This is a genomic window from Paenirhodobacter enshiensis (assembly GCF_000740785.1).
GTDB lineage: Bacteria > Pseudomonadota > Alphaproteobacteria > Rhodobacterales > Rhodobacteraceae > Rhodobacter > Rhodobacter enshiensis.
Window position 1 is genome coordinate 1 of sequence record NZ_JFZB01000007.1, and the last position, 326541, is coordinate 326541.

A 326541-nucleotide genomic window follows, 5' to 3' on the forward strand; every position below is an offset into this window, starting at 1 on the left:
GCTCGCCATGCGTAATCCGTGCGTGAAATATACGTAAACCGCGCGCGGAACCCTGCGGAAATGGCCGGAAAAGATCAAGCCCCGTAGGGCATGACCTTGAATAACATCCTGATTTTACACGCATAGACGCAAAACCCGGAAATCCGTGGTGCGGGCGACCGGACTCGAACCGGTATGGAGATACCTCCGAGGGAGTTTAAGTCCCATGCGTCTACCATTCCGCCACGCCCGCGTCCCTATTGGCTAGACCGGCACGCGTCCGGCTGCAAGGGATCCGGGGCATGGGGGGCCGGGGAGCGAGGCAGTCCGGTCAGTCTGGCGCTCTCGGCGGGGGACAGAGGAGGCTCGGAGGGATCGGGGCGGCGGCGTCCCAGAACCACGCCCAGAAGCGCCATGCCGAACAGGGTGGGCCCGGCCAGCCACAGCACAAGGTTCGCTCCCCGTGCGTCGGGCCGCAGCAGGGCGGATTCGCCGAAGCGTGTCACCACCGCGTTCAGGGCCTCGGTGTCGCTGTCGCCCGCTTGCAGCCGCGCGCGCAGCAGCCCGCGCAGATCGCGCGCCACACCCGCATCCGAATCGTCGACTGTCTCGCCCTGGCAGACCGGACAGCGCAGTTGCTGCGCAAGCGCCCGGGCCCGGGATTCAAGGGCGGGATCGGTCAGTTGCTCCTCAGGGTCGAGCGCCTCTGCCGCCCCTGCGGCCATGAGCGCGACCAGCGCAACCGCAATCACCGGCAGGCGCATGGCACCCTCCGCTTCCCGCCGCGCCGGTCCGACAGCGCCAGCGCGCCGCCCGCGGCCATCATCCCCGCCGCGCCCCACAACCACAACATGCCGGGGCGCAGGTAGCCGCGCACCGCCCAGCTTCCGTCCCCCTGCGGATCGCCCAGCACCAGATAGATATCGCGCCGGGCCGAGACACGGATCGCCGCTTCGGCCGTCGCAAGCCCCTGCAGCGGATAGACCCGCCGCTCGGGCGACAGCCGGGCCAGCACTTCCGGTCCATCGCGCAGGGTCAGGCGGGCCACGTCGGCGCGGTAATTCGGTCCGTCGCGACGCGTCACGGCGTCCAGCGTCACGCTCAGCCCTCCAAGCGGCATCTGTGCCCCGGGGCGAAGCGCGGCGAGGGTCTCGACCCGGCCAGCGGTGCTCAGCCCGATGGCCACGATCAGCAGCCCGAAGCCGGCATGGCCGAGTGCGCGGCCATGATCGGCGCGCGGCAGCCGGAGAATGCGGCCCGGCCGGCCACGGGCACGTTGCCCGAGGTCAATGACCGCCCCCGCGACGATCCAGCCGCCGAGCCCGACCGCCAGTGCCCCCGCAAGCCGGTTCATCCCGCCCAGCCCCGTCCCGCCCAGCTCTGCCCCGTTCAGTCCCGTCCAGCTCAGCCCGCCCGCGATCACTGCCACGATCAGGGCCGGCCCGAGCCCTGACAGCACCCGGTGCAGTCGCGCGTGCTTCCACCCAAGCAACGCCCCCACCGGCAGCACCAGCCCGAGCAGAACCGCGAAAGGCGTGACGGCCCGCTCGAAATAGGGCGCCCCCACCGACAGGATCCGGCCCGAAACAGCCTCTGCGATCAGTGGCCAGAGCGTCCCTGTCAGCACCACGAAGGCTCCGACGCTCAGCAGCAGGTTATTGAAAACAAGCGCGCTTTCGCGGCTGATCAGGGCAAATCCCGGGCCCGGGTCGATGCGCCCGGCGCGTGCGGCGAACAGCGCCAGCGCCCCCCCCAGAACGACGCCGAGGATCGCCAGAAGCGCGATCCCGCGTGCCGGATCCGTCGCGAAAGCATGGACCGAGCCGAGCAACCCCGAGCGCACGATGAACGTCCCCCCGAGCGCCGCGCCGAAGCCGAGGATGGCGAGAAGGATCGTCCAGGCGCTGAGCACGCCGCGCTTCTCGGCGGCCGGAACGCTGTGCAGCAGTGCCGTTGCCAGAAGCCACGGGATCAGCGAGGCATTCTCGACCGGATCCCAGAACCAGAACCCGCCCCAGCCAAGTTCGCGATAGGCCCACCATGCCCCCGCCGCGATCCCGAGCGTCAGGAACATCCAGGCGAGCAGCACCCAGGGCCGCAGCAGCCCGGCCCATCCGGCACCGGTCCGCCCTTCGATCAGCGCGGCGACGGCCAGCGAATAGGCGAGGCTCAACCCGACATAGCCGAGATACAGCAGCGGCGGATGCAGCGCGAGGCCGGGATCCTCGAGGAGCGGGTTCATCCCCAGCCCCTCGACGGGCGGATCTGTCAGCCGGGTGAACGGGTTCGACACGAGGACCGCATAACCCGTCACCGCTGCCCCGATCGCGCCCTGCACCCCCAGCACCCGCGCCCGGAACCGCGCCGCGACATGGCCCGAGGTCACCGCGAACAGCCCCCCGAACAGCGCAAGGATCAGCGCCCAGAGGAGCATCGACCCCTCATGCCCGCCCCAGACCCCGGCGATCTTGTAAAGCATGGGTTTGGCCCGCTGAGAGCTGCGCCGGATCAGATCGAGAGAGAAATCATCGCTCAGCGCGCCCCATGTCAGCGCCGCGAAGGCCAGTGCCAGCAGGCCGAGCTGCATCCCTGCGGCCCGGCGCCCGGCCGCCATCCAGCCGCCCCAGCCGCGCGCCGCCCCCCAAAGCGTCAGCCCCGCCTGCATCAGCGCGGTGCAGAAGGCGAGGATCAGGGCGAAATGGCCGAGTTCGGCGGTCACGGGCGGGCTCCGGCAAGGGCTTCGGGTCCGCCGACCATAGGCGCGGCAGGGGGCAAGGCCAAGGCCGGGGCGCGCCGGCGCCGGAAACCGGATTCCCGCGGTGGGCACCCGTCGGAGGTTGCACCGCCGCCTGTTCGTCCGGCCTCACTCTGCTGTCGGCCTCAGTCCGCGACCGGCCGGCCCCAGAGGTCGTATTCCGAGGCTTCCTCGATCTCGACACTCAGCATGTCGCCGGGCTTCAGATCCTCGAACCCCTCGTCGATGAACAGGTTGCCGTCGATCTCGGGGGCATCGGCGCGGGTGCGGCAGGTCGCGCCCTCGTCATCGACGCTGTCGACCAGAACCTGCTCGCGGGTGCCGACACGCGCCTCGAGCTTCGCGGCCGAGATCTGCTGCGCCTTCTCCATGAAGCGGTCCCAGCGGTCTTGCTTGACCTCCTCAGGCACCTGATCGGGCAGCGCGTTCGAGCGCGCCCCGGCGACGTTCTCGTATTGGAAGCACCCCACGCGGTCGAGCTGCGCCTCGTCCATCCAGTCGAGGAGATACTGGAATTCCTCTTCCGTCTCGCCCGGATAGCCGACGATGAAGGTCGAACGCAGCACGATGTCGGGGCAGGCCGCGCGCCAGGCCGCGATTTCGTCGAGCGTCTTGGCGGACGCCGCCGGCCGCGCCATGCGTTTCAGAACATCGGGGTGCGCGTGCTGGAACGGGATGTCGAGGTAGGGCAGGATCAGCCCCTCGGCCATCAGGGGCACCAGATCGCGCACATGCGGGTAGGGGTAGACGTAATGAAGCCGCACCCAGGCCCCGGTGCCCTGGGCAAGCTTGCCCATCTCGCGCGCGAGGTCGGTGATATGGCTGCGCACCTCGCCGCCCTTCCACGGGTTCAGATCGTATTTGCGGTCGAGCCCGTAGGCCGAGGTATCTTGCGAGATCACCAGCAGCTCGCGCACCCCGGCATCAAGCAGCTTCTCCGCCTCGCGCAGCACCGCGTGCGCCGGCCGGCTGACCAGCTTGCCGCGCATGTCGGGGATGATGCAGAACTTGCAGGCGTGATTGCAGCCTTCCGAGATCTTCAGATAGCTGTAATGGCGCGGCGTCAGCTTGACCCCGGTCGCCGGCAGCAGGTCGACGAACGGATCGGGCGCGGGCGGCACGGCGCCATGCACGGCATCGAGAACCTGCTCGTATTGCTGCGGCCCCGTCACCGCCAGAACCTTCGGATGCACCCCGGTGATGAATTCGGGCTCGGCGCCGAGGCAGCCGGTCACGATCACCTTGCCGTTCTCCGCCAGCGCCTCGCCGATGGCTTCGAGGCTCTCCGCCTTGGCGCTGTCGAGAAAGCCGCAGGTGTTCACGATCACCGCATCCGCACCCTTGTAATCGGGCGAGATCGCATAGCCCTCGGCGCGCAGCCGGGTCAGGATGCGCTCGCTGTCGACCAGCGCCTTCGGACAGCCGAGGCTGACCATGCCAAGCGTCGGCTGCCCCTCGCGCGGGCGCTCGTCAAAGCGCGGCTGCGGGGCGAGGTCCGGGCGCAGGTTCGGCGGATTGCTGGTCATCTCGGGTCTCCCGCAGGGGCTGGTTTCGCAACGGTCTTCAACGCTGAAGGGCGAGCCTCTCCGACCCGCCCTTTCATCTTTCCTGAAATATCCCGGGGTGAGCCCGGAACGGGCGAGGGGCAGCGCCCCTCTCTCCCTTGTCGCTCAGCGCCGCCGGTCGCGACGCGCGCTCATCGGCTGGAACGCCACCTGCACATGCGCTTCGCAATAGGGTTTGCCGGGCTGCGCGGGCAGGCCGCAGAAATAGAAATTGTCGGTCGCCGGATCGCCGATCGGCCATTTGCAGGTGCGCTCGGTCAGCTCCATCAGGCTGATCTTGCGCGAGCGCTTCTCCGCCTCGCGCGCCGAGGCGAGCGTTTCCGGGCTGATCTCGTTCAACGAGGGCTGCGGCGGCAGCGGCTGGCCGGCGGGCACGATGGCCTTGCGCATCGGCACCGGCGCGACCGGCGCTTCCGCACGCGGCGCGGCGGGGGCGGGCTGGGCCTCGCGCGGACGCAGGGGCGTCACGTTCTCGGCGCGCGGTGCGGCGGCCGGGGCCTCGCGCGGCGCAGCGGGTGCCTCGGCCACGGGGACGGGCTTCGCCACGGGCTCGGGCGCGGGGGCCTCGGCCTCCTCGGCGCCGGTGCGGTTCGACAGACCCAGCCGGTGCACCTTGCCGATGACCGCATTGCGGGTCACCCCACCGAGTTCCTTGGCGATCTGGCTCGCGGATTGCCCCTCGGACCACATCTTCTTCAGCAGTTCGACGCGTTCATCCGTCCAGGACATGGTGACCCTTTCGTCAGTCTGACCGGGCAAGGCGGCAGCGCCGCGCTCCGCTCCGGCGGGAACAATCCCGTTAAGGTGGGGCCCATTCTAATGGGGACGGTCCGAGATACAATCCGCCGCGACCGATTTCAAGGGCAGGCAGTGGCAAGGCGGACGCGATTCGTCGTGAGGGGGGGCGTGACGGGGCGCAGCCCCTGAATTCCGGGTGCCGTGAGCAAAGGGGGCGCAACTCCGTCCCGGTGCATGGTTCGGGACATCCGCGCCTGTTGCGCCGATGTCCCGGATCGCGCAATGTCGCGCCATGGAAAACGCCGAGCTGATCATACGCTGCGCCACCCAAGGTGACCTGCCGCGCCTGCTGGACCTCTATCAACATCTCCTCGCGGGTGACGAGCGTGCCGATGACGCTTCGGCTGCCGAGGCATTCGGACAGTTTCTCCGTTACGCGGGAAGCGCGATTTTCCTTGGCGAGGTCGATGGCATTCTGGTCGCCTCCTGCGTTCTCGTCGTCGTGCCCAATCTGACCCGTGGCGCGAGGCCCTACGGTCTGATCGAAAACGTCGTCACTCATAAGGGTTACCGCCAGAGGGGGCACGGGCGGCGGATCCTCGACGCCGCTACGGCAGCCGCCCGGCGCGCGGGGTGCTACAAGCTCATGCTGCTGACTGGTTCGAAGGAAGCGGGAACCCTCGAATTCTATCTCCGGGCCGGGTTCGAACAGTCGAAGACGGGCTTCCAGAAGCGGTTGATTCCGGTCCTATCTTGAACATTGACAGGCGGGCCTGTCGCCTGACGCATTTCGACGGTCACCCCTCGTTTCCCGCCGGAGACAGCACATCCCTTTACAGAAAACTCTGCGGGTCGATGTCGACCGCCACGCGCATGTTCTTGCCCGGCCGGACCTGCCGCAGCCAGGCACTTAGCGCCGATTGCAACGGCGCGCTCTTTTCGGCCATCACCAGCATCCGCACCCGGAACCGGTCGCGCAGCTTCGAGATCGGCGCCGGCGCCGGGCCGAACACCCGCGCCCCGATCCGGTCGAGCGGCGCGACCCGCCGCGCCAGATCGTTGCCCAGGGCGAACAGCGGCGCGAGTTCCGGCCCCGACAGCACGATCCCCGCCATCCGTCCGAACGGCGGCACGCCCTGCGCGCGGCGCGAGGCCGCCTCGGCGCGCCAGAACGCTTCCTCGTCACCGCCGAGGATCGCGCGGATCACCGGATGCTCGGGCTGATAGGTCTGCAACAGCGCCAGCCCCGGTTTCTCGGCCCGTCCGGCGCGGCCCGCGACCTGGCGCACCAGCTGGAACGTCCGCTCCGAGGCGCGCAGATCCGAGCCCTGCAGCCCGAGGTCGGTGTCGATCACGCCGACCAGCGTCAGATGCGGGAAATTGTGCCCCTTGGCGACGATCTGCGTGCCGACGACGATATCGGCCGCGCCCGCCGCGATGGCGTCGATGGTCTCCTTCAGCGCGCGGGCGGAGCCGAACAGATCCGACGACAGCACCGCGACCCGGCTGTCGGGGAAGCGCGCGCGCACCTCCTCGGCCAGCCGCTCGACGCCCGGACCGACGGGGACGAGCTTGCCCTCGACGCCGCACGACGGGCAGACCGTCGGCACCGGAATGCTCTCGCCGCATTGATGGCAGACCAGCCGTTCGAGAGAGCGGTGATGCACCATCCGCGCATCGCAATGCGGGCAGGCGATCTGATGGCCGCAGGCGCGGCACACGGTGACCGGCGCATAGCCGCGCCGGTTGATGAACAGCATCGACTGTTCCCCGGTGCCGAGGCGGCGGGCGATCTCGGCGCTCAGCGTGGGCGAGATCCAATGCGCGGCCCCGGTCTTCTCGGCGCGCATGTCGATCGGGCGCATCTCGGGCAGTTCCGAGGCGCCGAAGCGGCTGGTCAGATCGACGCGGGCATATTTGCCGGTCTCGGCATTGACCCAGGTTTCCAGGGACGGCGTGGCCGAGGCGAGGACCACCTGGGCACCCGCGAAAGAGGCGCGCAGCACCGCCATGTCGCGGGCGTTGTAGATCACGCCTTCCTCTTGCTTGTAGGAGGTGTCGTGTTCCTCGTCGACGACGATCAGCCCGAGGTCGCGAAACGGCAGGAACAGCGCCGAGCGCGCGCCCACCACCACCTCGGCGCCGCCTTCGGCCACCATGCGCCACAGCCGGCGCCGCTCGCCCTGCGTCGCGCCCGAATGCCATTCACCGGGGCGGGCGCCGAAGCGGGCCTCGATCCGGGCGAGGAAGGCGCCGGTCAGCGCGATTTCGGGCAGCAGCACCAGCGCCTGACGGCCGCGGCGCAGGCAATCGGCGACGGCCTCCAGATAGACCTCGGTCTTGCCCGATCCGGTCACGCCTTTGAGCAGTGTCACGCCAAAGCCGCTGCCCGCGCTGTGGCGCAGCGCCTCGGCCGCGGCGCGCTGATCTGGCGAGAGTGTCTTGCCCGGCCGCTCCGGGTCGAGATGCGGATAGGGCAGATCGCGCGCGGCCTCGGTCTCGCTCACCCCGCCGGCCTTCACGAGGCCCTTGATGACCTGCGTCGTCACCCCGGCCAGCGCCGCGAGTTCGCCGAGGTAATAGCCGCTTTGCGGGGCCGTGGTCAGCGCCTCGATCACCTTGCGCCGGGCCTCGGTCTCGCGCCCGGCGGGCGTGCCCGCGAGGCGATAGACCTTGCGCGTGCCCGGCGGGTCGAACAGTCCGGGCGTGCGGGTCGCCAGACGCAGCACCGCGGGCAGCGGCGTCATGGTGTAATCCGCCATGCGGATCAGGAAGAAGTGCAGCTCTTCGCGCATCGGCGGCACGTCGAGAACGCGGGCCACCTTGCGCAGGCGCCCGGCCTCGAAGCTGCCTTCGCCCGGCCCCCAGACCACGCCCACCACACGGCGCGGGCCGAGCGGCACCTCGACGAAAGCACCGAGCGCGCAGCCGCCCTCGGGCGCGAGGTAATCGAGCGCATGGCCCACCGGCTCGGCGGTCAGCACGCCGAGGCGCGCGCCTTCCTCGAAGAACCCGATCTCGCTCATCGGACGCACCCGTGAAGAACTTTCTGGCCTCCGGCGGGGATATTTATGGAAAGCCGAAAGACAGGGTTGCTTTCGGCTTTCTTCAAATATCCCCGGGGGCGGGGGGCAGGCAGCCCCCCGCGACGGATCCGCGCGCGCATCGGCCGGGCGGCGAGGGGGGCGCCGCGGCCTTTCCCGGCTAGGAAAACCGCGCCGGTTGCGCTATCAGACGGGCGAATGCGTTGCAGGAGAGATCCCATGAAATTCTTCGTCGATACCGCCGATGTGGCGGCGATCCGCGAGCTGAACGACCTCGGCATGGTCGACGGCGTCACCACCAACCCGTCGCTGATCCTGAAGTCGGGACGCGACATTCTCGAAGTGACGAAAGAGATCTGCGACATGGTTTCCGGCCCCGTCTCGGCCGAGGTCGTCGCGACCGAGGCCAGGGAGATGATCGCCGAAGGTCTGAAGCTTGCCAAGATCGCCCCCAATATCGCGATCAAGGTGCCGCTGACCTGGGCCGGGCTGACCGCCTGCAAGGCTTTCGCATCCGAAGGCCACATGGTCAACGTCACGCTGTGCTTCTCGGCGGCGCAGGCGATCCTGGCGGCGAAGGCCGGCGCGACCTTCATCTCGCCCTTCGTCGGCCGGCTCGACGATATCGACCTCGACGGGCTCGACCTGATCGAGGACATCCGCACGATCTACGACAATTACGATTTCAGGACGCAGATCCTTGCGGCCTCGATCCGTAACGTCGGCCATATCACGAGCTGTGCGAAGATCGGTGCCGACGTGATCACCGCGCCGCCCGCCGTCATCAAGGCGATGGCGAACCATGTGCTGACCGACAAGGGGCTTGATCAGTTCATGAAGGACTGGGCGAAAACCGGGCAGAAGATCCTCTGATCGGGGGCGCGCTTCCCGTCAGGGTTGAATCCGGCGCGCCGGGTTCTTCCGCAGTGGCCCGAAATGGCAACCGGCCCGCCACATCGGCGGGCCGTTTTCGTATCCGGGATATATTTTCTGCCGGATCAGAGACTTTTGTGGCACAGTCGTCAGGACGATTCACCACCGGACGCGGGGGACATGACGGATTCGGCGCTGGCGCAGCTGTTGCGCGACAAGATCATCTCGGACCCGGAAGTCATTCTGGGGGATCAGGATCTGATGCGGGCACTGGTCGCGGCCAGCGACAGCGCGATGGGGGCGAATGTGGTCGACCTGCGCGGTGTGGCCATGGCCCGGCTTGAAACCCGGCTCGACCGGCTGGAGGATACCCACCGCTCCGTCATCGCGGCGGCGTATGAAAATCTCGCGGGCACCAACCAGATCCATCGCGCGGTGCTGCGGCTGCTGGAGGCGCGCAGCTTTCCGGAGCTTCTTTCGGTGCTTTCCGGCCCGGTGGCCGAGACGTTGCGCATCGATTCGGTGCGGCTGATCCTTGAGACGAAGCAGCGTGGCGACGATCCGGCGCTTGCGGCGCTCGGTGAGATGCTGGGTATCGCCGATCCGGGGTTCGTGGCCGATTACATGCGCCGCGGGCATGGCGGGCCGGCGCGCGCGGTGGTGCTGCGCCGCATTCCGGCGACGCGGCTTGATGTCGGGCTGACGGCCGGGCTGTCGGGAAGCACGACGATCTATGGCGAGGCCGGCACCGGCGAGAACGGCGGCTGGCTGCGCTCCGAGGCGCTGATGCGGCTCGACCTCGGTCCCGGGCGGTTGCCGGGGATGCTGGCCATGGCCTCGGAGGATCCGGATCTGTTCCGGCCCTCGCAGGGGACCGACCTTCTCGGCTTTTTCGCCGGCGTGTTCGAGCGCACGATGCGCGGGTTTCTGGGATGACCGAGCTGACCGTCGGCTTGTCCGACGGCGCGGTGCAGATGCTTGGGCGGTGGCTCGATCATCTGCGCGCGCTCGATGGGGCGTCGGAGAATACCATCACCGCCTATCGTGCCGATGTGGCGGGGTTTCTGGGCTTTCTCGGCCGTCATCATGGCGAGGGCATGGGGGCCGAACGGCTGAAACGGGTGATCCAGTCCGACATGCGGGCCTGGATGGCGCATGAGCGGGGGCGGGGGCTGTCGTCGCGCTCGCTCGCGCGCGAGCTGTCCTCGGTCAAGAGTTTCTACCGCTGGTTTTCCGAGCGCGAGGGGTTCGATGCGACGCATGTCCTCTCGGCGCGCGCGCCGCGGTTTCAGGCGAAGCTGCCACGCCCTCTGTCCGAGAGTGCCGCGCGCGACGTGATCGCCCAGGTCGAGGTGCAGGCGGCCGAGCCCTGGATCGCGGCACGCGATGCGGCGATCATGACATTGCTTTACGGTTGCGGGCTGCGCCGCTCCGAGGCGCTTGGCCTGACCGGATCCGACGTGCCCTTGCCCGAGGTTCTGCGCATTCGAGGCAAGGGCGACAAGGAGCGTCTGGTTCCGGTGCTGCCGGCCGCGCGGGATGCGGTCGAAGATTATGTGCGGCTGTGTCCCTATGCGCCCGGCCCCGGCGAGGCGCTGTTTCGCGGTGCGCGCGGCGGGGCGCTGAACCCGCGTCTCGTCGATCTGGCGATGGAAAAGGCGCGGGTATCGCTCGGTCTGCCGGTGACGGCGACGCCTCATGCGCTGCGCCACAGCTTCGCCACGCATCTTCTGGCCTCTGGCGGCGATCTGCGCGCGATCCAGGAGCTTCTGGGCCATGCCCGGCTGTCGACGACGCAGGTCTATACTGCCGTCGACGGGGCGCGACTGATGCAGGTTTATCGCGCTGCCCATCCAAGGGCCTGAGGCGGGGTTGTTCCTGTTGCGGGCCGGGGCGCTTTGGGGCAGGAAGGCGCGCATGAAACTTCAGTACAAAGCCCTTTCGGTGCACCTTCTTACGGCGACGGGTGCGGTCCTTTCGATGCTGGCGATGCTGGCTGCGGTCGAGGGGAAATGGTCGCTCATGTTCCTGTGGCTGGTCGTGGCGCTGATCGTCGACGGTGTCGACGGGCCGCTGGCGCGCCGTTACGACACGCCGCGCAACTGGCCGATCTACGATGGCGTCCTGATGGACCTGATCGTCGATTACCTGACCTATGTGTTCATTCCGGCCTATGCGCTGTTCAAGTCGGGGTTGCTGCCGGGCTGGACCGGCTGGCTCGCGATCATCGCGATCACCTATGCCAGCGTGATCTATTTCGCCGACACGCGGATGAAGACCAAGGACAAGTCGTTCTCGGGCTTTCCGGCGTGCTGGAACATGGTGGTGCTGGTGATGTTCGCGCTGCATCCGGGCTACTGGACGGTGCTGGGCGTGGTGCTGGCGCTGACGGTGGCGATGTTCTTCCCGCTCAAGTTCATCCATCCGACGCGCACGAAGCGCTGGCGCGCGGTTTCGCTGCCGGTCTCGGCGGTCTGGGTGGTCTGCGCGGCCTGGGCGGCCTTGGTGAATTTCGACGAGGGCAGCCTTGCGCATTGGGGGCTGGTCGTCACCTCGATCTATCTGATGGTCGCGGGCATCGCTCAGCAGATCTTCCCGCCGCGCGGTGGGGCCCACTGATCCGCCGCACCGTCGCCGGAACGACAGGTCTGAAACGACAAAGGGCGCCCCGGTCAGGGCGCCCTTTTCATGTTCGGGGGAGGGCCGGGGCGATCCCGGCCCGGGTCCGTTCAGCCAAGCGCCGCGTCGCAGCGCGCGCAGGTATGGGCGTGGCTGTGCGTGCCGACGTCCGGCAGGATCTTCCAGCAGCGTTCGCACTTCTCACCCGGCGCCATGCGGAACTCGACCGCGACCGAGGGCACCTCGGCCAGCGCGAAGGCGCCTTCGGGCGCCGGATCGGTCGTCACCGTCAGATCCGAGGTGATGCACAGCTCGGCGAAATCGACCGAGGTCAGCATCGTCGCCAGCGCATCGTCCGTCACATGGACCACCGGCGCTGCCTCGAGGGACGAACCGATGACCTTCGCGGTGCGCTCGACCTCGAGGGCCGCGGTCACCGCGCGACGGGCGCGGCGCACCGCCTCCCATTTCGCGGCGAGCGCCGGGTCGAGCCAGCTTGCCGGGGTCTCGGCGAAGTCGTGCAGATGCACCGAGTCGTCTTCGGACGGGAAGCGCGACAGCCAGACGTCTTCCATGGTGAACGGCAGGATCGGCGCGAGCCAGGTGGTCAGGCGGTGGAACAGCAGATCCATCACCGTGCGCGTCGCGCGCCGGCGCAGGCTGTCGGGCGCGTCGCAATACAGCGCGTCCTTGCGCACGTCGAACCAGAACGACGACAGCTCGACCGTGCAGAAGTTGAACAGCGTCTGGAACACGCCCGAGAAGTTGAACCCGCGGTAGTTCTCGCGCACCGAGACGTCGATCTCGGCCAGACGATGCAGGATCCAGCGCTCCATCTCCGGCATCTCGGCGACGGGCAGGCGCTCGGCCTCGTCGAAGTCCTTCAGCGCGCCGAGCATGAAGCGCAGCGTGTTGCGCAGCCGGCGATAGCTGTCGGCGGTGCCCTTCAGGATCTTCGGCCCGATGCGCTGATCGGCGGTGTAATCGGTCTGGGCGACCCACAGGCGCAGCACGTCGGCGCCGTATTGCTCGATCACCTCGGCCGGCGCCACGGTGTTGCCGAGCGACTTGGACATCTTCATGCCCTTCTCGTCGAGCGTGAAACCATGGGTGACGACGTTGCGATAGGGCGCGCGCCCGATCGTGGCCGAGCCCTGCAGCAGCGACGAGTGGAACCAGCCGCGGTGCTGGTCGGTGCCTTCCATATAGACGTCGGCGATGCCGTCCTTCGCGCCGTCCTCGCGGTCGCGCAGCACGAAGGCATGGGTCGATCCGCTGTCGAACCACACGTCGAGCACGTCCATCACCTGATCGTACTCCGCCGGGTCTGCGATGCCGTCGAGCATCTTCTCCTTGAAGCCCTCGGTATACCAGACATCGGCGCCGTCCTTCTCGAAGGCGTCGCGGATGCGGGCGTTGAGCGCCGCGTTCCTCAGCAGGAAGTCCGGGTCGGTCGGGCGCAGGCCCTTGCGGGTGAAACAGGTCAGCGGCACGCCCCAGGCGCGCTGGCGCGACAGCACCCAGTCGGGGCGGTTCTCGACCATGTTGTGCAGCCGGTTGCGGCCCGACGCCGGGGTGAAGGTCACCAGCTCTTCGATCGACTTCAGCGCGCGGGCGCGGATCGTGTCGCCATAGGTGCCCATGCCGTCATCGAGCTTGTGGTCGATCGCAGCGAACCACTGCGGCGTGTTGCGATAGATCACCGGCGCCTTCGAGCGCCACGAATGCGGGTAGGAATGGCGGATCTTGCCCTTGGCCAGAAGCGCGCCGGCATGGGCGAGCTGCTTGATGTTGGCGACATTCGCCGGGCCTTCCTTGCCGTCCTGTTCGAGGATCGCAAGCCCGCCGAACAGCGGCAGATCGGTGCGGTAGGTGCCATCGGCCTCGACGTTGTAGGTCATCGGCAGTTTGAACTTCAGGCCGACCTGATAGTCGTCCTCGCCATGGCTCGGGGCGGTGTGAACGAAGCCGGTGCCGGCATCCTCGGTCACGTGATCGCCGGGCAGCATCGGCACGTCGAAATCCCATTCGCCATTGGCGCCCTCGGCGCCGGCATAGGGGTGCGACAGGGCCACGCCCTCGAAACTTGCGGTCGGCACTTCGCCGAGACGCGTCATCGCCGTGATCTTCGCCGCCGCCTTCACGCTGTCGGCCAGCGCATCGGCGAGGATCAGCACCTCGCCCACGCGGGCGGTCGACTTCTCGTCCGCCGCATCGACGCGATACATCGCGTAAGTGATGTTCGGATTGTAGCACACCGCGCGGTTTTGCGGGATGGTCCAGGGCGTCGTCGTCCAGATCACCACCGAAGCGCCGTCGAGCGCGCCGTTCTTCGGCGCGAAGCGCACCCAGATCGTGTGCGAGCTGTGATCGTGATATTCGACCTCGGCCTCGGCGAGGGCGGTCTTCTCGACCGGCGACCACATCACCGGCTTCGAGCCCTGATAGAGCGTGCCGTCCATCAGGAACTTCATGAACTCGTCGGCGATGATCGCCTCGGCATGGAAGTCCATGGTCAGATAGGGGTGATCCCAGTTGCCGTTGATGCCGAGGCGCTTGAATTCCTCGCGCTGGACGGCGACCCAGCCCTCGGCGAAGCGGCGGCATTCCTGACGGAAGGCGACGGTGTCGACGTCATCCTTGTTCAGCCCCTTGGCGCGATACTGCTCCTCGATCTTCCATTCGATCGGCAGGCCGTGGCAGTCCCAGCCCGGAACGTAGCGCGCATCGTGGCCCATCATCTGATGGCTGCGCACGATGATGTCCTTGATGGTCTTGTTCAGCGCGTGGCCGATGTGCAGATGGCCGTTGGCGTAGGGCGGGCCGTCATGCAGCACGAAATCGGGCCGGTCGCCCGAGCGCGCCTTGTCGCGCAGCGCGTTGTAGACGTCGATCCGCGCCCAACGGGCCAGCCATTCCGGCTCGCGCGCCGGCAGGCCCGCGCGCATCGGGAAGCTGGTGTCGGGAAGGAAAACGGTGTCGCGGTAATCGGCATCGGACGACGGGGTGGAGGAAACGGGCGTATCGGCGCTCATCGGAAAAACAGTCCTGTCAGGAGAATGGGCGCGTGGCGCCCGTGCATCGGCGTGGGAATCCCGGCTACCCTGACGCGTCAGAGCGCCGGGCAGGTAATTCGCGTCAGGGTGCGCACAAGCCAAGTCATGCGCGCCTTATAGATAAGCGTTCAGCGCGCGGCAAGCGCGGATGGGGCCGCGGCGGCAGGGGGCTGCTGCGCTCGAAAAGGGGAAAGGGGGGCTCTGCCCCGCAGATGAGTAAAAGGGAGGGGGCTCTGCCCCCTCGGGCCTCGCGGCCCTCACCCCCGGGATATTTTCGGAAAGATGAATGGATGGGCACTTGGGAAAGTTGTTCAACAAAATGTCAGAGATATTCGTTTTTATCTTGTCGTGAAGCCGGTTTCGATCTTAGCAATCATTGCGAAAACCAGTGGCATTTCATGCCTGATTTGCCTTCATAATTGTTGAACAATATACAGGCAGGATCGGGAGGTCCGCATGAGCCGCCCTGATTCTGCCTCTTCCGGTCTTGCACCGTCGGCCTCCGAGGTCGCGGCGATCCTGCTGCGCGACAAGATCCTGCGCGGCGAGCTGGCGGCCGGCGCGCCCGTGCGGGAAGTGGTCTGGGCCGAGGCGCTGAACCTGTCTCGCAACACCTTGCGCGAGGCGCTGCACGCGCTGATCGCCGAGGGGCTGGTGGAGCATCGTCCGCATCGCGGAGTGACGGTGAGGACGCTCGGCCACGCGGATATCCGCGAGATCTACGCCATTCGCATGACGCTGGAGTTGCGCGGCATCGCCTGCAGCGCAAGGGCGCCGGTGGACGCGATGCGGGCGTTGCAAGGCCATGTCGCGGCGATGCAGGACGCGGCTGAGCGGGGCGACTGGCGCGCGGTCGGCACCGAGTCTCTGGCGTTTCATCGCGCCATCGTCGGTTTCATCTGCAGCCCGCGGCTTGATCGGCTGTTCGCCTCGGTCGCGGCGCAGGCGCGGCTGGCGTTTTCCGCGGCCGCCGATGCAGAGCGGTTCCAGAAGCCCTGGGTCGCGCGCGATGCCGGGATCTGCGCACAGCTGTGCGCCGGCGATTGCGAGGCCGCCGCGCGCGCGATGGAACAGTATCTGAACGACTCCGAAAGCATGGTTCTGGCCGCCGCGCGGGCGCGCGCGCTGTCGGTCGTTCCAGATCCCGACGCCCCCGATCCCGAGAGGACATCCGCATGAAACCCGCCCCGATCACCGCAGCCCCCCTCGACGCCGCGGCCCGCAAGGCCATCGCGCCTCTCGTGTGCTATCCGGTCGAGACCCTGCCGCGCCCCGATCTCGCCCGCTACCGTGCGGTGCGCGATGACGTCACGCTGGTCGAACGGCTGGTCATTCCGCCGCGCGAGGCCGGCACCTGGACGGTCCCCGCAGGGCATTTCTGCCGCATCCTGTGCATCGAGGGGCCGCAGGTCGCCGACCTCAACCTGTTCAACCTCAACAACCTCGAAGAGCGGTTCTATTCCGGCAAGACGCGCGCGCTGAACGGCACTCATGTCGGGCTGGGCGATCAGCTGTTCTCTAGCTTCCCTCACATGCGTCCGATGGCGACGATCACCCATGACACGCTCGACTGGTATGGGTTCGACGATTTCGGCGGTGCGGTCCATGACGTGATCGGCACGCGTTGCGATCCCTACACGCACAATCTGCTCAGCCATGGCGGGCAGTATCACCATTGCTGTCATTCCAACCTGACCCGCGCTTTCGCCGCCCATACCGGCAAACCTCTGGCCGAGGCCGAGCGCTACATCCATGACGTGCTCAACGTCTTCATGTGCACCGGCTTCACCCGCGATACCGGACAGTATTTCATGAAGGCGAGCCCGGTGCGGGTGGGCGATTACCTCGAATTCTTCGCCGAGATCGACCTTCTGGGCTGCATGTCGGTCTGCCCGGGCGGCGATTGTTCGAGCGAGCATTCCTCGGATGTCGCGGCGTGCCATCCGCTTGCCGTCGAGGTCTGGCGCCCCGCCGCGCTGCCCGAGGGCTGGGCCCCCGCGCCGGAAAACGGTTACGACCGCAGCCATGGGCTTTGACCGCTTCGGACCGGGCAGGGGGCTTCACCTGCCCGGCCGCGGGGGGTAGTCTCGCGCGCGGAAATGACGTGCAGGACGGGACCGGCCGAAGATGACGATGACCAATGCCGCAGCGGGGCTGCCCTCGGAAACGGTCGCGCGGATGTTCACCCGCGCCGATGGCAGCTATGCCTTCGCCCGCTGGGGCCGGCCGATCGTGCCGGTGGTGTTCGGCGTCGACGACGCGACGCTGAGCGTGGTCAAGGGCGCGATCGAGGCGGTGGTGGCGCTCGCCGGTCACAAGATGGCCGAGACCGATCCCGAGATCGGCGCGAATGTCATGATCTTCTTCCTGCGCGACTGGGACGAGCTGCTGAGCGTGCCGGACCTCGGGCGGATGATCGACGGGCTCGATGCGTTGGTGGCGCGGCTGAAGGCGCGCGGCGCGAACCAGTATCGCACCTTCCGTTTCGACGCCGAGGGCGCGATCAAGGCCTGTTTCGGGTTCTGCCGCCTCGATGCCGCACTCGCCGCACTGCCCGCCGACACCGTGGCACTGTCGATGGCAGTGCAAACGATGCTGGGCTGGAGCGACGGCGCCTTCGCCGATGTCGCGCCCCTGGCCGAGGCGAAGGGCCGGGCGGTCCTGCGTCCCGAGATCGCGGCGCTGTTGCAGGCGGCCTATGCGCCCACCATGCCCGCCGTCGCCCGCGATCCGAGCCATGCGTTGCGTCTGGCGGCGCGGATCGCGCTTGCGACGGCGCGAACGGAGGAAGACGAATGAGCCATGAATTCCCGATCCGGGTTTACTACGAGGACACTGACCTCGCCGGGATCGTCTATTACGCGAACTATCTGAAGTTCATCGAGCGCGCCCGCAGCGAATGGGTGCGATCGCTCGGCGTCGATCAGCTGGCGCTGAAGCGCGATGCGGGGCTGGTCTTCGCCGTGCGCCGGGTCGAGGCGGATTATCTGCGCCCGGCGCATTTCGATGACGAGCTGGTGGTGAAAACCGATCTCGTCTCGTTCGGCGGGGCGCGGCTGGTGCTGGAGCAGGGCGTGTGGCGGGCCGGAGAGCGGTTGTTCGGTGCCACCGTGACCCTCGTGTGCCTGACCGAGGCGGGCGGACCCGCGCGACTGCCCGCCGAGCTGCGCCGCCGTCTGGTGCCGACGATCCAGTGATCGGGCCAGTGATCGGGCCAGTGACCGGGCGGCCGCGCGGACACAAGTCACACCCCCCGGAGCGCCGCAAAGCTGCAAAAAAGGTGAATTTCGGGCTGGACCCGGCCGGCAAACAGGTGGAAATCAGGCGCGCCGGGCCCCGGGTCCAGCCATGAGCCCTGTGCAATTCCGCCCGCAACGCGGTGCGATGACGCAGATGTTATGGCGTTCCCGGTGAACCTCGGGTAGAATCGCAGTAAGGAAAGCCGTGAACGGCTTCGTTTCAGAGCAGTATACGCCTAGAAGGCACCGATATGGACCAAAGTACCCTCGCGTCGGCGCAGGAACTCGATTTCTCGTTGCTTGCGCTGTTCCTGCGCGCCTCGCTTACCGTCAAGTTCGTGATGGTCATTCTGATCTTTGCCAGTTTCTGGTCTTGGTCGATCATCTTCCGCAAATTCCTGGTGTTCCGCGCCGCCCGTTCCGAGGCGGCCGCCTTCGATCAGGCGTTCTGGTCGGGCGAGCCGCTCGATGAGCTGTTCGACCAGATCGGCCAGAACCCCGAGGGGCCGAGCCAGCGCATTTTCGCCGCCGGTATGCTGGAATGGCGCCGCTCGCACCGTCAGGACGGCGAGCTGATCGCCGGCGCGCAGTCGCGCATCGACCGCTCGATGGATGTGGCCATCGCCAAGGAAGGCGAGCGGCTGAACGCCGGTCTCGGCGTGCTGGCGACGGTCGGCTCGACCTCGCCGTTCATCGGCCTGTTCGGCACCGTCTGGGGCATCAAGGCCGCGTTCGAGCAGATCGCCATCTCGCAGAACACCGCGCTGTCGGTCGTCGCGCCGGGCATCGCCGAGGCGCTGGTCGCCACCGCGATCGGTCTGGTCGCCGCTATCCCGGCGGTCATCTTCTACAACAAGCTCTCGGGCGACTCCGACAAGATCACCGCCGGCTACGAGGCCTTCGCCGACGAGTTCTCGACCATCCTGTCGCGCCAGCTGGACGCCTGAGCCATGAGCGCGGGTGTGATGAGCAAGGGGGACGGCGGCGGTCGCCGCCGGCGTGGCGGGCGCAATCACAAGGTGATGGCCGAGATCAACGTCACCCCGATGGTCGATGTGATGCTGGTGCTGCTGGTGATCTTCATGGTCGCCGCGCCGATGATGACGGTGGGCGTGCCGCTCGATCTGCCGAAGACGGCGGCGAAGGCCGTCGCGGCCGAGCAGGAGCAGCCGCTGACCGTTTCGCTGCAAAAGGACGGCACGGTTTCGGTGATGACCACGACGGTGCCCCAGTCCGAGCTGGTCGAGCGCCTGAAGGCGATCTCGGCCGAGCGCAAGAGCGACAAGGTTTATCTGCGCGCCGATGGCGGCATCGCCTATTCGCAGGTGGTTCAGGTGATGGGCGCGATGAACGCCGGCGGGTTCAGCAACATCATCCTGGTGACCGACACGGGCGGGCCCCAGATGGGCGGCAAGTCCTCGGGCAAGCCGGCCGCACGGAACTGAGGCGCGTCACATGCGCATGGAACGGGCAGAGAAGATCGGAGACGGCCTCTCGGCGGCACTGCATATCGCGGTGATCGTCTGGCTGGTCGTGGGCGCCGATTTCTTCAAGCCGAAACCCCAGCCCCCGGTGCAGATGTCCGAGGTGGCGGTGATCTCCTCGGACGAATTCGCCCAGATCCAGGCCGCCGCCGCCAAGGGCGACGGCAACCCGGCGCCTGAGAACGAAGCGCAGCTTGCCGCCGATTCGGGTGCGGCGGGCGGTGCCGAATCCGCCGCGCCGTCGAGCGCTCCGGCCTCTTCGCCCGCACCGGCGCCCGCGCCCGCGGCGTCGTCGGCTCCGGCCAGCTCGGCCCCGCCGCCGCCGAAGCCCGCCCCCGAGAAGCCCGAGCCCGCGACGCCGCCGAAGCCCGCGGCCCGCCCGCCCGCGCCGCCCGCCGAGGCGACGCAGACCCCGGCGTCGAGCTTGCCCCCGGTCGAGAAGCCGGAAGAAACGCAGACACCCGACATGTCGCCCAGGCCTTCGCCGAAGCCGGTGCCGAAGATCGCGCCCGCACCCGCGCCCGCGCCGCAGCCCGACACCAAGGAAGCGAAGACCGTCGAGGAAGAGACCAAGCCCGACGCGACCGCGAAGCCGGTGCCGCCCGAGAAGCCGAAGCAGGCCACCGCGCCCGCCGAGGCGACGACGAAGACGACGCCCGACGCCAAGCCTGTCGAGGAAGACAAGACCTCGGCACCGCAGAACGCACCGCGTCCGAACTCGCGTCCCGAGAAGGCGCAGCCGAAGCCTGACGACACGAAGACCGCCGCGGCCGATACCAAGCCCGACGCGAAACCCGATACCAAATCCGACGCCAAGCCGGATGCGAAGCCCGACGCCAAGGCCGATACCGCGGCGAAGACGCCGGCCAAGCCCGCGACGAAACCCGCGGACAAGACGGGAGACGCAACGGACGGCAAGGCGGCAGGCAAGGGCAAGGAGCAGTCGGTGCACGATGCTCTGGCCGAGGCCCTCGGTGGCGGCTCGAATTCCGCGGCGAAGTCGTCCGGGGCGTCGTCGAACGCCTCTGCCAGCGCGTCGTCCGCGAGCCGGTCCAGCCAGAGCGGCAGCGGCACCACGGGGAGCAAGTCGTCCTCGGGGAGCTCCGCCGCCACGGCCAAGGCTTCGGGCAGCGCGCCCGCGACCTCGACGGGGACGGGCAACGGTTCGGGCGGTCTCGGGATCGCGAAGAACGGCCCGCCCGTCACCCAGGGCGAGAAGGACGCGCTGATCGTCGACGTGAAGCAGTGCTGGAACATCGGCGCGCTCAGCACCGATGCGATGCAGACCGTGGTGACCGTCCAGGTCGACATGCAGCCCGACGGCCATCCGATCAGCAACTCGATCAAGATGACCGGATCGAGCGGCGGCAGCGCCGACAGCGCGCGTCAGGCCTTCGAGGCGGCGCGCCGCGCGATCATCCGCTGCGGTGCCGATGGCTTCCCGTTGCCGGCCGCGAAATACGGCTGGTGGCAGCAGATCGAGATCGTCTTCGATCCGAACAAGATGCGGATGCAGTGACAGGCAGGCGCCGGGGGGTCCCCGGCGCTCCGCAGCGAAACTTTGAGGCGCTCCGCCCGTTGTGATACCCACGGGCGGAGAGAACGACTAGAACAGGCCCCGGCAACCGGGACCAATCGAGGGAAACAGAGATGCTCCGTCTTGCATTTGCCGCGCTCGCGGCACTGTTGATCGGGCCGGGCCTCGCGGCGGCGCAGAACGGGCCGCTGCACATCGAGGTGACGGACGGCAACATCCAGCCGCTGCCCTATGCCATGCCGGTCTTCGTCGACGAGGGTGGCGCGGGCGGTCTCGCGGCGCAGATCAGCTCGGTGGTCAAGTCCGACCTCGACGGCACTGGGCTGTTCACCCAGATCAACCCGGGGTCCTACGTGCAGAAGGTCGGCGGCGTGAACGCCCCGGTCAGCTTCCCGGACTGGCAGGCGATCAATGCGCAGGCGCTGATCGTCGGTTCGGTGTCGCAGTCGGGCGGCAAGGTGGTCGTGAAGTTCCGCCTGTTCGACGTCTATGCCGGTCAGGAACTCGGCGACGGCAAGCAGTTCGCCGCTTCGCCCGCCGCCTGGCGCCGTCTGGCGCACAAGGTCGCCGATGCGGTCTACAGCCGGATCACCGGCGAGGCGCCCTATTTCGACAGCCGCGTCGTCTATGTGGCCGAAAGCGGCTCCAAGGCCGCGCGTCAGAAGCGCATCGCGATCATGGATTACGACGGCGCCAACGTGAAATACCTGACCGATTCGAGTGCCATCGTTCTGGCGCCGCGTCTGTCGCCCGATGGTAACCGCGTGCTTTACACCACCTACGAGACCGGCTTCCCGCGCATCAAGATGCTCAACGTCGCCTCGGGCGGCGGCAGCCTGATGGCCGAGACCCCCGGCACGATGACCTTCTCGCCGCGGTTCTCGCCGGATGGTGGCTCGGTGGTCTATTCGCTCGAGCAGAACGGCAACACCGACCTTTACAAGATGTCGGTTGCGGGCGGCGGTTCGACCCGTCTGACCTCCAGCCCCTCGATCGAGACCGCGCCCTCCTTCAGCCCCGACGGTTCGCGCATCGTGTTCGAGAGCGACCGTTCGGGCGGCCAGCAGCTTTACATCATGTCGGCCTCGGGCGGCGAGCCGGTGCGCATCTCTTACGGCGACGGCCGTTACGGCACCCCGGTCTGGAGCCCGCGCGGCGACATGATCGCCTTCACCAAGCAGAAGGGCGGCCAGTTCTTCATCGGCGTGATGCGCACCGACGGCTCGGAAGAGAAGACGCTGACCTCCTCCTATCTCGACGAGGGCCCCACCTGGTCGCCGAACGGGCGCGTGATCATGTTCACCCGCGAATCCCCCGGTGCCGGCGGCGGTGCGCAGCTGATGACGGTCGATGTCACCGGCCGCAACCTGCGTCAGGTCGGCAATGCCGGCGGCGCCTCGGATCCGACCTGGGGTCCGGAGCTGAAGTGACCGGGCCGCGGCCCAAAACATCGTGAAATCGGCGCCCGGCGCGGATTCCCAACACTGTTCCAATCTGTTAACGTCTCCCCAAAGGCATAGCAAAAGGCGGAAATGACAATGACCATGGCACCCAAGGCAGCGCTGCTGCTCGCCGTCCTGGCCCTCGCGGCCTGTAACAACCCGAACAAGTATGGCAAGGGCGTCGTCGATCCCGGTGGGGCGTACGGGTCGGGCGCGGCGACCGGCAATGGCGTCGGCGGGGCGCGCGTGCCGCTCGGCAACATCAACGATCCGAACTCGCCGGCCTATTTCAACGGCCGCGTCGGCGACATGGTGCACTTCGTCGTCGACCAGTCGACGCTCTCGCCCGAGGCGATCCAGATCCTGAACGGTCAGGCGAAGTGGCTGAGCTCGCACACCAAGTACAGCGCGATCATCGAAGGCCATGCCGACGAACAGGGCACGCGCGAATACAACCTCGCGCTCGGTGCACGTCGTGCGACCGCGGTTCAGGAATACCTGATCTCGCAGGGCGTGTCGGGCAGCCGGCTGCGCACCGTCTCCTACGGCAAGGAGCGTCCGATCTGCACCGAGGCGGTCGACAGCTGCTTCTCGCAGAACCGGCGCGCCGTCACCGTCCTGACGCTCGGCGGGAACTGATCGATGCGCGGGCTCTTGCTGGGGGCGGCGCTGACGCTGGCGCTGGCGGCGCCCGCGTTCGCGCAGGACAAGCAGACGCTGGCCGATATCCGCAGTGAACTCGACCAGCTGTCGGCGCAACTCCAGGGCCTGAGGGGGGAACTCGTCTCCTCGGGCGCAAAGGGGATGCAGGCTGCGGGCGGCGCGACCGCGCTGCAGCGCATGGACAACATGGAGGCAGAGCTGTCGCGGCTCACCTCCAAGACCGAGGCGATGCAGAACCAGATCAACCGGGTTCTGAAGGATGCGAACAACCGCATCGGCGACCTCGAATTCCGGGTGTGCGACCTTGAGAAGGGCTGCGATCCGGCATCGGTCAGCTCGAACCCGCTCGGCGGGGCGACGGGGGGCGGTGCTTCGGGCGGCGGTTCGACCGGGGCGGCGGCCTCGCCGCTGACGGCGCCCTCGGCGCCTTCGGCCGCGATCGCGAAGGCCAGCGGCGGCTCTGCTCCGGCGGCGGCCGGGGCGTCGGACAGCGGTGCGCAGGCTGATTTCGACCGGGCCAAGGGGGTGCTCGGTCAGGGTGACTTTCGTGGCGCCGCGGACCAGTTCCAGACCTTTGCCCAGACCTATCCGGCCAGCCCCCTGACGGCGGATGCGCTGTATCTGCGCGGCGATGCGCTGAACAGCGCGGGCGACACCAAGGGCGCGGCGCGGGCCTGGCTCGATGCCTTCTCGGCCAGCCCGAACGGCAAGCGCGCGCCCGACAACCTGTTCCGTCTCGGTCAGGCGCTCGGTTCGCTCGGTCAGAAGTCCGAGGCCTGCACGACGCTCAACGAGGTGATTTCGCGCTTCCCGCAGTCGAGTGCGGCCTCGAAGGTGCCGATGGCGCGGTCGTCTCTGGGTTGCCGGTGAGGGCGGTGTGACGCCCGATCTGCCGAAGATCCTTGCGGATGCTCTTGCCCCCGATGCGCCCCGGCGCGTCGGGGTTGCCGTTTCCGGGGGAGGGGATTCCACTGCGCTTTTGCTCGCCGCGGTGCAGGCGGGGTTCGGAGTGCAGGCGGTGACGGTCGATCATCACCTGCGCCCGGAATCGCGCGCCGAGGCCGAGGGGGTCGCGGCGCTCTGCGCTCGTCTTGGCGTGGCGCATGACATCCTCGACTGGGACGGGGCCTCGGCCACGGGCAATGTCTATGACGCCGGTCGGCGGGCACGGTTCGCGCTGATCGGGGCCTGGGCGCGGGCGGAGGGGCTCGGCGACGTGCTGCTCGGCCATACTGCCGATGACGAGGCTGAAACCTTCCTGATGCGGGTCGCGCGTTCGTCCGGGCTCGAGGGCCTTTCGGGGATGCGACCGCGGTTCGAGGAGGCAGGGACGATCTGGCACCGGCCACTTCTGTCGGTCGGGCGGGCGACGCTGCGCGACTGGCTGCGCGGGCAGGGGGCGGGCTGGTTCGACGATCCGAGCAATGAGGATACCGCTCACGCGCGGGTGCGGGTGCGCCAGGCGCTGGCGGGGCTCGCCCCGACGGGCGTGACGGCCGAAACCATCTCGCGCACCGTCGCGCATCTGGCCGAGGCGAACCGCGCCCTCGATGCCATTCTGGCGCGCTGGTGCGACGCGCATCTGCGCGAGGCGGGGGGCGAAATCTCGGTCCCCTTCGCCGGGTTCTGCACCCTCGATCCCGAGTTGCGCCGGCGGCTGATCGGGCGCGCGCTGAACTGGATCGCGGGTGCCGATTATCCGCCGCGCGCCGCGAAGCTCGAGGCGCTTGTGGCGCGCCTGAAACCCGATGCCGCACCGTTGCGCGCGACGCTGCACGGGTGCCGCGTCGCGCTGTCGCGCGGGCGGCTGAGCCTGACGCGCGAGGCGGCGGCCATCGCTGCGCTGCGGGTGCCGGTGACGGCGGGCACGGCGCTGTGGGATGGCTGGGCGGTGCGCGCGCCCGAGGGGCAGGACGGGGCGGGGTGCCATGTCGCGGCGCTCGGAACGGCGCTGCCGAAGGAGGCGGGCCGCGATCCGGCAGGCCCGGGCCGTGCCGCGCTGCGGGTCAGCCCGGCGATCTGGCGCGGCGAGACGCTGATTTCCGCCCCGCTTGCGGGGCTTTCGGCCGGCTGGACGGTGCGAAACTGCCGCGGCAGTTTCATCCTTCGGGAATTCAGGCGTTGAACCCCGCCGGGTAATGCCTATTTTCACCACAGACGGACGCCGGCGCTGCCCGGGTCGGGTATTCTGGAGGTTCCTTTTGGGCAACGCACGTAATCTGGCCTTCTGGGCTGTGCTGTTCCTGCTGATTCTGGCATTGTTCAACCTGTTCGGAGACGGTCAGTCGTCTATGAACTCGCGGCAGGTCGCCTATTCCGATTTCATGGCCGCGGTCGACAAGGGCTCGGTCAAGTCGGCCCAGATCGATGGCGAGGACGTGCGCTATCAGATGACGGATGGCACCTCCTATTCCACGGTCAAGCCGCTCACCGACCAGATCGCCGAGACGCTGATCGCCAAGGGCGTGACGGTCAACGTGGTCAAGCAGCAGCAGTCGGGCTTCATGTCGCTTCTGGGCGTGTGGCTGCCGTTCATCGTGATGATCGGGTTGTGGATCTTCTTCATGAACCGGATGCAGGGCGGCGGCAAAGGCGGCGCCATGGGCTTCGGCAAGTCGAAGGCGAAGCTGCTGACCGAAAAGCAGGGCCGCGTGACCTTCGACGATGTCGCCGGCATCGACGAGGCCAAGGAAGAGCTGGAAGAGATCGTCGAATTCCTGCGCAACCCGCAGAAGTTCTCGCGCCTCGGCGGCAAGATCCCCAAGGGTGCGCTGCTCGTCGGTCCGCCCGGCACCGGTAAGACGCTTCTCGCCCGCGCCATCGCCGGCGAGGCGGGCGTGCCGTTCTTCACCATCTCGGGCTCCGATTTCGTCGAGATGTTCGTGGGCGTCGGCGCATCGCGCGTGCGCGACATGTTCGAGCAGGCGAAGAAGAACGCGCCCTGCATCCTGTTCATCGACGAGATCGACGCGGTGGGCCGCGCCCGCGGCGTCGGCATCGGCGGTGGCAATGACGAGCGCGAGCAGACCCTGAACCAGCTTCTCGTCGAGATGGACGGTTTCGAGGCGAACGAGGGCATCATCATCATCGCGGCCACCAACCGCCGCGACGTGCTCGACCCGGCGCTGCTGCGCCCGGGCCGGTTCGACCGCCAGATCACCGTGCCGAACCCCGACATCAAGGGCCGCGAGAAGATCCTCTCGGTTCACGCGCGCAAGGTGCCGACCGGCCCCGACGTCGATCTGCGGGTGATCGCACGCGGTACGCCGGGCTTCTCTGGCGCCGACCTCGCCAATCTGGTGAACGAAGCCGCGCTGACGGCGGCGCGCATCGGCCGCCGTTTCGTCTCGATGGAAGATTTCGAGAACGCCAAGGACAAGGTGATGATGGGGGTGGAGCGCCGCTCGATGGTGCTGACGCCCGAGCAGAAGGAAATGACCGCCTATCACGAGGCCGGTCACGCCATCGTCGGGATGAAGCTGCCGAAATGCGATCCGGTCTACAAGGCGACGATCATCCCGCGCGGGCAGGCGCTCGGCATGGTGGTCTCGTTGCCCGAGATGGACCGGCTGAACTATCACAAGGACGAGGCCAAGCAGAAGATCGCCATGACCATGGGCGGCAAGGCGGCCGAGATCCTGAAATGGGGCGAGGACAACGTCTCGAACGGTCCGGCCGGCGACATTCAGCAGGCTTCGGCCATCGCGCGGGCGATGGTGATGCGGTGGGGCATGTCCGACAAGGTCGGCAACATCGACTATGCCGAGGCGCATGAGGGGTATTCCGGGCAGGCGAGCGGGCTCTCCGTCTCGACCAAGACCAAGGAGCTGATCGAGGACGAGGTCCGCACCCTGATCGAGACCGGCTATCAGGAAGCGCGCCGCATCCTGACCGAGAACCGCGCGGAATGGGAACGTCTGGCGCAGGGCCTGCTGGAATACGAGACCCTGACCGGCGAGGAAATCCGCCGCGTCATCGCCGGCGAGAAGATCGGCGCAGAGGCCGAGGCACCCTCGGCAGCCTCGGTCACCGCAGTGCCGCGCACCAAGCCCGCGGCGAAGGCGGCCGAGCCCTCTGAGGATGACGATGCCGTCATCGAACCGGACGACAAGGAGCAGGGCACCGACGACGGCCCGAAGCCGCCGGTTCCGCCCGCGATCTGATCTGTCTGCGGGGGGGGGCAGGCAGGTCGCCGGCCCCCGCGACACGCGCTTCCGGATGCGGAGGGATCGCCCCCGCACCCGTCCCGGGCGAGGCCATCATGGCCCCGCCCGTTTCACATCCCCCTTCGTGCGAGGTGTTGCCATGCCGGCGTTGCGGTCAACCTTCTGTCAGGGCGAGATCATCTTTCTGGGGGTGCAACCCCCCGGAGCGGCACAATCCGTGCCGGTCGAGCGGCTCGTGCTCGGCTTCGACGGGGCGGAGGGGGATACACGCTCGGGCCGGCTCAGGGCAAGCGATGAGCGTGTGAGCGATCAGCACCCTCTCGGCACGCCGATCGCCAATACCCGCCAGTTGGTGATCCTGTCGCAGGAAGAGCTTGCCGAGATCGCTTTCGCGATGCGCATTCCGGGGCTGCAGCCTGAGTGGCTCGGCGCCTCGATCGTGCTGCGCGGGCTGCCGGACGTGACGCATCTGCCGCCCTCGGCGCGGCTGCAGGGGCCCGACGGGGCGACGCTGGTCATCGACATGGAAGACCGCGCGACGGCCGAGCCCGCCGCCGCCATCGACGCCGTCTTCCCCGAGGCGGGCGCCCGTTTCCGGCCCGCCGCGCACAACCGCAAGGGCGTCACCGCCTGGGTCGAGCGCCCGGGCATTCTGGAACCCGGCCAGATGCTGACGCTGCATATCCCCGACCAGCGCCCCTGGCAGCGGATGCGCGACGTCCGGGGCTGAGCCTGGCGCAGAGCGCTCCGTCTTCGTCTTGGGGCGCCTGCGGATCGCTGAAAAATTCGCCCGTTTTTTCGCCGTTGCCGGAAGAGGTCTGCGTGTCACGCGCTCTGGCGCGGAAGAGATCTGCTACTGCGCGGATTTTCGCGGAGAAAATGGAGTCTCCGTGGCAATGGCCCCGAAAAAGCCTTGATCCGCGCGGTGTCCCATGTAGCATACAAACGAAGGTTCGTTTGCCTTCGTGTCCGGTGCCGAGTGTTGACCCCAGTGTTTGGGCGAAAGGACTTCGACGCCATGCCATTGCTCTTCTTCCCTGCCATGCGCTCAGGCTGGGCTTTCGAGACCCGGTTCCGTCCCTGGAGCATCGATATGTTCCGGCCTCGGCCCGCGTTGCTGCTGGCATGGGGCGTTCTGGCGGTATTCGTCGCGATCAGTCAGCCGTTTCAGGTGGACCGCGGATTGCCCCTGGCGAGCGGAGCGCTGTTCTGGGGGGCGATCATCGCGATGCGGGCGATGACGGAGTGGCTGATCCGCTCGATGTTCCGCCGTGACATGAATCTTTGCGTCGCGATGTCGGTGGTGGTCGAGCCGGTCTGCGTGGCCATCGTGGCCTCGCCGTTGGTGTTCATTCTCGGGGCGCTCGCCGGGGTGATGGAAGTGCAGCAGATCTTCGGCCTGATGATGCGGATCTATCTGGTTTCGCTGTTCATCTCGGCGTGCGAGGTGATGATCGTCGCGGCCCGCACCTCCGGGGCGGAGACGACCGCCGCCCCCGCGCGGAACGAGGTTGTCGTCACCTATTACAACGAGCGGCGGATCACTCATCACGTCTGAGCTGTCCGTCCGGCCCCGGTCGCTGCGCAGCGGGCCGGATCAGTGCTCGATCATGTCCTCACGCACGAACAGGTTTTCCCAGGCACGGTCGATCAGTGCCGGGGTCATCCGATAGGGAATACCCTCGAAATCGCAGATCGAAATCATCTGGTCGATCAGGAAGACCGGCTGATAGTTCGCGTAAACGTTGTCGATTGTCGGATATTTCACCTTCAGCAGGTGGATCAGCGAGGCTTCGTCGAGCGGCATTCCGCGCTTTTGCGCCACGAGAGAGAAGATTTTCAGGAAGTCTTCCTGACTCGGCCCGTCGATCTTGATCTTGAAGAAGATCCGGCGCAGCGCCGCCTTGTCGAAGATTTCGTTCGGATGGAAGTTGGTCGAGAAGATCACCAGCGTGTCGAAGGGCACCTCGAATTTCTCGCCCGATTGCAGCGCGAGGATGTCGCGCGATTCTTCCAGCGGCACGATCCAGCGGTTGACCAGCTTCTGCGGCGGTTCGGCCTGGCGGCCGAGGTCGTCGACGATGAAGATCCCGCCCGAGGCCTTCATCTGCAACGGTGCCGCATAGGTGCGCGCAGTCGGATTGTAGGTCAGATCGAGCATGTTGACCATCAGCTCGCCCCCGGTCACCACGGTCGGGCGGTCGCACAGCACATAGCGCTGATCGTATTGCCTGCCGGAGCGGCGCAGCGCGTTCGGGTCTTCCTCGGGCTCGGGGGCGGGGGCGTGAACGATCGGGTCGAAGACGGTGATGATCTGGCCGGCGTATTCGACCGCGCGCGGCACGTAGATCCGGTCGCCGATGGCCTTGCGGATACCGTTCGAGATCGACGATTTGCCGTTGCCGGGCGGGCCATACATCAGGATCGAGCGCCCCGACGTCACCGCCGGTCCGAGCTGGTCGATCAGCGTCGGCGGCAGCACGAGGTGCCCCATTGCGCGCACGAGGTCCGGCCGCGTCAGCCGGATGTCGCGGATCGACTGCTGGCGCATCTGGGCGGCATACATCTCGAGGGGGACCGGCAGGGCACCGTAATATTCTGACTGCGCCAGCGCATCGAGGGCGCGGTCTCGCCCGGTGTCGGTCAGCTGAAAGCGCATCTCGCCACCGGAATTGGCGTGAAGCGTGCCCATCGCCTCGACGAGGCGCTGCTGACGCAGGGTATCGACCAGCTCCTGCGTCAGGCTCAGCGGCAGGGCGATCTTCTGCGCAAGTTCCGTCACCGTGTCGCTGTTGGTGCGAAACATCGTCTTCAGCATCAGGTCGCGCATCAGCACCGGACCGAGGCCGGTGTCTTCCAGCCGGCGCAGCGGGGCAGGGGCGGGAACGGATTGGGTCACGGGTCAGATCCTTGCATGTTACGGGCCGTGCTGGGCGCCCGGGCGTCGCCGCTCAGGCGGTAATCGCCACGATCAGCGCATAATATCCCCAAAGCGTCGTTGCGAGCACCAGCCCGAAGGGAAAATCGGCGCGTTTCCAGCTTTCCCAGTCGGGGGTGGCGCGGCGCACTGCGGGGATGGCGCGTGCGATGCGGTGCAGTGCGAAAGTTATCAGCGTCGTCGTTGCGATCAGCAGCAAAACCAGCTGCAGGCTGCCCGGCGTGTGCGAGATCAGCGGTGCCCCGGCGGCGGCGAATTTCACGTCGCCCATGCCGAAATGCGCCACCATGTTCAGCACCAGCCCGACCGCCAGCACCACCGCCAGATGGCTCCAGCGCCAGGCCCAGTCTCCGAACGGCATCACCAGCGGCCCGACCACCACGAACACGCCCAGAAGCGTCAGCGAGGCAGCATTGCGGATCTTCATGTATTTCAGATCGGTGAAGATCACCCACAGACAGATCGGCGTCAGCACGATCAGCAGCACAAGCGCCGCGACGAAGGTGGGAAGGTGCAGCATCTCAGTGTTTCACCGTGGTCGAATCGAGGGCCTGCAATGCGCGCGAGGCTTCCTCGAAATAGGTGGGCGAGGTATCGACGGCATCTTGCAACAGGCCGCGCCCCGTCGTGATGTCGCCCTGCTTCACGGCCGAGAGCCCGGCGGTATACAGCAGCTGCGCGCGCTCCTGCTGGCTCATCTCGATCACCGGCATCTCATATTTGCGCTGTGCGGCCCGGGCCAGAACGAGGTTGTTCTTGGTGGTGAAATTCGATGGATCGTAGGTCAGCGCCTCGCGGAACAGCTGCTCGGCGCCGGCGGCATCTCCGCGCGACAGCTTCGAGAAGCCCCAGTTGTTCATCACCCCGGCGGGCTGGGTGGTCAGCCCCACGGCGGTTTCGTAGTAGCTGTCGGCGCGCGACCATTGCTTGTTGGAGTCCGCGACCATCGCCTCGATCTTGTAACGGTCGAAGCTCTCGTAGGTCGGCGGCACAGAGGCCAGTGTCGCCTGCGCGCCCTTCCAGTCGTTGGCGCGCACCTGCGCCTCGGCCATCGACACCCGGTCGGCATCGGAGGCACCGGGCATCGACAGAACCTTCTTCCAGATCGCCACGCCCTGAACGGGCTTTCCCGCCCGCACCAGCGATTTCGCCAGCCCGCGCTGATAGTCGATCTTGTCGGGCTTTTCGGTGCTCATCCGGGTGAAATAGTTCACCGCTTCCTGCGGGTCGCCGACGGTGAGCATGATTTCCGCCATGTTGGACTGGTCGACCGCGGCGACGGTATCCATCGCAGCCTGGGTCTTGTCCTGCCCGCCACAGCCCGCGAGGGCAATCGTGCAGCCCGTCAGCACGGCCACGGGAACGAACAGCTTCGGGATCATTGCGCAATCCTCCGGGGATTCATTGCTTCGTCAGCAAGCGGTACTCGCCGGCGCCACGCCGCACCAGCTTGAATGTGCTGTCCGGCAGGGGCGTGTCCTGCTCCGTGGCGTTCATCCTGGCAAGCGCGAGTCTCAGATTGTCGCGGATCAGCTCGGACGATCCATTGTCGAGGGCGTAGGCCGTTCGGAACACCCGCGAGGCTTCGGCATATTTGCCCTGATCCATCAGCACGACGCCGAGGTTGTTCCAGGCTGGCACGAACCGCTCGTCCTTGCGGATCGCGTCGCGCAGGACCATCTCGGCCTGATTGAGCCGGCCGAGTTTCAGATCCGCCGAACCGATCGCCGAAAGCACATCGACCGTCGCCCCCTGTTCCGCCGCCGCCCGGTAATAGGCGCGCAGAGCCAGTTCATATTCGCCCGCTGCCATCAGCCGGTGCCCGACGGTCAGGCCGTCGACATCCTCGCCCCGGGCGGTGCCGGGCGCGAAGGGGCTGTCCGCGCCTCTCTGGCCAAGCCGTCCGGCGCCGAACAGGTCCATGCCGGGCAGGGCGGCCTTGCCGCCTGCGCATCCGGCCAGACACAGCGCCCCGAGCCCCGCCAGGATCAGCCTTCGCCGCGCCATCCGCATCGCTTTGTCCATGATCGCCGGGCTCAGTTGTTCATGGTGGCGAAACCCGCCATCATGTCGTGCACCGAGGGACCGATCAGGATGATGAGCAGCGGCGGCACGGTGAACAGCATCGTGCCGAGGGTCATCTTGGTCGGGATCTTGTTGGCCAGCTCCTCGGCGCGCATGACCCGCTTGTCGCGCATGTCGGCGGCGTAAAGACGCAGCGCATCGGCGATCGAGGTGCCGAACTGCTGGCTCTGGACCAGCACGGTGACGAAGGAAATAACGTCGGGCACGCCGCTGCGTTCGCCGAAACCGCGCAGAACCGTCGCTTTGTCGAGGCCGGCCTTGATCTCGTAGGCGACGGTTTCCAGCTCCTCGGAGAGCACGGGATAGGAGGCGCTCAGCTCGCTCGCGACGCGTACGATGCCCTGATCGAGCGACAGCCCGGCCTCGACGCAGACCAGCAACATGTCGAGCGCGTCGGGAAAGCCGTCCTGAATTTCGCGGGTGCGGGCCTTGATGCGGCTCTCCACCCAACGGCGGGGCGCGTAATATCCAACGATGGCCGGTCCGAAGATATAGCACAGCATCATCGTGCTGCTGAGCGCGGCGTCTCGGGTGCTGTTGATATACAGCACCACCAGCGCCCCCGCGGCCAGCATCCCGATGGCAATGCCGAACTGGATGGCGTGGAAGGTGCGCACCGATGTCGGGCTGCGGTAGCCGGCGCGCTGCAGCCATTTGCGCGATTCCGACAGCTCTTCCTGACTTTTCGGCTCCAGGAAGTTGGCATAGCGGTCGAGCTTGTCGCTTCCCGGTGCATTGCGCAGCCGCTGCGGCGCCCCCCGACCCTTGCCGAGGCGGCGGGTCTCGGGCATTTCGCCGCGTGCCAGACGCTCGCGGTCGCGCAATCGCTCGAGAGGATCCTCGCGGCGCTTCATCAGAACCGGCAGCGTGGCGCCGATCAGCGCGACGGCCACGACCCCGACCCCGATCATCGGACCGAGCGGCCCGAACAGACCGATCAGAAACTGGCTCAGCGCATTCATCTGTGACGTGTCTCCGCCATTGGTCTCAGACCCGGATCGTGGTCATGATCTTCATGAAGACCACATTGATCCCAAGGAGCCCCAGCACCACCAGCGCCGTCGGGATGAAGGCGGGCGTGTCCTTGACCGTATCGAAATAATGCGGCGCGAAAACCTGGATGCCAAGCAGGATCACCAGCGGGAAGCCCGACAGGAATACCCCCGACCAGCGCGGTTCCGCCGTGATCGCGCTGACCCGGCGAAACAGCCGGAAGCGCGCACGGATCACCTTGCTCAGCCCGTCGAGCACCTCGGCGAGGTTGCCGCCCGAGGTCTGCTGGATCGACACCGCGACGGTCAGGAAGCGCAGGTCCTGCATCCCGAGGCGCTCGGACATGTCGCGCAGGCTGTCGACCACGTTGCGGCCATAGGCGGCCTCGTCGGCGACGATGCCGAATTCCGTTCCGAGAGGATCTGGCACCTCGCGCGCGGCGGTCTGCACGGCCGAGATGAACGGATGACCCACCCGCAGCGCGCGCACGATCAGCTCGACCGCATCGGAGAGCTGCTCTTCGGCCATCTTGATGCGCTTCTTCGCCTTCTGCGCCACCCAGAAATAGATCGCGCCGATGCCGATCACCGCCGAGGCGACGACCCGCACCCCAAGCCCCGTTGCCGTGCCGAGCGTCAGCCCCCCGAAGGCGAGCGCCGCCCCCACCGCCATCATCAGCAGCAGCTGGCGCGGGCTGAACGCGATGTTGGCGCGCTGCGCATTGCGTTCGAGCAGCGAATACAGCGGAATGCCACGCACATTGGCGTGCTGCGAGCCTTCCTTGCGCAGCTGTTCGAGAACGTCCTCGCGCCGGACGCCCTTCTGAAGCAGCTCCAGCCGGCGGTTGACCCGCTTGTTGAGCGAGATCGACTTGCCGAAGGCCATCAGATAGACGCCCTCGACCAGCAGAAGCACGGCGACGATGATCAGGGCGTAGATGATGAGGGTGGGGGAAATGATCATGGCGCTCAGTCCAGAACCGGATCGTAGATTTCGGCCGGCAGATCGTAGCCCCACTGGCGGAACCGCTCGGAGTAATGCGAGCGCACCCCCGTCGCGGTGAAGCGGCCGATGATCTTGCCGTCGGGGGCGAGCCCGAGCCGGTCGTAGCGGAAGATTTCCTGCATCGAGATCACCTCGCCCTCCATGCCGGTGAGTTCGGTGATCGACACCATCCGGCGCGAACCGTCCTGCAGACGCGAGACCTGCACGATCAGGTTGACGGCCGAGGCGATCTGCGCGCGCACCGCCTTGATCGGCATCTCGATGCCGGCCATGGCGACCATGTTTTCCAGACGCGACACCGCATCGCGTGCCGAGTTGGCGTGGATCGTGGTCATGGATCCGTCGTGGCCGGTGTTCATCGCCTGCAGCATGTCGATGACCTCTTCGCCGCGGGTTTCGCCGACGATGATGCGGTCGGGCCGCATACGCAGGGCGTTGCGCAGACAGTCGCGCTGCGTGACGGCCCCGCGGCCCTCGACGTTGGCGGGCCGGCTTTCCATCCGCCCGACATGCACCTGCTGGAGCTGAAGTTCCGCCGTATCCTCGATGGTCAGGATGCGCTCGGAGTTGTCGATGAAGGACGACAGCGCGTTCAGCGTGGTGGTTTTACCCGACCCCGTGCCACCCGAGACGATGATGTTCAGTCGCGTCGCGACGGCGGCCTGAAGATAGGCGGCCATCTGTTCGGTGAAGGCGCCGAAGCGAACCAGCTCGTCGATGCTGAGCTTGTCCTTCTTGAATTTGCGGATCGACACCAGCGATCCGTCGACCGCGATCGGCGGCACCATGGCGTTGAAGCGCGATCCGTCCGCAAGGCGCGCGTCGACATAGGGGTTCGATTCGTCGACCCGCCGTCCCACCGCCGAGACGATCTTGTCGATGATGCGCAGCAGGTGGCGCTCATCCTTGAAGGTGATGTCGGTCATTTGCAGCTTGCCGCCGCGTTCGACGAAGATCTGCTTCGGCCCGTTGACCAGAATATCCGAAATCGTCTCGTCCTTCAGCAGCGGCTCCAGCGGGCCGAGGCCCATCACCTCGTCATACAGCTCCTGAAACAGGCTGGAGCGTTCCTGCGCGTTCAGCGCCACCGACATGCTGGTCATCGCCTCGGTCGAGATCGCGGCGATTTCGGACTTCAGGTCGGCTTCGCTGGCATGTTCCAGCGCGGAGAGGTTGAGGTTCTCGAGAAGCTGCTTGTGCAGTTCGACCTTCAGCTCCTGCATCCGGTCCTTGCGCTTGGCGTCCTTCTCCGACTGCTGCGGCTTGGCGCCCGGGGCGGTGCCCGTGGTGGGGACGGGGGGCGGCGCCGGGCGGCGATGCACCGGGTTCGCGGGCTGGGCGCCGGCGGCGGTATCTATGCTGCGCTCGGCCGGCGGCGCGCCCGTGGCCGGAGCTGCGGCGGTTGCGGTCCGCGGATGCGCGGGCTTCCCTTCGCCCTCGGAGCCGGGCTTTCTGAAACGAGAGAACATCCGTCAGCCTCCTTGTGCCGGGTCAGGGGATCAGGCCGTTGCCCGGCCCGCGGTCTCGACGGCAGCGACGACGCGGGCGAGTTTCGAAATCGCCTTGCGCAGCGTCGATTTCGGCGCGGCTTTGCCCAGCGGTTCGCCGTGATCGTTGGCATCCGTCACCGCGCGTCCGCCGTCGGGCAACTGCACCTCGATGCTGATCGACAGGCTTTGCTCCAGATGGCGGACACGGGTCTTGCCGCCCAGATCGGTGAATTTCGGCGCGCGGTTCAGCACGAAGCGCATCTTCTCGGCCGGCAGATCCTCGGCGCGGAAGGTGCGCATCAGCCGCAGTGCGTTCTGCGCCGAGCGCATGTCGAGTTCGAGCATCGCGAAGAATACATCTGCCTGATTGAGCGCGGCCTCGGTCCAGCTGACCACCGATTTCGGCATGTCGACGATGACATAATCGAACTTGCTGCGCGCCATCGAGATCACCCGGTTCACGTCGTCGCCGGTGATGAAATCGAGCGGAAGCATGTCGGCGGGCGCACTGAGCACTTTCAGCTTGCCGTCGTAATCGGCCAGCGCCTGATCGAAACTCAGCATGTCCATCCGCGCGGTGTCGGACCACAGTTCGAACACCGCCTCGGTGCGCGACAGATCGAGGCAGCTCGCGACGGAGCCGAATTGCAGGTCGAGGTCGATCACGCATACCGAAGGCGCGGCGACCTGCATCTTGCGCGGCGCATCCGGCGTTGCCAGTTCCCAGGCGAGATTGACCGCGAAAGTCGTGCCGCCGACGCCGCCCGCAAGCCCCTGCACCACCAGCACGGAACCGTCCCGCCCCGGGGCCGTTCCTCCGGTCGCGGCCGGCACCGGCGTCTCGGCGATCAGCGGCTTGTCGAGGCGCGCGACCGCATCGTGCAGCGCCCCCTCGGGCAGAGGGTAGGGCACGAAATCGTCCGCCCCGAGGCGCAGCAGCTGATGCAGAGCCGTCGCGCCGAGGTTTTCGGTGATCAGGATCACCCGCACCCCGGCCTGACGCGCCTTCGCGATCAGCGTGGCGATCCGCTCCATCTCGGCGGGGGTGTCGTCTTCGGCATCGAGCGCGAGCGTCAGCACCTTCAGCGCCGTGGCTTCGGGCTGGGACAGGAACGACAGCGCCTCATCGAACCGCAGATCGCCCCAGCTTTCGCCGAACTCCTGCTCCATGTCCTCGATCAGCAGGTCGAAGTTGGTGATGTCGCGCGAGACGGTGCAGGCCGAGAGGGGGGCCGATTCCGGGGTCGGTTCAGCAGCTGCGGTCATGACCTGTCGTCCTTCTGTTGTGATGGCGGCGCACGCCCCCGGGTCCGGCCTGGATCCGTCCGGACCTTCGGCGGCTGGAATGCGCGCGCCCCGTCGCCCCGGCGCCGGGCTCCCGTTTCGGGGATGGCCCGCAGTCTGTCCGTTGCGGCCCCGCTATGCAAGAGGGGCCGCAGGCATGTCAGTTGGCCGACAGGTTGCCCGCCGAACTCTGATTCTGCACCGTGTTTCCAGCGGTGGAGGTGGCCGATTTCACATAGCCGTCGAAAATCACGGCAGCATATTTGCCGTTCATCAGCATCCCCGAACCGGAGCGGGTGAAGCCCGACACCTCGGTGACGGCGCGGCGGTTTTGCTCGTTCGGTCCGGGCGCGTAGACCAGCGGCTGGGTCTTGCCATAGGACACCACGGCCTCGAGCCGCGTCTTCGAAATGCCCTGCGCGGCGAGGAAGGCGACCACCGCCTGCGCACGCCGCATCCCGAGAGCCTGGTTGTAGGCCTTGGTCCCCACGAGGTCGGTGTAGCCGTAGACGCGGAAGGTGACGTCGGGATACTGACGGATCCAGGCGGCCTGCCGGCGCAGCGCGTCCTGCGCCGCCCCGTCCAGCACCGCCGAGTTGAAGGCGAAGTTGACGGTGTTCGGCGCCTCGGAGGCGAATTTTCGGGTCAGGCTGATCACCACATCGCGCGGGTTGGCCATGGCCTGGGAATTGGAATTCACCGCACTTCCGAAGCTTGGCATCATGCCCGAGCCGGCCTCGTCGTCGACTGCGCCGGTTTCGCTGCACGCCGCCAGAGCAGCCACCAGCGCCATCGCAATGATCGTTTCGCTTTTCATGATCTTTCGCCCTTCGATCACTGCATCACATAGCCGTAGGACCCGAAGTCCTGACGGGCGACTTCGCCGGCGGCGCCGGACTTGGGGGCCTTGCCCCCGGTGCGGCCGAACAGGAACATGTCGGAATCCGACGGCAGCTTGACCCGGTCGGTCGGCATCGCCATCGCACCGCCGCGCGTGGGCGACACCAGATGCGGCGTCACGATGATGACCAGTTCGGTCTGGTTGCGCTCGTAGTTGACGGAACGGAACAGCGCACCCAGCACCGGGATATCGCCCAGCCACGGGATCTGCGAGCTGGAGTTGCGGAAGTCGTCCTGCAGCAGGCCGGCGATGGCGAAACTCTCGCCGTCGTGCATCTCGACGGTGGTCGAGGCCTCGCGCTTCTTGAAGGCGTTGATGCTGAAACTGCCGTCGCTGACCGTGGTGCTGGCGTCGATCGACGAAACCGAGGCCGCGATGTCGAGGTTGATCGAATTGTTGTCGACCACCCGCGGGGTGAAGGCCATCTCGACGCCATAGGGCTTGTATTGGATGGTCACGCCGTTGTTGTCGCCGTTCGACACCGGCACCGGATATTCGCCGCCGGCAAGGAACTTTGCCTGCTGGCCCGAGAGCGTGGTCAGGTTCGGTTCGGCGAGCGTGCGCACCATGCCCTTCGATTCCAGCGCTTCGAGCAGCACGCCCATCTCGAGGCTGCCGCGGCTGACCGAGAAGCCGATCCCGGAGGAGGACGTCGAGGTCGACCCTCCGTTGCCGGTGAAGCCTACACCCTGCGAGAAGCCTCCGCGCCCCTTCACCCCGGCCGAGAAGGTCGAGGAGATTTCCTTCGCGACAGAGCGCTGCATTTCCGCGAAACGGATCTTCAGCATGACCTGTTGCGTGCCGCCGACCTGCATCAGGTTCGACACCCGGTCGCCCGCATAGCGCTTTGCCAGATCGAGCGCGCGATCGAGCTTGCCGGTAGAGGACACCACACCCGACAACACGATGCCGTCATTCGCCGTGCGCACCTCGATGGTCTCGCCCGGCAGGATCTGCTTCAGCCGTTCCTTGAATTCGGCGATATCGGGGGTGACCTGAACCTCGACGTTGGAGATCAGCTTGCCGTCCGGGCCGAGGATCGTCATCGTCGTGCGCCCCGGAACTTTGCCGAGCACATAGACCGACTTGTCCGACAGCGTGGTGATATCGGCGATACCCGGATTGGCGATCGATATCTCGGTGAAGGGCTGGTCGCTTTCGACGACGACGGCGCGGTTCATCGGCACGTTCAGCGGGGTCGAGGTCGCCCCCGACATCACCTTCAGGGTCTCGGCCCCGGCCGGCGACAGACCGAGCGGCGTGAGCGAGGTCAGCCCGAGGATGCACCCCATCAGGCTGGCGGTCAGGATCGACTTCAGTGTCATCGTGTTCTTCGTCCCCGTCTCGGTCCGGTGGCCGGGTCTGTGCCCCACTCTGTCCGGACGATGTTCCGCCCATTCGCGCAAACCCTGCCCGAAGCCGCAATTCTTTGCAATAATCAACGTGTTTTACATCAAAGCGAAGGTGGGTTCTGTCGTCGGATCAACACAGACTGCGGCGGTGCCCGATGAAAACACCCCGCCGGAAACGCGTTTTCGGGCGGGGTGAGGCGGCTGACAGAGGCCGGACGAAGACGAGGCCGGGAATCAGGGCTAAGTATCGCTCGCGATGCGTCTGACCCCGGCGGCAGGAACGGTCATTGCTGCGGGCAGGGGATCTGGGTCTCGACGACATCGGTGCCCTTGCGGGTCCGGATCGTGCAGGTCTTCTGCTGCGGGGCGATGGCCTCGGGCGTGATGCCGAGCGCCTGATCTCGGTTGACCTCGATCGCTCCGACATCGGTGGTGTCGCCCGAACCGACCAGCGCGAGCGTCAGCTTGCCGCTCGACTGGGCGAGGGTAAGGGCCGCGACATCCTCGGGCGAGACCTCGGCGGTGATGGTGCGCGCGGCCACGGTGATCTCCGGGCGGTCCGAATCGACACTCTGGTCGACGGCGATCAGACGCAGGTTCGGATAGATCAGCTTCGAGACCAGCGTGTTGTTGATCGTGCCCGACCAGTAGACGTCGACCGTGCTGCCCGGACGCAGGAAGCCCGAGATGCTCGATTGCACGTCGACGGTCATGGTGAAAGCACGCATGTTCGGCGCGAGGATCGCGGCGATGCCGGCATCCATGCCGGGCGGGGTGATCTTCGAGGCGAGGATCGGCTCGTTCGCCAGATAGGCGCGCATCGCGGCGCGCGGGCGGTTTTCGGTGTCGGCAAAGACCGCGCGCTTGGAGTCGGCGGATTTGTCGGGCGCCGAAATCAGGCTGAACGCACCGGCGGGGATGTGATCGGCCTGCATCTGGGTCACCACCAGATCGGATTTGTCGAAACGCTGGCCGTATTTCAGATCGTGCTTGGCAACGACGATATCGACAAGGCGCGGCATCTGCTTGACCCGTTCGAGAAGCGCATCGCGGTCGCTCTGATATTGTCCGATCTGGCTTTGCGCCATGCGGATCGCCAGCCCTCCGAGGGCCAGGCCCGCGACAAGTACCAAAGCAACGATGAGCTTCATCCCGTGATCCCTTACGCCGTTGTCTCCGGCCGTCACGGGCCGCATCATTGGCCTACAACCTAGTCCTGCCGATTTCCACCGCTTTGATCTGGCTCAGCCTGCCGGTTCATTCCGTCGGCCCGGGTCATTGACCGCAGGACATTTCCCCGCATCGCAGCAAAGAGTTCACATTGCTCAGGATCTGGTTCGAGATGGCTACGGCACGTTCGCCGGCCGGCCCCCATACAGCATATCCGACGACAAATCCGAGCGAGACCACCAGCGCGGTCAGCACCACCCAGTCGACGGTCACGGCTCCGCTTTCGCTTCGGAAATCGGGGCGGCGGATTTTCCAGAACCTGATCATCGGGAGGGTTTGCTCCGAACCGGGCTGACACGGGAAAGACAGCGCTGCACTGCTGTCCGGGCCGCCCTGGGCGATGACGGGCGTGACGGCCTGGATTCTTATGCAACGGGGCCGCGCTGTGCTGCGCGGCCCCCTCGCGATCGCTTATTGCGGCGAAAGCGACAGTCGCCACCGCAAAGGCATCGGATAGCGGACTCGGGTCCGCATCCGCTTCCCGAAATCAGTTGGTGGTGCTCAGCGTGGTGGTGCTGGTGGCCGAGCTGCTCAGGTAGTTGCCGATGTTGCTCGCGGCGGTCACGACACCACCCTTGATCGCGGCCATCACGACGCCGCCGAGGACGACGATCGCAGCGGTCAGCACGACCCAGTCAACGGTCACGGCGCCATCTTCGTCGTTGCGAACCTTGCGGGCGAACTTGAAGAACTTCATGTGCTTTCTCCTGAATGCCCCCGATTTCGCTCGGGGGATGGGTTGGACCGCTGGTCGCTGTCACAGGGTGGCTCTACGCTGCGGTTGCGTTAACTAATGATTTTGAATCGTGACCTTATTGAGGCAGACTGGGTTCATATTCGTGGCGACAGGCCGGGGCCGAGCGTCAGCCGCTCTGCGCGACCGCAGGACGCGGGGGGAGTTGCAAACGGCTGGATTTCCTCGGCCTTTTCCGGGATAAACGGAACAGTAAGGAAGCTGCGGTAAAGGTGCCATGCGCGGCATGTGCGGAATCGGTCCGAAGGGCTTTGCCGTCCCGAAGGGCAAAATCTGTCTGGGAGCCTGTCTGGCTCTGGGGCTCGCCTTCGGGACGGGACATTCCGCCTTTGCCGAGATCAACAACGGCACGCCCACGGTGAACTATTTTCAGCCCAAGCGGGTGCAGCCGCCGGCGCCGGGCACGAAGCGACTTCTGACCATTCAGATCGACCCGACGGAGCAGGCCCGCGATCTGGCGGCCTGGCAGGAGCGTCCCTTCGCCCAGCCCACGGTGCGGCGCGGATTCGGCAATGGCAGCGCGCTCGACGCCCCGCAGGGCAGCACCAATTACGCCTGGTTCTGGACACAGGTCTCGACCGCGATCGGTGACCGGACCGGACGGTTCGACAAGGCGATGGCGGCGCTTGCCATGGGGCCGAACGGGCAAGGTGTGCGTGCGCCGCGGCTCGAACGGCTGCAGGATATCGCCAGCCGTCACGGGCGCGAAATTCTGGCGGCGACCATAGGCACGGAGGTTTCTCCCGCGCTGGTTCTGGCGGTGATCTCAACGGAGTCGGGCGGGCGCGCCGATGCGATCTCAAGCGCGGGCGCGGTCGGGCTGATGCAGCTGATTCCCGCCACCGCGACCCGGTTCAACGTCGATGACAGCACCGACCCGATGAAGAATATCCGCGGCGGGGTGGCTTATCTCGACTGGCTGATGAAGGAATTCGACCGCGATCCGCTGATGGTGATCGCGGCCTACAATGCGGGCGAGAACGCGGTGCTGCGCGCGGGCGGCGTGCCGCCCTATGCCGAGACCCGCGATTACGTGCCCAAGGTGCTCGCCGCCTGGCAGGTGGCGCGCGGGCTGTGCCTGTCGCCGCCCGATCTGGTCACCGACGGGTGCGTCTTCGCGGTGCGCAGCGGCGGCTGAGGCCTTGCGCGGGCCTGGCCCGCCAGGGAGGGGGCTCTGCCGCGCAGGAAAGAAAAGGGAGGGGGCTCTGCCCCCTCGGGCTTCGCCCTCACCCCCGGGATATTTTCGGAAAGATGAATGGAATGAGGGCGCACCCGGTCGGACGGTGGCGGCGCCTTACCAGTGCGGCGGTTTCTGATCGGCGAGCGGGATCTGGCCGCCGGCGTCGAATTCGCGCTCGGCCTCGCGCTCCATCAGCAGATTGACGAGGCGGGTGAGCCGGTCGATCTCGCGGGTCTGGCGGGCGAGGACTTCGGAAAGTTCCTCGGTGATGCGGGCCTGAAAAGCCAGCTGTTCCTCGATATGGTCTATGCGTTCGGTCATTCCTGCCTCCGGAGCTTGCCGCGCCGCGGCCGTTCCGTTACACCCTCGCGCGAGAAACGATCGGGTGCAAGACCATGTCCAGCGACAAGAAACCGCGTCGTCCGCGGGCCGAGACGCCGAAAGGGTTTCGCGACTATTTCGGCGCCGAGGTGACCGAGCGCAACGAGATGCTCGCGACCATCGCGGAAGTCTATCGCGCGCATGGCTTCGATCCGCTGGAAACCTCGGCGGTGGAGACGGTCGAGGCGCTTGGAAAATTCCTGCCCGATGTCGACCGGCCGAACGAGGGTGTCTTCGCCTGGCTCGACGAGGGCGGCGACTGGATGGCGCTGCGCTATGACATGACGGCGCCACTCGCCCGGGTCGCGGCGCAGTTCCGCAACGAGCTGCCCTCGCCCTATCGCCGCTACGCGATGGGGCCGGTGTGGCGTAACGAAAAACCCGGCCCGGGGCGGTTCCGTCAGTTCTATCAATGCGATGCCGATACCGTCGGCGCGGCCTCGGTCGCGGCCGATGCCGAGATCTGCGGGATGCTGTCGGATACTCTGGAAGCCGTGGGGATCCCGCGCGGCGATTACGTGGTGCGGGTGAACAACCGCAAGGTGCTGAACGGCGTGATGGAAGTGGCCGGCGTCCTCGACCCCTCCGATCCCGCTAAGTTCGAGGCCGAGCGCGGCATCGTGCTGCGCGCCATCGACAAGTTCGACAAGTTCGGCGAGGCCGGTGTTCGCGCGCTGATGGGGGCGGGGCGGCTTGACGAGTCGGGCGATTTCACCAAGGGCGCGGGCCTGTCGGATGAACAGGCCGATGTGGTCATGGGCTTCATGTCGGCGAAGCGCGACACGGGGGCCGCGACCGCGGCGCGTCTGCGGGAGCTGGTGACGGGATCGGACCTCGGCCGTGCCGGGGTCGACGAGCTGGAGACCATCGCGACGCTGCTTGACGGGCAGGGCTATGGGGCGGACCGCATCGTGGTCGACCCCTCGGTCGTGCGCGGCCTTGGCTATTACACCGGCCCGGTGTTCGAGGCAGAGCTGACCTTCGAGATCCTCGACGAGAAGGGGCGCAAGCGCTCGTTCGGTTCCGTCTCGGGCGGCGGGCGTTATGACGATCTGGTCAGGCGTTTCACCGGGCAGGAAGTGCCGGCGACCGGCGTGTCGATCGGCGTGGACCGGCTGCTGTCCGCGCTGCGCGCCAAGGGCCGGATCGGCGGCGCGGTGCAAGGCCCGGTGGTGGTGACCGTGATGGACCGCGACCGGATGGGCGATTACATGGCCATGGCGAGCGAGCTGCGCCGCGCCGGGCTGCGCGCCGAGGTCTATCTCGGCAATCCGAAGAACTTCGGCAACCAGTTGAAATATGCCGACAAACGCAATGCTCCGGTGGCGATCATCCAGGGCGGCGACGAGGCGGCGCGCGGCGTGGTGCAGATCAAGGATCTCGTGCTCGGTGCGAAGATCGCGGCCTCGGCGAGCCTCGAGGAATGGAAGGACCATCCGGCGCAGATCGAGGTCTCGCGCGGCGAGATGGTCGCCTCGGTGCTGCGGATGCTGGGGCTGTCGGCGTGATGACCGGGGCCATGGATCCTGCGGCGAAGGCCCGCGCGCGCGAGATCGGCGAACGTCTGCTGGGCGCGTTCCTGCGCGCCGGTGCCGCCGAGATCACCCCCGATTTTCTGCAACCCGCGGGCACGCTCCTCGACCTTTACGGCGAGGACATCCGCGCGCGGGCCTATGTCACCTCGGACCCGCTGCGCGGCGAGATGATGTTGCGCCCCGATTTCACCGTGCCGGTGGTCGAGGCGCATATGGCCGCGGGTGCCGAGCCCGCCCGCTATTGCTATCTCGGCGAGGTGTTCCGCCGGCAAGATCACCGCGGCACCGCGCGGCCGAGCGAATATCTGCAAGCGGGCTACGAGGTCTTCGACCGCACCGATCCCGAGGCCGCCGATGCCGAGGTCTTCGCGCTGTTCGCCCGGCTTCTGGCGCATCTGCGCCCGGCCGCGACCATCGGCGACATCGGCATCCTGCGCGCCGCGGTCGAGGGGATCGACACCATCGCGCCGCGCAAGGACGCGCTGCTCCATCACATCTGGCGTCCGCGCCGGTTCCACCGTTTGCTCAGCCGCTACGCCGGCCTCCTGCCGGTGTCCGAGGCGCAGAGCGCCCTTGTCGCCGGGGACACCGGCACCGGGGCGCCCTGGATCGGTCTGCGCTCGCCCGAAGAGATGGCCGCCCGCATCGCCATCCTGCGCGCCGATGCCGCGGCCGCGCCGATCCCCGCCGCGGTGGTGGCGCAGTTCGACGCGCTGTTCCGTCTGGCCTGCCCGGCGCATGAGGCGCCCGAGCGGCTGCGCGCGCTCGGCCTGCCGGCGCTCGATCCGGCGATCGCGCGGCTGGAGCGGCGGCTCGCGGCGCTGGCGGCGCGCTCGATCGACACCTCGACCCTGTGGTTCGAGGCAAGCCACGGTCGCAGCACGCTCGAATATTACGATGGTTTCGTGTTCACTTTCGCCGCCGCGGATGCCGGTCTTCCGCCGGTCGCGACGGGGGGACGCTACGATGCGCTGACCCGCGTTCTGGGCGGCGGGCGCGAAATTCCGGCCGTGGGCGGGGTGATCCGCCCCTCGGTCGTGGCCGGGCTGGAGGGCCGCCGATGACCATCAAGCTGGGCGTGCCGTCGAAGGGGCGGCTGATGGAGAAGACCTTCGACTGGTTCGGCGCACGCGGCATCGGGCTGCGTCGCACCGGGTCAGAGCGCGAATATGCCGGCGCGGTCGAGGGCGCGGAAGGGGTGGAACTGGTGCTCCTCTCGGCGGGCGAGATCCCGCGCGAGCTGGCGGCGGGGCGCATCCACCTCGGGGTGACGGGTTCGGATCTGGTGCGCGACAAGCTCGCCGACTGGTCGACCCAGGTCGCCGAGGTCGCGCCGATGGGCTTCGGTCATGCCGATCTGATCATCGCGGTGCCGGCCTGCTGGGCGGATGTCGACACGCTCGACGATCTCGACGCGGTGGCACATGCGTTCCGCGCGGCGCATGGCCAACGGCTGAGGATCGCGACGAAATATCACCGGCTGGTGCGCGAGTTCCTGACCCGCGAGGGCGTGGCCGACTGGCAGCTCGTCGACAGTCAGGGCGCGACCGAGGGCACGGTGAAGAACCTGACGGCCGAGGTCGTGGCCGACATCACATCCTCGGGCGAGACGCTGCGCGCCAACCATCTGAAGATCCTGTCCGACGGGCTGATCCATCAAAGCCAGGCGACGCTGTTCGCCTCGCGCATGGCGGATTGGAAAACGGATGAAGCCGCCGCGCGCGCCTTGCTCGCTCAGCTCGGCTTCGCGGAGGCGGCCGAGGGCGGTCTCGGCGGTCTGCTCTGATCCAGGGGGACGTGCGGGGGCTCTGCCCCCGCGCCCCCGGGATATTTATGGAAAGCCGAAAGAGCAGAGCGGACTTTTCTTTCGATTCGCCGCAAATATCCCGGGGGTGAGGGCCGCAAGGCCCGAGGGGGCAGAGCCCCCTTTTGCCGGACGTGGGGTAAGCAGGCAGGCCCCATGGCGGTCAGTCCGCCAGCATGGCCCGCACAGCCTCGGGGACCGCGGCGGTGAGCAGCGCGAGTGCCGCCAGAGCGAACAGCCACTCTCCGACCCCAGCATACAGCAGCGCCCCGCCGATGCCGCCGAGGGCAAAGCACAGGATCGTCAGCCCGTGCAGGCGCAGCATCGGGCGGGCGAGACGACGGGCCTCGGATCCCGCGAAGAGCGCCGCCGCCTCGATGCCGAAATCGGTCGCGGTGCCAGAGACATGGGTGGTGCGAACCCGCGCCTTCGAGATCACCGTCGTGGTGGCGTTCTGCATGCCCATCAGGAAGCTCAGTGCCGTCGTCAGCCCGGCGGAGCCCGCGGGTGCCCCGCTCGCCCGGACCCAAAGCCACAGCGCGATCAGCAGCACGGCTTCGAGGATGATCACTCCGGCATGGACCGCGCGCATGTGCTGCGCCTCGCCAAGATGGATCAGCGACGCGGCGCAGAATGCCCCGGTGACGAAGGTGACGACCAGCCCGGCGAAGGCGATGGAGCCCGTCCAGTCGCCATGTGCGGCATGATCGGCGAGAGCCGAGACATTCCCCGTCATATTGGCCGAGAACACCCCGGCGACCTGATATCCTACCGCGTTCAGCGCACCGGCCACTGTCGACAGGATCGCGGCAAGTTCAAGGTCGATGCGGTCGCTGCGTTGTGCGCCGACATGTCTGAGCATGAGATGCCTCCGGGCTTTTCATCTGCAGTCTGGCGGCGGAAGCCGGGCGCGTAAAGGGCGTCGCTCCGGGGAGGGCGGCAAGAAGAGGGGGGCTTTGCCCCCTCTTCGGCTGCGCCGAATTCACCCCTAGGATATTTGGGGCGAATCGAAAGGCTCAGTAGCTGCGGGTCTGCCGGTCGAGCACGCGCCGGCCGAACAGCGAGGCGGTGAAGTCGCACAGCACCCTGGCGGTGCGGCCGCGCTCGTCGAGGAAGGGGTTCAGCTCGACGAGGTCGAGCGAGGTGGCGAGGCCCGAATCGCCCACCATCTCGAGGATCAGATGCGCCTCGCGGAAGGTGGCGCCGCCCGGAACCGTGGTGCCGACCGCCGGCGCGAAGGACGGATCGAGGAAATCCACGTCGAAGCTGACATGCAGCATCCCGTTCGCCGCCGCCACCCGGGCGAGGAAGGCCTTGAGCGGCGCGATCACCCCGGTCTCGTCGATGGCGCGCATGTCATGGACTTCGATCCCGGTCTCAAGGATGCGCTTCGCCTCGGCCCGGTCGACGGAGCGGATGCCCATCATGCAGACATTTGCCGGATCGAGCGGATGGGCATTCGCCGGATAGGCCGAGCCGAACCCCGGCAGGCCGAGCGCATAGGCCATCGGCGTGCCGTGCAGATTGCCGCTTTCGGTGCTGTCGAGGCTGTGCAGATCAGGATGGGCGTCGAGCCAGAGCACGAAGAGGGGGCGGCCGGCTTCGGCCGCGCGCGCGGCCATCGCGGGCAGGGTGCCCGCCGCCATCGAGTGATCGCCGCCCATGAACACCGGCAGATCGCAGTCGCGCCCGGCGGCGAGCGCCGCCTCGCGCACGGTGTCGATCCAGGCGCGGGTCTCGGCCAGATGGTGGATCGCGGCGTTCGGATGAGGCGTCGGCCGCTGCGGCGTGATCGTCAGATCGCCCCGGTCGCTGACCTGCCAGCCGAGGTCTTCGATGATCTTCGCGAGACCCGCGGTGCGCAGGCTCTGCGGCCCCATGATGCAGCCGGGCTGCGAGGCGCCGGTCTGGATCGGGGCGCCGAGGAGGATGGTGTGGCGGGTCATGGGGGCCTCTGTCAGCAGGAGGGGGCGGGCCGGTGCGGTCCGGGACGGGCAGAGAATTCCAGATCGGCGGGGCTGGCGTCACTGTCCAATCAGGTCAATATTGCCGCAATACTATCCGAAACGGAAAGAAATAATCCGAAATGGAAGATCTGAGCGAAACCGACCGGGCGATCATCGCCGCGCTGCGGCGCGATGCGCGGATGTCGCTGACCGATCTGGCGCAGGAGGTCGGCGTGTCGCGCGTCACCGCGCGGGCGCGGCTGAAAGGGCTGGTGGCCTCGGGCCAGATCCGGCGCTTCACCATCGAGACCGAGGTCGGGGAAACCCCCGGCGTGCGCGCGATCACCATGGTCGCGCTGCAGGGCCGGATGTCGCGGATGGGGATCCGCGCGCTCAACCGCATCCCCGAGGTGACGGCGGTCCATGCGACGAACGGCGCCTGGGATCTGGTGGTGGATATCCGCGCCGATACGCTCGAGGGCTTCGACCGGGTGCTGCGCGAGATCCGCGAGCTGCCGGGGGTGACGAACAGCGAAAGCTGTCTGCTGCTCGCCCGGCTGTAGCGTGAGGGATTGCGCGAACGGACCGAGAACGACGCTTCCCCTCGCCGCGGGGCGAGGCTAAGATACCCGCCATGAGCGATTATGACGATCAGGACCCTTTCGAGGGCGCACTCAGCCTGTCCCAGCGTGCGATGCAGGCCGCCCGGCCGCGTCCGGCGCCCTATCTCGACGGGCTGAACCCCGAGCAGCGCGCCGCCGTCGAGACGATGGATGGCCCGGTGCTGATGCTGGCGGGTGCCGGCACCGGCAAGACCCGCGCGCTGACCGCGCGGATTGCGCATCTGATCGACACCGGCCGCGCCCGCCCGAACGAGATCCTCGCCGTCACCTTCACCAACAAGGCCGCACGCGAGATGAAGGACCGGGTCGGCGCGCTTCTGGGCGGCGCGATCGAGGGGGTGCCGTGGCTCGGCACCTTCCACTCGGTCTGCGTCAAGCTGCTGCGCCGGCACGCCGAGCTGATCTCGCGCGATCTGCACGGCCGTCCGGGCGATCTGATCGAGGCCCAGCACAGCCAGACGCTGCGGCCGAATTTCACCATCCTCGACACCGACGATCAGATCCGGCTGATGAAACAGCTGATCATCGCCGCCAACATGGACGAGAAGCGCTGGCCCGCGCGCAGCCTTGCGGGCATCATCGACGGCTGGAAGAACCGCGCGCTGACGCCCGAACGTGTGCCCTCGTCCGAGGCCAGCGCCTTCAACAACCGCGGCACCGAGCTTTACGCCCAGTATCAGGACCGGCTGATCACGCTGAACGCCGTCGATTTCGGCGACCTGCTGCTGCATATGGTGACGATCTTCCAGACCCACCCGGATGTGCTGGAAAAGTATCAGCGCTGGTTCCGCTATATCCTCGTCGACGAGTATCAGGACACCAATATCGCGCAATATCTGTGGCTTCGGCTGCTGGCGCAGGGGCATCGCAACATCTGCTGCGTCGGCGATGACGATCAGTCGATCTACGGCTGGCGCGGCGCCGAGGTGGGCAACATCCTGCGCTTCGAGAAGGATTTTCCGGGCGCGAAGGTCATTCGCCTCGAACAGAATTACCGCTCGACCGAGCATATCTTGGCGGCGGCCTCGCGGCTGATCTCGGCGAACGAGGGGCGGCTTGGCAAGACGCTGTGGACCGAGGCGAAGGGCGGCCAGAAGGTGCGCCTGATCGGCCATTGGGATGGCGAGGACGAGGCGCGCTGGATCGGCGAGGAGATCGAGGCGCTGCGCCGCGGCGCGCATGACATCGGGCCGCTGCGGCTGGACGATCAGGCGATTCTGGTGCGTGCCTCGCATCAGATGCGGGCGTTCGAGGACCGTTTCCTGTCGATCGGTCTGCCCTATCGGGTGATCGGCGGCCCGCGGTTCTACGAGCGGTTGGAAATTCGCGACGCGATGGCCTATTTCCGCCTCGCCGTCAGCCCGGAGGACGATCTGGCCTTCGAGCGCGTGGTCAACACGCCGAAGCGGGGGCTGGGCGAGAAGGCGCAGCAGACCATTCAGCGCGTCGCCCGCGAGGCCGGGGTGAGCCTGCTACTGGGCGCGCGCGGCGCGATCCAGCAAGGCGCGATCGGCGGCAAGGGCGCGGCGCGGCTGCGCGAATTCGTCGAGGGCGTGGCGCGCTGGCACGCGGCGGTGCTGGAAGGTCAGGATCACGTGCGTCTGGCCGAGACGATCCTCGAAGAATCCGGCTACACCGAGATGTGGCTCGCCGACAAGACGCCGGAGGCGCCGGGGCGGCTCGAGAACCTCAAGGAACTGGTCAAGGCCCTGGAACAGTTCGAGAATCTGCAAGGGTTCCTGGAACATGTCGCGCTGATCATGGACAATGACAGCGAGGAGGGCGAGGACAAGGTTTCGATCATGACGCTTCATGCGGCGAAGGGGCTGGAGTTTCCGGCGGTCTTCCTGCCCGGCTGGGAGGACGGCCTGTTCCCGAGCCAGCGCGCCATGGACGAGGGCGGCAAGAAGTCTCTGGAGGAAGAGCGTCGCCTTGCCTATGTCGGCATCACCCGCGCCGAGAAGCTGTGCACGATTTCCTTCGCCGGCAACCGCCGGGTCTATGGACAATGGCAATCGCAGATGCCGTCTCGCTTCATCGACGAGCTGCCGGCCGCCGATGTCGAGGTGCTGACCGCGCCGGGACTGTATGGCGGCGGACAATCGGCGGCGGCGGCAAGTTTCGCGGCCTATACCGGCGGCGGGGTCGAGGAACGCGCGACCCATGCGGACGTCTACAATTCGCCCGGCTGGAAGCGGATGCAGGCGCACAGCACCGGCACGGCACCCGCCGCGCATCGCAAGGTCATCACCCTCGACCCGGACGAGATGCCCTTCGGCATCGGCGACCGGGTGTTCAATCAGAAATTCGGTTATGGCGAGGTGATCGAGATCGAGGCCGACACCGTGACCGTCGAATTCGACAAGTCCGGATCGAAGCGGGTGAAGGCCGGGTTCCTCTCGGTCGCACCGTCGCCCACGGACGACGTGCCGTTCTAGCACCGCCGGGTCTGGCGCAGTCGGATCTGGCATGGTCGGGGCGCCCGGGGGCGCCTCGTTCAGGGTTTCAGCTTCGCGAAGAGCTGGCCGAGACGACGCGCCTCGCCTTCGAGGCCCCAGGGCGGGTTCAGCACGAACATCCCCGATCCGGTCATGCCATGCCCCTCGCGCGCGGGCGGGAAGGCCACTTCCGAGATCAGCGCTTCTGGATGGGCGCGGCGCAGGCCGTTGACCATCGCGTGCTGCGCCGGGGCGGAAGCCACGGTCGCCGCGAAGATCGGATACCACAGCGCCACGATGCCGACGTTCCACTTGCGCGCGATCTGACCGATCAGCTTCGGGATTAAATCGTAATCGCTTTTCACTTCCCAGGACGGGTCGATCAGCAGCATTCCGCGCCGTGGGGTGGGCGGCGTCAGCCCGAGCGCCATCTGCAACCCGTCCTTGTGATGCAGGATGCCACCGAATGCCGCAAGATTATGCTGCAGTGCAGCAAATTCCTGCGGGTGCAATTCGCAAAGTTGAATCGCGTCGATCGGGCGCAGCAGGTTCGCCGCGACGAGGGGCGAACCCGGATAGGCCGCGGGCCCATGCGCGCGCCGCACCGCGGCAAGGGCGCGCATGTAGGGGTGTTCGGGCGAAAACCAGTTCAGCCGCTCGATCCGCTGGATGCCGGCGGCGGCCTCCCCGGTCTTGCGCGCCTCCTCCGCGTTCAGCGCATAAAGCCCGCGTCCCGCATGAGTTTCCATGTAGGTCAAGGGCTTGTCCTTGCGCGTCAGGTAATCGAGCATCGTCGCCAGCAGCGCGTGCTTGTGCACATCGGCCAGATTCCCGGCGTGATAGATATGCTGATAGGACAACATGGCAGGCCCTCCGTTCGCCGTCTGAATGCCGTTCGCTGCGGCTGCACGCAAGCCCGGAAACGGCGGCTGCGGCACGTCACTGTGTATCAGGGAGCTGGAAATGAAAACGGCGGCGCCCGGGGAGGAGGAGGGGCACCGCCGTTTCTAACCTCGGCCCGAGGGAGGAGGAAGGGCCTTGGTATAGCTGGCGCCACTCAGGGAGGAGGAGGAGCGACGCCATCGCCAAAGGTCAAGGGAGGAGGAGTGACCTTCGGTATTCTGTGCCGATAGGCGAAGCGCGGCGGTCCCGGGGAGGAGGAGAGGGACCGCCGCCTTCTCTACGAGCGCCCTCAGGGAGGAGGAGGAGGGCTTTCGCATCGGCTTCCGGCAAATGAGGCCGGTATATAGGGTGGCGGTGCCCTCAGGGAGGAGGAGGAAGGCACCGCCGATATCCGAGGCTCAGGGAGGAGGAGGAGCCTCAGGAACTTAATGTCGTCGCGGTTTCGAACCCGCTTCACCGTGTCGGTTTCCCGTTTCGGTAAGGACAAGATGACCGCGATGCTGCAGTTGCACAATAGCGCGGAGGCTCAATTCTGCCATGCAGCAAACGCATAACAATGACCGACCTAATTTCAGGCAGGATTCTGATAGAAAATTGCGCGGCGTTCAAAAAACATGCGCCGTGAAGACGGGTTGTGGCGATTCATCTCTCGCCGGCCCTTGAAGTCCTTGGCAAAAAGGCCACAGTCCCGCGCAAATCGTGCGGAGAGAGAGATGGCTCTGAACAAGGAAACGGTGCTTGAGGCGCTGAAAAAGGCGGTCGGGGATTCGGGGCAGGATCCGGTGAGCCGGAATCTGGTCCATGCGCTGGCTGTCGAGGCGGGCGTGGTGCGCTTCGTTCTGGAAGGTGCGCCGGCGGCCGAGCTGCAGGCGATGCGCCCGGCGCTGGAACGGGCGGTGCGCGCGCTCGGCGCCGAGCAGGTGACCATCGTGGTTCCCGCCGCCTCGGGGTCGGAGCCGCCGAAATTCGGCAAGCATCCGACGCCGCAGGCCGGCCCCACCCGGGTCGAGGGCGTGCGTCACGTCATCGCCGTGGGCTCGGGCAAGGGGGGCGTGGGCAAATCGACGGTCTCGGCGAACCTCGCGGTGGCGCTGTCGCGCCTCGGCAAGAAGGTCGGGCTGCTCGACGCCGACATCTACGGGCCGAGCCAGCCGCGCATGATGGGCATCAACCGCCGTCCGGCCTCGCCCGACGGGCAGACCATCATCCCGCTCGAGTCGCATGGCGTCACGCTGATGTCGGTGGGCTTCATGCTGCGCGAGGACGAGGCGGTGATCTGGCGCGGCCCGATGCTGATGGGCGCGATGCAGCAGATGCTGAACCAGGTCGACTGGGACATTCACGGCCCGCTCGACGTTCTCATCATCGACCTGCCGCCGGGGACGGGCGACGTGCAGCTCTCGCTGTGCCAGAAGACCGAGCTCGACGGGGCGATCATCGTCTCGACGCCGCAGGATGTGGCGCTGCTCGATGCGCGCAAGGCGATCGACATGTTCCGTCGGCTGAAGACGCCGGTTCTCGGACTGATCGAGAACATGTCGACCTATATCTGCCCGAACTGCGGTCATGAGGCGCATCTGTTCGGTCATGGCGGGGTCGAGGCCGAGGCGAAGGCGCTGGATCTGCCGTTCCTCGGTGCGCTGCCGCTCGATCTCGATGTGCGGCTGGCGGGCGATGCCGGCACGCCGATCGCGGCGGGCGAGGGGCCGGCCGCGGGTGCCTATGCGAAGCTCGCGCAGGATCTGATTGCACGCGGTCTCGTCTGAGGTGTGAAACGGGGCGCCGTCGGGCGCCCCGTTTCATTCAGCGTGCGCAGCGCCGGAGCGCCGGCAGATGACGCTGTTGCGAGGCGTCTCGCAGCGCGGTGAATACCCGCGTGACCTCGGGGTAATTCACGACCTTGGGCAGCAGATCCTTGTCGTAAAGATCCGCATTCGCGACCTCGGCCGCGACGCCGGCCGCACAGGCGGCCTGCCGCGTGGCAGGCGCCTCGGGGCGCGGTTTCGTGCCGTCGAGCCAGCCGTTCGCCGGAATAGGCGTGCCCGAGGCGCGCAGCAGGTCTTTCAGCATCTCCTGATGTCGGCGCTCGGCGCGGATGATGTTGGTGAAGGGGCGTTGCTCGCCAAACGCGGCGATGGCGACGCTGTAGAGCGCCTCGGCCTGGTATTCGTCATCGAGGGCGCGCTCGATCGCGTCGGTGACGGGCTGCGGATAGCGCGCCGCCGACGCGGCGCCGGGCAGGCCGAGCAGAACGGCGGCGACAACGAGGGACAGGCGGCTGAGGGGCAGGCGGCTGAGGGGCGGGGGGGTCTTCATGGCGGTCTCCTGTGAAACGCTCCGGTTGCCGGAGTTCACATATGGAACGGTGAATGTATCTGGTTCCGTCGCCCGGGCAAAAACTTTCGGGTCCTTCCGAAAGAGACCGGGCCCGCGAGGGATGGGCATGGGAATTCGCCCCACCCCTGTCGGACGGCGCCCCGTCCTCGCCGCGAATCACTTGCGCGTGAGGCGGAGTCCGCCCGTTGTCGCCCACTCTTGCCTGTGACTTTCGGGCCGCATTTGGGGGCGGAACCGGGTTCATTCCGGGAATTCATGGGCGAAGTTTCGGGATCTTCCGGACCTCTACATCTGGTGGGTATCGTTGCAGTGTTCCGCTATAATTTCGCCGATCCTGTGGATAAGGGCACCATCTGTGGTGCCGGGCGAAGGGGTTGTCCCAGATGATGGGGTGGAAAATCCCATTGGGTGGGGAGAAATCCCTTGCTTTCCCGCGGGGGCTTATGGCATCACTGGCTCATCGGGAAGATGGGAACGAGGCGAAAAGACCTCACGCGGAAAAGAGCAGTTTCATACAGGCACCCACTTCACGAAGAAAAAGATCCGGCGCGCGAGCGAGCAGACATCCCCCAAGGTGGCGTGCGCAGTCGGACAGCCCCAGAGATGGGAACGAGGGCGGCGGATCGGGCAGTGGCAGCAGCCCGATCCGCCGTTTTCATATCCGGCCCCCAGGGTCGGCAAACGTGGTGACGGGACAGGAGAACGCCAGCCTTGGCACGGCGGTTCAGAGGTTCGGAGACGTATCGGATGGACGCGAAGGGTCGCGTTTCCATCCCCGCCCCGTTCCGCCGCGTGATTGAGGCCGGCGATCCCGACTGGAGCCCGGACAAACGCCCCAACATCGTCATCGTCTACGGCGGACCCGAGCGGAACTGGCTCGAGGTCTACACGATGGAAGCCGTCTACGAGATTGACGAACAGATCGACATGATGCAGCGCGGCACCCAGGAGCGCGCCGAGATCGAGGAGCTGATGTATGCGCAGTCGCATCAGACCGAGATCGACCCGGACGGGCGTCTGGTGCTGCCGCAGAAACTGCGCGAGAAGATCGGCCTGAAATCGGACGTCTATTTCGCCTCGGCCGGCACCTCGTTCCGGATCTGGGACCCCGAGACCTATGCGGCCGAACAGGCCTCTGTTGCGGCAGAGCGCGCCCAGACCCGGCCGCCGCATTACGACCCTCTCATCAACCTGCCGAAACTTGGAGGCAGCCAGTGACAGCTTCCGCCCCCCACATTCCCGTTTTGCTGCGGCCGCTCCTCGAAGCGGTCGCGCCTGTCTCTGGGGTATGGCTTGACGGCACCTTCGGCGCCGGCGGCTACAGCCGCGGGTTGCTGGCGGCGGGCGCCGATACGGTGATCGGCGTCGACCGCGATCCGCTGGCCTTCGAGATGGCCGCCCCCTGGCGCGGCGAGTATGGCGACCGTCTGGTGCTGGTCGAAGGCACCTTCTCCGAACTCGATACCTACGCGGCCGAGGTCGCGCCGGGTGGCCTCGACGGGGTGGTGCTGGACCTCGGCGTGTCCTCGATGCAGCTCGACCGGGCGGAGCGCGGCTTTTCCTTCATGAAGGACGGCCCCCTCGACATGCGCATGTCGCAAGATGGCGTGTCGGCGGCCGACATCGTGAACCACGCGGGCGAGGGCGAGATCGCCGATATCCTCTATCATTACGGCGAGGAGCGCGCCTCGCGCCGGATCGCGCGCGCCATCGCCGAGGCGCGCAAGACCGCGCCTTTCGAGACCACCCGCCAGCTCGTGCAGGTGATCGAACGGTGCCTGCCGCGCCCGAAGCCCGGGCAGAGCCATCCGGCCACGCGCTCGTTCCAGGCGCTGCGCATCGCGGTCAATGACGAGTTCGGCCAGCTTGCCGCCGGGCTTGAGGCCGCCGAGCGCGCGCTGAAACCCGGTGGGCGGCTCGCGGTCGTCACCTTCCATTCGCTGGAGGACCGGGTGGTGAAGCGCTTCTTCCAGGAGCGTTCCGGCCGGCGCGGCGGCGGCTCTCGCTATGCGCCCGCGCAGGCGAGCGAGGCACCGGCCTTCGACCTTCTCACCCGCAAGCCCGTCGGCCCCGATGAGCGCGAACTGGCCGAGAATCCGCGCTCGCGTTCGGCGCTCTTGCGCGTCGCGGTGCGCACCGATACCCCGGCCGGGTCGGCGGACCGGGCGGCCCTCGGGCTGCCGGCGCCCGCCCTGTCCGAGTATCATCCCCCTGTCACGGGACGCGCCCGATGAGAACGATCCTTTATCTTGCCACCGCGCTGTGCGTGATGGGGCTCGCGTTCTGGGCCTATCACGTCAATTACGCGACGCAGGACCGCCAGTCCGAGCTGCGCAGGATCAAGGTCGAGATCGCCACCTTGCAGGAGGGCCTTGGCGTGCTGAACGCCGAATGGGCCTATCTGAACCGCCCCGACCGGCTGCGGGCGCTGGCCAATCTGAACTTCGGCAAGCTCGGTCTGCTGCCGCTCGCCCCCGAGCAGTTCGGCACCGTGTCGCAGATCGCTTACCCCGATCCCGACGCCCCCGCGCCCGATGAGAACACCGCCCCGGTTCTGGCCGGGGTGAAGCCGGTCAATGTGCTTACCAACGTGCCGCAACCCCTCGACGACGGTCCGACCCGGCTGGAGGAAGTGCCATGATCCGCACCCCCCTGCGCCCGCTGCCGCGCATCCTCGACGCCCGCGCCCGCGGCGAGAATCCCGATGCGATCGAGAAGGAAAACATCCGCATCCGCGGCGAGCAGATGCGCGACCGCACCCGCAACTCGGCCTCGGTGCGGCTGCTGCTGCTGGGGGGCATGTTTCTGGTGGCCTTCGTCACGATCTGCGTGCGCATGGGGATGATCGCCGGTGCCGAACCGCAGGAGCCGCAGGCCGCCGATACCGCGCCCGCGATCCTCGCGCAGCGCGCCGACATCACCGACCGCGAGGGCCGGGTGCTGGCGACGAACCTCGTCACCCATGCGCTTTACGCCCAACCGCCGATGATGATCGACCCGATCAACTGTGCGCGCAAGCTGGTCAAGATCTTCCCGGATCTGAATTATGACAGGCTCGTCAAGGACTTCACCGGCGGGCGCAAGTTCGTCTGGATCAAGAAGACGATCAGCCCCGAGCAGATGCAGGCCGTCCATGACATCGGCGACCCGGGCCTTATGTTCGGCCCGCGCGAGATGCGGCTTTACCCCAACGGCACGCTCGCCGCGCATGTGCTGGGCGGCACCCGCTTCGGCGCCGAGGGCGTGAACTCGGCCGAGATCGTCGGCGTCGCCGGCGTCGAGAAGGCCTTCGACGGCTGGTTGCGCGATCCGGCGAACAAGGGTGCGCCCCTGCAACTGTCGGTCGATCTGACCATTCAGGCCGCGGTCGAGGATATCCTGTCGGGCGGCATGACGGTGATGAAGGCCAAGGGCGCCTCGGCCATCGTGATGGATGTGCACACCGGCGAGATCGTGGCGATGGCCTCGCTGCCCGATTTCGACCCGAACCACCGCCCGTCGCCGCTGACCAAGGGCGATGCCTCGGACAGCCCGCTGTTCAACCGCGCGGTGCAGGGCGTTTACGAACTCGGCTCCACCTTCAAGCCCTTCGCCGTGGCGCAGGCGATGCAGCTCGGTCTGGTGTCGCCGACCACGGTTCTCGATACCACGCCCTTCAAGATGGGGCGGTTCTGGATCAAGGACTTCCACAATTACGGCGCGCGGCTGTCGACGACCGAGATCCTGGTGAACTCGTCGAACATCGGCACGGCGCGGATCGTGCAGCTGATCGGGCCGGACCGTCAGAAGGCGTTCCTGACCCGTCTGGGTTTTCTCGCGCCGACCCCGGTCGAGCTGACCGAGGCGCCGACCGGCCGCCCCATCGTGCCGGCCCGCTGGTCCGAGATTTCCTCGATGACCATCGGTTACGGTCACGGTCTGTCGGCCTCGCCGCTGCATCTGGCCTCGGCCTATGCGACCATCGCGAACGGCGGCCGTCTGGTGCGCCCGACGCTGGTGCATGACGAGAAACACGCTCCCGGCGAGCAGGTGATGTCCGAGGACGTCTCGAAGAAGCTTCTGGCGATGATGCGCGCCGTTGTGACGCGCGGCACCGCGTCCTTCGCCAACGTCAAGGGCTACGAGGTCGCCGGCAAGACCGGCACCGCCGACAAGGTGAAGCCGACGGGCGGCTACTATGACAACAAGGTCATGGCGACCTTCGCGGGCGTCTTCCCGGTGACCGATCCGAAATACGTTCTGGTGCTGAGCCTCGACGAGCCCTCGACCTTCGTCGCGGGCGAGGACCGGCGCACCGCCGGCTGGACCGCGGTTCCCGTCGCGGCCGAGCTGATCCGCCGCATCGCGCCGCTTCTGGGGCTGCGCCCGCAAGACACCGAGCCCGATGTCCTCGACGGTATCCAGCTGACCCGCGCCAAGAAGACCGGCTGAGCGGCACGAAGAACTGGCGCGGGGGGCGGATCCCCCTCCGCGTGCGCGTTGACGCCCCGAGGGGCATGGCCGTAAAAGGCGCCGAACCGACGAACGAGGCAGGCAAATGGGCGATACCGTCACCAAGACTCTGGGCGAGCTGGGCCTGACGGCCCGGCGCGGGGGCGATCTGCGCATCACCGGGCTTTCGGTCGACTCGCGGCTGGTGCAGCCGGGGCATCTGTTCGCCGCGCTGCCAGGCGTCAAGGCGCATGGCGCGGCTTTCGCCGGGATCGCGCTCGACAAGGGCGCCGTCGCGATCCTGACCGACCGCGCCGGCGAGGAGATCGTTTCGCCGCTTCTGGCCGGGCGCGATATCGCGCTGGTGGTGGTCGAGGATCCGCGCCAGAGCCTCGCCTGTGCCGCGGCACTGTGGTTCGGCCGCCAGCCCGAAACCGTGGTCGCGGTGACCGGCACCAATGGCAAGACCTCGGTCGCGACTTTCACCCGCCAGCTGTGGCAGCTGATGGGGATCGAGGCGGCGAACATCGGCACCACCGGGGTCGAGGGCAGCTTCACCGCGCCCTCTCCCAACACCACGCCCGAGCCGATCACGCTGCAACGTCTGCTCGCCGAGATGGCGGCCGGGGGCGTCGATCACGCGGCGATGGAGGCCTCCTCGCACGGGCTCGCGCAGCGTCGTCTGGATGGCGTGTTGCTCAAGGCCGCGGCCTTCACCAATTTCACCCAAGACCACCTCGATTATCACGCGACGTTCGAGGAATATTTCGCCGCCAAGGCGGGTCTGTTCAACCGCGTGCTGCCCGAAGACGGGGTGGCGGTGCTGAACATCGACGATCCGAAGGGGCGAGAGCTCGTCGGCATCTGCACCGCGCGCGGCCAGACGGTGATCCGCGTCGGCACCTCGGCCGAGGCCGAGATGCGCCTGCTGAACGAGCGCTTCGATGCCTCGGGGCAGGATGTGCGGTTCTCGTGGATGGGCACGACGCATCTGGTGCGCCTCGCGCTGATCGGCGGGTTCCAGTCGATGAACGCGCTGACCGCGGCGGCGCTGGTCATCGCCTCGGGCTCGGAGGCGGAGGCGGTCTTCGCCGCGCTGCCGGGGCTGAGCACGGTGCGCGGCCGGATGCAGCTTGCCGCGACGCGCGAGAACGGTGCCACCGTCTTCGTCGATTACGCCCATACCCCCGATGCGGTCGAGACCGCGCTGAAGGCGCTGCGCCCGCATGTGATGGGCCATATCGTCGCCATCGTCGGCGCGGGCGGCGACCGCGACCGCACCAAGCGCCCGCTGATGGGGCGCGCCGCGACCGAATTCGCCGATCATGTCATCGTCACCGACGACAACCCGCGCTCCGAGGATCCCGCCTCGATCCGGCGCGCGGTTCTCGAAGGCGCGGGCCCCGAGGCGGTAGAGGTCGGCGACCGCGCCGAGGCGATCTTGCGCGGCGTCGACATGCTCGGGCCGGGCGATGCGCTTCTGGTGATGGGCAAGGGCCACGAGCGCGGCCAGGTCATCGGCACCGATGTCTTCCCCTTCGACGATGCCGAGCAGGCCTCGATCGCGGTCGCCGCGCTCGACGGCCGGATCTGAGGACCGACCATGACCATCCTGTGGACATCCGAAACCGCGGCCCATGCCACCGGCGGGCGCGCGACGCGTCCGTTCGAGTTGACGGGTCTGTCGATCGACACCCGCTCCATCGGCAAGGGCGAGCTGTTCGTCGCGCTGCGCGACGTGCGCGACGGCCATGATTTCGTGCGCGATGCGCTCGACAAGGGCGCCGCGGCGGCGCTGGTCAGCCGCATCCCCGAGGGCTGCACCGAGGCCGACCCGCTGCTGATCGTGCCCGATGTTCTGACGGCGCTGCAAGATCTCGGCCGGGCCGGGCGGGCGCGCGCACGCGCCAAGGTGATCGCGGTCACCGGTTCCGTCGGCAAGACCTCGACCAAGGAGATGCTGCGTGCCGTGCTCTCGGCGCAGGGCAGCGTCCATGCCGCCGAGGCCTCGTTCAACAACCAGTGGGGCGTGCCGATCACGCTGGCGCGGATGCCGGCCGATGTCGATTTCGCGGTGATCGAGATCGGCATGAACCACGCGGGCGAGATCGCGCCGCTGACCCGGCTGGCGCGGCCGCATGTGGCGATGATCACCACCGTCGCGGCCGCGCATCTCGAGGCTTTCGGCTCGCTCGAGGGGATCGCGCATGAGAAGGCCTCGATCTTCGAGGGGCTTGAGCCCGGCGGCGTTGCGGTGGTGCCCGAGGGGCTCGGCGTGACGCCGATCCTTCTGGCGGCGGCGCGGGCCCATGCCGCGAAGGTGCTGACCTTCGGCGAGGACAAGGGCTGCGATTACCGGATGTTGTCGGCGCGGGTGGTGGGCGATGTGACCATCGTGAAGGCCGAGACGATGATGCCCGCCCCGGCGCTGACGCGCGCGGGCACGGTGCCGTTGCGTCCGCTGCGCCGCAAGACGCTGCTGTTCAAGGTGATGTCGCCGGGGCGGCATTTCGCGCTGAACGGGTTGGGCGTGCTGGCGGTGACCGAGGCGGTGGGGGCGGACCCGTCCGTCGCGGCCCTCGACATGGCGCGCTGGCAGCCGCCGGCCGGTCGCGGCGCGCGCCAGCGGATCTATCTCGACATTCTCGACGAGCATCAGAGCTTCGATCTGTTCGACGACGCCTTCAACGCCAACCCGACCTCGCTTGCCGCCGCGCTTGAGGTTCTGGCAGGCGCCGAGACCCGCGACGGCGTGGGCCGGGTGCGGCGCGGCCGCCGGGTGGCGATCCTGGGCGACATGCTCGAACTCGGCCCGGACGAGATCGCACTGCACGAAGCCGTGGCGAGGCTGCCCGCGATGGCGAAGGTGGACCTCGTGCATTGCGTCGGCCCGAGGATGCGCGCGCTGTGGCAGGCGCTGCCGCAGGAGAAGCGCGGCGAATGGTACGAAACCGCGCCCGAGATGGTGGCGCGCGCGCAGCATCTGGTCGATGCGGGCGATGTGGTTCTGGTGAAGGGCTCGAAAGGGTCGAAGGTCAGTCTCGTGGTTGACGCCCTGAAGAAACTGGGGCAACCCGACGCGGCCGAATTGTTCAGGGGAAAAGACTGATGCTGTATTGGCTCGCCGATTTCGCGGATGGCGGGGGGGTCTTCAACCTCTTTCGCTACATCACCTTCCGGGCGGGTGCGGCGTTCTTCACCGCGCTGATCTTCGGCTTCCTGTTCGGCCGGCCGCTGATCGACTGGCTGCGGGTGCATCAGGGCAAGGGTCAGCCGATCCGCGCCGACGGGCCGCAGACTCATCTGGCGAAGGCGGGCACCCCGACGATGGGGGGGTTGCTGATCCTCGCCGCGATGGGGGTGTCGACGCTTCTGTGGGCGCGGCTCGACAACGGTTACATCTGGATCGTGATGGCGGTGACCTATGGCTATGCGCTGATCGGTTTCGCCGATGACTATGCCAAGGTGACCAAGCAGAACGTCAAGGGCGTGAGCTCGCGCACGCGGATGCTGCTCGGTCTGGCGCTCGCGGCGCTCGCGGCGCTCGCCACCGCCTGGGTGCAGCCGAGCGAGCTGCGTTTCGGCCTCGCGCTGCCGGTGCTGAAGGATGCGATCGTCAACCTCGGCTGGTTTTTCGTGCCCTTCGCGATGGTGGTGATCGTGGGCACGGCGAATGCGGTCAACCTGACCGACGGTCTCGACGGGCTGGCGATCGTGCCGGTGATGATCGCGGCCGCGACCTTCGGCGCGATCTCCTATGTGGTGGGGCGGGTCGATTACACGTCTTATCTCGGCGTGTCCTTCGTTCCGGGCACGGGCGAGCTGATCGTGTTCTGCTCGGCGCTGATCGGGGCGGGGCTCGGCTTCCTGTGGTACAACGCGCCGCCCGCGGCGGTGTTCATGGGCGATACCGGGTCTCTGGCCCTTGGCGGCGCGCTCGGCGCGATCGCGGTCTGCACCAAGCACGAGCTTGTTCTGGTGATCGTCGGCGGCCTGTTCGTGGTCGAGGCGCTCTCGGTCATCATTCAGGTCGGTTACTTCAAGATGACCGGCAAGCGGGTGTTCCTGATGGCGCCGATCCACCACCACTTCGAGAAGAAGGGCTGGGGCGAGGCACAGGTGGTGATCCGGTTCTGGATCATCTCGATGGTGCTGGCGCTCATCGGTCTGGCGACGCTGAAGATCCGCTGATTTCTGGCGGGTTTCCTTGCGGATGGGGAGAAGGGGGGCTGTCTGCCCCCCTCTTTCGTTCGTGCCGAACGAAATTCACCCCCCGAGGATATTTATGGAAAGCCGAAAGCGGGAAAGTCAGGAAAACCCTTTCCCTTTCGGCTTTCCACAAATATCCCACGGGGGTGCGGGGGTGTGAAACCCCCGCCTGCGACATGAGGGCAAGATGATTCCGGTTCAGGGCTATGCAGGTCACAAGGTGGCCGTTCTGGGGCTCGGTCGGTCGGGGCTGGCGACGGCCGCGGCGCTGAAGGCGGGAGGGGCGGAGCCCGTCCTGTGGGACGACAGCCCCGAGGCGCGCGCGCACGCCGAGGCCGAGGGCTGGGCCTGCACCGATCTCGGCCGCGAAGGCGCGTTCGAGGGGATCGCGGCGCTCATCACCTCGCCGGGGATCCCGCATCTTTATCCGCAGCCGCATCGCATCATTGCGAAGGCCATGGCCGAGGGCATTCCGGTCGACAATGACATCGGGTTGTTCTTCCGCTCCTGGGCGACGCATGAGTGGGACGATTTCGAGACCATGCCGCGCACGGTCTGCGTCACCGGCTCGAACGGCAAGTCGACCACCACGGCGCTGATCCGTCATATCGTCGAACACGCCGGCCGGCCGGTGCAGATGGGCGGCAACATCGGCGTCGGCGTTCTGGCGCTGGAACCGGCGCGGGACGGCGAGGTGGTGGTGCTGGAACTGTCGAGCTACCAGACCGATCTCGCCCGCGCGCTGACGCCCGACATCGCGGTGTTCACCAACCTTTCGCCCGATCACCTCGACCGGCATTCGGGTTACGGCGGCTATTTCGCCGCCAAGCGCCGGCTGTTCGCCGAGGGCGGGCCGGACCGCGCGATCATCGGCGTCGATGAGAAGGAAGGCGTCTATCTGGCGAACCAGATGGCGTCCTCGCGCGAGGATGACCGGGTGATCCGCATCTCGTCCGAGCAGAAGCTCGGCGACTTCGGCTGGTCGGTCTTCGCGCGCAAGGGGTTCCTCGCGGAATGGCGCAAGGGCCGGCAGATCGCTTCGATCGACCTGCGCGAGGTGAAGGGGCTGCCGGGCGCGCACAACCATCAGAACGCCTGCGCGGCCTATGCGGCGGCGCGCTGCCTCGGGATCGCGCCGAAGGTGATCGAGGAGGCGTTCCACAGTTTCGCCGGGCTGCCGCACCGCTCGCAGACCGTCGCGGTCAGGAAAGGCGTGCGCTACGTCAACGACTCGAAGGCGACGAATGTCGATTCCGCCGCGAAGGCGCTTCAGGCTTTCGACAACATCCGCTGGATCGCCGGAGGCCTGGGCAAGGAAGGCGGCGTGTCCTTCCTGAAGCCGTTCCTCGGCACGGTGAAGAAGGCCTATTTCATCGGTCATTCGGGGCGCGATTTCGCGCTGGAGCTTGAAGGGCTGAATCACGAGATCTGCGAGACGATGGAACGCGCGGTGGCGCGCGCGGCCGAAGAGGCGGAGCCGGGCGATACCGTGCTGCTCGCCCCCGCGGCGGCGAGTTTCGATCAATACAAGAGTTTCGAGAAACGCGGCGATCATTTCGCCGCGCTGGTGGCGGCGCTGCCGGACTAGGGCAGGCGGGGCCGGTTTCGTCTCGGGACCGCCGGGCAGGGGACTGCCCGGCGGTTTTTCGTCCGGGGGACGCCGCGCGCCGGCGGCCCTCGCTCAGCCCACCACCCCTTTCGCGGCGTCTCGCAGGATTTCGGCCGAGCGTTCGAGCGCGCGCGCCTCTGCCGCGTCGAGGTCCGGGGCGAGGGTGGTCAGCACCCCCTCGCGGCCGATCACCCGGGGCAGGCTGAGCGCCACGTTGCGCACCGATCCCACCGCTTCGGTCAGGATCGAGCATGACAGCACCGCGCGCTGATCGTCGCGGATCGCCTGCACGATGCGGGCAAGGCCCGCGCCGATGCCGAACCATGTCGCGCCCTTGCCGGCGATGATGCGATAGGCGGCGCGGCGCACGCCGTCGTCGATGCGCGCGCGGGCGGCCTCGGTCAGCGGCTGTCCGATGCGGGTGCCGAAATGCGCCACCGTCTCGGTCCCGGCGCGGGCCGAGGACCAGACCAGAACTTCGCTGTCGCCATGCTCGCCCAGCACATGGGCGTGAACCGATTGCGCCGCGATCCCCAGATGCTCGCCGATCAGGGTGCGGAACCGCGCCGTGTCGAGGATCGTGCCCGAGCCGATCACCCGCCCGGGCGCCAGCCCCGAGGCGGTGAGCGTGACCTCTGTCATGATATCGACCGGGTTCGAGGCGACGAGCAGGATCGCCCCCGGCGCCACGGCGCGCACCTGGCCGATCACCTCGCGGAACACGTCGGCATTGCGCCCGAGCAGGCTCAACCGGCTTTCGCCCGGCCGTTGCGGCACGCCGCAGGCGAGGATCACCACCACCGCGTCTTCAAGCATCGCGTAATCGCCCGCGAGCAGCCGGCACGGATGGGCAAAGGGCACGGCGTGGGCGATGTCCTCAGCCTGGGCGCGGGCAAGTTCCGGCTTGTGATCGACCATGACGATCTCGCTCGCTCCGCCCAGAAGGGCGATGGCATAGCCTGCGGCCGAGCCGACCATGCCCGACCCGACGATTCCGATTCTCATCCCCGCCTCCGTTCGCTGATCCGTTCAGGATGGCACGATCCCGCTCAACGATCAGTGAATTCCTGCAGGGCAGGCACGGTTTTCGCCCCGATGCCCGCTGCGGGGCGGCGCGCCCGCTCTAGGCAGCGGCGGGGCTTTGCGGTAAGCTGTGCGTCAGACCCGGAAAACGGGCGTGTTCGAGGCAGTATCGGCGGTATAGACCATGACAGAGATGGTGTTCGGCTCCGGCACGTCGCGGACCGGGGAACCGGTGCTTCCGCGCTGGTGGCGGACGATCGACAAATGGGCGCTTTCGGCGATCCTGATGCTGTTCGGCATCGGGCTGCTCCTGGGCCTCGCGGCTTCGGTGCCGCTGGCCGAGCGCAACGGCCTCGAACCGTTTTACTATGTCAAGCGTCAGGCGCTGTTCGGGGTCATCGCGCTGGTGACGATGCTGGGGCTGTCGATCCTCAACCCGGTGCAGATCCGCCGAATCGGTGTGCTGGGCTGCATCATCTCGTTCGTGTCGCTGCTGTTGCTGCCGTTTCTCGGCACAGACTTCGGCAAGGGCGCGGTGCGGTGGTTCTCGCTCGGTTTCGCCTCGTTCCAGCCGTCGGAGTTTCTGAAACCCTGCCTCGTGGTGTTCAGCGCCTGGCTGATGGCGGCGGCGCATGAGGCGGCAGGCCCGCCCGGACGGCTTTACTCATTCGTCCTGACCGCGGCGATTGTGGTGCTTCTGGCGCTGCAGCCGGACTTCGGTCAGGCCTCGCTGGTGCTGTTCGCCTGGATGGTGATGTATTTCGTCTCGGGCGCGCCGGTGGTGCTGCTCGGTTCGGTCGCGGGTCTGACCGCGATGGGCGCGGTTTTCGCCTACAACACCTCGGAGCATTTCGCGCGCCGCATCAACGGTTTCATGTCGACCGAGATCGACCCGCGCACGCAGATCGGCTACGCCACCAACGCCATTCAGGAAGGCGGCTTCTTCGGCGTCGGCGTCGGCGAGGGCACGGTCAAATGGTCGCTGCCGGACGCCCATACCGACTTCATCATCGCCGTCGCGGCCGAGGAATACGGCCTTGCGCTGGTGATGCTGATCGTGACGCTTTACGCGGTGGTCGTCGTGCGCTCGCTTCTGCGGCTGATGAGCGAGCGCGACCCGTTCACCCGGCTTGCCGGGGCGGGGCTTGCGTGTTCGTTCGGGGTGCAGGCGCTCATCAACATGGGGGTGGCGGTTCGGCTGCTGCCCGCGAAGGGCATGACGCTGCCCTTCATCAGCTATGGCGGCTCCTCGGTGATCGCCTCGGGGATCACGCTCGGCTTCCTGCTGGCGCTGACCCGGACGCGGCCGCAGGGGCGGATTTCGGAAATCCTCGCCCGGCGTGGCGAGTAAGGGGGCAAAATGTCCGACAGCAGTCTTCCACTCCTCCTGATCGCGGCGGGGGGAACCGGCGGGCACATGTTCCCGGCGCAGGCTCTGGCCGAGGCGATGGTGCGGCGCGGCTGGCGCGTCAAGCTGTCGACCGATGCGCGCGGCGCGCGTTACACCGGCGGCTTCCCGCATGTGGTCGAGGTCGAACAGATCGCCTCGGCGACCTTCGCGCGCGGCGGGCTCGCGGCGAAGATCGCGGCCCCGTTCCGCATCGCGGGCGGCATCCTCTCGGCGCTGTGGACCAACTGGCGCGACCGGCCGCAGGTGGTCATCGGCTTCGGCGGCTATCCGACGATCCCGGCGCTCGCTTCGGCCTGGGTGCTGCGGCTGCCGCGCGCGATCCACGAGCAGAACGGCGTGATGGGGCGGGTGAACCTCGGCTTCGCGCGCCATGTCGATGTGGTGTGCTGCGGCACCTGGCCCACGGCGCTGCCGCAGGGCGTCGAGGCGCGTCACACCGGCAACCCGGTGCGGGCCGCCGTGCGCCAGCGCCGCGCCGCCGCCTATATTCCGCCCGGGCCCTATCCGATGTCGGTGCTGGTGATAGGCGGCTCGCAGGGTGCGCGCGTTCTGTCGGATGTCGTGCCCGAGGGGCTGTCGCTGCTGCCCGAGCATCTGCGCGCGCTGCTGCGCGTCTCGCATCAGGCGCGGCCCGAGGATGTCGAGCGCGTCACCGACGCCTATTACACCGCCGGCATCCGCGCCGAGGTGCAACCCTTCTTCAATGACGTGCCCGAGCGGCTGGCGGAATGCCAGCTGGTGATCTCGCGCTCGGGGGCATCTTCGGTCGCCGATATTTCGGTGATCGGGCGGCCCTCGATCCTGATCCCCTTCGCCGCGGCGACGGGCGATCATCAGACGGCGAATGCGCGCGGGCTGGTCGACGCGGGCGCGGCGATCTTGCTGCCCGAGCACGCCGCCACCCCCGAGACCGTCGCCGATCAGGTGGCGCTTGTTCTGGACAATCCGGAAGGCGCGGTCCAGATGGCGCAGGCGGCGCTCTCTCGCGGGGTGCCCGACGCGACGGAACGTCTCGTCGATATCGTGGAACAGCTTGCAGGAATAGGCCAATGAGTTCTGCCGTCACCAAATTGCCGGGAAAGCTCGGCCCGATCCATTTCATCGGCATCGGCGGCATCGGCATGTCGGGCATCGCCGAGGTGCTGATGACCTTCGGCTACAAGGTGCAGGGATCGGACGCCAAGGCCTCGAAGATCACCGATCGTCTGGTCAGTCTCGGGGCGCGTTTCTTCGAGGGGCAGCGCTCGGACAACATCACTGACGATGTGGCGGTGGTGGTGATCTCCTCGGCGATCAAGCCGGGCAACCCGGAACTCGAAGAGGCCCGTCGCCGGCATCTGCCGGTGGTGCGCCGCGCCGAGATGCTGGCCGAACTGATGCGGCTGAAGTCGAACATCGCGATCGCCGGCACGCATGGCAAGACCACCACGACCACGCTGGTCGCGACGCTCCTCGACAAGGGCGGGTTCGATCCGACGGTCATCAACGGCGGCGTGATCCATGCCTATGGCTCGAACGCGCGCGCCGGTGCCGGCGAATGGATGGTGGTCGAGGCCGACGAGTCGGACGGCTCGTTCAACCGGCTGCCCGCGACCATCGCCATCGTCACCAACATCGACCCCGAGCACATGGACCACTGGGGCAATATCGAGAACCTGCGCAAGGGGTTCTACGATTTCGTCACCAATATCCCGTTCTACGGCATGGCGGTGTGCTGCACCGACCACCCCGAGGTTCAGGCGCTGGTCGGCAAGGTCACCGACCGCCGTGTGACCACCTTCGGCTTCAACGCCCAGGCCGATGTGCGCGCGATCAACCTGTCCTATCACGACGGCGCGGCGCATTTCGACGTGGCGCTGCAAAACGAGGGCGAGGGCGCGCTGATCGAGGGTTGCACGCTCCCGATGCCGGGCAATCACAACGTGTCGAACGCGCTCGCCGCGATTGCGGTCGCGCGGCACCTCGGCATGGACAAGGATCGTATCCGCGAGGCGCTGGCGGGTTTCGCCGGCGTCAACCGCCGCTTCACCAAGGTGGGCGAGGTTCTGGGCGGCGTCACGATCATCGACGACTACGGTCACCATCCGGTCGAGATCAAGGCGGTGCTCAAGGCCGCGCGGCAGTATGTCTCGGGCACGCCCGGCGCGCGGGTGATCGCGGCGCATCAGCCGCATCGCTATTCGCGTCTGCATGACCTGTTCGACGATTTCTGCACCGCCTTCAACGATGCCGATGTCGTCGCCATCGCCGAGGTCTATGCCGCCGGCGAAGAGCCGATCCCCGGCGCCACCCGCGACGATCTGGTCGCCGGTCTGATCCGGCACGGCCACCGCCACGCCCGCGCGATCCTGTCCGAGGACGATCTGGCCCGTCTGGTGCGCGAGCAGGCCCGGCCGGGCGATATCGTGGTCTGCCTCGGCGCGGGCACGATATCGGCCTGGGCGAACGCGCTGCCCGCGAAGCTCGGGAACTGAGGGGTGCGGATCGCTCGGACCAACGGTACGCGGCGGGGGCGGGGATGAACCTGTCGCTGATCTGCGCCTGTGTCTGGGCGATCGTCGCCACCGCCATCGCGATGGGGCCGCGCCGGTTTCACTGGCCGGGCGCCTGGGGGCTGATCGTCACCGGGGTGCCGCTTCTGGGCTGGGTCACCTATCACAACGGTCCGATCGTCGGGCTGATCTGTCTTGCCGCCGGGGTGTCTGTGCTGCGCTGGCCGGTTCATGCGCTGCTGTCGGCGATGCTGGGGCCGCGCCGCGCGGCGAAGTGAGACAGGCTGCGACATGAAACAGGCTGGCGGGCCGGGGCCGGGGGTGGCATCCTGCCCTTGTGCCGAACAGGACTGTGCTGCCCCGTGCCTTCTCTCTCTTCCGCTCTGCCGCCGCTCGTCGCGGAATTCATCGCCCATCTCGGCACCCAGAGAACGGCGAGCCGCGCGCTCGATCTGTGGTGCCGGGCGCGGTTTCCGGCCGAGGGCGATCTTCCCGTGCGGGTGCGGGTGCTGAGCGACCGCCCGCTTGCCCCGGCCGAAGCGCGCCGGTGCAGCTTCGTCGCCACGGACCCTGAAGAAGAGCTGCGCTATCGCCGGGTCGAGATCCGGCGCGGCGCGCGTCTGTTGTCGTGCGCGAGCAACCTGTACCTGCCCGGCCGGCTGCCTGCCGGTGCGGCGGCGGAACTGCGGGGCGGAGAGCGCCCCTTCGGGCTGATCCTCGAAGACCGGGGGCCGGTGCGGCGCACTCTCGGGCTGCGCGCGCGGCAGGGCGCTTTCGCGCTGACCCTCGATGCCGAGATGGCGCTCGGGGCCGCGGCTGCGGTGGCGGTGCTGCGCGAAAGCTATGCCGCGACGCTGTTCACCCCGGCGGGGGGCTGAGGGCGCCCGCACGCGCGGCAGTTGTTTCGCCGGCCGTCGCGCGCTACAGAAACCCCCGACAAAACGAGGAGACTGGCATGAGCCGAGCATTCGTATTCCCCGGACAGGGCGCGCAGACCATCGGCATGGGCAAGGCGCTGGCCGAGGCCTATCCGGCCGCCAAGGCGGTCTTCGACGAGGTGGATGCGGCCCTCGGCGAGAAGCTGAGCGCGCTGATCTGGGAGGGCGACATCGCCGAGCTGACGCTGACCGCGAATGCGCAGCCGGCGCTGATGGCGACCTCGATCGCCACGCTGCGCGCGCTGGAGGCAGAGGGCTTCGGTCTGGCCGACGCGGCCTTCGTCGCGGGCCACAGCCTGGGCGAATATTCCGCGCTGTGCGCTGCGGGCAGCCTGAGCCTGAGCGACACTGCGCGCCTTTTGCGCATCCGCGGTGCGGCGATGCAGTCGGCGGTTCCGGTGGGCGTGGGCGCCATGGCGGCGCTTCTGGGCCTCGATTTCGCGCAGGCGACCGAGGTCGCGACGGCTGCGGCCGAGGGCGAGGTCTGTCAGGCGGCGAATGACAACGACCCCGGGCAGGTCGTGGTTTCGGGCCACAAGGCGGCGGTCGAGCGCGCGGTGGTTCTGGCCAAGGAAAAGGGCGCGAAGCGCGCCGTCATGCTGCCGGTGAGCGCCCCTTTCCATTGCGCGCTGATGCAGCCCGCCGCCGACCGGATGGCCGAGGCTCTGGCCGCGGTCGAGATCAAGGCGCCCTCGGTTCCGGTGGTGCAGAACGTTCTGGCCCATGCCGAGACCGACCCCGAGGCGATCCGCGACAATCTGGTGCGTCAGGTCACCGGCTCGGTGCGCTGGCGCGAGAGCGTCGAGTGGATGGCCGGGCAGGGCGTCACCGAGTTCTGGGAGATCGGCGCGGGCAAGGCACTGTCGGGGATGATCCGCCGCATCGCCAAGGACAGCGTGCAGAAGGCCGTCGGCACGCCCGAGGACATCGCCGCGCTGAAGGCCTGAGGGTCGGACGGTGAAAACTGAAGAGCCCCGGTCGTGAAAACGGCCGGGGCTTTGCGTTTCGGGGCGGGGCAGCGGGCGCGCTCAGGCGGCGGGGCCGGCGGGCTCTGCGGGTTCGGGCGAATCGGGGCTTTCGGCAGGCCGGGGGGCGGCTTTCGGGTCCGGTGCGCGGCGAAACGGGCGGCGTGGTGCGCGTTGCCCGACGGGAAGGGCGGTCTGCTCGATCAGGCGGTTGCGCAGGATCTTTTCGTTGGTGTCGGGAGGCAGTTCGATCAGGGTGAGGCCGGCCTTGCGCAATGCCTCGCGCTTCACGGCGTCGCGCAGAAAGGCGTTCGAATTGAGGTGATGGCCGCTGCCCTGATATTCCAGCGCCGCCACCGTCAGCCCGCGCCGGTCGATGATCACGAAATCCAGCCGTTTGGCGTTGATCGCGCGGTTCGCCTCGCTGTCGAAGGCGTCCTGCCCCCGGGCATCGACGGCGCGCAGCACTTCGCCCATCGCGACCTGTGCCATCACCCGATGCCCCTGACCGATTTCCTCTACGATGCGTTCGAGGATCGGCAGAAGCCGGGCCTCGGAGCGGTTGAGCAGCGGGATCACCCGGAAGGCCGAGCCCTGCACCAGATCGAGATGCGAGTTCGGTGCGGCCGGGGCCTGTCCGGTGGGCGGGCTGTAGATCTCGGGCGATGCCGAGGACGTCGGCTGCCGGCGATAGGAAAACGGCTGGTGTGGGCGGGGGACATGCCAGGGACGGCTGCGGCGGCGTTTGTCCTTGCCGCTGGCGAGCGCCGCGCCGACCAGCACCAGAACGCCGATCAACGCGATGACGATCAGGGGCAGGCTGTCGGAACTCAGCCCGGAGAGCAGCGAGGCCCCTGTTCCCGAACTGGACGAAGAGGTGCCGGGGGCGGAAATGAAACTCATTCTGGACCGGATGACTGTTGACGATAAAAGATGGCCGCGTGACGGGCACGGGAAAGAGGTTTCACCCTAATGCAGGCAGAGGCGATTGCACAGGTCTCTGGCCGGATGCCGTTGCGGCTGTTATGAGGGCGCGAAACCGCAAAGAGGGTGAACCATGTTTGATCTGACGGGCAAATGCGCTCTGGTGACCGGGGCTTCGGGCGGCATCGGCGCCGAGACGGCGCGCGCGCTGCACAAGGCGGGGGCGAAGGTCGCGCTGTCGGGCACGCGCGTCGCGCCGCTCGAGGCGCTGGCGGCGGAACTGGGCGAGGGCGCCTTCGTCTGCCCGGCGAACCTGTCCGATGCCGAGAGCGTCGAGGCGCTGCCCAAGGCCGCGACCGCGGCGATGGGTGCGCTCGACATTCTGGTCAACAACGCCGGCATCACCCGCGACAACCTGTTCATGCGGATGTCGGACGAGGAATGGCAGTCGGTGATCGACGTGAACCTGACCGCCTCGTTCCGGCTGATGCGCGGGGTGCTGCGCGGCATGATGAAGGCGCGCTGGGGGCGGATCGTGTCGATCTCCTCGATCGTGGGGGCGACCGGCAATCCGGGTCAGGGCAACTATGCCGCGGCCAAGGCGGGTCTCGTCGGCATGTCGAAGTCGCTCGCCTATGAAGTCGCGAGCCGTGGCATCACGGTGAACTGCGTCGCGCCGGGCTTCATCGCCACCGCGATGACCGACAAGCTGAACGACGAGCAGAAGGGCAAGATCCTGACGCAGATCCCGGCCGCGAAGATGGGCACGCCCGCCGATATCGCCGCCGCGGTGCTGTATCTGGCGAGCCCCGAGGCCGGTTACGTCACCGGCACCACGCTGCATGTCAACGGCGGCATGGCGATGATCTGACGCAGGGGTGCGCGCGGCGTGCCGCCGCGGCGGACTTGCGAAACGGCTTGCCTTGCTGCATGACTGTGCTATAGGCGGCCGCACGACGCCGGGGGCGACCCCGGCGGGCTTTTCCCGCCTGTCGGGGGAGAGGCGACCGTCCGCACGAACGGGCGGACAACCGCCCGCAAGACGGGCAACGAGAAAACGATGGGCCTAGGCCCTCAAAACTGAGGAACGGACATGAGCGACATCGCAGATCGCGTGAAGAAGATCGTCGTGGAGCATCTCGGCGTGGACGAGGACAAGGTCACCGAGACCGCGTCGTTCATCGACGATCTCGGCGCGGACAGCCTCGACACCGTCGAGCTGGTGATGGCCTTCGAAGAAGAGTTCGGCATCGAGATCCCGGACGACGCGGCCGAGAAGATCCAGACCTTCGGCGATGCCGTGAAGTTCATCTCGGAAGCCGTGTGATCCTGACCGGATCCGGTTTTCGGACGGCGCTCCCTTCGGGGGGCGCCGTTTGCGTTTCGGGGGATGGCATTCGGGGCAGGGCACTTGCCGGGCAGGGATGCCTTCACCCGATCCTCTTGTTCCCGCAGCCCTGACCCGCCTCCCCTCTGACCGCTTTCCCCTTGGCCCGGGAAGCCCCGGCTGACGTTGCGGGATGCCGGTTCCGCCCGGAGCGGGCTGGCGGCCCCCGCGGGGCATTTCGGCCGAAACCGGCCGGAAAATGGTGCCCCCGAGCACAACCGCTGTTCGCCAGACCGCATTCGGCACTCTGTCCGCCGATGATGCGCGGCGCTAACATGAAGGCGAACCCCTGCCACGGGGCAGGGGATGCCCGCCATGGGGAGAAGAGACATGACCAAGACTGTCGTTCTGTATTTTTCGGGCTACGGCCACACCAAGCGCGTCGCCGAGGAAGTCGCTGCCGGCGCCTCGGCCGAGCTGATCGCCATCGACGCCGAAGGCAACCTGCCGGAAGGCGCCTGGGAAACCCTGGCCGCGGCCGATGCGATCATCTTCGGCGCGCCGACCTACATGGGCAACGCGCCCTGGCAGTTCAAGAAATTCGCCGATGCGAGCTCGAAGGTCTGGGGCACGCGCGGCTGGCAGGACAAGGTGTTCGGCGGGTTCTCGAACAGCGCCAGCCTGAACGGCGACAAGGCCGGCACGCTGATCTTCCTGCAGACGCTGGCTTCGCAGCATGGCGGGATCTGGGTCAGCCTCGGGATGCTGCCGTCGAACACGCTCGCGGCGACGCGCAATGATGTCAACAACCTCGGCGGCTCGGTCGGGCTGCTGACGCAGTCGCCCTCGGATCAGGGCGCGGATCAGATCCCCTCGGGCGATCTGGAGACGGCGCGGCTTTACGGCGCGCGTGTCGCCTCCGTCGCGGCGCGTCTGGCGCAGCACTGACAGCTCCTCCGGGCATCGTCCGGATTTCGGCGAACTCCTGCGCCCGGCCGTTCTGGCCGGGCGTTTTGCGGCCTGCCGCCTGGGCGGGGGTGCGCTTTGCGTTGCGCCCCCGTTTGCGGCCGTGTATCAGACGCGGAAACAGTGTTTTCCAAGGGGAAGAGCATGCGTCGTGTTGTCGTCACGGGTCTGGGTCTGGTCACGCCGCTGGCCTGCGGTGTCGAGGAAACCTGGTCGCGCCTGATCGCAGGACAGTCCGGAGCCGGTCCGATCACCCGCTTCGATGCCTCGAACGTCGTCACGAAATACGCCTGTGAGGTTCCCCGCGGCGACGGTTCGGACGGCACGTTCAATCCGAACGAGTGGATGGAACCCAAGGATCAGCGCAAGGTCGACGAGTTCATCCTCTATGCCGTCGCAGCGGCGACGCAGGCGGTGCACGACTCGGGCTGGATGCCCGAGGACGAGGACAGCCGCGAGCGCACCGGCGTGATGATCGGTTCGGGCATCGGTGGCCTGACGACCATCGCCGAGACCGCGGTTCTGATCAAGGAACGCGGGCCGAAGCGGGTCAGCCCGTTCTTCATCCCGGCCTCGCTGATCAACCTGGCCTCGGGCCAGGTGTCGATCAAGTTCGGCTTCAAGGGGCCGAACCACGCGGTGGTGACGGCCTGCGCGACCGGTGCCCATGCCATCGGCGATGCGGCGCGGCTGATCATGCTCGGCGATGCCGATGTGATGGTCGCGGGCGGTGCGGAAAGCCCGATCTCGGAAATCGGCATCGCCGGTTTCAACGCCTGCAAGGCGCTGTCGACGGGCGCCGAGGAGCCGACCAAGGCCAGCCGTCCGTGGGACAAGGATCGTGACGGCTTCGTCATGGGCGAGGGCGCGGGCGTCGTCGTTCTGGAAGAATACGAGCACGCCAAGGCACGCGGCGCCAAGATCTACGCCGAGGTTCTGGGCTACGGTCTGTCGGGCGACGCCTATCACATCACCGCCCCGTCCGAGGACGGCGACGGCGGCTTCCGCGCGATGAAGGCGGCGCTGGCGCGCGCCGGGATCACCGCGGCCGATGTCGATTACGTCAACGCGCATGGCACCTCGACCATGGCCGACACGATCGAACTCGGTGCGGTCGAGCGTCTGATGGGCAACCACGCGGCCGAGGTCACGATGTCGTCGACGAAATCGGCCATCGGGCATCTGCTGGGCGCGGCCGGTGCGGTCGAGGCGATCTTCTGCATCCTCGCGATCCGCGATCAGGTGGCTCCGCCGACGCTGAACCTCGACACGCCGGCGGCGGAGACGCCGGTTGATCTGGCGCCGAAGGTGGCGCGTCACCGCAAGATCGACGTGGCGATGTCGAACAGCTTCGGCTTCGGCGGCACCAACGCCAGTCTGATCGTCGGCAAGGTCCGCGCCTGACCATGTGGCGCAACATCGTCTCGACCTTCCTGACGGTGCTGATCGTGCTGCTGGCAGCCCTGGGCGGGCTGGTGGCATGGTCGCAGAAGCAATACGAAGGGCCGGGGCCTCTGACGCAGGGTGTCTGCGTCAAGGTGTCCCCGGGCCAGAGTTTCGCTGCCGTCTCGGAGGATCTGAAGGCGAAGGGCGCCATTTCCTCGGCCTATATCTTCCGGGCCGGGGCCGATTACGCGGGCAAGGCCGGTAGCCTGAAGTTCGGCTCCTATCTGATCGAGCCGGCCAGCTCGATGGCGGAGATCGTGGAGCAGCTGACCTCGGGCGGGCCGTCGAGCTGCGGCACCGAGCTGAACTACGTCATCGGCGTCACCGGCGAGCAGATGATCCTGCGCGAGATGGACGCGACGACGGGTCAGTATGTCGAGCGCGCGAAGTTCGATCCGAAGACCGCCAAGGCACCCGACGGATTCGACGACACGGTGAAATCCGCCGACGTTCGGTTGCGGGTGACGCTGGCCGAGGGGGCGACGAGCTGGCAGGTGGTCGAGGCGCTGAAGCTCGCGCCGTTCCTGAGCGGCACGGTGAAGGACATTCCGGCCGAGGGGTCGCTCTCGCCCGACAGCTACGATCTGAAGCGCGGGACGGATCGCGGCGCGCTGATCGCCGAGATGCAGAAGCGGCAGAGGGCGGCGCTGGACGCTGCCTGGGCGAATCGCGCCGAGGGGCTGCCTTATGACACGCCCGAGGCGGCGATGGTGATGGCCTCGCTCGTCGAGAAGGAGACCGGCGTCGCCGAGGAACGCCCGGTGGTGGCGAGCGTGTTCCTGAACCGGCTGGCGCAGGGAATGAAGCTGCAGACCGACCCGGCGGTGATCTACGGGGTGACGCAGGGGAAGGGGACGCTCGGCCGTGGGCTGCGCCAGTCCGAGCTGCAGCGCCGCACGCCTTACAACACCTATGCCGTCGAGGGGCTGCCGCCCGGCCCGATCTGCAACCCGGGCAAAGCCGCGATCGAGGCCGCTCTGCATCCGGCTGACACGAAGTTCCTGTATTTCGTCGCCGATGGCAGCGGCGGGCATGTGTTCGCGGCGACGCTGGCCGAGCATAACCAGAATGTCGCGAACTGGCGCCGGATCGAGAAGCAGCTGAAAACGCAGGACAATACCGGAACCGGCATGGCCGACGATGCGGGCGGCGACGCCCCCTGAGCCGGGAAAACATTGACGAAACCTTAACGCAGCGCGCACCAACCCATTGGCAGGAAAGGATTTTCCTGTTGACTTGGCGCGCGGTCCGATGTATCCATTGTGACATGCTAGGAGAGGTGGGCAGGCGCTCCGGGGAAACCCGGCGGCGCCTTTTTCATTTCGCTCGTGCGGACAGGCATGAGAGGCGGGTTCACGACATATGGGAAAGACCTTCTCGGGAGGGGAGCCTCCGGCAGTCGATCTGCTGGAGGAGACCGAAGTTCTGTATCGGGAAATAGCCGGTGAGCTGGCCGAGGCGATGCGAGGGGTTCGCCGCGGCGATCTGAAAGAGGCGAAGGTGGCCGCTCAGGCGGTCAAGGACCTGCGCACGGCCTTTCAGATGGTGATGGATGAAAGGACACGCGTTGAGAAACTCCGCAAGCAGGTTGCCGGGGTCGTCGGAGGGTGCGAGCTCGACTTCGACGCGGCAAGAGCTGAAATCGGGCGCCGCCTGGCTCGCCTCCGCGACGCAGGAGATGCTGGATGAGTTCCTGGGGGGGCTCGATGACAATGCGCTTCTGGCGCTGCCATGGGTGTTCGAGTTCTGGGCGCTGCCGCATCAGCTGCCGCCCGCGGGGGCCTGGAAAAGCTGGGTCATTCTGGGGGGGCGCGGTGCGGGCAAGACGCGGGCCGGGGCGGAATGGGTGCGCGCGCAAATCGAGGGCGCGCGTCCCGCCGACCCCGGCCGGGCGTCAAGGGTGGCGCTGGTGGGCGAGACCTTCGATCAGGTGCGCGACGTGATGATCTTCGGCGACAGCGGGATCATGGCGTGCTCGCCCCCCGACCGGCGCCCGGTCTGGGAGGCGGGCCGGCGCCGTCTGGTCTGGCCGAACGGGGCGACGGCCACGGCGTTCTCGGCCCACGAGCCCGAGGCGCTGCGCGGGCCGCAGTTCGATGCCGCCTGGGCCGACGAGCTGGCGAAGTGGAAGCGCGCGGAGGAAAGCTGGGACATGCTGCAATTCGCGCTGCGTCTGGGCGATCATCCGCAGCAGGTGGTGACCACGACGCCGCGCAACGTGGGCGTGCTGAAAGCTATCCTGAACAACCCCTCGACCGTCGCGACCCATGCGCCGACCGAGGCGAACCGGGCCTATCTGGCGGCTTCGTTCCTCGAGGAGGTGCGGGCGCGCTATGGCGGAACGCGGCTTGGCCGGCAGGAGCTGGAGGGGGTGTTGCTCGACGATGTGGAGGGCGCGCTGTGGACCACCGCGGGGATCGAGGCGGCGCGGATCGAGACGGCGCCGCCGCTCGACCGGATCGTGGTCGCGCTCGATCCGGCGGTGACCTCGGGGGCGGCGTCGGACGAATGCGGCATCGTGGTCGCGGGGGTGGTGCAGCAGGGCGCGCCGCAGGACTGGCGGGCGGTGGTGCTGGAAGACGCGACGGTGCGCGGCCGGCCGACCGACTGGGCGCGCGCCGCCATCGCGGCGATGGACCGCTGGAACGCAGAGCGGCTGGTCGCCGAGGTCAACCAGGGCGGCGAGCTGATCGAGAGCGTGCTGCGTCAGATCGACCCTCTGGTGCCGTTCCGCCCGCTGCGCGCGAGCCGCGGCAAGAGCGCGCGCGCCGAGCCCGTCGCCGCGCTCTACGAACAGGGGCGGGTGCGGCACCTGCGCTCGGGCCGGCTCGGCACGCTGGAGGATCAGATGTGCCGGATGACGGTGCAGGGCTATCAGGGACAGGGCTCGCCCGACAGGGTGGATGCGCTGGTCTGGGCGCTGAGCGAGCTGGTCATCGTGCCGGCGCAGGCCTGGCGTCGGCCGCAGGTGCGCGGGCTCTGACCCTTTCGGCTTTCCGAAAATATCCCACGGGGGTGCGGGGGTGTGAAACCCCCGCTCCTGTCTTCGCAATCCATGACGAGGCCGGGCCGCGATGCCCGGCCTTTTCCGTCGGTGGCCGGTCCGCAGGGGGACGGCTACAACAAGGAGACCCGCATGGTCAGGACTTTCTTTCGCAAATCCGCCCCTCCCCCGGACACGGGATCCGCGCCCGAGCGCAAGGCCTCGGTCACCGGGCGCATCGTGGCGATGGCCTCGGGGGTGGGACGCCCGGTCTGGGGGCCGCGCGATACCGCCGGGCTGACGCGGCACGGCTTCACCGGTAACCCGGTGGGCTTTCGCTGCGTCAAGCTGATCGCCGAGGCGGCAGCCGCGGTGCCGTTGGTCTGCCAGGACCGCGCCGCGCGCTACGAGACCCATCCGGTGCTCGCGCTGCTCTCTCGTCCCAATCCGGGTCAGGGCCGGGCCGAGCTGTTCGAGGCGCTGTTCGGCCAGATCCTGCTGTCGGGCAACGGCTATCTCGAGGCGGTCTCGCCCCCGGACCTCTCGGCATCGCTTCCCACCGAGCTGCATGTGCTGCGCTCGGACCGGATGACGGTGGTGCCGGGGGCGGATGGCTGGCCGGTCGCCTATGACTATGCCGTGGGCGGGCGCCGGCACCGTTTCGACATGACCGGCCATCCCGATCCGATCTGCCATATCAAGAGCTTCCACCCGCAGGACGATCATTACGGTCTGTCGCCGATGCAGGCGGCGGCGGTGGCGATCGACGTGCACAACGCCGCCTCGGGCTGGTCGAAGGCGCTCCTTGACAATGCCGCGCGGCCCTCGGGCGCGATCGTCTACAAGGGCGGCGACGGGCAGGGCACGCTCAGCCCCGAGCAATATGACCGGCTGGTCTTCGAGATGGAGACCCACCATCAGGGTGCGCGCAACGCCGGGCGGCCGATGCTTCTGGAAGGCGGGCTCGACTGGAAGCCGATGGGGTTCTCGCCTTCGGACATGGAGTTCCACGAGACCAAGGCGGCCGCCGCGCGCGAGATCGCGGTGGCTTTCGGGGTGCCGCCGATGCTGCTGGGGATCCCGGGCGATGCGACCTACGCGAATTACGCCGAGGCGCATCGCGCATTCTACCGGCTGACGGTGCTGCCGCTGGCGACGCGGGTCAGCGCGGCGGTGGCGTGGTGGCTGTCGGGCTTTCTCGGCGCCGAGGTGGAGCTGCGCCCCGATCTCGATCAGGTGCCGGCACTCGCGGCCGAGCGTGACCAGCAGTGGAAGCGCATCGGCGAGGCGGCGTTCCTGAGCCTGGCGGAAAAGCGCGCGCTCCTCGGTCTGCCGCCGGCGATGGCGGAACAGGCGCCCGAATGAGCACCGGCGGCTCGCGCTATCTGAAGGAGCCCTTCGATCTGCACGAGCGTCGCTTCGAGACCACGGAGCGGATCATGGATCTGCAATTCGGCCATCTGGAACGGCGGCTGGGCAAGATCGAGGCGATGATCGAGGGGCTGGAGAAGCGGTTGTGGATGACGGTCTACGGCGTCGTGGCGGTGATCCTGACCCAGGCGGTGACGGGCATTCTGCAATATGCCCCGCATTAGGGAAAACCCATGGAACTCAAGGATTACGGGCTGGAACTGAAGTTCTGCGCCAGCGAGCCGCTGACGCTGGGCGAGGGGCTGGAGATCCGCGGATATGCCTCGCTGTTCGGGCTGACCGATCAGGGCGGCGATGTCGTGGAGCGCGGCGCCTATGCGCGCAGCCTGCGCAAGATCGCGGCCGAGGGCGGATCGGTGAAGATGCTGTGGCAGCACGATCCGGGCGCGCCGATAGGGGTCTGGGACGAGATCGCCGAGGACGAGCGCGGCCTGCATGTCCGCGGCCGGCTGCTGCCGGAGGTGGCCCGCGCGCGCGAGGCGGCGGTGCTGATCGGGGCGGGGGCGATCGACGGGCTGTCGATCGGCTACCGCACGGTTTCGGCGGTGAAGGATGCGGGCGGGCGGCGACGCCTGACCGAGGTGGAGCTGTGGGAGGTGTCGCTCGTCACCTTCCCGATGCTGCGCGAAGCGCGCGTGGCAGCCAAGGGCACGACCCTCGACGAGGGTGTGCTGAACGAGATCGCGGCGGCGCTTCGGACAGCCGCGGCGGACCTGTCCGGGCGCTGAGGCGCGGACGCATTTCGCACAAGAGGTGGTGATGAGCCAGATCGAGGTTCCGGCCGCGGACGAGAGTTCCGCGGACCGGGGGGCGGTGGCCGGCGTGAAGGCCGCGCTGTCGGGGTTCCTGAAGGAAGTCAAAGGCTTTCAGGACAAGGTTGAAACCAGGATTCAGCAACAGGAAGAGCGTTTGACCATGCTTCAGACCAAGAGCTTCGCCGGCCGTCCGGCCCTTGCCACGGCCGCTTCGGAAGAGGCGCCGCATCAGAAGGCATTCGAGGCCTATGTCCGCGCCGGCAATGATGAGGGGCTGCGCGGCCTCGTCCTCGAGGGCAAGGGGCTGAACACCTCGGTCGCGGCCGAGGGCGGCTATCTGGTCGATCCGCAGACCTCGGAGACGATCCGCGCGGTGCTGCATTCGACCGCCTCGATCCGCCAGATCGCCACGGTGGTGAATGTCGAGGCGACGTCTTACGACGTGCTGGTCGACAAGACCGACCTCGGCACCGGCTGGGCGAGCGAGACCGCGGCGCTGACCGAGACCGCGACGCCGCAGATCGAGCGGATCTCGATCCCGCTCTACGAGCTGGCGGCGATGCCCAAGGCATCGCAGCGGCTGCTCGATGACAGCGCCTTCGACATCGAAGGCTGGCTTGCCGCGCGCATCGCCGACAAGTTCTCGCGCGCGGAGGCGGCGGCGTTCATCACCGGCAACGGGGTGGACAAGCCGAAGGGCTTCCTGTCGCATACCATGGTGGCGAACGCGAGCTGGGCTTGGGGGGCGCTGGGTTACGTCGCGACGGGGGCGGCGGGCGATTTCGCCGCGACCAATGCCGCCGATGCCATCGTCGATCTGGTCTATGCGCTGAACGCCGAATACCGCGCCGGGGCGAGCTTCGTGATGAACTCGAAGACGGCTGGTGCGGTGCGCAAGATGAAGGACTCGGACGGGCGGTTCCTGTGGACCGACAGCCTGGCGGCGGGCGAACCCGCGCGGCTGATGGGCTATCCGGTGCTGATCGCCGAGGACATGCCCGATATCGCCGCCGGCACCTATGCCATCGCGTTCGGCGATTTCGCCGCCGGCTACACCATCGCCGAGCGCCCGGATCTGCGGGTGCTGCGCGATCCGTTCTCGGCCAAGCCGCATGTGCTGTTCTACGCCTCGAAGCGGGTGGGTGGCGATGTCAGCGATTTCGCCGCGATCAAGCTGCTGAAGTTCGCCGCCTCGTAACGGCGGGGACCGGCCGGGAAACCGGCCGGCGGACGCGGCCCTGTCCGCCGCTGCCTAGCTGCTCCCTCCGCCCGAGCGGCGGCGGGAGGGGCCGCGTCCGCAACCGGCGCCGCCGTCGGCGCGCCGGCGACTGGGGCGAATTTCGGAGAAGCGCGATGATGCTGATCGAACGGACGGCGGTGCCCGATGCGGCGCTGCCGGTGGCGGAGCTGCGCGCGCATCTGCGGCTGGGCACCGGGTTTTCCGATGTCGGGGCCGAGGATGCGGCGCTGCTGGCCTATTTGCGGGCGGCGCTGGCCGCGATCGAGGGGCGCACGGCCAAGGTGCTGATGGCGCGCGCGTTCACGGTGACGCTGGAGCACTGGCGCGGCGATGGCCCGCCGCTGCCGGTGGCGCCTGTCACCGGGGTCACGGAGCTGCGGCTGATCGACGGGGCGGGGGGGACGAGCGTTCTCGGGCCCGAGCGCTATCGGCTGGCGCCCGACGGGATGCGGCCGCGGGTGATCGCGCTTGGCTGGCAGGAGCCGGGGGGCACGGGCGCGGCGGTCGAGATCGACTTCACCGCCGGGTTCGGGACGGGCTGGTCCGATGTGCCGGCCGACCTGCGTCAGGCGGTGCTGCTGCTGGCCGCGCAATATTACGAGCTGCGCCATGACGGCGGGGCGGAAGGTGCCGCGATGCCCTTCGGGGTGATCGCGCTGATCGAGCGCTGGCGCACCGTCAGGGTGCTGGGAGGGCGCGGATGAACGTGCCGAGACTGAACCGGGAACTGACCCTGGAGGCCGCCGAGCGCGTGCCCGACGGGGCGGGGGGATACCGGCTGGAGTGGAGTGCGCTCGGCCGGTTGTGGGCGGCGATGACGCCCGGCACCGGGGTCGAGCGGGCGGGGGAATTCGTCCGGCTGGCCTCGATGCCGTGGCAGATCGTTGTGCGCGCGGCCCCCGAGACCTCGCCGCGCCGGCCCCGGCCCGAGCAGCGGTTTCGCGAGGGAGAGCGGATCTTCCGCATCCTCGCCGTCGCCGAGGCCGATGCCGAGGGGCGCTATCTGACCTGCTTTGCCCGCGAGGAGGTGGTGGCATGAGCTATGCACTTGCGGCCGCATTGCAGGCGGCGGTTTACGCGCGGCTTGCGGCGGATGCGCCGCTTACCGCGCTGGTCGGGACGGCGATCTATGACGCGGCCCCGCCCGGTACGACGGAAGGCACCTATGTCAGCCTCGGCCCCGAGGATGTGAGCGATGCCTCGGACCGGAGCGGCGACGGGGCGACGCATGATTTCATCGTTTCGGTGGTCAGCGACGAGGCGGGCTTCGCGCTGGCGAAAGAGGTCGCGGCGGCGGTCTCGGACGCGCTGAGCGGGGCGGGGCTGACGCTGAGCCGGGGCTATCTGGTCGGGCTGTGGTTCCTGCGTGCGCAGGCGCGGCGCGTCGACAAGGCCAACCGGCGCCGCATCGATCTGACCTTCCGCGCCCGGGTGGGCGCCTGATTTCCACGCCGCGCCCCCGGGGGCGCGTGTGCCTTTCACGAATGGAGTGTGACCAATGGTGGCGCAGAACGGCAAGGACCTTCTGATCAAGCTCGACCTGACCGGGGCGGGCCAGTTCGAGACCATCGCGGGGCTGCGCGCCTCGCGGCTGAGCTTCAATGCCGAGACGGTGGATGTGACATCGCTGGAAAGCACCGGGGGCTGGCGCGAGCTGCTCGGCGGTGCGGGGGTGCGCTCGGCCGCGATCTCGGGCTCTGGCGTGTTTCGCGATGAGGCGACGGACGAGCGCGCGCGGCAGATCTTCTTCGACGGCGAGGTGCCGAACTTTCAGGTGATCGTGCCCGATTTCGGCATCGTCGAGGGGCCGTTCATGATCACCTCGATCGAATATGCCGGCAGCCACAACGGCGAGGCGACCTATGAGATGAGCCTCGCCTCGGCCGGCGCGCTGAGCTTCACGGCGATCTGAGATGGCGAACCCCTGGGCGGGAGAGGTCGAGGTGACGCTCGACGGAGTGGGGCACCGGGCGAAGCTGACGCTCGGGGCGCTGGCGGAACTCGAGGCGGAGCTGCAGGCGGCGACGATGGTCGATCTGGTGAAGCGGTTCGAGGCCGGGGCGCTGTCGGCGCGCGACGTGCTGGCGGTGATCGTCGCCGGGCTGCGGGGCTGTGGCTGGAACGGGCGGGCCACGGATCTGATGACGGTCGAGATCGGCGACAGCCCGTTCGCCGCGGCGCGTCTGGCGGGCGAACTGATCGCGCGCGCTTTCGCGCTGCCTGTGGCGGGGCCCGGCGGATGACGGGCGGTTCCCTCGACTGGCCGGGGCTGATGCGGGCGGGGATGCGCGGCCTCGGTCTGCGGCCGGCGGAATTCTGGGCGCTGACCCCGGCGGAGCTGGCGCTGATGCTGGGCGTCGAGGCCTCGAATCCGCCGCTGACGCGGGCGCGGCTGCGCGAGATGGCCGCGCGCTGGCCGGACCGGGGGACGGAACCGGCGCCCGGGGCGGACCGGGATACGGCAACAATGGAGGGCGGAGATGACGGAAGTGGACGGCTTTGACGGGCTGAGCCGGCAGGCCGAGGACATGGCGCGCAGCCTGTCGGGCGCCGAGGCGATGGCGGCGGCCTTCAACGACGAACTCGGGCAGATGCGCCAGAGCCTCGTTTATACCGGCCGCGAGGTCGGCACGATGGCGAACAGCATCGGACGCAGCCTGCGCGGTGCCTTCGACGATGTGGTGTTCAACGGGGAAAGCCTGTCCTCGGCGCTGACCGATGTGGCGCGGAAGATGTCGGATACCGCTTACGCGATCGCCGTGCGCCCGGTCGAGCAGGCGGTGGGATCGAGCGTCGCGGGCGGGCTGAACGCGGTGCTGAGCGGGCTGTTCCCCTTCGCGAATGGCGGGGCCTTTTCGCAAGGCCGGGTGATGCCCTTCGCCAAGGGCGGCGTGGTCAGCACTCCGGTCAGCTTCCCGATGCGCGGCGCGACCGGGCTGATGGGCGAGGCCGGTCCCGAGGCGATCATGCCGCTGACGCGCGGCGCGGACGGCCGGCTCGGAGTGCAAAGCTCGGGCGGGGGGCGGGCGGTCAATGTGGTGATGAACGTCACCACGCCCGACACCGCCGGCTTCGCGCGCAGCCGCAGCCAGATCGCCCAGCAGATCAACCGCGCGCTCAGCCTTGGCAGCCGCAACGCCTGACAGGAGACCCAGATGGCCTTTCACGAGATCCGCTTTCCCGCCAATCTGAGCTTTGGCTCCGTCGGCGGGCCGGAGCGGCGCACCGAGATCGTCACCCTGTCGAACGGGTTCGAGGAGCGCAATTCCCCCTGGGCGCAGTCGCGCCACAGCTATGACGCGGGGGTGGGGCTGCGCTCGCTCGACGATGTGGAGCGGCTGATCGCTTTCTTCGAGGCGCGGGGCGGCCGGTTGCACGGATTCCGCTGGAAGGACTGGGCGGATTACAAGAGCTGTCCGGCCTCGCGCACGGTGGCCTATGACGATCAGATCATCGGCACCGGCGACGGGGTGAGGACCGAATTCGCGCTGGCGAAGACCTATGCCTCGGGCGGGCACAGCTATGTCCGGGCGATCACCAAGCCGGTCGAGGGCACGGTGCTGACCGGCATTCAGGGCCATGCCCGCGCCGAGGCCGTGCATTTCGAGGTCGACCCGACGACCGGCATCGTGCGGTTCTATGACCCGCCGGCCGAGGGCGCGCTGATCACCGCGGGCTTTGAGTTCGACGTGCCGGTGCGGTTCGACACCGAGGGGATCCAGGTTTCGGTGCAGTCGTTCCGCGCGGGCGACCTGCCGCAGGTGCCGGTGGTGGAGGTGCGGATCTGATGAGCTATCCGGATGAATTGCAGGCCCATCTCGACAGCGGGACGACGACGATTGCCCGCGCCTGGGCGGTCAGCCGCGCCGATGGCACGGTGCTGGGCTTCACCGATCACGACCGGGCGCTGAGCTTCGGCGGTATCGCCTTCGAGCCCGACAGCGGGCTGACCGCGAAGGCGCTGGCGCAGGGCACGGGGCTGTCGGTCGACAACAGCGAGGCCTATGGCGCGCTGCGCTCGGACGCGATCAGTGAGGCGGATCTTCTGGCCGGGCGCTATGACGGCGCCGGGGTGCGGATCTGGATCGTCAACTGGGCGGCGCCCACGGACCGCGCGCTGATCTTTCGCGGCAGCTTCGGCGAGGTCACGCGCGGCGCCGGGGCGTTCAGCGTCGAGCTGCGCGGGCTGAGCGAGCCTCTGGGGGCCGAGAAGGGGCGGATCTATCACCCGCGCTGCGCGGCGGTGCTGGGCGATGCGCGCTGCGGGCTGGATACCTCCGGGGTGGGCTATCGGTTGCAGATCGCGGCCGAGACGGTCGAGGATGCGCGGCTGTTTCGCTTTGCCGCCGTTGCGGGGTTCGACGATCGCTGGTTCGAGAAGGGCCGCTTCGAGGTGCTGAGCGGCGCGGCCGCGGGGCTTGTCGGCGTGGTCAAGACCGACCGGATCGAGGGCACTGGCGGGCGCCGGGTCGAGCTGTGGTCGCGCCTTGGGGCGGATGTGGCGCCGGGCGATCTGATCCGTATCTCGGCGGGCTGTGACCGGCGCGCCGAGACCTGCAAGCTGAAATTCGCCAACTTTCTGAATTTCCGCGGATTTCCGCATATCCCGGGCGAGGACTGGCTGACCTCTTATCCGGTCAGCGGCACCGAGAACACCGGGGGGAGCCTGTTCGAATGACCGAGGATGAACGGACGCAAGGCGCGCGCGCGGCCCAGATCGCGCGCGGCTGGATCGGCACGCCCTATCTGCATCAGGCTTCGGCGCAGGGGGCGGGGACGGATTGCCTCGGGCTGTTGCGCGGTGTGTGGCGCGCGCTTTACGGCCACGAGCCCGAGGCGATCCCGGCTTACACGCCCGACTGGTCCGAGCCCGCGCGCGAGGAACGGCTGTGGCTCGCGGCGCGCCGGCACATGATCGTGCTGTCCGAACAGGCGGGATCCGCGCCCGAGGCGGAGGGCGAGGTGCTGCTGTTCCGGCTGCGCGACGGGGGTGTGGCGAAACATCTGGGGATCGTCTCGCGGCCCGGGTCCGACCCGGCGGGGGCGGCGTTCATTCATGCCTATGGCGGGCACGCGGTGCTGGAAAGCCCGCTGTCGCGGCCCTGGCAACGGCGGATCGCGGCGCGCTTCGCCTTTCCGGCAACCGATCTTTCCGAGGGGACGCGCTGATGGCCACCTTGTTGCTTTCCGCCGCCGGCGGCGCCATCGGCGCGGGGTTCGGCGGCACGATCCTCGGTCTGTCGGGGGCGGTGCTTGGACGTGCGGCGGGCGCGGTTCTGGGCCGTGCCATCGACCAGAAGCTGCTCGGCACCGGCTCGCAGAGCGTCGAGACCGGCCGGGTCGAGCGTCTGCGCCTGACGAGCGCGAGCGAGGGCGATGGCGTCGGGCTGTGCTGGGGACGGATGCGCGTCGCGGGACAGGTGATCTGGTCGACCCGGTTCTTCGAGACCGCCACCGTCGAGAAACAGGGCAAGGGCGGCGCGGGTTCGGTCAAGACCACGAGCTACAGCTATTCGGTCAGCGTGGCGGTGGCGCTGTGCGAGGGCGAGATCCTGCGCGTCGGCCGGGTCTGGGCGGACGGGATCGAGGTCTCGCCCGGCACGCTGAACATGCGCATCTATCCGGGCAGCGAGGACCAGCTTCCCGATGCCAAGATCGCCGCGGTCGAGGGGGCGGAGAACGCGCCCGCCTATCGCGGCATCGCCTATGTGGTGTTCGAGGATCTGGAGCTGAGCGATTACGGCAACCGGGTGCCGCAGTTCACCTTCGAGGTCGTGCGCGCGGCGCAGGGGCCGGGGATCGACGCGGTGCCGGATCTGGTGCGCGGCGTGCGCGGTGTCGCTCTGATCCCGGGCACCGGGGAATATGCGCTTGCCACCACGCCGGTCTATCGCACCCTCGAGGGGGGGGATGCCGATGACCGGGTTGCGGTGAACCAGAATGCGCTTGGTTCGGGGACCGATTTCACTCAGGCGCTGGAGCGGCTCGACGAGGAGCTGCCGGCCTGCGGATCGGTGTCGCTGGTGGTGTCGTGGTTCGGCGACGATCTGCGCTGCGCGGAATGCGATATCCGCCCGAAGGTCGAGACGCAGGCGAGCGAGGGCACCAACATGCCCTGGCAGGTCAGCGGGATCACGCGCGCCGGGGCCGGGGTTCTGCCCACCCTCGGCGGCGGCGCGGTCTATGGCGGCACGCCCGCTGACCGGGCGGTGATCGAGGCCATTCAGGCGCTGAACGCCGCCGGAAAGTCGGTGATGTTCTATCCGTTCATCCTGATGGAACAGATGGCGGGCAATGCGCTTCCCGATCCCTGGAGCGGTGCCGAGACGCAGCCCGTTCTGCCCTGGCGCGGGCGCATCACCCTGAGCGAGGCTCCGGGCCGCGCGGGCAGCCCCGACGGCACGGCCGCGGCCGTGGCCGAGGTCGCGGCGTTCTTCGGCACCGCCGCGCCCGGCGATTTCGTGCCCGGCCCCGATGGCGTCGCCTATACCGGGCCTGAGGAATGGTCGTTTCGTCGCTTCATCCTGCATTACGCGCATCTGTGCAAACAGGCGGGCGGGGTCGGGGCGTTCTGCATCGGCACCGAGATGGTGGCGCTGACCCAGATCCGCGGCCCCGGCAACAGCTTCCCCGCGGTCGCGGCGCTGCGCGCGCTCGCGGCCGATGTGCGCGCGATCCTCGGGGCGGGGTGCAAGCTCGGCTATGCTGCCGACTGGTCGGAATATTTCGGCTATCAGCCGGGCGATGGCGACCGGTTCTTCCACCTCGACCCGCTTTGGGCCGATGACGAGATCGACTTCATCGGCATCGACAATTACATGCCGCTGTCCGACTGGCGCGAGGGGGAGGAGCATCTCGATGCCGGGTGGGGGGCGATCTACGACCTCGATTACCTGCGCGCGAATGTCGAGGGCGGCGAGGGATACGACTGGTATTACGCCGCAGACGAGCACCGCGCGGCGCAGATCCGCACCCCGATCACCGATGGCGAGCATGACGAGCCCTGGGTCTGGCGCTACAAGGACATCCGCAACTGGTGGGCGAATGCCCATCACGAGCGGATCGGCGGCACGCGTCAGGCGAATGCCACCGCCTGGGTGCCGGGATCGAAGCCGATCTGGTTCACCGAACTCGGCTGCGCGGCGATCGACAAGGGGACGAACCAGCCCAACAAGTTCCTCGATCCGAAAAGCTCGGAATCGGTGCTGCCGTTCTTCTCGGACGGGCGGCGAGACGAGCTGATGCAGATGCAATATCTGCGTGCGATCCTGTCCTACTGGGCGGAAAGCGACAACAATCCGGTGGCGGAGCTGTATTCCGGGCGGATGATCGACATGGCGCGGGCGCATGTCTGGTGCTGGGATTCGCGGCCCTATCCGGCGTTTCCGAACCGCACCGATCTGTGGTCGGATGCCGAGAACTATGCCCGCGGGCACTGGATCTCGGGCCGGGCGGTGTCGCAGCCTCTGGCGAGCGTGGTGGCCGAGATCTGCGCGCGCTCCGGGGTGCGGTCCTTCGATACCTCGGGCCTTTACGGGCTGGTGCGCGGCTTCGTGATGGCGGGGGGCACCTCGGGGCGCGCGGCGCTGCAATCGCTGATGCTGGGCTATGGGTTCGAGGCGCTGGAACGCGACGGCACGCTGGCGTTCCGGATGCGCGACGGGCGGGCGGATGCGGTTCTCGATCCCGATGCGCTGGTGCTGACGGAGGGCGAGAGCGTCATCGAGACCGCCCGCTCCGCCGAGGCGGAAGCGAGCGGCCGGGTGCGTCTGGTCTATGTCGGGGCGGATGGCGATTTCGAGACCGCGGCGGTCGAGGCGATCTTCCCTGACGAGGCGGATACCGCGGCTTCGGGGTCCGAACTGCCGCTCGCGCTGACCCGGGCGCAGGCGCAGGCCACGGCAGAGCGCTGGCTGGCCGAGGCGCGGGTGGCGCGCGACACGGCGCGGTTCGCGCTGCCGCCGTCGAAGGGCGGGCTTGGCACCGGGGATGTGGTCGCGCTGAACGGGCGACGCTACCGCATCGACCGGATCGAGCGGGGCGAGGCACTGTCCGTCGAGGCGGTGCGGGTCGAAAGCGGGGTCTATCGCGCCTCGGACGAGGCGGAGGAGGCGGTGACGAATACCCGTTTCGTCGCCCCGGTTCCGGTGACACCGGTATTCCTCGACCTGCCGTTGCTGAGCGGCAGCGAGGATCCCACCTCGCCGCATCTGGCGGTGTCGGCGGCGCCCTGGCCCGGCAAGGTCGCGGTCTATTCGGCGCCCGAGGATGCGGGCTATGCGCTGCTGAGCACGCTCAGCCGGCGCGCCGCGATGGGCCGCACGCTGACGCCTCTGGCACGGGCGCCCGCGGGGCGGTGGGACCGGGGGCCGGCGCTGCGGGTTAAGCTGCGCTCGGGCACGCTCTCCTCGGCCAGCATGGCGCGGGTTCTGGGGGGCGCGAATGTCATCGCCATCGGCGACGGCAGTTCCGACCGCTGGGAGATCGTGCAATTCGTCGCGGCGGTGGCGGTAGAGCCCCGCGTCTGGGATCTGAGCCTGCGGCTGCGCGGGCAGATGGGCTCGGACGCGATGATGCCCGATGTCTGGCCGGCGGGCAGCCGGGTCGTGGTGCTCGACGCGGCGCTGAGCCAGATCGCGGTTCCTGCGGCCTCGCGCGGGCTGGCGCGACACTACCGCATCGGCACCGCCGGGCGCAGCTATGACGATCCCTCCTATGTGCACCGGATCGAGGCATTCCGCGGCGAGGGGCTGCGGCCCTACGCCCCGTGCCATCTGCGCGCGAGTGCGGTGGGGGCGGGATGGCGGCTCGACTGGGTGCGGCGCACGCGGATCGACGGCGACAGCTGGGAGGGCTATGACGTGCCGCTTGGCGAGGCGCAGGAGCGGTATCTGGTGCGGGTGATGCGCGGCGCGGCGGTGCTGCGCGAGGCGGTGGTGACGGATCCGGTCTGGAGCTACGGCGCGGCGGCGGTCGCGGCCGACGGTCCGGGCGTCGAGATCCGGGTGGCGCAGATCTCGGACAGCTATGGGGCCGGGCCGGCGGCGGTTCTGGTGCTGGGTTAGGCGAGCCGTGCAGCCCCTCTGGTTGCAGGCGGGGGGCTGTGCTAGGCTTTCCCTCCGACAACAGAAGGAGCCTGAGGCATGGGCGAGATGCGCGCGACGGTCACCCCGGTCGATCCGGTCTGGGACCGGATCCGGACGGAGGCGCTGGAGGCGGTTCGCAACGAGCCGCTTCTGGGGGCGCTGATCCATGCGGGGCTTTTGCATCACCGCACGCTGGAGAAGGCGCTGTCCTACCGGTTCTCGCTCAAGCTCGCCTCGGGCGAGATGAGCGAGCAGATCCTGCGCGAGATCGCCGATGAGGCCTATAGCGCGGACCCGACGCTCGGTGCGGCGGCGCGGGCCGATCTGGTCGCGGTCTACGAACGCGATCCGGCCTGCCACCGGTTCCTGCAACCGATCCTGTTCTTCAAGGGGTATCAGGCGCTTCAGGCCTACCGGGTGGCGCATTGGCTGTGGCAGACCGGGCGCCACGACATGGCCTATTTCGTGCAGATGCGCACCTCGGAGATGTTCGGTGTGGACATTCATCCGGCGGCGCGGATCGGCAAGGGCGTGATGATCGACCATGCGCATTCCATCGTCATCGGCGAGACGGCGGTGGTGGGCGACAACGTGTCGATGCTGCATTCGGTGACGCTTGGCGGCACCGGCAAGGAAGAGCAGGACCGCCACCCGAAGATCGGCAATGGCGTGCTGATCGGAGCGGGCGCGAAGGTGCTGGGCAATATCCGCATCGGCGACAACAGCCGGATCGCGGCGGGCTCGGTGGTGCTGAGCGAGGTGCCGCCGTGCAAGACCGTGGCGGGCGTGCCCGCGCGCATCGTCGGCGAGGCCGGTTGCGCCCAGCCCGCGGTGCGGATGGACCATCAGCTGAAGGGCTGCCGCGACTGCGAGGAATGAGCCCGCGGCCGGTTCGGGGTCAGGCCCGGAGCCGGTTGGCCGCTCGTCGCGGTTCTGGAATGCGAAAGGGCCGGAGCTGACGCTCCGGCCCTTTCTTCATGTTTGCGGTCTGGATCAGGCGAGCATCGCGAGCGGGTTCTCGAGGTTCTCGACGATGGCCGCGAGCAGACGGGCGCCGAGCGCGCCGTCGATCACCCGGTGATCGACCGAGAGCGTCACCGACATCATCGTCGCGACGGTGATCTGATCGTCCTCACCCACCACCGGCTTCTTGATGCCGGCGCCGACCGCGAGGATCGCGCCATGCGGCGGGTTGATGACCGCGTCGAAGTTCTCGATGCCGAACATGCCGAGGTTCGAGATCGCGAAGCTGCCGCCCTGGTATTCCTGGGGTGCCAGCTTGCGGTCGCGGGCGCGCCTGGCGAGGTCCTTCATCTCGGTCGAGAGCTTCGAGAGCGACTTCGCTTCGGAGTCCCTGAGGACCGGGGTGAACAGCCCGCCGTCGATGGCCACCGCCACGGCGACGTCCGAGGCCTTCATCTTCAGGATGCGGTCGCCCGCCCAGACGGCATTCGCGTCCGGCACCTGCTGCAGCGCGAGCGCGCAGGCCTTGATGATGAAGTCATTGACCGAGAGCTTCACGTCCCGCGCGGCGAGCTTCTTGTTCAGCTCGGTGCGGAAGGCGAGGAGCGCATCGAGGTTGATCTCACGGCGCAGGTAGAAGTGCGGGATCGTCTGCTTGGCCTCGGTGAGGCGCGCGGCGATGACCTTGCGCATCCCGTCGAGCGGCATTTCCGTGTACTCGCGGCCCTCGTAGAGCTTGGCGACGGCCGAGGCGCTGACCGCAGGCGCTGCCGGGGCAACGGCTGCCGGAGCCGGAGCGGCGCTGGCCACCGGGGCGGCAGCCTTCGGAGCCGCCGTCGCGGTTTCCACGTCTGCCTTGACGATACGCCCGCGCGGGCCGGAGCCCTTCACGGCGCTGAGATCGAGGCCCTTCTCGGCCGCGATGCGACGCGCGAGCGGCGAGGCGAACACCCGCGCACCGGCCAAGACCGGCGCTGCCGGGGCAGGGGGCGCCGCCGGAGCCGCGACGGGAGCCGCCGCGACCGGGGCCGGAGCCGCAACAGCCTGCGCCGCCTTCGGGGCGGAGATCGCCGAAGCGTCCTCGCCCTCTTCCAGCAGAACCGCGATCGGCGTGTTGACCTTGATGCCCGCGGTGCCCTCGGGGATCAGGATCTTGCCGAGCGTGCCCTCGTCCACCGCCTCGAACTCCATCGTCGCCTTGTCGGTCTCGATCTCGGCGAGGATGTCGCCCGAACGGACCTCATCCCCTTCTTTCTTCAGCCATTTCGAGATCGTGCCTTCCTCCATCGTCGGAGACAGCGCAGGCATCAGGATTTCGGTTGCCATCTGACGATCTCCTTACCGATAGGTGACTTTTTTCGCCGCCTCGACCACCTCGTCGGCGGTGATGAGGGCGAATTTCTCGAGGTTGGCGGCATAGGGCATCGGAACGTCCTTGCCGGTGCAGCACAGCACGGGCGCGTCGAGGTAGTCGAAGCCGCGCTCCATCAGCACCGCCGCGATGTGATGCGACATCGAGCCGACCGGGAATGCCTCCTCGACGATCACGCAGCGGTTGGTCTTCATCACCGAAGCCAGAACCGTGTCGTAATCGAGCGGACGCAGCGTGCGCAGGTCGATCACCTCGGCCGAGATGCCCTCGGCGGCGAGCTTGTCGGCCGCTTCGAGCGTGTGCACCATGCCGATGCCCCAGCTGACCAGGGTCACGTCAGCGCCTTCGCGCCAGATCCGGGCCTTGCCGAAGGGGATGGTGAAATCGGCGATGTCGGGAACCTCGAAGGACTTGCCGTAGAGGATCTCGTTCTCGAGGAACACGACCGGGTTCGGATCGCGGATCGCGGTCTTGAGCAGGCCTTTAGCATCCGCCGCCGAATAGGGCATGACCACCTTCAGACCGGGGATCGAGCTGTACCAGGCGGCATAGTCCTGCGAGTGCTGCGCGCCGACGCGGGCCGCCGCGCCGTTCGGGCCGCGGAACACCATCGGGGCTTCCATCTGCCCGCCCGACATGTAGCGCGTTTTCGCCGCCGAGTTGATGATGTGGTCGATCGCCTGCATGGCGAAGTTGAAGGTCATGAACTCGACGATCGGGCGCAGGCCGGCGAAGGCGGCGCCGGTCGCGATGCCGGTGAAGCCGTATTCGGTGATCGGGGTGTCGATCACCCGCTTCGCGCCGAACTCGTCCAGAAGTCCCTGGCTGATCTTGTAGGCGCCCTGATATTCGGCGACTTCCTCGCCCATCAGGAACACGCGCTCGTCGGCGCGCATTTCCTCGGCCATCGCCTCGCGCAGCGCCTCGCGCACGGTCATCGTCTTCATCGGCGTGCCTTCGGCCCAGTCGGGCGAGGCGTTGGAGACGACTTCCTCCGCCGGAGCGGCAGTGGCCGCGACCGGGGCAGGGGCGGCGACGACGGGGGCTGCGGCGGCAGCCGGGGCCTTCACGTCATCGACGCTCTCGCCGTCCTCCACGAGGATCGCGATGGGGGTGTTGACCTTGATGCCGGCGGTGCCTTCGGCGACCAGCAGCTTGCCGACCTTGCCCTCGTCGACCGCCTCGAATTCCATCGTGGCCTTGTCGGTCTCGATCTCGGCGAGGATCTGGCCCGACTTCACGTCATCGCCTTCCTTCACCAGCCATTTCGACAGCGTGCCCTCTTCCATCGTCGGCGACAGGGCGGGCATCAGAATTTCGGTAGCCATTGGTCTTGCCTCACGCGTAGATGTCGGTCCAGAGCTCGGAGAGCGCCGGCTCGGGGCTGGTGGTGGCGAATTCGGCCGCCTCGTTCACGATCGCCTTGATCTCCTTGTCGATCGTCTTCAGGTCGTCGTCGCTGGCGTGACCGCCGTCGAGGAGCAGCGCGCGCACATGCTCGATCGCGTCGTGATGCTCGCGCATGTTCTGCACCTCTTCGCGGGTGCGGTATTTCGCCGGGTCCGACATCGAGTGGCCGCGATAGCGATAGGTCATCATTTCAAGGATATACGGGCCGTTGCCGGCGCGGCAATGTGCCACCGCCTTCTCGCCCGCGGCCTTCACCGCCAGCACGTCCATGCCGTCGACCTGCTCGCCCGGGATGCCGAAGGCGATGCCGCGGCCGTAAAGCGAGGGCGACTTCGTCGCGCGCTTCACCGAGGTGCCCATGGCATACTGGTTGTTCTCGATCACGAAGATCACCGGCAGGTTCCACAGCTCGGCCATGTTGTAGGTCTCGTAGACCTGGCCCTGGTTCGCCGCGCCGTCGCCGAAATAGGTGAAGGTGACGTTGTCGGTGCCGAGATACTTGTCCGAGAACGCCAGACCCGCCCCGATCGGCACCTGCGCGCCGACGATGCCGTGGCCGCCGTAGAAATGCTTCTCTTTCGAGAACATGTGCATCGAGCCACCCTTGCCTTTGGAGTAGCCCGTCTCGCGCCCGGTCAGCTCGGCCATGACGCCCTTGGGGTCCATGCCGCAGGCCAGCATATGGCCGTGGTCGCGATACGAGGTGACGCGCTTGTCGCCGGGCTTCGCGGTCGCTTCGAGGCCGCACACAACGGCTTCCTGGCCGATGTAGAGGTGGCAGAAGCCGCCGATCTGGCCCATGCCGTAAAGCTGGCCGGCCTTTTCCTCGAACCGGCGGATCAGCATCATTTCGCGGTAGAATTTGAGAAGTTCGTCCTTCGAGACATTTGCGCCCTCGGGCGCCTTGGTCTCGGGGGTCTTGCGAGTCGCCATCGGGCTTCCTCCCCTGCGTGAAGATAGTTCAACGTTAAACCATCTATTACATCATGGGGCGCAGCGATGCAATCGCCGAGGCGGATCAGCGGATGACGATCTCGTCCGGACGTGCGGTGCCCAGCACTTCGCGGGCGCGCTCGTCGAGCAGATCGAGGTCCAGATCGTCGTCCGACAGCCGGCGGGTCAGGTTGGTCAGCCGGTCGGTCTCGGCCTTCAACGCGTCACGCTCGCCGCTGAGCTGGGCGATCTCAGAATCGATCTGCACCCGGCGGAAGATACCGTAAGAGCCCTGCACCGCCGCGAAGGTGAAGTAGAGCCCGGCGCAAAAACACACCAGAAAATAGATGGCCGGTCCGACCGACCGCACTTTGGTCTTCATCGCTCTGCCTCGACGTTCCGCCTCTGCCGGGCGTTTGGGATGAGTGTGCCACAGCCCGGCCGGCTTGGGAATGCCCCGGCGAGGGGGCGGATACGAAAAGGGGGCCCGAAGGCCCCCTTGCCGCAGTTTCGGGCGAACCGGATCAGCCGGCGACCGAAGCGGCGTGGATCGAGTCGATCGCAGCCCCCAGCATCGCATCGAATTCCGCGTCGCTCTGCTTGGCCGAGAGCCCCTCGGTCAGCGCGCGCGAGAACGAGGCGATCATGCCGGTGTTCTTCGCCAGCATCGCGTTCGCCTCGTCGCGCGGATAGCCGCCCGACAGCGCCACGACCTTCAGAACCTTCGGATGGTCGACGAGCGGCTTGTAGAAGTTCGGCACCGTCGGCAGCGACAGCTTCAGCATGACCTGCTCGCCAGCCGGGATGGTGTCGAGAAGCGCCAGGATCTCATCGCGCAGGATCGCCTCGGCCTCGGCCTTGTCGGCGATGGTGATGGTGACTTCCGGCTCGATGATCGGCACGAGGCCATGCGACAGCACAGTCTTGCCCAGCTCGAACTGCTGCGCGACGACGGCCTTGATTGCAGCCGGATTGGCGGCCGAGATCACCGAACGCTCCTTGGTGCCGAAGATGCCGGCCTTGGCGGCGCGGTCGAGAAGCGCATCGAGGCCCGGGATCGGCTTCATCATCTGCACGCCGTTCTCTTCGGCGGCGAGGCCCTTGTCGATCTTCAGGAACGGCACGACGCCGACCTTTTCCCACAGATAGGTGGCGGTCGGCAGGCCGTCGATGCTGCGGTCCATGGTCTGCTCGAACAGGATCGCGCCGACAATCTTGCCCTTGCCGAACGACGGCGCCTTGATGATCCGCGAGCGCATCGCGTGGATCATGTCGAACATCTCGGTCTCGTTCGAATACTCGCTTTCCGAGACGCCATAAAGTTTCAGCGCCTTCGGCGTCGAGCCGCCGGACTGGTCCAGCGCGGCGATGAAGCCGTCGCCCTTGCGGATTTTCTCGACCTGCTGCGGATTGGGCATGGTGCTCCTCCGGGAAATGAATGGGCGCGCGGGGTTGCGGCCGTCGGGGTTTCGGATAACGCGCGCCGTGCCTGCGTGCAATCGTGAGAACGCTAACGGCCGCGGGACAAGCGAAAGGCGGCCCGAAGGCCGCCTTGTTGCATTACATCAGCGCCTTGACGCCGGGCAGTTCCTTGCCTTCCATCCATTCGAGGAAGGCGCCGCCCGCGGTCGAGATATAGCTGAAATCGCCGGCCACGCCCGCCTTGTTCAGCGCGGCCACCGTGTCGCCGCCACCGGCGACCGAGATGAGCTTGCCCGCGCGGGTCAGCTCTGCCGCCTTTTCGGCGCAGGCGACGGTCGCGGCGTCGAACGGCACCATCTCGAAGGCGCCGAGCGGGCCGTTCCAGATCAGCGTGCGGCAGGCCTCGAAGACGGCGCAGATCTCCTCGACGCTCTTCGGGCCCGCGTCCAGAATCATCGCGTCCGACGGGCAGGCGTCATTCGCCACGACCTCGCAATCGGCGCCTGCGCGGAATTCGCGCGCGACGACCACATCCTTGGGCAGGTGGATGGTGCAGCCCCCCGCCACGGCCTTTTCCATGATCTCCTTCGCGGTCGCGGCCATGTCGCGTTCGGCCAGCGACTGGCCCACGTCGATGTCATCGGCCACGAGGAAGGTGTTCGCCATACCGCCGCCGATCACCAGATGGTCAACCTTCGCTACCAGGTTCACCAGCAGATCGAGCTTCGTCGACACCTTGGCGCCGCCGACTACCGCCACCACCGGATGCGCCGGGTTGCCGAGCGCCGATTCGAGGGCCTTCAGCTCGGCCTCCATCAGCCGGCCGGCGGCCGAGGGCAGGATATGGGCGATTCCCTCGGTCGAGGCATGGGCCCGGTGCGCGGCGGAAAACGCGTCGTTCACGTAGACCTGTCCGAGCGCCGCCATCGAGGCCGCAAGCTCGGGGTCGTTCTTTTCCTCGCCCTCGTGGAAGCGGGTGTTTTCCAGAAGCAGCACCTGACCGGGCTCGAGGGCCGCGACCGCGCGTTTCGCCGGGCCGCCGATGCAATCCTCGGCGAACAGCACCGGCACGCCGAGCGCCTTTTCAAGCACCGGAACCAGCGGCTTCAGGCTCATCGAGGGGACGACCTGCCCCTTCGGGCGGCCGAAATGCGCCAGCAGAACGGGCTTGCCGCCCTTGGCGATGATGTCGGTGACGGTCGGCACGATCTTCTCGATCCGGGTCGCGTCGGTCACGACACCGTTTTCCACCGGCACGTTGATATCGACGCGGACGAGGACGACCTTGTCCTTCAGGTCGATGTCGTCGAGCGTTTTCCAGGCCATTCGTTCCTCCCGGGCTTGGGCTTGCGCGGCCCTTCGCAGAACACGCGCAGTTCACGCAAACTTGCCCCGCCGCGCGCGCATCGTCAACGCCGGGCGCGCCGGTTTCGTCTTTCCTCTGTCGCGGGCGTTGCCTAAAGTCCGCGCATCATCGAGGAGACCGATATGGCCGAGATCAAAGACCCGGAAAACACCATCATCATCGAGCTGAAGGACGGCCCCGTCGTCATCGAGCTGCTGAAGGACGTCGCGCCGCAGCACGCCGAGCGGATGAAGCAGCTTGCGCGCGATGGCGCCTATGACAATGTTGCCTTCCACCGCGTCATCGACGGTTTCATGGCGCAGACCGGCGATGTCGAGAACGCCAACATGGAAAAGGGCTGGGATCCGCGCCGCGCCGGCACGGGCGGTTCGTCCTACCCCGATCTTCCGGCCGAATTCTCGAAGCTGCCGCATGACCGGGGCACGCTGGGTGCCGCGCGGTCGATGAATCCGAACTCGGCGAACTCGCAGTTCTTCATCAATTTCAAGGACAACCATTTCCTGAACGGGCAGTATACCGTTTACGGCCGGGTGATCTCGGGGATGGAATTCGTCGACAAGATCCAGCGCGGCGAGCCGCCGGCGAACCCGGACCGGATGATCTCGGTCAAGGTGGCGGCCGATGCGTAAGTGGCTTTCGGCTCTGGCGGTCTGCCTGGCCGCCGGCACGCTGACGCCCGCCGCGGCCGAGCAGATGCCCGCAGGCGACGGGCCGGGGCCGAACCTGGTTCTGCAGGTGTGGGGCTCGGTCAAGGGCAAGATCGTGATCGACCTGTTGCCGCAGGCTGCGCCGAACCATGTCGAGCGCATCGTCAAGCTGACGCAGGACCACGATTATGACAACGTGATCTTCCACCGCGTCATCGACGGGTTCATGGCGCAGACGGGCGACGTGCAGTTCGGCAAGCGGGGGGGCGATGTCACCACGGCCGGCATGGGCGGTTCGAAGTATCCCGACCTGAAGGCCGAGTTCTCCGATCTGCCGTTCGAACGCGGCACGGTGGGCATGGCGCGCTCTGCCAGCCCCGATTCGGCGAATTCGCAGTTCTTCATCATGTTCGCCCCGGCGCCGCATCTCGATGGCCAGTATACGGTGATCGGGCATGTGATCTCGGGGATGGATGTCGTCGACAAGATCAAGAAGGGCGATGGCTCGCTCAACGGGCTGGTCAAGGATCCGGATTATATCGTCAAAGCGACGATCGAGTGATTCCACCCCATATCTGACATGGAAACGGCGCCTTGCGGGGCGCCGTTTCGCTTTGAACCGCGGGCCGGGCAGGAGGGGCAAAGGGAAACGCCGCTCCGGCGGGACCGGGCGGCGTGTTTCCGTGCGGGGCTGTCGGGAGGGGCTCAGCCCTGCCAGGTGCGGATGTCGCCGCAATCCATGTGGACGAAGTTCGAGCCGTAGTAGCGCCCGACACCGCCCGCGTTGCACGACATGGCCGCCGAATAGATCTGAGTTACGGAACGCGAGCGCATCCGCAGATCCGCCGCCATCCCCTTCATGTGCAGCGAGTTCCGCGCCACCCCGTGCGAGCGCGCCCGCAGCATCGCGTTTGTCGCAGGCGAGCGATAGCCCGACAGCATCATGTAAGGTTCGTCTGTATCCATCAGCCGGTGCGAGGCGGCGGCGATGTCGATGGTGCGCGGGTCGATCTTCACGATCTGGTCCGTCCGCCAGTCGCGCATGAAGAAATTGATTTCCTTCAGCGCTTCGGGGATGTACTGCCCCTCGATCCAGTAAACGGTGTCCAGCTTTTCGCCGGTGCGGCCCGAATACATGCTGATGCGCCGGATATCGCCGGCGCCGCGCAGGAAGCTGAAGGCATTCGAGGCTGTCGGCGCAGCGGTGACGGCGGTGGCTGCGAAGGCAGCCAGAAGCCCGCGGCGGGAAACAGTGCAATTTGTCATGTCAGTTCGCCTGTCCTGAGTCGAGAGCGCCGTCTTCGATGCGGCTTGGAGGAATTCTGCCGGTAACGCGGTGAACCCGCGTCCCGATCTTGCCGAAACTATGACACAGGGATTTTCCATGCGTCAAACATTCGATGCGAAGCATGACGTGAGATGCGCGGAAATCGGCCAAGCCGCCGGTTCCGGGGGCGGGCCTGAGCGGGCCGGTATCCCGTCCGGGTCTGCAAGCGGTTTCACTTCCGCGCGAGGTCCCGGGGCAGGGCTGCTCCGGGACGCCCGTTGCGGGGTCTCGTGCTGGACAAAGGCCGGAAAACTGGCGATTTTCGCGCCACTGGATCAAAGGCGGGCAGCGATGAACGATAAATACCGCGCGGCGGGTCTGCGGGTGCTGGCGGCCGGGCTCGGGCTGACCGTGTCCGGCATGGGGCACGACATCGGGGCGGCCCTGGCGCAGACCGCGGCCCCCGCGGCGGCCCCGGTCGCGGCCGACCGGCTCGGCAGCTATGATTCGGCCCTTGCCGAGGCGATCGGCGGCGACAGCGCGTTGCGCGCCGTCTATGCCGCCCGGGGCGGGGCACCGATCTGGACCAGCGCCGCCGATGCCGGGCGTCGTGCCGCCTTCTTCGCCGCGCTCGATTCTGCCGCCGTTCAGGCGCTGCCGGGGGTGGGCTACGACGCGGCCGGCCTGCGCGCGGCCTTCGCCACCATCCGCTCGGAGCGCGAACGCGGCCTGCTCGAGGCGAAGATGTCGCGCACCTTCCTCGATTATGCGCAGGATGTGTCGAGCGGCATTCTCGATCCGGCGAAGATCGACCCGACCATCGTGCGCGATCTGCACCGCCCGGACCGGCAATCGCTGCTGGCGGGTTTCGCGCGGGCGCAGGATCCGGACGGCTACCTCCATGCGCTGGCCCCGCAGGCGCCCGAATATGCGCAGCTTCTGCGTGCGCGCTTCGATCTCGGTCAGCAGATCGCGGCGGGCGGATGGGGCGCGCCGGTGCCCGGCACTGCGACGCTGCATCCGGGCGATTCGGGGCCGGCCATCGTCGCGCTGCGTCACCGGATGCGGGCGATGGGCTATTATCCGGGCCATGACAGCGGCGCGAAATACGACGAGCCTCTGCGCCAGGCCGTCCGCGCCTTCCAGATCGACCTTGGCGAGATCCCCGACGGCATCGTCGGCAAGACCACGCTGGCCGAGATCAACACCCCGCCCGAGCAACGCCTGAAATCGGTCGTCGTCGCGATGGAGCGGCTGCGCTGGATGAACCATACCCCCCTTGGCGAGCGCTACATCTGGGTGAACATTCCCGACTTCCACGCCCGCATCTTCGACAATGGCGAGCAGGTCTTCGACACCACCACCGTCGTCGGTCAGGCCGATCCGGACCGGCGCACGCCCGAATTCTCCGACAGGATGCAGTTTCTGGTGATCAACCCGAGCTGGCACATCCCGCGTTCGATCACCGTGAAGGAATACCTGCCGAAGATGCAGCGAGACCCCTACGCGGCGGCACAGATCCAGATCGTCGACAAGCAGGGCAACGTGATGTCGCGCGATGCCATCGACTTCGGCGCCTACACCGCGGATACTTTCCCCTACCGGATGCGTCAGGACCCGTCCGAGGACAACGCCCTCGGTGCGGTGAAATTCCTGTTCCCGAACAAGTGGAACATCTACCTGCACGACACACCCTCGAAATCGCTGTTCAACCGCCCGGTGCGCGCCTTCAGCCATGGCTGCATCCGCATCGGTCAGCCCTTCGATCTGGCCTATCAGCTGCTCGCGCCGCAGACCGACGATCCGGTCGGTTTCTTCCAGTCGATCCTCGAAACCGGGCAGGAGAAGACGCTCAAGCTCGCCGATCCGATCCCGGTGCATCTGGTCTATTTCACCGCCTGGCCATCGGCGCGCGGCCGGATCCAGTATCGCGACGACATCTATGGCCGCGATGCGGCGCTTTATGACGCTCTGGCGCAAGCGGGGGTGGAACTGCTGCCGCCGACGAACTAGATCGGGGAGAGCGCGCGCACCGCGCCCTGGACCCGGGAGCAGATCATGGCACATACCGTCGAAACCATCGCGAAGGCATTGGCCGCGCGGGCAGAAGGGGATCTGAGCCTGCCGATCGACGCGGCCGCCGAGCCCGCCGCCGCCGGCCCGCGCGACCTCGCGCTCGCCATGGCGCCGAAATACGTCGAGAGCATCTCTCAGGGCCATGCGCAGGCGGCGCTGCTGCACGAGGGCGCGGACTGGAAGGCGCTCGGTCTGAAAGCCGCGATATTCGTCGAGCGTCCGCGCCTTGCGATGGCGGGCCTGTCGCGCGCTTTCGATCCGGGCCCCGACATCGCGCCGGGCATCCATCCGTCCGCCGTCATCGACCCTTCGGCCGAGATCGGCGCGAATGCCGCCATCGGGCCTTTCGTCTACATCGGCAAGGGCGCGAAGATCGGGCCGAATGCGCGGATCGCCTCGCATGTGTCGATCATGGAGGGCGCGCGGATCGGATCTGACGCGCTGATCATGAACGGCGTGCGCATCGGCGCGCGCGTCGTCATCGGCGACCGCTTCATCGCAAATCCGGGCGCCTCGGTCGGTGGCGACGGCTTTTCCTTCGTCACCCCCGAGAAATCCGGCATCGAGGAAATCCGCGAAACCCTCGGCCATCGCGAGGCGATCCGCGAACAGCACTGGACGCGCATCCATTCCCTCGGCACGGTCGAGATCGGCAACGATGTCGAACTCGGTGCCAACGCGACCATCGACCGCGGCACGGTGCGCGCGACGCGTGTGGGTTCTGGTACGAAGATCGACAATCTGGTGATGATCGGGCACAATGTGCAGGTCGGCGAGGATTGCCTGTTCTGTTCGCAGGTCGGCGTCGCGGGGTCGACCCGCATCGGCAACCGGGTGACGCTCGCCGGTCAGGTCGGCGTGAACGACAACATCTTCATCGGCGACGACGTGATCGCGGGCGGCGCTACCAAGATCTTCACCAACGCACCGGCGGGCAGCGTGCTGCTCGGTTATCCCGCGATCAAGATGGAGAACCACGTCACCGCGTGGAAAAATATCCGCCGTCTGACGAGATTGTTTGCCCAGGTGGCCGAACTTCGCGAAACTGTTGCAAAGCTGACCGAAAAGGGGGGCAAGTCGTAACCGATCCATGAGGCCAGAGGTGCAGGACCAGATCATTGAAATCATCGCGCGCGAGGCGGTTCTCGAACCCGCGCAGGTTCGTCCGGACATGACGCTCGAGGATATCGGGCTCGACAGTCTGGGGCTGGTCGAGATGATCTTCTCCATCGAGGAGACCTTCGGCATCTCGGTTCCCTTCAACGCCAACGAGCCGGGCGAGACCCGGTTCGACCTGTCCTCGGTCGGCTCCATCGTCGCCGCGGTGGAAGAGCTGATTTCCGAGCAGGGCACCCCGGCGGTAGCCTGAGATGGCCGGGTCTTCCCCCCGCCGGGTGGTCATCACCGGCGCCGGCACGGTCAATGCGCTCGGTCGCGACGTGGCCGCGACCGTGGACGCGATGGCCGAGGGGCGTTCGGCCATCGGCGCGCTCGACTTCCCCGATGTTGAACGGCTTTCGATGCGCATCGGCGCGCAGGTCAGGGGCTGGGTGCCCGGGGATCTGTTCGATGGCGCACGGCTCTCGCTTTACGACCGTTTTACCCAGTTCGCCCTTGTCGCGGGGCGCGAGGCGATGGCCCAGGCCGGCCTTGACGCCGTGCCCGGCGATCCGACCCGCTGGGGCGCGGTGATCGGCACCGCGGGCGGCGGCAACGGCACCGTCAACGACGCCTTCCGCGCGGTTTTCGCCGAGGGCAAGAACCGCGTTCACCCGTTCACCGTGCCGCGGCTGATGAACAATGCCGCCGCCTCGCATCTGTCGATCCTGTGGGGGCTGATGGGGCCGACTTTCTCGGTCGCGACGGCGTGTTCCAGCTCCAACCACGCCATCGGGCTGGCGGTGCAGATGATCCGCGCCGGCATGGCAGACGGGATGCTGGCGGGCGGGGCGGAATCGATGCTCAACTTCGGTGGCATGAAGGCCTGGGAGGGGCTGCGGGTGATGTCGCCCGATGGCTGCCGGCCGTTCAGCCTCGGCCGCAACGGCATGGTGCAGGGGGAGGGGGCGGCGGTCTTCGTGCTGGAAACGCTCGAGGCGGCACAGGCCCGTGGCGCCGAGATTTTGGCAGAGATCAAGGGGTTCGCCATGACCTCGGACGCTGGCGACATCGTCATGCCCTCGGTTGAAGGCGCTGCGCGCACGATGCGGATGGCGCTCGCCGATGCCGGGGTTTCTCCTGATGCGGTGGGCTATATCAACGCCCACGGCACCGGCACCACGGCGAACGATCGCACCGAGGCCGCGGCGATTCATGCGGTGTTCGGGGCGCGGGCCGGGCAGGTGCCTGTCTCCTCGACCAAGGCGATGCACGGTCATTGCATCGGTGCGACCGGCGCGATCGAGCTGCTCGCCTGTCTGATGGCGCTGCGTCAGGGCGTGATCGCGCCGACCGTCGGGTTCACGGCGCCCGATCCCGATTGCCCGCTCGACGTCGTGCCGAACACGGCCCGCGAGGCGCAAGTGACGACCGTCATGTCGAATGCCTTCGCCTTCGGCGGGCTGAACGCGGTTCTGGTGCTGGGCCGGGTCTGAGGCGGCGCCGGTCGAAAATGGAAGCGCCGCCCCGGAGGGGGGCGGCGCTTCTCGCTTCGTCCGGGCAGGACCCCGGGGATTACTTCTTCGGTGCAGGCGTGCCGACCGAAGGCGCAGCGGCCGGCGCGGGGTGCGCGGCGGCAACCGCGGCGGCGTTCTTGGTCGCCGCTTCGAAGGCGTTGGTGAATCCCTTGAGCGAGATGTTCACCGTCACCGGCTGGTTCGGGCGCGCCATCGGCACCACGGTCACCGCGACCGCGCTGCCCTTCTTGAACGTCGCCAGCTCTTCGGCGGTCAGCCCGACGCGGGCGACGCAGCCCACCGGCGCGCAGAAGGTGAACGGATACATCTTCGGGTCGTTGTTATCGACCTTGAGCACCACGTTCTGCGTCAGCAGCGTCTCGAGCGGCGCCATCACCGTCGCACCGGCCACGGCCTTGCCGCCCGGCGGCAGCGCGATCATCGTGATATCGGCGACGGGATTGCCCTTCTCGTCCTTCAGCAGCTGATACATCTGGCACGGATCGGTGTCGGATTTTTCGCCGGCTTTGGTGCGGATGCACTGCATCTGCCAGTCGCCATAGCTCTGGCTCATGTAGCTGGTTCCGGCGGCGTCCGGTGCGGGGGCCTGCGGAGCAGCGGCAAGCGGGGCCGCCGGGGCCGGGGTGTCGGTGGCTGCTGCGGCCGGGGCCTCGGCGGCCGGGGCCGGCGTAGCGGTCGCGGGGGCCGTCGCATCCTGAGCAAAGGCGGAGGTCGCCGAAACGCCGAGGGTCAGTGCCGCGGCGAGGGCTTTCGTAAACTCGTTCATCATGCCTTCCGATCGTGATCGTGGATCAGTCGTGGCTTTACCATGCCGGGGGCGTGCTGTCAGCGCCAAAGGCTGCCCGAAGCGGTCCGGGACCCGACGTCGGAGGCCACGGTTGCGTGATCCGGGAGGCGCGAGATCTGTCTGAGGTCCGAAAAGCGGAAAAGGGCTCCCTCGCGGGAACCCTTTCCGTCTACCCCCTGCCGGACTGGCCGACTTTGTAATTAATGTGACGGTAATTCGGGGTTTGCCGGGGTGTCAACGGGGATTCCGCCTTCCGGCGTGCGGGCGCGCGGCATCTGAAAAAGGCCGCACCTTTTTTAGGCGCGGCCACAGTTCGACAGGGAGGAAGCACACCGCCGGGGCAGAGATCCCGACGGACAGGACCACATTGCCAGTCCGCGGTTAACAAAGCGTTGTGGTGGCGCCCTTGCGGTTCCGTCTCGGGTCTTTGTATCGTGCCATGGCGCGCGCGGGCGCCAGAGCCGCGGATAAACAGGATCGGGCAACACGATGACAGGGGCTTTGAGCGAAACCGGGATCTTCGTGGGCGGTGGCGGCGAGGGCTATGCGACCGCGCAGGAGCTGCTTCTCAAATACGGCAACCGCCACGGGCTGATCGCGGGTGCCACCGGCACCGGCAAGACCGTGACCTTGCAGGTGCTGGCCGAGGGGTTCTCTGCTGCGGGCGTGCCGGTGTTCATGGCCGACGTGAAGGGCGATCTCGCCGGCATGGCGATGGCCGGCAGCGCCACGGCGAAGACCCAGGCGGCGTTCGAGGCCCGCTCCGCCACCATCGGCTACGACCTGTCCTACCGGGGATTCCCGGTCACCTTCTGGGACGTGTTCGGCACGCAGGGGCATCCGGTGCGCGCGACGGTCTCCGAGATGGGGCCGCTGCTGCTCGCCCGGCTTCTGGGGCTGAGCGAGGCGCAGGAGGGCGTGCTGAACGTCGCCTTCAGCCTCGCCGACAGCGAGGGGCTGGCGCTTCTCGATCTGGCGGATCTGCGCGCCATGCTCGCCCATGTCGGCGAGCGCGCCTCGGAGCTGTCGCTGCGCTACGGCAATATCGCGCCGCAATCGGTGGGCTCGATCCAGCGCCAGCTGCTGGTGCTGGAAAATCAGGGCGCGGCGCAGTTCTTCGGCGAACCGGCGCTGGAACTCGCCGACATGATGGCGCCGACACCCGATGGCCGGGGGCGGATCAACATCCTTGCCGCGGACAAGCTGATGGCCTCGCCCAGGCTTTACGCGACGCTTCTGCTGTGGCTGATGTCCGAGCTGTTCGAGGAACTGCCCGAGGTCGGCGATCCGGACCGGCCTCGGCTGGTGTTCTTCTTCGACGAGGCCCATCTGCTGTTCGACGACGCCCCGAAGGCCCTGGTCGACAAGGTCGAGCAGGTGGCGCGGCTGATCCGCTCGAAGGGCGTCGGGATCTATTTCGTGACGCAGAACCCGGGCGACGTGCCCGATGACATTCTCGGCCAGCTCGGCAACCGGGTGCAACACGCTCTGCGTGCCTTCACCGCGAAGGATCAGAAGGATCTGAAACGTGCCGCCGAGAATTACCGCCCGAACCCGCGCTTCGACACTGAAACCGCGATCAAGGAGGTCGGCACCGGCGAGGCGGTGACCTCGTTCCTCGAGGCGAAGGGCGTGCCGGGCATGGTCGAGCGCACGCTGGTCCGTCCGCCGCAATCGCGTCTCGGGCCTCTGACGACCGAGGAACGCCGTGCTGTCATTGCGGCCTCGCCCTATGGCGCGAAATACGACACGGCTGTCGATCGCGAGTCGGCTTATGAGATCCTGACGCGCAAGGCTGGCGCTTCAGCCGGGGCTCAGGGGGCAGAAGCACAGGAGCCTGAGGACGCCCCCCCGGCCGAGAGTTTCAACAAGGCCCGCCGCATCGGCAGCTCGCGTCCGACCTCGGTCCCGAGTGCCGGAAGCCGTTCGGTCAGCACGCGGCGCGGCACGTCCGACACGATCCTCGAAACCTTCGGAAAGAGCATCGCGCGCCAGGTCGGCAGCCAGGCGGGAAGCGCCATCGTTCGTGGTATTCTGGGGTCGCTGTACCGCTCGCGCTGAGAGCGCATCCCTGCGGGGAACGGGGAGGGGGCTCTGCCCCCGTCTCCTTCGGAGACTCCCCCGGGATATTTGGGGAAAGCCGAAAGGGGCTTTCGATTCGCCCCAAATATCCCGGGGGTGAATTTGCCTGAAAGGCAAAGAGGGGGCAGAGCCCCCTCTCTTTTTTGTCAATCGGATGCGGTCCGCCGGTCAGTCCTGCGAGGCACGCATCGCGCGCTTGCGATCGTTCGGATCGAGGTAGCGCTTGCGCAGGCGGATCGCCTTCGGGGTCACCTCGACCAGCTCGTCGTCGTTGATATAGGCGATCGACTCTTCGAGGCTCATCCGCGTGGGCGGCGTCAGGCGCACCGCTTCATCCGAGCCCGAGGCGCGCATGTTGGTCAGCTTCTTGCCGCGGATCGGGTTCACGTCGAGGTCGTTCTCGCGCGAATGCTCGCCGATGATCATGCCGACGTAGCACATTTCCTGCGGGCCGATGAACAGCTTGCCGCGATCTTCCAGACCCCAGAGGCCGAAAGCGACGGCCGCGCCGTTCTCGGTCGAGATCAGCACGCCCTGACGGCGGCCGGTGATCGCGCCCTTGTACGGAGCCCAGCTGTGGAAGATGCGGTTCAGCACGCCGTTGCCGCGCGTGTCGGTCATGAACTCGCCCTGGTAGCCGATCAGCCCGCGCGAGGGAACCAGCGCGCGGATCCGGGTCTTGCCGTGACCGGCTGGACCCATCTCGACCAGCTCACCCTTGCGGTTGCCGGTCAGCTTCTCGATCACCACGCCCGAGTATTCGTCATCGACGTCGACGATCACTTCCTCGATCGGTTCCAGCTTCTCGCCGTTCTCCTCGTGGAAGATCACGCGCGGACGCGAGATCGACAGCTCGAACCCTTCGCGGCGCATGTTTTCGATCAGAACGCCCATCTGGAGTTCGCCACGGCCCGAGACGATGAACGCCTCGCCGCCGGGGGTATCCTCGACCTTGATCGCGACGTTGGTCTCGGCTTCGCGCATCAGACGGTCACGGATCACACGCGACTGCACCTTGGTGCCGTCCTTGCCGGCGAGCGGGCTGTCATTGATGCCGAAGGTGACCGAGATCGTCGGCGGGTCGATCGGCTGGGCCGGGATCGCGGTGTCGACTTCGAGCGCGCACAGCGTGTCGGCCACGGTCGCCTTGGTCATGCCGGCGATCGAAACGATATCGCCAGAATCCGCCTCGTCGATCGGCTGCTGGCCGAGGCCGCGGAATGCCATGATCTTGGTGCAGCGGAACTGCTCGATGCGCTCGCCGTCGCGCGACAGCGCCTTGAGCGTATCGCCGACCTTGAGACTGCCGGCCTCGACGCGGCCGGTCAGGATGCGGCCGAGGAACGGGTCCGAACCGAGCGTCGTCGCCAGCATCTGGAACGGCTCGTTGCGGCGCTGGATCTGCTTCGGTTCCTTGACGTGCTTCACGATCAGGTCGAACAGCGCCGACAGATCCTTGCGCGGACCGTCGAGCTCGTTGTCGGCCCAACCGCCGATGCCCGAGGCATAGACATAGGGGAAATCGAGCTGTTCATCCGTCGCGCCGAGGTTGGCGAACAGGTCGAACACCTCGTTCAGCGCCTTTTCCGGATCCGCGGCGGGCTTGTCGACCTTGTTGAGCACCACGATCGGCTTCAGCCCGAGCGCGAGCGCCTTCGAGGTCACGAATTTCGTCTGCGGCATCGGGCCTTCGGCCGCGTCGACCAGCAGGCAAACGCCGTCGACCATCGACAGGATGCGCTCCACCTCGCCGCCGAAGTCGGCGTGTCCGGGGGTGTCGACGATGTTGATGCGGGTGCCCTTCCACTCGACGGAGGTGCACTTCGCGAGAATCGTGATGCCACGCTCGCGTTCGATGTCGTTGCTGTCCATCGCGCGTTCGGCCACGGCCTGGTTCTCGCGGAAGGCGCCCGACTGTTGCAGAAGTTTGTCGACCAGCGTCGTCTTGCCGTGGTCAACGTGTGCGATGATCGCAATATTGCGAATGTCCATGTGTCAGCCTGCTATTGGATTTGGGCCCGGCTCTAGTCGAAAACCTGCATCATTGCCAGAGAGAACCGTGCGCGGATGCGGTTGCGCCGCGGAAAACAGGTCTAAGGCCACACGAGCGGGCGGGATTTCGGGCGGAAGGCCCCGTCTTCGTGTCGTGGTGGCGGGGGTGGGCTCAGGTCACGATATACCAGTCGCGCCGGTGGTTGAAGGCAATCACCAGGTTCAGGATCACCGCCCCCATCAGCGACCAGGCCACCTTGTCGAGGGGCATCAGCCACAGCGCCACCCCGAACAGCACGAGATCGTGGATCGTCTGGGTCCAGCCCGCCTTGAAGCCGTAGCGGTCCTGCAAGATCAGCGCGATGATCGACACGCCGCCGAGGCTGCCGGAATGGCGAAACAGGCCGAGAAGCCCGACCCCGGTCGAAACCCCGAACAGCACCGCCGCGGTGGCCGCGTTGATATGGTCGATCACAAGGAGCGGCTTCACCGCCTCGGCGAGCACCGACACCATGGTGACCGAGGCGAGGCTCTTGATGCAGAACACCGTGCCCCGGGCGCGATAGGCGAACCAGTAGAACGGCAGGTTGATCACGAAGAACACCGCGCCGAAGGCCCAGCCCGTGGCGTAGGAGATCAGCAGCGCCATCCCCGCCGTCCCCCCGGTCATCAGCCCGGCCGCGCGCAACAGATGCAGCCCGAGCGCCGACTGGATCGAGGCCAGCAGCAATCCCTGCATGTCCTCGAAACGGGTATAATGCTTCTCCGGGCGAAGGTCAGAGTCCATGACCTATATCCTGTTCCCGGCGGGCTCCGCCGTCCATCGCACTTGGTGCATGTCTGCTATGTCCGGCTTGCAAGGGTTTCCCTCAGCCCGCGATATAGTGATCGCGCCGGTGATTGACCGCGATCACCATGTTCAGCACCACCGCGCCGACAAAGGACCAGCCGACCGCCTGAAGCGGCAGCACGAACAGTGCCAGCACGAAGACGCAGGCGTCGAAGATCATCTGTGTCCAGCCCGCCTTGAAGCCGGTCTTGTCCTGCAGATAGAGGCTCATGATCCCGACGCCGCCGAGCGAGGCCCCGTGCCGGAACAGCGCCAGCAGCGCCGCCCCCGAGATGAAGCCATACATCGCCGCCCCGATCAGCGGGTTCAGCGTTCCGAAGCGGACGTAATGCGGGAAGACCTGCCCCAGAACCGACAGCAGCAGCACCGCGATGAAGGTTTTCACCACGAAGCGCGCCCCCATCCGCTTGTAGCCGAACCAGTAGAACGGCAGGTTCAGCGCGAAGAAGACCGGCCCGAAGCCCCATCCCGTCATGTAGGAGATAAGCACCGACAAGCCGGCGATCTGCCCGGTGATGAAGCCGAGGCTTTGCAAGATCACGATGCCGAAGGCCGCCATCGCGCCGCCGAACAGCAGGCCCTGAGCGTCTTCGAACGGCGTGTGCTGGGGAGGGGCGGTTTCGGTCATGGCGGGCTCCGGTCCGGGATTGCGGTTTTGTAACCGGGCCGGACGCGCGACGAAAGCCCGTTCGGGGGCGGAGCTCAGATCAGCTCGATGCCGGTGCGCTGCGCCAGACGCTCGATCACATGGCTGACGGCGGGGCGCACGACCTGCACCAGCAAGATCGCGACCGGGCAGGCCATGCTCCAGATGCTCAGCCAGAACGGCCCGAACCGTTCGCCCTCGGGCAGGTGAGTGTAGGACATGAACAGCGTCATCAGGGTCGACATGGTCAGTGGCATGGCGACCTGCATGACGCGCTTTCTCGACAGTTTCATCGGCGCATTCTTCGGTCCGGGCCGGCTGTGGGGGGCGGGGAAGGGAGGTCCGTCGTCCTGTCCGCCGGCGATTGTCGAGCTTTCTTCCGATTATCGCGGGCGGTGCGACCATTTCAATGGTTCGGCCACGCAACTATGCGCGGTCCGGAGGCGAGCCCGGATCTCAGCCTCCCGGATCTCAGACCCCGGATCTCAGACCCCTGGCGCGCGGGCCCCCCTGAGCGCGGGCTGCGGCTGAGCCATCCCTTGCCGGTCCGGGACTTTGCCCGCCTCCCGCTTTCTTGATCGGAGGGGGGAGGATCTGATAAAATGCCCGCAAGACCACAAGCGCGCCCGAAGGCGCCAGAGAGGCAGGCAGATGATACGGCATGGCACCCCCCTTCGGCTCGGCATGTCTTGCGTGATTGCCACGCTGGGGCTGTTGGGCTGTTCCCGGCACACCGATCTCGATTGCATGGAGCGGGCGATGTATTTCGAATCCGCCCATTCCAGCCGCGACGGCATGATCGCGGTGGGCAGTGTGGTGATGAACCGCGTCGAATCGGGGCGGTATCCGCGCTCGGTCTGCGGGGTGGTCGGTCAGCGCGGTCAGTTCGCCCGTGGCATCATGTCGAAGCGGATGAACCCGCGCGCCCTGCCGCCGGTGCGCGAGGCCGCTGCTGCCGTCCTCAGCGGCGAACGTCACCCGATGATCGGCGATGCAATGTTCTTCCATACCGCCGGATACCAGTACAATTACGACAACATGCAATACGTTCTGGTCGCGGGCGGTAACGCCTTCTACGAGAAACGCCGTGCCGATCTGGTCACCCAGCCGCTGCCGCCAGCCCCGGTCGAAGGCGTGACGCGCGGCATCGGGTATTGAGCCGCGTGCCCGGGGCAGATGCTGCCGTCCCCCGGTCCATTGTGCCCCCTGAAGCGCCGCCCCTGAAGCGCCGGGAGCCTGCCTCCTCCAGGTTCAACAGAAGGTGAAATTGCCCGATGACGCCCCGTCCCCGGGCGGGGCGGTGCCCGGCGCGCGTCGTCGCGGGCGCCTGCGCGGCAGTGCACAGGGCTGTTTTCCTGCGCTTTCTTCCCTTTTTGGTCTCTGCTCCGCTCTCGTGGCGGGGCGGCGGTGTCGTTCTGGCCGGGGCAGATTTATTGTTGAGTTTTTTCATCTCCTATGATTTTTGTCGGGAAATTGTCCGGTGCGTCGCTCTATCGCGCCCGGTGAAACCGAAAAAGGAGATCCCGATGCGCCTTCTCATGCTTGGAGCCTGTCTGCTCGCTCTGGCTGCCCCCGCCCTGACCACGCCGGCCCTTGCCGCGCCGGTGACCGTGGCGACCGCCCGCGGTCCGGTCACGCTCGAGGCCGCTCCGGCCCCCGTCGCGGCGTTCGATTTCGCGGCGATGGATACGCTCGGCGCGCTCGGCGTGCCCGTCGGCGGTGTGCCGGACAGCATTCTCGTGCCCTATCTCAAACCCGAGGCAGCCGGCGCGAAGCCGGTGGGAACGCTGTTCGAGCCCGATCTCGAACGGCTGTCGGAGTTGCATCCCGGCGTCATCATCCTCGGCAGCCGGGCGGCGCCGAAATACGATGCGCTCAAGGGGCTGGCGCCGGTGCTCGACATGACGGTCTCTCCCGATGTGCTGGCCTCGCTGCACGAGCAGCTCGTGGCCTATGGCACGCTGTTCGGCAAGACCGACGCGGCCGCGAAGCTCGCGGCGGCACTCGATGCCAGGGTGGCGACGGTGCAGGGGCTCGGCACCGGCAAGGGCAAGGCGCTGGTCATCCTGACCAATGGCACCAAGATGGCGGCCTATGGCATCGGCTCGCGGTTCGGCTGGCTGCACACCGTCACCGGCCTGAGCGAGGCCCATCCCGGCCTGAAGACCGACACCCATGGCAATGCGATTTCCTATGAATTCATCGCCGAGGCCGATCCGGATTACATCTTCGTCATCGACCGCGGCGCGGCGATCGGGGCGGACGGCGCGTCGGCGCGTCAGACGCTCGACAACCCGCTGGTCAATGCCACCACGGCGGCGCGCAAGGGCCAGATCGTCTATCTGAACGCGGCCGATATGTATCTGGCCTCGGGCGGCTACCGGGCCACGATGGAAATCCTCGACGAGCTGCATACGGCGCTGGACCGGAAGTGACCCCCGGGTTTCGCCATCTGCGCCTGGCCCTGAGTCTGGGGCTGGGCGCGCTGTGTCTGCTCAGCCTCTCGGTCGGGGCCTATGAGGTTCCGGCCGCCGGCCTGCTGTCGGACCCGATGGGACTGCTGGTGCTGAGCGTGTCGCGATTGCCGCGGACGCTTGCGGCGGTGCTGTCTGGGGCGGCACTTGCCGTTGCGGGCGTGGTGATGCAGCAGATCGCGCGCAACCGTTTCGTCGAACCCTCGACCACGGGAACGCCGGAATCGGCGGCACTCGGGCTGCTTGCCGTGACGCTGCTGGCACCGGGCGCGCCGGTCTGGGTGAAGATGGCGGTGGCGGCGGTCTCGGCGCTGCTCGGAACGGCGCTGTTCGTCGCGCTGATCCGCCGCCTGCCGCCGCGCGAGGTATTTCTGGTGCCACTCGCCGGGCTGATCCTGTCGGGTGTCATCGGCGCCGTGGTGACCTGGATCGCCTGGGAGGCGGATCTGATGCAGCTGGTCGGAACCTGGCTGATGAGCGGAGAATTCTCGGGCGTGATCGCGGGGCGTTATGAATTGCTGTGGATCGCGGCGGCGGCGGCGGCGCTGGCCTGGGTCGCGGCCGACCGGTTCGCGATCCTCGGGCTCGGGCCCGAGGCGGCGACGGGGCTCGGTCTCAACCCCGATGCGGTGATGCGGCTTGGCCTCGTGGTGGTGTCGGTGGTGACGGCGATGGTGGTGGTGAGCGTGGGCATGATCCCCTTCGTGGGCCTCGTGGTGCCCAATATCGTCGCGCGGCTGATGGGCGACAATCTGCGCCGGACGCTGGCCCCGACGGCGCTTGGCGGAGGGGCGCTGGTGCTGGGATCGGACCTCGTGGGGCGGCTGGTCGTCTATCCGTTCGAGATTCCCGCGGGCACGATCCTCGGCGTCACCGGCGCCGCGATCTTCCTGTGGCTGTTGTGGAGCAAACCGCGCCATGTCGCCTGAGCGTATATCGCCTGACCGGACCGGGCTGCGGCTTGCCGTTCTGACGCTGTTGCTGCTGGTGGCGGTGCTGGGCTGGCTGTTTCAGGGGCTCGCGGGCAACCGCGCCTTCATCCTGGGGCTGCGGCTCGACCGGCTGCAGGCGCTGGCGCTGATCGGGGCGGCGGTCGCGGTGGCGACGGTGCTGTTTCAGACCGTGGCGCAAAACCGCATCCTGACGCCTTCGATCATGGGGTTCGATGCGCTTTACGTGATGGTGCAGACGCTGGCTGTCGCGGGGCTGGGGATCACCGGCTACACCACGTTGCCGGCGGGCGCCAAGTTCCTGGCCGAGGCGGCGCTGATGACCGCGATGGCGGTGATGCTGTTCGGCACGCTGCTCGGGCGCGGGGGGGGCGGGGCGAACGATATCGGGCGCACCATTCTGACCGGGGTGATTTTGGGAATTCTGTTTCGCTCGGCGGCATCGCTCGGGGCGCGGCTGCTGGATCCGAATGCCTATGCGGTGGTGCAGGCGGTCAGCTTTGCCAATTTCGGCAAGCCGGCGGCCGGGCTGACGCTGTGGGCGGCGGCGATCGTGGTGCCGGCGATCGCGGTGGCGCTGTGGCTCGGGCCGCGGCTCGATGTGCTGGGGCTCGGGCGCGAGAGGGCGGTGTCGCTCGGTCTCGGCCACCGCCGGCTGGTCGTGGGGGTGCTGGTGCTGGTTGCGGTGCTGGTGGCGGCCTCGACGGCGCTGGTCGGTCCGGTGACCTTCTTCGGGCTGATCGTCGCCGGGCTGGCGCAGGCGCTGTTTCCGGGCGCCCCGCATCGGGTGCGGCTGTGCGCGGCGATGCTGCTCGCCTGCCTGATGCTGATCGGCGGGCAATGGCTGTTCGAGCGCGGTCTCGGCCAGCGCGCCACGCTGAGCGTGGTGATCGAATTCGCCGGCGGGCTGATGTTCCTGGCGCTGCTGCTGAAAGGACGGCTGAGATGATTGATGTGGCCGAGGTATCGTGCCGGATCCATGGCACCGAGATTCTGGCGCCGGCGACGCTGCGCATTCCGGACGGACAGATCACCGCGCTGATCGGGCCGAACGGGGCGGGCAAGTCGACGCTGTTGCGGCTGATCGGACGGATCGCACCGTTGCAGAGCGGACGGGTGAGCATCGACGGGCTGGATCTGGCGGGCACGGCCTCGGACCGGCTGGCGCGGCAGATGGCGTTTCTCGGGCAAAGCACGGCGCTTGCCAGCCGGCTCAGGGTGGGCGAGCTGGTGGCCTTCGGGCGCTGGCCGCATTGCCATGGCCGGCCCGGGCCGGACGACCGGGCGGCGGTGGCTGCGGCGCTTGCCGAATTCGGTCTGGTCGGTCTTGCCGGCCGGTTCATGGACGAGCTGTCGGGCGGGCAGGCGCAGCGCGCGCATCTGGCGATGGCGGCGGCGCAGGATACGCCGTGGCTTTTGCTCGACGAGCCGATGAACAACCTCGATCTCGCCCATGCCCGCACGCTGATGGAGGCACTGGCGCGGCGCCGCGCGCAGGGCGGATCGGCGCTGGTGGTGCTGCACGATCTGAATTTCGCCGCCGGCTGGGCGGACCGCGTGGTCGCGATGAAGGCCGGCCGGATCCATGCCGAGGGCACACCGGACGAGGTGCTGACCTCTGACATCTTGTCAGATCTGTATGACACCCCCATCGAGGTCGGCCGCCATCGCGGCCGGCCGCTGGTGCTGCATCACATGTAAGGCGGCTTCGGGGAGGAGCTGCGGATTCTTAGTGAGGCGCAGGGTATCATGCAGAAAAATATGCATTTTCCCGATATGACGGATTGAATTTAGTAAAATAGTCAGGAATAATTCGCGCGGAAGCATCAGCCGACGGCGCCATCGCGCTGTGGTCTCCTTGCGAGACGTAGCCAGCTCCGATTTCCAACCGTCACAAGGCTCAATACATGACAGCGATGAACAGAAGGGGCGTCGGGACACTGGTCTCGGTCGGCGCCGCGGGGCTTGGCGCCGCGGTTCCGGGTGCGGCCCCGGCACAGGACACCGCCGGCGCGGCGATGCAGCTCGGCACGATCACCGTCTCCGACGAGGCGACGAGCGCGAACGCCAACGAGGCCACGGTGACCTCGGCGGGGCGCTCGCTTGCGGGCACGGTCAAGGACACGCCGCAGGTGGTCAATGTGGTCTCGCCCGAGGTGCTGAAACAAAAGCACGTCACCACGCTGGAAGAAGCGCTGAAGAACGTGCCGGGCGTCACGCTGTCGAGCGGCGAAGGCCGCGGCGGGCTGAACGGCGAACAGTTCCGTCTGCGCGGCATCCAGTCGAAGGGCGACATCTTCACCGACGGGCTGAAGGATTTCGGCACCTATACCCATGACATGTTCAACACCGAATCGGTGACCGTGCTGAAGGGGCCGTCGGGCGAGGCCTATGGCATCGGCAGCCTGGGCGGCCTGATGAACATGGAGACCAAGAAGGCGCATCTGGGCGACGCCAATGAGGCGGCGCTGAGCTATTCGAGCGGCACCACCCTGCGCGAGACGCTCGACATGAACAAGCAGCTCGGCGAGACCTCGGCGATCCGGCTGAACGTGATGAACCAGCGCGGCTATGCGCCCGACCGCGATCACGTGTCGCAAAACCGTCAGGGCGTGGCGCTCGATTACGGTCTGGGCATCGGCACCGGGACCGAATGGCATGTCGGTTACGAATATCTGCGCGGCAAGGGCAAGCCCGACCAGGGCCAGCCGATGGCGACCGGGGCGGACGGGATCGCGCGCCCGCTGCTGGAGTTCGACGTGCCGGGATATGACCGCAGCACCTCTTACGTGCGCAGCATCGACAAGGATATCACCGAAACCCACATGCTGACCTCCTCGTTCAGCCATGTGGCCGATTCGGGCTTCACCATCACCAACGACACCCGCATCAAGCATTACAGCCGCGACTTCGCCACCACGACGCCCGGCGCCTGCGACGAGGCCTGTCTGTCGAGCCTGCTCTCGGGCGGGTCGGCGGTTATGGCCTACGGTGCCGGCGGCGGCATGAACTACGATCAGGACGGCTGGGGCTTCGAGAACCTGACGGCGGCGCATTTCGACGGCGACGTCTTCGGGATGAAGAACAAGGCGCTGATCGGGCTCGATATTTCTTATCAGAAAGACGACCGGGTGCGCGGCAGCTGGACCGGGCGGGTCAACGATCAGGACGTGGTGAACCCCGCCTATCAGATGCCCGGCGCGGTGCAGAGCTTCAACTACAGCCAGCCGGCGAACGCCAAGTCCCTCGATCTGGGGCTGGTGGCGTCGGACCGGCTGTGGCTGACGGACAAGTGGTCGGTTCTGGGCTCGGCCCGGGCAGATTACTTCAACAGCACCTTCGACGGCTATACCATCGGCGCGACCGAGGCCTCGCATGGCGAGTCCGAGACCTCGCGCATCAGCCCCGCTTTCAGCGTGATCTACGAGCCGGGCAAGGACACCACCGTCTATGCCTCCGCCTCGCGCGCCTATCGCCCGATCGGCACCGATATCGGCGCCTCGGCCGAGGGCACGTCGAGTTCTGTCGCGGCGGAAGGTTACGATCCGGAACGCTCGGACAACGTTGAACTCGGCGCCAAGACCAACCTGTTCGACAATGCCCTCGGGCTGAGCGCGGCGGTGTTCCAGACGCGCAAGACCAACTCCTTCACCGAGAACAGCGACGGCACTTATTCGACCGGCTTCAGCGAGGACGGCAGCGCCGTGCGCGTGCGCGGGATCGAGCTGGGCGCCTCGGGGCGGATCACGCAGGACTGGACGGTCAATCTGGCCTATGCCTATCTCGACGGCGACGTGATCGGCGGCAAGGGCATCGACGGCGAGACCGTGGGCAATGCCGCGCCCTATGTGTCGAAGCACAACCTGTCGCTGTGGACGAACTACCGTCTGTCGCCGAAGGCGATCGCGCTGCCGGGCGATGTCTCGGTGGGCGGCGGCGTCACCTATGCGTCGAAATACTACACCAACGCGGCCAATACCGCGCAGATCCCGGAGACGATTTCTCTCGATATGTCCGTCGCTTACGAGACGGACGGTTATCGTCTGGCGCTGAATGCCTTCAACCTGACCGATCACGACAACTATTCGGCCGGCTTCGGCGGCTCGCGGGCCACCCCGTCTTACGGGCGCACCTTCGCCGTTACGCTGTCGAAGGAGTTCTGATCCGACATCCGGGCGGGGACGCGCGTCCCCGTCCGTCCTGCGGGCCGGGCCATGCCGGCCCGCCTCCTTGTCCCGTCCGGGGTCCCGGAACGGGTTTCCGGTCGTTTCCGGAGGCCCGCTCCGGAAACCCGCCCTTTGCAAAGAATGTGCCATGCTGATCCATGTCCCCGATGTCCTGACCCTCGAAGAGGTCGCCCATTGCCGTCAGGTGCTCGAAGCCTCGTCCTGGGCCGACGGGCGGCTGACCGCGGGCGATCTGGCGGTCCGGGTGAAGAACAACCTGCAGATCCCGGCCGACAGCGCCGAGGCGCTGGAACTCGGTGAGATCGTCCTGCGCGCCCTTGGCCGCGATCCGACCTACAATTCGGCCGCGCTGCCCCTCAGGGTGCTTCCGCCGATGTTCAACCGCTATGATCCGGGCATGACCTTCGGCGCCCATACCGACAACGCCATCCGCACCGTTCCGGGCGCCGGCGGGGCGCGGATGCGCGCCGATGTCTCGACCACGATCTTCCTCAGCGACCCCGACGAATACGACGGCGGCGAGTTGGTGGTTCAGGACACCTACGGCAGCCAGCGGGTCAAGCTGCCGGCCGGTCATATGGTGGTCTATCCGTCCTCCAGCCTGCATCTGGTCACCCCGGTCACCCGCGGCAGCCGGTGGGCCTCGTTCTTCTGGGCGCAGTCGATGGTGCGCGAGGACGGCCGGCGCGCGATCCTTTACAACCTCGACCTCGCGATCCGCGAGATCCGTGCCACGATGGGCGATGAGGGCGAGGCCGTGCAGCGGCTGGTGAGCCATTATCACAACCTCGTCCGTCTCTGGGCCGAGCTGTGACACCGGCCGGCCCCGGGCCCGCGCCACAAGAGACCGCGCCGCAGGAGACTGCGCCGCAGGAGATTGCGCCGCAGGGGATCGAGGCACAGCTTGCCCTCGGCCAGATGCTGCTGGAGGCGGGCGAGGGCGCCTCCGCCTGGGAGGCTTTCGCGGCGGCCGCGCGCCGGGGCGACGGGCGGGCGATGACCATGCTCGGCCGGCTTGCCGAGCATGGCTGGACCGGGCGCGCGCCCGACCCCGCGGCGGCCGCCCATCACTACCGCAGGGCCGCGGCCGCGGGCAGTGGCTGGGCGCTGTTCAATCTCGCCGACCTCCATCTGACCGGGCGCGGGGTCGCGCCGGACGCGGCCGGGGCTGTTGCGCTCTATTCCCGCGCGGCCGAAGCCGGGGTGGCGCAGGCGCTCAACATGCTCGGTCTGTGCTGCGAAGAGGGGCAGGGCCTGCCTGCCGATAGCGTCCTCGCAAGGCGGTATTACGCGGCCGGGGCCGAGGCGGGCGATTGCTGGGCGAGTTTCAACCTCGGGCGTCTGATGCTCGAGGATGGCGAGCCCGACGCGGCGCTGATCCGGTTTCGCCGGGCGTATGACACCGGCTTCGCCGGGTTCTGGCGCCGTCTGGCCGAGGCGCTGGCCCCGCTTGACGATCCGCGGTTCAGGGCGCTCTCCGGGGCCGCGCTGAGCCGCGCCGAGGCGGGCGAAGCTGCGCTGCGCCGGCGCCGCACCGGCGAGAAGGCCGCATCATGACCGCGGCGGATTTCCTGTCTCTGGCCGATTACGGGCGGCATTTTGCCGCGACGGCCCCGGCCGGGGTGCGGGCCTGGGTCGATGGCGGGGCGGGCGACGGCATCACCGCGGCCGAGAACCTCGCGGCCTTCGCGGCGTTGCGGCTGTGGCCGCGCGTGCTGGGCGATCTGCGCGCGGGATCGGCCGCGACCGAGTTGTTCGGCCGTCCGCTCGCGGCACCGGTGCTGATCGCGCCCACGGCGTGCCACGCGCTGCTCGATCCGGAGGGCGAGCTCGCCACCGCGACCGCGGCGGCACTGACCGGCACGCCGATGATCGTCTCGACCCAGGCCTCGGTCCGGATCGAGGACCTGACCGCCGCCGTCCCCGGGGCCGATCTGTGGTTCCAGATCTACCCGCAGCCGGTGTTCGCCGATACGCTCGATCTGTGCCGGCGGGCGGTGGCCGCGGGATGCCGGGCGCTGGTGCTGACGGTCGACGCGCCGGTCTCTGGCGTGCGCAATGCCGAGCAGCGGGCGGGCTTCGTCTTGCCCGAAGCGGCGCAGGCGAACCTGCGCGATTACGCCCCCCCGCCTGCGGTCGAAGGCCCGCGCAGCCCGGTGTTTCGCGGACTGGTGGACCCGGCGTTGCGATGGGCAGAGGCCGGACGGATCTGTGCCGAGAGCCCGGTGCCGGTGCTGTTCAAGGGTATCCTGCACCCGGACGATGCGCTGAAGGCACGCGCGGCGGGGGCGGCGGGGATCGTGGTGTCGAACCACGGGGGCAGGGTGCTCGATACCGTGCCGCCGGCGATTGCGGCGCTGCCCGCGATCCGGCGTGCGCTTGGCCCGGGGGTGCCGGTGCTGGTCGATGGCGGGGTGCGGCGCGGCACCGATGTGGTCAAGGCGCTGGCGCTCGGTGCGGATGCGGTGTTGCTCGGCCGGCCGGTGCTCCATGCGTTGTTCGCCGCCGGCATGAGCGGGGTCGCTCATGCGCTGACGCTGCTGCAAACCGAGACCGAGGCCGCGATGGCACTGGTCGGCGCGGCCCGGCCCGGCGATATCGACGCCACGCTGATCTGGTCCGGCCCGCAGTGAGGAGCCGGCGGGGACGCCGGCCCGGGGCGGGCGCGGGTGTCCTCAGTCCAGCGTCTTGTCGCTTGCGTCGGCCTGTCCCTCGATCCAGTAGCCCGCGGCCTTGATCCAGCCGCGCGGATGTGAGCGCGGGCCGGCGAAATGATCGCGCAGCGCGCGCGCCACGCCGGCTTCGGCCGCGATCCAGATGAAGCCGCGCCCCCCGGCGGGCAGAACGATCTGCCCGGCCGCTGCCAGCGCCGGCACCGGATCGGCGGAATGCGTTCCGCGGTGCAGCCAGTGCGCTTCGTGCTCGGCCCGGGTGACGAAGCACTGCTCTTCGGCGGCATCGGCCACCAGCCCGAGGGTGATGACCTTCGTGTCCGCCCCCAGCTCCTCGACCCGGCGGCCGAGCGCGGGCAGCCCGGTCTCGTCGGCGATCAGCAGCCACCAGTCGAACGCGGCCGTCACCACCTGCGAGCCGCGCGGCCCGCCGATCTCCAGCCGGTCGCCGGGGCGCGCATCGAGCGCCCATCGCGTCGCGGGGCCGGCCTCGTGCACGGCGAAATCGAGGGTCAGCGTCCGCTCTGCCCGGTCGAAGGCGCGCGGGGTGTAATCGCGCATCGCCGGCCGGTCGGTGCCGGTGGGGAAGATCAGCTTGATGTGATCGTCGGGCGAGAGGCTGGTGAAATCGGCCAGATCCTCGCCCTCCAGAACCATACGGATCATGCGAGGGGTGAGATAGCTCTTGTCGCGCAGGCTCAGCGTGCGGCGGCGGACGTCGAAACGGTGTCGGGTGAAAATCTGGTCCATGGGACTCCTTGGGCGATGCTCTCGCGGGCATGAGGCTGTGGGGAAACGGTGGCGCTGGCGGATGCGAGGGCGGTGCGCCGTCGCATCGGGGCTGGCGAAGCGGGCGAACCGGCGCGACGATGCGGACGCCCTTGCGGCAGGGCATTCCCCATCGGCCTTCCGATCGGCCCCGTGAGCCGGTGCATAGGCCAGCCGGAGCGCGCGCACAACACCCCTGCGTGCAGGCGCGGTCCGCGCATCCGCTCTTGCGCGCGGGGTCTTTGCGGGACGCGTGGTCCGGACGCGGTGCGGACATGGCCGAGGATGTCGCGGCGGCGACATTGTTCTTGCCGCGCGGGCCGCCTCTCGTGCTACGCTTCGCGCGGGGAGGTGACGCGCCATGCAAAACGCACGTCATGTCGAGGAGATCGGACAGGTTCTTGAAGGCGGTCAGACCGGGCGGGACAGTGTTGTCTCTGCCTCATGGCGGCGCTGTGTCGAGCTTTACGGCATGGATCCGATGCGCTCGGATCCGGCCCATATCGTGACCGAGACCGAGCTTCGCGATCATCGCAAGCAGGCCGAATGGCTGATCGCGGCGGCGCGCTCGGGGTTGCAGTCGCTGTTTCGGCAGGTCGCGGGGCAGAATTACGTGCTGTTGCTCGCCGATGCCAAGGGGGTCTGCGTCGACTTCTTCGGCGACGAGCTGTTTACCGAGGATCTGCGCCGCTCGGGCCTTTATCTCGGGTCGAACTGGTCGGAGAATCTGGCCGGAACCTGCGGAGTGGGGGCCTGCATCGTCACTGAGGAGCCGGTGACCGTGCATCAGGACGATCACTTCGGCAATGCGCATGTCGCGCTGTCGTGCACGGCGGCGCCGATCTTCGACAGTCTCGGCCAGCTCGCGGCGGTGCTCGATATCTCGCTGTTGCGCTCGCCCGCGCCGAAGACCAGTCAGAGCCTTGCGATGAGTCTGGTGACGGCGGCGGCGCGGCGCGTCGAGATGGCCAATCTGATGGCCGAGAGCCCGCGCGACTGGGTGTTGCGCCTGTCGTCGAGCCCCGAGTTCCTCGATGTCGATCCCGAGGCCGCGGTGCGCCTCGACGGGGCGGGGCGGGTGCTCGGCTATACCCGCGCGGCGCGGCGGTTGTTTCCCGAGGGCGGCACCATCCTCGGACGCCGGATCGACGAGGTTCTTGGCGTCGGCGTCGACGATCTGCCCGATCTGATGCGCGACCGCCCGACCGAGGAGCGGGTGATCGAGACCCGCGATGGCGGCGCGCTGTTCGGCCATGCCATCGCGCCCAAGGCGCCGCGCCAGACCCATCAGAAGATGCGTCAGGGCGGGGCGCTTGCGGGGCTGACAGGGGGCGATCCGGCGATGGCGCGGCTGCTCGATCAGGCCGAGCGGCTGGCCCCCGGCTCCGTGCCCTTGCTGATCTCGGGCGAGACCGGGACCGGCAAGGCCCGGCTGGCGCGCGCGATCCACATGAGCGGCAAGGCGGCGGGATTTCTCAGCCTCGACTGCGCCGGGTTGAGTGCCGGCGCACTGGAAGAGGCCTGTGCTGCGGCCAGCGGGCCGGCGACGCTGCTGTTGCGCCGGATCGAGGATCTGAGCCCCGGGACCGCCACCGCGCTGAGCGGGCTGCTCGATCGCCGCCCCGATTTGCGCCCGGTGTCGACGAGTTGCCTCGACCCGGCAAGGATTGCCCTGCCGCGGCCGCTGTTTCACCGGCTGGCAGGCTGCGTGCTGAGCGTGCCGCCGCTGCGGCTGCGGCGCGATATGGACTGGCTGATCTCGCGCCATCTGCGTCGCCATGGCGCCGACACGATCCGGCTGTCGCCTGCGGCCCGGGCCGAGCTGTTGGGGCGCAGCTGGCCGGGCAATATCCGCGAACTGGAACAGGCCCTCGATGTCGCGGCGGCGCTTTGCGTCGGGCCGGTGATCGACCTGCCCGACCTGCCGGGGCCGGTCGGGTCCGATGCCGGGGCAGGGCAGACGCCCCCGGGGTCCGTCGACCCGTGGGAGGGGCTTGAACAGGTGCTGGCGGCCTGCGAGTGGAACATGGCCCGCGCCGCGCGCCGGTTCGGGGTCAACCGCTCGACCATCCTGCGCCGGATCCGGGCGAGCGGGTTGCAGCCGCCCGGCTGATCCGTTGCGCCGCCGTTGCGCGCGCAACATCGCGGGCCCTGCCGTTCAAAACATGCCGATGAAATGTGCAAATTGCATGGATCGGCGGCCGATTCGACAGCGATACTTCCCTCGGAGGCACATGCAGAGGGAGGAGATGCAATGCTTGACTCGACGGTTGTCAACCAGACCCAGGAGGTCCTCGACAGTCTGAACGACGCGCTGGCGCAGGGAGATATCGAGCGCGCCGCGGCGCTGTTCGCCACCGACAGCTATTGGCGCGATCTGGTCGCGGTGAGCTGGAACCTGAAGACGGTCGAAGGCCCCGCCGGGGTCGCCGATCTGCTGAGCCATCAGCTGGCCCACACCCGGCCGGGCAATTTCACGATCCAGCCCGGAGAGGTCCCCGCCGAGGAGGGCGGCGTGGTCACGGCCTGGATCACTTTCGAGACCGCGGTGGGCCGCGGCTGGGGCCTGATGCGGCTGCGCGACGGCAAGATCTGGACCTTGCTGACGGCGCTGCAGGAGCTGAAGGGCTTCGAGGAGCCGCGCGGCACCCGTCGCCCGATGGGCGCCGAGCATGGCGCGCGCAAGGATCGCAGCTCGTGGAAGGAGCGGCGCGAGGCGGAACAGGCGGAGCTCGGCATCACCACGCAGCCCTATGCGCTGATCGTCGGCGGCGGGCAGGGCGGCATCGCGCTCGGCGCGCGGTTGCGCCAGATGGGGGTGCCGGCGATCGTGCTCGACAAGCATGACCGGCCCGGCGATCAGTGGCGCTCGCGCTACAAGTCGCTGTGTCTGCATGACCCGATCTGGTATGATCATCTGCCCTACATCAAGTTCCCCGACAACTGGCCGGTGTTCACCCCCAAGGACAAGGTGGGCGACTGGCTGGAGATGTACACCAAGGTGATGGAGATCAATTACTGGTCCCGCTCCGAGGTGACGCGGGCGAGCTTCGACGAGGCCTCGGGCACCTGGACGGTCGAGGTGAACCGCGACGGCACGAGGGTCACGCTGCACCCGACGCAGCTGGTTCTGGCGACCGGCATGTCGGGCAAGCCGAACATGCCGCGTTTCCCGGGGATGGAGCGTTTCAAGGGCACGATCCAGCATTCGTCTCAGCACAAGGGGCCGGACGAATGGGCCGGCAAGAAGGCGGTGGTCATCGGCTCGAACAACTCGGCCCATGACATCTGCGCCGCGCTGTGGGAGGGCGGGGCGGACGTCACCATGGTGCAGCGCTCCTCGACGCATATCGTGCGCTCGGACAGCCTGATGGAGATCGGTCTCGGCGCGCTTTATTCGGAACAGGCGCTGGCGAACGGCATCACCACCGAGAAGGCGGACATGATCTTCGCCTCGCTGCCCTACAAGATCATGCACGAGTTCCAGATCCCGCTTTACGACAAGATGCGCGAGCGCGACGCCGAGTTCTATGCCGGGCTGGAAAAGGCGGGCTTCGACCTCGACTGGGGCGACGACGGTTCGGGGCTGTTCCTGAAATACCTGCGCCGGGGCTCTGGCTATTACATCGACGTTGGCGCGAGCCAGCTGATCATCGACGGCGAGGTGAAGCTCGCCAAGGGAGGCATCGACCATTTCGAGGAAGATGCGGTGGTGAGCTGCTGCCGGTTTCGTGGACAGCGTGTTAAGCTAACATAGCGCGGGCCTCGAATTCTATGGGGCTAAGATAGCCCAGTTTTGAATGCCGTCTGTGGGGATTGTAGAAGCGCTCGATGTAGTCGAAGACGTCGGCGCGTGCTTCGTCTCGGGTGCGGTAGACCTTCCTCGCCGCTCGTTCGGTCTTTAGCGACGAGAAGAAGCTCTCCATCGCGGAATTATCCCAGACATTGCCCGCCCGGCTCATGGAGCAGGTGATGCCGTTGTCGGCCAGCAAGCGCTGAAACTGCTCGCTTGTGTATTGCGAACCCTGATCCGAATGATGAAGCAGCGCGTCGGCCTTGCCGCGCCGCCAGACGGCCATCATCAGCGCATCCATGACCAGCGATGCATCCCGTTCTGCCTTCATCGACCAGCCCACGACGCGCCGCGAAAACAGGTCTAGGACGACGGCGGCATACAGCCAGCCTTCGGCAGTCCAGACATAGGTGAAGTCGGCAAGCCACTTCTGGTTTGGCCGCTCGGCCTGGAAGTCCCGGTTGAGGATGTTGTCGGCGATGACCGAGCGTTCGCCGTCATCCTTCGGCTTTCCACGGCGTCTTGGCCGCGCCCGCAAGGCATTGCTCCGCATCAGCCGTTCGATCCGGTGAAGGCCGCAGGCCAGCCCTTCCTCCAGCACGTCGCGCCAGACACGGCGCGCGCCATAGGTCCGGTCGCTGGCCTTGAAGCTTGTCTCGATCGCCGCGACGAGCTTGGCGTCATGGACCTCGCGGGCGCTGGTCGGGCGATTGAGACAGGCATGGAAGCTCGAGCGCGACACATCCAGCACGTCGCACAGCCAGCTGACGGGCCAGATGTGGCGATGCTTGGCGATGAAGGCGAACCTCATGTCGCCTCTCGCGCGAAAAAAGCTGCCGCCTTCTTGAGGATGTCACGCTCCGCCCGGAGCCGGGCGACCTCTTTCTTCAGGGCTGCAATCTCGGCCAGATCGGCCCGCATCTGTCCGTTCCCGGGAACGGCCGCGGCAGGCGCAGCTGTCAGCTCCCGCATCCAGCGGCGCAGAACGCTCTCGGCCACATCTAGGTCACGGGCAGCCTGCGCCACCGAAACGCCCCTGTCCGTCACCAGCCTAACGGCCTCGATCTTGAACTCACGGCTGAACTTCCGTCTCGTCATATCCACTCTCCAGTTCCTTGGTCACGATCTTATCTTCGTGTCCACCAAACCGGCAGCAGCTCATGGTGCTGACCGACGGCACGCGGCTTCCTGCCGATCTGGTGGTTCTGGCGACGGGGTTCGGCTCGATGAACGGCTGGGCGGCGGATCTGATCAGTCAGGAAGTCGCCGACAAGGTGGGCAAGGTCTGGGGGCTTGGCTCGGACACCACGAAGGATCCCGGCCCCTGGGAAGGCGAGCAGCGCAACATGTGGAAGCCCACGCAGCAGGAAAACCTGTGGTTCATGGGCGGCAACCTGCACCAGTCGCGGCACTACTCGCTTTATCTGGCGCTGCAGCTGAAGGCGCGGATGGAGGGGCTCGATACCCCGGTCTATGGCCTGCAGGAGGTGCACCACCTGTCCTGAGCCGGTCTCTCGCCTCCGGCCCCGGGTGGGCCGGGGGCGATCCGCGATCCGGGCACCTGTCGTCCACGCTCCGATGAAGATTGTCGTTTTCATCGGCCGGTGCGGGCAGTAAACACACGGTCGCTGCCGCAGATCCCGGCGCCGCGCACAGGCTGCGGCCGCCGGGATCTGCGGCAGTTTTCGCCTGTCCCGTAGCGCCAAACCGATTGTCTGATCCGTGACCCCTGCCGCCCGACTGCAAGCTGCCATCGTTCTCATGGAAGAGGTCGACAGCCTCTCTCGTCCCGCCGACGCCATCGTTTCGGCCTGGTTTCGCACCCGTCGGGACATGGACGACCGCGACCGGGGCGCGGTTCTGGAACTGCTTTACGCGCTTTTGCGCCATCGCGCGCGGTTGCGCTGGTGGCTCGAACGGCACGGGCGCGACGATACCGCCCGCAACCGGATGCTGGCCTGGCTGACGCTGGCCGAGGGCCGCACCCCCGATCAGGTGATGCGGCTGTTCAACGGGGCGAAAGGCGCGCCCGCCGCGCTGACGCGGGCCGAACATGCCCTGCTGATCAAGCTGCAAGGCGCGACGATGACCCATCCCACCATGCCCGAAGAGGTGCGTCTCGAATGTCCCGACTGGGCGGCCGGGCCGCTTCGGCACCGCTTCGGCGCGGCCTTCGAGGCCGAGATGGCCGCCCTGCTGAGCCCGCCGACGCTGGATCTGCGGGCGAACACGATCAAGACGACGCGCGATGCCATGATGCGCCAGCTGACGGATCTCGGCCTTCGGGCGGAAGTCTCGCTCCGGGTGCCAGACGGGATCCGGATCCGCGAGCGGATGTCGCTGGCGCGACTGGCGGCGCTGAAAAGCGGCGAGCTGGAGATTCAGGACGAGGGGTCACAGATGGTGGCCATGCTTCTCGATGCCCGCCCGGGCGAGCGCGTGGTCGATTTCTGCGCCGGGGCCGGCGGCAAGACTCTGGCCATCGCGGCGCAGATGAACAACCGCGGCCATATCGTCGCCTGTGACGTCAACGAGAACCGGTTGAAGCGTTGTGCCGAGCGGGTCCGCAGGGCAGGGGTGCACAACGCCGAAACCCGGCTTCTGGCCACCGAGACCGACCGTTGGGTGAAGCGCCACAAGGGCGGGTTCGATCGCGTTCTGGTCGATGCGCCGTGCAGCGGCACGGGGACCTGGCGGCGCAATCCCGATGCCCGCTGGCGCGCGCCAGAGGAAAAGGGCCTCGACAACCTGATTGCGGTGCAGGCCCGGATTCTGGCCAGTGCCGCCCGTCTGGTGCGGCCCGGCGGCCGTCTGGTCTATGCGACCTGCTCAATGTTGTCCGAGGAAAACGAGGACCAGGTGGCGAGCTTTCTGGCGCACCATGCGGATTTCCATGTCGTGCCACTGCCCGAGGCCGCGCCGCGGCTGAGCGGGGTCGCCCGGGGCGACTATCTGTCCCTGACACCTGCGCACGACGATACCGACGGGTTCTTCGCGGCCGTTCTGCGCCGCGAATCTCAGCCCGGGACCACCCCTCCGGTGTCCTCCGACGTCTGAGCGGCCCGCCCGCGCGGGCGATTCCCTCCGGAAACCGGCTTCTCTTTCGATGGAAGACGACGGCCGGGGGCAGCGGCGCTTTGCCGGCGCCCTGAGGATGGTGGCTTCCAGGAGAACGGGGCCACGGGCCGATCCGCGTGTCTGGAAAGGCGAATGCCGCCTGGTCCGGGCGGTGTCCGGAGCCTCCGGACCTGTTTTCTGAGCTCCGTGGCGATCCTGTTGCCACCGTTGGTTTTTCGCCGTTTTCGGGTGTAGAACAAATTTCAAAAAACCTGTCTTTCCCCCCCTTGCGCCCCCCAAAACACGCCGCTATACACCCCCACATGTTCCGGCGTAGCTCAGCGGTAGAGCAGTTGACTGTTAATCAATTGGTCGTAGGTTCGATCCCTACCGCCGGAGCCAAATCAAACCCTTGAGTTGATTTGGAATTTTGGATCCAGAGAGTTTCTGGATCGACAAGAGAAACACCGAAAATAGTGTAACTGTGCCCAGAGTGTGCCTTTTCAGGTTTCGCTGAAAGCGCTTGACTGTGCTCGTGTCGATACCGTGGCTTCGTGGTTCTTGTCGTGGACCTTGAGGCGGAGGAATATCTTTGGAAGACAGTGGCTTGGGGCTTGTGTCGTGATGTGCCCGCCGCTTCGGGGTGGCGTTGAAAACGTCGCCGGCCGCTCAGGGCGGTGTCTTTCAAAATCCCTGCAAGGCATTGCTTTCCAAGCGGAACGCCGCTGGCGGGATCGGGGAAGCAGTTGACCGATTTTGTGTGCCCTAAGTGTGCCCTCGCGTGGCGCCGAAGCTGTAGACGAAAGTGGCCTTGGACGCCCTTTTCGTGACGCCTCAGACGGGCCGGATGTCGCTCAATCGTGGAGGATGTCGCTCTTCAGATATTGGTGCCCTTTCTTGGTGAGGCGGTAGCCGTCAGGCGCCGATCCGGCCAGGAGGCCGTCGTGCTTCAGTGCCTCGCAATGCTGGTGCAGCGCGGGGGTCGCCGGGTGAAACATGCGCCTCTTTCGGGTGGCGCGCAGGATCATCAGGATCATGCGGTCGGAAAGGGGGATGTCGCGTTGGGGCATGGTGATGTTCTTTCGTGTCGTTGCGAGCTGGTGGTCGTGCGCGAACTGCGGGCGGGCGATGAACTGCTCAGCGCGATCGGTCTGCCGCTGCCTTGGCTTGGTGGCCTGTGCAGGCACGGGAAGGCACCGCAGAGGTCGTCGATGGTCATGTCAGAGCTTCCTTGCCGGGGTGTCGTGGACCCAGAACGTGTCCTTGGCCTTGATTGCAGTGGCGGAGCCAGTCTGTTTCAGGTTGTGCAGGATCGGGGTGACCCGGCTCAGGGGGAGGCCGGTCTTCTCGGCGATCTCACGGGCCCGAAGCGGTTTGTGGGAGGTGCGGAGGCATTCCCGGACCAGATACGGCGGGTGCTTGAAGGGGTCATCGGTCATGAGGGTATCCAATAGGGCCTGAGAGGCTCTGTGCGGGCCGCTGAGTGGCCAGGTGGGGTTTTCAGGTGGTGGCGTAGCCTGAGACAGAGAAGGCCACTCAGCGGCGCTCTCAGGCGGTTATTTCAAAAGGGGAATGGAGCTTAGGTGCGAATACTTTTTCTATTAAAAACTTCAACTTCAAGAACTTCAAAAGCTCTTTAATAAGATTACTTCTTTCTTATCTCTATTCCCTTTTTAAGAAAGAAAAGAAGAAGGAAGAAAATACAGTAAAAACAATGACTTAGAGGCTATGAGTTCGCGAAGTGAGGCCTGTGACTTCGCGAACCCGATCCAGAGACCGACCGAATTCTTGTGGCCCAGCGCCCCACAACCACCTGGCCGAACCCGAACCCGGTCCAGAGGCCCGACACAAACATGGCCCAGCGCCCCGCGAAGCACGGGGCGCCGAGTGGTTCAGGCCGCCTTCTGCGCCAGTTCGACCTTGCGCAGAACGATGGCATCCATGATCGCATCGAGATCCTGAAGCGGCATGTCGCCGACATAGGCGATGATCTGCTCCACCAGAGACATATCAGGGGCCGGCGCGGGCAGCATGAGGATTTCCGCGGACTCGGTTTCATTCTCAGCTTCGGTTTCGGGTTCGGGTTCGGCCGCGGGGGCCGGCTTTTCGACCTTCGGCTTGCCGAACAAGGTCGCGATGCGGGAACCGCCCAGCGGCAACTTGTCTTCGGCGGCTTGTTCGAGCTTGCGCAGGGCGATCGGGTCAATCGCCATGGCAACGCCCTTTTCCTTCATGCGCATTCCGGTCGGGCGGCCGTCCTTGTCCTTGACGACTACCATTCCGAAGGCCGCCGCGATCAGGCTCAGGCTCTTCTGATAGGCCTTGTTGTCGACCTTGAACATGCGGGCGAACAAGGTGCTGTCACCCGATGCGGGAATGTGACGGATCGCGGCCAAGGCAATTTCCGTGCCCTTCACGCCGTTACCATTGGCCCCGGCAATCCAACCGGACACACGCTTATTGAGGTTTTCCATTTGGGTTCCTTCCGTTGCTACTGTTGCGCCCCCCGACTATCAGGGGGCGGAAGATAGCAACGTGCGCGGGCCTCGCGTTTGACCGTTCCAAGGCTTTCCCTGCCCCTTTCGGTCTACTAACGACGCAACGCCTACTCGCCCCGGCCCTCGCAAGGGCAGGCTTTCACGTATCGCGCACGGCATCTTTGAATTCTGGTGTTTCTTCTGCCCCGGCCCTTTACCCTGCCCGCACCGCTATCGGTGAAGCCTGCCCCTAGGGGCGGCGGTCCCGCTGTCACGGGGGCGTCATGTAAAGGGGGCAATCGCCCGCGCACTAGGCGCGGCTTTGCCATTATTCGGCCCTTGTCGCGCATGGCCTAAACCGGGGGCGCGGGGGGCTATAGCGAGTTGTCACACTCGCCCCCCATGATCGGCCTGAGCCTAGGGGGCGCGCCCGGCCCTTGTCAGGGGAAGGGGCGCGATTGAACGAACCAGAACCGGGGGCCTAACCCGTATGTCAAAGAGCTACCGGCCCATGTCCGGGGACATGGGGGGAACCGGCGGGGGCGCCCCTAGGCAGGGGCGCGGTCCGGGGGGGCGAGTGGCGGGCGGGGCATGTTCGGCGCTAGGCCGTGCCCGGTCCGGTTCGCTTCGGATTGAGCAAGGTATCCCCCCTTTTTCGGGCCGATGAAAGCGGAAGGGGTGGCGCTATGCCTTTGATATTCCGGAAAAAATTTTGGATTTTCAGGCGCACAAAACTGCACTGGCGCATTCCTTTGGAGACCCTCTGGTGCAACCTTTGAAGCCGGAGACGGCGCCCGGTCGTGATCTTCACCGGCCTCTCCGAGGACTCTGGGGAAGGGGGTCGGTCCCATGGTGCCTTCCGCTCTGTCGAATGAAAAGCGGGCGCCAGATCTACGACCTCGGAGTGGTCCTCGGATACTCTTGAGCAACGAAACGGCCGGAGTCCCTGCCTCGGCACGGAGAAAGCCCGCTCATGCTGCAACGGATGAGCGGGCAATGCGTGTGGTGATTGAGGCAACGTCGAACGCTGGACGGTGACGCGCGACAAGGCGCTCGCCATCACGATCGTCCATAACAAGATGATCGTCGTGCAAGCCAACCAGTCGTTCGGATCGGCTCATTCTGGGAGCGAGAGTGAACGATACAAGTTGGAATGAAGGCCCGCCAGCTGAGCTACCCCCGAAAATCGGACAGTGACGGAAGCTACGATCTGACGTCTGCTGGTCTCCAAGAACGAGAAGATCAGGACATGAAGAAACGCAGGAACCATGACGCTGGGTTCAAGGTCCGCGTGGCGCTGGAGGCCGTGAAGGGCGAGCGCACCGTGTCGGAGTTGGCCGCGGAATACGGCGTGCATCCGACGATGATCCATCAGTGGAGCGAGCCATTGTGCGCCATTGGTTCAAGAACAATGGCGAGCGCGCTGCTTGAAGGGGCGTCTGACATCTTCGAGCGCGGCGGCAGAACGCAGGCTGCCGAGGTCGATGAGGAGACGGTCCGGTCCTTGCACGCAAAGATCGGAGACTGAGCCATTGAGGCGCCATTGGTTCGAGCCCAATGGCGAAGGCCGTCGCCAACGATTTTTTGTCACGAAAGCTCAAGCCCTGGACCGGGAAGTGAGGCGCAAGATGATCGAACGGGACCATCCTGTGCTGTCGGTGGGCGCGCAGTGCCGTCTGCTGTCGATCTCGCGTTCCTCGTTCTATTACGCGTCGAAGGGCGAGACCGAGATGAATCTCGACCTCATGCTGCTGATCGACAAGCAGTTTCTGGAGACGCCCTTTTACGGCGTGCAGCAGATGACGTGGCACCTGCAGAAGTCTGAGGGACCGTGGCCCCTGTGGGGCCGCGTAAGCCCGAAGACGGCCATGCCGTGAACGTCAAGCGCATCCGGCGGCTGATGCGGCTCATGCGCCTGATGCCGATCCACCAAAAGCCTGACACCAGCAAGCCCGCGAAGGGCCACAAGATCTACCCGTATCTGCTGGGCGGGCTACGGGTGGAACGGCCCAACCAGGTCTGGTGCGCCGACATCACCTACCTGCCGATGCGCAAGGGCTTCCTCTATCTGGTGGTTGTCATGGACTGGTTTACCCGCAAGGTCGTGGCTTGGCGCATCTCGAACACGCTGGAAGCCGACTTCTGCGTCGAAGCGAGAGGTGGTTCGGTCGATCCGAGCAGGTTCTGGGCGTTTTCTAAGTGGTTTTCCGCCTCTGTTACGCCGCCACCGCTTCGGGCATCGGCTGGTTGAAGTAGGCCTGATCGGGGGTTTTCCCGTCAAGCGATGAATGCGGGCGGCGGCCATTGTAGAAGGTCCGATACCGGCCGATCCCGGCCCGGGCTTCGGACACGCTGGCATAGGCGCGCAGGTAGACCTCTTCGTATTTGATGGTCCGCCACAAGCGCTCGACAAAGACATTGTCCCGCCAGGCCCCCTTGCCATCCATGCTGAGCTTGATCTCGCGGGCGGCCAGCACCTTGATGAAGTCGGTCGACGTGAATTGGCTGCCCTGATCGGTGTTGAATATCTCGGGCGTGCCGTGCTTCGCCAACGCCTCCTCGACAGCTTCTATGCAGAAGTCTGCTTCCAGCGTGATCGATATCCGCCATGCGAGGACCCGCCGGGTGAACCAGTCCAGCACGGCGGCGAGGTAGATGAAGCCTCGCACCATCGGGATGTAGGTGATGTCCATCGCCCAGACCTGATTGGGCCGGGTGATCGGCAGCTTGCGCAGCAGATAGGGGTAGATCTTGTGCCCCGGCGCCGATTTCGACGTGTTCGGCTTGCGATAGAGCGCCTCGATCCCCATTCGCTTCATCAGCGTGGCGACGTGCAACCGCCCGACCTTGAAGCCTTCCTGGGCCAGCAGGCCCTGCAGCATCCGGCTGCCCGCGAACGGGAATTCCATGTGCAGCTTGTCGATCCGATGCATCAGCTTCAGATCGGCGTCCGAGACCGGGCGCGGCCTGTAGTAGACGCTGCCCCGGCTGATCCCCAGCACGCCGGCCTGGCGGCTAACGCTCAGCTTGGCGGTGGGATCGATCATCTTCTTGCGCTCGGCAACAGACCCGCCTTGCCGAGCGCGCCGGACAAAAAATCGTTCTCCAGCGTCAGCTCTCCGATCTTCGCATGCAGGGTCTTCACATCGATGGTCGGCTCCGGTTCGGCCTTCGGGGTTTCGCCGAACACCCCTGTCGCACCCTCAAGCAACTGGTCCCGCCACTGCTTGATCTGGTTGGGATGAACGTCGAACTCCTGCGACAGCTCGATCATGGTCTTCTCGCCCTTGATCGCAGCCACCGCCACTTTCGCCTTGAAAGCCGGGCTGTGGTTCCGGCGCGGTCGTCTTGCCATGGTCTCCTCCTCGCTCGCAGCATCATGCTGCTGTTACGCGGAAAATCCACTTATCCCGGCTGTTCAGATTTTCGCAGCCACCTCAGCGCTGAACGAGGCGATCCACAAGTTCGGCCCGCCCCAAATCATGAATACCGATCAGGGCAGCCAGTTCACGTTCTTCGCCTGGACCGACCGTTTGAAGCGCATCGGCACCCGGATCTCGATGGATGGCAAGGGTCGATGCCTCGACAACATCTTCATCGAGCGCCTCTGGCGGTCCCTGAAATATGAATGCGTCTACCTGCACGCCTGGGAAACCGGATCGTAGGCAAGGACAGGCATCGGGCGCTGGATCACCTTCTACAACCACCATCGTCCACACACTGCCCATGGCGGTCAAACGCCCTCCGTGGTCTACTTCAACCGCAATGAACCCGATCAGCAGGTGCAGGCTGTAGCTTAAATCACCCGGAAATCTGTCCAAGCTGCGGGGAGTAGCTCACTGGTGTGAATGTAATTCTCCTTGGTTATCAGAATGCGAAGCAGCTCGGTTGGATGGATACGATTCACTTTGCTATAGAGGTTTCTATAGAGGAGAAAAATTCCAAAGGAGGTGAGGGATAAAACCATGGGTGTGAAATACCTGACTGGCGAAGGACTGGCGAAGCGCATCCGCAAGGTTATGACTGGAGACAATCCCTGGATGTGCGTCGCTTTTCTCGGTCCAACTTGGGCGGAGGAACTGTTCGATGGAGGGGGGCCGCCCAAAAACCTGCGCGTTTTGTGCGATTTACGTATGGGTATGACCGTTAAGACCGCACTTCGCGCCGGTGGGGCGCCGAACAACGAACGCCTACGCCACCTCCCCGATCAGCAAATGCACGCGAAGATCTACGCGTCGGACGAGGGCGTGGTCGTCTGCTCGGCCAATGCCTCTCGCGCCGCTCTATCCTCGGTTGACAGGATCGAGGATGGAGTGTGGCTGCCCCCCGGAGGCAAAGCGCACCGTAAAGCCGAAGCTACCTTTGAAGCGCGCTACAGCAACGCCGTGCGGGTGGACGCTGATGCTCTCGCAAGAGCGCCAGAGCACTTGGGTGGCCTCGGTGCCGCTGCGGTCGGCGCAAATGAGGCGGTTGATCTCGGGAAATCGCCAACGCTTCTGAAACTTATTCGCCACGACCCAGAAGCATTTAAGGGCATTCGCTTTGTCTTCTCGAATGAGGACGTTACCGAGGCGGTCAAGGCGGGTGTCAAAGCGATTATGGACGAAAAGATGCGGAATGATGAAGGAGCTGCGGAAGACCTATGGGCTGGCCCACTCAAGTACCATTGCTTCTCCAACTGGGAAAGGAAGGAGAGTGACTGGCCTGGGCTGTTTATCTCCGTCTACCGTGGATCAAGCGGCAAAATCCTCCTTGGCATGTATCGTCATTTACGGTTTCTCCCGGAGGTTTCCAATGGGGAAGGTGAGACGGAGGAAGTGTTCGTAGCAGCCAAGGTTCGGTGGAACACCGGCGGAGCTGCATTCGGAGACCTGCGAAAGCTCGCAACGCTCGGGCAGTGCAAGAATGAGCTAGAGGCCTTGTTCCAAAACGAACGCATATTTGATCGTGTCTCCGAACAGGTTCTCGATGCCGGAGGTGTCCGCAAGGCTTTGGAACTGACATAAGTACCATTGGACAATGGTTTGACTTCGGGTTTCTCGAGGAAAACTTCCCTCAAGTGCGTCCGTGTGAGGGGGCGTGGGGCGACCCAAAGCGGACGTTCGTGGACACCGAAGCAAAGGACCGGTTTCAGCCCAAAACGGCCCCGATCATCCGACCGCTTCAGTAGCGCAGGACCTACGGGTCGGGCGGATGAACGGGTCAATGTAGCCATAGATACCAAACCACATCTATCGTCCCTGGCCACTCCTGCGATCTTAAAGCTATCATCCTCAGTGGTGCAATGGTATTCACCCATTGCGAGACCTGTTGGATTGCAAACACCTTTCACCGAGTGGGTTTTACAGATGCCAGCCATTCTAAAGATTATTCAGATACTAATAGCACCTATAGTTGTCAGTGTGATTGCTGGGTTAATCGTGTATTACTATACTAGCTATCCCTCAAAGGGTGACGCCGATTTTACATATAGCGTTGGTGGAGTTAACTCCCTGACATTTGACGATCAGACATTCAACACCTTACTAGTCGTGCTTAATAATTCCCTACCTGATCGGCTGGAAGACATTTCAATTTCAATCGAATTTTCCGGATCAATTCTTGAATTCCAAGCAGCTTTGGACAAGCAGGTCGCAACACCGATCCAGATTAGTGACAATAGACCCCAAGGCGTATATAATTTAAGCTTTTCCAGCCTGCTCTCCGGCGAGAGCGCAGCAATTCAAGTCTTGCTTACGGGACACGATATTCAAATCAAGGACATATCGATCCAATCGGCTCAACGCATTGCTACTGTGCAGAAATTGGACGCCCCAGTTCTGTCGAGCCGTTGGGTTCGACTGCTTCCTGGGATAGCGGCGCTGATTGCTCAGATTCTCGCGTTCGTGCTCGTGCTTTACCTCGTAAGGCGCAAAGGCCTCGCTGGACATTTTCTGAACATCAACAATACAGCCTTTGTTCTCTTGCATTCGGGTGAGGCTGAGCGAGCGGCCATATTGCTTGAGAAGTCGATGGAACGCCGAGGTGCGGGGATTTATGAGCTGTCCAACTTGGCGGCGGCATATGCTACGCTCGGGCGTATTGAAGAAGCAAGAAGATTTATCGCCGCGGCGAATTTCTTAGCCCACGATGGTAAGAAGTCAATTATAATTTTAAACTCTGCTATCGTAGAATATTTTGACGGCAAGAAAGATGTGAGCTCCGGGCTTCTTGGAGAGTTTGGCCAAGCCGATCCAAAAATGTTCAAATACTATAGGCGCTTTTCAAAATTAATTGCGAAGATTGAAGGTAGGAAAACCGATACGCTAGTCTCATGACCCATTGTGGCGGGATGCACCGAAGGCGTCTGGTCCGTACAAGACGGCCAGTCTGGGCCGCTTAGACCATAGGGGGGGGCGACGAGCTCGACTTTGCAAAGGGCGCTATCTGCGCACCGCTGCAGTTCGTCCAGGACGCAGCGAATGACGGCTCTCCGCCCCTGACCGCCGGCCGGGCCGCACACCTCGTGCCGCTTCCCTCCCTCAAGGGACGGTTCGTAATGCGCATTACGCCCCCCCTCCGCTCTGTCTGGAGCTGCGGACCGCCTTGCTTGACCATGAGGCCGGTCTTCTCTGCATCCTTTGGGGTTCTAAGCGGTTTGTGGGAGGGGCGGATGCACTCCTGGACCGATAGGCGGGCGTTTCCTGAAGCTAGCTGAAATCGGTGCGATCATCCATTTGTGGGGATCCGCATTTCTTGCATTGCTCGCGGCACGCTCCGTCGATCATGGTTTCCTATGCGTCTCCTTGTGGCATGGTCATCCAACTCTTTACGCACGAGCCTTCAAAGCGCTACAGATCAAGAGATTTTTGATCGATGAGTTTGCCATGACGTCTTCCCAGATAGAGATTTTCGCCACCCAGCTCCGCCAGCGGCGCGCGAATTACGAAACGCTCGAGGCTACGGCTGCCGCCTGTCGGCGTGAGATGGAAGGGATGTTCGGCACCTTCGGTCCGGAAATGATCGCGGATCAGGAGGCGGCGATAGAGCTCGTGCGTGCCGAGATCCAGGACGTGGAGGTTCTTCGCAGACATTCGATCGTCGACATGCCCGAGGATTGGTACAGGGGCCCGGGTGAGAACAGTCATCATTGGGGGGCGCTGCACGAGTATCTCAAGACCAAGGGATGGAACCCCGAGACGATCGATTCACTGGACCGGGCATCGACGGAAGTCGTCTCGCTTCTGGGAAATCCCGCGAAGGACAAGTTCGCCTGCCGAGGGCTGGTCGTGGGATACGTGCAATCTGGCAAGACCGCCAACATGACGGCGGTCATGGCGAAGTCGGTCGACGCCGGTTACAACATGATCATCGTTCTCGGCGGGGTCACGAACAAGCTGCGCAAGCAGACGCAGGATCGCTTCGAGAAGGATGTGCTGCGCCATCGCGATCTGTGGCAACTCTACACGACGAGTGCGCCGGATGGAGATTTCGTGCAGCCAGCGAACGGGGGGTTCGTGCTGCCCGCGGAGGGGCACGCCCAGCTGATCGTGATGAAGAAGGAGGGGAGCCGGCTCAAGCAATTGCGGCGGACGATCTCTCGCACGCCGGCCGTGGTCCTTCGGGGGCTCAGGGTTCTTCTGATCGATGACGAATGCGACCAGGCGTCTGTTAACTCCGCTCGTGGCGAGTACGACATGACGCGCATCAACGCCGAGATCCGCAAGGTTCTGGCTGCCTTGCCTGCCATCAGTTACGTCGGATACACCGCGACACCTTTCGCCAATGTCTTCATAAACCCTTATCCCGATGGTCTCGACCAGAATCTGGACGATCTCTATCCGCGCGATTTCATCACCGCGCTGGAGCGTCCGATCGGCTATTTCGGCGCTCGTGAGGTTTTCGGGGGCGACAGTGCCGAACGCGATGGTGACGATCTCGACATGATCCGGATCCTCGGAAAGGATGAGCCGGACCTCCTCAGGCCGACCTCTCCGAGAGCCAAGGAAGATTTTCGACCGGCGATGACCGAGAGCCTCGAGGAGGCGATCCTCTGGTTCATCGCCAGTTGCTCGATCCGACGTTCCCGGGGCCAGGACCGCGAGCACATGTCGATGCTGGTCCACTCCTCCCCCTATGTTCGTCAGCATGAATACATGTCCTCGCTCATTCGAAACTGGGTCGAGCAGCGAAGGTCCGACTTGATCGCGGGTACCGGCGAGGTGACGAAGCGGTTCAGGGACGTGTTCGAACGCGAGCGCGAACGTACCGCACCTGCGGGACATGGACGGATCCCCGAGGATTTCGAGACCATCATGGCTCACGTTCCGGCGGTTCTCGCCGCGTTGAGCTATCCGGTTGAGAACGGAGAGACGGAAGACGAGCTGAGGCTCGATTACACCGGCGATCCCGTCACCTGCATCGTGGTTGGTGGAACGGTCCTGGCTCGGGGGCTCACGCTGGAGGGGCTTTGCGTCTCGTTCTTCCTGCGAACCTCGAAGCAGTATGACACATTGCTCCAGATGGGGCGTTGGTTCGGCTATCGCCGTGGCTACGAGGATCTTCCGCGCCTGTGGACGACGGAGGATCTCGCTTCGAAGTTCCGTTCCCTCGCGACGATCGAGGAGGAAATTCGCGAGGACATCGCAGTCTATCGCGAGAACAAGCTCACGCCGCGCGACTTCGCGGTCAAGGTGCGCGCCATTCCCGGCATGGCGATCACCGCCGCGACCAAGATGAAGCACGCCTTCCGCACGAGCATGAGTTTCTCGGGGAAACACGTCCAGACCATCCGTTTCGACCATCGCGACGGCGAGGTCGTCGGGGGCAACTGGCACGCGGCCTCGCGGCTCGTCGATACGATGCTGGCGACGATCACTCCCGAGACGAAGAAGCAGGGACTTCTCTTCCGGAAGGTTCCCTTCGCCACCGTTCGTCGGTTTCTCGCGGATACCGAGATCTCCGAGGAACACATGGATCTCAAGAAATCGCACCTCATCGGCTATCTCGACGAGGAGGGAAATGCCTTGGGAGAGTGGGATGTCGCCATCATCCAGACGGCATCGGGCATGAAGTCCGCGAAGCCGCTCGGGGGCCTCGGGCATGTCGATACGATGCGGCGGTCGAGACTTCGGGAGGCCTCTCCCCGCTACGCCGACATCAAGGCCTTGATGTCCAAAGCCGATATCCTGATCGACGCGGAGCGAGAACCGGAGGGCGAAGGCGACTGGACCAGCTACAAGGATTGTCGTCCCGAGATTCCGTTGCTTCTGCTCTATCTGATCGACGCGCAATCAGCGCCGATGGTGCGCAAATCCCACGCCGACAAGCCGTCGTCGCGCGTCGCGCTCGACGCCATCGCGGATCTCGTCGGGTTCGGGATCGTCTTTCCGGGCGCGAAGGATCATTCCGGTGGGTACTTCTCCGTAGACATCGAGCCTCCGGCACTCGAGGAAACCGAGGAGGGCGAGGACCAGATCGAGGAGGTCGAGGGTGGTCAAGACTGAGGGGGCATCGCTCGAGCGAGAGTGGGCCGAGATCAGAGCCTCCGGTCGGGGAGACGGGGTTCTCGAGGTTCCGAGCCGGGCGACGGCCGTGACGACCGGCTACGGCAATGTTCGCATGGCCATCGGTCCGCGCGGCGAGCCGCGGCTGCTGATCCCGGTGGGGCGCCCGGGTGCCCGCTCGAACGTCAGCGGGGGGCGCAATCTGTTGATCATGCGCTCGTCGTTCCGAATGGCGGATGGGCTCGAACATTTCATCGACATCACCCTGCGCAACTCTCGATTGAGCCCGGTCTTCACCGAATTGGTCGGCGAGATCATGACGCGCCTTGAAAGCGGGGAAGCTCCGGAAGCCGCCTTGCAAGGGACCATCCGGGATTTTCGCAATCTTCTCGCGAAGGGGCCGGAGGGCGAGATCGCGCCGGAGGCGGTCGCCGGTCTGATCGGGGAACTTGTCATCCTCGAACGCCTCGCCGGTCTGAGGGCGGATATCATCGACAGCTGGACGGGCCCCGTCGGACAGCGGCACGATTTTCGTCGGCGCAGCATCGCGATCGAGGTCAAGACATCGTCGCGCTCAGATGCCTCGCGCGTGACGATACACGGATCCGAGCAGCTCTTGCCGCCGTCGGGGGGGAGCTTGAATCTGGTACATGTTCGCCTGGAGCCGGTGGCCGATGGCGCGCTGTCCGTCGAGAGTTTGCATCGCGCCCTCGTCGAACATGGCGTCGACGAGGTGGTGCTGGATCAACGGCTCGCCGAACTGGGATGTCGTGATCCCGAAGCCGAGGAATGGAACGCCACGCGCTTCGCGCTGGAGGGTTTGGACGTCTACGACGTTTCTCCGGGCTTTCCCTCGATCACCCCGGAGATCTTTCCGGACGGAAGACTGCCCACCGGGATCGCGTCGCTGTCCTACGAAATCGATCTTTCACTGGCGCGTGCGTTCCTGCTCGACCGTGGGCGGGAAGACGCATTGTTCTCGGATTTCACCTCATGACCCCACTCGATCTGCACAGCGAGAGATTCGCTCGCACCGGAAATATCGCCGGCGAGGGCTTTCGGCGCCTGCTGGGACGGCCCGCGCTCGGGCTTCTGCAAACCGTGGTGCGCGAGGCCTTGCAGAATTCGATCGACGCCGCCCCCGAGGGCAACGCCGTAGAGATACTGCTGAGGTTCAGGACGCTCGACGGCGGAACGCTTCAGACCTTGCGAGAGCGGGTCTTCAACGTCTTGCCGCCCGACGAGGCGGATCCGGCGTCCGAGGCGGATGGCGGAACGAACCTGCGACGACTTCTGGCCGGGGATCGGGTGTCGGTGCTGGAGATCGCGGACTTCAACACCAGCGGTCTCGCCGGGCCGACCCGTGCCGATGTCGCTGCGGGAGATGACCCACTCGATTTCGTCAACTTCCTGAGAAACGTCGGCGCGGCACGAGATACGCATCAGGGAGGAGGCACCTACGGCTACGGCAAGACGTCGCTTTATGCGCTCAGCCAAGTCTCGAGCATCCTCGCCGATACCTGGACCACTTGCGATGGCAAGCCGGTCCGTCGGGTCATGGGATGCCACCTCGGTGATGCGTTCGAGGCTGATCTGGACGGAAAACGCCGTCGTTTCACCGGGCGGCACTGGTGGGGACGCGACGACGGCGAAGGTGGCGTGGACCCCGTGGAAGGGGATGACGCGATCGAGTTGGCCGAAGCTCTGGGGCTTCCGGAGCGGGCCGGTGGCCGGACCGGAACGACGATCGCGATCATCGCTCCTCATCTGGATCCGGAGGAGGATCTTCTGCGCGCGGAACTGGTCGAAACCGTTCTGCTGAACTTCTGGCCGAGAATGTGCGCGTTCACTCCCGCGGCGAGGCGGGTCGTGGTCCGTCTGGAGGTCGAGGGACGGCGGATCGAGATTCCGCCCCCCGAAGCGTACCCGCCGCTCGATCTCTATGCCCGGGCGTTGCGCAACGTGCATGGCTCGGGCGTCGGGGAGGTTCGCACCGTTCGCAGCGCACGGCCTGCCGCCGATCTCGGCCGTCTCTCCATCGTCAGGGGGCTTCGCGCTCCGCGTCACGTCCTCGCCCTGAAGAACGGGAACCCCATTCTCGGGCAGGCGCATTCCATCGCCTTGATGCGGCCGGTCGAACTGGTCGTGCGCTACCTTCCGGGCGAAGCTTTTCCGGACAAGCGTTTCGAGTGGGCCGGTGTCTTCATCTGCTCGGACGACGCCGAAATCGAGAAGGCATTCGCCTCGGCGGAACCGCCGGCTCACGATGACTGGAGCCCGGACATGTTGCCGAAGGGCAGGACGAAGACCTTCGTCAACGTCGCCTTGCGCGAGCTGAAGGAGGTTGCCGCGACCTATGTCCGGCCACGGGCTGCCCTGGGCGATGCCGAAGAACGCGGCCCCTCCGTCGCGCGAACGGCCACCCGGCTCGGAAAACTTCTGTCCGGTATCTCGGGGCGCGGCCCGGGACGCAATGTATCCGCCGGCGGGGCGGGGAACAGGAAGGCGATCTCGATCTCCGCGGCGCGGTTCGTGGGGCTGGAGCATGTCGGGGGCCGGCGCATCGCGCACTTCGAAGCGGATCTGACCAACGATGGCAGCAGGCCTGGTCTTGTACTGCGCGCGAGTCCTCATCTGGTGCTCGATGGCGGCTCCACCTCGTCGGCTGATCTTCCCGATGAAATGGCCGTGGCGCTGCTGGATCTGTCTCTTGCGGGAAGGACCGCCGGCGCCGAAGGTCTTCGCATCGAGGATGCGCAGGGGGGCGTCTCCTGTCGTGTCACCGTGCCGGATGAAGCCGCTGTCGGGATCGCGTTCGGATTCGGCGAGGGAGACGGGGCATGACGACCAACTTCGCCCTTCCTTTCCTCACTCTGCCGGACGAGGCGGTCACGCTTGCGCACTGGATGATCGGTCGGGTCGGGGAACCGCCCGCTCCGATGGGGCCGGTTCTCGACAACTGGGATTATGCCGCCGACGTCGAAGTCCGGACTTCCATCCGGATCGACATCTCCGATGCGGCGAAGATGCTCGCCATTCCGGAGGAGGAGCTGAAACTCGCGGTCGTCCTGAAGATCGGGACCGGGCGTGGACGGTTTCCGAGGGTGATGGAGCGCGTCAGCACCATCCCGCTGGATCTGCATGCGGCGCAGCCATTGGACCTCGAGGCCCTCGTGCCGGGAGGCAAGCTGTCGGGACGCGTGTATCTGAGGTTGGATGTCGTCCTGGCTGCGCCGTCCCTGACGCAGGACAGTCCGCTGTCGCCTTCGCGGGTCGGTTCCCGTCTGTGGTCGCGCGAATTCTCCGTCGAACTCGAGGATGGTGGAGAAAACCGGTTCCCGATCGAGGTCGTCTCCTTCGTCAAGGTCTTCCCCGGTCATCCGCATGTCGCGGCTCCCTGGTACCTGTCTTGGCGCCCGGGCGGGCTGGCCGCGGATTTCGTCGGTGCGGTGCGCCTCTACGTCAATTCCGATCATCAGGGATTGGCGGAGCGGGTCGTGGATGGTGACAGGCTGACTCTCGAGGCCATTCTCGGCGATGTCATGGTGCAGATGGTCGGAGCGGTTCTCGATGCGGAGGACCTCGGCGATCAGCTGGGCGACTGCGAGGACGGCTCGGTCGGGGCGCAGATCTCGGGGTGGATGGAGCTCGCTTTCCAGGGGCGTTCATTGGAGGAGGTCCGGGGGCTCCGGCGCTCTCAGCCCGGCAATTTCCATGCTTGCCTGCACGCCGCCGCGGATCTGGGGGACATGGAATGAGCAACGTCAAGCTGGTGCCACGGCTGAATGACATCGGCGTCACCCGCTGCATGGAGGATCTGGACCGGATCGAGGAACGAGAAGCCGAGCGGATGGATGTCGGCCGCAGGCTCACGGAATACGAACCTTGGATCTGGTGCGCTCCGAGCGGAGGGTCCCTTTCCGACGAACTCGTGCGCGAAATTCATGCTCGCGTTCTCGATATCGCCGCACGGCACGGCTGTCCGAGCAAGGCGAGCGATGCATGCAAGGTCGCCTTCGATGTCGAGGTGGCCAAATGGTTCGCCGAGAATTCCGCCATGGGTTCTCCTGAATTCCTGCGCGACGATATCTGGTCCTTCCTGTCCTGCGTCATGCTCCAGGAGGTCGTGATCTGGCGCTATTCGGCGCGACAGAGGCCACGCTTCGCGGGCGGCGTCCGCAATACCTTTCAGAGACTCTGGATGAGAGGGCGTACTCTCGATCTCGGTGTCCCGGCGGGAAAGGGGCGCTGGCGGCTTCTCGAGGGGCTGAGCGAGGACGCCATGGTCCAGATCTTCGAGCGCGCATCGATCGCGTCGGATGCGGTGATGTCACGGGCCATCGCGACGGGGTGGCTCGATTGCGCTGGACGCATCGGTCGTGGTCGAATGGAAGATGTCATGCGCCGCGCCATGAAACTTCTGAGGTTGCGCAACCAGATCGTCGACCTCTCGTACCTGCCGCCCGAGGATCTTGCCATGGAAGTCGAGAGGGCCTTCACGCGATCGTCCGAGACGATCCCGAGTGAGGCCGCGCGGTCAGAACCGCCCGACGATCTCGCGGATCACGCGGGCGATGCGTAATGCCAGAAACGGCGGGACCGCATTGCCGACCTGATGGTATTGTTGCGTCCTGTTTCCGCAGAAGACGTAGTTGTCGGGGAATGTCTGCAGACGTGCCGCTTCTCGCACGGTCAAGGACCTCACCTGCGATGGATCCGGATGGATGAAATAATGACCGTCCTTCGATATGTGACTGGTCACCGTGGTGGAAGGACGTTCCGCGATCTGCACCCGGAACCTGTCGGCGAAGGCGCCGGTGTCGCGATTGCGGTGATCGGGCAGCAGAAAGCTCGGGAATTCCGAAAGTTTCGGCGATCTTCCATGTTCGTGACCGAAGGCGGCGACGAACAGATAGCGACCGAGGTCGGCCGCGATATGTGAACGGGTCTCGTGGTCGCCCATGCGTTGCAACCGCGGGTCGATCAGCCATTCGGCGAGATCCGCGGACATGGCGCGGCCGTTCGCGCGGAATGCCGAGCGGCGGCGGTCCGTCGCCCGGGCGAGCCCGTCTCGTTCGAGCTGCACGAGATACTTGCGCACCTTGCCATCCACCTCCTGGCTCGCGACGAGGTGCTCCGCATGTTCGAACACGACCTCGCGCCATGCCGTGGCGTCGTCTCGCTGACGGCTCAAGCCGCTGCGCAGGGCAGGGAGATCGCTCAGGACGGCGCCGACGGTCGAGCGCGCTTCCTCGGCGATCGTGGGCATGAGGGCCGCCGTCCCCTCGGGCAGGGGCAGATCGGCGCGAATGCCCACAATGAACACCCGATGTCTGGCTTGCGGCACCCCATGCTCCTCGGCATGCACGATGAAGTCACGTGCCGCGTAATCGTCCGAATGCCGCGGAGCGGAAAGCGGCATGAGCTTGTAGCCGTCTCCGGCCTTGCGCAGGTCGTCGAGGACGCGGTCGAAGATCTCTCCTCCATCCACCTTGCTGGACAGCAGCCCCTTCACGTTTTCCATGACGAACACGGCCGGTCGGAGGCGGTCGAGGATGGAGACATATTCCCGATAGAGATAGTGGCGCCGGTCATGTTCGGGGACATAGTCGGCGACGCCCTTGTTCCGCGACCGTCCCGCCAGGCTGTAGGCTTGGCAAGGGGGGCCCCCGATGAGGATCGTCTTGCCGCCATGACCTTCCCTGGTACGGTCGAGGATCCCGGCGATCTCGTCGAAGACCCCGGGCTGTCCGAGTTCCATGCGACGCGCTTCGTCGCAAGCGTCCGCCCAACGCGATGGGTGAAGTTCCGACCAATCCGGCAAGGGTTTTCCGGCGTTCAGGGCCGCGTAGTATTCATCGGGAAAGCCTGCCTCGAAGCCTCGCAGGAAGGCGCGCAGACGCAGGGTTCGTACCTCTACTTCCTCCTTCTCGATCGAGAGGCGGATCTTCATGCGCGTGTCGGTCTCTCGCCCCGCGGCCGAGAACCCCTCTCCCAAGCCGCCCGGCCCCGCGAAGAGGTCGATGATGCCGAAATTGCCACTCATTCGCTTCACCTTTTCCTGAGCCCTTCTAGACTGAAGGCCTCGGGATGTGCCAGGGGCAAAAGGGTGGGGCATGGTGGATACAGTTTCGGCCGAGACGCGATCACGCATGATGGCTTCGGTGCGACGCAGGGACACCAAGCCCGAGATCGCCGTTCGCAAGGCTCTTCACGCGGCGGGATTTCGTTTTCGGGTCGATGTACGATCGCTGCCGGGCTCTCCGGATATCGTGCTCGCCAGATGGAAGACCGCCGTTTTCGTTCATGGCTGCTTCTGGCATCGGCATGACGGATGCTTCCATGCGGCCATGCCGGCGACCCGCCCCGAGTTTTGGCAATCGAAGTTCGACGCCAACGTCGCCCGAGATCGGAAAAGCGAGGAGGCCTTGCTTCATCTTGGATGGAAAGTCGCGATCGTCTGGGAGTGCGGCCTCTCCGCCAAAGAGAGCGAGGGCACGATCCGCGACCTGATCGGGTTCATTCGTGCTCGAGAAACTTCGCTCTCAGGAGCTGAATTTCCGGGAAGCCCACCTCGATTGCGTGACGTCGCATGTTCGGCTTCGGCGGTGGATGCAGGGGGAGAACAGGATGCCTGAGCTATTGTTCGGTGCTCATGACGAGGCGCTCGACAGGCTTCGGCGGGTTTGGCTATCTGGGGGGCATCATGCACCATACCGGGCAAGGCAGCTCAGCTGCGTTTCGACGTTGATTCGGCCTCATGCAGACCGTTTGGATAGACATGCACACTGATGAGCACTTGTGTGCCTGCAGTGTGCCCGCGGAAATGGCTATATTTGACCACTTTTGGCCAAAGTGGCTTCGTGAAGCCTGGCGTAAGGCATTGATTTCATGTGAGGTCTGTGTGCTCGATCCAAGAACTGTTAATCAATTGGTCGTAGGTTCGATCCCTACCGCCGGAACCAAATCAACCTCTTGAGTTGATTTGGAATTTTGGATCCAGATAGGTTTCTGGATCAATGAGAAAAACACCGAAAGAAAATAGTGTAACTGCGCTTGCAGTGTGCCTTTTCAGGTTTCGCCGAAAGCACTTGACTGTGCTCGTGTCGATGCCGTGGCTTCGTGGTTCTTGTCGCGGACCTTGAAGCAGCGGAATATCGTTGGAAGACAATGGCCTGAGGCTTGTGACATGATGTGCGTGCCGCTTCGAGGCGGCGTTGAACATGTCGCTGGCCGCTCAAGGCGGTGTCTTTCAAGGTCTCGGCAAGGCATTGCTTTCAAAGCGGAATGCCGCTGGCGGTATCGGGGAAGCAGTTGACCGATTTTGTGTGCCCTGAGTGTGCCCTCGCGGGACGCCGAAGCTGTAGACGAAAGTAGCCTTGGACACCCCTTTCGTCATGCCTCCAACGGGGCTGATCTCGCTCAATCCTGAAGGGTGTCGCTCTTCAGATATGGTGTCCTTTCTTGGTGATGCGGTCGCCGTCAGGCGCCGATCCGGCCAGGAGGCCGCCGCGCTTCAGTGCCTCGCAATGCTGGTGCAGGGCGGGAGCCGCCGGGGGAAACATGCGCCTCTTTCGGGTGGCGCGCGGTATCGTGTGCTCGGGGGGCGATGTCGCGTTGGGGCATGGAGTTATCTTTCGATGCTCATGACGCGTTGGTCGGCAGGCTGGGCTATCTGGGGTCACCCTGTCCACCAGCTCCAGCGCGCCCCGCGGGGATCAACGATGTGCCCTGCCTTGCCCCTGCCCGAGAAGATATGGTCGTTCCCGCCAAACTGCCCATGTCGCAGGGGAGAACGCCCCAAGGCGCTTGTCGCTTTCGCCTTTGGCACACGAGAGCCAACAATCCCCCGAATATCGCGGGCGGATTTCGTCGTCGTCCGTCAAACGGAAGCGGTCCCTTACCTCTGCTGCACAGAGCGCAGCGGCACCCCGTTTCTCTTCCCATCGATGGCAAAGCCGGCGCGGTTCGGGCTTAACCCCTTAACTGATGTGGGCTCGGCTCGACGTCTCGCCCGAGGGACGAAGAACTTGCAGTCTGGCGCAGATATGCCCTTCGATCCCGTGACGCCCGCAGGCCGGAAGGGGCCACATTTCACGCGGCCTGGTCCCGCAGCGCTTCATAGAGGCGGCCCGGCCCCATCAGAACCTCTTTCAGCCCGGCCTGAACCGCTGCGGAATCAAGCGCTTGCCGGCTCATCGCGCCATGTGCATCGAGCACGGCAATGATCGCGTCCATCAGCGCCGTGCTCAGGGCAGGGGAATTGGCGAATTGCTCCTTGAGATTGCTCGTCGCCTGCTGCGCCAGCGTCTTGTTCTCGAGAAGCTTGCCCCTGATCGCCATCGCATAGGCAAGCTGATCGTTGTCCGTCATATCGCCGGTGAACAGATCGTTGAGCCGCGCGATGATCTCGGACAGGAGCGCCTTCTCCTTGTCCTGCACGCTCGCCGAGCCGGTGTCGGTCATCGGTTTCAGCTTGTCTGCCGGCCCGGCGAGCGAAAGCGCGGTCTGGCCCTTGTTCGACAGCTTGTGATGGGTCAGCTCGATCTTGCTCAGATCGACGCCCTCATGCTCGCGGCCGAAATCCAGAAGCGGGATAAGAATGCGGAAGAAGATGCTGCGCGCCTCGATCGCCGTCGCGCCATAGTCGAAGATCTGCGACAGGAAGGAATAAAGCCGCACGAACGCGCCCATGTTCGAACGAAACACGATCAGCGCATCCTGCACCTGTTTCGCTGCGGTGGCGGCTGTGTCGTCGTGGCGCGCCTTCGCCTCGGCCTCGGCGTGTCTCGCGGCAGTGAACTGCTTCAGAAGCCGGTCCGCTACCGGCTCGATCGCGGCGCGAAGCGCGCCATGCGTCTCCTTCGGCGAAAGCGCGACGCGCACCACACGGTCGACCTCGACATCGTCATAATAGCCCAGCCCGTCGAGCTGCGCCCGCAGGTCGAGCACCTGATCCGGGTCGGTCACAGCCTCGAGTTCCGCCGTCTCGTAATAGGTGCGAAAGGCCGCGAGGATATCCTCGGCGCTGTTCGTGAAATCGAGGATATAGGTCGTGTCCTTCTTGACCCCGTCCTTCTCATAGGCGCGATTGAGCCGCGACAGCGTCTGCACCGCCTGGATGCCGGCAAGCCTCCGGTCGACATACATGCCGCACAGCAGCGGCTGATCGAAGCCGGTCTGGAACTTGTTCGCGACGATCAGGATGTGAAACGCCGGGCCCTTGAAGGTCTCGCGGATGTCGCCGCGCAGTCCGGGGTTCAGATCCTTGCCGGTTTCCGAGAACGGCTCCGGCCCGCTGTCGGGATCGCTCACCTCGCCCGAAAAGGCCACCAGCGTGCCGATGCCATAGCCCTTCTCGGCGATGTATCTGCGCATCGCGAATTGCCAGCGCACCGCCTCCTTGCGGCTCGCCACCACGACCATCGCCTTGGCCCGCCCATCGAGCAGCGGCATCACCGTCGAGCGGAAATGCTCCACCACGATCGCCACTTTCTGGGCGATGTTGTAGGGGTGAAGCTGCACCCATTGCATCAGCGCTTTCACCGCCGTGCTGCGCTCGACCTCCTTGTCGTCGAGCTCGCGCCCGTTCTCGGCCAGCTTGAAGGCCAGTGCATAGGGCGTGTAATTTTGCAGCACGTCGAGGATGAAACCCTCCTCGATCGCCTGACGCATGGAATAGACGTGGAACGGCGCGGGCAGATTGTCGGGGCCGGCGGGCGCGGACGGATCGGGGCGCCGGCCGAACAGTTCCAGCGTCTTGCCCTTGGGCGTCGCGGTGAAGGCGACGAAGGTGATGCCCCGGGGCGCGGCCCTGGCCGACATGGTCGCGTTCATGACGTCTTCGCTGGAGACCTCGCCGCCATCCGCCAGATCGGCCTGTTCCTCGGCCGAGAGCACCTGCTTCAACGCCGATGCCGCGCCGCCGGTCTGGCTCGAATGCGCCTCGTCGGCGATCACCGCAAAGCTCTTGCCCGCGGTCGAGGCCAGATCCTGCGCCGCCGCCATCAGCGCCGGGAAGGTCTGGATCGTGCACACCACGATCTTCTTCTCGCCGTTCAGCGCCTCGGTCAGCTGCTTGCGCTTGGCGCCGTGCTCGCGGGTGATCGTCTCCACCACGCCGGTGGTGCGCTCGAAGGCGAAGACCGCTTCCTGCAACTGGCTGTCGATCACCGTGCGGTCGGACACCACGATCACGGTCGAGAACACCTTGCGGTCCGCCCCGTCATGCAGATCGGCCAGCTGATGCGCCGTCCAGGCGATGGAGTTGGTCTTGCCCGATCCCGCCGAATGCTGGATCAGGTAGCGCCCGCCAGCCCCCTCGGCCAGCACCTGCGCCCGGATCCTGCGCGTCGCGTCAAGCTGATGGAACCGCGGGAAGATCATCCCCGAAAGCTGCTTCTTGCTGTCCTTCACCCCCACCATGTAGCGGCCGAGGATCTCGAGCCAGCTGTCGCGCGCCCAGATCTCGCGCCACAGATAGGCGGTGCGGTGGCCCTCGGGGTTGACCGGATTGCCCGCCGCGCCGTGATCGCCCTTGTCGAAGGGCAGGAAACGCGTCGCCGGCCCGGCAAGGCGCGTCGTCATCCGCACCAGGCTGTCGGAGACCGCGAAATGCACCAGCGCGCCGCCCGGGAAGCTCAGCAGCGGTTCGGGCGCATGGCCCTTTTCGCGCGGCCTGCGGTCGAAGCGATACTGGTCCACCGCATCCTCGACGCTCTGGGTGAAATCGGTCTTCAGCTCGGCCGTGGCGACGGGAATGCCGTTGAGGAACAGCACAAGGTCGATGGCGTTCTGATTGGCGAGAGAATAGCGCAGCTGGCGCACGACGCGCAGCCGGTTGGCGTCATAGCGCGCGGTGATCTCGGGGTTCATGCCGCTCGCCGGGCGGAACTGCGCGAGCATCAGCGGCGCGCGCAGCCCGACGATCTCGACGCCGTGGCGCAGAACCTCCAGCGTGCCGCGCGCATCGAGGCTCTTGCGGATGCGGGCCAGAACCGCGGGCAGACCGTGGCGGGCCAGCGCATCGGCCCAGGGCTCGGGCTGGGTCGCCTCGGCCCAGGCGGCGAGGTCCTCGGGAAACAGCGCGAGGGCGCGGTCATAGCGCTGTGCATCTCCGCCCCGATCCGGCGGGGTGTAAAGCCAGCCCGAGGCGTGAAGATCGGCGCAGATATCGTCCTCGAAACCGATTTCGCGATGTGTCGCCATTCAGGTCCGCTCCTGCGCTTGGGCCGGGGCCGCGCCCCTGACGTCGATCTTGCCGGTGACCGCGGCCGAGATCAACGCGGCACGTCGTTCGAGCAGGAGAGAGATGGCGGAATTCGCCTCGGCGGTGAGGGCGTCGAGGTTGGGGAGAGCTACCTTCAAGGATTGGATGATCGCGACCTGTTCTGGTGCGGGAGGCAATGCCAGTTGGAAGCCGCGAAAATCATCCTGAGAAAGGTTCTGCATGCTGGCACTGGTTCCGGCGCAAGCCGACTTGACTTGATTTCTGTAAAAGGGCGTTTGCGTCCAAAAGTGAACGAATGCAGGTTCAGCATCGACAAAACTCACTTGCCAGAGACGATCTGGAAGAAAAATGTCATGAGGGGCTTCCTCCACAAAACCCGCCGCGCCGACGAGATCGGGGGTGTTCATACGGCTGACGATCATGGTCCCCTCTTTCAATGGGCATGAGACGCGGCCGATATCTTCGGGGATGACAGTCTTGTTTTCCATTGGATCGAAGGTGCCTGAATAGACACAGCTGGTCTTGAGAACTCCGAGTTCACCTTCACCGGCAGGTGTATCGGAGGCGTTCACGCTGGTCCCGGATTCAATGCCGTTGATGATCCGTTTGAGCCGCACCACGTCCCAACCCTCGGGAATATCGCCCAGCCAGTCGATGCCGGAGGGGCGCAGGCGGGCGGCGGGGTTCAGGCCGCGGGTGACGGCGTGGCTGATGGTGGCCTGACGCTTCTCGGCCAGAAGCGCGATGAGCTGGCGGCTCTCCTCGACCAGCGCGTCGATCTTGCCGACCTCCCGATCCAGAAACGCCGCAATCGCCCGCTGCTCGGGCAGTGGGGGGAGGGGGATACGGATGCCCTTGAATTCGTCCCAATAGAGCCTAAGCCGGAAGTCCGTCACTCCCTTGGAGTAACGGCGCATTTCTTCGACTGCGTTAGGCGTTCGTAACATTGCCTCGATGTAAGACGTCAGGAATGATCTGTTTCTCGGACGGGCCACAACGTAGGCGGGGCTTACCATGCCGGCAACGGTTACTGCTCCGAAGCCTCCCTGCCATGCCCGCATCATATTGTAGACCAGGTCACCGGGTTCTACGGATTTGTATTTCGAGCGATCTTCGCTGCGGGTAATCTTGCGGTCCATTTCGTCGGGGCTGACTTCCTCATCCGAAACGCCGGAGTGAATTGAAACGCTCAGGATGGGACGATCATCGCTTCCCGGCTGGTTCTCTTCGCTAAAAAGATCACCGATCCGCACCACCTCCCACCCCTCGGGCACCTCCCCAAGCCAGTCCACGCCGCTCGCCTTGTAGGCCGGATAGGGTCTCATGCGCTCAGCCCCTTCAGCATCGCCTCGATCCGCGCGGTGACGCGGGCAAGCTCGGCGTCGATCTCGGAAAGCGGCCGGGGCGGCTCGAAGACGTAGAACTGCCGGTTGAACGGGATCTCGTAGCCCACCTTGGTCTTCGTCTCGTCGATCCAGGCGTCGGGGGCATGGGGCAGCACCTCGCGCGCGAAATAGGCGCCGATGTCCTCGCCCAGGGGCACGGTCTCGGTGTCGCGCAGGGCCGGGTCGGGCTGCGGCTGGCCCTTCGCCTTGCCGCGCTGGCCAAGCACGATCTGGCCATCCGCGTCGCGCAACGGCCGCTCGACGGTGATCGCGCGATAGCCGAAGGCGCGGTTGGGCAGAATGCGCGAGAGCGGCGCGAGGCGGACCTTGCCGCCCGCGGGCGGCTCGGGTTCGGGGGCGTCGCCGATCAGGATGCGGGTCCCGAGCGTGGCACCGGCCGCGTCGATCAGCGTGGCCAGCCGCGCCTCGCGCCCCTCGCCGAACAGGCGGGTGAGGGTGGCGATGTCCTCCTCGCCCAGCTCCTTGCGCTTCGAGCCGAGCGACTTGCGCATCTTGCGCCAGAAGGACGAGCCGTCGATCAGCTGCACATGGCCCTTGCGTGCGGCGGGTTTGCGGTTCGACACGATCCAGACATAGGTGGCGATGCCGGTGTTGTAGAACATGTCGGTGGGCAGGGCGACGATGGCCTCGACCAGATCGGATTCGAGCAGGTGACGGCGGATCTCGCTCTCGCCCGAGCCCGCGCCGCCGGTGAAGAGGGGCGAGCCGTTCAGCACGATGCCGAAGCGCGAGCCGCCCTGCGCGGCCGGGCGCATCTTCGACAGCAGGTGCAGCAGGAACAGGAGCGAGCCATCCGACACCCGCGGCAGCCCGGGGCCGAAGCGGCCGGCGAAGCCCTTCTGCTCATGCTCGGCGCGGACGGATTTCTCGACCTTCTTCCATTCGACGCCGAAGGGCGGGTTCGACAGCATGTAATCGAATTTCTGATCGGCGTGGCCGTCGTCGGAGAGGGTGTTGCCGAACACGACATTGCCGACGTCCTGACCCTTGATCAGCATGTCGGCCTTGCAGATGGCGTAGGATTCGGGGTTCAGCTCCTGTCCGAACAGCGAGACGGCGGCCGAGGGGTTCATCCGGCTGAGATATTCCTCGGCGACCGAGAGCATACCGCCGGTGCCCGCTGTCGGGTCGTAGATCGTGCGCACGACGCCCGGCTTGCTGAGCGCGTCGCCATCCTCGGCGAAGATCAGGTTGACCATCAGGCGGATGACCTCGCGCGGGGTGAAGTGTTCGCCCGCCGTCTCGTTCGAGAGTTCGGAGAAGCGGCGGATCAGCTCTTCGAAGACCAGGCCCATCTGGTAGTTGCTGACCTGATCGGGGTGGAGGTCGACCTGGGCGAATTTCTCGGCCACCTGATAGAGCAGGCCGGCCCTGGCGAGGCGGTCGATCTGGGCGTCGAACTCGAAATGCTCGAAGATGTCCTGCACCTCGGTCGAGAAGCCGAGGATATAGGCGCGCAGGTTGGCGGCCACGTTGTCCTGATCGCCGAGGAGTTGCTTCAGATCGAGGGTCGAGGCGTTGTAGAAGCCGTGCCCGGCGGCGCGGCGCAGGAAGGCGTCGGGCGGCAGACCCTGCGCGGTCCGCAATGCCTTCTCATTCAGAACGGCTTGCTTGCTCGGCGCGAGAACGCAGTCGATGCGGCGCAGCACGGTGAAGGGAAGGATGACCTTGCCGTAATCGGATTGCTTGTAATCGCCGCGCAGAAGATCGGCGACCGACCAGAGGAAGGCGGACAAGGCTTGCTGGTTCAAGGTGATACTCCCGGTGACTTGCGCGCACTAGACAACCCGGAGCGGGGGGACGCAACCTGGGTTGAGACAGAAAGTTGACGGCAATATCCGACCGGGCGAGCGACATTGCGTTGCGCCGCGGCCGTCCCCGGGTTCGCGCGGCCGAAAAGTTCCGGTCTCGGGGGAATTCGAAATGGAAAACAGCGGCTTGTTGACGCCTTGGGGCGTCGGAATCTGTCATCGCCGACGAATGAACGTTGGCTGAGCTTCGATCTCTTCATGTCCGGTCCTATCATGGGGACGGGCCCTCGCATCGGATGGGCGAGTTATCGGGGGGCACAATACTGCCGCTCGGGCACGATGCGATAAACTGGCATGGGAGGGATCCCATGTCGGACCGCGGATCAGGTTCTGTCCTGCCAGGCCTGCCGGCGAAGCGCACGCACACGTGCGGCCGCCGCGGTGATCTGCGCTTCGGTCAGTTCCCCGCGGGCGATGGCTTTGCGAACCCAGCGAACCGCGCGTTCCGGCAGCAAGGGATCGTAACCGAACAGGTTCTTGATCATGATCAGGTCATTTCCCGCAGCGAGCGCCTGAACCACGGCCTCCCTCCGGCTCATAAGATGCCGGATGGCGTCCATATCGACATCATCCGTCATCACAACCCCCCGGTATCCCAGCTTCTGCCGCAGAAGATCCGTCACGACAGGGGCCGACACAGTTGCCGGCCGTCCGTCAGGAGCCAGGCGGTCAAGACATAGATGGCCTGTCATCACCATGGCGGGGACGTGGGGCGAGGCGAACAGCCGCGAGAAAGGCTCCAGCTCTGCCTCGGTCCAATGCGCCGAAATATCGACGATCCCGTTATGGCTGTCACGCGTAGAGCGGCCATGGCCGGGAAAATGCTTGGCGGCGCACAGAATGCCGGCGCTGGCAAAGCCGCTGGCAAAGGCTTCGCCATATGCGGCAATGCGTTCGGGATCGGTGCCATAGGAGCGCTTCGGCCTGCCGATCACTGGATTTTCCGGATCGTCGACATCCAGCACGGGACCGAGATTGATGTTGAAACCGAGTGCCGCGAGCTCGCGCCCCGCTTCGGCGTAAAGCTGGCGGGCCTGCGCGGGCGACAGCGTTTGCGCGACCGTCCGGGCGGCGGGCAGCCGCCTGACGCCGTGTGCCGCGGTCAGTCGCTGAACCACGCCGCCTTCATGATCAATGGCGATCAGCGGCTGATTGCCACCGGCGCGGAACAGGCGCATCAGATCGGCTAACGCGTCGATCGTGCCAATATTCTGATTGACAAAGAACACCCCTCCAACCTGACCGCGCCGGACCTGCCGGGCCAGGAGCCGCGCCGACGGGGACCGGGCGTTCGCACCGTAGAACCCCACGACGAGCAGTTCGGAAACCGCAGCGGCAAGCGCATCGCGCGGTCGGAACAGGCCGAACCATGCGGCGGGGTAGTCGAGCATACCGCGTCCGAAGCCCAGAACCGCGCGAACGGCGCGCCAGAACCGTCGCCAGCTGGTGCGAGGGTCGCCGATCGCGCGGTTCGTCGTCTTGTGCAGGTGCTTCAGGGCAGCGGCGATGCGGCGGGCAGCCATGATCAGACCGGATGAACGCAAACGTGCGCTTGTGTAAGGTGAGATGGCTTCACGACGCCTCTCCTTCGTCATGATGGCGCTCGATGTGGCGCAGGATCGTCGCGGCAAGGGCCTCGACATTCCCGGGCCTGAAGTAATGCCCATGCGCTCCGGGGATGATCTCGACATCATGGCCGGCAGGATAGGCGGTGCGGAACAGCTGTTCCGGCGCCGCGATGTGCCCGTAGGGATTGAGATAGCTGCCCGCGCCGAAGAGAAGCAGGGTGGTGCCCGGATAATGGAAGAAGCGGCCCTGTTCCATGAGGATGGTCAGGGCGGCGGTGCGGCCCCGGCGCATCAGTTCCAGCCCGGTTTCGCGCATCACCAGCCCCCCCTGGCAATTTCCGCCAAGGAACAGGGGGCCGGCCGGGGCGACGGACGTTATCTCGTCGGCATAGAGCCGGCTGAACGTCGTGAGATTTTCGGCCGTGTATTCGACGGCCAGATGCCCCGAGCGCATTCCGAACAGCGACACCGCATCGTCCAGACTTGCGCTCAGCTGCGCAAACTCCTCGCCGCCCTGGAAACACCAGAACAGCTTCGCAAGCGGCCGTTCGGTGTTCAGGCTCCGCAACAGTCCGGCCTTGCCACGCCGCTGGCCGGGCCATGTCGCGAGATGGGGCAGGATCCTTGCGCTCAGCGCCCCCCCGATGTCGGACGCCGCCGGGACGTTCGGGGCCCTGAGCCGGGCATCCACCATCAGGGCCAGAACCTCGACGGTATCGAAGCCCGCCTCGATCCCGGTATCGAGGGTGATGCCGAAATCGTCCTCGATCGCGAACAGCAGGTTCGCCATCGCCAGAGAGTCGACCCCCGCATCGCGCAGGCTGTCGCGTGTGCCGGCGACGACATCGGCCCCGGCTTCCTTGTCGATCAGCGCCATGAGCCTCGCCTCGGTCGCGGTTCCGATGGTGCGCGGCTTCGGCAGTTGCGTCAGATGGGGCGGCACCGGCAGGGCGCTGCGATCGCGCTTGCCATTGGCCGTGCGCGGAATCCCGGGAATGGGCAGAAACACCGAGGGCACCATGTAGGACGGCAGCCGCTGGCGCAGCCGGTCGCGCAGATCGACCGGATCGGGCGCGGGCACGCCGGGCATCATGACCACATGGGCGATCAGCCGATCGGCGGCATGAGCCGAAGAGACGAGCGAGACGGCCGCGTCATTGACGCCGGGCAGGCTGCAAAGGGCCGCCTCGACCTCGCCGGGCTCGATGCGGTAGCCGTTGGCCTTCATCTGGCTGTCCATGCGTCCCAGACAGATGAATGCGCCGTCTGCTCCGGCTTTTGCCCGGTCTCCTGTCCGATAGATGCGGGTGGGGCCCAGGCCGGGGAGATCGACCACCGGGAACCGTTGCGCGGTCAGCTCGGGCTGGTGGCGATACCCCCGGGCCAGCCCGGGCCCGAACAGGCAAAGCTCTCCCTCCTGTCCCGGTGCGACAAGCCGAAGGGTCTCGTCCATCAGGCAGGCGCCCATGTTGTCGAAGGGCGTCCCGATGGTGACCGGCGTGCCGGGCGCGCACCGGGCGAACAGGGCCTCGACCGTGGATTCCGTCGGCCCATAGGCGTTGATGAAGCTGCGGCCCTTGCCCCAGCGTTCGACCAGCGCGGGAGGGCAGGCCTCGCCCGCCACGATCACATGGGTCAGGTGCGGATGCTCTGCCGGCGGAATGATCGCCAGCGCCGAGGGTGTGAGTGACAGATGCGTCAGCCGGGCCTGCGCGATGAAGCGGCCGACCGGCGGGCCGGGGACCGCCTGCAAATCCGTGGGATAGACAAGGCAGGCCCCGGCAGCCAGCGTCATGGCCAGATCCCCCACCGAGACATCGAAGCCGAAGCCGCTGATCTGCGAGACGCGCGCATCGGGCGAGATCTGGAAGTGCCGCGATGCCGCGACCGCGTAGTTGGCAATCGCGCCGCGCGGGATTTCGACCGCCTTGGGCCGTCCGGTCGTGCCGGAGGTGAAGATCATATAGGCCAGCGCATCCGCCGCGCTTTCCCGCGCGTCCCAATCGGGGGCAGGGCGGCCGTCAGGATCGGGCAACTGGCCGCAATTGACGAAACCGAGGCCGATGTCGGGCAAGGCAGGGCTTGCGGCATTCACGACAACTGTCCGCACGCCCGCGGTTTCCAGCATGTAGCGCAGCCGTTCCTCCGGCAGAGCCGGGTCGAGCGGCACGAAGACCGCGCCAAGCCGGAGAATGGCGAGAAACGCGCTCACGCGGTCCACCGTCCGGCCAAGGCAGACACCCACGCTGTCGCCGGCGCCGACACCGGCTGCGGCAAGGGCTGAAGCGAGATCATCGGTTCTGAGGACAAGATCGGCATAGCTGAGACGGCGGTGTCCCATTTCAACGGCGGGCGCCGTCGGCTGCCGCCTGGCGTGCGCGGCGACAAGGTCCAGCAGGTCGGGCGGTATTGGCCGTCTGTCTCCGATCGCGATACTGGGCATGGTTTCCGGTGCGGACGGGCGCGCGGGCGGGTGCGACAGCGCCTCGGCAAGACGCCGGGCGAGGGCTGCACCGCTGGCTCCGGCCATGACGACAAGGGTGTCGTCATCCCGCAGATCGTCCTGCACGCGCAACAGCAGCTCTGACAGGTCCGCGACGTGCTGGTGCGAAAGCCCCTCGGTTCGGCAGGCATCGGCCAGCGCGGCATCTCCGTCGCCCGCCTGCACGCTCTCGCCAAGCGCCGCCACCGGCAGGATGAAGCTGCGGTCGGCCGCCTTCAGGGCCTGAGCGAAGCGCACGGCCATGCGCGTGACGCGGCTGTGCAACTGCGGTTCGAGGATCGCGATCAGCCGTCCCTGCGTCGTCTCGCGCAGGACGGCCAGCGCGGCCGCGATCTCGGTCGGGTGATGGGCGAAGTCATCGAAGACGCGCAGCTCGCCCGCCGGGGAAACGCGCTGCAACCGCCGCGCGATCCCGCGGAATTCGCCCAGTGCGCCGGCTGCGGTCCGGAAGTCGATGCCAAGGGTCATCGCTATCCCAAGAGCGCCCATCGCATTGAGCAGGTTATGGCGTCCCGGAACGGCCAGAGCGAGCGTGCCCAGGGCGTTTCCATGCAGGAAGACTGTGGCGTCTCCCGCCCCATCCTGAACCGCCCGCAACGCATTCCCGTCGCCAAAGCCATATGTCAGGGCCGCACAGCGTGCCTGGCCCAGAGCATCGACGACCGCCGGGTCGTCGCCGCAGACCACCGCCCGCCCCTCGGGCGGCAGCCGCGACAGGAAGTCCGCGAAGGCGCGCCGCAACCCGGTCAGCCCGTCATAGTGATCGGCGTGATCGTCATCGAGATTGGTCAGGATGGCATATGTCGGTTGCCACTGCGCCAAAGCGCCATGGGCCTCGCAAGCTTCGGTCACGAAAGGCGCGTCGGGCGCCCCCAGTCGTGCGGGGGCAATGTCGGGATCTGCAAAGGATGCCCCCAACATATAGCCGAAATCCTCCGTTCCCGCGGCGCGCAGGATCTGGACGACCATCGCCGTCACCGTCGACTTGCCATGGCTTCCGGCCACGCAGATAGTGCGTCGCCCGCAGATCAGCTCGGCCAGCATCCGGGCGCGGGTCTTGACGGGGATCCCCTCGCGCCGTGCTGCCCGCCGTTCCACATGGGTTTCGGGGATGGCCGGGCTTGCCACGACACATTGCGCGGCCCGCGCAAGGGCCGGATCCGCGCCCGAAAGGACCGCGACCCCCTGTGCTTCCAGAATGGCAAGACGTGCAGGGGCGCAGAGCGCATCGCTGCCGGTGACGGAGTATCCTGCCTGTCTGAGCAGAAGCGCCAGAGGCAGCATACCGCTTCCCCCGACCCCGATCAGGTGCAGCCGCGCGGGGTCAGGCATCGCCCAGATCTCCCTTGAGGGCATATTCACTGATCTTTCCCAGCTCGGCGAAAATGCGCTGCCGGCCCCTTGCGGTCTGCCACCAGGTTTCCGCGGAGAGATCGCCCGGATCGTCCGGGGGCTGGGCCACCAGCCGTATATCGGCCGGGATATGCCGGCGCAGGGTCATGATCGCGCGGCGCATGTGAAAGGGTTTGGCGCAGACGGCAAGACTGCGGACCCGTTCCCAGCCCAGCTCGGCTTCGATCAGCGCCGCCCCGAAAGCCGCGTTCTCGGCGGTATTGCGGGCGGATTTCTCCAGCATCAGTGCGCTTTCCGCCACGCCAGAGGCGAGCGCGTGATCGCGGTAAAAGGACCATTCCGCCGATCCATCGACGGCCGTTCCCGCGCCGGAGATCAGCAACTTCGGCGCCAGCCCCGCCTTGTGCAGCGCGATGGCCGGGTGGATGCTGCTGATCGTCGGGCTACAGAAGACGAATGCCAGATCCACGGGCTCCGGAGGGCATCTTTTGAACAGGAAAGTGCTGATGGCTGTGCGGCTGTCGTAGAGATCCATACCGCGTCCCTCGATTGCGTCGCTCTTCAAGAGGCTGACTTTAAGCGATATCCACCTCGGTGCAATCTACTTGTCGCTCACCATGGCACCCGGTCCGACAGTGCAGGGGCTTTCCGGGCGCCCGGTGCCATTTCCCGGGTGCCGGATGTGGCGCAGGCGTCCGTTGCCATAGGCCGGCGGTTTTACGTCGTCGAAACTGAAACCTGTGGTTTCCCGGAAGCTACCCGTTTGCGTCGGGGTCATGACGCGGGAAGCGATGCGCGGTTGCCGCCTTCGGGGCGCGTCTGCGCGATCTTCTCGAAACACCGCTGCCGACCGGGGGCAATCCGCAGGAACTGGCGCCTGTAGGCCTGCCGCTGTCTTTTGCCGCCAGGGAATTTCTCTGGCGCTTCTATCCGGCAGTTGCAGCCGGCCAAGGCGCCGGACGGCCGAGGGAACAGGCTCGGCGCGTGGCTGTAACCTGGGGCGGCGATGCGGCTCTTGTCATCTTCGCGCTGAAGAACAGGGGGGCGGAAGACTGGCGGGATAAGCAACGGGACGAAGATCCCGGTCCGGCAAACGCGGATGAGGGAATGACGCTGGACGTGGCAGGCCTGAGCACGAAAACATTGCATGAACTTTTGGGCGCCGTGCGTGACAGGGGCTACCCGCCCCGCAGGGTCGTTTCCAGACTTGCCGCAGGCCCGCGCGAGGTGCTCCGCTAGGGTCCATTGTCGGCCATGACTTGGAGAGGAGATAGGGTGCCGTTGCCGGGAAACACTGGTTGAGACGAGTGTGATTCCTGCGCGGCCAACGCGGGGTAACAGCTGGCAGTCGCTGCCATTTTACTTAACAGATTTACTTTGTTGTGATGGATGGTGCTGCAAGAGAGGATTGAACTCTCGACCTCTCCCTTACCAAGGGAGTGCTCTACCACTGAGCTACTGCAGCGCCGTATCGGTCTATCGTCGGCCGATGCGGGGGATTTAGCGGGTGTTCCCGGGGGACGCAAGCGTAAATTTTCACCTCTCTCGACAGCTTTCGACACGCGCTGTAAAGAAAGGCGATGAACGACAATACCCCCGATCCGAAGCAGCCCAAATCTACCGCTGCGCAGCCCTCCGACAGCCGCGAAGAGCGTCTGAAGGCGGCTTTGCGCGCGAATCTCATGCGTCGCAAGGCGCAGGTCCGGGGCCGGGCCGCGCAGGACGGGCAGGAGGACGAGTAGATGGATTCGATCATCGTGCGTGGCAATGGCCCGCTTTACGGCCAGATCCCGATTGCCGGGGCGAAGAATGCCTGCCTCGCGCTGATGCCGGCGACGCTGCTGTCGGAAGAGCCGCTGACGCTGACCAATGCACCGCGGCTGAGTGACATTCGCACCATGACGCAACTGCTTGCCTCGCTCGGGGCCGAGGTCAGCGCGCTGCAGGACGGCAAGGTCATCGCCATGTCGAGCCATGGCGACATCGCCTCGCATGCCGATTACGACATCGTGCGCAAGATGCGGGCGTCGAATCTGGTGCTCGGGCCGCTGCTCGCGCGGCTGGGTCATGCCGAGGTCTCGCTGCCGGGCGGCTGCGCCATCGGTGCGCGGCCGATGGACATCCATGTCGATGCGCTCGCCGCCCTCGGCGCCGAGATCGAGCTGCGCGACGGCTATCTGCACGCGGTCGCCCAGGGCGGGCTGCGCGGTGCGGTGCATCAGATGCGCTTCGCCTCGGTCGGCGCGACGGAGAACTTCCTGATGGCGGCGGTCCTCGCCAAGGGCGGCTCGCGGCTGGAGAATGCCGCGCGCGAACCCGAGATCGTCGATCTGGCGCGCTGCCTGCGCAAGATGGGCGCGCAGATTTCGGGGGAGGGGACCTCCACCATCGAGATCCAGGGCGTCGACCGTCTGCACGGCGCGACCCACCCCGTGGTCACCGACCGGATCGAACTCGGCACTTACATGCTGGCCCCGGCGATCTGCGGCGGCGAGGTCGAATGCCTCGGCGGCCGGATCGAGCTGGTCGAGAGCTTCGTCGAGAAGCTCGATGAGGCCGGCGTCGCGGTCGAGGAGACCCCGAAGGGCCTCAAGGTGCGCCGCAAGGGCGACCGGATCCGCGCCGTCGATGTGGTGACCGAGCCCTTCCCGGGCTTTCCGACCGACCTGCAGGCGCAGATGATGGCGCTTCTGTGCACGGCCGAGGGCACCTCGGTGCTGGAAGAGAAGATCTTCGAGAATCGCTTCATGCACGCGCCCGAGCTGATCCGCATGGGCGCACGGATCGAGGTTTCGGGCGGTCAGGCGACGGTGCATGGTGTCGACACGCTGCGCGGCGCGCCGGTGATGGCGACGGATCTGCGCGCCTCGGTGTCGCTGATCCTTGCCGCGCTTGCCGCCGAGGGGGAGACTGTGGTGCGCCGGGTCTATCACCTCGACCGCGGTTATGAGAGGGTCGAGGAGAAGCTCTCGGCCGTCGGTGCCAAGATCGAGAGAATCCGGGAGGAATGATGTCGGACGCGCGTTTCGAGGACGGGGGCGAGGCTCCGCTGAACCTGCGGGCCGAGATGCCCGACGACCTGCCGGTGATCGCCGCGCTGATCCAGGACGCGGTGCTGGGCGTGGCCGATATCGACTGGTCGCCGCGCCGGCGTCAGCTGTCGTTCCTCATCAACCGGTTCCGCTGGGAAGACCGGGCGGCGGCGGAGCGCGAGAAACGGCCTTACGAGCGGGTCCGCGCGCTGCTGGTGCTGTCGGACGTGACGCATGTGGCGTCTTCGGGGTTCGACCGCAGTGACCGCGATCTGGTTCTGTCGCTTCTCGATATCGGCTGGATCGCGGGGCCGGACGGCACCGGGCGGCTCTTGCTGACGCTTTCGGGCGACGGAGAGATCCGGGCCGAGGCCGAATGCCTCTCGGTCGATCTGCGCGATGTCAGCCGGCCTTATCGTGCGGTCTCGGGCGCGGTGCCGCATCACCCGGAGTGATCTGCGCGCCGCTTTCGGCATGTCGACACGGTTGATCTTGTCTCACTCATCTGTGAAGATCGACGGGCAAGGTTTCACACAAGGCCCGAGACATGTTGAAATTTTCCCTTCCGATCGCTCTGGCGCTGGCCATTGTGGCGGGCTGCACCCATGTCGACCCGAACAAGGCGCGTCCGGTCACCCTGAACCGGGCGGAAACCAAGGTTTTGACCAAGGCGGTGACGCATGATTTCGGCAATCCGAAGAACGTCGCCTTCCGCAACCTGCGCGTGCGCGACAACTATTACCCCGACGGCACGGTGATCCGCAGCGTCTGCGGCGAGATCAAGGGGCAGGGGATCGTCGGCGGCGAGGACGGTTTCCTCGGCTTCACCCGCAATTTCGAGAATGGCCGCTGGGTCGTGCCGGTGATCGGTCAGCCCTGCTGGTAAGGCCCGGCGAGGGGGGCGCGCTCACGCCCCGGAGGGCAGGGCGAACGGACCGTTCGTCCCCGCCGCGCCGAGGATCTCGCCTGCGGCGTGCAGCGCGATCAGATGGGCGAGGATGTTGCGCTCTGCCGCGGGATGCAGCGGTGCGGCAAGATCGGGATAGAGCATCGCGCGCAGCGTCGGAATATCCTTCGGCCCGCCGGCCAGCGCCGCGAGGATCTGGGCCGAGCGCAGCCGCCGGTGTGCGTCGAGTTCGTCGATCCGCAGGGTCGGCGCCTCGACAGGAGCGCCATGGCCGGGCAGCAACCGGCGTGCGCCCGTTCCGCGCAGCCGGGCGAGCGAGCGGAAATAGTCGTTCAGATCGCCCTCGGGGGGGGCGATCAGCGTTGTCGACCAGCCCATGACCACATCGCCCGAGAACACCAGATCGCCGAAGCCGAAGCTGAGGTGATTGCCGAAATGACCGGGCGTGTGCAGCGCGCGGACCCGCCAGTCGCCCATCCCGAGTTCCTCCCCGTCGGCGAGCAGACGGTCCGGGCGAAAGGCGCGGTCGGTGCCCTCGCCCTCGGGCAGACGGCCCTGAAACGCACTCATGGCCGCCGAGCGTCCGGCATCGGCATCGCCGAAGGCCCAGACCGGCGCACCGCTCTGGCGCGAGAGCGCAGGCGCCCCCTCGGAATGGTCGAGATGGGCGTGGGTGACCAGGATCGCGACGATCCTCTCGCCGGGATCCAGCCCCTCCGCGATTGCCGCAAGGTGGCCCGCGTCTTCGGGACCGGGGTCGATCACCGCCACCCGTCCGGAGCCCAGCACATAGGTATTGGTGCCCCGCCCGGTCATTGGCGAAGGGTTCGGCGCCACGATCCGGCGCACCCCGGTGTCGATCCGTTCCATCGCCATTGTCCTTCCCCCCGGTCGTCGCTGCGGCTAGGGTTGTGACATGAATTTCGCCTGGTTCAAACAGTTCCTGCCGCGGGGCCTTTACGGGCGGGCGGCGCTGATCCTGCTGGTGCCGGTGATCGCGATCCAGCTGGTGGTCTCGGTCGCCTTCATCCAGCGCCATTTCGAGCGCGTCACCCGGCAGATGACCGAATCCATGCTGCGCGAGGTCGATCTGGTGGTCAGCCGGGTCGAGAGCGCCGACTCGCTTGCCGCTGCGCGCTCTGTCGTCGCCGATCTGGCCGAGCCGCTGGGGTTGAGCGTGGCGCTGCCCGACTATGCCGGGCAGGGCATGGGCGGCGACCGGCGCCGCGTGCAGGATCTGACCGGCATCGTGGTGATCGACACGATCCGGCTGAACCTGCGCCAGATCCGCGGCATCGACCTCAGTGACGGGGCGGTGGTGACACTCTATCTCGATACCCGCTGGGGACCGATGCGGGTGGTGTTCCCGCGCGACTGGGTGTCGGCCAGCAATCCGCATCAGCTGCTGGTGATCATGGTCGCGGTCAGCATCCTGATGACGGTGATCTCCTATATATTCCTGCGCAATCAGCTGCGCCCGATCCACCGGATGGCCGAAGCGGCCGAGGCCTTCGGCAAGGGCCACAGCGTGCCCTATCATCCTTCGGGCGCCTCCGAGGTGCGCACTGCCGGGCGGGCCTTCCTCGACATGCGCTCCCGCATCGAGCGCCAGATCGAGCAGCGCACCCTGATGCTGTCGGGGATCAGCCATGATCTGCGCACCCCCCTGACGCGGCTGCGGCTCGGTCTGTCGATGCTGCCCGACGATCCCGAGACCCGCGACGACATTTCCGCGATGGAAAAGGACGTCGCCGAGATGGCCAAGATGATCGACGCCTTCCTCGAATTCTCGCGCATGGGGGCGGTGATGGCGGACCCGGAACCGGTCGATCCGCTGGAACTGGTGCGCGCGGTGGTCGGCGATCAGCGCCGGATGGGGCGGCAGGTGACGTTGGTGAACTGCCCCGAAGAGTGCCCCGATCTGATGCTGCGCCCCGATGCGATCCGGCGCGCGCTGGAGAATCTGATCGGCAATGCGGTGCGTTATGGCCGCCGGGCCGAGGTCTCGGTGCAGCTCACGGCGCGCAGCCTGCGCATCGCGGTCGAGGATGACGGCCCCGGCATCCGTCCCGAACGGCGCGAGGAAGCGCTGCGCCCGTTCACCCGCCTCGATCCCGCGCGCAATCAGGACCGCGGGCAGGGGGTGGGGCTGGGCCTTGCGATCGCGGCCGATATCGTGCGCCGCCACGGGGGAGAGCTGAAACTCGGGACGAGTGCGCGCCTCGGCGGGCTGAGCGCGGAACTGGTGCTGCCGCGCTGAGGGGCAGCGGTGCAGATTGCCGCTTGCGGGGCGCGGGCCGGACCGCCAATGTAGTTGCAACAGGTTCGTGACAGCCGGCACAGGGAACCGGAACAAGCCGTCAGGTGCTGCGGTTGAATGCCCCGGCTGTCCAACCTAGATAAGGAAAAACCGGGAAGGGCCGGGGCTGCCGCAGGGGCGGGGCCGGTGCCCTTTCGCCAATGAGGAACACCGATGACCGAGACTCTCTCGACCACCTATCCGGTCCTGCCGCTGCGCGACATCGTGGTCTTTCCCCACATGATCGTGCCGCTGTTCGTGGGCCGGGAGAAATCCGTCCATGCGCTGGAACAGGTTATGGCCGACGACCGGCAGATCCTGCTGGCCAGCCAGATCGACCCGGCCGTGGACGAGCCCGACGCCGATGGCATCTACCGCACCGGCGTGCTGGCGAATGTGCTGCAGCTGCTGAAGCTGCCCGACGGCACCGTGAAGGTGCTGGTCGAGGGCAAGACGCGGGTGCAGATCACCGAATTCATCCCGAACGACGCCTTCTTCGAGGCGAAGGCCGAGGTGCTGACCGAGGTCGAGGGCGATCAGGAGACGATCCGCGCGCTCCTGCGCTCGGTCGCCGAGGAATTCGAGCGTTACGCCAAGATCCGCAAGAACATCCCCGAAGAGGCGCTGACCGCCGTCGCCGCCACGCAGGAAGCCGACAAGCTGGCCGATCTGGTGGCCGGCCATCTCGGCCTCGAGGTCAAGGAGAAGCAGGACCTGTTGGAGACGCTCGACGTGTCGGCGCGGCTCGAGAAGGTCTATGGCCTGATGCAGGGCGAGCTGTCGGTCCTTCAGGTCGAGAAGAAGATCAAGTCGCGCGTCAAGAGCCAGATGGAGAAGACGCAGCGCGAATACTATCTGAACGAGCAGATGAAGGCGATCCAGAAGGAACTCGGCGATGGCGACGAGGGCCAGAACGAGATCACCGAGCTGGAAGAGCGCATCGCCAAGGTCAAGCTGTCGAAGGAAGCGCGCGAGAAGGCCGAGGGCGAGGTCCGCAAGCTGAAGTCGATGTCGCCGATGTCGGCCGAGGCGACGGTGGTGCGCAACTACCTCGACTGGATGCTGTCGCTGCCCTGGGGCGTGAAATCGCGCACCAAGAAGGATCTGGACGCGGCGCAGAAGGTTCTCGACGCGGATCACTACGGGCTGGAGAAGGTCAAGGAACGCATCGTCGAATATCTCGCGGTGCAGGCGCGCTCGGACAAGCTGAAGGGGCCGATCCTGTGCCTCGTCGGCCCGCCCGGCGTGGGCAAGACCTCGCTCGGCCGCTCGGTCGCCAAGGCGACGGGGCGCGAGTTCATCCGCATCTCGCTTGGCGGCGTGCGCGATGAAAGCGAGATCCGCGGTCACCGGCGCACCTATATCGGCTCGATGCCCGGCAAGATCATCCAGGCGCTGAAGAAGGCGAAGACCACCAATCCGCTCATCCTGCTCGACGAGATCGACAAGATGGGACAGGATTTCCGTGGCGATCCGGCCTCGGCGCTCCTGGAGGTTCTCGACCCCGAGCAGAACGCGACCTTCGTCGATCACTATCTGGAGGTCGAATACGACCTGTCGAACGTGATGTTCCTGACCACGGCGAACAGCTACAACATGCCCGAGCCGCTGATGGACCGCATGGAGATCATCCCGCTCTCGGGCTACACCGAGGACGAGAAGATCGAGATCGCGCGCCAGCATCTGGTCAGCAAGGAGCTGAAGGCGAACGGGCTGAAGCCGGCGGAGTTCGAGGTTTCGGACGCGGCGCTGCGCGACATCGTGCGCTACTACACCCGCGAGGCGGGCGTGCGCGGCATGGAACGCGCGATCGCCAAGCTCGCCCGCAAGGCGGTGACCGAGATCCTGAAGTCGAAGGGCGCGGTAAAGCACGTCACGGTCGATCAGGCGAAGCTTGAGGAGTATCTGGGCATCAAGAAGTTCCGCTATGGGCTGGCCGAGAAGGAAGATCAGGTCGGCGTGGTGACGGGGCTTGCCTGGACGTCTGTCGGCGGCGATCTGTTGCAGATCGAGGCGCTGCGCCTGCCCGGCAAGGGGCGGATGAAGACCACCGGCAAGCTCGGCGATGTGATGAAAGAATCGATCGAGGCGGCGGCGAGCTATGTGCGCTCCATCGCCCCCGAGATCGGCGTGAAGCCGACCCGCTTCGAGGCGGTCGACATCCACGTTCACGTCCCCGAGGGCGCGACGCCCAAGGACGGGCCGAGCGCGGGCATCGCCATGGTGACCTCGATCGTCTCGGTGCTCACGGGCATTCCGGTGCACAAGGACATCGCGATGACCGGCGAGGTGACGCTGCGCGGCAACGTGCTGCCGATCGGCGGGCTGAAGGAGAAGCTGCTTGCCGCACTGCGCGGCGGCATCAAGACCGTGCTTATCCCCGACGAGAATACCCGCGATCTGGTCGACATCCCGGCCAACGTGAAGGCGGGGCTGGAGATCATCCCGGTCTCGCATGTGCGCGAGGTTCTGCCGCGCGCGCTGGTCCGGATGCCCGAGGCGATCGAATGGGACGAGGCGGCCGAGGAAGCGGCGGCGCTTGCGCGCGCCAATGCGGCTTCGGGGGCGACGTCGGGGGCGCTTGCGCACTGATCGGGGTCTGTTTTCCGTAACAGGGCCGCGTCCGGGGAATCGGGCGCGGCTTTGTCATTTTCCGGCACCGATTCCTGTGGCCCGGCCGCGGGGGGGCGGTTAGTCTCTGTCCCGGATAGTTTTGCCAGACATGGCAGTTCGGAGGGTTTCATGGTGAAGAGCAGCACGACCGGAACGGATGCAGAGGTGAAGAAGGCCGCAGCACCCAGGGCCGGCGGGCCCAAGGCTGCCGCGCCCAAGGCGGCAGCGGCGAAGGGGGCAGCGAAAGCCAGGCCGGCGCCGAAGCCCGCGCCCACGGAGGCCGATGCCGAAGCCGGTGCGGCAGCCCTGCGCAAGAAGGATTTCGTCGAGCGCGTTCTCGAGGCGGCCGGAGCGGTCAACAAGGCGCAGGCCAAGGCGGTGGTGGACCATGTGCTGGCCGAACTCGGTGCGGCCCTCGCGAAAGGCGAGAGCCTGATTCTGCCGCCGCTTGGCAAGCTGAAGGTGACGAAGCGTGCCGAGAAGGCGGGGGCCGGGCATGTCACGGTCAAGGTGAAGACCTCGACCGGCCAGGCGGACAAGGGTGCGAAGCAGGCTGCGGGGAAAGCTGCCGGCAAGTCCGTGGGCGAAAAGGATGAAAAATCCGTCTGAGCCCCCCTTGCGGTCGTCCGAAAGGGACGGTAGAAGCCGGCTTATCGGGCGATTAGCTCAGCGGTAGAGCGCTTCGTTCACATCGAAGATGTCAGCGGTTCAAATCCGTTATCGCCCACCAGAATATTGAAAGCCTCGGGTTTGACCCGAGGCTTTCTTCATTTCTCGCTGTGGCCATCGGTTCCTGAAAACTGCTTTCCCGGGGATGCCCCGAATCCGGCGCCGCCGGCCGTGAGGCCGGCGCCGCCTCGTTTCGTTTCCGGAATTCCCCCGTCGATTTATGCGAAAGCCGGAAACCATGGCATGGGCGCGAAAGCTGGCTTTTGGCAGTCAATTCCCGATGATATTTGACAATCTTTCAATTGCGTGCTTACCGTTTTGCGATATGCAATTTTGCGGGCAGGAAAGTAATCAAGATGTCTCTCCCCGATCTCGATACCCTTCTGGGGCATACTCATGACGAACTGGTCGCGTTCCAGGCGAAAGTGGCCAAGGCCATTCATGTCGCGCAGGAGCGTGCCCGGGACGAAGCCAAGGCTGCCGCACTCGAAGCGATCAAGGCCACCGGGTTCAGCTTTACAGAGCTGTTCGGCGGTGAAACGGCTGCCACGGGCAAGCCGGCCAGGGCCAAAACTGCCAGTGTCGCCAAATATGCCAATCCCGCCGACCCGACGCAAACCTGGTCCGGGCGCGGGCGCAAGCCGCACTGGGTCGTCGAATGGCTGGCGGCGGGCAAGGCGCTCGACGATCTGCTGATCCGCTGAACGCTGGCGAAAGCTATCCTGAAAGGGCCCCTGCCTGGCGGCGGGGGCCTTTTATTGTGCCGGGTCGGTTCCGGTTTCCGTCGCGGGCTTCGCGCCTTTCAGGGCGGTGGCATTCCGGCAATGGTGCGATTGGCGAATTGCGACGATTTTCCGATGGCGCTCCGACCGTCGCAAAGCACTCGGGGGTTTCCGAATTGCGCCGCTGCGCATAAGACTTGTGGCAATTTCCCGACGATTGGAGTGGTGCGAATGAACGAAACTGCCGGCCCGGGAACCTGGGCAATCTATCGCCGCACGATCGGCCTTCTGGCCGGAGAGCGGCGGCTGGCGATTGCGCTGATGCTGGCCGGGGCCGGGGTGGCTGTCGTTCAGCTGGCCGAACCCGTGCTGTTCGGGCGGATGATCGACTCTCTCGCCGCGGGGACGGGGGCGTTCGGGCTGATCGGGCTTTGGGCGCTGTTCGGGCTTGTCGGGATCGTCGTCGGGGCGGGGCTGGCCATCGCCTCGGACCGGCTGGCGCATCGCAGCCGGATGGGGGCGCTGGCGCAGGCCTTCTCGCGCGCGATCACCCTGCCGGTCGGCTATCACGCCGAGAAGGGCACGGGCGCGGTGGTGCGGGCGATCCTATCGGGGACGGACGCGCTGTTCGGCATCTGGCTCGGGGTGCTGCGCCAGCAGCTGACGGCGCTTCTCGGCGTGATCTTGCTGATCCCGACGGCGTTCTCGATGGACTGGCGGATGGCGCTGGTGCTGCTTGGGCTTGGCGCGGTCTATCTGGTCGCGAATGTCGTGGTGGTGCACAAGACCGACAGCGGGCAGAAGGCGGTCGAGCGGGTGTCGAATTCGCTGTTCAGCCGGGTGGGCGATGTGCTGGGCAATGTCACGGTGGTGCAAAGCTACGGCCGCTTCGCGATGGAGATGAACGAGCTGCGGGCGATGACCTCGGCACTTTTGTCGGCGCAATATCCGGTGCTGACCTGGTGGGGGATGCTGACGGTGCTGACGCGGGCGGCGGCGACGCTGACCATGGTGGGCATCTTCGCCACCGGCGCGGTGCTGGCGGCGCGGGGGGAGATTTCGGTGGGCAAGATCGTCTCGTTTGGCGCCTTCGCCGGGCTGATGGTTGGCCAGCTCGATCAGCTGGCGTCCTTCGTGACCGGGGTGTTTCGCCAGACGCCGGTGCTGCGCAGCTATTTCGCGCTGATGGATGCGAGTTCTGAAGTGGCCGACCGGCCGGGGGCACGCCCCTTCGCCGCCCCGCCCGCGGGGCATATCCGTTTCGACGATGTGAGCTATCATTTCCCGGGCAGCGATCAGGGGCTTGATAATATTGATTTCGAGGTGCTGCCCGGTCAGACCGTGGCGCTGGTCGGGCCGACGGGCGCGGGCAAGACCACCTGCATCGCGCTTCTGCAGCGCCTGCGCGAGCCCGACTGCGGCACGATCACCATCGACGGTCTGCCGATCGGCGACGTGACGCTCGAGGCGCTGCACGCCGCCATCGCGACGGTGTTTCAGGAGGCGGGGCTGTTCAACCGCTCGATCGCCGAGAACATCCGCGTCGGCCGGCCCGGCGCGACGATGGAGGAGGTGATCGAGGCCGCGCGTCTGGCCGAGGCCGACGAGTTCATCCGCCGCAAGCCGGGGGGCTACGATTTCGTCATCGGCGAGCGCGGCGCGGCGCTGTCGGGCGGCGAGCGTCAGCGCATCGCGCTGGCCCGCGCGGTGCTGAAGGGGGCGCCGATTCTGGTGCTGGACGAGGCGACATCGGCGCTCGATCCGGTGACCGAGGCGAAGATCAAGCGCGCTATCGACCGGGTGCGGCACGGGCGCACCACGCTGATCATCGCGCATCGGCTGTCGACGGTCTCGGGCGCGGATCTGATCCTGGTGTTCCGTCAGGGCCGGATCGTCGAGCGTGGCCGGTTCGAGGAGCTGGTGGCGCAGGGCGGGCTGTTCGCGCAGATGGTGCGCGAAGGGCAGATCGCGCCGCCGCGGGACGAGGCGCAGGGCTGAGGCGGGGTTTCCTGGGGGCGGCGTCGCCGGGGGCTCTGCCCCCGCTGCGGCCGTGCCGCAGCTCCCCCGGGATATTTTCGGCGAATCGAAAGGGGGAGCGCGGTTTCAGCCGGCGGCGGCGAGGGCTTTCAGGCAGGCCTCGAAGCCGGTGAGGTCGGTGTAAAGCGCGTCGGGGGCGGCGCGGTGCACCGTGACCGGCCCCATGCGCCGCGTGATCCCGCCGTGCAGCATCAGATTGTCGATCATGCCGAAATCTTCGAGCGACAGCCCGTCGGGGCCGCGCTGATAGCCGTCCTCGGCGCGGCGGACGGCGCCCTGGTAGAACGCCATCGTGCGGGCGAAGTGATCGTCAGTGACATTGGTATAGGCGGCGACGGCCTTGCCCTGCGCGCACATGTAGCCGAGTTCGAAGCTGGTGCCGACATCGGCGGCGATGCCGCGAAACGGCGTCAGATTGGCGACGATGCCATCGGCGGCGTTCATCATCTCCTCGTCGACGGCGCTGATCCTGAGGCCGAACTCGAAGGGGGTCTCGGCGGGCGGGATCTCGGCGTCGCCCGGGCAGATCGGATCGAAGCCGTAGCGGCGGGCGAGGGCGGATTTCGCCGCCATCACCTGCGCCGCGTCGGGCAGGAACACTTCCGGTCCGGCGAGGTAGAGCCGCATCGGATCAGCCCCACTCGGCGGTGAATTCGCGCCACTCGCCCTTCGACATGCCGGAGGTTTCCTGCGTCACGGTCTCGCCGGCGAGGCGGCGCTTGAGCACCGCGACGCCCGAGGCCGAGAGCCCGACGGCGCCGAGGCGGTAATCCTCGAATGCCGAATAGGCGAGCGGCACCCAGTCCTTGACGATCTTGCAGATCTCCTCGGCGTAGACGCGGATCTCGTATTGCGCATGGGCATCGGCGCGCAGGCGCAGGAAGTGGAACAGGTTGTGCAGATCCACCTTCCAATACCACTGGGTATAGACGTTGGCGGGCAGGTTCATCCGGGCGAGTTCGCGCGCGAGGCCCATCTTGCCGGTCGTTTCGTCGGGCGTCAGCATGTCCTCGTAATGGTCATAGGCGCGCATCGCGTCTTCGCGCAGCAGATCGAGGACGCGGGCGGCCTCGGCCCCTTCGAGGAGCTGGCCGCGGCCCTGATTGTTCACTTTGGACTGCGCGGCGAGCTGCTCGGGCGCGGGGATGTAGAACTCGCGGTCGAGGATCGAGTAGCGCGCCGAGTATTCGTTGACGTTGGCGGTGCGGTGGCGGATCCACTGCCGCGCGACGAACACCGGCAGCTTGACGTGGAGTTTGATCTCGCACATCTCGAACGGCGTCGAGTGCCAGTGCCGCATCAGGTAGCGGATCAGCCCGCGGTCGTCGCTGACCGCCTTGGTGCCGCGCCCGTAGCTGACGCGCGCGGCCTGGGTGATGGCGTTGTCATCGCCCATGTAGTCGATCACCCGCACCAGACCGTGATCGAGCACCGGATAGGCGGTGTAAAGATGCGCCTCCATCCCCGGGGCGGTCGCGCGCAGCGTGGTGCGGGTCTCGGCGCGCTCGGCCGCGATGTCGGCGAGCTGTTCGGGGGTGAGGGTCATGGCGGTCTCCGGTCGGTGAATGGCGAAAGGGGTAGCCCGGCCGGCGCGTCGAGGCAAGCGGCAGGTGCTGGACCCGGCCGGTGGGGCCGCTATGTTCCCAGGCAGGAAACCCACAGGGAAGGGAACGGGAATGAAGATCCGTTATCTGCATACGATGGTGCGCGTGCTCGATCTGGAAAAGAGCATGGCGTTTTATGAGCTGCTGGGGCTGAAGGAGACGAAGCGGATCGAGAACGAGGCCGGCCGGTTCACGCTGGTGTTCATGGCGCCCGAGGGTCAGCCCGAATGCCCGGTCGAGCTGACATGGAACTGGGACGGCGATGCGGGCCTGCCCTCGGACAGCCGGCATTTCGGCCATCTCGCCTATGAGGTCGAGGATATCTACGCGATGTGCGCGGCCCTGCAGGCTGCGGGCGTGACGATCAACCGCCCGCCGCGAGATGGGCACATGGCCTTCGTGCGCTCGCCCGACAATGTGTCGATCGAGCTGTTGCAGGCCGGGCCCGCGAAGGCGCCGGCCGAGCCCTGGCTGTCGATGGGCAATACCGGGAGCTGGTGAGGCCTGGGGTTCCGGGGGAAGGGGGCTCCGCCCCCGTCTCCTTCGGAGACTCCCCCGGGATATTTGTGGAAAGCCGAAAGAACGGACGTCCGTTCTGAAGGCCGCCGGTCTCAGCCGTTGAACTTGTCGCGCAGCTTGTCGAGCGGGCTGCGGGTGTCTTCGGCGGCCGGGGCGGGGGCCTTGGGTTTCGCGGGCTTTTCCGGTTTCGGCTCTGCGGGGGCGCGTTCGGGATGGGTGCCGGCCGAGGAGCGCGGCGGCGCCACCCGCAGGCTGACCGCGTTCAGGAAATGATCGCCCTCGCCGCGCGCGAGCGCCGGCGCGCCGTCCGAGATGCCGTGCAGCAGATCGGCGAGCCAGCCCTCGCGGTCGGCCTTCGAGAAATCGCCGAGCACGTAATTCGCCACCTTCGCCTTGTCGCCCGGATGGCCGACGCCGAGGCGGACGCGAGCGTAGGCCTCGCCCATGTGCTGGCTGATCGAGCGCAGCCCGTTGTGCCCGGCATGGCCGCCGCCCTGCTTCAGCCGGCATTTGCCCGGCGCGATGTCGAGCTCGTCATGGAACACCGTGATGTCCTCGAGCGGGATCTTGTAGAAATCCGCCGTCGGCCGGACCGAGCGGCCCGAGTCGTTCATGTAGGTCGCGGGCTTGAGCAGCACGATGCGTTCGCTGCCGATGCGGCCCTCGCTCACTTCGCCCTGAAAGCGTGCGCGCCACGGGCCGAAACCGTGATCTTCGGCGATGCGGTCCACCGCCATGAAGCCGATGTTGTGGCGGTTGCCGGCATATTGCGCGCCGGGATTGCCCAGTCCGACCCAGAGTTTCATCTTGGCTCTCCTTTGGCGCGGGTTCTAGCGAGCCGGGTCAGGGTTGTCACGTGTAGGGCCGTCATCTGCGCGCTGCCGCCGCGATGCGGGCGATGCCCTCGGCGATGCGCTCGGCCGGGATCGAGGAATAGGCGAGCCGGTAGAACCCCGCACCGCGCGAGGGATCGGTGAAGAAGGGCGCGCCCGGCTCGATCAGCACGTCGCGGCCGCGCAGTTCCGCCGCCAGCCGGTCGGCCGCGATCCCACCCGGTGTGGCGAGCCAGAAGCTCGATCCGCCGCGTGCGGAGGGCGTTCCCGCGACCAGCCCGTTCGCCACCAGCGCGCGCGCCATCTCGGCCCGGCGCTCGGCATAGACGCGGCGCATCCGGTTCATCTGCGTGTCGTAATGACCGAGCGCCAGGAAATGCGCGAGCGTGCGTTGCAGCATCCCCGGCGGATGGCGCAGCGTCAGCGCGCGCAGCGCCCGTGCCTCGTGGATCACCCGCCGGTCCGCCACCAGATAGCCGAGCCGCAGCCCCGGAAACACCGATTTCGAGAACGACCCGACATGGATCACCGCGCCGCCCGCATCCATCGCTTTCAGCGCGGGCGAGGGGGCGCCGGCGAAGGACATCTCGAATTCGTAATCGTCCTCGATCACCGCGAAGCCCTCGGCGCCGGCGCGCTCGAGCAACCGGGCGCGGCGGGCGGGCGACATCGCGACGCCGGTCGGGCTGTGATGGCTCGCGGTGGTGAAGACGGCGCTGGTGCCTTGCGGGATCGCCTCGGGGTCGAGGCCGGCCTCATCGACGGCGACCGCGCTCAGCCGCGCGCCGGTTTGGGCGAGGATGGTGCGCAGGCCGGGATAGCCCGGATCCTCGAACGCGGCGAGCGAGGTCCGCCCGCCCAGCATCACCTCGGCCGCGAGCCACAGCCCGTTCTGCGCCCCGAGCGTCAGCAGCACCTGATCGGCCTCGGCCCGGATGCCGCGCCGGGGCAGGATGTGGCGCAGGATGTAATCGACCAGCTCCGGATCGTCGCTGTCGTAAAGATCGCCGGTCAGCGCCACGAATTCGCGCCGGCCGAGCGCACGGCGTGCGCAGTCGCGCCAGGCCGCATGATCGACGAGCGCCGGATCCGCCTGACCGTAGACGAAGGGATAGCGGTAGCGGCGCCAGTCGGGCACGCGGTCCTTGCGCTCGGCCCGGCTCAGCCTTGTGTCAAGGACCGCATCCCAGTCGAAACCGCCGCCCGCCGCCGGCGCCGGGGCAGGCGGCAAGGGCTCGATCCGGTCCGAGACGAAATGCCCCGCCCGGTCGCGGCTGGTCAGGTAATCGGCGGCGACGAGCTCGGCATAGGCCTGCGTCACCGTCACCCGCGCGACGGCCAGCACGCCTGCCATGTGCCGCGCCGAGGGCATCCGCTCGCCCGGACGAAACCGCCCCTCCAGCACGCCCGCGATGATCTGGCGGCGCAGCTGCACCTGCAAGGGCACGGTGCTTGCGCGGTCGATGAAGAAGGCTTCGGCGGGAATCGGCATTTCTGGCCCCGTTGTGTCACCGCGATGAGGCCAGATCGCCCGCCGACAGGCAAGCGAAAGGCGGAACGGATCGCTCCGCCCCGCCTCACTCGCACGCCGTCTCGGATCGGGAGCGGCGCCCCTGCTTTCGCTTTGCCGAAAATATCCCGGGGGTGAGGGCCGTCAGGCCCGAGGGGGCAGAGCCCCCTCTCTTTTTCCCGTCGGCGGGGCAGAGGCCCCGCTCTTTCAGTCAGACTTCAGCCGAACACCCTGGTCAGCGCCTTGTCGACGGCCTCGGTGATCTTGTCGATGTCGTCGGGGCGCGCGATCAGCGCCGGGCTGAAGCACAGCGTGTTGTTGAACCCCGGCAGCGAGCGGTTGGTCATGCCGATGATCACGCCCTGCGCCATCACGTCGGCGACAACGGCCGCGACCTTCTTCTCGTCCATCGGCTCCTTGGTGGCGCGGTCGGCCACCAGCTCGGCGCCGCAGAACAGCCCCTTGCCGCGCACGTCGCCGATCACCTTGTGCTTCTCCATCAGCGCTTCGAGGTTGGCGACCATCCGCGCCCCCATCGCCAGCGTGTTGTCGAGCAGGTTCTCGTCTTCGATGATGCGGAAGTTCTCCAGCGCCGCCGCCGGGCCCGCCGTACAGCCGCCGAAGGTCGAGATGTCGCGGAAGTAGCTCATCGGATCTTCCGGCGCGTCCTTGAACATGTCGAAGACCTTCTCGGTCGTCACCATGCACGAGATCGCCGCATAGCCCGAGGCCACGCCCTTCGCCATCGTCACGAAATCGGGCTTCACGCCGAAGTTCTGATAGCCGAACCAGGTGCCGGTGCGCCCGATGCCGCAGACCACCTCGTCGATGTGCAGCAAGATATCGTATTTCTTGCAGATCTCCTGCACCCGCTCCCAGTAGCCCTTGGGCGGAACGATCACGCCGCCGCCGGCGGTGACCGGTTCCAGAACGATCGCGCCGACCGTCTCCGGGCCTTCGCGCAGGATCACTTCCTCGATCGCGTCGGCGGCGCGCTCGCCGTAATTCTCGACATCCCACTGCTTGCGATACTCAAGGCAATGCGGCACCCGCACGAAACCTTCCGGGAACGGGCCATACTGCATCGAGCGCTCGTCCTGACCGGCGCTCGCCAGCGTGCCGATGGTGGTGCCGTGGTAATCGCGGTCGCGATACAGGATCTTCCACTTCTTGCCGCCGTAATGACGCGCCGAGATCTGGCGCACCATCTTGTAGACCTTCTCGTTCGCTTCCGAGCCCGAGTTCGCGTAATAGACGCGGCTCAGCCCCGGCATCTTCGACAAGAGCTTCTCGGCGAACAGCGCGCCCGGGATGGTGCCGCCCGAACCGGCCCAGTAGTTCAGCTTCACCAGCTGGTCGCGCACCGCGTTGGCGATGCTTTCGCGCCCGTAGCCGACGTTGACGGTCCACACCCCGCCCGAGACGGCATCGAGGAATTCCTTGCCGTTCGCGTCCCACAGACGCATCCCCTTGCCCTCGACGAACAGGCGCGGGTCGGTGGTTTCATACTGCTTGTGCTGGCTGAGGTGATGCCAGACGCCTTCGCGGTCGGCCTTGACCGCGTGGCTGAGATCGTTGGTGGTGAGATCGAGGGTCATGGGGAGGGGCTCCAGAGGAATCCGTTACGCTTCGGGGCCAGCCTGCGCCGTGGCGCCCTCGGGCGATAGTTCCAGATGTTTCCCATTCATGAGGCCAGATTACAGCCCCACCTGGCGATACGGTGCGGTTTCTGGCGGCTGACTGTGCATTCGTGACGCCGGGAAGTTCTTGATGTGCGGGGGTGCGTAGAGGCATCCTGTCCGCATCCGGTGCCGAAGCGGCATCGCAGATCCGACGCGTGCCCGTTGGGGGCCCGCCACGGAGATGAAAGGAAAGAACGATGAAGCTCAATGTCATCCTCGTCAGCACCCGCCCCGGCCGCAACGGCAAGCCGGTGGCCGACTGGTTCTTCGACTATGCCAAAGCGCACAAGGGCGCCTTCGACGAGGTGGTGCTGACCGACCTCGCCGAGGTGAACCTGCCGCTCTACGATGAGCCGAACCACCCGAAGATGCAGAAATACGAGCACGAGCACACCAAGGTGTGGAGTGAGATCGTCGCGGGTTCGGACGCTTTCGTCTTCGTGCTGCCGGAATACAACTTCACCGCGCCTCCGGGCTTCGTGAACGCCATCGACTATCTGTGGAACGAATGGGCCTACAAACCGGCGAGCTTCGTCAGCTATGGCGGCGTGTCGGGCGGTCTGCGTTCGGTGCAGACGGCGAAGACGCTGCTGACCACGGTCAACGTCATGCCGATCCCCGAACAGGTGGTGATCCCGATGGTGTTCGGCCATATCGCCGACGGCAAGTTCACCCCCGAGAAGCCGCATGTCGACAGCGCCGATCAGACCATCGAGGCGCTGGCGAAATGGGCGCAGGCGCTGAAGACGCTGCGCTGAGACACCGGGACTGACGATCCTGCGCTGATCTTTTGCGCTGAACGATCCCGGATGCGGCCGGGCGGGCAAGGTTCCGCCCGGCCGTCTCGTTTCTCGCTTTCGCCTCTGGCCGCGCTGTGGCAGGGTCCCGGCGAAACGGCACCGACGGCTTCGCCGCGTGCCATGATGCGCCGGCCGGCTTGTGCCGGCCGCGCCAACACCGCGAAAGGGCAGTGCATGAAACAGGTTGAACTGGGCCGGACCGGCCTGATGGTGTCTGAACTGTGCCTCGGCTCGATGACCTGGGGCACGCAGAACACCGAGGCCGAGGGACACGCCCAGATCGACCGCGCGCTGGAGCGCGGGGTGAATTTCATCGACACCGCCGAGATGTATCCGACCAACCCGGTCACCGCGGCGACCGCGGGCGATACCGAGGCGATCATCGGCAGCTGGCTCGCCGCCCGTGGCGGGCGCGACCGGCTGGTGCTGGCGACGAAGATCGTCGGCCGCGGCAGCCCGGCGAAGGAGGGGGGCTCCGGCCCGATCACGCCCGAAGGGATCCGCGCCGCGCTCGAAGCCTCGCTGAGCCGTCTGTGCACCGATCACGTCGATCTCTATCAGTTCCACTGGCCGAACCGCGGGCATTACCATTTCCGCCGGATGTGGACGTGGAACCCGGCGAAGCAGCCCTCGAAAGCCGAGATCGAGGATGACATGGCGGCCTGCCTCGACACCGTTCAGGCGCTGGTCGCCGAGGGCAAGATCCGCCATTTCGGCCTGTCGAACGAAACCTGCTGGGGCATGGCGGAATGGCTGCGGCTGGCCGATGCCGGCCACGGGCCGCGCGCGGCGAGCGTGCAGAACGAATATTCGCTGATGTATCGCGTCCACGATACCGACATGGCCGAGCTTTCGGTGCATGAGGGGGTGACGCTGCTCGCCTATTCGCCGCTCGCGGTGGGGATGCTGAGCGGCAAGTATACGGGCGCTCAGGTGCCCGATGGCTCGCGCATGGCGCGCACCCCCGATCTTGGCGGGCGGGCGCTGCCGCGCGCCTTCGGGATCGCCGATCTTTATGTCGATTTCGCACGCGGGCATGGCCTCGATCCGGTGACGATGGCGATTGCCTGGATCCTGACCCGGCCGTTCCCGGTGGTGCCGATCCTCGGGGCGACTTCGGTCGAACAGCTCGACCGTTCGCTCGATGCGGCCGATACGGTGCTTTCCCCCGAGGTTCTGGCGGGGATCGAGCGCATCCACCGCGCCCATCCGCTGCCGTTCTGATCCGGCCCGAACGGGCCTTGCGCAACCCGGCGCGGCCGCCGTCCGTTGTGTATTTCCAGTTGCGGCCGTTGCGAGGTTATCTTGCGGAAACTGATCCTTGGCCTCTTGACCGGCGGGCTGGTCGCGGGGCTTGCGGCCTGCACGCCGTGGTGGCGTCACAAGACGCCAACGTCTCCGGCCGTCACTGCGCCGCTGCGCGACCATGGCGTGATGATCTCGTCCGTCGTGGCCTTCGATCCGGCGCGGTTCTCGGGCACGTGGTATGTGGCGCAAAGCGGCATTCCGGGCTGCGCCGGTGCGCGTCAGGTCTGGACGCGGGCGGGCAATGGCTGGAACGTCACCGGCACCGATTGCGGCGGCTCGCAGGAGGCGGCGCTTTCCGATCACCTCGCGCTCACCGGGCCGGGCGGGCGCTTCATGCCGTCGCGCAGCTTCGGCGCAGAGAAGATCTGGGTGCTGTGGGCCGATGAAGGTTACCGGGTCGCGGTGCTCGGCACGCCCTCGGGCAAGTTCGGCATGATCCTGACCCGCACCATGCCGCCGCGCGGCGATCTGGTGACGGCGGCGCGCCGGGTGCTCGATTTCAACGGCTACGACATGCGCCGCATCGGGCGCTGAACCGACATCGCGGATCAGCCGATCCGGCGAAACTCCGCGCGCGGGCCCCGGTTGTCGAAAAACGGCACCGGGGCTTCGTCGTCCGGGCCCCGTTCCAGCCGGGCGCGGGTTTCGGCCAGCACCACCTCGGTGATGAACGGCAGGTCGAGCCCGTGGGTGTCGGCCATCGGCACCCATTGCAGATGCGACAGCTCGTCCGAGGCGCGGCTGAAATCGTCGGGCGAGGAGGCGATGTCCTCGGCCATCACGGTGAAGAAGCGCGCGTCGAACCGACGGCTGCGGCCGCGCGGCGTGATCGCGCGGAACACGAAGCGCAGCCCCTGAGCCGCAGGGCGCAGCCCGGCTGCGGCGAAGGGTTCCCAGCCTTCCGGCACATTCCCGGGCCAGGTGCCGGGCACCCCGAGGAGCAGCCCGGTTTCCTCCTGCAACTCGCGGATCGCGGCGGCGGCAAGGGCGGGGACGATTTCCGGGGTGGAGGTTTCGGCGGACAGCCGCCGCGTTTCGGTGGCGGCGAGCGGGCTCAGCAGTGGCACGGCGCTGTCTGCCGGCTCTACCGCTCCGCCGGGGAACACGAATTTCGACGGCATGAAGGCGGCCCCCGCGCCGCGCATCCCCATCAGCACATGCGCCCCGCCCGGCAGGTCGCGGCGCACGATCAGCACGCTTGCGGCATCGCGTAGCGGGCGCTCTTCGGGGATCGGGTCTTGCATCGGGGCCTCCGGGTTCGTTCTCGGGGCGCGAGTATGGAGGGAAACGATGCCGCCGCAAGGCCCCGTCCGCGGCTCCCTTCACGGATGCTTGAGGCGGGCGACGGAATCTTTGCCCTGCGCCGTATGATCTGATGAGCGGCCTGAGACGGGACGCGAGCCAAGCGACATGCGAGGAGTTGCACATGACGAACGAGTTCAAGACCACGGTTCTGGCCCTGCTGGTGGCGGGCGCGGCGGCGGTGACGGCACTGCCGGCGATGGCTCAGGATGCACCGGGCCCGGATGGCCGGGACGGGCCGGAGATGCCCTTCGCCCGTGGGGCGGGCATGGCGGGGCTGCTGAAGCAGTTCGACGCGAATGGCGACGGCAAGGTGACGCTGGCCGAGATCCAGTCCGGCCGCAAGGCTCAGGCCCAGTCGATCGACGCCAACGGCGACGGCAAGATCAGCGCCGACGAGTTGGTCAATGCCCAGATCGCCCGGATGCGCCCGATGCTCGAGGCCCGCGCCAAGGCCCGGATCGCGGCGCAGGATACTGACGGTGACGGCCTGTTGTCGGCGGCCGAACTGGCTCTGCCGCCGATGCCGGAGCGTCTGATGGACAAGTTCGGTCCGAAGGGCGACGGCGCCATCGATCTGTCGGATCTGCGCGGCCCGATGATGGGCGCCATGATGGGCGACCGGGACTGGGGCGAGCGCGGGCATGGCCGCGGCGACCGCGGGCCGGGCATGATGGGCGGAAATGGCCCGGACGGCGATTGCGGTGTGAGGCCGATGGCCGGTCCGATGGGCGGCCCCGGCCCGCAGGGCAAGCCCGCGCAGAACTGAAGTCTCGGGGGCCGGCTCCGGTTCGTTGAATGGGCCGGTTCGTTGAATGGGCCGGTTCGTTGAATGGGATCGTCCGGGCGCCGGTTCGCCGGTGCCCGGGCAGGCCTCTCGCCGGGGGGTGTCTCTCTGTCCGGTTTGCCAGCCCGGCAGCGTTCCGCTAGAGCATTGGGATCATGACGATGGCTTTCGATGCGGACAACGACGTCTCGGACGAGGCGCTTCTGGGTCTTTACGGCAACGGGGACCGGCGGGCCGCGCGTGAGCTGACAGTGCGGCTGACGCCTCTGGCGTTCCGGGTGGCGCTGCGAATGCTGGGCGACCGGGCCGAGGCCGAGGATATCGCTCAGGAAGCGATGCTGCGACTGTGGAAAGTCGCGCCGGACTGGCGCCGGGGCGAGGCTCAGGTCTCGACCTGGCTTTACCGGGTGGTGACCAACCTCGCGACCGACCGTCTGCGCCGGCGCCGGGGCGTCGGGCTCGATGAGGCGCCCGAGATCGAGGACACCTCGGCCGGTGCCTGCGCGCAGATGATCGAGGGCGACCGGATGACGGCCCTCGAGGGGGCTCTGGCGCAGCTGCCCGCGCGGCAGCGTCAGGCGGTGGTGCTGCGCCATCTCGAGGGGCTGTCGAACCCCGAGATCGCCGCGGCGATGGACATCGGGGTCGAGGCCGTCGAAAGCCTGACGGCGCGCGGCAAACGAGCGCTGGCGGCCATTCTGGAAGGCCGGCGCACCGAGTTGGGGTATGACGATGAGTGAGGGATCTTCCGCGATGACCGATCTGGACCGCCTGTTCGCCGAAGCGCGCTCTGCCGTGCCGGAACCGGGAGCGGCGTTGCTCGCGCGGGTGCTGACGGATGCAGAGGCTGTGCAGGATGCCCGGCTCCGGGTCTCTGGCCGGTCGCCGAAGCGGGCCGCGCACCGGGGGGTGCTTGGGCGGGCGGTTCGGGCCGCGGTCGCGCTGGCCGGCGGCTGGGGCGGCGTCGGCGGGCTGGTCGCGGCGACGGTCGCGGGGGTGTGGATCGGCTTCGGGCTGAGCGCCGGCAACACCGGGGGCGAGCTCTTGTCTGGCACGTTCGGTGCGACATGGGGGATCTCGTCCGGCACGGAAACACAGCCGGGCTCGGTTCTGGGCAGCAGCGATATTCTGGCTCTGGCCGGAGAATGACGGGGGGAATGGCACAGATGACGCAAACGGCTCCGCAGCGGCGCAACTGGCTGAAACTGGCCCTCGGGCTTTCGGTGGGGCTGAACCTGCTGGTGGCGGGGGCGGTGATCGGCGGGATGATCGGGCATGACCGGCGGATGCCGCGTCCGCCCGGGGACTTCGGTCTCGGCCCGCTCGGCGCGGCCTTCTCGCCCGAAGACCGGCGTCAGATGCGGCGCGAGTCGGCGCAGGCGGGGGCGGATGTGTCGCAGCTGCGCACCGAACTGCGCGGCGATCTGGATGCTCTCGCCGCGGCGCTGGAGGCAGAGCCCTGGAACGAGGCGGCCGTGCGCGCTCAGCTGGCGCAGATGCACGCGCACGCCATGCAGCGCGCCCAGATCGGCGAACAGGTCATGCTCGACCGGCTCGGGCGGATGACGGTGGACGACCGGCGCGCCTATGCCGAACGGCTGCGCGCCCGACTGTCGGACATGGGCCCGCCCGACGACCGCGGGCCGGATCCGGCCGGCCGGGCGCGCTGAGCGCGTCTTTCGGCATCGACGGCCGCACTGCCGAAAGAAAGGAAACGTGTTCTTAATCATTTTGTCGTCGACTGGATCTGTCAGCTGGGGAGGTGTCTCATGGCACAGATCGAGATGGTGACGGGGGGCCGGGGATGGCGCTGGCCCGGGGCGATGGTCGCGCTTGCCGGAATTGGTGCCGGGGTCGCGCTGCTGTTCTGGGGGCTGTGGGTCGGGCAGTTCGCGGCCCCGCCCGGCCATGTTCTAGACAGTCGCGACGCGGCGGAGGAAGCCGCGCTTTGTCTGCAGATCTCGCAAGAGGCGCAAGCCCGCGGCGGCGGGGTGTTTCTGGGCAGCTACCCCGATGAGGCGTCGCGGTTCTGGAGCGCGCGACTGCGCGCCCAAAGCCGTTCGATTGCGCAAGACCTGTCCCGGGGGCGGGTGCGGCTCAACGCCGTGGTGGCGGCGGTCCGGCGCGAGGGGGCTCAGGACTGGCTGCCCGGCGCGATGGAGGTGTGTTCGCGCAGGGCGCTGATGTATGGGGCGCATTTCGCGGCTTTCGATCGGGGCTGACGGTTTCGGTTTTGGCACAATCTTTCGACACCGGCGTCTGGCACGGGCCCGAGGCTTCGGGGCAAAACGCGAGGAATGGATGACGGACGAGACGGATCGCCAGGTCTTGCGGCGGATGATCGAGGCCGGTCGGCGCATCACGCGCGAGTCGACCGCGGATGCGGCGCTTTCGCTGGCGGTGACGCGCGCGGGGCAAGATGTTCTGGGTCTGATGATCGAGGTCCCGGCGGTGACCGAACGGCACATGACCCTCGCGGATCTGCCGGAGGTAATCGAAGACCGGGCGCTGCGTCTGGTGATCGAGGGGCCGGGCGGCGGCCTGGGGCTGATGGTGCTGGGGGTCGAGGTGTTGTCCGCCATCGTGCAGATGCAGACGATCGGCCGGTTGTGCCGCACCGATACCGCGAACCGGCGGCCGACGCGCACCGACGCCGCGATGGCTGTGGAATTCGTCGACCGGCTCCTGTCGGAAATCGAGCGCGAGCTTGCCGGATCCGCGGCGGCCGGGTGGGGAGCGGGGTTTCGCTATGCCTCGTGGATCGAGGAGGGGCGCCCGCTCGCGACCTTGCTGGAGGATACAGCATTTCGGGTCTGGAAGATTGAGGGGCGGCTGGGTCCCGCCGGAACGGGCGGAGACATGCTCTGGGTCGTGCCGGCGGATGGCCGGGGAGGGCGGGGGCGCCCTCCTGTCGCCGCCGCGGAAGGGGGCGATGCGCCCCCTCCTGCCGATCCCGACTGGGATACGCGGCTGAGCCGTTCGGTTCTCGGGGCACATGCCCGGCTCGATGCGGTGCTTAACCGGATGGCGCTGCCGCTGTCGGAGGTCCTTGCCTTGCGCCCCGGGATGGAGATTCCGTTGCCTGGCGCCGAGATCGGGGCGATCCTCGTCGAGGCGGAGGGGCGCCGTCTGGCGCGCGGCAGGCTCGGGCAGTTTCGCGGGCAGCGCGCGGTGTTGCTCGGTGCGGAGGAGGTCACCGCCCCCCGGGAGCAGCCGCAGCCCGGCCCGTCCGATAGTGTGCCCGTCGCCGATTGCGCACCCGACATCGACATGCTGCTTGGCACGGTGGCGCAGCCACTTCATGCCCTCGGCTGACGCTCAGCCCAGAATGACCCCGATCACCACCGCCATCAGGCCGAGCACGGCGAGCAGAAAAAAGCCGAGGTTCATGGTAATCGCACGCTGCATCCGGACGCGCATCGCGGCTTCGTCCAGCTTCGCCGCCTTCGCGCGCAGAACCGAAACCGCCGCCCAGACGATGCCTGCCGCGCCGAGGAGGGCGACGATCGCTCCGGGCCAGATCAGGTCGTGCATATCGGTCCCCATGTTCGTTCCGTGCCCCCGGACTAGCGCGGTTCGGCGCCGAAGGGAAGCGGCGCCGGCGCCGGTTCGGCTTGAAGCGCGGTGGGGCGCGGGCTACTCAGGGCGCCAGCAGGACCAACGACAGCCTATCGAGGAGAGCGAGATGCCGAACGATGCCGCCTACAGCGTGACCGCCGACGAGTTGCGCCAGTTCATCGAGCAATACGAGCATCTGGAAGCCGAGAAGAAGGACATCGCCGAGCAGCAGAAGGACATCATGTCCGAAGCCAAGGGGCGCGGCTATGACACCAAGGTGATCAAGAAGATCATTGCCATCCGCAAAAGGGATCGCGACGATGTGGCCGAAGAGGAGGCAATCCTCGAAGTTTACAAGCAAGCCCTCGGCATGGCCTGAGGCCCCCGCGGGCCTTCACATCCCCGTTGCGGCAGCTGCCATCCTCACGGGGGGCTCTCGGGTCGGGGCCCCCTGTGAGGACACTGACGAAAAGCGTTTGGCGCTGGCGTGAAGGCCAGGCGAGCGGCATTCGGCAGTGATCGTCCCGAGAAAGAGCGGGCGGGCACAGCCCGCACTGCCCATGGACGCCCGGTCGGGTTTCGGGGGCGGGCTCTTCCAGGCGAAGATTTGTCGAAAATGTATCGCTATTTTCGGTCTGACAGAGCGGGCCTCGCGTGTCGGATGGAGCGGAGCGGTCTTCGCAAGGGCCGTCCCGGTGATTTTTCGGCGGTTCCGAGGCCGTCCGATCCGGCAGCCGTGTCCATTCGGGCAAGGGACCGGAGGGGCGGGGCAGGCGGAGATTTCGGTGCAGCCTCCTGACCTTCGTGGCGGTGGCGGTGGCTGCGGATCCCCGAGCCGGTGCGGGCATTTCCTCTGCATGAGGCACGGAATCGACGCCGATCCTGCCCCTCTCTCCACCCGCCCGCATGGCTCGCGAAGACGGTGCCGATTTCGGCGAAAAGATGTCCGGTTCCGATGGCCGCAAAGGCATCGGCGACAGCGATGCTATTCGGAAATTCCTACTATATTATCATTTTTCCAATGACTTATGAGTTTTTCCCGGTGGCTGCCGAAAACCTGCCGGCACGGCGTTGACTTCCCCGGAATCACACTTTATATGTCGCCCCAGATCAACGGGGTGCTTCGAAAGACGCCTTGAAGATCTGAAAAGTTGCCCTCTCGTCTAGCGGCAGGACGCCAGATTCTGACTCTGGTAAGCGTGGTTCGAATCCACGGAGGGCAGCCAAAATTTCACATACATATCCCATTGAAACACTCCCGTTCATGTCGGGTGTTGCCCGATGTTCCAGGCGTGGTTCTGCCTGTCCGATCAGGGGTTGTCTGATCGGGGGCTGTCCGTCGCGCTGCGATCGTGAGAAGGCACCCTCCGGCGCGAGGCGACGAACGGTCTTGAGCGGATCTTAGGCGGTTTCGACGATCAGGCGTCTTCGGGATCGGGAACCGGGGTCCAGATCACGTCTTCGACCCTCGGCGCCGAGGTCGCCAGCATCACCAGCCGGTCGAAGCCCATGGCGATGCCGCTCGATGCCGGCATGTGGTCGAGCGCGGCGAGGAAATCCTCGTCGATCGGGTAGCGCTCGCCATAGATGCGCTCTTTCTCGTCCATCTCCTGCTCGAAGCGCCGCCGCTGCTCGGCGGAATCGGTCAGCTCGCCGAAGCCGTTGGCGAGTTCGACGCCGCAGGCATAGACCTCGAAGCGCTCCGCCTCTCGGTCGTCGTCCGGGGTCTTGCGCGCGAGCGCCGCCTCGGCCGAGGGGTAGCGGTCGAGGATCGTCACCCGCCCATGCCCGAGATGCGGTTCGACCTTCTCGACCAGCACCTTAGACAGCATCAGCGACCAGCTGTCGCCGTCATTGACCGAGATCCCGGCGGCCCGGCATTGCGCGCGCAACGCGTCGGCATCGGTTTCGGCGCCGTGGCAGGTCGCCAGCAGGTCGAGCCCGGCATGGCGCGCGAAGGCGTCCGCGACCGACAGCCGTTCCGGCTCGGCGAAGGGATCGCATTCGGCGCCGCGATAGCGCAGGATCGCCACCCCGGTCTCGCGCGCGGCGAGGCGGATCATCGCCACGGTATCGTCCATCAGCCGGGTGTAATCCTCGCCCGCGCGATACCATTCGAGCATGGTGAACTCGGGGCTGTGGCGGCGGCCGCGCTCGCGGTTGCGCCAGACATGGGCGAAGGTGAAGATCCGCCGCTCGCCCGCCGCGAGCAGCTTCTTCATCGCGAATTCGGGCGAGGTGTGCAGATACATCCGGTGGCCGATGCCGTCGTTGCCGATCAGTTCGGTCGCGAAGGCGTGCAGATGCGTTTCGTTGCCGGGGCTGATCTGCAGACAGGCGGGATCGACCTCGACGAAGTCGCCGGCGGCGAACCATGCCCGCAGCGCGCCCTGGATCCGGTTGCGCGCGAGCAGCAGCGGCCGGCGGTCGGCATGGCGTCCGGCGTCCCACCACGGGGTGTTCACGCGTGTCTGTGTCATATTCGCGGCTTTCGACTGGAAATTCCGTTGCGGATGGTTTAGGCGCTCAGCCATCCGGGCGCCAGAGCCTGCCTCAGACATTACAAGGACCGCAATCATGGCAAAAGTCATCGCCTCCTCGATCCGCAAGGGCAACGTCATCGACATGAACGGTGTTCTCTACATCGTGCTGACCGCCGAGAACGTTCACCCGGGCAAGGGGAACTCGGTTACCCAGGTGGAAATGCGCCGCATCTCCGACGGCGTGAAGGTGAGCGAGCGCTGGCGCACCGTCGACTCGGTCGAGAAGGCCCATGTCGACGAAGAGGAATTCGATTTCCTCTATGAGGACGGCGAAGGCTTCCACTTCATGAACCCCGAGACCTACGAGCAGGTCGCGGTGTCGGCCGATGTCATCGGTGACGACAAGGGTTACCTGAAAGAGGGCATCCGCTGCTGGCTGCTGATCCACGAGGGCAACGTTCTGTCGATCGAGCTGCCGCAGAAGGTCACCGTCGAAGTGCTGGAGACCGAGCCGGTGGTGAAGGGTCAGACGGCGTCGTCGTCCTACAAGCCCGCGGTCTGCACCGGCGGTCTGCGCGTCATGGTTCCGCCGCATATCGGCGTCGGCACCAAGATCGTCATCAGCACCGCCGACAACACCTATTCGGAGCGTGCGAAGGACTAGTTCTTCGCAGTCTGCCCTTGGGCACTATGCGCAAAAGGCGTCCTGCGGGGCGCCTTTTTCATGTCCTGAACCGGGGCATCGGGGTCAGTCGCGGCGGATGCGGATGATCACGTCGACATGCGAAATGACCGTGCCGGGCGGGGGCTCGGGCAGGCTGGCGAAGCGCAGGGCCTCGGCGGGGGCGTCGGTCAGGCGGCTGTCCTCTTCCCACAGGAAATGGGGGTGGGTGTCGGTGCGGGTGTCGAAATAGCTGCGCGAACTGTCCACGGCGATCTCGCGCAGCAGCCCCGCAGCGCAGAAGGCGCGCAGGGTGTTGTAGACGGTGGCGAGAGAGACCTTCTCGCCGGTTCCGGTGACGGCGGCGAACAGGCTTTCGGCGGTGACATGGCGGTCCAGGCCGTCGCCGGCGAGGATCTCGGCGAGTGCCAGGCGCTGACGTGTCGGGCGCAATCCGCCTCGCGCCAGCCAGTCCTGGCTGCGCTGGCGTTCCGGTGTGGGGGCCGGGTTCGTCGGGGCTGGCGCGGTCATCTCGTTCACGACATGAGTATATGTTCCCCGCCGGGGTGGGATCAACCGCCAACCACCTGTTCCCGGGGCACCTTCTCCTTCGCAGAAGGTGCCGGACCGGGCCTTCCGGACGGGCCGGATCGGCCCCGGGACTTGCACCGGCGCATGGCCGGGTGGTAAGGGGATGAAAACCATTGGGGGACTACCGCCTATGACGGGCTTTCCGACCAGCTTCGGGAAAGAAGATCTGCTGAAATGCGCGCGCGGCGAGCTGTTCGGAGCGGGCAATGCCCAGCTTCCGGCGCCGCCGATGCTGATGATGGACCGCATCACCGAGGTTTCGGCCGACGGTGGTGCCAACGGCAAGGGCCATATCGTCGCCGAGTTCGACATCACGCCCGATCTGTGGTTCTTCGGTTGCCATTTCCCGGGCAACCCGATCATGCCGGGATGCCTCGGGCTCGACGGTCTGTGGCAGCTCACCGGCTTCAACCTCGGCTGGCGCGGCTGGCAGGGGCGGGGCTATGCCCTCGGCGTGGGCGAGGTCAAGCTGACCGGAATGGTGCGCCCTGACCGCAAGATGCTGACTTACAAGGTCGATTTCACCAAGGCGATCCAGACCCGCCGGCTGACCATGGGCGTTGCCGACGGCATCGTCGAAGCCGATGGCGAAGTGATCTACCAGGTCAAGGACATGAAGGTCGCGCTCTCCGAGAGCTGACCCATCTGAAGGAGGCCATCATGCGCCGCGTCGTCGTCACCGGACTGGGGATCGTCTCGCCCATCGGCAACACTGCCGAAGAGGTGCTTTCCAGCCTGAAAGCCGGCCGTTCCGGTATTACCGCCAACGCCGACATGGCCGAGCGCGGCTTTCGCAGCCGCATCGCCGGGGCCGTCGACATTGACGTCACCGCCCATGTCGAAAAGCGCACGTTGCGCTTCATGGGGCCGGGTGCGGCCTATGCCTGGATCGCGATGGATCAGGCGATCCGCGACGCCGGGCTGACGCCCGAGGAGGTCTCGAACGAGCGAACCGGTCTGATCGCCGGGTCGGGCGGACCGTCGACCTCGGCGATGTTCGCGGCGCATCAGATCGTGCTGAGCACCGGTGCACCGAAGAAGATCGGGCCGCTCGCGGTGCCGAAATGTATGTCCTCGACGATTTCGGCGAACCTGTCGACGGCGTTCAAGATCAAGGGGATCAGCTATTCGATCACCTCGGCCTGCTCGACGTCGCTGCATTGCATCGGCAATGCGGCCGAGCAGATCGCCTTTGGCAAGCAGGACGTGATGTTCGCCGGCGGTGCCGAGGAACTCGACTGGACCCTGTCGTGCCTGTTCGATGCGATGGGCGCGATGTCGTCGAAATACAACGACACGCCCGAAAAGGCCTCGCGCGCGTTCGACGCCGGGCGGGACGGGTTCGTGATCGCCGGCGGCGGCGGCATCGTCGTGCTTGAGGAACTGTCCCATGCCCTGGCACGCGGAGCGAAGATCTATGCCGAGGTGACGGGTTTTGCCGCTACCTCGGACGGGCACGACATGGTGGCGCCTTCGGGCGAGGGTGGCGAGCGGGCGATGCGCCTGGCACTCTCGACCCTGCCGGAGGACCGCAAGGTCGGCTATATCAACGCGCATGGCACCTCGACCCCGGTCGGCGATGTCGGCGAGGTCGAGGCGGTGCGCCGCGTCTTCGGCCGTGGCCAGACCCCGCCGATCAGCTCCACCAAGTCGATGACCGGGCACAGCCAGGGCGCCACCGGCGCGGCCGAGGCGATCTATTGCCTGTTGATGCTGGAACACGACTTCATCGCCCCCTCGATCAACATCGAGACTCTCGATCCGGCCATCGACCCGGGCGAGATCGCGATGGAGCGCGTCGACAACGCCGGGCTCGACACGGTGATGACCAACAGTTTCGGATTCGGCGGGACCAACGGGTCCATGCTGCTGTCCAAGTATCGCGGGTGACGGAATGGCTGATTTGATGAAGGGAAAGCGCGGGCTGGTCATGGGCGTCGCCAATGATCACTCGATCGCTTGGGGTATTGCCAGCGCGCTGGCCAGCGAGGGGGCGGAACTTGCGTTCTCCTATCAGGGCGAAGCCTTCGGCAAGCGCGTCGCACCGCTGGCGGCGTCGGTAGGCTCGGACTTCCTGCTTGATGTCGATGTGACGAATGAGGAAAGCCTCGACGCCGCTTTCGCCGGGATCAAGGAACGGTGGGGCAGGATCGACTTCCTCATCCATGCCATTGCCTATTCCGACAAAAACGAACTGGCCGGTCGCTTTGCCGATACGTCGCGCGGCAACTTCCTGAATTCGATGAACATTTCTGTGTTCAGCTTCATCGATGTGGCGCGCCGCGCCGCCGATCTGATGACCGAGGGCGGTTCGCTGATCACGCTGACCTATGGTGGTTCGCACCGGGTGACGCCCTATTACAACGTGATGGGGGTGGCGAAGGCGGCGCTCGAATCCTCGGTGATCTATCTGGCGAATGATCTGGGGCCGCAGGGGATCCGCGTCAACGCGATCTCGCCCGGTCCGATGAAGACGCTGGCGGGGTCGGCCATCGGCGGGGCGCGCAAGACCTTCCGTCACACCGAGGCGAACAGCCCGATGCGGCAGAACGCGACGCTGGAAGCGGTGGGCGGCACGGCGGTGTGGCTGTGCTCGGACTATGGCGCGTGCTCGACCGGCGATGTGGTTTATGTCGATTGCGGTTATCACGTCATCGGGATGCCGCAGCCCGAGAACCTCTGAGATTTCGGCGGGCAGAGTCGATCTGCCCGTCAAGCTCTCCCGCCCCAAGTGGTGATTTTTCAGGAGAGCAGCACCGTTGCAGCCAGATATGTGCCGCTATGCACGCGGTTTATCTGGAGCCGCTGCGAAAAATGGCTTACGTCTGGTAAAGAAGAGCCGTGGCTCACGCGGGTTTGAACAAGCCGGCCAGAGCATCTTCGCGGCTGAAGTGTGTGAGTTTTGTCATGATTGCCCCGAATCACAAACGCTGTCCGCGCCATGCAGACGAAAGTGGCAGCGTGTCCGTGGAATTCGCGCTTTGGGTGCCGTTCCTGGTCGCTTTCCTCGTTTTCATCGTCGATGTCTCGTCTCTGATGCACATTCAGACGGTGATGTATGACGCCGCGCGCGATGCCGCGCGACAGGTCGCGACCGGAAAAGCCACCACGGCCGAAGCCGAGACAACGGCCCGGGCCCGGTTTGCGTCGGGCTATGGCATGACGGCCTCTGTTTCCTCTGCCGATAATTTCGCCACCGCAACGCTGTCGGCCCCCTATGCGCGGCTGGTGCTTGCGGGGTCGGGGATTGCCTCGGCGCTGATCGGAGACCGGACGCTGACGGCGAGTGTGACCATGCTGATGGAGCAAGACGATGAAAACTGACCGCAAGAGCAATGCGATGCAGGCGTTTCTCGGCGAAAGGGGATCGGCGTCGGTCTGGGCTCTGTCGCTGATGGTGTCGTCGATGGTAGTCGGCGGGCTGGCGATCGACGGATCGAACGCGTGGCGCGTGCGTCAGAAGCTGCAGATCGCGGCGGATGCGGCCTCGCTGGCGGCGGCGCAGAAGCTGCCCGATGTCGATGCCGCGCGGACGATGGCGCTTGATGTGGCACAGCGCAATCTCGGTGGCGATGCCCTCGATCAGGCCGCGATCACGGCGCAGGATGTGAAGTTCGGCACCTGGTCGGATGCCAAGGGCTTCACGGAAGGAGCGACAGACGATGGCACGGTGACGGCGGTGCAGATCGATGCCGCCCGCAGCCTGCGCCGCGGCAATGCGCTCGGAACGTTCCTGCTGGGGCTTGTCGGTGTCGATTCGTTCGAGCCCTCGGTGTCCTCGACCGCGATCCCGATGACGACCTCGACGGTGGGCAACAAGCTCAGCTGCGAGGATGCGATGATCCTGACCTCGGGGCGGATGAATACCGGCGGCGGCAATGTGCTGAACGGCGACATCTGTCTGCACGGCACGCGCGGGCTTCTGACCGGGGGAGGGGACTATTACGCGGGCGGGGTTCAGATGTCGGCAGCGACGCGCGCGCAGGTCACCGTGAACTATACCGTTCCCGGCTCGGAAACCGCGGATGAGGTGGCGCGGGCGTCGGATCTGACCCCGGTGGTGCTGCCGAAGCTGTCGAGCATGTTCGAAACGCTGTGGAGCGGCATTTATTCCGGTCTGAGCAAGCCCAACGGCAAGGATCTGGTGGTTGACGGCTATTACACCGGCAACCTGCTGCCCGATTTCCTCAAGGATTCCAATGGCCGGATCGCGGTCGTTTATGTCGACAACAACGGTTGGTGGACTGTGCAGCCGGGGCAGCTGCAGCCCCACACCATCTATCTGGTCAATCACGGGATGCAGATCGCCGGCGGCGTGCAGGCACAGAATGTCGCGATCATCGCACGTGGAGACATCGGCGTGGGCGGTGGAGCTAACCTGCATTACACCAACGATTATTTCTTCTCGACCGGAACGATCAACACCGGCGGCGACATCTACTGGGGAGATGCCGGAAGCTACTGCACCAGCGGGGCTTACAGCGTCTATACCTTCGCCTACAACACGGTGTCGCTTGGCGGCTGGGGCGGCGGAGCGGGGGCGCACGGGCTGTTCGGCGCGGCGAAGACCTTCTCGCCGGGGGGGGCGATGAAAAACTCGGGCGGGCTGTATTTCGAGGCTTCGAACGATACGCAGCTCGGCGGAAACCTGTCCTTCAACGCCTGTGGCAAGCGGCTGGAATCGTTCTATGATTCGGCTGTTCCGAGGCAGACGACCACGGTCACCAAAACCGGCAAGCTGAAACTCTGACAAGGTTGCGACCATGGGGTCCGCCCGACGGGCGGGCCGGAGCCTGCGGGCGGCGACGATCCGAGAATGATAGCACAAGGGCTCAGGCCCCAGGTGCGCCGGCCGGTGCAGATGCCCCGGCCGGCGTTTTCGTCTGCACCGGATGACGGGTCTCCGAAGCGCGCGCCGCTCTTTGTCATTGGGATTGCCCGCATCTTCGGGCACTGCCCGTCCGCCGTCTGTCACGCGGCCGACCGGTCGAAGACACGGATCTGATCGCGTCCGCTGGTCTTCGAACGCATCAGCGCCCGGTCTGCCCGGTCGAGCAGCACTTCGGGCGCCATCGGACGCGTCTCGCGGTCAGGATCCGGGCCCGGTTCCTGCGGCGTGATCGCCAGCCCGACCGAAACGGTGACGGTCAGCTCCGGCACGGCCCCCGGCAGGCCGGTGATCGGCACGCGCGTCGCGCGCAGGACCTGCTCTGCCAGAGCGCGGGCCTCGCTCAGGCCGCTGTCGGGCAGAGCGATCAGAAATTCCTCTCCCCCCGTGCGGGCCAGCAGATCGCCCGGACGGATGGTGTCGCGCAGCCGTTGCGCCACGGTCGCCAGAACCGCGTCTCCCGTCGCATGGCCCCAGCGGTCGTTGATCTGCTTGAACCGGTCGAGGTCGAGCGCCATCACCGCGAGTGTGCTGCCCGTCTGGCGCGCGACCTCGGCCATCCGGGCGATCTGCGGCATGGCGTAGCGGCGGTTGTGCAGCCCGGTCAGCGGGTCGATCGTGGCCAGACGCAGCCCTTCGGCGAGTTCGGCGCGGCGGCGCTGCAGCCGGTGGCGGCGCTCGATCAGCCGGTGCAGGCGCACAGCGGCTTCGGCGCTGTCGGCGGCCGTCGCGGCCGGCAGCAGATCGTCCGCCCCGAGATCCAGCGCCGAGGCGGCGCTGCGCCGACTCTCGGGATCGCCGTTGTCCGAAACGCAGAGCACGCTTTCGCGCGCGCCCGCGCGCGCGCGCAGTTCGGCCACGAGTCGCAGCCCCTCGGCCCGGGCCGAGAGGTCGGGGGAGAGGACGAAGGCCTCGGGACATTGCCGGCCGGAGGCCAGCGCCAGCGCCTCTGCCGGGCCGAGGCGAAGCAGGCAATCGCCGCGCAACTGTCGGGCGAATGCGCCGCGCCAGCCCGGGACGGTCTCGGGCGGGGGGGCTTTCTGGCCCGGGGTGTCGCGTGCCGCGGCGATCAGCGCGATCCGGACGGATGGGCGGAATGGCGTTGCGTCCTCGTCCAGCCCGAGGGGGAGTGCGCTGTCCTCGGGACGGCTCAGATCTTGTTCTGCCGCGGCCCGACGCAGGGCGGCGCGCATCCGTGCCAGGAGTTCGGCCCCGTCGGACGAGGCGCTGAGAACGTCGCTCGCCCCGGCCTCGAGCGCGGCAAGGCGCAGCGCCGCATCGTCCGTTCCCGCCATCAGCAGCACCGGCAGCAGGGCCCGGCCGGGCTGGGCGTGCAACCTGCGGCACAGCGACAGCCCGTCGAGGTCCGGCAGTGCCATGGCTGCGATCACCAGCATGGGGGGATCGTGCAGCGCATGTGCCAGCGCCTCGCGCGCGGTGGTGGCCGTGGCAATGGGATACCGGGCCTCGGCGATCCGGGCCTTGAGCATGATCCGGCTGGTGGCGCCGTTGTCCACGATCAGAATTCTTCCGGTCATGGTGCTGGTCCTCCTTCACCCTCGGACTGCAAGATCGTATCGTGACCGGAAATGGTTAACGAAGTGTTTCCCAATCCCGGTTCCGGCCGGGAACCGCCTGCGGCGATGCACTTCCCTGAACGTGAGGACGCGCCGCCCATGGATACAGACTCTGCCCGCATCCTGGCGCTGCGCGCCCTTGGCTGGCTGGCCGCGGACGATGCGCTGTTCGACGCCTTCCTGACCAGCTCGGGGACCGATGTCGCGGCGGTGCGCGCTGCGGCCGACACCCCGGCGCTGTTGACCTCAATGCTCGATTTCGTCTTGCAAAGCGACGAATGGGTGCTTGCCTGTGCCGGAGAGCTTGCGGTAGCGCCGACGGAACTTGCGCTTGCGCGCGCCGTTCTGGGCGGACGCGACCGGATGCACTGGACCTGAGGAGACTGCCCGTGACAATCTCTGCGCTGCTGTTCGACAAGGATGGAACGCTGTTCGACTTCTCGGCCACCTGGTCGAACTGGGCCGAGACGGTTCTGGACGATCTGGCGGGGGGCGATCCGGCGCTTGCGGCGCGTCTGGCGGAGCGGCTCGGGTTCGACCGGGACGCACGGCGCTATGACTGGCGTTCGCCGGTGATCGCGGGCACGACGCGCGAGGTCGCCGAGGCCATCGCGCCGGAACTCGCGACCCGCGACATCGACGCGTTGGCGGCGCGGCTCGATGCGCAGTCGGCGCGCACGCCGCAGGTGCCGGCGGTGGCGCTGCGGCCGTGCCTGGGGGCGCTGCGGGGACGGGGGCTGAAACTCGGTCTGGTGACGAACGATTCCGAGGCCTCGGCGCGGGTGCATCTTCAGGGCGCGGATGTGCTCGATCTGTTCGATTACGTTGCGGGCTATGACAGCGGTTACGGCGCGAAGCCGGGGCCCGGGCAGCTGCGGGAATTTCTGGCGCGCGAGGGGCTCGATCCGGCGCAGGCGGCGATGGTGGGCGACAGCCCGCATGACATGGCCGCGGCGCGGGCGGCGGGCACCGGGGCGGTGGCGGTGCTGACCGGGCCGAACCCGCGCGCGGTGCTGGAGCCGGTGGCGGATGCGGTGCTCGGCTCCATCGGCGAACTGGGCGGCTGGCTCGACCGGCAGGACGCGACGGGGGGAAGATGATGGCGGCGACGGAACGGACGGGTGCGCGCAAGGTGTTCGCGCGGCGGGCGGAATTCGTGATCATCGGGTTGCTGGCCGGGGCGAGCTTCTGGCGGCTGACCGAACTGCCCTGGAGCTGGCAGGACAGCGAGCCGTTCCTCGCCACTGCGGTCATGGCTCTGAGCTTCTTCGGCGGGCTTCTGGCGATGCTCGGCGCGCTCGGGCTCGGGCGGGCGCTGACGGCGGCGGCGGCGATTTCGGTGCCGGCGGGGGTGCTGGTGCTGCTCAAGGCACGCGATTTCGCCGACCCTGCCGAGATGCTGGCGACGGGCCATGTGCCGGTGGCGCTGATGGGGCTGGTGACGCTGCCGGTGCCTTTCGCCATCGCGCTGATGACCGAGGGACGACGCGGCTGGCGCCATTACGGGCGGCTGTTCACCGAAAGCTGGAACATCGTGGTGCGCTATGCCGCCGCCTGGCTGTTCGTGGGCGTGGTCTGGGGGGTGCTGTGGCTGCTGTGGTCGCTGCTCGATCTGGTCGGGGTCGAGATCGTGGGCGATGTGCTGACACGCGCGCCGGTGGTGTGGCTGGTCAGCGGTGCGGTGATGGGGCTCGCGCTTGCCGTGGTGACGGAGATGGCCGACACGATCTCGGCCGATCTGCTGCTGCGGCTGTTGCGGCTGTTGCTGCCGCTCGTGCTGCTGGTCGAGGTGGTGTTCGTCGCGGTGCTGCCGGCGAGCGGGCTGTCGCATCTGTTCGGAGTGATCTCTCCGACCGGGATCGTGGTGGCGACGGCGCTGGCCTCGATCGGGCTGGTGACCATCGCGGTCGATGCCGAGGACGCCTGTGCGGCCCAGGCACGGGCGCTGACGCTGTCGGCGCGCGGGCTGGCGCTGTTGCTGCCGGTTCTGGCGGGGCTGGCGCTGTGGTCGCTGGGGATGCGGGTGGCGGAACACGGCTGGACGCCCGAGCGTGTGGGCGGAGCGGTGCTGATCGCGCTGATCTGCGGTTATGCGCTGTGCTACGCGGTCGCGGTGCTGCGCGGTGCGCGCTGGCGCCGACTGATCCGGCAGGCGAATATCGCGATGGCGCTGATCGGGGTGGCGACCGCAGCGGTATGGATGACGCCGCTGCTTTCGGCCGAGAGGATCGCCGTCGCCTCGCAGATCGCGCGCTATGACGCGGGAACGACCCGGGCCGCGCAGCTGCCGCTGGCCGAATTCGCCAAAGGCTGGGGCGCGCCCGGGCGCGCGGCGCTGGAAACGCTGCGCCAGCGTGCCGCTCAGCCCGGGCAGGACGAGCTTGTCCGCGCGCTGGCGCGGTTCGACGGCACCGCGCCCGAAACCCGCGTCGATCCGGCCGAGGCGCGGGCGCAGGCGCTCGCTCTGACGATCGCGGTGTTGCCTGCCGGCACCGAGGTGCCGCCCGCGCTTCTGGCGCGGATCGCGGCGATTGCCGACGACGACTGGGCGAAGGGCTGCGCGCGCCGCACCCCGGCGGGCCATCCCGCCTGCCTGCTGCTGATCGAGGACCTGACGCCCGGCCGGCCCGGGCGCGATGCGCTGTTCGTCCGCGATGCGCCCTATGATGCGCTTCTGGCGTTTCGCGAGGCGGGCAACGGCTGGGCGTCGGCGCGGCCGGTGTTTCTGGGGGCGGGAGCGGTGCCCTCGGGCATGGCGCTGATCGACGCGCTGAGCGCGACCGGCGGAGCCACCCGGCCGGCCGATCTGCGGGCGTTGCCGCTCGATGCGCAACAGCTGTCGGTGGTGCCGTGAACGAACGCTGATCCGGCGGAAGGATAGCAGGGCTTCGTTAAGACCCCGGATGTAGTCTCGCCCGGCAAAGGCGCGTGACCGATCTGGGGGGGCGATGCACAGTATGATCAACCGCGCGATACAGGGGTTCCTGTGTCGCTATCACGGCGAGACGATCTGGTCTGAGATCGCCCGCCAGGCCGGCGTGAGCTCCGAGGGGTTCGAGCCGATGCTGCGTTATGACATCGGGGTGAGCGAATCGCTGATCCGGGCGGCCTGCTCGGTGCTCGGATGCGACAGGTTCAATCTGCTCGAAGATCTGGGCGCTTATCTGGTGTCGCTCGAACGGGTGCGGCGGCTGCTGCGATTCGGCGGGGCGGATTACGTGGAATTCCTGTTCTCGCTTGACGAAATCCGTGAACGTGGGTTGATGACATTACCGAATGTGGAACTGCCACAGATGACGTTTTCGCAGCGCAGCCCGCTGGATTTCGTCGTCGAGGTGGGCGGCGATTGCGCCGACTGGGTGGCGGTGACGGCAGGAATGTTGCGGGCGATGTCCGATGATTATGGCACGCTCGCGGTGATCGAGCCGGTCCCCGCTGGGCCGGGCAGGGCCGGGCATGTCCGTGTTCAGGTCCTGGAAGCCGACTTCTCTGACGGGCGCAGCTTCGCTCTTGTCGAACCGGAACTGAGAGGAATCGCCTGATGCCGGGACGACCGAAACCGTTTCCCTGCCTCGATTCGTCGGAGCTTGGGCAACTCATGCCGATGTTCCTGTGGCTCGACCCGCAGGGGCAGGTGCTGGACCTTGGTCCGACGCTGGCACGGGTGCTGGGGTGCGATGCGGTCGGCACCCGGTTCGACGATCATTTCGTGCTGCGCCGGCTGCGTCTGCGCGGGCCCGAGGTGCCGGTGCCCGACGGCACGGTCGCACCGCCGAAAATGAGCTTCGATCGTGGCGCGCTGCGGCTTCACCTCGATCTTCGGGGAAATCCGGGGGTGGGGTTGCGCGGCGCGTCGGTGGCGCTTGGGCCTGGCGGAGAGGATGGAGTGTTGCTCAATCTCACCTTCGGCATCCACATGAGCGAGGCGGTGCGCGAATTTGGCCTGACGGAGGCGGATTTCGCCGCCTCGGATCTGGCGATCGAGCTGCTGTATCTCGGCGAGGCCAATGCGGCCGTGCTGGGCGAACTCGGAGAGATGACGGCGCGGCTCGAACTGGCGCGGCGCAGCGCGGTGGCGCAGTCGCTGACCGATCCGCTGACCGGGCTGGCGAACCGGCGCGCCTTCGATGCGGCGTTGGGCGAGGAAATCGACGCTCAGGCCCATGGCGGTGCGCCCTTTGCCGTGGCGCATGTCGATCTCGATTATTTCAAGGAGGTCAATGACACGCTGGGGCATCCGGCGGGCGATCATGTCCTCAAGACGGTTGCACGGCGTCTGGTCCAGGCGCTGCGCAAGGGCGATCTGGTGGCGCGCACCGGTGGCGACGAATTCCTGCTGCTGCTGCGCGGGCTGTCCGACCGGGAGCGCCTGCTGCGGCTGGGAGAGCGGCTGATCGAGGATATCGAGGCCCCTTGCGACTTTCGCGGAACGCCATGCCGGGTGTCGGCCTCGATCGGGCTGGAGACATCGCAGGGCTACGATCCGATGACCACCGATGCCCTTCTTGCGGCGGCGGACCGCGCACTTTATGCGGCGAAGCGTTCGGGCCGGGGGCGGGCGGTGCCGGCGGTGGACTCGGACGGCGCGGAATGACGGGTGCCCCTGTGCCCGTCGCGCCGCTGGAAGCCCCGGCCCCGGTGCATCATCGCGCGGAGGCGAGGCCAGCGGGGCGGTTTCAGACCTTCGGTGCCAGCTCTGATACCCGGCGGTGCGACATTCCGCTTTTCAGCTGCGGTTCCGATCGGTTAGGCAGCCGGAATGAGAAACGGTTTTCCCATCGCGACGCGCGGGATGCGCATCGGACTGCTCGGCGGGTCCTTCGATCCGGCACATGCCGGTCACGCCCATATCACCCGCGAGGCGATGCGCCGCTTCGGTCTCGACCGGGTGTGGTGGCTGGTCAGCCCGGGCAATCCGCTGAAGCCGCGTGGCCCCGCCCCGATGGGGCAGCGCCTGGCCGAGGCGCGCCGGGTAATGCGCGACCCCCGGGTCGTCATCAGCGACCTCGAGGCGCGGCTTGGCACCCGCTACACCGCGCAGACGCTGAAACGGCTGACAGCGTTGTATCCCGGGGTGCAGTTCGTCTGGCTGATGGGGGCGGACAATCTGATCCAGTTCGACCGCTGGGATCACTGGCGGGCGATCTTCGGGCAGGTGCGGGTGGGCGTGCTCGCGCGCCCGGGGGCGCGGATGGCGATGCGTTCGGCCCGTGCCGCACGGATTTTCGAGGCGGCGCGGCTGCCGGCAGGACGGGCCCGCGCCTTGCCTGCGGCGCCGATGCCGGCCTGGTGTTTCGTGCAGATCCCGATGTCGGACATGTCCTCTTCCGAGATCCGGGCGCGCGGTATCTGGACGGGCTGATCCGGACAGCTTCGCTTTCCGGGGGCGGACAGGGGGCACTGGCAGCCGCCCGCCTCCGAGGCCTGTTTCCCGCACAGACCGGCCTGCCGGAACTGCGGGGGCTTGCGAAGCATTGCCTTGAACAGCCGCGGTCCCGGGCGCAAAATTCCGCACCGATTCGGCTGTCCGCGGGGACGGCCCCTTTACACGGACGAACATCATGATCGACATTTCTCGGCGGGCCGCTCTTGCGGGGCTGGTGTCCTTTGGCGGCGCGGCGCTGCTGTCGGGTCCGCTGCGGGCCGAGGCTGCGGCCGGCGCCCCGGCCGAGGATCTGATCGCCGCCTCGAAACTGTCGGGCGACGTGGCCTATGCGGTGATCGACCTGGCTTCGGGCCGGGTGGTCGAGGCGCGCGAGGCGGATCGCGCGATGCCGCCGGCTTCGACCGCGAAGACGATCACCACGCTTTACGCGCTTGACGAACTCGGGCCCGACTACCGGTTCCGCACCCGGCTGATCGCGACCGGGCCGGTTTCGGGCGGGGTGGTGCAGGGGAACCTGATCCTTGCCGGCGGCGCCGATCCGACGCTGACGACCGACGATCTGGGCGACATGGCGGCAGCGCTTGCGCGGCGCGGGGTGCGGGGCGTGACCGGGCAGTTCCTCGTCTGGGGCGGCGCGATCCCCTACGCCGAGGACATCGCCGACGATCAGCCGGTGCATGTGGGCTACAACCCGGGGATCTCGGGGCTGAACCTGAACTACAACCGGGTCCATGTCGAATGGGGCAAGGCCAAGGGCGGCATGGCGATGTCGGTCGATGCGCGCGGCGCGCGTTACGTCCCCAAGGTGTCGAGCGCCGATGTTGCCGCGGTCAACCGCGCGGCGCCGCTGTTCACCTACAACCGGGCGAGCGGCAAGGAACACTGGACCATCGCCGCGAGCGCGCTGACCAGCCCGGGCAGCCGCTGGCTGCCGGTGCGCGATCCGGCGGGCTATGCGGGCGACGTGTTCCGCACGCTGGCCGCGGCGCAGGGGGTGACGCTGCCGGCCGCGAACCGCGCCGGGGCGCCGGGCGACGGAGCGGTGCTGGCCGAGCATGTCTCGGACCCGCTGAGCGACGTCCTGCGCGACATGCTGAAACATTCGACCAACCTGACCGCCGAGACCGTGGGCATGGCCACCAGCGAGGCGCGCGGCCTGCCGGCGGCGAAGGGGGCCTCGGGCGCGGCGATGAGCGCCTGGCTCGCTCAGACCGTGGGCGGCACGCAGGCGCGGTTCGTCGACCACTCCGGGCTGAATGCCGAGACGCGGATCAGCCCGCTCGACATGGCGCGGGCGGTGGCAACGCTCGGCGGGCGCGAGGGGCTGCGGCCTCTGCTCAAGCCGTTTCCGCTGCGCGATGCGCAGGGGCGCTGGATCGACAATCCGCCGTTCCGGGTGGATGCCAAAACCGGCACGCTGAACTTCGTCTCGACGCTGACGGGCTATCTGACTGCGCCGGGCGGGCGCGATCTGGTATTCGCGGTATTCACCGCGAATACCCGGCTGCGCGACCAGAGCGGCGGGCAGGAGAACGCTCCGGGGGTGAAGCCCTGGGTGGCGCGCTCGAAGGTCCTGCAAAGCCAGCTGCTTGACCGTTGGGCGCGGCTTTACAGCTGATTTCATGGTGTGGCGGGGCCGGGGCGGCCCCGCCGACGTCTTTACAGCGTCGCGTGGCGCGCCCGCGCGCCCCATTCGATCGCCACCGCGTGAAGCCGGTCGATCGCCAGCTCGCCGCGGATTTCCTCGAGCATCCTGAGTTCGGGCTGATGCAGCACGCCATCGGCCGCGGCGATGTCGCAGGCCAGCGCATAGGCGGTTTCGAACAGCCGCTCGGGCAGGGCGTTGCGCACCAGCCCGAACAGCGCATCGAGCCCGTCCTCCACCTCGAACAGCGCATAGACGGTCTGTGCCACCGGGCGGATGCGGTCGATGTCATAGCCCGCGAAGACCGGCATGTGATTCACCGTCCGCTCGATCGCCACGAGTTCGGAGGTGCGGATGGTCTCGTCCGAGGCCGAAACCGCCACCATCACGGCGACGAGGGCATCCTGAGGGGAAAGCGAGGGGAGGGTCTTGGTCACGGTCGGTCCTTTCGACGTATCTGGGGCAAGAATTATTGACGATTGCCGGCCCGTTCAATAGGTGGAGCGGTCATGGGCGCATGGTGCGCCCCGAAGAGGTAGAGATGACGACCCTGCGCGACGCTGCGATGAACTCCAAAGCCTGGCCTTTCGAGGAAGCGCGCCGGGTGCTCAAACGCTACGAGAAGGCGCCGCCGGAAAAAGGTTACGTGCTGTTCGAGACGGGCTACGGCCCCTCGGGTCTGCCGCATATCGGCACCTTCGGCGAGGTCGCGCGCACGACGATGATCCGCCGCGCGTTCGAGATCATCTCGGACATCCCGACGAAGCTTTTGTGCTTTTCGGACGACATGGACGGGATGCGCAAGATCCCCGAGAACGTCCCCGAGCAGGAGATGCTGCACGCCAATGTGCAGAAGCCGCTGACCTCGGTCCCCGATCCCTTCGGCGAATACCCGAGCTTCGGCGCGCATAACAATGCGATGCTGCGCCGCTTCCTCGACACCTTCGGGTTCGAGTATGAGTTTGCGTCTTCGACCGAATATTACCGCTCTGGCAAGTTCGACGACTGGCTGATCCGCTGCTGCGAGAAGTATGACGAGATCATGGCGATCATGCTCAAGTCGCTGCGCGAGGAGCGGGCCTCGACCTATTCGTGCTTCCTGCCGATCCATCCGGAAACCGGACGCATCCTTTACGTGCCGATGAAGAACGTCGATGCGAAGGCCGGCACCGTCACCTTCGACGACGAGACCGGGCGCGAGTTCACCGTGCCGGTCACCGGCGGCCATGTGAAGCTGCAGTGGAAGCCCGATTTCGGGATGCGTTGGGCCGCGCTCGGCGTCGATTTCGAGATGTATGGCAAGGACCACTCGACCAACACGCCGATCTATGACGGCATCTGCCGGGTGATGGGCGGCCATGCGCCCGAGCATTTCACCTATGAGCTGTTCCTCGACGCCAATGGCGAGAAGATCTCGAAGTCGAAGGGCAACGGGCTGACCATCGACGAATGGCTGACCTATGCCTCGACCGAGAGCCTGAGCTATTTCATGTATCAGAAGCCCAAGACGGCGAAGCGGCTGTCGTGGGAAGTGATCCCGAAGATGGTCGACGAATATCACCAGCAGCTGCGCGCCTACCCGGACCAGCCGCTGGAGAAGCAGATCGACAACCCGGTGTTCCATATCCATTCGGGCAAGGTGCCGGCCTCGACCATGGTGGTGCCTTTCGCGATGTTGCTGAACCTCGCCTCGGTCTCGGGGGCGAAGGACAAGGACACGCTGTGGGGCTTCATGCGCCGCTACGCGCCCGAGGCGACGCCGGAGGCCAACCCCGACCTCGATCAGGCGGCGGGATTCGCGGTGCGCTACTTCAACGATTTCGTGGCGCCGACCCGCAAGTTCCGCCTGCCCGAGGCGAAGGAGCGTGCGGCGATGGAGGATCTGGTGGCGCGACTGAAGGCGCTGCCGGCGAAGCCGCTCCACGAAATCTTCGCCGAGGATCCGGCCGAGGAGTTGCAGACCATCGTTTTCGCCATCGGCAAGGAACATGGGTTCGAGCCGCTGCGCGACTGGTTCACGGCGCTTTACGAGGTGCTTCTCGGTCAGTCGCAGGGGCCGCGCTTCGGTGGGTTCATCGCGCTGTATGGTGTGCCCGAGACCGTTTCGCTGATCGAACGCGCGCTGGCGGGCGAGCTCGCCACGGCCTGAAAATGGCCTGAGCTTCATCGCTCAACAGATTGAAATTGCTTGAAACGCCCGGTTCGTTGCCGGGCGTTTTCGCATTCCCTGCCGGGGGCTGCGCGCGGTCGGCTTAACCTTCGTCAACGGTTTCGGCCTAGCTCTGTCGGCGTCCCGGAGGCGCGTGGCGGATGCGCCGCCCGGTCCTGCGCAGCATAGGGGAATGCGGATGAACAAGGCGATTACCGAGGGGCTGGCGCTGATGCCGCCGGCCTTCGACGAGGGGCTGGGCCTGTGGTCGAGCGAGAACGGCACGGCCGGATCGGCGACCTATTCGGGGGCGACGAACGCGGCGCTGGTGCCTGCCGATCAGGATTTCGGCAGCTGCCTCGAACTGGTGAAAACGCAAGCCACGCAGAAACTGCGCTACATGGGGCACACGCCGATCCTGCCGGGGTGCTATCTGCGGATCTCGACCCGGGTCAAGGTGATCAGCGGCAATCTGCCGGCGGTGCGGGTGGCGGGCTATGCGATGAGCGGGTCGAGCCATGTCTCGGGTCTGGTGGAGGTCGGCCCCTCGACGGCGATCGGGGGTTATGGCGACATCGTCACGGTTTCGGCTATCGTCGGCACCGGCAAGCGCGGCGGCGTCGACATGGTGTGGGGCACGGTGCCCGATTACGGCTTCTTCGGCATCGACCTGACCGGGCAGACCGGCGGCACCGTCCGGGTCGAGAACATCGTGATCGAGGACATCACCGAAGCCTTCCTGCGCGACATGATGGACTGGGTCGACGTGCGCGATTACGGCGCGATGGGCGACGGGGTGACGAATGACCGCACCGCTTTCGTCGCGGCCGATGCGGCGGCGGCGGGGCGTTCGATCCTGGTGCCGGAGGGGGTGTATTACATCGGCTCGTCATTGTCGCTGACCGCGCCGATGCGCTTCGTGGGCACGCTGAAGATGCCGGTGGCGGCGCGTCTGGCGCTGCTGTCGAATTACGATTTCCCGACCTATGCCGAGGCCTTCGGCGACGAGGTGACGGGGTTCCAGAAGGCGCTTCAGGCGCTGTTCGGCTTCACCGATCACAACACGCTCGATCTGTGCGGGCGCCGGGTCGATCTGGACCGGCCGATCGACGTGGCCGATGTCACCCCGGATCTGAGCAGCTTCTCGAACCGGCGGGTGCTGCGCAACGGTCAGATCAACGTCGTCGACAGCACCGCCTGGGATACGGTGACGGTGACGTCTCAGGCAAGCTATTCGACCTCGGCCTCGACCACGCTCAGTTCGGTGGCGAACATCGCCAATATTCCGGTCGGGGCACGCGTTACCGGCTCTGGTGTGGGGCGCGAGGTCTATGTGCGTGCGGTCAATGTGGCTGGCGGGTCGCTTACGCTGTCGCAGCCGTTGTTCGGCGGTTCCGGCACGCGGACCTATACCTTCACCCGCGACCGCTACATTCTCGACTTCTCCGGCGTCGGCAAGCTCGACCGGTTCAACATCGACGATGTGGAATTCCTGTGCAACGGCATCGCGAGCGGCATCATGCTGCCCGTCACCGGCGAGATGAACCATATCCGCGACTGCTACATCAACCGTCCGAAGGCGCGCGGCATCACCTCGATCGGGCGGGGGTGTCAGGATCTGCTGGTCGACCGCTGCCAGTTCCTGTCGAACGAGGGGGCGCTGGCCGCGACCGACCGCACCACCATCGCGATGAACGTCAATGCCAATGACACCAAGATCCGCGAAAGTCGCTTCGTGCGGTTCCGCCATACCCTGGTGATGAACGGCACCGGGCATCTGATCGTGGGCAATCACTGGTTCCAGGGCGACGATTTCGACAGCTCGCCCTTGCTGCCGGGGCTGATCTTCTGTCAGGCCAATGTGCAATCGGCCGTCACCGGCAATTACATCGACGGCAACACCGTCGAATGGACCAACGAATACGATCCCACCCCCGACCTCGGGACCGAGTATTCCTTCGGCGGGCTGACGATCACCGGCAACACCTTCGTGTGCATCCGTGCGGCAAGCTGGTTTCGCTGGCTGTCGGTCCGGCCCTATGGTGCGGGGCACTATATCCAGGGGCTCAGCGTCACCGGCAACGTGTTCCGCACCGTCGACTGCACCATCGACCGGATCGAGGGGGTCGATACCGCCTATGCCGGCCTCGACAAGCAGCGGATGCGCAACGTGGTCTTCGCCAGCAACACTTTCAACGGGGTGTCGCAGATGACGGTGAATCCGGTGATGTTGCAGGTGGATCAGGCGACGGCGCAGACGGTCTGGACGGTCAGTCCGGGCGACTGGCTGCCGTTCGGGGGCTGGGCGCGCAACGTGCAGGGGCTGGTGGCCGAGAACGTGATCTCTAACAGCGCGGGCTCCCGGGTCAGCACCATGCCCTATGTGACGGTCGAGCAGGGCTCGGCCAAGCAGAACGTCACGCTGAACTGGCCCGAGGCCGCGAAGGGCAGGGTGCATGTCACCGTGCGGATGGACAATCCGAACTGATCTGCATGTTTTCCTCGTTATTGTCCATGTAATTCAGGGTCTTGAAGGTGGTGATCAGTCGAGGGGTATCAACGGTGGTATCAAGTTCGCGTTCCGTGCTTGTTCCGTTCATTCGCGTTTACCCCTCGCCTGACGCGCTTGCGTGATCTGGCGGGCTTCGCCGGCATACTTGATCACCATCTTCTTTGAGGCGTGGCCGGAGTAAGCCATGATCTGATCATCGTTGCAGTCCGCCCATGCCAGGTCCATCACGCCGCGATAGCGCATCGCGTGCAGGTCATAGGCTTCCAGTCCGAGGCGCTTGCGTTCCTTCAACATCAGGTCCGACATGGTGCCATAGCTGAGACGGTTGCCATCCCGATTGCGGAGGATCGGGGAGGCTCCAAACGGCACCACCCCCAATTCTGCTTTCGCGCGATCCAGTGCGGCCTTGAGATGGGTCGTGCAGGGCAACAGAAGGGGCTTGTCCGTCTTGTTCTGGCGCAGGCGCAAAGTGCCGACCCCGGCAGGGTCGTAGTCGTTCCAGTTGAAATCCACCCAATCGCCGGGCCTCTGAATGGTTCCAATGCCGATCTCAAAGATCAACAAGGGGAGCGGATTGGCTTCGGCCCGGAACTTTTCCATCGCCCAGTCGGGCCACGGCACGTGAACGCGCTTGCGTTCCGTTGGCGTCTTGAGGGCACGAACACCCTTCGCCGGATTGTGCTCGATCCATCCCAGATCAATCGCGTGTTCGCACAGAACGATAAGCATCTGCGGGATGTAGTTCGCGAACCGGGTGCGATGCGCATTGGCCTTCTGCGCCGAAATCACATCGGACCGTTTCAGCGCCTTCACGTCACGGGTGCCGATCTTCTCGCGCAGGTAGTCCATAACCTTGTCGTAGTCTCGGCGCGTGCGCGGCTTGAGCGAATTCCAGCGGTCTGAGGTGCGATAGTTGTCCATAAGCGCCGCCCAGGACGTCTTGGCCTCGAACCGCTTCCCGGTCAGGATTTCCCAATACTGGCGGTCGAACGCCTCCGTGCCCTCGTCGGCTTCGATGCGGATCAGTTTCATGCCCGTCTTGCGGAAATAGATGCGGCCCGACGGATGCCGCCAGAGATACTTTTTCACCAGTTCACGCCTCCCATGCCCTCGATAGCATCGCCGCGCCCGATGCAGCGCAGCGCCTCGGCATCCCAACGCACGACGCCCGGAACGATTTCCAGGCCGCGCGGCAGGTGTCCCGCGATCACATGCGAACGGAACTCACCGATGCCCATATCGAGAAGTGCGGCGGCGTTCTTTTCATTCACGTAGATCGGAGACACCCGAGCCATATCAAAACCCCTTCGAAGTCGAGAACCGGACCGCGTTCGGCGCGGGCGCGGGGGAGGAAGCGCGCCGGATGCGCGCTTCCAGATCTGCAATTGCCAAGGCCATTTCCGCATCGGACCGGAATTCGATCCGCTCTTCATTGATCTGAGCGGACTTGAGCCCCCTGGCACGGTCCAGGATCAGCTTGTCGCGTTTCGCGATCAGTTCGGCGAGTTCGATGGCCATTACGCGCCCAGGTCCTTCTGCCAACCGCGGAAATCGAGCCAGCCGGCGCCGAAATCGAGGCGGATCTTGAACTCGACCCCATCGACCTCGAACCCGGTGCGGGTCTCGACCTGCGGACCCGGCGCGCCTTCGAGGTAGGCATATTCGAGGCCGTCGATCACCGCCGGATCGGCCGCCAGATACCATTCGAGGCCGGTCAGGCGCGGTTCGACGATCAGCGAGAGGTTCGAGAACGGGTTCACGTCCGCCGTCTTGGTGGCGTTGATCTGGGTCAGCAGCTGTTCGGCCTCGGTCTCCAGCTCGGGGCCGACCATCAGGAAACGCGGGGTGGCATTGATCAGGACACCGCCCGGCGAGGTTTGCTTGCGCATCGCCAGGCGACGGGCGGCGATGGTGGTCAGCGACAGTGCTTCGGGCGGATCAGCCACCTCGGCAAGGTTGCCGTGATCGGCGTGGAACACCGTCTTACCGTCCGCCATGACCGGGTTCTTGTTCACGCAGTCGAAAAGGACATTCGCCTCGAAGTCGGCCGCCGCCGCGCCGAGCTTGTTCGGGATGGCGGTGAAGGCGCCGAGGTCGTCGTTCACCATGGCCTGCCGGCTGATTGCGAAGATCTTGCCATAGGTATCGAGCTTGTAGCTCTCCGGGGCCGCGCCGATGGTGCCATAGGTGAACTCGCCAGCTTCGTTGACCTTCGAAAGCGTGCCGAAATCTCCCATAGCCACCGAGCTCTTGGCGCGGAAGTCGCGGGCGGTCGACTGGCGGGCGAGCTGGCGGACGCCCGAGGGCGCGGCCTCATAACCCCGACGCACTTCGCGGTTAGCAGTGTTATCGAGGATCGCGGAGAAATCGCCGGTCGTGTGCATCCCCAACGCGCGGGTCAGGATCGTGTCATTCGAAAGGCCACGGGTCGAGAGGCCCGCACGTTCCAGCGAGGCGCGAGCCATGTCGGTGACGCTCATGTGCGCGAACTGGCGCGCCTCGGGGGACAGCTGGTGTTCGGGGTGGCTGCGGGCGAACAGCGCCTCGCCGGCACGGGTGGCGATCACCGCCGGGTCGGTGTGGTCGGTGCCGATGGTGGCGGTGGGGGTGCGCACGGCCTGCGCCTGCGAACGGTGCTGCATCGCCTCGAAGGCGGCGGCGCGGGCGGCCTCGACGGTGGTTTCCGCGTCGATCTGGGCATCGGCCCAATCGCGGCCGAGGCTCGCGGTCTCGGCGATGCTGCGGATCGCGCCGTTGATCTCGGCGCGGGTGGTCAGGGTCTGTTCCTGGGTCTCGGGCATGGTGGTGTTCCCTTTGCGGAAATGAGCGCCGGCATCGGCCGGCACGGGGACAACGGACACTTCGATGGGCGTCCAGTTCACTGCGGTGCGCTGGCGATCCTTGCCGCGCTGTTGGTCTTTCCACTCGGTCACGCTGTAGCCGATGGACAGGCCGCGCAGGGTGCCGTCTGCGATGTCGTTCAGAACGGCTTTGGCGGGGTCGGTGCTGCGGAAGCGCATCAGCACCCACAGCCCTTCCGGGCGCAGCTCGGCCGCCTCGACGACGCCGAGCTGATCGCTGGTCGTGGCCGAACGGTGGCCGTCGAGGACCGGGGCGCCCGCGCGCAGGCGCGACAGGTCGGCCCCGGTGAGGTCGAGCCGCTCGATATAGCCGGGGCGGGCAACTTCGGCGCCGGTCGAAACAATCGCCTCGACGGTGCGGGCCTCAAGGTCGACGGTCGAGGCGGCGGGGGTGGCGGCGCGCAGGTGCAGGCTCATGCGGCGGCCTCCGTGGTGGCGGCCCGCATCGCATCGCGGGCGCGTTCCTCGTCCAGTTCGTCAATGTCGCGGCCCCGGCCGGCCACGACCTCTTCGCGCGATTTCAGGCCGGCTTCGATCGCCGCGACATCGGCGGCGACTTCGTTCTGCGGGTCGACCCACGCCCAACCGGGCGCGACGAAGCGCACGGCGTGATAATCGGCGAGGCTCGCGCGGTCGGCCGGCAGCTCGCCCGCGAGGGCGCGAATGTCGGTCCAGCGCTTCCACAGCGGGCGCAGGAACTGGGCCTCGATCAGGTTCAGCTGCATGGCCTCGGCGCGGCGGCGGAATTCCAGCATCCCGACGCGGGCCGAGCTGTAGTTCGCTTCGCCGAGGTCGCCGGTCAGGGATTCGAAGGTCAGGCCCGCGCCGGCGGCGATCTCGCGGTCCTGGGCGCGCAGGAACTCGATGGCCTGGGCGAGGCCCTGACCGGGCTGCGAGAACGACACCTCGGCGCCGGTCGGCAGGATGCGCATCGCACCGGGTTCGAGGGCGACGTTCAGGGTGGTGTTCTCGGCGAGGAAACCGGCGGCGGTGCCGTCGGTGTCGCGGATGAAACCCGTGATCAGGGACGCGACCTTGAGCTGCATCAGCAGCGCGTCCGAGGCTTCATCGCGGTCGCGCAGCTTGAGAAGGACCGGCGCCAGCCAGCTCAGGCCGCGGACCTGCCCCGGAAACAGCTTGTCGAACATGTGCAGCATGTCGCTCGCCGGGACGCGGATCGGGGCGGCGTAGGTCTGGAACGGCGTGCCCGGCGCCTCGCGCAGGACGTGATAAGCGACGACCTGATCGGCGGCGTCGAACTCGATCCCGGCGACGATCCGCGCCCCGTTGCCGAGGTCGCGGGTCAGCGACGGGTCGATCTGATCGGCGGCCAGCAGCTTCGGGCACAGGGTGCCGTCCTCGGCGACCACCAGCTGAACGAAGGCCTCGCCGTCGCGAACGATGGCGCGGGCCATGGTCATCATGAGGGGGCGGGTCATCGCCTCGAAGGCGTCGGACAGCGCGCGGCGGGTGGCGGTGTCGGGGTGCTGCGGGCGGACCTGCCAGCCCTTGCCGACCAGCGACACCGACCAGGCTTCGACGATGCGGTGCCCCTGCGCGGTGTTGGTGTAGAGCGCCGAGGCACGGGCCTTCGACGCTCCACGGGCTGCCAGGGTCTGTTGCTGCGGGGTGGCGAGGCTGGCCGCGCCCTCCCACCGCCGGCCGCCCCCGCCGGCCTCGACCCCCGACCGCTTGAATATCCTTTCGATGATGCTGAAGGGGAAAGCCAATTCAACGGTTCTCCCAGTTCCGGGGCAGATCATGGGCCTTCGCGCGCTGCCAGAAATCACGGCAGAGACGCGAAGCATTGATCATCAGGCACCCGGCCACCTCGTTTTCTTCGATAGGGTCTTGAGAGAGGTTGCGCCGGGCCACACGCTCATGGGTGAGTTTCCGGGCTTCCTTGATCGAGCGGAGGTTGTCCGGAACGCTGTCGATGGTGCCGAAGAAGTAGTTCCAGCCCTTCCTCAGATCCGGTTCATCGTTCTGGAAATCGAAACGTCCGGCCCAGATCTCAGAGGTGACCGCGCCAAGGTCGAAAACTTTCGCCTGCGGATACCCGGAGAACGGGACACGGATGTTGCTCAGGGCCGTCGTCGAAAAGTCCATCGCGTCCTGCCAGGACAGGCCGTAGCGCTCGCGCACCTCATTTCCGCCCATGATGTAGATCACTGCCGGGGCCGAAAAGCTGCCCCAACGCCGGATTTCCTCGGGGTCATCGGCCAGGCCACCGGTCGCGAGCTCAAGGATGCTGCGGTGACGCAGGTCCTTGAGTGTAGCCATGGGAATTCCGGTAATTTTTTGCACATCGCTGATACGCATTCGCATCTCCTGAAATGGATAGTTCATCCAACCATATATTGAAATGGGTGGTCGATCAATCCATTCGGTGCGCGTCGTTGTTTGCTTGGTTCTGATTTGTTCTCGCGCTGGCCCGGCACTCCGAGCACGGCTCGCTCCGAGCCGAGCACTAGTTCGGGCGCTGCACTTCCATGCCGGTCAGCTCGCGCGCCTCGCGCCAGAGCGCGCCGGTTTCCCAGTCGGGATAGGAATCGCCGCAACAGGTATCTATGATCACCTTGGCAGCGAAGTCGGCCGCGCAGGTGGCCGGAAGCGCCATCAGCTCGGCCTCCATCTTGTTCAGCTTCTCGATTACCCGCGCCGCCGCTTCCCGGTCCTGCGTCTTCGCCTTGGCACCTTGGGCGGCGATGATACATTGCGCCGAGGCCTTCAAAATCTCCCTGTGCTTGTGGAACAGGGCCATGATCGGCGTTTTCGGGATGGTCTTGAGTTCGGTCATGATTTTTTCAACCAACATGAATGCGTTCGTATCGCGGCACTGCTTCAGTGCCATCCGCCACCAGTGGGCAGCCAGTTCAGCGCGCCGGCATAGCCCACCATGCGGCATTCGTGCGGAGCCACGGGAACGCCGGGGGCGTCGGTGATCGTGATGGCGTAACGCTCGACGCCTTCCGGCAGGATGGGGCGGAAGTGCAGGCGCAGCGTTTCCGCGATCTCCTCTGCCTTCTCTTCGAAAGTCAGCACCGGTCGAGCGAGCGCCGGAGCAGACAGCCCGATGAGGCCAGCCGCCGGTGCGGCGGTCAGGAAGGTGCGGCGGTTCATGCGTGCACCTCGATCAGTTTGCAGGTCTGGCGCAGGGCGGAACGGATGTAGGCGCGCGTTTCGCGCTCGGTCTGGGTGTAGCCCGTGGGGCGCTCGGTCGCGTCGAGCGCAAGCGCAAGGCAATCGTGAATGACGTTCAGGCGGGCAGACGGCAAGCCGGGGGCGGCTGCCGAATTCAGGTTCGGCATTACGGGACTCCGTTGAACAAAATCATCTATGTGATACAAATTGTCTAACATCGCCCATAATGTCAAGCAAAATGGATAAGGTTATCCAGAATGTCGTTAACACCTGCGCAGTGCCGTGCCGCTAGGGGACTTGTGAACTGGTCCCAGACCCGCCTTGCGGAGGAAGCCGGTGTCTCTCGGGCGACGGTTACGAGTTTTGAGGCTGAGAAGCGCGTTCCAATCGGGAACAACCTTGACGCTATTCGGTCAGCCCTTGAAGCCGCCGGCGTCGAGTTCATCCCCGAGAACGGTGGTGGTGCTGGAGTGAGGTCGAAGCATTGAGGGATGATAAAGTTTTATTGGCGAAGATTAGTAATATCAGCCGAGAATTACTTTTAAAGCGCAAAGAGCTTTTGGAAAAGAAGCAAGATATTTTTTTCCCCGATGAAGATGACGGGATGCTAAATGAAGAGTATGCTCTTGACTTCCACATAAGTCAGTTGAACACTTTGAGGTTTGAATATTTAGAGAAAAAGCTCACTGAGGCTAAAACGCCAGTTCCTAGCATGGCTTATGATGCTGACCTATGGGAATTATCAGCGCGCTGTAACTACTACCCGAGCGATGAAATTATTGTAAAAATGGAATCCGCCTTAGAAGAGGCAAGAAACGAGATAGGAAGAAATAGATCATACCTCATATCGCAGCGCTCTCTCTATGTCGCGATTATCGCACTCATTGTTAGCCTCGTCCCCATATTAAAAGATGCATTTGACTGTCTGAAAGCCGCCGAAACCTCGCCCGTCAATTCCGTGGCGCCTGAAAAATTAAATTCCAATTGAGTTTATTACCGCCTATGCATCCAACTCGACTGTAGCACCGGGCCGCGGGCGGCGGCCGGCTTCGGTTCCGCCCGTGCCAGATCCTCGCGCCGCGCCTCGGGGTTGATATTGACCATCTGGCGCGCGGCGAAGGCGTAGACGGTGCAATCCAGCGCCTCGGCCCGGCGGCCGGGGATGCGCTCGAAGTTGCGCACCGGCTGGCCGCGCGAGTAGCGCACCACCGCCCGTTCCGAGGCGAGCTGTTCATACCAGACCGGGGCGAGGCTGTTCGAGAACCGCACCAGCCCGGCGCGCGGCAGGCGGGCGAACAGCTGCGTCTTCACGGTGTCCACTCCGACGATCCACAGCCGGGCGCCGGTCTTGGTCGTCGAGCCGGCGCGCTCGATCACCGGGCGGTTGCCGGGCGCGCCCTTGATCGCGAAGACCTTGCGCGCGGTGCGCGGCCGGCAGAAGCCGGTGACGCGGTGCATGGACGTGCCGTCGCCCGCGTCGATGGCGGTGGCGTCGATCCCGATCTTGCCGCCGAGGGCATGGGCGAAGCGCTCGCGCAGCAGGGTGTCGAGTTCCGCCCAGGTCTCTTCCGCGTCGAACGCGCCCCAGATCACCCGATGGCCGAGGACGATCATCGCGCCGGCCTCGGTCCAGCCGACATAGGTCAGCTCGAGGCGGTCATGCTGCACGTCGCAGCCGAGGGTAAGGGCCAGCACCTCGGCCGGCACCGCCTCGAGGCCGAAATCCTCGGCGCGGGCGGACAGGCTGTTTTCGTCGAGTTCGTCGCCCTCGGAGCGCCAGCCCTGGCCGAGGATGGTGTTCACGAAGGTCTGCAAGGTGGTCGGGTCGTCCTTGGCGGCGACGAACTCGGCCGCGAGCTTGCCCCATGCGGCGTTGGCGTGCAGGCTGATCAGCGCATTCATGCGGAAGCCCGCGTGACCGCGCACCTCGGGGCGGGTGGCGCGCCAGCGGCCTTCGGCGATCATGCGGGGCTTGTGGCGTTCATCGACCTCGGTCGCGCAGTTCGGGCAGCGCCAGCGGGCAAGCTCGGGCTGGCCTTCGGGCCATGTGATGTGGTTCCAGGCGATTTCCTCGAACACGCCACAGGCGGGGCAAGGCACTTCGAAGATGCGCTGATCGGACTGGGCGTAAGAGCGCAGGACGTGGCTCGTTTCCTCATGCACCGGAGTCGAGCCGAGGACGATCTTGCGGTCGGGGAACGACAGGGTGCGGCGCTCGGCCAGCAGGATCGGCGAGCCTTCGGCGGTGGGGGCCATGCCGTCGACTTCGTCCATCAGCAACATGCGGACGTTGTGCCGGCGCAGGTTGCGCGGTGCCTTGGCGGCGACGACCTTGAGCGAGCCCCCGGGGAAGCGGCGTGACAGCAGGGTGTTGCGGCCGGCTTCGTCCAGCTCGCCCGAGAGGGCCTGAGCGACGGCGGGCGAGGCCGAGAAGATCGGCTCGATGTCGCTGACCACGTAATCGCGGCAATCGCTCTCGGCGGGCAGAAGGCACAGGATCGGGGCCGGGTCGTTCGCGACGAAGCTGGCGACGGCCGAGGTGAGAAGCGTGGTGAAGCCGACGCGCACCGGCTTGACCAGGGTCACGCGCTCGATGAGGGGATCGCCGATGGCGTCGGCGATCTCGCGCTGGAACGGCCAGAGGCGGACCGGGCCGGGTTGGCTCGACACGCCTTCGGGCAGGCGAACTTCGCGCTCGATCCAGTCGGAGAGGCGCAGGCGCGGCGGCGGCATGAGGGCGGTGAGCGCTTCGGCGCAGAGCTGTTCAATCGTGGGCATGGGCGAGGTCCTCCAGGGCGGTGCGCAGTTCGCGGTCGAGGGCTTCGATCTCGGTCGCGTCGAGGTGGGGCAAGGTCGAGCGGATCCGGGACGGCACGGCGAGGATGCGGGACCGGACCTGTCGCAAGATCTCGGTCCAGCCGCGCAGCACGTCCGAGGCGGCGACCAGCTCGGCGCGGGCGACGGCGTTGCGGCGTTCGGCTTCGTCGGCCTTCTCGCGGGCAAGGCGCGCCCTGGCGGCGGTCAGGCTTTCGGTCTGTTCCTCGCCGCCCCAGCGGGCGGCCGTGCTGCGAAGATGGGCGGTGTAGGCGCGGACGGTGGCGCGCATGTCGTAGCAGTCATGAGCGAGGTGAACGGCGATGCCGCGTTTCTTGAGGTCGGTCAGGGCGGCGGGTGAAATATCCAGCAGCTCGCACAGGTCGGCGCCGCCGATCCTCAGCACCTGGCCGCCGCCGAGGTTGAGTTCTTCAAGGATCTTCATTCGAATTTAACCCTTTGATTTTTCATAGCATAGGGTGAAATGTCGGGGTGCGAATTACCCGCACCAGAGGTCAAAGGAAGGACCCGCGCGGGCTGTCGGCCGGGCTCCGGGCGGCGGATCATCCGGGCAAGCTGCCCGATGTGCTGCCACGCGTCTTCGGTCTGGATCTGCATTGAAGCCATCACAGCGCCCCGGCCTTCGCCTCGACCTGGTAGCGCATCGCCCGGAGTTTCCGTTGCATGGCTACCAGCTTGCCGGCTTCCCTGATCGTCATGACGTTCGTGCGCACCACCGCGTCAATCAGCGCGTATTCACTGGATTTGAGGCAGGCGGCGAGCTTGGCCGTGTCCTGCGTCTTCGTGTGCATGTCGTCCTTCATCTCTTATCCTTCCTGACCTGTTCCTTGGTCCTGCTCGATGGTGAGGCCATTGTGACGGGCATAGGGCGACCAGCCCGAGGCATTGCCTCAGGTTGGTCCCTATCCCGCCGCGTGTTGTCCTGCTCGACGGAGCCGGCCACCGCTTAGGGCGCCCGAGGTCGTTTGACCCCGCCTCGGGCTTGCTCGCTACTTGAAGGCGCCGGGTCTGGCGCCTGATCCCCCGCTTCGAGCTTTCGGGCTGCGGTTGGCCTATGGGATCGCCCCGTGGCAGGCCTTGTGCTGTGTCGAACGCCACTGTCTGAACCGTCCAGACGACACAGGGTTTCGGCAATCAGAAGCCGGTGTCCTCCTCGTCAATCGGGTTCCACTCCGCGCCCTTCTCGGGCGTGGTCTCGCGGTAATGCTCGGCGACCATGCGCTTCATGATGTCGAGTTGCTTCGCGGTCGGGGTCCAGCTCTTGCGCTTGGACTGCTTGGCGATGCTCAGGGCGAAGTTCCGGGGCCAGCCCTCGGGGGCCGACCGGATCACGCCCGGCCAGCTCCACAGCAGTTCCTCAACGTTCGGGGCGATCTGGCAATGCGCGGTCATGCCGATGCCCCCCGGTCGAGGTCGGTCATGCGCTGCACCTCGGCCGCGCTCGGGCGCCAACCGGGTTCATAGGACGCATCGACCATCCGGGCGGCAAAGGCGCGATCCTCGGCGCTCTCCGCGTTCCGGGCGACGTGCGTCATCGCATAGACCAGCATCTGAACGTTCCGGGGCAATTCGAAATAGACGTTCATGCCGAGGCCTTCGCGGTGACATGGGCGAGGAAGCCCGCCTGTTCCTTCGGGGTGCAGGCATTGAAGCAGGCCAGCAGCCACGCCTTGCGCTCGAACGGGGTCGCGAAGCTCGCCCAGTCCTTGGCTTCGTCCAGGGCGTTCATGAGCGGCGGCACGGGCGCGCCGATGCGCATCCGTTCGAGGGCGTCCGACATGATCAGCGCCGCGTCGAGCGGATCGCACTCGGCGATCATGAAGCGAAGGGCGCTTGCCCGGTGAAACCGCCCCGAGTGATCTTCCGGGCAGAAGGTCTTACCAACCTGATTTGCCCCGGTCGCGCCCGCCAGGGGATAACGGTGAGGCGTTACAGGCGGAAGGTATCCAGCCCCTTCCTCGGCGGTATCAGGGACCCGTTTCGTTCCTGATTTGTCCGGATACTTTTCCGAGGCCATCGAGTTGTTATCAGGTGATACCTTCCGGGATGGACAATCCGAACTGAGCCGTGTCCGGGGCTGTTGCGAAGATATCGAGGGCGCCTTTCGGGCGCCCTTTTGCACGGCCCCATCTTCCGCCCGGTGGGGGGGCGAATCGAGGGGCCTGTCGGTGCGGCTCGCACCGAATCGCGGCGAATCGAATCCGGCTCTGGCAGGGCTGTTGCCGGAAAACATCGCGCGCATTGGCCGCCAGATCCCGCGCCTTGTCACAAGGTGTCAGGTCAAGCTGTTGTAACATCAGGATGAAATCCGGCGCCACAGCGGGGGCGGAGGGGCTCGCGAATTCGTGTTCAGGCCAAGCAAAGGGGCTTACGCAAATGAAAAACTTCTGATTACATGATTCCCGGAGAGAGGAACGTTCCCGGGCAACCGGGACGAATGCGGCCCCGGCCGCGACAGGGCCGTGAGGCCTTCAGGGAGGATGACCGCCATGACAGCGCTGTGCCGCTCGAACGACGATCACGGGACGCGCTTCGCCGCAGGGCGGAGCGCCGGGGTCCGTGCGGACCGCACCCGACCCGCGCCGCTCTTCGAGGATCTCGTCGAAACCCGCATGAATCGGAGCTGAGCGCATGGCGGAGACCGGACAGACTGTTGCCACGATCCCCGCCGTCCTGATCTTGCTTGGCCCCCCGGGGGCCGGGAAAGGCACCCAGGCGCGACTGCTTGAGGAAGACTTCGGCCTCGTCCAGCTGTCGACGGGCGATATGCTGCGCGCCGCGGTGGCCGGGGGAACGCCCGCAGGTCTTGCCGCGAAAGCGGTGATGGAGGCGGGTGGCCTCGTGTCGGACGAGATCGTGCTCGGTGTGTTGCGCGAGCGGATGGAGGGGCTGGCCGGGGGGCTGATCCTCGACGGGTTTCCGCGCACCGGGGCTCAGGCGCGCGCACTCGATGCGCTGCTGGCCGGGACCGGGCGCCGGGTCGATGCCGCCGTCAGCATGGAGGTGGACGACGACGCCATGATCGCGCGCGTTGCGGGTCGCTACAGCTGTGCCGGCTGCGGCGAGGGCTATCACGACAGGTTTCGCAAGCCGGCCGTGGCCGGGCAGTGCGACAAATGCGGCGGCCACGAGTTCCGCCGCCGCGCCGACGACACAGCCGAGACCGCGCGCAAGCGGCTTCAGGCCTATCACGACCAGACGGCGCCGCTGATCGCCCATTACGCGGCGCAGGGCGTGCTGAAGCGGGTCGACGCGATGGCAAGAATCGAGGCGGTGCGCGGTGCGCTCGCCGGGATTGTCCGGGGGCTGGACGGGGCGGCGGTGACGCCTCCCGCAGCCTCCGCGGCAGAGAGAAACCACCCGGAAATGTGACAACCGGGCGGAATAAAGCGGGCGCAGCCCTGCGGCGGCCTTACGGGAAAAAGGAGGCCCGTCGTCGCAGCTGCGCTCATGGCAAGGCCAAATGGCCAAGGGGGGAGAGAGACACCCATGACCAACGTGAATACCAACGTGGCGGCCACCCGGGCACGCCCGATGACGCGGGACGAGAAGCGCGTCATTCTGGCGTCGTCCGCGGGCACGATCTTCGAGTGGTACGATTTCTATCTTTACGGCTCGCTGGCCGCGATCATCGGCGCGCAGTACTTCACCTCGTTCCCCGAGGCGACGCGCAACGTTTTCGCACTGCTGGCCTTTGCCGCGGGCTTCATCGTGCGTCCGTTCGGCGCGCTCGTGTTCGGCTCGCTCGGCGATCTGGTGGGGCGCAAATACACCTTCCTGATGACCATCCTCATCATGGGTCTGTCGACCTTCATCGTGGGTATGCTGCCCGGCTACAACTCGTGGGGCGTGGCCGCGCCGATCATCCTGATCGTGCTGCGGATGCTGCAGGGGCTGGCACTCGGCGGCGAATACGGCGGTGCCGCGGTCTACGTGGCTGAACATGCGCCGCAGAACCGCCGCGGCTATTACACCGCCTTCATCCAGACCACCGCGACGCTCGGTCTGCTGCTGTCGCTGGTCGTCATCTTGCTGGTTCAGGGCTACGTCAACGCCAATTACGACGCGGTGCCGGTGCTCGATGCGGCCGGTCAGGCGGTGATGAATGCCGACGGTTCGGTCAAGATGATCAAGGCCTTCGACGCCTGGGGCTGGCGTATCCCGTTCCTCGGCTCGATCCTGCTGCTGGGCATCTCGCTCTATATCCGTCTGCAGATGGAAGAGAGCCCGGCGTTCAAGAAGATGAAGGAAGAGGGCGCGACCTCGAAGGCGCCGCTGCGCGAGGCCTTCGGCAACTGGAAGAACGGCAAGTTCGCGCTGATCGCGCTGCTCGGCCTCACCGCCGGTCAGGCCGTGGTCTGGTACTCGGGTCAGTTCTACGCGCTGTTCTTCGTGCAGAACGTCATCAAGGTCGACAGCTTCACCGCGAACGTGCTGGTGGCATGGTCGCTGATCCTGGGCACCGGTGGCTTCCTGTTCTTCGGGTCGCTGTCGGACAAGATCGGGCGCAAGCCGGTGATCCTCGGCGGATGCCTCGTCGCGGCACTGACCTACTTCCCGGTGTTCAAGATGCTGACCCATGTCGCGAACCCGGCGCTTTACGAAGCGCAGCTGGTGCGCGTCGTCGTCACCGCCGATCCGAACGACTGCTCGTTCCAGTTCAACCCGACGGGCACGGCGAAGTTCACCTCGTCTTGCGACATCGCGAAGACGGCGCTGAACAAGCTGTCGGTCAATGCGACCACCGTCGACGGGCCGGCCGGTCAGCCTGCCACGATCTCGATCGAGGGCAAGACGATCACCTCCTATGACGCAAGCAAGCTGTCGGGGGCCGATCTGGCCGCGGCGAAGAAGACCTTCGACACCGAGGTCAACGCGGCTCTGAAGGAAGCCGGTTACCCGCTGAACCCGGCCGAGAACAAGACCGTGGCCAAGGCGGCGAACTTCTTCGACATCTTCACCGGGCAGAAGCTGACGATGGTGGTCATCATGACCTACCTGATCTTGCTGGTGACGGCGGTCTACGGGCCCATCGCCGCGGCGCTGGTCGAGCTGTTCCCGACCCGCATCCGTTACTCGGGTCTGTCGCTGCCCTATCACATCGGCAACGGCTGGTTTGGTGGTCTGCTTCCCGCGACGGCCTTCGCCATCTCGGCGCAGAGCGGCAACATCTACGCGGGCCTGTGGTATGCGATCGTCGTGGCTCTGATGACGGTGGTGATCGGGGCGCTGTTCGTGCCGAACAACATCCACAAGCGCGATATCTTCGGCAAGGACAACATCTGATCCCGACCGAAGGGAGCAATGCTGAAACGGATCGGGCCGCCCTTCGGGGCGGCCCGGTTCATTTCAGAGAGGCGGATCCGGGCCGTGCTTCCTTGTCGCGGGGGTCCGCTCAGAGGATTTCGGCCACCGCCTCGGGCGGGCGGCCGATCCGGGCCTTGTCCGCGCGGATCACCACCGGACGCTCGATCAGACGCGGATGGGCGACGAGTGCGTCGAGGATCGCGGCCTCGGGCGCCTCGGGGGTCAGGCCCTCGGGCACCCCGGCCTCCTTCCAGCGCACGAGTGCCGCCGCCGGCTGGCCGAGCTTTCTCAGCACCTCTTCCAGTTCGGCGCGCGTGGGCGGGGCCTCCAGATACAGCCGCACCTCGGGCACGATGCCGCGTTCGGTCAGCAGGGCCAGCGTCGCGCGCGACTTGCCGCAGCGCGGATTGTGCCAGATCGTCACCTCGGCCATGGTCTCAGCCCTTCAGCCAGCGTTCGCGCCCGGTGCCCACCGCCTCGGCGACCGAGGTGAAGCCGTCGCGCGTCATCAGCGCATCGAGGCCGCGCAGGATCTCGGGCACGATCGAGAGCCCGCCATAGACCATCGAGGAATACAGCTGCACCGCCGAGGCGCCGGCGCGGATCTTCTCATAGGCCTGATCGGCCGTCGCGACCCCGCCCACGCCGATCAGCGGCAGCCGCCCCGCGGTCAGCTGCGACAGCCGGGCGAGAACCCGGGTCGAATGCACAAACAGCGGCGCGCCCGAGAGACCCCCCGGCTGGTTGCGCAACGGACTGCTCAGCCCCTCGCGCGACAGCGTGGTGTTGGTGGCGACGATGGCGTCGATGCCGGAATTCAGCGCCACCTCGGCGATCTGCTCAAGCTCCGCCGGGCCGAGATCGGGGGCGATCTTCAGAAACACCGGCACCCGCCGTTCAAGCCCGTCACGCACCGCGATCACCCCGGCCAGAAGCGCGCTCAGCGCCTCCTTGCCCTGCAGATCGCGCAGCTTCTCTGTGTTGGGCGAGGAGACGTTGACCGTCGCGAAATCGACATGCGGCCCCGCGATGCGCAAAACGGTGGCGAAATCTGCCGCGCGGTCCGCGCTGTCCTTGTTCGCTCCGAGGTTCAGCCCGACCGGCACCCCCGCCGGCCGCGCCGCCAGACGGCGCGCGATGGCCTCGACACCCTCGTTGTTGAAGCCGAAACGGTTGATGACGGCCCGGTCCTCGGTCAGCCTCCACAGCCGCGGCTTCGGGTTGCCGGGCTGCGGCCGGGGCGTCGCGGCGCCGACTTCCAGAAAGCCGAACCCCGCCCGCATCAGCGCGCCGAGCGCCACGGCGTTCTTGTCATAGCCCGCCGCGAGGCCGAGCGGGTTTTGCAGCTTCAGCCCCGCCACCTCGCATTCGAGCCGCGCGCAGCCGATCGGCCCCGGAAGCGGCACCAGCCCCATCTGCAACGCCTTGAGCGACAGTCCGTGCGCAAGCTCGGGGTCCATGCGGTGCAGCGCCGCCAGCCCGATCCGTTCGATGGTTTTCACGGCAGTTCCTCCGGGAAGATATGGCCCGAGCGACCGAGCGGCAGGGACGTGTCGCGCAGCACCTCGTCGAGGCGCAGCGCGCGATACAGATGCGGAAACAGCGCGCCACCGCGCGAGGGCTCCCATTTCAGCGCCGGGCCGAGGCGGTCGGCATCGACGGTGACCAGCACGAGATCCGATTCGGTCGCGAAATGCCGCGCCGCGGTTTCGGTCACCTGCGCCCCGGTCGAGAAATGGATGAACCCGTCGGCGAGGTCGACGGGGGCGCCGAGGGTCTCGCCCGCGGCCCGCAGCGCATCCCATTCGGGGCGCCGGAATATCTTGTAGATCAGCATGGCTCTGCAATGCCCCGGCGCGCCTTCCCGGTCAATCCCCGCAAGGGAGGCGATAGCGCCGGGGTGGCTCTGGCCGGTGCGCCCGGGGCGGTTTGCCGCGTTATTCAGCCGTTACCGGGATGGGGCAGGCTGGGTGGCGGTTGGCTTTGACAAGGGCCGGGCGGCGCCCGATGGTAACGGCGATGTGACCCGAAGGCGAAACACGCGTGGAGAGGAACCGATGAAGAGACTGCTTCTGCTGACGGTGGCGGCGCTTGGCCTGACGACCGGCATGGCGCGGGCCGATTACGTGCTGAACATCCTGCACACCAATGACATGCACAGCCGGATCGAGCCGATCAACAAGTTCGACGCCACCTGCTCGGCCGAGGACGATGCCGCCGGCAAGTGCTTCGGCGGCGTGGCGCGTATCGCGACCGAGGTGAAGGCGCTGCGGCAAAGCCTTGCGGGGCAGAACGTGCTGCTGGTCGATGCGGGCGATCAGTTCCAGGGCTCGCTGTTCTACACCACCTACAAGGGCAAGGCCGCGGCCGAGCTGATGAACGCCATCGGTTATCAGGCGATGGAACTCGGCAATCACGAATTCGACGACGGCCCGGCAAACCTGGCCTCGTTCATCGCGTCGGTGAACTTCCCGGTGATCTCGGGCAACCTCGATCTCAGCCGCTCGGAAGAGCTGCGCGGCAAGGTCGGGCGTACGGCGGTGTTCGACATCGGCGGGCAGAAGGTCGGCATCGTCTCGGCGCTTGCCGTCGACACGCCCGAGACCTCCTCGCCCGGCCCGAACGTGATCTTCCAAAGCGACATCGACAGCCTGAAGGCCGAGGTGGCCGATCTGCAGGCGCAGGGCATCACCAAAATCGTCGCGCTGACCCATGTGGGCTTCCCCGAGGACAAGCGCATCGCCGCCGAGGTGCCCGGGATCGACGCGGTGATCGGCGGGCATTCGCATACGCTGTTCTCGAATGACATCAAGGGCGCCGAGGCCTATCCGACCATGGTCGGCACCGTGCCGGTGGTCTCGGCCTATGCCTATTCGAAATACCTCGGCCATCTGGTGCTGACCTTCGACGACGCGGGCAATCTGAAATCGGCCGGTGGCGCGCCGATCCTGCTCGATGCCTCGGTCGCGCCCGACCCGCAGATCGCGGCCCGGGTGAGCGAACTCGCCGCGCCGATCCAGAAGGTGCGCGAGAAGGTCGTGGCGCAATCCACCGCCGCGATCGACGGCGCGCGCGAGACCTGCCGGGCCCAGGAATGCACGATGGGCAATCTCGTCGCCGATGCGATGCTCGACCGGGTGCGCGCTCAGGGGATCGAGATCGCGCTCGAAAACGGCGGCGGTCTGCGCGCCTCGATCGGGCAGGGGCCGGTGACGATGGGCGACGTGCTGACGGTGCTGCCGTTCCAGAACACGCTCTCGACGTTCCAGGCCAAGGGCTCGACGGTGGCGAAGGCGCTCGAAAACGGGCTGAGCCAGGTCGGGGAAGGCGCGGGCCGCTTCCCGCAGGTCGCGGGGCTGCGTTTCGTGTGGGACGCTGCGAAACCGGCGGGCGAGCGTCTTGTCTCGGTCGAGGTGAACGAGGCGGGCAAATGGGTGCCGCTCGATCCCGACAAGACTTACGGCGTGGTCACCAACAACTATGTCCGCACCGGCGGCGACGGCTACAAGGTCTTCGATGCCGAAGGGATGAACGCCTATGACTTCGGCCCCGATCTGGCCGATGTGACGGCGGATTATCTCGCGAAGACGGCGCCCTATACGCCCGCGCTCGACGGCAGGATCAAGCGGCTGAACTGACCCCTATCCCGCAGCGCCCGATCTCCGTTCCCGGGCGCCGCGCATTTGCTTTCGCGTCGCCCCAAATATCCCGGGGGTGAGGGCGAAGCCCGAGGGGGCAGAGCCCCCTGCCTTTCGCCACCCGCGGCACAGGGGGAGGCATGGGAAAGGGGCTCTGCCCCTCTTGCCCCTGCGGGGCAATTCACCCCGGGATATTTGGGGAAAGCCGAAAGATGCGAGCGGAGAGCGCTTCGGGGCCTCTGTGACGTGAAACGCGCGACCGGGACCGGCCGCGCGTTGGTCATTTCTCTCCGGGGGGGCGCGTTTCACAGCGCCGGAGTTTCGCCCGGGGCGCTGGTGAAATGGCGTGCCCATTCCGGGTGCCGGGCATATTGGGCCTGAACGAAGCTGCACACGGGCACGATCATCAGCCCGTCGCGCTCGGCATCGGCCAGAAGTGCTGCGAGCAGCGCCTTGCCCACGCCCTTTCCGCCCATGCTTTCGGGTACGATGGTATGGTCGGCGCTGACCACATCCGGTCCCTGGCGGGTGTAGATCAGCACGGCCTCGCCGGGGGAGCCTTCGATCCGCGCGACATAGCGGCCGTGGCGGGCGTCGGTTTCTTCTCGGGTTATCTGCATGTCGGTTCCTCCTCTGCCGGGCCGAGGATAACGCGTTCCGCGGCCCGGAAAAGCCCCTCTCAGCGCAGCACCATCACCGAGCAATGCGCATGGCGCACCACGCGTGCCGCGGTCGAGCCGATCAGGTAGTCGCCGAGCCCCGGCCGGTGCGAGGCGATCACCACGCAATCGGCACCGATCTCCTCGGCCAGAGACAGGATCTCGTTCGGCGCGTTGCCTTCGCGGATCACCACCGAGGCATCCTCGAATTCCGAAGCGTATTTATCGAGCGCGGTGCGCACGGTGTCGCGCAATTCGGTTTCGTAATCGGGCGGCATGTAGGAGATGGCGTAGGCCGGCACCTCGGCCAGAACATGGACCAGCGTCACCTTGGCGCCGGGGGCGGCCAGCGCACGCGCCACGTTCAGCGCCTGATCGGGGTTATGCTCCTCGTCGAAGGCGAGGGGGACGATGATGTTCGTGTACATTCCGGTTTCCTTTCGGGCGATAATCCGGTCCTGGCGTGTTCCACGCATGGCGCATCGCGGCAGCCCCGGCCTTGATCGGGATCAGATCGGGACTCAGCCGCCGGTATGGCTCATGCTGCGCGACATCTGACCCCGGACATGGGCGCGTGAATAGTCGAAATCGTGTCCCTTCGGTTTGTGCGCGATCGCGGTGCGGATGGCCGCGATCACGTCGTCGTCGCGCTCTGAGCCGCGCAGCGGGGCGCGCAGATCGGCGCGGTCCTCCTGGCCGAGGCACATGTAAAGCTCGCCCGTGGCGGTCACCCGCACCCGGTTGCAGCTTTCGCAGAAGTTGTGAGTGAGCGGCGTGATGAAGCCGACAGTCTGGCCGGTCTCCGCGATCCGGACATAGCGGGCGGGGCCTCCGGTGCGCAGCGGCAGCTCGCTCAGGGTGAACCGCTCGGCCAGACGCGCACGCAGATCGCTCAGCGCCCAATACTGGCCAAGGCGCTCGGCCTCGTCCATGTCGCCCATCGGCATGACTTCGATGAAGGTCAGATCGTGGCCTTCGCCCGCGCACCAGTCGAGCAGGGAGAACAGCTCGCTTTCGTTGAAGCCTTTCAGCGCCACGGTATTGATCTTCACCCGAAGGCCTGCGGCCTTCGCGGCGGCGATGCCCTCCATCACCTGATCGAGCCGGCCCCACCGCGTCACGCGGGCGAATTTCCCGGCATCGAGCGTGTCGAGCGAGACATTCACCCGCCGCACCCCGCAGGCGGCGAGGTCCGGTGCGAACCGCGCGAGCTGCGAGCCGTTGGTGGTCAGCGTCAGTTCCTCGAGTGCGCCGCTTTCGAGATGGCGCGACAGCGCACGAAACAGCGCCATAACGTTGCGCCTGACCAGCGGCTCGCCCCCGGTCAGGCGCAGCTTGCGCACCCCGAGCCCGACGAAGGCCGAGCACAGCCGGTCCAGCTCCTCAAGGGTCAGCAGCTCTTTCTTCGGCAGGAACTGCATGTGTTCGGACATGCAATAGACGCAGCGAAAATCGCACCTGTCGGTGACCGATACACGCAAATAGGTGATCGGGCGGGCAAAGGGATCTGTGAGCGGCATGTCTGACATGCGTCACAGGTAGGGCACCCGCCCCGCCGAGGCAAGCCGCTGCCGAGCCCGTCCCTCGCAGTCCCTGTTGCAGTCCCTGTTGCGGCCGCCCGTTGCGGCCCCCTGTTGCGGATTGCGGGGCGGGGGCAAGCGGCCTAGGGTCGGGCACGGGACGAAGGCATCACGGATGATGAAGATGACGAATGGCGGCGAAATGGCGGGCAGGGCGATGGCCCGGAGGCTGGTGCGCGCCGCGGTGCGCCTGAGCGCACTGGGCGCACTGACCGGGGGGCTGTCAGGTTGCTTCCTGATCGGCGGATGGGAGTTTCCCCGCATTTCCCCGGCCCAGACCGCGCCGGCCGCGAGTCCGGCAGGGATGGCGGCCTCGGGGCAGAGCGTGGCGGCGCTCGACACCACCACGGCGGCAGAGCGCCGGGCCGCCGCCGAAGCGGGCGGGGGGGCGAAGGTCGGCTCGACCGTCGCGAGCCTCGGCGATCCGACGGTTGAAGGGTTCTGGGCACGTACGCCGCTGGTCAGCGCGCCGGTGAAGGGACGGCTGGCGGATCCGCGCACGGGCGCCTCGGTCGCGGTCGATCTGCAGCCGCTCGCCGGGCCGAAGGGAGCGGGTTCGCAGGTCTCGCTTGCGGCGATGCGCGCGCTCGGCGTGTCGCTGACCGATCTGCCGCATCTCGACGTCTACCGGAACTGAGCCGATGCGCCGCCTGCTGCGCGAGATCGACATTCCGCCGCTGTGGCTGGCGATCGCCGCGGCGGCGATCTGGGGCGTGGCGCGGGTCTGGCCGGTGATGCTGCCCGGTGCGCGGCCGGTGGGCGGTGCGCTGATCGCGCTCGGGTTGCTGCTGACGGCGGTCGCGGGCGGGCAGATGCTGTGGCGGCGCACCTCGCCGATCCCGCGCCGGGTGCCGCGGGTGATGCTCGACAGCGGGGCCTTCGCGCTGTCGCGCAACCCGATCTACCTGTCGGACGCGATCATGCTGACCGGCTGGATGCTGTGGTCGGGCGGGATCTGGGGCGCGCCCGTCGTCGCGCTGTTCATGCTCTGGATCACGCGCCGCTACATCCTGCCCGAGGAGGCCGAGATCGCCCGCCGCTTCGGTCCGGCCTTCGACACCTACCGTGCGAAGGTGCGGCGCTGGCTGTAACCGGCGCCCCCGCGACACTTTTTCGCAGCGCTTCCGGTCCGGAAGTTGTCTCTGCAATGCACTGAAATATAATGAAAAATATGGTATCCCGCGGTATCCTGATGTATACCTTTGTCTAGCTTTCGGATTTCATGACTTTGCCCGGTCCTTTTTGTTGAGGATTTTTTCCCCCCGATGTTATGAGGCCATTATGTCTTTCCGGCCGGGGGCACGGTCGGGCCAATCTCACAAGGGGGAGAAAGCGTGAGAATCGGAGCTCCGAAAGAGGTATTCGAGGGCGAAGCCCGCGTCGCGATGACGCCGGATTCGGCCACTCAGCTGCAAAAGCTCGGCCATCAGTGTTTCGTCGAGACGGGTGCGGGTCAGGCCGCGGGCTTCACCGATGCGGCCTATCAGGCCGCGGGCGTGACCGTTCTGCCGGGTGCCGAGGCGCTGTTTTCGGGCGTCGACGTGGTGGTCAAGGTGCGTCCCCCCGTCGAGGCCGAGATCGACCGGCTGTCCAAGGGGCAGACGGTGATCTCGTTCTTCTACCCGGCGCAGAATGCCGAGCTTCTGGCGCGCGCCGAGGCGACGGGCGCCACCGTCATCGCGATGGACATGGTGCCGCGCATCAGCCGGGCGCAGAAGATGGACGCGCTGTCCTCGATGGCGAACATCGGCGGCTATCGCGCGGTGATCGAGGCGGCGAACAACTTCGGCCGGTTCTTCACCGGGCAGGTGACGGCGGCGGGCAAGGTGCCGCCGGCGAAGGTGCTGGTGATCGGCGCGGGCGTCGCGGGGCTGGCGGCGACCGGTGCGGCGGTGTCGCTCGGCGCGATCACCTATGCCTTCGACGTGCGTCCCGAGGTGGCCGAACAGATCAACTCGATGGGCGCGGAATTCGTGTTCCTCGACTTCGCGGGCGAGGCGCAGGACGGCGCGGCGACGGGCGGCTATGCGGCGCCTTCGAGCCCGGAGTTCCGCGAGGCGCAGCTGAAGAAATTCCGCGAGATTGCGCCCGATATGGACATCGTGATCTCGACCGCGCTGATCCCCGGCCGGCCGGCGCCGGTGCTGTGGACCAAGGATATGGTCGACAGCATGAAGCGCGGCTCGGTGGTGATCGACCTCGCGGCCGAGCGCGGCGGCAACTGCGAATACACCGTGCCCGATCAGCGGGTGGTGACGGAGTCGGGCGTGATCGTCATCGGTTACACCGACTTCCCGTCGCGCATGGCGGCGCAGGCCTCGCAGCTTTACTCGACCAACATCCGCCACATGATCGCCGATCTGACGCCCGGCAAGGACGGCGTGATCGTGCAGAACATGGAAGACGACGTGATCCGCTCGGCCACGGTGGCGCATGACGGCGCGATCACCTTCCCGCCGCCGCCCCTCAAGGTGAAGGCGATCGCGGCGCAGAAGCCGCGCGAGAAGGCGCCCGAGCCCACCCCCGAGGAGCGCAAGGCCGCCGAGGCCGCCGCGTTCCGCAAGGCCACCCGCACGCAGGTCGGTCTGCTGGCGCTTGGCACGGTGCTGATCCTCGCGGTCGGCGCGGTGGCTCCGGCTTCGTTCATGTCGCATTTCGTGGTGTTCATGCTGGCCTGCTTCGTCGGCTTCCAGGTGATCTGGGGCGTCAGCCACAGCCTGCACACGCCGCTGATGGCGGTGACCAACGCGATTTCGGGGATCGTGATCCTCGGCGCGCTGGCGCAGATCGGTTCCGGAAGCTGGCTGGTGACGGTGCTGGCCGCTCTGTCGGTGCTGGTCGCCACGATCAACATCGCCGGCGGGTTCCTTGTCACGCGGCGTATGCTTGCCATGTTCCAGAAGTCGTAAGCGGAGGGAAACGCAATGCTTTCCACGGGTATCGTTGCCGCGGCCTATATCGCCGCCGCGGTTCTGTTCATCCTTTCGCTCGGCGGCCTCTCGGGGCAGGAGAGCGCCAAGCGCGCGGTCTGGTATGGCATCGCGGGCATGGCGCTGGCGCTGGTCGCGACGATCTTCGGGCCGGGCATCGGACATGGCTGGGTGATCGCGCTGATGCTGATCATCGGCGGCGGCCTTGGCTGGTATGTCGCCAAGCGCGTCGAGATGACCGAGATGCCGCAGCTGGTCGCGGCGCTGCACAGCTTCGTCGGCCTCGCCGCGGTGTTCATCGGCTACAACTCGTATATCGAGATGGCCCGCGTCGCCGCGATGGACGAGACCGCGCGCGCCGCACTGAGCGGTTTCGCCGCGATCATCGCGCACAAGACCGGGGCTGAACTCAGCATCCTGCGCGTCGAGCTGTTCCTCGGCGTGTTCATCGGTGCGGTGACCTTCACCGGCTCGGTCGTCGCCTTCGGCAAGCTCGCGGGCAAGCTCGACGGCAAGGCGAAGAAGATGCCGGGCGGTCACATGCTGAACATCGCGGCCGCCGTCGTGTCGCTGATCGCGCTGATCGCCTTCCTGAACGGCGCCGGGGCCTGGGCGCTGATCCTGATGACGCTGTGCGCGCTGTTCATCGGCTGGCACCTGATCATGGGCATCGGCGGCGCCGACATGCCGGTGGTGGTGTCGATGCTGAACAGCTATTCGGGCTGGGCGGCGGCGGCCATCGGTTTCTCGCTCGGCAACGATCTGCTGATCGTGACGGGTGCGCTGGTCGGTTCCTCGGGTGCGATCCTGAGCTACATCATGTGCAAGGCGATGAACCGCAGCTTCATCTCGGTGATCCTCGGCGGTTTCGGGGCGTCGAAGGGTCCGGCGATGAAGGTCGAGGGCGAGCAGGTTGCCATCGACACCCAGGGCGTGGCCGATCTGCTGACCGAGGCCGAGAGCATCATCATCGTGCCGGGCTATGGCATGGCGGTGGCGCAGGCCCAGCAGGCGGTGTCCGAGCTGACCCAGCTGCTGCGCTCGCGCGGCAAGGAAGTGCGTTTCGCGATCCATCCGGTTGCCGGCCGTCTGCCCGGGCACATGAACGTGCTGCTGGCCGAGGCCAAGGTGCCCTATGACATCGTGATGGAGATGGACGAGATCAACGACGATTTCCCGAACACCGATGTCGCGATGGTCATCGGCTCCAACGACACGGTCAACCCGGCCGCCGAGGAGGATCCGAACTCGCCCATCGCCGGGATGCCGGTGGTCGAGGTGTGGAAGGCCCGTCATGTGATCGTGTGCAAGCGCGGTCAGGGAACCGGCTATTCCGGCATCGAGAACCCGTTGTTCTACAAGGAGAACACCCGGATGTTCTATGGCGATGCGAAGAAGTCGATCGGCGATCTTCTGGTCGCGCTGAAGCGCTGATTCAACGGATGCCGCGATCCCGGGCCCCGCTGCAAGGCGGGGCCTTTTTCATGGGCGATCGGCCTGCCCGCGACCATCGGACGCGCCCTTCCTGTGCAATGCTTCATTGTCCGTTCACCTTTTTCGCGCTGAACTGACCGGGCATGACGCCCCGGCTCAGGAGACCCGCGATGATCGAGGACCACCCGCTGCGCGCCGCCCTGGTGGAAGAGCTGCACGCCCGCCCGTTTCCACTGATCTCCGTGCCGTCCGAGGTGGTCTATCTCGCGCTCAAGGAACCGCGCGACGCCGCCAACCGCGACCGCGGCCGCGACATCGCGCATCTCGCCGAACTTTGCGCGCCCTGGGGCGTGATGCCGCCCGCCGAGGCCACGCATTTCGCCGCGACCCTCGGCGCGCATGAGCTGACCTGGGAAAGCCATACCGAGTTCGTCACCTGCTTCTCGCGCCGGGTGGGGTTGGCCGCCGAGCCCTTCGATCCGGTCGAGGCCGCGATCTTCCCCGAGGACTGGATCGCCCGCGCGCCCGGCCGGCGCCTCGCGGCGGTGCAGATGCGCATCGAGCACCTGCCCGGAGATCCGCATCGCGTGCCCGCTCTGGTCGAGGACTGGTTCGACAGCGAGACCCTGGTCTGCGGCTGGGTGATGGATCAGGCGGCGCTGATCGCCACCGATTTTCGCATCGACCCGAACGGGCAGATGCGCTTCGCGGTCTTCGTCGCCCCCGGCACAGGGCCTGCCCGCGTCGGCCGGCTGGTGCAGCGCCTGTGCGAGATGGAGACCTATCGCGCGCTCTCGATGCTCGGCCTCGGGCAGGCGCGCGGGCTGACGAAACGCCTCAACGCCCTCGATCCGGAGCTTTCGGCGCTGGTGGCGGAGCTTGGTTCCGACGACGCCCCGGCCGAGGAGACCTTGCCCCGGCTTCTGGCGATCTCGGGCGGACTCGAGGGGCTGGCGGTCAGCTATTCGTTTCGCTTCGGTGCGACGCAGGCTTATGCGGCACTGGTGCACGAGCGGCTCGAGGCTTTGCGCGAAACCCGCTTCGAGGCCCGCCAGCGTGTCACCGAATTCATGCAGCGCCGTTACGAGCCGGCGATGCGCACCGTGCTGTCGGCCGAGGCGCGGCTGACCGCGATGGTCGAACGCAGCTCGCGCGCGGCGGAGCTTTTGCGCACCCGCGTCGAGGTCACCCGCGCCGAGCAGAACCAGCATGTCCTTGAAAGCATGAACCGGCGCGCGGCGTTGCAACTGCGGCTGCAAAACACCGTCGAGGGGCTTTCGGTCGTCGCGATCAGCTATTACGCGGTCAGCCTCGCGGGCTATCTCGCCTCGCCGCTCGCGGCGAAGCTCGGCCTCGGCAAGGAGCTGGCGGTGGGGCTGCTGACCCCGGCGGTGGTCGCGGGGGTATGGCTGATGGTGCGCCGCATCCGGCGCCGCGCCGAGGCCGCCTGAGACCCCGAAGCCTCAACCAGCCGGTAAAAGACCGGGGTTCGGGCGGAACAGAGGGATTTTTCGGGTGACAGGGGCGGGGTGTGCCGCTTACCTCCGGGCACGGATATCACGGGCCGAAGACGCGGCCCGGCCGACATCGGGCGGGAGGACATCGCATGAGCAGTTCATTCAATGGTGGAGCGAAGATCGGGGGCGGAACGAAGATCGGGGCAGGGCTGGGGCGGCGCAGCGTGCTGGCGCTTGGCGGCGCGGCGCTGGCGGCACCGCTGATCGGCGGGCGGGCGCTTGCGGGGCCGGGCGATGCGATCCGCCTCGGCGCGCCGTTCCACCGCACCGGCATCGGTGCCTCCTATGGCCGCTGGTATGAACGCACCGCGACCGCGGCCCTCGCCCGGATCAACGCCGCGGGCGGCATCAACGGTCTGCCGGTCGAGATGATCGTCGAGGACGACGGCACCGATCCGAAGCGCGGTGTCGAGGTGATCGAGAAATTCGCCACCGATTACAAGGTCGACGCGGTGTTCGGCCATCTGTTCTCGCATGTCGTCGCGGCCAGCGCACCGCGCGCGGGCGAGCTGAAGATGCCCTATTTCATGTGTTCGGAAACCCATGCGCTCGCGGCGGGGCGGTTCAACCGCTATTGCTTCCAACCCTCGATGACCGACGTGAAAAGCCAGATCCGCTCGATGGGGCCGTGGATCGCCAACACGCTCGGGCGCAAGGTGACGCTGATCTATCCCGATTACGCCTTCGGCTACGATCACCGCGACAACATGACCGCCGCCATCGAGGCGCAGGGGGGCAAGATCGTCGCCTCGATCGCCATTCCGCCGACCGAAACCAGCTTCACCCGCTACCTGCCGCGCATCCCCTTCGACACCGAGGTGATCTATCACGTCATGGTCGGTCCCTCGGTGCTGACCTTCGTGCGCGAACTGGGCGAGCACATGGGCAGCCACCGCCCGGCGATCTTCGGCTTCATCGACAGCCTGGAGGCCGTGCCTCTCGATCAGCCGCAGCTCGACTTCCTCGAAGGCACCTATTTCTGGGAAGGGATGCCGCGCTATGCCCAGAAGGATCAGACCGAGTTCGACAAGACCTATCGCACGGCGCTGAACCTCGACGACACCGGGGCGACGGTGGGCGATGCGAAGGATGTGGCGACCTATTCGCACATGTTCTCGGTGTGGGAGACGCTTTACGCGATCAAGGCGGCGATGGAGGCCGCGGATTATCGCGGTCCGGCGCAGAAGACCGACATGCTCGAGGCGATGGAGGCGACGGCAGGGTTTGCCGAATCGGACGCTTTCCCGCAGGGCGAAAAGCTGTTCAATGGCCGCACCCATCAGGCTTTCGGCCATCAGAACATTTCGAAGATGACCGCCGGCCGGCTCGAGGTGGTCAGCCGCACCACGATCGAGGATACGCTTTATCCCGATGAGGTCGATTACACCAAGATGTCGTTCTGAGTTTCGGGGAAGGGGCGGGGCATCCGTTCCCCTTCCAACGCCGGGGCGGCGAAACGGTTGCGTTTCGCCGCCCCGCTCGCTATCCCGCCCTGCGCACTGCGGGGCGCACAGCCGCCCGGAAACCAGTGCGGAAACGGAGTGCGACCATGGACCAGCAATTCGCCAGCGATAATTATGCCGGGATCTGCCCCGAAGCGTGGCAGGCCATGCAGGAGGCGAACGCGGGCTCTGCCGTATCCTATGGCGACGACGACTGGACGCATCGTGCCGCCGACGGTTTCCGCACGCTGTTCGAAACCGAATGCGAGGTGTTCTTCGTGTTCAACGGCACTGCGGCGAACTCGCTCGCGCTCGCCGCGCTGTGTCAGTCCTATCACAGCGTGATCTGCGCCGAGACCGCCCATATCGTCACCGACGAATGCGGCGCGCCCGAGTTCTTCTCGAACGGCTCGAAGCTGATGACGGTGCCCGCCCATGACGGCAAACTGACGCCCGGGGCGATCCGCGCCGTCGCGCGGTCGCGCAGCGACATCCATTTCCCGAAACCCTCCGTCGTCACCATCACTCAACCGACCGAGGTCGGCACCGTCTATACGCTCGACGAGGTGCGCGCGATCTCGGCGGTGTGCCGCGAGCTGGGGTTGAAGCTGCACATGGACGGTTCGCGCTTCGGCAATGCCTGCGACACGCTCGGCTGTTCGCCCGCCGAGGCCAGCTGGAAAGCCGGCGTCGACGTGCTGTGCTTTGGCGGCACCAAGAACGGCATGGCGGTGGGCGAAGCGGTGCTGTTCTTCGATCATGCCCTCGCCTTCGAGTTCGACTACCGCGCCAAGCAGGCGGGACAGCTCGCCTCGAAGATGCGGTTTCTCTCGGCGCCCTGGGTGAAGATGCTGGAAACCGGGGTGTGGCGGAAGAACGCGGCGCATGGCAATGCCTGCGCGCAGCGGCTGATGGGCGCCATCGGCGATCTTCCGGGCGTCGGGGCGATGTTCCCGGTCGAGGCGAATTCGGTCTTCCTGCGCGCCCCCGAGCCGGTGCTCGAGGCGCTGCGCGACAAAGGCTGGCGATTTTACACCTTCATCGGCGGCGGTGCGCGCTTCATGTTCGCCTGGGACGCCGATCCGGCCCGGGTCGACGCTCTCGGCGCCGATATCCGCGCGGCGGCGCTTGGCTGAGCGTCGCCCCCCTTTCGCTTTGCCGAAAATATCCCGGGGGTGAGGGCGCAGCCCGAGGGGGCAGAGCCCCCTCCCTTATACCGCCCGCGAGGCCGATCCCCCTGCCTTCGATCTTCCGCCGCGCCCGTGGTGTGCGGTTTCCCCCCCTGCGCGGCTTCCGGTGTGTTCTCGGCACTGGACCTCGCCGTCCGAGCGGCTATAACCACAGCAGACGTTGCGGAGGATTTCCATGTCATTCCTGACTCGCGTGTTCACCTGGTGGAACGGCCAGACCATCGGAACCAAGCTTTACACCTCGCACAAGGGGCGCAAGGTTGGCGAGGACGCGCAGGGAAACGTGTATTACCAGACCGCCGACGGCAGCCGCCGCTGGGTGATCTACAATGGCGAGATCGAGGCAAGCCGCGTCGCGCCGGAATGGCATGGCTGGCTGCACCACACCTGGGACGAGCCGCCGACCACCGATCCGGTCGTGCACAAGGCCTGGGAGCTTCCGCATCACGAAAACCTGACCGGCACCGGTGCCGCCTATCGGCCGAAAGGCTCGATCGCGGGCGCGGCGCAGCCGGTCGAACGGCGTGACTATGACGCCTGGCAGCCCGAGTGAAACCGCGCCCTGCGCAGTTTTTCGCGGCAAACTCCGGCGACGGCCGGCGACGGTGAAAGAACATGAGTGAAAATCGCATCGAAGTGCTGACCGGAGCGGTCGTTCTGATCGTCGCTGTGGGCTTTCTCGGCTGGGCCGGGAAGGGGCATGGTCTCGCCGCCAATGTCGGGACCTATCCGCTCCACGCCGCGTTCCGCTCGGTTGAGGGGGTTTCCTCCGGAACCGACGTGCGCATGGCCGGGGTCAAGATCGGCACCGTCAGCGATGTGCATCTGGATCCGAAGACCTTCTTCGCCGAGACCACCATCGGCATCTACAAAGGCATCGACCTGCCTGACGATTCACAGGTTATCGTTGCTTCCGAAGGACTTATGGGTGGGTCTTACATCGAGATCCAGCCCGGCGGCAGCGCGACCAATTTCGCCCCGGGCGACGAGATCACCGATACCCAGGGGGCCATCTCGACGCTCGGACTGCTGATGAAATTCGTCGGCAGCGCGGCGAAGGATACGGTGACCAAGAACGCCAACGATTCGGCCGCGGCCGCGGCTGCATCGGGCTCTCAGACGCCGGCCGCTGCCGCTCCTGCGGATGCGCCTGCCTCGGAGGCGCCGGCAACGGACGCCCCTGCGGGCGAGGCTCCGGCTTCCGGGGCATCGAAGTGAGCAGCGCCATCCGCCTCGGGCCCGCGCTGCGGGCCCTTGGACTTGGCGGGGCGCTGTGCCTCGCCGGTTTCGGCGCGCCGGCGCTGGCTCAGAACTTCCAGGCGGCGCCTGCGCCTTCCGCCTCTGCGCCCATCGCCCCTCAGCCCGATATCGTCGAGCGCACCGTGGCGCAGGCGGATAACCTTGCGTCCGGTTCGGGGGCGCTGCTGCGTGGCCTCGACAAGATTGCCGGCCAGTCGGACGATCTGCCGGTGCGGGCCGGCCAGACCGTGACGTTCGGCGGGCTTCTGGTGTCCTTGCGCGAGTGCCGCTATCCGGCTGACGATCCGTCCTCGAATGCCTATGCCTATCTGGTGATCCGCGAGAAGGACGGCGGCAAAGTCGATTTCGAGGGCTGGATGATCGCAGACAGCCCGGCACTGAATGCCCTTGACCACCCGCGCTATGACGTCTGGGTCATGCGCTGCACCAGCAACTGAGGCGTGGGCAGCGTCCCGGCGCGGAAATCGGCGCGGGCGTGGAGCGCGGCCTCCAGTCGGGCACGATAGTCGGCGCGCGGGATCTCGATCCCGCCGAGGCTTGCCAGATGCGGTGTGAGATATTGCGTATCGAACAGCGTGAACCCCGTTTGCCGCAGCCGGTCGACGGTATAGGCAAGCGCCACTTTCGAGGCATCGGTCACGCGCGAGAACATGCTTTCGCCGAAGAACGCCGTGCCGAGGGTCACCGCGAACACCCCGCCCACCAGCGCCTCTCCGGCCCGGACCTCCAGCGAATGGGCATGGCCGCGGCGGAATAAAGCACGATACAGCTCGAACAGCGGCGCGTTGATCCAGGTTTCGGACCGGTCGGCGCAGCCCTGCACCACGCCCTCGAAATCGCCGTCGATGCGGATCTCGAACCCCGAGCGCCGGATCGTGCGCGCGAGTGAGCGCGAGATGTGAAACCCGTCGAGCGGGATGATCCCGCGCAGCCTTGGCTCGAACCAGTAAAGCGTCGGGTCGTCGCGGCTTTCGGCCATCGGGAAGATGCCCTGCGCATAGCCCGCAAGCAGCATGTCAGGGCTGAGGACTGGCGCCACCTCGCGGTCTCCCTGTCGTCATTATCGGTTCGGGCAAGCCTAGCACCGGCTTCGGCGGGGGGGAATGTCCGCCACTCGCCGAGCCCGGCGATTTTCGCGGTGCTCTTTGGGAAACGCATCGCTTTTGGGGGGAATCCATCCCCCGAAATGCGAACGGCGCCCCGTGGGGCGCCGTTGCGGATCTTCCGGTGAAGGCCCGATCAGGCCTCGTAATGCTCCGCCAGCCACTTTTCGAGCCAGTGGATCGAGTAGTTGCCCTTCTGGATGTCGGGCTCTTTCAGCAGCGCCTGGAACAGCGGCACGGTGGTGTCGATCCCGTCGACCACCAGCTCGCCGAGCGCACGGCTGAGCCGAGCCAGTGCCTCGTCACGGTCGCGCGCGTGCACGATCAGCTTGCCGATGAGGCTGTCGTAATAGGGCGGGATCTTGTAGCCGTCGTAGATCGCCGAATCCATGCGCACGCCAAGGCCGCCGGGCGCATGATACTGGGTGACCTTGCCGGGGCAGGGAATGAAGCCCGGCACCTTCTCGGCGTTGATCCGGACCTCGATCGCGGCACCGCGGATATGCAGGTCCTTCTGATGGAACTCCATCGGTTCGCCGGCGGCGACACGGATCTGCTCGCGCACGAGGTCGACGTCATAGATCGCCTCGGTCACCGGATGTTCCACCTGCAGACGGGTGTTCATCTCGATGAAGTAGAACTCGCCATCCTCGAACAGGAACTCGATGGTGCCGGCGCCCGAGTATTTCAGTTCGCCCATCGCCTTGGCGACGGTCGAGCCGATGCGCTCGCGCTGTTCGGGGGTGATGACGGGGCCGGGGGCCTCTTCGAGCACCTTCTGGTGACGACGCTGCAACGAACAGTCGCGCTCGCCCAGATAGACCGCGCGGCCCTTGCCGTCGCCGAAGACCTGGATCTCGATATGACGCGGCTTCTGGAGATATTTCTCCATATACACTTCGTCATTGCCGAAAGCGGCCTTGGCCTCGGCGCGGGCGGTGTGGAACGCGCTGTCGAGCTCATCGCCCGAAAGTGCCACCTTCATCCCGCGGCCGCCACCACCGGCGGTCGCCTTGATGATGACCGGGTAGCCCATGCTCTCGGCGCAGGCGCGGGCCTCGTCGAGGGTGTGCACGCCACCGGCCGAGCCCGGAACCACCGGGATGCCCAGCTTCTTCGCGGTTTCCTTGGCGGTGATCTTGTCGCCCATCAGGCGGATATGCTCCGCCGACGGCCCGATGAAGGTGATGCCGTGATCTTCCAGCGCCTGAACGAAATTCGCGTTCTCGGAAAGGAAGCCGTAGCCCGGGTGGATCGCCTGCGCGCCGGTGATTTCGCACGCCGCGATGATCGCGGCGACATTGAGATAGCTCTGCGACGAGGGCGCCGGGCCGATGCAGACGCTTTCGTCGGCCAGACGCACATGCATGGCGTCGCTGTCGGCGGTCGAGTGCACGGCGACCGAGGCGATCCCCATCTCGCGGCAGGCGCGGATCACGCGCAGCGCGATCTCGCCGCGGTTGGCGATCAGGATCTTGTCGAACATCCGCCCGCCCCTCACTCGACGATCATCAGCGGCGAGCCGAATTCCACCGGCACACCATCGTCGACCAGGATGCGCTTGACCGTGCCCGAGGCCGGGGCCGGGATATGGTTCATCGTCTTCATCGCCTCGACGATCAGCAGGGTCTGGCCCTTCGCGACGGTATCGCCGACCTTGACGAAGGCCGCGGCACCCGGTTCGGGCGACAGGTAGGCCGTGCCGACCATCGGCGAGGTCACGGCGCCGGGCAGCGTCGCGGGATCGGCCGAAGCGGCCGCGGCAGGAGCCGGAGCAGCGGCAGGCGCGGGCGCTGCGGCAGGTGCCTGGGCATAGACGGGCGCGGCGACCGGGGCGGAAATCACGGTTGCCTGCTTGGCCACGCGAACTTCGAGGCTGTCGTCCTCGCCATATTCGCGCACCACCGAGATTTCGGTCAGCTCATTCTTGTTCAGCAGCTCGGCGAGCGCCTGAATGAATGCCACGTCGTTTTCATGGGATTGTTTCGTCATGCCGTCCTCGGAAGGTGGTTCAGATCTTCGCGGTCCCGGTCTCGTGCCGGGGTTACCGGTATCATCGGGGCTTTATACGCGGTCAGGCGGGCGGTGAAAAGCCGGAAGCTGATCGGCAGTCTTGACGACGTTTCATTGCGAAAGCGCTGCAAAACAAGGCGGTTTGTTTCGTTTTGCCGTCCGGTTCAGCAAAACCTGAGAAGATTGCCCAAGATAATTTTTTACCACTTGATAAAAAATACTGCCGTGGCAGCGTTTCGGAAAAGACACCAGCCAGGGAGGTCCATGTGGCCCACAGCCAGTATACGCCGGGCATCGTTCCGGCGCGCCTTGCCCCCGATGCCTATCGGGCGCGCTTTGCCGATATCGCGCCGCCGCTCGACGACCATCAGGCGCAGGTCGCGGCGGACCGGTGCTATTTCTGTCACGATGCCCCCTGCATGGAGGCCTGTCCGACCTCGATCGACATTCCGCTGTTCATCCGCCAGATCGCGACCGGCACGCCCGAGGCCGCGGCGAAGACGATCCTGACGCAGAACATCCTCGGGGGCATGTGCGCCCGCGTGTGCCCGACCGAAACCCTGTGCGAGGGGGCGTGCGTGCGCGAGGCGGCCGAGGGCGCGCCGGTGCGCATCGGCGCGCTGCAGCGCTACGCCACGGACCGGATGATGGCGCGCCAGGATCACCCCTTCACCCGCGCCGCGGCGACGGGGCGGCGGATCGCGGTGGTGGGGGCGGGGCCGGCGGGTCTTGCCTGTGCGCATCGGCTGGCGCTCCTTGGCCACGAGGTCACGCTTTACGATGCCCGCCCCCGCGCCGGCGGCCTGAACGAATACGGCATCGCGTCCTACAAGGCGGTCGACGGCTTCGCCGCGCGCGAGATCGACTGGCTGATGCAGATTGGCGGCATTCGTCTGGTGACCGGCTGGAAGCTTGGCACCGATGCGACGCTGGCCGATCTGGTTGACAGCCATGACGCGGTGTTTTTGGGGCTGGGGCTCGGCGCCACGGGGGCGCTTGGCCTTGCCGGCGAGGACAAGACCGGTATCGCGCCCGCCACCGAGTTCATCGCCGAACTGCGTCAGGCCGAGGATCTTTCGGCGCTGCCCATCGGGCGGGCGGTGATCGTGATCGGCGGCGGCATGACGGCGATCGACGCGGCGGTTCAGGCACGGCTTCTGGGCGCGCCCGATGTCACCATCGTCTATCGCCGTTCGCGCGCTGAGATGCCGGCGTCCGAGCTGGAGCAGGAGCTCGCCCTGACCCGCGGCGTGCGCATCGTCGAGAACGCGGTTCCGGTGGCGATCCACGGCAACGGGGCGCTGCACGAGGTCGAATTCGCGCGCACCGAGGCGGGGCCGGCCGGGCTCGTGGTGACCGAAGACACCTTCCGCCTGTCGGCCGATCAGCTGTTTCGCGCCATCGGTCAGCGCCTCGGGCCGCTGCCCGATGGTCTGACGACCGAGGCGGGCAAGATCCGTGTCGAGGGGGCCGGGCGCACCGCGCTGCCGAAGGTCTGGGCCGGGGGCGACTGTGCCCAGGGCGGGCAGGATCTGACCGTGACGGCCGTGGCCGAGGGGCGCGATGCCGCTGAAGACATTCACTCTTTCCTGATGGGGGCCTGACATGGCTGACCTGCGTTCCGAGTTCATCGGTATCAAATCTCCGAACCCGTTCTGGCTGGCCTCGGCGCCGCCGACCGACAAGGAATACAATGTCCGGCGCGCCTATGAGGCGGGTTGGGGCGGCGTGGTGTGGAAGACGCTCGGTTCCGAGGGGCCGCCCGTCGTCAACGTTTCGGGCCCGCGCTACGGCGTGATCTACGGTCCCGACCGGCGGGTGATGGGGATCAACAACATCGAGCTGATCACCGACCGCCCGCTCGAGGTCAACCTGCGCGAGATCAAGTCGGTCAAGCGCGACTGGCCGGACCGTGCGCTCATCATCAGCCTGATGGTGCCCTGCGACGAAGAGTCGTGGAAGGACATCCTGCACCGGATCGAGGACACCGGCGCCGACGGGGTGGAGCTGAACTTCGGCTGTCCCCACGGCATGGCCGAGCGCGGCATGGGGGCGGCCGTGGGGCAGGTGCCCGAGTATATCGAGATGGTCACCCGCTGGGTGAAGACCCATTCGCGGATGCCCTGTATCGTCAAGCTGACACCGAACGTGACCTCGATCCTGCCGCCGGCGCTCGCGGCGAAGCGCGGCGGGGCGGATGCGGTCAGCCTCATCAACACGGTGAAATCGGTGATATCGGTTGACCTCGACGCCTTCGCGCCGGAGCCGACGATCGACGGCAAGGGCACGCATGGCGGCTATTGCGGCCCGGCGGTGAAGCCGATCGCGCTGAACATGGTGGGCGAGATTGCGCGCTTTGACGAAACCCGCGGTCTTCCGATCTCGGGCATCGGCGGGGTTACGACCTGGCGCGACGCCGCCGAGTTCCTGGCGATGGGGGCGGGCAACGTGCAGGTTTGCACCGCGGCGATGACCTATGGCTTCAAGGTCGTGCAGGAGATGATCTCGGGCCTGTCCGACTACATGGACCGCAAGGGGTTCGCCTCGGTTTCGGAAATCGTCGGCCGCGCGGTGCCGAATTTCTCGGAATGGCAGCACCTCAACCTGAACCATGTCACCAAGGCGGTGATCGATCAGGACGCCTGCATCAACTGCGGCCGCTGCTATGCGGTGTGCGAGGACACCTCTCACCAGGCCATCTCGGTGGATGAAGCGCGCACCTATACCGTGAAGGACGAGGAGTGCGTGGCGTGCAATCTCTGCGTCGATGTCTGTCCGGTCGGCTGCATCGACATGAAGACCTTGCCGGTCGGCAGCATGGACCCGCGCACTGGTCGCCCCGTCGCCCCTTACGGTAACTGGACGACGCATCCGAACAACCCGATGGCGCGTGCCGCCGAATAGCGCGGCGGCGCCTGTGGGCAGGCTCTGGCGGGCAGGCCCTTGCGGGCCTCGGCGGATCCGACCGGATGGGCCGGGTTTGCCCTGAACGGGCGCCGCCCGATTCGGTCTTGCGTGCCAGGTAAGGCGGGTCGTGTCCGCCCCGGTCTTGCGCGGCAGTCCCGCCGTCGTGCCCTCGGGGATCGCTGTCGAAGCGGGATGCTGTTCCTTGCGTGGTTTGTCCGAGGGAGGTTCGCCCCGGAGCGGAGCCCCGATCCGTGCCTTCCTGCGACCGATGCGAGGGCAAAGTGCGGGGGAACCAGTCTGTGATGGCGACCTCGGCTCCGGCAGATCGGACACGGCCGCTCTCCGCAAAGGTTCGGCTCCGTATCGCCCCGTTGGGGCTATGGTCGTTGCGTAAGGTTTTCAGCGATACATCGCTGCCCAGACATCGCGATCGTTCCGCCCTGCATCGGAGCGATCGTCCTCACGCCGTCTGGTATTCTCACCGCCTTCCCGCGCCCGTCCGGTTGCCACAGAACTCGTGGCGCAGACATCCCGTTGTCGTCGCCACAGCCTGGCTCCGATACCGTGATTGTTCGGACCGGTCCGGCGCCGCGGCCCCCTTTTCCCACGCACCGGGTCGGCCCTACCTCAGCACATCCAGTGTCGCGCGCACGGGGTCTTCGGTTCCGGTCCAGCCGTCGCTTCGGGTAAAGTGGCTGTTCGACGGCGGCGTTGCAGAAACCTCCGTCGCGGGCGTCTCTCCGGCATCCCCTGGCGCCGTCTTCAGGGGGCCAGAGCTGCCCGCGTCCCCGCTTGAGGCTGCCTGTGTCCGTGTCAAAGAGGCTGTCGCGGCGAGGTTCAGCCGTTCCAGTTCCGCTTCCAGCGGCGAGACATCGAAGGCCGGGGGCGGTCCGCTCGGCGCATCCGGGTCTATCCTGGGCCCGGTCTGGCTCCGGGGCGGGCCGGTATCGCGCGCGCTCTCCCTGTTGCTGTCGCGACTCCCGTCGCGCTCTCTCCCGGCGCGGGTGTCGACCCCGGTTCCGAGCCCGCCGCCCGTCGGCATCGCTGCGGCAACCGGTTCTACCCGCGTGGCGGGCGGCGGTCCGCTTTCGGCTGGCTGCACGACCGCCGTCCAGCCCGACATCGGCAACAGAGCACTGATCCGGTCCATGCACCCCTCCTGCAACTGGCGCCACGCCGCGCCCGCTCCTTTCCCTGTCAGTCTGGGCTGGAACCTTTAACAAAAGGTGAATTCGCTCTTTCGATTCGCCGCAAATATCCCGGGGGAGCGGCGCAGCCGCGGGGGCAGAGCCCCCAGCCGCGGCAAGGCCCCAGAGCACCCGGCCGGAATCCGGGCTCAGCGCGCCAGAAGCCGTTCGAACAGCCGGTCGAGGAACGGCCCGGCCTCGTCATAAGGATCGCGCCCGGCGCCCAGAACCGCCCGCACCTGCACGTCGAAATCGGCATAATGCTGGGTCAGCGCCCAGATCGAGAAGATGAGGTGATAAGGATCGACCGCGGCGATCCGGCCAGCCTCGGACCAGCCGCGGATGACCCCGGCCTTGTCGTCGACAAGGGTCCGCAGCTCGGTGGACAGGGTGGCGCCCATGTGCGGCGCGCCCTGCAGCATCTCATTGGCGAACAGCCGGCTCTCTCGCGGCATCTCGCGACTCATCTCCAGTTTGCGGCGCATGTAACCGATGATCTCGTCGCGCGGGTCCCCCGCCGGATCGAGTGCGCGCAAGGGCGCGAGCCACACGTCCAGCAGCCCGTTCAGAAGCTCGATGTGGATCGCTTCCTTCGAGGGGAAATAATACAGCAGATTCGGCTTCGACAGCCCCGCCGCCTGCGCGATCTGATCGAGCGTCGCGCCGCGGAATCCCTGCGCCGAGAACACGTCGAGCGCCGCCTCGAGGATCGCCTCGCTGTTGCGGCGCTGGATACGGGTCTTCGGGCGGCTCCTGGGGCGATCGGTCACGCGGATCTCCGGCTGGTTCGGTGCCGTTTAGACCAGTCCCGCAAAGCGGTCAACGGGGCCGGTCCGCAGGGCAGGCCGGTCACGCGCCGGGTGCGATCCCGATCCCGCGCAGCACCATCGCCTTCACTGAGGCCTTCGCCGCCTCCCAGTCCGCATCCGAGAGCGGGCCGTGGTTCAGCACCTCGATCTGATGGCCGAAATCGGCATAGTGCTGGGTCGTGGCCCACAACATGTAAAGCAGGTGATTTGGATCCACCTCGGCCATCCGGCCCTCGGCGATCCAGCGCCGGATGATACGCGCGCGCCCCTCGGTCCAGTCGCGCAACGTGGTCTCGAGGTAATCCTGCACCACCGGCGCGCCGTGCATCACCTCGGACGCCCAGACCTTCGAGCCGTTCGGATGCCGGCGCGAGATTTCCATCTTGGCGTCGATATAGGCACCGATCCCCTCGGCGGGGCCGGCCGCACCGTCCATCGCGTTCGCGGCCTCCAGCCAGATGCCGAAGATCCGCTCCACCACCTTGCGATAAAGCTCTTCCTTGGTGGCGAAATAGTAATGCAGATTGGCCTTCGGCAGGCCTGCCGTGTCGGCGATCATCTGCATCGTCGCGCCGCCGAATCCGGCCTCGGCAAAGACCGACTCAGCGGCGTGCAGGATCGTGTCTTCGGTGGCGATGCGGTTTGCCTCGCGTCGGCCAGGGGTGCCGCGCCCGTTTTTTGGGCGGTTGCCTTCGGTTTTGTCGGTCATCCGGTTCTCCTTGCCGAAACCATGTTGACCGAATGGTCAGAACATGCCCTCATCAACCTGACCATACGGTCAGAACGAGTTTCGTCGCAAGAGGGCCCGACGCCCCGCAGTCGACAGGGAGAGAATGAGATGTCTGCACCCGGAGAGAACCTCCGCACCAATTCCGCACGCCTTTGGGACAGCCTGATGGAGATGGCGAAGATCGGTCCCGGCGTGGCGGGCGGCAACAACCGCCAGACGCTGACCGACGCCGATGCCGAGGGCCGCGCGCTGTTCCAGAGCTGGTGCGAGGCGGCCGGAATGACCATGGGCGTCGACCGGATGGGCACGATGTTCGCGACCCGCCCGGGCACCGATCCCGAGGCGCTGCCGGTCTACATCGGCTCGCATCTCGACACCCAGCCGACGGGCGGCAAGTTCGATGGCGTGCTGGGCGTTCTCGGCGGGCTCGAGGCGATCCGCACGATGAACGATCTGGGCATCCGCACCAAACATCCGATCGTGCTGACCAACTGGGCGAACGAGGAGGGCGCGCGCTTCGCGCCTGCGATGCTGGCTTCTGGCGTGTTCGCGGGCGAGATTGACCTCGATTACGCCTATTCGCGCAAGGATCTCGACGGCAAGAGCTACGGGGCGGAGCTCGAACGCATCGGTTGGAAGGGCGACGAAGAGGTCGGCGCACGCAAGATGCACGCCTATTTCGAATATCACATCGAGCAGGGCCCGATCCTCGAAGCCGAGGAAAAGCAGATCGGCGTGGTGACCCATGTGCAGGGTCTGTGGTGGCTGGAATTCACGCTGACCGGGAAAGAGGCGCATACCGGGTCGACGCCGATGCGGATGCGGGTGAACGCCGGCCTCGCGATGGCGCGGATCTTCGAGATGGTGCAGGAAGTCACGATGTCGGTGCAGCCCGATGCGGTGGGTGGCGTCGGTCAGGTGACCTTCACGCCGAACTCGCGCAACGTTCTGCCGGGCAAGGTGGTGTTCACCGTGGACATTCGCACCGTCGAACAGGCGAAGCTCGACCATATGCGCGCCGAGATCGAGGCCCGTGCGGCCGTCATCTGCGACGAGCTGGGGGTGGGCTGCGCCATCGAGGCGGTCGGCCATTTCGACCCGGTGACCTTCGATCCGGCGCTGGTGAACCGGGTGCGCGAGGCGGCAGACCGGCTCGGCTACAGCCACATGGATATCGTCTCGGGCGCCGGGCACGATGCGTGCTGGGCGGCGAAGCTCGCGCCCACCACGATGATCTTCTGCCCCTGTGTCGACGGGCTGAGCCACAACGAGGCCGAGGAGATCAGCCCCGATTGGGCCCATGCCGGCGCCGATGTGCTGCTGCATGCCGTTCTCGAGACCGCCGAGGTCACCGCCTGAGCCAGCGGCCGGGGGCTGTCTGCCCCCGGACCCCCGAGGATATTTGGGGAAAGCCGAAAGGGCGCCCCGAGGAGGATTTCCATGACCACCACTGTCATCAAGGGCGGCACCGTCGTCACCGCCGATCTGACCTACAAGGCCGATGTGCTGATCGAGGGCGGCAAGATCGTCGACATCGGGCCCGGTCTGAAGGGCGACAAGACCCTCGACGCCGAGGGCTGCTATGTGATGCCGGGCGGCATCGACCCGCATACCCATCTGTCGATGCCGTTCATGGGCACCTATTCGGCCGACGATTTCGAGGCGGGCACGCGGGGCGGGCTGGCGGGCGGGACCACGATGGTGGTCGATTTCGCCCTGCCGAACCCCGGCGAAAGCCTGCTGTCGGGCCTGCAGAAATGGGACAACAAGGCCGGCCGGGCGTGCTGCGATTACAGCTTCCACATGGCGATCACCTGGTGGAGCGAGCAGGTCTTCGACGAGATGAAGGCGATCACCGAACGCGGCATCAACACCTTCAAGCATTTCATGGCCTACAAGGGCAGCCTGATGGTGAATGACGAGGAGATGTTCGCCTCGTTCAAGCGCTGCCGCGAGCTGGGCGCGATTCCGCTGGTTCATGCCGAGAACGGCGATATCGTCGCCTCGATGTCGGCGAAACTGCTGGCCGAGGGCAATACCGGGCCCGAGGGGCACGCCTATTCCCGCCCCTCGCAGGTCGAGGGCGAGGCCACCAACCGGGCCATCATGATCGCCGACATGGCGGGCGTGCCGCTTTATGTCGTGCACACCTCCTGCGAGGAGAGCCACGAGGCGATCCGGCGCGCCAAGCTCGCCGGCAAGCGGGTCTGGGGCGAGCCGCTGATCCAGCATCTGACCCTCGACGAGAGCGAGTATTTCGACAAGGACTGGGACCATTCGGCGCGCCGGGTGATGAGCCCGCCGTTCCGCAACAAGCAGCATCAGGACAGCCTGTGGGCGGGGCTTGCCTCGGGCACGCTGAGCTGCGTGGCGACCGACCATTGCGCCTTCACCACCGAGCAGAAGCGCTATGGCGTCGGCGATTTCACCAAGATCCCGAACGGCACCGGCGGCCTTGAGGAACGGATGCCGATGCTGTGGACCTATGGCGTGCGCACCGGCCGGATCACGATGAACGAATTCGTCGCGGTGACCTCGACCAATATCGCGAAGATCCTGAACGTCTATCCGAAGAAGGGCGCGGTTCTGATCGGCGCGGATGCCGATCTCGTGGTGTGGGACCCGGAGAAGTCGAAGACCATCTCGGCGAAGTCGCAGCAGTCCTCGATTGATTACAACGTGTTCGAGGGCAAGGAAGTGACCGGGCTGCCGCGCTACACGCTGACGCGTGGGTTTGTCGCGGTCAATGACGGCGCCATCGAGACCCGCGAGGGCTATGGCGAATTCGTCGCCCGCGATCCGATGGGGCCGGTGAGCAAGGCGCTCTCGACCTGGAAGGCGCTGACCGAGCCGCGTCCGATCCCGCGTGCCGGCATTCCGGCGTCCGGCGTGTGATGGAGGGTGTATGATGGGCGCGGCTCCGATCATCGAGGCGCAGGGGGTCGATCTGGTCTTCCAGACCGCGGACGGCCCAGTCCACGCGCTGAAGGACGTGAACCTGAAGGTGAACAAGGGCGATTTCGTCTCGTTCATCGGGCCGTCGGGCTGTGGCAAGACCACCTTCCTGCGCTGCATCGCGGCGCTGGAAACCCCGACCTCGGGCAGTCTGAAAGTGCGCGGCGTCTCGGCCGAGGAGGCGCGCAAGGCGCGCAGCTACGGCTATGTGTTCCAGGCGGCGGGGTTGTTTCCCTGGCGCACCATCGCCGGCAATATCCGCCTGCCGCTGGAGATCATGGACTTCACCCGCGCCGACCGTGCGCGCCGGGTGGAGGAGGTGCTGAAGCTCGTCGATCTCGAAGGCTTCGGGAAGAAATATCCCTGGCAGCTGTCGGGCGGGATGCAGCAGCGCGCCTCGATCGCGCGGGCGCTGTCGTTCGACGCCGAGATCCTGCTGATGGACGAACCGTTCGGCGCGCTCGATGAAATCGTGCGCGACAAGCTGAACGAGGAGCTTCTGAAGCTGTGGCACCGCACGCAGAAGACCATCGGCTTCGTCACCCATTCGATCCCCGAGGCGGTCTATCTCTCGACCCATATCGTGGTGATGAGCCCGCGCCCCGGACGGATCACCGACGTGATCGAGAGCCCCTTGCCGCGCGGGCCGCGGCCTCTGGAGATTCGCGACACGCCCGAGTTCATGGCGATTGCGCAGCGCGTGCGCGAAGGGCTGCACGCGGGCCATGCCTATGAGGTCTGAGGCGATGCGCAACATCCTTCCGGTGCTGGTGGTCTGTCTGGTGATCGTGGTGCTGTGGTATGGCGCGGCGCTGTGGCTGAACGCGGCCTGGGTCTACGATCAGGCGGCGCGGGCGGGCACGCAGGTGGGCTTCGGCCAGCTGGTCCATGACACCATGACCTTGCCGCGTCCGAAGCTGCCGGCGCCGCATCAGGTGCTGGGCGGGCTGTGGGACGGCATTTTCGGGCAGTCGGTGACCTCGAAGAAGAGCCTTGTCTATCACGGGTGGATGACGCTCGAGGTGACGATGCTCGGTTTCGCGGTGGGCACTCTTGCGGGGCTGATCCTTGCCATCGGCATCGTGCACAGCCGGGCGATGGACATGTCGGTGATGCCCTGGGCCATCGCCAGCCAGACCATCCCGGTTCTGGCCATCGCGCCGATGGTGATCGTGGTGCTGGCCTCGGTCGGGCTGAAGGGGGTGATCCCGAAGGCGCTGATCGCGGCCTATCTCAGCTTCTTCCCGGTGCTGGTGGGCATGGTGAAGGGGCTGCGCGCGCCCGACGGGCTGCAGCTCGATCTGATGCGGACCTACAATGCCTCGCGCACGCAGACGCTGACGATGCTGCGGTTGCCGTCGTCGCTGCCTTACCTGTTCGCCTCGCTCAAGGTGGGGGTGGCGGCGGCACTTGTGGGCACCATCGTGGCCGAGTTGCCGGCGGGCGCCTCGGTCGGGCTCGGCGCGCGGCTGTTGTCGGGCAGCTATTACGGCCAGACGATCCAGATCTGGGCGGCGCTGTTCATGGCGGCGATCCTCGCGGCCCTGCTGGTGGCGGCGATCGGCATCGCCGAGAAGGTGGTTCTGAAACGGATGGGGATGGCACGATGAGCTGGCAAGCATGGGCGGCCATCGCCTTCTGGATCGCGGCCTGGGCGGTGAACGGCACGGTCGCGAACCGCTGGGGGCGCCGGAAATGGGCGCGGATCTTCGTGCCCGCGCTGTTCGGGGTGACGCTTCTGGTGCTGTGGCAGGGGCTGGTGAAGGGGCTGAACGTGCCATCGGTCATCCTGCCGGCGCCCACGCAGATCGCGGCGCGGTTCGCGGACAGCGTGCCGCTGCTGTGGGGCGATTTCAGCCAGACGATCCTCAAGGGCGCGCTCGGTGGCTATGTCATCGGCTGCGGCGCGGCGGTTCTGACGGCCATCGCGGTCGACCGCTCGCCGTTTCTGCAACGCGGGCTGTTGCCGGTCGGCAATTTCTTCGCCGCCCTGCCGATCGTCGGCGTCGCGCCGATCCTGGTGATGTGGTTCGGGTTCGACTGGCAGTCGAAGGCGGCGGTGGTCGTGGTGATGGTGTTCTTTCCGGTGCTGGTCAACATGGTGGCGGGGCTGGCCGCGACCGATCCGTTGCAGCGCGACCTGATGAAGACCTATTCGGCGAGCTATCGCGACAGCCTGCTGCGGCTGCGGCTGCCGGCGGCGATGCCCTTCCTGTTCAACGGGCTGAAGATCGCCACCACGCTCGCGCTGATCGGGGCGATCGTCGCCGAATTCTTCGGCAGCCCGACGCGCGGCATGGGGTTTCGCATCTCGACCGCGGTCGGTCAGCTCGACATGGCGCTCGTCTGGTCCGAGATCGTGGTGGCGGCACTCGCCGGGTCGGGGTTTTATGGGCTGATGGCGCTGATCGAGAAGACGGTGACCTTCTGGCATCCCTCGCAGCGCGGCTGAAAATTTCAAGAAACTCCGGGAAGAACCCGGAGGCACAACAGTGGAGACGACGATGAAGAAATTCCTGATGGGAGTTGCGCTGGCCGCCCTCGCCGCCGGCAGCGCTGCCGCCGAAGAGGTGAAGCTGCAACTGAAATGGGTGACGCAGGCGCAGTTCGCCGGCTATTACGTCGCCCAGGACAAGGGCTTCTACAAGGCCGAGGGGCTCGATGTCGATATCATGCCGGGCGGGCCGGACATCTCGCCCACGCAGGTGATGGCCGGCGGCGGTGCCGATGTGACGGTGGACTGGATGCCCTCGGCGCTCGCCGCGCGCGAAAAGGGGCTGGCGCTCGTCAACGTCGCGCAGCCGTTCAAGAAATCCGGCATGATGCTGACCTGTCTGAAGGACACCGGCATCAAGGGGCCGCAGGACTTCCGCGGCAAGACGCTCGGCGTGTGGTTCGGCGGCAACGAATATCCGTTCCTGAGCTGGATGAGCACGCTGAAGATCCCGACCGACGGTTCGCCGAACGGGGTGACGGTTCTGAAGCAGGGCTTCAACGTCGATCCGCTGCTGCAAAAGCAGGCCGCCTGCATCTCGACCATGACCTACAACGAATACTGGCAGGTCATCGACGCCGGGCTGAAGCCCGACCAGCTGGTGACCTTCAAGTATGAGGACGAAGGCGTCGCGACGCTGGAGGACGGTCTGTATGTCATGCAGGACAAGCTGTCGGATGCCGCGTTCAAGGCGAAGATGGTGAAGTTCGTCCGCGCCTCGATGAAGGGCTGGAAATACGCCGAGACCCACCCCGAGGAAGCCGCGAAGATCGTCATCGACAATGACGCGACCGGTGCCCAGACCCTGCCGGTGCAGGAGCGCATGATGAAGGAAATCGCCAAGCTGACGGCCGATTCGAACGGCGCGCTCGACATGGCGGATTACGACCGGACGGTGAAGATCCTGATGGCGGGCGGTTCGGATCCGGTGATCACCAAGAAGCCGGAAGGTGCCTATACCACCGAGATCACCGACGCCGCGCTGAAATAAGTCTCGCTGAAACAAGCCGGGCAAACACCACCGGGGCGGCCTGCGCAGGGCCGCCCCGGTTCATGGCTGGCGGACAGCCCTCGGCGACCGTCAGCGGAACGAGAACGCGTCAGGGTGATTGAACAGGCTGCCGGTGATCGCGGCATAAAGAATGGTGCGGCCGTCGATACTTTCCGCGCCGCCGCCGATGTTCAGCCAGGTCAGCCGTTCCTCGGCGCTGTTGTCGCGGGTTTCGAACCGCAGCCCATACATCCGTTCTGCATCGAACAGGATGGCCAGCTGATGATTGGCGCAATCGTGCTTCTTGCAGGCCAGAAGAACGGTATAGGGCCTGCCGTCGAGCGTGACTGCCACGGGTTCGGCTTCCGTCGCCTCTGCAAGCCAGTCGGGTCTCGCCTCCTTGCCGAACAGCGTCCTGAGCCGGTGGGCGAAGGCGGCATCCTTCATCTCGACGCTCAGGGTGACGGGGGGCGCCTCGGCTCGGGCGGCTGACATCGTGCCCGGCACGGCCAGCAGGGCGATCAGCAGGATCAGACGCATCTCGGGTTTCCTTTTCAGGGATGGAACGGGGGATGCTCGGCCCGGCCCCCGCGCCTCGTCAAGCCGCTGTCGCCTGCCTTCGGGTCGTTTCCGCCGGTCCGGTCTTCGCAAGCCGCACCTGTCCCTTTCGCTTTGCCGTAAATATCCCGGGGGGGCTGCGGCAAGGCCGCAGCGGGGGCAGAGCCCCCTGCGCGATCTCCGCCCTCCCGCCCCATGGCGCGAGAGGGGCCTCTCACTCCGCGATCAGCGGCAGCGCCTTGCCCCCGGTCACCGCGACCGCATCGGCAGGCGCCAGAACCACCATCATGCCGCGCTTGCCGCCATTGATGACCACGGTGTCAAATTCCATGACGCCGGCGTCGAACACGGTGGGGCAGCGCTTGCGCTGGCCGAAGGGGCTGATCCCGCCGGTGTGATAGCCGGTCAGCCGCTCGGCCTTCACGGGGTCCATCATCTCGGCCGACTTGCCGCCGAAGGCCGAGGCAACGCGCTTCATCGACAGGGTGTGACTGGCGGCCAGCACCGTGCAGCAGGGCTTGCCGTCGACCTCGACCATCAGCGTCTTCAGCACCCGCGCGGGATCGGCACCGATCGCCTCGGCCGCCTGCAAGGCCTTGCCCTCATGGCCGGGGTTGTAGTCGTATTCCCGCGTCCCGAAGGCGACCTTCGCCTTTTCCAGCATCTGCGTTGCGGGGGTCTTCGTGCTCATCTGTCGTCTCTCCCGGGGTTCGGAGTATGGCCCATCTCGCGGTCGATCCAGCTCATCAGGACGGCGACGACGCGGGCCTGCTCCTCCGCGTTCAGCGGCCGGCCGGCCGGAATATGGTGCCATTTCTCAAGGCATCCACGGCAGCAGCAGCCCGTCGCGTGCTGCGCCACGAAGACCGGATGGCCGCGCATCGGCGTCTGCTTGCCGTCGTTCAGCGGTTGCGCCGGAGCGAGGCGCTTTTCGATCAGCTCGGCCGCGTGGCGCGCGATCACGCTGCGCCCCTTCGCATCGGCGTAGCCCTTTTCTCGCGCGCCCAGATGAAACCGCGACCGGAAGGCCGAGCGCGCCAGCCGCGCGAACAGTGCCTCAGTCTCCGCCATCGCGCCCCCGCTCTTCGAGGTAGATGCGCACCGCATCCTGCACGTGGCGGAACCTGTCTCCGCCCAGATGCTTGCCGCCGAACCAGCGCGTCACCACCACCAGATGATCGCGCAAGCCTTCGCGTTCCAGCATCCGCACGATCACCATGCCGGCGCCGGCCTCGCCGTCGTCGTTCTTCACCGGGCCGTCGGCGCCCAGATAGGCCCAGCTGTTATGCGTCGCACGGGCGAATTTCTTCTGCCGCTTCAGCGCGCTCAGCAGCGTTCGCGCGGTCGCCTCATCGGCGCAGGGCGCGCCCGAGACCGCGTATTTCGATCCCCGGTCGCTGATGATGCCCTCGAGGATGCGCATCGGCTGCCGTCGCTCCGCTCAGAACAGCGTCGGAACCCATTTGCCGGCCGCGAGCATGAGCCCGAACACCACCAGCAGAAGCAGCCAGTTGCGCCCGACATGCAGACCCTCGCGCGCCATTTCGGCCTTCTCGGCACAGGCGGGGCAGCAGCGTTCGCCCTCTTCGATGGGGGTCGTGCCACACACCGGGCAGAGCTTCTTGCCCTTGGGCGCATGACGCTTCTGGGCGCGGCTCGGCGCCTTTCCGGGGGCTGCGACGCCGGGGATGGCGGATTCGGTCATCTCGATGCTCCTTTGTCCGCAGATCTGCGGTCCGGACGGGATCGGGCCACGGCGGGCCCGGTGTTCAGGTTTCGGGCGCGAGAGTTGCGCGCCCGCGGGGGGGAAGTCAACCTTGCGCCGGAACCAGTGCCGCGAGTGCGGCAAGCGCCTCGGTTCGCAGGGTGCGGGCGAAGGGTTCGGGCGCCAATCCGGGGATGAAATCGCTCAGGCCCGCATGAACCTCGGCGCGCACCGGGGCAAGCTCCAGCCCTTCGTGCAGCGCGTTGATCGCCGCGATGGCCGAGGCGGGCGGCGGCGCCAGCAAGATCATCGCATGGGCGAGGACGGTGCGCCTGCCGTCGCGGTTGCGCCAGCGCTGCGCCGTGCCGACGATCTTGCGCCCGCCGACCGAGAGGTTGAACGTCCCGTCGCAGAAGCTGCCCTCGGTCGCGCCGGGTTCGGCCAGAACCGCCATGCCGCCACAGGCACGGATCATCGGCGCGCAGAGCGCGCGATAGGCGGCCTCGATGGTCAGTTTCGGCCCGGCCGGCCAGACCATGGCGAGGTTCATCACGCCCGGTCCCTGCGGCACCGCGCCGCCGCCGGTGCGGCGCAGCTCAACCGGCCAGCCGAGAGCGGCGGCCCGGCGCGCGCCCTCGTCAAAACCGGGTTGCTCGGCGAAATGCCAGGGCAGCACGATGGCCGGGGCGGCGGCGCGCCAGATCAGGCAGGCCGGTGCTCCCGCGACGAGAAGTGCAGTCTCGGCGGCGATGCCCTCGGGGGCGGTCTTGAAAAGCGCGATGGGGTCCGTGGTCATGGCCCTGACATGCCCGGAGCGCGCGGGCGCGTCAACTGTCGCGCCCGCGGGTCCCTGTCAGCCATGCACCAGACGGTCGAGAAGCGCGGCACAGGCCGTCAGCTCCGACACTTCGATCGACTCGTCGGGCTGGTGGCCGTCCTTCATCGTGCCGGGTCCGCAGACCACGGTGGTCAGCCCGGCACGGGCGAAGAACCCGGCCTCGGTGCCATAGGCGACGGTAATCGGCGCGGGATCGTCGAGGAGTGCCGCCAGCGCCTGCACCGCGGGCAGCGACGGATCGGTCGCAAGCCCCGGATAGCTGCCGGTCTCCGCGATCCGGATCTCGCCCGGCGCATCGCCCTCGGGCAGGGCGGACCGGATGCGCGAGACGATCGCCTCGGGCGTCTCGGCGGCGAGGTGACGGATCTCGAACAGCACCTCGCCGGTGTCGGGCACGATGTTGAGCGCGACGCCGCCGCGCATCACCCCGGCATGAACGGTCGAACAGGGCGGGTCGTAGGCGTCATCACGCGCGCCCTCGTGCATCAGCCGGTCCTGCTCGGCGCGCAGCACCGCGATCAGATCCGCCGCCCCATGCAGCGCATTGACGAAATGCGGCGCCATCGCGGAATGGCCGGCACTGCCGCGACAGATGGCGCGATAGCTCGCCTTGCCCTTGTGGCCAAGGCACAGCCGCAGCGAGGTGGGCTCTCCCACGATGCACAGATCTGGTCGGCCGAGGGTGGGGATCACCCGGTCGATCATCTCGGGGATGCCGCGGCAGCCGACTTCCTCGTCCCAGCTCAGCGCGATGCTGACCGGCTTCACGGGCGGCGCGTCGGCAAGCGTTTCGGCCATCGCCAGAACGCAGGCGACGAAGCCTTTCATGTCGGTCGCGCCGCGGCCCACAAGGCGGGTGCCGTCGGGGCGCAGCGTGAAGGGATCGGCGCTCCAGCTTTGCCCCGCGACGGGAACCACATCGGTGTGGGCCGAGAACAGCACGCCGCCGTCGCCGGCCCCGAGCTTCGCCAGCAGCCCGCCCTTGCCCGGAACGCTCGCCGCGATCCGGGTGACGGTGAAACCCGCCGCTTCCAATATCCCGGCCGCGCGGTCGATCAGCGGCAGGTTCGTCTCGCTGGACACGCTCGGAAACGCCACCAGCTCGCGCAGCAGTTCGACGATCCGCCCGGTCGGCGCGGCGCTCATCATTCGTCTCCCGGCACGCCGTAGGAGGGCGCGGCCACCGGGCTGAGCGCGCGGGTCACGTAATCGTCGGCCTGCGGCTTGTAGACTTCCCAGGCGCGGGACAGGGCGGCGATGGGGCAGCCCTCGTCGATCCAGTCGATGCGCAACTCTGCATAGGGCCAGCTTTGCCTGTCGACGAGCAGAAGACCCGCGGAATGCACCGGCCCCGCCTCGCCGCCAAGCGCGATCCCGGCCTGCATCGCCGCGATCAGCCGGTCGCCGAGTGTGCCCTTCGCGCCCTCGAAGGCCGCGACCATCGCCGCGGGAACTCTCTCGCTCGCCAGCATGTTACCGCCCGAGACGCAATCCACCCCCCGCGCCGAGGTCCAGATCCCGAGCGCCTTCGAGCCCGAATGCACGGCGGTGCCGCCCTGTGAATCAACCGCCAGCAACTGCCGGTAATCGGCGAAACCGTCGCCTGCGGCGGCGGCCGCGACCGCGTGCCCCGCATCCGCCCCGCTCGCCATATGCGCAAGCATCAGCGGACCGAGCGCCGGGTTCGTCACATTCTGCGTCGAGACCGCGCCCACCCCGGCCTGAGCCCAGGCACAGCGTGCCGCCACGGCGGGCGAGGAAGACGATATCGCCACCCCGAATTGTCCGGTCTCGGCGCAGCGCGCCACGATGGAAAAGGTCATTCCGCCTCCTGTCGATCGCCCGCACAGCCACGGGCCCGCGGTCTCAGGCCGAAGGGGCGCTCTCCCTTTCGGCTTTCCCTAAATATCCTCGGGGGTCCGGGGGCAGACAGCCCCCGGCGACCTCGGACCGGAGCCCCGGCCCGAAACCCGGGTGCAGCGCCCGGATCAGTCCGGGATCACCGCCGTCGCGTCGATCTCGACCAGCCAGTCGGGACGGGCGAGCGCGCTCACCACCACGCCGGTCGAGACCGGGTGCACGCCCTTGATGTACTGCCCCATGGTCCGATAGACCGCCTCGCGGTTGCGCACGTCGGTGATGTAGACCACGACCTTGCACAGATGTTCCATCTTGCCGCCCGATTCCTCGATCAGCTGCTGGATGTTCTGCATCACCTTGTGGGTCTGCTCGACCGGATCGTGACTTTCGATGTTCTTCGCGGTGTCGAGATCCTGCGGGCAGGCGCCGCGCAGATAGATCGTGGTGCCGCGCGCCACGACCGCATGGCACAGGTCGTTGTCGAGGTTCTGCTCGGGGTAGGTGTCCTTGGTGTTGAACGGACGAATGCGGGTATGGGCCATCTGGGCTCTCCGGTCTGCGCGCGCCGGTCGTTCCGGCGTCTTGTGAAAAGAAAAAGAGGCCGCGCCCGAACCGGGGTCCGGACGCGAGTCGGGGGAAGGGGCCGGTCAGACGGTCTCGGCTTCGGCCGCGGCCTTCGCGGGCGCCGCCTCGGGCGCATAGGCCAGATAACCGCGCTGCTTGGCGATGTGATCGGCGACGTATTTCGCATCGTGCCACACGCCCCAGATGAAGGACGAGCCGCGCCGGGTCTGCCAGGGCAGGCCGAGGTAATAGATTCCGGCCATCGCGCCGATGCCGCGGTTGTGCGCCGCGCGCCCCTTGTCATCGAGCGCCTCGGCCGGCAGCCACGAATTGTCGACGCCGAAGCCCGTCGCCCAGATGATCGTGGTGATCCCCGCCGCCTTCAGATCGAGCGACAGGATCGGATGGCTGACGCAATCGGGATCGGCCGGGATCACATGGGCCTCGGGTTCCTCGGGCAGATCGAGGCCGTTTTGCGCGATATAGGCATCCGCCTCGCGCAGCACCGAAAGGTAATTCGCGTCGCCCCGGTCGAGGTTGGTCTTCAGATCGGGCGCGAACTGCATCGCGCCGTCCTTGTAGCCCTCGGTCCGGCCGACGAGGACCAGCCCTTCGCCCGCGAGCTTGCGGAAGTCGATGGTATAGCCGCCCTTGGCGCCGGTCACGGCGATGGTGGTGTGCTCGACGCCCGGCGTCGCTTCCATGTCCCATTTGTTCAGCACGCCCAGCCACCACACGTTGTCGCGGCCGCGATAGCGCCGCGGCGGGCGGTCATGCGGGCCGACCGAGAGATAGACCTTGCGCCCGGCGCGCAGCAGTTCCTCGGCGATCTGCGTGCCCGAGGAGCCCGCGCCCACCACCAGAACCGCGCCCGGAGCGAGCTGGCCGGGGTTACGGTAGCTCGCGGAATGGATCTGCGTCAGACCGGCGGTCTCGGGCACCATCGGCGGGATCGCCGGGATCTGGAACGCACCGGTCGCCGAGATCACGTAATCCGCCTCGATCGGGCCGGCCGAAGTCTCGACGAGGAACCCTTCGCGGCCTTCGTTGCGGCTGACTTTCGACACCTCGACGCCGGTGCGGATCGGCGCACCGATCATCTTCGCGTAATCGACGAAGTAATCGGCGATGACTTCCTTCGGCACGAAGGCATCCTGGCTGCCGGCGAATTTCATCCCCGGAAAGCGGTCGTGCCAGCACGGCCCGTTCGCCACCAGCGAATCCCACCGCGCGCTGCGCCAGTGCTCGGCGATGCGGTCGCGTTCGAGCACGACATGCGAGATGCCGAGTTTCGACAGATGCTCGCTCGCCGCGATCCCGGCCTGGCCTGCGCCGACAACCACGACCTCGGTCTTCTCCACTGCCATTGCTTGGTCCTTTCTGGCATCTCCGGAGCGTCCGCGCACAGACGAGACACGCCGGTTCCGGTTTTGGGTCCGGGCCGGCACCATGGCGGCGCGAGTCCGGGGTTGCGGGCAGGATGCCGCCGGATCGGCTTCGGAAAAAGAAGTTCCTAAGTCAGCACTGATTAGGCTGTTCCTGATTCATGTGGCTGGAATTCGTCAATTGCGAGAGGAGTGGTTCCGGACATGGAAACGCCGCGCCGGATCGCTCCGGCGCGGCGTCGAATTCATCCGCCTCCCTTGTGGAAAGGCCGGTCAGGCGCGTCTCACCACGAGGTCAGCACGGTGCCGTGATACTTGTCCTCGATGAACTTCTTAACGTCGTCCGAGTGATAGCTCTCGACCAGCGTCTTGACCCAGGGCTTGTCCTCGTTGCCCTTCTTCACGACGATGATGTTGACGTAAGGGTTCTCGGCGCTTTCCATCGCGATCGCGTCGGTCTTCGGGTTCAGGCCCGAGGCGATTGCGTAATTGGTGTTGATCAGCGCCGCGTCAAGATCCTTGAGCGAACGCGGCAGCTGCGCGGCGTCCAGCTCCTGGAACTTCAGCTTCTTGGCGTTCTCGGTGATGTCGATCACCGTGGGCTTCAGCCCGGCGGCGGCATCGACCTTGATCAGGCCGAGCTGCTGCAGCACCAGAAGCGCGCGGCCGCCGTTGGTCGGATCGTTCGGGATGCCGACGGTCGCGCCGTCCTTCAGATCCTTCAGATCCTTGATCTTCGACGAATAGACCCCCATCGGCGTGGTGATCGTGGTGCCGACCGGAACCAGATCGAAGCCGCGGTCCTTGATCTGGTTGTCGAGGTAAGGCTTGTGCTGGAACGAGTTGGCGTCGATGTCGCCGTCGTTCAGCGCCTGGTTCGGCACGACGTAATCCGAGAATTCGACGACCTTGATGTTCAGCCCCTTGGGCGCGGCGACCTTGGCGACCTCTTCCATGATCTCGGCGTGCTCGCCCGGGCTGACGCCCACCTTGATGTCCTCGGCCATGGCCGTGCCCGCGATCAGCGCGAGAACGGAGGCAAGAGCGGTCATACGCAGCATGGGAATACTCCTTTTCGTTGCGTGGAAAGTTCTTGAAACGGGGGTTCGGTGCAGCAGGGGGCTCAGTCGCCGCGGCCCTTGGGGGCGCGCTTGTCGACGCGCCGCGCGATGCCTTCGCCGAGCGACTGCACGATCTGCACCAGCACGACGAGGATCACCACCACCGCCAGCATCACCATCGGCATGAAGCGCTGATAGCCGTAGCGGATGCCGAGATCGCCCAGACCCTCGCCGCCGACCGCACCGACCATGGCCGAATAGCCGATCAGGCTGACCACCGCGAGGGTGAGGCCGAGCGTGATGCCCGGCAGCGCCTCGGGGACCAGCACCTTGCGGATGATCTGCAAGGGCGTCGCGCCCATCGAACGGGCGGCCTCGATCAGGCCGGCGTCGACTTCGCGGATCGCGTTCTCGACCAGACGGGCGATGAACGGCACCGCGGCGATGGTCAGCGGCACGATCGCCGCCGAGGTGCCGATCGAGGTGCCGGCGATGAACCGGGTGAACGGGATGATCGCCACCACCAGAATGATGAACGGCACCGAGCGCGTGGCGTTCACCACCAGCCCGAGGATCTTGTTGACCCAGGGCGCGCTCAGCAGTTCGCCGCGCTGCGAGGTGGCGAGGAACACCCCGAGCGGCAGCCCGAGAACCGTTCCCAGAACCGCCGCCACCGCGACCATGTAAAGCGTCTGCCCCGTCGAGGCGATCAGCAGGTTGATCAGGTTAGCGGACATAGCCCTGAACCTCCGTGTAAAGGCCGTGACGGTCGAGATAGGCACGCGCCTCGGCGGCGCGCGCGATGTCGATGGACACCAGCAGATTGCCGAACGGATGGGCGCCGACCTCTTCGATGGCGCCGGCGAGGATATTGACCTCGATGCCGAGTTCACTGGTCAGCCGCGCCAGCATCGGATCGGTCGCATGGGCGCCGGCGAAGGTGATGCGGAACACCTCGGCGGTGGTGTCGGTCTGGGCTTCGGGCGTCATCCGTTCCGCGATGAAGCGCGGCAGCGTCAGACCGAGCACGCCCGACAGGAAGCTGCGGGTGGTCGGATGTTCGGGCCGGGTGAAGATGCGATAGGTCTCGCCCTGTTCGACGATGCGGCCGCCGTCGATCACCGCCATGTGGCTGGCGATGTCGCGCACCACCGCCATCTCATGGGTGATGAGCAGGATGGTCAGCCCGAGGTCGCGGTTGATCTCGGCCAGAAGCGCCAGAACCGTCTGCGTCGTCTCGGGGTCGAGGGCCGAGGTCGCCTCGTCCGACAGAAGAACCTTGGGCTGGGTGGTCAGCGCGCGGGCGATGCCGACGCGCTGCTTCTGCCCGCCCGACAGCTCTGCCGGATAGCGGTCGGCGAGCTTTTCAAGGCCGACGCGGCGGATCAGTTCCTCGACGCGGGGGCGGATCTCGGCGCGCGGGGTGCCGGCGATCTCGAGCGGCAGGGCGACGTTGCCGAATACCGTGCGCGAGGCGAGCAGGTTGAAATGCTGGAAGATCATGCCGACGTCGCGGCGGATCTCGCGCAGTTGCGCCGGGCGGGCGGCGCCGATGTCATGCTCGCCCACCAGAACCCGGCCGGAGGTCGGCCGTTCGAGGCCGTTCACCATGCGGATCAGCGTCGACTTGCCGGCGCCCGAGCGCCCGATGATCCCGGTGATCGAGCCCGGCGCCACATCGAGCGTGACGCCCGTCAGGGCCGTGACCGTGCCTCCGTCCTTGCCGGGGAAGGACTTGCCGACATTGTCGAACCGGATCGCGGCGCCGCTGGTCTGTGCTTCGGACATGGAATTCTCTTTCGCGCGTATTCCTCTTGCCGATACCGCTTTGCGGGGCAGGGGTGCAACCCCGGAAGGGGACGGCGCCGGGGCGCGCTGCGGGATTCGGGCGCGGTTCCGCCCGCATGGCGCGGCAGGACGTTTCGGGCCGCGGGCCGGCGCGGACGGCTGTCCTTTGGCGGGGCGCGGAGGCGGGAAACCGGACTTATCCGTCCGGAAAGTGCCGGGCTTCGGAAACGTCGTTCCGTCTTGCCGCGAGAGACGGGCCGAAAACCTGCCGGTTGCGCATTCCGGGCGGGGCGATGATCTCCGTCCGGCCATTGCCGGCGCTCTGGTGCGAGGATCCGTAGGCTCCGGGCCCTGTGAAAACGGCGCCCTTCGTCGGGGCGCCGTTGCGGTCACGTATCGCGAGGGGGTCAGTCTTCGTCGTCTGGGTCGTCGACGGCCTGAAGGTCTTCGGGCAGGGTCGCGGGCGGGGCGGCGCCGCCTACCGGGTCGGTCAGCAGCTCGGCGGCGCGGTTCGCGCGCATCAGCTCGCCGTCCTCTCCGACGAAAGACCACAGCCGGCGCATGTCGCTTTCGAACCGCTCCGGGCCGATGACGCCGGCATCGCGCAGCTTCTCCAGCTCTTTCATCACCTCGATGGCGTAATCGGTCAGTCCGAGCGCCTGCATCCCGCCGCCGCTGAGCAGGTCGTAATGCACCGCATGGGCGAAGGCGAAGAGCACAACCTGCGACAGCGCGTCGCCCGCGCTCTCGCCTTTGGCCATGCGGTCGGCGATCAGCGCCTCGCCCGCCATGGTCAGATCCATGCCGAGTTCCGCGAGCGTTTCGCGCAGGCTGTCGATTTCCTCGGGGTCGATGGCGGCGGGGCCGACCTCGATCGCGTCGCCGCCGCCGACCTTGTCGGTGTAATCGTCGAGCGCGAAATGCGGCCGCGGGGTCTGGGCCGGACGGGGCGTCGCGGGAACGGGCTGAGCCGCGGGTTCGGCCACAGGTTCGGGGGCCGGTTCGGCGGGGGCGGTCTCGACGATCACCGTTTCCGTCACGCTTTCGACCGTCTGCGCCGCGATGTCGGTCACGGTCTCCGTCACACTCTCCACCGTTTCGATCACGGCGATCTCTGCCGCGGGCGCTTCGGCTTCGGGAAGGGCGGTTTCCGTGACCGCCGGTTCCGTGACTGCGGGGGCTTCGGTCGGGGTCTCTTCCGCGACGGGGGCGGCGACCTCGGTCGGAGTCGGTTCGACGGCAGCGGGTTCGGATGCGGCCGTTTCGGGGGCCGGTGCCGCGGCGGGGGCCTCTGTGTTCACCGGGCGCAGCAGCACCTTCGGCCGTGCCCCGAACAGCCGGCCGAAGAAGCCCGGGCGGGTCTCGGTCTCTTCGACGAGGCCGGCATCCTTCAACGCGGCGAGGGCGCGACCGACCTCGATGCCGCGGCCGCGGGCCTCGACGTTGAGCTGATCGCGTTCCACCCGGCCGATGCGGGCATGGGTCTCGGCGATGATGTCCAAAAGGGCGCGGTCGGCCGGGTCGAGGGGTTTATCGGTCATTGTGCAATCGCCTCCGTGGCTTGACGCCTTCCGTGACTTCGCGGGATGGCAGAAGCCCCCGCTCAGGTCAATGGGGACGCGGGCCGCGGGCCCGCCGCGCGCGGGGGAGTGGTCTTGTCATCGCCGGGGGCGGCGGGGCCCCCGGTCGAATTCAGTTGTCCGATCGGAACGGACCGATCAGAAAGGCCCGGTCAGAAAGGCGCGTCGAGGCTGTCCGAGGTCGGGCAGAACCAGTGCGCGCCGTCCTCGCCCATCCAGACGATATCCTCGATCCGCACGCCGCATTCGCCGTAGACGCACAGCATCGGCTCGATCGAGAACACCATCCCGGGTTCGAGCGGCGTCTTGTTGCCCATCAGCATGAACGGGTCTTCGTGGATATCGAGGCCGAGCCCGTGGCCGGTGCGGTGCGGCAGGCCGGGGACGTCATAGCCCGGGCCGAAACCCGCGGCCTCAAGGCTCGCACGTGCCGCGAGATCGACCGCCTCGCAAGGCGCGCCGAGCTTCGCCGCAGCGAAGGCCGCGTCATGGGCGTCGCGCTCGGCCGTCCACAGGGTGCGCTGGCGTGCGGTGGGGGTGCCGAAGACATAGGTGCGGGTGATGTCCGACCGGTAGCCATCGGTCAGGATACCGCCGAGATCCACGAGCACCATGTCGCCCTCGGCGAGGATCTGCGGCTCGGGAACGCCATGGGGATAGGCGGTCGCTTCGCCGAACTGCACCGCGACGAACAGCGGCGCGAGGCCGAGGCGGCGATGCGCCTCGTCGACGAAATCGCAGACCTCGGTCGTCGACATGCCGGCGCGCAGGCCGTCGTGAACCGCCTTCTGCACCCGGTGGCTCGCGGTCATCGCGGCCTGGATCACCGCGATCTCGGTCGCCGATTTCACCTGACGCTGCGCCGCGATCATCGGCTGGGCCGGGATCACCGCGCCCTCCATCGCCGGGATCAGCTTCGCGGCGAAGCGGAACGGCGTCGCCGGGTCGATGGCGAGGCCCTTGCCCGGCGCGCCGAGCGCCTGAACCCGCGCGCCGATCATCGCGCAGGGGTCTTCATGCTCGTCCCAGGGCAGGATGTCGCCCGGCAGGCGCATCATGGTTTCGAGCTTCGGCACCTCGAAATGCGGCGAGACATAGCTCAGCCCGCCCTCGGCCGGGACGATGGCGCCATGCACGCGCTCCGACAGGCCGATCGACAGGCCGGTGTAATATTGCAGCGAGGACGAGGCATCGAGCCAGACCGCCTTCGTGCCCGTCTGACGCAACTGCTTTTGCAGCCCCGCGATGCGGGCGGAAAGCTCGGCATCGGTGATGCGCGGCGCGCTGACCGGCGTGAAGCCGGCGAGACTTTGTTCGAAGGTCGTCATGGTCTGTCCTTTCCTGATCCGGCGCCGGGCGCCGGGGCATGTCCTGCGGGGGCCGGGCCGAAAGCGGCGGGCGCGCGGGTTGGCGCCGTTCTGTCACCGGCCGCGGTCCTGCGCCAGAGCGAACTTTGTCGGGGGAGAGGTGCGCGACGGCGCCCGCATCCGTGGGATGCGCCTGCGTCAAGGACAGTGCCGGAAAAGCGACGGCCCGGAGATTGTCCGGGCCGTGCTGGGATCATTCGTTGAACACTTCGAGATCGCGGCTGAACTGATAGGTCCAGGTCTCGGTCAGCGGCTTGCCGTCGAGTTCGAGGAACAGCCGCAGCTCGGTGAACAGATCGGGGGTGATCTCGACGTCGAACAGCGCGCGCCAGACGTTGCCGTTCGGCACGGGCTCCGCCAGCGTGCGGATGATCCGCCCGGCGCTGGTGGTGACGTTGACCTTCGGGAACACGCCATAGGGGATCTGCGTCATCACCGAGGGACGGTCGAACTCGACCGCGATGCGATACTGGTTTTCCGGCCGCGTCTTGCCCGGCTCGCCGCCATAGCCCATGCGGGTGGCGACGGTCTGGGCGATGTTCTCGGCCGGGTAGGGCTCGGTGTTCAGCCAGTGCAGCTTGTAGTGCAGCCGGTAGCTGTTGCCCTTGGCGGCCTTGCCCTCCGGCACCCAGAAGGCGCCGATGTTGTCGTGGATCTCGTCCTCGGTCGGGATTTCCAGCAGCTGCACCGAGCCGCGCCCGAGCGGTTCGAGCGGTTCGATCCACAGGCAGGGGCGGCGGTCATAGAACACGCCGTCCTGATAATGGTCGAAGTTGCGGTCGCGCTGCAGCAGACCGAAGCCATGCGGGTTCTCGTCGAGGAAGGACGACACCTTGATCGTGGTCGGATTGTTGAGCGGGCGCCACAGCCGTTCGCCGGTGCCGGTCCAGATTTCCAGACCGTCGGAATCATGCACCTCGGGGCGCCAGTCGCGCATCCGGTCGCGGCCGTATTCGCTGTACCAGAACATCGAGGTCATCGGCATCAGGCCGAGGCGTTCGATGTCCTGACGCAGGAAGATCTGCGATTCGATCTCCATGACGATGCCCTTGGTGCGGTCGAGGCCGCGCCGGATGCGGAAGCGGTAGGCGCCGGTCACGCTCGGCCCGTCGAGGAGCGCGCAGACCGTCACCGGGGCTTCGGGATCGCTCTGTTCCTCGATGTAGAATTCGGTGAAATCGGGGAATTCCTCGGGCTTGTCGGCGAGCGCCGCGTTCACCACGATGCCGCGCGCCGACAGACCGTATTGCCCGGCCGCGCCGATCGCCCGGAAATAGGACGCGCCGAGGAAGGCGATCCAGTCCTGATGCCGCCAGTCCTCGGAGGTATGCCATTCCTGGAAGCGGAAGCCCGCGAAGCCCGAATCGGGCGGCAGCTGACGCGCCGGGCTGTCGGCGGGCATGTCGAACAGGTTCGGGTCATAGGGCACCTCGACCGACTTGCCGTCGAGCACGAGGTTCATCTTCACCCGCTTGGTGAAATACTGACCGAGATGGAAGAATTCGAGCGGATAGCCCGCCGGTTCCTGCACGCCCGGCTGGCCCGAGAACGGCGCGCGGTCGGTCTTGAACAGGATCTTGCCCCAGGCTTCGTAATCGAGCTTCTGCACCACGTCGGGCCTGGGCTGATAGGCGGGCTTGTAAGCCTCGCCGGCAGCCGCCTGAGCGCGCGCGATCAGCGCCTCATAGGAAAACGGCCGGGCCGAGGCGTCTTGCGCCATCGCCTGCCTGAGTTCGAACGGAAGAGCCGCGAAGCCCGCCATCAGCGAGGCGCCACGCAGCACGGAACGACGGTTCAGTCCCATATCTTGACCCTATGCGGCCGGTCGAAAGCGACCGGCGAAATGACTTCGGCCGCAGAGGCTTCCGCGACCGTCGGGTGACCATATCCGCTTCGGAGGGCATTGCACAGGGCCCGCAGTATCGCGCCCGGTCACTGTGTCCTGCCTGCCCCGGACCCGGGTTACTCGGCCGTGCCGATGCTCAGGCTCAGCGGGCTCAGCCCGTCGATTTCGGCCTCGATCCGCTCGCCCGCCAGAACCGGGCCGACGCCCGAGGGCGTGCCGGTCATGATGATGTCGCCGGGCTGAAGGTGATAGAAGCCCGACAGATGCGCGGTCACCTCGGGCACGGACCAGATCATGTCGGACAGCCGCCCGTCCTGACGCAGATCGCCGTTCACCCGCAGCCGGATCGCCTGATCGGCGGGGGTGAAGGCCGCCGCGGGGCTGAGCGGCGCGAAGACCGCGGAATTCTCGAAATCCTTGCCCAGATCCCAGGACAGGCGCTTTTCCTTGAACCCGGCCTGCAGGTCGCGCCGCGTCATGTCGAGGCCGATGCCATAGCCCCAGACGGTCTTCGCGGCCTCTTCGGGCGTCGCGCGGAAGGCCGCACCGCCAAGGGCGACGACCAGCTCCACCTCGTGATGGAAGTCGGCGGTGCCGGGCGGATAGGGGATCTCGGAGCCGCTCAGCGCGATGTCGAGGGGCGATTTGGTGAAATAGGACGGCGCCTCGCGGTCGACGGCGACGCCCATCTCGGCGGCGTGGGCGGCATAGTTGCGCCCGACGCAGAAGATGCGCCGCACCGGAAAGCGCGCGTCGCTGCCGGTCACGGGCAGGCTCGGGACGGCGGGCGGGGGGAACAGGAGGGTCTCGGTCATCGGTGTCTCCGCGAACTGGACCCGCGGCGTCGGCGGGTCATCGGCGCCGAGACTGCCCCGCGGCGCAGGCCAGAGCAAGCGCCAACGTCAGGGCGCTGCGGTGCGAGAAACCGTGATCGTGCTTTGGCCGTTTCTTTCCGGGCGAGGGTTCGTTCGGGAAGGGAAACACCGCGAAAAGGGGCTCTGCCCCTCTTGCCCCTGCGGGGCAATTCACCCCGGGATATTTGGAGAAAGACGAATGGAGCAGGGGGCTCTTTTCATCTTTCCGAAAATATCCCGGGGGTGAGGGCCGGAAGGCCCGAGGGGGCAGAGCCCCCTTGCTGCGCCTGCGCTGCCGCGCCGGTCTGCCGGGTGTTTTCCCGTTCAGTCGAAGATCTGCGTCACCCGGCCCATCAGCATGAAGGCGCGGGCGGTGCGGGTCTGGGCGAGGGCATGAACCTCGGCATCCGTCGCGCTTTTCTCGAAGCTCGCGAAGGTCTTGTCGAACTGACGCAGGAAATGATGCACCGCATCGCGGAAGATGGTGTCAGAGCGCATCCGGCTGGCGGCCAGCAGTTGCGACGACCGGTCGCTGACCGCGCCGATGGCGGTGATTTCGGGTCCTCGCTCGCCCTGGGCGAAGCGGCGCCACAGGTCGACCCGGGTGCCCGAGGGCGTCAGGTCGTCCATGAAGATCGCATCTTGCGCCAGCAGGTTCAGCACGTCCTGCGCCGCCCGGATCAGCCGCGCCGCACTCGGGTCGGCCAGAGCATTGCGCAGCGCCCGGATGCCGTCGCGGTCTTCGGCGCTGTCGGGGAAGTTCAGCGCGCGCACGAAATCCACGGCCGAAACCGGGGTCGCGGCATCCTCGGCGGTGGGGCCGAGCGCGAGCGAGGGCTGTTCGTCGGCCCGCCCACGCGCAGCCGGTCCGGGGCGCGGCATCGCGTCGCGCCGGCCGGCGATGGTGGTCACCGCATTTTCGGTCTGGCGCGCCACCTGGGCAACCTCATCGAGCTTGCGCTCGATGGTCTGGCCGGCGCGGCTTTGCTGCTGACTGATCCAGGCGGCACGCATCGCCTCGACCGCGGTTTTCAGATCGTGCGCCTCGCTGCGCAGCTCGTGCGCAGTGCGCGCGGTCACCGCCGCGACCCAGATCATCACGATCGGCAAAACGATGCCCAGCACCGCGAGCAGCGTGGCCGAAACCCCGCCGCGCGTATCGCTGCCCGATCCGCCCGCCCAGAACATCAGCGACAGCACCAGCCAGATCACGCTGGCCCCGAGCGCGATCCATTCCGTCGTTCCGATCAGGCCGCGGTCGAAGGTTCGGCGCACCGGCAGCGGAGCCACCGGCACGGAAGGTGCGAGGGGCGACGCGCCGCCGCCGGCACCGCGCGCGCCCGCCGCACCCGGCTCCACGCCAGAGGACAGGTCGTCGATCACGGAGAAGTCGCTGTCGGACCGGGAAGTGCCGGAGGCGGGCTCTGTCATGGCGCGGGATTTCCGAATGGACCGCCCCTATGCCTCGCGGCAGGGGCGGTCAGATGCGACGGTCAGAGGTAACGGACGTTCAGGATTTCGTAGCTGCGCACGCCACCCGGGGTGCGCACCTCGATCGCGTCGCCTTCGTCCTTGCCGATCAGCGCGCGGGCAAGCGGCGACTTCAGGTTCAGCAACCCGCGTTCCAGATTGGCCTCGGCTTCGCCGACGATCTGATAGGTGCGCTCTTCGTCGGAATCGCCGTCGATGATGGTGATCGTCGCGCCGAACTTGATGGAGCCCGACAGACGCGCCGGGTCGATCACCTCGGACAGCGCCAGAATGGCCTCGAGTTCCTTGATCCGCCCCTCGATGAAGCTCTGCTTCTCGCGGGCGGAATGATATTCGGCATTTTCCGACAGGTCGCCGTGCTCGCGTGCCTCGGCGATGGCCGCGATGATGGCGGGCCGCTCCTCGGACTTGAGGGTTTTCAGTTCTTCATCGAGCGCGTCGTAACCGGCACGCGTCAGCGGAATCTTGTCCATGGCTACGCCTGAGCTGCTTTCTGTTCTGTCGAACGAGTGTAAACCCGTCCTTCTCCCCGGAAGTCAAGCGCCGCGCCGCGAAATTGCGAACACGCCACCCACCCGATCCGTCGCCGGCGCGGGTGACTGCCTGCCCTCGGGGGCACGGGGAAAAGATAGGAACGCATGTGACCTTCGTCCAGAGGGGAGGGGCGGCGACGGCGGCTCTTTGCCGCTTCTTTCCGCGCGGGCGGCGGCGGCCAACCGCAGCGTCACGATTGCCTCATCCGCGAAGCTGGGTTAGCTAAGCTGCCAAAAGCTACATCCAGCCCAGGGGAGCCAAGATGGCCGAAGTCGAGCGCGAGTCGATGGAATATGACGTGGTGATCGTCGGGGCGGGCCCTGCGGGTCTGTCGGCGGCGATCCGTCTGAAACAGATCGACCCGGATCTTTCGGTGGTGGTGCTCGAAAAGGGCTCCGAGGTCGGTGCGCATATCCTGTCGGGCGCGGTGCTCGATCCGGTCGGGCTGAACAAGCTGATCCCGGACTGGAAGGAAAAGGGCGCGCCGCTGAACACCCCGGTCGAGGAAGACAATTTCTTCGTCCTGAGCGAGACCGGCCATACCGCGCTGCCGCACTGGCCGATGCCGCGCTTCATGTCGAACCACGGCAATTACATCGTGTCGATGGCGAATGTCTGCCGCTGGATGGCCGAACAGGCAGAGGAACTGGGCGTCGAGATCTTCCCGGGCATGTCGTGTTCGGAAATCGTGTGGGACGGCGATCGGGTCGCGGGCGTCGTCGCGGGCGAGTTCGGCAAGGAAGCCGATGGCACGCCCGGCCCGGGCTACGAGCCGGGGATGGAGCTGCGCGGCAAGTATGTCTTCCTCGCCGAGGGCGTGCGCGGTTCGCTGTCGAAGGTGGTGATGGAGAAGTTCAACCTCTCCGAGGGGCACGATCCGCAGAAGTTCGGCCTCGGCATGAAGGAGATCTGGGAGATCGACCCGGCCAAGCACAAGGCCGGCACCGTGACCCACACCATGGGCTGGCCTCTGGGCAGCAACGCGGGCGGCGGTTCGTTCATCTACCACCTCGAGAACAATCAGGTGTTCGTCGGCTTCGTGGTGCATCTGAACTACAAGAACCCCTACCTGTTCCCCTACATGGAATTCCAGCGCTTCAAGCATCACCCGGTGGTGGCCGAGCTTCTGGAAGGCGGCAAGCGCGTGGCCTATGGCGCGCGCGCCATCTCGGAAGGCGGCTGGCAGTCGATCCCGAAGGTGTGCTTCCCGGGCGGTGCGCTGCTCGGCTGTTCGGCGGGTCTCGTCAACGTGCCGCGCATCAAGGGCAACCATAACGCGATGCTGTCGGGCATCGCCGCCGCCGAGGCCGCGGCCGCCGCGATCAAGGCCGGCCGCGAGGGCGACGAGCTGACCGAATACGAGGCCGATCTGCGCTCGGGCCCCATCGCGGACGATCTGAAGAAGGTGCGCAACGTCAAGCCGATCTGGTCGAAGTGGGGGATGCTCGCCTCGACGGTGCTCGGCGGGTTCGACATGTGGACGAACGATCTGTTCGGCTTCTCGGTGTTCGGCACGCTGCATCACGACAAGACCGATGCCGCCTCGACCGGGCTGGCGAAGGACTATCAGCCGATCGACTATCCGAAGCCCGATGGCAAGCTGTCCTTCGACCGTCTGACCAACGTCTCGTTCAGCTTCACCAACCACGAGGAATCACAGCCCTGCCATCTGCGGCTGAAGGATCCTTCGGTGCCGATCGCGGTGAACCTGCCGAAATACGCCGAACCGGCGCAGCGCTATTGCCCGGCCGGGGTCTATGAGGTGCTGGAGGGCGAGGACGGTCCGCGCTTCCAGATCAACTTCCAGAACTGCGTGCATTGCAAGACCTGCGACATCAAGGATCCGTCGCAGAACATCACCTGGACCACGCCGCAGGGTGGCGACGGCCCGAATTATCCGAACATGTAAGATCGGAAAACATGCGAAAGGCCGGGGAATATCCCCGGCCTTTTCAGTTTCCGTCTGCGCGATGCGCCGCCTGTGCGCGTGCTGTCGCACCGTGGAAGGCGCAGCCCGGATCGTGATCGTTCACCATGCCGGCCGCCTGCATGAAGGCGTGAACCGTGGTGGGGCCGACGAATTTCCAGCCCCTCCGGCGCAGCTCCTTCGACAGCGCCGTGGCCTCGGGCGAGGGGCCGGGGCCATCGCTCGGCCCTCCGGCGGCGGGGGCGAAGCGCCATAGCAGCTCGGCGAGCGTGCCGCCCTCGCGGTAAAGCGCCTCGGCCTGACGGGCGTTGTGGATCGCGGCCTCGATCTTGCCGCGGTGGCGCACGATGGAGGCATCGGTCAACAGCCGCTCCACATCCTCACCCCCGAACCCGGCGATCCTTGCGGTGTCGAAACCCGCGAAGGCGCGGCGAAACCCGTCTCGCTTGCGCAAGATGGTGTGCCAGCTCAGCCCCGACTGGAAGGATTCGAGTGTCAACATCTCGAACAGGTCGCGCTCGCCGGTGACGGGCAGGCCCCATTCGGCGTCGTGATAGGCGATGTAACCCGCATCGGCGAGGCACCAGCTGCACCGCAGCCGCCCGTCGGGGCCGGGGGCGAGGGTCATGAGCGCCCTCCGAAGCGCGAGGACCAGCACGGTTGCCGGTCGCCGGGCAGGGGCGTGGCGGCGTAGACGGCACGCGCGATGGCGCGGGCGAGGCAACAGGCGGCAGCGTGGCACAGCGCGAAACTGTCGGCCACGGGATCGGTCAGCGCGCGCGCCCCGGTTGCCGCGGCAAACACCAGATCGCCATCGAGCGGCGTATGCGAGGGCACCAGCGCCCGCGCCATCCCGTCATGCGCCGCCGTCGCCATGCGCAGCGCCTGCGCCTTCGTCAGCGCGGCATCGGTCGCGACGATGGCGATGGTGGTGGCTTCGCCCATGCGCTTCATCGGTTTCGGCTCTTCCGCGCCGGGATAGACCTGCGCCGCCCCCAGACCGCCGAACTCATCGCCGATCTCCCAGGGCGCCGCCCAGAACGCCGCCCCGTCGCCCACCGTGGCCGAACCGAGCGCATTGACCGCGACCAGCGCGCCCACCGTCATCCCGTTTTCCAGCACCGCTGACGCCGAGCCAAGCCCGCCCTTCAGCGTCCCGGTCATCGCGCCATATCCTGCCCCGGCGGAACCGATTGCGAACGCCTCCCCCGAAGCCGCCAACGCTTTCCGGCCAAGCGCACCGTAGGGGTTCACCTCCCATCCCTTGTCGCCGCCATTCATCAGATCGAACAGGATCGCGCCCGGCACGATCGGCACGCAGTGATCGCCGACCCGAAACCCGCGGCCCTGCGCCCGAAGCGCCCCCGCGACGCCCGAGGCCGCATCGAGGCCGAAGGCCGATCCCCCCGACAGCACCAGCGCATCGACGCCCTCGACCAGCTTGTCGGGCGCCAGAAGATCGGTCTCGCGCGTGCCGGGCGCTCCGCCCATCACATGCACCGCGGCGGTGAACGGGCGATCCGCACTCAGCACGGTGACCCCGGACCGCAGGTGCAGATCCTCGGCATTGCCGACCCGCAGTCCCGCGACATCGGTGATCAGATTGCGCGCTCCGGCTTTCATCACGCCTGTTCCTTTCGGCTTTCCACAAATATCCTGCGGGGGTCCGGGGGCGCAAAGCCCCCGGCGGATGCGGCAAGCCCGTCCGCCTCCGGCAATCGCGGCACCGCGCGCACCAGCGCCTGCGTCACCGGGTGCCTCGGCGCGTCGAACAAGGCTGCCGTCGGCCCCTCTTCGACGATCCGCCCGGCATCCATCACCAGACAGCGCTCCGTCACCGCCCGTACCACCCCCAGATCGTGCGAGATGAACAGATAGGCCAGCCCCTGTTTTTCCCGCAACCGGCCGAGCAGCGCCAGAACCTGCGCGCGCACCTGCACATCGAGGGCCGAGACCGCCTCGTCGAGCACGATCAGCCGGGGGCGCGCGATCAGCGCCCGCGCGATGGCGATGCGCTGGCGCTGGCCGCCGGAAAACTCGTGGATGTAGCGCCCGGCGGCCTCGGCAGGCAGGCCGACATCGCTCAGCGCCACCTCGACACGGCTTCGCCAGTCGCTCGGCCGGCCGGTCAGGTGAAACGGCTCCGCCACCAGATCGGCGACGCGCCGGCGCGGATCGAACGAGCCGAAGGGGTCCTGAAACACCACCTGCATCGGCGCGCGGGCGGGGTTCGCCATGCCGGGCCAGACGCGGGTGCCCGCGAGACGGATCTCGCCCGCCTCGATCCGGTCGAGGCCGAGGATCGCCCGCGTCAGCGTCGACTTCCCGCAACCGGAACTGCCGACAAGGCCCACCGCCTCGCCCTCGGCAAGGCTCAGGCTGACGCCATCGACGGCGGTGACGCGCTCTGCCGGGCCAAAGATCCGGCGCCGGGGCAGGGCGTAGCTGCGCCGCACGCCGGTGACGCTCAGCAACGGTTCGGCTTTCGGTGCCACGCGCGCGGGCAGGCCCTCGGGCAGGACCGAGGCGGCGATCAGCGCCGTCGTATAGGGATGCTCGGGTGCCCCCAGAACCCGCTCTGTCGGCCCTTCCTCGACGATCTTGCCCGACTGCATCACCGCGACCCGCCCGGCCATGCGCGCGGCGACGGCGAGGTCATGGGTGATCAGGATCAGCCCCATCCCCTCGTCGCGCACCAGCCCCGAAAGCAGATCGAGAACCCCCGCCTGCGTCACGACGTCGAGGGCGGTCGTCGGCTCGTCCGCGATCAGCAGCTTCGGCCCGGCGGCGATGGCGCCGGCGATGGCGACGCGCTGGCGCTGCCCGCCCGACAGCTCATGCGGATAGAGGCTCAGCGCGAAGCGTTCGGCCCCGAGCCCCACCCGGTCCAGTCGCTCGCGCGCGACCGCCAGCGCCGCGGCGCGCGGCATCTTGCGGTGCAGCCGCAGCGTCTCGGCCACCTGATCGCCGATGCGCATCAGCGGGTCGAGCGCGGTCATCGGTTCCTGAAAGATCATCCCCAGACGGTCGCCGCGCAGCGCGCACATCCTGTCTTCGCTCAGCGCGGTCAGTTCCTGCCCCTCGAAGCGGATCCGCCCCTCGCAGCGCGCGCCCTCGGGCAGCAGCCCCATCACCGCGAGCGAGGTCATCGACTTGCCAGAGCCGGATTCGCCCACCAGCGCCAGCACCTCTCCGGGTGCCACGCGCAGCGACACCCGGTCGAGCACGCGGTGCGCGCCGATGGTCACGCTCAGCTCCTCGATGGACAGAAGGCTCATTCCCGCCTCCGCAGCCGCGGGTCGAGCGCGTCGCGCAGCCCGTCGCCCAGCAGGTTCAGCCCCAGCACCGTCAGCACGATGGCAAGGCCGGGGAATATCGCCACATGCGGGGCGAGCGCGGCCATGGTCTGCGATTCCGCCAGCATCCGCCCCCAGCTCGGCATCGGGGGCCGGGCGCCGAGGCCCACATAGCTCAGCGCCGCCTCGAGCAGGATCCCGGTCGAGACCTGGATCGTGGCCTGCACGATCAGGATGCTTGCGATATTGGGCAGCACATGTTCGGCCGAGATCCGCACCGCGCCCTTGCCCGCGACCCGCGCCGCGCGGATGTAATCGAGCGGCCAGATCGCCAGCGCCCCGCCTCGCGTCACCCGCGCGAAGACGGGGATGTTGAACAGCCCGATGGCAAGCGCGGCATTGACCGGCCCGGGGCCGAGCGTCGCGCTCAGCAAGATCGCGCTGACGAGCGCGGGGAAGGCGAAGACCAGATCGTTCAGCCGGCTCACCGCGGTGTCGGTGGCGCTGCCCGCGCCGCGCGCCGCCGCCATCAGACCGAGCGGAATGCCGAAACACGCCCCCACCAGCACCGCGACCAGCGCGATCGAAAGCGAGGCCTGCGCCCCCGCCATCAGCATCGAGCCGATGTCGCGCCCGAGCATGTCTGTGCCGAGCCAATGGGCAGGGGAAGGCGGCTGCAACCGTGCCCGGACAGAAAGAGCCGCCGGATCGAACGGCGTCCAGACAAGCGACACCAGCGCCGCCGCGACCGCACCGCCCGCCAGCGCGCCGCCAAGGATCAGCCCCGCCCTCACGCCGGCCGCCTCAGCCGCGGATCGACCAGCGCATAGGCGATATCGGTGACGAAGCTGACCGCGATCACCGCGACCACCAGCAGCATCACCGCGCTTTCGACGACGATCAGATCGCGCTGCGACAGCGCCTGAAAGATCAGCCGGCCAAGGCCGGGCAGGGCGAAGACATTCTCGATCACGATGGCACCCGCCAGCAGCACGGCGAATTGCATCCCGAGGATGGTCAGCACCGGGATCAGCGCATTGCGCAGCGCATGGGCCACAAGCGCGCCCGTCCGGCTGCGCCCGCGCGCCCGCGCGGTGCGGATGTAATCCTGCCCCATCGTCTCGATCAGCGCCGAGCGCAGCACGCGTGCGAGGATCGCACCTTGCGGCAGTGCGAGCGCCACCGCCGGCAGCACCAGCGCCTGAAATGCGGCCGCCGGGTGGCTCCAGCCCGGAAAGCCGCCCGCCGGGAACAGATGCAGCTTCAGCGCCAGCACCAGAACGAGGATCATCGCGAACCAGAAATTCGGCACGGCGATGCCGATCTGCGCGATCCCCATCACCGCGGTATCCGTGGCCCGCCCGCGGCCCGCCGCCGCGATCAGCCCCGCGGGCAGCGCAATCGCCGTCGTCAGCACCAGTGCGATCGCCGTCAGCGGCAGCGACAGTTTCAGCCGCTCGGCGATCAGCCCGGCGACCGGCACGCGATAGGTATAGCTCATCCCCATGTCGCCGGTCGCGAAGCCCGCGATCCAGTGCAGATACCGCTGCCACCCGGGCATGTTCAGCCCGAGCTGCGCATTCAGCGCCGCCACGGTCTCGGGTGTCGCGTTCATCCCCAGCATGGTGCGCGCCGGGTCTCCGGGCACCACCTCGATCGCCAGAAAGACGACGAGGCTGGCGGCCAGAAGGCTCGCGAGCAGGATCAGGCTGCGGGTGAGGAGATAGCGTCCCATGTCAGCCCGAGACTTGCGCACAGCTACCGCCGGGGTCAAGCGCCGATCCCGGTCCGCACCGCATTGGCCCGGCCCCGGCCAATGCCGCGCCGCCGAATTCATCCGCCGGCCCCGGCGTCGCGCACAACCGCCTCGCTTTCCGCCCCGCCCGCAGCCCCCGCCGGGAACCGGGCGCGCGCCCTCTCTTTCATCTTTCCGAAAATATCCCGGGGGAGCCCGAAGGGCGGGGGCAGAGCCCCCTCTTGCGGCGCCATCTCCCCCCGGAAAGCGTCTCGGGGCTTGACAGCGCTGCCACGGTATTTACCTCGGGGGCCATGGATCACTTCGTTCTCTCCGGCGCCCCCGAGGGCTATGACGCGAAACTTCTGACGAAGGAGCTCGCCCGCGGGCGCCCGGTGATCCATATCGCGCGCGACGACCGCCGGATGGAGGCGATGCGCGCCGCGCTGGCCTTCTTCGCGCCCGAGGCGGCGGTGCTGACCTTCCCGGCCTGGGACTGTCTGCCCTATGACCGGATCTCGCCCAATCCCGAGATTTCGGCGATGCGGATGGCGACGCTCGCGGCGCTTGCCGCGGGGGTGGAGGGGCCGTTCGTGCTGCTCACCACGCTCAATGCCGCGATGCAGCGGGTGCCGGCGCGCGACACCGTGGCGCGCTCGAGCTTCACCGCCCGGACGGGCGGCCCGCTCGACGAGAAGAAGCTGCGACAGTTCCTTGTAACTATGGGGTTTTCACCGGTCGCGACGGTCGCGGAACCGGGCGATTACGCGGTGCGCGGCGGCATCATCGACATCTATCCGCCGGGCGAATCCGGGCCGGTGCGGCTCGATCTGTTCGGCGACACGCTCGACGGGGCGCGCCGCTTCGACGCGGCGAGCCAGCGCACCACCGAAAAGCTCAAATCCGTCGAACTCGCCCCGGTCTCCGAGGTCATCCTCGACGAGCCCTCGATCACCCGGTTCCGGCAGAATTACCGCGTCGAATTCGGCGCGGGCGGGGCCGAGGATCCGCTTTACGAGGCGGTCTCGGCCGGGCGCAAGCACGCCGGGATGGAGCATTGGCTCGGCTTCTTCCACGACCGCCTCGACACGATCTTCGATTACGTGCCCGAGGCGTCGGTGATGATCGACGACCAGATCGAGGCGCAGCGCATCTCGCGGTGGGAGGGCATCGCCGATCAATACGACACCCGGCGCGAGGCGATGGGCCGGCGCGACCGGGTGGATACGGTCTACAAGCCCGCACCGCCCGCGCTTCTGTATCTCGACGAAGCGGCCTGGATCGCGGCGCTGGCCGCTCATCGGGTGCTGCGCTTTCAGGTGCTGGCCGCACCGCCCGGACCGGGTGTGCTAAACGCCGGCGCCCGCATCGGGCGCAACTTCGCCCCCGAGCGCCAGCTCGAAGAGATAAGCCTGTTCGGCGCGCTGAAAACCCATGCCGAAGAGCGACTGCACCACGGCGATGTGGTCATCGCCAGCTGGTCCGAGGGCGCGCGCGAGCGTCTGAAGGGGCTGCTGGAAGACGAAGGCCTGATCGGCGCGAAGCTGATCCGCGACGCGCGCGAGGTCTCGGGGCTGTGCCTCGCGGTCTGGACGCTCGATCACGGGTTCGAGGCCGAGGGGCTGACCGTCATCTCGGAACAGGACGTGCTGGGCGACCGGCTGGTGACGCGCCCGAAGCGCAAGCGCCGCGCCGACAACTTCCTGACCGAGGCGCAAAGTCTGACGCCCGGCGATCTGGTGGTGCATGTCGATCACGGCGTCGGCCGTTACAAGGGGCTCGAGACCGTTCAGGTCACCGGCGCGCCGATCGACTGCGTGCTGATCGAATACGCGGGCGGCGACAGGCTGTATCTGCCGGTCACCAATATCGAACTCCTCAGCCGCTACGGCCATGAGGACGGCATCCTCGACAAGCTCGGCGGTGGCGCCTGGCAGGCGAAGAAGGCGAAGCTGAAAGAGCGCATCCGCCTGATCGCCGACCGGCTGATGCGCATCGCGGCCGAGCGCCAGCTGCGCCACGCCCCGGTGCTGGAGGCGGCCCATCACGAATGGGAAAGTTTCGCCGCCCGCTTCCCCTATACCGAGACCGACGACCAGCTTTCCGCGATTCACGACGTGGTGGAGGATCTGGCCTCGGGCCGGCCGATGGACCGGCTGGTGGTGGGCGACGTGGGGTTCGGCAAGACCGAGGTCGCGATGCGCGCGGCCTTCGTCGCGGCCGCGGCCGGGATGCAGGTCGCGGTGATCGCGCCGACGACGCTTCTGGCGCGCCAGCACTACAAGACCTTCGCCGAGCGTTTCCGCGGCACCGCGATGACGGTGCGTCCGCTCAGCCGGTTCGTCTCGGCCAAGGACGCCTCGGCGACGCGGGCGGGGCTGGCGGATGGCACGGTCGACATCGTGATCGGCACTCATGCGGTGCTGGCGAAGACCGTGCATTTCAAGAACCTCGGCCTTCTGGTGATCGACGAAGAGCAGCACTTCGGCGTCAATCACAAGGAACGGCTGAAGGAGATGCGCTCGGAGATCCATGTCCTCACGCTCACCGCGACGCCGATCCCGCGCACGCTGCAACTGAGCCTGACCGGCGTGCGCGATCTGAGCGTGATCGGCACCCCGCCGGTCGACCGTCTGGCGATCCGCACCTATGTCAGCGAGTTCGACGCCGTCACCCTGCGCGAGGCGCTGTTGCGCGAACGCTACCGCGGCGGGCAGTCGTTCTTCGTCGTGCCGCGCATCACCGATCTGCCCGAGGTCGAGGAGTTCCTGCGCGAGCATGTCCCCGAGGTCAGCTTCGTCGTGGCGCATGGCCAGATGGCGGCGGGCGAGCTCGACGAGCGGATGAACGCCTTCTACGACGGCAAATACGATGTGCTTCTGGCGACGACAATCGTCGAGAGCGGCCTCGACATCCCGACGGCGAACACGATGATCGTGCACCGTGCCGACATGTTCGGCCTGTCGCAATTGTATCAGATCCGCGGCCGGGTCGGGCGCTCGAAGATGCGGGCCTATTGCTACCTGACGACGAAGCCGCGTCTTCCGCTGACGCCGCAGGCAACCAAGCGGCTGAGGCTTCTGTGCAGTCTCGACAATCTGGGTGCCGGGTTCAATCTGGCCTCGCAGGATCTGGACCTGCGCGGCGCGGGCAACCTGCTGGGCGAGGAACAATCGGGCCATATCAAGGAAGTGGGCTACGAGCTTTATCAGTCGATGCTGGAGGACACCATCGCGCGGCTGAAATCGGGCGAGCTGACCACCACCGAGGACGACGGCGAATGGTCGCCGCAGATCAACCTCGGCGTGCCGGTGATGATCCCGGAAAGTTTCATCCCCGATCTCGATGTGCGGCTTGGGCTCTATCGCCGGCTTGCCGGGCTGACGACGAAGGTCGAACTCGAAGGCTTCGCGGCCGAACTGATCGACCGCTTCGGCGAACTGCCGCGCGAGGTGAACACGCTGCTCCTCGTCGTGCGCATCAAGGCGATGGCGAAGCGCGCCGAGATCGCCAAGCTCGATGCCGGGCCGAAGGGGGTGACGCTGGTCTTCCACAACGACAAGTTCCCGAACCCGGCGGGGCTCGTCGAGTTCCTGCAAGGCCAGCAGGGGCAGGCGAAGATCAACGGCAACAAGCTGTTCGTGGCGCGCGACTGGCACACCGACGCCGAGCGGATCAAGGGCAGCTTCCAGATCGCCAAGGATCTGGCCGCCAAGGTGATCGAGGCCCAGAAGGCGAAGAAGGGCTGAGGCGGGGACGGGCTGAGAGGGAGGCTGCGTGAGCGGCCGCCTCTCCCGAATACCGCCCGCCTTTCCTGAGTGACAGCCGCCTCAACGGCTGACCATCCGAACGATGCCCCATGAAAAACCGCCCGGCGCGAACCGGGCGGTTTTTATGTCTCTCCGTTTCGTCGGGCTTTGGGCTCAGGCCTCGACGACGAATTGCGCGGCGACGATCTGCCAGCCGCCCGGCGCATGGGCCATGGTGGCGCAGAACAGCGCGCCGATCCGGCCCGCGTCCGATCCGTCGGCGTTCAGGATGCCCGACAGAACGAAGCGCTGCGACACCACGGCGACGCTCTCGCCGACCGGGCGAATGCGGATCTTGCCGGTGACCAGACGCGCCCGCGCGAAGGCGCCGGCGAGTTCCGCCGCGAACAGATCGGCGATGTCGGCCCGCCCCTCGGCATGGCCGCCGGTCAGGCTGAGGAATTCGGAATCCTCGGCGAACATGGCGGCAAGGGCCTCGGCGTCATGCGCGGCCCAGGCGGCGGCAAAGCTGCGGGTCAGCGCGTCGGGGGCGGGAAGGGACATCGGGTTCTCCTCAGGCCTTCGCCGCGGGTGCGGTGTCGGGCAGCATCTTGCCGGGGTTCAGAATGCCGTTCGGGTCGAGCGCGGCCTTGATCTGGCCCATGACGGCCCAGGCCTCGCCATGCTCGGCCGCCATCAGACCGCGCTTGCCAAGGCCGATGCCATGTTCGCCGGTGATCGTGCCGCCCATCTCGAGCGCCATCTCGGCGAGCTCGTGGCCGACCTCCTTGGCGCGTTCGAGCTCGCTCGGATCCGACGGGTCGAGGGCGAGCGTGGCGTGGAAGTTGCCGTCGCCCACATGGCCGAGGATCGGGCCGAACAGCCCTTTCGCGGCGATCATGTCGCGGCCGCGCTCCACCGCCTCGGCAAGGCGCGAGATCGGCACGCAGACGTCGGTGACCAGACCGATGCAGCCCGGGCGCGAGGCGATGATCGAGGAATAGGCGGCGTGGCGGATCTTCCACAGCCGGTTGCGCTCCTCGGTGGTGGTGGCCCATTCGAAATCGGCCCCGCCCATCTCGGCGACGACCTCGCCGAAGCGGCGGCTGTCTTCGGCGACCGAGACGTCGGAACCGTGGAACTCGATCATCAGATGCGGCTTCTCGGGCATCGTCGTGTGGTTCATCTTGTTGAACACCTTGACGATTTCCGAATCCACGAATTCGATGCGCGCCATCGGGATGCCCATCTGGATGGTCATCTGAACGGTCTCGACCGCCTGTTCCAGCGTGTCGAAGGCACACACCGCCGAGGAAATGGTCTCCGGCTGGGCGTGCAGGCGCAGCGTCAGTTCGGTGATGATGCCGAGCGTGCCCTCGGATCCGACGAACAGCGCCGTCAGATCGTAGCCCGAGGACGATTTCACCGCGCCCGAGCCGGTGCGGATGATCCGCCCGTCGGCCAGGACCACCTCAAGCGCGGCGACGTTGTGGCGCATCGTGCCGTAGCGCACCGCCGTGGTGCCCGAGGCCCGCGTGGCCGCCATCCCGCCGAGCGAGGCATCCGCCCCCGGATCGACCGGGAAGAACAGCCCCGTCGCGCGCAGCTCGTCGTTCAGCCGCACCCGGGTCACGCCGGGCTGGACGCGCACCAGACGGTCTTCGGCATCGGTTGCGAGGATCTGGTTCATCCGGCTGGTGTCGAGAACGACGCCGCCGTTCTGCGCCAGCGCATGGCCTTCGAGCGAGGTGCCCGTGCCCCAGGCGACCAGCGGCACACCCTCGGCCGAGCAGATCTTCGCGATGGCCGAGACCTCTTGCGTCGTCTCGGGCCAGGCCACGGCATGGGGCGGGGTGGTGGGGAACCAGGTCTCGGAATGACCGTGCTGGTCGAGATCGCCCGACTTGCGGCTGAGCCGCGCGCCAAGCAGGGCTTCGAGTGCGTTCAGCGCCTGTTCCAGAGCCATTGTATCCTCCCCGACGATTGGCATTGGCAGTCCACGCCTGTCATAAGCGCAAGCGCGGGCGCTGAAAAGGGTCAGATCGGGGCACAGGCGGAGCGCAGCCAGTCGAGCGTTGCGGGCGTGACGAGCGGCCCGATGCGGGTGAGCACCTCGGCGTGGTAGCGGTTCAGCCAGTCGCGTTCGGCGGGCGTGAACAGCGTGACGTCGATCAGCCGCGTATCGAAGGGCACCCAGGTCAGGTTGCGGAAGCCGAGCCAGCGCCGCGCCGGATCGCCGCCCGCGACGGGGGCGGGTTCCTCGACCAGCAGAAGGTTTTCGCAGCGGATGCCGAAAGCGCCCTCGCGGTAATAGCCCGGCTCGTCCGACAGGATCATCCCGGCCTGAAGCGGGATCGTGGACACGCGCGAGATCCGCTGCGGCCCCTCGTGGACCGAGAGCGCGACCCCGACGCCATGCCCGGTGCCGTGGTCGTAATCGAGCCCGGCCTGCCACAGCGCATTGCGCGCCAGAACGTCGATGTCGCGCCCCGACAACCCGACGGGCCAGCGCGCCAGCGCGATCGCGATCATGCCCTTCATCACCAGGGTGAAGGGGGTGACCGCCTCGGCGGGGACCGGGCCCACGGCGACGGTGCGGGTGATGTCGGTGGTGCCGTCGGGATATTGCGCACCGGAATCGACGAGCAGCAGCTCGCCCGAGCGCACCGGGCGGTCGGTCTTCTCGGTGACGCGGTAATGCACGATGGCGCCGTCGGCCCCCGCGCCGCAGATCGTGTCGAAGCTGATGTCGAGCAGCAGGTTCGTGGCGCGGCGGAAGTCTTCGAGCGCCTTGACCACGTCGATTTCGCTCAGCCCGCCCTTCGGCGCCTCGCGCTCGACCCAGGCGAGGAATTCGGCCATCGCCGCGCCGTCGCGCAGATGCGCCGCCTCCATGCCGGCGATCTCGGCCGGGTTCTTGATCGCCTTGGGCAGGATGCAGGGATCGTGACCGGCAACGGTCGCGATCTTCGCGGCCTCCAGCGCGTGCCAGACGGCCACGGGCGCGCTCTCGGGGTCGACCAGCACCGGCGCGGCAAGGCCCGAGAGCGCCTCGGCGAAACTGTCGAGCGGCATCAGCGTGACCGCATCGCCAAGTGCGGCGCGCACCTCGGCCGGCACCTTGCCGGGCTCGATGAACAGCACGGCGCGGCCATCGGCGTGCAGCACGGCGAAGCTCTGCACCACCGGATTGCACGCCACGTCAGAGCCGCGGATGTTCAAAAGCCACGAGATCGAGTCGGGCAGTGTCAGCACCACCGCGGCGGCGCCTGCGGCGGCGACGGCCGCGCCGATCCGGGCGCGTTTGGCCGCCGCCGTCTCGCCGGCATATTCGTCGGGCTGGATGCGGATCGGGGTGTCAGGGCGCGCGGGCCGGTCGGTCCAGATCGCATCGACGAGGTTCGGCGCGGCGATCAGCTCGATCCCGGTTCCGGCGAGCTCGGCGCGCAGCGCCTCGATCCGCGCGCGGGTGTGCAGCCAGGGATCGAAGCCGACGCGGCCGCCCTCGGGCAGCGCGTCGCGCAGCCAGTCGGAGGGGCGGGTCTCGGGCCAGGGGACGGGGGTGTAGACGGCAAGGTCGACCTCGGCCTTGACCTGCACGCGGTAGCGGCCGTCGATGAACACCCCGGCGCGGTCGGCCGCTGCGATGCAGAACCCGGCCGAGCCGGTGAAGCCCGTCAGCCAGGACAGTCGCGCGTCCGAGGCGGCGACATATTCGCCCTGCCAGGCATCGGCGCGCGGCACCACGAAGGCCGAAAGCCCCGCGTCGGTCATGGCATCTCGCAGGGCCGCCAGCCGCGGCGCCCCGGTTTCGGGCGAGGTCTTCGCCGAAAAATTCTGAAACATCAGTTTCTTGTCCCTGTCTTTCCAAGGGCGCGGGCGCGGGCGCGCGGATCCGCGTCGAACAATGCGGCCAGCTGCTCGGTCATCGCGCCGGCGAGCTGTTCGACATCGGTGATGGTCACGGCACGCTGGTAATAGCGCGTCACGTCATGGCCGATGCCGATCGCCAGAAGCTCGACCGCGCGGCGCTTCTCGATCATCGCGATCACGTCGCGCAGATGCTTTTCGAGGAACACCGCCGGGTTGACCGACAACGTGCTGTCATCGACCGGCGCGCCGTCCGAGATCACCATCAGCACCTTGCGCGATTCCGGCCGCCCCGCCATCCGCCGATGCGCCCATTCCAGCGCCTCGCCGTCGATGTTCTCTTTCAGCAGGCCTTCCTTCATCATCAGCCCGAGGTTCGCGCGCACCCGCCGCCAGGGCGCGTCGGCGCTCTTGTAAACGATGTGGCGCAGATCGTTCAGCCGGCCGGGCAGGGCCGGGCGCCCCGCCGCGACCCACTTCTCGCGCGACTGGCCGCCCTTCCACGCCCGGGTGGTGAAGCCCAGAATCTCGACCTTGACCGAGCAGCGTTCGAGCGTGCGCGCCAGCACATCGGCGCAGATCGCCGCGATGGAGATCGGCCGGCCGCGCATCGAGCCCGAATTGTCCAGAAGCAGCGTCACCACGGTGTCGCGGAACTCGGTGTCCTTCTCGGTCTTGAAGCTCAGGGGCAGGGTCGGGTTCGTCACCACGCGGGCGAGCTTGCCGGCGTCGAGCGTGCCTTCTTCGAGATCGAATTCCCAGGCGCGGTTCTGCTGCGCCTGCAAGCGGCGCTGCAACTTGTTCGCCAGACGCGACACCGCCCCCTTCAGCGGTTCGAGCTGCTGATCGAGGTAGGCGCGCAGCCGTTCGAGCTCGGCCGGCTCCGCCAGATCCTCGGCGCGGATTTCCTCGTCGAACTCTGTGGTGAAGACCTTGTAATTCGGATCGGCCGCCGAGGCGGGCGGCGGCGAGGGGGGCTCGGGCGGGGTGTCCTGATCGGGGGCCTCGATCTCGTCGCCCATGTCGCTGTCATCGACATCCTCGGACTGCGCCGTCGCCTGCTTCTGGTCGGGCTGCTGGTCTTGCTGGCTTTCGGCGGCGGCGTCGCTCTCGTCCTGTTCCTCGTCCTGCTCTTCGCCGGACTGGTCTTGGTCCTGATCGTCCTCGGTCTCGTCGTCGTCCGCGGCGGCATCGTCGTCCATGTTGTCGTCAGGATCGTCGCCAAGCTGATCGCCATAGCCCAGATCCGAGATCACCCGCCGCGCGAGTTTCGCGAAGGCCGTCTGATCGGCGAGCAGATCGTTGACATGCTCGAAGGACTCGCTTGCGGTCTCCTCGAGAAACGGCCGCCACAGATCGAGGACATGCTCGGCCGCGGGCGGCAGCTTCCGCCCGGTCGCCATCTCGCGCACCATATAGGCGGCGGCGACCGGCAGCGGCGCTTCGGACTGCGCGCGCATATGGGCATAGCCGCGCCGTTCCGCCTCGGAGGCGATCTTGGCGTCGATATTGGTCAGCGTGCCGGGCATCTCGCGCGCGCCGAGCGCCTCGCAGCGCGCGGTTTCCATCGCGTCATAAAGCGCCTGCGCCATCTCGCCCGAGGGGTTGTAGCGCGACCCGACACCCGCATCGTGGAACTTGTGGCGCAGTGCCAGCGCATCGGCGGTGCCGCGCGCGAGCATCACCTCGTCGCGCGTCATGCGCCGGCTGACCTGCGGCAGGCGCATCTGATCGCCTGACACTCCCGAGGGATCGACCGAATAGGTCACCGTCATGTCCGGCGCATCGGCGAGCGTCTTGGTGGCCTCGGCCAGGGCCTTCTTGAACGGATCTGCGGGGTTGTCTGCAGGCTTGGTCATGGCTTTGGTAAATCACCGCTGAAACGTTGCGACAAGGGTCCGGACGGGCCGGGCCTGGCGGGATGCGCGCTGATCGCGGCCGGGGGCCGAAGCCCCGTGCCGCCTGCTGTCCCTGCCGTGCCTGAGACGCGCGCGGCACCCCGAAGACGCCGCGGGCAGGGGCAGGGTCTTACTTCATCGCCAGCGTGGCGGCGGATTCGGGCAGTTCCTCGTCGAAGAGGCGCTGATAGAATTCGGCCACGGTCGAGCGCTCCAGCTCATCGCATTTGTTGAGGAAGGTCAGCCGGAAGGCATAGCCCACGTTGCGGAAGATCTCGGCGTTCTGCGCCCAGGCGATCACCGTGCGCGGGCTCATCACCGTCGAGAGATCGCCATTCATGAAGGCGGTCCGGGTCAGGTTCGCCACATGCACCATCGAGGAGATGGTCTTGCGGCCCTTCTCGGTGTTGTAGTTCGGCACCTTCGACAGCACGATCGCCGCCTCGGCATCGTGGCTGAGGTAGTTCAGCGTGGCGACCAGCGACCAACGGTCCATCTGGCCCTGGTTGATCTGCTGCGTGCCGTGGTAAAGGCCCGTGGTGTCGCCCAGGCCCACGGTGTTCGCGGTGGCGAACAGGCGGAAATACGGGTTCGGGCTGATCACCTCGTTCTGGTCGAGCAGCGTCAGCTTGCCCTCGGCTTCCAGAACGCGCTGGATCACGAACATCACATCGGCGCGGCCGGCATCGTATTCGTCGAAGATGATCGCGGCCGGGTTGCGCAGCGCCCAGGGCAGGATGCCTTCCTGGAACACCGTGACCTGCTTGCCGTCGACCAGCTTGATCGCGTCCTTGCCGATCAGGTCGATGCGGCTGACGTGGCTGTCGAGGTTCACGCGCACCGTGGGCCAGTTCAGCCGCGCGGCGACCTGTTCGATATGGGTCGACTTGCCGGTGCCGTGATAACCCTGGATCATCACCCGGCGGTTGTAGGCAAAGCCCGCCAGGATCGCCATCGTGGTGTCGGGATCGAACTTGTAGGTCGGATCGAGGTCCGGCACCCGCTGGGTGCGCTCGGCGAAACCCTTGACCTTCATGTCGGTATCGACGCCGAAGACTTCGCGGACGTCGATCTCCTCGGTCGGTTTGGCATTGATTTCGAGCATCGTCTCGGACATCTGCGGAGCCTTCCTGTCACCCTTGCGCCTGTCGCGCTTTCGCTCAGAGTTGTGGAACATATCGCGCCCCTCCGCAAGGGCCGCGCCGGGTCTTGCGCCCGCGTTCGGCGTCCTTACATTGCACCTGACTGTATCGGAGGCAGACATGAGCGGCTTGCTGGCCCTACTCGACGACGTCGCGGGAATCGCGAAGATTGCGGCGGCTTCGGTCGACGATGTGGCCGGGCAGGCGGCGCAGGCCGGGGCCAAGGCTGCGGGCGCGGTGATCGACGACGCGGCGGTGACACCGAAATACGTCCACGGCTTCGCCGCCGCCCGCGAGCTGCCGATCGTGGGCAAGATCGCGCTCGGCTCGATCCGCAACAAGCTGGTGTTTCTGCTACCCTTGGCGCTGATCCTGTCGTCCTTCGCGCCCTGGGCGATCACGCCGCTTCTGATGCTGGGCGGCGCCTATCTGTGCTACGAGGGCGCCGAGAAGATCCTCGGGGCGCTCTTCCCCCATCACGGCACCGAGGCCGAGGACGCCGCCGAAGGCTCGCCCGAGGAACTCGAAGCCGACAAGGTCTCGGGTGCGGTGAAGACCGATTTCATCCTCTCGGCCGAGATCATGACCATCGCGCTCGCCTCGCTGACCGCGGGCCAGCCGGTCTGGCTGGAGGCGCTGGTGCTCGCCCTCGTCGGCATCGGCATCACTGTCGCGGTCTATGGCGGTGTGGCGCTGATCGTGAAGATGGACGATGTCGGGCTCTGGATCGCGCGCAACGCCAGACTTTCAGCGACGCGCGCTTTCGGGCGCGCGATCGTGCGCTTCATGCCCTGGTTCATGAGCGCACTGATGGTCGTGGGCACCGCGGCGATGCTTTGGGTGGGGGGTAACATCGTGCTTCACGGGGCTGCGGCCACCGTCTGGGCCGCCCCCTACGAGGCGATCCATCACCTCGCCGAGACGCTGACCGCTTCGGCCCCCGCCGCCGCGCGCGAGGCGCTGTCCTGGGCAGTCACCGCGCTGTGCGACGGACTGTTCGGGGTGATCCTCGGCACGCTGCTGATCCCGGTCGCGACCCGCCTGATCAATCCGCTGATCGCGCTTTTCCGCCGCCGCACCGCCTGAGGCGACGACAGGAGCAGACACGAAGAAGGGGCGGGCATCGCGTGCCGCCCCTTTTCTTTCATCTTTCCGAAAATATCCCGGGGGAGTCCGGCCCCGGGCCGGACGGGGGCAGAGCCCCCTTGCGACGGCCGGCTCGAAAACTCCCCTTCCGCTCGCCTCACTTGAAGTTGCGGCTTTCCTTGATCTGATCCCAGGCCCAGACCACCTCCTGCAGCATTTCTTCCTGCGAGCGGTCGCCGCCGTTCATGTCCGGATGCAGCACCTTGATCAGCGCCTTGTATTGCGCGCGGATCTCGGTCTTCGACATGGTTTCGCGCGCATCGAGGATCTCCAGTGCCTTCCGCTCGGTCGGCGGCAGCTTGCGCCCGATGGTGGTGCGGCCGGGGTTCTGCGTCGCGTTGTCTCCAAGCATCTCATGCGGGTCGGTGATGCCATGGCGCGCCCAGCCCATTTCCTCGCGCGATTTGCCCATCGGACGGGTGGGGCGCTCCCACACCGTCGCATTGTCGAGGAAGCGCTGGAATTCCTCCTCGGACTGGCCCTGAAAATAGTTCCAGTTCAGATTGTATTCGCGCACGTGGTCTTTGCAGAACCAGAAATAGTCGTCGAGCACCTTGGGGCTTTTCGGCGCCCGGTACTTGCCTGGCTGATCGCAGCCTTCATGATCGCACGTCCGGGTCGAGGTCTCGAATGCCCCCGACATGCCGCGCCTGCCTTTGGTGCGCCGCTTCTTGTCGGCCGCAGCCGAGATGTTGAAGCTGAAAGGATCGCCACCGGTGGTCATTGCTGCCTCTTGCCTGTCTTTCTTGGGTCTGCGCCGTCAGCCGTCCCTTCGGGAAGGGGGCGGTCGGTGCGCCGACTCGGGGGGGGCAGTTTAGGGAATTCGACGCGAGTTGGAAGGGGGAGGGACGCGGGCGCGGCGCGATGGTGCTCGCACGCCCTTCACCCCCGTTCCGGTGTTCGTCTTCTCCGGTTCGACCGGCCCGCCGGGCGAACCCGTCCGAAGCCGGGCGCGCCCGGATCCCGCGCCCGAGGCGGTGCAGCTGCGAGGGGGGGCGATACGCTCGCTCCCTGTGCGCGCTTCGCGTGTCTTCCCCCCCCGCGAGGGTCTCAGGCCTCGTCCTCTTCCGCCGGGCCAAGGCGCGGTGCGCGCCCCTCGGGGGCGAAGGCCGACAGGATCCGCTCGCGTCGCTCCGCCGGGGTATCGCCAGCCGGTGCCGCCTGGGCACTGCCCGTGCCGTTGCCAAGCGTCAGCGGTGCCGCGCGTCCCCCGACGGGGCGGCGGAACACCAGAAGATTGTGATAGACCGTGGTTTTCGAGGTCAGCCCGCTGCGTTCCTCCGCGGGCAGGGTCTCGGCGCGGCAGTATTCCCAGCCGCCCGCCGCCATCTCGTTCATCGCGCTCTCGAGAGCATGGGCGAAGCGCTCCGCCCCGGTTTTCAGACCGCGTTCCTTCTCGCCCTTCACCGGCGCGGGAACGACCTTGTATTCGTATGACTGCATCTCATGCCCCTTTTGGCCCGCGCTTCTAGACCTTCTGCATCCCGGGTCAAGAAACGATGACGCGAGCTGCCTGAAATCCCCGATCCGACCGGAGATCCGTCCGGCCGGGCGCCGCTTTCATGAAAAAGGCGCCCTGCAAGGGCGCCTCCCGTGTTCCGCTCCCGCACCCTTACAGGCCGAGCTTCTCCGCAACGATCTTGTTCACAGCCGCCGGGTTCGCCTTGCCGCCCGAGGCCTTCATCACCTGACCGACGAACCAGCCGATCAGCTTCGGGTTGGCGCGGGCCTTCTCGACCTCGGAGGGGCTCTTGGCGATGATCTCGTCGACCACCTTCTCGATCGCGCCGGTGTCGGTGACCTGCTTCATGCCGCGGGCCTCGACGATCTCGGCCGGTTCGCCGCCTTCGGTGAAGACGATCTCGAACAGATCCTTGGCGATCTTGCCCGAGATGTCGCCCTTCCTGATCAGCGCGATGATCGCGCCGAGCTGCGCCGGGCTGACCGGGCAGGCGTCGAATTCGGTGCCGTCCTTCTTCAGCCGGCCGAACAGGTCGTTGATGACCCAGTTCGCCGCCTGCTTGCCGTCGCCGCAGGCCGCGACCACCGCCTCGAAGTAATCGGCGTGCTCCAGCTCCGCCGTCAGCACCGAGGCATCGTAATCCGACAGCCCCAGCTCCTCGATGAAGCGCCGCTTCTTGGCGTCGGGAAGTTCCGGCATATTCGCCGCGATCTCGTCGACCCAACCCTGCTCGATCTCGAGCGGCAGCAGGTCCGGGCAGGGGAAGTAGCGGTAATCGTGCGCCTCTTCCTTCGAGCGCATCGAGCGCGTCTCGTTCTTGTCGGGATCGTAGAGCCGGGTCTCCTGATCGACGCTGCCGCCGTCTTCGAGGATGGCGATCTGACGACGTGCCTCGTAGTCGATGGCGGCCTGAATGAACCGCATGGAGTTCATGTTCTTCAGCTCGCAGCGCGTGCCGAGATGGCTGAAATCCTGGGTTTCCTGATATTTCTCATACTGGCCGGGCTTGCACACCGAGACGTTGACGTCGCAGCGCAGGTTGCCGTTCTGCATGTTGCCGTCGCAGGTGCCGAGATAGCGCAGGATCTGGCGCAGCTTGACCACATAGGCCGCCGCTTCCTCGGGGCCGCGGATGTCCGGGCGCGAGACGATTTCCATCAGCGCGACGCCGGTGCGGTTGAGATCGACGAAGGACATCGTCGGATCCATGTCATGGATCGACTTGCCGGCATCCTGTTCGAGGTGGATGCGCTCGATGCGCACGCGCCGCTCGATGCCCGGCTCCATTTCGACGATGACCTCGCCCTCGCCGACGATCGGGTGATAGAGCTGGCTGATCTGATAGCCCTGCGGCAGGTCCGGATAGAAATAGTTCTTCCGGTCGAAGGCCGAGCGCAGGTTGATCGCGGCCTTGAGCCCGAGGCCCGAGCGCACCGCCTGCGCGATGCAATATTCGTTGATCACCGGCAGCATCCCCGGCATCGCCGCGTCGACGAAGGCGACGTGCGAGTTCGGTTCCGCGCCGAAGCCGGTCGAGGCGCCGGAGAACAGCTTGGCGTTCGAGCTGACCTGCGCGTGGATTTCCATCCCGATCACCAGTTCCCAGTCGCCTTTCGCGCCTGCGATGACCTTGGGTTCGGGGGCTTTGGTGCTGAGATCGAGCATGTCCGCGTCTTCCGTTTCAGATCCTTGCCGATCTTCTAGGCCAGCAGGCGGGCCGGGGCAAGTTCCGAAGCCCGATGCCTGAATCGGCGGAGATCTCTCGTCCCCGCGGTCGAGGGGGCTCTGCCCCCGCCCTTCGGGCCCCCCGGGATATTTGTGGAAAGCCGAAAGAGAAAGCGTGACTCCCTGTCTTTCGGCTTTCCACAAATATCCCGGGGGTGAATTGGCCGCAGGCCAAGAGGGGGCAGCGCCCCCTTCTTCCGGGCGGGATCAGAACCCGTCGGCGCCCTCGCCCTGCCACTGCCGGGCCAGGTCCGAGAACCGGGTGAAGCGGCTCTCGAAGGCGACCTCGACGGTGCCGATCGGGCCGTGGCGCTGCTTGCCGAGGATGATCTCGGCCTTGCCGTGCACGCGTTCGGCCTTCTGCATCCATTCGGCGAAGCGCGGATCGTCCTCCGGCGGTTTCATGCGTTCGTGGTAATACTCGTCGCGATAGACGAACATCACCACGTCGGCGTCCTGCTCGATCGAGCCCGATTCGCGCAGGTCCGACAGTTGCGGGCGCTTGTCGTCACGGCTTTCGACCTGTCGCGACAGCTGCGACAGTGCGACGACGGGGATGTTCAGCTCTTTCGCGATGGCCTTCAGCCCCATCGAGATCTCGGCGATTTCCTGCACGCGGTTGTCGTTGCGTGTCGAGCCGCGCAGCAGTTGCAGGTAGTCGACGAAGACCACATCGAGCCCGTGGGTGCGTTTCAGCCGCCGGCAGCGCGCCGCGACCTGGCTGATCGGCAGGGCGGGCGTGTCGTCGATGTAAAGCGGGCAGGTTTCGAGCGCCTTCGCCGCCTCGACGAAGCGGCGGAACTCGCCCTCGCTCATGTCGCCGCGCCGGATCTGTTCCGAGGGCACTTCGGAGGCCTCCGACAGCACGCGCGCGGCGAGCTGCTCGGCCGACATTTCGAGCGAGAAGAACCCGACGACGCCGCCGTCGACCGCCCCCTCGCTGCCGTCCGAACGCTGACCGCGTCGGTAGGCCTTGGCGATGTTGAACGCGATGTTGGTGGCAAGCGAGGTCTTGCCCATCGACGGACGCCCGGCGAGGATCAGCAGGTCCGACGGATGCAGCCCGCCGAGCTTCTTGTCGAGATCGCTGAGCCCGGTGGAGACGCCCGCGAGCCCGCCTTCGCGCTGATAGGCGGCATTGGCGGAATGCACCGCCTCGGTCACCGCTTTCAGGAAGCTGACGAAGCCCTTCTCGGCGGTGCCGGTCTCGGCGAGCTTGTAAAGCGCGCCTTCGGTATTCACGATCAGCTGTTCGGGCTCGATGCCGACATCGACCTTCTTGGCCGAATCCGACAGGTCCTTGCCCAGCCGGATCAGCTCGCGCCTGAGCGCCAGATCGCGGATCATCTGGGCATAGTCGCGCGCCGCATAGGCCGAGATCGCCGCCCCGGCGAGACGCGCCAGATAAGCCGCGCCGCCGAGCGCCTGAAGCCCCGCATCTTCCTCCAGATAGGCCTTCAGCGTCACCGGCGAGGCGAGCGCGTTCTTCTGGATCCGGGCGATCGCGGTCTCGTAGATCGTGCGGTGCACCGGCTCGAAGAAATGCTCGGGCTTCACCACCTGCGCGATGCGGTCATAAATGTCGTTGTTGGTCAGGATCGCGCCCAGAAGCTGTTGTTCCGCCTCGATATTATGGGGAAGAACTTCTTCCGCCGGCACGGCCGGACTGGCCTGATCGTCCCGGATTGACGTGGTCTCGTTCATCGCTGCCTCTTGTGCCATCCGTCGAGGATAGCCGATCTCGGGGGGCTTGTCGCGCCTTGCCGCATGAGCGAGCGGCGCGGACGACGACGGGCGGGGCTCCGCCGGAACCCCGCCCGTCCGTTGCCGGTCTGCGGCGTTACTTCTTGTGCGCTTCCTGCCACTCGCGCGGCGCGTTCAGGAAGGCCTCGACGGCATCGCAGGTCTTCGCATCGAAGGCGTTCTGCGCGCGGGCCTCGGCCAGCATGTCATGCCAGGTGCACAGATGGTGCAACTTGATGTCATGGGCGGCGAGGTTTTCCTCGGTCCCGGCAAAGATGTCGTAATAGAAGATCACCGCGGTGTGCTGGCAGATCGCGCCGGTCTCGCGGATCGCTTCGACGAAGCTCAGCTTCGAGCCGCCGTCGGTGGTCAGATCCTCGACCAGCAGGACGCGCTGTCCCTCGGTCATCGCGCCCTCGATGCGGGCGTTGCGGCCGTAGCCCTTCGGCTTCTTGCGGACGTAGGTCATCGGCAGCGCCAGACGCTCGGCGACCATCGCGGCGAAGGGGATGCCCGCGGTCTCGCCGCCGGCGATGTTGTCGAAGGCCTCGAAACCCGCTTCGCGCATCACGGTGACGGCGAGGAAATCCATCAGCGTCGAGCGGATGCGCGGGAAGGAAATCAGCTTGCGGCAGTCGATGTAGGTCGGCGAGGGCAGGCCCGAGGCGAGGGTGAACGGCGTCTCGGCGTTGAAATGCACCGCCTTGATTTCCAGGAACATCCGCGCCGTCAGGCGGGCGATCTCTTCCTTGGTGGGGTAGGAGCTGGGGATCATGGGTCAGCCTTTCACTTTCCAGAATACCGGGAAACCGGGATCGAACAGGGTCACGGGGCCGGCGCCGGTGACGATCTGGGCGGGCCAGAGCGTGGGGGTGTCGGTCTTGACAAGGGTCAGGGTGCCCGGGTTCACCGGCAGGCGGTAGAACGCCGGCCCGTTGAGCGAGGCGAAGGCCGCCAGCCGGTCGAGCCGGCCCTCGGCCTCGAACACATGGGCCAGAAGCGGCATGGTGTTGGTCGCGGTGAAGCAGCCGGCGCAGCCGCAGGCGCATTCCTTCTTGTCGGTGGGATGCGGCGCCGAGTCGGTGCCGAGGAAGAAATGCCGATCCCCCGAGACCGCCGCGGCGACCAGCGCCAGACGATGGCTTTCGCGCTTCGCCACCGGCAGGCAGTAGTAATGCGGCTTGATCCCGCCGACGAGGATATGGTTGCGGTTGATGATCAGGTGATGGGTGGTGATCGTCGCCCCCATGTCATCGCCCTGCGCGCGGACGTAATCGACGCCGTCCTTGGTGGTGATGTGTTCCATCACCACGCGCAGGCCCGGCGTCGCGCGCCGCACCGGATCGAGGACGCGCTCGATGAACACCGCCTCGCGGTCGAAGATGTCGACGGCCGGGTCGGTCACTTCGCCATGCACGCACAGGGGCAGGCCGATCTCGGCCATGCGTTCGAGAACCGGGCGCACCTTGTCGAAATCGCGCACGCCCGAGGCCGAATTGGTCGTCGCGCCGGCCGGATAAAGTTTCACCGCCTTCACCAGCCCCGAGGCATGGGCGGCCGCGACGTCGTCGGGGTCGGTGTCCTCGGTCAGGTAAAGCGTCATCAGCGGCTCGAACGCGGCCCCTTCGGGCAGGGCGCGCAGGATGCGTTCGCGGTAGGCGGCGGCATCCGCTCCGGTGACCACGGGGGGCACCAGATTGGGCATGATGATGGCGCGGGCGAAATCGCGCGCGCTTTCGGGCAGGACACCTTCAAGCATCGCGCCGTCGCGCAGATGCAGGTGCCAGTCGTCGGGGCGGGGGATGCTGATCTCGGTCATGGGTTTCGCCTACACCGGCTCGGGCGCCGAATCCAGCATTTCGCGCCCTGCCGCCTTGTCCTGCCGCGCCGGGTTGCAGCCCATGCAAGGCTGACCGGCGATGCCGCGGCTGTGAGGGAGAGAGCGGGAACGGGGGATTGCTGCCGCCCGGGCTTTTGGGCACTGTAGCGCGATGCACGCCTCGCGGAAGAGGCAGTTGAACGGAGAGCACAGATGAAGCGCCATTTCCTCGCACCGGGCATCGCCACCGTTTCGGCGGTGCTGATCCTGTCGGGCTGCAGCGATCCTGGCTTTCGCGGCGTGAACGGCGTGAAGATCGCCAGCGCGAACGAGGTCGCCTCGTGCCGCATGATCGAGACCATCGACGTCAAGCCCGGCGTTTACGGCCCGGTCCTGGGCGGGCAGGGGCTGAAATACTCCCGCAACAAGGCCCTCGACATGGCCGGAAAGGACGGGGCGAATACCGTGGTGTTCTCGGACGACATCGCCGGCACCGAGGTCACCAACATCACCGCCCGCGCTTACGCCTGCTGAACCGGGGGCGTCGCCTCTCTTTCATCTTTCCGAAAATATCCCGGGGGTGAGGGCCGCAGGCCCGAGGGGGCAGAGCCCCCTCACTTTTCTTTTTCGCGGGGCAGAGCCCCCTCCCTTTTCTTTCTATTCGCGGGGCAGGGTCGCCCTCTCTTGACTGCCGGCAGGGCAGGCTGGCCGCTCAGACGCTGATCCAGTTCTGTTCGACCACCGCCTCCATCGCGACATAGCTCGATGTCGCATGGACATGCGGCAGCGCCGAGATTTTCTCGCCCATGATCCGCCGGTAATCCGCCATGTCATGCGAGCGCACCTTCAGCAGATAATCGAACCCGCCCGCGATCATGTAGCATTCCTCGACCTCGGGGATCAGCCGCACCGCCTGATTGAACTGGGTCAGCGCCTTCTCGCGGGTGTCGGACAGCCGCACCTCCAGATAGGTCACATGGGTCATCCCCATCTTCAGCGGCGACAGGATGGCCCGGTAGCCGGTGATCAGCCCCATCTCCTCCATCTGGCGGATCCGCGCCGCGACCGGGGTCTTCGACAGCCCCACCTTGCGCGCGAGTTCGGTCACCGGAATCCGGGCATTCGCCACCAGTTCGTTCAGGATCTTCAGATCGGTCGCGTCGAGCGCCTGGGTCATGTCGGAATTCCGCCCGCAAAATGGTCTTTCGGACTGCAAGATAGGACAACAATGGACACATCGTCCATCCGTCGCGGCGTATCTTCGGGAAAACCACCCGGAGTTTTGCCGATGTCCATGACCTCGCCCGCCCAGACCGCCACATATCCCGGCCCCGATTTCGCCCGTCTCGAGGGCAATGAGGTCAAATATGCCGACGAACACGCACTGCTCGCGCGTCTCGTCGCCGATGCCGCGATCGCGCCCGAGATGCGCAAGAAGATCTCGGGCCGCGCCGCGGCGCTGGTCACCCGGATCCGCGCCGAATCGAAGCCCACGCTGATGGAGCATTTCCTCGCCGAATACGGGCTGTCGACGCGCGAGGGCGTGGCGCTGATGTGCCTGGCCGAAGCCATGCTGCGCGTCCCCGACCGCGAGACCATCGACGCGCTGATCGAGGACAAGATCGTCCCGGCCGAATGGGGCAAGCATCTGGGGACGGCGGCGTCCTCGATGGTGAATGCCTCGACCTGGGCCCTGATGCTGACGGGCAAGGTGCTCGACGACGGGCAGGAAGGGGTCGCGGGCACGCTGCGCGGCATGGTCAAACGTCTGGGCGAGCCGGTGATCCGCGCCGCGGTCGGGCGCGCGATGAAGGAGATGGGGCGCCAGTTCGTTCTGGGCCAGACCATCGAGCAGGCACTCGAAAACGCCCGCGAGCGCGAGGCGATCGGCTTCACCTACAGCTATGACATGCTGGGCGAGGCCGCGATGACCGAGGCCGACGCCGCCCGCTATGCCGACGATTACGAACGCGCCATCGCTGCCATCGGCAAGGCCGCGACGCGCGGGTCCGTCACCGCTAATCCGGGGATCTCGATCAAGCTCTCGGCGCTGCATCCGCGCTACGAGGTGACGAACGAGAAACGCGTTCTGGCCGAGCTGGTTCCGGTGGTCAGCAAACTCGCCCGCATGGCGCGCGCGGCGGGTATCGGAATGCACGTCGACGCCGAGGAGCAGGCCCGCCTGACGCTGTCGTTCAAGGTGATCGACGCGGTGATGGCGGACCCGGCGCTGAACGGCTGGGACGGGTTCGGCATCGTCGTGCAGGCCTATGGCAAGCGCGCCGGCCTCGCCATCGACACGCTTTACGAGATGGCGGTGAAGCACGACCAGAAGATCAACATCCGTCTGGTCAAGGGTGCCTATTGGGACACCGAGATGAAGCTCTCGCAAATCGAGGGCGCGCCGGGCTTCCCGCTTTACACCGCCAAGACCCGCACCGATGTCAGCTACGCCTGCCTCGCGAAGAAGCTGTTTTCGATGGGCGACCGGGTTTATCCGCAGTTCGCCGGCCATAACGCGCATACCGTCTCGACCATCCTCGAACTCGCCGAGGGCCGCCCGTTCGAGTTCCAGCGCCTGCATGGCATGGGCGAGCGTCTGCACGACATCGTGCTGAAGGAAACCAACGGCCGCTGCCGCATCTATGCCCCCGTCGGTGCGCATCGCGACCTTCTGGCCTATCTGGTGCGGCGTCTGCTTGAAAACGGCGCGAACTCGTCCTTCGTGCATCAGCTGGTCGACGAGGACATCACGCCCGAATCCATCGCCCGCGACCCGTTCGAGGCGCTGGCCACCGCGAAGGCGCCCTCGGGTCTGAAACTGCCCTCCGAGCTGTATGAGCCCAACCGCAAGACCGCACTCGGCTTCGATCTGTCGGACGAGAAGGTGCTCGCGGGGCTCGAAGCCGCGCGCGCCGTCGCGATCCCGGATGCAGCGCCGCTGACCCTGCGCCCCGCGACCGGGCCGTCCTGTGCCGCACTCGACCCGGCGACGGGCGAGACCATCGCTCAGGTCACCACGGCCGATGCCGCAACCGTCGCCCGCGCCATCGAGGACGCCCGCACCTGGGACGCGCCCGCGGCCGAGCGCGCCGCCGTGCTGCGCCGCGCGGCTGACCTTTACGAAGCGAATTACGGCCTGATCTTCGCCACCCTCGCCCGCGAGGCCGGCAAGACCATCGGCGACGCCATCGGCGAGCTGCGCGAGGCGTGCGATTTCCTGCGTTACTATGCCTCGGAAGGCGAGAAGGCGGCTTTCGCGCCGCGCGGCACCATCGCCGCGATCAGCCCGTGGAACTTCCCGCTGGCGATCTTCACCGGCCAGGTCTCGGCCGCGCTGATGGCGGGCAATGCGGTTCTCGCGAAGCCGGCCGAGCAGACGCCGATCACCGCCGCCATCGCGGTGCGGCTGCTTCATGAGGCGGGCGTTCCCGCCCAGGTGCTGCAACTGCTGCCCGGCGCGGGCGAGATCGTCGGTGCGGCGATAACCTCGGACGCGCGGATCAAGGGCGTGGTGTTCACCGGCTCGACCGAGACGGCGCAGATCATCGACCGCAGCATGGCCGAGAACCTCGACCCGGGCACGCCGCTGATCGCGGAAACCGGCGGTCTGAACGCGATGATCGTCGATTCGACCGCGCTGCCCGAGCAGGCGGTGCGCGACATCGTGGCGTCTGCCTTCCGCTCGGCCGGTCAGCGCTGCTCGGCGCTGCGCTGTCTTTACGTGCAGGAGGACATCGCGCCGCATCTGATCGAGATGATCTCGGGCGCGATGGATCTGCTGGCGATCGGCAATCCGTTCGACGTGCTGACCGATGTCGGCCCGGTGATCGACGCCGAGGCGCAATCGGGCATCGAAGCCTATCTCGACGCGCACAAGGACCGGATCATCCACCGTGCCAAGGCGCCCGCGAGCGGCCATTTCGTCGCTCCGGTGATGCTGCGCGTGACGGGGATCGAGGAGCTGGACCGCGAAGTCTTCGGCCCGGTGCTGCATGTCGCGACCTTCCGCACCACCGATCTGCCGAAGGTGGTGGCGGCGATCAACGCCAAAGGCTACGGGCTGACCTTCGGTCTGCACACCCGCATCGACGCCCGCGTGCAGGAGATTTCCAGCACCATTCGCGTCGGCAACATCTACGTCAACCGCAACCAGATCGGCGCGGTCGTCGGCAGCCAGCCGTTCGGCGGCGAGGGGCTGTCGGGCACCGGCCCGAAGGCGGGCGGCCCGCTCTACCTGCCGCGCTTCGCCCGTCCGGCGGAGGTGCCGGTGGTCGACGCGCCGGCAGGGCGCGGCGATCTGGCGGCCGTTGCGCGCGATCTGGCGGGAGCGACCGAGACGGTTCTGTCCGAGCGCCTGATGCCCGGCCCGACCGGCGAGATGAACCGGCTGACCGATCTGACCCGCGCGCCGCTGCTGTGCCTCGGCCCCGGTGCCGAGGCCGCGAAGGCGCAGGCGGCGAAGGTGCGCGCCCTCGGCGGTCTGGCGGTGGAGGCGGCGCTCGCACCCGAGGATCTGGCCGGCCTTCAGGGCTTCTCGGCGGCGATCTGGTGGGGCGAGGCCCGGACCGGGCGCGCCTATGCGAAGGTTCTCGCGGCGCGTCCCGGCCCGATCTTGCCGCTGATCACCTCGGCGCCCGATCTCGCCCATGTCGCGCATGAGCGTCACCTGTGCGTCGACACCACCGCGGCGGGCGGCAACGCGGCGCTGCTCGCGGGCTGAGCCTTCGGGCAGGCAGGCAAAAGGGGCGGCGCCGTGCCGCCCCTTCGTTATTTCAAGGCGTCAGTCCTTTGCCGGCCGGTAGCCGAGCCTTGCGTGGAACCGGGCCAGCTCGCGCGCGCTCGGCTCTGCCCGGCCGCCGTAGATGCGCACATAATGCGGGATGCGCGCCATGCGGGTGGCGAGGCTTTCGCGCTCCTGCATCGAGATATAGCCGATCTGCACCATGTAGATCGCCCGCGCGCGGGTGTCGGCATCCTCGGGCGCGTGGCCCCAGCGGCCGAGCATCGCGGCAAGTGCTGCGAGGCGGCGGGCATCCTCGGCCCGCAGTCGCTCAAGCATCGCCGCATCGCCGAGCGCCCAGCCCCGCACCGCGAATTCCAGCCGGTCGTCGAACCCCTCGGGGTCGAGGAAACAGCCGATGACGTTGAGCAGCGCCTCGGCCTCGGTCTCGGCGTAAGCGTCGGTCGCGGCGATCAGCGGGGCGGAGGTGCGCTCGATCCAGCGCCGGGCGAGTGCCGCCAGCAGATCCTCGCGGTCTTTGAAATGCCAGTAGAAGCTCGTTCGCGCGAGGCGGAGCCTGGTCGCGAGCGGCAGGATCTTCACCGCCTCGATCCCGCCCGAGATCAGCGCGTCATAAGCCGCCTGAAGCCAGATTTCGGGCGAGCCGCGCCAGCCGGAGGGGGGATCGGATTTGTCGCTCATCCCTCGTTGCTAGCCGCCGGGGCAGGGATGCGCAATGAAAACGGTCAGTCCTGTCGGGAAAACGTGCAAGCTGGCAAATGGAATGTCCAGTGAAGAACCTTTTCTTGACACATGTGAACATTCCGGCCGAGGCTGAGATATTCCGATCCGCAGAAGGCCGTTTCCCATGTCGAGCGATCCGCTTCTCCAGCCGTTCCAGCTGCGCCATCTGACGCTGCGCAACCGCATCCTGCTGACCAGCCACGAGCCCGCCTATACCGAGGACGGGATGCCCAAAAGCCGCTACCGCGCCTATCACGCCGAGCGCGCCCGCGCGGGCGTCGCGCTGACCATGACGGCGGGATCGGCGGCGGTGTCGCGCGACAGCCCGCCCGCCTTCGGCAATGTCCTCGCCTGGAAGGACGAGGTGGTGGGCTGGATGCGCGAGCTGACCGACGAGTGCCACGAGGCCGGCGCCGCGGTGATGATCCAGCTGACCCATCTCGGGCGGCGCACCCGCTGGGACCGGGGCGACTGGCTGCCGATGCTGGCGCCGACCCACGCGCACGAGCCCGCCCATCGCGCCTTTCCGAAGCTGATGGAGGACTGGGACATCGCGCGGATCATCGCGGATTTCGCCGATGCGGCCGAGCGGATGAAGGCCGCGGGCCTCGACGGGATCGAGCTGGAGGCTTACGGCCATCTGATCGACCAGTTCTGGGTGCCGGGGCTGAATGCGCTTGCCGCGCCCTGGGGCGGCAGTCTCGACGACCGGCTGCGTTTCACCTTCGAGGTGCTGCGCGCGATCCGCGCGCGCGTGGGGGCGGAATTCATCGTGGGCATGCGCTTCACCGGCGATCAGATGGACAAGGCCGGGCTGAGCCGCGAGGAGGGGGGCGAGATCACCCGTCGTCTCGGGGCGAGCGGCCTGATCGACTTCCAGAACGTGATCCGCGGTCATATCGACACCGACGCGGCGCTGACCGACGTGATTCCGGTGCAGGGCATGGCCTCGGCGCCGCATCTCGATTACGCGGGCGAGATGCGGGCAGAGACCGGCCTGCCGACCTTCCATGCCGCGCGCATCCCCGACATCGCGACGGCGCGCCATGCCATCGCCTCGGGCAAGCTCGACATGGTCGGGATGACACGGGCGCATCTGGCGGACCCGCTGCTGGTGAAGAAGCTGACCGAGGGGCGCGAGGATGACATCCGCCCCTGTGTCGGGGCGAATTACTGCCTCGACCGGATCTATCAGGGCGGCATGGCGCTGTGCCTGCACAACCCGGCCTCGGGGCGCGAGGAAACCATGCCGCAGGAGATCGCGCGCGCCGAGGCGCCGCCGCGCCGCGTGACGGTGGTGGGCGCGGGCCCCGGAGGCTTGGAGGCCGCGCGTGTCGCCGCGGCGCGCGGCCATGCGGTGACGGTTCTCGAGGCCGCCGACCGCGCGGGCGGTCAGGTGCGGCTCACTGCGCTGCAACCGCGCCGGCGTGAGATGATCTCGATCATCGACTGGCGCATGGCGCAATGCGAGGCGGCGGGGGTGCGCTTTCGCTTCAACACCTATGCCGAGGCAGACACCGTGCTGGAGACCCGCCCCGACGTGGTGATCGTGGCGACCGGCGGTCTGCCGCATGTCGATGTGCTCTCCGAGGGCAACGATCTGGCGGTGTCGAGCTGGGACATCCTGTCGGGCGACGTCAAACCCGGCCGGAACGTGCTGATTTTCGACGATGCAGGCGATCATGCGGCGCTGCAGGCGGCGGATGTGATCTCGGAATCCGGCGCGACGGTGGAGATCGTGACCCCGGACCGGACCTTCGCGCCCGAGATCATGGGAATGAACCTCGTGCCTTACATGCGCCGGTTGCAGGGGCGGCAGACCACCTTCACCGTGACCTGGCGGCTGGTGGGGCTGTCGCGCGCGGGCAACGGGCTGCGGGCGGTTCTGGGCAGCGATTACGGCGATGCGGTGCAGGAGCGGCTGGTCGATCAGGTGGTGATCAACCACGGGACGCGGCCGCTCGACGAGCTGTATTTCGAGCTGAAGCCGCTGTCGTCGAACCTGGGCGAAGTGGATTACGAGGCGCTGATCGGCGGGCGGGTGCAGGCACTGGTTCGCAATCCTGCGGGCGCGTTCCAGCTGTTTCGCATCGGCGATGCGGTGTCCTCGCGCAATACCCATGCGGCGATCTATGACGCGTTGCGGCTGGCGAAGGACCTGTGACGGCTGGCGGGGAGGGGCTCTGCCCCTCTTCGCGGCGGGGCCGCGAATTCACCCCGGGATATTTTGGGAAAGCCGAAAGGGACAGGGGGAGGCAGTTGCCGGGAGCGGGCGGGCCGCTATCTTGCGGGTGAGGGCGCATCTGGCGCCGATGAGGAGAGAGCGATGACCTACACCCCGCCGAAAGTCTGGAACTGGGAGCCGCAGGGCGGCAAATGGGGGGCGCTGAACCGTCCCGTGGCCGGGGCGACGCATGACGCCGAGCTGCCGGTCGGGCGCCATCCCTATCAGCTTTACTCGCTGGCGACGCCGAACGGGCAGAAGGTGACCATCCTGTTCGAGGAGCTGCTGGCCGCGGGCCACAAGGGCGCGGAATACGACGCCTGGCTGATCGACATCGGCAAGGGGGATCAGTTCGGTTCTGGCTTCGTCGCGGTCAATCCGAACTCGAAGATCCCGGCGCTGATGGACCGCAGCGGGCCCATGCCGGTGCGGGTGTTCGAATCCGGCGCGATCTTGCTGCATCTGGCCGAGACCTTCGGTGCCTTCCTGCCGGCCTCGGGCCCGGCGCGGGCGGAAACGCTGTCCTGGCTGTTCTGGCAAATGGGATCGGCGCCCTTCGTGGGCGGCGGTTTCGGCCATTTCTACGCCTATGCGCCCGAGAAGATCGAATATGCGATCAACCGCTATGCGATGGAGACGAAGCGCCAGCTTGATGTTCTGGATCGCCGTCTGGCCGAGACGGAATATGTCGCGGGCGACAGCTATACCATCGCCGATATGGCGATCTGGCCGTGGTATGGTGCGATGGTCGAGGGGTGGAGCTATGACGCGGCCGAGTTCCTGTCGGTCGAGAAGTACGCCCATGTCAAACGCTGGGCGGATCAGATCTGGGCGCGGCCGGCGGTGAAGCGGGGGAGGATGGTCAACCGGACTTCGGGCGATCCGTCCGAGCAGCTGCGCGAGCGTCACGACGCCAGCGATTTCGAGCTGCGCACCCAGGACAAGATCGGCTGAGCCCAAGGCTGGGGTCAGGAAGTTCCGCCGCGACCTGCGCCGCGGCGGAACGGAGCAGGATCAGCCGACGACGCGATAGCCGCGGCCGCGCATGCAGTTCGCGATGATCGACTCGCGGTTCTGGTTGTTCTGCAGCGCGCTGGCACCGACGCCGGCAAGCGCGCCGACGAGGCCGGCGTTGCGCACGTTGTGACCCTTGTTCGAGATCACCGCGGTTCCTGCCGCAGCCACGCCCGCGGTCGCCGCCGAGGTCATTGCGGTGTCGCCGTTCAGCATCGGCTGCGAGGCGGCCAGCTGCCGGCACTGCGCCAGATCGTAGTTGTAGTTCGGATTCACCGGACCGTCGATGACCGGCGTGTAATTGGCGCCGGTGTTCTGACAGGCGGCAATCAGCAGCACCACCGGAATAACCATATACTTGCCAGAGCGCATGTCTGCTTTCCCTTCAAACCGGGCCGAATCGGCCCATTTCGTGATGGTCGGATGGAAAATATCCGCCATTTCGGGGTGAACTGTCCAGCCCGCGCGCCGGGCCGCGGGCAAGGCTTGGCCGATGGCCTCATCGGTCTTCGCGAAGAGACCGTGGCCCATGGCCACCCTGTTGCGTGTATGCCCCGGCGGGGCTTGCCTTTCGGCCCGGCCTCTTCCTAGAATGCAAATCCAAAATACAATATGAATGCAGCCGGCCCTCCGTGCCCGCCGCCACAGCAGAGAGAGGCCGATGAGCCAGATCACCCATGTGCCGCTCGCCCGTCTGGAACAGACCGTCACGGATATCTTCGTCCGCGCCGGCATGACGGCCGAGGGCGCCGCCGCGATGGCCGAAACCATCGTCGCGGGAGAACGCGACGCGTGCAAATCGCACGGCATCTACCGCATCGAAGGGTGCTTGCGGACCATCCGCGCCGGCAAGGTCCGCGCGGGTGCAGTCCCGGTTCTCACCACCGACAGCTCGGCCATCGTGCGCGTCGACGCCGCCGGCGGCTACGGGCCCGGGGCGTTCCGCTGTGGCCTGCCCGCGCTGATCGAGCGCACCCGCGCCCTTGGCCTCGCGGCACTCGTCATCAACGACTGCACGCATTTCTCCGCGCTCTGGCACGAGGTCGAGGCGCTCACTGACGCGGGTCTCGCCGCCCTCGCGATGTGCCCGAGCTACGCCACCGTCGCCCCCGCAGGCGGTATCCGGCCGCTTCTGGGCACCAACCCGATGGCCTTCGGCTGGCCGCGCCCGGGGCCCACGCCCTACGTCTTCGACTTCGCCACCAGCGTCACCGCCCGCGGCGAGATCGAGCTTCACCGCCGCGCCGGCACGCCCTTGCCCGAAGGTCAGGCACTCGATGCCGAAGGCCACCCGACCACCGATCCCGAGGCTGCGCTCGCCGGTGCCATGCTGCCCTTCGGCGGGCACAAGGGATCGGCCATCGCGACGATGATCGAGCTGCTCGCCGGTGCGATGATCGGCGATTTCAACAGCTCCGAGGCGCTCGACTGGCTCGGGACCACGGCGCTTCTGCCGCGCCACGGCGAACTGATCCTCGCCTTCGATCCGGCGCGCTTTGCCGGGGGGCGTGCCGATCCGCTGGCCCGCGCCGAAGGGCTGCTCGATGCGATCGTGGGGCAGGGGGCGCGGCTGCCCTCGCAACGCCGGTTCGAGGCACGGGTTCGCGCGCGCGCGGACGGCGTCGCTCTGACCGAGGCCGAGATCGCGCTTCTCGACCGGCTGCTGCGCGACGGCTCCGACGCCGTGGCCTGAGCTTGTCGTCCCATGAAAAAGGCCGCCCGGTGGGGGCGGCCTTCGCGGTGGTCTTCGGGCGCGGGATCAGTAACCGGCCTTGATCTTCTCGAATTCCGCGAGCTGCTTCTCGCGCAGCTGCGGATCGTTCGGCACCTGCGCCAGAACCGGCACGTCGACCGGGTTCAGCCCCGCATCTTTCAGCTGGTCGGCCGGGATTTCCTTCATTCCCTCGAGGTTCGAGTGGCCGTAGCCGATCGCGTCGAGCAGCGCCGGCGCCGCATCGGGACGAAGCCACGAGTTCATGAAGTCATAGGCCTTCTGTTCGTCGCCCGGGCCGCCCTTGAGGTTGACGTAGCCGCAGATGAACGAGGCCGAGCCCTCTTTCGCCGAGCGCTGGAACGCGACCGGATACTTGTCCTGCTTGAGGTAGTTCACGCCGTCGTTCCACGACCAGGCGACCAGCACCTCGCCCGAGGCCATGATCTGCGACATCTCCGACGGGTCGGCCCAGTAGGAGCGGACGTTCTTATGCGCTTCGCGCAGCCAGGCGGCGGCCTTCTGGAACTGCTCGTCGGTGACATGGGTCCAGTCGCTGACCCCGGTCGCGAGATAGGCCAGCGACCACACGTCATCCGACGAATTCGGCAGCGAGGTCCGGCCCTGATACTTCGGGTTCACGAAGACCTGCAGCGTCGCCACATCCTCGGCCGGAACCTCGTCGGGGTTGTAGGCCACGCCCACCGCACCCCAGTCGGTCGGCAGGAACCACACGCCCTTGTCATCCTTGAAGATCGGCGAGTTCAGGAACTTCGGGTCGATGTTCTTGAATTCCGGGATCTTCGAGACGTCCCAGGGCTCGATCAGCCCGGCGTCGCGGTATTTCGAGATCATCTGCGAGCACGGATGCGCCACGTCCGCTTTGAACCCCGAGGCGAGCTTCTGATACGCCTCGTCGTCGTCGCCGAAGAACGAGTAGGTCGGCGGCGCACCGTATTTGTCCTTGTAGGTCTGATACAGGCCCTCGACATCGAAGCCGGCCCAGTCGAACACCAGAAGCCCCTTGTCCTCGGCCATGGCCGGCAGGGCGAAGAAGGCGGTCACGATGCCGCCGAGAAGCAGGGAAGACGTCTTCATGATCTGGAAAGGATCCTGTGTTGTGATGGCTCCGGACCGAGGCTAGACGGGGGAGGGGGACAGGCTCAAGCGTTAATCGCGTTTCGTCACGTTCGGGTGAGCGAAGCCCCGCCGTCCTGCCCAAGGCGCAGGCGCCGTTTTCCGACATGACCAGATTTTGCCGCGATTGCCGTAATTTTGCCACAATCTGGCGGCAACCGAACCCGGTCCTCCGGAACACTGGGGTGCCTGCGGGTGACCGCGGGGCGTCAGAACCCCGGTTCCGGCGCGAAATTCGCGGCGTTGCCTTGCGGTTCGGACGGGGCGAGCCGGTCGTTTTGCCGCTTCCGAACGAGTATGTCCTGTGCCCAGAGTTCAGTATCGAGACAACAAGGTGAACATGCCGACCGCGGCGCGCGGCCTTGGCGCGGTGGGGATGGCGGCGACGGCGGCTGTTGCCGCCTCGGTCGCGACGGGCCATCTGGATGCGGGGACGGATCATCCGGGGTTCGTGTGGGTCTGCGCGGCGATGGGGTTGGCGCTCGGTTGGCGCTCGATCGGATCGGCGGCGGGCAAGGGCTGGGGATCGGCGGTGCGGGCGGGTCTGCGTGCGGCGATGTATCTTGCGGTGCTGGCGATTGCCTACCTCGGTGGGGTGGCGATGCTGATGCGCGCGGTTCGGCTGCGCTATCACGGCCCGTTCGAGGCGCTGACCGATGTGTTCGGACAGTGTTTCGACATCGGACGGCAGCTTTATCAGCTCGATCTGATCGGGGTGCTCTTTTTGGGGGGCGCGCTTTCCGCTATCGTGGCCGAATGGGCGAGCCGGCACTGGAGATAGGCGCCGGGCCGGGTTGTCTGCGCTGAACCGCAGCGTGCCGGCCTGTCGCGGCCGCGCGCCGGATGACGGGCCAGATGACGGGAAAGACCTTGGATACTCTGTATTTCTTCTTCGGAACGCTGCGGCACGCACCGCTGCGCGACCGTGTTTTCGGCCGTGCGATCGAGGTTGAAGCCGCAACCCTCCAGAACCACGAGACCCGTGTCGCGCTGACCGCCGGGGGGCAGGAACAGTCCTTCCCGATCCTCGCGGCCACTCCTGGCACCACGGCCGAAGGGGTGCTGGTGCATCTCGGTCCGGCCGAAGCGGCGCGGATGGCGTTCTATGAACTTGGCTACGAGAGCCGCGCGATGACGGTGATCCGCGCCGACGGCCGGCCGGTGACGGCCCGGGTGCTGATCCCGGAGGACGGGCACTGGCGCCCCGGGGCCCGCTGGTCGCTTGAGGACTGGTGTGCCGAATGGGGCGCGGTCTGCGTCGCGGCGGCGGATGAATACATGGCGCTGATGGGGCGGGTGAGCCCCGAGGTGGCGGTGCTGCGCTATCCGATGATTCTGGTGCGCGCGGCCTCGGCGCTGCGCGCCCGCTCCGAGGCAGCCCCCGCCGAGCTGCGCCGCGACGCCCGGCCCGAGGACATTGAGACGCTCTCGTGCTCGCAAGGCTATGCGCGGTTCTTCGCGGTCGAGGACTACCGGCTGCGTCACCGCCATTTCGACGGCACGATGTCGCGCCCGCTTGAGCGGGCGGTGTTCGTCTCGGGCGATGCGACGGTGGTCTTGCCCTACGATCCCGTGCGCGACCGGGTGCTGCTGGTCGAGCAGATCCGCATGGGGCCGATGGCGCGCGGTGCCGCCAATGCCTGGCAGATCGAGGCGATCGCCGGCCGCGTCGATCCCGACGAGACGCCCGAGCAGGCGGCGCGCCGCGAGGCGGGCGAAGAGGCGGGCCTTGCCCTCGGTGCGCTGATTCCCGCACCGCGCTTCTACCCCTCGCCCGGTGCGAAATCGGAATACCTCTATTGTTATCTCGCGCTGGCCGATCTGCCCGACGGAACCGGCCGGCCGGGCGGGCTTGAGGCCGAGGGCGAGGACATTCGTCCGCATCTGGTATCTTTTGCGGAACTGATGCACCTGATCGACACGGCCGAGGTGGAAAACGGTCCGCTGATCGTGCTGGCGCTGTGGCTGGCGCAGCACCGCGACCGTCTGCGCGCCGATCCGCGGCCGATCGCCGATCGAGGCAATTTGGCTTGAGGGGCGCCCCCGCGCGGCCTAAGTGAGACCTGACATTCTGCGAAGGAGCAAAGCATGACAATCCGCGAGGATCTGGCTGCGGCGGTCGGCAACACGCCGCTGATCCGCCTGCGCAAGGCATCGGAACTGACCGGGTGCGAGATCCTCGGCAAGGCCGAGTTCCTCAACCCCGGCCAGTCGGTCAAGGACCGTGCGGCGCTGTCGATCATCCGCGACGCGGTGGCCAAGGGCGAGCTGAAGCCCGGCGGCACCATCGTCGAGGGCACCGCCGGCAACACCGGCATCGGGCTTGCGCTGGTCGGCGCCTCGATGGGGTTCCGCACGGTGATCGTGATCCCGGAAACCCAGTCGCAGGAAAAGAAGGACATGATCCGGCTCGCGGGCGCGACGCTCGTGCAGGTGCCGGCCGCGCCCTATTCGAACCCGAACAATTACGTGCGCTATTCCGAGCGTCTGGCGAAGGAGCTGGCGAAGACCGATCCGAACGGCGTGATCTGGGCGAACCAGTTCGACAACACCGCCAACCGCGACGCCCATATCCGCACCACCGGGCCGGAGATCTGGGAACAGACCCAGGGCAAGGTTGACGGGTTCATCTGCTCTGTCGGCTCGGGCGGCACCTTCGCCGGCAACGGCATCGCGCTCCAGCCGAAAGGCGTGAAGATCGGCCTCGCCGATCCGGACGGTTCGGCGATCCACAATTTCTACGCCAACGGCGCGCTGAAATCCGAGGGCAGCTCGATCACCGAGGGCATCGGTCAGGGCCGGATCACGAAGAACCTCGAGGGCTTCACCCCGGACATGAGCTTCAACATCCATGACAGCGAGGCGCTGCCGGTGGTGTTCGATCTGCTGTCGGAAGAGGGGCTGTGCGTCGGCGGCTCCTCGGGCATCAACGTCGCGGGCGCGATCCACATGGCGCGCGAGATGGGGCCGGGGCACACCATCGTCACCATCCTGTGCGACTATGGCACGCGCTATCAGTCGAAACTGTTCAACCCCGAGTTCCTGAAGCCGCGCGGGTTGCCGGTTCCGGCCTGGCTCGACGGTGCCGGGCGGGCAGTTCCCGAAGTCTTCGAAGGCTGATCATGACCGCGATGCGAGTGCTGCGCCTGTGGGCGGTTCTGCTGTGTCTGGCACTGCCGGCGTTTTCACCGGCATTCGCCGATGACATTGCCGCGCCGAACTATACCCAGTGGGAAAAAGAGGCCACGGCGGCCGAGAAGGTGGTGTCCGACAACGCCGCCAGCGACACGCGGCTGAACGATCTGCGCGCCAGCATGGTCGAATGGCGGACCTCTTTCAACGAGGCGACCGGCATCAATGCCGACCAGATCGCCACGGTGAAGAACCAGATCGCCGCGCTCGGTCCGGTGCCGACGGACGGCACGGCGGAGGATCCGGCCATCGCGCAGCGTCGACAGACGCTGACCGACAGCCTGACCAAGCTGCAGGCGCCCGGCCTTGCCGCGACCGAGGCCGCGAGCCGCGCCGATGGCGTGGTGCGCAACATCGACAAGATTCTTCGCGAACGTCAGGCCGACAAGATGCTGCGGCTGTCGCCTTCGGCGCTCAATCCGGCGAACTGGGCTCCGGCGTGGTCGGTGCTGCACTGGATGTCGCTGTGGATCTATGACGAGACGCAGCGTCGCTTCGCGCAGACCTCGAATTACGACACGCTGCGCGACAACGCGCCGCTGATCGCGGTGCTGGTGCTGGTCTCGTTCATTCTGATCGCGCGCGGCAGTCGCTGGATGGCGCGGCTGAGCAAATGGCTGCTCGGCAAGACCGAGATGCGCGGACGCGATCTGGTTGCGGCGATCGTCTCGGTCGGGCAGGTGGTTCTGCCGGTGATCGGGGCGGTGCTGCTGACCCAGGCGCTGCGGCTGACCACACTGTTCGGCCCGATCGTGACCTCGTTCTTCGCCGAGGTGCCGCTTCTGCTGCTGGCCGCTCTCGGGATGTGGTGGCTCGGTGCGCGGATCTTCCCGGCCGACCCGAAGGTGCCGAGCGCTCTCGGCTTCGCGGGCGAGCACCGGGCAGAGGGGCAGATCCACTCCGCCACCATGGGCATCGCGCTCGCGCTCGAATATCTGGTGCTGCACTGGATCGCCCCCAGGGCCGAGGATTACCTTGGCGGGGCGGGGTTCCTCGCTTCTGACAAGGCCCGCGCCATCGCCGAGCAGGCGCAGGAGGCGATGTCGGTCCTGCAAGGTCCGCTGCTGATCCTCGCCGGTCTGTCGCTGTTCCGCATGGGCCAGCTGATCCGGCACAATCTGGCGGTGATCGAGGCGCGCGACGACGAGGCGCAGTTCCAGTACAAGCTGGTCCGCTGGGTGGCGAACGCGATCATCCTGATCGGTGTCGCCGGTCCGGTGATGGGGCTGATCGGCTATGTCGCGGCGGCGAATGCGTTGCTGTGGCCGACCATCGTGACGCTTGGCGTGATCGCTCTGGTGATCGTCGCGCAGAACTACGTCGCCGAGCTTTATGCCGTGCTCACCCATTCCGAGGACCGTATCGGCGAGACGCTGCTGCCGGTTCTGGTGGGCTTCGTGCTGACGCTTGCCGCGCTTCCGGTTCTGGCACTGGTCTGGGGCGCGCGCCCCGAGGATCTGCTGGAACTGTGGGCGCAGTTCAAGGACGGTTTCCAGCTTGGCGGGGTGAAGCTGTCGCCGGGCGTGTTCCTGACCTTCGTCGTGGTTTTCGCCATCGGTTACACGATCACCCGGCTGGTGCAGGGCGCGCTGCGCACCTCGATCCTGCCCAAGACCTCGCTCGACCGCGGCGGACAGAATGCCATCGTCTCGGGGCTCGGCTATCTCGGGATCTTCCTCGCGGCGCTTCTGGCGATCTCGGTGGCGGGGATCAACCTCAGCTCGCTCGCCATCGTCGCCGGTGCGCTCTCCGTCGGTGTCGGTTTCGGTCTCCAGACCATCGTGCAGAACTTCGTCTCTGGCATCATCTTGCTGATCGAACGGCCGATCTCGGAAGGCGACTGGATCAAGGTCGGATCTGATCAGGGGATCGTCAAGGCGATCTCGGTGCGTTCGACCCGGATCGAGACCTTCGACAAGTCCGAGGTGGTGATCCCGAACGCGACGCTGATCACCGGGCAGGTGACCAACCTGACGCGCACCAACCGCACCGGGCGGGTGATCGTCAAGGTCGGCGTGGCCTATGGCACGGACACCCGCAAGGTCGCGAAGCTCTTGCAGGAAATCGCCGAGAACCACCCTCTGGTGATGATGAATCCCGCCCCCGCGGTGCTGTTCACCGGCTTTGGCGCCGATTCGATGGATTTCGAGATCCGCGCGATCTTGTCGGATGTGGGCTTCGGAACCTCTGTTCAGTCCGAGATGAACCATCAGATCGCCGAGCGTTTCGCCGCCGAGGGGATCGAAATCCCCTTCGCGCAGCGCGACCTGTGGCTGCGCAACCCCGAAACGCTGGCCGAGGCAATCTCGGGTCACCCGGCGGAGCATGAGGTCGCCGTGGCGCCCGAGGGTCCGGCTGAAAAGCCGCGGATCGCATCGCCGTCGGGCGAGGGGCTCAAGCCTCTCGATCCGCGGCTTCGCGACGAGGCACTCGATCGCGATGACGACGAAGGTCGTCTGGGCGACAATGACGGAACCGAAGAGGACGACGGGCGCTGAGGCGCCCGTTTCCTTTTGTCTGTCGTATTTCGGTGTTTCGGGGAGACCGGCGTGCAGGGGCAGGATGCCCCGCTTCCGTCAGCGCGTGACGACCACGAGATCGGCGGCGCGCCCCTCGCGGGCAAGGATGCGCCCGTTCGGAAGATCGTTCGCCTCGATCCTCGCGCGGGCCTCTGTCTCGGGCAGATCCGACCAGCGCGCGGCGAGCCGCGTGCGAAGCACCGTTTCCGGCACGCTCAGCCGGATCGTCAGATCGAACAGCGGGAACAGACCGCGCCAGACCGGGCGGTTGAGCAGCAGATAATTCCCCTCGACCAGCACGAATTGCGTGCTGGCCGGGACTGAGCCGGCATCGGGCAGCACCGCATCGGCGGCGCGGTCGAACAGCGGCACGCGGATATCCTCGCGCGCGGTCTTCAGCGTGCTCAGCAGTGCAAGAAGCCCTGCGGCATCGAAGGTCTCGGGCGCCCCCTTGCGTGCAAGCAGCCCCCTTGCGTCAAGTTCATCGTTCGGCAGATGGAACCCGTCCATCGCCACCACCGCGGCCGAACCGGGGGTGCGCGCATTCAGGTCCGCCGCGATTTCTGCCGCCAGAGTGCTCTTGCCCGCGCCCGGGGCGCCGGAGATGGCGATCAGCATCCGCCCCTCGCCGAGCTGGCGCAGATGCGCGGCCAGATCGGCGCGCTCCACCCGCAGCTCGCTTGGCATGAACGCCCCGACATCGCCCATCGGCCCGTCGGAATCACCCAGCCAGAATTCGTCCATCAGCCCATCGCCCCGACGAGCCGGGCGAGTGCCGCGATCGGATCGGCCTCCGACCAGATCTCCTCGCCGATGGCGAAGAAATCGGTGACCGGGGCCAGTTCGGCCACCAGCTCGGGGGTCAACGCGCCCTCGGCGACGACCGGAACCTCGATCATCTCGCTCCACCACGAGAACAGCTCGCTTCCGGCGCGTTCGGCATGGCCAAGGCCGGTATCGCCCACCGGGCCGAAGCTGACGTAATCCGCGCCCGCCTCGCCGGCGTTGATCCCCTCGTGCCGCGTCGCGCCGCAGGCGGCCCCCACGATGGCATCGGCACCAAGCGTCTTGCGCACCGCGCGCACCGAGCGCGCCCCGTCCGTCAGATGCACCCCGTCGAGGCCGAGCCGCTCGACCAGCGCGACGTGATCCTCGATCACCAGCGCCACGTCATGGGCATGGGCGACCTGGCGCACCGCATCGGCGGCACGGATCACCGCATCCTCGTCCTTGCTGGCAAGCGCCAGCCGGATGCAGGCGATCTCCTGCGCCTCGAGCACCCGCGACAGCGTCGCCGGAAACGTCTCGAGATCGAAGCTCGGCGGGGTCAACAGGTAGATCTGAGCGCGGTCCTCGGCCATGGTCCAGCCTTTCATGATGGTTGCGCGCGTTCTAGCGCAGCCCGCCCCGCCTTGCCAGAGGCGAACGGCAGGGCTATGGCCCTTTGCCGAACCGGCCAAAGCGCCGACCGCCGCTGAAAAGGACTGCCATGACCGACCTGATCCGCAACCCCGTCTTCGTGCTGGTGCGCCCGCAGATGGGCGAGAACATCGGCTCGGCGGCGCGTGCGATGCTGAACTTCAGCTTCAACGCGCTGCGCCTTGTCGCGCCGCGCGACGGCTGGCCCAACCCGAAGGCGGTGGCGACGGCCTCGGGCGCGGCGCATCACGTGCTCGATTACGCGGGCGTGTTCGACGACACCGCCCGCGCGATCGAGGATTGCGATTTCGTCTTCGCCACCACCGCGCGCGGCCGCGAGCTGACCAAACCGATCTACACCCCCGAAGCCGCGATGACCGAGGCCCGCACCCGCATCGCCGCCGGACAGAAGGTCGGCATTCTCTTCGGGCCAGAACGCACCGGCCTCGAGAATGACGACATCGCGCGGGCGAATGCGATCATCACCATCCCGGTCAACCCCGAGTTCTTCTCGCTCAACCTCGCCCAGGCCGTTCTGCTGATGGCTTACGAGTTCTCGCGTCAGGAAGGCTCGGCCCTGCCGGTCGATCCGGGCCTCGCCGGCGCCGAGATCGCCTCGGCCATCGAGATCGAGAAGCTCGGCGATCACTACGAGGCGGAACTGGAGACGGCAGGTTTCTTCTTCCCGCCGAACAAGGCGGCGCTGATGCGACGGAACCTGCGCAACATGTGGTCGCGATTCGGTCTGACACGGGCCGATGTGCAGACGCTGCACGGCCTGCTGCGTCAGGTGCTGCGCAGGCGCGACTGACGTGTTTCACTCTTTCGCTTTGCCGAAAATATCCCGGGGGTGAGGGCCGTCAGGCCCGAGGGGGCAGAGCCCCCTCCCTTTTACCTTCTGCGGGGCAGAGCCCCCACCTTTGCCCCGAGAGCCTCCCTGCGCGGAGCCCTCCGCTTTCGACTTGCGGCAGCGCCTTTCAGCGGCTAATCAGTCCTGACCTGGCGGGTATGGTGTAGTGGTAGCGCCTCAGCCTTCCAAGCTGATGGGGCGGGTTCGATTCCCGCTACCCGCTCCAGGATTTCCCCTTTTGTGTCCGAGACTCAATCTCCTCTCCCGGAGAGGCCCGCCGATACCGGGCCGTTCTGCCGTGGGGAGACCGCGGGACCGGCCCGATCCCGGCCGCGCGCGCGGTCATTTCGTCAGAATCAGCTTTCCGGCCCTGGTGATGCGCAGCGTGTAAAGCTGCCCGTCGAGGTCGATCTGGGCCAGATGTCCGCCGGCGGTCAGGCTGCGGGCATCGTGCTGCGGAACCGTCTGCGCGGGCCGGGCGATGGCAAGGGCGGGGCGGGGATCGGTGAAATAGGTCTGGGCGGTCATCTGTTGTCCCTCTGTCTCTGATCGGCGTTCGGTGGAAGCCTGCGGCAGAAGCCGCGCACCTCACGTCTATATCCTGACTGAAAAACTCGTGTATGTAAATCATGATTCACGAATGCCGGAAATGTCCTGCCGGTCCGCCGGGGCGCGGCGACAGGGGCGGCACGAAGACAGGGACGGCACGAAAAAGCCGCCCCGGAGTTCTCCGGGGCGGCCTGTCGCACGCGTTGTCCTGCCGGGGCAGGGGCGCTTACTTCTTCTTTTCACCCGACAGCGTGCTGTCGTTGTGCAGCTCCAGCCACATCGCGTTCGCGACAGCGACAAGAGCGGCGAGAGGCAGGCCCAGAAGCCACGCGAAATACCACATGAGAGTTTCCCTTCTCAGTAATAGGAGTGGCCCTTGGTGACTTCCTCAGCCGTCACCTTGCCCCACAGAACCTTGTACACCCAGCTGGTGTAGGCGAGGATGATCGGCACGAAGATGACCGCGCAGACCAGCATCACGAACAGCGTCAGATGCGAGGACGAAGCGCTCCACACCGTCAGCGAGGCGTTCGGCTGGATCGAGGACGGCAGGATGAACGGGAACATCGGAAGGCCGACCGAGGAGATCACGCCGAAGATACCGATGGCCGCCGAGATCCAGGTCGTGCCCTCGCGGCCGGCCCGCAGACCGAAAACCGCGCCGATCATGCCGAGGATACCGAGCGCCGGGGCGATCCAGATCCACGGACGGGCGGCATAGCTGTCCATCCACGAGCCTTCGCGCACCACATCGAACAGCAGCGGGTTCGCCGGGCCATTGGCCGGGATCTCGCCGACGATCTTGTAGGCGGTGATGCCATAGGCCATCCACACACCGGCGAGGATGTAGAGAACGATCGCCAGGATGCCCGCGACGGTGCCGGCCTTCTGGGCGCGCTTCTGCACGTCACCCGTGGTCTTGATCGAGATCCAGGCGGCACCGATCATCACCAGCATGGTGACGGAGACGAGACCGGCCAGAAGCCCGAAGGGATTCAGCAGCGCCAGGAACTTCCAGTAGAACGGGCCCGGATACATCGGCATCTGGAATTCATTCAGCTGGAACGGGGCGCCCTGCAGCACGTTGCCCACCGCGACACCGAACACCAGCGCCGGGACGAAGCCGCCGACGAACAGCGCCCAGTCCCAGTTGCGGCGCCAGGTCTGGCTTTCGCGCTTGGAACGATACTTGAAGCCCACGGGGCGCAGGATCAGGGCAGCCAGGATCGCGAAGACCGCGAGATAGAAGCCCGAGAAGCTGACCGCGTAGAGCGGCGGCCACGCCGCGAAGATCGCGCCGCCGCCGAGGATCAGCCAGACCTGGTTACCTTCCCAGACCGGACCGACCGTGTTGATGACGACGCGGCGTTCCGCATCGGTCTTGGCGACGAAGGGCAGCAGCGTGGCCGCACCCAGGTCGAACCCGTCCATGATGGCGAAGCCGATCAGCAGGACGCCAAGCAGCACCCACCAGATGACCCGCAGCAGGTCGAGGCTCAGGAGATCATGCAAGATCATGTTGTCTTACTCCGCAGGCTGAATTTCGGCGTCCTTGGACAGACGCGAGTTGTGACGGGCCATCCACTCGTCGGTCAGCTCCACGTCGTCGATCGGACCCTTGCGGATGTACTTCAGCATCAGACCCATCTCGATCACGAACAGGACCGAGTAGAGCGCGACGAAGCACAGCAGCGTGATCGCGAGGTCGGCCGCGGTCAGGTGCGACACCGACAGAACGGTCGGCAGGATACCGTCCACCGTCCAGGGCTGACGCCCGAACTCGGCGGTGAACCAGCCCATTTCGGCCGCGATCCACGGCGCCGGGATGATGATGACCGCTGCACGCAGTGCCCAACGCGGATAGTCGCCACCGCGGAAGTTGGTCTTCCAGAAGAAGTAGATCATGACGGCGATGAACGCGAAGCCGAGCGCGACCATGATGCGGAACGACCAGAACAGCGGCCAGACATGCGGAACGGTGTCGTTCGCAGCCATCTTGATCTGTTCCGGCGTCGCCTGACGCGGATCGTCGACATACTTCTTCAGCAGGAAGGCGTAGCCGAGGTTGGCGGAATGCGCCTCGAAGGTCGCCTTCAGCTCGGGGGTGGCCATACCCTTGGCGGCGCGGATCTGCTCGAGAGCGTCGAGCGCGATCAGACCGTCGGCGATCCGGCCCTCGTTATGCTTCACGAGGTCGTTGATGCCCGGGATCTGGGTGGTCAGCGAACGGGTGCCGATCAGACCCATGACGTAGGGGATGTGAATCGCCCACTTGGTTTCACGCGCTTCCTGATCGGGGAAGCCGAAGGCGGTGAACGACGCCGGAGCCGGCTCCGTTTCCCACATCGCTTCGATCGCGGCGAGTTTCATCTTCTGGTTTTCGCCGGCTTCGTAGCCCGACTCATCGCCCAGCACGACGACCGACAGCGCGGCAGCCAGACCGAACGAGGTCGCGACGGCGATCGAGCGGCGGGCCAGATCGGTGTGACGGCCCTTGAGCAGGAACCACGCCGACACGCCCAGCACGAACACCGAGGCGGTGACATAGCCGGCCGAGACGGTGTGCACGAACTTCGCCTGTGCAACCGGGTTGAACAGCACGTCGAAGAAGTTCGTCATCTCCATGCGCATGGACATCGGATCGAAGGTCGCGCCGACCGGGTTCTGCATCCAGCCGTTGGCGATCAGGATCCACAGCGCCGAGAAGTTCGACCCGAGCGCCACCAGCCAGGTGACGATCACGTGCTTGACCGGGGTCAGGCGATCCCAGCCGAAGAACATCAGGCCGATGAAGGTCGCTTCGAGGAAGAAGGCCATCAGCCCTTCGATCGCCAGCGGCGCACCGAAGATGTCACCCACGTAGTGGCTGTAGTAGCTCCAGTTCATGCCGAACTGGAATTCCATCGTGATACCGGTCGCCACGCCCAGCACGAAGTTGATGCCGAACAGCGTCCCCCAGAATTTCGTCATCTGCCGCCAGATCGGCCGGCCGGTCATGACGTAGACCGTCTCCATGATCGCCAGAATGACCGAAAGGCCAAGCGTCAGCGGCACGAAGAGGAAGTGATACATCGCAGTCGCGGCAAATTGCAGTCGCGACAGCTCGACGATACCAATGTCCATGCGTCGTCTCCATTTCCGAAGTACCCGAGAGGATGAGCCTCTCACGAAAAAGGTACATTCGCCCCATATTTTTATCGGACGATCTTACCTTAGTCAGAGTGACTGCCCCGGACATTGACACGGATCAAAGAGACATCAGGTCGCAGCCCCCTGTGCCGTATTCATTCGGGCGAATGAAATAAGGCCCCTGCGACAGGGTGACGCAGGGGCTTGCGCGGCGGTTTTCAGGACCGCGCGACGGCGATTTCACGGTCGGCGAAGGCGCGGTCGGCGGGGCGGTGACTGACCAGGATGATTCCCGCTTCGGGCAGCAGCGTGCGCAATGCACCGAGAACCGCCGCCGCCGTGTCCGGATCGAGGCCCTCGCTCGGCTCGTCGAGAAGCAGGATATCAGGCTCGCGCAGCAGCGCCCGCGCCAGCACCAGTCGCCGGCTCTGCCCGCCCGAAAGTCCGCTGCCGCCAGGCCCCAGGACCGTCGCCAGCCCCTCGCGCCGGCGCAGCACCTCGCCGAGCTCCAGCGCGTCGAGGATCTGCCACACCCGGTCCGGATCGGAGAACCGCGCCTCGGGCGGGGTGCTCCGGCTTTCGGGGGCCGGGCGCAGCCGCTCTGCGGGCAGAGCGAGGGCGAGGTTCTCGGCGACCGTGCCGCCGATCAGCGCGCTGCGTTGCGGCAACAGCGTCATCGTGCTGCGCAAGGCGGCCTCGGGCCAGTCGGCAAGCGGCCGCCCTTCGAGTGCGATCGTGCCGGAAGTGGCGGGGATCAGCCCGCTCAGCACGCTGAGCAGCGTCGATTTTCCTGCCCCCGAGGGGCCGGAGATCAGCACCGTCTCGCCCGCGGTCAGCGTCAGATCGAGCGGGCCGAACGTCGCCCGGGCACTGCCCGCGCGCCGGTGCGTCAGGCCCTGCGCGACCAGAAGCGGGGCCGAACCCTCGCGGGCAGGGGCCGAGGCAGGTTCCGGCCGGACCGGGGTGTCGCACAGCGCGGTGACGCGCCGCGCCGCGACCTGCATCCGGCCGAGTTCGGTCAGCCCGCGGCGCAAGAGCGCCGGCCCCTCGCCGAGCGCCATGGCGACGAAAAAGCCGATGGCGGCCTCGGCGGGGGTGATGGTCCCGGCCTGAGCCAGCATCCCGCCGCTCAGCAGTGCCGCAGCGGCCGCGATGCCGGTGGTCAGGCTGAGCGCGAAACCGCCCGCGCGGTCGGCTGCTTCCATGCGGTTGCGGGCGGTAACCTCGGCGGCAACGGCCGCGCCGATCCCGGAGCGCTGACGCAGCAAGGCGCCCGCCACCGTCAGATCGGCCCGGCTTTGCGCCATGTCGAGGGTGCGCGCGCGCAAGCTCTGCAAGGCGGTCTCGGCCGCCTCGGCCGCGCCATGCGCGCGCCGTGCGGTGACGATCAGCGCAAGCGTGCCCCCCGCCAGATAGGCCAGCGTCACCGACCAGGCGACCGCAGGCGCGACCAGAAACCACAGCGTCACGAAGGACACCGCCAGCACCGTCAGCACTGTGGCCACCGGGATCAGCAGCCGCAGCAGCAGCCCGTCGAGCGCATCGACATCCGAGGTCAGCCGGTTCAGCGCCTCGGCTCCGCGCAGCCGGTTCTGCGCCTCGAAGGGCAGGCGGGCGACGCCGCGATAGAGCCGCAGCCGCAGCGCGGACAGCGCGCGCAAGGTCGCGTCATGGGTCAGCATCCGCTCGCCATAGCGCGCGCCGGCACGGCCGAGGGCGAGCAGACGCACCCCCGCCGAGGGGCGGAAGAAGTCGAAGTCGATGCCGATCCCGGCGATGCCGGCCATGGCACAGGCGGTGACGAACCACCCCGACAGGCCCAGAAGCGCCGCCCCCATCGCAAGCACCGTCACTCCAAGGATGGCGCCACGCAGAAAGGCCTTCGGTTCGGCCGCCAGCATGTCGCGCGCAATGCGCAGCAAGGATTTCATCGCGCGGTCTCCCCTTCGACGGCAATCACCCGGTCCATCGCGGCCAGCACCGCGGGATCGTGGCTTGCCACGATCAGCGCCGCGCCGCGCGCCTTCAGCGTCATCAGGCCTGACAGCACCGCCGCCGCGGTCTCGGGGTCGAGGTCCGATGTCGGCTCGTCCGCCAGCACGAGTGCCGCCTGCGAATGGATGGCGCGCGCGATCATCAGCCGGCGCGCCTCGCCGCCCGAGACGCCCCCCCCGAGATCGCCCAGATGCGCCTGAAGCCCGCCCGGAAGCGCGGCAACGATATCCTCGGCCTGCGCCGCGGCAAGCGCCGCGGTCAGATCGCCCTCGCGGCCGAGCGTCAGCGCCTCGGCGAGCGGCGCATCGACGAAGCGGGGGCTTTGCGGCAGCCAGCCGATGCCGGCGCGGATCGCGTCCGCGGTCCCGGCGTCGAGGAGGGTTTCGCCCCAGCGGATTTCGCCCGCCTCTGGGTGGATCAGTCCGGCGAGAGTGGACAGCAGTGTGGTCTTGCCCGCGCCCGAGGGACCGGAGATGCCAAGTGCCTCGCCCGGGGCGACGCCGCCGTCTGGCAGGCTCAGCGGGGCGGCGCCCGGGCCCGGGCGCACGCGCAGCCCCGACCAGATGAAGGGCGCGCGCGGCAGGGACGGGGCTGCGCCGCCGGTGCCCAGAATCTCACCGCTCCCGGCAATCGTCGCTTCGGTCGCGGCGATCTCGTCGGCCACGGCCATGGCCGAAGCCCGATCGTGCCAGGCGGCGGCGAGGTCGCGCAGCGGCTGGAAGAACTCGGGCGCGATCATCAGAATGAACACGCCCGCGCCGGTCGACAGCGGCACGCCCCAGGTGCCGAAATGGATCTCGCCAAGCAGAACGAAGCCGGTGTAGACCGCCACCATCGCCACCCCGATCGCCGAGAACAGCTCGAGCACGGTTGAGGACAGAAACGCGATGGCAAGCACGCGCATCGTGCGCTCGCGCAGCCGGTCGGAGGCGGAAGCGAGGCTTTCGGCCGCGCGCGTCTCCGCCCCCAGAAGCCGCAGATCGGCAAGCGCGGCGATCCGGTCGACGAGCAGCGTGTTCAGCGTGCCGACCTCGGCCATCTGGCGTTCCGAGGACTCCTTCGCCGCAATCCCGACCAGCGCCATGAACACCGGGATCAGCGGCCCCGCGACCAGCAGCACCACCGCCGCAGCCCAGCTGAACCACGCCGTCATCGCGATCAGCACGAGGGGCACGATCCGCACCCGCGTCATCGCCGGGGCATAACGCGCGGCCCAGGGGGCGAGCATCGCGGTCTTTTCCGCGGCAAGGCTGGCAAGCTCGGCCGGGGCGGGGCGGCGCGCGCGCGCATCGAGGCGCGCGGCGCGGTCGATCAGCCGCGCGCGGGTCTCGGCGACCAGCCCGTTCGCGGCGCGCTGCGCCATCGCGGTCGAGAGGCGTTCGAGAAATACGCGCAGCACCACCAGCGCCAGGAACCCGGCCGCTGCCATCAGCGGCGTGGGGGCGAAATGTCCGGGGCTGACCAGTCCGTCGATGCACCACGCGACCAGTGCCGATTGCGCTGCCCAGATCAGCTCGGCCAGTGCCGACAGGCTTCCGGCGCGCGACAGAGGGCGCCGGATCGGAGCGGCCAGCGCTCTCAGCGCCGCGTCCTGCGGCGTGGGGCGGGGGCGGGCGGTCTTGGCGGATGTGGTCATCGGAAATTCCCGTGCTCATGCAGGTCGGGCGGCGAAGGCCCGACCTGCCTCTAGCACGTTCCTGTGTCCGGCACAGGGGGGCAGCACGTCGCAGCCCGGGGTTCGTGACGATCTCTGGACGGGTCCCGATGGGTCCCGCCCGGGGTATCGCCTCAGGCCACGAGCGGCTTTCTGTTCTGGATGTGGCGCACGGCAAGCTTGCGCGCCTGACGCCCCGAGACCAGCACACGCGCCGCCGAAGGGGCATAGTCGCGCGTGGCGAGTTCGGGGAACAGCGTCAGGATTTCCGCCCGCGCCGCCTGGCTGATGAGCTTCAGCGCCTCGGGGCCGGTATAGAGGGATTCGGTCTCGGCTCCGTTCGCGACGATCACCTCGTGGCGGTCGAACAGCAGGTGGAAATATTCGACCGGCTGTGCCGCACCGTCGGTGTCGATGCCCGGGATCTGCAAAAGCTGCCTGGCGGCAACCAGAACCTCGGGCTGGCCGAACATCCTCTCGGCGATATGCGAGCGCACGAGAATGCGGTGCTGCGGCGAAACGGTCAGATCGGTGCGCGGCAGTGCCGTGCCGTCCGGGGCGGTGCCGAGAGCGCCGGCCGAGATGCGGATCGGGCGCAACTTGTCCACACGTTCCAGACGGCGGGCCGAAACCACGACCGAGCCGATCCAGCGCAGCGGCTGCGGACCGTGGTCGCTGGTCAGCACCAGATCGCCCTCGGTCAGATCCTCGATGGCCACCTCGCCGCGCACCGTCGCGATGAGGGTGCCGCGGGTGAAGCAGGTCAGCGCGTTTTCATAGGCATTCCGCGTCTCGGTGAACGTCGGGGCATCGTCGCCGCCCGGCGCCGGGTTCTGCGCCGGAGTGTAGGTCTGCGTGGTCGGCGTCGAGGTGAAGGGCGACGTCAGGTCAAGGACGACGTAGCCGGTGTCGCCCCCCTCGGGTTTCAGCACAACGTAATCGTCCCCGCGCCCGAGGCCCGAGACCAGATCGTCACGCACGCCGATCTGGGAATAGACCGTGCTCCAGTGCGAGGGATCGGTGTCCGTCGTCGGATCGCCGGTGCCGGTATAAGCGTAGATCGACCACCACTGGCCGTTGTCGAACTGCGACGCGGAGCTTGAGCCCTGCCACAGATCCAGCCGGTAATAGCTGGTCGTCAGATCCTTGGCCGAGCTGAGGGTGGTGGCATTGTCGACGATCATCTCGAAGCCGGCATCGCCGGAGTTCACGCCGGCAGGATTGTGGGGCTCGGTCGATGTATAGCCGAGCATATCGGAGGTAACGTAAAGACTGGTAATAACGGTCATGGAAAACTCCATTCGAACAACAGGTTACAGACGCAATCCTCCAAGGAGGAGGCCACGTCGATGCCGTCGATGAGAGGGAACGGAACCGCAGGAAACACTGCGAAACTTTATACCACCAACAGACGGCTTCCGCTCATCGCGTCCTACGACCGGTCCGCCTTCCGTTCGGGCAGACCTGATTCACCAGACATTGTATGTAAGTCATAGTTTCGAACTGGGCGAAAGCTGTTAGTTAGGAAACCGGATATGCAGCCGGCGCAAGGCTGACCTTGCGCAGGACAATGGGTGAGGGCGGAAGCCCGCTCAGGCGACCAGAGGCTTGCGGTTCTGGATGTGCCGCACGGTGAGCTTGCGCGCCTGATGGCCCGACACCAGAACCCGCGCCGCCGAGGGGGCATAGCTGCGGGTCGCAAGCTCCGGGAACAGCGTCAGGATTTCCTCGCGCGCGGCGCAGGGAAGAGCCTTCAGCGCTTCGGGGCCGGTATAGAGGGACTCGGTCTCGGCGCCGTTGGCGAAGATGACCTCGTGGCGGTCGAACAGCAGGTGGAAATAAACGACCGGCTGAACCTCCTCGGCGATATCGACGCCGGGAAGCTGCAGAAGCTGTCTGGCGGGGACCAGGACCTCGGAT

Annotated in this window: 300 protein-coding genes, 6 tRNA genes and 4 pseudogenes; 169 read left to right on the plus strand and 141 right to left on the minus strand. The window is 66.8% G+C overall.

Annotated elements, in window-relative coordinates; all coding sequences use genetic code 11:
- Positions 1 to 146: 146 nt before the first annotated feature.
- The 5 genes from CG50_RS05120 to CG50_RS05140 all read right to left on the minus strand — a co-directional run bounded on the left by CG50_RS05120 (position 147) and on the right by CG50_RS05140 (position 5028).
- Positions 147 to 232 (minus strand) — tRNA-Leu (locus tag CG50_RS05120).
- 4 nt (positions 233 to 236) lie between these two features.
- Entirely contained in the window at positions 237 to 743 is a 507-nt protein-coding gene (locus CG50_RS05125; RefSeq protein WP_051909541.1) for a cytochrome c-type biogenesis protein, read from the minus strand.
- Positions 728 to 2698 carry a heme lyase CcmF/NrfE family subunit gene (locus CG50_RS05130; protein ID WP_051909544.1) on the minus strand — a complete coding sequence of 657 codons (1971 nt, stop codon included), beginning with the start codon at positions 2696 to 2698 and terminating at the stop codon, positions 728 to 730. The genes CG50_RS05125 and CG50_RS05130 overlap by 16 nt, the downstream gene beginning before the upstream one ends.
- Positions 2699 to 2859: 161 nt before the next feature.
- Positions 2860 to 4260 (minus strand): 30S ribosomal protein S12 methylthiotransferase RimO, encoded by a 1401-nt coding sequence (gene rimO, locus CG50_RS05135; protein WP_036636006.1) that lies wholly within the window; start codon positions 4258 to 4260, stop codon positions 2860 to 2862.
- A 144-nt stretch (positions 4261 to 4404) separates the two neighbouring features.
- Positions 4405 to 5028, minus strand: a complete 624-nt coding sequence (locus tag CG50_RS05140; RefSeq protein ID WP_036636009.1) for a GcrA family cell cycle regulator — start codon at positions 5026 to 5028, stop codon at positions 4405 to 4407.
- Between the two features lie 274 nt (positions 5029 to 5302).
- On the opposite strand from CG50_RS05140, the gene CG50_RS05145 reads away from it, so the two are divergent.
- The gene (locus tag CG50_RS05145; protein ID WP_211248569.1) at positions 5303 to 5794 is read left to right on the plus strand and encodes a GNAT family N-acetyltransferase; all 492 of its coding nucleotides are present in this window, start codon (positions 5303 to 5305) and stop codon (positions 5792 to 5794) included.
- A 76-nt stretch (positions 5795 to 5870) separates the two neighbouring features.
- On the opposite strand, the gene CG50_RS05150 is transcribed toward CG50_RS05145, so the two are convergent.
- Positions 5871 to 8063, minus strand: coding sequence for a primosomal protein N' (locus tag CG50_RS05150; protein WP_036636013.1), 2193 nt, complete (start codon positions 8061 to 8063; stop codon positions 5871 to 5873).
- Positions 8064 to 8300: 237 nt separating this feature from the next.
- Between CG50_RS05150 and fsa the strand changes: the two genes are divergently transcribed.
- From fsa to CG50_RS05175, 4 genes are all read left to right on the plus strand, one after another.
- Positions 8301 to 8954: a fructose-6-phosphate aldolase gene (gene fsa / locus CG50_RS05155; RefSeq protein WP_036636015.1), complete on the plus strand. Its 654-nt coding sequence runs from the start codon at positions 8301 to 8303 to the stop codon at positions 8952 to 8954.
- Positions 8955 to 9134: 180 nt separating this feature from the next.
- Positions 9135 to 9890, plus strand: a complete 756-nt coding sequence (locus CG50_RS05165; RefSeq protein ID WP_036636018.1) for a DUF484 family protein — start codon at positions 9135 to 9137, stop codon at positions 9888 to 9890.
- The gene (locus tag CG50_RS05170; protein WP_211248570.1) at positions 9887 to 10819 is read left to right on the plus strand and encodes a tyrosine recombinase XerC; all 933 of its coding nucleotides are present in this window, start codon (positions 9887 to 9889) and stop codon (positions 10817 to 10819) included. Before CG50_RS05165 ends, CG50_RS05170 begins: the two co-directional genes overlap by 4 nt.
- A 52-nt stretch (positions 10820 to 10871) precedes the next feature.
- Positions 10872 to 11573 (plus strand): CDP-alcohol phosphatidyltransferase family protein, encoded by a 702-nt coding sequence (locus CG50_RS05175; RefSeq protein WP_036636020.1) that lies wholly within the window; start codon positions 10872 to 10874, stop codon positions 11571 to 11573.
- A gap of 110 nt (positions 11574 to 11683) precedes the next feature.
- Here the strand turns inward: CG50_RS05175 and ileS are convergent, their stop codons facing one another.
- The gene (ileS, locus tag CG50_RS05180; protein ID WP_036636022.1) at positions 11684 to 14608 is read right to left on the minus strand and encodes an isoleucine--tRNA ligase; all 2925 of its coding nucleotides are present in this window, start codon (positions 14606 to 14608) and stop codon (positions 11684 to 11686) included.
- Between the two features lie 477 nt (positions 14609 to 15085).
- Here ileS and CG50_RS05185 point away from each other — a divergent pair, with 477 nt between their 5' ends.
- The 14 genes from CG50_RS05185 (at position 15086) to CG50_RS05250 (ending at position 28718) form a co-directional block, all read left to right on the plus strand.
- Complete coding sequence (locus tag CG50_RS05185; protein WP_051909546.1) at positions 15086 to 15808, plus strand: GntR family transcriptional regulator; 723 nt, start codon at positions 15086 to 15088, stop codon at positions 15806 to 15808.
- A complete protein-coding gene (locus CG50_RS05190; protein WP_036636024.1) occupies positions 15805 to 16665 on the plus strand; it encodes an urea carboxylase-associated family protein in 861 nt (286 codons plus the stop codon). The genes CG50_RS05185 and CG50_RS05190 overlap by 4 nt, the downstream gene beginning before the upstream one ends.
- Positions 16666 to 16762: 97 nt before the next feature.
- Entirely contained in the window at positions 16763 to 17428 is a 666-nt protein-coding gene (locus CG50_RS05195) for a hypothetical protein (RefSeq protein ID WP_036636305.1), read from the plus strand.
- The gene (gene ybgC, locus CG50_RS05200) at positions 17425 to 17826 is read left to right on the plus strand and encodes a tol-pal system-associated acyl-CoA thioesterase (protein ID WP_036636027.1); all 402 of its coding nucleotides are present in this window, start codon (positions 17425 to 17427) and stop codon (positions 17824 to 17826) included. Before CG50_RS05195 ends, ybgC begins: the two co-directional genes overlap by 4 nt.
- A 293-nt stretch (positions 17827 to 18119) precedes the next feature.
- Positions 18120 to 18815, plus strand: a complete 696-nt coding sequence (tolQ, locus tag CG50_RS05205; RefSeq protein ID WP_036636029.1) for a protein TolQ — start codon at positions 18120 to 18122, stop codon at positions 18813 to 18815.
- A gap of 3 nt (positions 18816 to 18818) precedes the next feature.
- Positions 18819 to 19313, plus strand: a complete 495-nt coding sequence (locus CG50_RS05210; RefSeq protein WP_036636031.1) for an ExbD/TolR family protein — start codon at positions 18819 to 18821, stop codon at positions 19311 to 19313.
- 10 nt (positions 19314 to 19323) lie between these two features.
- Positions 19324 to 20871 carry a hypothetical protein gene (locus CG50_RS17290; protein WP_036636033.1) on the plus strand — a complete coding sequence of 516 codons (1548 nt, stop codon included), beginning with the start codon at positions 19324 to 19326 and terminating at the stop codon, positions 20869 to 20871.
- Between the two features lie 131 nt (positions 20872 to 21002).
- Entirely contained in the window at positions 21003 to 22319 is a 1317-nt protein-coding gene (gene tolB, locus CG50_RS05220; RefSeq protein ID WP_036636035.1) for a Tol-Pal system beta propeller repeat protein TolB, read from the plus strand.
- 108 nt (positions 22320 to 22427) lie between these two features.
- Positions 22428 to 22970 carry a peptidoglycan-associated lipoprotein Pal gene (pal, locus tag CG50_RS05225; RefSeq protein ID WP_036636036.1) on the plus strand — a complete coding sequence of 181 codons (543 nt, stop codon included), beginning with the start codon at positions 22428 to 22430 and terminating at the stop codon, positions 22968 to 22970.
- 3 nt (positions 22971 to 22973) lie between these two features.
- A complete protein-coding gene (gene ybgF, locus CG50_RS05230; protein ID WP_036636037.1) occupies positions 22974 to 23864 on the plus strand; it encodes a tol-pal system protein YbgF in 891 nt (296 codons plus the stop codon).
- Between the two features lie 7 nt (positions 23865 to 23871).
- Positions 23872 to 25119, plus strand: coding sequence for a tRNA lysidine(34) synthetase TilS (gene tilS / locus CG50_RS05235; protein ID WP_036636038.1), 1248 nt, complete (start codon positions 23872 to 23874; stop codon positions 25117 to 25119).
- A 76-nt stretch (positions 25120 to 25195) separates the two neighbouring features.
- Positions 25196 to 27157, plus strand: a complete 1962-nt coding sequence (ftsH, locus tag CG50_RS05240) for an ATP-dependent zinc metalloprotease FtsH (protein ID WP_051909550.1) — start codon at positions 25196 to 25198, stop codon at positions 27155 to 27157.
- A 142-nt stretch (positions 27158 to 27299) separates the two neighbouring features.
- Complete coding sequence (locus CG50_RS05245) at positions 27300 to 27890, plus strand: MOSC domain-containing protein (RefSeq protein WP_036636039.1); 591 nt, start codon at positions 27300 to 27302, stop codon at positions 27888 to 27890.
- Positions 27891 to 28253: 363 nt separating this feature from the next.
- Entirely contained in the window at positions 28254 to 28718 is a 465-nt protein-coding gene (locus CG50_RS05250) for a hypothetical protein (protein ID WP_152559435.1), read from the plus strand.
- Between the two features lie 39 nt (positions 28719 to 28757).
- On the opposite strand, the gene CG50_RS05255 is transcribed toward CG50_RS05250, so the two are convergent.
- The 13 genes from CG50_RS05255 to CG50_RS05315 all read right to left on the minus strand — a co-directional run bounded on the left by CG50_RS05255 (position 28758) and on the right by CG50_RS05315 (position 41135).
- The gene (locus tag CG50_RS05255) at positions 28758 to 30059 is read right to left on the minus strand and encodes a P-loop NTPase family protein (protein WP_036636041.1); all 1302 of its coding nucleotides are present in this window, start codon (positions 30057 to 30059) and stop codon (positions 28758 to 28760) included.
- A 52-nt stretch (positions 30060 to 30111) separates the two neighbouring features.
- A complete protein-coding gene (locus CG50_RS05260) occupies positions 30112 to 30618 on the minus strand; it encodes a prepilin peptidase (protein ID WP_036636042.1) in 507 nt (168 codons plus the stop codon).
- 1 nt (position 30619) lies between these two features.
- On the minus strand, positions 30620 to 31480 hold the full coding sequence (locus CG50_RS05265; RefSeq protein WP_036636043.1) for a tetratricopeptide repeat protein: 861 nt from the start codon (positions 31478 to 31480) through the stop codon (positions 30620 to 30622).
- 19 nt (positions 31481 to 31499) lie between these two features.
- Positions 31500 to 32123 carry a tetratricopeptide repeat protein gene (locus tag CG50_RS05270; protein ID WP_036636044.1) on the minus strand — a complete coding sequence of 208 codons (624 nt, stop codon included), beginning with the start codon at positions 32121 to 32123 and terminating at the stop codon, positions 31500 to 31502.
- An 11-nt stretch (positions 32124 to 32134) separates the two neighbouring features.
- Positions 32135 to 33145 (minus strand): type II secretion system F family protein, encoded by a 1011-nt coding sequence (locus CG50_RS05275; protein WP_036636045.1) that lies wholly within the window; start codon positions 33143 to 33145, stop codon positions 32135 to 32137.
- A 25-nt stretch (positions 33146 to 33170) separates the two neighbouring features.
- Positions 33171 to 34139 (minus strand): type II secretion system F family protein, encoded by a 969-nt coding sequence (locus CG50_RS05280; RefSeq protein WP_036636047.1) that lies wholly within the window; start codon positions 34137 to 34139, stop codon positions 33171 to 33173.
- A gap of 5 nt (positions 34140 to 34144) precedes the next feature.
- A complete protein-coding gene (locus tag CG50_RS05285) occupies positions 34145 to 35650 on the minus strand; it encodes a CpaF family protein (protein ID WP_036636048.1) in 1506 nt (501 codons plus the stop codon).
- 30 nt (positions 35651 to 35680) lie between these two features.
- Positions 35681 to 36937 carry an AAA family ATPase gene (locus CG50_RS05290; protein ID WP_036636050.1) on the minus strand — a complete coding sequence of 419 codons (1257 nt, stop codon included), beginning with the start codon at positions 36935 to 36937 and terminating at the stop codon, positions 35681 to 35683.
- Between the two features lie 178 nt (positions 36938 to 37115).
- Entirely contained in the window at positions 37116 to 37772 is a 657-nt protein-coding gene (locus tag CG50_RS05295) for an OmpA family protein (protein ID WP_036636307.1), read from the minus strand.
- Between the two features lie 17 nt (positions 37773 to 37789).
- Positions 37790 to 39181 carry a type II and III secretion system protein family protein gene (locus CG50_RS05300; protein ID WP_036636052.1) on the minus strand — a complete coding sequence of 464 codons (1392 nt, stop codon included), beginning with the start codon at positions 39179 to 39181 and terminating at the stop codon, positions 37790 to 37792.
- A gap of 311 nt (positions 39182 to 39492) precedes the next feature.
- Complete coding sequence (cpaB, locus tag CG50_RS05305) at positions 39493 to 40359, minus strand: Flp pilus assembly protein CpaB (protein WP_036636053.1); 867 nt, start codon at positions 40357 to 40359, stop codon at positions 39493 to 39495.
- A 124-nt stretch (positions 40360 to 40483) separates the two neighbouring features.
- Complete coding sequence (locus CG50_RS05310; RefSeq protein WP_036636055.1) at positions 40484 to 40705, minus strand: hypothetical protein; 222 nt, start codon at positions 40703 to 40705, stop codon at positions 40484 to 40486.
- 220 nt (positions 40706 to 40925) lie between these two features.
- Positions 40926 to 41135, minus strand: a complete 210-nt coding sequence (locus CG50_RS05315; protein WP_036636056.1) for a hypothetical protein — start codon at positions 41133 to 41135, stop codon at positions 40926 to 40928.
- A 283-nt stretch (positions 41136 to 41418) separates the two neighbouring features.
- On the opposite strand from CG50_RS05315, the gene CG50_RS05320 reads away from it, so the two are divergent.
- Positions 41419 to 42330, plus strand: a complete 912-nt coding sequence (locus CG50_RS05320; protein WP_081880312.1) for a lytic transglycosylase domain-containing protein — start codon at positions 41419 to 41421, stop codon at positions 42328 to 42330.
- Between the two features lie 156 nt (positions 42331 to 42486).
- Here CG50_RS05320 and CG50_RS05325 read toward each other — a convergent pair whose 3' ends face one another.
- Entirely contained in the window at positions 42487 to 42693 is a 207-nt protein-coding gene (locus CG50_RS05325; protein ID WP_036636057.1) for a SlyX family protein, read from the minus strand.
- Positions 42694 to 42767: 74 nt separating this feature from the next.
- Between CG50_RS05325 and hisS the strand changes: the two genes are divergently transcribed.
- The 3 genes from hisS to hisG are packed head-to-tail and all read left to right on the plus strand — an operon-like array spanning position 42768 to position 46074.
- A complete protein-coding gene (gene hisS, locus CG50_RS05330) occupies positions 42768 to 44261 on the plus strand; it encodes a histidine--tRNA ligase (RefSeq protein ID WP_036636058.1) in 1494 nt (497 codons plus the stop codon).
- Positions 44261 to 45352, plus strand: a complete 1092-nt coding sequence (locus CG50_RS05335; protein WP_245615608.1) for an ATP phosphoribosyltransferase regulatory subunit — start codon at positions 44261 to 44263, stop codon at positions 45350 to 45352. The genes hisS and CG50_RS05335 overlap by 1 nt, the downstream gene beginning before the upstream one ends.
- Positions 45349 to 46074: an ATP phosphoribosyltransferase gene (hisG, locus tag CG50_RS05340; protein WP_036636060.1), complete on the plus strand. Its 726-nt coding sequence runs from the start codon at positions 45349 to 45351 to the stop codon at positions 46072 to 46074. The genes CG50_RS05335 and hisG overlap by 4 nt, the downstream gene beginning before the upstream one ends.
- A gap of 181 nt (positions 46075 to 46255) precedes the next feature.
- Here the strand turns inward: hisG and CG50_RS05345 are convergent, their stop codons facing one another.
- Together CG50_RS05345 and rocF are read right to left on the minus strand one after the other, a co-directional pair.
- Positions 46256 to 46954, minus strand: coding sequence for a YoaK family protein (locus tag CG50_RS05345; RefSeq protein ID WP_036636061.1), 699 nt, complete (start codon positions 46952 to 46954; stop codon positions 46256 to 46258).
- A 154-nt stretch (positions 46955 to 47108) separates the two neighbouring features.
- On the minus strand, positions 47109 to 48038 hold the full coding sequence (gene rocF / locus CG50_RS05350; RefSeq protein WP_036636063.1) for an arginase: 930 nt from the start codon (positions 48036 to 48038) through the stop codon (positions 47109 to 47111).
- Between the two features lie 140 nt (positions 48039 to 48178).
- Between rocF and CG50_RS05355 the strand changes: the two genes are divergently transcribed.
- Entirely contained in the window at positions 48179 to 48601 is a 423-nt protein-coding gene (locus CG50_RS05355) for an Lrp/AsnC family transcriptional regulator (protein ID WP_036636065.1), read from the plus strand.
- Between the two features lie 71 nt (positions 48602 to 48672).
- Complete coding sequence (locus CG50_RS05360; protein WP_036636066.1) at positions 48673 to 51099, plus strand: ATP-dependent helicase; 2427 nt, start codon at positions 48673 to 48675, stop codon at positions 51097 to 51099.
- A 59-nt stretch (positions 51100 to 51158) separates the two neighbouring features.
- On the opposite strand, the gene CG50_RS05365 is transcribed toward CG50_RS05360, so the two are convergent.
- The gene (locus CG50_RS05365) at positions 51159 to 51962 is read right to left on the minus strand and encodes a 23S rRNA (adenine(2030)-N(6))-methyltransferase RlmJ (RefSeq protein WP_036636068.1); all 804 of its coding nucleotides are present in this window, start codon (positions 51960 to 51962) and stop codon (positions 51159 to 51161) included.
- Positions 51963 to 52715: 753 nt separating this feature from the next.
- Here CG50_RS05365 and CG50_RS05370 point away from each other — a divergent pair.
- Positions 52716 to 53768, plus strand: a complete 1053-nt coding sequence (locus tag CG50_RS05370) for an Mrp/NBP35 family ATP-binding protein (RefSeq protein ID WP_036636069.1) — start codon at positions 52716 to 52718, stop codon at positions 53766 to 53768.
- A gap of 37 nt (positions 53769 to 53805) precedes the next feature.
- On the opposite strand, the gene CG50_RS05375 is transcribed toward CG50_RS05370, so the two are convergent.
- The gene (locus CG50_RS05375; RefSeq protein WP_051909555.1) at positions 53806 to 54318 is read right to left on the minus strand and encodes a hypothetical protein; all 513 of its coding nucleotides are present in this window, start codon (positions 54316 to 54318) and stop codon (positions 53806 to 53808) included.
- Between the two features lie 732 nt (positions 54319 to 55050).
- Here CG50_RS05375 and mraZ point away from each other — a divergent pair.
- From mraZ to murD, 8 genes are all read left to right on the plus strand, one after another.
- Positions 55051 to 55557, plus strand: a complete 507-nt coding sequence (gene mraZ / locus CG50_RS05380) for a division/cell wall cluster transcriptional repressor MraZ (protein ID WP_081880293.1) — start codon at positions 55051 to 55053, stop codon at positions 55555 to 55557.
- Complete coding sequence (gene rsmH / locus CG50_RS05385; protein ID WP_051909557.1) at positions 55554 to 56573, plus strand: 16S rRNA (cytosine(1402)-N(4))-methyltransferase RsmH; 1020 nt, start codon at positions 55554 to 55556, stop codon at positions 56571 to 56573. Before mraZ ends, rsmH begins: the two co-directional genes overlap by 4 nt.
- A complete protein-coding gene (ftsL, locus tag CG50_RS05390; RefSeq protein WP_081880294.1) occupies positions 56570 to 56980 on the plus strand; it encodes a cell division protein FtsL in 411 nt (136 codons plus the stop codon). Before rsmH ends, ftsL begins: the two co-directional genes overlap by 4 nt.
- Complete coding sequence (locus CG50_RS05395; RefSeq protein ID WP_036636072.1) at positions 56977 to 58770, plus strand: peptidoglycan D,D-transpeptidase FtsI family protein; 1794 nt, start codon at positions 56977 to 56979, stop codon at positions 58768 to 58770. The genes ftsL and CG50_RS05395 overlap by 4 nt, the downstream gene beginning before the upstream one ends.
- A 106-nt stretch (positions 58771 to 58876) precedes the next feature.
- Complete coding sequence (locus CG50_RS05400) at positions 58877 to 60364, plus strand: UDP-N-acetylmuramoyl-L-alanyl-D-glutamate--2,6-diaminopimelate ligase (protein ID WP_036636074.1); 1488 nt, start codon at positions 58877 to 58879, stop codon at positions 60362 to 60364.
- A gap of 9 nt (positions 60365 to 60373) precedes the next feature.
- Positions 60374 to 61879 (plus strand): UDP-N-acetylmuramoyl-tripeptide--D-alanyl-D-alanine ligase, encoded by a 1506-nt coding sequence (locus CG50_RS05405; RefSeq protein WP_036636076.1) that lies wholly within the window; start codon positions 60374 to 60376, stop codon positions 61877 to 61879.
- Positions 61879 to 62961 carry a phospho-N-acetylmuramoyl-pentapeptide-transferase gene (gene mraY / locus CG50_RS05410; RefSeq protein WP_036636078.1) on the plus strand — a complete coding sequence of 361 codons (1083 nt, stop codon included), beginning with the start codon at positions 61879 to 61881 and terminating at the stop codon, positions 62959 to 62961. The genes CG50_RS05405 and mraY overlap by 1 nt, the downstream gene beginning before the upstream one ends.
- Positions 62962 to 63166: 205 nt before the next feature.
- Positions 63167 to 64567, plus strand: a complete 1401-nt coding sequence (gene murD, locus CG50_RS05415) for a UDP-N-acetylmuramoyl-L-alanine--D-glutamate ligase (protein WP_036636080.1) — start codon at positions 63167 to 63169, stop codon at positions 64565 to 64567.
- 93 nt (positions 64568 to 64660) lie between these two features.
- Here murD and CG50_RS05420 read toward each other — a convergent pair whose 3' ends face one another.
- Positions 64661 to 65593, minus strand: coding sequence for an L-lactate dehydrogenase (locus tag CG50_RS05420; RefSeq protein WP_036636081.1), 933 nt, complete (start codon positions 65591 to 65593; stop codon positions 64661 to 64663).
- A 202-nt stretch (positions 65594 to 65795) separates the two neighbouring features.
- Between CG50_RS05420 and CG50_RS05425 the strand changes: the two genes are divergently transcribed.
- From CG50_RS05425 to fabD, 6 genes are all read left to right on the plus strand, one after another.
- Positions 65796 to 66962 carry an FtsW/RodA/SpoVE family cell cycle protein gene (locus CG50_RS05425; RefSeq protein WP_036636083.1) on the plus strand — a complete coding sequence of 389 codons (1167 nt, stop codon included), beginning with the start codon at positions 65796 to 65798 and terminating at the stop codon, positions 66960 to 66962.
- A gap of 9 nt (positions 66963 to 66971) precedes the next feature.
- Positions 66972 to 68075 (plus strand): UDP-N-acetylglucosamine--N-acetylmuramyl-(pentapeptide) pyrophosphoryl-undecaprenol N-acetylglucosamine transferase, encoded by a 1104-nt coding sequence (locus CG50_RS05430; RefSeq protein ID WP_036636085.1) that lies wholly within the window; start codon positions 66972 to 66974, stop codon positions 68073 to 68075.
- Positions 68072 to 69496 (plus strand): UDP-N-acetylmuramate--L-alanine ligase, encoded by a 1425-nt coding sequence (murC, locus tag CG50_RS05435; RefSeq protein WP_036636087.1) that lies wholly within the window; start codon positions 68072 to 68074, stop codon positions 69494 to 69496. Before CG50_RS05430 ends, murC begins: the two co-directional genes overlap by 4 nt.
- Before the next feature lie 44 nt (positions 69497 to 69540).
- Entirely contained in the window at positions 69541 to 69792 is a 252-nt protein-coding gene (locus CG50_RS05440) for a DUF2484 family protein (protein WP_036636089.1), read from the plus strand.
- An 84-nt stretch (positions 69793 to 69876) separates the two neighbouring features.
- On the plus strand, positions 69877 to 70392 hold the full coding sequence (locus CG50_RS16180; protein WP_051909559.1) for a hypothetical protein: 516 nt from the start codon (positions 69877 to 69879) through the stop codon (positions 70390 to 70392).
- Positions 70393 to 70469: 77 nt separating this feature from the next.
- Complete coding sequence (fabD, locus tag CG50_RS05450) at positions 70470 to 71399, plus strand: ACP S-malonyltransferase (protein ID WP_036636091.1); 930 nt, start codon at positions 70470 to 70472, stop codon at positions 71397 to 71399.
- An 81-nt stretch (positions 71400 to 71480) separates the two neighbouring features.
- On the opposite strand, the gene CG50_RS16185 is transcribed toward fabD, so the two are convergent.
- Positions 71481 to 72320, minus strand: coding sequence for a DUF2726 domain-containing protein (locus tag CG50_RS16185; protein ID WP_051909561.1), 840 nt, complete (start codon positions 72318 to 72320; stop codon positions 71481 to 71483).
- Positions 72321 to 72474: 154 nt separating this feature from the next.
- Between CG50_RS16185 and fabG the strand changes: the two genes are divergently transcribed.
- From fabG to cysE, 23 genes are all read left to right on the plus strand, one after another.
- Positions 72475 to 73212: a 3-oxoacyl-[acyl-carrier-protein] reductase gene (fabG, locus tag CG50_RS05460; RefSeq protein ID WP_036636093.1), complete on the plus strand. Its 738-nt coding sequence runs from the start codon at positions 72475 to 72477 to the stop codon at positions 73210 to 73212.
- A gap of 222 nt (positions 73213 to 73434) precedes the next feature.
- Positions 73435 to 73668 (plus strand): acyl carrier protein, encoded by a 234-nt coding sequence (locus tag CG50_RS05465; RefSeq protein WP_036636095.1) that lies wholly within the window; start codon positions 73435 to 73437, stop codon positions 73666 to 73668.
- A 390-nt stretch (positions 73669 to 74058) separates the two neighbouring features.
- A complete protein-coding gene (locus CG50_RS05470) occupies positions 74059 to 74616 on the plus strand; it encodes a flavodoxin family protein (protein WP_036636097.1) in 558 nt (185 codons plus the stop codon).
- A gap of 162 nt (positions 74617 to 74778) precedes the next feature.
- Complete coding sequence (fabF, locus tag CG50_RS05475) at positions 74779 to 76038, plus strand: beta-ketoacyl-ACP synthase II (protein ID WP_036636098.1); 1260 nt, start codon at positions 74779 to 74781, stop codon at positions 76036 to 76038.
- Positions 76039 to 76040: 2 nt separating this feature from the next.
- Positions 76041 to 77243, plus strand: a complete 1203-nt coding sequence (mltG, locus tag CG50_RS05480) for an endolytic transglycosylase MltG (RefSeq protein ID WP_051909563.1) — start codon at positions 76041 to 76043, stop codon at positions 77241 to 77243.
- 199 nt (positions 77244 to 77442) lie between these two features.
- On the plus strand, positions 77443 to 77769 hold the full coding sequence (locus tag CG50_RS05485; RefSeq protein WP_036636100.1) for a hypothetical protein: 327 nt from the start codon (positions 77443 to 77445) through the stop codon (positions 77767 to 77769).
- Positions 77759 to 79063, plus strand: a complete 1305-nt coding sequence (locus CG50_RS05490) for a DNA-packaging protein (protein WP_211248572.1) — start codon at positions 77759 to 77761, stop codon at positions 79061 to 79063. Before CG50_RS05485 ends, CG50_RS05490 begins: the two co-directional genes overlap by 11 nt.
- Before the next feature lie 153 nt (positions 79064 to 79216).
- Complete coding sequence (locus tag CG50_RS05495) at positions 79217 to 80428, plus strand: phage portal protein (protein WP_036636102.1); 1212 nt, start codon at positions 79217 to 79219, stop codon at positions 80426 to 80428.
- Positions 80425 to 80658 (plus strand): GTA head formation protein, RCAP_rcc01685 family, encoded by a 234-nt coding sequence (locus CG50_RS05500; protein ID WP_036636104.1) that lies wholly within the window; start codon positions 80425 to 80427, stop codon positions 80656 to 80658. The genes CG50_RS05495 and CG50_RS05500 overlap by 4 nt, the downstream gene beginning before the upstream one ends.
- 9 nt (positions 80659 to 80667) lie before the next feature.
- Positions 80668 to 81222: an HK97 family phage prohead protease gene (locus CG50_RS05505; protein ID WP_036636106.1), complete on the plus strand. Its 555-nt coding sequence runs from the start codon at positions 80668 to 80670 to the stop codon at positions 81220 to 81222.
- A gap of 31 nt (positions 81223 to 81253) precedes the next feature.
- Positions 81254 to 82447: a phage major capsid protein gene (locus CG50_RS05510; protein WP_081880295.1), complete on the plus strand. Its 1194-nt coding sequence runs from the start codon at positions 81254 to 81256 to the stop codon at positions 82445 to 82447.
- Positions 82448 to 82602: 155 nt separating this feature from the next.
- A complete protein-coding gene (locus CG50_RS05515; protein WP_036636108.1) occupies positions 82603 to 83193 on the plus strand; it encodes a head-tail connector protein in 591 nt (196 codons plus the stop codon).
- On the plus strand, positions 83190 to 83528 hold the full coding sequence (locus CG50_RS05520; protein WP_036636109.1) for a head-tail adaptor protein: 339 nt from the start codon (positions 83190 to 83192) through the stop codon (positions 83526 to 83528). Before CG50_RS05515 ends, CG50_RS05520 begins: the two co-directional genes overlap by 4 nt.
- Entirely contained in the window at positions 83525 to 83932 is a 408-nt protein-coding gene (locus tag CG50_RS05525; RefSeq protein WP_036636110.1) for a DUF3168 domain-containing protein, read from the plus strand. The genes CG50_RS05520 and CG50_RS05525 overlap by 4 nt, the downstream gene beginning before the upstream one ends.
- Before the next feature lie 55 nt (positions 83933 to 83987).
- A complete protein-coding gene (locus CG50_RS05530; protein ID WP_036636111.1) occupies positions 83988 to 84401 on the plus strand; it encodes a phage major tail protein, TP901-1 family in 414 nt (137 codons plus the stop codon).
- 1 nt (position 84402) lies between these two features.
- Positions 84403 to 84732 (plus strand): gene transfer agent family protein, encoded by a 330-nt coding sequence (locus CG50_RS05535; protein WP_036636112.1) that lies wholly within the window; start codon positions 84403 to 84405, stop codon positions 84730 to 84732.
- Entirely contained in the window at positions 84729 to 84992 is a 264-nt protein-coding gene (locus CG50_RS05540) for a rcc01693 family protein (RefSeq protein WP_051909565.1), read from the plus strand. The genes CG50_RS05535 and CG50_RS05540 overlap by 4 nt, the downstream gene beginning before the upstream one ends.
- Positions 84970 to 85632 (plus strand): phage tail tape measure protein, encoded by a 663-nt coding sequence (locus CG50_RS05545; protein WP_036636113.1) that lies wholly within the window; start codon positions 84970 to 84972, stop codon positions 85630 to 85632. Before CG50_RS05540 ends, CG50_RS05545 begins: the two co-directional genes overlap by 23 nt.
- A gap of 12 nt (positions 85633 to 85644) precedes the next feature.
- The gene (locus tag CG50_RS05550) at positions 85645 to 86277 is read left to right on the plus strand and encodes a DUF2460 domain-containing protein (protein WP_036636114.1); all 633 of its coding nucleotides are present in this window, start codon (positions 85645 to 85647) and stop codon (positions 86275 to 86277) included.
- A complete protein-coding gene (locus CG50_RS05555; protein ID WP_036636115.1) occupies positions 86277 to 87167 on the plus strand; it encodes a DUF2163 domain-containing protein in 891 nt (296 codons plus the stop codon). Before CG50_RS05550 ends, CG50_RS05555 begins: the two co-directional genes overlap by 1 nt.
- Positions 87164 to 87658 carry a peptidase gene (locus tag CG50_RS05560; RefSeq protein WP_051909567.1) on the plus strand — a complete coding sequence of 165 codons (495 nt, stop codon included), beginning with the start codon at positions 87164 to 87166 and terminating at the stop codon, positions 87656 to 87658. The genes CG50_RS05555 and CG50_RS05560 overlap by 4 nt, the downstream gene beginning before the upstream one ends.
- Positions 87658 to 91554: a baseplate multidomain protein megatron gene (locus CG50_RS05565; protein WP_036636116.1), complete on the plus strand. Its 3897-nt coding sequence runs from the start codon at positions 87658 to 87660 to the stop codon at positions 91552 to 91554. The genes CG50_RS05560 and CG50_RS05565 overlap by 1 nt, the downstream gene beginning before the upstream one ends.
- Positions 91555 to 91632: 78 nt before the next feature.
- The gene (cysE, locus tag CG50_RS05570; protein ID WP_036636117.1) at positions 91633 to 92454 is read left to right on the plus strand and encodes a serine O-acetyltransferase; all 822 of its coding nucleotides are present in this window, start codon (positions 91633 to 91635) and stop codon (positions 92452 to 92454) included.
- A gap of 114 nt (positions 92455 to 92568) precedes the next feature.
- On the opposite strand, the gene CG50_RS05575 is transcribed toward cysE, so the two are convergent.
- The 6 genes from CG50_RS05575 to CG50_RS05600 all read right to left on the minus strand — a co-directional run bounded on the left by CG50_RS05575 (position 92569) and on the right by CG50_RS05600 (position 99001).
- Positions 92569 to 93864: a pyruvate dehydrogenase complex dihydrolipoamide acetyltransferase gene (locus CG50_RS05575; protein WP_036636118.1), complete on the minus strand. Its 1296-nt coding sequence runs from the start codon at positions 93862 to 93864 to the stop codon at positions 92569 to 92571.
- Between the two features lie 12 nt (positions 93865 to 93876).
- A complete protein-coding gene (locus CG50_RS05580; RefSeq protein ID WP_036636119.1) occupies positions 93877 to 95238 on the minus strand; it encodes a pyruvate dehydrogenase complex E1 component subunit beta in 1362 nt (453 codons plus the stop codon).
- Positions 95239 to 95248: 10 nt separating this feature from the next.
- Positions 95249 to 96253: a pyruvate dehydrogenase (acetyl-transferring) E1 component subunit alpha gene (gene pdhA / locus CG50_RS05585; RefSeq protein WP_036636121.1), complete on the minus strand. Its 1005-nt coding sequence runs from the start codon at positions 96251 to 96253 to the stop codon at positions 95249 to 95251.
- A gap of 85 nt (positions 96254 to 96338) precedes the next feature.
- Positions 96339 to 96635, minus strand: coding sequence for an FtsB family cell division protein (locus CG50_RS05590; protein ID WP_036636122.1), 297 nt, complete (start codon positions 96633 to 96635; stop codon positions 96339 to 96341).
- A gap of 142 nt (positions 96636 to 96777) precedes the next feature.
- Positions 96778 to 97671 (minus strand): fructose bisphosphate aldolase, encoded by an 894-nt coding sequence (locus CG50_RS05595; RefSeq protein WP_036636123.1) that lies wholly within the window; start codon positions 97669 to 97671, stop codon positions 96778 to 96780.
- A 142-nt stretch (positions 97672 to 97813) separates the two neighbouring features.
- A complete protein-coding gene (locus tag CG50_RS05600; protein WP_036636125.1) occupies positions 97814 to 99001 on the minus strand; it encodes a phosphoglycerate kinase in 1188 nt (395 codons plus the stop codon).
- A 162-nt stretch (positions 99002 to 99163) separates the two neighbouring features.
- Between CG50_RS05600 and CG50_RS05605 the strand changes: the two genes are divergently transcribed.
- Positions 99164 to 99670, plus strand: coding sequence for a peptidylprolyl isomerase (locus CG50_RS05605; protein WP_036636126.1), 507 nt, complete (start codon positions 99164 to 99166; stop codon positions 99668 to 99670).
- On the plus strand, positions 99663 to 100250 hold the full coding sequence (locus CG50_RS05610) for a peptidylprolyl isomerase (protein WP_036636128.1): 588 nt from the start codon (positions 99663 to 99665) through the stop codon (positions 100248 to 100250). Before CG50_RS05605 ends, CG50_RS05610 begins: the two co-directional genes overlap by 8 nt.
- A gap of 143 nt (positions 100251 to 100393) precedes the next feature.
- On the opposite strand, the gene CG50_RS05615 is transcribed toward CG50_RS05610, so the two are convergent.
- Positions 100394 to 100954 carry a YcbK family protein gene (locus CG50_RS05615; RefSeq protein ID WP_036636130.1) on the minus strand — a complete coding sequence of 187 codons (561 nt, stop codon included), beginning with the start codon at positions 100952 to 100954 and terminating at the stop codon, positions 100394 to 100396.
- Positions 100955 to 101306: 352 nt separating this feature from the next.
- Between CG50_RS05615 and CG50_RS05620 the strand changes: the two genes are divergently transcribed.
- Genes CG50_RS05620 through CG50_RS05635 form a run of 4 tightly spaced genes read left to right on the plus strand, consistent with a single transcriptional unit; the run spans position 101307 to position 105625 of the window.
- Positions 101307 to 102968 carry a L,D-transpeptidase family protein gene (locus CG50_RS05620; RefSeq protein ID WP_036636131.1) on the plus strand — a complete coding sequence of 554 codons (1662 nt, stop codon included), beginning with the start codon at positions 101307 to 101309 and terminating at the stop codon, positions 102966 to 102968.
- Between the two features lie 45 nt (positions 102969 to 103013).
- Positions 103014 to 104114: a UDP-3-O-(3-hydroxymyristoyl)glucosamine N-acyltransferase gene (locus CG50_RS05625; protein ID WP_036636133.1), complete on the plus strand. Its 1101-nt coding sequence runs from the start codon at positions 103014 to 103016 to the stop codon at positions 104112 to 104114.
- Between the two features lie 7 nt (positions 104115 to 104121).
- Positions 104122 to 104400 carry an acyl carrier protein gene (locus CG50_RS05630; protein WP_036636135.1) on the plus strand — a complete coding sequence of 93 codons (279 nt, stop codon included), beginning with the start codon at positions 104122 to 104124 and terminating at the stop codon, positions 104398 to 104400.
- Between the two features lies 1 nt (position 104401).
- Positions 104402 to 105625, plus strand: a complete 1224-nt coding sequence (locus tag CG50_RS05635) for a beta-ketoacyl-[acyl-carrier-protein] synthase family protein (RefSeq protein WP_036636137.1) — start codon at positions 104402 to 104404, stop codon at positions 105623 to 105625.
- Positions 105626 to 105704: 79 nt separating this feature from the next.
- Here the strand turns inward: CG50_RS05635 and CG50_RS05640 are convergent, their stop codons facing one another.
- Positions 105705 to 106433 carry an invasion associated locus B family protein gene (locus CG50_RS05640; protein ID WP_245615609.1) on the minus strand — a complete coding sequence of 243 codons (729 nt, stop codon included), beginning with the start codon at positions 106431 to 106433 and terminating at the stop codon, positions 105705 to 105707.
- Between the two features lie 510 nt (positions 106434 to 106943).
- Between CG50_RS05640 and CG50_RS05645 the strand changes: the two genes are divergently transcribed.
- The gene (locus CG50_RS05645) at positions 106944 to 108515 is read left to right on the plus strand and encodes a helicase HerA-like domain-containing protein (protein WP_036636139.1); all 1572 of its coding nucleotides are present in this window, start codon (positions 106944 to 106946) and stop codon (positions 108513 to 108515) included.
- Positions 108516 to 108704: 189 nt separating this feature from the next.
- On the opposite strand, the gene typA is transcribed toward CG50_RS05645, so the two are convergent.
- The 4 genes from typA to CG50_RS05665 form a co-directional block, all read right to left on the minus strand.
- Positions 108705 to 110528 (minus strand): translational GTPase TypA, encoded by a 1824-nt coding sequence (typA, locus tag CG50_RS05650; protein ID WP_036636141.1) that lies wholly within the window; start codon positions 110526 to 110528, stop codon positions 108705 to 108707.
- A 172-nt stretch (positions 110529 to 110700) separates the two neighbouring features.
- Positions 110701 to 111315, minus strand: coding sequence for a YitT family protein (locus CG50_RS05655; protein ID WP_036636142.1), 615 nt, complete (start codon positions 111313 to 111315; stop codon positions 110701 to 110703).
- A gap of 82 nt (positions 111316 to 111397) precedes the next feature.
- Positions 111398 to 112006: a YitT family protein gene (locus CG50_RS05660; protein ID WP_036636143.1), complete on the minus strand. Its 609-nt coding sequence runs from the start codon at positions 112004 to 112006 to the stop codon at positions 111398 to 111400.
- 74 nt (positions 112007 to 112080) lie between these two features.
- Positions 112081 to 112317 (minus strand): DUF2798 domain-containing protein, encoded by a 237-nt coding sequence (locus tag CG50_RS05665; RefSeq protein ID WP_036636144.1) that lies wholly within the window; start codon positions 112315 to 112317, stop codon positions 112081 to 112083.
- 358 nt (positions 112318 to 112675) lie between these two features.
- On the opposite strand from CG50_RS05665, the gene CG50_RS05670 reads away from it, so the two are divergent.
- The 9 genes from CG50_RS05670 to CG50_RS05710 all read left to right on the plus strand — a co-directional run bounded on the left by CG50_RS05670 (position 112676) and on the right by CG50_RS05710 (position 122268).
- Complete coding sequence (locus CG50_RS05670) at positions 112676 to 113182, plus strand: cell wall hydrolase (protein ID WP_036636145.1); 507 nt, start codon at positions 112676 to 112678, stop codon at positions 113180 to 113182.
- A 368-nt stretch (positions 113183 to 113550) separates the two neighbouring features.
- Positions 113551 to 114459 (plus strand): siderophore ABC transporter substrate-binding protein, encoded by a 909-nt coding sequence (locus tag CG50_RS05675; RefSeq protein ID WP_245615611.1) that lies wholly within the window; start codon positions 113551 to 113553, stop codon positions 114457 to 114459.
- Positions 114456 to 115427 carry an ABC transporter permease gene (locus CG50_RS05680; protein ID WP_152559437.1) on the plus strand — a complete coding sequence of 324 codons (972 nt, stop codon included), beginning with the start codon at positions 114456 to 114458 and terminating at the stop codon, positions 115425 to 115427. Before CG50_RS05675 ends, CG50_RS05680 begins: the two co-directional genes overlap by 4 nt.
- Entirely contained in the window at positions 115417 to 116397 is a 981-nt protein-coding gene (locus tag CG50_RS05685) for an iron chelate uptake ABC transporter family permease subunit (RefSeq protein WP_036636146.1), read from the plus strand. The genes CG50_RS05680 and CG50_RS05685 overlap by 11 nt, the downstream gene beginning before the upstream one ends.
- On the plus strand, positions 116394 to 117149 hold the full coding sequence (locus tag CG50_RS05690; protein ID WP_036636148.1) for an ATP-binding cassette domain-containing protein: 756 nt from the start codon (positions 116394 to 116396) through the stop codon (positions 117147 to 117149). The genes CG50_RS05685 and CG50_RS05690 overlap by 4 nt, the downstream gene beginning before the upstream one ends.
- Before the next feature lie 206 nt (positions 117150 to 117355).
- Complete coding sequence (locus tag CG50_RS05695) at positions 117356 to 119611, plus strand: TonB-dependent receptor (protein WP_036636149.1); 2256 nt, start codon at positions 117356 to 117358, stop codon at positions 119609 to 119611.
- A 151-nt stretch (positions 119612 to 119762) separates the two neighbouring features.
- Positions 119763 to 120449 carry a Fe2+-dependent dioxygenase gene (locus CG50_RS05700; protein WP_036636151.1) on the plus strand — a complete coding sequence of 229 codons (687 nt, stop codon included), beginning with the start codon at positions 119763 to 119765 and terminating at the stop codon, positions 120447 to 120449.
- Positions 120446 to 121192 (plus strand): tetratricopeptide repeat protein, encoded by a 747-nt coding sequence (locus CG50_RS05705; RefSeq protein ID WP_211248573.1) that lies wholly within the window; start codon positions 120446 to 120448, stop codon positions 121190 to 121192. Before CG50_RS05700 ends, CG50_RS05705 begins: the two co-directional genes overlap by 4 nt.
- The gene (locus CG50_RS05710) at positions 121189 to 122268 is read left to right on the plus strand and encodes an alpha-hydroxy acid oxidase (RefSeq protein WP_036636154.1); all 1080 of its coding nucleotides are present in this window, start codon (positions 121189 to 121191) and stop codon (positions 122266 to 122268) included. The genes CG50_RS05705 and CG50_RS05710 overlap by 4 nt, the downstream gene beginning before the upstream one ends.
- Before the next feature lie 42 nt (positions 122269 to 122310).
- Here CG50_RS05710 and CG50_RS05715 read toward each other — a convergent pair whose 3' ends face one another.
- Positions 122311 to 123057, minus strand: a complete 747-nt coding sequence (locus CG50_RS05715; RefSeq protein WP_036636155.1) for a siderophore-interacting protein — start codon at positions 123055 to 123057, stop codon at positions 122311 to 122313.
- 379 nt (positions 123058 to 123436) lie between these two features.
- Between CG50_RS05715 and CG50_RS05720 the strand changes: the two genes are divergently transcribed.
- Both CG50_RS05720 and CG50_RS05725 read left to right on the plus strand, forming a co-directional pair.
- A complete protein-coding gene (locus CG50_RS05720; protein WP_036636156.1) occupies positions 123437 to 125188 on the plus strand; it encodes a sigma-54-dependent Fis family transcriptional regulator in 1752 nt (583 codons plus the stop codon).
- A gap of 141 nt (positions 125189 to 125329) precedes the next feature.
- Positions 125330 to 126790 (plus strand): annotated as a pseudogene (locus CG50_RS05725) (NAD(P)-binding domain-containing protein); the annotation flags it as partial.
- A 28-nt stretch (positions 126791 to 126818) separates the two neighbouring features.
- Here the strand turns inward: CG50_RS05725 and CG50_RS05730 are convergent.
- Positions 126819 to 127966, minus strand: a protein-coding gene (locus CG50_RS05730) for an IS3 family transposase (protein ID WP_152559438.1) whose coding sequence is annotated in 2 segments (ribosomal slippage) — positions 126819 to 127705 and positions 127705 to 127966 — 1149 coding nt in all. Because the reading frame shifts where the segments join, the coding sequence is not laid out codon by codon here.
- Between the two features lie 65 nt (positions 127967 to 128031).
- Between CG50_RS05730 and CG50_RS05740 the strand changes: the two are divergent.
- The 3 genes and pseudogenes from CG50_RS05740 to CG50_RS05750 form a co-directional block, all read left to right on the plus strand.
- Positions 128032 to 128373: pseudogene (locus CG50_RS05740) on the plus strand (NAD(P)/FAD-dependent oxidoreductase); the annotation flags it as partial.
- Between the two features lie 217 nt (positions 128374 to 128590).
- Positions 128591 to 129925 carry an RsmB/NOP family class I SAM-dependent RNA methyltransferase gene (locus CG50_RS05745; protein WP_051909572.1) on the plus strand — a complete coding sequence of 445 codons (1335 nt, stop codon included), beginning with the start codon at positions 128591 to 128593 and terminating at the stop codon, positions 129923 to 129925.
- 327 nt (positions 129926 to 130252) lie between these two features.
- Positions 130253 to 130327, plus strand: a tRNA-Asn gene (locus CG50_RS05750).
- Between the two features lie 452 nt (positions 130328 to 130779).
- On the opposite strand, the gene CG50_RS05755 is transcribed toward CG50_RS05750, so the two are convergent.
- The 3 genes from CG50_RS05755 to CG50_RS05765 form a co-directional block, all read right to left on the minus strand.
- A complete protein-coding gene (locus CG50_RS05755; RefSeq protein WP_036636162.1) occupies positions 130780 to 131112 on the minus strand; it encodes a hypothetical protein in 333 nt (110 codons plus the stop codon).
- Between the two features lie 33 nt (positions 131113 to 131145).
- Positions 131146 to 131364 carry a helix-turn-helix domain-containing protein gene (locus CG50_RS05760; protein WP_036636163.1) on the minus strand — a complete coding sequence of 73 codons (219 nt, stop codon included), beginning with the start codon at positions 131362 to 131364 and terminating at the stop codon, positions 131146 to 131148.
- A 453-nt stretch (positions 131365 to 131817) separates the two neighbouring features.
- Complete coding sequence (locus tag CG50_RS05765) at positions 131818 to 132399, minus strand: hypothetical protein (RefSeq protein WP_036636164.1); 582 nt, start codon at positions 132397 to 132399, stop codon at positions 131818 to 131820.
- A 1252-nt stretch (positions 132400 to 133651) separates the two neighbouring features.
- On the opposite strand from CG50_RS05765, the gene CG50_RS05770 reads away from it, so the two are divergent.
- Both CG50_RS05770 and CG50_RS17565 read left to right on the plus strand, forming a co-directional pair.
- Positions 133652 to 133930, plus strand: a complete 279-nt coding sequence (locus tag CG50_RS05770; protein ID WP_161785384.1) for a transposase — start codon at positions 133652 to 133654, stop codon at positions 133928 to 133930.
- Between the two features lie 124 nt (positions 133931 to 134054).
- A pseudogene (locus CG50_RS17565) lies at positions 134055 to 134557 on the plus strand (DDE-type integrase/transposase/recombinase); the annotation flags it as partial.
- A gap of 61 nt (positions 134558 to 134618) precedes the next feature.
- Here CG50_RS17565 and CG50_RS05780 read toward each other — a convergent pair.
- Positions 134619 to 135757, minus strand: a protein-coding gene (locus CG50_RS05780) for an IS3 family transposase (protein ID WP_152559440.1) whose coding sequence is annotated in 2 segments (ribosomal slippage) — positions 134619 to 135491 and positions 135494 to 135757 — 1137 coding nt in all. Because the reading frame shifts where the segments join, the coding sequence is not laid out codon by codon here.
- 85 nt (positions 135758 to 135842) lie between these two features.
- On the opposite strand from CG50_RS05780, the pseudogene CG50_RS17415 reads away from it, so the two are divergent.
- The 8 genes and pseudogenes from CG50_RS17415 to CG50_RS17295 form a co-directional block, all read left to right on the plus strand.
- A pseudogene (locus CG50_RS17415) lies at positions 135843 to 136202 on the plus strand (transposase); the annotation flags it as partial.
- Between the two features lie 165 nt (positions 136203 to 136367).
- Complete coding sequence (locus CG50_RS05795) at positions 136368 to 137408, plus strand: phospholipase D-like domain-containing protein (protein WP_036636167.1); 1041 nt, start codon at positions 136368 to 136370, stop codon at positions 137406 to 137408.
- Positions 137409 to 137822: 414 nt separating this feature from the next.
- Positions 137823 to 138719, plus strand: a complete 897-nt coding sequence (locus CG50_RS16810; protein ID WP_152559441.1) for a tetratricopeptide repeat protein — start codon at positions 137823 to 137825, stop codon at positions 138717 to 138719.
- Positions 138720 to 139268: 549 nt separating this feature from the next.
- Complete coding sequence (locus CG50_RS05800) at positions 139269 to 141887, plus strand: Z1 domain-containing protein (RefSeq protein ID WP_036636326.1); 2619 nt, start codon at positions 139269 to 139271, stop codon at positions 141885 to 141887.
- Positions 141874 to 142884 (plus strand): PD-(D/E)XK motif protein, encoded by a 1011-nt coding sequence (locus CG50_RS05805; protein WP_081880300.1) that lies wholly within the window; start codon positions 141874 to 141876, stop codon positions 142882 to 142884. The genes CG50_RS05800 and CG50_RS05805 overlap by 14 nt, the downstream gene beginning before the upstream one ends.
- Positions 142881 to 144731, plus strand: a complete 1851-nt coding sequence (locus CG50_RS05810; RefSeq protein ID WP_036636168.1) for a hypothetical protein — start codon at positions 142881 to 142883, stop codon at positions 144729 to 144731. Before CG50_RS05805 ends, CG50_RS05810 begins: the two co-directional genes overlap by 4 nt.
- Entirely contained in the window at positions 144728 to 145645 is a 918-nt protein-coding gene (locus CG50_RS05815; protein ID WP_036636169.1) for a hypothetical protein, read from the plus strand. The genes CG50_RS05810 and CG50_RS05815 overlap by 4 nt, the downstream gene beginning before the upstream one ends.
- Positions 145642 to 146469 carry a hypothetical protein gene (locus CG50_RS17295; protein ID WP_051909577.1) on the plus strand — a complete coding sequence of 276 codons (828 nt, stop codon included), beginning with the start codon at positions 145642 to 145644 and terminating at the stop codon, positions 146467 to 146469. The genes CG50_RS05815 and CG50_RS17295 overlap by 4 nt, the downstream gene beginning before the upstream one ends.
- Here the strand turns inward: CG50_RS17295 and CG50_RS05825 are convergent.
- Complete coding sequence (locus CG50_RS05825) at positions 146425 to 147933, minus strand: DNA cytosine methyltransferase (protein ID WP_036636170.1); 1509 nt, start codon at positions 147931 to 147933, stop codon at positions 146425 to 146427. The two genes, CG50_RS17295 and CG50_RS05825, sit on opposite strands and share 45 nt — an antisense overlap.
- A 70-nt stretch (positions 147934 to 148003) precedes the next feature.
- Here CG50_RS05825 and CG50_RS16500 point away from each other — a divergent pair, with 70 nt between their 5' ends.
- Positions 148004 to 148525, plus strand: coding sequence for a very short patch repair endonuclease (locus tag CG50_RS16500; RefSeq protein WP_081880316.1), 522 nt, complete (start codon positions 148004 to 148006; stop codon positions 148523 to 148525).
- A 1456-nt stretch (positions 148526 to 149981) separates the two neighbouring features.
- On the opposite strand, the gene CG50_RS05830 is transcribed toward CG50_RS16500, so the two are convergent.
- The 7 genes from CG50_RS05830 to CG50_RS05860 all read right to left on the minus strand — a co-directional run bounded on the left by CG50_RS05830 (position 149982) and on the right by CG50_RS05860 (position 163223).
- Positions 149982 to 153095, minus strand: a complete 3114-nt coding sequence (locus tag CG50_RS05830; RefSeq protein WP_036636171.1) for a type I restriction endonuclease subunit R — start codon at positions 153093 to 153095, stop codon at positions 149982 to 149984.
- On the minus strand, positions 153096 to 154442 hold the full coding sequence (locus CG50_RS16195; RefSeq protein ID WP_051909578.1) for a restriction endonuclease subunit S: 1347 nt from the start codon (positions 154440 to 154442) through the stop codon (positions 153096 to 153098).
- Complete coding sequence (locus CG50_RS05840; protein WP_036636172.1) at positions 154439 to 156274, minus strand: type I restriction-modification system subunit M; 1836 nt, start codon at positions 156272 to 156274, stop codon at positions 154439 to 154441. The genes CG50_RS16195 and CG50_RS05840 overlap by 4 nt, the downstream gene beginning before the upstream one ends.
- A gap of 383 nt (positions 156275 to 156657) precedes the next feature.
- Positions 156658 to 157929, minus strand: coding sequence for a glycoside hydrolase family 3 protein (locus CG50_RS05845; RefSeq protein WP_161785386.1), 1272 nt, complete (start codon positions 157927 to 157929; stop codon positions 156658 to 156660).
- The gene (locus tag CG50_RS16200) at positions 157907 to 161737 is read right to left on the minus strand and encodes an amino acid adenylation domain-containing protein (protein ID WP_051909582.1); all 3831 of its coding nucleotides are present in this window, start codon (positions 161735 to 161737) and stop codon (positions 157907 to 157909) included. Before CG50_RS16200 ends, CG50_RS05845 begins: the two co-directional genes overlap by 23 nt.
- Positions 161730 to 162293, minus strand: coding sequence for a YdcF family protein (locus CG50_RS05855; RefSeq protein ID WP_036636173.1), 564 nt, complete (start codon positions 162291 to 162293; stop codon positions 161730 to 161732). The genes CG50_RS16200 and CG50_RS05855 overlap by 8 nt, the downstream gene beginning before the upstream one ends.
- 855 nt (positions 162294 to 163148) lie before the next feature.
- Positions 163149 to 163223, minus strand: a tRNA-Thr gene (locus tag CG50_RS05860).
- A gap of 115 nt (positions 163224 to 163338) precedes the next feature.
- Between CG50_RS05860 and CG50_RS17210 the strand changes: the two genes are divergently transcribed.
- The 4 genes from CG50_RS17210 to CG50_RS05875 all read left to right on the plus strand — a co-directional run bounded on the left by CG50_RS17210 (position 163339) and on the right by CG50_RS05875 (position 165676).
- Positions 163339 to 163500: a hypothetical protein gene (locus tag CG50_RS17210; RefSeq protein ID WP_169743347.1), complete on the plus strand. Its 162-nt coding sequence runs from the start codon at positions 163339 to 163341 to the stop codon at positions 163498 to 163500.
- Positions 163501 to 164769, plus strand: coding sequence for a UDP-N-acetylglucosamine 1-carboxyvinyltransferase (gene murA, locus CG50_RS05865; protein WP_036636174.1), 1269 nt, complete (start codon positions 163501 to 163503; stop codon positions 164767 to 164769). It begins immediately after the preceding gene.
- Complete coding sequence (locus tag CG50_RS05870) at positions 164769 to 165245, plus strand: DUF2948 family protein (RefSeq protein WP_036636175.1); 477 nt, start codon at positions 164769 to 164771, stop codon at positions 165243 to 165245. Before murA ends, CG50_RS05870 begins: the two co-directional genes overlap by 1 nt.
- A 92-nt stretch (positions 165246 to 165337) precedes the next feature.
- The gene (locus CG50_RS05875; RefSeq protein ID WP_036636176.1) at positions 165338 to 165676 is read left to right on the plus strand and encodes a hypothetical protein; all 339 of its coding nucleotides are present in this window, start codon (positions 165338 to 165340) and stop codon (positions 165674 to 165676) included.
- 21 nt (positions 165677 to 165697) lie between these two features.
- Here CG50_RS05875 and CG50_RS05880 read toward each other — a convergent pair whose 3' ends face one another.
- Positions 165698 to 166567, minus strand: a complete 870-nt coding sequence (locus tag CG50_RS05880; protein ID WP_036636177.1) for an MBL fold metallo-hydrolase — start codon at positions 166565 to 166567, stop codon at positions 165698 to 165700.
- Between the two features lie 46 nt (positions 166568 to 166613).
- On the opposite strand from CG50_RS05880, the gene CG50_RS05885 reads away from it, so the two are divergent.
- The 6 genes from CG50_RS05885 to CG50_RS05910 all read left to right on the plus strand — a co-directional run bounded on the left by CG50_RS05885 (position 166614) and on the right by CG50_RS05910 (position 173998).
- Entirely contained in the window at positions 166614 to 167957 is a 1344-nt protein-coding gene (locus tag CG50_RS05885; RefSeq protein ID WP_036636178.1) for an ATP-binding protein, read from the plus strand.
- Between the two features lie 213 nt (positions 167958 to 168170).
- Positions 168171 to 170588, plus strand: coding sequence for an endopeptidase La (gene lon / locus CG50_RS05890; RefSeq protein ID WP_036636179.1), 2418 nt, complete (start codon positions 168171 to 168173; stop codon positions 170586 to 170588).
- Positions 170589 to 170738: 150 nt separating this feature from the next.
- Positions 170739 to 171218, plus strand: a complete 480-nt coding sequence (locus CG50_RS16205; RefSeq protein ID WP_051909584.1) for an HU family DNA-binding protein — start codon at positions 170739 to 170741, stop codon at positions 171216 to 171218.
- 46 nt (positions 171219 to 171264) lie between these two features.
- A tRNA-Val gene (locus CG50_RS05900) sits at positions 171265 to 171339 on the plus strand.
- A gap of 295 nt (positions 171340 to 171634) precedes the next feature.
- On the plus strand, positions 171635 to 171982 hold the full coding sequence (locus CG50_RS05905; protein ID WP_036636180.1) for an H-NS histone family protein: 348 nt from the start codon (positions 171635 to 171637) through the stop codon (positions 171980 to 171982).
- A 249-nt stretch (positions 171983 to 172231) separates the two neighbouring features.
- On the plus strand, positions 172232 to 173998 hold the full coding sequence (locus tag CG50_RS05910; protein WP_036636181.1) for a glucan ABC transporter ATP-binding protein/ permease: 1767 nt from the start codon (positions 172232 to 172234) through the stop codon (positions 173996 to 173998).
- Between the two features lie 105 nt (positions 173999 to 174103).
- Here CG50_RS05910 and CG50_RS05915 read toward each other — a convergent pair whose 3' ends face one another.
- Together CG50_RS05915 and thyX are read right to left on the minus strand one after the other, a co-directional pair.
- On the minus strand, positions 174104 to 174664 hold the full coding sequence (locus CG50_RS05915) for a nucleoside 2-deoxyribosyltransferase (RefSeq protein WP_036636182.1): 561 nt from the start codon (positions 174662 to 174664) through the stop codon (positions 174104 to 174106).
- Between the two features lie 4 nt (positions 174665 to 174668).
- Positions 174669 to 175583 carry an FAD-dependent thymidylate synthase gene (gene thyX, locus CG50_RS05920; RefSeq protein ID WP_036636183.1) on the minus strand — a complete coding sequence of 305 codons (915 nt, stop codon included), beginning with the start codon at positions 175581 to 175583 and terminating at the stop codon, positions 174669 to 174671.
- 130 nt (positions 175584 to 175713) lie between these two features.
- On the opposite strand from thyX, the gene CG50_RS05925 reads away from it, so the two are divergent.
- Positions 175714 to 176142, plus strand: a complete 429-nt coding sequence (locus CG50_RS05925; RefSeq protein WP_036636184.1) for a VOC family protein — start codon at positions 175714 to 175716, stop codon at positions 176140 to 176142.
- 110 nt (positions 176143 to 176252) lie between these two features.
- On the opposite strand, the gene pth is transcribed toward CG50_RS05925, so the two are convergent.
- The 3 genes from pth to tpa form a co-directional block, all read right to left on the minus strand.
- The gene (gene pth / locus CG50_RS05930; protein WP_036636185.1) at positions 176253 to 176966 is read right to left on the minus strand and encodes an aminoacyl-tRNA hydrolase; all 714 of its coding nucleotides are present in this window, start codon (positions 176964 to 176966) and stop codon (positions 176253 to 176255) included.
- A 61-nt stretch (positions 176967 to 177027) separates the two neighbouring features.
- Positions 177028 to 178485 (minus strand): MocR-like pyridoxine biosynthesis transcription factor PdxR, encoded by a 1458-nt coding sequence (gene pdxR, locus CG50_RS05935; protein WP_036636186.1) that lies wholly within the window; start codon positions 178483 to 178485, stop codon positions 177028 to 177030.
- Between the two features lie 236 nt (positions 178486 to 178721).
- Positions 178722 to 180101, minus strand: a complete 1380-nt coding sequence (gene tpa / locus CG50_RS05940; RefSeq protein WP_036636187.1) for a hypotaurine--pyruvate aminotransferase Tpa — start codon at positions 180099 to 180101, stop codon at positions 178722 to 178724.
- 281 nt (positions 180102 to 180382) lie between these two features.
- Between tpa and CG50_RS05945 the strand changes: the two genes are divergently transcribed.
- The 3 genes from CG50_RS05945 (at position 180383) to CG50_RS05955 (ending at position 182827) form a co-directional block, all read left to right on the plus strand.
- Positions 180383 to 180943 carry an NADPH-dependent FMN reductase gene (locus CG50_RS05945; RefSeq protein WP_036636188.1) on the plus strand — a complete coding sequence of 187 codons (561 nt, stop codon included), beginning with the start codon at positions 180383 to 180385 and terminating at the stop codon, positions 180941 to 180943.
- Positions 180944 to 181159: 216 nt separating this feature from the next.
- Positions 181160 to 182209 carry an aldo/keto reductase gene (locus tag CG50_RS05950; protein ID WP_036636332.1) on the plus strand — a complete coding sequence of 350 codons (1050 nt, stop codon included), beginning with the start codon at positions 181160 to 181162 and terminating at the stop codon, positions 182207 to 182209.
- Between the two features lie 81 nt (positions 182210 to 182290).
- Positions 182291 to 182827 carry a lipocalin family protein gene (locus CG50_RS05955; protein WP_152559442.1) on the plus strand — a complete coding sequence of 179 codons (537 nt, stop codon included), beginning with the start codon at positions 182291 to 182293 and terminating at the stop codon, positions 182825 to 182827.
- A gap of 14 nt (positions 182828 to 182841) precedes the next feature.
- Here the strand turns inward: CG50_RS05955 and CG50_RS05960 are convergent, their stop codons facing one another.
- On the minus strand, positions 182842 to 183537 hold the full coding sequence (locus CG50_RS05960; RefSeq protein WP_036636189.1) for an NUDIX hydrolase: 696 nt from the start codon (positions 183535 to 183537) through the stop codon (positions 182842 to 182844).
- A 182-nt stretch (positions 183538 to 183719) separates the two neighbouring features.
- Between CG50_RS05960 and CG50_RS16210 the strand changes: the two genes are divergently transcribed.
- The 6 genes from CG50_RS16210 to CG50_RS05990 all read left to right on the plus strand — a co-directional run bounded on the left by CG50_RS16210 (position 183720) and on the right by CG50_RS05990 (position 187697).
- On the plus strand, positions 183720 to 184364 hold the full coding sequence (locus CG50_RS16210) for an EF-hand domain-containing protein (RefSeq protein WP_051909588.1): 645 nt from the start codon (positions 183720 to 183722) through the stop codon (positions 184362 to 184364).
- A 173-nt stretch (positions 184365 to 184537) separates the two neighbouring features.
- A complete protein-coding gene (locus CG50_RS05970) occupies positions 184538 to 185122 on the plus strand; it encodes an RNA polymerase sigma factor (protein ID WP_036636190.1) in 585 nt (194 codons plus the stop codon).
- A 13-nt stretch (positions 185123 to 185135) separates the two neighbouring features.
- Positions 185136 to 185531, plus strand: a complete 396-nt coding sequence (locus CG50_RS05975; RefSeq protein WP_051909590.1) for a hypothetical protein — start codon at positions 185136 to 185138, stop codon at positions 185529 to 185531.
- Positions 185532 to 185548: 17 nt separating this feature from the next.
- The gene (locus tag CG50_RS05980) at positions 185549 to 186052 is read left to right on the plus strand and encodes a periplasmic heavy metal sensor (protein WP_161785387.1); all 504 of its coding nucleotides are present in this window, start codon (positions 185549 to 185551) and stop codon (positions 186050 to 186052) included.
- A gap of 99 nt (positions 186053 to 186151) precedes the next feature.
- Positions 186152 to 186604, plus strand: a complete 453-nt coding sequence (locus CG50_RS05985) for a hypothetical protein (RefSeq protein WP_036636192.1) — start codon at positions 186152 to 186154, stop codon at positions 186602 to 186604.
- Between the two features lie 79 nt (positions 186605 to 186683).
- On the plus strand, positions 186684 to 187697 hold the full coding sequence (locus CG50_RS05990) for a FliM/FliN family flagellar motor switch protein (RefSeq protein WP_051909593.1): 1014 nt from the start codon (positions 186684 to 186686) through the stop codon (positions 187695 to 187697).
- A gap of 3 nt (positions 187698 to 187700) precedes the next feature.
- On the opposite strand, the gene CG50_RS05995 is transcribed toward CG50_RS05990, so the two are convergent.
- Positions 187701 to 187916 (minus strand): hypothetical protein, encoded by a 216-nt coding sequence (locus CG50_RS05995; protein ID WP_036636337.1) that lies wholly within the window; start codon positions 187914 to 187916, stop codon positions 187701 to 187703.
- 151 nt (positions 187917 to 188067) lie between these two features.
- Here CG50_RS05995 and CG50_RS06000 point away from each other — a divergent pair, with 151 nt between their 5' ends.
- Both CG50_RS06000 and CG50_RS06005 read left to right on the plus strand, forming a co-directional pair.
- Complete coding sequence (locus tag CG50_RS06000) at positions 188068 to 188319, plus strand: DUF2312 domain-containing protein (protein WP_051909597.1); 252 nt, start codon at positions 188068 to 188070, stop codon at positions 188317 to 188319.
- Between the two features lie 773 nt (positions 188320 to 189092).
- Positions 189093 to 189166 (plus strand) — tRNA-Gln (locus tag CG50_RS06005).
- A gap of 192 nt (positions 189167 to 189358) precedes the next feature.
- Here the strand turns inward: CG50_RS06005 and epmA are convergent.
- Positions 189359 to 190420: an EF-P lysine aminoacylase EpmA gene (gene epmA / locus CG50_RS06010; RefSeq protein WP_036636193.1), complete on the minus strand. Its 1062-nt coding sequence runs from the start codon at positions 190418 to 190420 to the stop codon at positions 189359 to 189361.
- Positions 190421 to 190517: 97 nt separating this feature from the next.
- On the opposite strand from epmA, the gene efp reads away from it, so the two are divergent.
- On the plus strand, positions 190518 to 191087 hold the full coding sequence (efp, locus tag CG50_RS06015; RefSeq protein ID WP_036636194.1) for an elongation factor P: 570 nt from the start codon (positions 190518 to 190520) through the stop codon (positions 191085 to 191087).
- A gap of 84 nt (positions 191088 to 191171) precedes the next feature.
- On the opposite strand, the gene irrA is transcribed toward efp, so the two are convergent.
- A complete protein-coding gene (gene irrA / locus CG50_RS06020) occupies positions 191172 to 191615 on the minus strand; it encodes an iron response transcriptional regulator IrrA (RefSeq protein WP_051909599.1) in 444 nt (147 codons plus the stop codon).
- A gap of 190 nt (positions 191616 to 191805) precedes the next feature.
- On the opposite strand from irrA, the gene fabA reads away from it, so the two are divergent.
- The 5 genes from fabA (at position 191806) to CG50_RS06045 (ending at position 196425) form a co-directional block, all read left to right on the plus strand.
- Complete coding sequence (gene fabA / locus CG50_RS06025; protein ID WP_036636195.1) at positions 191806 to 192315, plus strand: bifunctional 3-hydroxydecanoyl-ACP dehydratase/trans-2-decenoyl-ACP isomerase; 510 nt, start codon at positions 191806 to 191808, stop codon at positions 192313 to 192315.
- Between the two features lie 20 nt (positions 192316 to 192335).
- A complete protein-coding gene (gene fabB / locus CG50_RS06030) occupies positions 192336 to 193565 on the plus strand; it encodes a beta-ketoacyl-ACP synthase I (protein WP_036636196.1) in 1230 nt (409 codons plus the stop codon).
- A 4-nt stretch (positions 193566 to 193569) separates the two neighbouring features.
- Entirely contained in the window at positions 193570 to 194358 is a 789-nt protein-coding gene (locus CG50_RS06035) for an enoyl-ACP reductase FabI (RefSeq protein WP_036636197.1), read from the plus strand.
- Between the two features lie 278 nt (positions 194359 to 194636).
- Positions 194637 to 194999 (plus strand): TadE family protein, encoded by a 363-nt coding sequence (locus CG50_RS06040; RefSeq protein WP_161785388.1) that lies wholly within the window; start codon positions 194637 to 194639, stop codon positions 194997 to 194999.
- Positions 194989 to 196425 (plus strand): pilus assembly protein TadG-related protein, encoded by a 1437-nt coding sequence (locus CG50_RS06045; protein WP_081880304.1) that lies wholly within the window; start codon positions 194989 to 194991, stop codon positions 196423 to 196425. Before CG50_RS06040 ends, CG50_RS06045 begins: the two co-directional genes overlap by 11 nt.
- A 221-nt stretch (positions 196426 to 196646) precedes the next feature.
- Here the strand turns inward: CG50_RS06045 and CG50_RS06050 are convergent, their stop codons facing one another.
- Positions 196647 to 198101 (minus strand): GGDEF domain-containing response regulator, encoded by a 1455-nt coding sequence (locus CG50_RS06050; RefSeq protein ID WP_036636200.1) that lies wholly within the window; start codon positions 198099 to 198101, stop codon positions 196647 to 196649.
- Positions 198102 to 198239: 138 nt separating this feature from the next.
- Here CG50_RS06050 and CG50_RS06055 point away from each other — a divergent pair, with 138 nt between their 5' ends.
- The 7 genes from CG50_RS06055 (at position 198240) to dacB (ending at position 205144) form a co-directional block, all read left to right on the plus strand.
- Entirely contained in the window at positions 198240 to 198518 is a 279-nt protein-coding gene (locus tag CG50_RS06055) for a DUF3572 family protein (protein ID WP_036636201.1), read from the plus strand.
- Positions 198519 to 198529: 11 nt separating this feature from the next.
- Positions 198530 to 199240, plus strand: coding sequence for an HAD family hydrolase (locus CG50_RS06060; RefSeq protein ID WP_036636202.1), 711 nt, complete (start codon positions 198530 to 198532; stop codon positions 199238 to 199240).
- Positions 199237 to 200994 carry a DUF4153 domain-containing protein gene (locus CG50_RS06065; protein ID WP_051909601.1) on the plus strand — a complete coding sequence of 586 codons (1758 nt, stop codon included), beginning with the start codon at positions 199237 to 199239 and terminating at the stop codon, positions 200992 to 200994. The genes CG50_RS06060 and CG50_RS06065 overlap by 4 nt, the downstream gene beginning before the upstream one ends.
- A 103-nt stretch (positions 200995 to 201097) precedes the next feature.
- Positions 201098 to 201682: a heme NO-binding domain-containing protein gene (locus tag CG50_RS06070; protein ID WP_051909603.1), complete on the plus strand. Its 585-nt coding sequence runs from the start codon at positions 201098 to 201100 to the stop codon at positions 201680 to 201682.
- Entirely contained in the window at positions 201682 to 202734 is a 1053-nt protein-coding gene (locus tag CG50_RS06075; RefSeq protein ID WP_036636204.1) for a GGDEF domain-containing protein, read from the plus strand. Before CG50_RS06070 ends, CG50_RS06075 begins: the two co-directional genes overlap by 1 nt.
- A 165-nt stretch (positions 202735 to 202899) precedes the next feature.
- On the plus strand, positions 202900 to 203502 hold the full coding sequence (locus CG50_RS06080) for a nicotinate-nucleotide adenylyltransferase (protein ID WP_036636205.1): 603 nt from the start codon (positions 202900 to 202902) through the stop codon (positions 203500 to 203502).
- Between the two features lie 199 nt (positions 203503 to 203701).
- Entirely contained in the window at positions 203702 to 205144 is a 1443-nt protein-coding gene (gene dacB / locus CG50_RS06085) for a D-alanyl-D-alanine carboxypeptidase/D-alanyl-D-alanine endopeptidase (RefSeq protein ID WP_036636206.1), read from the plus strand.
- A gap of 41 nt (positions 205145 to 205185) precedes the next feature.
- Here the strand turns inward: dacB and CG50_RS06090 are convergent, their stop codons facing one another.
- A complete protein-coding gene (locus CG50_RS06090) occupies positions 205186 to 205608 on the minus strand; it encodes a tellurite resistance TerB family protein (RefSeq protein ID WP_036636207.1) in 423 nt (140 codons plus the stop codon).
- 104 nt (positions 205609 to 205712) lie between these two features.
- Here CG50_RS06090 and CG50_RS06095 point away from each other — a divergent pair, with 104 nt between their 5' ends.
- Both CG50_RS06095 and CG50_RS06100 read left to right on the plus strand, forming a co-directional pair.
- Positions 205713 to 207320: a lysine--tRNA ligase gene (locus CG50_RS06095; protein ID WP_036636208.1), complete on the plus strand. Its 1608-nt coding sequence runs from the start codon at positions 205713 to 205715 to the stop codon at positions 207318 to 207320.
- Positions 207321 to 207519: 199 nt separating this feature from the next.
- The gene (locus CG50_RS06100; protein ID WP_036636341.1) at positions 207520 to 209808 is read left to right on the plus strand and encodes a glycosyl hydrolase family 28-related protein; all 2289 of its coding nucleotides are present in this window, start codon (positions 207520 to 207522) and stop codon (positions 209806 to 209808) included.
- Between the two features lie 108 nt (positions 209809 to 209916).
- On the opposite strand, the gene CG50_RS06105 is transcribed toward CG50_RS06100, so the two are convergent.
- From CG50_RS06105 to CG50_RS06145, 9 genes are all read right to left on the minus strand, one after another.
- Positions 209917 to 210921 carry a site-specific integrase gene (locus CG50_RS06105; protein ID WP_245615615.1) on the minus strand — a complete coding sequence of 335 codons (1005 nt, stop codon included), beginning with the start codon at positions 210919 to 210921 and terminating at the stop codon, positions 209917 to 209919.
- Complete coding sequence (locus tag CG50_RS06110; RefSeq protein WP_036636209.1) at positions 210918 to 211127, minus strand: hypothetical protein; 210 nt, start codon at positions 211125 to 211127, stop codon at positions 210918 to 210920. The genes CG50_RS06105 and CG50_RS06110 overlap by 4 nt, the downstream gene beginning before the upstream one ends.
- Position 211128: 1 nt before the next feature.
- Positions 211129 to 211350: a phage head-tail joining protein gene (locus CG50_RS06115; protein ID WP_036636210.1), complete on the minus strand. Its 222-nt coding sequence runs from the start codon at positions 211348 to 211350 to the stop codon at positions 211129 to 211131.
- Positions 211350 to 213110 carry a prohead protease/major capsid protein fusion protein gene (locus tag CG50_RS06120; RefSeq protein WP_036636211.1) on the minus strand — a complete coding sequence of 587 codons (1761 nt, stop codon included), beginning with the start codon at positions 213108 to 213110 and terminating at the stop codon, positions 211350 to 211352. Before CG50_RS06120 ends, CG50_RS06115 begins: the two co-directional genes overlap by 1 nt.
- A complete protein-coding gene (locus tag CG50_RS06125) occupies positions 213107 to 214423 on the minus strand; it encodes a phage portal protein (RefSeq protein ID WP_036636212.1) in 1317 nt (438 codons plus the stop codon). The genes CG50_RS06120 and CG50_RS06125 overlap by 4 nt, the downstream gene beginning before the upstream one ends.
- Before the next feature lies 1 nt (position 214424).
- The gene (locus CG50_RS06130; protein WP_152559446.1) at positions 214425 to 215015 is read right to left on the minus strand and encodes a hypothetical protein; all 591 of its coding nucleotides are present in this window, start codon (positions 215013 to 215015) and stop codon (positions 214425 to 214427) included.
- Positions 215016 to 215163: 148 nt separating this feature from the next.
- The gene (locus CG50_RS06135; protein ID WP_152559447.1) at positions 215164 to 215493 is read right to left on the minus strand and encodes a hypothetical protein; all 330 of its coding nucleotides are present in this window, start codon (positions 215491 to 215493) and stop codon (positions 215164 to 215166) included.
- A gap of 44 nt (positions 215494 to 215537) precedes the next feature.
- The gene (locus CG50_RS06140; protein ID WP_036636215.1) at positions 215538 to 215816 is read right to left on the minus strand and encodes a hypothetical protein; all 279 of its coding nucleotides are present in this window, start codon (positions 215814 to 215816) and stop codon (positions 215538 to 215540) included.
- The gene (locus CG50_RS06145) at positions 215813 to 216004 is read right to left on the minus strand and encodes a hypothetical protein (RefSeq protein WP_036636216.1); all 192 of its coding nucleotides are present in this window, start codon (positions 216002 to 216004) and stop codon (positions 215813 to 215815) included. Before CG50_RS06145 ends, CG50_RS06140 begins: the two co-directional genes overlap by 4 nt.
- Before the next feature lie 90 nt (positions 216005 to 216094).
- On the opposite strand from CG50_RS06145, the gene CG50_RS16505 reads away from it, so the two are divergent.
- The gene (locus tag CG50_RS16505) at positions 216095 to 216325 is read left to right on the plus strand and encodes a helix-turn-helix transcriptional regulator (protein WP_036636217.1); all 231 of its coding nucleotides are present in this window, start codon (positions 216095 to 216097) and stop codon (positions 216323 to 216325) included.
- Complete coding sequence (locus tag CG50_RS16815; RefSeq protein WP_152559448.1) at positions 216322 to 216825, plus strand: hypothetical protein; 504 nt, start codon at positions 216322 to 216324, stop codon at positions 216823 to 216825. The genes CG50_RS16505 and CG50_RS16815 overlap by 4 nt, the downstream gene beginning before the upstream one ends.
- A 5-nt stretch (positions 216826 to 216830) precedes the next feature.
- Here CG50_RS16815 and CG50_RS06155 read toward each other — a convergent pair whose 3' ends face one another.
- The 6 genes from CG50_RS06155 to CG50_RS06180 form a co-directional block, all read right to left on the minus strand.
- Positions 216831 to 218615, minus strand: a complete 1785-nt coding sequence (locus CG50_RS06155; protein ID WP_036636218.1) for a phage terminase large subunit family protein — start codon at positions 218613 to 218615, stop codon at positions 216831 to 216833.
- Positions 218602 to 219096, minus strand: a complete 495-nt coding sequence (locus CG50_RS06160; protein ID WP_036636219.1) for a DNA packaging protein — start codon at positions 219094 to 219096, stop codon at positions 218602 to 218604. Before CG50_RS06160 ends, CG50_RS06155 begins: the two co-directional genes overlap by 14 nt.
- Before the next feature lie 181 nt (positions 219097 to 219277).
- Positions 219278 to 219475 (minus strand): hypothetical protein, encoded by a 198-nt coding sequence (locus CG50_RS06165; RefSeq protein WP_036636220.1) that lies wholly within the window; start codon positions 219473 to 219475, stop codon positions 219278 to 219280.
- 331 nt (positions 219476 to 219806) lie between these two features.
- Complete coding sequence (locus CG50_RS06170) at positions 219807 to 220064, minus strand: hypothetical protein (RefSeq protein ID WP_051909605.1); 258 nt, start codon at positions 220062 to 220064, stop codon at positions 219807 to 219809.
- Complete coding sequence (locus tag CG50_RS06175) at positions 220061 to 220258, minus strand: hypothetical protein (RefSeq protein WP_036636221.1); 198 nt, start codon at positions 220256 to 220258, stop codon at positions 220061 to 220063. Before CG50_RS06175 ends, CG50_RS06170 begins: the two co-directional genes overlap by 4 nt.
- Complete coding sequence (locus CG50_RS06180; protein ID WP_036636222.1) at positions 220255 to 220491, minus strand: hypothetical protein; 237 nt, start codon at positions 220489 to 220491, stop codon at positions 220255 to 220257. The genes CG50_RS06175 and CG50_RS06180 overlap by 4 nt, the downstream gene beginning before the upstream one ends.
- A gap of 812 nt (positions 220492 to 221303) precedes the next feature.
- Here CG50_RS06180 and CG50_RS06185 point away from each other — a divergent pair.
- Complete coding sequence (locus tag CG50_RS06185) at positions 221304 to 222044, plus strand: adenylate kinase (protein WP_051909607.1); 741 nt, start codon at positions 221304 to 221306, stop codon at positions 222042 to 222044.
- Between the two features lie 117 nt (positions 222045 to 222161).
- Positions 222162 to 223958 carry an MFS transporter gene (locus CG50_RS06190; protein ID WP_211248574.1) on the plus strand — a complete coding sequence of 599 codons (1797 nt, stop codon included), beginning with the start codon at positions 222162 to 222164 and terminating at the stop codon, positions 223956 to 223958.
- A gap of 109 nt (positions 223959 to 224067) precedes the next feature.
- Here the strand turns inward: CG50_RS06190 and arsC are convergent, their stop codons facing one another.
- The 3 genes from arsC to CG50_RS06205 are packed head-to-tail and all read right to left on the minus strand — an operon-like array spanning position 224068 to position 225816.
- The gene (arsC, locus tag CG50_RS06195; RefSeq protein ID WP_036636223.1) at positions 224068 to 224412 is read right to left on the minus strand and encodes an arsenate reductase (glutaredoxin); all 345 of its coding nucleotides are present in this window, start codon (positions 224410 to 224412) and stop codon (positions 224068 to 224070) included.
- Between the two features lie 4 nt (positions 224413 to 224416).
- Complete coding sequence (locus CG50_RS06200) at positions 224417 to 225481, minus strand: quinone-dependent dihydroorotate dehydrogenase (protein WP_036636224.1); 1065 nt, start codon at positions 225479 to 225481, stop codon at positions 224417 to 224419.
- On the minus strand, positions 225478 to 225816 hold the full coding sequence (locus tag CG50_RS06205) for a DUF952 domain-containing protein (RefSeq protein WP_036636225.1): 339 nt from the start codon (positions 225814 to 225816) through the stop codon (positions 225478 to 225480). Before CG50_RS06205 ends, CG50_RS06200 begins: the two co-directional genes overlap by 4 nt.
- A 220-nt stretch (positions 225817 to 226036) precedes the next feature.
- On the opposite strand from CG50_RS06205, the gene CG50_RS06210 reads away from it, so the two are divergent.
- On the plus strand, positions 226037 to 227617 hold the full coding sequence (locus CG50_RS06210) for a bifunctional metallophosphatase/5'-nucleotidase (protein WP_036636226.1): 1581 nt from the start codon (positions 226037 to 226039) through the stop codon (positions 227615 to 227617).
- Between the two features lie 305 nt (positions 227618 to 227922).
- Here the strand turns inward: CG50_RS06210 and CG50_RS06215 are convergent, their stop codons facing one another.
- The 3 genes from CG50_RS06215 to moaA all read right to left on the minus strand — a co-directional run bounded on the left by CG50_RS06215 (position 227923) and on the right by moaA (position 229805).
- Positions 227923 to 228237, minus strand: coding sequence for a GNAT family N-acetyltransferase (locus tag CG50_RS06215; protein WP_036636227.1), 315 nt, complete (start codon positions 228235 to 228237; stop codon positions 227923 to 227925).
- A 59-nt stretch (positions 228238 to 228296) separates the two neighbouring features.
- Complete coding sequence (locus CG50_RS06220) at positions 228297 to 228704, minus strand: universal stress protein (protein ID WP_036636228.1); 408 nt, start codon at positions 228702 to 228704, stop codon at positions 228297 to 228299.
- 93 nt (positions 228705 to 228797) lie between these two features.
- Positions 228798 to 229805: a GTP 3',8-cyclase MoaA gene (moaA, locus tag CG50_RS06225; protein ID WP_036636229.1), complete on the minus strand. Its 1008-nt coding sequence runs from the start codon at positions 229803 to 229805 to the stop codon at positions 228798 to 228800.
- Positions 229806 to 229971: 166 nt separating this feature from the next.
- Between moaA and CG50_RS06230 the strand changes: the two genes are divergently transcribed.
- From CG50_RS06230 to CG50_RS06275, 10 genes are all read left to right on the plus strand, one after another.
- Positions 229972 to 230493: a D-galactarate dehydratase gene (locus tag CG50_RS06230; protein ID WP_152559449.1), complete on the plus strand. Its 522-nt coding sequence runs from the start codon at positions 229972 to 229974 to the stop codon at positions 230491 to 230493.
- A 4-nt stretch (positions 230494 to 230497) separates the two neighbouring features.
- Positions 230498 to 230947: a methyltransferase family protein gene (locus CG50_RS06235; protein WP_051909609.1), complete on the plus strand. Its 450-nt coding sequence runs from the start codon at positions 230498 to 230500 to the stop codon at positions 230945 to 230947.
- Between the two features lie 243 nt (positions 230948 to 231190).
- Complete coding sequence (locus CG50_RS06240; RefSeq protein WP_036636230.1) at positions 231191 to 232765, plus strand: Re/Si-specific NAD(P)(+) transhydrogenase subunit alpha; 1575 nt, start codon at positions 231191 to 231193, stop codon at positions 232763 to 232765.
- 15 nt (positions 232766 to 232780) lie between these two features.
- Positions 232781 to 234220, plus strand: coding sequence for a Re/Si-specific NAD(P)(+) transhydrogenase subunit beta (pntB, locus tag CG50_RS06245; RefSeq protein ID WP_036636231.1), 1440 nt, complete (start codon positions 232781 to 232783; stop codon positions 234218 to 234220).
- A gap of 170 nt (positions 234221 to 234390) precedes the next feature.
- Positions 234391 to 235671 carry a DUF3422 family protein gene (locus tag CG50_RS06250; protein ID WP_036636232.1) on the plus strand — a complete coding sequence of 427 codons (1281 nt, stop codon included), beginning with the start codon at positions 234391 to 234393 and terminating at the stop codon, positions 235669 to 235671.
- Positions 235672 to 235826: 155 nt separating this feature from the next.
- Entirely contained in the window at positions 235827 to 237140 is a 1314-nt protein-coding gene (locus CG50_RS06255) for an ABC transporter substrate-binding protein (protein ID WP_051909612.1), read from the plus strand.
- A 146-nt stretch (positions 237141 to 237286) separates the two neighbouring features.
- On the plus strand, positions 237287 to 238315 hold the full coding sequence (locus CG50_RS06260; RefSeq protein ID WP_036636233.1) for a threonine aldolase family protein: 1029 nt from the start codon (positions 237287 to 237289) through the stop codon (positions 238313 to 238315).
- A 229-nt stretch (positions 238316 to 238544) separates the two neighbouring features.
- Positions 238545 to 238922, plus strand: coding sequence for an NADH:ubiquinone oxidoreductase subunit NDUFA12 (locus CG50_RS06265; RefSeq protein ID WP_036636234.1), 378 nt, complete (start codon positions 238545 to 238547; stop codon positions 238920 to 238922).
- A gap of 62 nt (positions 238923 to 238984) precedes the next feature.
- The gene (mlaD, locus tag CG50_RS06270) at positions 238985 to 239587 is read left to right on the plus strand and encodes an outer membrane lipid asymmetry maintenance protein MlaD (protein WP_081880308.1); all 603 of its coding nucleotides are present in this window, start codon (positions 238985 to 238987) and stop codon (positions 239585 to 239587) included.
- Positions 239584 to 240066 (plus strand): DUF2155 domain-containing protein, encoded by a 483-nt coding sequence (locus CG50_RS06275; protein WP_338048260.1) that lies wholly within the window; start codon positions 239584 to 239586, stop codon positions 240064 to 240066. Before mlaD ends, CG50_RS06275 begins: the two co-directional genes overlap by 4 nt.
- Here CG50_RS06275 and aat read toward each other — a convergent pair.
- The 3 genes from aat to accB all read right to left on the minus strand — a co-directional run bounded on the left by aat (position 240030) and on the right by accB (position 242724).
- Positions 240030 to 240644 (minus strand): leucyl/phenylalanyl-tRNA--protein transferase, encoded by a 615-nt coding sequence (gene aat / locus CG50_RS06280; RefSeq protein ID WP_036636235.1) that lies wholly within the window; start codon positions 240642 to 240644, stop codon positions 240030 to 240032. The genes CG50_RS06275 and aat overlap by 37 nt on opposite strands.
- Before the next feature lie 224 nt (positions 240645 to 240868).
- On the minus strand, positions 240869 to 242218 hold the full coding sequence (gene accC / locus CG50_RS06285; RefSeq protein ID WP_036636236.1) for an acetyl-CoA carboxylase biotin carboxylase subunit: 1350 nt from the start codon (positions 242216 to 242218) through the stop codon (positions 240869 to 240871).
- Between the two features lie 11 nt (positions 242219 to 242229).
- Positions 242230 to 242724, minus strand: coding sequence for an acetyl-CoA carboxylase biotin carboxyl carrier protein (accB, locus tag CG50_RS06290; RefSeq protein WP_036636237.1), 495 nt, complete (start codon positions 242722 to 242724; stop codon positions 242230 to 242232).
- Positions 242725 to 243011: 287 nt separating this feature from the next.
- Here accB and CG50_RS06295 point away from each other — a divergent pair, with 287 nt between their 5' ends.
- Entirely contained in the window at positions 243012 to 244349 is a 1338-nt protein-coding gene (locus tag CG50_RS06295; RefSeq protein ID WP_036636238.1) for an NAD(P)-dependent oxidoreductase, read from the plus strand.
- 1 nt (position 244350) lies between these two features.
- Entirely contained in the window at positions 244351 to 245649 is a 1299-nt protein-coding gene (gene preA / locus CG50_RS06300; RefSeq protein WP_036636239.1) for an NAD-dependent dihydropyrimidine dehydrogenase subunit PreA, read from the plus strand.
- A gap of 625 nt (positions 245650 to 246274) precedes the next feature.
- On the opposite strand, the gene CG50_RS06305 is transcribed toward preA, so the two are convergent.
- The 3 genes from CG50_RS06305 to CG50_RS06315 all read right to left on the minus strand — a co-directional run bounded on the left by CG50_RS06305 (position 246275) and on the right by CG50_RS06315 (position 248357).
- Positions 246275 to 246802 carry a hypothetical protein gene (locus CG50_RS06305; RefSeq protein ID WP_036636240.1) on the minus strand — a complete coding sequence of 176 codons (528 nt, stop codon included), beginning with the start codon at positions 246800 to 246802 and terminating at the stop codon, positions 246275 to 246277.
- 186 nt (positions 246803 to 246988) lie between these two features.
- A complete protein-coding gene (locus CG50_RS06310) occupies positions 246989 to 247609 on the minus strand; it encodes a TetR family transcriptional regulator C-terminal domain-containing protein (RefSeq protein ID WP_036636241.1) in 621 nt (206 codons plus the stop codon).
- A 79-nt stretch (positions 247610 to 247688) separates the two neighbouring features.
- Positions 247689 to 248357: a TetR/AcrR family transcriptional regulator gene (locus tag CG50_RS06315; protein WP_036636242.1), complete on the minus strand. Its 669-nt coding sequence runs from the start codon at positions 248355 to 248357 to the stop codon at positions 247689 to 247691.
- Between the two features lie 129 nt (positions 248358 to 248486).
- On the opposite strand from CG50_RS06315, the gene CG50_RS06320 reads away from it, so the two are divergent.
- The 6 genes from CG50_RS06320 (at position 248487) to CG50_RS06345 (ending at position 254818) form a co-directional block, all read left to right on the plus strand.
- On the plus strand, positions 248487 to 249737 hold the full coding sequence (locus CG50_RS06320) for a Zn-dependent hydrolase (protein WP_036636243.1): 1251 nt from the start codon (positions 248487 to 248489) through the stop codon (positions 249735 to 249737).
- Positions 249738 to 249818: 81 nt separating this feature from the next.
- Positions 249819 to 251273 carry a dihydropyrimidinase gene (hydA, locus tag CG50_RS06325; RefSeq protein WP_036636244.1) on the plus strand — a complete coding sequence of 485 codons (1455 nt, stop codon included), beginning with the start codon at positions 249819 to 249821 and terminating at the stop codon, positions 251271 to 251273.
- Positions 251274 to 251283: 10 nt separating this feature from the next.
- On the plus strand, positions 251284 to 252075 hold the full coding sequence (locus CG50_RS06330; protein WP_036636245.1) for an ABC transporter ATP-binding protein: 792 nt from the start codon (positions 251284 to 251286) through the stop codon (positions 252073 to 252075).
- Positions 252076 to 252079: 4 nt separating this feature from the next.
- Positions 252080 to 252943, plus strand: a complete 864-nt coding sequence (locus CG50_RS06335) for an ABC transporter permease (RefSeq protein ID WP_036636246.1) — start codon at positions 252080 to 252082, stop codon at positions 252941 to 252943.
- Positions 252940 to 253785 (plus strand): ABC transporter permease, encoded by an 846-nt coding sequence (locus tag CG50_RS06340; RefSeq protein WP_036636247.1) that lies wholly within the window; start codon positions 252940 to 252942, stop codon positions 253783 to 253785. The genes CG50_RS06335 and CG50_RS06340 overlap by 4 nt, the downstream gene beginning before the upstream one ends.
- Before the next feature lie 52 nt (positions 253786 to 253837).
- Positions 253838 to 254818 carry an ABC transporter substrate-binding protein gene (locus CG50_RS06345; RefSeq protein ID WP_036636248.1) on the plus strand — a complete coding sequence of 327 codons (981 nt, stop codon included), beginning with the start codon at positions 253838 to 253840 and terminating at the stop codon, positions 254816 to 254818.
- A gap of 90 nt (positions 254819 to 254908) precedes the next feature.
- Here the strand turns inward: CG50_RS06345 and CG50_RS06350 are convergent, their stop codons facing one another.
- From CG50_RS06350 to greA, 19 genes are all read right to left on the minus strand, one after another.
- Positions 254909 to 255358 carry an Ivy family c-type lysozyme inhibitor gene (locus tag CG50_RS06350; RefSeq protein WP_051909614.1) on the minus strand — a complete coding sequence of 150 codons (450 nt, stop codon included), beginning with the start codon at positions 255356 to 255358 and terminating at the stop codon, positions 254909 to 254911.
- 232 nt (positions 255359 to 255590) lie between these two features.
- Complete coding sequence (gene ybaK / locus CG50_RS06355) at positions 255591 to 256067, minus strand: Cys-tRNA(Pro) deacylase (RefSeq protein WP_036636249.1); 477 nt, start codon at positions 256065 to 256067, stop codon at positions 255591 to 255593.
- On the minus strand, positions 256064 to 256447 hold the full coding sequence (locus tag CG50_RS06360; protein ID WP_036636250.1) for a DUF4186 domain-containing protein: 384 nt from the start codon (positions 256445 to 256447) through the stop codon (positions 256064 to 256066). The genes ybaK and CG50_RS06360 overlap by 4 nt, the downstream gene beginning before the upstream one ends.
- Entirely contained in the window at positions 256434 to 256799 is a 366-nt protein-coding gene (locus CG50_RS06365) for a YigZ family protein (RefSeq protein WP_036636251.1), read from the minus strand. The genes CG50_RS06360 and CG50_RS06365 overlap by 14 nt, the downstream gene beginning before the upstream one ends.
- 18 nt (positions 256800 to 256817) lie before the next feature.
- Positions 256818 to 257081, minus strand: a complete 264-nt coding sequence (locus CG50_RS06370; protein WP_036636252.1) for a hypothetical protein — start codon at positions 257079 to 257081, stop codon at positions 256818 to 256820.
- A gap of 106 nt (positions 257082 to 257187) precedes the next feature.
- A complete protein-coding gene (locus tag CG50_RS06375) occupies positions 257188 to 257877 on the minus strand; it encodes a lipoyl protein ligase domain-containing protein (protein WP_051909616.1) in 690 nt (229 codons plus the stop codon).
- A gap of 57 nt (positions 257878 to 257934) precedes the next feature.
- Positions 257935 to 259065 carry an acetylornithine deacetylase gene (gene argE / locus CG50_RS06380; RefSeq protein ID WP_152559450.1) on the minus strand — a complete coding sequence of 377 codons (1131 nt, stop codon included), beginning with the start codon at positions 259063 to 259065 and terminating at the stop codon, positions 257935 to 257937.
- Positions 259065 to 259742: a DUF1028 domain-containing protein gene (locus CG50_RS06385; protein ID WP_036636254.1), complete on the minus strand. Its 678-nt coding sequence runs from the start codon at positions 259740 to 259742 to the stop codon at positions 259065 to 259067. Before CG50_RS06385 ends, argE begins: the two co-directional genes overlap by 1 nt.
- A 165-nt stretch (positions 259743 to 259907) precedes the next feature.
- The gene (locus CG50_RS06390; RefSeq protein ID WP_036636255.1) at positions 259908 to 260321 is read right to left on the minus strand and encodes a RidA family protein; all 414 of its coding nucleotides are present in this window, start codon (positions 260319 to 260321) and stop codon (positions 259908 to 259910) included.
- A gap of 105 nt (positions 260322 to 260426) precedes the next feature.
- Positions 260427 to 261710, minus strand: a complete 1284-nt coding sequence (locus tag CG50_RS06395) for a flavin-containing monooxygenase (protein WP_036636256.1) — start codon at positions 261708 to 261710, stop codon at positions 260427 to 260429.
- A 302-nt stretch (positions 261711 to 262012) separates the two neighbouring features.
- Entirely contained in the window at positions 262013 to 262789 is a 777-nt protein-coding gene (locus CG50_RS06400) for a MetQ/NlpA family ABC transporter substrate-binding protein (protein WP_036636257.1), read from the minus strand.
- Between the two features lie 62 nt (positions 262790 to 262851).
- Entirely contained in the window at positions 262852 to 263526 is a 675-nt protein-coding gene (locus CG50_RS06405) for a methionine ABC transporter permease (RefSeq protein ID WP_036636258.1), read from the minus strand.
- Positions 263516 to 264577, minus strand: coding sequence for a methionine ABC transporter ATP-binding protein (locus CG50_RS06410; protein WP_036636259.1), 1062 nt, complete (start codon positions 264575 to 264577; stop codon positions 263516 to 263518). Before CG50_RS06410 ends, CG50_RS06405 begins: the two co-directional genes overlap by 11 nt.
- Before the next feature lie 407 nt (positions 264578 to 264984).
- On the minus strand, positions 264985 to 266118 hold the full coding sequence (locus tag CG50_RS06415; protein WP_036636260.1) for a hypothetical protein: 1134 nt from the start codon (positions 266116 to 266118) through the stop codon (positions 264985 to 264987).
- Positions 266119 to 266309: 191 nt separating this feature from the next.
- Positions 266310 to 267485 (minus strand): M24 family metallopeptidase, encoded by a 1176-nt coding sequence (locus CG50_RS06420; RefSeq protein ID WP_036636261.1) that lies wholly within the window; start codon positions 267483 to 267485, stop codon positions 266310 to 266312.
- 232 nt (positions 267486 to 267717) lie between these two features.
- Positions 267718 to 269328, minus strand: coding sequence for a glucan biosynthesis protein (locus tag CG50_RS06425; RefSeq protein WP_036636262.1), 1611 nt, complete (start codon positions 269326 to 269328; stop codon positions 267718 to 267720).
- Positions 269329 to 269486: 158 nt separating this feature from the next.
- Positions 269487 to 270185: a fumarylacetoacetate hydrolase family protein gene (locus tag CG50_RS06430; RefSeq protein ID WP_036636263.1), complete on the minus strand. Its 699-nt coding sequence runs from the start codon at positions 270183 to 270185 to the stop codon at positions 269487 to 269489.
- A gap of 363 nt (positions 270186 to 270548) precedes the next feature.
- Entirely contained in the window at positions 270549 to 271655 is a 1107-nt protein-coding gene (locus tag CG50_RS06435; RefSeq protein WP_245615618.1) for a hypothetical protein, read from the minus strand.
- 62 nt (positions 271656 to 271717) lie between these two features.
- Positions 271718 to 272188 (minus strand): transcription elongation factor GreA, encoded by a 471-nt coding sequence (gene greA, locus CG50_RS06440; protein WP_036636264.1) that lies wholly within the window; start codon positions 272186 to 272188, stop codon positions 271718 to 271720.
- Between the two features lie 323 nt (positions 272189 to 272511).
- Between greA and CG50_RS06445 the strand changes: the two genes are divergently transcribed.
- Positions 272512 to 274158: an electron transfer flavoprotein-ubiquinone oxidoreductase gene (locus tag CG50_RS06445; protein WP_036636265.1), complete on the plus strand. Its 1647-nt coding sequence runs from the start codon at positions 272512 to 272514 to the stop codon at positions 274156 to 274158.
- Between the two features lie 43 nt (positions 274159 to 274201).
- On the opposite strand, the gene CG50_RS06450 is transcribed toward CG50_RS06445, so the two are convergent.
- From CG50_RS06450 to CG50_RS06470, 5 genes are read right to left on the minus strand one after another with little or no spacing between them, the layout of a single operon-like run.
- Complete coding sequence (locus tag CG50_RS06450; RefSeq protein WP_036636266.1) at positions 274202 to 274804, minus strand: DNA-3-methyladenine glycosylase I; 603 nt, start codon at positions 274802 to 274804, stop codon at positions 274202 to 274204.
- A complete protein-coding gene (locus tag CG50_RS06455) occupies positions 274801 to 275799 on the minus strand; it encodes a P1 family peptidase (protein ID WP_036636267.1) in 999 nt (332 codons plus the stop codon). The genes CG50_RS06450 and CG50_RS06455 overlap by 4 nt, the downstream gene beginning before the upstream one ends.
- Positions 275799 to 277454: an ABC transporter ATP-binding protein gene (locus tag CG50_RS06460; RefSeq protein WP_081880309.1), complete on the minus strand. Its 1656-nt coding sequence runs from the start codon at positions 277452 to 277454 to the stop codon at positions 275799 to 275801. The genes CG50_RS06455 and CG50_RS06460 overlap by 1 nt, the downstream gene beginning before the upstream one ends.
- Complete coding sequence (locus tag CG50_RS06465; RefSeq protein WP_036636268.1) at positions 277451 to 278266, minus strand: ABC transporter permease; 816 nt, start codon at positions 278264 to 278266, stop codon at positions 277451 to 277453. Before CG50_RS06465 ends, CG50_RS06460 begins: the two co-directional genes overlap by 4 nt.
- Positions 278263 to 279207 carry an ABC transporter permease gene (locus CG50_RS06470; protein ID WP_036636269.1) on the minus strand — a complete coding sequence of 315 codons (945 nt, stop codon included), beginning with the start codon at positions 279205 to 279207 and terminating at the stop codon, positions 278263 to 278265. The genes CG50_RS06465 and CG50_RS06470 overlap by 4 nt, the downstream gene beginning before the upstream one ends.
- Before the next feature lie 314 nt (positions 279208 to 279521).
- On the opposite strand from CG50_RS06470, the gene mfd reads away from it, so the two are divergent.
- Positions 279522 to 282956 (plus strand): transcription-repair coupling factor, encoded by a 3435-nt coding sequence (gene mfd, locus CG50_RS06475; protein WP_036636270.1) that lies wholly within the window; start codon positions 279522 to 279524, stop codon positions 282954 to 282956.
- Positions 282957 to 283130: 174 nt separating this feature from the next.
- Here mfd and CG50_RS06480 read toward each other — a convergent pair whose 3' ends face one another.
- The 5 genes from CG50_RS06480 to cobS all read right to left on the minus strand — a co-directional run bounded on the left by CG50_RS06480 (position 283131) and on the right by cobS (position 289829).
- Positions 283131 to 283520, minus strand: coding sequence for an SgcJ/EcaC family oxidoreductase (locus tag CG50_RS06480; RefSeq protein ID WP_036636271.1), 390 nt, complete (start codon positions 283518 to 283520; stop codon positions 283131 to 283133).
- A 10-nt stretch (positions 283521 to 283530) separates the two neighbouring features.
- Positions 283531 to 284922 (minus strand): FAD-binding oxidoreductase, encoded by a 1392-nt coding sequence (locus CG50_RS06485; RefSeq protein WP_036636272.1) that lies wholly within the window; start codon positions 284920 to 284922, stop codon positions 283531 to 283533.
- A 71-nt stretch (positions 284923 to 284993) separates the two neighbouring features.
- The gene (locus CG50_RS06490; RefSeq protein ID WP_036636273.1) at positions 284994 to 286802 is read right to left on the minus strand and encodes an aminopeptidase P family protein; all 1809 of its coding nucleotides are present in this window, start codon (positions 286800 to 286802) and stop codon (positions 284994 to 284996) included.
- Positions 286802 to 288685, minus strand: a complete 1884-nt coding sequence (gene cobT / locus CG50_RS06495) for a cobaltochelatase subunit CobT (protein WP_036636274.1) — start codon at positions 288683 to 288685, stop codon at positions 286802 to 286804. Before cobT ends, CG50_RS06490 begins: the two co-directional genes overlap by 1 nt.
- Positions 288686 to 288854: 169 nt before the next feature.
- The gene (gene cobS, locus CG50_RS06500) at positions 288855 to 289829 is read right to left on the minus strand and encodes a cobaltochelatase subunit CobS (protein WP_394297132.1); all 975 of its coding nucleotides are present in this window, start codon (positions 289827 to 289829) and stop codon (positions 288855 to 288857) included.
- Positions 289830 to 289986: 157 nt separating this feature from the next.
- Here cobS and CG50_RS06505 point away from each other — a divergent pair, with 157 nt between their 5' ends.
- Positions 289987 to 290952: a DUF808 domain-containing protein gene (locus CG50_RS06505; protein ID WP_036636276.1), complete on the plus strand. Its 966-nt coding sequence runs from the start codon at positions 289987 to 289989 to the stop codon at positions 290950 to 290952.
- Between the two features lie 157 nt (positions 290953 to 291109).
- Here the strand turns inward: CG50_RS06505 and CG50_RS06510 are convergent, their stop codons facing one another.
- The 6 genes from CG50_RS06510 to pyrC form a co-directional block, all read right to left on the minus strand.
- Positions 291110 to 291736 (minus strand): J domain-containing protein, encoded by a 627-nt coding sequence (locus CG50_RS06510; protein ID WP_036636277.1) that lies wholly within the window; start codon positions 291734 to 291736, stop codon positions 291110 to 291112.
- A gap of 326 nt (positions 291737 to 292062) precedes the next feature.
- Positions 292063 to 292455, minus strand: coding sequence for a DUF4177 domain-containing protein (locus tag CG50_RS06515; protein ID WP_036636278.1), 393 nt, complete (start codon positions 292453 to 292455; stop codon positions 292063 to 292065).
- A 169-nt stretch (positions 292456 to 292624) separates the two neighbouring features.
- A complete protein-coding gene (gene gatB, locus CG50_RS06520) occupies positions 292625 to 294139 on the minus strand; it encodes an Asp-tRNA(Asn)/Glu-tRNA(Gln) amidotransferase subunit GatB (protein WP_036636279.1) in 1515 nt (504 codons plus the stop codon).
- A 267-nt stretch (positions 294140 to 294406) separates the two neighbouring features.
- On the minus strand, positions 294407 to 295903 hold the full coding sequence (locus CG50_RS06525) for a replicative DNA helicase (protein ID WP_036636280.1): 1497 nt from the start codon (positions 295901 to 295903) through the stop codon (positions 294407 to 294409).
- Positions 295904 to 296039: 136 nt separating this feature from the next.
- Entirely contained in the window at positions 296040 to 296717 is a 678-nt protein-coding gene (locus CG50_RS06530; protein WP_036636281.1) for an orotate phosphoribosyltransferase, read from the minus strand.
- Between the two features lie 3 nt (positions 296718 to 296720).
- Positions 296721 to 297761 carry a dihydroorotase gene (pyrC, locus tag CG50_RS06535; RefSeq protein ID WP_036636282.1) on the minus strand — a complete coding sequence of 347 codons (1041 nt, stop codon included), beginning with the start codon at positions 297759 to 297761 and terminating at the stop codon, positions 296721 to 296723.
- Between the two features lie 213 nt (positions 297762 to 297974).
- Between pyrC and CG50_RS06540 the strand changes: the two genes are divergently transcribed.
- Positions 297975 to 298295 (plus strand): hypothetical protein, encoded by a 321-nt coding sequence (locus CG50_RS06540; protein WP_036636283.1) that lies wholly within the window; start codon positions 297975 to 297977, stop codon positions 298293 to 298295.
- A 178-nt stretch (positions 298296 to 298473) separates the two neighbouring features.
- On the opposite strand, the gene CG50_RS06545 is transcribed toward CG50_RS06540, so the two are convergent.
- Positions 298474 to 298938, minus strand: coding sequence for an Lrp/AsnC family transcriptional regulator (locus tag CG50_RS06545; RefSeq protein ID WP_036636284.1), 465 nt, complete (start codon positions 298936 to 298938; stop codon positions 298474 to 298476).
- A 117-nt stretch (positions 298939 to 299055) separates the two neighbouring features.
- Here CG50_RS06545 and putA point away from each other — a divergent pair, with 117 nt between their 5' ends.
- Positions 299056 to 302484 (plus strand): bifunctional proline dehydrogenase/L-glutamate gamma-semialdehyde dehydrogenase PutA, encoded by a 3429-nt coding sequence (gene putA, locus CG50_RS06550; RefSeq protein WP_036636355.1) that lies wholly within the window; start codon positions 299056 to 299058, stop codon positions 302482 to 302484.
- Positions 302485 to 302544: 60 nt separating this feature from the next.
- On the opposite strand, the gene CG50_RS06555 is transcribed toward putA, so the two are convergent.
- The gene (locus CG50_RS06555; protein WP_036636285.1) at positions 302545 to 303186 is read right to left on the minus strand and encodes a TetR/AcrR family transcriptional regulator; all 642 of its coding nucleotides are present in this window, start codon (positions 303184 to 303186) and stop codon (positions 302545 to 302547) included.
- A 166-nt stretch (positions 303187 to 303352) separates the two neighbouring features.
- Here CG50_RS06555 and CG50_RS06560 point away from each other — a divergent pair, with 166 nt between their 5' ends.
- On the plus strand, positions 303353 to 305392 hold the full coding sequence (locus tag CG50_RS06560) for an NADH:flavin oxidoreductase (protein ID WP_036636286.1): 2040 nt from the start codon (positions 303353 to 303355) through the stop codon (positions 305390 to 305392).
- 162 nt (positions 305393 to 305554) lie between these two features.
- Positions 305555 to 306406 carry a glutathione-dependent disulfide-bond oxidoreductase gene (gene yghU, locus CG50_RS06565; protein WP_036636287.1) on the plus strand — a complete coding sequence of 284 codons (852 nt, stop codon included), beginning with the start codon at positions 305555 to 305557 and terminating at the stop codon, positions 306404 to 306406.
- Between the two features lie 60 nt (positions 306407 to 306466).
- Here the strand turns inward: yghU and CG50_RS06570 are convergent, their stop codons facing one another.
- Positions 306467 to 306838 carry a glycine zipper family protein gene (locus tag CG50_RS06570; RefSeq protein WP_036636356.1) on the minus strand — a complete coding sequence of 124 codons (372 nt, stop codon included), beginning with the start codon at positions 306836 to 306838 and terminating at the stop codon, positions 306467 to 306469.
- A 289-nt stretch (positions 306839 to 307127) separates the two neighbouring features.
- Here CG50_RS06570 and CG50_RS06575 point away from each other — a divergent pair, with 289 nt between their 5' ends.
- Positions 307128 to 308159 (plus strand): Ldh family oxidoreductase, encoded by a 1032-nt coding sequence (locus CG50_RS06575; RefSeq protein ID WP_036636288.1) that lies wholly within the window; start codon positions 307128 to 307130, stop codon positions 308157 to 308159.
- A gap of 66 nt (positions 308160 to 308225) precedes the next feature.
- On the opposite strand, the gene CG50_RS06580 is transcribed toward CG50_RS06575, so the two are convergent.
- Positions 308226 to 309275: an ABC transporter substrate-binding protein gene (locus CG50_RS06580; protein WP_152559452.1), complete on the minus strand. Its 1050-nt coding sequence runs from the start codon at positions 309273 to 309275 to the stop codon at positions 308226 to 308228.
- A 379-nt stretch (positions 309276 to 309654) separates the two neighbouring features.
- Here CG50_RS06580 and CG50_RS06585 point away from each other — a divergent pair, with 379 nt between their 5' ends.
- The 4 genes from CG50_RS06585 (at position 309655) to CG50_RS06600 (ending at position 315004) form a co-directional block, all read left to right on the plus strand.
- Positions 309655 to 310095, plus strand: a complete 441-nt coding sequence (locus CG50_RS06585) for a TrgA family protein (RefSeq protein ID WP_036636290.1) — start codon at positions 309655 to 309657, stop codon at positions 310093 to 310095.
- 74 nt (positions 310096 to 310169) lie between these two features.
- On the plus strand, positions 310170 to 311348 hold the full coding sequence (locus CG50_RS06590; protein WP_036636291.1) for an NUDIX domain-containing protein: 1179 nt from the start codon (positions 310170 to 310172) through the stop codon (positions 311346 to 311348).
- Positions 311349 to 311402: 54 nt separating this feature from the next.
- Complete coding sequence (locus CG50_RS06595; RefSeq protein WP_036636292.1) at positions 311403 to 312434, plus strand: cysteine synthase A; 1032 nt, start codon at positions 311403 to 311405, stop codon at positions 312432 to 312434.
- Between the two features lie 2 nt (positions 312435 to 312436).
- Positions 312437 to 315004, plus strand: coding sequence for a DUF3772 domain-containing protein (locus tag CG50_RS06600; RefSeq protein WP_051909618.1), 2568 nt, complete (start codon positions 312437 to 312439; stop codon positions 315002 to 315004).
- 78 nt (positions 315005 to 315082) lie between these two features.
- Here CG50_RS06600 and CG50_RS06605 read toward each other — a convergent pair whose 3' ends face one another.
- Positions 315083 to 315769 (minus strand): hypothetical protein, encoded by a 687-nt coding sequence (locus tag CG50_RS06605; protein WP_245615620.1) that lies wholly within the window; start codon positions 315767 to 315769, stop codon positions 315083 to 315085.
- Complete coding sequence (locus tag CG50_RS06610; protein ID WP_036636293.1) at positions 315769 to 316386, minus strand: thiamine phosphate synthase; 618 nt, start codon at positions 316384 to 316386, stop codon at positions 315769 to 315771. Before CG50_RS06610 ends, CG50_RS06605 begins: the two co-directional genes overlap by 1 nt.
- A 128-nt stretch (positions 316387 to 316514) precedes the next feature.
- Between CG50_RS06610 and CG50_RS06615 the strand changes: the two genes are divergently transcribed.
- Both CG50_RS06615 and CG50_RS06620 read left to right on the plus strand, forming a co-directional pair.
- A complete protein-coding gene (locus tag CG50_RS06615) occupies positions 316515 to 317255 on the plus strand; it encodes an RNA methyltransferase (protein WP_036636294.1) in 741 nt (246 codons plus the stop codon).
- 191 nt (positions 317256 to 317446) lie between these two features.
- A tRNA-Gly gene (locus CG50_RS06620) sits at positions 317447 to 317520 on the plus strand.
- 116 nt (positions 317521 to 317636) lie between these two features.
- On the opposite strand, the gene hemP is transcribed toward CG50_RS06620, so the two are convergent.
- From hemP to CG50_RS06655, 8 genes are all read right to left on the minus strand, one after another.
- Positions 317637 to 317822: a hemin uptake protein HemP gene (hemP, locus tag CG50_RS06625; protein WP_036636295.1), complete on the minus strand. Its 186-nt coding sequence runs from the start codon at positions 317820 to 317822 to the stop codon at positions 317637 to 317639.
- 247 nt (positions 317823 to 318069) lie between these two features.
- Positions 318070 to 318186, minus strand: a complete 117-nt coding sequence (gene cydX, locus CG50_RS16510) for a cytochrome bd-I oxidase subunit CydX (RefSeq protein ID WP_081880310.1) — start codon at positions 318184 to 318186, stop codon at positions 318070 to 318072.
- Between the two features lie 14 nt (positions 318187 to 318200).
- Positions 318201 to 319361, minus strand: a complete 1161-nt coding sequence (gene cydB, locus CG50_RS06630; protein WP_036636296.1) for a cytochrome d ubiquinol oxidase subunit II — start codon at positions 319359 to 319361, stop codon at positions 318201 to 318203.
- A gap of 6 nt (positions 319362 to 319367) precedes the next feature.
- Positions 319368 to 320966 (minus strand): cytochrome ubiquinol oxidase subunit I, encoded by a 1599-nt coding sequence (locus tag CG50_RS06635; protein ID WP_036636297.1) that lies wholly within the window; start codon positions 320964 to 320966, stop codon positions 319368 to 319370.
- A 224-nt stretch (positions 320967 to 321190) separates the two neighbouring features.
- Positions 321191 to 322903 carry an amino acid ABC transporter ATP-binding/permease protein gene (locus CG50_RS06640; protein WP_036636298.1) on the minus strand — a complete coding sequence of 571 codons (1713 nt, stop codon included), beginning with the start codon at positions 322901 to 322903 and terminating at the stop codon, positions 321191 to 321193.
- On the minus strand, positions 322900 to 324603 hold the full coding sequence (locus tag CG50_RS06645; protein ID WP_036636299.1) for an ABC transporter ATP-binding protein/permease: 1704 nt from the start codon (positions 324601 to 324603) through the stop codon (positions 322900 to 322902). The genes CG50_RS06640 and CG50_RS06645 overlap by 4 nt, the downstream gene beginning before the upstream one ends.
- Positions 324604 to 324755: 152 nt before the next feature.
- Positions 324756 to 325910 (minus strand): Hint domain-containing protein, encoded by a 1155-nt coding sequence (locus CG50_RS16515; protein WP_245615622.1) that lies wholly within the window; start codon positions 325908 to 325910, stop codon positions 324756 to 324758.
- A gap of 303 nt (positions 325911 to 326213) precedes the next feature.
- A partial coding sequence (locus CG50_RS06655) for a Hint domain-containing protein (RefSeq protein WP_036636300.1) occupies positions 326214 to 326541 on the minus strand: 328 nt, incomplete at its 5' end.

What these genes read in the sequence shown, in the direction of transcription:
- CG50_RS05125 (WP_051909541.1), bottom strand. Translation starts at nt 743, where the DNA reads ATGCGCCTGCCGGTGATTGCGGTTGCGCTGGTCGCGCTCATGGCCGCA.
- rimO (WP_036636006.1), bottom strand. Translation starts at nt 4,260, where the DNA reads ATGACCAGCAATCCGCCGAACCTGCGCCCGGACCTCGCCCCGCAGCCG.
- CG50_RS05140 (WP_036636009.1), bottom strand. Translation starts at nt 5,028, where the DNA reads ATGTCCTGGACGGATGAACGCGTCGAACTGCTGAAGAAGATGTGGTCC.
- CG50_RS05145 (WP_211248569.1), top strand. Translation starts at nt 5,303, where the DNA reads ATGTCCCGGATCGCGCAATGTCGCGCCATGGAAAACGCCGAGCTGATC.
- CG50_RS05150 (WP_036636013.1), bottom strand. Translation starts at nt 8,063, where the DNA reads ATGAGCGAGATCGGGTTCTTCGAGGAAGGCGCGCGCCTCGGCGTGCTG.
- fsa (WP_036636015.1), top strand. Translation starts at nt 8,301, where the DNA reads ATGAAATTCTTCGTCGATACCGCCGATGTGGCGGCGATCCGCGAGCTG.
- CG50_RS05165 (WP_036636018.1), top strand. Translation starts at nt 9,135, where the DNA reads ATGACGGATTCGGCGCTGGCGCAGCTGTTGCGCGACAAGATCATCTCG.
- CG50_RS05170 (WP_211248570.1), top strand. Translation starts at nt 9,887, where the DNA reads ATGACCGAGCTGACCGTCGGCTTGTCCGACGGCGCGGTGCAGATGCTT.
- CG50_RS05175 (WP_036636020.1), top strand. Translation starts at nt 10,872, where the DNA reads ATGAAACTTCAGTACAAAGCCCTTTCGGTGCACCTTCTTACGGCGACG.
- ileS (WP_036636022.1), bottom strand. Translation starts at nt 14,608, where the DNA reads ATGAGCGCCGATACGCCCGTTTCCTCCACCCCGTCGTCCGATGCCGAT.
- CG50_RS05185 (WP_051909546.1), top strand. Translation starts at nt 15,086, where the DNA reads ATGAGCCGCCCTGATTCTGCCTCTTCCGGTCTTGCACCGTCGGCCTCC.
- CG50_RS05190 (WP_036636024.1), top strand. Translation starts at nt 15,805, where the DNA reads ATGAAACCCGCCCCGATCACCGCAGCCCCCCTCGACGCCGCGGCCCGC.
- CG50_RS05195 (WP_036636305.1), top strand. Translation starts at nt 16,763, where the DNA reads ATGACCAATGCCGCAGCGGGGCTGCCCTCGGAAACGGTCGCGCGGATG.
- ybgC (WP_036636027.1), top strand. Translation starts at nt 17,425, where the DNA reads ATGAGCCATGAATTCCCGATCCGGGTTTACTACGAGGACACTGACCTC.
- tolQ (WP_036636029.1), top strand. Translation starts at nt 18,120, where the DNA reads ATGGACCAAAGTACCCTCGCGTCGGCGCAGGAACTCGATTTCTCGTTG.
- CG50_RS05210 (WP_036636031.1), top strand. Translation starts at nt 18,819, where the DNA reads ATGAGCGCGGGTGTGATGAGCAAGGGGGACGGCGGCGGTCGCCGCCGG.
- CG50_RS17290 (WP_036636033.1), top strand. Translation starts at nt 19,324, where the DNA reads ATGCGCATGGAACGGGCAGAGAAGATCGGAGACGGCCTCTCGGCGGCA.
- tolB (WP_036636035.1), top strand. Translation starts at nt 21,003, where the DNA reads ATGCTCCGTCTTGCATTTGCCGCGCTCGCGGCACTGTTGATCGGGCCG.
- pal (WP_036636036.1), top strand. Translation starts at nt 22,428, where the DNA reads ATGACCATGGCACCCAAGGCAGCGCTGCTGCTCGCCGTCCTGGCCCTC.
- ybgF (WP_036636037.1), top strand. Translation starts at nt 22,974, where the DNA reads ATGCGCGGGCTCTTGCTGGGGGCGGCGCTGACGCTGGCGCTGGCGGCG.
- CG50_RS05245 (WP_036636039.1), top strand. Translation starts at nt 27,300, where the DNA reads ATGCCGGCGTTGCGGTCAACCTTCTGTCAGGGCGAGATCATCTTTCTG.
- CG50_RS05250 (WP_152559435.1), top strand. Translation starts at nt 28,254, where the DNA reads ATGTTCCGGCCTCGGCCCGCGTTGCTGCTGGCATGGGGCGTTCTGGCG.
- CG50_RS05260 (WP_036636042.1), bottom strand. Translation starts at nt 30,618, where the DNA reads ATGCTGCACCTTCCCACCTTCGTCGCGGCGCTTGTGCTGCTGATCGTG.
- CG50_RS05265 (WP_036636043.1), bottom strand. Translation starts at nt 31,480, where the DNA reads ATGATCCCGAAGCTGTTCGTTCCCGTGGCCGTGCTGACGGGCTGCACG.
- CG50_RS05270 (WP_036636044.1), bottom strand. Translation starts at nt 32,123, where the DNA reads ATGGACAAAGCGATGCGGATGGCGCGGCGAAGGCTGATCCTGGCGGGG.
- CG50_RS05275 (WP_036636045.1), bottom strand. Translation starts at nt 33,145, where the DNA reads ATGAATGCGCTGAGCCAGTTTCTGATCGGTCTGTTCGGGCCGCTCGGT.
- CG50_RS05280 (WP_036636047.1), bottom strand. Translation starts at nt 34,139, where the DNA reads ATGATCATTTCCCCCACCCTCATCATCTACGCCCTGATCATCGTCGCC.
- CG50_RS05285 (WP_036636048.1), bottom strand. Translation starts at nt 35,650, where the DNA reads ATGTTCTCTCGTTTCAGAAAGCCCGGCTCCGAGGGCGAAGGGAAGCCC.
- CG50_RS05290 (WP_036636050.1), bottom strand. Translation starts at nt 36,937, where the DNA reads ATGACCGCAGCTGCTGAACCGACCCCGGAATCGGCCCCCCTCTCGGCC.
- CG50_RS05295 (WP_036636307.1), bottom strand. Translation starts at nt 37,772, where the DNA reads ATGAAAAGCGAAACGATCATTGCGATGGCGCTGGTGGCTGCTCTGGCG.
- CG50_RS05300 (WP_036636052.1), bottom strand. Translation starts at nt 39,181, where the DNA reads ATGACACTGAAGTCGATCCTGACCGCCAGCCTGATGGGGTGCATCCTC.
- cpaB (WP_036636053.1), bottom strand. Translation starts at nt 40,359, where the DNA reads ATGAAGCTCATCGTTGCTTTGGTACTTGTCGCGGGCCTGGCCCTCGGA.
- CG50_RS05310 (WP_036636055.1), bottom strand. Translation starts at nt 40,705, where the DNA reads ATGATCAGGTTCTGGAAAATCCGCCGCCCCGATTTCCGAAGCGAAAGC.
- CG50_RS05315 (WP_036636056.1), bottom strand. Translation starts at nt 41,135, where the DNA reads ATGAAGTTCTTCAAGTTCGCCCGCAAGGTTCGCAACGACGAAGATGGC.
- CG50_RS05320 (WP_081880312.1), top strand. Translation starts at nt 41,419, where the DNA reads ATGTGCGGAATCGGTCCGAAGGGCTTTGCCGTCCCGAAGGGCAAAATC.
- CG50_RS05325 (WP_036636057.1), bottom strand. Translation starts at nt 42,693, where the DNA reads ATGACCGAACGCATAGACCATATCGAGGAACAGCTGGCTTTTCAGGCC.
- hisS (WP_036636058.1), top strand. Translation starts at nt 42,768, where the DNA reads ATGTCCAGCGACAAGAAACCGCGTCGTCCGCGGGCCGAGACGCCGAAA.
- CG50_RS05335 (WP_245615608.1), top strand. Translation starts at nt 44,261, where the DNA reads ATGACCGGGGCCATGGATCCTGCGGCGAAGGCCCGCGCGCGCGAGATC.
- hisG (WP_036636060.1), top strand. Translation starts at nt 45,349, where the DNA reads ATGACCATCAAGCTGGGCGTGCCGTCGAAGGGGCGGCTGATGGAGAAG.
- CG50_RS05345 (WP_036636061.1), bottom strand. Translation starts at nt 46,954, where the DNA reads ATGCTCAGACATGTCGGCGCACAACGCAGCGACCGCATCGACCTTGAA.
- rocF (WP_036636063.1), bottom strand. Translation starts at nt 48,038, where the DNA reads ATGACCCGCCACACCATCCTCCTCGGCGCCCCGATCCAGACCGGCGCC.
- CG50_RS05355 (WP_036636065.1), top strand. Translation starts at nt 48,179, where the DNA reads ATGGAAGATCTGAGCGAAACCGACCGGGCGATCATCGCCGCGCTGCGG.
- CG50_RS05360 (WP_036636066.1), top strand. Translation starts at nt 48,673, where the DNA reads ATGAGCGATTATGACGATCAGGACCCTTTCGAGGGCGCACTCAGCCTG.
- CG50_RS05365 (WP_036636068.1), bottom strand. Translation starts at nt 51,962, where the DNA reads ATGTTGTCCTATCAGCATATCTATCACGCCGGGAATCTGGCCGATGTG.
- CG50_RS05370 (WP_036636069.1), top strand. Translation starts at nt 52,716, where the DNA reads ATGGCTCTGAACAAGGAAACGGTGCTTGAGGCGCTGAAAAAGGCGGTC.
- CG50_RS05375 (WP_051909555.1), bottom strand. Translation starts at nt 54,318, where the DNA reads ATGAAGACCCCCCCGCCCCTCAGCCGCCTGCCCCTCAGCCGCCTGTCC.
- ftsL (WP_081880294.1), top strand. Translation starts at nt 56,570, where the DNA reads ATGAGAACGATCCTTTATCTTGCCACCGCGCTGTGCGTGATGGGGCTC.
- CG50_RS05395 (WP_036636072.1), top strand. Translation starts at nt 56,977, where the DNA reads ATGATCCGCACCCCCCTGCGCCCGCTGCCGCGCATCCTCGACGCCCGC.
- CG50_RS05400 (WP_036636074.1), top strand. Translation starts at nt 58,877, where the DNA reads ATGGGCGATACCGTCACCAAGACTCTGGGCGAGCTGGGCCTGACGGCC.
- CG50_RS05405 (WP_036636076.1), top strand. Translation starts at nt 60,374, where the DNA reads ATGACCATCCTGTGGACATCCGAAACCGCGGCCCATGCCACCGGCGGG.
- mraY (WP_036636078.1), top strand. Translation starts at nt 61,879, where the DNA reads ATGCTGTATTGGCTCGCCGATTTCGCGGATGGCGGGGGGGTCTTCAAC.
- murD (WP_036636080.1), top strand. Translation starts at nt 63,167, where the DNA reads ATGATTCCGGTTCAGGGCTATGCAGGTCACAAGGTGGCCGTTCTGGGG.
- CG50_RS05420 (WP_036636081.1), bottom strand. Translation starts at nt 65,593, where the DNA reads ATGAGAATCGGAATCGTCGGGTCGGGCATGGTCGGCTCGGCCGCAGGC.
- CG50_RS05425 (WP_036636083.1), top strand. Translation starts at nt 65,796, where the DNA reads ATGACAGAGATGGTGTTCGGCTCCGGCACGTCGCGGACCGGGGAACCG.
- CG50_RS05430 (WP_036636085.1), top strand. Translation starts at nt 66,972, where the DNA reads ATGTCCGACAGCAGTCTTCCACTCCTCCTGATCGCGGCGGGGGGAACC.
- murC (WP_036636087.1), top strand. Translation starts at nt 68,072, where the DNA reads ATGAGTTCTGCCGTCACCAAATTGCCGGGAAAGCTCGGCCCGATCCAT.
- CG50_RS05440 (WP_036636089.1), top strand. Translation starts at nt 69,541, where the DNA reads ATGAACCTGTCGCTGATCTGCGCCTGTGTCTGGGCGATCGTCGCCACC.
- fabD (WP_036636091.1), top strand. Translation starts at nt 70,470, where the DNA reads ATGAGCCGAGCATTCGTATTCCCCGGACAGGGCGCGCAGACCATCGGC.
- CG50_RS16185 (WP_051909561.1), bottom strand. Translation starts at nt 72,320, where the DNA reads ATGAGTTTCATTTCCGCCCCCGGCACCTCTTCGTCCAGTTCGGGAACA.
- fabG (WP_036636093.1), top strand. Translation starts at nt 72,475, where the DNA reads ATGTTTGATCTGACGGGCAAATGCGCTCTGGTGACCGGGGCTTCGGGC.
- CG50_RS05465 (WP_036636095.1), top strand. Translation starts at nt 73,435, where the DNA reads ATGAGCGACATCGCAGATCGCGTGAAGAAGATCGTCGTGGAGCATCTC.
- CG50_RS05470 (WP_036636097.1), top strand. Translation starts at nt 74,059, where the DNA reads ATGACCAAGACTGTCGTTCTGTATTTTTCGGGCTACGGCCACACCAAG.
- fabF (WP_036636098.1), top strand. Translation starts at nt 74,779, where the DNA reads ATGCGTCGTGTTGTCGTCACGGGTCTGGGTCTGGTCACGCCGCTGGCC.
- mltG (WP_051909563.1), top strand. Translation starts at nt 76,041, where the DNA reads ATGTGGCGCAACATCGTCTCGACCTTCCTGACGGTGCTGATCGTGCTG.
- CG50_RS05485 (WP_036636100.1), top strand. Translation starts at nt 77,443, where the DNA reads ATGGGAAAGACCTTCTCGGGAGGGGAGCCTCCGGCAGTCGATCTGCTG.
- CG50_RS05490 (WP_211248572.1), top strand. Translation starts at nt 77,759, where the DNA reads ATGCTGGATGAGTTCCTGGGGGGGCTCGATGACAATGCGCTTCTGGCG.
- CG50_RS05495 (WP_036636102.1), top strand. Translation starts at nt 79,217, where the DNA reads ATGGTCAGGACTTTCTTTCGCAAATCCGCCCCTCCCCCGGACACGGGA.
- CG50_RS05500 (WP_036636104.1), top strand. Translation starts at nt 80,425, where the DNA reads ATGAGCACCGGCGGCTCGCGCTATCTGAAGGAGCCCTTCGATCTGCAC.
- CG50_RS05505 (WP_036636106.1), top strand. Translation starts at nt 80,668, where the DNA reads ATGGAACTCAAGGATTACGGGCTGGAACTGAAGTTCTGCGCCAGCGAG.
- CG50_RS05510 (WP_081880295.1), top strand. Translation starts at nt 81,254, where the DNA reads ATGAGCCAGATCGAGGTTCCGGCCGCGGACGAGAGTTCCGCGGACCGG.
- CG50_RS05515 (WP_036636108.1), top strand. Translation starts at nt 82,603, where the DNA reads ATGATGCTGATCGAACGGACGGCGGTGCCCGATGCGGCGCTGCCGGTG.
- CG50_RS05520 (WP_036636109.1), top strand. Translation starts at nt 83,190, where the DNA reads ATGAACGTGCCGAGACTGAACCGGGAACTGACCCTGGAGGCCGCCGAG.
- CG50_RS05525 (WP_036636110.1), top strand. Translation starts at nt 83,525, where the DNA reads ATGAGCTATGCACTTGCGGCCGCATTGCAGGCGGCGGTTTACGCGCGG.
- CG50_RS05530 (WP_036636111.1), top strand. Translation starts at nt 83,988, where the DNA reads ATGGTGGCGCAGAACGGCAAGGACCTTCTGATCAAGCTCGACCTGACC.
- CG50_RS05535 (WP_036636112.1), top strand. Translation starts at nt 84,403, where the DNA reads ATGGCGAACCCCTGGGCGGGAGAGGTCGAGGTGACGCTCGACGGAGTG.
- CG50_RS05540 (WP_051909565.1), top strand. Translation starts at nt 84,729, where the DNA reads ATGACGGGCGGTTCCCTCGACTGGCCGGGGCTGATGCGGGCGGGGATG.
- CG50_RS05545 (WP_036636113.1), top strand. Translation starts at nt 84,970, where the DNA reads ATGACGGAAGTGGACGGCTTTGACGGGCTGAGCCGGCAGGCCGAGGAC.
- CG50_RS05550 (WP_036636114.1), top strand. Translation starts at nt 85,645, where the DNA reads ATGGCCTTTCACGAGATCCGCTTTCCCGCCAATCTGAGCTTTGGCTCC.
- CG50_RS05555 (WP_036636115.1), top strand. Translation starts at nt 86,277, where the DNA reads ATGAGCTATCCGGATGAATTGCAGGCCCATCTCGACAGCGGGACGACG.
- CG50_RS05560 (WP_051909567.1), top strand. Translation starts at nt 87,164, where the DNA reads ATGACCGAGGATGAACGGACGCAAGGCGCGCGCGCGGCCCAGATCGCG.
- CG50_RS05565 (WP_036636116.1), top strand. Translation starts at nt 87,658, where the DNA reads ATGGCCACCTTGTTGCTTTCCGCCGCCGGCGGCGCCATCGGCGCGGGG.
- cysE (WP_036636117.1), top strand. Translation starts at nt 91,633, where the DNA reads ATGGGCGAGATGCGCGCGACGGTCACCCCGGTCGATCCGGTCTGGGAC.
- CG50_RS05575 (WP_036636118.1), bottom strand. Translation starts at nt 93,864, where the DNA reads ATGGCAACCGAAATCCTGATGCCTGCGCTGTCTCCGACGATGGAGGAA.
- CG50_RS05580 (WP_036636119.1), bottom strand. Translation starts at nt 95,238, where the DNA reads ATGGCTACCGAAATTCTGATGCCCGCCCTGTCGCCGACGATGGAAGAG.
- pdhA (WP_036636121.1), bottom strand. Translation starts at nt 96,253, where the DNA reads ATGGCGACTCGCAAGACCCCCGAGACCAAGGCGCCCGAGGGCGCAAAT.
- CG50_RS05590 (WP_036636122.1), bottom strand. Translation starts at nt 96,635, where the DNA reads ATGAAGACCAAAGTGCGGTCGGTCGGACCGGCCATCTATTTTCTGGTG.
- CG50_RS05595 (WP_036636123.1), bottom strand. Translation starts at nt 97,671, where the DNA reads ATGCCCAATCCGCAGCAGGTCGAGAAAATCCGCAAGGGCGACGGCTTC.
- CG50_RS05600 (WP_036636125.1), bottom strand. Translation starts at nt 99,001, where the DNA reads ATGGCCTGGAAAACGCTCGACGACATCGACCTGAAGGACAAGGTCGTC.
- CG50_RS05605 (WP_036636126.1), top strand. Translation starts at nt 99,164, where the DNA reads ATGGCCGAGATCAAAGACCCGGAAAACACCATCATCATCGAGCTGAAG.
- CG50_RS05610 (WP_036636128.1), top strand. Translation starts at nt 99,663, where the DNA reads ATGCGTAAGTGGCTTTCGGCTCTGGCGGTCTGCCTGGCCGCCGGCACG.
- CG50_RS05615 (WP_036636130.1), bottom strand. Translation starts at nt 100,954, where the DNA reads ATGACAAATTGCACTGTTTCCCGCCGCGGGCTTCTGGCTGCCTTCGCA.
- CG50_RS05620 (WP_036636131.1), top strand. Translation starts at nt 101,307, where the DNA reads ATGAACGATAAATACCGCGCGGCGGGTCTGCGGGTGCTGGCGGCCGGG.
- CG50_RS05625 (WP_036636133.1), top strand. Translation starts at nt 103,014, where the DNA reads ATGGCACATACCGTCGAAACCATCGCGAAGGCATTGGCCGCGCGGGCA.
- CG50_RS05630 (WP_036636135.1), top strand. Translation starts at nt 104,122, where the DNA reads ATGAGGCCAGAGGTGCAGGACCAGATCATTGAAATCATCGCGCGCGAG.
- CG50_RS05635 (WP_036636137.1), top strand. Translation starts at nt 104,402, where the DNA reads ATGGCCGGGTCTTCCCCCCGCCGGGTGGTCATCACCGGCGCCGGCACG.
- CG50_RS05640 (WP_245615609.1), bottom strand. Translation starts at nt 106,433, where the DNA reads ATGAACGAGTTTACGAAAGCCCTCGCCGCGGCACTGACCCTCGGCGTT.
- CG50_RS05645 (WP_036636139.1), top strand. Translation starts at nt 106,944, where the DNA reads ATGACAGGGGCTTTGAGCGAAACCGGGATCTTCGTGGGCGGTGGCGGC.
- typA (WP_036636141.1), bottom strand. Translation starts at nt 110,528, where the DNA reads ATGGACATTCGCAATATTGCGATCATCGCACACGTTGACCACGGCAAG.
- CG50_RS05655 (WP_036636142.1), bottom strand. Translation starts at nt 111,315, where the DNA reads ATGGACTCTGACCTTCGCCCGGAGAAGCATTATACCCGTTTCGAGGAC.
- CG50_RS05660 (WP_036636143.1), bottom strand. Translation starts at nt 112,006, where the DNA reads ATGACCGAAACCGCCCCTCCCCAGCACACGCCGTTCGAAGACGCTCAG.
- CG50_RS05665 (WP_036636144.1), bottom strand. Translation starts at nt 112,317, where the DNA reads ATGAAACTGTCGAGAAAGCGCGTCATGCAGGTCGCCATGCCACTGACC.
- CG50_RS05670 (WP_036636145.1), top strand. Translation starts at nt 112,676, where the DNA reads ATGATACGGCATGGCACCCCCCTTCGGCTCGGCATGTCTTGCGTGATT.
- CG50_RS05675 (WP_245615611.1), top strand. Translation starts at nt 113,551, where the DNA reads ATGCGCCTTCTCATGCTTGGAGCCTGTCTGCTCGCTCTGGCTGCCCCC.
- CG50_RS05685 (WP_036636146.1), top strand. Translation starts at nt 115,417, where the DNA reads ATGTCGCCTGAGCGTATATCGCCTGACCGGACCGGGCTGCGGCTTGCC.
- CG50_RS05690 (WP_036636148.1), top strand. Translation starts at nt 116,394, where the DNA reads ATGATTGATGTGGCCGAGGTATCGTGCCGGATCCATGGCACCGAGATT.
- CG50_RS05695 (WP_036636149.1), top strand. Translation starts at nt 117,356, where the DNA reads ATGACAGCGATGAACAGAAGGGGCGTCGGGACACTGGTCTCGGTCGGC.
- CG50_RS05700 (WP_036636151.1), top strand. Translation starts at nt 119,763, where the DNA reads ATGCTGATCCATGTCCCCGATGTCCTGACCCTCGAAGAGGTCGCCCAT.
- CG50_RS05710 (WP_036636154.1), top strand. Translation starts at nt 121,189, where the DNA reads ATGACCGCGGCGGATTTCCTGTCTCTGGCCGATTACGGGCGGCATTTT.
- CG50_RS05715 (WP_036636155.1), bottom strand. Translation starts at nt 123,057, where the DNA reads ATGGACCAGATTTTCACCCGACACCGTTTCGACGTCCGCCGCCGCACG.
- CG50_RS05720 (WP_036636156.1), top strand. Translation starts at nt 123,437, where the DNA reads ATGCAAAACGCACGTCATGTCGAGGAGATCGGACAGGTTCTTGAAGGC.
- CG50_RS05760 (WP_036636163.1), bottom strand. Translation starts at nt 131,364, where the DNA reads ATGACCGATGACCCCTTCAAGCACCCGCCGTATCTGGTCCGGGAATGC.
- CG50_RS05765 (WP_036636164.1), bottom strand. Translation starts at nt 132,399, where the DNA reads ATGGAAAACCTCAATAAGCGTGTGTCCGGTTGGATTGCCGGGGCCAAT.
- CG50_RS05770 (WP_161785384.1), top strand. Translation starts at nt 133,652, where the DNA reads ATGAAGAAACGCAGGAACCATGACGCTGGGTTCAAGGTCCGCGTGGCG.
- CG50_RS05795 (WP_036636167.1), top strand. Translation starts at nt 136,368, where the DNA reads ATGGGTGTGAAATACCTGACTGGCGAAGGACTGGCGAAGCGCATCCGC.
- CG50_RS05800 (WP_036636326.1), top strand. Translation starts at nt 139,269, where the DNA reads ATGACGTCTTCCCAGATAGAGATTTTCGCCACCCAGCTCCGCCAGCGG.
- CG50_RS05810 (WP_036636168.1), top strand. Translation starts at nt 142,881, where the DNA reads ATGACCCCACTCGATCTGCACAGCGAGAGATTCGCTCGCACCGGAAAT.
- CG50_RS05815 (WP_036636169.1), top strand. Translation starts at nt 144,728, where the DNA reads ATGACGACCAACTTCGCCCTTCCTTTCCTCACTCTGCCGGACGAGGCG.
- CG50_RS17295 (WP_051909577.1), top strand. Translation starts at nt 145,642, where the DNA reads ATGAGCAACGTCAAGCTGGTGCCACGGCTGAATGACATCGGCGTCACC.
- CG50_RS05825 (WP_036636170.1), bottom strand. Translation starts at nt 147,933, where the DNA reads ATGAGTGGCAATTTCGGCATCATCGACCTCTTCGCGGGGCCGGGCGGC.
- CG50_RS16500 (WP_081880316.1), top strand. Translation starts at nt 148,004, where the DNA reads ATGGTGGATACAGTTTCGGCCGAGACGCGATCACGCATGATGGCTTCG.
- CG50_RS05830 (WP_036636171.1), bottom strand. Translation starts at nt 153,095, where the DNA reads ATGGCGACACATCGCGAAATCGGTTTCGAGGACGATATCTGCGCCGAT.
- CG50_RS16195 (WP_051909578.1), bottom strand. Translation starts at nt 154,442, where the DNA reads ATGAGACCCTATCCGGCCTACAAGGCGAGCGGCGTGGACTGGCTTGGG.
- CG50_RS05845 (WP_161785386.1), bottom strand. Translation starts at nt 157,929, where the DNA reads ATGACGAAGGAGAGGCGTCGTGAAGCCATCTCACCTTACACAAGCGCA.
- CG50_RS16200 (WP_051909582.1), bottom strand. Translation starts at nt 161,737, where the DNA reads ATGCCTGACCCCGCGCGGCTGCACCTGATCGGGGTCGGGGGAAGCGGT.
- CG50_RS05855 (WP_036636173.1), bottom strand. Translation starts at nt 162,293, where the DNA reads ATGGATCTCTACGACAGCCGCACAGCCATCAGCACTTTCCTGTTCAAA.
- CG50_RS17210 (WP_169743347.1), top strand. Translation starts at nt 163,339, where the DNA reads ATGAACGACAATACCCCCGATCCGAAGCAGCCCAAATCTACCGCTGCG.
- murA (WP_036636174.1), top strand. Translation starts at nt 163,501, where the DNA reads ATGGATTCGATCATCGTGCGTGGCAATGGCCCGCTTTACGGCCAGATC.
- CG50_RS05870 (WP_036636175.1), top strand. Translation starts at nt 164,769, where the DNA reads ATGTCGGACGCGCGTTTCGAGGACGGGGGCGAGGCTCCGCTGAACCTG.
- CG50_RS05875 (WP_036636176.1), top strand. Translation starts at nt 165,338, where the DNA reads ATGTTGAAATTTTCCCTTCCGATCGCTCTGGCGCTGGCCATTGTGGCG.
- CG50_RS05880 (WP_036636177.1), bottom strand. Translation starts at nt 166,567, where the DNA reads ATGGAACGGATCGACACCGGGGTGCGCCGGATCGTGGCGCCGAACCCT.
- CG50_RS05885 (WP_036636178.1), top strand. Translation starts at nt 166,614, where the DNA reads ATGAATTTCGCCTGGTTCAAACAGTTCCTGCCGCGGGGCCTTTACGGG.
- lon (WP_036636179.1), top strand. Translation starts at nt 168,171, where the DNA reads ATGACCGAGACTCTCTCGACCACCTATCCGGTCCTGCCGCTGCGCGAC.
- CG50_RS16205 (WP_051909584.1), top strand. Translation starts at nt 170,739, where the DNA reads ATGGTGAAGAGCAGCACGACCGGAACGGATGCAGAGGTGAAGAAGGCC.
- CG50_RS05905 (WP_036636180.1), top strand. Translation starts at nt 171,635, where the DNA reads ATGTCTCTCCCCGATCTCGATACCCTTCTGGGGCATACTCATGACGAA.
- CG50_RS05910 (WP_036636181.1), top strand. Translation starts at nt 172,232, where the DNA reads ATGAACGAAACTGCCGGCCCGGGAACCTGGGCAATCTATCGCCGCACG.
- CG50_RS05915 (WP_036636182.1), bottom strand. Translation starts at nt 174,664, where the DNA reads ATGCGGCTCTACCTCGCCGGACCGGAAGTGTTCCTGCCCGACGCGGCG.
- thyX (WP_036636183.1), bottom strand. Translation starts at nt 175,583, where the DNA reads ATGACCCTCACCCCCGAACAGCTCGCCGACATCGCGGCCGAGCGCGCC.
- CG50_RS05925 (WP_036636184.1), top strand. Translation starts at nt 175,714, where the DNA reads ATGAAGATCCGTTATCTGCATACGATGGTGCGCGTGCTCGATCTGGAA.
- pth (WP_036636185.1), bottom strand. Translation starts at nt 176,966, where the DNA reads ATGAAACTCTGGGTCGGACTGGGCAATCCCGGCGCGCAATATGCCGGC.
- pdxR (WP_036636186.1), bottom strand. Translation starts at nt 178,485, where the DNA reads ATGCCGATTCCCGCCGAAGCCTTCTTCATCGACCGCGCAAGCACCGTG.
- tpa (WP_036636187.1), bottom strand. Translation starts at nt 180,101, where the DNA reads ATGACCCTCGATCTCACCACCAACGATCTCAGCCACGCGGTCAAGGCC.
- CG50_RS05945 (WP_036636188.1), top strand. Translation starts at nt 180,383, where the DNA reads ATGAAGCTCAATGTCATCCTCGTCAGCACCCGCCCCGGCCGCAACGGC.
- CG50_RS05950 (WP_036636332.1), top strand. Translation starts at nt 181,160, where the DNA reads ATGAAACAGGTTGAACTGGGCCGGACCGGCCTGATGGTGTCTGAACTG.
- CG50_RS05960 (WP_036636189.1), bottom strand. Translation starts at nt 183,537, where the DNA reads ATGCAAGACCCGATCCCCGAAGAGCGCCCGCTACGCGATGCCGCAAGC.
- CG50_RS16210 (WP_051909588.1), top strand. Translation starts at nt 183,720, where the DNA reads ATGACGAACGAGTTCAAGACCACGGTTCTGGCCCTGCTGGTGGCGGGC.
- CG50_RS05970 (WP_036636190.1), top strand. Translation starts at nt 184,538, where the DNA reads ATGACGATGGCTTTCGATGCGGACAACGACGTCTCGGACGAGGCGCTT.
- CG50_RS05975 (WP_051909590.1), top strand. Translation starts at nt 185,136, where the DNA reads ATGACCGATCTGGACCGCCTGTTCGCCGAAGCGCGCTCTGCCGTGCCG.
- CG50_RS05980 (WP_161785387.1), top strand. Translation starts at nt 185,549, where the DNA reads ATGACGCAAACGGCTCCGCAGCGGCGCAACTGGCTGAAACTGGCCCTC.
- CG50_RS05985 (WP_036636192.1), top strand. Translation starts at nt 186,152, where the DNA reads ATGGCACAGATCGAGATGGTGACGGGGGGCCGGGGATGGCGCTGGCCC.
- CG50_RS05990 (WP_051909593.1), top strand. Translation starts at nt 186,684, where the DNA reads ATGACGGACGAGACGGATCGCCAGGTCTTGCGGCGGATGATCGAGGCC.
- CG50_RS05995 (WP_036636337.1), bottom strand. Translation starts at nt 187,916, where the DNA reads ATGCACGACCTGATCTGGCCCGGAGCGATCGTCGCCCTCCTCGGCGCG.
- CG50_RS06000 (WP_051909597.1), top strand. Translation starts at nt 188,068, where the DNA reads ATGCCGAACGATGCCGCCTACAGCGTGACCGCCGACGAGTTGCGCCAG.
- epmA (WP_036636193.1), bottom strand. Translation starts at nt 190,420, where the DNA reads ATGACACAGACACGCGTGAACACCCCGTGGTGGGACGCCGGACGCCAT.
- efp (WP_036636194.1), top strand. Translation starts at nt 190,518, where the DNA reads ATGGCAAAAGTCATCGCCTCCTCGATCCGCAAGGGCAACGTCATCGAC.
- irrA (WP_051909599.1), bottom strand. Translation starts at nt 191,615, where the DNA reads ATGACCGCGCCAGCCCCGACGAACCCGGCCCCCACACCGGAACGCCAG.
- fabA (WP_036636195.1), top strand. Translation starts at nt 191,806, where the DNA reads ATGACGGGCTTTCCGACCAGCTTCGGGAAAGAAGATCTGCTGAAATGC.
- fabB (WP_036636196.1), top strand. Translation starts at nt 192,336, where the DNA reads ATGCGCCGCGTCGTCGTCACCGGACTGGGGATCGTCTCGCCCATCGGC.
- CG50_RS06035 (WP_036636197.1), top strand. Translation starts at nt 193,570, where the DNA reads ATGGCTGATTTGATGAAGGGAAAGCGCGGGCTGGTCATGGGCGTCGCC.
- CG50_RS06045 (WP_081880304.1), top strand. Translation starts at nt 194,989, where the DNA reads ATGAAAACTGACCGCAAGAGCAATGCGATGCAGGCGTTTCTCGGCGAA.
- CG50_RS06050 (WP_036636200.1), bottom strand. Translation starts at nt 198,101, where the DNA reads ATGACCGGAAGAATTCTGATCGTGGACAACGGCGCCACCAGCCGGATC.
- CG50_RS06055 (WP_036636201.1), top strand. Translation starts at nt 198,240, where the DNA reads ATGGATACAGACTCTGCCCGCATCCTGGCGCTGCGCGCCCTTGGCTGG.
- CG50_RS06065 (WP_051909601.1), top strand. Translation starts at nt 199,237, where the DNA reads ATGATGGCGGCGACGGAACGGACGGGTGCGCGCAAGGTGTTCGCGCGG.
- CG50_RS06070 (WP_051909603.1), top strand. Translation starts at nt 201,098, where the DNA reads ATGATCAACCGCGCGATACAGGGGTTCCTGTGTCGCTATCACGGCGAG.
- CG50_RS06075 (WP_036636204.1), top strand. Translation starts at nt 201,682, where the DNA reads ATGCCGGGACGACCGAAACCGTTTCCCTGCCTCGATTCGTCGGAGCTT.
- CG50_RS06080 (WP_036636205.1), top strand. Translation starts at nt 202,900, where the DNA reads ATGAGAAACGGTTTTCCCATCGCGACGCGCGGGATGCGCATCGGACTG.
- dacB (WP_036636206.1), top strand. Translation starts at nt 203,702, where the DNA reads ATGATCGACATTTCTCGGCGGGCCGCTCTTGCGGGGCTGGTGTCCTTT.
- CG50_RS06095 (WP_036636208.1), top strand. Translation starts at nt 205,713, where the DNA reads ATGACGACCCTGCGCGACGCTGCGATGAACTCCAAAGCCTGGCCTTTC.
- CG50_RS06100 (WP_036636341.1), top strand. Translation starts at nt 207,520, where the DNA reads ATGAACAAGGCGATTACCGAGGGGCTGGCGCTGATGCCGCCGGCCTTC.
- CG50_RS06110 (WP_036636209.1), bottom strand. Translation starts at nt 211,127, where the DNA reads ATGGCTCGGGTGTCTCCGATCTACGTGAATGAAAAGAACGCCGCCGCA.
- CG50_RS06115 (WP_036636210.1), bottom strand. Translation starts at nt 211,350, where the DNA reads ATGGCCATCGAACTCGCCGAACTGATCGCGAAACGCGACAAGCTGATC.
- CG50_RS06120 (WP_036636211.1), bottom strand. Translation starts at nt 213,110, where the DNA reads ATGAGCCTGCACCTGCGCGCCGCCACCCCCGCCGCCTCGACCGTCGAC.
- CG50_RS06130 (WP_152559446.1), bottom strand. Translation starts at nt 215,015, where the DNA reads ATGCGTATCAGCGATGTGCAAAAAATTACCGGAATTCCCATGGCTACA.
- CG50_RS06135 (WP_152559447.1), bottom strand. Translation starts at nt 215,493, where the DNA reads ATGACCGAACTCAAGACCATCCCGAAAACGCCGATCATGGCCCTGTTC.
- CG50_RS06140 (WP_036636215.1), bottom strand. Translation starts at nt 215,816, where the DNA reads ATGAACCGCCGCACCTTCCTGACCGCCGCACCGGCGGCTGGCCTCATC.
- CG50_RS06145 (WP_036636216.1), bottom strand. Translation starts at nt 216,004, where the DNA reads ATGCCGAACCTGAATTCGGCAGCCGCCCCCGGCTTGCCGTCTGCCCGC.
- CG50_RS16505 (WP_036636217.1), top strand. Translation starts at nt 216,095, where the DNA reads ATGTCGTTAACACCTGCGCAGTGCCGTGCCGCTAGGGGACTTGTGAAC.
- CG50_RS06155 (WP_036636218.1), bottom strand. Translation starts at nt 218,615, where the DNA reads ATGCCCACGATTGAACAGCTCTGCGCCGAAGCGCTCACCGCCCTCATG.
- CG50_RS06160 (WP_036636219.1), bottom strand. Translation starts at nt 219,096, where the DNA reads ATGAAGATCCTTGAAGAACTCAACCTCGGCGGCGGCCAGGTGCTGAGG.
- CG50_RS06165 (WP_036636220.1), bottom strand. Translation starts at nt 219,475, where the DNA reads ATGAAGGACGACATGCACACGAAGACGCAGGACACGGCCAAGCTCGCC.
- CG50_RS06170 (WP_051909605.1), bottom strand. Translation starts at nt 220,064, where the DNA reads ATGACCGCGCATTGCCAGATCGCCCCGAACGTTGAGGAACTGCTGTGG.
- CG50_RS06175 (WP_036636221.1), bottom strand. Translation starts at nt 220,258, where the DNA reads ATGAACGTCTATTTCGAATTGCCCCGGAACGTTCAGATGCTGGTCTAT.
- CG50_RS06180 (WP_036636222.1), bottom strand. Translation starts at nt 220,491, where the DNA reads ATGATCGCCGAGTGCGATCCGCTCGACGCGGCGCTGATCATGTCGGAC.
- CG50_RS06185 (WP_051909607.1), top strand. Translation starts at nt 221,304, where the DNA reads ATGGCGGAGACCGGACAGACTGTTGCCACGATCCCCGCCGTCCTGATC.
- CG50_RS06190 (WP_211248574.1), top strand. Translation starts at nt 222,162, where the DNA reads ATGACCAACGTGAATACCAACGTGGCGGCCACCCGGGCACGCCCGATG.
- arsC (WP_036636223.1), bottom strand. Translation starts at nt 224,412, where the DNA reads ATGGCCGAGGTGACGATCTGGCACAATCCGCGCTGCGGCAAGTCGCGC.
- CG50_RS06205 (WP_036636225.1), bottom strand. Translation starts at nt 225,816, where the DNA reads ATGCTGATCTACAAGATATTCCGGCGCCCCGAATGGGATGCGCTGCGG.
- CG50_RS06210 (WP_036636226.1), top strand. Translation starts at nt 226,037, where the DNA reads ATGAAGAGACTGCTTCTGCTGACGGTGGCGGCGCTTGGCCTGACGACC.
- CG50_RS06215 (WP_036636227.1), bottom strand. Translation starts at nt 228,237, where the DNA reads ATGCAGATAACCCGAGAAGAAACCGACGCCCGCCACGGCCGCTATGTC.
- CG50_RS06220 (WP_036636228.1), bottom strand. Translation starts at nt 228,704, where the DNA reads ATGTACACGAACATCATCGTCCCCCTCGCCTTCGACGAGGAGCATAAC.
- moaA (WP_036636229.1), bottom strand. Translation starts at nt 229,805, where the DNA reads ATGTCAGACATGCCGCTCACAGATCCCTTTGCCCGCCCGATCACCTAT.
- CG50_RS06230 (WP_152559449.1), top strand. Translation starts at nt 229,972, where the DNA reads ATGATGAAGATGACGAATGGCGGCGAAATGGCGGGCAGGGCGATGGCC.
- CG50_RS06235 (WP_051909609.1), top strand. Translation starts at nt 230,498, where the DNA reads ATGCGCCGCCTGCTGCGCGAGATCGACATTCCGCCGCTGTGGCTGGCG.
- pntB (WP_036636231.1), top strand. Translation starts at nt 232,781, where the DNA reads ATGCTTTCCACGGGTATCGTTGCCGCGGCCTATATCGCCGCCGCGGTT.
- CG50_RS06250 (WP_036636232.1), top strand. Translation starts at nt 234,391, where the DNA reads ATGATCGAGGACCACCCGCTGCGCGCCGCCCTGGTGGAAGAGCTGCAC.
- CG50_RS06255 (WP_051909612.1), top strand. Translation starts at nt 235,827, where the DNA reads ATGAGCAGTTCATTCAATGGTGGAGCGAAGATCGGGGGCGGAACGAAG.
- CG50_RS06260 (WP_036636233.1), top strand. Translation starts at nt 237,287, where the DNA reads ATGGACCAGCAATTCGCCAGCGATAATTATGCCGGGATCTGCCCCGAA.
- CG50_RS06265 (WP_036636234.1), top strand. Translation starts at nt 238,545, where the DNA reads ATGTCATTCCTGACTCGCGTGTTCACCTGGTGGAACGGCCAGACCATC.
- mlaD (WP_081880308.1), top strand. Translation starts at nt 238,985, where the DNA reads ATGAGTGAAAATCGCATCGAAGTGCTGACCGGAGCGGTCGTTCTGATC.
- aat (WP_036636235.1), bottom strand. Translation starts at nt 240,644, where the DNA reads ATGCTGCTTGCGGGCTATGCGCAGGGCATCTTCCCGATGGCCGAAAGC.
- accC (WP_036636236.1), bottom strand. Translation starts at nt 242,218, where the DNA reads ATGTTCGACAAGATCCTGATCGCCAACCGCGGCGAGATCGCGCTGCGC.
- accB (WP_036636237.1), bottom strand. Translation starts at nt 242,724, where the DNA reads ATGACGAAACAATCCCATGAAAACGACGTGGCATTCATTCAGGCGCTC.
- preA (WP_036636239.1), top strand. Translation starts at nt 244,351, where the DNA reads ATGGCTGACCTGCGTTCCGAGTTCATCGGTATCAAATCTCCGAACCCG.
- CG50_RS06305 (WP_036636240.1), bottom strand. Translation starts at nt 246,802, where the DNA reads ATGGACCGGATCAGTGCTCTGTTGCCGATGTCGGGCTGGACGGCGGTC.
- CG50_RS06315 (WP_036636242.1), bottom strand. Translation starts at nt 248,357, where the DNA reads ATGACCGACAAAACCGAAGGCAACCGCCCAAAAAACGGGCGCGGCACC.
- CG50_RS06320 (WP_036636243.1), top strand. Translation starts at nt 248,487, where the DNA reads ATGTCTGCACCCGGAGAGAACCTCCGCACCAATTCCGCACGCCTTTGG.
- hydA (WP_036636244.1), top strand. Translation starts at nt 249,819, where the DNA reads ATGACCACCACTGTCATCAAGGGCGGCACCGTCGTCACCGCCGATCTG.
- CG50_RS06330 (WP_036636245.1), top strand. Translation starts at nt 251,284, where the DNA reads ATGATGGGCGCGGCTCCGATCATCGAGGCGCAGGGGGTCGATCTGGTC.
- CG50_RS06335 (WP_036636246.1), top strand. Translation starts at nt 252,080, where the DNA reads ATGCGCAACATCCTTCCGGTGCTGGTGGTCTGTCTGGTGATCGTGGTG.
- CG50_RS06340 (WP_036636247.1), top strand. Translation starts at nt 252,940, where the DNA reads ATGAGCTGGCAAGCATGGGCGGCCATCGCCTTCTGGATCGCGGCCTGG.
- CG50_RS06345 (WP_036636248.1), top strand. Translation starts at nt 253,838, where the DNA reads ATGAAGAAATTCCTGATGGGAGTTGCGCTGGCCGCCCTCGCCGCCGGC.
- CG50_RS06350 (WP_051909614.1), bottom strand. Translation starts at nt 255,358, where the DNA reads ATGCGTCTGATCCTGCTGATCGCCCTGCTGGCCGTGCCGGGCACGATG.
- ybaK (WP_036636249.1), bottom strand. Translation starts at nt 256,067, where the DNA reads ATGAGCACGAAGACCCCCGCAACGCAGATGCTGGAAAAGGCGAAGGTC.
- CG50_RS06360 (WP_036636250.1), bottom strand. Translation starts at nt 256,447, where the DNA reads ATGGCGGAGACTGAGGCACTGTTCGCGCGGCTGGCGCGCTCGGCCTTC.
- CG50_RS06365 (WP_036636251.1), bottom strand. Translation starts at nt 256,799, where the DNA reads ATGCGCATCCTCGAGGGCATCATCAGCGACCGGGGATCGAAATACGCG.
- CG50_RS06370 (WP_036636252.1), bottom strand. Translation starts at nt 257,081, where the DNA reads ATGACCGAATCCGCCATCCCCGGCGTCGCAGCCCCCGGAAAGGCGCCG.
- CG50_RS06375 (WP_051909616.1), bottom strand. Translation starts at nt 257,877, where the DNA reads ATGACCACGGACCCCATCGCGCTTTTCAAGACCGCCCCCGAGGGCATC.
- argE (WP_152559450.1), bottom strand. Translation starts at nt 259,065, where the DNA reads ATGAGCGCCGCGCCGACCGGGCGGATCGTCGAACTGCTGCGCGAGCTG.
- CG50_RS06385 (WP_036636254.1), bottom strand. Translation starts at nt 259,742, where the DNA reads ATGACCTTTTCCATCGTGGCGCGCTGCGCCGAGACCGGACAATTCGGG.
- CG50_RS06390 (WP_036636255.1), bottom strand. Translation starts at nt 260,321, where the DNA reads ATGGCCCATACCCGCATTCGTCCGTTCAACACCAAGGACACCTACCCC.
- CG50_RS06395 (WP_036636256.1), bottom strand. Translation starts at nt 261,710, where the DNA reads ATGGCAGTGGAGAAGACCGAGGTCGTGGTTGTCGGCGCAGGCCAGGCC.
- CG50_RS06400 (WP_036636257.1), bottom strand. Translation starts at nt 262,789, where the DNA reads ATGCTGCGTATGACCGCTCTTGCCTCCGTTCTCGCGCTGATCGCGGGC.
- CG50_RS06405 (WP_036636258.1), bottom strand. Translation starts at nt 263,526, where the DNA reads ATGTCCGCTAACCTGATCAACCTGCTGATCGCCTCGACGGGGCAGACG.
- CG50_RS06410 (WP_036636259.1), bottom strand. Translation starts at nt 264,577, where the DNA reads ATGTCCGAAGCACAGACCAGCGGCGCCGCGATCCGGTTCGACAATGTC.
- CG50_RS06415 (WP_036636260.1), bottom strand. Translation starts at nt 266,118, where the DNA reads ATGACCGATAAACCCCTCGACCCGGCCGACCGCGCCCTTTTGGACATC.
- CG50_RS06420 (WP_036636261.1), bottom strand. Translation starts at nt 267,485, where the DNA reads ATGACGACCTTCGAACAAAGTCTCGCCGGCTTCACGCCGGTCAGCGCG.
- CG50_RS06425 (WP_036636262.1), bottom strand. Translation starts at nt 269,328, where the DNA reads ATGGGACTGAACCGTCGTTCCGTGCTGCGTGGCGCCTCGCTGATGGCG.
- CG50_RS06430 (WP_036636263.1), bottom strand. Translation starts at nt 270,185, where the DNA reads ATGACCGAGACCCTCCTGTTCCCCCCGCCCGCCGTCCCGAGCCTGCCC.
- CG50_RS06435 (WP_245615618.1), bottom strand. Translation starts at nt 271,655, where the DNA reads ATGACAGAGCCCGCCTCCGGCACTTCCCGGTCCGACAGCGACTTCTCC.
- greA (WP_036636264.1), bottom strand. Translation starts at nt 272,188, where the DNA reads ATGGACAAGATTCCGCTGACGCGTGCCGGTTACGACGCGCTCGATGAA.
- CG50_RS06445 (WP_036636265.1), top strand. Translation starts at nt 272,512, where the DNA reads ATGGCCGAAGTCGAGCGCGAGTCGATGGAATATGACGTGGTGATCGTC.
- CG50_RS06450 (WP_036636266.1), bottom strand. Translation starts at nt 274,804, where the DNA reads ATGACCCTCGCCCCCGGCCCCGACGGGCGGCTGCGGTGCAGCTGGTGC.
- CG50_RS06455 (WP_036636267.1), bottom strand. Translation starts at nt 275,799, where the DNA reads ATGAAAGCCGGAGCGCGCAATCTGATCACCGATGTCGCGGGACTGCGG.
- CG50_RS06460 (WP_081880309.1), bottom strand. Translation starts at nt 277,454, where the DNA reads ATGAGCCTTCTGTCCATCGAGGAGCTGAGCGTGACCATCGGCGCGCAC.
- CG50_RS06470 (WP_036636269.1), bottom strand. Translation starts at nt 279,207, where the DNA reads ATGGGACGCTATCTCCTCACCCGCAGCCTGATCCTGCTCGCGAGCCTT.
- mfd (WP_036636270.1), top strand. Translation starts at nt 279,522, where the DNA reads ATGGATCACTTCGTTCTCTCCGGCGCCCCCGAGGGCTATGACGCGAAA.
- CG50_RS06480 (WP_036636271.1), bottom strand. Translation starts at nt 283,520, where the DNA reads ATGTCCCTTCCCGCCCCCGACGCGCTGACCCGCAGCTTTGCCGCCGCC.
- CG50_RS06485 (WP_036636272.1), bottom strand. Translation starts at nt 284,922, where the DNA reads ATGGCTCTGGAACAGGCGCTGAACGCACTCGAAGCCCTGCTTGGCGCG.
- CG50_RS06490 (WP_036636273.1), bottom strand. Translation starts at nt 286,802, where the DNA reads ATGTTTCAGAATTTTTCGGCGAAGACCTCGCCCGAAACCGGGGCGCCG.
- cobT (WP_036636274.1), bottom strand. Translation starts at nt 288,685, where the DNA reads ATGACCAAGCCTGCAGACAACCCCGCAGATCCGTTCAAGAAGGCCCTG.
- cobS (WP_394297132.1), bottom strand. Translation starts at nt 289,829, where the DNA reads ATGCTCGAAATCAATGCCAAACCGACCGAGGAGATCGACGTCCGCGAA.
- CG50_RS06505 (WP_036636276.1), top strand. Translation starts at nt 289,987, where the DNA reads ATGAGCGGCTTGCTGGCCCTACTCGACGACGTCGCGGGAATCGCGAAG.
- CG50_RS06510 (WP_036636277.1), bottom strand. Translation starts at nt 291,736, where the DNA reads ATGACCACCGGTGGCGATCCTTTCAGCTTCAACATCTCGGCTGCGGCC.
- CG50_RS06515 (WP_036636278.1), bottom strand. Translation starts at nt 292,455, where the DNA reads ATGCAGTCATACGAATACAAGGTCGTTCCCGCGCCGGTGAAGGGCGAG.
- gatB (WP_036636279.1), bottom strand. Translation starts at nt 294,139, where the DNA reads ATGCTCGATCTCAGCACCAAAGCCCCCGAACCCAAGGTCATCGCAGGC.
- CG50_RS06525 (WP_036636280.1), bottom strand. Translation starts at nt 295,903, where the DNA reads ATGAACGAGACCACGTCAATCCGGGACGATCAGGCCAGTCCGGCCGTG.
- CG50_RS06530 (WP_036636281.1), bottom strand. Translation starts at nt 296,717, where the DNA reads ATGATCCCCAGCTCCTACCCCACCAAGGAAGAGATCGCCCGCCTGACG.
- pyrC (WP_036636282.1), bottom strand. Translation starts at nt 297,761, where the DNA reads ATGACCGAGATCAGCATCCCCCGCCCCGACGACTGGCACCTGCATCTG.
- CG50_RS06540 (WP_036636283.1), top strand. Translation starts at nt 297,975, where the DNA reads ATGAAGCGCCATTTCCTCGCACCGGGCATCGCCACCGTTTCGGCGGTG.
- CG50_RS06545 (WP_036636284.1), bottom strand. Translation starts at nt 298,938, where the DNA reads ATGACCCAGGCGCTCGACGCGACCGATCTGAAGATCCTGAACGAACTG.
- putA (WP_036636355.1), top strand. Translation starts at nt 299,056, where the DNA reads ATGACCTCGCCCGCCCAGACCGCCACATATCCCGGCCCCGATTTCGCC.
- CG50_RS06555 (WP_036636285.1), bottom strand. Translation starts at nt 303,186, where the DNA reads ATGAGCGACAAATCCGATCCCCCCTCCGGCTGGCGCGGCTCGCCCGAA.
- CG50_RS06560 (WP_036636286.1), top strand. Translation starts at nt 303,353, where the DNA reads ATGTCGAGCGATCCGCTTCTCCAGCCGTTCCAGCTGCGCCATCTGACG.
- yghU (WP_036636287.1), top strand. Translation starts at nt 305,555, where the DNA reads ATGACCTACACCCCGCCGAAAGTCTGGAACTGGGAGCCGCAGGGCGGC.
- CG50_RS06570 (WP_036636356.1), bottom strand. Translation starts at nt 306,838, where the DNA reads ATGCGCTCTGGCAAGTATATGGTTATTCCGGTGGTGCTGCTGATTGCC.
- CG50_RS06575 (WP_036636288.1), top strand. Translation starts at nt 307,128, where the DNA reads ATGAGCCAGATCACCCATGTGCCGCTCGCCCGTCTGGAACAGACCGTC.
- CG50_RS06580 (WP_152559452.1), bottom strand. Translation starts at nt 309,275, where the DNA reads ATGAAGACGTCTTCCCTGCTTCTCGGCGGCATCGTGACCGCCTTCTTC.
- CG50_RS06585 (WP_036636290.1), top strand. Translation starts at nt 309,655, where the DNA reads ATGCCGACCGCGGCGCGCGGCCTTGGCGCGGTGGGGATGGCGGCGACG.
- CG50_RS06590 (WP_036636291.1), top strand. Translation starts at nt 310,170, where the DNA reads ATGACGGGAAAGACCTTGGATACTCTGTATTTCTTCTTCGGAACGCTG.
- CG50_RS06595 (WP_036636292.1), top strand. Translation starts at nt 311,403, where the DNA reads ATGACAATCCGCGAGGATCTGGCTGCGGCGGTCGGCAACACGCCGCTG.
- CG50_RS06600 (WP_051909618.1), top strand. Translation starts at nt 312,437, where the DNA reads ATGACCGCGATGCGAGTGCTGCGCCTGTGGGCGGTTCTGCTGTGTCTG.
- CG50_RS06605 (WP_245615620.1), bottom strand. Translation starts at nt 315,769, where the DNA reads ATGGACGAATTCTGGCTGGGTGATTCCGACGGGCCGATGGGCGATGTC.
- CG50_RS06610 (WP_036636293.1), bottom strand. Translation starts at nt 316,386, where the DNA reads ATGGCCGAGGACCGCGCTCAGATCTACCTGTTGACCCCGCCGAGCTTC.
- CG50_RS06615 (WP_036636294.1), top strand. Translation starts at nt 316,515, where the DNA reads ATGACCGACCTGATCCGCAACCCCGTCTTCGTGCTGGTGCGCCCGCAG.
- hemP (WP_036636295.1), bottom strand. Translation starts at nt 317,822, where the DNA reads ATGACCGCCCAGACCTATTTCACCGATCCCCGCCCCGCCCTTGCCATC.
- cydX (WP_081880310.1), bottom strand. Translation starts at nt 318,186, where the DNA reads ATGTGGTATTTCGCGTGGCTTCTGGGCCTGCCTCTCGCCGCTCTTGTC.
- cydB (WP_036636296.1), bottom strand. Translation starts at nt 319,361, where the DNA reads ATGATCTTGCATGATCTCCTGAGCCTCGACCTGCTGCGGGTCATCTGG.
- CG50_RS06635 (WP_036636297.1), bottom strand. Translation starts at nt 320,966, where the DNA reads ATGGACATTGGTATCGTCGAGCTGTCGCGACTGCAATTTGCCGCGACT.
- CG50_RS06640 (WP_036636298.1), bottom strand. Translation starts at nt 322,903, where the DNA reads ATGAAATCCTTGCTGCGCATTGCGCGCGACATGCTGGCGGCCGAACCG.
- CG50_RS06645 (WP_036636299.1), bottom strand. Translation starts at nt 324,603, where the DNA reads ATGACCACATCCGCCAAGACCGCCCGCCCCCGCCCCACGCCGCAGGAC.
- CG50_RS16515 (WP_245615622.1), bottom strand. Translation starts at nt 325,910, where the DNA reads ATGACCGTTATTACCAGTCTTTACGTTACCTCCGATATGCTCGGCTAT.